This is a genomic window from Enterobacter sp. Cy-643, assembly GCF_011752815.1.
GTDB lineage: Bacteria > Pseudomonadota > Gammaproteobacteria > Enterobacterales > Enterobacteriaceae > Cedecea.
The window spans coordinates 339583-800955 of record NZ_VWWV01000002.1; the positions used below are offsets into that span (position 1 = coordinate 339583).

The 461373-nt window shown below is 54.7% G+C and carries 418 protein-coding genes, 11 tRNA genes, 3 other RNA genes, 8 pseudogenes and 1 riboswitch (2 of these 441 cut by a window edge); of the genes and pseudogenes, 213 read left to right on the plus strand and 227 right to left on the minus strand.

The features are described 5' to 3' along the window. The 5 genes from F3J29_RS09960 to F3J29_RS09980 form a co-directional block, all read left to right on the plus strand. Window positions 1-1381: the 3' portion of an AAA family ATPase gene (locus F3J29_RS09960; RefSeq protein WP_166865785.1), read on the plus strand. It extends 374 nt beyond the left edge of the window; the window shows 1381 of its 1755 coding nt (coding positions 375-1755); its start codon lies beyond the left edge, outside the window; the stop codon is at window positions 1379-1381. A 68-nt stretch (window positions 1382-1449) separates the two neighbouring features. Further along, entirely contained in the window at window positions 1450-1968 is a 519-nt protein-coding gene (gene fabA / locus F3J29_RS09965; RefSeq protein WP_008461248.1) for a bifunctional 3-hydroxydecanoyl-ACP dehydratase/trans-2-decenoyl-ACP isomerase, read from the plus strand. A gap of 231 nt (window positions 1969-2199) precedes the next feature. Further along, window positions 2200-3288 (plus strand): ABC transporter substrate-binding protein, encoded by a 1089-nt coding sequence (locus F3J29_RS09970; RefSeq protein ID WP_166865787.1) that lies wholly within the window; start codon window positions 2200-2202, stop codon window positions 3286-3288. An 88-nt stretch (window positions 3289-3376) separates the two neighbouring features. Beyond that, window positions 3377-5146, plus strand: a complete 1770-nt coding sequence (locus F3J29_RS09975) for an ABC transporter permease (RefSeq protein ID WP_166865788.1) — start codon at window positions 3377-3379, stop codon at window positions 5144-5146. Beyond that, window positions 5139-6209 (plus strand): ABC transporter ATP-binding protein, encoded by a 1071-nt coding sequence (locus F3J29_RS09980; RefSeq protein WP_166865790.1) that lies wholly within the window; start codon window positions 5139-5141, stop codon window positions 6207-6209. The genes F3J29_RS09975 and F3J29_RS09980 overlap by 8 nt, the downstream gene beginning before the upstream one ends. Before the next feature lie 71 nt (window positions 6210-6280). Here the strand turns inward: F3J29_RS09980 and rmf are convergent, their stop codons facing one another. From rmf to rlmKL, 6 genes are all read right to left on the minus strand, one after another. After that, window positions 6281-6448: a ribosome modulation factor gene (gene rmf / locus F3J29_RS09985; protein WP_008461244.1), complete on the minus strand. Its 168-nt coding sequence runs from the start codon at window positions 6446-6448 to the stop codon at window positions 6281-6283. Window positions 6449-6707: 259 nt separating this feature from the next. After that, on the minus strand, window positions 6708-7274 hold the full coding sequence (pqiC, locus tag F3J29_RS09990) for a membrane integrity-associated transporter subunit PqiC (protein ID WP_166865792.1): 567 nt from the start codon (window positions 7272-7274) through the stop codon (window positions 6708-6710). After that, window positions 7271-8911: an intermembrane transport protein PqiB gene (gene pqiB, locus F3J29_RS09995; RefSeq protein ID WP_166865794.1), complete on the minus strand. Its 1641-nt coding sequence runs from the start codon at window positions 8909-8911 to the stop codon at window positions 7271-7273. The genes pqiC and pqiB overlap by 4 nt, the downstream gene beginning before the upstream one ends. Next, on the minus strand, window positions 8901-10169 hold the full coding sequence (gene pqiA, locus F3J29_RS10000; RefSeq protein WP_166865796.1) for a membrane integrity-associated transporter subunit PqiA: 1269 nt from the start codon (window positions 10167-10169) through the stop codon (window positions 8901-8903). Before pqiA ends, pqiB begins: the two co-directional genes overlap by 11 nt. A gap of 16 nt (window positions 10170-10185) precedes the next feature. Then, entirely contained in the window at window positions 10186-12093 is a 1908-nt protein-coding gene (locus F3J29_RS10005) for an ABC transporter ATP-binding protein (RefSeq protein WP_166865797.1), read from the minus strand. A 5-nt stretch (window positions 12094-12098) separates the two neighbouring features. Further along, entirely contained in the window at window positions 12099-14222 is a 2124-nt protein-coding gene (gene rlmKL, locus F3J29_RS10010; protein WP_166865799.1) for a bifunctional 23S rRNA (guanine(2069)-N(7))-methyltransferase RlmK/23S rRNA (guanine(2445)-N(2))-methyltransferase RlmL, read from the minus strand. A gap of 103 nt (window positions 14223-14325) precedes the next feature. Here rlmKL and F3J29_RS10015 point away from each other — a divergent pair, with 103 nt between their 5' ends. Further along, the gene (locus F3J29_RS10015) at window positions 14326-15441 is read left to right on the plus strand and encodes a YcbX family protein (protein ID WP_166865801.1); all 1116 of its coding nucleotides are present in this window, start codon (window positions 14326-14328) and stop codon (window positions 15439-15441) included. Here the strand turns inward: F3J29_RS10015 and F3J29_RS10020 are convergent. Then, window positions 15438-15980 (minus strand): cell division protein ZapC, encoded by a 543-nt coding sequence (locus F3J29_RS10020; RefSeq protein WP_166865802.1) that lies wholly within the window; start codon window positions 15978-15980, stop codon window positions 15438-15440. The genes F3J29_RS10015 and F3J29_RS10020 overlap by 4 nt on opposite strands. 153 nt (window positions 15981-16133) lie before the next feature. Beyond that, a complete protein-coding gene (gene pyrD / locus F3J29_RS10025) occupies window positions 16134-17144 on the minus strand; it encodes a quinone-dependent dihydroorotate dehydrogenase (RefSeq protein WP_039291554.1) in 1011 nt (336 codons plus the stop codon). A gap of 247 nt (window positions 17145-17391) precedes the next feature. Between pyrD and ssuE the strand changes: the two genes are divergently transcribed. From ssuE to ssuB, 5 genes are read left to right on the plus strand one after another with little or no spacing between them, the layout of a single operon-like run. Next, a complete protein-coding gene (ssuE, locus tag F3J29_RS10030; RefSeq protein WP_166865804.1) occupies window positions 17392-17967 on the plus strand; it encodes an NADPH-dependent FMN reductase in 576 nt (191 codons plus the stop codon). Next, window positions 17960-18937: a sulfonate ABC transporter substrate-binding protein gene (locus tag F3J29_RS10035; protein WP_166865806.1), complete on the plus strand. Its 978-nt coding sequence runs from the start codon at window positions 17960-17962 to the stop codon at window positions 18935-18937. Before ssuE ends, F3J29_RS10035 begins: the two co-directional genes overlap by 8 nt. Continuing rightward, window positions 18934-20079, plus strand: a complete 1146-nt coding sequence (gene ssuD / locus F3J29_RS10040) for an FMNH2-dependent alkanesulfonate monooxygenase (protein WP_166865808.1) — start codon at window positions 18934-18936, stop codon at window positions 20077-20079. Before F3J29_RS10035 ends, ssuD begins: the two co-directional genes overlap by 4 nt. 9 nt (window positions 20080-20088) lie before the next feature. Continuing rightward, window positions 20089-20880: an aliphatic sulfonate ABC transporter permease SsuC gene (ssuC, locus tag F3J29_RS10045; RefSeq protein WP_166865810.1), complete on the plus strand. Its 792-nt coding sequence runs from the start codon at window positions 20089-20091 to the stop codon at window positions 20878-20880. Further along, window positions 20877-21647, plus strand: coding sequence for an aliphatic sulfonates ABC transporter ATP-binding protein (ssuB, locus tag F3J29_RS10050; RefSeq protein ID WP_166865812.1), 771 nt, complete (start codon window positions 20877-20879; stop codon window positions 21645-21647). Before ssuC ends, ssuB begins: the two co-directional genes overlap by 4 nt. Window positions 21648-21738: 91 nt before the next feature. On the opposite strand, the gene pepN is transcribed toward ssuB, so the two are convergent. After that, window positions 21739-24351, minus strand: coding sequence for an aminopeptidase N (gene pepN / locus F3J29_RS10055; protein WP_166865814.1), 2613 nt, complete (start codon window positions 24349-24351; stop codon window positions 21739-21741). A gap of 215 nt (window positions 24352-24566) precedes the next feature. Between pepN and F3J29_RS10060 the strand changes: the two genes are divergently transcribed. The 5 genes from F3J29_RS10060 (at window position 24567) to F3J29_RS10080 (ending at window position 31911) form a co-directional block, all read left to right on the plus strand. After that, window positions 24567-25811: an ankyrin repeat domain-containing protein gene (locus F3J29_RS10060; RefSeq protein ID WP_166865816.1), complete on the plus strand. Its 1245-nt coding sequence runs from the start codon at window positions 24567-24569 to the stop codon at window positions 25809-25811. 263 nt (window positions 25812-26074) lie between these two features. After that, entirely contained in the window at window positions 26075-27277 is a 1203-nt protein-coding gene (gene pncB, locus F3J29_RS10065) for a nicotinate phosphoribosyltransferase (RefSeq protein ID WP_166865818.1), read from the plus strand. A 177-nt stretch (window positions 27278-27454) separates the two neighbouring features. After that, window positions 27455-28855, plus strand: coding sequence for an asparagine--tRNA ligase (asnS, locus tag F3J29_RS10070; protein ID WP_166865820.1), 1401 nt, complete (start codon window positions 27455-27457; stop codon window positions 28853-28855). A 597-nt stretch (window positions 28856-29452) separates the two neighbouring features. Then, window positions 29453-30535 carry a porin OmpF gene (gene ompF / locus F3J29_RS10075; protein WP_286175267.1) on the plus strand — a complete coding sequence of 361 codons (1083 nt, stop codon included), beginning with the start codon at window positions 29453-29455 and terminating at the stop codon, window positions 30533-30535. Between the two features lie 185 nt (window positions 30536-30720). Further along, entirely contained in the window at window positions 30721-31911 is a 1191-nt protein-coding gene (locus tag F3J29_RS10080) for an amino acid aminotransferase (RefSeq protein ID WP_166865822.1), read from the plus strand. A gap of 56 nt (window positions 31912-31967) precedes the next feature. Here F3J29_RS10080 and F3J29_RS10085 read toward each other — a convergent pair whose 3' ends face one another. The 7 genes from F3J29_RS10085 to cmoM form a co-directional block, all read right to left on the minus strand. Continuing rightward, window positions 31968-32615, minus strand: coding sequence for an MBL fold metallo-hydrolase (locus F3J29_RS10085; RefSeq protein ID WP_166865824.1), 648 nt, complete (start codon window positions 32613-32615; stop codon window positions 31968-31970). Between the two features lie 39 nt (window positions 32616-32654). Continuing rightward, window positions 32655-33203, minus strand: coding sequence for a peptidoglycan L,D-endopeptidase MepK (mepK, locus tag F3J29_RS10090; RefSeq protein WP_039301593.1), 549 nt, complete (start codon window positions 33201-33203; stop codon window positions 32655-32657). 184 nt (window positions 33204-33387) lie between these two features. Further along, window positions 33388-35226: a L,D-transpeptidase gene (gene ldtD / locus F3J29_RS10095; protein WP_166865825.1), complete on the minus strand. Its 1839-nt coding sequence runs from the start codon at window positions 35224-35226 to the stop codon at window positions 33388-33390. A gap of 182 nt (window positions 35227-35408) precedes the next feature. Next, window positions 35409-39866: a chromosome partition protein MukB gene (gene mukB, locus F3J29_RS10100; protein WP_166865827.1), complete on the minus strand. Its 4458-nt coding sequence runs from the start codon at window positions 39864-39866 to the stop codon at window positions 35409-35411. Then, window positions 39863-40579 (minus strand): chromosome partition protein MukE, encoded by a 717-nt coding sequence (gene mukE / locus F3J29_RS10105; RefSeq protein ID WP_008461197.1) that lies wholly within the window; start codon window positions 40577-40579, stop codon window positions 39863-39865. Before mukE ends, mukB begins: the two co-directional genes overlap by 4 nt. Next, entirely contained in the window at window positions 40560-41882 is a 1323-nt protein-coding gene (gene mukF / locus F3J29_RS10110) for a chromosome partition protein MukF (RefSeq protein WP_166865829.1), read from the minus strand. Before mukF ends, mukE begins: the two co-directional genes overlap by 20 nt. 3 nt (window positions 41883-41885) lie before the next feature. After that, window positions 41886-42662 (minus strand): tRNA uridine 5-oxyacetic acid(34) methyltransferase CmoM, encoded by a 777-nt coding sequence (gene cmoM / locus F3J29_RS10115; RefSeq protein ID WP_166865832.1) that lies wholly within the window; start codon window positions 42660-42662, stop codon window positions 41886-41888. A 132-nt stretch (window positions 42663-42794) separates the two neighbouring features. Between cmoM and elyC the strand changes: the two genes are divergently transcribed. Beyond that, window positions 42795-43574, plus strand: a complete 780-nt coding sequence (elyC, locus tag F3J29_RS10120; protein WP_166865833.1) for an envelope biogenesis factor ElyC — start codon at window positions 42795-42797, stop codon at window positions 43572-43574. On the opposite strand, the gene F3J29_RS10125 is transcribed toward elyC, so the two are convergent. The 12 genes from F3J29_RS10125 to serC form a co-directional block, all read right to left on the minus strand. Further along, window positions 43551-44444 carry a YcbJ family phosphotransferase gene (locus tag F3J29_RS10125; protein ID WP_166865835.1) on the minus strand — a complete coding sequence of 298 codons (894 nt, stop codon included), beginning with the start codon at window positions 44442-44444 and terminating at the stop codon, window positions 43551-43553. The genes elyC and F3J29_RS10125 overlap by 24 nt on opposite strands. Window positions 44445-44581: 137 nt before the next feature. Continuing rightward, a complete protein-coding gene (gene kdsB / locus F3J29_RS10130) occupies window positions 44582-45328 on the minus strand; it encodes a 3-deoxy-manno-octulosonate cytidylyltransferase (protein WP_166865837.1) in 747 nt (248 codons plus the stop codon). After that, entirely contained in the window at window positions 45325-45507 is a 183-nt protein-coding gene (gene ycaR / locus F3J29_RS10135) for a protein YcaR (protein ID WP_008461191.1), read from the minus strand. Before ycaR ends, kdsB begins: the two co-directional genes overlap by 4 nt. 48 nt (window positions 45508-45555) lie before the next feature. Beyond that, a complete protein-coding gene (locus F3J29_RS10140; RefSeq protein WP_166865839.1) occupies window positions 45556-46788 on the minus strand; it encodes a winged helix-turn-helix domain-containing protein in 1233 nt (410 codons plus the stop codon). Between the two features lie 43 nt (window positions 46789-46831). Next, window positions 46832-47815 (minus strand): tetraacyldisaccharide 4'-kinase, encoded by a 984-nt coding sequence (lpxK, locus tag F3J29_RS10145; RefSeq protein ID WP_166865840.1) that lies wholly within the window; start codon window positions 47813-47815, stop codon window positions 46832-46834. Further along, the gene (gene msbA / locus F3J29_RS10150) at window positions 47812-49560 is read right to left on the minus strand and encodes a lipid A ABC transporter ATP-binding protein/permease MsbA (protein ID WP_166865842.1); all 1749 of its coding nucleotides are present in this window, start codon (window positions 49558-49560) and stop codon (window positions 47812-47814) included. Before msbA ends, lpxK begins: the two co-directional genes overlap by 4 nt. 37 nt (window positions 49561-49597) lie before the next feature. Further along, window positions 49598-51865: a ComEC family protein gene (locus F3J29_RS10155; protein ID WP_166865844.1), complete on the minus strand. Its 2268-nt coding sequence runs from the start codon at window positions 51863-51865 to the stop codon at window positions 49598-49600. 201 nt (window positions 51866-52066) lie between these two features. Then, complete coding sequence (gene ihfB / locus F3J29_RS10160; protein WP_008461182.1) at window positions 52067-52351, minus strand: integration host factor subunit beta; 285 nt, start codon at window positions 52349-52351, stop codon at window positions 52067-52069. 115 nt (window positions 52352-52466) lie between these two features. Further along, window positions 52467-54140, minus strand: a complete 1674-nt coding sequence (gene rpsA / locus F3J29_RS10165; protein WP_008461180.1) for a 30S ribosomal protein S1 — start codon at window positions 54138-54140, stop codon at window positions 52467-52469. A gap of 125 nt (window positions 54141-54265) precedes the next feature. Further along, complete coding sequence (gene cmk, locus F3J29_RS10170; protein WP_166865846.1) at window positions 54266-54949, minus strand: (d)CMP kinase; 684 nt, start codon at window positions 54947-54949, stop codon at window positions 54266-54268. A 192-nt stretch (window positions 54950-55141) separates the two neighbouring features. Then, the gene (gene aroA / locus F3J29_RS10175) at window positions 55142-56425 is read right to left on the minus strand and encodes a 3-phosphoshikimate 1-carboxyvinyltransferase (RefSeq protein WP_166866660.1); all 1284 of its coding nucleotides are present in this window, start codon (window positions 56423-56425) and stop codon (window positions 55142-55144) included. Window positions 56426-56502: 77 nt separating this feature from the next. Beyond that, a complete protein-coding gene (serC, locus tag F3J29_RS10180; RefSeq protein WP_039291499.1) occupies window positions 56503-57588 on the minus strand; it encodes a 3-phosphoserine/phosphohydroxythreonine transaminase in 1086 nt (361 codons plus the stop codon). 338 nt (window positions 57589-57926) lie between these two features. Between serC and ycaO the strand changes: the two genes are divergently transcribed. The 4 genes from ycaO to pflA all read left to right on the plus strand — a co-directional run bounded on the left by ycaO (window position 57927) and on the right by pflA (window position 64217). Next, window positions 57927-59690, plus strand: a complete 1764-nt coding sequence (ycaO, locus tag F3J29_RS10185; RefSeq protein ID WP_166865848.1) for a 30S ribosomal protein S12 methylthiotransferase accessory factor YcaO — start codon at window positions 57927-57929, stop codon at window positions 59688-59690. A 401-nt stretch (window positions 59691-60091) separates the two neighbouring features. After that, window positions 60092-60949, plus strand: coding sequence for a formate transporter FocA (gene focA, locus F3J29_RS10190; protein ID WP_166865850.1), 858 nt, complete (start codon window positions 60092-60094; stop codon window positions 60947-60949). A gap of 50 nt (window positions 60950-60999) precedes the next feature. Then, window positions 61000-63282, plus strand: a complete 2283-nt coding sequence (gene pflB, locus F3J29_RS10195; protein ID WP_166865853.1) for a formate C-acetyltransferase — start codon at window positions 61000-61002, stop codon at window positions 63280-63282. Between the two features lie 194 nt (window positions 63283-63476). Beyond that, window positions 63477-64217: a pyruvate formate lyase 1-activating protein gene (pflA, locus tag F3J29_RS10200; RefSeq protein WP_166865854.1), complete on the plus strand. Its 741-nt coding sequence runs from the start codon at window positions 63477-63479 to the stop codon at window positions 64215-64217. Window positions 64218-64337: 120 nt separating this feature from the next. Here the strand turns inward: pflA and F3J29_RS10205 are convergent, their stop codons facing one another. From F3J29_RS10205 to lrp, 9 genes are all read right to left on the minus strand, one after another. Beyond that, a complete protein-coding gene (locus tag F3J29_RS10205; protein WP_166865856.1) occupies window positions 64338-65486 on the minus strand; it encodes an MFS transporter in 1149 nt (382 codons plus the stop codon). A gap of 296 nt (window positions 65487-65782) precedes the next feature. Beyond that, complete coding sequence (locus F3J29_RS10210; RefSeq protein ID WP_166865858.1) at window positions 65783-66643, minus strand: dimethyl sulfoxide reductase anchor subunit family protein; 861 nt, start codon at window positions 66641-66643, stop codon at window positions 65783-65785. A gap of 1 nt (window position 66644) precedes the next feature. Next, the gene (locus F3J29_RS10215; protein ID WP_166865859.1) at window positions 66645-67262 is read right to left on the minus strand and encodes a DMSO/selenate family reductase complex B subunit; all 618 of its coding nucleotides are present in this window, start codon (window positions 67260-67262) and stop codon (window positions 66645-66647) included. A gap of 10 nt (window positions 67263-67272) precedes the next feature. Beyond that, window positions 67273-69714 carry a dimethylsulfoxide reductase subunit A gene (gene dmsA / locus F3J29_RS10220; protein WP_166865861.1) on the minus strand — a complete coding sequence of 814 codons (2442 nt, stop codon included), beginning with the start codon at window positions 69712-69714 and terminating at the stop codon, window positions 67273-67275. A 345-nt stretch (window positions 69715-70059) separates the two neighbouring features. After that, complete coding sequence (serS, locus tag F3J29_RS10225; RefSeq protein WP_166865863.1) at window positions 70060-71352, minus strand: serine--tRNA ligase; 1293 nt, start codon at window positions 71350-71352, stop codon at window positions 70060-70062. A gap of 94 nt (window positions 71353-71446) precedes the next feature. Then, the gene (locus F3J29_RS10230; RefSeq protein ID WP_166865864.1) at window positions 71447-72790 is read right to left on the minus strand and encodes a replication-associated recombination protein A; all 1344 of its coding nucleotides are present in this window, start codon (window positions 72788-72790) and stop codon (window positions 71447-71449) included. Window positions 72791-72798: 8 nt separating this feature from the next. Next, window positions 72799-73410, minus strand: coding sequence for an outer membrane lipoprotein periplasmic chaperone LolA (gene lolA, locus F3J29_RS10235; RefSeq protein ID WP_039291483.1), 612 nt, complete (start codon window positions 73408-73410; stop codon window positions 72799-72801). 176 nt (window positions 73411-73586) lie between these two features. Then, window positions 73587-77288, minus strand: coding sequence for a DNA translocase FtsK 4TM domain-containing protein (locus tag F3J29_RS10240; RefSeq protein ID WP_166865867.1), 3702 nt, complete (start codon window positions 77286-77288; stop codon window positions 73587-73589). Window positions 77289-77409: 121 nt separating this feature from the next. Next, entirely contained in the window at window positions 77410-77904 is a 495-nt protein-coding gene (gene lrp, locus F3J29_RS10245) for a leucine-responsive transcriptional regulator Lrp (protein ID WP_000228469.1), read from the minus strand. 492 nt (window positions 77905-78396) lie between these two features. Between lrp and trxB the strand changes: the two genes are divergently transcribed. The 5 genes from trxB (at window position 78397) to infA (ending at window position 84219) form a co-directional block, all read left to right on the plus strand. Further along, window positions 78397-79365, plus strand: coding sequence for a thioredoxin-disulfide reductase (gene trxB, locus F3J29_RS10250; protein ID WP_166865868.1), 969 nt, complete (start codon window positions 78397-78399; stop codon window positions 79363-79365). Between the two features lie 113 nt (window positions 79366-79478). Next, a complete protein-coding gene (cydD, locus tag F3J29_RS10255) occupies window positions 79479-81245 on the plus strand; it encodes a heme ABC transporter permease/ATP-binding protein CydD (RefSeq protein ID WP_166865870.1) in 1767 nt (588 codons plus the stop codon). Beyond that, the gene (gene cydC, locus F3J29_RS10260) at window positions 81245-82966 is read left to right on the plus strand and encodes a heme ABC transporter ATP-binding protein/permease CydC (RefSeq protein WP_166865872.1); all 1722 of its coding nucleotides are present in this window, start codon (window positions 81245-81247) and stop codon (window positions 82964-82966) included. The genes cydD and cydC overlap by 1 nt, the downstream gene beginning before the upstream one ends. 53 nt (window positions 82967-83019) lie before the next feature. Continuing rightward, entirely contained in the window at window positions 83020-83715 is a 696-nt protein-coding gene (gene aat / locus F3J29_RS10265; protein WP_166865874.1) for a leucyl/phenylalanyl-tRNA--protein transferase, read from the plus strand. A gap of 285 nt (window positions 83716-84000) precedes the next feature. Beyond that, window positions 84001-84219 carry a translation initiation factor IF-1 gene (gene infA / locus F3J29_RS10270; protein ID WP_002211347.1) on the plus strand — a complete coding sequence of 73 codons (219 nt, stop codon included), beginning with the start codon at window positions 84001-84003 and terminating at the stop codon, window positions 84217-84219. A gap of 268 nt (window positions 84220-84487) precedes the next feature. On the opposite strand, the gene clpA is transcribed toward infA, so the two are convergent. Together clpA and clpS are read right to left on the minus strand one after the other, a co-directional pair. Then, on the minus strand, window positions 84488-86761 hold the full coding sequence (gene clpA / locus F3J29_RS10275; RefSeq protein ID WP_166865876.1) for an ATP-dependent Clp protease ATP-binding subunit ClpA: 2274 nt from the start codon (window positions 86759-86761) through the stop codon (window positions 84488-84490). Between the two features lie 27 nt (window positions 86762-86788). After that, entirely contained in the window at window positions 86789-87109 is a 321-nt protein-coding gene (gene clpS, locus F3J29_RS10280; RefSeq protein ID WP_166865878.1) for an ATP-dependent Clp protease adapter ClpS, read from the minus strand. Window positions 87110-87432: 323 nt separating this feature from the next. Here clpS and cspD point away from each other — a divergent pair, with 323 nt between their 5' ends. Then, on the plus strand, window positions 87433-87654 hold the full coding sequence (cspD, locus tag F3J29_RS10285; protein ID WP_166865880.1) for a cold shock-like protein CspD: 222 nt from the start codon (window positions 87433-87435) through the stop codon (window positions 87652-87654). A gap of 78 nt (window positions 87655-87732) precedes the next feature. Here the strand turns inward: cspD and macB are convergent, their stop codons facing one another. After that, entirely contained in the window at window positions 87733-89679 is a 1947-nt protein-coding gene (gene macB, locus F3J29_RS10290) for a macrolide ABC transporter ATP-binding protein/permease MacB (protein ID WP_166865882.1), read from the minus strand. Next, window positions 89676-90791 (minus strand): macrolide transporter subunit MacA, encoded by a 1116-nt coding sequence (gene macA / locus F3J29_RS10295; protein WP_166865884.1) that lies wholly within the window; start codon window positions 90789-90791, stop codon window positions 89676-89678. The genes macB and macA overlap by 4 nt, the downstream gene beginning before the upstream one ends. A gap of 142 nt (window positions 90792-90933) precedes the next feature. Here macA and F3J29_RS10300 point away from each other — a divergent pair, with 142 nt between their 5' ends. Then, the gene (locus tag F3J29_RS10300) at window positions 90934-91881 is read left to right on the plus strand and encodes a VirK/YbjX family protein (protein ID WP_166865886.1); all 948 of its coding nucleotides are present in this window, start codon (window positions 90934-90936) and stop codon (window positions 91879-91881) included. Window positions 91882-91902: 21 nt separating this feature from the next. Here F3J29_RS10300 and F3J29_RS10305 read toward each other — a convergent pair whose 3' ends face one another. Continuing rightward, complete coding sequence (locus F3J29_RS10305) at window positions 91903-93558, minus strand: ATP-dependent endonuclease (RefSeq protein ID WP_166865887.1); 1656 nt, start codon at window positions 93556-93558, stop codon at window positions 91903-91905. Window positions 93559-93968: 410 nt separating this feature from the next. On the opposite strand from F3J29_RS10305, the gene aqpZ reads away from it, so the two are divergent. The 4 genes from aqpZ (at window position 93969) to hcr (ending at window position 98483) form a co-directional block, all read left to right on the plus strand. After that, complete coding sequence (gene aqpZ / locus F3J29_RS10310; RefSeq protein WP_039291469.1) at window positions 93969-94664, plus strand: aquaporin Z; 696 nt, start codon at window positions 93969-93971, stop codon at window positions 94662-94664. Between the two features lie 147 nt (window positions 94665-94811). Then, complete coding sequence (locus tag F3J29_RS10315) at window positions 94812-95711, plus strand: LysO family transporter (protein ID WP_166865889.1); 900 nt, start codon at window positions 94812-94814, stop codon at window positions 95709-95711. A 141-nt stretch (window positions 95712-95852) separates the two neighbouring features. After that, entirely contained in the window at window positions 95853-97505 is a 1653-nt protein-coding gene (gene hcp, locus F3J29_RS10320; protein WP_166865890.1) for a hydroxylamine reductase, read from the plus strand. 9 nt (window positions 97506-97514) lie between these two features. Continuing rightward, window positions 97515-98483, plus strand: a complete 969-nt coding sequence (gene hcr, locus F3J29_RS10325; protein ID WP_166865892.1) for an NADH oxidoreductase — start codon at window positions 97515-97517, stop codon at window positions 98481-98483. A 34-nt stretch (window positions 98484-98517) separates the two neighbouring features. Here the strand turns inward: hcr and F3J29_RS10330 are convergent, their stop codons facing one another. Next, on the minus strand, window positions 98518-98949 hold the full coding sequence (locus tag F3J29_RS10330) for a DoxX family protein (protein ID WP_166865894.1): 432 nt from the start codon (window positions 98947-98949) through the stop codon (window positions 98518-98520). 150 nt (window positions 98950-99099) lie between these two features. Between F3J29_RS10330 and poxB the strand changes: the two genes are divergently transcribed. The 4 genes from poxB to F3J29_RS10350 all read left to right on the plus strand — a co-directional run bounded on the left by poxB (window position 99100) and on the right by F3J29_RS10350 (window position 104454). Continuing rightward, complete coding sequence (poxB, locus tag F3J29_RS10335; protein WP_166865896.1) at window positions 99100-100821, plus strand: ubiquinone-dependent pyruvate dehydrogenase; 1722 nt, start codon at window positions 99100-99102, stop codon at window positions 100819-100821. A 65-nt stretch (window positions 100822-100886) separates the two neighbouring features. Next, window positions 100887-101888: a low-specificity L-threonine aldolase gene (ltaE, locus tag F3J29_RS10340; RefSeq protein ID WP_166865898.1), complete on the plus strand. Its 1002-nt coding sequence runs from the start codon at window positions 100887-100889 to the stop codon at window positions 101886-101888. A gap of 15 nt (window positions 101889-101903) precedes the next feature. Next, window positions 101904-103355: an SDR family oxidoreductase gene (locus tag F3J29_RS10345; RefSeq protein WP_166865900.1), complete on the plus strand. Its 1452-nt coding sequence runs from the start codon at window positions 101904-101906 to the stop codon at window positions 103353-103355. Between the two features lie 88 nt (window positions 103356-103443). Next, the gene (locus tag F3J29_RS10350; protein ID WP_166865902.1) at window positions 103444-104454 is read left to right on the plus strand and encodes a 3-beta-hydroxysteroid dehydrogenase; all 1011 of its coding nucleotides are present in this window, start codon (window positions 103444-103446) and stop codon (window positions 104452-104454) included. On the opposite strand, the gene F3J29_RS10355 is transcribed toward F3J29_RS10350, so the two are convergent. Together F3J29_RS10355 and F3J29_RS10360 are read right to left on the minus strand one after the other, a co-directional pair. Further along, a complete protein-coding gene (locus tag F3J29_RS10355) occupies window positions 104451-105281 on the minus strand; it encodes an N-acetylmuramoyl-L-alanine amidase (protein WP_166865904.1) in 831 nt (276 codons plus the stop codon). The two genes, F3J29_RS10350 and F3J29_RS10355, sit on opposite strands and share 4 nt — an antisense overlap. Continuing rightward, window positions 105278-105601: a heavy metal-binding domain-containing protein gene (locus F3J29_RS10360; protein ID WP_039301492.1), complete on the minus strand. Its 324-nt coding sequence runs from the start codon at window positions 105599-105601 to the stop codon at window positions 105278-105280. The genes F3J29_RS10355 and F3J29_RS10360 overlap by 4 nt, the downstream gene beginning before the upstream one ends. Window positions 105602-105709: 108 nt before the next feature. On the opposite strand from F3J29_RS10360, the gene F3J29_RS10365 reads away from it, so the two are divergent. The 6 genes from F3J29_RS10365 to artJ (F3J29_RS10390) all read left to right on the plus strand — a co-directional run bounded on the left by F3J29_RS10365 (window position 105710) and on the right by artJ (F3J29_RS10390) (window position 110222). Then, window positions 105710-106234 (plus strand): lipoprotein, encoded by a 525-nt coding sequence (locus tag F3J29_RS10365; protein WP_166865906.1) that lies wholly within the window; start codon window positions 105710-105712, stop codon window positions 106232-106234. Window positions 106235-106461: 227 nt separating this feature from the next. After that, entirely contained in the window at window positions 106462-107190 is a 729-nt protein-coding gene (gene artP / locus F3J29_RS10370; protein WP_166865908.1) for an arginine ABC transporter ATP-binding protein ArtP, read from the plus strand. 20 nt (window positions 107191-107210) lie between these two features. After that, window positions 107211-107942, plus strand: a complete 732-nt coding sequence (artJ, locus tag F3J29_RS10375) for an arginine ABC transporter substrate-binding protein (RefSeq protein ID WP_008461077.1) — start codon at window positions 107211-107213, stop codon at window positions 107940-107942. 8 nt (window positions 107943-107950) lie between these two features. Next, window positions 107951-108667: an arginine ABC transporter permease ArtQ gene (gene artQ / locus F3J29_RS10380; RefSeq protein WP_166865910.1), complete on the plus strand. Its 717-nt coding sequence runs from the start codon at window positions 107951-107953 to the stop codon at window positions 108665-108667. Continuing rightward, complete coding sequence (gene artM, locus F3J29_RS10385; protein ID WP_061274240.1) at window positions 108667-109335, plus strand: arginine ABC transporter permease ArtM; 669 nt, start codon at window positions 108667-108669, stop codon at window positions 109333-109335. The genes artQ and artM overlap by 1 nt, the downstream gene beginning before the upstream one ends. Before the next feature lie 155 nt (window positions 109336-109490). Further along, the gene (gene artJ / locus F3J29_RS10390) at window positions 109491-110222 is read left to right on the plus strand and encodes an arginine ABC transporter substrate-binding protein ArtJ (RefSeq protein WP_166865912.1); all 732 of its coding nucleotides are present in this window, start codon (window positions 109491-109493) and stop codon (window positions 110220-110222) included. Between the two features lie 358 nt (window positions 110223-110580). Here artJ (F3J29_RS10390) and rlmC read toward each other — a convergent pair whose 3' ends face one another. From rlmC to F3J29_RS10455, 13 genes are all read right to left on the minus strand, one after another. Further along, entirely contained in the window at window positions 110581-111711 is a 1131-nt protein-coding gene (gene rlmC / locus F3J29_RS10395) for a 23S rRNA (uracil(747)-C(5))-methyltransferase RlmC (protein ID WP_166865914.1), read from the minus strand. A gap of 48 nt (window positions 111712-111759) precedes the next feature. Beyond that, on the minus strand, window positions 111760-112233 hold the full coding sequence (locus F3J29_RS10400) for a YbjO family protein (protein ID WP_166865916.1): 474 nt from the start codon (window positions 112231-112233) through the stop codon (window positions 111760-111762). A gap of 75 nt (window positions 112234-112308) precedes the next feature. Then, window positions 112309-113154, minus strand: a complete 846-nt coding sequence (gene potI, locus F3J29_RS10405) for a putrescine ABC transporter permease PotI (RefSeq protein WP_008461065.1) — start codon at window positions 113152-113154, stop codon at window positions 112309-112311. Beyond that, complete coding sequence (potH, locus tag F3J29_RS10410; protein WP_166865918.1) at window positions 113151-114113, minus strand: putrescine ABC transporter permease PotH; 963 nt, start codon at window positions 114111-114113, stop codon at window positions 113151-113153. Before potH ends, potI begins: the two co-directional genes overlap by 4 nt. Before the next feature lie 9 nt (window positions 114114-114122). Continuing rightward, a complete protein-coding gene (potG, locus tag F3J29_RS10415; RefSeq protein WP_166865919.1) occupies window positions 114123-115256 on the minus strand; it encodes a putrescine ABC transporter ATP-binding subunit PotG in 1134 nt (377 codons plus the stop codon). A 140-nt stretch (window positions 115257-115396) separates the two neighbouring features. Next, entirely contained in the window at window positions 115397-116509 is a 1113-nt protein-coding gene (gene potF / locus F3J29_RS10420; RefSeq protein ID WP_166865921.1) for a spermidine/putrescine ABC transporter substrate-binding protein PotF, read from the minus strand. A gap of 382 nt (window positions 116510-116891) precedes the next feature. Next, complete coding sequence (locus tag F3J29_RS10425) at window positions 116892-117371, minus strand: YbjN domain-containing protein (protein WP_008461058.1); 480 nt, start codon at window positions 117369-117371, stop codon at window positions 116892-116894. 92 nt (window positions 117372-117463) lie between these two features. Next, complete coding sequence (gene rimK / locus F3J29_RS10430) at window positions 117464-118366, minus strand: 30S ribosomal protein S6--L-glutamate ligase (RefSeq protein WP_166865923.1); 903 nt, start codon at window positions 118364-118366, stop codon at window positions 117464-117466. A gap of 75 nt (window positions 118367-118441) precedes the next feature. Then, the gene (locus tag F3J29_RS10435) at window positions 118442-119347 is read right to left on the minus strand and encodes a LysR family transcriptional regulator (RefSeq protein WP_166865925.1); all 906 of its coding nucleotides are present in this window, start codon (window positions 119345-119347) and stop codon (window positions 118442-118444) included. Between the two features lie 65 nt (window positions 119348-119412). Next, window positions 119413-120669, minus strand: coding sequence for a nucleoside permease (locus F3J29_RS10440; RefSeq protein ID WP_166865927.1), 1257 nt, complete (start codon window positions 120667-120669; stop codon window positions 119413-119415). Between the two features lie 28 nt (window positions 120670-120697). Further along, window positions 120698-121531 carry a xanthosine phosphorylase gene (gene xapA, locus F3J29_RS10445; RefSeq protein WP_166865929.1) on the minus strand — a complete coding sequence of 278 codons (834 nt, stop codon included), beginning with the start codon at window positions 121529-121531 and terminating at the stop codon, window positions 120698-120700. Between the two features lie 140 nt (window positions 121532-121671). Then, complete coding sequence (nfsA, locus tag F3J29_RS10450; protein WP_166865931.1) at window positions 121672-122394, minus strand: oxygen-insensitive NADPH nitroreductase; 723 nt, start codon at window positions 122392-122394, stop codon at window positions 121672-121674. After that, window positions 122378-122677 carry a DUF1418 family protein gene (locus F3J29_RS10455; protein WP_166865933.1) on the minus strand — a complete coding sequence of 100 codons (300 nt, stop codon included), beginning with the start codon at window positions 122675-122677 and terminating at the stop codon, window positions 122378-122380. Before F3J29_RS10455 ends, nfsA begins: the two co-directional genes overlap by 17 nt. A 175-nt stretch (window positions 122678-122852) precedes the next feature. Here F3J29_RS10455 and F3J29_RS10460 point away from each other — a divergent pair, with 175 nt between their 5' ends. Next, window positions 122853-123125, plus strand: coding sequence for a GrxA family glutaredoxin (locus tag F3J29_RS10460; protein ID WP_008461049.1), 273 nt, complete (start codon window positions 122853-122855; stop codon window positions 123123-123125). 26 nt (window positions 123126-123151) lie between these two features. On the opposite strand, the gene F3J29_RS10465 is transcribed toward F3J29_RS10460, so the two are convergent. Next, window positions 123152-123541: an inner membrane protein YbjM gene (locus F3J29_RS10465; RefSeq protein ID WP_166865935.1), complete on the minus strand. Its 390-nt coding sequence runs from the start codon at window positions 123539-123541 to the stop codon at window positions 123152-123154. Between the two features lie 297 nt (window positions 123542-123838). Between F3J29_RS10465 and F3J29_RS10470 the strand changes: the two genes are divergently transcribed. Both F3J29_RS10470 and F3J29_RS10475 read left to right on the plus strand, forming a co-directional pair. Next, the gene (locus F3J29_RS10470; protein ID WP_008461047.1) at window positions 123839-125521 is read left to right on the plus strand and encodes an aspartate:alanine antiporter; all 1683 of its coding nucleotides are present in this window, start codon (window positions 123839-123841) and stop codon (window positions 125519-125521) included. A gap of 435 nt (window positions 125522-125956) precedes the next feature. Beyond that, window positions 125957-126319, plus strand: a complete 363-nt coding sequence (locus F3J29_RS10475; RefSeq protein WP_166865937.1) for a hypothetical protein — start codon at window positions 125957-125959, stop codon at window positions 126317-126319. Window positions 126320-126380: 61 nt separating this feature from the next. Here the strand turns inward: F3J29_RS10475 and F3J29_RS10480 are convergent, their stop codons facing one another. Next, window positions 126381-126629, minus strand: coding sequence for an ogr/Delta-like zinc finger family protein (locus F3J29_RS10480; RefSeq protein WP_166865939.1), 249 nt, complete (start codon window positions 126627-126629; stop codon window positions 126381-126383). Between the two features lie 47 nt (window positions 126630-126676). Then, a pseudogene (locus F3J29_RS10485) lies at window positions 126677-127529 on the minus strand (contractile injection system protein, VgrG/Pvc8 family). 245 nt (window positions 127530-127774) lie between these two features. On the opposite strand from F3J29_RS10485, the gene F3J29_RS10490 reads away from it, so the two are divergent. Next, window positions 127775-128749, plus strand: a complete 975-nt coding sequence (locus tag F3J29_RS10490; protein ID WP_166865941.1) for a DUF4917 family protein — start codon at window positions 127775-127777, stop codon at window positions 128747-128749. A gap of 4 nt (window positions 128750-128753) precedes the next feature. Here the strand turns inward: F3J29_RS10490 and F3J29_RS10495 are convergent. Then, a pseudogene (locus F3J29_RS10495) lies at window positions 128754-129202 on the minus strand (phage virion morphogenesis protein). Between the two features lie 283 nt (window positions 129203-129485). Here F3J29_RS10495 and F3J29_RS10500 point away from each other — a divergent pair. Then, window positions 129486-129755 (plus strand): hypothetical protein, encoded by a 270-nt coding sequence (locus F3J29_RS10500; RefSeq protein WP_166865942.1) that lies wholly within the window; start codon window positions 129486-129488, stop codon window positions 129753-129755. A 188-nt stretch (window positions 129756-129943) separates the two neighbouring features. On the opposite strand, the gene F3J29_RS10505 is transcribed toward F3J29_RS10500, so the two are convergent. Further along, on the minus strand, window positions 129944-130504 hold the full coding sequence (locus tag F3J29_RS10505; RefSeq protein ID WP_166865944.1) for a TetR/AcrR family transcriptional regulator: 561 nt from the start codon (window positions 130502-130504) through the stop codon (window positions 129944-129946). Between the two features lie 110 nt (window positions 130505-130614). Here F3J29_RS10505 and F3J29_RS10510 point away from each other — a divergent pair, with 110 nt between their 5' ends. Genes F3J29_RS10510 through F3J29_RS10520 form a run of 3 tightly spaced genes read left to right on the plus strand, consistent with a single transcriptional unit; the run spans window position 130615 to window position 133103 of the window. After that, entirely contained in the window at window positions 130615-131820 is a 1206-nt protein-coding gene (locus F3J29_RS10510) for an MFS transporter (protein ID WP_166865945.1), read from the plus strand. 11 nt (window positions 131821-131831) lie between these two features. After that, entirely contained in the window at window positions 131832-132644 is an 813-nt protein-coding gene (locus tag F3J29_RS10515) for a Cof-type HAD-IIB family hydrolase (protein ID WP_166865947.1), read from the plus strand. 18 nt (window positions 132645-132662) lie between these two features. Next, window positions 132663-133103, plus strand: coding sequence for an acetyltransferase (locus F3J29_RS10520; RefSeq protein WP_166865948.1), 441 nt, complete (start codon window positions 132663-132665; stop codon window positions 133101-133103). A 72-nt stretch (window positions 133104-133175) separates the two neighbouring features. Here F3J29_RS10520 and F3J29_RS10525 read toward each other — a convergent pair whose 3' ends face one another. The 3 genes from F3J29_RS10525 to mntR all read right to left on the minus strand — a co-directional run bounded on the left by F3J29_RS10525 (window position 133176) and on the right by mntR (window position 135925). Beyond that, window positions 133176-134219 (minus strand): aldo/keto reductase, encoded by a 1044-nt coding sequence (locus tag F3J29_RS10525; RefSeq protein ID WP_166865950.1) that lies wholly within the window; start codon window positions 134217-134219, stop codon window positions 133176-133178. A gap of 123 nt (window positions 134220-134342) precedes the next feature. Then, window positions 134343-135455: an SLC13 family permease gene (locus tag F3J29_RS10530; protein WP_166865951.1), complete on the minus strand. Its 1113-nt coding sequence runs from the start codon at window positions 135453-135455 to the stop codon at window positions 134343-134345. A 2-nt stretch (window positions 135456-135457) separates the two neighbouring features. Continuing rightward, entirely contained in the window at window positions 135458-135925 is a 468-nt protein-coding gene (gene mntR / locus F3J29_RS10535) for a manganese-binding transcriptional regulator MntR (RefSeq protein ID WP_008461034.1), read from the minus strand. A gap of 190 nt (window positions 135926-136115) precedes the next feature. Here mntR and mntS point away from each other — a divergent pair, with 190 nt between their 5' ends. Next, a complete protein-coding gene (gene mntS, locus F3J29_RS10540; RefSeq protein ID WP_008461033.1) occupies window positions 136116-136244 on the plus strand; it encodes a manganase accumulation protein MntS in 129 nt (42 codons plus the stop codon). Window positions 136245-136565: 321 nt separating this feature from the next. After that, complete coding sequence (locus tag F3J29_RS10545) at window positions 136566-138149, plus strand: phosphoethanolamine transferase (RefSeq protein ID WP_166865953.1); 1584 nt, start codon at window positions 136566-136568, stop codon at window positions 138147-138149. 71 nt (window positions 138150-138220) lie between these two features. Here F3J29_RS10545 and ompX read toward each other — a convergent pair whose 3' ends face one another. Continuing rightward, complete coding sequence (gene ompX, locus F3J29_RS10550) at window positions 138221-138730, minus strand: outer membrane protein OmpX (RefSeq protein WP_039301427.1); 510 nt, start codon at window positions 138728-138730, stop codon at window positions 138221-138223. Between the two features lie 370 nt (window positions 138731-139100). Here ompX and rhtA point away from each other — a divergent pair, with 370 nt between their 5' ends. The 6 genes from rhtA to ybiO all read left to right on the plus strand — a co-directional run bounded on the left by rhtA (window position 139101) and on the right by ybiO (window position 145799). Next, the gene (gene rhtA, locus F3J29_RS10555; RefSeq protein ID WP_166865955.1) at window positions 139101-139988 is read left to right on the plus strand and encodes a threonine/homoserine exporter RhtA; all 888 of its coding nucleotides are present in this window, start codon (window positions 139101-139103) and stop codon (window positions 139986-139988) included. A 309-nt stretch (window positions 139989-140297) separates the two neighbouring features. Continuing rightward, window positions 140298-140801 (plus strand): DNA starvation/stationary phase protection protein Dps, encoded by a 504-nt coding sequence (dps, locus tag F3J29_RS10560; RefSeq protein WP_166865957.1) that lies wholly within the window; start codon window positions 140298-140300, stop codon window positions 140799-140801. Window positions 140802-141163: 362 nt separating this feature from the next. Beyond that, window positions 141164-141910: a glutamine ABC transporter substrate-binding protein GlnH gene (gene glnH / locus F3J29_RS10565; RefSeq protein ID WP_008461028.1), complete on the plus strand. Its 747-nt coding sequence runs from the start codon at window positions 141164-141166 to the stop codon at window positions 141908-141910. Window positions 141911-142037: 127 nt separating this feature from the next. Continuing rightward, window positions 142038-142697 (plus strand): glutamine ABC transporter permease GlnP, encoded by a 660-nt coding sequence (gene glnP / locus F3J29_RS10570; protein ID WP_008461026.1) that lies wholly within the window; start codon window positions 142038-142040, stop codon window positions 142695-142697. Further along, window positions 142694-143416 carry a glutamine ABC transporter ATP-binding protein GlnQ gene (glnQ, locus tag F3J29_RS10575; RefSeq protein ID WP_008461025.1) on the plus strand — a complete coding sequence of 241 codons (723 nt, stop codon included), beginning with the start codon at window positions 142694-142696 and terminating at the stop codon, window positions 143414-143416. The genes glnP and glnQ overlap by 4 nt, the downstream gene beginning before the upstream one ends. Window positions 143417-143543: 127 nt before the next feature. Beyond that, window positions 143544-145799, plus strand: coding sequence for a mechanosensitive channel protein (gene ybiO / locus F3J29_RS10580; RefSeq protein WP_166865959.1), 2256 nt, complete (start codon window positions 143544-143546; stop codon window positions 145797-145799). Here the strand turns inward: ybiO and rlmF are convergent, their stop codons facing one another. Then, the gene (rlmF, locus tag F3J29_RS10585) at window positions 145800-146741 is read right to left on the minus strand and encodes a 23S rRNA (adenine(1618)-N(6))-methyltransferase RlmF (protein WP_166865961.1); all 942 of its coding nucleotides are present in this window, start codon (window positions 146739-146741) and stop codon (window positions 145800-145802) included. 102 nt (window positions 146742-146843) lie between these two features. On the opposite strand from rlmF, the gene F3J29_RS10590 reads away from it, so the two are divergent. The 5 genes from F3J29_RS10590 to F3J29_RS10610 all read left to right on the plus strand — a co-directional run bounded on the left by F3J29_RS10590 (window position 146844) and on the right by F3J29_RS10610 (window position 151837). Beyond that, the gene (locus F3J29_RS10590) at window positions 146844-147470 is read left to right on the plus strand and encodes a flavin reductase family protein (protein WP_166865962.1); all 627 of its coding nucleotides are present in this window, start codon (window positions 146844-146846) and stop codon (window positions 147468-147470) included. A gap of 194 nt (window positions 147471-147664) precedes the next feature. Then, window positions 147665-147922, plus strand: coding sequence for a DUF1471 family periplasmic protein McbA (gene mcbA, locus F3J29_RS10595; RefSeq protein ID WP_045783337.1), 258 nt, complete (start codon window positions 147665-147667; stop codon window positions 147920-147922). A gap of 193 nt (window positions 147923-148115) precedes the next feature. Then, window positions 148116-149423 (plus strand): PTS cellobiose transporter subunit IIC, encoded by a 1308-nt coding sequence (celB, locus tag F3J29_RS10600; RefSeq protein WP_166865964.1) that lies wholly within the window; start codon window positions 148116-148118, stop codon window positions 149421-149423. Window positions 149424-149429: 6 nt separating this feature from the next. Beyond that, window positions 149430-150398, plus strand: coding sequence for a glycosylasparaginase (locus tag F3J29_RS10605; RefSeq protein WP_166865966.1), 969 nt, complete (start codon window positions 149430-149432; stop codon window positions 150396-150398). Then, a complete protein-coding gene (locus F3J29_RS10610) occupies window positions 150395-151837 on the plus strand; it encodes a leucyl aminopeptidase family protein (RefSeq protein ID WP_166865968.1) in 1443 nt (480 codons plus the stop codon). The genes F3J29_RS10605 and F3J29_RS10610 overlap by 4 nt, the downstream gene beginning before the upstream one ends. Before the next feature lie 34 nt (window positions 151838-151871). Here the strand turns inward: F3J29_RS10610 and F3J29_RS10615 are convergent, their stop codons facing one another. Further along, window positions 151872-152705 (minus strand): helix-turn-helix domain-containing protein, encoded by an 834-nt coding sequence (locus tag F3J29_RS10615; RefSeq protein ID WP_166865970.1) that lies wholly within the window; start codon window positions 152703-152705, stop codon window positions 151872-151874. A 361-nt stretch (window positions 152706-153066) separates the two neighbouring features. On the opposite strand from F3J29_RS10615, the gene ybiJ reads away from it, so the two are divergent. Further along, window positions 153067-153327: a DUF1471 family protein YbiJ gene (gene ybiJ / locus F3J29_RS10620; RefSeq protein ID WP_008461011.1), complete on the plus strand. Its 261-nt coding sequence runs from the start codon at window positions 153067-153069 to the stop codon at window positions 153325-153327. A 130-nt stretch (window positions 153328-153457) separates the two neighbouring features. Here the strand turns inward: ybiJ and ybiB are convergent, their stop codons facing one another. The 4 genes from ybiB to F3J29_RS10640 all read right to left on the minus strand — a co-directional run bounded on the left by ybiB (window position 153458) and on the right by F3J29_RS10640 (window position 158569). Next, window positions 153458-154420, minus strand: coding sequence for a DNA-binding protein YbiB (ybiB, locus tag F3J29_RS10625; RefSeq protein WP_166865972.1), 963 nt, complete (start codon window positions 154418-154420; stop codon window positions 153458-153460). Window positions 154421-154434: 14 nt separating this feature from the next. Continuing rightward, on the minus strand, window positions 154435-156594 hold the full coding sequence (gene dinG, locus F3J29_RS10630; protein WP_166865974.1) for an ATP-dependent DNA helicase DinG: 2160 nt from the start codon (window positions 156592-156594) through the stop codon (window positions 154435-154437). Between the two features lie 194 nt (window positions 156595-156788). After that, the gene (locus tag F3J29_RS10635) at window positions 156789-157187 is read right to left on the minus strand and encodes a CesT family type III secretion system chaperone (RefSeq protein WP_166865976.1); all 399 of its coding nucleotides are present in this window, start codon (window positions 157185-157187) and stop codon (window positions 156789-156791) included. 2 nt (window positions 157188-157189) lie between these two features. After that, entirely contained in the window at window positions 157190-158569 is a 1380-nt protein-coding gene (locus tag F3J29_RS10640) for a hypothetical protein (RefSeq protein ID WP_166865978.1), read from the minus strand. A 319-nt stretch (window positions 158570-158888) separates the two neighbouring features. On the opposite strand from F3J29_RS10640, the gene F3J29_RS10645 reads away from it, so the two are divergent. Further along, window positions 158889-159521 carry a response regulator gene (locus F3J29_RS10645; protein WP_166865980.1) on the plus strand — a complete coding sequence of 211 codons (633 nt, stop codon included), beginning with the start codon at window positions 158889-158891 and terminating at the stop codon, window positions 159519-159521. Here the strand turns inward: F3J29_RS10645 and F3J29_RS10650 are convergent. Together F3J29_RS10650 and F3J29_RS10655 are read right to left on the minus strand one after the other, a co-directional pair. Further along, entirely contained in the window at window positions 159499-160986 is a 1488-nt protein-coding gene (locus F3J29_RS10650) for a histidine kinase (protein ID WP_166865982.1), read from the minus strand. The two genes, F3J29_RS10645 and F3J29_RS10650, sit on opposite strands and share 23 nt — an antisense overlap. Window positions 160987-161031: 45 nt before the next feature. Further along, complete coding sequence (locus F3J29_RS10655; protein ID WP_166865984.1) at window positions 161032-161625, minus strand: RNA polymerase sigma factor; 594 nt, start codon at window positions 161623-161625, stop codon at window positions 161032-161034. 262 nt (window positions 161626-161887) lie between these two features. On the opposite strand from F3J29_RS10655, the gene sctW reads away from it, so the two are divergent. From sctW to sctU, 11 genes are read left to right on the plus strand one after another with little or no spacing between them, the layout of a single operon-like run. Next, on the plus strand, window positions 161888-163063 hold the full coding sequence (gene sctW / locus F3J29_RS10660) for a type III secretion system gatekeeper subunit SctW (RefSeq protein ID WP_166865986.1): 1176 nt from the start codon (window positions 161888-161890) through the stop codon (window positions 163061-163063). Window positions 163064-163090: 27 nt separating this feature from the next. After that, window positions 163091-165187 (plus strand): type III secretion system export apparatus subunit SctV, encoded by a 2097-nt coding sequence (sctV, locus tag F3J29_RS10665; protein WP_166865988.1) that lies wholly within the window; start codon window positions 163091-163093, stop codon window positions 165185-165187. A gap of 11 nt (window positions 165188-165198) precedes the next feature. Then, window positions 165199-166143 (plus strand): FHA domain-containing protein, encoded by a 945-nt coding sequence (locus tag F3J29_RS10670; RefSeq protein WP_166865990.1) that lies wholly within the window; start codon window positions 165199-165201, stop codon window positions 166141-166143. Further along, entirely contained in the window at window positions 166137-167501 is a 1365-nt protein-coding gene (gene sctN / locus F3J29_RS10675; RefSeq protein ID WP_166865992.1) for a type III secretion system ATPase SctN, read from the plus strand. Before F3J29_RS10670 ends, sctN begins: the two co-directional genes overlap by 7 nt. Further along, complete coding sequence (locus tag F3J29_RS10680) at window positions 167488-167955, plus strand: type III secretion protein (RefSeq protein WP_166865994.1); 468 nt, start codon at window positions 167488-167490, stop codon at window positions 167953-167955. Before sctN ends, F3J29_RS10680 begins: the two co-directional genes overlap by 14 nt. Then, complete coding sequence (locus tag F3J29_RS10685) at window positions 167952-168575, plus strand: type III secretion system HrpP C-terminal domain-containing protein (RefSeq protein ID WP_166865996.1); 624 nt, start codon at window positions 167952-167954, stop codon at window positions 168573-168575. Before F3J29_RS10680 ends, F3J29_RS10685 begins: the two co-directional genes overlap by 4 nt. Beyond that, a complete protein-coding gene (locus tag F3J29_RS10690; RefSeq protein WP_166865997.1) occupies window positions 168572-169624 on the plus strand; it encodes a FliM/FliN family flagellar motor switch protein in 1053 nt (350 codons plus the stop codon). Before F3J29_RS10685 ends, F3J29_RS10690 begins: the two co-directional genes overlap by 4 nt. Continuing rightward, entirely contained in the window at window positions 169624-170289 is a 666-nt protein-coding gene (gene sctR, locus F3J29_RS10695; protein WP_008460987.1) for a type III secretion system export apparatus subunit SctR, read from the plus strand. Before F3J29_RS10690 ends, sctR begins: the two co-directional genes overlap by 1 nt. Before the next feature lie 7 nt (window positions 170290-170296). Then, window positions 170297-170563 carry a type III secretion system export apparatus subunit SctS gene (gene sctS, locus F3J29_RS10700; protein ID WP_039291380.1) on the plus strand — a complete coding sequence of 89 codons (267 nt, stop codon included), beginning with the start codon at window positions 170297-170299 and terminating at the stop codon, window positions 170561-170563. Beyond that, on the plus strand, window positions 170560-171369 hold the full coding sequence (sctT, locus tag F3J29_RS10705) for a type III secretion system export apparatus subunit SctT (RefSeq protein WP_166865999.1): 810 nt from the start codon (window positions 170560-170562) through the stop codon (window positions 171367-171369). The genes sctS and sctT overlap by 4 nt, the downstream gene beginning before the upstream one ends. A 24-nt stretch (window positions 171370-171393) precedes the next feature. Then, a complete protein-coding gene (gene sctU / locus F3J29_RS10710) occupies window positions 171394-172476 on the plus strand; it encodes a type III secretion system export apparatus subunit SctU (protein WP_166866001.1) in 1083 nt (360 codons plus the stop codon). 901 nt (window positions 172477-173377) lie between these two features. Here the strand turns inward: sctU and F3J29_RS10715 are convergent. From F3J29_RS10715 to F3J29_RS10765, 11 genes are all read right to left on the minus strand, one after another. Further along, complete coding sequence (locus tag F3J29_RS10715; protein ID WP_166866003.1) at window positions 173378-174322, minus strand: type III secretion protein; 945 nt, start codon at window positions 174320-174322, stop codon at window positions 173378-173380. 178 nt (window positions 174323-174500) lie between these two features. Continuing rightward, entirely contained in the window at window positions 174501-174686 is a 186-nt protein-coding gene (hrpT, locus tag F3J29_RS10720; RefSeq protein ID WP_166866004.1) for an HrpT family type III secretion system protein, read from the minus strand. Between the two features lie 9 nt (window positions 174687-174695). Beyond that, a complete protein-coding gene (gene sctC, locus F3J29_RS10725) occupies window positions 174696-176765 on the minus strand; it encodes a type III secretion system outer membrane ring subunit SctC (RefSeq protein WP_166866662.1) in 2070 nt (689 codons plus the stop codon). Between the two features lie 265 nt (window positions 176766-177030). Then, the gene (locus tag F3J29_RS10730) at window positions 177031-177261 is read right to left on the minus strand and encodes a hypothetical protein (RefSeq protein WP_008460979.1); all 231 of its coding nucleotides are present in this window, start codon (window positions 177259-177261) and stop codon (window positions 177031-177033) included. A 102-nt stretch (window positions 177262-177363) separates the two neighbouring features. Beyond that, window positions 177364-177984: a type III secretion system stator protein SctL gene (gene sctL / locus F3J29_RS10735; protein ID WP_166866006.1), complete on the minus strand. Its 621-nt coding sequence runs from the start codon at window positions 177982-177984 to the stop codon at window positions 177364-177366. A gap of 3 nt (window positions 177985-177987) precedes the next feature. Then, on the minus strand, window positions 177988-178611 hold the full coding sequence (locus F3J29_RS10740) for a type III secretion protein HrpD (protein ID WP_286175291.1): 624 nt from the start codon (window positions 178609-178611) through the stop codon (window positions 177988-177990). Continuing rightward, entirely contained in the window at window positions 178608-179408 is an 801-nt protein-coding gene (sctJ, locus tag F3J29_RS10745; protein WP_166866008.1) for a type III secretion system inner membrane ring lipoprotein SctJ, read from the minus strand. Before sctJ ends, F3J29_RS10740 begins: the two co-directional genes overlap by 4 nt. Before the next feature lie 6 nt (window positions 179409-179414). Then, the gene (locus F3J29_RS10750) at window positions 179415-179828 is read right to left on the minus strand and encodes an EscF/YscF/HrpA family type III secretion system needle major subunit (RefSeq protein ID WP_008460972.1); all 414 of its coding nucleotides are present in this window, start codon (window positions 179826-179828) and stop codon (window positions 179415-179417) included. Window positions 179829-179893: 65 nt separating this feature from the next. Further along, a complete protein-coding gene (locus tag F3J29_RS10755) occupies window positions 179894-180103 on the minus strand; it encodes a hypothetical protein (protein ID WP_045783363.1) in 210 nt (69 codons plus the stop codon). Between the two features lie 94 nt (window positions 180104-180197). Continuing rightward, entirely contained in the window at window positions 180198-181172 is a 975-nt protein-coding gene (locus F3J29_RS10760; protein ID WP_166866012.1) for a sigma 54-interacting transcriptional regulator, read from the minus strand. Between the two features lie 806 nt (window positions 181173-181978). Next, a complete protein-coding gene (locus tag F3J29_RS10765; RefSeq protein ID WP_166866014.1) occupies window positions 181979-183004 on the minus strand; it encodes a lytic transglycosylase domain-containing protein in 1026 nt (341 codons plus the stop codon). A 199-nt stretch (window positions 183005-183203) separates the two neighbouring features. On the opposite strand from F3J29_RS10765, the gene F3J29_RS10770 reads away from it, so the two are divergent. Beyond that, window positions 183204-183704 carry a lytic transglycosylase domain-containing protein gene (locus tag F3J29_RS10770; RefSeq protein WP_166866016.1) on the plus strand — a complete coding sequence of 167 codons (501 nt, stop codon included), beginning with the start codon at window positions 183204-183206 and terminating at the stop codon, window positions 183702-183704. Window positions 183705-183745: 41 nt separating this feature from the next. Here the strand turns inward: F3J29_RS10770 and F3J29_RS10775 are convergent, their stop codons facing one another. Both F3J29_RS10775 and F3J29_RS10780 read right to left on the minus strand, forming a co-directional pair. Continuing rightward, entirely contained in the window at window positions 183746-184171 is a 426-nt protein-coding gene (locus tag F3J29_RS10775) for a type III secretion system chaperone (protein ID WP_166866018.1), read from the minus strand. 4 nt (window positions 184172-184175) lie between these two features. After that, window positions 184176-189662 (minus strand): AvrE-family type 3 secretion system effector, encoded by a 5487-nt coding sequence (locus F3J29_RS10780; protein ID WP_286175293.1) that lies wholly within the window; start codon window positions 189660-189662, stop codon window positions 184176-184178. 287 nt (window positions 189663-189949) lie between these two features. Between F3J29_RS10780 and F3J29_RS10785 the strand changes: the two genes are divergently transcribed. The 3 genes from F3J29_RS10785 (at window position 189950) to F3J29_RS22750 (ending at window position 192841) form a co-directional block, all read left to right on the plus strand. Further along, complete coding sequence (locus F3J29_RS10785; protein WP_166866020.1) at window positions 189950-191071, plus strand: ribosomal protein uL16 3-hydroxylase; 1122 nt, start codon at window positions 189950-189952, stop codon at window positions 191069-191071. Between the two features lie 798 nt (window positions 191072-191869). After that, complete coding sequence (locus F3J29_RS10790) at window positions 191870-192625, plus strand: MerR family transcriptional regulator (RefSeq protein ID WP_166866022.1); 756 nt, start codon at window positions 191870-191872, stop codon at window positions 192623-192625. 123 nt (window positions 192626-192748) lie between these two features. Continuing rightward, window positions 192749-192841 (plus strand): YohO family small membrane protein, encoded by a 93-nt coding sequence (locus F3J29_RS22750; protein WP_409335219.1) that lies wholly within the window; start codon window positions 192749-192751, stop codon window positions 192839-192841. Here the strand turns inward: F3J29_RS22750 and F3J29_RS10795 are convergent. From F3J29_RS10795 to osmF, 4 genes are all read right to left on the minus strand, one after another. Next, window positions 192822-193553: an ABC transporter permease gene (locus tag F3J29_RS10795; protein ID WP_166866024.1), complete on the minus strand. Its 732-nt coding sequence runs from the start codon at window positions 193551-193553 to the stop codon at window positions 192822-192824. The genes F3J29_RS22750 and F3J29_RS10795 overlap by 20 nt on opposite strands. Beyond that, window positions 193537-194484, minus strand: a complete 948-nt coding sequence (locus tag F3J29_RS10800; protein ID WP_166866026.1) for an ABC transporter ATP-binding protein — start codon at window positions 194482-194484, stop codon at window positions 193537-193539. Before F3J29_RS10800 ends, F3J29_RS10795 begins: the two co-directional genes overlap by 17 nt. Beyond that, the gene (locus tag F3J29_RS10805; protein ID WP_286175295.1) at window positions 194484-195635 is read right to left on the minus strand and encodes an ABC transporter permease; all 1152 of its coding nucleotides are present in this window, start codon (window positions 195633-195635) and stop codon (window positions 194484-194486) included. The genes F3J29_RS10800 and F3J29_RS10805 overlap by 1 nt, the downstream gene beginning before the upstream one ends. A gap of 118 nt (window positions 195636-195753) precedes the next feature. Then, window positions 195754-196665, minus strand: a complete 912-nt coding sequence (gene osmF / locus F3J29_RS10810) for a glycine betaine ABC transporter substrate-binding protein OsmF (protein WP_166866027.1) — start codon at window positions 196663-196665, stop codon at window positions 195754-195756. A 281-nt stretch (window positions 196666-196946) separates the two neighbouring features. Between osmF and F3J29_RS10815 the strand changes: the two genes are divergently transcribed. Next, window positions 196947-198365, plus strand: coding sequence for a glutamine synthetase family protein (locus tag F3J29_RS10815; RefSeq protein ID WP_166866029.1), 1419 nt, complete (start codon window positions 196947-196949; stop codon window positions 198363-198365). A gap of 42 nt (window positions 198366-198407) precedes the next feature. Further along, window positions 198408-199829 (plus strand): alpha,alpha-trehalose-phosphate synthase (UDP-forming), encoded by a 1422-nt coding sequence (locus tag F3J29_RS10820; protein WP_166866031.1) that lies wholly within the window; start codon window positions 198408-198410, stop codon window positions 199827-199829. 726 nt (window positions 199830-200555) lie between these two features. On the opposite strand, the gene F3J29_RS10825 is transcribed toward F3J29_RS10820, so the two are convergent. Next, window positions 200556-201131, minus strand: coding sequence for a YceI family protein (locus F3J29_RS10825; protein ID WP_166866033.1), 576 nt, complete (start codon window positions 201129-201131; stop codon window positions 200556-200558). A gap of 278 nt (window positions 201132-201409) precedes the next feature. On the opposite strand from F3J29_RS10825, the gene F3J29_RS10830 reads away from it, so the two are divergent. After that, window positions 201410-202273, plus strand: coding sequence for a dioxygenase family protein (locus tag F3J29_RS10830; protein WP_166866035.1), 864 nt, complete (start codon window positions 201410-201412; stop codon window positions 202271-202273). 44 nt (window positions 202274-202317) lie between these two features. Further along, window positions 202318-203604 carry a bifunctional tetrahydrofolate synthase/dihydrofolate synthase gene (gene folC, locus F3J29_RS10835; RefSeq protein ID WP_502706556.1) on the plus strand — a complete coding sequence of 429 codons (1287 nt, stop codon included), beginning with the start codon at window positions 202318-202320 and terminating at the stop codon, window positions 203602-203604. Between the two features lie 75 nt (window positions 203605-203679). Here the strand turns inward: folC and bglX are convergent, their stop codons facing one another. Continuing rightward, window positions 203680-205977, minus strand: a complete 2298-nt coding sequence (bglX, locus tag F3J29_RS10840) for a beta-glucosidase BglX (protein ID WP_166866039.1) — start codon at window positions 205975-205977, stop codon at window positions 203680-203682. A 176-nt stretch (window positions 205978-206153) separates the two neighbouring features. On the opposite strand from bglX, the gene dld reads away from it, so the two are divergent. Together dld and F3J29_RS10850 are read left to right on the plus strand one after the other, a co-directional pair. Then, window positions 206154-207887: a D-lactate dehydrogenase gene (dld, locus tag F3J29_RS10845; RefSeq protein WP_166866041.1), complete on the plus strand. Its 1734-nt coding sequence runs from the start codon at window positions 206154-206156 to the stop codon at window positions 207885-207887. Between the two features lie 113 nt (window positions 207888-208000). Then, window positions 208001-208555 (plus strand): GNAT family N-acetyltransferase, encoded by a 555-nt coding sequence (locus F3J29_RS10850; protein WP_166866043.1) that lies wholly within the window; start codon window positions 208001-208003, stop codon window positions 208553-208555. Here the strand turns inward: F3J29_RS10850 and pbpG are convergent, their stop codons facing one another. Together pbpG and F3J29_RS10860 are read right to left on the minus strand one after the other, a co-directional pair. Beyond that, on the minus strand, window positions 208556-209497 hold the full coding sequence (pbpG, locus tag F3J29_RS10855) for a D-alanyl-D-alanine endopeptidase (RefSeq protein WP_166866045.1): 942 nt from the start codon (window positions 209495-209497) through the stop codon (window positions 208556-208558). Window positions 209498-209658: 161 nt separating this feature from the next. Further along, complete coding sequence (locus tag F3J29_RS10860) at window positions 209659-210246, minus strand: Yip1 family protein (RefSeq protein ID WP_008456316.1); 588 nt, start codon at window positions 210244-210246, stop codon at window positions 209659-209661. A gap of 164 nt (window positions 210247-210410) precedes the next feature. On the opposite strand from F3J29_RS10860, the gene F3J29_RS10865 reads away from it, so the two are divergent. After that, a complete protein-coding gene (locus F3J29_RS10865; RefSeq protein ID WP_039291324.1) occupies window positions 210411-210974 on the plus strand; it encodes a DedA family protein in 564 nt (187 codons plus the stop codon). Here the strand turns inward: F3J29_RS10865 and F3J29_RS10870 are convergent. Further along, window positions 210971-211540: a TetR/AcrR family transcriptional regulator gene (locus tag F3J29_RS10870; RefSeq protein ID WP_166866047.1), complete on the minus strand. Its 570-nt coding sequence runs from the start codon at window positions 211538-211540 to the stop codon at window positions 210971-210973. The two genes, F3J29_RS10865 and F3J29_RS10870, sit on opposite strands and share 4 nt — an antisense overlap. Window positions 211541-211645: 105 nt before the next feature. Between F3J29_RS10870 and F3J29_RS10875 the strand changes: the two genes are divergently transcribed. The 3 genes from F3J29_RS10875 (at window position 211646) to yohP (ending at window position 213136) form a co-directional block, all read left to right on the plus strand. Then, a complete protein-coding gene (locus F3J29_RS10875) occupies window positions 211646-212113 on the plus strand; it encodes a nuclear transport factor 2 family protein (RefSeq protein WP_166866049.1) in 468 nt (155 codons plus the stop codon). Window positions 212114-212204: 91 nt separating this feature from the next. Next, window positions 212205-212942, plus strand: a complete 738-nt coding sequence (locus tag F3J29_RS10880) for a class I SAM-dependent methyltransferase (RefSeq protein ID WP_166866052.1) — start codon at window positions 212205-212207, stop codon at window positions 212940-212942. Between the two features lie 110 nt (window positions 212943-213052). After that, a complete protein-coding gene (yohP, locus tag F3J29_RS10885; RefSeq protein ID WP_008456306.1) occupies window positions 213053-213136 on the plus strand; it encodes a small membrane protein YohP in 84 nt (27 codons plus the stop codon). A gap of 37 nt (window positions 213137-213173) precedes the next feature. Here the strand turns inward: yohP and F3J29_RS10890 are convergent, their stop codons facing one another. Next, entirely contained in the window at window positions 213174-214127 is a 954-nt protein-coding gene (locus F3J29_RS10890) for an MBL fold metallo-hydrolase (RefSeq protein ID WP_166866054.1), read from the minus strand. A gap of 78 nt (window positions 214128-214205) precedes the next feature. On the opposite strand from F3J29_RS10890, the gene F3J29_RS10895 reads away from it, so the two are divergent. Next, window positions 214206-215126: a LysR family transcriptional regulator gene (locus F3J29_RS10895; RefSeq protein WP_166866669.1), complete on the plus strand. Its 921-nt coding sequence runs from the start codon at window positions 214206-214208 to the stop codon at window positions 215124-215126. Window positions 215127-215201: 75 nt separating this feature from the next. On the opposite strand, the gene F3J29_RS10900 is transcribed toward F3J29_RS10895, so the two are convergent. The 7 genes from F3J29_RS10900 to rhlE all read right to left on the minus strand — a co-directional run bounded on the left by F3J29_RS10900 (window position 215202) and on the right by rhlE (window position 224583). After that, window positions 215202-216596, minus strand: coding sequence for a glycoside hydrolase family 1 protein (locus tag F3J29_RS10900; RefSeq protein WP_166866057.1), 1395 nt, complete (start codon window positions 216594-216596; stop codon window positions 215202-215204). Between the two features lie 15 nt (window positions 216597-216611). Then, window positions 216612-218459: a PTS beta-glucoside transporter subunit IIABC gene (bglF, locus tag F3J29_RS10905; RefSeq protein ID WP_166866059.1), complete on the minus strand. Its 1848-nt coding sequence runs from the start codon at window positions 218457-218459 to the stop codon at window positions 216612-216614. Between the two features lie 136 nt (window positions 218460-218595). Beyond that, window positions 218596-219435 carry a BglG family transcription antiterminator LicT gene (licT, locus tag F3J29_RS10910; RefSeq protein ID WP_166866061.1) on the minus strand — a complete coding sequence of 280 codons (840 nt, stop codon included), beginning with the start codon at window positions 219433-219435 and terminating at the stop codon, window positions 218596-218598. Window positions 219436-219596: 161 nt separating this feature from the next. Beyond that, window positions 219597-220487 carry a 5'/3'-nucleotidase SurE gene (surE, locus tag F3J29_RS10915; protein ID WP_166866063.1) on the minus strand — a complete coding sequence of 297 codons (891 nt, stop codon included), beginning with the start codon at window positions 220485-220487 and terminating at the stop codon, window positions 219597-219599. Window positions 220488-220511: 24 nt separating this feature from the next. Further along, a complete protein-coding gene (locus F3J29_RS10920; RefSeq protein WP_166866064.1) occupies window positions 220512-221840 on the minus strand; it encodes an OprD family outer membrane porin in 1329 nt (442 codons plus the stop codon). A gap of 278 nt (window positions 221841-222118) precedes the next feature. Beyond that, complete coding sequence (gene dusC / locus F3J29_RS10925) at window positions 222119-223054, minus strand: tRNA dihydrouridine(16) synthase DusC (protein ID WP_166866066.1); 936 nt, start codon at window positions 223052-223054, stop codon at window positions 222119-222121. A gap of 131 nt (window positions 223055-223185) precedes the next feature. Beyond that, window positions 223186-224583, minus strand: a complete 1398-nt coding sequence (gene rhlE, locus F3J29_RS10930; RefSeq protein ID WP_166866069.1) for an ATP-dependent RNA helicase RhlE — start codon at window positions 224581-224583, stop codon at window positions 223186-223188. Between the two features lie 253 nt (window positions 224584-224836). Here rhlE and cecR point away from each other — a divergent pair, with 253 nt between their 5' ends. From cecR to F3J29_RS10955, 5 genes are read left to right on the plus strand one after another with little or no spacing between them, the layout of a single operon-like run. After that, window positions 224837-225532 carry a transcriptional regulator CecR gene (cecR, locus tag F3J29_RS10935; RefSeq protein ID WP_166866071.1) on the plus strand — a complete coding sequence of 232 codons (696 nt, stop codon included), beginning with the start codon at window positions 224837-224839 and terminating at the stop codon, window positions 225530-225532. Then, window positions 225522-226529 carry a secretion protein HlyD gene (gene hlyD / locus F3J29_RS10940; protein WP_166866671.1) on the plus strand — a complete coding sequence of 336 codons (1008 nt, stop codon included), beginning with the start codon at window positions 225522-225524 and terminating at the stop codon, window positions 226527-226529. Before cecR ends, hlyD begins: the two co-directional genes overlap by 11 nt. Beyond that, on the plus strand, window positions 226516-228264 hold the full coding sequence (locus F3J29_RS10945; protein ID WP_166866073.1) for an ATP-binding cassette domain-containing protein: 1749 nt from the start codon (window positions 226516-226518) through the stop codon (window positions 228262-228264). Before hlyD ends, F3J29_RS10945 begins: the two co-directional genes overlap by 14 nt. Next, the gene (locus F3J29_RS10950; RefSeq protein ID WP_166866074.1) at window positions 228251-229390 is read left to right on the plus strand and encodes an ABC transporter permease; all 1140 of its coding nucleotides are present in this window, start codon (window positions 228251-228253) and stop codon (window positions 229388-229390) included. The genes F3J29_RS10945 and F3J29_RS10950 overlap by 14 nt, the downstream gene beginning before the upstream one ends. A 10-nt stretch (window positions 229391-229400) precedes the next feature. Then, entirely contained in the window at window positions 229401-230507 is a 1107-nt protein-coding gene (locus F3J29_RS10955) for an ABC transporter permease (protein WP_166866075.1), read from the plus strand. On the opposite strand, the gene F3J29_RS10960 is transcribed toward F3J29_RS10955, so the two are convergent. The 7 genes from F3J29_RS10960 to moaA all read right to left on the minus strand — a co-directional run bounded on the left by F3J29_RS10960 (window position 230469) and on the right by moaA (window position 234603). Next, a complete protein-coding gene (locus tag F3J29_RS10960) occupies window positions 230469-230876 on the minus strand; it encodes a YbhQ family protein (RefSeq protein ID WP_166866076.1) in 408 nt (135 codons plus the stop codon). The two genes, F3J29_RS10955 and F3J29_RS10960, sit on opposite strands and share 39 nt — an antisense overlap. Window positions 230877-231062: 186 nt before the next feature. Continuing rightward, entirely contained in the window at window positions 231063-231773 is a 711-nt protein-coding gene (locus tag F3J29_RS10965) for a Bax inhibitor-1/YccA family protein (RefSeq protein WP_008456273.1), read from the minus strand. Window positions 231774-231863: 90 nt separating this feature from the next. Then, complete coding sequence (moaE, locus tag F3J29_RS10970; RefSeq protein WP_166866077.1) at window positions 231864-232316, minus strand: molybdopterin synthase catalytic subunit MoaE; 453 nt, start codon at window positions 232314-232316, stop codon at window positions 231864-231866. After that, window positions 232317-232562 carry a molybdopterin synthase sulfur carrier subunit gene (gene moaD / locus F3J29_RS10975; protein WP_166866078.1) on the minus strand — a complete coding sequence of 82 codons (246 nt, stop codon included), beginning with the start codon at window positions 232560-232562 and terminating at the stop codon, window positions 232317-232319. After that, complete coding sequence (gene moaC, locus F3J29_RS10980) at window positions 232555-233040, minus strand: cyclic pyranopterin monophosphate synthase MoaC (RefSeq protein WP_166866079.1); 486 nt, start codon at window positions 233038-233040, stop codon at window positions 232555-232557. Before moaC ends, moaD begins: the two co-directional genes overlap by 8 nt. 3 nt (window positions 233041-233043) lie before the next feature. Beyond that, window positions 233044-233556: a molybdenum cofactor biosynthesis protein B gene (gene moaB / locus F3J29_RS10985; protein ID WP_166866080.1), complete on the minus strand. Its 513-nt coding sequence runs from the start codon at window positions 233554-233556 to the stop codon at window positions 233044-233046. Window positions 233557-233580: 24 nt separating this feature from the next. Further along, window positions 233581-234603: a GTP 3',8-cyclase MoaA gene (gene moaA / locus F3J29_RS10990; RefSeq protein WP_166866082.1), complete on the minus strand. Its 1023-nt coding sequence runs from the start codon at window positions 234601-234603 to the stop codon at window positions 233581-233583. After that, a riboswitch (molybdenum cofactor riboswitch) is annotated at window positions 234559-234693 on the minus strand. Its footprint overlaps the gene before it by 45 nt. Window positions 234694-234901: 208 nt before the next feature. On the opposite strand from moaA, the gene yvcK reads away from it, so the two are divergent. Further along, window positions 234902-235810, plus strand: a complete 909-nt coding sequence (gene yvcK / locus F3J29_RS10995; protein WP_166866084.1) for a uridine diphosphate-N-acetylglucosamine-binding protein YvcK — start codon at window positions 234902-234904, stop codon at window positions 235808-235810. Between the two features lie 10 nt (window positions 235811-235820). Here the strand turns inward: yvcK and uvrB are convergent, their stop codons facing one another. Further along, window positions 235821-237836, minus strand: a complete 2016-nt coding sequence (gene uvrB, locus F3J29_RS11000; protein WP_166866086.1) for an excinuclease ABC subunit UvrB — start codon at window positions 237834-237836, stop codon at window positions 235821-235823. 789 nt (window positions 237837-238625) lie between these two features. Between uvrB and F3J29_RS11005 the strand changes: the two genes are divergently transcribed. After that, on the plus strand, window positions 238626-239336 hold the full coding sequence (locus F3J29_RS11005; protein ID WP_166866088.1) for an ABC transporter ATP-binding protein: 711 nt from the start codon (window positions 238626-238628) through the stop codon (window positions 239334-239336). A 12-nt stretch (window positions 239337-239348) separates the two neighbouring features. On the opposite strand, the gene F3J29_RS11010 is transcribed toward F3J29_RS11005, so the two are convergent. The 5 genes from F3J29_RS11010 to bioB form a co-directional block, all read right to left on the minus strand. Then, window positions 239349-239867 (minus strand): helix-turn-helix transcriptional regulator, encoded by a 519-nt coding sequence (locus tag F3J29_RS11010; protein WP_166866090.1) that lies wholly within the window; start codon window positions 239865-239867, stop codon window positions 239349-239351. A 452-nt stretch (window positions 239868-240319) separates the two neighbouring features. Further along, the gene (gene bioD / locus F3J29_RS11020; protein WP_166866094.1) at window positions 240320-241003 is read right to left on the minus strand and encodes a dethiobiotin synthase; all 684 of its coding nucleotides are present in this window, start codon (window positions 241001-241003) and stop codon (window positions 240320-240322) included. Then, a complete protein-coding gene (bioC, locus tag F3J29_RS11025; RefSeq protein ID WP_166866096.1) occupies window positions 240996-241754 on the minus strand; it encodes a malonyl-ACP O-methyltransferase BioC in 759 nt (252 codons plus the stop codon). The genes bioD and bioC overlap by 8 nt, the downstream gene beginning before the upstream one ends. Then, window positions 241738-242889, minus strand: a complete 1152-nt coding sequence (bioF, locus tag F3J29_RS11030; RefSeq protein WP_166866097.1) for an 8-amino-7-oxononanoate synthase — start codon at window positions 242887-242889, stop codon at window positions 241738-241740. The genes bioC and bioF overlap by 17 nt, the downstream gene beginning before the upstream one ends. Further along, the gene (gene bioB, locus F3J29_RS11035) at window positions 242886-243926 is read right to left on the minus strand and encodes a biotin synthase BioB (protein ID WP_166866099.1); all 1041 of its coding nucleotides are present in this window, start codon (window positions 243924-243926) and stop codon (window positions 242886-242888) included. Before bioB ends, bioF begins: the two co-directional genes overlap by 4 nt. A gap of 89 nt (window positions 243927-244015) precedes the next feature. Here bioB and bioA point away from each other — a divergent pair, with 89 nt between their 5' ends. The 3 genes from bioA to F3J29_RS11050 all read left to right on the plus strand — a co-directional run bounded on the left by bioA (window position 244016) and on the right by F3J29_RS11050 (window position 247130). Next, entirely contained in the window at window positions 244016-245302 is a 1287-nt protein-coding gene (gene bioA, locus F3J29_RS11040; RefSeq protein ID WP_166866101.1) for an adenosylmethionine--8-amino-7-oxononanoate transaminase, read from the plus strand. Window positions 245303-245464: 162 nt separating this feature from the next. Next, on the plus strand, window positions 245465-245704 hold the full coding sequence (locus F3J29_RS11045) for a hypothetical protein (protein ID WP_166866103.1): 240 nt from the start codon (window positions 245465-245467) through the stop codon (window positions 245702-245704). A 145-nt stretch (window positions 245705-245849) separates the two neighbouring features. Beyond that, complete coding sequence (locus F3J29_RS11050) at window positions 245850-247130, plus strand: putative acyl-CoA thioester hydrolase (RefSeq protein WP_166866105.1); 1281 nt, start codon at window positions 245850-245852, stop codon at window positions 247128-247130. Window positions 247131-247186: 56 nt separating this feature from the next. On the opposite strand, the gene pgl is transcribed toward F3J29_RS11050, so the two are convergent. After that, window positions 247187-248185 (minus strand): 6-phosphogluconolactonase, encoded by a 999-nt coding sequence (pgl, locus tag F3J29_RS11055; protein ID WP_166866107.1) that lies wholly within the window; start codon window positions 248183-248185, stop codon window positions 247187-247189. 128 nt (window positions 248186-248313) lie between these two features. On the opposite strand from pgl, the gene F3J29_RS11060 reads away from it, so the two are divergent. After that, window positions 248314-249144 carry a pyridoxal phosphatase gene (locus F3J29_RS11060; protein WP_166866109.1) on the plus strand — a complete coding sequence of 277 codons (831 nt, stop codon included), beginning with the start codon at window positions 248314-248316 and terminating at the stop codon, window positions 249142-249144. Here the strand turns inward: F3J29_RS11060 and modC are convergent, their stop codons facing one another. From modC to F3J29_RS11085, 5 genes are all read right to left on the minus strand, one after another. Next, on the minus strand, window positions 249145-250203 hold the full coding sequence (gene modC, locus F3J29_RS11065) for a molybdenum ABC transporter ATP-binding protein ModC (RefSeq protein ID WP_166866111.1): 1059 nt from the start codon (window positions 250201-250203) through the stop codon (window positions 249145-249147). Beyond that, window positions 250203-250895, minus strand: a complete 693-nt coding sequence (gene modB / locus F3J29_RS11070; RefSeq protein WP_008456216.1) for a molybdate ABC transporter permease subunit — start codon at window positions 250893-250895, stop codon at window positions 250203-250205. The genes modC and modB overlap by 1 nt, the downstream gene beginning before the upstream one ends. After that, on the minus strand, window positions 250892-251668 hold the full coding sequence (gene modA, locus F3J29_RS11075) for a molybdate ABC transporter substrate-binding protein (RefSeq protein ID WP_166866113.1): 777 nt from the start codon (window positions 251666-251668) through the stop codon (window positions 250892-250894). Before modA ends, modB begins: the two co-directional genes overlap by 4 nt. 187 nt (window positions 251669-251855) lie before the next feature. After that, a complete protein-coding gene (locus F3J29_RS11080; protein WP_008456213.1) occupies window positions 251856-252008 on the minus strand; it encodes an AcrZ family multidrug efflux pump-associated protein in 153 nt (50 codons plus the stop codon). Between the two features lie 91 nt (window positions 252009-252099). Next, window positions 252100-253662: an AbgT family transporter gene (locus F3J29_RS11085; protein WP_166866115.1), complete on the minus strand. Its 1563-nt coding sequence runs from the start codon at window positions 253660-253662 to the stop codon at window positions 252100-252102. A 299-nt stretch (window positions 253663-253961) separates the two neighbouring features. Here F3J29_RS11085 and modE point away from each other — a divergent pair, with 299 nt between their 5' ends. The 7 genes from modE (at window position 253962) to gpmA (ending at window position 261738) form a co-directional block, all read left to right on the plus strand. Next, entirely contained in the window at window positions 253962-254753 is a 792-nt protein-coding gene (gene modE / locus F3J29_RS11090) for a molybdenum-dependent transcriptional regulator (protein WP_166866117.1), read from the plus strand. Between the two features lie 77 nt (window positions 254754-254830). Beyond that, window positions 254831-256309 (plus strand): molybdate ABC transporter ATP-binding protein ModF, encoded by a 1479-nt coding sequence (modF, locus tag F3J29_RS11095; RefSeq protein WP_166866119.1) that lies wholly within the window; start codon window positions 254831-254833, stop codon window positions 256307-256309. A gap of 209 nt (window positions 256310-256518) precedes the next feature. Continuing rightward, complete coding sequence (galE, locus tag F3J29_RS11100; protein WP_039291255.1) at window positions 256519-257535, plus strand: UDP-glucose 4-epimerase GalE; 1017 nt, start codon at window positions 256519-256521, stop codon at window positions 257533-257535. A gap of 9 nt (window positions 257536-257544) precedes the next feature. Further along, window positions 257545-258597, plus strand: a complete 1053-nt coding sequence (gene galT, locus F3J29_RS11105) for a galactose-1-phosphate uridylyltransferase (protein WP_166866121.1) — start codon at window positions 257545-257547, stop codon at window positions 258595-258597. Beyond that, the gene (gene galK / locus F3J29_RS11110; protein ID WP_166866122.1) at window positions 258594-259742 is read left to right on the plus strand and encodes a galactokinase; all 1149 of its coding nucleotides are present in this window, start codon (window positions 258594-258596) and stop codon (window positions 259740-259742) included. The genes galT and galK overlap by 4 nt, the downstream gene beginning before the upstream one ends. Continuing rightward, window positions 259736-260776: a galactose-1-epimerase gene (galM, locus tag F3J29_RS11115; protein WP_166866124.1), complete on the plus strand. Its 1041-nt coding sequence runs from the start codon at window positions 259736-259738 to the stop codon at window positions 260774-260776. The genes galK and galM overlap by 7 nt, the downstream gene beginning before the upstream one ends. Before the next feature lie 209 nt (window positions 260777-260985). Then, a complete protein-coding gene (gene gpmA / locus F3J29_RS11120) occupies window positions 260986-261738 on the plus strand; it encodes a 2,3-diphosphoglycerate-dependent phosphoglycerate mutase (RefSeq protein WP_008456186.1) in 753 nt (250 codons plus the stop codon). A gap of 63 nt (window positions 261739-261801) precedes the next feature. Here gpmA and aroG read toward each other — a convergent pair whose 3' ends face one another. Then, window positions 261802-262854: a 3-deoxy-7-phosphoheptulonate synthase AroG gene (aroG, locus tag F3J29_RS11125; protein ID WP_166866125.1), complete on the minus strand. Its 1053-nt coding sequence runs from the start codon at window positions 262852-262854 to the stop codon at window positions 261802-261804. Window positions 262855-263173: 319 nt separating this feature from the next. On the opposite strand from aroG, the gene F3J29_RS11130 reads away from it, so the two are divergent. Both F3J29_RS11130 and zitB read left to right on the plus strand, forming a co-directional pair. Further along, window positions 263174-263506 (plus strand): YbgS-like family protein, encoded by a 333-nt coding sequence (locus tag F3J29_RS11130; protein WP_166866673.1) that lies wholly within the window; start codon window positions 263174-263176, stop codon window positions 263504-263506. Window positions 263507-263630: 124 nt separating this feature from the next. After that, window positions 263631-264566: a CDF family zinc transporter ZitB gene (gene zitB, locus F3J29_RS11135; RefSeq protein WP_166866127.1), complete on the plus strand. Its 936-nt coding sequence runs from the start codon at window positions 263631-263633 to the stop codon at window positions 264564-264566. Here the strand turns inward: zitB and pnuC are convergent, their stop codons facing one another. After that, on the minus strand, window positions 264567-265283 hold the full coding sequence (gene pnuC / locus F3J29_RS11140; protein ID WP_166866128.1) for a nicotinamide riboside transporter PnuC: 717 nt from the start codon (window positions 265281-265283) through the stop codon (window positions 264567-264569). It abuts the gene before it with no gap. A 23-nt stretch (window positions 265284-265306) separates the two neighbouring features. Beyond that, window positions 265307-266368 carry a quinolinate synthase NadA gene (gene nadA / locus F3J29_RS11145; RefSeq protein ID WP_166866675.1) on the minus strand — a complete coding sequence of 354 codons (1062 nt, stop codon included), beginning with the start codon at window positions 266366-266368 and terminating at the stop codon, window positions 265307-265309. A 433-nt stretch (window positions 266369-266801) separates the two neighbouring features. Here nadA and F3J29_RS11150 point away from each other — a divergent pair, with 433 nt between their 5' ends. The 4 genes from F3J29_RS11150 to F3J29_RS11165 all read left to right on the plus strand — a co-directional run bounded on the left by F3J29_RS11150 (window position 266802) and on the right by F3J29_RS11165 (window position 270599). Beyond that, window positions 266802-267836, plus strand: coding sequence for a LacI family DNA-binding transcriptional regulator (locus F3J29_RS11150; protein WP_166866130.1), 1035 nt, complete (start codon window positions 266802-266804; stop codon window positions 267834-267836). A gap of 270 nt (window positions 267837-268106) precedes the next feature. Further along, window positions 268107-269342 (plus strand): MFS transporter, encoded by a 1236-nt coding sequence (locus tag F3J29_RS11155; RefSeq protein ID WP_502706562.1) that lies wholly within the window; start codon window positions 268107-268109, stop codon window positions 269340-269342. Between the two features lie 31 nt (window positions 269343-269373). Then, window positions 269374-270138, plus strand: coding sequence for an SDR family NAD(P)-dependent oxidoreductase (locus F3J29_RS11160; RefSeq protein ID WP_166866134.1), 765 nt, complete (start codon window positions 269374-269376; stop codon window positions 270136-270138). A gap of 44 nt (window positions 270139-270182) precedes the next feature. Then, the gene (locus F3J29_RS11165) at window positions 270183-270599 is read left to right on the plus strand and encodes an RbsD/FucU domain-containing protein (RefSeq protein ID WP_166866136.1); all 417 of its coding nucleotides are present in this window, start codon (window positions 270183-270185) and stop codon (window positions 270597-270599) included. 251 nt (window positions 270600-270850) lie between these two features. Here F3J29_RS11165 and F3J29_RS11170 read toward each other — a convergent pair. The 24 genes from F3J29_RS11170 to sdhC all read right to left on the minus strand — a co-directional run bounded on the left by F3J29_RS11170 (window position 270851) and on the right by sdhC (window position 291093). Beyond that, window positions 270851-270966: non-coding RNA, RtT sRNA (locus F3J29_RS11170), on the minus strand. Between the two features lie 31 nt (window positions 270967-270997). Then, window positions 270998-271073, minus strand: a tRNA-Lys gene (locus F3J29_RS11175). Window positions 271074-271156: 83 nt separating this feature from the next. Beyond that, a tRNA-Lys gene (locus F3J29_RS11180) sits at window positions 271157-271232 on the minus strand. A gap of 45 nt (window positions 271233-271277) precedes the next feature. Next, window positions 271278-271393: non-coding RNA, RtT sRNA (locus F3J29_RS11185), on the minus strand. Window positions 271394-271406: 13 nt separating this feature from the next. Then, a tRNA-Lys gene (locus tag F3J29_RS11190) sits at window positions 271407-271482 on the minus strand. 164 nt (window positions 271483-271646) lie between these two features. After that, window positions 271647-272432: a cell division protein CpoB gene (gene cpoB / locus F3J29_RS11195; RefSeq protein WP_166866137.1), complete on the minus strand. Its 786-nt coding sequence runs from the start codon at window positions 272430-272432 to the stop codon at window positions 271647-271649. Window positions 272433-272441: 9 nt separating this feature from the next. Beyond that, on the minus strand, window positions 272442-272963 hold the full coding sequence (gene pal / locus F3J29_RS11200; protein WP_008456172.1) for a peptidoglycan-associated lipoprotein Pal: 522 nt from the start codon (window positions 272961-272963) through the stop codon (window positions 272442-272444). A 31-nt stretch (window positions 272964-272994) separates the two neighbouring features. Beyond that, a complete protein-coding gene (tolB, locus tag F3J29_RS11205; RefSeq protein ID WP_008456170.1) occupies window positions 272995-274287 on the minus strand; it encodes a Tol-Pal system beta propeller repeat protein TolB in 1293 nt (430 codons plus the stop codon). Window positions 274288-274418: 131 nt separating this feature from the next. After that, entirely contained in the window at window positions 274419-275738 is a 1320-nt protein-coding gene (gene tolA / locus F3J29_RS11210; RefSeq protein ID WP_166866139.1) for a cell envelope integrity protein TolA, read from the minus strand. Between the two features lie 32 nt (window positions 275739-275770). Then, window positions 275771-276196, minus strand: coding sequence for a colicin uptake protein TolR (gene tolR / locus F3J29_RS11215; protein WP_008456166.1), 426 nt, complete (start codon window positions 276194-276196; stop codon window positions 275771-275773). Between the two features lie 13 nt (window positions 276197-276209). Continuing rightward, entirely contained in the window at window positions 276210-276896 is a 687-nt protein-coding gene (gene tolQ, locus F3J29_RS11220) for a Tol-Pal system protein TolQ (protein ID WP_008456164.1), read from the minus strand. Continuing rightward, entirely contained in the window at window positions 276893-277297 is a 405-nt protein-coding gene (gene ybgC / locus F3J29_RS11225; protein WP_166866141.1) for a tol-pal system-associated acyl-CoA thioesterase, read from the minus strand. The genes tolQ and ybgC overlap by 4 nt, the downstream gene beginning before the upstream one ends. Window positions 277298-277445: 148 nt before the next feature. Continuing rightward, window positions 277446-277739 carry a cyd operon protein YbgE gene (gene ybgE, locus F3J29_RS11230; protein ID WP_166866143.1) on the minus strand — a complete coding sequence of 98 codons (294 nt, stop codon included), beginning with the start codon at window positions 277737-277739 and terminating at the stop codon, window positions 277446-277448. Then, complete coding sequence (gene cydX / locus F3J29_RS11235) at window positions 277739-277852, minus strand: cytochrome bd-I oxidase subunit CydX (protein ID WP_008456153.1); 114 nt, start codon at window positions 277850-277852, stop codon at window positions 277739-277741. The genes ybgE and cydX overlap by 1 nt, the downstream gene beginning before the upstream one ends. A 13-nt stretch (window positions 277853-277865) precedes the next feature. Beyond that, on the minus strand, window positions 277866-279005 hold the full coding sequence (gene cydB / locus F3J29_RS11240) for a cytochrome d ubiquinol oxidase subunit II (protein WP_008456151.1): 1140 nt from the start codon (window positions 279003-279005) through the stop codon (window positions 277866-277868). Between the two features lie 15 nt (window positions 279006-279020). Beyond that, the gene (gene cydA, locus F3J29_RS11245; RefSeq protein ID WP_039291231.1) at window positions 279021-280589 is read right to left on the minus strand and encodes a cytochrome ubiquinol oxidase subunit I; all 1569 of its coding nucleotides are present in this window, start codon (window positions 280587-280589) and stop codon (window positions 279021-279023) included. Window positions 280590-281409: 820 nt separating this feature from the next. Further along, window positions 281410-282282 (minus strand): succinate--CoA ligase subunit alpha, encoded by an 873-nt coding sequence (gene sucD, locus F3J29_RS11250; RefSeq protein ID WP_008456147.1) that lies wholly within the window; start codon window positions 282280-282282, stop codon window positions 281410-281412. Beyond that, window positions 282282-283448 (minus strand): ADP-forming succinate--CoA ligase subunit beta, encoded by a 1167-nt coding sequence (sucC, locus tag F3J29_RS11255; protein ID WP_039291227.1) that lies wholly within the window; start codon window positions 283446-283448, stop codon window positions 282282-282284. Before sucC ends, sucD begins: the two co-directional genes overlap by 1 nt. Before the next feature lie 98 nt (window positions 283449-283546). Then, window positions 283547-284773 (minus strand): 2-oxoglutarate dehydrogenase complex dihydrolipoyllysine-residue succinyltransferase, encoded by a 1227-nt coding sequence (odhB, locus tag F3J29_RS11260; RefSeq protein WP_166866145.1) that lies wholly within the window; start codon window positions 284771-284773, stop codon window positions 283547-283549. Window positions 284774-284788: 15 nt separating this feature from the next. Next, window positions 284789-287596, minus strand: a complete 2808-nt coding sequence (gene sucA / locus F3J29_RS11265) for a 2-oxoglutarate dehydrogenase E1 component (protein WP_166866147.1) — start codon at window positions 287594-287596, stop codon at window positions 284789-284791. A gap of 253 nt (window positions 287597-287849) precedes the next feature. Beyond that, a complete protein-coding gene (sdhB, locus tag F3J29_RS11270; RefSeq protein ID WP_085541216.1) occupies window positions 287850-288566 on the minus strand; it encodes a succinate dehydrogenase iron-sulfur subunit SdhB in 717 nt (238 codons plus the stop codon). A gap of 15 nt (window positions 288567-288581) precedes the next feature. Beyond that, window positions 288582-290348, minus strand: a complete 1767-nt coding sequence (gene sdhA / locus F3J29_RS11275; protein WP_008456142.1) for a succinate dehydrogenase flavoprotein subunit — start codon at window positions 290346-290348, stop codon at window positions 288582-288584. Beyond that, window positions 290348-290695 carry a succinate dehydrogenase membrane anchor subunit gene (gene sdhD / locus F3J29_RS11280; protein WP_008456141.1) on the minus strand — a complete coding sequence of 116 codons (348 nt, stop codon included), beginning with the start codon at window positions 290693-290695 and terminating at the stop codon, window positions 290348-290350. The genes sdhA and sdhD overlap by 1 nt, the downstream gene beginning before the upstream one ends. After that, window positions 290689-291093 (minus strand): succinate dehydrogenase cytochrome b556 subunit, encoded by a 405-nt coding sequence (sdhC, locus tag F3J29_RS11285; RefSeq protein WP_034808195.1) that lies wholly within the window; start codon window positions 291091-291093, stop codon window positions 290689-290691. Before sdhC ends, sdhD begins: the two co-directional genes overlap by 7 nt. 645 nt (window positions 291094-291738) lie before the next feature. Here sdhC and F3J29_RS11290 point away from each other — a divergent pair. Further along, complete coding sequence (locus F3J29_RS11290) at window positions 291739-293025, plus strand: citrate synthase (protein ID WP_008456139.1); 1287 nt, start codon at window positions 291739-291741, stop codon at window positions 293023-293025. Window positions 293026-293070: 45 nt separating this feature from the next. On the opposite strand, the gene nei is transcribed toward F3J29_RS11290, so the two are convergent. The 6 genes from nei to F3J29_RS11320 form a co-directional block, all read right to left on the minus strand. Continuing rightward, window positions 293071-293862, minus strand: a complete 792-nt coding sequence (nei, locus tag F3J29_RS11295) for an endonuclease VIII (RefSeq protein WP_166866149.1) — start codon at window positions 293860-293862, stop codon at window positions 293071-293073. A gap of 18 nt (window positions 293863-293880) precedes the next feature. Beyond that, window positions 293881-294813, minus strand: a complete 933-nt coding sequence (pxpC, locus tag F3J29_RS11300) for a 5-oxoprolinase subunit PxpC (protein WP_166866151.1) — start codon at window positions 294811-294813, stop codon at window positions 293881-293883. Further along, window positions 294807-295463, minus strand: a complete 657-nt coding sequence (gene pxpB / locus F3J29_RS11305; RefSeq protein WP_166866153.1) for a 5-oxoprolinase subunit PxpB — start codon at window positions 295461-295463, stop codon at window positions 294807-294809. The genes pxpC and pxpB overlap by 7 nt, the downstream gene beginning before the upstream one ends. 14 nt (window positions 295464-295477) lie before the next feature. Further along, on the minus strand, window positions 295478-296221 hold the full coding sequence (locus F3J29_RS11310; protein WP_166866677.1) for a type 2 GTP cyclohydrolase I: 744 nt from the start codon (window positions 296219-296221) through the stop codon (window positions 295478-295480). 15 nt (window positions 296222-296236) lie between these two features. Continuing rightward, window positions 296237-297646 (minus strand): deoxyribodipyrimidine photo-lyase, encoded by a 1410-nt coding sequence (gene phrB, locus F3J29_RS11315; protein ID WP_166866155.1) that lies wholly within the window; start codon window positions 297644-297646, stop codon window positions 296237-296239. 204 nt (window positions 297647-297850) lie between these two features. Then, window positions 297851-298057 (minus strand): YbfA family protein, encoded by a 207-nt coding sequence (locus F3J29_RS11320; RefSeq protein WP_166866157.1) that lies wholly within the window; start codon window positions 298055-298057, stop codon window positions 297851-297853. A gap of 313 nt (window positions 298058-298370) precedes the next feature. Between F3J29_RS11320 and kdpF the strand changes: the two genes are divergently transcribed. Genes kdpF through F3J29_RS11355 form a run of 7 tightly spaced genes read left to right on the plus strand, consistent with a single transcriptional unit; the run spans window position 298371 to window position 306634 of the window. Further along, window positions 298371-298460 (plus strand): K(+)-transporting ATPase subunit F, encoded by a 90-nt coding sequence (gene kdpF, locus F3J29_RS11325; RefSeq protein WP_008456132.1) that lies wholly within the window; start codon window positions 298371-298373, stop codon window positions 298458-298460. Next, entirely contained in the window at window positions 298460-300145 is a 1686-nt protein-coding gene (gene kdpA / locus F3J29_RS11330) for a potassium-transporting ATPase subunit KdpA (protein ID WP_166866159.1), read from the plus strand. The genes kdpF and kdpA overlap by 1 nt, the downstream gene beginning before the upstream one ends. A gap of 13 nt (window positions 300146-300158) precedes the next feature. Then, complete coding sequence (kdpB, locus tag F3J29_RS11335) at window positions 300159-302207, plus strand: potassium-transporting ATPase subunit KdpB (protein ID WP_008456125.1); 2049 nt, start codon at window positions 300159-300161, stop codon at window positions 302205-302207. Window positions 302208-302219: 12 nt separating this feature from the next. Beyond that, window positions 302220-302795, plus strand: coding sequence for a potassium-transporting ATPase subunit KdpC (gene kdpC, locus F3J29_RS11340; RefSeq protein WP_166866161.1), 576 nt, complete (start codon window positions 302220-302222; stop codon window positions 302793-302795). Window positions 302796-302807: 12 nt separating this feature from the next. Then, window positions 302808-305495 carry a two-component system sensor histidine kinase KdpD gene (gene kdpD, locus F3J29_RS11345; protein ID WP_166866163.1) on the plus strand — a complete coding sequence of 896 codons (2688 nt, stop codon included), beginning with the start codon at window positions 302808-302810 and terminating at the stop codon, window positions 305493-305495. Further along, entirely contained in the window at window positions 305492-306169 is a 678-nt protein-coding gene (gene kdpE, locus F3J29_RS11350; RefSeq protein WP_008456119.1) for a two-component system response regulator KdpE, read from the plus strand. Before kdpD ends, kdpE begins: the two co-directional genes overlap by 4 nt. A 36-nt stretch (window positions 306170-306205) precedes the next feature. Then, a complete protein-coding gene (locus F3J29_RS11355; protein ID WP_166866165.1) occupies window positions 306206-306634 on the plus strand; it encodes an EamA family transporter in 429 nt (142 codons plus the stop codon). Between the two features lie 34 nt (window positions 306635-306668). On the opposite strand, the gene pgm is transcribed toward F3J29_RS11355, so the two are convergent. Both pgm and seqA read right to left on the minus strand, forming a co-directional pair. Further along, window positions 306669-308312, minus strand: coding sequence for a phosphoglucomutase (alpha-D-glucose-1,6-bisphosphate-dependent) (gene pgm, locus F3J29_RS11360; protein WP_166866166.1), 1644 nt, complete (start codon window positions 308310-308312; stop codon window positions 306669-306671). 27 nt (window positions 308313-308339) lie between these two features. Next, window positions 308340-308888, minus strand: coding sequence for a replication initiation negative regulator SeqA (gene seqA, locus F3J29_RS11365; RefSeq protein ID WP_166866168.1), 549 nt, complete (start codon window positions 308886-308888; stop codon window positions 308340-308342). 174 nt (window positions 308889-309062) lie between these two features. Here seqA and ybfF point away from each other — a divergent pair, with 174 nt between their 5' ends. The 4 genes from ybfF to fur all read left to right on the plus strand — a co-directional run bounded on the left by ybfF (window position 309063) and on the right by fur (window position 311686). Continuing rightward, window positions 309063-309839 carry an esterase gene (ybfF, locus tag F3J29_RS11370; RefSeq protein ID WP_166866170.1) on the plus strand — a complete coding sequence of 259 codons (777 nt, stop codon included), beginning with the start codon at window positions 309063-309065 and terminating at the stop codon, window positions 309837-309839. Between the two features lie 132 nt (window positions 309840-309971). Next, the gene (gene ybfE, locus F3J29_RS11375; RefSeq protein WP_166866172.1) at window positions 309972-310250 is read left to right on the plus strand and encodes a LexA regulated protein; all 279 of its coding nucleotides are present in this window, start codon (window positions 309972-309974) and stop codon (window positions 310248-310250) included. Between the two features lie 179 nt (window positions 310251-310429). Then, a complete protein-coding gene (fldA, locus tag F3J29_RS11380) occupies window positions 310430-310960 on the plus strand; it encodes a flavodoxin FldA (protein ID WP_039291198.1) in 531 nt (176 codons plus the stop codon). 279 nt (window positions 310961-311239) lie between these two features. Further along, window positions 311240-311686 (plus strand): ferric iron uptake transcriptional regulator, encoded by a 447-nt coding sequence (gene fur / locus F3J29_RS11385; protein WP_039291196.1) that lies wholly within the window; start codon window positions 311240-311242, stop codon window positions 311684-311686. Window positions 311687-311780: 94 nt separating this feature from the next. On the opposite strand, the gene F3J29_RS11390 is transcribed toward fur, so the two are convergent. From F3J29_RS11390 to nagE, 4 genes are all read right to left on the minus strand, one after another. Then, window positions 311781-312107, minus strand: coding sequence for a ChiQ/YbfN family lipoprotein (locus F3J29_RS11390; protein WP_039301129.1), 327 nt, complete (start codon window positions 312105-312107; stop codon window positions 311781-311783). A gap of 46 nt (window positions 312108-312153) precedes the next feature. Then, a complete protein-coding gene (chiP, locus tag F3J29_RS11395; protein WP_045781707.1) occupies window positions 312154-313560 on the minus strand; it encodes a chitoporin ChiP in 1407 nt (468 codons plus the stop codon). A gap of 464 nt (window positions 313561-314024) precedes the next feature. Then, entirely contained in the window at window positions 314025-315692 is a 1668-nt protein-coding gene (gene glnS / locus F3J29_RS11400; protein ID WP_166866174.1) for a glutamine--tRNA ligase, read from the minus strand. A 178-nt stretch (window positions 315693-315870) separates the two neighbouring features. After that, entirely contained in the window at window positions 315871-317895 is a 2025-nt protein-coding gene (gene nagE / locus F3J29_RS11405) for an N-acetylglucosamine-specific PTS transporter subunit IIBC (RefSeq protein WP_166866176.1), read from the minus strand. Between the two features lie 334 nt (window positions 317896-318229). Here nagE and nagB point away from each other — a divergent pair, with 334 nt between their 5' ends. From nagB to F3J29_RS11465, 12 genes are all read left to right on the plus strand, one after another. Next, entirely contained in the window at window positions 318230-319030 is an 801-nt protein-coding gene (nagB, locus tag F3J29_RS11410) for a glucosamine-6-phosphate deaminase (protein WP_008456097.1), read from the plus strand. Window positions 319031-319205: 175 nt separating this feature from the next. Beyond that, entirely contained in the window at window positions 319206-320354 is a 1149-nt protein-coding gene (gene nagA, locus F3J29_RS11415) for an N-acetylglucosamine-6-phosphate deacetylase (protein ID WP_166866178.1), read from the plus strand. Window positions 320355-320359: 5 nt separating this feature from the next. Further along, a complete protein-coding gene (nagC, locus tag F3J29_RS11420; protein WP_166866179.1) occupies window positions 320360-321580 on the plus strand; it encodes a DNA-binding transcriptional regulator NagC in 1221 nt (406 codons plus the stop codon). A 62-nt stretch (window positions 321581-321642) separates the two neighbouring features. Beyond that, on the plus strand, window positions 321643-322398 hold the full coding sequence (locus tag F3J29_RS11425) for an HAD-IIA family hydrolase (RefSeq protein WP_008456091.1): 756 nt from the start codon (window positions 321643-321645) through the stop codon (window positions 322396-322398). A gap of 307 nt (window positions 322399-322705) precedes the next feature. Continuing rightward, window positions 322706-324367, plus strand: a complete 1662-nt coding sequence (gene asnB, locus F3J29_RS11430; RefSeq protein WP_166866181.1) for an asparagine synthase B — start codon at window positions 322706-322708, stop codon at window positions 324365-324367. 411 nt (window positions 324368-324778) lie between these two features. Next, window positions 324779-324855 (plus strand) — tRNA-Met (locus F3J29_RS11435). Window positions 324856-324865: 10 nt separating this feature from the next. After that, a tRNA-Leu gene (locus F3J29_RS11440) sits at window positions 324866-324950 on the plus strand. A gap of 22 nt (window positions 324951-324972) precedes the next feature. Beyond that, window positions 324973-325047: transfer RNA gene (locus tag F3J29_RS11445), tRNA-Gln, on the plus strand. A 37-nt stretch (window positions 325048-325084) separates the two neighbouring features. Further along, a tRNA-Gln gene (locus F3J29_RS11450) sits at window positions 325085-325159 on the plus strand. 21 nt (window positions 325160-325180) lie between these two features. After that, window positions 325181-325257: transfer RNA gene (locus tag F3J29_RS11455), tRNA-Met, on the plus strand. A 45-nt stretch (window positions 325258-325302) separates the two neighbouring features. Continuing rightward, a tRNA-Gln gene (locus tag F3J29_RS11460) sits at window positions 325303-325377 on the plus strand. 35 nt (window positions 325378-325412) lie between these two features. Continuing rightward, window positions 325413-325487: transfer RNA gene (locus F3J29_RS11465), tRNA-Gln, on the plus strand. Between the two features lie 88 nt (window positions 325488-325575). Here the strand turns inward: F3J29_RS11465 and ubiF are convergent. Further along, window positions 325576-326751: a 3-demethoxyubiquinol 3-hydroxylase gene (gene ubiF, locus F3J29_RS11470; protein WP_166866182.1), complete on the minus strand. Its 1176-nt coding sequence runs from the start codon at window positions 326749-326751 to the stop codon at window positions 325576-325578. A gap of 123 nt (window positions 326752-326874) precedes the next feature. On the opposite strand from ubiF, the gene miaB reads away from it, so the two are divergent. The 5 genes from miaB to lnt all read left to right on the plus strand — a co-directional run bounded on the left by miaB (window position 326875) and on the right by lnt (window position 332562). Then, window positions 326875-328299, plus strand: coding sequence for a tRNA (N6-isopentenyl adenosine(37)-C2)-methylthiotransferase MiaB (miaB, locus tag F3J29_RS11475; RefSeq protein ID WP_039291175.1), 1425 nt, complete (start codon window positions 326875-326877; stop codon window positions 328297-328299). Between the two features lie 210 nt (window positions 328300-328509). After that, window positions 328510-329571: a PhoH family protein gene (locus F3J29_RS11480; RefSeq protein WP_166866184.1), complete on the plus strand. Its 1062-nt coding sequence runs from the start codon at window positions 328510-328512 to the stop codon at window positions 329569-329571. Further along, window positions 329568-330035: an rRNA maturation RNase YbeY gene (ybeY, locus tag F3J29_RS11485; protein WP_166866185.1), complete on the plus strand. Its 468-nt coding sequence runs from the start codon at window positions 329568-329570 to the stop codon at window positions 330033-330035. The genes F3J29_RS11480 and ybeY overlap by 4 nt, the downstream gene beginning before the upstream one ends. Before the next feature lie 99 nt (window positions 330036-330134). Next, window positions 330135-331013: a CNNM family magnesium/cobalt transport protein CorC gene (gene corC / locus F3J29_RS11490; protein WP_008456079.1), complete on the plus strand. Its 879-nt coding sequence runs from the start codon at window positions 330135-330137 to the stop codon at window positions 331011-331013. Between the two features lie 7 nt (window positions 331014-331020). Further along, entirely contained in the window at window positions 331021-332562 is a 1542-nt protein-coding gene (gene lnt, locus F3J29_RS11495) for an apolipoprotein N-acyltransferase (RefSeq protein ID WP_166866187.1), read from the plus strand. A gap of 86 nt (window positions 332563-332648) precedes the next feature. Here lnt and F3J29_RS11500 read toward each other — a convergent pair whose 3' ends face one another. Beyond that, window positions 332649-332900, minus strand: a complete 252-nt coding sequence (locus F3J29_RS11500; RefSeq protein ID WP_166866189.1) for a hypothetical protein — start codon at window positions 332898-332900, stop codon at window positions 332649-332651. Window positions 332901-332946: 46 nt separating this feature from the next. Between F3J29_RS11500 and F3J29_RS11505 the strand changes: the two genes are divergently transcribed. The 4 genes from F3J29_RS11505 (at window position 332947) to F3J29_RS11520 (ending at window position 336192) form a co-directional block, all read left to right on the plus strand. Continuing rightward, a complete protein-coding gene (locus F3J29_RS11505) occupies window positions 332947-333852 on the plus strand; it encodes an amino acid ABC transporter substrate-binding protein (RefSeq protein WP_166866191.1) in 906 nt (301 codons plus the stop codon). A 200-nt stretch (window positions 333853-334052) separates the two neighbouring features. Further along, the gene (locus F3J29_RS11510; RefSeq protein WP_008456073.1) at window positions 334053-334793 is read left to right on the plus strand and encodes an amino acid ABC transporter permease; all 741 of its coding nucleotides are present in this window, start codon (window positions 334053-334055) and stop codon (window positions 334791-334793) included. Continuing rightward, window positions 334793-335467 (plus strand): glutamate/aspartate ABC transporter permease GltK, encoded by a 675-nt coding sequence (gene gltK, locus F3J29_RS11515; protein WP_039291165.1) that lies wholly within the window; start codon window positions 334793-334795, stop codon window positions 335465-335467. Before F3J29_RS11510 ends, gltK begins: the two co-directional genes overlap by 1 nt. Further along, window positions 335467-336192 carry an amino acid ABC transporter ATP-binding protein gene (locus F3J29_RS11520; RefSeq protein ID WP_008456069.1) on the plus strand — a complete coding sequence of 242 codons (726 nt, stop codon included), beginning with the start codon at window positions 335467-335469 and terminating at the stop codon, window positions 336190-336192. Before gltK ends, F3J29_RS11520 begins: the two co-directional genes overlap by 1 nt. A gap of 208 nt (window positions 336193-336400) precedes the next feature. Here F3J29_RS11520 and F3J29_RS11525 read toward each other — a convergent pair whose 3' ends face one another. Further along, window positions 336401-336883 carry a zinc ribbon-containing protein gene (locus F3J29_RS11525; protein ID WP_008456066.1) on the minus strand — a complete coding sequence of 161 codons (483 nt, stop codon included), beginning with the start codon at window positions 336881-336883 and terminating at the stop codon, window positions 336401-336403. 264 nt (window positions 336884-337147) lie between these two features. Here F3J29_RS11525 and leuS point away from each other — a divergent pair, with 264 nt between their 5' ends. The 14 genes from leuS (at window position 337148) to lipA (ending at window position 352418) form a co-directional block, all read left to right on the plus strand. Beyond that, the gene (leuS, locus tag F3J29_RS11530) at window positions 337148-339730 is read left to right on the plus strand and encodes a leucine--tRNA ligase (RefSeq protein ID WP_166866193.1); all 2583 of its coding nucleotides are present in this window, start codon (window positions 337148-337150) and stop codon (window positions 339728-339730) included. A gap of 14 nt (window positions 339731-339744) precedes the next feature. After that, on the plus strand, window positions 339745-340356 hold the full coding sequence (gene lptE, locus F3J29_RS11535; protein ID WP_166866195.1) for an LPS assembly lipoprotein LptE: 612 nt from the start codon (window positions 339745-339747) through the stop codon (window positions 340354-340356). Beyond that, window positions 340353-341384 (plus strand): DNA polymerase III subunit delta, encoded by a 1032-nt coding sequence (holA, locus tag F3J29_RS11540; RefSeq protein ID WP_166866197.1) that lies wholly within the window; start codon window positions 340353-340355, stop codon window positions 341382-341384. The genes lptE and holA overlap by 4 nt, the downstream gene beginning before the upstream one ends. Continuing rightward, window positions 341377-342024: a nicotinate-nucleotide adenylyltransferase gene (gene nadD, locus F3J29_RS11545; protein WP_166866199.1), complete on the plus strand. Its 648-nt coding sequence runs from the start codon at window positions 341377-341379 to the stop codon at window positions 342022-342024. The genes holA and nadD overlap by 8 nt, the downstream gene beginning before the upstream one ends. Window positions 342025-342338: 314 nt before the next feature. Next, on the plus strand, window positions 342339-342656 hold the full coding sequence (gene rsfS / locus F3J29_RS11550) for a ribosome silencing factor (RefSeq protein WP_008456058.1): 318 nt from the start codon (window positions 342339-342341) through the stop codon (window positions 342654-342656). Window positions 342657-342659: 3 nt separating this feature from the next. Next, window positions 342660-343130, plus strand: coding sequence for a 23S rRNA (pseudouridine(1915)-N(3))-methyltransferase RlmH (rlmH, locus tag F3J29_RS11555; RefSeq protein ID WP_045781688.1), 471 nt, complete (start codon window positions 342660-342662; stop codon window positions 343128-343130). A gap of 27 nt (window positions 343131-343157) precedes the next feature. Then, entirely contained in the window at window positions 343158-345059 is a 1902-nt protein-coding gene (mrdA, locus tag F3J29_RS11560; protein WP_166866200.1) for a peptidoglycan DD-transpeptidase MrdA, read from the plus strand. A gap of 2 nt (window positions 345060-345061) precedes the next feature. After that, window positions 345062-346174, plus strand: a complete 1113-nt coding sequence (gene mrdB, locus F3J29_RS11565) for a peptidoglycan glycosyltransferase MrdB (protein WP_008456051.1) — start codon at window positions 345062-345064, stop codon at window positions 346172-346174. 16 nt (window positions 346175-346190) lie between these two features. Further along, window positions 346191-347411: an endolytic peptidoglycan transglycosylase RlpA gene (rlpA, locus tag F3J29_RS11570; protein ID WP_166866202.1), complete on the plus strand. Its 1221-nt coding sequence runs from the start codon at window positions 346191-346193 to the stop codon at window positions 347409-347411. Between the two features lie 143 nt (window positions 347412-347554). After that, on the plus strand, window positions 347555-348766 hold the full coding sequence (gene dacA / locus F3J29_RS11575) for a D-alanyl-D-alanine carboxypeptidase DacA (RefSeq protein WP_166866204.1): 1212 nt from the start codon (window positions 347555-347557) through the stop codon (window positions 348764-348766). A 260-nt stretch (window positions 348767-349026) separates the two neighbouring features. Then, window positions 349027-349290 (plus strand): DUF493 family protein YbeD, encoded by a 264-nt coding sequence (gene ybeD / locus F3J29_RS11580; RefSeq protein ID WP_008456041.1) that lies wholly within the window; start codon window positions 349027-349029, stop codon window positions 349288-349290. Between the two features lie 74 nt (window positions 349291-349364). After that, window positions 349365-350009: a lipoyl(octanoyl) transferase LipB gene (lipB, locus tag F3J29_RS11585; protein WP_166866206.1), complete on the plus strand. Its 645-nt coding sequence runs from the start codon at window positions 349365-349367 to the stop codon at window positions 350007-350009. A 247-nt stretch (window positions 350010-350256) separates the two neighbouring features. Beyond that, on the plus strand, window positions 350257-351213 hold the full coding sequence (locus F3J29_RS11590) for a YbeF family transcriptional regulator (RefSeq protein ID WP_166866208.1): 957 nt from the start codon (window positions 350257-350259) through the stop codon (window positions 351211-351213). Window positions 351214-351452: 239 nt separating this feature from the next. After that, entirely contained in the window at window positions 351453-352418 is a 966-nt protein-coding gene (lipA, locus tag F3J29_RS11595) for a lipoyl synthase (RefSeq protein WP_039301069.1), read from the plus strand. A gap of 85 nt (window positions 352419-352503) precedes the next feature. Here the strand turns inward: lipA and tatE are convergent, their stop codons facing one another. Both tatE and F3J29_RS11605 read right to left on the minus strand, forming a co-directional pair. Further along, a complete protein-coding gene (tatE, locus tag F3J29_RS11600) occupies window positions 352504-352710 on the minus strand; it encodes a twin-arginine translocase subunit TatE (protein ID WP_045781682.1) in 207 nt (68 codons plus the stop codon). Window positions 352711-352839: 129 nt separating this feature from the next. Then, the gene (locus tag F3J29_RS11605; RefSeq protein WP_166866210.1) at window positions 352840-353628 is read right to left on the minus strand and encodes a deaminated glutathione amidase; all 789 of its coding nucleotides are present in this window, start codon (window positions 353626-353628) and stop codon (window positions 352840-352842) included. Window positions 353629-353731: 103 nt separating this feature from the next. On the opposite strand from F3J29_RS11605, the gene crcB reads away from it, so the two are divergent. Beyond that, window positions 353732-354115, plus strand: coding sequence for a fluoride efflux transporter CrcB (gene crcB, locus F3J29_RS11610; protein WP_166866212.1), 384 nt, complete (start codon window positions 353732-353734; stop codon window positions 354113-354115). 216 nt (window positions 354116-354331) lie between these two features. Here crcB and cspE read toward each other — a convergent pair whose 3' ends face one another. From cspE to F3J29_RS11645, 7 genes are all read right to left on the minus strand, one after another. After that, a complete protein-coding gene (gene cspE, locus F3J29_RS11615; RefSeq protein ID WP_004100146.1) occupies window positions 354332-354541 on the minus strand; it encodes a transcription antiterminator/RNA stability regulator CspE in 210 nt (69 codons plus the stop codon). 195 nt (window positions 354542-354736) lie between these two features. Next, window positions 354737-355306, minus strand: coding sequence for a lipid IV(A) palmitoyltransferase PagP (gene pagP, locus F3J29_RS11620; RefSeq protein WP_166866214.1), 570 nt, complete (start codon window positions 355304-355306; stop codon window positions 354737-354739). Window positions 355307-355503: 197 nt separating this feature from the next. Then, complete coding sequence (locus F3J29_RS11625; RefSeq protein WP_166866216.1) at window positions 355504-358623, minus strand: efflux RND transporter permease subunit; 3120 nt, start codon at window positions 358621-358623, stop codon at window positions 355504-355506. Continuing rightward, window positions 358620-360086 (minus strand): efflux RND transporter periplasmic adaptor subunit, encoded by a 1467-nt coding sequence (locus F3J29_RS11630; RefSeq protein ID WP_166866217.1) that lies wholly within the window; start codon window positions 360084-360086, stop codon window positions 358620-358622. The genes F3J29_RS11625 and F3J29_RS11630 overlap by 4 nt, the downstream gene beginning before the upstream one ends. Further along, the gene (locus F3J29_RS11635) at window positions 360086-361339 is read right to left on the minus strand and encodes a TolC family protein (protein WP_166866219.1); all 1254 of its coding nucleotides are present in this window, start codon (window positions 361337-361339) and stop codon (window positions 360086-360088) included. Before F3J29_RS11635 ends, F3J29_RS11630 begins: the two co-directional genes overlap by 1 nt. Before the next feature lie 11 nt (window positions 361340-361350). Next, window positions 361351-361728, minus strand: a complete 378-nt coding sequence (locus F3J29_RS11640; protein ID WP_166866221.1) for a copper-binding protein — start codon at window positions 361726-361728, stop codon at window positions 361351-361353. Window positions 361729-361794: 66 nt separating this feature from the next. Next, complete coding sequence (locus F3J29_RS11645; protein WP_353620552.1) at window positions 361795-362208, minus strand: DUF2946 domain-containing protein; 414 nt, start codon at window positions 362206-362208, stop codon at window positions 361795-361797. 408 nt (window positions 362209-362616) lie between these two features. Here F3J29_RS11645 and dcuC point away from each other — a divergent pair, with 408 nt between their 5' ends. The 5 genes from dcuC (at window position 362617) to rnk (ending at window position 367367) form a co-directional block, all read left to right on the plus strand. Then, window positions 362617-363993, plus strand: a complete 1377-nt coding sequence (dcuC, locus tag F3J29_RS11650; protein WP_166866222.1) for an anaerobic C4-dicarboxylate transporter DcuC — start codon at window positions 362617-362619, stop codon at window positions 363991-363993. Window positions 363994-364080: 87 nt separating this feature from the next. Then, window positions 364081-364887 carry a ribonuclease I gene (gene rna / locus F3J29_RS11655; RefSeq protein WP_166866224.1) on the plus strand — a complete coding sequence of 269 codons (807 nt, stop codon included), beginning with the start codon at window positions 364081-364083 and terminating at the stop codon, window positions 364885-364887. A gap of 91 nt (window positions 364888-364978) precedes the next feature. Next, window positions 364979-365137 carry a hypothetical protein gene (locus F3J29_RS11660; protein ID WP_166866225.1) on the plus strand — a complete coding sequence of 53 codons (159 nt, stop codon included), beginning with the start codon at window positions 364979-364981 and terminating at the stop codon, window positions 365135-365137. 281 nt (window positions 365138-365418) lie between these two features. Continuing rightward, window positions 365419-366795 carry a GntP family permease gene (locus F3J29_RS11665; RefSeq protein WP_166866227.1) on the plus strand — a complete coding sequence of 459 codons (1377 nt, stop codon included), beginning with the start codon at window positions 365419-365421 and terminating at the stop codon, window positions 366793-366795. A gap of 161 nt (window positions 366796-366956) precedes the next feature. After that, window positions 366957-367367 (plus strand): nucleoside diphosphate kinase regulator, encoded by a 411-nt coding sequence (gene rnk, locus F3J29_RS11670; RefSeq protein WP_166866228.1) that lies wholly within the window; start codon window positions 366957-366959, stop codon window positions 367365-367367. A 115-nt stretch (window positions 367368-367482) separates the two neighbouring features. Here rnk and malI read toward each other — a convergent pair whose 3' ends face one another. From malI to folD, 4 genes are all read right to left on the minus strand, one after another. Continuing rightward, window positions 367483-368499 (minus strand): Mal regulon transcriptional regulator MalI, encoded by a 1017-nt coding sequence (malI, locus tag F3J29_RS11675; RefSeq protein WP_166866230.1) that lies wholly within the window; start codon window positions 368497-368499, stop codon window positions 367483-367485. A 70-nt stretch (window positions 368500-368569) separates the two neighbouring features. Continuing rightward, window positions 368570-370069, minus strand: a complete 1500-nt coding sequence (locus F3J29_RS11680; RefSeq protein WP_008455993.1) for a PTS transporter subunit EIIC — start codon at window positions 370067-370069, stop codon at window positions 368570-368572. Window positions 370070-370367: 298 nt separating this feature from the next. Beyond that, complete coding sequence (ybcJ, locus tag F3J29_RS11685) at window positions 370368-370580, minus strand: ribosome-associated protein YbcJ (RefSeq protein ID WP_045781631.1); 213 nt, start codon at window positions 370578-370580, stop codon at window positions 370368-370370. Between the two features lie 2 nt (window positions 370581-370582). Beyond that, a complete protein-coding gene (folD, locus tag F3J29_RS11690) occupies window positions 370583-371449 on the minus strand; it encodes a bifunctional methylenetetrahydrofolate dehydrogenase/methenyltetrahydrofolate cyclohydrolase FolD (protein ID WP_166866231.1) in 867 nt (288 codons plus the stop codon). Window positions 371450-371645: 196 nt separating this feature from the next. Between folD and F3J29_RS11695 the strand changes: the two genes are divergently transcribed. Continuing rightward, a tRNA-Arg gene (locus tag F3J29_RS11695) sits at window positions 371646-371722 on the plus strand. Window positions 371723-371896: 174 nt separating this feature from the next. Next, window positions 371897-373092: pseudogene (locus tag F3J29_RS11700) on the plus strand (tyrosine-type recombinase/integrase). 182 nt (window positions 373093-373274) lie between these two features. Here F3J29_RS11700 and F3J29_RS11705 read toward each other — a convergent pair. Beyond that, entirely contained in the window at window positions 373275-373700 is a 426-nt protein-coding gene (locus tag F3J29_RS11705) for a winged helix-turn-helix transcriptional regulator (protein ID WP_166866233.1), read from the minus strand. A gap of 101 nt (window positions 373701-373801) precedes the next feature. Between F3J29_RS11705 and F3J29_RS11710 the strand changes: the two genes are divergently transcribed. Together F3J29_RS11710 and F3J29_RS22940 are read left to right on the plus strand one after the other, a co-directional pair. Beyond that, window positions 373802-374719 carry an NmrA/HSCARG family protein gene (locus F3J29_RS11710; protein ID WP_166866235.1) on the plus strand — a complete coding sequence of 306 codons (918 nt, stop codon included), beginning with the start codon at window positions 373802-373804 and terminating at the stop codon, window positions 374717-374719. A 79-nt stretch (window positions 374720-374798) separates the two neighbouring features. Further along, window positions 374799-374969, plus strand: a pseudogene (locus F3J29_RS22940) (IS1 family transposase); the annotation flags it as partial. Window positions 374970-374985: 16 nt separating this feature from the next. On the opposite strand, the pseudogene F3J29_RS22945 reads toward F3J29_RS22940, so the two are convergent. Beyond that, window positions 374986-375078 (minus strand): annotated as a pseudogene (locus F3J29_RS22945) (transcriptional regulator); the annotation flags it as partial. Here F3J29_RS22945 and F3J29_RS11720 point away from each other — a divergent pair. Both F3J29_RS11720 and F3J29_RS11725 read left to right on the plus strand, forming a co-directional pair. Then, a pseudogene (locus F3J29_RS11720) lies at window positions 375069-375269 on the plus strand (Tn3 family transposase); the annotation flags it as partial. The pseudogenes F3J29_RS22945 and F3J29_RS11720 sit on opposite strands and share 10 nt — an antisense overlap. 223 nt (window positions 375270-375492) lie before the next feature. After that, on the plus strand, window positions 375493-376017 hold the full coding sequence (locus F3J29_RS11725) for a hypothetical protein (RefSeq protein ID WP_166866237.1): 525 nt from the start codon (window positions 375493-375495) through the stop codon (window positions 376015-376017). 13 nt (window positions 376018-376030) lie between these two features. Here F3J29_RS11725 and F3J29_RS11730 read toward each other — a convergent pair whose 3' ends face one another. Continuing rightward, a complete protein-coding gene (locus tag F3J29_RS11730) occupies window positions 376031-376717 on the minus strand; it encodes a colicin immunity protein (protein ID WP_166866238.1) in 687 nt (228 codons plus the stop codon). On the opposite strand from F3J29_RS11730, the pseudogene F3J29_RS11735 reads away from it, so the two are divergent. Further along, window positions 376673-376983 (plus strand): annotated as a pseudogene (locus F3J29_RS11735) (DUF4942 domain-containing protein); the annotation flags it as partial. The gene F3J29_RS11730 and the pseudogene F3J29_RS11735 overlap by 45 nt on opposite strands. Before the next feature lie 386 nt (window positions 376984-377369). On the opposite strand, the gene F3J29_RS11740 reads toward F3J29_RS11735, so the two are convergent. The 9 genes from F3J29_RS11740 to F3J29_RS11780 form a co-directional block, all read right to left on the minus strand. Beyond that, window positions 377370-377870: a DUF1120 domain-containing protein gene (locus F3J29_RS11740; RefSeq protein WP_286175316.1), complete on the minus strand. Its 501-nt coding sequence runs from the start codon at window positions 377868-377870 to the stop codon at window positions 377370-377372. Window positions 377871-377981: 111 nt separating this feature from the next. Beyond that, complete coding sequence (locus tag F3J29_RS11745; RefSeq protein ID WP_166866242.1) at window positions 377982-380402, minus strand: fimbria/pilus outer membrane usher protein; 2421 nt, start codon at window positions 380400-380402, stop codon at window positions 377982-377984. A gap of 29 nt (window positions 380403-380431) precedes the next feature. Continuing rightward, the gene (locus F3J29_RS11750) at window positions 380432-381139 is read right to left on the minus strand and encodes a fimbria/pilus chaperone family protein (protein ID WP_166866243.1); all 708 of its coding nucleotides are present in this window, start codon (window positions 381137-381139) and stop codon (window positions 380432-380434) included. A gap of 90 nt (window positions 381140-381229) precedes the next feature. Then, on the minus strand, window positions 381230-381931 hold the full coding sequence (locus tag F3J29_RS11755) for a DUF1120 domain-containing protein (RefSeq protein ID WP_166866245.1): 702 nt from the start codon (window positions 381929-381931) through the stop codon (window positions 381230-381232). Between the two features lie 1086 nt (window positions 381932-383017). Further along, on the minus strand, window positions 383018-383962 hold the full coding sequence (locus F3J29_RS11760) for a hypothetical protein (protein WP_166866247.1): 945 nt from the start codon (window positions 383960-383962) through the stop codon (window positions 383018-383020). Window positions 383963-384893: 931 nt separating this feature from the next. Next, a complete protein-coding gene (locus F3J29_RS11765; RefSeq protein WP_166866248.1) occupies window positions 384894-385385 on the minus strand; it encodes a hypothetical protein in 492 nt (163 codons plus the stop codon). Further along, window positions 385375-386202 (minus strand): winged helix-turn-helix domain-containing protein, encoded by an 828-nt coding sequence (locus F3J29_RS11770; RefSeq protein ID WP_166866250.1) that lies wholly within the window; start codon window positions 386200-386202, stop codon window positions 385375-385377. The genes F3J29_RS11765 and F3J29_RS11770 overlap by 11 nt, the downstream gene beginning before the upstream one ends. Before the next feature lie 232 nt (window positions 386203-386434). Then, entirely contained in the window at window positions 386435-386926 is a 492-nt protein-coding gene (locus F3J29_RS11775) for a YqeJ family protein (protein WP_166866251.1), read from the minus strand. Then, a complete protein-coding gene (locus F3J29_RS11780) occupies window positions 386923-387681 on the minus strand; it encodes a winged helix-turn-helix domain-containing protein (RefSeq protein ID WP_166866253.1) in 759 nt (252 codons plus the stop codon). Before F3J29_RS11780 ends, F3J29_RS11775 begins: the two co-directional genes overlap by 4 nt. Window positions 387682-388069: 388 nt before the next feature. On the opposite strand from F3J29_RS11780, the gene F3J29_RS22860 reads away from it, so the two are divergent. The 5 genes from F3J29_RS22860 to F3J29_RS11800 all read left to right on the plus strand — a co-directional run bounded on the left by F3J29_RS22860 (window position 388070) and on the right by F3J29_RS11800 (window position 393597). Further along, window positions 388070-388273: a CS1 type fimbrial major subunit gene (locus F3J29_RS22860; RefSeq protein WP_502706563.1), complete on the plus strand. Its 204-nt coding sequence runs from the start codon at window positions 388070-388072 to the stop codon at window positions 388271-388273. Between the two features lie 307 nt (window positions 388274-388580). After that, window positions 388581-389339, plus strand: coding sequence for a hypothetical protein (locus F3J29_RS11785; RefSeq protein ID WP_166866255.1), 759 nt, complete (start codon window positions 388581-388583; stop codon window positions 389337-389339). A 30-nt stretch (window positions 389340-389369) separates the two neighbouring features. Beyond that, window positions 389370-389858: a CS1 type fimbrial major subunit gene (locus tag F3J29_RS11790; RefSeq protein WP_166866256.1), complete on the plus strand. Its 489-nt coding sequence runs from the start codon at window positions 389370-389372 to the stop codon at window positions 389856-389858. A gap of 80 nt (window positions 389859-389938) precedes the next feature. After that, window positions 389939-392395, plus strand: a complete 2457-nt coding sequence (locus tag F3J29_RS11795; protein ID WP_286175320.1) for a TcfC E-set like domain-containing protein — start codon at window positions 389939-389941, stop codon at window positions 392393-392395. Continuing rightward, window positions 392392-393597, plus strand: coding sequence for a hypothetical protein (locus tag F3J29_RS11800; protein ID WP_166866258.1), 1206 nt, complete (start codon window positions 392392-392394; stop codon window positions 393595-393597). Before F3J29_RS11795 ends, F3J29_RS11800 begins: the two co-directional genes overlap by 4 nt. Window positions 393598-393762: 165 nt before the next feature. Here F3J29_RS11800 and F3J29_RS11805 read toward each other — a convergent pair. The 3 genes and pseudogenes from F3J29_RS11805 to F3J29_RS11815 form a co-directional block, all read right to left on the minus strand. Next, window positions 393763-394659, minus strand: a pseudogene (locus tag F3J29_RS11805) (RHS repeat protein); the annotation flags it as partial. 119 nt (window positions 394660-394778) lie between these two features. Next, window positions 394779-395216: a lysozyme gene (locus F3J29_RS11810; protein WP_166866260.1), complete on the minus strand. Its 438-nt coding sequence runs from the start codon at window positions 395214-395216 to the stop codon at window positions 394779-394781. 897 nt (window positions 395217-396113) lie between these two features. Beyond that, entirely contained in the window at window positions 396114-396494 is a 381-nt protein-coding gene (locus tag F3J29_RS11815) for a DUF4354 family protein (RefSeq protein WP_166866262.1), read from the minus strand. A 408-nt stretch (window positions 396495-396902) separates the two neighbouring features. Here F3J29_RS11815 and F3J29_RS11820 point away from each other — a divergent pair, with 408 nt between their 5' ends. Beyond that, entirely contained in the window at window positions 396903-397187 is a 285-nt protein-coding gene (locus F3J29_RS11820) for a hypothetical protein (RefSeq protein WP_008455937.1), read from the plus strand. Between the two features lie 31 nt (window positions 397188-397218). On the opposite strand, the gene F3J29_RS11825 is transcribed toward F3J29_RS11820, so the two are convergent. Further along, window positions 397219-398505: a DUF445 domain-containing protein gene (locus F3J29_RS11825; RefSeq protein ID WP_166866264.1), complete on the minus strand. Its 1287-nt coding sequence runs from the start codon at window positions 398503-398505 to the stop codon at window positions 397219-397221. Then, window positions 398505-399413 (minus strand): LysR substrate-binding domain-containing protein, encoded by a 909-nt coding sequence (locus F3J29_RS11830; protein ID WP_166866266.1) that lies wholly within the window; start codon window positions 399411-399413, stop codon window positions 398505-398507. Before F3J29_RS11830 ends, F3J29_RS11825 begins: the two co-directional genes overlap by 1 nt. 164 nt (window positions 399414-399577) lie before the next feature. On the opposite strand from F3J29_RS11830, the gene F3J29_RS11835 reads away from it, so the two are divergent. Together F3J29_RS11835 and uspG are read left to right on the plus strand one after the other, a co-directional pair. Continuing rightward, on the plus strand, window positions 399578-400351 hold the full coding sequence (locus F3J29_RS11835) for an SDR family NAD(P)-dependent oxidoreductase (RefSeq protein WP_166866268.1): 774 nt from the start codon (window positions 399578-399580) through the stop codon (window positions 400349-400351). Window positions 400352-400945: 594 nt separating this feature from the next. Continuing rightward, window positions 400946-401377: a universal stress protein UspG gene (gene uspG, locus F3J29_RS11840; protein WP_008455928.1), complete on the plus strand. Its 432-nt coding sequence runs from the start codon at window positions 400946-400948 to the stop codon at window positions 401375-401377. A 44-nt stretch (window positions 401378-401421) separates the two neighbouring features. Here uspG and F3J29_RS11845 read toward each other — a convergent pair whose 3' ends face one another. Next, entirely contained in the window at window positions 401422-402807 is a 1386-nt protein-coding gene (locus tag F3J29_RS11845) for an amidohydrolase family protein (protein ID WP_166866269.1), read from the minus strand. A 49-nt stretch (window positions 402808-402856) separates the two neighbouring features. Beyond that, a complete protein-coding gene (locus tag F3J29_RS11850) occupies window positions 402857-403462 on the minus strand; it encodes an ankyrin repeat domain-containing protein (RefSeq protein WP_166866271.1) in 606 nt (201 codons plus the stop codon). 178 nt (window positions 403463-403640) lie between these two features. Here F3J29_RS11850 and F3J29_RS11855 point away from each other — a divergent pair, with 178 nt between their 5' ends. The 19 genes from F3J29_RS11855 (at window position 403641) to lldD (ending at window position 420829) form a co-directional block, all read left to right on the plus strand. Beyond that, window positions 403641-404570, plus strand: coding sequence for a LysR substrate-binding domain-containing protein (locus F3J29_RS11855; protein ID WP_166866273.1), 930 nt, complete (start codon window positions 403641-403643; stop codon window positions 404568-404570). An 87-nt stretch (window positions 404571-404657) separates the two neighbouring features. After that, a complete protein-coding gene (locus F3J29_RS11860) occupies window positions 404658-405242 on the plus strand; it encodes a DUF2239 family protein (RefSeq protein ID WP_166866275.1) in 585 nt (194 codons plus the stop codon). Beyond that, entirely contained in the window at window positions 405235-405576 is a 342-nt protein-coding gene (locus F3J29_RS11865) for a GIY-YIG nuclease family protein (RefSeq protein ID WP_166866277.1), read from the plus strand. The genes F3J29_RS11860 and F3J29_RS11865 overlap by 8 nt, the downstream gene beginning before the upstream one ends. Further along, window positions 405560-406441 (plus strand): alpha/beta fold hydrolase, encoded by an 882-nt coding sequence (locus F3J29_RS11870; protein WP_166866279.1) that lies wholly within the window; start codon window positions 405560-405562, stop codon window positions 406439-406441. The genes F3J29_RS11865 and F3J29_RS11870 overlap by 17 nt, the downstream gene beginning before the upstream one ends. 104 nt (window positions 406442-406545) lie before the next feature. After that, on the plus strand, window positions 406546-406896 hold the full coding sequence (locus F3J29_RS11875; protein WP_286175322.1) for a DUF1330 domain-containing protein: 351 nt from the start codon (window positions 406546-406548) through the stop codon (window positions 406894-406896). A gap of 212 nt (window positions 406897-407108) precedes the next feature. Beyond that, window positions 407109-407831: a dienelactone hydrolase family protein gene (locus tag F3J29_RS11880; protein WP_166866282.1), complete on the plus strand. Its 723-nt coding sequence runs from the start codon at window positions 407109-407111 to the stop codon at window positions 407829-407831. 108 nt (window positions 407832-407939) lie between these two features. Continuing rightward, the gene (locus tag F3J29_RS11885; RefSeq protein ID WP_039290884.1) at window positions 407940-408191 is read left to right on the plus strand and encodes a DUF1158 family protein; all 252 of its coding nucleotides are present in this window, start codon (window positions 407940-407942) and stop codon (window positions 408189-408191) included. A 234-nt stretch (window positions 408192-408425) separates the two neighbouring features. Continuing rightward, window positions 408426-411473, plus strand: a complete 3048-nt coding sequence (fdnG, locus tag F3J29_RS11890) for a formate dehydrogenase-N subunit alpha (protein ID WP_166866284.1) — start codon at window positions 408426-408428, stop codon at window positions 411471-411473. 11 nt (window positions 411474-411484) lie between these two features. Continuing rightward, window positions 411485-412369, plus strand: a complete 885-nt coding sequence (gene fdxH, locus F3J29_RS11895) for a formate dehydrogenase subunit beta (protein WP_166866286.1) — start codon at window positions 411485-411487, stop codon at window positions 412367-412369. Continuing rightward, a complete protein-coding gene (fdnI, locus tag F3J29_RS11900) occupies window positions 412347-413012 on the plus strand; it encodes a formate dehydrogenase-N subunit gamma (protein ID WP_502706557.1) in 666 nt (221 codons plus the stop codon). The genes fdxH and fdnI overlap by 23 nt, the downstream gene beginning before the upstream one ends. A gap of 209 nt (window positions 413013-413221) precedes the next feature. Further along, window positions 413222-413485: a YdgH/BhsA/McbA family protein gene (locus tag F3J29_RS11905; protein ID WP_157141438.1), complete on the plus strand. Its 264-nt coding sequence runs from the start codon at window positions 413222-413224 to the stop codon at window positions 413483-413485. Window positions 413486-413517: 32 nt separating this feature from the next. Further along, window positions 413518-414285 carry an alpha/beta fold hydrolase gene (locus tag F3J29_RS11910; protein WP_166866290.1) on the plus strand — a complete coding sequence of 256 codons (768 nt, stop codon included), beginning with the start codon at window positions 413518-413520 and terminating at the stop codon, window positions 414283-414285. A 91-nt stretch (window positions 414286-414376) separates the two neighbouring features. Next, a complete protein-coding gene (locus F3J29_RS11915) occupies window positions 414377-414643 on the plus strand; it encodes a BufA1 family periplasmic bufferin-type metallophore (RefSeq protein WP_008460533.1) in 267 nt (88 codons plus the stop codon). A gap of 16 nt (window positions 414644-414659) precedes the next feature. After that, window positions 414660-415496: an MNIO family bufferin maturase gene (gene bufB / locus F3J29_RS11920; protein ID WP_205246735.1), complete on the plus strand. Its 837-nt coding sequence runs from the start codon at window positions 414660-414662 to the stop codon at window positions 415494-415496. Then, window positions 415493-416239: an HvfC/BufC N-terminal domain-containing protein gene (locus tag F3J29_RS11925; RefSeq protein WP_166866292.1), complete on the plus strand. Its 747-nt coding sequence runs from the start codon at window positions 415493-415495 to the stop codon at window positions 416237-416239. Before bufB ends, F3J29_RS11925 begins: the two co-directional genes overlap by 4 nt. Before the next feature lie 19 nt (window positions 416240-416258). Continuing rightward, entirely contained in the window at window positions 416259-416729 is a 471-nt protein-coding gene (locus F3J29_RS11930) for a DoxX family protein (RefSeq protein ID WP_286175327.1), read from the plus strand. A gap of 520 nt (window positions 416730-417249) precedes the next feature. Beyond that, entirely contained in the window at window positions 417250-418905 is a 1656-nt protein-coding gene (gene lldP, locus F3J29_RS11935) for an L-lactate permease (RefSeq protein WP_166866294.1), read from the plus strand. Next, entirely contained in the window at window positions 418902-419690 is a 789-nt protein-coding gene (gene lldR / locus F3J29_RS11940) for a transcriptional regulator LldR (protein WP_166866296.1), read from the plus strand. Before lldP ends, lldR begins: the two co-directional genes overlap by 4 nt. Next, a complete protein-coding gene (gene lldD / locus F3J29_RS11945; RefSeq protein WP_166866298.1) occupies window positions 419687-420829 on the plus strand; it encodes an FMN-dependent L-lactate dehydrogenase LldD in 1143 nt (380 codons plus the stop codon). The genes lldR and lldD overlap by 4 nt, the downstream gene beginning before the upstream one ends. On the opposite strand, the gene F3J29_RS11950 is transcribed toward lldD, so the two are convergent. The 7 genes from F3J29_RS11950 to cstA all read right to left on the minus strand — a co-directional run bounded on the left by F3J29_RS11950 (window position 420795) and on the right by cstA (window position 426445). Next, complete coding sequence (locus tag F3J29_RS11950) at window positions 420795-421139, minus strand: addiction module antidote protein (protein WP_166866300.1); 345 nt, start codon at window positions 421137-421139, stop codon at window positions 420795-420797. The genes lldD and F3J29_RS11950 overlap by 35 nt on opposite strands. Continuing rightward, the gene (locus F3J29_RS11955) at window positions 421129-421458 is read right to left on the minus strand and encodes a type II toxin-antitoxin system RelE/ParE family toxin (RefSeq protein ID WP_166866302.1); all 330 of its coding nucleotides are present in this window, start codon (window positions 421456-421458) and stop codon (window positions 421129-421131) included. The genes F3J29_RS11950 and F3J29_RS11955 overlap by 11 nt, the downstream gene beginning before the upstream one ends. A gap of 208 nt (window positions 421459-421666) precedes the next feature. Continuing rightward, window positions 421667-421963 carry an acetolactate synthase small subunit gene (gene ilvN, locus F3J29_RS11960; protein ID WP_166866304.1) on the minus strand — a complete coding sequence of 99 codons (297 nt, stop codon included), beginning with the start codon at window positions 421961-421963 and terminating at the stop codon, window positions 421667-421669. A 3-nt stretch (window positions 421964-421966) separates the two neighbouring features. Then, window positions 421967-423655: an acetolactate synthase large subunit gene (gene ilvB, locus F3J29_RS11965; RefSeq protein WP_166866306.1), complete on the minus strand. Its 1689-nt coding sequence runs from the start codon at window positions 423653-423655 to the stop codon at window positions 421967-421969. A 108-nt stretch (window positions 423656-423763) separates the two neighbouring features. Continuing rightward, window positions 423764-423862, minus strand: a complete 99-nt coding sequence (gene ivbL / locus F3J29_RS11970) for an ilvB operon leader peptide IvbL (RefSeq protein WP_071842708.1) — start codon at window positions 423860-423862, stop codon at window positions 423764-423766. Window positions 423863-423987: 125 nt separating this feature from the next. Then, complete coding sequence (locus tag F3J29_RS11975) at window positions 423988-424185, minus strand: YbdD/YjiX family protein (protein ID WP_166866308.1); 198 nt, start codon at window positions 424183-424185, stop codon at window positions 423988-423990. Between the two features lie 154 nt (window positions 424186-424339). Further along, window positions 424340-426445, minus strand: coding sequence for a pyruvate/proton symporter CstA (gene cstA, locus F3J29_RS11980; RefSeq protein WP_166866310.1), 2106 nt, complete (start codon window positions 426443-426445; stop codon window positions 424340-424342). A 390-nt stretch (window positions 426446-426835) separates the two neighbouring features. On the opposite strand from cstA, the gene F3J29_RS11985 reads away from it, so the two are divergent. Both F3J29_RS11985 and gdhA read left to right on the plus strand, forming a co-directional pair. Next, window positions 426836-429064: a TonB-dependent siderophore receptor gene (locus tag F3J29_RS11985; RefSeq protein ID WP_166866312.1), complete on the plus strand. Its 2229-nt coding sequence runs from the start codon at window positions 426836-426838 to the stop codon at window positions 429062-429064. Window positions 429065-429316: 252 nt separating this feature from the next. Then, complete coding sequence (gdhA, locus tag F3J29_RS11990; protein WP_166866314.1) at window positions 429317-430660, plus strand: NADP-specific glutamate dehydrogenase; 1344 nt, start codon at window positions 429317-429319, stop codon at window positions 430658-430660. A 37-nt stretch (window positions 430661-430697) separates the two neighbouring features. Here the strand turns inward: gdhA and F3J29_RS11995 are convergent, their stop codons facing one another. After that, a complete protein-coding gene (locus tag F3J29_RS11995) occupies window positions 430698-431516 on the minus strand; it encodes a GNAT family N-acetyltransferase (RefSeq protein ID WP_166866316.1) in 819 nt (272 codons plus the stop codon). A gap of 62 nt (window positions 431517-431578) precedes the next feature. Next, window positions 431579-432193 carry a membrane protein YczE gene (gene yczE, locus F3J29_RS12000; RefSeq protein ID WP_166866687.1) on the minus strand — a complete coding sequence of 205 codons (615 nt, stop codon included), beginning with the start codon at window positions 432191-432193 and terminating at the stop codon, window positions 431579-431581. 91 nt (window positions 432194-432284) lie between these two features. Here yczE and yczR point away from each other — a divergent pair, with 91 nt between their 5' ends. Next, entirely contained in the window at window positions 432285-433712 is a 1428-nt protein-coding gene (gene yczR / locus F3J29_RS12005; RefSeq protein ID WP_166866318.1) for a MocR-like transcription factor YczR, read from the plus strand. 76 nt (window positions 433713-433788) lie between these two features. Here the strand turns inward: yczR and F3J29_RS12010 are convergent, their stop codons facing one another. The 3 genes from F3J29_RS12010 to F3J29_RS12020 all read right to left on the minus strand — a co-directional run bounded on the left by F3J29_RS12010 (window position 433789) and on the right by F3J29_RS12020 (window position 434842). Next, entirely contained in the window at window positions 433789-434013 is a 225-nt protein-coding gene (locus F3J29_RS12010) for a hypothetical protein (protein ID WP_008454666.1), read from the minus strand. Continuing rightward, window positions 434010-434264, minus strand: coding sequence for a hypothetical protein (locus F3J29_RS12015; RefSeq protein WP_008454659.1), 255 nt, complete (start codon window positions 434262-434264; stop codon window positions 434010-434012). Before F3J29_RS12015 ends, F3J29_RS12010 begins: the two co-directional genes overlap by 4 nt. A gap of 131 nt (window positions 434265-434395) precedes the next feature. After that, window positions 434396-434842, minus strand: a complete 447-nt coding sequence (locus F3J29_RS12020) for an Lrp/AsnC family transcriptional regulator (protein WP_008454658.1) — start codon at window positions 434840-434842, stop codon at window positions 434396-434398. 105 nt (window positions 434843-434947) lie between these two features. Between F3J29_RS12020 and F3J29_RS12025 the strand changes: the two genes are divergently transcribed. Further along, entirely contained in the window at window positions 434948-435841 is an 894-nt protein-coding gene (locus tag F3J29_RS12025; protein ID WP_166866320.1) for a DMT family transporter, read from the plus strand. 18 nt (window positions 435842-435859) lie between these two features. Here the strand turns inward: F3J29_RS12025 and ffs are convergent. Further along, window positions 435860-435956, minus strand: an RNA gene (gene ffs / locus F3J29_RS12030) — signal recognition particle sRNA small type. Between the two features lie 171 nt (window positions 435957-436127). Between ffs and F3J29_RS12035 the strand changes: the two genes are divergently transcribed. Further along, on the plus strand, window positions 436128-436439 hold the full coding sequence (locus F3J29_RS12035; protein ID WP_166866322.1) for an MGMT family protein: 312 nt from the start codon (window positions 436128-436130) through the stop codon (window positions 436437-436439). 28 nt (window positions 436440-436467) lie between these two features. Here F3J29_RS12035 and F3J29_RS12040 read toward each other — a convergent pair whose 3' ends face one another. Then, window positions 436468-437040 carry a YbaY family lipoprotein gene (locus F3J29_RS12040; protein WP_166866324.1) on the minus strand — a complete coding sequence of 191 codons (573 nt, stop codon included), beginning with the start codon at window positions 437038-437040 and terminating at the stop codon, window positions 436468-436470. Window positions 437041-437240: 200 nt separating this feature from the next. On the opposite strand from F3J29_RS12040, the gene tesB reads away from it, so the two are divergent. Then, window positions 437241-438101 (plus strand): acyl-CoA thioesterase II, encoded by an 861-nt coding sequence (gene tesB, locus F3J29_RS12045; protein WP_166866325.1) that lies wholly within the window; start codon window positions 437241-437243, stop codon window positions 438099-438101. Between the two features lie 91 nt (window positions 438102-438192). Here the strand turns inward: tesB and amtB are convergent, their stop codons facing one another. The 5 genes from amtB to F3J29_RS12070 all read right to left on the minus strand — a co-directional run bounded on the left by amtB (window position 438193) and on the right by F3J29_RS12070 (window position 444198). Then, the gene (gene amtB, locus F3J29_RS12050) at window positions 438193-439485 is read right to left on the minus strand and encodes an ammonium transporter AmtB (RefSeq protein ID WP_166866327.1); all 1293 of its coding nucleotides are present in this window, start codon (window positions 439483-439485) and stop codon (window positions 438193-438195) included. Between the two features lie 31 nt (window positions 439486-439516). Next, window positions 439517-439855, minus strand: a complete 339-nt coding sequence (glnK, locus tag F3J29_RS12055) for a P-II family nitrogen regulator (RefSeq protein ID WP_002891893.1) — start codon at window positions 439853-439855, stop codon at window positions 439517-439519. A 260-nt stretch (window positions 439856-440115) separates the two neighbouring features. After that, the gene (locus tag F3J29_RS12060) at window positions 440116-441891 is read right to left on the minus strand and encodes a SmdB family multidrug efflux ABC transporter permease/ATP-binding protein (RefSeq protein ID WP_166866329.1); all 1776 of its coding nucleotides are present in this window, start codon (window positions 441889-441891) and stop codon (window positions 440116-440118) included. Continuing rightward, window positions 441881-443662, minus strand: coding sequence for a SmdA family multidrug ABC transporter permease/ATP-binding protein (locus F3J29_RS12065; RefSeq protein ID WP_166866331.1), 1782 nt, complete (start codon window positions 443660-443662; stop codon window positions 441881-441883). The genes F3J29_RS12060 and F3J29_RS12065 overlap by 11 nt, the downstream gene beginning before the upstream one ends. A 74-nt stretch (window positions 443663-443736) precedes the next feature. Next, window positions 443737-444198 (minus strand): Lrp/AsnC family transcriptional regulator, encoded by a 462-nt coding sequence (locus tag F3J29_RS12070; RefSeq protein ID WP_039290800.1) that lies wholly within the window; start codon window positions 444196-444198, stop codon window positions 443737-443739. A gap of 115 nt (window positions 444199-444313) precedes the next feature. On the opposite strand from F3J29_RS12070, the gene F3J29_RS12075 reads away from it, so the two are divergent. Further along, window positions 444314-445366, plus strand: coding sequence for a PLP-dependent cysteine synthase family protein (locus tag F3J29_RS12075; protein ID WP_166866333.1), 1053 nt, complete (start codon window positions 444314-444316; stop codon window positions 445364-445366). 152 nt (window positions 445367-445518) lie between these two features. Here the strand turns inward: F3J29_RS12075 and cof are convergent, their stop codons facing one another. Next, on the minus strand, window positions 445519-446343 hold the full coding sequence (gene cof / locus F3J29_RS12080) for an HMP-PP phosphatase (protein ID WP_166866335.1): 825 nt from the start codon (window positions 446341-446343) through the stop codon (window positions 445519-445521). 94 nt (window positions 446344-446437) lie between these two features. Between cof and F3J29_RS12085 the strand changes: the two genes are divergently transcribed. Together F3J29_RS12085 and queC are read left to right on the plus strand one after the other, a co-directional pair. Further along, on the plus strand, window positions 446438-448141 hold the full coding sequence (locus F3J29_RS12085) for an SgrR family transcriptional regulator (RefSeq protein WP_166866337.1): 1704 nt from the start codon (window positions 446438-446440) through the stop codon (window positions 448139-448141). A 74-nt stretch (window positions 448142-448215) separates the two neighbouring features. Continuing rightward, window positions 448216-448911 (plus strand): 7-cyano-7-deazaguanine synthase QueC, encoded by a 696-nt coding sequence (gene queC / locus F3J29_RS12090; protein WP_166866339.1) that lies wholly within the window; start codon window positions 448216-448218, stop codon window positions 448909-448911. 142 nt (window positions 448912-449053) lie between these two features. On the opposite strand, the gene F3J29_RS12095 is transcribed toward queC, so the two are convergent. From F3J29_RS12095 to bolA, 9 genes are all read right to left on the minus strand, one after another. Then, window positions 449054-449455 carry a YbgC/FadM family acyl-CoA thioesterase gene (locus F3J29_RS12095; RefSeq protein ID WP_166866341.1) on the minus strand — a complete coding sequence of 134 codons (402 nt, stop codon included), beginning with the start codon at window positions 449453-449455 and terminating at the stop codon, window positions 449054-449056. Window positions 449456-449586: 131 nt separating this feature from the next. Continuing rightward, on the minus strand, window positions 449587-449943 hold the full coding sequence (locus tag F3J29_RS12100; protein WP_166866343.1) for a ComEA family DNA-binding protein: 357 nt from the start codon (window positions 449941-449943) through the stop codon (window positions 449587-449589). 139 nt (window positions 449944-450082) lie between these two features. Further along, window positions 450083-451957, minus strand: a complete 1875-nt coding sequence (gene ppiD / locus F3J29_RS12105; RefSeq protein ID WP_166866344.1) for a peptidylprolyl isomerase — start codon at window positions 451955-451957, stop codon at window positions 450083-450085. Between the two features lie 236 nt (window positions 451958-452193). After that, window positions 452194-452466 carry a nucleoid-associated protein HU-beta gene (hupB, locus tag F3J29_RS12110; RefSeq protein ID WP_008454620.1) on the minus strand — a complete coding sequence of 91 codons (273 nt, stop codon included), beginning with the start codon at window positions 452464-452466 and terminating at the stop codon, window positions 452194-452196. Between the two features lie 209 nt (window positions 452467-452675). Beyond that, window positions 452676-455030, minus strand: a complete 2355-nt coding sequence (gene lon, locus F3J29_RS12115; protein WP_008454618.1) for an endopeptidase La — start codon at window positions 455028-455030, stop codon at window positions 452676-452678. A 176-nt stretch (window positions 455031-455206) separates the two neighbouring features. Further along, complete coding sequence (gene clpX, locus F3J29_RS12120; RefSeq protein ID WP_008454617.1) at window positions 455207-456481, minus strand: ATP-dependent protease ATP-binding subunit ClpX; 1275 nt, start codon at window positions 456479-456481, stop codon at window positions 455207-455209. Window positions 456482-456613: 132 nt separating this feature from the next. Next, window positions 456614-457237, minus strand: coding sequence for an ATP-dependent Clp endopeptidase proteolytic subunit ClpP (gene clpP, locus F3J29_RS12125; RefSeq protein WP_008454616.1), 624 nt, complete (start codon window positions 457235-457237; stop codon window positions 456614-456616). A 294-nt stretch (window positions 457238-457531) separates the two neighbouring features. Continuing rightward, entirely contained in the window at window positions 457532-458830 is a 1299-nt protein-coding gene (gene tig / locus F3J29_RS12130; RefSeq protein ID WP_166866346.1) for a trigger factor, read from the minus strand. A gap of 348 nt (window positions 458831-459178) precedes the next feature. Next, complete coding sequence (gene bolA / locus F3J29_RS12135) at window positions 459179-459496, minus strand: transcriptional regulator BolA (protein WP_166866348.1); 318 nt, start codon at window positions 459494-459496, stop codon at window positions 459179-459181. Between the two features lie 305 nt (window positions 459497-459801). On the opposite strand from bolA, the gene F3J29_RS12140 reads away from it, so the two are divergent. Both F3J29_RS12140 and ampG read left to right on the plus strand, forming a co-directional pair. Further along, complete coding sequence (locus F3J29_RS12140) at window positions 459802-460380, plus strand: lipoprotein (protein ID WP_008454604.1); 579 nt, start codon at window positions 459802-459804, stop codon at window positions 460378-460380. Between the two features lie 57 nt (window positions 460381-460437). Beyond that, on the plus strand, window positions 460438-461373 hold the 5' portion of the coding sequence (gene ampG / locus F3J29_RS12145; RefSeq protein ID WP_166866350.1) for a muropeptide MFS transporter AmpG. The gene runs 540 nt beyond the window's last position; only the first 936 of its 1476 coding nucleotides appear in the window; its start codon is at window positions 460438-460440; the stop codon falls past the right edge of the window.

Consider the following 461373-nt stretch of genomic DNA (forward strand, 5'->3'; position numbering starts at 1 on the left):
ACTGTTCGGCTGCGTGCGGCAGTTTGCGGGCGAGGTGTCGCTGGAGCCAGGCCTGATTCATCGCGTGAACGGTGGCGTCCTGGTGCTGTCGATGCGTAGCGTCCTTGCCCAGCCGCTGCTGTGGTTGCGTCTGAAACAAATCATGACCCAGGGACGTTTCGACTGGATTTCACCTGACGAAACTCGCCCTCTGCCGGTAAAAATTCCGTCTTTAGCGCTGGATTTCAAACTGCTCCTGGTTGGCGAGCGCGACTCGCTGGCCGATTTCCAGGAAATGGAGATGGATCTGGCTTCAGCCGCTATCTACAGTGAATTTGAAGACAATCTGCAAATTGCTTCTGCCGATGAAATGGCGCTTTGGTGTCAGTGGATCTATGCCATTGCCGCTGACAAGTCCTTGCCAGCACCCGCAGCCGATGCCTGGCAGCCGCTGATCCGTGAGGCTGTCCGCTACACGGGCGATCAGGAAATGTTGCCGCTCTGTCCTTCCTGGATTTCACGCCAGCTGCGTGAAGTCGCACCGTTTACTGAAGAAGGCAGCTTTAACGCCGAACAGCTCCAACAAATGCTCGAACAGCGCGAATGGCGCGAAGGTTTCCTGGCCGAGCGCATGCAGGATGAAATCCTGATGGAGCAAATCCTGATTGAAACCGAAGGCGAAATGATCGGTCAAATTAACGCGCTGTCGGTCATTGAATTCCCGGGGCATCCGCGGGCGTTTGGTGAACCTTCCCGTATTAGCTGCGTGGTTCACGTTGGCGACGGGGAGTTTACGGACGTAGAGCGCAAGGCAGAACTTGGCGGCAACATTCACGCCAAAGGGATGATGATCATGCAGGCATTTCTGATGTCAGAGCTGCAGCTTGATCAGCAAATCCCGTTTTCGGCGTCCCTGACCTTCGAGCAATCCTATAGCGAGGTTGACGGCGACAGCGCCTCCATGGCAGAGCTTTGCGCCCTGATAAGTGCCCTGGCGAACGTCCCTATTTATCAGCACATCGCGATCACCGGCTCTGTGGATCAGTTCGGTCGCGTACAGCCCGTTGGCGGGCTGAATGAAAAAGTGGAAGGCTTCTTCCGCATTTGTCAGCAGCGTGAGTTTAGCGGCGCCCAGGGAGTGATTATTCCTCTGGCGAACGTGCGTCATCTGTCGCTGCATAAAGATGTACTGGAGGCCGTCGAGCAAAATAAATTCTCGATTTGGGCAATTGACGACGTGGCTGATGCCCTGCCGTTATTGACCAATCTCCCGTGGGATGGCGAAGGGCAAAACACCCTGATGCGTGCGGTGCAGGAGCGTATTGCTCAGGCTTCGGCGCCGGATGTTCGCCAGCGCTTTCCGTGGCCGCTACGCTGGCTCAACTGGTTCAACCACAACTGATCGGACTTGTTGAGCGTACACGTGTTAGCTAACCTGCGTGCTTCATTATAAAAAGGCTTACTGTAGACATGGTAGATAAACGCGAATCCTATACGAAAGAAGATCTTCTTGCCTCAGGGCGTGGCGAACTGTTTGGGGCTGAAGGCCCGCAGTTACCCGCACCTTCCATGCTGATGATGGACCGCGTAGTCAAGATGACCGAGGACGGCGGTAACTTTGATAAAGGTTACGTGGAAGCCGAGCTGGATATTAACCCTGACCTGTGGTTCTTTGGTTGCCATTTTATTGGCGACCCGGTGATGCCTGGTTGTCTGGGGCTTGACGCCATGTGGCAGCTGGTTGGTTTCTACCTCGGCTGGCTCGGTGGCGAAGGCAAAGGCCGCGCGCTGGGCGTGGGCGAAGTGAAATTTACCGGTCAGGTTCTCCCTACCGCGAAGAAAGTGACCTACCGTATTCACTTCAAACGCGTTGTGAATCGCCGCCTGATCATGGGCCTGGCTGACGGTGAAGTACTGGTTGATGGCCGTGTGATCTACACCGCAACCGACCTGAAAGTGGGTCTTTTCAAAGACACTTCTGCTTTCTAATACCGCTCTATCTGGCTTCACCCCGAAAGCACTCATTGTTCACAATGGGTGCTTTTTTGTTTCTGCCGTCCGCCGGAGTGACGCTTCTTGCCGTGGTTTTTATGGCGTTAATTGCTTAAACAACGTTCGAAATCACAAATCGTGAAGATAAAAAACGCCCCCTCTTGTCTGAAAAACGTTATGGGTTATGTTGATTTTTAGTTTCTCAAATGTAACTAGAGGTTAACAATAATGTCGAATAAGTTACGTATATCTTGCCTTGCTTCTGCCATGCTGCTCTCTACCTCCGCATTTTCTGCCGTGCCTCAGGGCTATCCGGCGGATTATCAAAAAATCATCGATGCCGCGACCAAAGAAGGCAAAGTAGTACTCTACTCCACCACCGATACCAAAACCGCAGCCCCGCTTATTCAAGGCTTTGAGGCCGCATATCCGGGCATCAAAGTGGAATATAACGACATGAACAGCACCGAGCTGTACAACCGTTATATCAGCGAGCAGGCCGCCGGCGGTACCAGCGGGGACGTGGTCTGGAGCTCCTCTATGGATACGGCATTGAAGCTCGCCACCGACTATGCTCAGGAATACAAATCCCCGGAACAGGGGCAACTGCCGAAATGGGCCGTCTGGAAAGACAAAGCCTACGGCACCACCTATGAGCCGGTCATTTTTATCTACAACAAACGCCTGATCCCGGCCAGCGAAGTGCCTGACAGCCACGCAGCCCTGGCCAAACTCATCGCCAGCCAGCCCGAGAAATTCAGCAAAAAAGTCACCACCTATGACATCGAGAAATCCGGCCTCGGCTTTATGCTCTCGGTGCAGGACTACAAAGCCGATCCAAACTACTTCAAAACGCTCGCCGATGTAGCCAAAGGCGGCCTTTCGGTCCAGTCCTCAACCGGTACCATGATGGAGCGAGTCTCCTCGGGCGAAAACCTGATTGGCTTCAACATTCTCGGCTCCTACGCCGAAGCTCGCGCCAAAACGGACACTTCCCTCGGCATTGCTTATCCGAAGGACTACACCCTGGTGCTGTCACGCGTCTCCTTTATCAGCAATGAAGCGAAAAACAGCAATGCGGCTAAGCTATGGATCGACTACGTGCTGTCTGAGAAAGGACAGAACATCTTAGCTAATCAAGCGGATATTCCTTCCATACGCAATGATATCGACGGTGACAACGACATCGACGGCATGACCAAAAAACTCGGCAACGCCCTGAAGCCGATCCCGGTGGATGAAACCCTGCTGGAATACCTGCAGCAGAAAAAACGTCTGGACTACATCAAGCAGTGGCGCGAAGCCGCCGCGAAATAATCCTTTGATGAGGCGCCCCGTCCGGCGGCGCCTCGCTTAACCCGAACACATTAGGCTATTCAGGCTAACTGACCTGAGGGATCGTTACATGGATGCATTACGCAGAAAGTGGCAAAGCCTGCCGCGCGGCATTGTGGTGCTGATAACTGCGCTGGTTATCTATATTCCGCTGTCGTTTATCGTTATACAGAGTTTTCTCTCGGCCCCGTTCTTCTCCCCGTCGAAGGAGTGGAGCCTCGAATCTTTTGAATTTATCTTCACCGACTCCGATTTTTACCTGGCGCTGAAGAGCGGCTTTATTCTGGCCTTTGGCCTGGTGGCGATCGCCATCCCGCTGGGCGGCATTCTGGCTTTCCTGATGGTGCGTACCGACCTGCCGGGCCGGCGCATCATTGAGCCGCTGATTCTGGTGCCTATTTTTGTGTCGCCGATGGTATTGGGATTCGGCTACGTGGTGGCTGCGGGCCCGGTGGGCTTCTTCTCCCTGTGGGCGCAGTCGCTGCTTGGCTTCGTGCCGTGGAATATCTATGACATGTCGAGCATCGTGGTTATCGCAGGCCTGACGCATGTTCCCCACGCCTATCTGTACATCTCCTCGGCCCTGCGCAGCGTAGGTTCCGACGTAGAGGAAGCGGCTCGAACCGCCGGCGCAACGCCGCTTCAGGTCATGACCGCCGTCAGCCTGCCGATGGTACGTCCGGCAATGCTTTATGCCACCGTGTTGCTGTTCTTCCTCGGGCTGGAAGTTTTCGGTCTGATGCTCGTGCTGGGCGATCCGGAAGGCAACATGGTACTGGCAACGTATCTCTATAAGCTCACCAATAAGCTTGGAACGCCGTCCTATCATCTGATGGCTGCCGTCGCCGTTGTGCTGATTTGTATCACTATCCCGCTGGTCATGCTGCAGCGTCGACTGATGCGCACGGCCAACCGCTTTGTCACCGTCAAAGGCAAAACCTCTCAGGCGCGCGCCTTGCCGCTGGGTAAATGGCGTTGGGTCGCAGGTGCAGTCGTGGCATTCTGGCTGACCGTCACCATCGGCGTGCCGCTGATTGGCGTGATCCTGCGCTCCTTTATTTCCAACTGGGGCGTGGGCGTTTCACTGTGGGATGAACTGTCGCTCAATACCTTCCGCACTATCTGGGAACAGCCCAACCTGCTGCGGGCCATCGTCAACTCAATGGCAATCGGGGTCATCGGTGGCGCGCTGGCGGTGGTTTGCTACCTGTTTATCGGCATCGCCATGCACAGAAAACCAGACAACGTGACCCGCTTCCTGGACTACAGCGTGCTGGTACCTCGTGCCGTGCCTGGCCTGCTGGCCGGTCTGGCCTTCCTGTGGGTGTTTTTATTCCTGCCGATGTGGCTGGATAACGCGCTGAAGTCCGGCTGGCTTTCCGGGATGCCGTGGTCCCAGTGGCTGCGGGATAACCTTATCGTCTGGCTACGCTCGCTGCGCAGCACAATATTCAGCGTCTGGCTGGCCTATACCGTGGTGTGGATGGCCTATGGCCTGCGCCTTATCTCGTCTACCCTGCTGCAGGTTGGGCCGGAGCTGGAAGAGGCCGCCCGCAGCACCGGGGCAAGCCGTGGGCAAATTACCCGCCACGTCACCATCCCGCTGTCGCGCTACGGCCTGATTGGCTCCTGGCTGCTGATGTTCCTGATCTTTGAGCGTGAATATTCTACCGGCGTCTACCTGCTTTCTCCCGGTACGGAAACCATCGGTTCGATGCTGGTTTCCCTGTGGGCCGCGGGCGCCATTGATATTGTGGCCGCACTTTCCTTTATTAATATTCTGTTCGTGGTGTTAGGGCTCGGCATTGCCCTTCGTTTTGGAGTGAAATTACATGATTGAGTTATCGGTCGAGAACCTGCACTTAACCTACGGCGACAACCCCGTGCTGAAAGGCGTTTCCATGGAGCTGAAGCGCGGCGAAGTCGTCTCTCTGCTTGGCCCTTCCGGCAGCGGCAAAACGACGCTACTGCGCGCCGTCGCCGGGCTGGAAAAACCTACCCAGGGCACCATTGTTATTGGCAAAAGCAACGTGTACGACGGCATGTCCCGCAAAGAGATCCCGGCCGAAGAACGTAATCTTGGGCTGGTCTTTCAATCCTATGCCCTGTGGCCGCACAAAACCGTCTTTGAAAACGTCGCGTACCCGCTCAAGCTGCGTAAAGTGGCGACGGCGGAAATCAACCAGCGCGTACAGGCCGTTTTGGATCAGTTGGGGCTTGGGCACCTCGGCCAGCGCCACCCTTATCAGCTATCCGGTGGGCAGCAGCAGCGCGTCGCGATTGGCCGGGCGCTGGTTTATAACCCGCCGGTGATTTTGCTTGATGAACCGCTTTCCAACCTGGATGCGAAGCTGCGCGAAGAAGCCCGCGTCTTCCTGAGAGAACTGATTATCAAGCTCGGCCTGTCGGCGTTAATGGTCACCCACGATCAGAACGAAGCGATGGCCATTTCTGACCGTATTCTGCTGCTGAATAACGGCAAAATCGAGCAACAGGGCACCCCGCAAGAGATGTATGGCTCCCCGCAAACGCTGTTCACCGCCGAGTTTATGGGCAGTAATAACCGCCTGAACGGTAAAGTGACTGAAGTCCGTGACGGTAAAGCCCGCATTGAGGGTAGCGGCTGGGCGCTCTGGGGCAAAGCAGGGGCTGGCGTAGCAGCCGGGCAGGAAGGGACGGCGGTGATCCGCGTTGAGCGCGTACGGATTGCCGATTTGCCGGGGGAGAACGGCATGACGCTGCCGCTGTTAACCAGCATGTACCTCGGTGACCGCTGGGAATATCTCTTCCGAACCTCCGGAGATGATTTCGTGATTCGCGCCTATGGCAATGATATGCGGGATGCTCAGCCACACCATCTCCAGTTGCCTGAACAGCACGTCTGGATTTTCCCTAAACCCTGATTGATTTTACCCCCGTTCAAAACGGCGAAACCTCCGCGATGCGGAGGTTTCTTTTTCTAAAGAGACAGTGATTACGCAGTAACCGCCCTGTCTTCCATGGCTTCTCGCCAGCCTCCCATCCAGTAGGACCTCTGATTCAGAGTCTGATATGGACAAATCTCTTTTGAGCGTCCGGCGATACCTGCCTGATAACCACGTTGATGTGCCCGTTCCAGGCGATCTCGTTTTTGTCTCTTCATGCCTCGTTTCCCTCATTACATTGTCTGGTGGAAAAGAAAACAGTGATTACAAAATGTGCAATCACGGATAAGCAATAACGCGAAATTCAGTGAGCGTCAATGCGCAAAATTCACGCCAATGTCATATTTCCGCGATATTCTGGTTATCTTTTCGACAAAAACTGAGGCACGCTTGCAGCTAACCGGTTCAGCAAAAAAGAAAAGCTGCGACCACCCGAAGGTGAAAATCGCAGCTTTTTTGTACCAATCATTTTACCTATCAATTAAGGCGTGTGAGCGCCGAAGCAATACTCTTCGCTTCCTGCTGCCAGCCCTGAGCCAGGGTTTTCACCATAGCGTCGTAGCCGTCATCCTGCTGCTTTAATTCGATATGGAATGGGCGCTTAATAATCTCGCCCTGACGCTTCAGGAGCCACTCTCCGCTGACAATAACCTTGCCATCATAACGGCCGTGGAAGCCGGTTACATTGACGCTCAACGCATCCTGATCGTGGCCTAGCGGCTGGGAGGCAACCACCCAGCCTGGTAATGCGCTGCTGAGATTACTGACCAGCGCGTTGCGCAACTGCTGGTCAAGCGGGCTGGCCCAAAGATTACTGGTGGCGATGACATACTGCACATCAGTTGTCTGGTAAACCACCCCAGTGCCCGCGAGGAAATCAGGCACCGTGACCTGATCGACCCACAGTAAGTGGCTTCCTGGCTGGCTCACGGCCTGCATAGCAGGCTGTGAAGTTTGCGGCAGCTGGTAGTACGTTTTGCCATTGTCGCTGCCGCTACAGGCGGAAAGCGTTAAGACGGCGGCTAGCGTGAGCCACTTTTTCATGGTTGTGCCCTCTTCGGCTGCGGATCCTTTTTATCCTTCGCTTCAAAAATCAGCGAGTTGCTCTTGTCGTTCAGCGTGCGCAATACCGGCTGCAGCTCGCGCAGCACCTGGTCAAGACGCTGCATATCCGCCACCATCTTGTTATAGGCCGCCGAGCCCGGCTGGAAGCCCTGCATACTGCGGTTCAGCTCGCGAAGCGTTTTCTGCATATCTTCCGGCAGCTGCTGCATCGACTGGCTGGACGTAATCTTGTTCAGATTATCCAGCGTCTGCTGCAGGTGACGCATCGTTTTCTGGCTTTCAGCCAGCGTATTGGTGGCCTGTTCCAGCATCGGGTTAATCGGCAGGTTGTTGATTTTATCCAGCGTCTCCAGCAGTTTTTGCTGAATTTGCGCCAGGCCGCCGCTCACCGTTGGAATAAGCGGGTAGCCCGCAATTTCTGGCAGATCGCCCAACGCTTTCTCTTTCGGATAAAAATCGAGATCGATAAACAGCGCTCCGGTCACCAGGCTCCCGGTCTTCATCGAGGCACGCAGTCCGCGCTTGATCAATACCTGCAGATTGGTCGAAATATCCGCGCCATCTTCGAGCATATTCTTCAGGCGTTCTGGCTCAATACGGATCAGCACCGGAATGCGGAAATCGTCATTCAGGCTCTGGCGCATTTTATCGTTGAAGAACGGAACCTGTGCCACGGTGCCCAGACGAATGCCGCGGAACTCCACCGGCGCACCAGGCTGCAGGCCACGCACAGAATCTTTGAAGAACATCAGGTAATCGATATGGTTGGTGTACAGCGAGTCCTGAATGCTTTTTTGGTCGTCAAACAGCTGGAAGTCAGCGCCCGTTTCAACCTGCTTGCCCCACTCCCAGCCTTCCGGCACGTCGAAGCTTACGCCGCCGCTAAACAGCGTGGTTAACGACCCCATCTCCACACGCATCCCCTGGGCAGACATATCCACGGCAATGCCGCTGTCTTTCCAGAAACGGACGTTGCTGGTAATCAGCCTGTCGTTTGGCGCCGCAATAAACAGCTGGTAGCTAATCGCTCGCTTATTGGTATCAAAGGTGCTGGTTTCCACCGAACCTACGCGGTAACCGCGGAACAGCACCGGGTCCCCAGGGGTAAGCTGGCCCGCTTTTTTACTGTCGAGCGTAATGCGAATGCCTTTGGCATCAGGTGGCGCCAGCGGAGGAGCATCCAGCAGAGCATAATTCTCGGGCTGCTCTCCTTTGGTGCCCGGCTGAAGTTCAATATAGGCGCCAGACAGCAGCGTGCCGAGCCCGGAGATCCCTTCGCGGCCCACCTGCGGTTTTACCACCCAGAACACGGAATCTTTGTGCAGCAGCTTCTCCATCCCGGAATTTAGCCGCGCCTTAATTTCCACATGATGCAGATCGTCCGTTAGCTGTGCGCTCTCCACGACCCCGACATCAACGCTACGGCTTTTGATGGTGGTTTTACCGCCCTCAATCCCTTCGGCGTTGGCGGTGATCAGGGTCACTTCCGGCCCCTGATGGCTGTAGTGATAAAACAGGATCCAGGCGCCAATCAGCGCCGTTACGATGGGAAAGATCCAAACCGGCGACCAGTTTTTTACCTTCTGCACTTTCGCCTCGCCGTGCTTATTTTCCATGTTCGGAAGACTCCTCATCAGTTACATCGTCAGCGCGATCCCAGGACAAGCGAGGGTCAAAGGTCATCGCAGCAAACATCGTCAAAATCACTACACAGGCAAACATTAACGCCCCCATAGCCGGGTAGATATTCATCAGCCCGCCCATGCGCACCAGCGCGGAGAGAACGGCAATCACAAACACGTCGATCATCGACCAGCGGCCGACAAACTCAACAACTTCATAAATCAGGTGCATCCGCTCGCTGTCACGTTTGCCGTGCCCTTTTGCATCCCAGCACAGCCAGGCTATAGCGATCATTTTTAGCGTGGGCACCATAATACTGGCGATAAAAATCACCATTGCCACCGGATAAGATCCCTCACTCCAGAGCAGGATCACCCCGGCCAAAATCGTGGAAGGGTATTTGCTGCCCAGCATTTCGGTGACCATGATCGGCAAAATGTTTGCCGGCAGATAAAGCATAATGGAGGTGATCAGCAGCGCCAGCGTCCACTGCAGACTGTGCCTGCGGCGAACGTGCCCGTGTGTCCCGCAGCGAGGGCAGACCAGCGTGTCCGCCTCAACGATAGCCGTGCAGCAGGAACAGGAGCGCAGCCCCTGCTTAATACCCGCTACGCCAACTTTTAGCGGATGATGCACTGGCGGCATGGGCGCAATATCATCCCACAGCCAGCGCCGGTCTACGCACTGAAAGGCTCGAAGCTGCAAAATGCAGAACAGGCACCAGGGGATAAAGCTGCTGCCCACGCCAATGTCTCCATAGGCCATCAGCTTCACGAAGCTAACCAATACCCCGGCGAGGAAGATTTCCGCCATGCCCCAGCTTTTCAACTGGAACAGCACTCTCGCCAGCCAGCGTTTAAGCCCAAAAGGCAATTTTGCCTGGTTGACCAACAGCAGGATAGTTACCAGGCAAAAAGCCGGCACTGCCTGAACAAAAAGCAGAAAGAAGGTGCCGAGGCTGGCGTAATCCTCGGAAAACATCACGCCGGGAATTTGCATCAGCGTGACTTCGCTGCTGATCCCGGCCACCTTCATATTGATGAAAGGAAACAGGTTAGCCAGCAGCAGCATAAACAGCCCCGCTAAAGCGTAAGCCGTCGGCCGCTGACGCGGCAAATACCACTGCGTGACCAACGGAGTGCCACAGCGCGGGCAGGTAGCTTTGTGGCCATCCTGCAGGGCGGGCAGCGCCACCAGCAAATCACATTGTCGACACAAAATATGCGAGCGATGGTGGTGCGTGGCACACATCGTAACTCTCCTTAGATTACGAGCCGTTTTTCAACGCTTCCAGGTACTCCCAGCGTTCAAATGCTTCTTCCAGAGCCTGTTCAGCCGCGGCCATTTCCGCCAGAACTTTTTGGGTCACATCGTGCGGCTGGTTAAAGAAATCAGCATCAGCAACCTTCGCCTGCAGCGCGCCTAAATCGGCTTCAAGCTGCTCAAGCCGTTGAGGCAGCTGCTCTAATTCACGCTGCAGGTTATAGCTTAGTTTGCTATTGGCACGTTTAACAGGCTCTGCTTTTTGCGGTTCTGCCTTCTCGGATTTAGCCGCAGCAGCCTGACGCAGCGGCTGAGCGGAACCCTGCTGCCCTTTAGCATCATGGTACCCGCCGACATAGCGGCCAATTTTGCCCTGACCTTCAAAGATCCAGCACTCGGTCACGGTATTGTCGACAAACTGACGATCGTGGCTGACCAGCATCACGGTGCCCTGGTAACCGTCAATCAGCTCCTCCAGCAGCTCAAGGGTTTCGACGTCCAGATCGTTGGTTGGTTCATCGAGGATCAGCAAGTTGCTAGGTTTTAAGAACAAACGCGCCAGCAGCAGACGGTTGCGTTCCCCACCGGAAAGCGCACGCACCGGCGTCATCGCGCGTTTGGGATGGAACAGGAAATCCTGCAGATATCCCAGCACATGGCGCGGCTTGCCGTTCACCATCACTTCCTGCTTACCTTCCGCCAGGTTATCCATCACCGTACGATCGGGATCCAGCTCGGCGCGGTGCTGATCGAAGTAGGCCACTTCCAGCTTGGTGCCGCAGTGTACGCGACCGCTGTCGGCCTGAAGCTGGCTCAGCATCAGCTTAAGCAGCGTGGTTTTACCGCAGCCGTTCGGCCCCACCAGCGCGATCTTATCGCCACGCAGCACCTGCGCGGAAAAATCACGCACCAGCGTTTTACCGGCAACCTGATAGTTAACGTCTTCCATCTCGAAGACAATTTTGCCTGAGCGACTCGCTTCTTCCACCTGCATCTTCGCGCTGCCCATCACTTCACGACGCTCGCCGCGTTCGCGGCGCATCGCTTTCAGGGCACGAACGCGCCCTTCGTTACGGGTGCGACGCGCTTTGATGCCCTGGCGGATCCACACTTCTTCCTGCGCCAGCTTGCGGTCAAACTCGGCGTTCTGTAACTCTTCCACGCGCAGGGCTTCTTCTTTCGCCAGCAGATACTGATCGTAATCGCCAGGGTAAGACACCAGCTTGCCGCGATCGAGATCGACAATGCGGGTGGCCATATTGCGGATAAAAGAACGGTCGTGGGAGATAAAGATAATGCTGCCCTGGAACTCTTTCAGGAAGCCTTCCAGCCAGTCGATGGTTTCGATATCGAGGTGGTTAGTCGGTTCGTCCAGCAGCAATACGCGCGGGGAGCTGACCAGCGCACGCCCCAGCGCCGCTTTACGCAGCCAGCCGCCGGACAGCGCAGACAGCTCAGTATCCGCTTCCAGACCAAGCTGCTCCAGCACTTCATTAATACGGCTGTCCAGCTGCCACAGTCCCTGATGGTCGAGGATCTCCTGAATGCGAGCCATCTCGTTGAGGTTCTTCTCGCTCGGATCGCTCATTACTTTGTGGGAGATATCGTGGTAGGCCTTCAGGTATTCCGCCTGCTCTTCTACCCCTTCTGCCACAAAGTCATACACCGTGCCCGCAACGTTACGCGGCGGATCCTGCTGCAAGCGCGCCACGATCAGATCCTGCTCATAAACCATCCGGCCATCGTCCAGCGGGACTTCGCGGTTGAGGATCTTCATCAGCGTTGATTTGCCCGCGCCGTTACGGCCGACCAGACAGACGCGTTCGTTTTCTTCGATGTGTAATTCAGTGTTATCTAACAGCGGCGCGTCGCTAAACGACAGCCAGGCACCGTGCATACTAATTAATGACATGACTATTAATCCCGGGATTCGTGAGTGACTAACCAGCAGTTATGGATCTGGCGGTTGCGCGCAAAGTCCTGCGACTGCGTTTTTTGTGTAATTTCCTGTGCAACCAGGCCCAGCTCCGCCAGGCCGGCGAAGTCCATTTTGAAGCCACGTTTATTGTTGGAGAACATAATGGTACCCCCGCGACGCAGCAGGCGCTTCAGATCCTTCATCAGCGCAATATGGTCGCGCTGCACGTCGAAAGAGTCTTCCATACGCTTGGAGTTGGAGAACGTCGGCGGGTCGATAAAGATCAGGTCGAACTGTTCGTCGCTGTCGCGCAGCCAGCCCAGGCAGTCAGCCTGGACCAGGCGATGGGCGCGGCCGGTCAAGCCATTCAGGCGCAGGTTACGCTCCGCCCACTCCAGATAGGTGCGGGACATGTCCACCGTAGTGGTGCTTTTCGCTCCGCCAAGACCCGCATGTACCGTTGCGGTGCCGGTATAAGCAAACAGGTTCAGGAAGTCTTTGCCTTTGCTCATCTGCCCCAGCATACGGCGAGCGATGCGGTGATCGAGGAACAGACCGGTATCCAGATAGTCGGTCAGGTTGACCCACAGACGAGCGTCATATTCGCTCACTTCCATGAAATCACCCTTCTCGCCCATCTTCTGGTACTGACTTTTCCCTTTCTGACGTTCGCGGGTTTTTAACACCAGTTTGTTGGTTGGCAGCTCAAGTACCGCGAGCGTTGCCGCGATGACGTCAAACAAACGCTGACGGGCTTTGTTTGGGTCGATGGTTTTCGGGGGCGCATACTCCTGTACCACGACCCAGTCGCCATAGCGGTCAACGGCCACGTTGTAGTCTGGCAAGTCACCGTCGTACAGGCGATAGCATTCGATACCTTCCTGACGAGCCCACTTATCAAGCTTCTTGACGTTTTTACGCAGGCGGTTGGCGTAATCTTCGGCAATCTGGCCGCTGGCCGCGGCAACGCCGGCAGGATTAGCCGCCAGCTGATAATTTTTCTGTACGCAATCCAGCGGGCCGTTTTTGGCTTTAAACTGGCGGTCGGCGCGCAGCTGCAGGCAGCTCAGCAGTTCAGGAGAAGCGCTGAACAGCGACAGATGCCAGCCGCCGAACTGGTTTTTCAGGTGGCGACCCAGCAGGCTATGCAGGGCAATCAGCGCCGGCTCGCTTTCCAGACGTTCGCCGTAAGGCGGGTTACTGACAACGGTCCCCGCCGGGCCTTCCGGCAGCGGGTTGGTCAGGTTCGCCACATCCTTAACGTCAAAGCTGATCACGTCAGCCAGACCTGCACGGCGGGCGTTGGCGCGGGCACGTTCAATCACGCGGCTGTCGTTATCTGAACCATAGAAGCGAGACTGATATTCAGTCAGGCCGCGGCGAGCGCGAACCTGCGCTTCGGTCACCACCTCTTTCCAGATATCGGCATCATGCTTCGCCCAGTTGAGGAAGCCCCAATGCTTACGGTGCAGGCCAGGCGCGCGATCGGTGGCGATCATCGCCCCTTCAATCAGCAGCGTGCCGGAGCCGCACATCGGATCCAGCAGCGGCGTGCCGTGCTGCCAGCCAGAACGCATCACGATAGCGGCCGCCAGCGTTTCTTTAATTGGAGCGGCACCGGTTGCATCCCGGTAGCCGCGCTGGTGCAGGCCTTCCCCGCTAAGATCCAGGGCGATGCTGGCGGTATCTTTGTTCAGCCAGACGTTAATGCGCAGGTCTGGCTGTTCACGATCGACATCCGGACGCGGCAGGTTTTTACGGGTAAAGGAGTCAACAATCGCATCCTTCACCTTCAGCGCCCCGTACTGGCTGTTGCGGATGGTTTCGTTCAGGCCACTAAAGTGCACGGCAAACGTCGCGCCCGGCCCGAACAGCGCTGGCCAGTCGATCGCCATCACCCCGAGATAAAGGTCAAGATCGCTGTAAACTTTGCATTCGCTGAGCGGCAGTAAAATGCGCGAAGCCAGGCGGCTCCACATCAGGCTTTGATAGAGTAGACGAGTATCCCCCTGGAAATGTACGCCGCCCTGAACCACCTGGCAGCCCTGGGCCCCCAGATTTTCTAGTTCAGTTTTTAACAGCTCTTCAAGCCCACGCGCCGTACTGGCAAACAGAGAATTCATATCGTCACTTATCAGGTAAAAAGAAAATTGTGGCGCATTATAGCTAATCCGCAACGCATGTCATAAAGTTGCCCTCTTATATTTACTTCCCACGGAGGGCGCCGTGATTACTTTGTCTCAACTCTTTATTCACCCGGTAAAATCTATGCGCGGCCTGGCGCTCTCCCACGCGCAGGCAGCCCCCAGTGGCCTGGCCTTTGACCGCATCTTTATGATTACCGAGCTGGATGGCACCTTTATTACCGCCCGCCAGCATCCGCAGATGGTGCTGTTCACTCCCGCATTCGTGCATGACGGCCTGTATTTATCCGCCCCGGACGGCAGCTCGGCCAGCATTCGCTTTGCTGACTTCGCCGCAACGCCGGAGCCCACCGAAGTCTGGGGCACGCACTTTACCGCGCTTATTGCGCCCGATGAAATTAATCAGTGGCTGAGCGGGTTCTTCTCTCGCCCGGTACAGCTGCGCTGGGTTGGCGAGCAGCCCACCCGCCGGGTGAAACGTCACGAAGAGGTGCCGCTCTCTTTTGCCGACGGTTTCCCTTATTTACTGACCAATGAAGCTTCGCTGCGCGACCTGCAAAATCGCTGCCCTGCCAGCGTTAAAATGACCCAGTTTCGCCCGAATATTGTGGTGACCGGGGCCGCTGCGTGGGCGGAGGATACCTGGAAAGTTGTGCGCATTGGCGGCGTAACTTTCGACGTGGCTAAACCCTGCAGCCGCTGTATTTTTACGACGGTTAGCCCGGAGCGCGGCCTGAAACATCCGAGCGGAGAACCGCTCAAAACGCTGCAGGGCTTCCGCACCGCACAGGATAATAGCGGCGCAGTCGATTTTGGTCAGAATTTAATTGCCCGCAACAGCGGGGTTATTCGCGTTGGCGACGAACTGGAGGTGCTGGCCCACAGGCCGGCGAATGTTTATGGCTCAGGCGAAGTGGTGGAAAGCCTGGAACCTCAGAGCCAGCCTGAAAGCAGCGTCAATATTGACTGGGAAGGCACGACATTCCAGGGCAATAACCAACAGATTCTTCTGGAACAGCTGGAAAACAAAGGGATCCGCGTCCCCTATTCTTGCCGGGCCGGGATATGCGGAAGCTGTCGAATTCGGCTGCTGGATGGCGAAGTGAAAGCGTTGAAGAAAGGCGCGATTGGCGCAGACGGCACCATATTATGCTGCAGCTGCGTGCCCGCAGGGAATGTGAGCGTGGCGCCGCGCTAAACGGCCTGATCGAGACTGAGGCCGCTGCTTAAAGGCTGCGGTTTCAGCCGGTCATTCATGACTTTAATGGCATCCCCAAGCTGCATAGTACGGCCAGCTAACGTGAGCCCCTGCTGAGCAAGCAGGCAAAGTGCGGCATTATCGCCGGTTTCGACCACCAACAGGTTCACCTGCTGCATATTCTCGCTTAGCCACACGCAGGCCCCTTCCCCCACTTCTGGCTGCCAGCAGTCGCCGTGGGAGACAAAATGCCAGCTTTTCGGCATCTGCGGCTTGAGGAAGCGAATCGCCACCAGGGCGTTGAGCACCAGTTCGGCACGCTGTTCTTTCCCCAACGCTAAATCACGACATTTTTCTTCAAAGGAGAAAAAAAGCGCCGCATCATCAACACAAAATCCTGAATTTTCAAAAGCATCCGGGGTTAGCATTTTACGAGGAAAGCGCGAACGGAAAAGCATACCATTGGCCAAATCGAGCATCATTCGATCGTGCTCTTCATCGAAATACCAACGCCAGTTATCATCTGGTTTTATTCGCATAATGCTTACCCTTCATTTATCCCGCTGCTGAATTGCCACTCAAATTCTCACCATATTAATAAAAGACCAATATGTTTAAATAAGCAACAGTAGCGGAATATAAAACAACCAGGGCCGAAAATAAAGCCCTGGTTGTTTACAAAGCGTAAATGATCAGAGATGGGTAACGATTTCTTTAATCAACGGCGGGCCTTTAAAAATGAAGCCTGAGTATATTTGAACCAGGGAAGCACCTGCCGCCATCTTCTCGCGAGCGGCAACGACGGAATCAATCCCACCTACGCCGATAATCGGCAGGCGGCCATTTAATTCCTGAGACAGGCGGCGAATAATTTCAGTGCTTTTTAATTGCACAGGACGCCCGCTTAAGCCCCCGGTTTCATCGCAGTGCTTCATCCCCTGAACAAGGCTGCGATCTAAAGTAGTATTGGTTGCAATGACCCCGTCAATATTATGGCGAACTAAACTGTCCGCCACCTGGATCAATTCTTCTTCAGAAAGATCCGGTGCGATCTTCACCGCCACGGGAACATATTTATGGTGGATCGCTTGCAGCGCTTGTTGCTTATTTTTAATGGCGCTTAAAAGATCGTCCAGCGCTTCACCATATTGCAAAGTACGCAGCCCTGGCGTATTCGGTGATGAGATATTGATCGCAATATAGCCAGCATATGGATAAATTTTATCCATGCAGATCAGATAATCATCTTTCCCCTGTTCAACGGGAGTATCTTTGTTCTTGCCAATATTAATCCCAAGCACGCCGTCGAAATGCGCTTTTTTAACGTTTTCGACCAGGTTATCCACCCCGAGATTATTAAACCCCATTCGGTTAATCAGCCCTTCGGCTTCCACCAGACGGAAGATACGCGGTTTGTCGTTCCCCGGCTGCGGACGCGGCGTCACGGTGCCAATCTCAATGGAGCCAAAGCCCATCGCCCCGAAGGCGTCAATGCATTCCCCGTTTTTATCCAGACCCGCGGCTAAGCCCAGCGGATTCTTGAACGTTAACCCCATGCAGGTCACAGGTTTTGACGGCACGTTCTGACGCACCAGCCACTCAAGCGGCGTTCCGGTGACAAAGCGTAATTGCTGAAAAGTTAACTCATGCGCGCGCTCTGGATCGAGCTGAAAAAGGGCTTTACGAACGAAGGGGTAGTACATGAACTCTCCTGGATTCCCGGTGTGCAGACCGGGGCGATATTATTCACGATCCGGAGGATGATTGGAATTGACCTGCCGCAAAAAAGCCTGAATAGAAGCAAACGTTTTCTTTCCCGGCGCGTAATATGCGCTTTTTCGCAAATCTATCCCGGAAAAATCACTTAGCCACGGAAATCATCTCTGCGAGTATCACGCTAATTGTTATCAATGTCAGATAAAAGCAAACAATTAGTTATAAGGAGTCGTGATGCGTGTGATTACCCTGGCCGGAAGCCCTCGCTACCCGTCCCGCTCCAGCTCGCTGCTGGAGTATGCGCGGGAGAAGCTGAGCGCCCTTGATGTTGAAGTTTATCACTGGCACTTACAGAACTTCGCGCCTGAAGATCTGCTTTACGCCAGATTCGACAGCCCGGCGCTGCTGGCCCTCACCGAACAACTCAGCGCCGCCGATGGACTGATTATCGCCACGCCGGTCTACAAAGCCTCATTTTCAGGCGCGCTAAAAACGCTGCTGGATTTACTCCCCGAACGCGCATTAGAGAAGAAGGTTGTTCTGCCTCTCGCCACCGGCGGTACCGTGGCACATATGCTCGCCGTGGACTATGCCCTTAAGCCAGTCCTGAATGCGCTCAAAGCGCAGGAGATCCTGCACGGCGTTTTTGCCGACGACGGCCAGATAGCCGATTACCAGCACAAACCTCAGCTCACGCCCAACCTACAAAAACGCCTGGACGAAGCGCTGGAAACCTTCTGGCAGGCGCTTCACCGCCGTGACTTTGCGGTACCTTCGCCGTTTAACGCCCGGGGGGTGAGCCATGTTTAATATGCTCAAACGCCGCTCTCCGTGGCTCGCTTTTGCCGGCCTGATCGCCTTTTCAACCTACAGCAATGCCTCGGACAGCGGTCCGGAACAGCTACGCATTGGTTACCAAAAAGGCTCCGTCAGTATGGTGTTAGCCAAAAGCCACCAACTCCTGGAGAAGCAGTACCCGAACACCAAAGTCTCGTGGGTTGAGTTTCCCGCCGGGCCACAGATGCTGGAGGCGCTGAACGTCGGCAGCATCGATTTGGGCAGCACGGGCGATATCCCGCCTATTTTCGCGCAGGCCGCCGGGGCGGATCTGCTGTATGTAGGTGCCGAGCCGCCCAAACCGAAAGCAGAGGTGATTCTGGTCCCCGAAAATAGTCCATTGAAAACCGTGGCGGATTTAAAAGGACATAAAATTGCCTTTCAGAAAGGCTCCAGCTCACACAATCTGGTCCTACGCGCGCTGCAACAGGCCGGACTGAAGTTTTCCGATATCCAGCCCGCCTATCTGACACCCGCCGATGCACGCGCTGCCTTTCAGCAGGGGAATGTCGATGCCTGGGCTATCTGGGATCCGTACTATTCGGCAGCGCTGTTAAACGGCGGCGTTCGCGTCTTAACGGACGGCAGCGAGCTGAATCAAACCGGATCGTTTTATTTAGCCTCCCGCCCTTATGCGGAAGCGAACGGCCCGTTTCTTCAACAGGTACTGAAAACCTTTAGCGACGCCGACGCGCTCACCCGCACGCAGCGGGCAGCAAGCGTAGCGCTTCTCGCCAAAACGATGGGCCTGCCTGAAGCCGTCATTGCCACTTACTTTGACCATCGTCCACCTTCAGAAATTACGCCGGTCAACGAAGCGACTGCTGCCAAACAACAGAATACCGCCGACCTGTTTTATGAAAATCGCCTTGTTCCAAAACAAGTCGATATCCGAACCCGCATCTGGCAACCCGCCGGCGCGACACAAGGAGCTAAGTCATGAGTCTGAATCTGTTCTGGTTCTTACCTACCCACGGGGATGGGCACTATCTTGGCAGCGATACGGGCGCGCGTCCGGTCGACTATGGCTACCTGCAGCAAATAGCCCAGGCCGCCGACCGCCTCGGCTTCACCGGCGTGCTGATCCCGACCGGGCGTTCCTGCGAGGATGCCTGGCTGGTAGCGGCCTCAATGATCCCGGTCACTCAACGGCTTAAGTTCCTGGTCGCACTGCGCCCGAGCGTGGTCTCCCCTACTCTTGCCGCTCGCCAGGCCGCTACGCTGGACCGCCTTTCCAACGGGAGAGCATTGTTTAACCTGGTGACCGGGGGCGATGCCGAGGAGCTGGCAGCGGAAGGGGTGTTTCTGGACCATGAAGCGCGCTATGAGGCTTCCGCAGAATTTACCCATATCTGGCGGCGCGTGCTGGAAGGTGAAACCGTCGACTACGACGGCAAGCACATCCAGGTGAAAGGCGCGAAACTATTGTACCCCCCCGTGCAGCAACCTCGCCCGCCGCTTTACTTTGGCGGATCGTCCGATGCCGCGCAGGATCTTGCGGCCGAGCAGGTCGACCTCTACCTGACCTGGGGCGAACCTCCGCATCTGGTAAAAGAAAAGATCGAGCAGGTTCGGGCGAAAGCTGAAGCGCGGGGGCGGCGGGTTCGCTTTGGTATTCGCCTGCACGTTATCGTGCGGGAAACCACCGAAGAAGCGTGGCAGGCGGCAAACCGACTTATTTCTCACCTCGATGACATCACCATCGCCAAAGCACAGGCCGCCTTTGCCCGCAGCGACTCCGTTGGGCAGCAGCGTATGGCCGCCCTGCACGGCGGCAAGCGAGACAAGCTGGAAATCAGCCCTAATCTTTGGGCCGGTGTCGGGCTGGTTCGCGGCGGGGCCGGTACCGCGCTGGTGGGCGATGGGCCAACCGTCGCAGCCCGCATAAACGAGTACGCCGACCTGGGCATCGACAGCTTTATTCTTTCCGGCTATCCACACCTGGAAGAAGCTTACCGGGCAGGCGAACTGCTGTTCCCTCACCTTGATGTCGCGATCCCAGAAATTCCTCAGCCACGACAGGTTCAGGAGAAAGGCGAAGTTGTCGCCAATGATTTTATCCCGCGTAAAGTGGCGCAAAGCTAGGGAGGCACCATGCAAGCGTCCGTACACAAAGTCTTGCTGCGCCTGGCGCCCTGGGCGCTGCCGGTGGCTATCGTCCTTCTTTGGCAATTAGCTTCGTCTACGGGCTGGCTTTCCACCCGTATTTTGCCCTCTCCCGAGGGCGTCGTGCTGGCTTTCTGGAGCCTCTCAGCCAGCGGTGAACTCTGGCAGCATCTGGCTATCAGCTCCTGGCGTGCCGTGATTGGTTTCAGCATCGGCGGATCATTGGGCCTGATCTTAGGCCTGATTAGCGGCCTGTCGCGATGGGGCGAACGCCTGCTGGACAGCTCTATTCAGATGCTGCGCAACGTTCCGCACCTGGCGCTGATCCCATTAGTGATCCTGTGGTTTGGTATCGACGAAACGGCCAAGATCTTTCTGGTGGCGCTCGGCACGCTGTTCCCGATTTACATCAATACCTGGCACGGCATCCGCAATATCGATCGTGGTCTGCTGGAAATGGCGCGCAGCTACGGACTCTCCGGCTTGAGCCTGTTCATGCACGTCATTCTGCCGGGGGCGCTGCCGTCCATTATGGTCGGCGTACGTTTTGCCTTAGGCCTGATGTGGCTGACGCTTATTGTCGCCGAGACCATTTCGGCAAATTCAGGGATTGGCTACCTGGCGATGAATGCCAGGGAGTTCCTGCAAACCGACGTGGTGGTGGTGGCCATCGTGCTGTATGCGCTGTTGGGCAAACTCGCCGATGTCAGCGCCCGCCTGCTGGAACGCGTCTGGTTACGCTGGCATCCGGCTTATCAATTAAAGGAGGAGACGGTATGACAACTGCTCGTCTGAACCAGGGCACGCCGCTGTGGCTCAATGGCGTCAGCAAACGCTACGGCGATAAAAGCATTCTCAATCAGCTTGAGCTGCGTATCCCCGCCGGGCAGTTCGTGGCGGTGGTCGGCCGCAGCGGCGGCGGCAAAAGTACCCTACTGCGCCTGCTTGCCGGGCTGGAAACGCCCAATCACGGCGCGCTATTCGCAGGCAGTGCACCGCTGCGGGACAGCCAGGATGATACGCGGCTGATGTTTCAGGACGACAGGCTGCTACCGTGGAAAACGGTGATAGATAACGTCGGCCTCGGGCTGAAAAATAACTGGCGAGACGCGGCTCTTCAGGCGCTCACCGCCGTTGGGCTTGAAAATCGGGCCAATGAGTGGCCAGCGGCACTTTCCGGCGGGCAAAAGCAGCGTGTGGCGCTGGCGAGGGCACTCATTCATCGCCCACGCCTGCTGTTACTCGACGAACCGCTGGGCGCGCTGGATGCCCTGACGCGTATTGAGATGCAGGAGCTGATTGTTTCTTTGTGGCAGGAACATGGCTTTACCGTGCTTCTGGTCACTCATGATGTCAGCGAAGCCGTCGCCATGGCCGATCGCGTGTTGCTTATAGAAGAAGGGAAAATTGGCCTGGATCTGACGGTTGATTTACCGCGCCCGCGCCGCCTGGGCTCGGTGAAGCTGGCCGAACTGGAAGCTGAGGTGCTTGCCAGAGTGATGAAACGAGGTTCAGAGGAGCCGGCGCGCGCGGTGCGCACCGGCTGATTTTATCCCCTCACCCCGGCCCTGTCCCTGGGAGGGGGCAAACGTTATGCCCCCTTCGCAACTGGGGAAGAGTCAAGGCGAGGGGCAAAGATTATGCCAGCGCTTTGGCTATCTTCTCGAACAGATCCCCGGACAGGTTTTCCAGCCCTTTCAACTGCTCCAGCGCGGCGCGCATCTTAGCCTGGCGTTCTGCGTCATAACGCTTCAGGCGAATCAGCGGCTCTACCAGACGAGAGGCAATTTGCGGGTTGCGGCTGTTCAGCTCGGTCAACATTTCTACCATAAAATGGTAACCGCTGCCGTCTTTGGCGTGGAACGCGGCCGGGTTGGCTGAAGCAAACGCGCCAATCAGAGAACGTACGCGGTTCGGGTTGCCCAGGCTGAAAGAACGGTGGTTCAGCAGCTCGCGAACCTTCGCCAGCGTGTTGCTTGCCGGGCTGGTCGCCTGCAGCACAAACCACTTGTCCATGACCAGGCCATCCTTGTGCCATTTCTCGTCGTACTCAGCCAGCAGCGCTTCGCGGCATGGCAGCTGCGCAGCCACCGCGGCGGACAGCGCGGCGATAGAATCGGTCATGTTGTCCGCCTGCTGATACTGCTCGCGAACCAGTTGCTCAGCAAGTTCAACGTCACCAAACGCCAGATAGCGCAGGCAAGTGTTGCGCAGCGCGCGCTTGCCGATATCACCGTGATCCACGCGATAGCTGTCGAGCTTATTGGCGTTATAAATAGCCAGGAACTCGTCGGCCAGCTCTGCTGCGAGAGTGCGGGTCAGCGCCCCGTGAACTTCAGCAATGGCGATAGGATCGATGGTCTGGAACAGCTCGGCGATTTCATTCTGCGAAGGCAGCGTCAGGATCTCCGCGGCGAGCGCCGGATCGATCTTCTCATCCAGCAGAATGGCGCGGAATGCGTCAGCCACGTGCAGCGGCAGAGAAAGCGGCTGCCCTTGCTGGCTGCGGTTCACGTTAATCTTGATGTAGTTTGCCAGCAGGCTCTGCGCTGCATCCCAACGGGAGAAGTCGTTCCGCGCGTGGCGCATCAGGAACGTCAGCTGCTGGTCGCTCCATTTGTACTCGAGCTTCACCGGCGCAGAGAATTCGCGCAGCAAAGACGGCACCGGCTGGAAGTAGACATTGTCGAAGACAAAGGTCTGTTCGCCCTGGGTCACGTTCAGCACGTGGTGCACCGGGTGACCGTCCTTCTGCAGCGGAATCACCTTCCCTTCGTTATCGTAAAGCTCGATATCAAACGGGATATGCAGCGGGTGTTTTTCCTGCTGTTCAGCGGTAGGCGGCGTCATCTGGCTAATGGTCAGCGTGTAGTGCTCGGTCTCCGGGTTGTAGTCGTCACGCACGGTGACAACCGGCGTCCCGGCCTGGCTGTACCAGCGGCGGAAATGAGACAAATCAACGTTGGACGCATCTTCCATCGCCTGCACGAAGTCATCACAGGTTGCTGCGCTGCCGTCATGGCGTTCAAAGTAAAGCTGCATGCCCTTCTGGAAGTTTTCTTCGCCCAGCAGCGTATGCAGCATACGAATCACTTCTGAGCCCTTCTCATACACCGTCAGGGTATAGAAGTTATTCATTTCGATAACTTTGTCCGGGCGGATCGGGTGCGCCATCGGGCTTGCGTCTTCGGCGAACTGCATCGCACGCATAGTGCGCACGTTCTGAATACGGTTTACCGCACGAGAACCCAGGTCAGAGCTAAACTCCTGGTCACGGAAGACGGTTAAGCCCTCTTTCAGGCTCAGCTGGAACCAGTCGCGGCAGGTGACGCGGTTGCCGGTCCAGTTGTGGAAATATTCGTGGCCGATGACGCGTTCAATGTCCAGGTAATCTTTGTCAGTCGCGGTTTCAGCGCGGGCCAGGACATACTTCGAGTTGAAGATATTCAGCCCTTTGTTTTCCATCGCGCCCATATTGAAGAAGTCGACGGCGACGATCATATAGATGTCGAGGTCATACTCCAGGCCGAAGCGGGTTTCATCCCACTTCATGGACGCCTTCAGCGAGGTCATCGCCCAGTCAGCGCGATCCAGGTTCCCGCGGTCAACAAACAGCTCCAGCGCCACGTCACGGCCGGAACGGGTTTTGAAGCTGTCGCGCAGGACGTCGAAATCACCCGCCACCAGCGCAAACAGGTAGCAAGGTTTTGGGAACGGATCCTGCCACTGCACCCAGTGGCGGCCGTTTTCCAGCTCGCCTTCGGCAATGCGGTTGCCGTTTGCCAGCAAATACGGGTATTTGTTTTTGTCGGCGATAACTTTGGTCGTGAAGCGCGCCAGCACGTCCGGGCGGTCCAGATACCAGGTGATGTGGTGGAAGCCTTCTGCTTCACATTGAGTGCATAACGCTTCCCCGGATTGATACAGCCCTTCAAGCGCGGTGTTGGTTGCCGGACTGATTTCGTTCACAATCGTCAGCGTGAAGGCGTCAGGAACCTGCTCCAGAATGAGCGCGCCATCTTCCTGGCGATAGTGCGGCCAGGCGCTACCGTTTACGGCAACAGAGACCAGCGTGAGGTCTTCCCCATCAAGATGCAGCGGAGCGCCCGCTTCGCCCTGACGGACAATTTTGCTGACTGCGGTGACCTGAGTTTTCGTGGCATCAAGGTCAAAGGTCAAATCGATATCGGTTATCGTATAATCCGCCGCGCGATAGTCGTGGCGATATTTGGCTTGTGGCTGTTGTGTCATAAAAAACCTTATACATCGTCCGTAAGATAACGAACTTCAGTCTATTCCTGTTGCCGGAATGTTGCTACGCAGAATCTTCATCTTTGGCGGCCCATAGCCCAAATTTTTTACCGCTTTATGCGGTATTACGCTTTTCTCTCCTGCGCCTTCTGGCATGGAACTCTTCCTTTTACTCCGCCACTCAAGACAGCCCCTTCCTGCTGAGAGAACTTAATATGCGCATCCCCCCTTCCGGCCCCATGGCTTTTCACCAGGCCGTTGCCCAAAACGATATTGCTACTATTCAAAAACTAAGGCAGCAGGGCTACAAACCCGTCGCTCTGGACCAGCACGGAAACTCGCCGCTGGATGCGCTGGCTAATCGTCGTGATATTGACGGCACCACGCGGGCTCGGCTTTACCACAGCCTTTTGGCTTCGCTGAATCCCAGTGCACCGCCGGGCTATATCAAACCGGAAGCGTTTCACGGCTCTCCGTGGGGCTTTGAAATATTGCGCAGCGGCGCGCTGAAAGGCGGCGTGAACGATCCTAAAGGCGGTTCACAGTCGCTTGAGGGGAAAGTATTTTTCTCCGACCGGACGCGGGAATCGAGCAACAAACTTGAAACGCGTGAGAATCTTCGCCAGAAACCGCGCGTGTACGCAAAGGGACTGGGCATTAAGCCTACCACGGTGGAGACGCGCTCGAACCTGTATGTACTGAGCAAAGCCATCAATCATGCTGCTTCTGCCGGCCATTTCCCGGCCTCAACGCTGACGCTAAAAAGCAGCAATAATCTGGAAGAGGCGGTATATGACAGCCTGGTTCGTCTGTTGTCGAATAGCGGCTATCGCCTAAAAAAGGAAACGCCGGAGCAAATCCTGCAGCAAACCGGCGTGCCGGCTCATATCAAATTCGTGGATAACAGCCACCCGCCTTCCGGGGAGCAAACGCGGAAACTGATCGGTAACGCCTTTCAGCGCATTGAAAACGAGATGGTGGGCGGGAAATTGCCGTTCCTGAATCTGCTCAATGACGGGCAAACCCTGCCGCTGGTGTTTGGCTTCAGTAAAGTGAATAACCTGAAAACCCATACCATCCATAATTCGTTGAGCAACACCGCCTCGATGTTTAACTACCAGGCAGAAAACCATCCCCTGAGCGGGACCGCGAACGGCGGCAAGCTCAAAGAAATTGAAGTGAAATCCCTGGCCGATCTTGCCACGCTGACGCTTGCCTGTAAGGTACAAAGCGTCGCGTTACCGAAAGACGCGCTGATTCGTATCAACCCAACCCCGAATGAAAAAAAACAGCACGGGCTGAAGGCGCTTTATCTGGATGCGTCGGCGCTCGCCAGATTTAGTCACGCGCTGCTGGGATCAGGCACAGCGGATATGGGCAGAATGACGCTCGAACAACTTCAATCGCTGAATCACACCCTGCGTGAAAAAGCGGAGAACGGCAGTCTTCGCATTCGTTAGTTGCCCGTACACATCGGCGGCCATTCGCCGCCATTGATTTCACTGAAAAAAGGATGTCGCACGTTTTGTTTAGTACTCTAAACACCATTTAATTCAATGTATTGAAATGTATTATCGCGTTAAACACGCCATAAACCGCTCCAGAGGCTACCCCTCTATTGTTGTGATCCTGCTTCAATAAACAGATAATCAGGGTATACTCCCGCGTCTTAATTTGCCCGGACTGATGGAAACGCTCCTGTGAGAGGATGCTGAAACGCGCCATGACACGACACGCTTCCCCGATTTTGCAAACGCTTCTGGATACTGACGCCTACAAGCTTCATATGCAGCAAGCGGTTTATCACCGCTATTACGACGTAAATGTCGCAGCGGAATTCCGCTGCCGCGGCGACGATCTGCTGGGCATTCATGCCGAGGCTATTCGTGAGCAGGTCGCGGCTATGCAGCACCTGCGCCTCAGCGACGAAGAATTTCACTGGCTAAAAAGCCTGCCCTTTTTCAAAGCCGATTACCTCGACTGGCTGCGTGACTTCCGCTATGACCCCTCTCAGGTTCAGGTGACCAATAATCATGGTCACTTAGATATCCGTCTCAGCGGCCCCTGGCGGGAAGTCATCATGTGGGAAGTCCCCCTGCTGGCGGTAATCAGTGAAGTTGTTCACCAGCATCGTGCTCCCGGCGTGACGCCAAAAATGGCGCTGGATCACCTTGAGAGTAAGCTGCAGGAATTTAACGCACTGACAGCAGGGCTGGATCTTTCCCATTTCCGCCTGATGGACTTCGGCACCCGCCGCCGTTTCTCTCGGGAAGTGCAGCAGGCCATTGTTGAGCGCCTCAAGCAGGAGCCGTGGTTTATCGGCACCAGCAACTACGATCTCGCTCGCCGCCTCGATCTTACGCCAATGGGCACCCAGGCCCACGAGTGGTTCCAGGCGCATCAGCAGATAAGCCCGGACCTGGCGAACAGCCAGCGCGCGGCGCTGCAGGCGTGGCTGGACGAATATCCCGATCGGCTAGGAATAGCCCTGACTGACTGCATCACCATGGATGCTTTCCTGCGTGATTTCGGCAAAGAGTTCGCCACACGCTATCAGGGGCTGCGCCATGATTCAGGTGACCCGGTAGAGTGGGGAGAAAAAGCCATTGCCCACTACCAAAAGCTGGGCATCGATCCGTTAAGCAAAGTGTTGGTGTTTTCCGACAATCTGGATTTAAACAAAGCCGTGGAGCTGTATCGCCGCTTCTCATCCCGGGTTAACCTCAGCTTTGGTATCGGCACTCGCCTGACCTGCGACATTCCGCAGGTTAAGCCGCTGAACATCGTAATTAAGCTCGTGGAGTGTAACGGCAAGCCGGTGGCTAAACTCTCGGATAGCCCGGGAAAAACCATCTGTCACGACAAAGCCTTTGTTCGGGCACTGCGCAAAGCCTTTGACCTTCCGCTGGTTAAAAAAGCCAGCTGATTCAGCGATTATCGGTGAATAGCAGCTTCGCTATTCACCGCCCTTCTCTCTTTCCTTTATTTCTTCATGAGTAACGCGAATTCTGCTTGTCTGATGGCGCGCGACAGGTAACATAGATAACCCCCATCTGTGGGTTACTATTTTTTTTGTCATTGACCATTTAATAGAGAGAAAACTATGAGCGTTGTGCCTGTAGCCGACGTACTCCAGGGCCGTGCCGCCGTTGACAGCGAAGTCACCGTGCGCGGATGGGTACGTACTCGAAGAGATTCAAAAGCTGGTATCTCCTTCCTCGCCGTCTATGACGGTTCCTGCTTTGATCCTGTACAGGCCGTCATTAATAATTCTCTGCCCAATTACAATGAAGACGTGCTGCGCCTGACCACCGGCTGCTCCGTGATTGTTACCGGCGTGGTGGTCGAGTCTCAGGGCCAGGGCCAGGCTTTCGAACTTCAGGCGACCAAAGTGGAAGTGACTGGCTGGGTTGACGATCCGGATACCTACCCAATGGCGGCCAAACGCCACAGTATTGAATACCTGCGCGAAGTGGCTCACCTGCGCCCGCGTACCAACATGATTGGTGCCGTGGCTCGCGTTCGCCACACGCTGGCGCAGGCGCTGCATCGCTTCTTCCATGAAAATGGTTATTTCTGGGTATCAACTCCGCTGATCACCGCTTCGGATACCGAAGGCGCCGGTGAGATGTTCCGCGTCTCAACGCTGGATCTGGAAAACCTGCCTCGCACCGCAGAAGGCAAAGTCGATTTTGATAAAGACTTCTTCGGGAAAGAAGCCTTCCTGACCGTTTCCGGCCAGCTGAACGGCGAAACCTACGCGAGCGCGCTGTCCAAGGTTTATACCTTCGGCCCGACTTTCCGCGCGGAGAACTCCAACACCAGCCGCCACCTGGCTGAGTTCTGGATGCTGGAGCCGGAAGTCGCCTTTGCCGATCTGGACGACGTTGCCGGTCTGGCCGAAGCAATGCTCAAGTACGTCTTTAAGGCCGTCCTGAAAGAACGCATGGACGACATGAAGTTCTTTGCCGAGCGCGTGGACAAAGAGGCCATCGAGCGCCTCGAACGTTTCATCTCCGCAGATTTCGCCCAGGTTAACTACACCGATGCGGTCGACATCTTGCTGAACTGTGGGCATAAGTTCGAAAACCCGGTTTACTGGGGCGTCGATCTCTCCTCCGAGCACGAGCGTTACCTGGCCGAGCAGCACTTCAAGGCACCGGTGGTGGTGAAAAACTACCCGAAAGACATTAAAGCCTTCTATATGCGCCTTAACGAAGACGGTAAGACCGTTGCCGCGATGGACGTCCTGGCGCCAGGCATCGGTGAAATCATCGGTGGCTCCCAGCGTGAAGAGCGTCTGGATGTGCTGGACGCGCGCATGGCTGAAATGGGCCTGAATAAAGAAGATTACTGGTGGTACCGCGACCTGCGTCGCTATGGCACCGTGCCGCATTCAGGTTTCGGCCTGGGCTTTGAGCGTCTGATAGCCTATGTTACCGGCGTTCAGAACGTGCGCGACGTGATTCCGTTCCCACGTACCCCACGTAACGCCAGCTTCTAAGCCAGCAAAAACCAAAGGCCAGCTTTTCGCTGGCCTTTTTTACATTTGACAATAAAAGGTCTATTTTCTTCAGCGTTCATTAAGCAAACGTCAATTTCAACCTCCATTCCCAACTACCCCGTTACCAACTGTTTCTACCTCACACTCTTTAACAAAAATTGCGCTTAAGTTTGCTCGCATTTCAAATCAGTGCTGGGCATAGCACAATCGTTCACTTTTCACACAGACATCTGGACATCTAAAAACAAGTCAAAAAATGAACAATTGTGAACAAGAAATACCCATTCACTGAGCTTATGCGGATTAAACATAAGTAATTCATATATATATGTTAACAAGCGAAGCATTTTTGTTGCGCTAAGAATGAAATTTGAAATGGTTCACAAAGTTCCCTAAAATTAATATTTAGTTACACATATTTTCTTTTTGAAACTCAATGTGCGCATTTGTAGCACTTTCAGGCTAGCGAAACGGTTTCATGGATGGAAAGATGCCTGACAGATACAGAAAGACACCAAACTATCATCAATAGTTCCGTAAAGAATTATTGACGGCAGTGGCAGGTGTCCATAAAAACCACAATGAGGGTAATAAATAATGATGAAGCGCAATATTCTGGCAGTGGTTATCCCTGCTCTGCTGGTAGCCGGTGCAGCTAACGCTGCAGAAATCTACAACAAAGACGGCAACAAAGTAGACCTGTACGGCAAAGCGGTAGGTCTGCACTATTTTGCTAAAGACAACGGTGTTAACGCTCAGGGTAACGGCGACAAAACTTACGCCCGTCTTGGCTTCAAAGGCGAAACTCAGATTAACAGCCAACTGACCGGTTACGGCCAGTGGGAATACAACTTCCAGGGTAACAACTCTGAAGGTGCTGATGCTCAGAAAGGGAACAAAACCCGTCTGGCCTTCGCGGGTCTGAAATTCGGTGACGCAGGTTCCTTCGACTACGGCCGTAACTACGGTCTGGTTTATGATGCAATCGGCGTGACCGATATGCTGCCAGAGTTCGGTGGCGATACCGGCAACAGCGACAACTTCTTCTCCGGTCGTAACGGCGGCCTGGCCACTTACCGTAACCACAGCTTCTTCGGCCTGGTTGACGGTCTGGACTTCGGCGTTCAGTACCTGGGTAAAAACGATCGTGATGGTAACCCAACCCGCTCTAACGGCGACGGCTGGGCGAGCTCCGCAAGCTACACCGTTGATGGCTTCGGCATCGTAGGTGCATACGGCGCGGCAGACCGCACCAACACTCAGCAGACTCTGACTTACGGTCACGGTGCTAAAGCTGAGCAGTGGGCTACCGGTCTGAAATATGACGCGAACAACATCTACCTGGCAGCTCTGTACGGTGAAAGCCGTAACGCAACTCGCATCACCATCAACAAACAAGATGGCTTCCTGAACAAAACTCAGGACTTCTCCGTTGTGGCACAGTACCAGTTCGATTTCGGCCTGCGTCCATCCATCGCTTACTACAAATCTAAAGCGAAAGATGTTGAAGGTATCGGCAGCGAAGACTACATCAACTACATTGATATCGGCGCGACCTACTACTTCAACAAAAACATGTCTACCTACGTTGACTACCAGATCAACCAGATCGACAAAAACAACAAGCTGGGCGTTGGCGCAGACGACACCGTTGCGGTTGGTATCGTTTACCAGTTCTAATTTCAGCCACTTGTTTGTCTGAAATGTTTAAAAACAGGGCTTCGGCCCTGTTTTTTTATGGCAAAAAAGTAGAATAAACCCGATGTTATCGCTAACCGCCTCTTTTTGTCGCAAACGGTTGGCAATTCGTAAAACAGCAGTTAACCTGAAAGCGATTTCCCCCGATATCACTAATGGAACCCGTCATGTTTGAGAACATTACCGCTGCCCCTGCCGATCCTATTCTTGGTCTGGCTGACCTGTTTCGCGCCGACGACCGTCCAACCAAAATTAACCTCGGCATCGGGGTCTATAAGGATGAGACCGGTAAAACCCCAGTCCTGACCAGCGTGAAGAAAGCTGAGCTTTATCTGCTGGAAAATGAGACCACCAAAAACTATCTGGGCATTGATGGTATTCCAGAGTTTGGCCGCTGCACGCAAGAATTGCTGTTCGGTAAAAGCAATGCGCTTATCGCCGACAAACGCGCCCGCACCGCACAAACGCCAGGCGGCACCGGCGCGCTACGCGTTGCCGCTGATTTCCTGGCGAAAAACACCTCCGCCAAACGTGTCTGGGTAAGTAACCCAAGCTGGCCTAACCATAAAAGCGTGTTTAACGCCGCGGGCCTGGAAGTGAAAGAGTACGCCTACTATGATGCGGAAAATCACAGCCTGGACTTTGATGGCCTGGTGGCCAGCCTGCAGGCGGCGGAAGCCGGCGATGTAGTGCTGTTCCACGGCTGCTGCCATAACCCAACCGGGATCGATCCTACCGCCGATCAGTGGAAAACGCTGGCAGAGATGTCGCTGGCCAAAGGCTGGCTGCCGCTGTTTGACTTTGCTTACCAGGGCTTTGCTCGTGGTCTGGAAGAAGATGCCGAAGGCCTGCGTCTTTTCGCGGCCGGCCATAAAGAACTGCTGGTGGCCAGCTCCTACTCCAAGAACTTCGGTTTGTACAACGAACGCGTGGGCGCTTTCACGCTGGTTGCCGCCGATGCCGATACCGCTGACCGTTCATTCAGCCAGGTAAAATCGGTTATTCGCGCCAACTACTCCAACCCACCTGCACACGGTGCCTCCGTTGTGGCGACGATTCTGAGCAACGACGCGCTGCGTACCATGTGGGAACAAGAGCTGACCGATATGCGCCAGCGCATTCACCGCATGCGTCAGCTGTTTGTGAATACCCTGCAGGAGAAAGGCGCCAACCGCGACTTCAGCTTCATCATTAACCAGAACGGGATGTTCTCGTTCAGCGGCCTGACCAAAGAACAGGTTCTGCGCCTGCGTGAAGAGTTCGGCGTTTATGCCGTCGCATCTGGCCGCGTTAACGTGGCGGGCATGACGCCGGATAACATGGCGCCGCTGTGCGAAGCTATCGTTGCCGTGCTGTAATAGCCACGCATAGCAAAAGAGCCGCTTTAGCGGCTCTTTTTTATTGGAAATCCGTCTTACCAGACCGGCTGCTCATCCTGCAAAAACGGATTATGCAGGCGTTCGTAACCCAGCGTAGACATTGGGCCGTGGCCGGGAATAAAGGTCACATCATCCCCCAGCGGCAGCAGCTTACGCTTGATAGAATCAATCAACGCCGCGTGGTCACCGCGTGGAAAATCGCTGCGCCCCACTCCGCCTTTGAAGATCACATCGCCAGAAACCAGTAACCGAGAGTCGGCATCGAAGAAAACGATATGGCCAGGCGTATGCCCCGGACAATGCAACACCTGTAAAGTTACATTCCCTACGGAAACACGCTCCCCTTCGTTCAACCAGCGGTCCGGCGTCAAAGGCTGGCACTCGTCGAGGCCAAACATCCGGCTTTGCTGCGGCAGTCCCTGCAGCCAGAACTCATCTTCTTTTTCCGGTCCCACAACGGGCACGCCGTAGTGTGTCGCCAGCTCAGCCGCCGCGCCGACGTGATCGAGATGACCATGCGTCAACAGGATTTGGCTAATCTGCACGCCTTTCTGTGCCACTTCTTGCTTAATGCGCGCCGCATCGCCGCCGGGATCGACCAGCGCCGCCTGCTGCGTTTCCTCGCACCAAATAAGAGAACAGTTCTGGGCAAAAGCCGTAACCGGAATAATGTGATAGTTCATGCTGCTCCATTACCGACAACAAAGCCGGATTCCGTTGTTTTACCAGTGCCTTACGGGCCCTGTATCAATATGCACAAAGTCGCTGCTGGGGTAGTATCCTACACCACCTGCCCGCATAGATAATGCTGCTTTGCGAATATTGCTTAACGAAACGCCTTCAATATGGAAATCCATCGCCTGGCCTTTGGTGTGGTAGCTTTTTTTCGCCACGCCGCGGCTGTGAGCGCGAAGTTCATTATTGGTGTCGATGGAACGGTAGCCGGAAACCAGCTGGACCGGTTTGTTAGTCCCTAAAAGCCCCTGCAGGCGATAGAGTTGGTCAAACAGGGAAGGATCGATGGATTTAATCTTGTTCGCCCGGTAGTCCCGGAAGAAGTGATTAAGTTTTGCTAATTCATCCTGAATATAGCCTCTGCCATCAAAAAACTCAGCTTTCAGTGACTCTCCAGTGTGCAGGTTATTGAGAGTCAAAATACGCGGGCGTGGTGTCGAGAGGGTGGCAAACGACGGCAAAGGCATGAGAGCGGCACCGAAAGCCACGCCCCCCAAAGCCAGTAGCTTGCGGCGATTAGCGTCAAATTTGTCCATGATATCCAGGTCTACAGGTAATAAAATGATGGTTTAATATGCACTTCTGCGCACAGCCATCGCACCATAACTGCCCGAATTCGGTGAGTCAAGGCACGATAAAACCCAGCAACGGCGGGTCCTGTAGAGGACCCGGCTGCGTTTTACATTTTCTACGACCGCTAATTCATTAGAAATGTTGCGTTTAGCGGATTAATAACCCGGCTTTTGTGAGGTTTTGTGCGCCAGATCGCGCGGTGAGATCATAATTGTAAATATCTGTACGAAACTCGGTGCGGCCATCTTTTCCGACAAAAGCGGTCAGATAGTAAAGATTAACCGGAATGTTATGGCGGATATTAACGTATTTAGTGTTTCCTTCCTGCAACGTACTGGATATCCGGGAATCATTCCATCCAGCATCCTGCAGCAGCATATTTGCCAGCTCAGACGCCTTATTGACGCGCACACAGCCTGAACTCAGCGCCCTTGCATCCTTCTGGAAAAGGTTATGGTTTGGCGTATCGTGCAGGTAGATAGCGTCGGAACTCGGCATATTGAACTTGTAGCGCCCAAGCGAGTTTTGCGTGCCGGGCTTCTGCTGGAAGCGGAACGGCAGATTATTCTCGGTGATCGTCGACCAGTCTACGCGCCACGGATCGATCATCTCAGCATTGTTGCTCCAGCCGCGAATCACGCTGTAGCCGTGCTGCTCCAGATAACCCGGATTCTGTCGCACCTTTGGCAAAATATCTTTTCGCGCCAGCGTCGGCGGTACGTTCCACGGCGGGTTAACCACGACATTATTCAGCGCGCTACTCATCATCGGGGTTTTACGATCCGGGCGTCCGACGATAACGCGAGAAGCCAGGGCTTCATTGCCGTTGAGGTAATACACCAGAGAATAGTTAGGAATGTTCACCATAATGCCGGTTTCAAGTTTGTCTGGCAGCAGGCGTAAACGCTGAATATTCAGCGCCACCAGGGCCGCACGCTGCTGAGGCGTGACGTTAAGCCAGTCGCGCGTCAGTTGGCCAATCGCACCGTCCGAGCCTAGCCCTTGCCATTGCTGGAAGCGTTTAACGCCATCAACCAGATCGCGGCTGTAAACACCGCGGGCAGCAGTCTGAGATTTCTTCTTACCTGCTTGAGGAGAAGCGTCTTCGACATTAATCGCTGACGGGCTTACGGTGACATCGGCCACACTGGTCATCCCCGATGGCTTGTCCTGAAGCATGCCGGTCCGGGCAAGAATTTCTCTCAGTGCCCCTACGTCGTTGCTCCACTGCCCTGGCCTTAAGGTCTCTTTACCGGCCATTTTCGGCCACGGACGGGTGTCAGCCAGCAAATGAATGAGGGATTGATGCAGCTGAGCATACTGCGGATGCTGAGGCGCCAGGCTGTCGATAAAGTTCACCAGAGAACCCTGGTCAACGGCTACTTGCCACTGGTTAATCACCGACAGGGGCGGCGTTTTTAACGTGTAAGGCGTGCTGCTATAAAGCCAGCGATTGCCGTCAATCGGGATGCCCGAAACGAACTGCAGGTAGCCCATCATGGCGTCGGAAAGCACCACATCGCGTGCCATACCGGTCACTGCGGGATCGGTCAACAGCTCAACCCACTGGTTAAACTGCGGCTGTATTCCAGCAATGGCCACTTCTGCCAGCTGTTGCTGAAAAGCTTTTACCGCATCGCGGTTTTCCCACATCGGCTTCATGTCACGCGCGGCATAGAAAGCCGACAGGGCGTTGAGATAAACCGGCGTGTAGCCCGCAGGCAGACCCGCAATAAGCTGCGACCGGCTTTGTGCCGCTGACATCGTGGACGTGTTTGTTGGCAAAGTCCCGGCCATCGTGGCCGTCGCCGCAGACTGCGCCAAAGGCTGATTGAGTTCAGTGGGCCGATCGGTCTGGAAAGCAGAGCTGTCGGAGGGAACGACCGCAGGCTCGTCGGCCTGGGCCACAAACAGCGGAGCGAAACTGAGCGCCAGGCAGTAACCGACTGCCGATAGTCGAAAATCTTTAACTTTTCTAAGCAACATCCCTTGCCCCCTGTTTATTACTGTGCTCACCGTCAAAGGCGGGAAGTATTCACCACTAGTATATAAACAGTAAAAACCATTTGCCTGACAAAATGTAAAGAAAATTAAAGATTAAGACTGTTCGTGACAAAGAAAAAGCGGGCCTTAGCCCGCTTGATAATATCGCATCCAGTAGCGCTGGTTTACGAGGCGTCAGCCGTTTCCGAACCCTGCTGCGGCTCTGGCAACGCCGGGGCCGCAAAGCCACGCAGGCCAACAACGTGAACGTGTTCGCTGTTCTGGAAGACCTTACGCACCAGCTTATAGGTGGTCCCTTTTTCCGGGCTGATGTTTTCTGGCGCGGCAATAATTAATTGCATTTCCAGACGTTCACACAGCTCAAACAGCGTGGCGATGGACTTGGCATCCAGTCGCGCCGCCTCGTCAAGGAACAGCAGGCGGCAAGGCGAAATGTCTTTCCCACGCAGGCGCTGCGACTCATCTTCCCAGCTCTGAACAACCATCACCAGGATAGACATCCCGGTGCCGATAGCTTCCCCGGTGGACAGCGCCCCGCTCTCTGCACGCAGCCAGCCGTCTGAACCACGGTTTACCTCAACTTCCATTTCCAGGTAGTTACGGTAATCCAGCAGCTCTTCGCCAATGGTCTGCGGCGTGCGCTGGCCCATGTCGATCTGCGGGTTAAGCCGCTGATAAAGCTTCGCCAGCGCTTCGGAGAAGGTCAGACGATTGCTGTTAAACAGATCCTGATGCTGTTCGTGCTGCTCGGAAAGTACGTTTAATAGCGTCGCATGAGCCTCGCGCACGTTGACGTTCAGACGAACGCTCTTCACCTGGCCGAAGGAGACGCTTTGCAGACCCTGGTTGAGCATGCGAATTCGGTTCTGCTCGCGCTGGATCGTCTTGCGAATGATGTTCGCCACGCTGCGGGAGCTGATCGCCAGCTTCTGCTCGCGTGAAGTCAGCTCTTCCGTCAGGCGGCTCAGTTCAATTTCCATCTGTTCGATGGCTTCAACCGGATCGTCGGTACGAATGATGTCCTGGCGAATACGCTCGCGCAGGTGCTGATAAACCGCGACGAAGAACTGAATCTTACGCTCAGGGCGCTTAGGATCTTCCGACAGACGAAGCACGTCACGCAGATGTTCGTTGTCGGCCACCGCCAGGCGCAGCGCACCCAACGCTTTATCCGACATGGAACGCAGATCGTCCCCGGAAAGATAAGCCAGCTCACGGCGATGCAGACGGCGCTCGACGCCATTGTCTTTTACCATACGCATGACTGCGCACCAGCCTGCTTTCGCCGTCACGACCTGCTCGCGCATTTCAAAGTAATTGCGCTCCAGCTGCTTCAGTTTGCGGGTCAGGTTGTTCATCTCCGCTTCGCAGTAGGTCAGCTGTTTCTCAAGCTGGTTACGGCGCGAGCGGTTGTTGCTGAGCGCGGTATGCAGCTCATCGCGGCGCGCGCGTGCTCTTTCCTCCGCCCCGGTATCTGCGCGGACGCCGATGTCCTGCAGCTCTTTATGCAGGTCCGTCAGCAGCTCTTTTTTGGTATCAAACGAACTTTTCAGCGATGCCAGAAGCTGGCTGTACTGACCCAGCTGCTGGGCATGCTGGCGCAGCGCTTCACGGGAACGCGTACGCTCCACTTCAGCCTGCTCCAGACGCTGGCGCAGCTTCTCGTTCAGGTCGCTGTTGCCGTCCAGCATGGCGGCAGAGTCGCTGTAGCTAAAGTGAGCGCGACGCTGCACGACTTCGGTCAGCGCAAACGCACGCTGACGGGCATCACGCTGTATTTGCTGCGCATGGGCGTAGTCGTCTTTGAGCTGTTCGAACTGTTCAGGGTCGCTCTGCAGCACGCTGGCAACGCCTTCCAGTTTGATCAGCTGGTTGCCGTGCTGGTGAATAAAGCGAGCTGACTCTTCGGCTTCATCCAGGCGTTCCTGGATTTCATCGCAGCGATCGGCCAGCGTTTCGTCATTCAGCAGGCTAATGCGCGGCAGCAGGCGGTTCAGCTGAGCCACGCCCTCTTTTGCCTGCTCAAACTGCTGGCGCTGCTGCTGATTGTCATTTTCATGATTGTTGATCGCCCGCTCAATCTCGCCGCGACGGCTGTTGAGGTGGCGAATTTCCGCCTCAGGATCGTCTTCAAATGCCACGCCCAGGTGCTGGCCGATAAAGCGGCTAAACGACTGGTGCAGGCGCTGGTTTTTCTGCACATCAAAAGAAAGCGTCGCGAAGCGCTCGGCCAGTGACTCACGTTCGTTATGCAAGGCTTCAAGGCGGTTTTCACGCGCGGCGCGGCCAAACAGCGGCAGCTCAGGCAGACGCGAATAGCGCCACTGGCGCTCGGCGGTTTTGACGAGCACCGCCGCATCCATCTCTTCAACGGTAAACACGCTGTCATCGAACGAAGACGGATCCCCTTCAATCAGATAGAGATCTTCCGGGCAATCTTCCAGATTTTCCAGCTGTTCGCGTACTAAAGAAAGATCGGGCACCACGATGGCGTGACGGGACGGGCCATACAACGCGGAGAAGTACGGCGCATCTTCAAGGCCGATGTCATCATAAATTTCAGACAGCAGCACGCCGCCAAAACGTTCGGCCAGCGCGTTGAGGCGCGGGTCTTCGGCACCACCAGGCTGGCTGAGGCGTTCGATCTCGTCATCTACGGCACGTTTACGCGCCCCGACTTCGTCACGCTCAACGGTGGATTCGCGCTCGCGCTCCAGCAGCTGCTGCATGTACTCAGTCACCTGCTGGCTGGCTTCGAACTGCTCCCCGCTTTGCTCACACAGCTGTGTCAGGCTGGTTTGCGCCGCAATCCATCTTGGCGCGCGCAGGTTCAGCGTTTTGATGCTGGCCTGAATCTGTTCCAGCTCCTGACGCAGCGCCATGCGCTGTTCGCTTGCTTCGGCTACGGTTTGCTGCAGCGCACCGATGCGCTCTTCCAGCTCCTCATGCAGCGCTTCAAGCTCTTCCGGATCGAACTGTTTGCCCTGGCGTTTACAGAAGTCAGCGAGCAAGCGCTCGGCTTCCTGCTGTTCACGCAGGCGCTGTTCCAGCTCGTTGAGACGCATACGCAGCGGCTGAACCTGATCGGCCAGATGACGCTGGTTGCTGCTGTCGCGCAGCAATTCACGCGCGGTGTCCCAGGCTTCGCTTCGGCTCACCGGGCCACTGATGGCAGTCACCAGTTGGTAAGCGTGTTCGAACTGGCTATGCGCCGCCTGAGCCACGCTCATTTTCTGCTCGAGAGACAGCAGTTTGTCGGTTGCCTCAATCTCTTTCGCTTTGAAAGTATCCAGCCATTCATCGGCGCTGTCGGCGGTCAAATCCGGCAGGTGACAAAGCTCGCGAGCACGCTCCAGCGCCTGTAGCGCCTGCTGATACTGAATAGCGCGGGTCTGCTGTACATCCAGCGCCTGCTGATAATCCGCAAGCTGGCTTTTCAGCTCATCGACTTCCAGTTCGGCGGCTTCGGCCCGGGCCTCGTTTTCTTCCTGCTGTTCGTGCGCTTCGGCAACGATCTCATTTTGCTCTTCAAGACGAATTTGCAGCTCGTCGAGGTCAGCTTCGTAGCGCTCGATCTTTTCCTGCTGGCGAATCGCCGTTTGCACCAGGTTCAGATGATCGCTTGCGGCCTGATAATCCGTTTCCAGATCTCCTTCCGCACCGCTGTGTTCGCCCAACTCGCGCGCCATATCAACGTGCTTGTACTGTTCAGCAGCCAGCTGCTGGCGGCTTACCAGCAGTTCACGGCGAAATTCCAGCGCTTTGTCCAGGTGGATACGCCGTTCGTTGGCGTGGCGCATGTAGTCCGCCGCCACGTAGTCAGTTGCTTCCGAGATTAAATGCTTAAACAAATCACGGTCAGACTGAGTGACGCGAATCGCTTCCAGCGTCATGCGGTTTTCACGCAGCGCCGCTTCCATGTCCTGGAAGGCTTTGCGCACGCCGCCGTTTTCCGGCAGCAGGTAATCACGCAGGGAACGGGTGATCGCGCTGGAAATACCGCCGTACAGCGAGGCTTCAATCAGGCGATAGTATTTGCTACGGTCTGCGGCGCTGCGCAAACGACGGGCAACAATACCCAGATCGAACATCAGCGAGTGGTAGTCGGTGATGGAGTTGAACTGCTTGAACTGCACGCCTTCAATGGCTTCAACTTTGTCCTTCAGCTCCTGCAGGCTGAGTACGCGAGCCTGACGCTCATTCAGCGTTTCGGTCAGTAACTGCGTTGGCTGAATCGAGGTTGGCAAGCCCTGAATAGCAAAGGGTTTAATATCGACTTTACGGTCGCGCCCGGCGACCTGCTGCAGACGGACACCCACCACAACGCGCTGATGGCGTGAGTTGATGACGTCCAGCGTGGAGTAACAGACGCCCGCTTTCAGCTTACCGTGAAGGCCTTTATCGCGAGAGCCTGAGGTGGCTCCCGCCTCCGTGGTGTTACGGAAGTGCAGCAAGGTTAAGTCCGGGATAAGCGCCGTGACGAAAGCCGCCATAGTAGTGGACTTACCCGCCCCGTTACCCCCGGAAAGCGTGGTGACCAGCTCATCGAGATCGAAGGTCCGCGCGAAGAAACCGTTCCAGTTAACCAGCGTCAGCGAGCGAAATTTTCCGCGTTCAATCATTCTTGTTCATCCTCCGCGTTATCCAGTCCTGGTTGTGGCTCATCGCTCTCATCATTGAGCTGCAGGCGACTTTCAACCGCCATGGCTTCGCCGTCGCGAATCATGCGCAGCTGGGCTTCGCGTGGGTCATCGCCGGTACGCACATCGGCGCCGAAGCGGAAGACCGATTCAGTGATGCGGAATTTACTGCTGTCGTGGCCCATAAACCAGATCATACCGAGGCGGCGCAGGCGAGTCAGTGAAGCACGCACTTTCTCCTGCAGCTTTTGTCGGTCAAGGTCGGATCCGGTGGAGCGGTTATTCACCAGCTTCAGCAGCTTGTTTTCATCCGCCAGCGTTAGCAGCTCGTCGTAAAGTTCCTGCTGGGTGAAGATCCCTTCGTTGGCGAGTCGTTCCGGACTGAGATAGAGGTAGCACAGAATTTTGCCCACCATCATATCCAGCTCGGAGAGCACAGAACGTGGGATTAGCGTGGTGGAACGTGGACGCAGATAGAAAAAGCCTTCTGGCGCCCGGATAAGCTCCACGTTATAACGCGCGTAAAATTCTTCCAGATATTCCTGGAAATCCATCAAAAAGGCGTGGTTATCCAGCTCTTCGAGTCCAATATGGCGCCCGGCGCGCAGCTGGCTATCGAGCGCAGGAAAAAGAGGGTTGGCCAGCGCCTGTGCCAGTTTAACCGGCATCACTTGTTCAATATTTGTTGATGACATGCGCCTGTACCTTGGCTCCGTAATCGTTAATGGTTTGCCACTTAGCCGGCAATCCTGTGAAATCCGCTTCCGCTACGCCCAGGCGCACCGCCTGGTCTACAACAATACGTGCCACATCGAAGTGACGCGCGCGAGGGTATTGCACGAGGTAGTCACGTACCACAACCCCCAGATCGAGAGGCGCTTGTTGGGTTTTGTAGACCTGCAGCGCCGCTTCGATCAGCGCCGCCAGCTGTTCACGAATTTCGTTAAATTCTTCAAACTCGAGCTCACTTGGCAACTCACCGGTGACTTCTTCATCCCGCAAAGCCATCTCTTCGTCACGCATATCCAGCAGGCGATCGGCGCTGGAATAGGTCAGCGCCCATGGCGCATCGAAGTAGCTTTGCACCGACTGCCGCAGACGTTGAGCAAAGACGCGATTTTTATCCATGTCGATAGCGGTACGGATAAATTTATGCACGTGACGGTCATAGCCAATCCACAGGTCAATGGCCTGCTGACCCCAGCTGATAATACGGTCAAGTTTGCTTTGCAGGTCGAACACCAGGCGATCGACAAAGTGAAGATCGTCGCGGCCCAGGGTTGAGTCCTGAACGCGCAGCAGGTTGGCCTGCAGTTTATCCCCCGCGGCTTCGAGCGTATCCTGCAGTTCACGTAGCGTGCCGGAGGTCTCTGAAAGCAGCAGCTCACAGCTTGAAATCGCCGCCCGCCAGTCTTTGTTCAGCAGTTGGGCAATGTCATCTTTTACCTGCTGCTGCTGCTCGTCCATGATGCGCTGGGTCAGGTCGATACTGTCGAAAATCTCCGCCACGGAATATTTCAGCGGCGCGTAAACATTGCGATGCCAGTGGAACTCATCGCCGCCTTCATCGGCCGCATCGGCGGCGCGCTTAAGCTCACCCGCCACGATAGAAAGCTGCATAGACAGACGCAGCGTGGAAAACTCACGCTGGCGAATGTAGTAGTCGGTGATACCAATCCCCAGAGGCGTCAGGCGATAAATGGCATTGCCTTCAGTTAGCTCGCTGACAAAGCGATTGAGCAAGCGCTGACGAACCATATCGTTGATGGCGTTGTTCGCGCGCACGGTGATAGTTTCGCTCGTTTGTTCAAAGCCATCGCTGACGTGACGAAACGCATCGATCAGCTCTCCCTCGCTCAGCTCGCCATCAAGACGCTCGCCGTTTAAGGTGGCCACGGCCAGCAAAAACGTCAGGCGCTCCGTAGGCAGCGAGATCGAAAAATCATTTTTCCTGGCCCAGGCAACCAGTTCAGGCACTGTCTGGGAAAAATCACTCATAATTTATCCTTGGCTCTGCGGCTTAAACGCGGTTACGTGAATATAGCGGCCGAGACTGATAAACGGCTCCTGCCGACAATAACGCGTCTCCAGCGTCAGCAAATCGTCAAAACCATCTCGTTGTTTGTGTTTATCTCGCAGGTAATCATGAAACACCCGCACGCCGGTTTTACCGGTAATTTGCCAGCCAATTTGCTCCAGCCAGTGGTAAACCTGTTCTGGCTGCAGCGGATTGTCGGGCGAAAGGGTTTTGCGCTTATTTTTTTTCATCCCCTGCAGCACATATTCGAAGTTTCCGACAAACATGTTTCGCATCAGCAGGCCGTTTGCATTGTAGAACATTAGCGACAAAGTGCCGCCGGGACGCAAACAATCCCAAAGCGCTTTCAGCACGGCCTGAGGATCGGTGACCCACTCAAGCACCGCATGAAACAATATCAGATCAACCGGGCTTTCCAAATGTTGAGCCATATCCTGAGCGGCAGATTGTACAAAATGCATGTTGTCGCTCACACCTTTCTCGTGAGCAAGCATTTTTGCACGTGCAATCATTTCGGCGGACACATCGCAAAGCACCACTTCATGCCCACGCTCAGCGAAGCGGGTGGCCGTTTGCCCCTCCCCACCGCCGGCATCCAACACCTTTAAAGCTGCGGGCTGTGTCGCAAGAAAAGCATCCAGATCCTGCCAGAGAATCGCCTGCCGCAACTGGCCTTTAGTTGTGCCATAGATATTGTGCGAAAACTTCTCGGCAATATCGTCAAAATTGCGGTCACCCATGGGTACAGCTCCGTGGCAAAAGAGGTCATCTGACAAAACCGCTATTTTGGCACAGGCGGGACGAGAATGAACCCATCTGGTGTAATATCACGGGGGTTTACCTGCTGGATGGTTAAAAAGGATCCGAATTTCATGCTTTTTATACTGAAAAAAATCATTGGCGGGCTGCTGCTTCCCCTGCCATTCCTGCTGTTAACCATGGGCGTGGCTCTGGCGCTGCTGTGGTTTACTCGCTGGCAAAAAACGGCCAAAGGATTACTCACGGCCAGCTGGCTGGTGCTTTTTCTGATTAGCCTGCAGCCCGTCGCGGACTGGATGCTAAAGCCTATCGAAGACACCTACGCCACTCGCCAGCAGGGCGACAACGCTCGCTACATCGTCGTCCTGGGCGGCGGTTACACCTGGAACCCGGCCTGGGCTCCCAGCTCAAACCTGATCGACAACAGTTTACCGCGGCTCACCGAAGCGATTCGTCTGAAACAGCTCAATCCAGGGGCAAAATTGATCTTTACCGGGGCGCGGGCGATGACAAACTCGGTCAGCACCGCAGAGGCAGGCGCCAGGGTGGCGGAAAGTCTAGGCATTTCCAGGGACGACATCATTACCCTGGACTCGCCTAAAGACACGGAGGAGGAAGCTTACGCCGTGGCCAGGCTGATAGGCCAGCAGCCGTTTATTCTGGTGACATCTGCTTCGCACCTGCCACGGGCAATAATCTTCTTCACCCGCGCCGGACTGCATCCTCTCCCGGCCCCGGCTAACCAGCTGGCGATAACCTCTCCGCTTAATCCGTGGGAAAAGGCTATCCCCGACCCGGTATGGCTGATGCACAGTGAACGCGTTGCCTATGAGACCCTCGGACGCCTGTGGCAGTGGCTGAAAGGCACTTCAGGAGAGCCAGGGCAGCAATGACTTAGAGGCATTGTCAAACACCGGCCGGTTCAGGCGGCCGGTTTGCAGCAGCTGCGCAATCTCATCCCACAGCACATATAGCCAGCGCCGCCAGAGGAAAGATTCTGCGACCGGGGCACGCTGTAAATAGTGCCAAAGCAGACTCTCGGCCTGACCAGGCTCAGCCAGACGAAACAGTTCATATTCTCGGGGAGCCCAAAGCATAACCCCGGGGTTAACCATCGCCAGCAATTGATCGCTACGAGAATCCTTGAGCATGCTGCGGAGGGAAAAATTGCCGTGAATAAGCACGCAGTTATCGCTGAAGTCTTCGAACATACGCGGCAGACATTCTCGGGTACGAAACAGAATACGTTTATCCTGCATGGTTAACCCGGTGTTCTGGTACTGATTGAGCGTAGTCCAAAGCACTTCGACCCGCTGGCGGTACCAATGCGGCCAGATATTTTCCTGAGTGCTGTCGACGCTCCCCACACAGCCGCTGCTGTCCACGCGATGCCAGGCTAACAGCCCCTCAACAATCTGGTCTTTGAGCTGCTCCCAGCGGTCAGGCGTCCGGGTTGGCGCTTCGCCGGGAACCCCGCGCAGGCGCTCCATCAGCAAAACGTCCGGACCAGGATGTTCTTCGTGAGTCAACACGCCGTAGACCACCGGCATGCGGACGGTGCCTGAACGCGCCAGCATCGACATTTTCCAGGCCAGCTGTGTTGCCAGGCCCGGCGAGGTAAAGCTCTTAGCGAGCAGCGGCATCGCGTGGCCGCCGCTGTCGTAGAGCGACCAGAGTGCAGTTTCCGCATGTTCGCTAATGCACTCAATACGGCTTAATTTCTCACCCAACAGGTGACTTAGCTCCTTACGCAGCAATTCCATACCGATTTCCCCTGGTAATACTGTTGATTTAATAATGAGCGCACCAGGCGAAGTTGTCACCACTCCAGATCAATTGGGTTTCAGAAAAAGAAAAACCGGCCTGGTTAGCCGGTTTGATTGTTCACGCTGAAGGTGAATTAGCGCATTGCGAGACGGACGCGTTCAAGATCTTCTGGGGTGTCCACGCCAATACTTGGGATGGCCTTCGCCACGGCAACATGTATTTTTTCGCCGTTCCACAAGACGCGCAGCTGTTCAAGCATTTCGATTTGTTCAAGCTGGCTCGGTGCCCAACTGACGTAGCGACGGATGAAACCAGCGCGGTAGCCATAGATGCCGATATGACGCAGGAAGGTATCGCCAATCTCTTCACGTGAAGCGGCAAAACGCTCTCGATCCCACGGAATAGTGGCGCGTGAGAAATAGAGCGCGTAGCCCTGCGCATCCATGACCACTTTTACCGCATTCGGATTAAACGCTTCTTCCGCCGATTCGATAGGCACCGCAAGCGTTGCCATACCGGCTTTACTGTTAGCAACGTTGGTAGCGACCTGCTGAATAATCACCGGGGGGATCATTGGCTCATCGCCCTGCACGTTCACGATTACCGTGTCGTCGCTAAAGCCGCATTTCTCAATGACTTCAGCCAGGCGTTCGGTACCGGACTGATGATCGGGGCTGGTCAGGCAAACTTCCCCACCTGCCGCCTCGACAATACGGGCCACATCAGGATGATCGGTGGCGACAATGATACGTTCCGCCCCGGACTCACGCGCCCGATCAAGCACGTGCAGAACCATCGCTTTGCCGTTGATCTCTTTTAAAGGCTTGCCCGGCAGACGCGTGGACGCATATCGTGCGGGAATAATAGCGACAAAACTCATGGATTAGTCTCGTCTGAAGTCAGCGTCCGGGCTTCACTTTCCAGCAGAACCGGAATGCCATCTCGCAGCGGGTATGCCAGCCCGTCAGGCTTACAGATAAGCTCTTGCTTTTCCTGGTTATAGTAGAGCTTGCCGTTACAGACCGGGCAGGCAATGATTTCAAGTAAACGACTTTCCATAATTACTCCAGATGAGTGCCATCAACGGCACCAGAATAGCATAAATGACTAGCCAGCCGGGGCCATTTCCCAGCCATCGCCCCAGTTTTCTCTTAGTTCAGCAGGCAAAATACCCAGGGTAAGATGCGTCGCGGATTGCCAGCGAGCAAATTCCGTCAGTGCGCCACGCAGGCCTGCCCGCAAAGCGTCAGTGGCTTTTATGCCCTCTTCCAGATAAAGGCTTATGACCTCGAGCTGCCCTTCCTTACGGTGCATTTTGGCGTCTATCCTGCCAACCAGCGCCCCTTTGTGCAGCAGCGGCAAAACAAAATAACCATAGCGGCGCTTTTCCGCAGGGGTATAGCATTCCAGCCGATAGGAAAAGTTAAACAACGCTTCTGCTCTGCGGCGATCCCAAACGACCGGATCAAACGGTGAAAGCACGGCGCTGTGTGTTGCTTTAAGCTGATTGTCCTGCGCTTTCTCAAGCAGCGGTAGCAGCGAATGATGCAGCAGCATATCGCCCAGTTTATCGACCTGGACGCGAATGACATTCCCCGATGCAAGCCAGCTTTCTATCAAGGGCTTTAACGCAATATTTTTCAGTCGGTAGTAATCAGCGAGCCATTCCGGACGAAAGATCCCCAGGCTACGGGCGCTATTTTCCAGCATGAGTAACTCAGCCTCTGGCTGCTCAATCAGATGCTGGGCATCGTTCCAGTGCGGCATAACACGGTGGGTTAAATCGTAAACCCTTTGAAAATTACGCCGCTCCGTCACCATCACCTGCCCGGCGGTAAATAACCCCTCGAGGTGTTTTTTCTGTGGCTTCCACTCCCACCAGCCGCTTGCCCCTTTGCCGGGATGCTCAAAATCAGCGGAGCGGACGGGGCCATTGTCTTCGATATAAGCGAGCAGCTGGCTGATATCTTCCGCATGCTCATTCATCCATTCGGGACGGTATTTCCAGCCCATGTTTTCAGGGCTCAGCATCCGGTGGCGAATAAGCGCAAAATCTTTTTTCGGCAAAAAGCAGGCTTCATGCGCCCAGTACTCAATTAGCTCTCCGCTCGCCAGGGCACTATCAAGCCAGCCGGATTCATACTGCCCAAGGCGGCTGAATAAAACCAGGTAAGGGCTGCGGGCCACAATATTAATGGTGTCAATTTGCAGCAACGACATGCGGGAGATCGTGTCGGTAACATCAGCGGGCCGTGCACGACGGCGAGGCTTTTGGAGTAAGCCCTGGGCTGCAAGGTGGAGATTTCGGGCTGCTCGTAATGAAAGCTGTGAAACGGTCATGGCACACCTGTAATCAACGAACGAAAGACCGGTGCCGCAGAGATTAACGCACCAGCGCCAGTAATTGCTTGAGGAGCGTTTCCGCGAGAGGTGAATCGAGCTGCGCATCTACCGGCAGATACCACCAGTTTGTATGGCCCCCGGCAAACGCACGGCATTTTACTGCATCTTTTTCCGTCATCAGTACGACTTGCTCCGCCGTCGCGATAGCCAACATATCCTGTTCGGTAATTGCCTGATGATCGGCCAGCGCCACTGTTTTCACCGGCGTAACGCCGCATTGCGCAAGCGTGGCGAAGAAACGAGGTGGATGGCCAATACCGGCCATGGCCACAACGTTAGAAAAGTCGGTTACCGGGCGACGTTCACCGGTGAGTACGTTAATGGCGAGCCCGGGCTTCAGGCGCATGCCGATTTCGCCAGCCTGCGGTTCCCCGCCGTTCACGATAATTGCGTCTACGCTGCGTAAACGCCCCGCTCTTTCACGCATTGGCCCGGCAGGTAACCACCAGCCATTACCAAACCTGCGGGCACCGTCGATCACAACGATTTCTTTATCGCGTCCCAGAGCATAATGCTGTAGGCCATCATCGGTAATAATGATTTGTGGGGCTGCAGCCACAATAAGGGCTTTTACAGCCTCACTGCGTTTTGGCGCAACCGCGACGGGCGCCCCGGTGCGTTGAAAAATAAGTACCGGTTCGTCTCCAGCTTCGGAAGGTGTGGTTTTTGCATCAAGCAGCAGAGGATAAACAGCGGCTTTTCCGCCGTAGCCCCGGGACACAACGCCAACGCTCACGCCACGCTGCTGTAGCTGCTCCACAAGCCAGATAACAACGGGTGTTTTCCCGTTTCCCCCCGCCGTCAGATTTCCAACGACAACCACGGGTACAGGGGCACGCCATATGGCACGCAGACCAATACGGTAAGACAGGCGGATAACGCCGCTCACCAGGCCATAAAGCCAGGAAAGCGGCAGCAGCAGCAGGTAGAGAGGTGATTTTCCCGACCAGATACGCTCTATCATTCGCCGAATTGCATCTTATGTAGCTGGGCATACACGCCGCGATGGGCAAGCAGTTCCAGGTGTGGCCCGCGCTCGACGATACAACCATCTTCCACCACCACGATTTCATCAGCCTGCTCAATCGTTGACAGCCGGTGAGCAATCACCAGTGATGTGCGGTTCTTTTGCAGTTCATCCAGGGCAGATTGAATAGCGCGTTCTGATTCCGTGTCGAGCGCAGAAGTGGCTTCATCCAGAATCAGGATTGGGCTGTCGCGCAGCAGCGCGCGAGCAATGGCGATACGCTGACGCTGGCCACCAGACAGCAGCACACCATTCTCACCGATGATGGTGTCCAGCCCGTTGTCCATTTTACTGATGAAGTCCATCGCGTAAGCCATGCGCGCGGCCTTTTCGATATCTTCACGGGAATATTCGCCGGTGCGGGCGTAGGCAATATTATTCGCCACGGTATCGTTAAAGAGATGAACATTTTGCGACACCAGCCCCACCTGATCGCGCAGAGACGCGAGGGTGTATTCACGTATATCGTGCCCGTCAATCAGGATTTCACCTTCCTGCTGCTCGTAGAAACGCGTGATCAGACTGGCAATCGTCGATTTACCCGAACCTGAACGCCCTACCAGCGCAACAGTTTTTCCGGCCGGAATGGTCAGGTTGATATTGCGCAGCGCAGGAATATCACGGCCTGGATAGGTGAAGGTCACATTGCGGAATTCAACGTCGCCTTTAGAACGATCGATGACCAGCTTGCCACCGTCCTTTTCCTGCTCAGAGTCCAGGATAGAGAACAGCGTTTGACATGCGGCCATCCCGCGCTGGAATTGAGCGTTGACGTTCGTCAGCGACTTAAGCGGGCGCATTAGCGCAATCATGGAGGAGAACACCACGGTAATGGTACCGGCGGTCAGGGTTTCCATAACGCTTGGGAAGCTGGCGGCATAAAGTACAAAAGCCAACGCCAGGGAAGCAATAAGCTGAATAATCGGGTCAGAGATAGAAGAGGCTGAAACCAGCTTCATCCCCTGATTACGCATGCGGTTACTGACTTTGTCAAAGCGGTCGGTTTCTACCTGCTGACCACCGAAAATCAGCACTTCTTTGTGCCCCTTCAGCATCTGTTCTGCGCTGGTAGTGACCTGTCCCATGGTGTTCTGCATGTTTTTGCTGATATTACGGAAGCGCTTAGAGACAAAGCGGATGGCAAAGGACACAATCGGTGCCAACACGATCAGGATCACTGAAAGCTGCCAGCTGTACCAGAACATCAATATAAACAGGCCAATAATTGATGCTCCCTCACGGACAACGGTGATCAGCGCGCCGGAAGAGGAAGAGGCAACCTGCTCAGAATCATAGGTAATACGCGAAAGTAACGTCCCGGTGGACTGCTGATCGAAAAAAGAAACCGGCATTCCCATCATGTGGCTGAACAGTCGACGGCGCATGTTCATTACCACCATGCCTGACACCCATGAAATACAGTAGCTTGAAACATAGCTGGTCACGCCACGCAGCAGCATCAGCGCAATCACGGCCAGAGGCATCCATAGCAGCACAGAAGAATCCGTTTTACCAAAACCATCATCCAGTAATGGTTTAAGCAGCGAAAGCATGTAGGTGTCACTCGCCGCATTGAGGATTAACGCTATCCCAGCCACAATCAGACCCGTTCTAAAGGGGGAAATCATCGGCCAGAGCCGGCGGAAAGTCTGCCATGTGGAGAGATCTTTATCGTTCTGCATTAAGTCGAACCAGCCTTTTATGAAATAGCCGCATATTCTACCCATTATCTCGGGTGACGCCAAACCACTGATGATACCAACGGGGCAATATTTGCTCTCTGAAGCCAGAGATTTGCCATTTATCACCTTTTATTTCAATTGTCAGCTGCCCTGATTGAGCCGTGTCATGCCACTGATAGCCGTATTGCCGATAACGATTAATAATTGTTGAAGACGGCAAACGCCAGGCGTTGAACCTGGAAGCTGAAGCCAGCGCCACGCTGCCTGAAACGGCTCTCAGTAAAGGGCCGCTGGACGAAGTTCGGCTCCCATGGTGCGGAACCTGCAGGACGTTGGCTTCTAGCGTTTGCCACCGTTTTCTCAGCATAGCCAGTTCTGCATTTGCCTCAAGGTCCCCCGTCAGCAAAAGGCTGAATCCTCCGTGACTAACCTTAACCACACAAGAGCGATTGTTGCTGCTCCCCTCGTACTCTTCGGGTGGCCACAGCACGTCGAAATTAATTTTCTGCCATGTCCACCGTTGACCACGAAAGCAAGGCTCATGCCCCTCCCAGCGCAAAGGGCTACGAATATTTAAAGCAGGCCACTGCTGCTTAAGACTTTTCAATCCACCGATATGATCAAGATGTTCATGGCTAATAATTACCTGTTCTGGCTGAAGGTTACGCCATTTTAACCAGGGAATAATCACGGTCTTAGCCGCGTCGCCCCCAGGCCACGCGTTGCCCGTATCGTAGAGTAACGCTTTCCCTTCGCGCTCAATCACTACGGCAAGCCCATGTCCGACATCAAGCATATGGACAGCCCAGCTATTGCTCTCCGGCTTCCGCCACAGGGGAAGCATCATCACAAACAATACCGCCGCAGCCGTAGCGGAAGAGCTTCGCCAAAAGCCGAATCGCCATATCACTATGGCCCACCAGGCAATGAATGCCAGAAATTGATAACGGCGATCGAGCTCTTTCCACCCCTCCGGCAACCCAGCCAATAACCCGAATACGCCTGCTAATGATTTGTCGGCCAGTGACCAAAGCACCTCGCCAATGACAGGGACTTCTCCGAACACCATACCGGCTAAAATTAAAGGCACGCTAACGAACGTAATCAACGGCACAGCGAAGAGATTCGCGGCCAGTGAAGTCATGCTGATACCGTGAAATAAAATCACCTGAAGTGGAATGAGCAGGAGCGTAATACCCGCCTGCAAATAAAGCAGTTCGACAAAAGGCCGAAGCCAGCGATTTGTCATCCTGCGTGGCAGCGGTACCCACTGGTACCAAAAAATAAGCCCGCAGACAGCAAGCGCGGAAAGCCAAAGACTTTCAGACAAAATAGCCATCGGTTCGCTAAACACAATGCCCGCGACACAGCACAACAATACATCCCAGGCTGACCACTTTCTGCCGTTCAGACGGAGTATTGCCCAAATGCCCATCCCAACCTGGGTTCTGACCGCTGGCGGATTCATCCCCGACAGCCAGGTGTAAAATAGCGCAACGCTAAAACTCATCACCAGGGGAAAACGAAACCCTATCATCGATGCAGGCAGGCAAAATTGCAGAGCCCGGGCAAACATCCAGCCAATCCCGCCGGCTAACGCAATATGCAGCCCAGAAATGGCCATTAGATGTGCTGTCCCGGTATCACGCATGATTTTTTTGACGTCTTCGCTGACATCAATTCGCTCGCCAAAACCCAGAGCGATAATCACGCCTTGCCATGAGAGATTGGCGGTGGCATTTTTGGCCTGCTGGAGCCATTTACCTCGAAGATTACAGCTCCCCGATAGCAGGTTTGCCTTCAACACCCTGCCATTAAACGGCAGCATCTGCGAAAGAGCATAACGCTGCCCGTCAAAAATACCTTCATTAAGGCGCCCATGCACCGGGCGAAGACGTAGCGTCATTAACCATGTTTGTCCTTCACAAACTGGCTCAGGCAATACTCTATTTCGCAATACAACGCCGGGCGCGGGAAACAGGTAGCGCTCATCCCGTTTGACTATCCGCAGTTCATGCCGTTTTTCGCCATCACTTCTCGTGACTTTCACCTGTACGGTCAGCGGTTTCTCCCCGAAATCAGAGAACATATCCAGCATTTGCCGCGCGCCCAGCAGATTCCAGCTCAAAAACAAAAGGCAAAGCACCAGATAGCGCACCCAAACGATACGCCCCCAAAAAATAGACAGTATCAGCGCGGCCACCAGAATCAGCAAAATGCCATTTTGTTCCGGAATAACCGACAGCCATAACAGTGGCAAAGCGCTAATCAGAACGGCGCCAGCAACGGCAGGAATAGAAAACACATCCACCTCCTTGTTGCAGGCAGTGTGCGGCAAGATTGAGATTAAATCAGAAAGCGATCGGGGAAATACGCGATGGCCTGAACGCCATTAAGCCCGGCTTAACAATGTTGTGTAAGCCTTCTGGAAGGTGCTCGCAAAGAGCAAATTCAGTAAAAAAAATGGCACCTCAGATGAGATGCCATTTTTGCTAACTCCGAGGAATTAGCCGTAAATATTGGCGCGGTCACGCAACTCTTTGCCTGGCTTGAAGTGTGGAACGTATTTGCCTTCCAGATCCACTTTATCGCCGGTTTTCGGGTTACGTCCGGTGCGAGGAGCGCGATAGTGTAAGGAGAAACTGCCGAAACCCCGGATTTCAATACGTTCACCCTCGGCGAGCGTAGAGGCCATATGCTCCAGCATTTCCTTTACCGCATCCTCTACTGCTTTCGCAGGGATGTGAGATTGCTGGGTTGCAAGTCTTTCGATCAATTCTGACTTGGTCATGATTCCTCCGGTTTCCTTTCAGGAAAATTAGCTTACAGCTCTCAATCGAACAAGGGCGGCCGAAGCCGCCCTGATTTTATACCCTGGCAGAAGCCGGGATACAACGCTCGGACGATTACTCGCCTTTAGCTGCTTTGAATGCTTCAGCCATTGCGTTAGAGAAGTTGCCTTCTTCCTGTTTGTTGTTAACAGTCGCAATTGCATCTTTCTCGTCAGCTTCGTCTTTAGCACGAACAGACAGGCTTACAACACGGTTTTTACGATCAACGCCGGTGAATTTAGCTTCAACATCGTCGCCAACGTTCAGAACCAGAGTTGCATCTTCAACGCGGTCACGGGAAGCTTCAGAAGCACGCAGGTAGCCTTCTACGCCATCTGCTAATTCAACTGTAGCACCTTTCGCGTCAACTGCCGTTACTTTACCAGTAACGATAGTACCTTTCTTGTTCAGCGCAACGTAGTTGTTGAACGGATCTTCAGCAAGCTGTTTAACGCCCAGGGAGATACGCTCACGCTCTGCGTCAACCTGCAGAACAACGGCTGCAATTTCGTCGCCTTTTTTGTATTCACGTACTGCTTCTTCGCCTGCAACGTTCCAGGAGATGTCAGACAGGTGAACCAGGCCGTCGATGCCGCCGTCCAGGCCGATGAAGATACCGAAGTCAGTGATAGACTTGATTTTACCTTCAACACGGTCGCCTTTGTTGTGGGTCTCAGCGAACTGCTGCCATGGGTTGTTTTTGCACTGCTTCAGACCCAGGGAGATACGACGACGTTCTTCGTCGATATCCAGAACCATCACTTCCACTACATCACCAACGTTAACAACTTTGGATGGGTGGATGTTTTTGTTGGTCCAATCCATTTCGGAAACGTGAACCAGGCCTTCAACGCCTTCTTCGATTTCAACGAAGCAGCCGTAGTCGGTCAGGTTGGTCACGCGACCAGTCAGTTTGGTACCTTCTGGATAACGCTTAGCAATAGCTACCCATGGATCTTCGCCCAGCTGTTTCAGGCCGAGGGAAACACGAGTACGCTCGCGGTCGAACTTCAGCACTTTAACAGTGATTTCATCGCCAACGTTCACGATTTCGCTTGGATGCTTAACGCGTTTCCATGCCATATCGGTGATGTGCAGCAGGCCATCAACGCCACCCAGGTCAACGAATGCACCGTAGTCAGTGAGGTTCTTAACGATACCTTTAACTTCCATGCCTTCTTGCAGGTTTTCAAGCAGCTGATCGCGCTCTGCGCTGTTCTCAGACTCGATAACCGCACGACGGGAAACAACAACGTTGTTGCGTTTCTGGTCAAGCTTGATCACTTTGAACTCAAGCTCTTTGCCTTCGAGGTGCAGAGTGTCGCGAACTGGACGAACGTCAACCAGGGAACCTGGCAGGAACGCACGAATACCGTTCAGCTCAACAGTGAAGCCACCTTTAACTTTGCCGTTGATAACACCGACCACAGTTTCAGCTTCTTCGTAAGCTTTTTCCAGCGTGATCCAAGCTTCGTGACGTTTAGCTTTCTCACGGGACAGCAGGGTTTCACCGAAGCCGTCTTCTACTGCGTCCAGCGCAACGTCAACTTCGTCACCAACCTGGATTTCCAGTTCGCCGGCTGCGTTTTTGAACTGCTCTGCAGGAATTGCAGATTCAGATTTCAGGCCCGCATCAACCAGAACGACGTCTTTGTCGATAGCAACAACAACACCACGAACGATGGAACCCGGACGGGTTTCAATTGTTTTAAGGGATTCTTCAAATAGTTGAGCAAAAGATTCAGTCATGTTTAATCTTCAAAAGTTAGATTAACGTCCATCTGGCCTCATGCCGGATGGGGTTGTTTTACATACCCGCTCACACTCCGTTGCAGCGGGGGTACTACGAATTCAGAGGCTTGCCTACCTTTAACTCAGGCAGCAGCCAGTTTTTGGCGCGCGTATTGTAGCGCTTTTTCAATCACTTGCTCAATACTCATACTGGTTGAATCCAGCACTAAAGCATCGGCAGCGGGTACTAACGGCGCTACAGACCGATTGCGGTCGCGATCGTCGCGTTCCTTTATCTCGGCCAAAAGGCGCTCAAAGTTAACACTAAAGCCCTTCTCCTGCAACTGTAGCATGCGCCTGTGGGCGCGCTCTTCGGAGGAGGCATCAAGGAAAATTTTCACCGGTGCATCCGGGAATACAACGGTTCCCATATCGCGGCCATCGGCAATCAGGCCCGGCGCTTCGCGGAAAGCGCGCTGACGGCGCAGCAGGGCTTCTCGCACACGCGGGAACGCCGCCACCTGAGAAGCCGCGTTTGCCACTTCCTGAGTGCGGATTTCAGCGCTAACGTCTTCCCCTTCCAGGATCACTTCCAAATTGCCGTCGGTGGAAATAAACCGAACGTCCAGGTGAGCCGCAAGAGGCACCAGCGCGTCTTCGGAAGCCACATCAACATGGTGATGTAACGCCGCGAGCGCCAGAACGCGATAAATCGCACCAGAGTCCAGCAGATGCCACTGCAGCGCTTCGGCCATGGCCTTACAGAGCGTGCCTTTACCGGCGCCACTTGGGCCATCAATCGTTATTACCGGGGCGGATGCCGTCATCGTTTTCTCCTCTATCGCTGGATTCGCGGGTGGTAAACGCCGCGCATTATACGCCGCAACCGCCAGGACTGTTATCTTTCCGGGCAAATATCCACGGGAATCAGGCTGAGTGTAGAAGAATTGTGCAGCAGGAGTTGTAAGGATTCATCGAGAGAAAGAAAAACCGCATCGGACGATGCGGTTTTACGAATGTTATACCGGGGTACTGATGCGCGCTAACTGCTCGAAATAATCCGGGAAGGTTTTCGCCGTACAGCCAGGATCAAGAATCGTCACAGGCGTATCAGAGAGCGCCACCAGCGAGAAGCACATCGCCATACGGTGATCGTTATATGTGCCGATCTCAGCAAACGTCAGCTTAGCCGGTGGCGTAACACGAATATAGTCTTCACCCTCTTCAACTTCTGCGCCCACTTTTCGTAATTCCGTCGCCATTGCGCTCAGACGATCTGTTTCTTTTACGCGCCAGTTATAGATATTACGCAGCGTGGTCGTGCCTTTAGCAAACAGCGCCGCTGTCGCGATAGTCATTGCCGCATCCGGGATATGGTTCATGTCCATGTCGATAGCGTTTAGCTCACCACGTTCACAGCTAATGAAGTCATCGCCCCAGGTTACTTTCGCGCCCATTTTCTCAAGTACATCAGCAAAGCGAATATCGCCCTGCACACTGTTACTGCCGATGCCGGTAACCTTGACCACGCCACCTTTAATTGCCCCTGCGGCCAGGAAGTAAGAGGCGGAGGAGGCATCCCCTTCGACCAGGTATGCCCCTGGAGATTGATACTGCTGTGCGCCGCGAATCAGGAAGCTGCGATAGTCGCGGTTTTCAACTTCCACACCGAAGGTTTTCATCAGGTGCAGCGTGATGTCGATATACGGTTTGGAAACCAGTTCGCCTTTAATGGTGATTTCGGTGTCATTTGCTGCCAGAGGAGCCGCCATCAGAAGCGCAGTCAGGAACTGGCTGGATACGCTGCCGTCCACTTCAACCTTACCGCCGCCAAAGCCGCCACGCAGGCACAACGGCGGGTAGTTTTCTTGCTCGAGGTACTCAATGTCCGCCCCGCCCTGGCGCAGCGCGTCAACCAGATGGCCGATCGGGCGCTCTTTCATCCGCGGCTCGCCGGTAAGCACAATGTTGTTACTGCCGAGGCACAACGCCGCAGCCAGCGGACGCATAGCTGTGCCAGCGTTCCCTAAAAAGAGTTCCAGCTCACCTTGTGCCTGCAGAGGCCCGGCCACACCGGTGACTTCACAACGGGTACGATCCGCCGAAAGCGTATAGTTCACGCCCAGCGCCTTCAGCGCGTTAAGCATATGGCGGACATCATCGCTATCCAGCAGATTGGTCAGCACCGTCGTGCCTTTGGCCAGCGCGGCCAGTAACAACGCACGGTTAGACACGCTTTTTGAACCCGGCAGATTAATGGTGCCGTCGACCAGCGCGATGGGTTGTAACGTCAGGGATTCCAGCATGGGAAAAATACTCTCAACTCAAACAGAATAAAAACCCCGCAGACGAGCCGCGGGGCGAAGTACTAATGCATTAATTAACCGTGGCGACGTTCGAAGTCCACCATGAAGTCAGTTAACGCTTTGACGCCATCGAGCGGCATCGCGTTGTAAATCGAGGCGCGCATACCCCCCACAACGCGGTGACCTTTCAGGGAATGCAGGCCCGCAGCGAAAGACTCCTCAAGGAACACTTTGTCCAGCGCGCTATCCGCCAGCTGGAAAGGCACGTTCATCCGGGAGCGGTTAGAAGCCGCAACATCGTTACGATAAAAATCGCTGTTATCAATCACGCCGTACAGCAGCTCAGCCTTGGCCTGGTTGATACGATCCATCGAGGCAACACCACCTTGTTCTTTCAGCCACTTAAAGACCAGGCCTGCCAGATACCAGGCAAAAGTTGGCGGCGTGTTGAACATTGAGTCGTTATCGTTCAGCACGGTGTAATCGATAATCGATGGACATGCTTTGTGCGCCTTGCCCAACAAATCTTCGCGAACAACAACCAGCGTCAGGCCGGCCGGACCAATGTTTTTCTGTGCGCCAGCATAGATCACGCCGAAGCGGCTAACGTCGATAGGACGAGACAAAATAGTCGAAGAGAAGTCTGCGGCAACGACGGTGTCACCAAAATCTGGGGTTTCATCTATTGAAATGCCGTCAATGGTTTCATTCGGGCAATAGTGCAGAAACGCGCTGTTGTCAGACACCTGCCATTCACTCATCGGCTTGATAGCGCGTTTACCGTCCACGGTGATTTTCACATCATGGGCAACCGGCTGGCAGTATTTTTTTGCTTCTTTTATTGCGCTATTTGCCCAGTACCCGCCGTCAATGTAGTCGGCCGTGGTTTTGTCACCGAGAATATTCAGCGGCACGCCTGCAAACTGGCCGCGCCCGCCGCCGTGGCAGAATAAAACTTTATAGTTGGAGGGGATTTGCAGCAGATCGCGAAAATCTTTTTCCGCCTCTTCCGCGACCTGAATAAACTCTTTACCACGGTGGCTAATTTCCATTACGGAAGTACCCAGACCGTGCCAGTCGCACAGCTCCTGTTGTGCACGACGAAGTACTTCAGCCGGCAGCATCGCCGGACCAGAACTAAAATTGTATACCTGTGTCATTTCCCCTCACCACGCCTCGAGCAATAAGTTTTTATTACATTATCGGTTTTATCATTCAGCGACGCAGTGTTGCAATGGTTAATCCCTCGCGGAAGACCAATGTGAGCAAAATCACACAACACAATCTTCCGGCAAGCGAAAAAACTGCCCGATTTCCGGCGGGAATGTACTCCGGCGGACATGCCCAATGACGGCCTGTCATTTTACTACCATAACAGTGAGTTACTGTAAGCAGGCATAGCCTGTTATGCTAGCGTCGCCTGCACCGTGCGAAGAATAGCGTCTGCCCGGTAAAACCCGTATCATTGCGCGTTTTGCGTACCATTAAAGTGAACCCCATGACCCAGACATTTATCCCCGGCAAAGATGCCGCCCTGGAAGACTCCATCGCTCGCTTCCAGAAAAAACTGACCGACCTCGGTTTTAATATCGAAGAAGCCTCCTGGCTTAACCCGGTACCGAACGTTTGGTCGGTGCATATTCGCGACAAAGACAGCGCCCTTTGCTTCACCAACGGCAAAGGCGCAACCAAAAAAGCCGCGCTGGCATCCGCGCTGGGTGAATATTTTGAACGTCTGTCGACCAACTACTTCTTCGCTGATTTCTGGCTGGGCGATACGATTGCAAACGGTCCGTTCGTGCATTACCCCAATGAGAAGTGGTTCCCGCTGCCGGAAGATGACCAACTGCCAGCAGGCATTCTCGACGATCGTCTGCGCGCATTCTATGACCCGGAAAATGAAGTCGGCGCCGGGATGCTGATCGATCTGCAGTCCGGGAACGAAGAGCGCGGTATTTGTGCCCTGCCGTTCACCCGCCAGTCAGACCTGCAGACCGTTTATATCCCGATGAATATCATTGGTAACCTGTACGTTTCCAACGGCATGTCTGCGGGCAACACGGCCAATGAAGCACGAGTTCAGGGTCTGTCTGAAGTCTTCGAGCGCCATATCAAAAACCGGATCATCGCAGAAAGCATCAGCCTGCCCGAGATCCCACAGGATGTGCTGGCCCGCTATCCGGGCGTCGTGGAGTCCATTAAAACGCTTGAAGCTGAAGGCTTCCCTATTTTTGCGTACGACGGTTCTCTGGGCGGTAAGTACCCGGTTATCTGCGTCGTGCTTTTCAATCCGGCCAACGGAACCTGTTTCGCCTCCTTCGGCGCGCACCCTGATTTTGGTGTAGCGCTGGAGCGTACCGTCACCGAGCTGTTGCAGGGGCGTGGTCTGAAAGATCTGGATGTCTTTACGCCGCCAACCTTCGACGATGAAGAAGTCGCCGAACACGCGAACCTGGAAACACACTTCATCGATTCCAGCGGCCTGATTTCCTGGGATATGTTCAAGCAGGATGCAGATTACCCGTTTGCTGACTGGAGCTTTGCTGGCACAACGGAAGAAGAGTTCGCGACGCTGATGGCTATCTTCAAGTCGGAAGATAAAGAGGTGTATATCGCCGACTACGAGCATTTGGACGTCTATGCCTGCCGCATTATCGTCCCGGGCATGTCTGATATTTACCCTGCCGACGACCTGCTGCTGGCTAACAACAGCATGGGTAGTCACCTGCGTGAAACGATTCTTGCGCTGCCGGACAGCGAATGGGAGCAGCAGGACTATCTGGATCTGATTGCCCAACTGGACGACGAAGGTCACGACGATTTCACCCGCGTGCGTGAATTACTGGGCCTGGCTACCGGGAAAGATAACGGCTGGTATACGCTGCGCATTGGCGAGTTGAAAGCCATGCTGGCACTTGCCGGGGGCGATCTTGAGCAGGCGCTGATCTGGACCGAATGGACCATGGAGTTCAACGCCTCTATCTTTAGCCCGGCGCGTGCCAACTACTACCGCTGCCTGCAAACTCTGCTTCTTCTGTCACAGGAAGAAGAGCGCGAGCCTCTGCAATACCTGAACGCTTTCGTACGCATGTACGGGGCTGAAGCGGTAGATGCCGCCAGCGCGGCAATGAGCGGTGAGGCGGCCTTCTATGGTCTGCAGCCGGTGGATAAAGATCTGAAAGCTTTCCCTGCACATCAGGCTCTGCTGGCCGCGTACGAAAAATTACAGCGTGCTAAAGCCAAATATTGGCAGGTTAAGTAATTTATTGACAACTTCCAGGTGCGTGCAGCACCTTGTCTGAGCTATATTACGGGGCGCTTTTTGCGCCCCTTTTTATTATTGCAACAATAATAATTTATTATGTAATTTTTTGGTTAATTTCAGGTAAATGGTTATTTTTCGATAGCGGCAATAATGTTATCGGAATATAAAAATACTCCATTATAATTAACCAATTTCGCGTGCGGGAGAAGCAAAATTCAATTTTATCTATAATTATTAAAATTTATTTTTCAATTAATAATCAATGAATTAAGATGAAAAACAGGAAAAGACCTGCTTTTTCAGTGCCTATTAGCTTGGCGAGATATGATCCACATCAATTTTTACTCTATAATGCTTTGTTAGTATCACCTCGCCGAATTAAATAAGAGAGAGTTAGTGTGAAAGCTGACAACCCTTTTGATCTAGTACTTCCACCAGCGATGGCAAAAATTGCCGAAGATGCTGGCGTCTATAAAGCAACAAAACAACCGCTAACGACTTTTTACTTAGCAATTACCGCTGGCGTCTTCATTTCGATTGCCTTCGTGTTCTACATCACCGCCACAACCGGTACATCCACGATTCCTTTCGGAATTGCCAAACTGATTGGCGGCACATGCTTCTCACTGGGTTTAATTCTTTGCGTTATCTGCGGTGCAGACCTTTTCACCTCCACTGTGCTGATTGTTGTTGCCAAAGCCAGCGGTCGTATCACTTGGGGCCAGCTACTACGTAACTGGGCTAACGTCTACATCGGTAACCTGATCGGTGCCCTGATCTTTGTGCTGCTAATCTGGCTGTCCGGCATGTATATGACCGCCAATGGCGCATGGGGGCTGAATGTTCTACAAACCGCCGACCATAAAATGCACCACACATTTGTTGAGGCCGTCTGCCTAGGTATCCTGGCAAACCTGATGGTGTGCCTCGCCGTCTGGATGAGCTACTCCGGCCGCAGCCTGATGGACAAAATGTTTGCTATGATCCTTCCGGTTGCCATGTTTGTTGCCAGCGGCTTTGAGCACAGCATCGCAAATATGTTCATGATCCCGATGGCTATCGTGGTTCGTGACTTTGCCAGCCCGGAATTCTGGACCGCCGTAGGGTCTTCTCCGGAAAGTTTCTCGCATCTGACCGTGCTGAACTTCATCACCGATAACCTGATTCCAGTCACCATCGGAAACATCATCGGCGGAGGTTTACTGGTTGGGTTGACATACTGGGTAATTTATCTGCGCGGTGGCGACAAGCACTAAGCTAAGCCAGTACGCAGGTTTAAGAACTCCACATTAAAGGTAGGTGTTACATGTCCGAGCAAAATGAAAAGTTAGCCACAGCCTGGGAAGGTTTTGCTAAAGGCGACTGGCAGAATGAAGTAAACGTACGTGACTTCATTCAGAAAAACTACACCCCGTACGAGGGTGACGAGTCCTTCCTGGCAGGTGCTACCGACGCAACTACCAAACTGTGGGACAGCGTGATGGAAGGCATCAAACTGGAAAACAGCACTCACGCGCCAGTTGACTTCGATACCGACCTCGCCTCTACCATCACCGCTCACGATGCGGGCTACATCAACAAGTCCCTGGAAACTATCGTGGGTCTGCAGACTGATGCGCCTCTGAAACGCGCCATCATTCCTTTCGGCGGCATCAAAATGGTCGAAGGTTCTTGCAAAGTATACGGTCGTGAACTCGACCCAATGCTGAAAAAGATCTTCACCGAATACCGTAAAACCCACAACCAGGGCGTGTTTGACGTTTACACCAAAGACATCCTGAACTGCCGTAAATCCGGCGTCATTACCGGTCTGCCAGACGCCTATGGCCGTGGCCGTATCATCGGTGACTACCGTCGCGTTGCGCTGTACGGTATCGACTACCTGATGAAAGACAAGTTCGCTCAGTTCAACTCACTGCAAACCAAACTGGAAAACGGTGAAGACCTGGAAGCAACTATCCGTCTGCGTGAAGAAATCTCCGAACAGCACCGCGCGCTGGGTCAGATCAAAGAGATGGCCGCTAAATATGGCTACGACATCTCCGGTCCTGCGACCAACGCTCAGGAAGCTATTCAGTGGACTTACTTCGGCTACCTGGCCGCGGTTAAATCTCAGAACGGCGCTGCAATGTCCTTCGGTCGCGTATCCACCTTCCTGGATGCCTACATCGAGCGCGACATCAAAGCAGGCAAAATCAACGAGCAAGACGCTCAGGAAATGATTGACCACCTGGTCATGAAACTGCGTATGGTTCGCTTCCTGCGTACCCCTGAATACGATGAGCTGTTCTCCGGCGACCCAATCTGGGCAACCGAATCTATCGGCGGTATGGGCGTTGATGGCCGTACTCTGGTGACCAAAAACAGCTTCCGCTTCCTGAACACCCTGTACACCATGGGGCCGTCTCCGGAGCCAAACATCACCATTCTGTGGTCTGAAAAACTGCCACTGAACTTCAAAAAATACGCGGCTAAAGTCTCCATCGATACCTCTTCTCTGCAGTACGAGAATGACGATCTGATGCGTCCTGACTTCAACAACGACGACTACGCTATCGCATGCTGCGTAAGCCCAATGATTGTTGGTAAGCAAATGCAGTTCTTCGGGGCTCGTGCAAACCTGGCGAAAACCATGCTGTATGCAATCAACGGCGGCGTTGATGAAAAACTGAAAATGCAGGTTGGTCCTAAAGAAGCACCAATCACTGCCGACGTTCTGGACTACGACAATGTGTTGGATCGTCTGGATCACTTCATGGACTGGCTGGCTAAACAGTACGTTACCGCGCTGAACATCATTCACTACATGCATGATAAATACAGCTACGAAGCGTCTCTGATGGCTCTGCACGACCGTGACGTTGTTCGTACCATGGCTTGTGGTATCGCTGGCCTGTCCGTTGCGGCTGACTCCCTGTCTGCAATCAAATACGCGAAAGTGAAACCTATCCGTGACGAAGACGGCCTGGCCGTTGACTTTGAAATCGAAGGTGAATATCCACAGTTCGGTAACAACGATCCTCGCGTAGATGACATCGCCGTTGACCTGGTAGAACGTTTCATGAAGAAAATTCAGAAACTGACCACCTACCGTGGCGCTATCGCGACCCAGTCTGTTCTGACCATCACCTCTAACGTGGTTTATGGTAAGAAAACCGGTAACACCCCGGACGGTCGTCGCGCAGGTACTCCGTTTGGTCCAGGCGCTAACCCAATGCACGGTCGTGACCAGAAAGGTGCCGTTGCCTCTCTGACCTCCGTCGCTAAACTGCCGTTTGCCTACGCGAAAGATGGTATCTCTTATACCTTCTCCATCGTGCCAAACGCGCTGGGTAAAGACGACGACGTGCGTAAAACCAACCTTGCAGGTCTGATGGACGGTTACTTCCACCACGAAGCAAACATCGAAGGTGGTCAGCACCTGAACGTCAACGTGATGAACCGTGAAATGCTGCTGGATGCGATGGAAAACCCTGAGAAATATCCTCAGCTGACCATCCGTGTATCCGGTTATGCCGTTCGCTTCAACTCGCTGACCAAAGAGCAGCAGCAGGACGTTATTACCCGTACCTTCACTCAGTCCATCTAATTCCTTGTTAGACTGAAGAAGCGTAATATATAAAGGCTCCACTCCCGTGGGGCCTTTTTACTCACCTCCCTACCCTCAGCCTGCTTTGCCAGCTATCTATACTCTGGGTATCTGTCAAAACAGACTTAACACAGCCGGCTTGAGCTGTGCACGACACAGGTCCTGGACGGGCCACATCTGGAGAGATCACCGCAATGTCAGCAATCGGACGAATTCACTCTTTTGAATCCTGCGGTACCGTGGACGGCCCCGGTATCCGTTTTATCACCTTCTTTCAGGGCTGCCTGATGCGCTGCCTGTACTGCCACAACCGCGACACCTGGGATACCCACGGTGGCAAAGAAGTGACGGTAGAAGATCTGATGAAAGAAGTTGTCACTTATCGCCACTTCATGAATGCCTCCGGCGGCGGCGTCACCGCGTCCGGCGGCGAGGCTATCCTGCAGGCCGAGTTCGTACGTGACTGGTTCCGCGCCTGCCACAAAGAAGGGATTCATACCTGCCTGGACACCAACGGTTTTGTTCGCCGTTACGATCCGGTGATTGATGAGCTGCTGGAAGTCACCGACCTGGTGATGCTCGATCTCAAGCAGATGAACGACGAAATCCACCAAAACCTGGTGGGCGTGTCAAACCACCGTACGCTTGAATTTGCTCAATATCTGTCGAAGAAAGACATTAAAGTGTGGATCCGCTACGTAGTCGTGCCAGGCTGGTCCGACGATGATGATTCCGCCCATCGCCTGGGCGAGTTCACCCGTAACATGGGCAACGTTGAAAAAATTGAGCTGTTGCCGTATCACGAGCTGGGCAAACATAAGTGGGTGGCGATGGGCGAAGAATACAAGCTGGATGGCGTACATCCGCCGAAGAAAGAAACGATGGAACGGGTGAAAGGTATTCTGGAGCAGTACGGCCATAAAGTGATGTACTGATTCGAACCGTGCTCCCCTCTGTGGGAGCACGTATATTTGCCTGCCGACCTGTTTACTTCTCAGCAAAGCCCTGCCAATCACAAATTCCGGTGTAATGGCATCCTGGACACAATAAACTGATTAAGCGTGAGCCACCGGTGTTGGGTGATGGCCCGCCTTGCGCAGCAGCATCATCAGATAAACAAATGACACCGCGGCCATCATGATAAACAGCACGTTATCAGAATAGTTTTGCATCAGCAGCGCAGTCACCGTCGGCCCAATCAGACTCCCGATGGTGTAGCTCAGCAACAAAGCCTGATTCATTGCCACCAGCTGATGACGTTCAATTCTTTCGCAAGCCCAGGCCATCGCCACCGGGTAGAGCGTAAAACCGAAAGCCCCCAGTACGAATAGCGCAGGCCCCATGGCGGCGTTGCTGAGCATTGCCAGGCAGCCAAGAATCACCACGAACACCTGTACACGCAGCACCAGCAGACGGCCATATTTATCCGCCAGACGCCCCATCGGCCACTGACCAACAATACCCGCACTGATCATCAGCGCCATCCAGAAGCCAATACCGGAGTCACTCACGCCCTGATGGTTCAAATACAGCGGCATCAGACCATACAGAGAGCCGAGTACGATGCCGGACATAATGCAGCCGTTCACGCCCAGCCGGGCCTGGCGCAGACGCAACATCGGCCAGACCGGAGTGTTATCCCGGTGCTCATCACCGTCGCTGACAATATGGGTAAACAGCAATGGAAGAATAGCGGCCAGCACCAGCGCGGTAGCCCACGGCAGAACGTTCATCAGTTCAGTAGACAGCTTGCTGACCATCAGCTGGCCGACCACCATTCCGATGTAGTAAACGGTCATGTAAGCCGCCAGCAGACGTCCGCGGTTGCGGGAAGTCCCGCTGCACATCAGCGCGCTTTCAACCACAACCCAAATCATGGCACATCCGACACCAGCCACAAACCGCCAGACCATCCAGCTCCAGAAACCAACCATCAGCCCGAGGCCAACACAGCCCACGGCAAAAATAATAGAGGCAAGATAGTAGCTGCGGTTAAACCCGTGACGCTTAATCACCCATCCGGTAATCAATGTCCCGACCAGGTTGCCGGTAAAGTAGGCGGAGCCCACCATCCCGACCTGCCAGGTAGGAAGATTATCGTGAGCCAGCCAAAGTGGGACGAGCGTGTTTAAAACCGCCATCGCCAGAGTCAGCAGCAAAAGCCCGCAAAGCAGGAGCAATACGGGACGGGTATAGGTGATCATGGGTATCAAACCGTGAGGAAATCAGGAAATTTGTGCGCATCATGCCACCGGCAAATTGATTGTCAATCCAGCAATAATGGGGGGTAACAAGGGTTTTAACGGGTACGATTTGAAAAACTTATCCTGCTAATAAGTGACCGGAGTCACGTAAATTGTATCTCGCTGTTTTTGATGCGATATAGCGGCAGACAGGCCAAAATGATCAATGAAAAATTTCATGGATATTCAGGTGAAATTTTCTTATGCGAGAGGATGGAAAAGCGCGTCCTCAGACGCGCTTATAACTCGATGAAATGTTAGCTTGCTATCGCCATACCAACAGTCATATGCAATCCGTAGAAGACACCGCGACCGATAAGTTCACCTGCAATCACCAATACCATCGCGAGCGTTAGCAAACCGACGCCAGGCCGATAGCCTTTCAGCTGTGGAACAATCCAGCCGACCAGAGCAATCACCAGCAGAATCATCCGCCACGCCATCAGCGAGCCGTATTCCGGCACCAGCGCAGACGCCTGTTGAATAGAACTATGCAGCGTTGCCAGCTCCATGCCCTGCATCAGCACAACGACCATGCTAACCAGCAAGGCAAGTAGCGAGACAACAGGCAGTATACGCATCCCCCAGCCGCTAACCCCGGCCGCAGAAAGCAGCAAATATCCCAGCAGTGGGCCACCGATAAACATCGTCAGGAAGAAGCTCAGTGGAGTCCAGACGCTAAACCAGGTCGGGACAGTGTCAATCAGGTAAACCCGACTCATCATCCAGACAAATACCACGGCCAGAATAATGGTCACCACGGCCCAGATTTTACCCAGCGCCTGAGGCATTTTTCCTAGCACTGTCAAAAGCCACCAGAAACCGCCCGCGGCAAAGAATACCGATCCGCTGGCAATTTCATTGCTCAGCGCTGAACTGCCGAGGCGATTAAGGGAGTTGAACGCTCGCAGCGGCGACCCGAGATGCAAGATTGAGGCAATAAAGCCGATACCCATCAGGATCCACAGCACCACCATTAGCAATTCGGCGCGCTTGCGAACCGCCCTGTCCTTCACGCCATACAGCAGCGCCAGTGCCATAACGATAAACCCGCCCGCAACGCACTGGCCTAACACCGTAAAGGCCATCAGCGGCCATTCATGCCATCCGTTTCCCATCTCACACCTCCTTCGGGTTGGCCAGATAACCGCTGGTATCCCCACTTGGGCGGCTGTTGGCGTTAGGTTTAATCACGATATTTGGTTTTGTAAAATGCGATGCTGGCAACGGGGCAATAGCAGCCTGAGTGCCGTACTTTTTGCGTAATTCATCGACAGGCGCTAAATCCAGCGCGCGCAGCGGGCAGGATTCCACGCAAATCGGCTTTTTCCCCTCGGCAACGCGCTCGTAACAGCCGTCACACTTGGTCATATGACCTTTCTCTTCATTGTACTGAGGCGCACCGTACGGACACGCCATATGGCAGTAGCGGCAGCCGATACAAACCTCTTCGTTCACCACCACAAACCCATCTTCACGCTTATGCATGGCGCCACTCGGGCACACCTTAGTACAGGCTGGATCTTCACAATGGTTACAGGAAATAGAGAGGTAATAAGCAAATACGTCCTGATGGAATACGCCGTTGTCTTCCTGCCAGTTACCACCCGCATATTCATAAATGCGGCGATAGCTAACCTCCGGTGTCAGGTTCTTAAAATCCTTACACGCCAGTTCACAGGTTTTGCAGCCGGTGCAGCGGCTGGAGTCGATATAAAAGCCATATTGGGTTGTCATTTACTGCTCCTTACGCCTTCTCAACCTGAACCAGGTTACTGTGGGATGGATTACCTTTTGCCAGCGGTGACGGGCGCTGGGTGGTCAGCACATTGATGCTGCCCCCGCGGTCGACTTTATTGGCATCGGGGCTATACCAGGCGCCTTCCCCTAAGGCGACAACGCCAGGAATGATGCGTGGCGTGACTTTGGCACTAATGCGCACTTCTCCGCGATCGTTAAAAATACGGACTTCATCACCATTGGCGATGCCGCGCTGTTTTGCATCAAGCGGGTTGATCCACATCTCCTGGCGACAGGCAGCCTTCAGCACGTCAACGTTGCCATAGGTCGAATGCGTCCGCGCTTTGTAATGAAAGCCCGTTAGCTGCAGCGGCCATTTCTCCGCCAGCGGATCGCCAACGTTTTCAAAACCAGCGCTATAGACCGGCAGCGGATCGATAACATCTCCTTCCGGCAGTTCCCAGGTGGCGGCAATATCAGCGAGCTGAGAAGAATAGATCTCAATTTTTCCAGAGGGTGTCGTTAACGGGTTTGCTAAAGGATCTGCACGGAAGGCTTTGTAGGCAACGTGATGCCCTTCCGGATCACGCTTTTTAAACATCCCCATTTGGCGGAACTCATCAAAGCCCGGAAGCTCGGGGATAGCTTCCTGAGATTGAGCGTAGAGGTGGCGCATCCAGCCTTCCTGCGTCCGCCCTTCCGTGAAACGCTGCTCCACGCCCATACGCTTCGCCAGTTCAGTCGTCATTTCATAGATGGTTTTGCACTCAAAGCGCGGCTTAATGGCCTGTTCGGCAAAAATCACATAGGACATGTTGCCGCAGGAGGCGTCCAGGCAGAAATCCATCTGCTCAGAGGCCGTGCAATCCGGCAGAAGAATATCGGCGTATTTCGCAGAGGATGTCATGTGGTTGTCGATCACCACGATCATTTCGCATTTTTTATCATCCTGCAGAATGTCGTGCGTGCGGTTGATCTGAGAATGCTGGTTAATCAGGCAATTACCGGCGTAGTTCCAGATCATTTTAATCGGTACATCCAGCTTCTCTTTGCCACGTACGCCGTCGCGAGTAGCGGTCATTTCAGCTCCCCGCTCAATAGCATCGGTCCACATAAACATGGAAATACTGGTTTGGACCGGGTTTTCCAGCGTAGGCATTCGCACAAACGGCAGGCTGTAAGAGCCTTCACGCGCCCCGCTGTTACCTCCGTGGATCCCGACGTTTCCAGTCAGAATAGAAAGCATGGCGATAGCGCGGGAAACCAGTTCCCCGTTGGAATGGCGCTGCGGCCCCCAGCCCTGGCTGATAAAGGCCGGTTTAGCACTGCCAATTTCCCGGGCAAGTTTGATAATACGATCGGTCGGAATACCGGTTATTTGCGAAGCCCATTCAGGCGTTTTGGCAACGCCGTCTGCCCCCTGACCAAGGATGTAAGCTTTGTAGTGGCCATTGCGTGGGGCACCCGCCGGGAGCGTTTTTTCATCATAGCCAACGCAATATTTGTCCAGGAAGGCCTGATCCACGAGATTTTCGTCGATCATCACCCACGCCAGCGCGGAAATCAGCGCCGCATCGGTGCCGGGGCGAATAGGGATCCACTCGTCTTCCCGGCCTGCGCCAGTATCGGTGTAACGTGGGTCGATGATAATCATTCGGGCATTGGACTTTTGACGAGCCTGTTCGAGGTAATAAGTCACTCCGCCGCCGCTCATCCGCGTCTCGCCTGGATTATTGCCAAACAGCACCACCAGCTTACTGTTTTCAATATCGGACGGGCTGTTACCGTCCGCCCAGCCGCCGTAGGTATAATTCAGACCGGCGGCAATTTGCGCGGTGGAATAGTCCCCATAATGATTGAGGTAGCCCCCGCAGCAGTTCATCAGGCGGGCAATCAGCGTGGAACCCGGCGGCCAGGAACGCGTCATGGTTCCGCCCAGCGTACCGGTACCGTAGTTCAGGTAAATAGCTTCGTTCCCGTGCTCTTTAATGATGCCCTGCATGCTGTTGGCGATGGTATCAAACGCTTCATCCCAGCTAATGCGCTCAAACTTCCCTTCGCCACGCGCGCCAACGCGTTTCATCGGGTACTTCAGGCGGTCAGCATTATAGACCCGGCGACGCATAGAGCGACCACGCAGGCAGGCCCGAACCTGGTGTAAACCTTCATAATCGTCATCGCCAGTATTGTCGGTTTCGACGTATTTGATTTCACCGTCCACCACGTGCATACGCAGCGGGCAGCGGCTGCCGCAGTTCACCGTACAGGCGCTCCAGACCACTTTTTCACTGCTTCCGGGGTTAACGGTCGGAGCGGCAAAAGCGAGCCGGGAGAAGGGAAGTGAGAAGGCGCTAGTTGCAGCAGCTAAACCACCGATTGCCGTGGTTTGGACCAGCTTACGACGGCTGACCTCTGCCGCGAGGATCGCGTTAGGGGTTGTATCAGTCATAGTGACCTACTTGTTTTGCTCACAGTTAAAATAAGCCGACAGCGGTCACGCGGGTTGAGAGCCCACATTCCGTTGCGCAGCTAAAGGGTGAAAGAGGTGTCCGGTTTGTTTTTATTGACGGATTGACCTGGCCGCGTCACACCTTGTGAAGCACGACCGTCAAATGATGATTAGGTTGAAGTTTTAATAGAACACTCATCACCCGCTTCCGGTGAGCAATAATACTTCTTTGGGAGTAGGGGTTATTGTCTGGTATCAAGAAAGGCGGTGTTGCCGTAAAACCACGGAATTACGGTATAAAAAAAGCGCCCTTAGGCGCTTTTTCAATGCATCACAAACGGTAGATTATCCGATGTATTCCAGGCCGTTCATGTAAGGACGCAGCACTTCAGGTACCTGAATGCGGCCATCAGCCTGCTGGTAGTTCTCCAGTACGGCGACCAGAGTACGGCCAACAGCCAGACCAGAACCGTTCAGGGTGTGCACCAGGCGAGTTTTCTTGTCTGCTTTACTGCGACAGCGGGCCTGCAGGCGGCGAGCCTGGAAGTCCCAGCAGTTGGAACAGGAAGATATCTCACGGTACGTATCCTGTGCCGGTAGCCAGACTTCCAGATCGTAAGTTTTGCGTGCACCGAAACCGATATCACCGCTGCAAAGCAGCACTTTACGATATGGCAGACCCAGCAGTTGCAGAACCTTCTCCGCATGGCCGGTCATCTCTTCCAGAGCGTCCATAGACTCTTCAGGACGAACGATCTGCACCATCTCAACTTTGTCGAACTGGTGCATACGAATCAACCCACGAGTATCACGGCCATAGGATCCCGCTTCAGAACGGAAGCACGGCGTGTGCGCAGTCAGCTTCAGCGGCAGAGAATCTTCGTCGATAATCTCGTCGCGAACCAGGTTGGTCAGCGGCACTTCTGCGGTAGGGATCAGCGCATAGTTGCTACTGTCCGCTTCTTCTTCCAGCGGACGGGTATGGAACAGATCACCGCCAAATTTAGGCAACTGGCCGGTACCATACAGCGTGTCCTGGTTAACCAGATACGGAACATAGTTTTCCATGTAACCGTGCTGCTCGGTGTGCAGATCCAGCATAAACTGGCTCAGCGCACGGTGCATACGCGCTACCTGCCCCTGCATGACTACAAAGCGAGAACCGGTGAGTTTAACCGCCGCAGCGAAGTCCAGGCCTTTTGCCATTTCGCCCAGGGTTACGTGATCGCGCACTTCGAAATCAAATTTACGCGGTTCACCCCAGCGGCTGACTTCGACGTTTTCGCTGTCGTCTTTGCCCAACGGCACGCAGTCATCAGGAATATTTGGCAGGGTCAGCGCGATATCGCGAATGTCTGCCAGCAGAGAATCAAGCTCGTTTTTCGCTGCATCCAGCTCTTCGCCCAGCTGGTTAACCTGCAGGCGCAGCGGCTCAATGTCTTCTCCGCGCGCTTTCGCCTGGCCGATGGATTTCGATCGCGAGTTACGTTCAGCCTGCAGATTTTCCGTTTTGACCTGCAGTACTTTACGACGCTCTTCCAGAGAGCGCAGCGTGTCTACATCCAGCTTAAAGCCCCGGCGTGCCAGTTTTTCAGCGACTGCGTCTGGCTCTGTACGCAGCAGATTGGGATCGAGCATGCTTATCCTGTGCTTATCGAATTGAATTTATAGGAGTGCGGCCACAGCCTGCGGCCGCTTTGATAGTCTTGCTAACCTTACCGCAACGCCTGCATTAGCGGTAGCGTTTTGTGGGGCTTTTCTGATCCTGCTCGGTAAGCCAGGCTAGCTTTTCGCCAATCTTACCTTCAAGGCCTCTGTTGGTCGGCTGATAGTAACGCGTTTGTGCCATTTCAGGCGGGAAGTACTCTTCCCCTGCGGCATAGGCATTGGGCTCGTCGTGGGCGTAACGATATTCCTGGCCATAGCCCATTTCTTTCATCAACTTCGTTGGGGCGTTGCGCAGATGGACGGGCACGTCATAATCGGGACGCTCACGCGCATCCGCCATTGCAGCTTTAAATGCGGTATAAACGGCGTTACTTTTTGGCGCACAGGCCAGATAGACGATCGCCTGAGCAATGGCTCTCTCCCCTTCCGCCGGCCCTACGCGGGTGAAACAATCCCAGGCGGCAATAGCGACCTGCATCCCTCTGGGATCCGCATTACCAACGTCTTCGGATGCAATCGCCAGTAAACGCCGTGCGACATAGAGCGGATCGCCGCCTGCGCTAATAATGCGTGCGTACCAGTAAAGAGCGGCGTCCGGGGCTGAACCGCGAATTGATTTATGCACCGCTGAAATCAGATCGTAAAAACGATCGCCTTTATTGTCGAAACGCGCACTGCGTTCACCCGCAATTTCCGTCAGCAGCTGGGTTTGCAAAATCCGGCTGCCGCTGGCGTCGATTTCAGCCATATCCGCCATCATTTCGAGCGTATTCAGCGCCCTGCGTGCATCGCCGTTCACCAGCTCGGCAATGGCTTTGCGCGTTTCGTCCGGCAGGATGATATTTTGCTCGCCGTAGCCCCGGGCTTTATCGTTCATCGCCTGCTCGAGTACCTGCTCAATATCCGCCACGGTGAGTGACTTCAGCAGATAGACGCGGGCGCGGGAAAGCAGCGCCGAGTTCAGCTCAAACGAAGGGTTTTCGGTTGTCGCACCAATAAAAGTAATGGTGCCGTCTTCAATGTGCGGCAGGAAGGCATCTTGCTGGCTTTTGTTGAAGCGGTGAACTTCATCGACAAACAGAATGGTGCGACGCCCGGCATTGCGGTTTTGCCGCGCACGTTCGATGGCCTCACGGATATCTTTTACGCCTGAGGTTACCGCAGAAATACGCTCGACATCCGCGCTGGCATAGCGAGCAATCACTTCAGCGAGGGTTGTTTTACCGGTGCCCGGCGGCCCCCAAAGAATCATGGAATGCAGATGACCTGCTTCAATGGCTCGGGGCAGCGGTTTTCCATCGGCCAGCAGATGCTGCTGGCCGATGTACTGAGCCAGATTTTCTGGCCGCATGCGCGCGGCCAGCGGCTGGAAGGTATTCTCTGAAAAATCGAGCGACAGGTTGCTCACTCAAGCCTCTACTTACGTTGGTCGTCCACCGTGACGCCTTTTGGCGGGGTGAACGTAAACTTACCGGCATCCACTGCGCCGTTTTGCTGAGCCTTCAAAGTATAGCTGCTGCGCTGGTCATCCTGCTCCACCGCGCTGAACTGGTGGATAGTGCCGTCACGACCCACGTTGATGGTGAACTGTTTCAGGTTACCCGAGCTGCTTTTTGGCGTCAGCACGAAGTCATCGCCGTTTTGCTTGATGTTGTATTGCTTCCAGTCGCTGGACTGGTTGCGGGCAATCAGCATAAACGGCGTATTGCTGGTGGCGTCTTTTAGCCAGGTGGCCGTCACCTGCTCAACGAACGGATTGTAGAACCACAGCGTTTTGCCGTCAGAAACGAGGATGCTTTCGTCGGGCTGGGTCATATGCCAGTTAAACAGGTTTGGGCGCTTAACCCACAGGTCGCCCTGGCCTTCCTGCACGGCAGCCCCGCTGCCATCGGTGACTTTTTGGGTGAAGCTGGCGTGGAAGCTGCCAACTTTATCGAGACGGCCCTGCAAATCCCCGGCCGCGTCAGCCCAGGCTCCGGTTGCCGTCAGGCCAGCTAACAGTGCGCAGGTCATTACGATTTTTTTCATTATTTTCCCTCTGGATTCATTGACCACCTGATGATGGCGCTTCTGCTGCCCACTCTATTGAACTCTTTGGCTACCGCAACAGAAGAATAAGCTGATTTTCCGGTAATTTACCCATCTTTGCAAAAAGAGCCGCAGGCGCGGCTCTTTTTTGCTCAATGGACTAGCGCCTGGTCAGATTATTCAAACTGAGGCGGCGCAAGAACCTCTCGGTTACCGTTATGCCCCTGCGGACTCACGATCCCCTGCGCTTCCATCTGCTCCACGATCCTCGCGGCTCGGTTGTAGCCGATACGGAACTGGCGCTGTACGCCAGATATAGACGCTTTCCGTTTTTCCACTACGAAAGCAACCGCCTGATCGAACAGCGGATCCAGCTCTTCGTCACCGTCCATCCCGCCGCCTGCGCCGTCACCGCTGCCTTCATCATCGGTAATGCCGGTGATGTACTGCGGACGGCCACGCGCTTTCCAGTCCTGCACCACCGCATGCACTTCTTCATCACGCACAAAGGCACCGTGCACGCGAATCGGCGTCGTGGAGTTTGGTGCGGAATAAAGCATATCCCCCATGCCCAGCAGTGATTCAGCGCCGCCCTGATCGAGGATGGTGCGCGAGTCAATTTTGCTCGACACCGTAAACGCGATACGGGTTGGGATGTTGGCTTTAATCAGACCGGTAATGACGTCAACCGATGGACGCTGGGTTGCAAGAACAAGGTGAATACCTGCGGCACGCGCTTTCTGAGCCAGGCGGGCGATCAGCTCTTCTACTTTTTTACCTACCGTCATCATCAGGTCGGCAAATTCATCCACCAGCACCACGATGTACGGCAGTTTCTCCAGCATTGGATGGCTCACATCCATGCTGTCGCCAGGCTTCCAGAACGGGTCAGGTATTGGGCGTCCCATGCGCTCAGCTTCCAGCACGCGTTCGTTGTAGCCCGCAAGATTTCGCACCCCAAGCGCGGACATCAGCTTATAGCGGCGCTCCATCTCGTTCACGCTCCAGCGCAGCGCATTCGCGGCGTCTTTCATATCCGTAACCACTTCGGTCAACAGATGTGGGATGCCTTCATACACCGACAGTTCAAGCATTTTTGGGTCAATCATAATGAAGCGAACGTCTTCCGGCGTTGCTTTGTACAACATGCTGATGATCATGGCGTTTACGCCAACCGACTTACCGGACCCCGTTGTACCGGCTACCAGCAAGTGAGGCATTTTCGCCAGGTCCGCAACCACTGGCTCACCGCCGATGTCTTTACCCAGAACCACGGTCAACGGAGAGCCGTTGTCGCGGAATTTAGCGCAGTCGAGCACTTCACGCAGATAAACGGTCTGACGCTTTTTGTTAGGCAACTCAAGGCCTACGTAAGGTTTACCCGGAATAACCTCAACCACACGCACGGCGACGGTGGACAGCGAACGCGCCAGGTCACGGGAAAGGTTAGAGATGCGGGCAGCCTTCACACCCGGAGCCAAATCCAGCTCGAAGCGGGTAATGACTGGGCCAGGGGAATAATCCACTACATCCGCTTTAATGCGGTAATCCGCCAGACGCGCTTCAACCAGGCGCGCCATCTGCTCCATTGCAAAGGTATCTACCGGTTCAACCTCAGTTGGAGGAGAAGTCAGTAGATCCAACGACGGCAGCGGCGTGGTCGGTTTCTGAAGCGGGCGGTCGTCACCGTTGCGCATCAAGAACGGGTGAATCAGGCTCTCTTTTGGATCTGGCGCAGCGGGCTGATGCTGAGCCGCCTGAGCATATTGAGAAGGCTGTGCCGCCGGTTGGCTGTGCTGAACCGGCTGCGGAGCCGGTTCAAAGCTCGGAGTAAATAGCGGCTCGCTCGGCGTATCATCTACCAGTTCCTTCAACGATGACTGGAAATCAAAATCATCCAGGGAGAACGGAGCATTATTCTGCTGTGGCTGCTCGCCATAGCGCTGTTGCTGCTGCGCAGCAAACTGACGCGCAAGTTCTGCCTCTTCCGCTTCGGACTGCTGTTCTTCAGACCAGCTGTCGTCTTCGTACTCTTCGCCATAGCGCTGCTGTTGCTGAGCTGCAAACTGGCGGGCCAGTTCGTGCTGCTGCAGCGCATCGCTTTCATCGCCGTAATCGCCTTCAGCCTGTTCATTCTCGGCGAGTCTCGCCTGCTCCTCTGCCATACGCTGGGAAGGCAGCTTTATGCCGTAGGACGCCAGTTCACGGCGAGTCGGAACGCGTACCCGGTTAGGGCGAGGCAGTTGAGGGCCAATACCTTCTTTTACCTGAGGGCGTGGCGCATCGCTGGCGATGCTGAACACGGGTGAAAATGCTGCCGCGGTAGCTGCAGTTTTTACTGCCTGCTGAACGCCTGATGCAGCCTGTGTGACATCCGGCACGGGCATTTCTGGTACCGATAGCGGTGCAGAAACGGGCACGGATGTCGGCATTAAAGGTTGAGCTGGTTCCGGCGCCACAGGTTTTACCGGCGCATAGCTGTAGGGATCGGGCTTCGGCTCATTGACTGGTTGGTACCAGGCCGCTAACTGTTCACGTTCCCGAGCCCTCTTTTCTTCCACTTCTTCAAAGTGATACATCGGCGGGCGAACGTATTTCACCTCTTCGACAGGTTCTGGAACAGACTGTGGCTCAACCGCAGGCGTGACGGGTTCAGCCCAGCTTTGATGAGTCTCATGCGGCACCTGCTGCTGTACGCTTGCCGGATGCGGCGAAACGTAATGATCCGGAGCAGGAGCAATTACCGGCTCTGGCGTGACCGTTGTCGGTGCGGGTTCCCATGCGATAGCAGGGGCAGCAGGCTCGGCGTCAACGACCGGTGCCGGTGTGGATACAGGAGGCATCGGTGCAACCTGCGGTACCGGCGCAGCCCAGGACTGATTAGCAGCTGTTGCCGCGGCTGCCGCTGTTACGGGCTCAACGGCAGAATGCCCGCTGAACAGCGGATCGTATTCCTGGTCTTCCGGCAAGGTTGCTTTATGCCCTGAGAACAGCACATCGTTCGGATCGGCTTCTACGCCACGCGCGCTGAACAACACGTCGTTTTCAGCATCGTCCATACGCTTGCCGGAGAACAACGCAGCATCCGTTTTTCGACCATTAGGGTTAGCGAACTTCTGCGACAAACGCTGCTTACGCGCAAGCGCCCCGCGTAAAATACGCGCCCGACGAGATTCGCGTTTCTCAGCGGAAACCTGCGGCGCTTCATCTTCGTCATGGTCTTCTTCGTATTCGTCCTCATCCTGCCAGGTGTTATCCCGGCGGGTGCGGTTACTGGCAAAAGTCAGCACGGTAAGCACCGCGCTACCGAGTTTCTCAGCGATGCTGACCCAGGACCAACCGGTGAACAACGTCAGGCCAGCGGCCCAAACGCAGAGCAGCGCAATTGTGCCGCCGCTGCTGTTCAACAGCGGCATCATAGCGGTGCTAAGCAGGCTGCCCAGCACGCCGCCCGAGGCGAAGTACCAAATATCGTCCGCATTGATGGCTGCCAGACCACAAGAGGTCAGTACCATCGCAAGTACGCCTATCAAGCGCAGCGAAACGGCAAAATAATCAATGAACTCTTCACTGTCGCGCTGGCGCCAGGTGAACCAGCACCCTCCGATAATAATCACCGGAATGGTGTAGGCCATCACGCCAAAAATGAAGAACAGCGTATCGGCAAACCACGCACCCGGCGTGCCACCCAAATTATGGATAGGCTCATGCCATGCGGTTTGCGACCAACTGGGGTCTGAGGGGTTAAAGCTTAACAAGGCAACCATCAAATAGATGGCGAATAAGGCAACAAGGATCAGCAACGCCTCGAGTAAACGGCGCCCGCTGCTCAGTTTCCGCAATGTTACTTCTTTATCTTCGGTATATTCCTGGCTCAAGAAAGGCTCTCCAGGTCCTTAAACTCAATGGAGACAACAGCACCGGCGGCCTGCCGGAGCTGTTGCTGTATGGATTCCCAGGAGTGTAACCAAAATACGCCAATTTTGCACCTGGCCCGTATTAACGGGTCTTAATGACCAAACGGTTACTCTGTTTGACCTCTTCCATGACAACATAAGTACGGGTGTCGTTAACGCCCGGCAGACGCAGCAGGGTCTCACCTAAGAGTTTACGATACGCCGACATATCCGGCACGCGTGTTTTCAACAGGTAGTCGAAATCACCGGATACGAGATGACACTCTTGAATTTCTTCAAGTTTTTGCACTGCGGCGTTAAATTGCTCAAACACATCCGGGGCGCCACGATTCAGAGTAATCTCAACAAATACCAACAGTGAGGCATCCAGATAATGCGGGTTTAACAGCGCCGTATAGCCCTGAATAAAACCCTGACGTTCCAGACGACGAACGCGCTCAAGGCACGGCGTCGGCGAAAGCCCAACACGCTTGGAAAGCTCAACGTTAGAAATGCGCCCATCCTTTTGCAATTCGTTGAGAATATTGCGATCGATACGGTCGAGATCTTTGCCCGGGCGCTTCTTGCTATCTACCATTATTATTGTCTCTCTCTATTCCTTCCTTCACCTGCCATAACCCTGGTGACGTCAATGTTCAGGGTGTACGTGAGAAGACCGATGCCTTGCGGCTGCTATCGACATCACGCATAGCGTCTGTCCACGTCATGCGTAAATTTCAATAACTCGGTAAATTTGCATCAGGTTTGCGCGAGAGCACGCGGCTTCCACATCACCAAATGTTTTTCTTCCTCGAATGTTTTCGCAAATGCTTAGGGGATTGTCAAAGCAAAACATCTATTTTTAGTGGAACGTGCCAGATATTCCTTTTGGCTGATGATTATTCATCATTTTCGCACCGTGATTACCGTGCCATTACAATGATTATTTATGCATATGACAGCGATATTCATTGAGCTTATAGGCAGCATCAATGACACACATCGTTAACAACATTGCTGCACTCTTTTTTTAATGCAACGAATTCCCTACAATCACCTTCATTGTCTGTAAACGTTCAATGAGGATCTCATGGGCACAGCTAAACACAGTAAGCTGCTTATTCTTGGCTCCGGCCCTGCGGGCTATACCGCGGCGGTCTACGCTGCACGCGCCAACTTAAAACCGGTTCTGATTACCGGGATGGAAAAAGGCGGTCAGCTGACCACCACGACCGAAGTCGAAAACTGGCCTGGCGATCCTAACGACCTGACCGGTCCGTTACTGATGGAACGCATGCACGAGCATGCGGCTAAGTTTGAAACCGAAATTCTGTTCGACCACATCACCAGCGTCGATCTGCAGAACCGTCCTTTCCGCCTGGTGGGCGACAGCGGCGAATACACCTGTGACGCGTTGATTATCGCGACAGGGGCTTCCGCACGCTACCTTGGTCTGCCTTCTGAAGAAGCCTTTAAAGGCCGCGGCGTTTCTGCCTGCGCCACCTGTGATGGTTTCTTCTATCGGAACCAGAAAGTTGCGGTCATCGGCGGCGGGAATACTGCGGTTGAAGAAGCGCTTTATCTGGCAAATATCGCTTCAGAAGTGCATTTGATCCACCGCCGCGACAGCTTCCGCGCGGAGAAGATCCTGATTAACCGTCTGATGGATAAAGTGCAGAATGGCAACATTGTGCTGCACACCCACCGCACGCTGGAAGAAGTAACCGGCGATCAAATGGGCGTCAGCGGTCTTCGCCTGCGTGACACGCAAAACACCGATATTACCGAAGAGCTGGAAGTCGCCGGCCTGTTTGTGGCTATCGGTCACAGCCCAAACACCGCCATCTTCAACGATCAACTGGAGTTGGAAAACGGTTACATTAAAGTGCAGTCCGGCATTCACGGCAACGCCACTCAGACCAGCATTCCGGGCGTATTTGCCGCAGGCGATGTGATGGATCATATTTATCGCCAGGCGATTACCTCTGCCGGAACCGGCTGTATGGCCGCTCTGGACGCCGAACGCTATCTCGACGGCCTGGCCGAACAGTGTAAATAATTTAAAGATGTTAAAAAAGGCGGCCTTGCAGGTCGCCTTTCTTGTTTCTGCCATGTAACATTGCCTGTCAAAATTGCCTGAGAATTCCTTCTTCTACCAGCATCTGGCACGCGATGAATAAAACCCGTCAGCAAGAACTTAGCCTCTGGCTAAAACAGCAAAGTCTTATCTCTCGCCGTTGGCTCGGCCTGTCACGTCTGCTCGGTTTGCTCAGTGGCATACTGATTGTGGCCCAGGCCTGGCTGCTTGCCCGCATTCTCCAGCATATGATCATAGAAAATATTCCGCGTGAAGCATTGCTCATGCCGTTTATTTTACTGGTTTTAGTATTTGTGCTGCGCGCGTGGATTGTGTGGCTGAGGGAAAAGGTCGGATTCCACGCCGGGTTACACATTCGCCAGGAAATTCGCCGCCAGGTACTCGACAGATTACATCAGGCTGGCCCGGCCTGGATTCAGGGCAAACCCGTGGGTAGCTGGGCAACGCTGGTGCTTGAACAAATAGAAGACATGCACGACTACTACGCGCGCTACCTGCCGCAGATGTCGCTGGCGGTCATGGTGCCTTTGCTGATTATTATTACCCTTTTCCCGATCAACTGGGCAGCCGCGCTCATTTTGCTGGGCACCGCGCCGCTTATCCCCATTTTCATGGCGCTGGTAGGCATGGGTGCAGCCGATGCAAACCGCCGTAATTTCCAGGCGCTGGCAAGACTCAGCGGCCATTTCCTCGATCGTCTTCGTGGGATGGAAACTCTCCGCGTATTTAACCGCGGTGCAGCTGAAACCGAAAATATTCGCGCGGCAAGCCAGGACTTTCGCCAGCGCACCATGGAAGTGCTGCGTATGGCCTTCCTTTCTTCCGGTGTGCTGGAGTTTTTCGCTTCGTTATCTATCGCCGTGGTGGCCGTCTATTTCGGTTTCTCTTACCTTGGCGAACTGAATTTTGGCCATTACGGCACTGGCGTGACTTTATTCGCTGGCTTCCTGGCACTCATTCTTGCACCTGAATTCTTCCAGCCGCTGCGCGATATGGGCACCTTCTATCATGCCAGGGCTCAGGCTGTGGGCGCGGCTGAGACGCTTAAAACCTTCCTCGACGCGCCGCTGCAAAACCCTGAGCAGGGAACCGTCCAGTTGTCCGGCAACGGGCCGTTCACGCTCGAAGCCCGCGAGATGACAATCTTATCCGCTGAAGGAAAAGTGTTGGCCGGTCCGCTGAATTTCATCCTTCCTGCAGGGCAGCGTGTGGCACTGGTAGGCCAAAGCGGTGCGGGCAAAAGCTCCCTGTTGAATGTCCTGTCCGGCTTCTTGCCCTATCAGGGGCAGTTGCTGATCAATGGCGTCGAACTGGCACAGCTTTCATCTGAGTGGTGGCGCGCGCAGCTTAGCTGGGTGGGGCAAAATCCAGAACTACCGGCTACCACCCTGCGTGATAACGTACTTCTTGGAATGCCAGACGCGGATAACGCGCGTTTGCAGGCAGCCCTGGATAAAGCCTCGGTGACAGAGTTCCTGTCGCAGTTGCCAGAAGGCATCGACACCCCAATCGGCGATCGGTCCATCCGCTTATCCGTGGGTCAGGCACAACGAGTGGCCGTTGCCCGAGCATTAATTTCACCTTGCGGTGTTTTACTGCTGGATGAACCTGCCGCAAGCCTGGACGCCCACAGCGAGCAGCGTGTAATGGAAGCGCTCACGCAAGCGTCCCGCCAACAAACCACGCTGATGGTGACTCACCAGTTGGACTACATCAGCACCTGGGACCAAATTTGGGTGATGCGTAACGGGCAAATTGTTCAGCAAGGAAACTTCGCACAGCTTTCCGCTGTAGAAGGCCCCTTTGCTGTATTACTGGCCAGCCGCCAGGAGGAGATTTAATGCGCGCATTGCTGCCTTATCTGGCGCTTTATCGTCGCCACAAATGGTTACTGTCTTTAGGGGTTGTTCTGGCGATTATCACTCTACTTGCCAGCATTGGACTGTTGACGCTCTCCGGCTGGTTCCTTTCTGCCTCGGCCGTAGTGGGCGTTGCCGGGCTCTACAGCTTTAACTACATGCTGCCTGCAGCGGGCGTTCGCGGGGCGGCAATCACCCGCACGGCAGGCCGTTATTTTGAGCGTCTGGTCAGCCACGATGCCACCTTCCGCGTCCTGCAGCATTTGCGTGTTTCAACCTTTAGCAAGCTGCTGCCCCTCTCCCCTGCCGGGCTGGCGTGCTTTCGCCAGGGAGAATTACTCAATCGCGTAGTGGCAGACGTCGATACGCTAGATCACCTCTACTTGCGGGTTATTTCACCGCTCGTTGGCGCCTTTGTCGTTATCCTGGTGGTGACTTTTGGCCTGAGTTTTCTCGACACAACTCTGGCGTTAACGCTCGGAGGAATTTTACTCGTAACCCTGCTGCTTTTGCCGCCGCTGTTCTACCGCGCCGGGCAGCCAGCAGGGGAAGCGCTAACCGTTCAACGCGGTAACTATCGCCAGCAGCTCACCTCCTGGCTGCAAAGTCACGCGGAGTTAACCATTTTTGGCGCTGCAAATCGCGCGCGCGCGCAGTTAGATGCTACGGAAAGCAGCTGGCAGGAAGCGCAACGTCGCCAGGCTGAGTTAACCGCGCTGTCGCAGGCCGTCATGCTGCTCATCAGCGGCATTGCTGTGCTGACTATGCTGTGGATGGCATCCGCAGGCGTAGGTGACAACCCATCTCCCGGCGCGCTGATTGCCCTGTTCGTCTTTTGTGCCCTGGCAGCTTTTGAAGCGATGGCCCCGGTTACCGGCGCCTTTCAGCATCTTGGCCAGGTCATTGCCTCCGCGCTGCGCGTGACGCAAATCACCAGCCAGGTACCTGAAGTTATTTTTCCTGAAGCAGAGCAGCCCGAGCAACATAAGGCGGCGCTGAACATTCTCGACCTGAACTTTACCTACCCAGGCCAGAAACATCCGGCATTGAAAAATATTTCACTGCGTGTCAGCCCAGGTCAACGAATCGCGATCCTTGGTAAAACCGGCTGTGGAAAATCGACTTTACTGCAGTTGCTGACGCGCGCATGGGATGCCCGGCAGGGCGAAATTCAACTGAACGGCATTGCCCTTAGCGATTTTGATGAAGCGACGCTGCGTAAAACGACGAGCGTTGTCCCGCAGCGCGTACACCTGTTTAGCGCCACGCTCCGCGATAACCTTCTACTGGCTTCTCCAGAGGCCAGCGATGCCCGGCTCAGTACCGCTCTGGCTCAGGTAGGGCTTGAAAAACTTCTGGAAGACGGCGGGCTTAATAGCTGGCTCGGCGAAGGTGGTCGTCAGCTTTCCGGCGGGGAGCTTCGCCGTCTTGCGATTGCCAGAGCAATACTGCATAACGCCCCTCTTATGCTGCTGGATGAACCTACCGAAGGGCTGGATGCAGAAACAGAGCGCCAAATTCTTGATTTACTTACTGAAGTCACCAGGGATAAAACGGTACTGATGGTCACTCACCGCCTGCGCGGTTTGAACGCTTTTGACAGCATAATTGTGATGGACAACGGGCAAATAATTGAGCAAGGTAATCACGCCGAATTGATGGCGTCCGGCGGACGTTATTATCAATTTCGCCAGCGCCTGTAGGCGTTCCGAATAGACTATTATCAATTTATTATTGCTCTGGAGTATTGGCCGTCATGCGCCTGGTACAGCTTTCTCGTGACTCGATTGCCTTTCCTTCGCCGGAAGGGGCGTTACGTGAACCTAATGGGTTGCTGGCGCTTGGCGGCGACCTGACTCCCGCACGTCTGCTAATGGCCTATCAGCGAGGTATCTTCCCGTGGTTTTCTCCTGGCGATCCGATTTTGTGGTGGTCGCCCGATCCCCGCGCCATTCTTTACCCGGAGCAGTTCCACCTTAGCCGCAGCATGAAGCGCTTTCACCGCACTTCGCCTTATACCGTCACGCTCAACCATGCCTTTGAGCGAGTACTCTACGGCTGCGCAAGCGACCGGAATGAAGGTACATGGATCACCGCAGACATTGTAGAAGCCTATTTACGACTGCATGAATTAGGCCATGCGCATTCCATTGAAGTATGGGACGGTAAAGAGCTGATAGGTGGTATGTACGGCGTGGCGCAGGGCGCATTATTTTGCGGCGAATCGATGTTTAGCCGCCGGGTGAATGCCTCCAAAACGGCATTGCTGGTTTTCTGCCAGCACTTTCTTCGCCACGGCGGCAAACTGATCGACTGCCAGGTATTAAATGAACACACGGCTTCCCTGGGCGTGATTGAAATTCCCCGCAGGGAGTACCTGCAGGCATTAGCGGAACTTCGTCTACAGCACTTAGGTTCTCATTGCTGGGTTCCACAAACGCTGGAGCAATAATGTTTAACAACACATTTTATGTGAGGGTGTTATAATTAGCGCCGCTAAGTGGCTTTTGCCTGATACCCCGCCATCGTTTGGGATTTATTGTTTAAGGGAATACCCTCTCATTTATCTCTTTGCGCTCTTCATCGCAGACGTTGCCATGCGGCAAACCGGTAAGCAGCGGGTAATAAGCAAAATGCACTTTCACTGGTGATTTCACCAACAATTCTTTACATGATAAGCGAACTTCGGCATTATCTTGCCGGTTCAAACTACGGTAGTGATACCCCAGAGGATTAGATGGCCAAAGAAGACAATATTGAAATGCAGGGTACCGTGCTGGATACGTTACCTAACACCATGTTCCGCGTTGAGCTGGAAAACGGGCACGTGGTTACCGCTCATATCTCCGGTAAAATGCGCAAAAACTACATCCGCATTCTGACGGGCGACAAAGTCACCGTTGAGCTGACCCCGTACGACCTGAGCAAAGGCCGCATTGTCTTCCGTAGCCGTTGATAGTTTTTATTCCGCGGCCTGAGATGGGCGGCGTTGAGAGTTCGTGGTAATAGAAAGGCCGGGCAATGCCCGGCCTTTTTTATATCTCGAACTGCTGATACTCCCTGGTGAGAAAAGAAACATCAGACAGCTCGTTAAAAAACAGGAAAATCAATTTATTGATTTTCGGCTGATAACCACAAAGAGGGGAAAAAACACGTTTTTTCCCTCTTTGCCAGCAACTTAAAGGCCGGACAATGCCCGGCCTTTTTTATATCCTCAGCCAGCGCTAGTGCGCGGCCTCCGGCTTGTGCTTCTGCGCACTCGCAAAGTTGAAGGTCAACTGCTGCTGGTCTTTATCCAGCGCAACCGTAACCTGCCCACCGTCAACAAGAGTGCCGAACAGCAGTTCGTTGGCCAACGGTTTTTTCAGGCTGTCCTGGATAACACGTGCCATTGGGCGAGCGCCCATCGCACGGTCATACCCCTTCTCAGCCAGCCAGTCACGCGCTTCCTGGCTAACTTCCAGCGAAACACCTTTCTGATCCAACTGTACCTGGAGCTCGACAATAAACTTATCCACCACCTGATGAATCACCTCGGTGGAGAGGTGGTTGAACCAGATAATGTTGTCGAGACGGTTACGGAACTCCGGCGTAAAGATCTTTTTGATCTCTTCCATCGCATCGGTGCTGTTGTCCTGGCGGATAAGCCCGATAGATTTACGTTCGGTTTCCCGTACCCCGGCGTTGGTGGTCATCACCAGAATCACGTTGCGGAAGTCCGCCTTGCGTCCGTTGTTATCGGTCAGCGTGCCGTTGTCCATCACCTGCAGCAGCAGGTTAAAGACATCCGGGTGTGCCTTTTCGATCTCATCAAGCAGCAGAACCGCGTGCGGATGCTTAATCACCGCGTCCGTAAGCAGCCCGCCCTGATCGAAACCAACATAGCCTGGAGGGGCGCCAATCAGGCGGCTCACGGTATGGCGTTCCATATACTCGGACATGTCAAAGCGCAGCAGCTCAATGCCCAGCGACTTCGCCAATTGTACCGTGACTTCCGTCTTACCAACCCCAGTAGGGCCAGCGAACAGGAACGAACCAACCGGCTTATGATCTTGCCCCAAGCCGGCGCGGCTCATTTTGATCGCTTCGGTCAACGCTTCAATCGCTTTGTCCTGGCCAAACACCAGCATTTTCAGGCGATCGCCCAGGCTTTTCAGCGTATCGCGATCGCTCGCGGAAACGCTTTTTTCCGGGATGCGCGCAATGCGGGCGACTACGGTTTCGATGTCAGCCACATTGACGGTTTTCTTACGCTTGCTGACCGGCATCAGGCGGCTACGTGCGCCCGCCTCATCAATCACGTCAATAGCCTTATCCGGCAGATGTCTGTCATTGATGTATTTCACCGCCAGCTCAACCGCCGCGCGAATCGCCTTCGCGGTATAGCGAACGTCGTGGTGCGCTTCGTATTTCGGTTTCAGTCCGTTGATGATCTGCACCGTTTCTTCAACGCTTGGCTCAGTAATATCAATCTTCTGGAAGCGGCGCGCCAGGGCGCGATCTTTTTCGAAGATGTTGCTGAACTCCTGATAAGTCGTCGAGCCAATCACCCTAATTTTACCGCCGGAAAGCAGCGGTTTAATCAGGTTAGCGGCATCGACCTGGCCACCGGAAGCTGCGCCCGCGCCAATGATGGTGTGAATTTCATCGATAAACAGGATGCTATTTTGATCCTGCTCGAGCTGTTTCAGCAGCGCTTTAAAACGTTTTTCAAAATCACCGCGGTATTTGGTACCGGCCAGCAGAGAACCGATATCCAGCGAGTAGATAGTGCAGTCGGCCATGACTTCCGGCACATCACCCTGCACGATCCTCCACGCCAGTCCTTCGGCAATAGCCGTTTTACCCACGCCTGATTCACCGACCAGCAGCGGGTTATTTTTACGACGACGGCACAGAACCTGGATAGCGCGTTCCAGCTCTTTATCGCGGCCAATCAGCGGATCAATTCCGCCCACGCGCGCAAGCTGATTAAGATTGGTGGTGAAGTTTTCCATACGTTCCTCCCCGCCGGCTTGCTCTTCGTTGACCGGGTTTTCAGAGCCCGATGACTGATTCGGTTCGTCTTTACGCGTGCCGTGAGAGATAAAGTTCACCACGTCGAGGCGGCTCACTTCATGTTTACGCAGCAGATAGGCTGCCTGGGATTCCTGTTCGCTGAAAATGGCCACCAGCACGTTGGCACCGGTGACTTCGCTGCGCCCGGAGGATTGAACGTGGAAAACCGCTCGCTGCAGCACACGCTGGAAGCTGAGCGTCGGCTGCGTGTCGCGCTCTTCAACGTTTGGTGGCAGGACCGGCGTAGTTTGTTCGATGAAGGCTTCGAGTTCCTGCCGCAGCGCCACCATATCCACAGAACACGCTTCCAGCGCTTCGCGGGCAGATGGGTTACTGAGCAATGCCAGTAACAGATGCTCGACGGTCATAAACTCATGTCGGTGCTCGCGCGCTCTGGCGAAAGCCATATTTAAACTGAGTTCCAGTTCTTGATTGAGCATAGGCACCTCCCCAAATTATCGGCCTTGTCAGGCTTTTTCTAGCGTACACAGCAACGGGTACTCGTTCTCCCTTGCATACTGGTTCACTAACGCCACTTTGGTTTCCGCTACTTCTGCAGTAAAGATGCCACAGATAGCTTTACCCTGATAGTGAACCGTGAGCATTAACTGCGTGGCACGTTCAACATCATAAGAAAAGAACTTTTGCAGTACGTCAATAACAAATTCCATTGGCGTGTAGTCATCGTTCATCAGTATAACTTTATACATGGAAGGCGGTTTTAGCGTTTCGCGCAGTTTATCCACCGCCATTTGGTCAAAGTCCAACCAGTCGTTCGTCTTACCCATTGCGATTAATCATCGTTTGTTGAAGCCCAACATACTGTCAGGCAAGGCCTTATATTGAGTGTAATACGCTTTTCGCAAACGTATGACAACGTATTCGATCCCGTGACGAATCTCCGTAAGCGAGCTACATCACATTAATAGCAATAGCGTTAACTGCTTCAAATTTTTGACTCATTGTTGCCTTACCTGCCCCGCCAGACGCTTGACGCAGTGTATAAAATATCTACATTGTAGCGGGGTGAGTTGGCGAGGTTTTGAACAGCCCGCCCTTACCCACCGGTTGATTCCATCTCACTATTAAGAGTCACGAAGGATGTCGAAGCATGGAGACGGGTACAGTTAAATGGTTCAATAACGCCAAAGGGTTCGGTTTCATCTGCCCGGAAGGCGGCGGCGAAGACATCTTCGCTCACTACTCCACCATTCAAATGGATGGATACAGAACGTTAAAAGCCGGACAGCTTGTCAGGTTTGATGTACATCAGGGACCTAAAGGCAACCATGCCAGCCTGATCGTTCCCCACGAAGTGGAAGCGGTCGCGTAGTTTCCCCATTAATTGTGTACATCCCGCAAATAAAATGCCAGCCCATAAGGCTGGCATTTTTATGACCAACCGCCGGGATTACTCACGGGCTAATGCATCGATAGGGTTCAGGCGCGCCGCATTTCTGGCCGGCAACCAGCCAAAGAGGACGCCCGTTGCCGTGGAGCAACCAAACGCGGTCAGCAGCGCCACCGGCGAGAAACCTATCTGCCAGCCCGGCAGCACCAGCTGCAGTGTGAACGCGATAATCAGCGACAGCGATATCCCAAGCGCACCACCGACCAGGCAAACCAGCACCGCCTCAATTAAAAACTGCTGTAGTACATCGCTGGCTCGCGCACCCACCGCCATACGAATACCGATCTCTTTGGTCCGTTCAGTGACCGACACCAGCATAATATTCATGACACCAATCCCTCCAACCAACAGCGAAATAACGGCCACCAGCGTCAGGAACATCTGAAGAGTACGTGTGGTCTTTTCCGCCGTTTTCAACAGCCCGTCCATGTTATAGGTGAAAAAGTCTTTCTTGCCATGACGCAGCGACAGCAGACGATTAAGCTGCTGCTCGGCTTCGTGACTGTCATACCCTTCTTTAACACGGACAGTTATCGAGTTGAGCCAGCTCTGCCCCATCACACGCCCGGCCATCGTGTTATACGGCAGCCAGACGCGCAGCACTTTGCTGCTGCCGAACATCGACTGTTTCTCTTCCGCCACGCCAATCACCGTGGCGGGCATATTGCCCACCAGCACAACCTCCCCGACAACATCACTTTTGTTCGGGAAAAGCTGTCTTTTGCTGTTGGCATCCAGCACCACAACCTGCGCCCGCCCCTGCATCTGCTCATCGTTAAAGCTTGCGCCCTGGCTCATGGTCATGCCGTAAACATCAAAATAGTCGCCGCTGACGCCATTGACGCTCGCCGCCGCATCCACATTGCCGTAGCGAAGGCGTAAATTGCTGGAAATAGAAGGCGTGGCCGAACTCACCCAGGGCTGCTGGCCAATCGCCAGCAAATCATCATATTTTAATGCTTGCTGGAACTGCGGATTATCATCACCAAAATCTTTACCAGGGTAGACATCGATCGTATTGGTGCCAATGGAGCGAATATCCTCCAGCACCATCTGCTTGGCGGCATCGCCCACCACGACAATGGAGACCACCGAGGCAATACCAATAATAATGCCAAGCATGGTCAGCAACGTGCGCATCTTGTTCGCGGCCATCGCCAGCCAGGCCATGCCGAGCGCCTCGCGAAAGCTACTGATAACTTGCTGTATTGACGAGCCGCGCCGAAGCGTTTGATTTTCAACCCTTCGCGCCGCAGGCTGATGAACAGGCGGAGGGTTATTGATAATTTCTCCGTCGCGAATTTCGATAATACGCTGAGCCTGTGCCGCCACGGTCGGATCGTGAGTCACGATAATCACCGTATGCCCGCGCTCGCACAGCTGCTTCAGCGTAGCCATCACTTCTTCACCGGAATGGCTGTCCAGCGCGCCCGTAGGCTCATCCGCCAAAATCACCTGGCCACCGTTCATCAACGCACGGGCAATACTGACGCGCTGCTGTTGCCCCCCCGAAAGCTGCGAAGGAAGATACTCAACCCGCTCCTTTAGCCCAAGACGCCCAAGTAACTCATGCGCACGCTGCTGACGCTCGGCTCTCGTTGTCCCGGCGTACACCGCAGGGACTTCAACATTTTGAGAAGCGTTGAGGTGAGAAAGCAGATGATAACGCTGGAAGATAAAGCCGAAATGCTCGCGACGCAGCGTCGCCAGCGCATCGTTATCCAGCCCCGACACATCCACGCCCGCCACTTTATAGCTGCCGCTGCTGGGTTTATCCAGGCAACCGAGGATGTTCATTAGCGTCGATTTACCGGAACCGGACGCGCCGACAATCGCCACCATCTCCCCGGCTTCAATCGTCAGGCTGATGCCTTTTAGCACCTCGATCTGCTCTTCGCCTGAAGGGTAGCTGCGGCGAATGTCCTTTAGTTCAAGCAGCGCGGTCATTTGCTGCTCCCGGCATTGGCGCGACCAGTCACCACCTCTTCGCCTTCTTCCAGCCCGTTAACGACCTGAACCTGCGTGTCGTTACGCACACCGATAGTTATCTCACGGGTTTTGGTTTCCCCATTGCGCAGCACCGTGATGTTATAGCGATTATCACCACTCGGTTCACCCAGCGCGGCCAGCGGAATCGTCAGCACATCTTTTACGCCGCCGAGTTGAATATGCACCTGAGCAGTCATATCCAGACGCAGAATGCCTTTCGGATTCGGCACCTCAAAACGCGCATTATAGAAAATGGCCTCATTGACTTTGTCTGGCGTCGGCAGGATATCTTTCAGCACGCCTTCATAGCGCGTCGTCGGGTCGCCAAGTACCGTAAACCAGGCTTTCTGGCCCGGTTTGAGATGGATAACATCGGCTTCGGAGACCTGAGCTTTCACGAGCATCGTGCTTAAATCAGCCAGCGTCAGAATATTTGGTGCCTGCTGTGCGGCAATGACGGTTTGCCCCTGCAGCGTCGTTATCTGCGTCACTTCCCCCGCCATTGGCGCGACGATGCGGGTGAACTCGAGGTTGGTTTTTGCGGTGCTCAAAGAGGCCTGATTGCGCTTGATTTGAGCATCAATGGTGCCGATCTGCGCCTCTTTTACCGCCAAATCGGTTGCCGCCTTATCCAGATCCTGGCGAGACACTGCCTGGGTTTTTGCCAGCGCCTGCTGGCGAGAGAGCGTCACCGCGGCAAGCTTACTTTCGGCTACGGACTGCATGCGCTGGGCCCGTAACTCCATCAGCGTGGCTTCAACCTCTTTGACCTGGTTTTCAGCCTGTTCGGGATCGATAACCCCCAAAAGCTGATCTTTTTTTACTTTATCGCCGATGCTAACCGACAGCGTTTTTAACTGCCCGCTCACCTGCGCCCCGACGTCGACTTTGCGCACGGCATCGAGCTTTCCGGTGGCCAGAACGCTTTGCTGAAGCGAAGACTTACGCACAATCATCGTTTGATATTGCGGGGCTGGCACATGCAAAAACTGCCAAAGCCAGAGGAAAAATATCACCACCACCAGCGCGTAAAGCCAATAACGCTTTTTAAATTTTCCCTTAATTTTCATATAAATCCTGAAATAGCTAACGCATGATTAAACAGTTCTTAAACAAACTGCACAATGTGAAGATATGTAACAGTTATTGAACGTCGGTTGACATCCGACATGCTGAAATAGTGCCACCTTTCCCGAATATCAGGTTGTTATTATGTCCCAGATCGCTGCCGCGCATGTTACCGAAACCCTGCCTCAAACAGGCTGGAAACTCTTCCTTTCCCTCGCGACGGGCGAATGGCAGCCGGGAGCATCCTGGGGCAAGAAGGCTTACCGCCGCAAGTTTATTTTACGCTCACTGGCGATGCCTGTGTACACCGCGAGCCTGATGAACAGCCTCGCAGGCCAGCCTCATCTAGCCAGTATGCTGAACGCTCAGCCTGGCCTGCCTTGCCGCCTGCATCGTCCTTACCTTGCGCTGCCGCTAAAACGCAAGCATACGCGGGATACTATCGCTTACCACTACCAGAAAATTGCCGAGAAAATGCCGAAAAAATTGCTTAACGGCCATTTCTCTACCGAAGGTTACCGCCTGGCCACGCTGGTAGGCAAAAACAACGAGCTGATGTTTATCGACCTGACCTCTCACGATATTGAAGGTAAAGAAGGCGAAGCCTTCCTGAACTTCTGTAACGAAGAGGGCGTTCCCCTGGCGCGCATGACCTTCACGCTCAGCCAGTTTGAAGGCAAGAACACCTTCTTTATTGGCTGCCTGCAGGGCGCAAAACCCTGGGTACCTCATGAAGCGATTCAGGCTGCCACGAAAGCCTGCCACGGATTGTTCCCGAAACGCATGCTGCTTGAGGTTGCCTGTGAGCTGGCGAAGCTTCTCGACGCAGAGCGCATTCTGGCCGTAGGCAACAGCACGCATATTTACCGTTCATGGCGCTACGAGAAAAAGAAAAAAGACAGTCTACATGCGGACTATGACAGTTTCTGGCAGTCCATGAGCGGCGAACCTCGCGCCGATGGCCTGTATGCTCTGCCGTTCAGCGTCGAACGCAAACCGTTGGAAGATATTGCCAGCAAAAAACGTGCAGAGTATCGCCGCCGCTATGAACTGCTCGATGGCATGATGAGCAGCATCAACAGCCATTTCTAAAACGACTTTGCCAGCCGGGCGCTAATCCGCCCGGCCACGCGCCAGCCAGAGCACCCTGGAAAACATTTTTCTCAGTAAAGGCGGGACCGCATCCACGCCCCTGCGCCCGGCTTCCAGCGCCACTTCGATAGCTAAATCCGGCTTTGACGAGCGATGAATAGCTTTCGTAATAATCCTGCGCAAATTCATCGGCACATTTTCGGGCAGCTGAGCCACGCGATGAAACACATCTGAAAAACCCTGCCGATACATAAAATGCTCCATATCCAGCGCAGGCAACGCCGTCAGGTGATCGCGTTCCCGATCTCGATCGTTGTCCAGCAAGCCGCGCACGGTAGCCGCATATTTTTTGCCGGCATCATCCCCGTCCACCAGCACATGCCATTCAATGCCCATTCGGCGCGCGAACTTAATCAACGGGCGCAAGCCGGATTGCGCAAACTCGATAACCTTCACACCTTCGGCATCAAAATGGTGTCCACACTGCCGCGCCAGTTCGTTCATCACCCACACTTCGGTCTCGCCTTCCACCAGCAGCCAGCAGCGGGCAAAGAGCGAAGACGCGCGATTAAAACGAATGTGAAAAGCAATTCGGCGGCTGTCTTCGGCGTTCATCCCCCCCGGTCCAAGCCGCCACGCGGCCACGCGGGAAGATTCACGTACCAGCCGGCAAACATGCTCTACCGGCGTCAACGAGAGCAATTCTCCGGAATTTGTCGTGGTAATTTTTTGCAGCGGCAGCAGATTCAGCAGGTGCCAGGCGACAGACAACATAATCGGGTGCAGACGCGTTTCAGGATCTTCCACCAGCAGCAGCGGGCGGGCGTCCCTGTCGAGCGCAATACTGCCTTTTGCCTGTAGCAACGTGGAAAACATGCCCAGCAGGATCATGCGGTGCGAACGACTGCCTGGTTTGTCGATCATCCGGTTGATCACATCCAGATAGCGCCAGCTGCGCTGCTCATCGTGAGAACGCCGCCGCATCAGGCGCTGGTGCGCTATCGCGCCCTGCTCAGAGAAATAGTGTTCGAGCAGTTGCACCATGGCCGACAGCCCCTGGCGCAGCTGAGCATCGGTGAGATTTTGCGGCCTTGATACCAGCTCTCTCGCCAGGAAATCCAGCTGGCGCGCGGTCAGCTCCGTTTCCGGCATTTCCGGCATGCTGCCGTTGCGCAGTCGCCGCATGAACCGAGCATCTCTGAGGCGCAGCACGGGGTTCAGCCGCGTGATATTCATCGCCATGTCGTCAATTTCGTCCAGCGCCAGCGGCTGGCCGTGGGCATTGAGAAAGCTTCGCAGCGTTAAAACCGTCCCTTCATCCCCAAGCTCTCCTTCCAGACGGTAGTAAATACGATGAAAGCCGTCGTTCCCCTCGACCCAAACCGGGGAAAGATTACGATACCGGCGCCCTAAATGGTGGCCGGATGCGGCTTCGCGGAAGGTCAGGATAATTTGCAGGTGACTTTCACGCCCATGCAGCTCGCCGGGGGGAAAATAAAAATCTTCGCGAACAAAATGGTACAGCTCCCAGTGTGGAGAAAGTAGCAGGGTCAGCGCATCCAGCAGACTGGATTTACCCCAGGCATTTTCGCCAATCAGCACATTGTTTTGCTCAAGCATTAACGACAAACGGTTAATACCGCGAAAACCAACTATCTCAACCCGCTCGAGAAACATATCGCCTCCTGTGCATCCGCTTTTATCCATCGTCCTTTTCGAGTATAGCGGCAACCCGGAGCGCAATGTAACCACACAATGTCAAAGCGTTACGCGATAAAAACACGCCGCGCTTACCATAATCCATTCGTGCTGATAGGGAATTTTTTATTATCCGGAATATTCTTACTTCATTCAAAGATAACCTATACTTCTGCTACCTCTCCTCAGAAAAGGAATAACACCTCATTGCCCTAAATCAAAAAACCGGAGTTTATTGTGCTGGTGGCGAATTGACGAAATACCTAATATTAACGCGCATTTAATATTACTTTCGTCATTCACTTAATGACGGTGAATTAGCGACAGTCGGGGTCATGTCATTTAGCGCATGAGCCTTGTATTGTTTCTGGCTTTTATCAGAGGTGGTTATGTTTAGAAAATTAGCAGCCGAGTTCTTCGGAACGTTCTGGCTGGTATTTGGTGGCTGCGGTAGCGCAGTATTAGCGGCAGCATTTCCGGAATTAGGCATTGGTTTTGTGGGCGTCGCGCTTGCATTTGGTTTAACCGTGCTGACCATGGCCTTTGCCGTCGGTCATATTTCCGGTGGCCACTTCAACCCGGCCGTCACGCTTGGCCTGTGGGCCGGTGGCCGCTTCCCGGCTAAAGAAGTGATTGGCTACATCATTGCCCAGGTGATTGGCGGTATTGTTGCAGCCGCTATCCTTTATTTAATCGCCAGCGGTAAAGCAGGTTTTGATGCAGCAGCCAGCGGTTTTGCTTCTAACGGCTACGGTGAACATTCCCCGGGCGGATATTCCATGCTGTCCGCCATTGTGATTGAAATCGTATTAACCTGCGGATTCCTGATTGTTATTCACGGTGCAACGGACAAATTTGCTGCACCGGGCTTTGCGCCAATAGCCATTGGCCTGGCATTAACCTTAATTCACTTAATTAGTATTCCGGTTACCAATACCTCCGTAAACCCTGCGCGCAGTACCGCAGTGGCTATTTTCCAGGGAGGTTGGGCGCTGGATCAGCTGTGGCTTTTCTGGGTCATGCCTATTATTGGTGGGATTCTGGGCGGTATTATTTATCGTACCCTGCTGGAAAAACGCAGCTAAGTCTCCATGCAGGCTTACCCCGGTAAGCCTGCTGTTTTCTTTTTTCCCCCACGCAAAGCTTTTTCTTCGCCCCTACTCGACTCAATTCATTTCTTTCGGTAGTGTGACATCCGTCGTAACATTTTAACTACAAGGATTGTCCCTCCCATGCTGTCAGGATTACTTATTATCCTGGTGCCGTTGCTCGCCGGTTACCTGATCCCACTGAAACAACCCCACCTGCTGAGGCTGATTCACCGCCTGCTGGGCTGGATTGTTTACGTGATCCTCTTCCTGATGGGCATTAGCCTGGCGTTTCTCGATAATCTCGCCAGCAACCTGCTGACTATCCTGCATTACTCGGTGATAAGCATCGGGGTGATCCTGCTGTGTAACATCGCCGGCCTCTTGCTGCTGGAACGTTCTCTCCCGTGGCGGCATCAGCACAAACAGGAAAAACTGCCCTCGCGTCTGGCGATGGCCCTGGAATCCTTACAGCTTTGCGGCGTAGTGGCTTTGGGCTTCCTGCTGGGGCTAACCGGGTTTGAGGTGCTTAAATACGCCACAGAGGCCAGCGAATACACGCTTATCTTCCTGCTGCTGCTGGTCGGGATCCAGCTTCGCAACAGCGGCATGACCTTCCGGCAAATCGTTCTCAACCGCCGCGGTATTATTGTCGCCATTGTGGTTGTCCTGAGTTCGATGGTTGCCGGGGTGATTAACGCCCTGCTGCTTGGCCTGCCGATAAAAACAGGTCTGGCTATGGCCTCCGGGTTCGGCTGGTATTCGCTGTCCGGGATCCTGATGACCGAGTCCTACGGGCCGGTGATCGGCAGCGCGACCTTCTTTAACGATCTGGTACGGGAGCTACTGGCGATTATGCTTATTCCGGCACTGGTACGCCGCAGCCGCTCCACGGCGCTCGGCCTGTGTGGCGCAACCTCAATGGACTTTACCCTGCCGGTGCTGCAGCGCAGCGGCGGCGTGGAAATTGTGCCTGCCGCCATCGTTCACGGGTTTATTCTTAGTCTGCTGACCCCACTGCTTATCGCCTTCTTCGCCGCCTGATACCTCTCTGGCGGTAGCCTGCTGCCGCCAAAGTTGAGCTATATCAATCTCCCTTTAAGTTGCACCAAAAAGTCCTTTTAACCTGTTAATCCGCAGCCTAACCTTAAACATGTATTTAAAATATAACTTTAAGGTGACATCATGTTTTGTGTGCAATGTGAACAGACCATTCGTACCCCGGCCGGGGACGGCTGCGCCTATGCCCAGGGCGTCTGCGGTAAAACGGCACAAACTTCCGATCTACAGGATCTGCTGATCGCGACACTGCAGGGGCTGTCCGCCTGGGCCGTTGCCGCGCGCGAACGTGGCATTATCGATCACGAAATTGATAACTTTGCTCCCCGCGCTTTCTTCTCAACGCTGACCAACGTGAACTTCGACTCCGCCCGCATCGTTGGCTATGCCCGCGATGCCATTGCGATGCGCGAAGATCTGAAAGCCCGCACGCTGGCTATCGATCCTGCGGCCATCGTCTCTAACCCGATGGCAGAGCTTCAGCTGGTCAGCAGCGATCTCGGTGAACTGCAGCGTCAGGCTGCAGAATTCACGCCAAATCGTGATAAAGCCGACATCGGCGAAGATATTCTCGGCCTGCGCCTGCTGTGCCTGTACGGCATGAAAGGCGCTGCCGCTTACATGGAACACGCGCACGTTCTGGGCCAGTACGACAACGATATTTACGCCCAATATCATAAAATCATGGCGTGGCTCGGCACCTGGCCTGCGGATATGGGCGCGCTGCTGGACTGCTCTATGGAAATCGGCCAGATGAACTTCAAAGTGATGAGCATTCTGGATCTGGGGGAAACGGACAAATACGGCCATCCCACCCCAACCCAGGTTAACGTGCGCCCGGTCGCCGGGAAGTGCATCCTGATTTCCGGCCATGACCTGAAAGATCTCTATAACTTGCTCGAGCAAACCGAAGGCACCGGCGTGAACGTCTACACCCACGGTGAAATGCTTCCGGCACACGGCTATCCAGAACTGCGGAAATTCAAACACCTGGTCGGCAACTACGGCAGCGGCTGGCAGAACCAGCAGACTGAATTTGCCCGCTTCCCTGGCCCTATAGTCATGACTTCCAACTGCATCATCGACCCGACCGTGGGCTCGTACGATGACCGTATCTGGACCCGCAGCATCGTCGGCTGGCCGGGCGTCAGCCACCTCGAAGGCGACGACTTTGGCCCGGTGATTACTCAGGCACAGCAAATGGCGGGCTTCCCGTACAGCGAAATCGAGCATCTGATCACCGTCGGCTTTGGCCGCCAGACGCTGCTGGGTGCCGCAGATACGCTTATCGACCTGGTCAGCCGGGAAAAACTTCGCCACATCTTCCTGGTCGGCGGCTGTGACGGCGCGCGCGGGGAACGTAACTACTTCACCGACTTCGCTACCAGCGTCCCGCAGGACTGCCTGATCCTGACCCTCGCCTGCGGCAAATACCGCTTTAACAAGCTGGACTTCGGCAACATCGAAGGGCTGCCTCGGCTGGTGGACGCCGGCCAGTGTAACGACGCTTATTCAGCGATTATTCTTGCGGTTACCCTTGCTGAGAAACTCGGCTGCGGCGTGAACGACCTGCCGCTGAGCCTCGTGCTCTCCTGGTTTGAGCAAAAGGCGATTGTGATTCTGCTCACGCTGCTGTCGCTCGGCGTGACTAACATCGTGACCGGTCCGACCGCACCGGGCTTCCTGACGCCAAATCTGCTGGCGGTGCTGAACGAGAAATTTGGCCTGCGCGCCATCACCACCGTTGAGCAAGACATCCAACAGTTAATGAGCGCGTAAGGAGCAGCCATGACCATGCCAACGCCGCTGTGCCCGCACCGTATGCAGGTACACCATATTCACCAGGAAACGCCGGATGTCTGGACGCTGTCGCTGATCAACCACGACTTCTATCCCTACAAAGCCGGACAATATGCCCTGGTGAGCATTCGCAACGGCAGCGAGACGCTGCGGGCCTACACGATTTCATCCACTCCGGGTCTGAGCGAGTTCATCACGCTGACGGTACGGCGCATCGACGGCGGCGCTGGCTCAGAGTGGCTGACCGGGGAAGTGAAAGTCGGCGACTACCTGTGGCTGTCTGAAGCCCAGGGCGAGTTCAGCTGTGAAAACATCTTGTCGGAGCGCTATTTGCTGCTGGCGGCGGGCTGCGGCGTCACGCCGGTTATGGCCATGCGCCGCTGGCTGGCAAAGCATCGCCCGCAGGCGGACGTGCAGGTCATCTACAATGTGCGTTCCCCGCAGGACGTGATTTTTGCTGAAGAATGGCGGCATTACCCGGTCACGCTGGTGGCAGAAAATAACGCGACCCACGGCTTTATCGCCGGGCGGCTAACCCGCGAGATCCTGGCCGCGGTGCCGGATATCGCCAGCCGCACGGTGATGACCTGCGGGCCAGCGCCTTATATGGCCATGGTTGAGAAAGAAGTGAAAGCGTTAGGGGTAACGGCGTTTTACCAGGAAGTGTTCTTCACGCCAGCCGCTGCGCCAACAGCGGGCGGCCTGAAATTCACCACGCTCCAGCCGATACGCGAGTTTTATTCGCCGGTGGGCAGTACTTTGCTTGCCGCGCTCGAAAGCAACAGCGTGCCGGTGAATGCCGCCTGTCGTGCCGGGGTTTGCGGCTGCTGCAAAACGAAAGTGATCTCCGGTGACTATACCGTCTCGAGCACCATGACGCTGACGGAAGAGGAAATTGCCAGCGGCTACGTGCTGGCCTGCTCCTGCCACCCTCAGAGCGACCTGGTGCTCGCCTGAGCTAAAAAGGCACCTCGCGGTGCCTTTTCTTTTTCTACCGCCAGGCAGACTTGCCAAACGCATAACGCCCTGCGCCGCAAAAAACTATCGCCAGCGCGCCGAGGAAAAAGTACATCAGGCTTTCAATGCCCCAGGCCCCGGTTTTATCCAGCATAAAGGTTTCCCCTACGCCCACCAGCAGCCAGGCCACAATCATGGTGAACGCCAGCCCAAGCGCGGACAGCCGGGTAAGGATCCCCAAAAGAATCAGCAGCGGGGCAAGCACCTCGCCCAGCAGCACACCGTAGGCGACAAACTCCGGAATGCCATGCGCGACCAGCATTCCTTTAATTCCGCCTACGCCGCCAAACAGCTTGTGCAGACCGTGAAAGAGCATCAGCCCGCCGACCGCAAGGCGCAGTAACAGTTTTCCCAGATCGTCTTTATTTAGCGTGCCATTCACTACATTTAACAATTTAGTAACCATATGAATTGCCACCCTTTTAAAATGATAACGAGAATAATTTACGCTTAATATTTGCTAACAAATAGCCCCAGATTTAGGGAGGCCATTCCCTGCCGTTACGCAGAATTGAACTAAGCTTGTAAGCGCTATCACACTGGACAAGGAAAACCGATGAAACAATCCGTAGCGGCCTGGCTGGCCAAAACCCTTGAGAGCGCGGGCGTGAAACGTATCTGGGGCGTCACCGGCGATTCCCTGAACGGCCTCAGCGACAGCCTCAACCGGATGGGCACGATTAAATGGATGCCAACTCGCCATGAAGAAGTCGCCGCTTTTGCCGCCGGGGCCGAAGCGCATCTCACCGGCGAGCTTGCGGTCTGCGCCGGCTCATGTGGGCCAGGTAACCTGCACCTGATAAACGGCCTGTACGATTGCCACCGCAATCACGTGCCCGTTCTCGCCATTGCCGCCCATATTCCCTCCAGCGAAATAGGCAGCGGCTATTTTCAGGAAACACATCCCGAAGAGCTTTTCCGCGAATGTAGCCACTATTGCGAACTGGTTTCTAACCCGGAGCAGATCCCGCAGATATTGGCGATTGCCATGCGCAAAGCCATTCTGAATCGAGGCGTTTCCGTGGTGGTGCTCCCCGGCGACGTGGCGCTCAAACCCGCGCCAGAACATGCCACGACGCACTGGTATCCTGCGCCGCAGCCCATTGTGGTTCCCCCCCACGATGAGCTTAAAAAGCTCGCCCAGCTACTGCGCTACAACGACAATATCGCCCTGATGTGCGGCAGCGGATGCGCTGGGGCGCATGCTGAGCTGGTGCAGCTGGCGGCAACCCTTAAAGCGCCTATTGTTCACGCCCTGCGTGGTAAAGAGCACGTTGAGTACGACAACCCTTACGACGTCGGCATGACCGGATTAATCGGCTTCTCATCCGGCTTCCACACCATGATGAACGCGGACACGCTGATCCTGCTCGGCACCCAGTTCCCTTACCGCGCGTTCTACCCGACGGATGCAAAAATTATCCAGATTGATATCAACCCCGGCAGTATCGGCGCGCACAGCAAGGTGGACATGGCGCTGGTGGGCGATATCAAAGCCACACTGTCGGCCCTGTTGCCGATGCTGGAAGAGAAAACCAACCGCAGCTTCCTCGATAAAGCGCTGGAGGATTACCGCAAAGCGCGTGAAGGACTGGATGAGCTGGCCAAACCCTCGGAAGGCAAGCAAATTCACCCGCAATATCTGGCGCAGCAAATCAGCCATTACGCTGCCGATGATGCCATTTTTACCTGCGACGTAGGCACACCTACCGTCTGGGCCGCGCGCTACCTGAAAATGAACGGCAAACGTCGCCTGCTGGGCTCGTTTAACCACGGCTCAATGGCTAACGCTATGCCGCAGGCGCTGGGCGCCAAAGCCACCGCCCCGGATCGCCAGGTGGTGGCGATGTGCGGCGACGGCGGTTTCAGTATGCTGATGGGCGACTTCCTGTCCGTCTCGCAAATGAAGTTGCCGATTAAAATCGTGGTGTTCAACAACAGCGTCCTCGGATTTGTGGCGATGGAGATGAAAGCCGGGGGTTACTTGACCGACGGCACTGAACTGCACGACACCAACTTTGCCCGTATCGCCGAAGCCTGCGGCATCACCGGCATCCGCGTTGAAAAACCTGAAGAGCTGAACGCCGCGCTGGAAAAAGCCTTCAGCACCGATGGCCCGGTACTGGTCGATGTTGTCGTCGCCAAAGACGAGCTGGCTATCCCGCCGCAGATCAAGCTGGAACAGGCGAAAGGGTTCAGCCTTTATATGCTGCGCGCCATCATCAGCGGGCGAGGAGATGAAGTGATCGAGCTGGCGAAAACCAACTGGTTCCGGTAAAAAAGAAGGTTGCCTCAGGCGCCCGGATAACCGTCCGGGCGCAGCCTCTTGATAAAGGACCCGTCATGATCGATTTACGCAGCGATACCGTTACCCGCCCTTCCCGCGCCATGCTGGAGCAAATGATGGCCGCCCCGACCGGGGATGATGTTTACGGCGACGACCCCACTGTTAACGAACTTCAGGCATACGCGGCAAAAATCAGCGGGAAAGAAGCTGCCCTGTTTTTACCTACCGGCACGCAGGCCAACCTCGTGGCTTTGCTGAGCCACTGCGAGCGCGGCGAAGAGTACATCGTCGGCCAGGCCGCGCATAACTACCTGTATGAGGCGGGCGGCGCAGCGGTGCTGGGCAGCATTCAGCCTCAGCCCATTGAAGCAGATCGCGACGGCACGCTGCCGCTGGATAAAGTGGCGGCAAAAATTAAACCGGACGATATTCACTTCGCCCGCACCAAATTGCTGAGTCTTGAAAATACCCATAACGGCAAAGTGCTGCCGCGCGAATACCTCCAGCAGGCCTGGGAGTTCACCCGCAAGCACAATCTGGCGCTGCACGTAGACGGCGCGCGTATTTTTAACGCCGTGGTGTCCTACGGCTGCCAGCTGGAAGAGATTACTCGCTACTGCGACAGCTTCACTATCTGCCTGTCGAAAGGCCTGGGCACGCCGGTTGGCTCCCTGCTGGTGGGCAGCAAAGAGTACATCAAGCGCGCCGTACGCTGGCGCAAAATGACGGGCGGCGGCATGCGTCAGGCCGGCATCCTCGCGGCGGCAGGCCTGTATGCGCTGAAAAATAACGTTGAGCGCCTGAAAGAAGACCACGACAACGCCCACTGGCTGGCAGGCGAGCTGCGCGAAATCGGCGTCGATGTGATGCGTCAGGACACCAACATGGTCTTTGTACGCATGACGGCGGAAGAAGCGGAAGATTTAGGGCCCTACATGCGCGAGCGCGGCATCATCATCAGCGCAGGCCCGGCAACTCGCCTGGTCACCCATCTGGACGTCACCCGCAGCCAGCTGGCTGAAGTCGTCGCACACTGGCGCAGCTTCCTGCAAAACTAACGGGAATCAGGGACGATGGCAGAACCTCAAAGGATACTGATCCTCGGCGCCAGCGGCTATATTGGCCAGCACCTGGTGCCGTTACTCGTGGCGGCGGGACATCACGTCACCGCCGCAGCCCGCCGCATTGACTGGCTGAAAAAGCAACCGTGGCCGGGCGTCGAATGCCGGCACGTGGATTTGCACTGGCCGCACCGCCTGGGCGCCTTACTGGAAAGCGTGGATACGGTGTATTACCTGATCCACAGCATGGGCGACGGCGATAATTTTCTGGAGTTTGAACGCCAGGCGGCGCTGAATATGCGTGACGCGTTGACCGAACATCCGGTTAAGCAGGTCATTTTCCTCAGCTCATTGCAGGCCAAAAGCGGACAAACGCATTCTAAGCATCTGAGAGCCCGGCAAATCACCGCGGATATTCTGCGTGATTCTGGCGTACCGGTCACCGAACTGCGCGCAGGGATTATTGTGGGCGCTGGCTCTGCGGCCTTCGAGGTTATGCGGGATATGGTCTACAACCTGCCGGTGCTGACGCCACCGCGCTGGGTTCGCTCCCGGACTTCACCGATTGCTTTGGATAACCTGCTGCACTACCTCGTCGCACTGCTGGACCATCCGGCCACAGAACATCGCCTGTTTGAAGCCGCCGGGCCGGAAATCCTGAGCTATCAGCAACAGTTTGAGCGCTTTATGGCTATCAGCGGCCGCCGCCGACCGCTGATCCCCGTGCCACTCCCCACTAGCTGGATTTCCGTATGGTTTCTGAATGTCATTACCTCGGTGCCGCCCGGTATTGCTAAGGCGCTGATTCAGGGTCTGGAACATGATTTGCTGGCGGACGACCGTAGCCTGCGCGAACGCATCCCGCAGCAGCTCATCAGCTTTGACGACGCCGTGCGCCTGACCCTGGCGAACGAGCACCAGCTCGCCAACTCCCAGGACTGGGGCTACGACGCCCAGGCGTTTGCCCGCTGGCGACCCGACTACGGTTTTTTTGCCAAACAGGCGGGCTGTACGCTGACCACCCAGGCCCCGCTCTCTTCGCTCTGGCGGGTCATCAACCAGCTAGGCGGCAAAGAGGGCTACTTTTTTGGCAACGTTCTGTGGAAAACCCGCGCGCTGATGGATTTACTGGTTGGACATCGGCTTGCCAAAGGGCGGCCAGATAAAGCCAGGCTGGAAGTGGGTGACGCCGTCGATAGCTGGAAAGTGATTATCGCCGAGCCGGAAAAAGAGCTGACGCTGCTGTTTGGCATGAAGGCTCCGGGCCTTGGGCGGCTATCATTCACGTTGCAGGATGATGGCCACCAGCGCCGGCTGGACGTCAGAGCCTGGTGGCACCCTCACGGCTGCGCCGGTTTGCTCTACTGGCTGGTGATGATCCCCGCCCATCTCTTTATCTTTAAGGGAATGGCGCGGCGAATTGTTCATTTAGCGGAACAAAACTCGATCAAAAAGAGAAGTTAGCTCCTAATCTTTCAGTATTCCCATTGCATGCGCTGCCGTTTCACGGAAAAATGCGCAGCGTTAATCTCAAACAAAACGAGTTGGTCACATGAAGGTACTGGTCACGGGCGCAACCAGCGGTTTAGGCCGAAACGCGGTCGAGTATTTACGCGCCAGGGGCATCAGCGTTCGGGCCACCGGGCGCAACGAAGCGATGGGCAAACTGCTGCAGAAAATGGGCGCCGAATTTGTCCATGCCGACCTGACAGAGCTGGTCTCTTCCCAGGCTAAGGTGATGCTCGCCGACGTCGACACGCTCTGGCACTGCTCCAGCTTCACCTCGCCGTGGGGAACCCAGCAAGCCTTTGACCTCGCCAACGTTCGCGCCACGCGCCGTCTGGGTGAATGGGCCGTGGCCTGGGGCGTACGTGACTTTATTCATATCTCGTCGCCGTCGCTCTACTTCGACTACCACCACCACCGAAACATCAGCGAAGATTTTCGCCCGGTGCGTTTCGCCAACGAATTTGCCCGTAGCAAAGCCGCCAGCGAAGAGGTGATTCAGCTGCTGGCGCAGGCCAACCCGAACACGCGTTTTACCATTCTGCGCCCACAAAGCCTGTTTGGGCCGCACGATAAAGTGTTTTTCCCGCGTCTGGTGCAGATGATGCGCCACTACGGGAGCGTACTGCTGCCGCGCGGCGGCGATGCGCTGGTGGATATGACCTATCTTGAAAACGCAGTACACGCGATGTGGCTGGCAACGCAGAAACAGGATTTACCTTCTGGCCGCGCCTACAACATCACCAATATGGAAGCGCGCCCGCTGCGGACTATCGTGCAGAAGCTGATCGACGAGCTGGGCATTAAATGCCGCATTCGCTCGGTGCCCTACCCGATGCTGGATATTATCGCCCGCAGCCTGGAGCACTTTGGCAATAAGTCTGCCAAAGAGCCGGTGCTCACGCACTACGGCGTCTCCAAGCTGAACTTCGACTTAACGCTGGACACCACGCGTGCGGAAACGGAGCTGGGCTACCAGCCTATCATCACCCTTGATGAAGGCATTCGCCGGACCGCGCTGTGGTTGAAAGATCACGGCACGCTGCACCGGGGCTAACCCTGGCCATATTTCTCCAGTAATGCCTCGGCAATCGCCAGGCTTTCCGCATCCACCTCGCCGCTGTAGTTGGCCGGGCGGAAGTGCATCTGGAAGGCGGTAATCACTCTTTTCTGCTGCGCCTCAGTCATGCCCGGCAGCACTTCGTAGCCATATCGGGAAAGCACATCCAGCAGCTCTGTTTTATCCACGGGCTGCAGCGGGCCGCGGCCGTTAAGATAAAACGCCACTCTAGCGGCGTCCGGCCATGCGCCAATCCCTTTTTCCGCAAATTGCTTCCAGGGGAACAGCGGGCCAGGATCAACCTTGCGCTGCGGCGCGATATCTCCGTGAGCCACCACGTTCTGCGGGGCGATGTTATAGCGCGCAATAATCTGCTTCGCTAAATCCTCAAGCACCGCAATCTGCGGCTGACTGAAGGGATAAAAGCGCTGAACACCACCCACCCGCGTGTAGCCCTGGTTTTCCAGCTCAATCCCTACGGATGTGTCGTTAATTCGCGTAGCTCCTCGCCAGAAACTGACCCCGGCATGCCAGGCCAGCTGCGCTTCCGGCACCAGTTGCCAGACAACGGGTTTCCCGCCGGACAGCGGCGGCGCGGCAGGAACAAGGTAGTGGGCGCTGACGTTACGATCGGTCAACGTGGAAAGCGAACTTGAAAAATCATCCGCCGTGTAATGGATCACCAGAATTTTCACCCGCGGATACGCGGCCTGAGCCTGATGCGTGGTGTCCACTTTATAGCTGCCTCGATCGACAATCCCTTTTTGCCCGGCGCAGCCCGCCAGTAACAGCGCCAGGGCAAGCGCTAAGATCCTGGTTTTCATTGGCGCGTTTTCACCGCCGTTCCGCTGACGCAAACCATCAGCATACTGCCGTCCTTGCCGACGGTTTCATAGTCGATATCAATCCCGACCACGGCGTTGGCGCCCAGGCTTTCGGCCTGTGCCTGAATTTCACGAAATGCGATGTCCCGCGCTTTGCGTAACTCTTTTTCATAAGCCCCGGAGCGGCCGCCGACGATATCGCGAACCCCAGCGAAAAAATCGCGGAAAATATTGGCGCCGAGGATAGCTTCCCCGGTCACCACGCCGCAGTATTCAGTAATGGTGTGGCCTTCCAGGCCTGGCGTCGTTGTAAACTGCATCACGTTCTCCTCTCTTTGCCATCAACATGTTAGCCCGGCAATCGCCACGCGATTTTGAGCCAATACGCTATGCTAAGGTAGTCCTCCTGAGAAAATAAGGAAATAAAAATGCGCAGCTCAGCTTTGGCCCTTCTCCCCTGTGCGCTGGTGTTGTCGGCCTGTACCACCGTCACCCCGGCCTTCAAAGACATCGGCACCCGCAGCGGTCCCTGCGTTAGCGGCGGCCCGGATGACGTCGCTCAGCAGTTCTATGATTACCGTATCGCGCACAAGGGCGAAGGCCTGAGTTCCGTTGCCGCGCTACGCCCTTATCTGAGCGATTCCCTGTTCCAGCTCCTGCAAAAATCCAGTGCCTCTGCGGCGGCGCAAAGTGCGTTTACCCGCAGCGATATCTTCTCCAGCCAGTCCGAAGGGCCTGACCGGGCCAGCGTGGCTTCGGCGTCAACTATCCCGAACACCGATGCGCGAAATATTCCTCTGCGCGTCGAGCTGACCCGCGGCAGCCAGACCTGGAAAGATGAAGTGTTGATGGTCCGCGAAGGCCAGTGCTGGACGGTGGACGATGTGCGTTACCTCGGCGCGGCGAGCCATGCGCCAACCGGCACGCTGCGTCAGGCAGTTGAAGGGAAATAGCGGCAATTTATGCTGACGCTATGCGGGTGGAAGAAACGTAACCCCTGTAAATAGTCTGGAATATTCAGGGATCCCGGTTTTTTATACTTAGCCACCACCCGCCTCGCTATTTTGTGCTAACTTTAGGCGAAGTAAGCCGTTACTTATAGGTTTTAACGCACAAAGATTGCATAACTATTCTGTTAAAGGTACCCTTTGCGGCCTCAATTGCTATTCAACTTCAGCGCATGAGTATTCAACTAGACAGCATTAATTGCTTTTACGGTGCCCATCAGGCGCTGTTCGATATCACACTACATTGCCCGCAGGGCGAGACGCTGGTGTTGCTGGGCCCGAGCGGTGCCGGCAAGAGCTCTCTGCTGCGCGTCCTTAACCTGCTTGAGATGCCGCGCTCCGGTAAACTAAGCATCGCGGGCGCGACTTTCGACTTTGCCAAAGCCCCCAGCGACAAAGCGATTCGCGATCTGCGCCAGAACGTCGGCATGGTCTTCCAGCAATACAATTTGTGGCCGCACTTAACCGTGCTGCAAAACCTGATTGAAGCACCGTGCCGCGTGCTCGGATTAAGCAAAGATCGAGCGCGTGAACGCGCCGATAAACTGCTTGAGCGCCTGCGCCTGAAGCCTTACATGGATCGCTATCCGCTGCACCTTTCCGGCGGCCAGCAACAGCGTGTTGCCATTGCCCGCGCCCTGATGATGGAGCCGCAGATTCTGCTGTTTGATGAGCCTACCGCCGCTCTGGACCCGGAAATCACCGCGCAGATCGTCAGCATTATCCGCGAACTGGCGGAAACCAACATTACTCAGGTCATCGTGACCCATGAAGTAGAAGTGGCGCGTAAAACCGCCAGCCGCGTGGTGTATATGGAAAACGGCCACATCATCGAACAAGGTGATGCCAGCTGCTTTGCTAACCCGCAAACCGATGCGTTTAAATTCTATCTCTCTCACTGATGTTGAACGGGAAAACGACAATGAAAAAAGTTTTGCTGGCCACTCTTTTAGCCACTCTGAGCCTTTCTGCTACCGCCGCACAGACTATCCGTTTTGCTACCGAAGCCTCTTACCCTCCGTTTGAGTCTATCGACGCCAACAACAAGATCGTCGGCTTTGACGTTGACCTGGCAAACGCCCTTTGCAAACAGATCGATGCCACCTGTACCTTCACCAACCAGGCGTTTGATAGCCTGATCCCAAGCCTGAAATTCCGCCGTATTGACGCGGTAATGGCGGGAATGGACATCACCCCTGAACGTGAAAAACAGGTGCTGTTCACCAAACCTTACTATGACAACTCCGCGCTGTTTGTTGGCGTGAAGGGCAAGTACGCAGATATTGCGGCGCTGAAAGGCAAAAAAGTGGGCATCCAGAACGGGACCACCCACCAGAAATACATCACCGACAAGCACCCGGAAATCACCACCGTGCCTTACGACAGCTACCAGAACGCTAAGCTGGATCTGCAGAACGGTCGTATCGACGCGGTCTTCGGCGACACCGCCGTGGTGACCGAGTGGCTGAAAGCCAGCCCGGAACTGGTTGCCGTGGGTGATAAAGTGACCGACAAAGATTACTTCGGCACCGGCCTCGGCATCGCCCTGCGCCAGGGCAACACTGACCTGCAGAGCAAATTCAACGCCGCGCTGGATAAAGTGAAACAAGATGGCACCTACAAAGCCATCTACGACAAATGGTTCCAGAAGTAATCGACCCGATGAACGAATTGTTTCCATTAGCAAGCGCCGCCGGGATGACCGTCGGCCTTGCCGTTTGTGCCCTCATCGTCGGCCTCGTGCTGGCGATGATTTTTGCCGTCTGGGAATCCGCCAAATGGCGCCCGGTGGCATGGATAGGCTCCGGGATAGTCACGCTTTTCCGCGGCCTGCCTGAAATTCTGGTGGTGCTGTTTATCTACTTCGGCTCCTCCCAGCTGCTGCTGATGCTCTCTGACGGCTTTACCCTCAACCTCGGTTTTACCGCCATCCCGGTTAAAATGGAGATTGAGAACTTTGACGTCAGTCCGTTCCTCTGCGGCGTGATTGCCCTCTCCCTGCTCTATTCCGCCTATGCGTCGCAGACGCTGCGCGGCGCGCTGAAAGCGGTGCCGGTTGGGCAGTGGGAATCGGGCCAGGCGCTGGGTTTATCCAAAACCGCGATTTTCTTCCGGCTGGTCATGCCGCAGATGTGGCGTCACGCCCTGCCGGGCCTGGGTAACCAGTGGCTGGTGCTGCTGAAAGACACCGCGCTGGTGTCGCTTATCAGCGTCAACGACCTGATGCTGCAAACCAAAAGTATCGCCACGCGCACCCAGGAGCCGTTTACCTGGTACGTGATTGCGGCGGCGATTTATCTGGTTATTACCCTGCTGAGTCAGTACATCCTGAAGCGCATAGACCTGCGCGCCACGCGCTTTGAACGGAGACCTGGCTGATGCTCGAGTATTTACCGGAGCTGATGAAAGGTCTGCACACCAGCCTGACGCTCACCGCCGCTTCCATTGCCGTCGCGCTCGTGCTGTCGCTGCTGTTCACCATCGTTCTGACGCTTAAAACGCCGGGGCTAGTGCACATTGTGCGCGCCTACATCACACTGTTTACCGGCACGCCGCTGCTGGTGCAGATCTTCCTGATTTACTACGGTCCAGGGCAGTTCCCGTCGCTCCAGCATTATCCGGTGCTGTGGCACCTGCTTTCCGAGCCGTGGCTGTGCGCGTTGATTGCGCTCTCTCTGAACAGCGCCGCGTATACTACACAGCTGTTTTACGGGGCTATTCGCGCCATACCGGAAGGTCAGTGGCAGTCCTGCAGCGCCTTAGGGATGAGCAAGAAAGATACGCTGGCTATTCTGCTGCCTTATGCCTTCAAGCGCGCGCTCTCTTCTTACTCGAACGAAGTCGTGCTGGTGTTCAAGAGCACCTCGCTGGCCTACACCATTACGCTGATGGAAGTGATGGGCTACGGGCAGCTTCTGTATGGCCGCACCTATGATGTGGCGGTCTTCGGCGCCGCCGGTCTGGTCTACCTCATCGTCAACGGGCTGCTTACGTTGCTGATGCGCCTGATCGAACGCCGGGCGCTGGCCTTTGAACGCCGCAGCTAGACAAGCTCAGAGGAAAAGCGGGGCAACCCGCTTTTTTTACGCCCACACAAATATAATTATACATTTTTATTGCATATAAATTCACATTTTGGCATGGTGGTTAGACGCCGGGAAACGGCGATTTAAAACAATATTGACAGACAGGAGCAACACGCATGAAAAAGTTACTGTTAGCCGCTATGTTCGCTACAGCCGCATTCAGCGCGGCCGCGGCGGAGAAAATTAACTTCGGCTCTTCGGCAACCTATCCTCCTTTTGAATCTCTGGACGCCAGCAATCAGATCGTCGGTTTCGATATCGATCTGGCCAAAGCATTATGCAAACAAATGCAGGCTGAATGTACCTTCACCAACCACGCTTTCGACAGCCTGATCCCTTCCCTGAAGTTCCGTAAATACGACGCGGTGATTTCCGGGATGGATATCACGCCTGAACGTGCCAAACAGGTCGCCTTTACCAATCCGTACTACGCCAACTCGGCGGTGGTCATTGCTAAAAAAGGCCAGTTTGCCTCTCTGGACGATCTCAAAGGCAAACGCATCGGGATGGAAAACGGCACCACGCACCAGAAATACCTACAGGATAAACATCCTGAGATCAAAACCGTCTCTTACGACAGTTACCAGAACGCGATTATTGACCTGAAAAATGGCCGTATTGATGGCGTGTTTGGCGATACCGCCGTGGTGAACGAATGGCTGAAGACCAATCCGCAGCTGGGCACCGTGGGCGAGCATGTGACCGACGCACGGTACTTTGGCACCGGTTTAGGGATTGCGGTGCGCCCGGATAATCAGGCCCTGCTGAAGAAGCTGAACGACGCGCTGGCGGCGATTAAAGCGGACGGGACTTATCAGAAGATCAGTACTCAGTGGTTCCCGCAGTAAATTTACCCCCTCACCCCGGCCCTCTCCCCAAAGGGGCGAGGGAGAAAACAACAGACAGAACAGTACGCAATCTATTCCCTCTCCCTTCCGGGGAGAGGGTTAGGGTGAGGGTAAAAGAAGCAAATACGTTGTAGCTGAGAGCGTCGGGAACGCATCTCAGCCGACCCAGGACTGGGAGATAAAACGGAGGTTTGCCGCTCACGCGGTCGATTTATTTGGCCGGGAGTCCGGAGTCTCGGGGGAGTGACGGTGGCTCCCCCGAGCCGTTCACCGTCTCTGTGATGGCATATCAAACCGAACTGGACGTGAACGGAACCTTAGGCCGGGTCTGCAGAAACCACTAGCACGAATGTCAAAGTTAAGGACAACGCTCCAGCAGCGTCAACACTTCGTAATGCGAAGTATGCGGAAACATATCAAACAGCTGGGTACGCACTACCCGGTAACCCGGCAACATCTGAATATCCTTCGCCATGGTCTGCGCGTTGCAGCTTGAGTAGACGATAAACGCCGGAGCCATCTGCTCCAGATAATCACACAGCGCTTTACCGATCCCACGGCGCGGCGGGTTCACCAGCACCAGCTGCGGGATATCCTGCTGGGCGACGGCGAACTGCGTGGAATCCAGCGCCCGAAAATGAATGTTATGCAGACCCAGTTTTTCAGCCGACTGCTTCGCGCTGGCAATCGCCTCCGGGGCAATTTCGATGCCGGTTAGCTTCATCTCCGGCGTGGCGCAGTGCAGGCCAAATCCCCCCACGCCGCAGAACAGATCCCACATATGGTTGACGGGTAGCGCGCGCACCCAGTCACGGGCGGTGGCGTACAACCGGGAAGCAACCTGAGGGTTAGTCTGGAAGAAACTTTGCGGACGAATATAGAGCGGTACGCCGTTGAAAACCTCTTCGAGCGCACGCTGTTCAGTCAGCGGGATTTCCTGTTCACCTTCCATAATCGCCATGTGTACGGGCTGAATGTTGGCCGAAATCACCTTGAGCTGCGGCAGCTGTTGCTGTAGCCACGGCAGCGCCGCTTTTAACTGCTCCAGCTTGCTTTCCGAACGCAGCACAAAGCGCAGCATCATGCCGCCATCCGCCAGGCTTTCGGTCAGCAGCAGGTACTTCAGCTCGCCACGCTTGCGCGCGACGCTGTAAGGCGTTAATCCCGCCCGGGCAATAAAAGGCTTCAGTGCCGCAAAGACAGGCTCAAATGAAGCGGGATAAAGCGGGCAGTCGGTTAAATCTTCGGGCGTGCCGTCGCGGTGCAACATCCCCAGCAGCGGTTTTTCCACGCTGCCGCTGACCACCATTTTGGCTTTGTTGCGAAATGCCTGCTCAGGGCCGCTGACCGGCTGACACCACTCGCCCACCGCAATGCCTGCCAGCAGTTGCCGGAGATCGGTCATTTTAGCGAGAAGCTGGTCTTCAACCGGTTGTTCAATCCACTGGCAGGAACGGCAGCGGCCGGCATCATAGAGCGCGCATTGCATAGAGAAACCCTGAGAAAAAACGAGGGCGCAGATTGTAGCACTCTGCGCTTACTGAAGTCTGAAAAAAAGCCGACTGCGGGCAGGGACAAACAGCAAAATCAGCACCAGAATATCCGGCAGCTTTTGAGTGAACAGCGAACGGAAGATCTCACGCTTGCTGCCCCCGGCAATGCTGAATAATTCGGGGTATCCCCATCCCAGTGAGGACAGAGACAACCAGACCACGGAAATAATTTGGGTCAGCAGGAACAGCCAGCGCCCCCAGTTACGCCCTTTGACAATCACAAAGGCACAGCGCAGTTCGACAAAAAGCATCAACAGGCTGCCAAGAAAAACCAGCGTCAGGGGCCAGGTTTGCACGCTGCGGTGCACAAAATCCATCACTCCGCTAACCCCGAGCATATTAAACAGCAGCAGCAAATCCAGGCATCGGGTAGTGACGATGCCGATAGCCGCCACCATCACCAGCGTGGGGACGTTTAATTTTGCATGGGATGACCGCTGTTTCCTGATAATTTCCACAACCTCGCGTTCCTTACGTCACGGTGCCGCGACAGGCGCGGCACCGGAGGCACATCATTGCAGATTTTAGGCGTTTTAACCACGTCTTGCACTCTGGATATCGCGCAGCCGCTGCTTTTCTGCCCGCGCCATAAACCACCATGCAATCAAGCCGATAACGCCCACAACGCCGAGGATAATCGACGCCAGCGCGTTGATTTCCGGGTTGACCCCCATACGCACATTTGAGAACACCAGCATCGGCAGCGTGGTCGCCCCTGGCCCGGAGACGAAGCTGGCGATAACCAGGTCGTCAAGCGACAGCGTGAACGCCAGCAGCCAGCCAGAAATAATGGCAGGTGAGATCATTGGCACGGTGATCACAAAGAACACTTTCAGCGGCGTCGCCCCCAGATCCATCGCCGCTTCTTCGATGGAGCGATCCAGTTCCCGCAAGCGTGAGCTAATCACCACCGCAACATAGGCGGTGCAGAACGTCACATGCGCCAGCCAGATGGTAAGCATCCCCCTGTCGCTCGGCCAGCCAATCGCATGCGCCAGCGCCACGAACAGCAGTAACAGCGACAGCCCGGTGATCACATCCGGCATAACCAGCGGCGCCGTCAGCATAAAGGCAAAGCCGGTTGAGCCACGAAAGCGACCAAAACGTACCATCACTACGGCCGCAATCGTCCCCAGGATAACGGCCATCGTGGCGGCCGCCGCAGCAATGGTCAGGCTCAGGCCAACGGCGTTCATCATCGCTGAATCCCGGAACAGCTCCCCGTACCAGCGTGTTGACCAGCCGGCCCACACCGTCACCAGTTTAGAACTGTTAAACGAGTAGATAACCAGCATCAGCATGGGCGCATACAGGAAGGTAAAACCAATGACCAGAATCAGAATACGCCACGGAGAACGCACAACCGGTAAGTTGTTCATGCGTGATCCTCCGCCGCTTTGTTCTGATATTTGTGGAACCACATGATTGGCACAATCAGCAGCAGAAGCATGATAATCGCCACGGCTGAGGCCACCGGCCAGTCGCGGTTGTTAAAGAACTCCTGCCACAGGACGCGGCCAATCATGATGCTGTCCGGCCCGCCGAGCAGTTCCGGGATCACAAACTCCCCTACCGCCGGAATAAACACCAGCATCGAACCGGCAATAATCCCGCCTTTGGTGAGCGGCACAATCACGCTGAAGAACGTTTTCAGCGGCCGCGCGCCGAGATCTAACGAAGCTTCCACCAGGGAATAATCTATGCGCGTCAGCGCGGTGTAAATCGGCAGCACCATAAAGGGCAGGTAGGCATAAACCACCCCGATGTAGACCGCAAGGTTGGTGTGCAGAATCGTCAGCGGCTGGTCGATAACCCCGAGCCAAAGCAGCACGTTATTCAATATGCCGTTGTTTTTCAGGATGCCCATCCACGCATACACGCGGATCAGAAACGAGGTCCATGAAGGCAGGATCACCAGCAACAGCAGGATGTTTCGCGTTGAGGGTTTACTGTGTGCCACCGCCCACGCGAGCGGATAGCCCAGCGCCAGACAGCACAGCGTTGAAATTGCCGCCACCTGCAAAGACTGCAAGTAAGCCTCGAAGTAGAGCGGATCGTCGGTCAGCTGGAAGTAGTTCGCCAGATTCAGGGTGATCGACAGCTGGCCATCGGCCCAGCTCACCAGATCGCTGTAAGGTGGGATCGCCCGGGCTATTTCCGAAAAACTGATTTTAAAAACAATCAGGAACGGCAGCATAAACAGCAGGATCAGCCACAGATACGGCAGCGCGATCGCCAGTTTGCGCCCGTGAGCCATCTGCAAACGGGCAAGCAAACGCTTCACGCCCGAGGATTGAGGAACCGCCGTCTCTGCCGGGCCTTCAGAAAGTGTTGTCATCTTGCCCCCTTAAACCGTCAGAACCACGCAGCTGTCGGCATCCCAGCACAGACGAACCTCATCCCCCCAGGTGGGCGCTCCTTTACGGTAGCGGTGCTCATTTTGCAGCTGGGCGCTGATCATCTGCCCGCTTTTCAGCCGAACGTGGTAGATGGAGAGATCGCCGAGGTAGGCGATATGCACCACTTCTCCGACGGCAAAGTTATAGCCATCGGCGGGCGGCTCCTCGCAAAGCGTCACCTTTTCCGGGCGCAACGCAACGAAAACCGGTACGCCGTCTACCACGGAAGCGTCAGGATCCACCTTCAGAGGATGCACAAGACCAGGGCTTTCTATCACCAGTCCGTCGTCCTGACGCTCTTTCAGCAGCCCTTCGAACACGTTGACCGACCCGATAAACTCCGCACTATAGCGGGTGGTTGGATGCTCATAAATCTCTTCCGGCTCGCCAATTTGCACGAACTTGCCGCGATTCATGATGGCAATTCGCCCGGCCATGGTCATCGCCTCTTCCTGATCGTGGGTCACCATCACGCAGGTCACGCCGACGCGTTCAAGAATGTCCACCACCTCCAGCTGCATCCGGTCGCGAAGCTTTTTATCCAGCGCCCCCATGGGCTCGTCGAGCAGCAGTAATTTGGGGCGCTTAGCCAGGCTTCGGGCCAACGCCACGCGCTGGCGCTGGCCGCCGGAAAGCTGGTGTGGCTTGCGCTTTGCAAACTCCTGCATGTGTACCAGCGTCAGCATTTCTGCAACGCGGCGGGTAATTTCTGCCTTAGGCAGTTTGTCCTGCTTCAGGCCAAAAGCGATGTTTTGCTCCACGGTCATGTGCGGAAACAGCGCGTAGGACTGGAACATCATATTGATCGGGCGCTGGTAAGGCGGCACATGCGACAAATCGACGCCATCAAGCATGATTTGCCCGGCGCTTGGCTGTTCAAACCCCGCCAGCATGCGCAGCAGCGTGGATTTGCCGCAGCCCGAGGCGCCCAGCAAAGCAAAAATTTCGCCTTTATAGATGGTCAGACTGACGTCATCCACGGCATGTTGGCCATCAAACGATTTAGTGAGGTTACGGATTTCCAGCAGCGGCGTCAGCGCTTTGGATGTTTTGGACTGCGGGCGAGGGATTGCGTCGTTCAATTCTGTTGCTCTCCGGCAAATCAAAAAGAAGATACGGCCCGGTTGCCGTACTTTTCGCCATTCTGGAAACAAGGGCTTCCGTTCAGGCTGGGGCGATTGCACAACTCTGGTGCAACCGCCCGGTGCAGGGTGTCACAGGACTATTTGCCTGTTTTAACCTTAGTCCACGCGCGGGTGATAACCCGGTCAATCTTCGGCGGCATCACCGTTTGTGTGAACAACTTGGCACGAATATCCGCCGGCGGGTAAATTCCCGGATTGCTGCGGACCTCTTCGCTCAGTAACGGCGTAGCTTCTTTGTTGGCGTTCGCGTAGTAAATATGATTGCTGATGTTGGCGATAACGTCCGGTTTCATCAGGTAGTTGAGGAACTGGTACGCTTCGTCTTTGTTCTTCGCGTCCACCGGCAGGGCAAACATATCGAAGTAGACCATCGCGCCTTCCTTAGGAATGGAATAAGCAACATTCACGCCATTTTTAGCTTCTTTGGCGCGGTTTGCCGCCTGCAGAATATCCCCGGACCAGCCAATCGCCACGCAAATGTCACCGTTGGCAAGATCGTTGATGTACTGCGACGAATGGAAGTAACGAATATTTGGCCGCAGCTTCATCAGCAGATCGTTGGCCGCCCCGGTGTAGTCCGCGGCGTTGGTGCTGTTCGGATCTTTGCCCAGGTAGTGCAGCACGGTGGCATAAATTTCACTTGGTGCGTCCAGGAACGACACGCCACAGCTTTTCAGTTTTTCAAGGTTTTCCGGCTTGAAGATCAGATCCCAGCTGTCCACCGGCGCGTCTTTCCCCAGTGCAGCTTTCACTTTATCGACGTTGTAGCCGATGCCGGTTGTTACCATCATGTACGGAATGCCGTATTTGTTGTCGTGGTCGTTTTGCGCCACCAGCTTAAGCATTTCCGGATCGAGGTTTTTGTAGTTCGGCAGTTTGCTTTTATCCAGCGGCTCGAAGATACCGGCCTGGGCCTGGCGTTCGAGGAACTGCGAAGACGGCACCACCAGGTCATAGCCCGTGCTGCCCGCCATCAGTTTGCCTTCCAGCACTTCGTTGGAATCGAACACGTCGTAGACCACTTTGATGCCGGTTTCTTTGGTGAAGTTTGCCAGGGTATCCGGCGCAATATAGTCAGACCAGTTATAAACGTGCAGCGTCTTTTGTTCGGCGGCAGAGCTGGCAGTAGAAGCCACCATCAGCGCGCCAGCAACCATCCCCAACAACCCTTTTTTACGTAGGTAATGCATAATTTCATTCCTTCTGAATAAAGGCCAAACCAGGCTCGAATGAGCCGAATTTACGCAATGTGGCTTATCCGCATTCACCGCATGTTTTTTAGCATGCAAAATTCATGCATCTCTATTCATTCTGCTGAAAAAGAATTTGGGTAATCTTCAGGCAGACGTTGCCCGTTTTTACGAGCCAGGCAAGAATAACTGTAGCCAGGGTTGGCGACTATAGCCCGGATGAAAAAACGCCTTTTATCAACTTTTCAGACATCTTTCGTCTATTCAGGCGGCAAAATAGCGCCTTATGGCAGGGATTTGTCTGGCTGTGACGGCTTTATGACAGAATAAAAACATGCAGAACGCGGCGGCGCTGGTGGCCGCTGCGTTAAAAAAGAAAGGATCAGTGCAGAGAGTGGGTGTGAATAATTGTGCCGTCGCGCTCTTCTTCTTCGGCCACAAAAAGCAGCTGGTTAGCACAGGCCTCGAGGATCACCATCGAGACCTGCTCTTCGCTCTGCTGAACGAAGGCGGCAAACTGCTCACGGGTAATGCCCACCGAGGCAGACAACGACTGACACACCACCAGCTTGGGCAGGTTATCATCCTGGATGTCGAGGAATGCTTTTACCGTCAGCGAGCTGGCGTTTATCGAGGAGAGATCGGACGCCAGCGGCAGCAGTGCCGACGGCTTAACTTCTGCCAATGCGGAAAACAGAATAATGTTGTCCACGAGATCGATTTTCGCGTCGTACACGCCATCGAAGTTCTGCATATGGGGCAAATGCAACGCCTGGCAGGTATCGCACTCGAAAAAGGTTACGCCAGTTTCATCCAGCCAGCGGCGTAAAGTGTCCAGAGTCGGGACCACGAGTGAATCCATAAACGCAAAAACCTCATTACCGGTTCAAAAATTAACGTGCCATCTTACGCAAAAATGACACGTCATACTATGCATTAGCGCCGATTTGGTAATTATCCCCCGGTTTTAAGACAGTACCCAGGGCGGGCCTGCCGCTCTATCCATTTGATCATCAGCCCGGCGATATCGACCCCGCTCGTGTTTTCAATGCCTTCCAGCCCCGGCGAGGCGTTCACTTCCATCACCAGCGGCCCACGATCGGCGCGTAAAATATCCACCCCGGCAATGTCCAGTCCCAGCGTGCTGGCCGCTTTCAGCGCCACTTCTCGCTCAAGATCGGTAATCGTGACCTGGTGCGCGACGCCTCCACGGTGCAGGTTTGAGCGGAAATCGCCGGGTTTGGCCTGCCGTTCAATGGCGGCCACAACCTCATCCCCCACCACCAGACAGCGAATATCTCTGCCCTTCGCTTCCTGGATGTATTCCTGTACCAGGATATGGGCGTTGAGGCCGCGGAACGCATCAATCACGCTTTCCGCCGCCTGCCGCGTTTCGGCCAGCACCACACCAATACCCTGCGTGCCTTCAACGAGTTTCACCACCAGCGGCGCACCGCCCACCATATCAATAAGATCGCTGGTATCGTCCGGCGAGTGGGCAAACCCCGTCACCGGCAAATCAATCCCCTGCTTCGCAAGCAGTTGCAGCGAGCGCAGCTTGTCCCGCGCGCGGGTGATCGCCACCGACTCATTCAGCGGGTAGCTTCCCAGCATTTCAAACTGGCGCAGCACCGCCGTACCGTAAAAGGTAATGGCCGAGCCAATACGCGGGATAACTGCGTCATAATGTGGCAGCTGACGCCCCTTGTAATGCACGGAAGGCGCGGCCGGATTAATGTTCATATAGCAAGAAAGAGGATCGATTACCTCCACCTGATGACCACGACGCGTCGCCGCCTCGCGCAGGCGCTTGCATGAGTAGAGCGTTCCATCCCGGGATAAAATAGCGATTTTCAACCTGCACCTCTGAGCAACCAGACCAAAATTAACCGCCCGCTAATCATACCACTGCCCTGACCTTACAACGATGGGCTAATCGACGGGAGACTTCTTAAGTGCCTCAATTAATTGCTTCGTGCTCGAAGTGAGATGAACCGGATCAAAAACGGCATAAAGATCGGCGGGAATCGGCCTGGTGGGAGGGCGAAACACCACGCCAGGCCAGCTCATTTGCGCGTAGCTGTCGGCGATGATGGTTAGCCCGAAACCAATGCTCACCAGCGCCAGCACGGTTTGCGGCTCAACCGCCTCACGAACAACCCGTGGGGTGAAACCGGCTTCGCGGCAAACTCGCTGCAGAAACGTCCAGTCAGAGTGAATGGCGGTCATCGTCACGAATGGCTCGTGGCGCAGTTGGATAATATCCACCGTCTGCTGCCGGGCTAACGGGTGCTGCTCCGGCAGCGCAACCATAAATGTTGCCTCATGCAGCCTTGCACTCCGCAGGCCGCCTGGCGGGCTGGTTTCCATGCGCCAGATTCCGGCATCAATCTCGTGGCGTTCAAGCAAGGCCAGCTGATCCCCCGGGGACTTTTCGCGAAAGGTCACATCAATGGCGGGATAGTCCGCAATAAACCGCTGTAGCCCAAGCCGCAGCCCGCCCCAAATGGCGGTTCCGACAATCCCTAGCTGAATTCGACCGCCTTCGCCGCGGCCAATCTGTTCAACCCTGGCCAGCGCAAGACTTGCGTTGTTAAGCAGCTGTTTTGTCTCTTCCAGCAGGACTTCGCCTGCGTGAGTCAGCGCCACGTGCCGCGAATGGCGGATAAACAGTACCGTACCCAGCTGAGATTCCAGCTCTTTGATATGAAAACTCAGGGGAGGCTGCGACATGTTCAGCCGCGCGGCGGCCCGGCCAAAATGCAGCTCCTCGGCGACGGCCTGAAAATAACGCAGCAGCTTAAGATCGGTGCGATAGATACGCTGAGATGTATTCATGAGGCTCCCTGAGTGGAAAGCCTCATAAATTACCATCGCTTACGCCTGCTGTAAGGCCGGGCACCTTAATGTGCGAGCGATGCCGAAGAATCTCGCTGCTGGCGGTGGCGAGAGTGGAAGCTAAAGTGGAAGACGACGGCGAGCACCAGCGCGTAGCCAGCAAATACCAGCCAGATGGTCGGCCAGTCTTTGACGCCATCGGCGGTGAAATAATCCACCACATAACCGCTGACAATCGCCCCGAGATACGCCCCAACCCCGTTCACCATCGTCATAAACAGTCCTTGAGCGCTGGCGCGAATACGTGACTCCACCGCCTGCTCAACAAAAACGGAGCCGGAGATATTAAAGAAATCAAAGGCGCAGCCGTATACCACCATCGACAGCAACAGCAGCACAAAACCTACGGCTGAGGGATCGCCCCAGGCGAACAGCGCAAAGCGCAGCACCCAGGCGACCATGCTCATCAGCATGACCTGTTTAATGCCAAAACGACGCAGGAAGAAGGGGATCGTCAAAATAAAGACCACTTCTGACATCTGCGAGACGGACAGCAAAATCGAGGGATACTTCACCACAAAGCTGCTGGCAAACTCCGGCTGACGGGCGAAATCATGCAGGAAAGGGTTGCCGAAAGTATTGGTGATTTGCAGCACCGCCCCGAGCAGCATGGCGAACAGGAAAAAAACCGCCATTTGTGGCTTTTTAAACAGCACAAACGCGTCCAGCCCCAGGCGGCTCACCCAGCTGCGCGTGGCTTGGTTTTTTACCACCGGGATAGTCGGCAGCGTAAGCGCATACAGCGCCAGCATCCCGGATGCTCCCGCGGCAATATAGAGCTGCATGCTGCTCAGCTCTATCCCCATCAGGCTGACGGTCCACATCGCCGCAATAAAGCCCACGGTACCGAACACCCTCACGGGCGGGAAATGCGTGACCGTATCCAGACCGTTTTTTTCAAGGCAAGCGTAAGACACCGTATTGGACAGCGCAATAGTCGGCATAAAGGCCAGCGCATTACCCAGCATGGCCCAAAACATCAACCCTGGCTGGTAGATGCTGGCCGCCCAGACCAGCATCCCCGCCCCCACCAAATGGCAGAGAGAGTACACCCGATTGGCTGGGAGCCATTTATCGGCCACAATGCCGATAAGACCCGGCATCAGTAGCGCAGCAAGCCCTTTGGTGCTGTAAACCATGCCAACATCTGCCCCCTTAAAGCCGAGCGTGTTGATCATGTAAGATCCCAAAGTGACCAGCCACGCCCCCCAGATAAAGTACTGCAAAAACAGCATAATTTTTAAGCGGAGTTTAATCGCCATCTGTTTTCCCTGCCTTGGTCAGTGAGGATCAGGCCAGTTTGCCGAGGAAGCCGCAAATCAGGTTAATGAAGTTCTGCCGCGACAGCGCAGCCGCTTTCAGCGTCTGTTCGTGGGAAAGCTGAATACTGCCCAGCCCTTCGGCAAGATTGGTAATGGCCGAGACGGCAACCACCTTCAGACCGCAATGGCGAGCGACGATCGCCTCAGGCACAACCGACATCCCCACCACGTGGCCGCCAATGATTTGCATCATGCGAATTTCCGCTGCGGTTTCGAAGTTTGGCCCGGGATAAGAAACAAATACTCCCTCGTGCAGCGGGAACCCCTGTTCATGCGCAACCTGCTGGAGTACGGCGCGATAGTCGGCATCATAGGCGTTTGCCAGCGAGAAAAAGCGTTCGCCAAACCGCTCATCATTTGGCCCAACCGTCGGCGTGCCCGGCATCGTATTAATATGATCGCTGAGCGCAACCAGGCTTCCGGGCTCCACTTCCGGGCGCAGAGAACCGGCGGCGTTGGTAGAAAACAGAATTTCGCATCCCAGGAGCTTAAAAGTACGAATTGCGCCGGTCATCACCGACATCCCGCGACCTTCATAAAAGTGCCCCCGCCCTTTCATGCAGGCTACCGGCACGCCAGCCAGCGTACCGACGACCAGTTCGCCCGCATGGCCGTGAACGGTGCTGACGGGGAACCCGGGCAGCTCTTCGTAGGAAAAAGTGATGGGAGAGTCAATCTTTTCCGCCAGTTCCCCCAGCCCGGAGCCCAGGATGAAAGCGATGCGTGGCACCAGACCGTTAATGCGGGAACGAATAATGTCGGCGGCGTAGAAAGGGGAATTATCAAAAGCAGAGGTTGGCATAGAAGGTTCCTTGTCAGATTGTCGTTATAACTTCAGCAGTTATAACGACTCACCGACGGATGAAACCAATACCGTTTGAGGCCACGATTAATACTGAAAATGTATCGGTTACCGCTTTGATTGCCTGGCGGCCACGTTAACTAGCGGGTCGCCCAGCCCTGTTTATGCAGATAATCAAGAATGAAAGGCCGGCTTTCTTTAATGATGGTGCGGCTGATGTGATCGCTCCAGGTATCACGCCGGGTATTGCTGTCCCGGCTCAGATAATACTGCGCCAGCTGCTCGTCGTACTCGTCCAGCAACGGCCTGTTCAGCGGCTGATAGCGGTTTTCATGCACCAGCATCGCAGCCGGCATACGCGGCTTGATATCCGGCGTGGCGGCAGGCCAGCCAAGGCAAAGGCCAAACAGCGGCAATACGTATTTCGGCACGCCCAGCAGCTCTCCCACCGCTTCAATATTGTTGCGGATGCCGCCAATATAGACGCCGCCTAACCCCAGCGATTCTGCGGCGGTAAATGCATTCTGCGCCAGAATAGCGGTATCAACTGCGCCCAATAACAGCTGCTCAGCCAGCCCAAGCCGGGCGTCCGGGCAGATTTGCAGGTTGCGGTTAAAGTCGGCGCAGAACACCCAAAACTCGGCCGCTTCTGCCACATGCTTTTGACCACCGGTCAGCGGCACCAGCTGCTCGCGCAGCGCTTTATCCGTAATGCGAATGATTGAACTGCACTGGAGGAAACTGGAAGTCGAGGCCGCCTGTGCGCTGGCAATTATGGCTTCGCGCTGCTCGTCGGTAATAGGTTCGCTGGTAAAATGACGAATTGAGCGGTGGGAACGAAGCAGATCAATGGTCGGCGTCATCGTGATTTTCCTTTGGCTTTTTTAAATCAGAGTGTTTTGATGCAGAATCAGGCTGCGTCAGCTGCAGTGCAAGGCGTTGAGCAATATTCCACGTCATGATTATTGCCGCCGGCAGCATCAGCCCAAGGCCAATAAATACCATGACTATGGCTGCCGTGGCAGTGGCCACAGGTGCGGGCAGCGTCAGGTATCCCTGCAGCGAGAGAAAAGCGAGCGCCAAAAAACCTATGCCCGCCGCTTCCAGCACAATCACCAACTTCGGTAACGATCCGACCGCTTGCATCTCAGCGTCTCCTGTGTTCAGACCAGCTATCATCGAGGCCGCGCCACGCCCTTTCAGCGCAGATAGCCTACGGGCATCGAACTAACAGGCACGACCTTCTTTAAAAATGTGACGCATATCGGCATTATAAACGCATTCGCCGGTTCGTATCGGCCATAAAAACTGAGGAGAGAGCATGTTTGCAGTAATTTTTGGACGCCCTGGCTGCCCATATTGTGTTCGCGCTAAAGAACTGGCTGAGAAACTGACCGCCGAGCGTGATGACTTCAACTTCCGTTATGTTGACATCCACGCCGAAGGCATTACCAAAGCTGACCTGGAAAAAACCGTGGGCAAACCGGTTGAAACCGTGCCGCAGATCTTCCTGGATCAGAAGCACATTGGCGGCTGCACCGATTTTGAAGCTTACGCGAAAGAACATCTGAACCTGTTCCAGACCGCGCAGTAAGTTTTAAGAATGCAGAAAACCGACTCTCAGGAGTCGGTTTTTTTATGGGTGCGGCTCCGGCTCCGGCACATTATAACCAGCAGATAACACAGCGAGCCGAGGGACGACCAGAATACCGCACTCAGCACCCAGGCCATTTCCTGCCAGAAAGAACGCGTTACGGGGAAAAACAGGTGGGCAATCAACAGGCAAAACGGCGAAGCAAGCATCGCTCCCACAAGCGGTTTGACCACTCTATCGCCCTGGGAAAAAAAGCTGGCCGCGGCTCCCGGGAAGAGGAAAAAGAGCAGCCCAAGCTCATAATGCCCGGTGGCAATAAACTGCCCCATCACATCCAGGCGCAGCGAAAGAAAAACCAGAATAAAGAGCACGAAGCAGCAGGTAATTCCCAACCACCTTTGCGCGCGTCTGTGCATTTTACCTCCTGACATCTGCTTTTGCTCGAAAATACCCTACCGGAAAATTCCGCAGCGTCTTTACCCGATTTGATAATGCCTGGCCATCCATGCCGATAAAGCATTGCCACATTTAGCACAATATTCTTACTAGCCGCTGATACAGAGAAAGATTAAACTAGCGGCTGAAATTCGGTCGTCGCGTGAGATATTTATATGCGTGATAATTTGCCGGTCGCCGCTGACGGAACCGTCAAAACCTTAGCGCATAAACCTATCTCTTTCAACAGCTTACTGGTAAACAAGAAGTTAGCCTTCGTGAATATAAACGTCGCAGATTTGTTAAACGGGAATTACATCCTTTTGTTATTTGTTGTACTAACGCTCGGACTCTGCCTGGGGAAATTACGCCTCGGTCCGGTGCAACTGGGTAATTCCATTGGTGTTTTAGTGGTCTCTTTATTACTCGGGCAACAGCATTTCTCGATCAATACCGATGCGCTAAATCTGGGTTTTATGCTGTTCATTTTCTGCGTTGGCGTCGAAGCCGGGCCAAACTTTTTTTCTATTTTCTTCCGCGATGGCAAAAATTACCTGATGCTGGCCCTGGTGATGGTCGGCAGCGCACTGCTGATTGCACTGGGGCTGGGCAAACTGTTTGGCTGGGATATTGGCCTGACGGCCGGTATGCTCGCGGGCGCGATGACCTCCACGCCCGTGCTGGTCGGAGCGGGCGATACACTTCGCCATTCAAGCATTCCCGCCGCACAGCTTGCGACCTCGCTGGATAATCTGAGCCTCGGCTATGCCCTGACCTACCTGATTGGCCTCGTCAGCCTGATCGTAGGGGCTCGCTATTTGCCAAAGCTGCAGCACCAGGATTTGCAGACCAGCGCCCAGCAAATTGCCCGCGAACGCGGTCTGGATACCGACGCGAGCCGTAAAGTTTACCTCCCGGTGATCCGTGCCTACCGCGTCGGGCCAGAGCTGGTTGCCTGGGCCGATGGCAAAAATCTGCGTGAACTGGGGATTTATCGCCAGACCGGCTGCTACATCGAACGTATTCGCCGCAACGGCATTCTGGCTAACCCTGACGGAGATGCCGTCCTGCAAATGGGCGATGAAATCTCGCTGGTGGGCTACCCGGATTCGCACTCACGCCTTGACCCGAGCTTCAGAAACGGCAAAGAGGTTTTCGACCGCGATTTGCTGGATATGCGCATCGTCACTGAAGAAATTGTGGTGAAAAACCACAATGCCGTGGGCCGCCGCCTGGCGCAGCTCAAGCTGACCGACCACGGCTGCTTCCTGAACCGGGTGATCCGCAGCCAGATTGAAATGCCTATCGACGATAACATCGTGCTGAACAAAGGCGATGTCCTGCAGGTCAGCGGCGATGCCAGGCGCGTCAAAACCGTCGCCGAGCGCATCGGCTTTATCTCTATCCACAGCCAGATAACCGACCTGCTGGCCTTCTGCGCCTTCTTTGTTATTGGCCTGATGGTGGGTATGGTCACCTTCCAGTTCAGCTCGTTTAGCTTCGGCATCGGTAACGCCGCTGGCCTGCTGTTCGCGGGCATCATGCTTGGCTTCCTGCGTGCCAACCACCCTACCTTCGGCTACATTCCGCAGGGCGCGCTGAATATGGTGAAAGAGTTTGGCCTGATGGTGTTTATGGCGGGGGTTGGCCTGAGCGCCGGCAGCGGGATCAGCAACGGCCTCGGTGCGGTGGGCGGCCAGATGCTGATTTCCGGCCTTATCGTGAGCCTGGTGCCGGTGATTATCTGCTTCCTGTTCGGCGCCTATGTGCTGCGAATGAACCGTGCGCTGCTGTTCGGCGCGATGATGGGGGCACGAACCTGTGCGCCAGCGATGGAAATCATCAGCGACACCGCCCGCAGCAACATTCCTGCATTGGGGTATGCCGGCACCTATGCTATCGCTAACGTATTGTTAACGCTGGCCGGGACACTAATTGTCGTGATATGGCCAGGTTTGTGATCGTCACCACAGACAAAGAAAAATACTTTTTTTTTATGCCAGAGCGAACTTTCTTTCGGGGCGTCAGTCTGAATTAGTGCCACTGCTTTTCTTTGATGTCCCCAATTTGTGGAGCCCATCAACCCCGCCGTTTTCGGTTCAAGGTTGATGGGTTTTTTGTTGCCTGAAATTTACTACACGTCAAATCAACCACTTACACGACTACTTTCCTATGTATGGCGACAAAATGGCGGCGCAACTTTTGAAATTGATATTCCATAAGGAAATCATCACAAAAACTAGCGCGATATATTTGGAATGCTCATGTCAATAACATGAAATTGCTTTAACTGTATGAAGTTAAGTAAAATTTTCTTGGATGTGCTGTTTCAAAGTGATATTAATCAGGCATTGAAGTAGAACGTGCATTTCAAAAATCTCAATTAGGAAGGTTTTATGTCTTTTTATAATTTTGTAGCTAATGATGGAAACACCTATCAGATTGATCTTGAAGATGAGTGCATTGAGGTTTTTCAGGATGGCAAAAAACTGGGTAGCATCAGTCTGATGTTGGTTCAAAATGAAGAGCCTCTGCCCGACTATTACTACATCACTGATCTTAGCCTCGAAAATTGTAAAGGGTTGGGGATAGGAAGAGAATGCTTACGGTTACATAAGCAGGAAATTGGCGACACAATTTGTGCTGCGGAAGAAAATTCAGAGAGAATGTCGGATGAAAGCCATCTAATTGACGATGGCGTCCCATTTATAGCCAAAATGCGTGAGGAAGGGATTGTTGCTAAAGGCACTTACTACTAAGAAGCCTCGTTCACTTAGTATGCAGGAAATTAACAATCCTCTACCTTGAACTGCATTGCCATTAGAAGCTAAGAATATGAATTACTTTGATTTTTTTAGAAAATAATTCTTCCTGCATTCTTTTTGGATGAGGCGGTGCGGCGCTGATCTTTTGTGGACGGCACACAGAACGGACAAAAGTCTCATGCGTCACAAACGTATGCCCGCACTCAATATTGGTGCACTGGTTGTATCGTTCTTTGGTTTCATTGGAAACCTGGAAGCTGCTTCGGGTATGTACCGCCTGTCCACACATAGGACAATTCATCATTTCTATGCCCTCACCATTTTTCCACTATCCGCAACAATGATATCGCATCATTCCATTTCTAAATCATCCATTTTTACTTCAAGCTCCAGACTTGTTATGAACCCACTGTCACTGATGCTGTTGGTCACTGTGGTAATAATCCATTCCGCTTCATCAATCTGGTTTTTGAAACCATTCACCCTAACAGGTAGCTTCGGGAACAAATCAGCACACCCCATTGCCAGTTGGATTGGGAACGATGCAGCACCGCGCTGATGCGTTCCCATGTGGCCTTAGCTGCCCGTTCGGCGTTTACCCAGTTAGCATAGGCCCGGCTTAATACCAGCACGTTTTCATCCGTTCCGACTAGATAATCTCCCTGCTTTAGCTCCGTAGCACTGGTGGGTTTGCTGGTCGCTTTCTTTTTATGACGCTTAACCTTCACAACTAGTTTTTGCTTAGTCTCACGGGTATGAAGCCTGCTGGCCGTCACTCCTGTATAAGCGCCACGATCTACCAAGCTAAAACGATGGCCATCGCCAGCCGCACGGGTAATGGTCATTACCGACAAGGGTTTGTTTTTCCTCGTCACTACCGGATGAACAGCAGATTGCCATTTTTAATCGCGGCAATGGCGCCATACTCTTTAGCTATGCGCATCAGAAAACTACAGTCTGACTCATTTGTCTAGTCGAGATGGTCCACCGTCTGAGCTTCTAGCTCTTTATCCAGTTCTGTCGTGAGTTTGTGCCGGGTCGAAATCTCACTGACTACCGTACCCACGGTGGTTTCATGTCACGAGCGCTTCCGTTTGATGTTCAGCGTTTCCCTGAAATCGGCACTGCAGGCACGAACGGTTAATCTGTCTGGCGTTCCGCGGTGCTCAATCTTATCCACAGTGGACGTCCCTTTGCTGACCAGTGGCTCATTCTGTCATCCAATGGCCAGTGACAGCAGTGCGGCCCTGCGAGACAACTGCACCATTCCAAGCCAGCTTAGCCCCTGTAAGTTTTGCGAAAATGGCAGCGGCGATAGCATTAATTTAGGTTTGTATTCATTTTTTGAAGAATACATTATTAGGATTTTGTGATATAGATTATTTGGTTGTGTGGTTTCCCACACAAAAAACTAAGTGAAATTTTTCATTCTTTTAAAAAGGACTAAAAGTGCTTACTTTTGACAATGCCTATAATCACGCAGTGGAAACAGGTAAACCCCATCTGCTAATGGGAAATGGATTTTCACAGGCTTGGGACGCTACAATTTTCCACTATAGCAACCTCTATAATTCAGCAAATTTTGGGTATAGAGATGCAATCATAAGAAGAATTTTTGATAGTGTTAGCACATATGACTTTGAAGTCGCAATGCAGCAACTAAGTCATGCTAAAAACATATTAACAATATACGGTTCTCAAGCAGCTATCATTAATCAAATTGAAGCTGATCAGGATTCGGTAAAAAATGCACTTATAGATGTCGTCTCACAAACACACCCTTCATATCCTTATGAAATTCCAAATGCAAATTATATAAACTCAAGATTATTTATTAGTAAATTCAAGAACCTTTTTACTTTAAACTATGATCTATTAATGTATTGGGCAAGAAACCAAAACCTTTTAGCCCCAGTAAATTACGACACAGACGATGGGTTTAGATGGCCTCAAACATGGAGTTTTGATATACCGTCACAAAATGTATTTTTTTTACATGGTGGATTGCATATTTATGAAGAACAAGGAGCAATAAAAAAACATGTTTACGATCCTTATGGTGCAACGATCATTGATCAAGTGAGACATAATTTAAATAATGGTAACTTCCCATTATTTGTATCAGAACCCACTGCTGACAAAAAAGAACAAAAAATACAATCCAACCCATACCTTAGCTATTGTAGTCGTAGGCTTAGTAAGTTAGAGGGGACTTTATTTATTCATGGCCACTCTATGGATGAAACTGATAAACATATATTTGATAAAATAAAATCATCAAATGTGACAAAGGTTTATGTAAGCATTTTTGGGAATCCAAATGCACAGTTAAACAAGGATGCCATGCATAATGCCTTGAAGTATATTGGAAGCCATAATATATCAGTTGAATTCTATGACGCATCTTCTGTGGTAGTTTGGTAATTTTCTATTTGAGAGATAGCTGCTTTAAAATAGTGCCATAAAGCAGCTTGTCTGTTTTTTCACTTATTCCTAACAACTGTCTAGAGCATACATAACTAAAGGTCCATTTTTACGTACTCTGTCATGTAGTCCGTAATGATGCGCGCGGGCTATGCGTTGCACTTTGGCATCTAATCCAACCTCAGCAGTATCAGAAGTTGTGCGAGTTTTTATATACCGCGCAGTGCGCAGCTTGCGAAACATTTGAGCTTTTACCCGACCTTGCTTCACTCTACCGCTGGCTTTGCGGGGCTCAAACCCACTACCGTCTGGGTTTTTCTGCATCCGGATGTTTTGCTGCTGTTGCTGGCGTAGCTTTGTGGTCACATCACGCATTAGTTTGCGGCGTTCTGCTGGATTGATTCTTTCCAGCAACGCATTAAGCCAGTCTTCAACCTGATGAATATTATCCATGGTTTATCAGCCAGTAATTGTCCTGCCATTCCGGGCAGTCTTGCGCTGCAAGCGCTTCTACCGTAGCAACTCTGCAATTAACGCTTACAATCACCAGCTCAGTCAGATTCAATGTCGCAGGTCGCATTGTAAGTATCCCACCAGGCACCCGATTACCTGGAAACAGCCCTGCGCTTTAATCCCTTGGCAACCATGGGTCAACCATCCTTAGATTCAGCTCACGTGCGCGCCTGACATTCGCGGAGTATCATTAGGACGGTCTTGATTATCAGGGAGATTGATTATGAATGAGTTACAGAAACAGGGGCTGGAGCTACGTACTAAAGCAAAAGAACTGGCTCTCGCTGCTTTGGCAAAACACCCGGATGGACACATTAATGGTAAGGGAGTGAAACAAGCAGAAGTATTTCGTCTCTGTGGTCTGGACTGGGGAGATTACCCTAAAGCCCCAAGTACACAGCAACAATACTGGGTAGTAGCCCTTCTCCGCGAACTTGAGTCAGAGGGAACGGTGGAGCAAGTCGAGGAGAAAGGCCCCTGGCGTTTAAAGTAAGTCACGATGAGCCAAGTGGCGACAAAATGGCGGCAGCGGTTGGCATTGCCCCGTAATCGCCACTCCTTACCACTAACCTAACTTATTGATAATACTGCAAACCATTGTTTTCACTAACCCATTTACATAAATGGGTTTTTATTTTTTAAGGCTTCAATAACAAACGCTTACCAGCCCCTCTACTCGCTTTATTTTGCATCCCCTGCCCCTACAATCCTGCGCACCATCACCCGCATATCGTCCCGGCCCATCGGCTCGCGATCGGTGACATAGTGCAGCGTCATGCCTTCCAGGAATGCATCCAGCGCTCGGGCGGTGAGCGGGTCGAAAAACGGCTCCAGCGCCTGCTGGCTGCGAATCATCCACTCCTGCATGATGTCTTTTAGCTGCGGATTACAGCTGGCATAAGCGTAAAGCTGGTACATCACCTGCATGTTATACGGCGTGGCCACACAGCCGCCGCAAATCATATCGACAATCGCTTCGCAGGCCTCATCGCGATTGGTGGCCTGCTGCATACGCTCGCGGTAGCTGTCCGACATCTGGTGGGCGAACAGGGTAAACGCTTCGCAAAGCAGCGACTCAATCCCGGCAAAATAGTAGGTCATTGACCCCAGCGAAACGCCAGCCTCAGCGGCAATTTTGCGGTGCGTGATATCGCTGATGCCGTGCTTGACCACCATATCCAGCGTTGCCTGCAAAATGCGCGAGCGGCGTTCGGGGTCATTGCGACGCGGGGCTTTGCTCATCTTTACCTACCTGAATTTAGAGTATGAGAAAGAGTCTATACCGGGATGTGTACAAATGTACACAAGCTTGCTAGTCTGCTCCCCTGTTTCTCTTTCACTGGTTGTTGTTCATGTCTGTTTCGCAGAGAAAAGCCCTACAGCTCCGTACCTGGGCGTTATTCACCTTCTTCTTCCTTCCGGGCCTGGTGATGGCATCCTGGGCCACACGCACGCCCGCCATCCGCGATACGCTCAGCGTCTCAACGGCCGGAATGGGCATCGTATTATTTGGTCTGTCGATAGGGTCGATGGGCGGTATTCTCTGTTCCGGCTGGCTGGTGAAACGCTTTGGCACCCGCACCATTATTCGCAGCGGCATGACGCTGATGGTCGCCGGAATGTTAATGATGAGCTTCGCGCTGTACCTGGCTTCCCCGGTGCTGTTTGCCTTCGGCCTGGCGCTGCTCGGCAGCGGTATGGGGTCATCAGAAGTGGCGATGAACGTTGAAGGGGCCATTATCGAGAGCCTGATGAAGAAAACGGTGCTGCCGATGATGCACGGCTTCTTTAGCCTGGGCACGCTCGTTGGCGCCGGGATTGGCCTGACGTTAACCGCGTGGAACGTCGTGTCCTGGGGGCACCTGCTGCTGATAGGCCTGCTGACCATTGCGCCAATTGCCATCGCGCTTATCGCCGTGCCGCACGGCGTGGGCAAAGATAACCCGGAGAAAACCGAAACACACGAGCCGCACCGCCCGTTTTATAAAGATATTCAGCTGCTGCTGATTGGTTTTGTCGTGCTGGCGATGGCCTTTGCCGAAGGCTCAGCCAACGACTGGCTGCCGCTGCTGATGGTGGACGGGCACGGCTTTAGCCCGACCTCCGGGTCGCTTATCTACGTGGGCTTTACCCTCGGCATGACGGTCGGGCGCTTCACCGGCGGCTGGTTTATCGACCGCTACAGCCGCGTTATTGTGGTCCGCGCCTGCGCGATTATGGGCATTATTGGCATCGGCACCATTGTGTTTGTCGACAACGCCTTCCTTGCGGGCGTGTCGGTGATTTTGTGGGGGCTGGGCACCTCTTTAGGCTTCCCGCTGACCATTTCAGCGGCGGGCGATACCGGCCCCGATCCGGCCAGTCGCGTCAGCGTCGTCGCCGCTTCGGGCTATGTCGCCTTTTTAGTCGGCCCGCCGCTGCTGGGCTTCCTCGGCGAGCATTACGGGCTGCGTCAGGCCATGTTAGTCGTGCTGACGTTGATGGTGATTGCGGCCCTGGTCGCCCGCGCGGTGGCTAAACCGGGGCAATCTTCCGGGCAGACTTTAGAAACTGAATAATGGAGAGTTCAATGAGCATCAAACTGATTGCAGTAGACATGGACGGCACTTTTCTTAATGACGATAAAACCTACAATCGCGAACGCTTTGCCGCGCAATATCAGCAAATGAAGGAGCAACGCATTCGCTTTGTGGTGGCCAGCGGGAACCAGTATTTCCAGCTGATCTCCTTCTTCCCGGAGATTGCCCACGAGATCTCTTTTGTCGCCGATAACGGCGGCTGGGTGGTCAGCGAAGGCGAAGACCTGTTCAACGGCGAGCTGACCAGACAAGAGTTCAACACCGTGGTCGATCACCTGCTGACCCTGCCGCACGTGGAGATCATCGCCTGCGGCAAGCGCAACGGTTACACCCTCAACGGCTATGACGACGATTTTAAAGCGCTGGCGGCGAAGTACTATCACCGCCTTGAACACGTAGAAAACTTCTCCGGCCTTGACGACGTGTTCTTCAAATTTGCCCTGAACCTGCCGGACAGCCAGCTCGATGAAACCATGGCCGCTCTGGGCGCAGAGCTGGAAGGCATTATGGTGCCGGTCACCAGCGGGCACGGCTCTATCGACCTGATTATTCCGGGGATTCATAAGGCTAACGGCCTGCGGATCCTGCAGGACAAATGGGGTATCCAGGACAGCGAAGTGGTGACCTTTGGCGACGGCGGCAACGACATCGAGATGCTGACCCAGGCCCGGTACGGGTTTGCCATGGCTAACGCCCCGGACAAAATCAAACGCATTGCCAGCTACCAGGCCGGACACTGCAATCAACAAGGCGTTTTGGATGTGATCGACAAGATCCTGAAGAAAGAAGCGCCGTTTAACTAACGATCTCTGAGAACAAGAATGTTAACGATAAGACAAGCGACCCCGTCAGATTTTGATACCCTGGCGGAAATCTGGGAAACGTCCGTGCGCGCCACGCATGATTTTTTACCTGAGGAAAATATCAGGGCGCTGAAGCCGCAGGTCCGCGAACTTTATATGCCGCAGATCCCGATGCTGCTGGCAGCCAGCGACACCGGCGAGCCGCTTGGCTTTATCGGCTGTCACGAAAATCGGATTGAAATGCTGTTTGTGTCGCCTGAAAGCCGTGGCACGGGCGTGGGCAAGCAGCTTCTGCAGTATGCCATTGAACATTTGCAGGTCGATGAGGTGGATGTGAATGAGCAAAACCCGCAGGGCGTGGGCTTTTATCTTCATATGGGGTTCGCACAAACCGGGCGCTCTGAACTCGACGGCGAAGGGAATCCCTTCCCTTTGCTGCATTTGAAGCTGAAACGATAGTTTTATCGCATCGCTTGTTTTCCCTCTCTCCCTCCGGGAGAGGGCCGGGGTGAGGGCTAGATTATTCCCGATTTATGACTGATTCTTCAGCTGTTCCCGGCGATATTCGCCCTGCCGTTCGAGCATCCAGCCCGGATATTCGCGCGGCAGCTCGCTCACCGCATTCAGCCTTGCAAGTTCATCCGCGCTCAACTGAACGCCCGTCGCGGCAATATTGTCATCGAGCTGCTCAACGCGTTTCGCGCCAATGATGATCGTCGTCACCGCCTGCTGATGCAGTAGCCACGCCAGCGCAATTTGCGCCACAGAAACGCCTTTGGCGTCGGCGATGTGACGCATCACATCCACGCAATCAAACGCGCGATCCTTGTTTACCGGCGGGAAGTCAAACTCCAGCCGGCGGCTTCCGGTTTCGGCTTTCCCGTCGCGATCGTACTTGCCGCTGAGCAGGCCCCCCGCGAGCGGGCTCCACACCATCAGACCGACGCCTTCGCTTTGCATCATCGGCACCAGCTCTCGCTCCAGATCGCGTCCGGCAAGGGTGTAATAAGCCTGCAGAGAGGCAAAGCGTGCCAGCCCCAGACGTTCGGAGATCCCCAGCGCCTTCATGATTTGCCAGGCCGCCCAGTTAGAAACGCCGATGTAGCGTACCAGCCCCTGCTGCACCATCGAGTCCAGCGCCCGCAGCGTTTCCTCTATCGGCGTTGCAGGGTCAAAACCGTGCAGCTGGTACAGGTCGATATAGTCGAGCTGCAGCCGCTGTAGGCTCTCTTTAACGCTATTCAGCAGATGAAAACGCGATGAACCGCGGGAGTTGGGCCCGGCGGAGCCGGTTTCGCCGAACGCTTTGGTGGCCACCACCACATTCTCACGCGGCACATTCAGGTTTTTCAGCGCCTGGCCGGTGATAATTTCCGAACGCCCGCCGGAGTAAACATTGGCGGTATCAATAAAGTTAATCCCGGCCTCCAGCGCGCGTCCAACCAGCTTGTCGGCATCATTTTGCGCGAGCTGGCCTATTTTTCCCCAGATTCCATCTTCACCACCGAAGGTCATGGTACCCAGGCAAAGTTCTGAAACAAACAGGCCGGTGTTACCCAATTTTTTATAACGCATAGCGGTACCTCATGTTCAGGATTTCAGGAAGGAAGAGTGCGGACTGCCAGTTATACGCGTCGCGCGCGATTCTGGAATGGGGGATTTCTGCTCATTCCTTGCCTGTTTCTGCCTGAGCTGACGCTAACGCAAAAGCAATAATAAGCCGTAGCCGACCAGCGCGGCCCAAAGAAGCATCGGGAGAGAATAGAGATGGAAGCGCCACCAAATGCGGCGGTCGTTCGCCATACGCAGGGCAATAAGATTAGCCAGTGAACCCGGCAACAGGCCAAAGCCGCCGATATTAACCGCGAAGGCCAGCAGCAGCGAAGCAGGCACATAGTTCAGCAGCAAAATAGTGGCAGGCACATTGCTGATAAACTGAGAAAGTAGAATGCCCAGGCTAAATAACCCGCCAGAAGAGAGCTGAGTCACATCCTGAAGCGAGTGCTGCAACGCTGGCAGCTGGGTGATGAGGTGCACATCAATGAACATCACTACAAACACCAGCAGCAGACTCCAGTCGATACTGAGCAGCACTTTGCGCACCAGCCCCAGGAACCCAAGCGCAATCAGCCCCAGCCCCCAAAGCTCAAGCTTTAGCTCCAGCGCCAGAATAAAGACGATATAAAACGCCAGACAGCACCAGACCAGCTTAGGCTGCCACCTGGTTTCGCTGACGTCGCCGTCGTAGTGCAGCGGCTTTGGCCTAAAGCACAGCCATGCCAGTACCAGCAGGCTGGCGGTCATGGCCAGCGCCAGGGGCATCATTTGCCAGGTAAATGCGCCGAAAGAGAGCCCGGAATGCCCCCACAGCAAGATGTTCTGCGGGTTACCTATGGGCGTAAGCAAAGAGCCGGCATTCACCGCCAGCGCCTCAAAGATAATCAGTTTGCTTGCCGGTACGGAACAGAGTTTTTTTAGCGTGATGGTCAGGGGAACGATGATAAACAGCGCGACATCGTTAGTGAGAAAAGTCGACAGCGCCGCCGCCGCGGCAACCATAAACAGCGCCAGCTGCCGCTCGCTGGCAAATCGCGCTACCATCTTGCGGCCCAGCACATCGAAATACCCGCTCAGCTCCACGCCTTTGGTCAACATCATCAGCCCGGCCAGCGTAATAATGGTATGCCAGTCGATAGCTGCGGGCCACAAAGCCGGGCGGAACGGCGCCGCCAGGCTCAGGGCGACGCCGATTAACAACAATAAATGCAGGAATCGATCGCGCAGGAACGGCTGCGCAAGACGCAGCAGCATGTTTAACCGATGCCCCGCTCTGCGCTGAATTTGCGGAAAGCCTCCAGCGTCTCTTCGCTGACGTGGTGTTCCACACCTTCGGCATCAATACGCGCGGTCTCCGGGCTGATGCCCAGCGCGAGGAAGAAATTTTCAACAATCTGGTGCCGTTCCCGGCTCTGCTGCGCCAGTTTTTCACCTTCCGGCGTTAAAAAGACGCCGCGCCATGGGATCTGCTCGATCAGCCCAACGGACGCCAGGCGTTTTAGCATTTTGGCAACCGTCGGCTGGGAAACTCCCAGACGAGCCGCCATATCTACCTGGCGAACTTCACCCACTTCATGAATCAAATCTGAAATCAGCTCAACATAATCATCAATTAACTCGCGGCGGTGCGCCTCGCGAACCTGCCTGAAGCCCTCAACATGCTCTTCAATATTCGGTAATGGCGTCACTTTTTCGCTGTTCTTTTGCCCTGCCCGACGGCTCATAGTGCTTCCTCTTCCAGTGGCGCGGCGTCGTCATCTGACGACGGAAGGCTTTATTGTAAACCAGCATTGCTCATCCACAAAAAATTAACGAAATAGCCGTGGCTATAAAATATAGCCTGTGCTATACCTGTATGTAATGCAGTCAGGCTCGTTTATGGAAAAACGGTCGTACGGCTAACAGGAGGACGCTATGAATGAATTTAAGAGGTGCATCAACGTGTTTACACAATCTCCCTTCCAGGTACGCTTAATGCTGCTGAACATGATTTGTGATTGGGTTGCCGGTAAACCCCAGCAGAAAGAAGAAAAACAACAATAATGCCAGGCCCCGCCGCCTGGCGATTTTGTTTAGCGTTCAGCGCCAGCGATCATTCTTTTGTCACAATTCCCCTGCAGAATCCCCGTTAATGGCTAATCTGGCCGAGCTTTAACCCCATCATTTATCGGATTTGCAATCAGCTTCGCAAAACCTCGCTCTGTTATCAGTTGATATTCTTATCTTACGGCTCTATCTTCTTGCAGCCCTGCACATGAAGCGGCTCGCAGATGCGGTGCAATTCCCCTTCGTTTCCGTCTGTCAGGCAGGCTCTGCCCTTATCGCCAGGGTCACCGCATGGCGTTTTGCAAGACCATAATAAAGATGAATGTAACGGTTAAAGATACCCTGACTGCGCGCGGAATCGCGCTGAATCCCTGGGCTGGTTTCTATTTTCTGCAGTCTCTACTGATAAACTTCGCGCTGGGCTATGCCTTCAGCCTGCTTTACGCCATTGCCTTTAGCTGCGTCCTTATGCTGCTGTGGCGCACCGCTCCCAGCGTCCAGAAAGCCCTGCTTGGACTTTGCAGCCTTGTGGCAGCAATGTACTTCCCGTTCGGCCAGGCCTACGGATCCCCCAACTTCAATACCTTGCTGGCATTGCACTCCACCAATTTTGAAGAATCCACGGAAATCATGACCATCTTCCCGTGGTACAGCTATGTGGTTTCTCTCTTTATTCTTGCCCTTGGCGTAATAGCACTGCGCCGTAAACGTGAAGAAAAGCGCCCCTGGGGTCATTTCGATAGCTTATGCCTGGCCGTCAGCGTGGTCTGTTTTTTTGTCACGCCGGTGACCAACCTCGCCTACGGCGGCGTGTTTAAATTTAAAGATACCGGCTACCCGGTAGTGCGCTTTGTGAAAGACGTTGTGGTCAACAACCATGAGGTCGTCGAAGAACAGGCCCGTATGAAGGCGCTTTCACAGCAGAAAGATTCCTGGAACGTGCTGTCGGTGCAGCCTAAATACCATACCTATGTCGTGGTAATTGGTGAGAGCGCCCGCCGTGATGCGCTGGGTGCCTTTGGCGGCCACTGGGACAACACTCCCTTTGCAAGCCAGGTAAAAGGCAGCCTGTTTATGGACTACGTCTCCGCCAGTGGCTCAACGCAAAAGTCGCTTGGGCTGACGCTGAACCGCGTCGTGGATGGTAAACCTCAATACCAGGACAATTTTGTTACCCTGGCGAACCGCGCAGGCTTCCAGACCTGGTGGTTCTCAAATCAGGGGCAAATCGGCGAATACGATACCGCCATCGCCAGCATTGCTAAACGCGCAGACGAAGTACAGTTCCTGAAAAATGGGGATTTTGAGGCCGATAAAAATACCCGCGATGAAGCCCTGCTAAAAATGACGGCTCAGGTTTTTGCTACTCAGCGCAATACGCCGCAGCTGATTGTGCTGCATTTGATGGGTTCGCACCCGCAGGCCTGCGATCGTACCCAGGGGAAATACAAAGATTTTGTGCAGTCTAAAGAAACATCCTGCTATATCTACAGCATGACGCAAACCGACGACTTGCTAAAACAGCTTTATCTGCAGCTACAAAACACCGGGAACACCTTCTCAATGGTCTATTTTTCCGACCACGGGCTCGCCTTTAAAGAACGTGGAACCGACGTGCAATATCTGGCGCACGACGACAAGTTCCAGCAGAATTTCCAGGTGCCGTTTATGGTGTTGTCGAGCGATGACACCACTCATCGGCTGATCAAAGCACGTCGCAGCGCCAATGATTTTCTCAATTTCTTCTCTGCGTGGACGGGGATCAAGGCCAAAGAACTTACGCCGAAGTACAAGTTTATTTCCGAGCAAAAGGCCGGGCCAATCTGGATAACCAATTTCAACCTGAAGAAAGTGGACTATACTCATCTGCAGACGGATATGTTTGAGACCAGGACACGTTAACTTTTGCCGGTTTAGCGATAAAAAAAATCCGCCACTTGGGCGGATTTTTTATTTCTATCCCGGAAGGGATATTAGAAACGGTAGCCTACGCCAGCGATCCAGGTACCCACGTCAACGCTACGAATACGGCTCTGCTCGTAGGAGAAGTCCAGAGCAACGTTTTCGATTGGGTTGAACTGCAGGCCAGCACCGTAGGAGAAGCCGTAGTCGCTAACGGAATCGTGAGCGGCAGGGAATTCGGTAGCCTGGAATTTACCGTAGCCAACACCCACTACACCGTAGATGCTTGCCCAGTCGTTGATGCGGTAAGCAGGACCAGCGGTGATGCCGTAGTACTGACCTTTGGTGTACACGCCGTCAGAAGTGTCGCTTTTCTGGGTGTAGGTAAAGGAACCGATGTAGCCCAGCGGGGTATCATTTTCGTAACGGTATTTCAGGTTGAAACCGCCAGCTTTGTTAGCGACGCCCTGCATATCGCTCTGAGCATAGCCACCGGTTACGGTGCTGGTTGCTGCAGATGCGGTACCTACGGAGACGGCCAGAACACAGGCCAGAGCTGAAAGACATGCAATTTTTTTCATAATATCCACCTCAAATGTGCTTCAAGTAAGTCCTAAGTTTTAAATATAACAAAACCATGACAGAAACTCTTCGCCAATTGTGTTGTCTAACGATCTTTTTCCTGTAACATAACATTTCCACTACATGCTAAATCACTAAAAAAAAAGGGAAATACCGCTTCGCGAGGCAAATTTTAATCCCTTTAACAACATCGTCATTCAGATAATTCTGGAATTCTTTTTGACACAAACTGACAAAAGTCCGCCGATCGTACTCCACGTCATGAGAATTTTTCTTAATGAAAGTTCAACCGGCCATAACTTAATCCTTTAGACTGGGCAGACTTTTATTTTCTTGACCAAACATAAACAAATACTGACAAGGTGCAGGATGCCGCAAACCTCCCGTAATATGCCGCGCTGGCTGCCGATCGTGGTTTTACTTATCGCCATGACCTCGATTCAAAGCGGCGCATCGCTGGCGAAATCATTATTCCCGCTAATCGGCCCCCAGGGCGTTACTGCGTTGCGCCTGTTTTTAGGCACGCTCATTCTCGCGGTGATTTTTAAACCCTGGCGCCTGCGTTTTAAGCCTGAGCAACGCCTGCCTTTATTGTTTTATGGCCTGGCGCTGGGGAGCATGAACTATCTCTTTTATGTCTCTCTGCGCACCGTGCCGCTCGGCATTGCGGTAGCGTTAGAATTTACCGGGCCGCTCGCCGTGGCGCTTTTTGCCTCACGCCGGGCGGTGGACTTTATTTGGGTCGTGCTGGCGGTGGCCGGGCTGTGGTTCCTGCTTCCCCTGGGTCAGGACATCTCCCACGTAGATCTGGCCGGCGCGGCCTGCGCCCTGGGCGCCGGTGCCTGCTGGGCTATCTACATTATTGCCGGGCAAAAGGCAGGGGCAGAGCACGGCCCGGCCACGGTCGCGTTTGGTTCTCTGATTGCGGCCATTATCTTTGTGCCGCTGGGCGCCTGGGAAGCCACCAGCTCGCTGCTGCAGTGGTCACTGCTGCCCGTCGGCCTGGCGATTGCCGTGCTTTCTACAGCGCTGCCTTACTCGCTGGAGATGATTGCATTAACCCGTCTTCCTACCCGCACCTTTGGCACGCTAATGAGCCTCGAGCCTGGCCTTGCGGCGCTGTCGGGTATGCTGTTCCTCGGGGAGCATCTGACTCTGGTGCAATGGCTGGCACTGCTCTCGATTATTGCGGCATCGGTGGGCTCAACGCTGACCATGAAACGCGAAGCACAGATAAAAAACGTCGAAATAAATTAATCTTTCTCCCTGCATTTAATGCGGTGACAATTGCCGCATTAGATGATCTACCCTTGATCAAGCACTTATATTCCTGTCAACTGTAATACTCAATAAGAATTATTTTCTTTTCGCCGTCATATTTATTAATGATTTTTGACATAAATTAAGAACTCTCAATAACCATCTGTTAAATAACAAATTAATCTTTTCCATTTTTCTCTTACTATCAGTTCGATAGGTATTATCCTCACCAGCAAACTAAAAAAGCGGTGCTATACTTATTCCCGGTAATTCATTGGGACACCAACATCAAGAGGATGAAAGATTATGAGCACCGCTAAACTGGTAAAAACTAAATCTACAAACCTGCTATATACCCGCAATGATGTGAAAGACAGCGAGAAAAAAGCCACCATCGAGCTGCTGAATCGCCAGGTCGTCCAGTTCATCGACTTGTCGCTGATTACCAAACAGGCTCACTGGAATATGCGCGGCGCTAATTTTATTGCCGTACACGAAATGCTGGACGGCTTCCGTACGGCGCTGACCGAGCACCTGGACACCATGGCAGAACGTGCCGTGCAGCTTGGCGGCGTGGCGCTGGGCACCACTCAGGTGATCAACAGCAAAACCCCGCTGAAAAGCTATCCACTGGACATTCACACCGTTCAGGAACACCTGAAAGAGCTGGCCGATCGCTATGCCATCGTGGCGAACGATGTGCGTAAAGCCATTGGTGAAGCAACAGACGAAGATACCGCAGATATTTTCACCGCCGCTTCCCGCGATCTGGACAAATTCCTGTGGTTCATTGAGTCCAATATCGAATAACCAGAGCATTTTCCTATGGCTCCTCCTCCGCCCGGGGGCGGAGCCTGCACCAAAACAGCGCAGACCATCGATTAATTCATAGCCCAACGTTAATCAAATGTAATAATCACCTCACACAATCGTTAACGAATGATTGTTTTGTCCACTGATTTCGCGGTAAAACTAACCTCTGCCCTGCCGGTCCATTTCGCGCACCAAAATGGTGCACCATAACGGTGCGTTATGACCCGCTTGCAACGCTTAATGTGCAATGTTAAATAACCACATCCTTGCAAAAACAGTAAGTTGCAAATTTGGCACGATTCTTTCATGAGTCGCCGCTGACGCAGGGGATCGCCCCGTGGATTAACAAAGGAAATGCTATGAAGTCGATTTTGAAAGTTTCACTGGCTGCACTTACCCTGGCTTTCGCTGTATCTTCCCATGCCGCTGATAAAAAACTGGTTGTTGCAACCGACACCGCGTTCGTTCCTTTCGAATTTAAACAAGGCGACCAGTATGTCGGCTTTGACGTGGATCTGTGGGCGGCTATCGCCAAAGAACTGAAGCTGGACTACACCCTGAAGCCAATGGATTTCAGCGGCATCATCCCTGCCCTGCAGACCAAAAACGTTGACCTGGCGCTGGCCGGGATCACCATCACCCCTGAGCGCGAAAAAGCGATCGACTTCTCCGACGGCTACTACAAAAGCGGCCTGCTGGTGATGGTCAAAGCCAATAACAACGACATCAAAAGCGTGAAAGATCTGGACGGTAAAGTGGTCGCGGTTAAAGGCGGCACCGGCTCCGTTGATTACGCAAAAGCTAACATCAAAACCAAAGACCTGCGTCAGTTCCCGAACATCGATAACGCCTACATGGAACTGGGCACCAACCGCGCTGACGCGGTTCTGCACGACACGCCAAACATCCTGTACTTCATCAAAACCGCCGGCAACGGTCAGTTCAAAGCGGTAGGTGAGTCTCTGGAAGCTCAGCAGTACGGTATCGCCCTGCCTAAAGGTAGCGACGAACTGCGCACCAAAATCAACGGCGCGCTGAAAACCCTGAAAGAGAACGGCACGTACAACGAAATCTACAAAAAATGGTTCGGTACCGAGCCTAAATAATAATTCTAAGTATGAGTAAGACCTGAGGGGCGCCTTTCGCCCCTCTTATTATTAAACGCCTCTCACGCTGCAAGGCTCCGGCCTGAAGCCCGAAGAGGTGAACCACGGTAGACAACAGGAACACATCATGCAGTTTGACTGGAGCGCCATTTGGCCTGCAATTCCCATCTTGTTTGAAGGCGCTAAGATGACCCTATGGATTTCCATCCTGGGTCTTTGCGGCGGTTTAGTAATTGGTTTAGTGGCGGGCTTTGCTCGTACCTACGGCGGCTGGATTGCCAACCACGTAGCGCTTGTTTTCATCGAAGTGATTCGCGGCACGCCAATTGTGGTGCAGGTGATGTTTATCTACTTCGCCCTGCCGATGGCCTTTACCGATCTGCGTATCGATCCGTTCAGCGCGGCAGTCGTCACCATCATGATCAACTCCGGGGCCTACATCGCAGAAATCACCCGCGGTGCGGTGCTCTCTATCCATAAAGGCTTCCAGGAAGCGGGCCTTGCGCTTGGGCTGTCAAAACGTGAAACCATCCGTCACGTAATTATGCCGCTGGCGCTGCGCCGTATGCTGCCCCCGCTGGGTAACCAGTGGATCATCAGCATTAAAGACACTTCGCTGTTCATCGTTATCGGTGTAGCAGAGCTGACTCGTCAGGGTCAGGAAATTATCGCCGGTAACTTCCGCGCGCTGGAGATTTGGAGCGCCGTTGCGGTCTTCTATCTGATTATTACCCTGGTGCTGAGCTTCGTGCTGCGTCGCCTTGAAAGAAGGATGAAAATCCTGTGATTGAATTTAAAAACGTCTCTAAGCACTTTGGCCAAACCCAGGTGCTGCACAATATTGACCTGAACATCAAACAGGGTGAAGTGGTGGTGATTATCGGGCCAAGCGGCTCCGGCAAATCGACCCTGCTGCGCTGCATCAACAAGCTGGAAGAGATCACCAGCGGCGACCTGATTGTTGACGGCCTGAAAGTGAACGATCCGAAGGTAGACGATCGTCTGATCCGTCAGGAAGCCGGCATGGTGTTCCAGCAGTTCTATCTGTTCCCGCACCTGACGGCGCTGGAAAACGTCGCCTTCGGTCCGATTCGCGTCCGCGGCATGAAAAAAGACGCGGCTGAGAAGCTGGCGAAAGAGCTGCTGGCGAAGGTTGGCCTGGCGGAACGCGCGCATCATTATCCGTCAGAACTTTCTGGTGGCCAGCAGCAGCGTGTGGCCATCGCCCGTGCCCTTGCCGTTAAGCCGAAGATGATGCTGTTTGATGAGCCAACCTCGGCTCTCGACCCGGAACTGCGTCATGAAGTGCTGAAAGTTATGCAGGATCTGGCCGAAGAAGGCATGACCATGGTAATCGTTACCCACGAAGTCGGCTTTGCCGCGAAAGTGGCTTCCCGCCTGATCTTTATCGACAAAGGTCGCGTGGCGGAAGACGGTAACCCGCAAGAACTTATCGACAATCCGCCGAGCCCGCGCCTGCGCGAGTTCCTGCAGCACGTCGCATAACGCCTGACTCAGGGCGGCAAATTCCAGCCGCCCTGATTTTTCTGGAATCATCCCGCTTTTCTCCTCGCCAAAATCTCAGCCACTATACTTACTCCTTTGTCAGATTTTCTCAGTCCGGAGGAGCGCTGTGCGATGGATCCTGATATTACTGTTTAGCCTGATGAGCCTGCCCGGCCATGCAGTCACCTTACCCGCTGCCGCCGTTGCCGCCTCGACATCCCAGGGCAGCGCCGCACAAACAGAACCCGGCGTAGAAGAAAAGAAAAAAGCGTACTCGGCGCTCGCCGACGTGCTGGACAACCCAAAGTCCCGGAGTGAACTCATCGAGCAGCTTCGCAAAGTCGCCGCTGACGGCACCTCACACACCATGCCGGTTATTGCCCCCCCGGATACGCTCACTGAAGACAAAACCGTGCTCGAAAACGTCACCGACGTCAGCCGCCGCTATGGGGGAGAACTTACGCAGCGTTTTGAGCTGCTCCAGCAAAATATCGCCAGCGCACCGAGGAAAGCCTTTAACCAGCAGACTTTCTTCAATGCGCTGAGCCACTTCGCGATGCTCGCCAGCGCCGTTTTTGTGTTCTATTTCTTGCTTCGCGCCGGCGTCAGGCCGCTGTGGGCCAAAATGGGCGACTGGGGACGAAGAAAAAACCGCGATCATACCAACTGGCTTCACCTGCCGGTGACTATCCTCGGCGCCTTTGCGGTGGACATCCTGCTGCTGGCGTTAACGCTATTCGTCGGGCAGCTCCTGAGTGACAAAATGAACGCAGGCAACGCCACTATCGCGCGCCAGCAGGGGCTATTTCTTAATGCCTTTGGGCTTATCGAGTTCTTCAAGGCCGTTCTGCGCCTCATTTTCAGCCCGCGCTTCCCGGCACTACGCCCCTTCCCCATCGGCGACCAGGGCGCCCGCTACTGGAGTATTCGCCTTTCCTGGCTAAGTACCATCATCGGCTATGGGTTATTGGTGGTGGTGCCGATTCTCGCCAATCAGGTCAACGCCCAGATCAGCGCCATGGTTAACGTGGTGGTCATGCTACTGATTACCGTCTGGGCGCTATATCTGATTTTTCACAACAAACGCGCCATCCAGCAAAGCCTGATTCACCTGGCAGATCGCTCAATGAGCTTCTTTAGCCTGTTTATTCGTGCTTTTGCGCTCATCTGGCACTGGCTCGCCTGTCTCTATTTTGTGGTGCTGTTTTTCCTTTCGCTTTTCGATCCGGGCAACAGCCTGAAATTTATGATGGGCGCCTCACTGCACAGCCTGACCATCATCGGCGTGGCGGCGTTTATCTCCGGCATGCTTTCGCGCTGGATAGCAAAAACCATCACCCTTTCTCCACAGGTGCAGCGCAATTACCCCGAGCTGCAAAAGCGTCTTAATGGCTGGATCTCCGTCTCGCTGAAGCTGGCACGTATTCTTACCGTTTGCGTCGCAGTCATGCTGCTGCTGGACGCCTGGGGGCTTTTCGATGTCTGGCAATGGCTCACTGAGGGTGCCGGAGAAAAAACCGTCGATATACTGATCCGCATTGTACTGATCCTTTTCTTCTCGGCGGTAGGCTGGACGCTGCTGGCAAGCCTGATCGAAAACCGCCTTGCGTCGGATATCCACGGCCGCCCGATGCCAAGCGCGCGAGCCCGCACGCTGCTAACGCTGTTCCGTAACGCGCTGGCCGTGGTGATCAGCACCATCACCATCATGATCTTGCTTTCTGAAATCGGCGTGAACATCGCACCTCTGCTGGCCGGAGCGGGGGCGCTGGGGCTAGCGATAAGCTTTGGTTCGCAAACCCTGGTGAAGGATATTATTACCGGGATATTCATTCAGTTTGAAAATGGGATGAATACCGGCGACTACGTCACCATCGGCGCGATTACAGGCACAGTCGAGAAAATGTCGATTCGTTCGGTGGGCGTACGCCAGGATACGGGGGCTTACCATATTATTCCGTGGTCATCGATAACGACCTTCGCCAACTTTGTCCGCGGGATTGGCTCTTTCGTCGCGAACTACGACGTCGACAGGCAGGAGGACGTGGACAACGCTAACCGGGTACTGAAAGAAGCCGTGGACGCGCTGATGGGCCAGGAAGATATTCGTCTGCTGGTCATTGGCGAGCCGTTGTTCTCAGGCATTGTGGGGCTGACGAACCAGGCCTTCACAGTACGCGTGACCTTTACCACCCTGCCGCTAAAACAGTGGACGGTGCGCTACGCGCTCGACGGAATGGTCAAAAAACACTTTGATGAAGCGGGCATCAGGCCCCCGGTGCAAACCGTGCAGGTCATGCAGCCGGGTGCCGATGCAGCACAGGCGCTACAGGCCACAGAGGCGGCGGCCGGCGCGCTGCCGCCCACCAGCCCAGCCAACTAATTACTTCCCGCGGGTTTTCGCCCAGCGTGCGCGCTGGGCATCATCCATAAAGCTCCAGGCAATAAAACGGCTCTGTTTTTGCCCCTGCGCCATCTCTTTTTTCACCACTTTCACCACGCCGTTTTCCTGCATCACGCGGTACAGCGCAGGCAGATTTTCACCTTTTGAAACCAGCGACGTGAACCACAGCACCTGGCGGCCAAACGCTTTACTTTCTTTGATCATCTGACTGACGAAGGCCACTTCGCCCCCCTCACACCACAGCTCCTGCTCGCGACCACCAAAATTCAGCGCGGCCCCTGCATCCTGGCCAAGATTGCGACGCTTACGCTCGCTGCCGCTGCGTGCCGCCTCGACTGAATCGTGGAATGGCGGATTACATAGCGTGGCATCATAGGTTTCATTTTTGTGGATGATGCCGTCCAGAATGCAGCCAGCATTTTTCTGGCGACGGAGACGGATCATACGGCTGAGCCCAGGATTGCCGTCTACAATTTGCTGCGCGCTGCGAAACGCATCGCCGTCCAGCTCAGAGCCGGTAAAGCGCCAGCCGTATTCGTGCTGCCCAATGAGCGGATAAATGCAGTTCGCGCCGACGCCGATATCCAGGACGGAGGCCTGGGCAGGCACAACGCCGCCGTTACCTTCCGCCAGCAGATCGGCCAGATGGTGAATATAGTCCGCGCGCCCCGGCACAGGCGGGCAAAGGAACCCGTCGGGGATATCCCACTGCTTAACCTGATAAAAATGCGCCAACAGCGCCTGGTTCAGCGCCTTCACCGCCAGCGGGTTTGCGAAATCAACGGTCGTGTCTCCGTGCGGCCCTGGGCGCAAAAACTCGGCCAGCGACGGGCTGCTCGCGGTTAATGCGGCAAAGTCATAGCGGCTGCGGTGACGGTTGCGCGGATGCAAACCAGGTTTAGTGTCGGCAGGGGTTTTCATTGGGGGCTTCTCCTTGTGTGGCCGCGTAAGATACTCTGCTCTCCGCGTCGGGTAAATACATCGCTGACGATTTGACCTTTCCAACATGAATTCAGGTGCGTAATGAGTAAAAAACGTTATTACTACGAGCCCTCGGAAGGCCACGATTTACCACACGATCCGCTGAACGCCATTGTCGGGCCACGCCCCATCGGCTGGATTTCGTCCTGCAACCTGCAGGGCCAGCGCAACCTCGCGCCGTACAGCTTTTTTAACTGCTTTAACTATCGTCCACCGATCATTGGTTTTTCCAGCACCGGCTGGAAAGACAGCGTGCAGAACATTCTCGACACCAAAGAATTTGTCTGGAACCTGGCCACGCGCCCGCTGGCCGAACAGATGAATGAAACCTCCGTCACGCTCCCCAGAGGAGAAGACGAGTTCCTGCGTGCGGGCCTGACCCCGACTGCCGGCACGAAGGTCAGCGCCAGCCTGGTGGCTGAAAGCCCGGTCAATTTTGAATGCCGTCTGTCGCAATGTATTCGCCTGACCTCTGCCGACGGCGACGAGCTGAACAGCTGGCTGGTGCTGGGGGAAGTGGTTGCCGTACACATCGATGAGCACTTGCTTATCGACGGCATCTACCAGACCGCGCTGGCGCAACCCGTGCTGCGAGCCGGGGGGCCAACCGCTTATTACACGGTAGATGAGTCGCAGCGTTTTGACCTGGTTCGCCCCGACGCGCGTTAATCCGATAAAACACTCATAAAATCAGCCGAACTGGTTGTGGCTTTTTTTGTCAGCATTTGGTCAAGTTTTATCGTTCAAAAAACACGCACAAGTCCATCAGTTTTTTGCGCCATCGCCTGCCCAAAGGGGAACTAGACTGTAATTGTCAGACAACAAAAAGGGGTTTTGCTCTCAACGCTCAAGAGGATGTAAAGATGAAAAAACTGCTGTATTTCTCTGCGGTTATCTCTCTTGCTGCACTGCCTTTTGCCTCCATGGCAGCCCAGGAAATGAGTAACGCAAACGTCGGACAGATGCAACCTTTTGGTACCGTCACCGCTAAAGCGTCTAACCTTGACGACCTCCAGGCTAAACTGGCTGAAAAAGCGAAAGAACAGGGTGCAACCGGCTTCGTGATTAATTCCGCCGGCGGTGATAACCGCCTGTACGGCACCGCCACTATCTACAAATAGCCCTCATTCTTTCACCCACATCATGCCCTGCTTTGCGGGGCATTTTTATTGCGCCTTCGCCCAAAACAACTTAAGCAATCATATGATACTTATATGGCTCATCTGTGAATTAACTCACTTTATTAGCGTTGAACAAACACTAAGGTAGGGGCACGCAAGAATTGTCTCTTGTGATTACTTACGGAGCGGTAAAATGAAAAACCTGATGGCCGCATTAGAAGCCCGGCTGATGCCCCTGGCTGCCAAAATGGCGCAGCAGCGCCACCTCGGCGCCATTCGCGACGCCTATATCTCGTTCATGCCGTTTATTATCGTTGGTTCCATTCTGCTGGTCATCTCGTCCTTCCCAAGCACCCATTATCAGCAGTTTATGGCTTCCGTTTTTGGTGAAGGGTGGTCCGCCACCGTTGAGATCCCGTTTAACGCCATCTTTTCTACCATGGCGGTGTTTATCAGTTTTCTGGTGGCCTACCGGCTGGCAGAACGCTATGACATCGACAGAATGTCTTCAGGCATTTTGTCTCTCTCCTGCTTTTTGATCCTCACGCCTTTTGCGAAGCATCCGGACGTCGGCAATCTGATCCCGATGGAGTGGCTGGGCTCGAAGGGGCTGTTTGTGGCGATGTTAGGCGCGCTGGCGAGCACGGAGCTTTTTGCCTGGATGCTGCGCCAGAACTGGGTGATAAAAATGCCGGATGGCGTCCCTCCGGCGGTGCAGAAATCCTTTGCGGCGCTCATCCCTTCGCTGCTGATTCTGATTGTGGCACTGGCGGTTCGCGTCCTGTTCGCCAAAACCGACTACCACACCATTCATCAATTCGTATATGACGTTCTGGCGACGCCTATTCGCCATTTCGGCACCTCTTATATTGGCGCGCTGTTCACCTGCTTCAGCATTACCAGCCTGTGGTCGGTGGGCATTAACTCCGGCTCGATGGTCAACGGCATCCTTCGCCCCTTCTGGATGGAAAACCAAATGGATAATCTGGCCGCCACGCAGGCCGGAATGCCGCCCCCGCACGTAGTAACGGAGCAGTTTTACGACATGATCTGGATGGGCGGTGCGGGCGCCACATTGTCTCTGGTGATTGCTATGCTGCTATTCGCCCGCAGCCAGCACATCAAAAACGTTTCGCGCCTGGCCGCTGGCTCCTCCATTTTCAATATTAACGAGCCGGTGCTGTTTGGCCTGCCGGTCATCATGAACCCCGTCATGCTGATCCCGTTCAACCTTGTGCCGCTGGTGCTGGTCACCGTGCAGTACATCGCGATGTCCATTGGTATGGTCGCCACGACCACAGGAGTGTATATCCCCTGGACGCTGCCGCCGGTATTAAGCGGATTTATCGTCACCGGCCACCTGAGCGGCGCGGTAATCCAGCTCATTAACCTATGTATAGGGGCGCTGATTTATCTGCCGTTCCTGAAAGTGGTCGACCGGCAATATCGGGCCAATGAATCACCGGCTCAAGTGACTGAACGTAAACCCGCCACGGAGTAGTTAAACATGACGTTAGCAGCAAACTGGGGAACGATCGCCACCTGGCGTATGGCCTGGGAAGGGATAGGTGAAGCGGCTGAACGACTGCAGCAAGGCAGTTCGGCGAGCGATGCCGTCGTGCACGCGGTTAAGTGCGTGGAAGATTACCCCTTCTATAAATCGGTCGGTTTTGGCGGCCTGCCGAATGAGCACGGTGAAGTCGAACTCGACGCCGCCTTTATGGACGGCACCAGCCTCGCGCTCGGTGCCGTGGCCGGGGTAAAAAATATTGCCAACCCAATTTTGGTGGCCAGAGCCCTGAGCGAAGAGCGTTTCAACAGTTTTATGGTCGGCCAGGGTGCTGAAACGTGGGCCAAAGACCAGGGCTTTGAAAGCAAAACCATGCTGACCGAGCGCGCGTATAACCATTACCTTAAGCGCAAGCGAGAAACGCTGGATCGCGGCTTAAGCCCGTATACCGGGCACGACACCGTGGGCGTTATCGCCCTCGACGGCCAGCAAAGAATGTCGGTCGCCACCTCCACCAGCGGCCTCTTTATGAAGCGCCCTGGCCGGGTCGGCGATTCGCCTGTCTCCGGCTCCGGCTTCTACGCCGACAGCGAAGTCGGGGCCGCGACGGCGACCGGTCTGGGAGAAGACCTGATGAAAGGCTGCATCAGCTATGAGATAGTCAGCCGCATGGCGCGAGGCATGTCGCCCCAGCGCGCGGCCGAGTCCGCCGTGTACGATCTTGAAGCCCGGCTGATTGCCCGCTATGGCCGGGCCGGCGACCTGTCGGTGGTCTGTATGAACAACCGGGGCGAATACGGCGCGGCGACAACCATCGACAACTTCTCTTTCTCTGTTGCCACCGCGGCGCAGCCCGCCCAGGTGTTTCTCACCGCCCGGGACGGCAACCGCACGATCCTTCGTCCGGCAGACCGCGAGTGGCTGGACGCTTACCAACGGCGCATCACCGCGGAGGTTATCCAATGAAATGCACGCTCATGTCACCCGAGGCTGACATTACCAATGCTCACCTAATCTTATGGAATACCTCCCTAAGCCGCTGGCCAAACGCACTTCAGCCCTTGCTGACAGAGATGTCCACTCACGATGAGCCGCAAACGACCACCTTTGGTTTACAGGGTATCTGTGAGCGGCTGTCGCTGCTGCCTTCAGCAGAAATCGCTCAACCAGCCGTACTTCGCCGGTTGCTTTCCGCTGTTGAAACGCTGCTGCCTTCCCCCGTTTTGCAGCCCGTCGCGCTGGATCTCGCGGGCTTTAACCTGGCGGATGAAACCACATTTGTCCGCCTGCGCACGCTGCTGATAGCCCTTCTCAACCGTTTCTATCAACTGCCGCAGCTGGGCTATCGCGAAGATGAGCGGCAAAGCAATGGCGAACTGTGGCTGATTACCGAACCCAATAATGCGCTGGCTCGCCGTCTGGCTTCCCAGGCCGAAGCCATCGCCGAGGGGATGCTGCTCTCTCGCCAGCTGGCGGATTTGCCCGCGCTGGATTGCCGCCCGCAGGATGTGGCGCTGCAGGCAGAAACCTGGGCCAGCCTGCACCCGCAAACCCAGTGTGAGATTCTGGATGAGCAGGCCATTTTTGACCACGGCCTCGGCTGTTTGCACGCCACGGGAAAAGGCAGCGTCAACCCTCCCCGGCTGGTGACGCTGCGCTGGCAGGGTGCCTGCGAAGAATCGCCGGTGTATGCCCTCGTAGGGAAAGGGATCACCTTCGATACCGGCGGAATGTGGCTGAAAGAAGGCGAAGGGATGCGCACCATGAAATATGACATGTGCGGCGCGGCGGTGGTGTTCGGCATGATGGAAACGGTGAAACGCCTTAACCTGCCCATCAACGTCGTGGCCGTTATGGCGCTGGCGGAAAACATGCCCGGCAGCACGGCAATGATGCCGGGTGATGTCGTGCGCTCCCACGCGGGGGCCAGCGTGGAAATTATTAATACCGACGCCGAAGGGCGGTTGGTTCTCGCGGACGCACTCAGCTATGCCGCAGCGCGTTTTAAGCCCGCCGAAATGATTGACGTCGCCACGCTAACCGGCGCGGTAGTCAAAGCGCTGGGCTACGATATTTCGGGGTTAATGAGTAACAATGAAGCGCTAAGCCAGCGTTTGCAGCAGGTGGGCAGCCTGACGCAGGACCGCGTCTGGCCGCTACCGCTGGATGAAAGCTTTGACGGCCAGGTCAAAAGTGCAATTGCCGACTACACCAACACGCCGCCCAATAACGCCGCTATTGCGGTGTCCGCCGCCCAGTTCCTGAGTAAGTTCTGCCATCAGCGCCCGTGGGCGCATCTGGACGTCAGCGGTACTGCGCTGTCGCGAGGGAAATTCACCCAGGCCAGCGGCCGCCCGGCACATTTGCTGACGCAGTATTTCCTGTCGCTGTGCGAGGGGAAATAGCGTTGCCATAAATTAAGCGCCTCAATGGGGCGCTTTAACGATGGGAATGATGAAGTTTCAGCCACGCCTCAGGCGTCAGGTTCTTCAGCCGGCTGCGGATAATCCTTTTATTAAGCAGATCTTCAAACTCCAGCAGCACCGCCCCCAACCCCAGCCGCTTATCAAAGCGCTCGCCGTTCAGCAGCATCTCCAGCGCCTGGTGGTAGTCACCCTGCCCGGCTTTTTCCAGCCAGGCTTCCTGCACCGCAGCCCGTAGAGGCACGCCCAGCGCTCCGGCAAGCTTCTGCGAGAACGGGCAAGATTTTGCCGTCAAGGAAAGCACGGAGAGCGGCAAGCCTTCCCGTAAAAAGCCTACCAGCGGCTCAGGCACCTCTTCACTGCCGCGCTCACGCAGCGCAACGGCCATATAACCGGAGATCCTTTCGCTGAACACCAGCAGCTCACCTTGCTTGTGGCTAATCGTCTCCGGCAGCGAGAAGGTATCCAGCGTAAAATGGCCCGAAGCCTGGCTGAGCGTCGGCTTAGCCATGCGCGACAGCTGCCAGTTTTGCAGCATGCGGCTGACGCTTGCGCGGGAAATCCCCTGCTGAATCAGTAAACGAGCGGCCTCGAGAAGTTCATCCAGGGAAAGCGCCAGGCGCACGCGCAGGAAGACCAGCATAGATTCCTGCTCGTGACTTAGCGCACGATGAATGGTATTCGGCCGGTGAGATTTGTCGTAACAGTCGTCGCGTTTGCGCCAACGCCGGACGGTATCGACCGAAATGTTCAGCTCCTCCGCCAGCTCGCCGTCCGTTTTCGCGGACGCCTGAATGTACTTTCGCGTACGCGGCGTTGTTGTGGCGTTGGAGTGCAGCTTTATCTCCATCGAACCTCATCCGTCGGGTTAAAAAGGAAAGAGAACAGTATAAAAGCTTCCCCGCCAGCTTACTGCGCAAATCATCAAAGTGAGGCTGAAAAAGAGGCGCAAGCGATTGCTCATCAGGTAAGACCAGCGCTGGCAAAAAGAGTAGCAAAATGTGCGCAAACTAAGTGTTTCCAGGGGTAACGTCACGTAGCGAAACTATTTACCTCGTAATTATCATTTATTTCAATACGTTATAACTAATTCAATTTTTTTGATTAAGGTCGTCAATTCTCTTCGATTTATTCTTCCACAGAAAAGTGTGACCATAATCACATCGACGGAACAACGTCACCTTAACAGAACAACCTGCGAGAATTTAGCCATGAAAACCATCAAATATGCTGTAGCTGCAATTGCTCTTTCAACTCTGTCTTTCGGTGCTTTCGCTGCCCAATCCGTAAACGAAGCCCAGGCGCAGAACCTGAATAAAATCGGCGTTGTTTCCGCCACTGGCGCAACAACTCTGGACGGCCTGGAAGCAAAACTGGCCGCTAAAGCAGAAGCCGCTGGCGCAAGCTCTTACGCGATTACTTCTGCCAACACCGAAGGCCAAATGAGCGGCACCGCGGTTATCTACAAATAACCCCGCGGCCAGATAATACCCTCGTCAAGGCTGGTACCCTCATCGGCCTTGATAGCACTACCCTTGTTTAACCCTGATGTTACCCTTGTTTGCCCGCGATGCCTGTCGCGGGCTTTTTTTTGTTTAGCATTCAGAAAACGTCGGCAACCCGCTTGAGGCCGGCCTCAAGCGTTGCAGCTTCTCCGGTGGCGACCAGGCAACAGGCCATCTGAATTTTCAGCGACTGCGGCACCGGCTCAACGCCCGCCACGCAGCGTTCAATCCAGCAGGCGGTGACTTCTGGATCTTTGCCTGCCGGCAGCACGACGCCTTCATGTTCGGCTTGTCGCTCACTCACGATGCGGGTGCCCTGACCATCAATCAGCGTTATCTGCGGGCAGCGCTGTGGATTGGCATACACCTCACCTTCGGTGCCGTGCATTAACAGCCCCCGCCCGCCGATATCGGCAAAAAACTTCGCCACTTTCGGCACATATTCCGGGTGAGAAACGCTGGCCAAACGCAGCGCGGCCTCCTCCTCAAACGGCGTGGCCAGCTTCGCCAGCGTGTGCGCGCTGTTACGCACCCCCATGCGCCAGCGCATTGCCAGCTGGTTTTCCATCGGCGGGCAAAGCGCGCCAATCGGCAGATAGACGGGATGATGAGATTCAAGCTTCGCCTGTGCCTGTCCGGCGTGGCGGGTCGGCTCAATGCCCAGCAGCGTAAAGATGGTTTCCGTCAGCACTCGGGTGGGATCTTCACTCACGCCGTGGATCACAACCGGGTAACCCAGTTTGTTGAGCAAAAGCGCCAGCAGCGGCGTGAGGTTAGCCTGCTTGCGGGCGCCGTTATAGGAAGGAATGACAATCGGCATCGGCTTGCCGGGCGGCGGCGTGAGCGTAATAACATGCTGCTTCATCGCCTCATAAAACCCGAGCATCTCGGCTTCGCCTTCGCCCTTAATACGCAGGGCAATCAACACGCCACCCAGCTCAAGGTCAGGCACTTCGCCCTTCAGCATGTGGCTATACAGCCCGCGCGCCGTATCAAAATCGAGATCTCTGGCGTGGTTTTTCCCACGGCCAATTTCTTTAATGATTTTGCGATAGTCCATTCAGACTCTCCTTGCTATTTCTTGCTCACACGTTTGCGCCGTACAGTGTGTTTCGGCGTCGTTATTATCATTTTTGCTTCCGGCGCCTCGGGCTGTTCAATCGGGAACACCGGCAGCGCGGCCAGCAGACGCTCGCCGTAGCGTTTACTCAGCAGGCGGCGGTCGTAAATGACTATCTCACCATAGCAGGCGTGGCTGCGAATTAAACGCCCAACTTGTTGAATCAGATTAAAAGAGGCGCTGGGCAAACTCTGCACTTCAAAAGGATAGCGATTGAGGCTTTTCAGCCACTCCCCTTCGGTGACCACTACCGGACTGTCTACCGGCGGGAAGGCAATCTTATGAATGTGCACCTGGGTCAGCAGCTCGCCTTTGAGATCCAGCCCTTCGGCAAAAGATTGCAGGCCAATCAACACGCTGGTCTCCCCGGCCTGCACGCGCTGGCGATGCAGCTCCACCAGCCGGTAGCGGGGCTGATCGCCCTGCACCAGCAGCATCAGCCGTAGATCGGTGACGTGGGTTAAAAACTGCTGCATGGCGCGGCCGCTGGCGAACAGCACCAGCATCGCTTTATGCTCGCCCTGCGCCAGCTGCGCCCGGAAGAAGGCCGCCATCTCGGCAATATGCTGCGCCTCGTGCTCCATCAGCGGCTCAAAGCGCATTTTAGGGATAACGATTTTCCCCTGCTCAATATGATTAAACGGCGAGTCCAGATGGATAAACCGATCGCCCGCTTTCTCACGCAGGCCGCTCATCTCCTGCAGGCGATCGAAGCGGTTGAGCGAGCGCAGCGTGGCGGAGGTCACAATCACATGTGGCACTTTGCGCCACAGCATTTTCTCCAGCTGATCGCTGACGCGGATCCCCACGCAGTGGAAGAACAAGTGCGGCTGCCCCTCGCGAACTTCACGCGTCACCCACTTCGACACCGGCGCGCCGGAGGCCTGCTCCATCGCCGCCAGCTTCCACAGCTTGCTCTGCGCTTCAAAAAAGCCCAGCGCCCGGTTCATTTGCAGCAGCGCCCGATGCAAACGCACAATGTCGTGGCTGGCGGTTTTTTCGCTCAGATCGTTGAGCAACGCTTCCGACAGGCCGCGCAGTGCCTCCATCAGCTTCGCCAGACGCTGGCAAATCACCATGATCTCTTCGGGCAGGACGCCCATTTCGAAACGGTGCTCGCCTTCCCGCTCGCCCGGCAGCCAAAGGCTAACAATCGCGTTAAACGACTGCAGCAGCTCGTACACTTCGTCGCAGTGATTGGTCAGACGTTCAGGCGCGGTCAGCGGCGGCGGGCTTTTGGGCCGGAACTGCGCCATACAGGTTTCCACCAGCTTGCTGAAAAGATCAAGCTGCAGGCGACTGTAGCCCGGCGTAATCTCCGCGCTCATCTCCAGCGCGTCGCGGGCTACGTCCGCCAGATGATGGCCTTCGTCCAGCACCAGCAGCAGATTTTTCGCCTCCGGCAGCACCGCGTCGCTTTCCAGCGCCGCCATCACCAGGGCGTGGTTGGCCACGACCACTTCCGCCTCGTCGATTTCCCGGCGGGCCACAAAGAACGGGCACTCTTTATACCAGTGACAGTTTCGCCCCAGGCAGCTGGCTTTGTCGGTGCTTAGCCGCCGCCAGAGATCGTCGTCAATCGCCTCATCGGTGTGATCCCGCAGCCCGTCCCATTTATAGCCGTCGAGGCTGGCTTTAAGTTTGGCGCAGCGCTGCTGTTCGGCTTTGCTGGTCGGCGACATTTCATCGTCCAGAAACGCCAGCAGATCCCCCTGCGTAAAGTTATCGGTCGCCAGCGCGGCCAGGTTACGCGGGCACACGTAACGCCCACGCCCAAAGGCGGCGGTAAACTTCAGGTCTGGAATGATTTTGCGCAGCAGCGGCAGGTCTTTGCTGTAAATCTGATCCTGCAGCGCCACGTTGGCGGTGCTAACCACCAGCGTTTTTTGGTCCCCTCTGGCGATAGCAATGCCGGGGATCAGGTAAGAGAGGGTTTTGCCGACGCCGGTTGGCGCTTCAATAGCCAGATGCCGCCCTTCTTCACCGGCAAGGGTCTTCGCCACCTCGGCGATCATCTGCCGCTGAGGCGCTCGCGGAATAAAATCCGGGATCTGCTGCTGTAACGCCTTATACCAGGCACCTATTTGCGCTTTTTGCGCCGACGACAAAGCCATAACATCACTTCTTTCTCTGGATAATTTAAGTCACAGACCGGCGTCTGTGGCTCGAATTATGACGAGATACTGTATAAACAGCCACTATTGTTTTACGTTTACTCCCTTTGTCCCTGCGTTTTTTCCTCCACCGGGAGGTGGATTCCAGAAAACGTTTTAACCCCCTCCTGGCGGTTAAAACGTGAGGATCGCTTTTAAGCCAACCACGCCGCCAGCTTTTCGGCCTGCTGCGCAAAACGGTTAAACAGCCGCTTGAGCACTTCCGGCTCCAGTTGATGAAACGGCAGACTGCTCCACTGCACAACCTGCTGCTGGTCGGGCAGCAGCCCGGTGAGTACCGCTGGGTAATCCATCCCCAGCAAATTGGCCTGCAGCAGCACGGTTAGCGTGTCGGTATCGCTCAGCCGGGTGGGTTGAACGGGCAGCATGCAGCTCAGCAGCAGGTGCCCAGCCGGCGATTCGCTGATCTCCAGCGTCACGCCCTCGCCAAGCTCAACGGAATAACCTTCGGCGTTCTCAAGCTCGACTCTTTGTCCCAGCTCATCGGTCAACAGCGGCTGCAAAACTTGCGCTAATTTTGAAGGTGCGGGCATCGTTAGTTACCTATGATTCGCCGGAAAGCGGCAGTGACCGAGTTAGAACGAGGCCGGGTTCGGGCCGGGGCTGGCGCGGTTCCGTAGACATCAGGTGGAATAACCGGCGGTTCACGATAAACCGGTCGACTTGCCATCGGGTGCACTGGCGCGTGGACATGCATCGGCGGTGGACCATAGCTGTAAACCGGCGCGGCCGCCGGCGGTGGGCCATAGCTATAAACCGGTGCAGCCGCGGGCGGCGGGCCGTAGTTGAACGCGGGGGCATGACCCGGCAGCGGAACCGTGCTGTACATCCCTCCCGGCGCGGGCGGCGGCGGGGCATAAATGGGCATCGGGGCCGGGCGAACATCGACGGAATTTGCCCGGCGACGAGGGGCTGCGGGAGGAACCGCATTGGATGCCGTTCTCGGACGGCGGCCACGGGAAGAAGATTCCGCCGCGAACGATTCCGTGCGCTGACGAGGCCTGTCGTTACTGGTGAACGTTGGCGCAGGCGTCCCACGCTGCTGGGCTTCTGCCGCCGCCTGAGGTCCGATTATTCGGGAACGCATCTGCCCGACGGACAGCGACTGGTCAAAATGTTGCACCACGCCCCGGCTGTCAGTGCCATCGTACTGAATACCCAGGTTGTTGGAGGCGTGCCGCTGCACGTATCCCGGCCCCGCCACCACCGCGTCACGCAGTTTTTCAGGGCTAAGCTTCGCGAGTTTTGGCGCCGCCTTGCGGAACGCTTTATCCACTTCCGCCTGCGTCGCTTTTTCGCCCCGCAGCAGCTTCTCGCGCACATCATCGTCCCTGCGGCCAGGCGCGTAGGTGTGCAAGACGTGGTAACTGTCGCCGAATTTCGCGTCTTCTATCCGCATCGCTCGGCCAAATTCCGGCCAGGGATCGGACACAATGGACTTCCCGTCTACGCGCGGATCGCCGATTATCACAAAGGCGTGGTCTACGTCGCGGTTGTGCACCACGGATACCGGCTGTTTGACGCGGGAATTCGCTAACAATAGCGCATTCACCGCCGCCATTTCGCCGCAGTTGCCCGCCCGAAACTTAGCGGCCTCCCAGGCACGCACGGTGTAGTCCCCGTTGCCCGTTCCCTTCTGCGACAGAAGCGTTCGCTTATAGGATTCGGCCATCGTGGCGCGAACGTGGTTCTTTTGGTTGCCCGATCCCATGTCCAGAATTCGCCAGGTATCGTCTATTGCCTTATTGGCGTAATAGAGCGCGTCTGCCCGGCGCGACGACACGTTCACGGTGCAATCGAAATGCTGAGGGTTATTAGGCTCCAGCGCGAGGCGCATGGAAACCCGTCGGTTTGAGTTACCGCTTATCAGGCCGGGATCGACCCGCAGGCTGGTATCAACGCTATTTAACGGCATGATATCTCCCCACTTTAGTTGTTGAGTCAACAGGTTAAGTGGGGAGAGTGGCGCGCTGGTTCCTGCTGCAGGAGAATTTACCCTGCCGGCCGCCGTCGAGGGTTAACGAGTCGTCCCCCTGGGCGTGAGTGATCTGCAGGCGAAGTGGGTTCCAGGGATAACTTGTAACAAGCTGCAACCTTATCGCCCCCGGCAAAGCTAGATTCGCCGCAGCGAGGCTGCTATGTTCATTTAACACGCGTCTTTGCAATTCGTGCGCGATGATTATTCTTATAAAAAAGAACGATTTAATAACTATAAATTATGGATGACAGACGGTATGGCAATCAGACTCCTCCTCGCGGACGATCACATCTTGATGCGCGAGGGACTGAAACAGATTTTTTCACTGGATAAGAAAATTAAAGTGGTCGCGGAAGCGGGCTGCGGAAAAACGGTGCTGTCGCTGCTGACGGAAATTGACGTCGATGTCCTGCTGCTGGATCTCTCCATGCCCGGCGACTCCGGGCCTGAGCTGGTGCAGCAAATTACTCGCCTGTGGCCGATGCTGCCCGTGCTGGTGCTGAGCATGCACAACGAGCCGCAAATCGCCCAAATGGTCCTTGCCAGCGGCGCCCACGGATTCATTACTAAAGACCAGGCCCCACAAACGCTGCTGCACGCCATTCATCGCGTCGCCTCCCGCCAGCGCTATATTGATCCCTCGCTGGCGGAAGCCATCGTCTTTTCAACCCAGGAAAACGACCAGCTTCGCCGCTACGCCACGCTATCCCAGCGTGAGAAACAGATCCTTCGCCTGCTGAGCAGCGGTGATAATATCAATGGCATCGCAGAAACGCTGAGCATCAGCAACAAAACGGTCAGCACCCACAAGACCCGGATGATGGAAAAAATGCAGTTCGACAACAACGCCGACATCATCAAGTTTGCTATTCGCTACCATAAACTTTAGCCGGAGCCGGCAGGGCATAAGGGATCTCAATATGCACGCAGCTCCCTTTGCCCGGCGCGCTGTGGATGTTAAACGTCCAGCCTTTCATCATGCAGCGTTCCCGCATACTCAATAACCCAAAGGCCCCGTCGGACACCTGGCCGGGGTCAAACCCCTGCCCGTCATCATTAATACAAATCAGCACGACTTTGCCCTTTGTGAGCACCTTCACCTCCACTTCCCGCGCTTTGGCATGCCGCTGCACATTGGTGAGCGACTCCTGCACCACGCGAAAAATGGCGGTGACCTCATCGTCACACAGCGACACCGGCAGCGGCTGAATCGTCAGCGTACACACGCCGGAACGGTGCTTGTTGAACTGGTCCCGCAGCCAGATAAGCGCCGGCTTTAGCCCCATATTCAGCACCGCCGGACGCAGCTGGGTGGCGATATCACGCACCACTTTAATGGTGCCATCCACCAGCTGCGTGAGCGGTTCGACCTCGTGCTGCAGCGCAGGATGGTTCTGGCCCAACAGCGAGATCCCCACCCGCAGCGACGTCAGGTGCTGGCCCAGCTCATCGTGGATCTCCCTCGCCATATGCTTGCGCTCGTTTTCGACGCTGCTTTGCAGCTTTTGGGTCATCTGCCGCAGCTGTTCGTGAGTCTGCCGCACCTGCTGTTCGGCAAAATATTGCCGGGAGGCAGGGCGAGCGATCACCAGCACGGACTTCAGCGTCTGCTGCGACGTAAATTCAGGAATAAAACGCGCCTGGTAGATTCTCGACACCCGCAGGTCCGAGCGCACGCCGTGCAGCACGGCCTCCAGCTGAATATGCTTACTCAGCACCAGCTGCAGCGACCAGTTGATCTGCTCCATCAGCGTCGAATCCCCGATAAGCGAGTTTATTTTCAGCCCGATGGCCGCCGCGCTCCTGGGCATGCACTGCAGCGCCGGTTCGTTGGCATAGAGCAGCCGCTGTTCGCTGTCCACGCGCAGAATCGCGTCCGGCATATTGTCCAGAATGTCGCGAAGTTCGTTCTCACGATCGTAGTAAAAACGATGAATATCATTGCGATAGCGGGTATCGCACACCACCATCATCACCCAGTTCTGCCGCTGAAACTCGAAGCGGCTCGGGCAAACCTCGACCGGAATAGCCTGCGTTGCCGCCTGAAACCGGGCGTTAATTTTATCGCCATATGGCGAATGTTCCGGCCGATCCAGCTGTTGTTCAACCACCGCCAGCAGCGGCAGGTCGCCGTAACCTCGCAGCCGGGTAAAAATATTCTCACCCACCAGATGTCCGACGCTCGTCCTGCCGGCACCTTCCGGCAGGCAAAGACTGAGCGCCTTGTGGTTGGCGAAAACAATATTGAAATCCCCGTCAACAATGAAAACCAGCTCGCGCATGCTATTGAAAGCGGCGCTCAGCAACGCTTCAGTGTCATTGGGCCGTGGGTGCGGCCCGCCGTCTTGTTTCATAGAGTGTGATTCTTCTCGTTCAGGAAGTAACGAAGCACCGTCCGCTCAGTTCAGGCTGTCCCACCCCAGATCCTGTTTCAAAGACTGTCGGAGGCGGGAAAGACGGGAACGCACGGTACCAATAGGAATAGTCATCCGGTCAGCCGCTTCCTGGTAACTGATATCGTGATCAACGATCAGCTGCAATAATTGCTGATAATCTTCAGGGAGTTGCGCAATGCGCTGCAACACTTTCGACAGGATGTCCTTACCCTCAGTCACCCCTTCCGGCTGCTCCGAATGCAGCAGCGTGCCGAGCACATCATCGTTTAGCTCATCGTGCAGGTAGCTCACTTTGACGGATTTATAGTGATTTTTCACCAGGTTTACCGCAATCCCGAACATCCAGGTTTCCGGGCGCGACGTGCCGCAAAACTTGTGCTTGTTGCGGATAACCTCATACCAGGTGTTCTGCACCAGGTCTTCTATATCGGCAAAATTTGCCACGCGTTTACGAATAAAATTGTACAGCCGCTGTTCGTTGTCGCGCATTACGCGCTCCCAGTTAACCACCGGAAACTCGCCCTGCACAACGTGGGACTCAAAAGCAGCCTGCGCGTCCGGGAAAACCTGTGATTCGAAATCTAACATTGCTGACATAGTGAACACCTTTTTATGGAACAGATTGAGGAGTTCGTCCTATAGCAAGCGCCATGCCAGCGTAAAAACACAAACTAAGACATTGATTATTATGAATTATATTTTAAAAATAAGATTAATATGAGCAAAAACACACACAGCCCGAAAACGGGTTTGTGCAACTTTTTACACATCCCCAGCGGCGGAAATTTTTTATTTGTCGGGGAACCGCCCCAGGCCTTAGCCCACACACTGACAGGCGAATCGGGTAAGGCACACCGCAATGAACATGAGAATCCCCCAGCACCACCATCACCACAATCTGCGTCTTGAAACCGAACAGGCAGACGCCCTGGTCGATGAGCTAATCAGCGACACTAATAACGATAAGAGCGCGGCGAGCAGTTCCTCGGCCGCCACTCGTGCAGCGCCCGCGCCGCAGCGGCCCGGGGCCGCCCAGGAGTCGATGGCGTCAACCTTTGCGGAAAGCATCGAGCAGAAAATCAAACACGAGGAGCAGCGCACGCAGGCCACCCAGCTGCGCCGTATCTCCGTGGCGGCAATCAAGGTCACCCACCTTGTTGAGCTGGGGAAGCTGCTAGAAAGCCCATCCGGGAAAGAGCAGGCCGAGCAGGAATCAGCTTTTGAACGGATGCTGTCGGGTGGCGACGGCAAAACGCCGACGCTGGATGATTTGCTCGAACAGGCCAATCACGATCCGGCTTCTGCATTTGTCACCCTCAGCCTGATGGCGATGCGCCTGCGCAACGGCAGCAACCCGGCGCTGGCGGCACGCGTCGAGCAAATGCTTGCCGACCTGCAGCAGCAGCACCCGGAAAAAATTAACGCCGGAGTGAATACCGCCCCGGCGATTGCCGCCTTCAGCAGCGATCCGGCGCAGAAGCGCGAAATGCGCAAGCTCTATTACAGCGGGGTGATCAACCAGCAGTCCGCCGACAACATCATGGACGTGCTGCTGGACAAGTTTGGCGTCGACGGCTTCGTGCCCGCGTTGCGCACGCTGCAGCGCGCGCTTTCCGATGACATCGCCGCCCTGGCCCCATCCGCCCCGCCGACGGCCCTGCGGCGCCTGCTTTCCGGGCTGAACGACACCCGCGCCATTACGCACACGCTGTCGGAAGTCGCCCAGTTCCTCGACCGCCTGAAGAGCAAATATTCCCACGTCACGATGGGGGCCGATGTGATGACCCGCTCTTTGCTGAGCATGTGCCGCAACGGCTTCTATTCCCGTGACCTGACCCAGCTTGGGCTGCAGGTGGTGGGCGAAAAGCCCCTGCAGCAGTCGCTCTTTTTCAACGGTCTGCTGACGCTGCTTCAGGCGCTGCCGGAGAAAATTTGGGGCGGGAACGATGAAACCCGCAGCAACGCCCTGCTTCTGCTGCGCACCCTGAACGGCGAATACGCCGCGTGGGAAAAACGCAGCCAGATTGCGCAGTAAACGGACTTCACCAGGATTGAATAGCCCATGAACGCTTTGTTTAACCTTCTTAACCGGCTGGCAATAACCGCCATGCAACGCTCCGAAGTCGTCGGGGCTTTCATCGCGCTGGCGGTGGTGTTCATGCTGATCATCCCGCTGCCGCTGGGGCTGATTGACGTCCTGATTGCGGTCAACATCAGCGTGTCGTGCCTGCTTATCATGACGGCAATGTACCTGCCCAAACCGCTGGCGTTCACCACCTTCCCGGCGGTGCTGCTGCTGACCACCATGTTCCGCCTCGGGCTGTCTATCTCCACCACGCGCCAGATCCTGCTGCAGCAAAACGCCGGGCATATCGTCACCGCCTTCGGCAACTTTGTGGTCGGCGGCAACCTGGCGGTGGGGCTGGTGGTGTTCCTGATCCTGACGGTGGTGAACTTCCTGGTGATCACCAAAGGCTCAGAGCGCATCGCCGAAGTGGCCGCCCGCTTTACCCTCGATGCCATGCCGGGCAAGCAGATGTCTATCGACAGCGACCTGCGCGCCGGGCTGATTAACGTCCAGCAGGCCAAAAGCAAACGTGAAGATCTGGCGAAAGAGAGCCAGCTTTTCGGGGCCATGGACGGGGCCATGAAGTTTGTAAAAGGCGATGCCATTGCCGGGATTGTGATCCTCAGCATCAACATGGTGGGCGGCTTTTGTATTGGCGTGTTGCAGCTGGGCATGGCCGCGGGCGACGCCGCCAATGTCTACTCCATTCTGACCATCGGCGACGGCCTGATTGACCAGATCCCGGCGATGCTTATCTCCCTGACCGCCGGGATGATGATCACCCGCGTGTCGGCCAACGAGGATATTCCCAACAACAACATTGGCCGCGAAATCAGCGACCAGCTGACCAACCAGCCCAAGGCCTGGATCATGTCCGCCATCGGCATGTTCTGCTTCAGCCTGCTGCCTGGCATGCCCACGGCGGTATTCATCGTGCTCGGGATAATCACCCTCGGCTCGGGGCTGTTTCAGCTATGGCGCGCCAAACGTATGGCGGCCACCAGCGCCGGCGGCGAAATTGTCGCCCCGGAAGCCAACGGCGAAGAAGATATTCGTACCTTCAACCCCAGCCGCCTGTTTGTCCTCAGCTTCTCGTCGGCTCGCGCCGGTGACCCGGCGGCCATGGCGCTTATCGAAGACATTCGCCGCCTGCGTAACCGCATCGTGAACCAGTACGGCTTCACGCTGCCGGTCTTCAACATTGATTTCTCGCCCTACCAGCCTGACGATGAGTTTCGTTTTCTGGTGTATGAAGTGCCGAAAGTGATTGGCACCTTTACCTCCAGCAAACGGGCGTTGGACTACCGCCTGTTGGCCCAGGAAGAAACCGGGACAGAACTCAGCACGGAAACCTACCCGCAGGAAAAAGGCTGGGCGTGGCTGGAAGAAAACGATCCTCTGCTGGATAAATTCCAGATGGAGTCCTGGAGTTCGCACCAGCTGCTGCTGGCCCGCATGGAGGAAGCGCTTTTTGCCAGCGGACCGCGCTTCATCGGCCTGCAGGAGACCCGCGCCATTATCTCGTGGCTGGAGATGGACCTGCCGGAGCTGGCGCAGGAATTCCAGCGCATCTTCCCGATCACCCGCCTGAGCGCCGTGCTGCAGCGCCTGGTGGCCGAACGTATTTCGCTGCGCTCGGTGCGCAGCATTACCGAATCGCTGATTGTGCACGGCCAGCACGAGCGCGATGTGGGCCTGCTGGTCGACCAGGTTCGCATCGACATCAAAGAACACATCTGCCACCAGTACAGCCACGACGGCGGGATACAGGTTTGGCTGCTGACGCCGGAAACCGAAGAGATCCTGCGCGACAGCCTGCGCCAGACGCAGAACGAAACCTTCTTTGCCCTCAGCCAGGACAAACATGCCCTGCTGCTGGACCAGCTGCGGGAAGTTTTCCCCCTGTTCCAGCGGCAAACCAGCGTGCTGCTGTCCGCCCAGGATTTACGTAGCCCGCTGCGCCTGCTTATCCAGGACGAATTCCATCACGTTCCGGTGCTGTCCTTCGCCGAGCTGCAATTTAACCTGCCGGTCAACGTGCTGGGGCGCATTGATATTCACGAAAACGCGCTTGACGCCTTCACTGCATAAAGGGTGCTGCCATGTATGAGCTGAGAGTATTAAACGGATTACATGAAGGCGCGGCGCTGCCGTTAAGCGGCGAACGCTGGCAGTTGGGCAACGCCGCCGACAGCGATTTGCAGCTCAACGATGGCGGCATTAAAGCCAGCCATGCCCTGCTAAGCCGCAGCGCCGAAGGCTGGATGCTGACGCCGATGGAAGGCACCGTTTGCCACCGCCACGGCGAACGCCTGAGCACCCAACAGCTTTGGCAGCCCGGCGAAATCTTCGCCGTCGGTGGCGTCTGGCTGACGCTTGCCGCCGCTGACGAAGAGTGGGATAACCGCCCGCCGCCGCCTTTGCCTGCGGTCAGCCAGAGCGAGCCAGAACCTGCCATCCGGGAGCCTGTCGGCGGAACGCAAAGCAAACCGGCGCCGGCCCCACGCCGTTCGCTGCTGGCAAAAATTCTGCCCCGCTGGGCGCAAATCTTCACCCTGTCCAGCCTGATGCTGCTGACCTTTACCATCTTCAGCTGGGTACTGCAGCCCGGCATCGCCCAGCAAAACAGCGACGACGAGCCGCAAATTAAACCGGCGATTACCAATAGCAACGAACTGCGCAGCGTGGTGGAGCAGGATCTGCGCGAGCGGGAACTCTATAACAAAGTGCAGCTGGCCAGCACGCCGCAGGGCATTACGCTCACCGGCGATTTGCAGGAAAACCAGTTGCCGATTGTCGGCCGCATGGTGGACAGCATCCGCAGCGATTATCAGCTCAAGGTGACGCTCACAAACCAAACCAAAGTGCGCGAGGCCGTACTGCCCTTCCACATCGTGCAAATTACCGCCGGGCCGCACGCCAACATTGTGACCGAAGACGGGCAGCGCCTGTTTGTCGGAGACGAACGCAACGGCCTGCGCCTGACCGGTATTACCGCCGACAGCGTGCAGTTCGGCGGCAAAGAAAACATCGCGGTGAAATGGTAATGGGGCGCGATCGGACCGACCTCAACGCCTGGTTTGCCCGGCGCCATAGCAGCCTGAGCCAGCTTTCCGCCGTCAGCGCCTACGGGCGCATCACCGGCATCAGCGGCATTCTGCTGGAAAGCAGCTTGCCGCAGGCGCGCATCGGCGACCTGTGTCTTATCAGCCGCAGCGGCGATACCGAAGTGATGGCCGAGGTGGTCGGCTTTAACCCGCGCCACACTTTGCTTTCTGCGCTGGGACCGCTGGACGGCATCGCCCAGGGCGCTCGCGTCACGCCGCTGTTTCAGCCCCACTCCATTAGCGTGTCGGACAGCTTATTTGGCAGCGTGCTGGACGGCTTTGGCCGCGCCATTGACGAAGACAGTCTGTCGGCTTTTGCGCTGGCCAGCGAAACGCCGGACGCCCGGGGCGTGCTCGGCGATGCGCCGCCGCCTACCGACAGGCCGAGAATTGATACTCCGCTGCCGACGGGCATTCGCTCCATTGACGGCGTGCTGACGATTGGCGTGGGCCAGCGGGTGGGCGTCTTCGCCGGCGCCGGCTGCGGCAAAACGACCCTGCTCGCCGAAATGGCGCGCAACACGCCGTGCGATGCCATTGTGTTTGGCCTGATTGGCGAGCGTGGCCGCGAACTCCGCGAATTCCTCGACCACGAGCTGGACGCCGAGCTGCGCTCACGCACCGTCCTGGTGTGCTCCACTTCTGACCGCAGCAGTATGGAGCGCGCCCGCGCGGCGTTTACCGCCACGGCCATTGCCGAAGCATTCCGCAACAAAGGCAAAAACGTCCTGCTGATTATTGACTCCCTGACGCGTTTTGCCCGCGCCCAGCGTGAAATTGGCCTGGCGCTCGGCGAACCTCCGGGCCGTGGCGGACTGCCCCCGTCGGTCTATACCCTGCTGCCAGGGCTGCTCGAGCGCGCCGGGAAAACCTCACGCGGCTCCATCACCGCCCTTTATTCGGTGCTGATCGAACAGGACTCGATGAACGATCCCGTGGCCGATGAAGTCCGCTCGCTGATAGACGGCCACATCGTTTTGACCCGCCGCCTGGCGGAGCGCGGGCACTATCCTGCCGTGGACGTGCTGGCCAGCCTGAGCCGAACCATGAGCAACGTCGTCCCACGGGAACACATTGCCGAAGCCAGCACGCTGCGCCAGATGATGTCGGCTTACCAGCAGGTCGAAATGCTGATCCGCCTCGGGGAATACCAGCCGGGAAATGACCCGATGACCGACGCCGCCGTGCAGTCTCAGTCGGCCATCAACGCCTTTTTACGCCAGGCCAACCACGCCCCGAGCGACTTCGTCGACACCCGCCAGCAGCTTCAGGAGGTGATTGCCTGTGCGCCGTTATAGCGAGGCGGAAACGCCGCTTTCACCGGACCCGCAGCAGGTTGCTCTGGAACAAGTGCTGACGCTCTTACTGCCCATCCGGCGGCGACGCTTACGCCGCTGTGAAAGCGAGCAGCGCCAGCATGAGCAGCAGCTCCGGCGCTGCCGGGAAGCCGCCGAACAGGGCGAACAGCAGCTGGCAGAGCAGAAAATTGGCTATTTGCAGCTGCGCAATGATTTCGTGCCGCGGCACGCGGGCGTCACGCAGCCGCTTAACGACCTGCGGGAGACGCTGGACGTTGAGAAATCCAGCCGCGCGGGCGTGATTCAACAAATTCAGCACACGCACCAGTTACAGGAAGAAGTGCAACAGCAGCAGGAGCGGCTGACCGCCGCGCAGTCAGCCGTGCAGCGCTGCCAGCGGGACATCGAAAAAATGGAGTATTTGCTCAACCAAAATCAGGGGAACGCTTTATGATTCACCACGCGCTAAAAAACGCTCACCCGCAGCCGAAACTTTGGCAGCAGGCTCATCCTGCCCCGCAGCCGCATCACCAGCAGGAGAACGCCCCGCAAACACCTGCGCCTCGTGCACCGCGCACGCCGGGGAATAACACACCCTTCATGCCGCAGATGCCCGCTCGCAGCGCGTCCTCGTCCAGCCGGACCGGCGATCGCCAGAAGCTGTCGCGGGATGAAAAAGAGTTCAGCGATCTCCTGTCTGACGATGAGCCAGCCCCGGTGATGCCCATTCTGGCGCTTAACCTGTTTGATGGCTCGCTCGGCGGCACGGAACAGCCGCAGCAGGCCAGTGATTCCCAGGCTTCCGCCCTGCAGGCCATGCTGGAATCGCATCTTGTGCAAGGTATTGAACAGCAGGAAAGCTTGCCCGCCCGCTTCAGCCTGCTGCTGCCGGATTTAGGCGAAGTGGTGGCGCAGGTTACCCCGGCCAGTGGCGATGGGCTGGATATTGCCCTCGGCTTTTCCGCCGAGGCCTGGGACAAAGTTCGCGGCTTTGAACAGGACGGGCAAGGCTCGCTCAGCGGCCGTCTTGGGAAAAAAGTTCGCCTGCGCTTTAAGCGGCGGGAGGCGGTATGAAACGCCTGGCGCTTGCCGCTCAGTCACCGGACGAAGCCCGCCTGCGGCGCTGGACCGGCAGCGGCTGGCGGCTCCCTTTCTTCCGGGAAGCAATAGCCGGCGAACTGCGCCTCCTCCCCTCCCGCACGCAGATCCCGCCAGAAGCAGAGCCGGAAGCCTTCCGCTGTGCGGCAGGTACGCTGCTTTTTAGCGACCCGCTGCCGGTGCTGGGGCTGCTGGCCGATTGCCCGGCGCTGCCCGGCGTCAACACCGAGGATAATGCCTGGTACTGGCGCTATTTCAGCCAGCAGCTCAGCCCGCAACTGGCCGAACTCTTTGAGTTTCTGCAACCCGCAGAAGAGCGGCAAACGCCTGACATTACGCTGCGCCTGGAGGTTTTTCTCGGCGAAGCCCGGGCCTGCACGCTGCTGTCGCTCTCCTGGGCCACGCTGCATCAGCTTACCCGGCATCCGGCCTGGCAGCGGCTGATGGTCCCGCTTAACCCTGAATTCCCGCTCCAGCTTCCGCTGACCGTTGGCAAGCTCCAGCTTTCCGCTGGTGCCGCCCGCCGCCTGGCTAGCGGAGATATGTTGCTGCCAACAGAGACATTCTTTTCACCGGAAGGACACGGCGTTATGCCGCTGGCGCGGCGACAATTTCAGGTTCACCTGGAACTGGCAAGCGAAACCGCTCACAGAGACTTACTACACATTACGTTTAGCGAGGAGCTAACCATGACTTACCCGAACGCCCCCCTGGAGTATGACTATCAGCAGGACGGCGAAGAAATGGTACCCGCCGGGGAATGGCAAGCAACACGGGGGAGTTTCGACGACTTGTCGCTGGATTTAACCATTCGCTGCGGTAACTTGCAGCTGACGCTCGGTGAATTACAGCAGCTGGACGCGGGGTCAACGGTATTGGTTCAGCACGTCACGCCGGGTGAGGCGCTGCTGTGTCACGGCAACAGCCTGCTGGCGAAGGGGGAGCTGGTGGATGTTAACGGCACGCTTGGCTTCCAGGTCACACGCATGCTGCGCCAGTCGGGTACGGCCATGGAACCCGTGTGATGGCCGAGAATATCAGCTCTTTTAATCCGCTGGCGCTGGCCATCCTGCTGGGAGCCATTTCGCTGCTGCCCCTGCTGCTGATGATCACCACCAGCTTTCTGAAGATTTCGATGGTACTGATGCTGACGCGTAACGCCATCGGGGTGCAGCAAACGCCGCCCAACATGGCGCTGTACGGTATCGCACTGGCCGCCACGCTGTTCGTGATGGCGCCGGTGTTCGACGGAATGCAAACCCGATTCAAAGAAAAACCTCTCGATACCACCAGCGCCGAGCGCTTAGAGAACAGTCTGCAGTACGGCATAAAGCCGCTGACCGACTTTATGCTGCGCAACAGCGACCCGGATCTGGAAACTCACCTGATGGAAAACAGCCAGCGTATGTGGCCGAAAGATCTGTCGGAAAAGGTCGTCCACCAGCGCGACAACCTGCTGATCCTGATCCCGGCTTTCGTGCTGTCCGAACTGCAAAACGGCTTCAAAATTGCCTTTTTAATTTTTATCCCTTTCCTCGTGGTGGATCTGATTGTCTCCAACGTGCTGCTGGCGCTGGGGATGCAAATGGTGTCACCAATGACCATCTCTTTGCCGCTCAAAATTCTGCTTTTTGTCATGGTGAGCGGCTGGACGCGCCTGCTTGACGGCCTGTTCTACAGCTATATGTGAGGACGTTATGGACATGATCTACATGTTTAAGCAGGCGGTGTTGATGGTGGTTGTGCTCTCCGCGCCGCCGCTGGTGGTAGCCGTGTTGGTGGGCATTGTGGTGTCCCTGCTGCAGGCGGTGTTTCAGCTCCAGGATCAGACCCTGCCCTTCGCCATCAAACTGGTGGCCGTGGGCACCACGCTGGCGCTGAGCGGCCGCTGGATTGGCCTGCAAATGGTCGAGCTGGCGCAGTCCGCCTTCAACATGATGGCCGCGTCCGGAACCCTGCGATGATCGCCGCCGAACTGACGCCCATGTTCAACGGCATGCTGGGGCTGGGGCTGGCAATTGCCCGCATTTACCCTTGCGTGTTGCTGACGCCCTTGTTTGCGTTCTCTGCCCTGAAAGGCATGATCCGCACGGCGGTTGTTGTGCCGCTGGCGCTATTTGTCACGCCAACCATTGTCCCTATGTTGACTCATGCCCCGCACGCGCCGTGGGGCATTGTCGCTATGATGCTGAAAGAAGTGGTGCTGGGGATTTTTCTTGGCTACCTGCTGGCGCTTCCCTTCTGGCTGTTTGAGTCGGTTGGCGTGCTGTTTGATAACCAACGTGGAGCACTCAGCGGCGGCCAGCTTAACCCGGCCCTGGGTGCAGACGAAACGCCGCTCGGGTATATGCTTTTGCAGTGGTCGATGATGGTACTGATCGTCAATTTTGGCCTGTCCCTCGCCACCCAGGTCATCTGGGACAGCTACCGGCTGTGGCCGGTGGACAGCTGGCTGCCCGACTTCCGCGAGCAGGGGTTCCTGGTGTTTCTCGGCCAGGTAAAGCAGATGTTTATCGACACCATTCTTTACGCAGGCCCGCTGGTGCTGCTCCTGCTGTTCCTCGATTTCGCCGTCGGCGTGCTCAGCATCTACAGCCCGCAGCTGCAGGCCACGGTGCTGACCGTGCCGCTGAAGTGCATCGCCGGGCTGCTGTTCTTTATCTTTTACCTGCCCACGCTGGAGTATTTCGCAGGCCACCAGTTCAGCGGCCTGCGCGATATAATCCCACACCTGGCGGATATTCTGCCCGCCCGTCAAACCACCTGGTAACGCCGCTTCGGAGGGTGCCAAGCCGTGAGTGAAAAAACAGAGAAGGCCAGCCCCCATAAACTTCAGGAGGCCCGCAAAAAAGGCCAGGTGAGCCAGAGCCAGGACATCCCCAAACTGCTGATCATGTTCGGCGTCCTGCAGCTGATCTTTTCCATGATGGAGGCCAGCATGGCGAAGCTGCAGGCGCTGATGCTTCTGCCGCTGATGCGCCTCAGCAGCCCTTTCAACCAGGCGTTAGGGGAAGTTGGCGGTGCCGCGCTGCTGACCGTCGGGGTGTTTTTTATGATGACGGTGGGCACCGTAATCCTGCTGCGCATTGCCGCAGGCTGGATCCAGTTTGGTCCGCTGTTTGCCATCGCCGCGCTGGCCCCAAAGCTTGAGGCGCTGAACCCGCTGAATAAATTCAAAGAGATGTTTTCGGTAAAGCAGTTTATTCAGATCCTTAACAGCCTGCTGAAGGCCATCACCCTTTCGGTGGTGTTCTGGCTGCTGATCAAACCCCGCCTGTCGCAAATAGCCAATCTTTCAGGTGGCACGCTGGACGGTTTCTGGCATGCGGGCGTGGCAATTCTGGAAACCCTCGCCCACACCATCGTTGGCGTGATGCTGGTGTTTTCGGTGGCCGACTTCGCGCTGCAGAAATACTTCTTCCTCAAGCAGAACCGCATGAGCCACGAGGACGTGAAAAACGAGTACAAGCAAATGGAAGGTGACCCGCATACGAAAGGCCACCGCAAACACGTCGCCCACGAAATCCTCAATGCACCGGCGAAAAAAGTTACCCCGCAGGAGATGGAAAAAGCCGACGTTCTGCTGGTGAACCCGACGCACTATGCCGTGGGGCTGCGCTATCTTCCGGACGAAACGCCGCTGCCGGTACTGCTGTTTAAGGCACAGGACGAAGACGCCAAAGCGCTGATTAAACTGGCGCACGCCGCCAATATCCCAGTGGTTCGCTACGTCTGGCTTACCCGCAATCTTTACCGCACCACTGAAGAAGGCGCCTATATTCCGCGCGATACGCTAAAAGCGGTGGCCGCTATTTACCGCCTGCTGCGCAAGCTCGAGGGCCGCCTTAAGGGCGAGACGATTGAGTTTGAGGAGTAACGGGGGAACGCCCTTCCTTTGGACCCTGTCTTAGTCACATTTAATTTGTAATCCTCCAGGAGATATCTTTCGCTCCGCAGTTATTTCGTTCACCTCAAGCACAAATTTACATGCAGCCCCCGCACCAGTGAACGTCTTAGGGGAGTCACCGTCACTCCCCTGAGAACCCGGACTCCCGGCCAAATAAATCGACCGCGTGAGCGGCAAACCTCCGTTTTATCTCCCAGTTCTGGGTCGGCTGAGATGCGTTCCCGACGCTCTCAGCCACAACGTCTCTGCTTCTTTTACCCTCACCCTAACCCTCTCCCTGGAAGGGAGAGGGAATACACAATGTTTCCCGTAGATTTTGTTTTCTCCCTCGCCCCTTTGGGGAGAGGGCCGGGGTGAGGGGAGATTTGTCCCCGGCTCTCATCGCCCCCGGGTATGACCCAACTCAGGCGGGGTTGCGCTGCCGGGAGCAGCGAAAGAGAGCGATCGTCGGGAACGCATCGCGAACGACCCCGAATGTTTGGGTGATAGCCGCTGGGTTTACCGCTTCAGCGGCGATGAGCTCGCCGGGCGCCGGGGGTTGTCAGGGGGCATGGCGTAATGCCCCCTGACACGTTCACTACGCTCGGTGAAAGCATATGCGCTTGTACTTAAGGTGAACGGAATCCCTCCAATCTTAACATAATTGAACGTATCTGTGGCTAAAAGACAGCTCTTAAAGAGAGCTCAGAATAATTTTTCTGCGATCCAAGCGCCTGGGCATGATCGAGACAAAAAAAGACCGGCATCCCACGCGATTAGCGCAGAAAAACCGGTCAAATAGAGGGCGAAGAAGAGTTTCGCGAAACACGCGTGGCGAAGTTACCTTGCACCACGCGTCAAAAAGAACATCTGTGGACTACAACACAATCCCTTAGGCCAGCACGGCGCTGGCAAGGCCCATCAGCGCGCCGTGGTGGTGCTTCATGGCATCTTTGATGATATTGCCGTTAAACAGCTGTGCGTCGGCGTTCACCAGCAGGCTGGAAGAGCCGTTGCCCGGTGCCGTGGCGGAACCCGGGATAGAGCCACCCACCATGGAGGTTTTCAGATCGTTTTTCGCGGACTGGAAGGCTTTCAGCGAATCGCCGCTCAGCGGTTTGCTGTTTTTCAGCGCGTCTTCCCAGCTGGATGGGCCTTTACCAATGTGTACCAGGCCCGGTATACCAGCGCCCGCGCTCTGCGGCTTGCCGTAGATTTCCGGGTGCTGATCCATATATTTACCGATTTCAGCACGGGTCTCTTTGGAGCCCCCATCCACTTTACCGGAACCCATCAGAGACAAACCGCTGGTGTCAGACTTCACGTCATCCAGCGCCTGCAGGCCCATTTTGCTGCCGAGCTGGCTGCCCATGTTGTTACCCAGCTGGTTAAAGCTGTTCGCGCTGTTGGCGCTGGTGGTGGATAGCGGCAGCTGGACCAGGCCAATGCCGGTAGACGGTGACTGCAGGCCGTTGCTCATGCCGCTGTTGAAGGCATTCATGTTGCCTGCACCCGCCTGGCTGTTGAACGGGGAGTTCTGGGAATTCACGCCCATCTGCTGGAGCACCTGCTGGAGCATCTGCTGCATGTTGCTCATTGCCAGCGTGTTGCCCATGCTCGCGCCGCCCTGACTCTGCGGGGACATAAAGGTGTTGTTGTTATTGTTACCGTTCATGCCGCCGGAGAACAGCAGGTTGGTCAGTTTGGATGCAATGTCGTTCACCATCTGATCGCCAACGTTTTTCAACAGATTAGCGGCCATACCTTCTGGGGTTGCGTTCAGCGCCAGCTGCGGTAATGCAGTGGCCAGATTCAGCATATTTCCAATCGTACTCATTCGATTACCTCACCATGACAACGGGGTTGATACAGGCGACCAGCCCTGCTGGGTCGCAGTATTAAGACGCCTGTTAAGTGAAAAGAAACCGGCTTCGGTTCCACAAAACTGCATAACAACAGGAAAAAAATGATTTTTTAAAAAGCGGGTGTGAAAACATCCACGCCCGCTCTGGCACTCATCGCACCGGCATCTGCGTGTAATCCTGCACGCCGTTACGCATATCGTTCGGCCACCAGATGGTCAGGTGGTGGCTGTCTGACAGGGGACGACACGTCACGTTGTCACAGCCGTTGTCATTGCGGGTGGCACAGCCGCTAAGCACCAACGCCAGCGCCATCAGTAACAAAATTGAAGGTTTCATCGTGGTTCCTTAATGCAGTACGGGGCGCGGCGGCAGAAGATAGCTGCGCGACCTGGATGAATTCACCGGCAATGACGAGGCAGAGGTCAGCAGCGACTGGCGGCTGCGGCGCCCTTCTCCCCGCGTGCGATAAGCGATATACACTTCTGCCGACTGGCCTGGAGCAAGGTTTCCGCCCGGCCATGCGGCCACGGCCAGCACGTCATCATCGCGACAATTGGACTCATCGAAACGCTGCGGCTTGCCGCTGATATTGCGGATCAGCCCGACGCTGATTTGCACCGACGCATTGCTGTACCACTGGCTGTGGGAACTGTCTGACGAAAGCCCTGGCCCGACGTTGCACAGCTGGCCAATGCCTACGCCTTCGCCGCCTGCCTGGAACCCGGTGGGGACTTTGTCCTCCGCCAGATCCCGCATGGCGTTTTCGATATCGCCCTTCATCGAGCTGTAGCGCTGGCGGAGCTGCACTTCATTCATTGCCGAAGAGAGCTGCTGGCGATCCTGCTCGTCGATGTAGCGCGTCGGGTCCACCTGGTCGCCCACCAGATGCGGCGTAATAATGAACAGGCGCTCGCGCTGCGACGTTTCGTGGCTGGTATAAGAGAAGAATTTCCCCAGGTAAGGAATGTCGCCCAGCAGCGGAATGCGGTGATCGGTGTCGCCGGTTTCACGGGAGTGGAAGCCGCCCATCACCAGCGAGCCGTTCTGCTGCACCAGCGCCTGAGTGCTGACCGTGGCGCGCTTCGCGCCGGTTGCCACGCCGTCATCGTTGACCTGAACTTTGCCGTCTTCCACATCCACCACTAACTGCACCGTGCTGGTTGGCCCGTTGCCAATGGCGCGCGGCACCACCTGCAGACTTGTGCCAGCGGTCACCGGTTCAATAGTCGCCACGCGCTCGCCGGTCGCGGTAATAAAGGCGGTATCGCTCATGTCGATCACTGCGGGCTGGTTTTCCAGCGTCAGAATCGACGGGTTGGCAACGATAGAAGCGTTACCCTCGCCTTCCATCGCCTGGATCTGGGCAAAGAAGCGGCTATAGTCGGTCACGAACAGCGTGCCCGCCCCCTGCAGCATGGAGGAGCCAGCGGTGATATTGCCGAATGTGCCGCTGAGGTTGCTGGAGAACTTCGAAAACGCGTGGCGATCGACATCAATGATCATGGCGTCGATTTCCACCAGCTTTTGCGGCACGTCGATCTGGGAAATCAGCGCCTGATACTGATCGCGACGTTTAGGATCGTCCCGCACCAGCAGGGCGTTGTTGCGCACATCGGCCGAAACCAGCGGGTTCATCTCCCCTTCGTCATCGCCGCCTGCGCCATGCATACGGCTGTCCTGGCCCTGAATCAGCCCGGAGAGAATGTTGTCCGATTGTTCCTGGAATGATTTGTTGAGGGCTTCACGCGAACTGCCTTCCCCACCGGGTACAATCCCTTGTGAAGAACGGTTGCTCTTTTTGCCCAACAGTTCGTTGAGGATGCTTGCCACACCGGGCACCAGCAGCGTTTTCTCGCGGTATTTAATTTCGCGATCGGCCACCGAGGCGTATTTCAGAGGGAACGCCATCATCTCTTTGTTCTGCTTTTTGTCTTTGTCTTTGGCGCTAAAATCCGCCACCAGCGCGACGTACTCCGGCGGCCCGGTGACAATCACCACGCCATCGTCCGGCAGCTCGCCGTAGCCGAATTTGTCTTCCAGAAGGCCGACATCACGCAGCGCCTGCTTGAGATCCGGCGCGGCATCGGCTGACACGCTGATGCGTTTTGAGGTTTCTGCCGACTGCGGGCTGACGAACAGCGAGCCGTTATAGACAAACCACTGGAAGCGGTACTGCAGCGCCAGGCGGTCGAGGAAGGCCACGCCGCTGTCGGAACGCAGGCGTCCGTCCACCACGCTGTCGGGCACATCCCCTAAACGCAGATTCACGCCGTGGCTGCTGGCGAAATCCTGTAAGACGGTGCGCAGCGGCGTGCCCTGGGCAGAATAGGCATAGGCGCCATTTTGCCAGTCGGCTGGCGTTTGAGCGCTAACGGCTGCGCTGTAGCAGCCGGCGGTTGCGGCCAGGGCGAACATGGCTGAGCGCAGTAAACGAACGTGCTGATTCAACGACTCACTCTCCTGTAATCGACGGCATAAAGCGATAGCCATCCGGGGTGCAAACTGCGTTAAAGTTGCTGACAAAGAGGGAAAAAGCGTGGTTTTTCCCTCTTTGTGGTTATCAGACGAAAATCAATGCATTGATTTTCCTGTTTTTTTTAACGATCCATCTGATATTCTTCTATCGACGGAAGCTTGTTAGCAGTCTGAACGGCTTACGAATAAGCCGTTGACGGCATAACTAGTTGATAGAGTCGATAATCTCCTTGCTCAGGCTATGCTTGAGCGACCCCAGTTGGCTGTCGGTGAAGGTCGCCGCCGCCTCTTTCATCAGGGCATTTTTGAATTCCACCATGTCACCCATGCTTGGTGCGGGCTGGCCGAGCGTACTCTGCGCCAGCTCGGCAACCGAGTGATGCAGACGAGACAGCTGGCTGTCGAGATTGCGCTGAATATCAAAGGAATTGCTCATACGTTTCTCCTCGCGTTGAAATCGCATGATAAGTGGCGGCAGAAAGGCGGCAGTTCCCGACGCGGGAAAATTAACTTCCCGGCGGGACTTTTTTGCAGCGGGTTAGCTGGCGAGGCGCAGCAAATGCTGCTGAAGCGAAGCCCAGCTAATGCTGAATTCGCCCTGGGCGGTTTGCAGCAGCAGCGTTTCGGCGGCCAGCCCATCGTCCGCGCACCGCGTCCAGCCTAGCTGAGGGCGCGCGGCCAGCCAGCTTGCCAGCGGCGCTTCATACTGTGGGGGGTGATAAAGCGTGACGTCCGTTGCACGGGCGCCCGATCCCAGAAGCTGAGTCAACAGCGCCGTGAGTTTTTGCTGCTCGCTCAGGCCGCCAAACAACTGTTCAAAAACGGCCGAGATAAGCGTCTGCGCCTGGCTGATAATGTCTGCGCTTTGCGCATCCCGCTCGGCCTGCCATTCGCTAAAAAAGGATTCCGCCCGCAGCCAGAAATCCCGTTCGGCCTCTTCACAGCGTCTGATAGCTAACCGTTCAGCGTCGGCCTGCGCTTCGGCGAGCATCTGCTCAACCTGTTGACGAGCCTGCTCCAGCAGGGCTTCGCTCTTGCGCATGGCCTGTTCCATCAGGCTTTGAGCCTGCTCCTGCTCCTGCAACGCGGCGTGAGGCAACAGCACGCCTTCAATCACCTGGACGCTCTCTTCCAGGGCAAGTTTCCGGCCAATCCACATGCTTTATTGCTCCCGTGAAAAATCATTCAGCGCTGGCGTTCGCGGCTGCTGAGTCTGCCAGATCGCGCCATCCCACAACGCCTGCAGGCGATTCAGCGGCACAGGTTCATCCGCACGCCACGCTTCACATCGCGCAATCACAGGCTGAGGGAAACTGAACCGCAGCCGCTGCCAGGCCGCAGGCGTCAGAAGTGGGCGCAGCAGGCAAAGCCCGGCGAAACCCGGCTCTTCGCTAAAACCAAGACTTGCGGGCAGCCAGACGCCGGGACGTAGCCCCCGGGTCAGACGTTCACACCAGACTCGCTGAGAGTCGGTAAGCTGCCCCGCCCCGCTCCCCCGCTCGCAAACCTCAGCCACCAGCGCAAAAAGCGTTTCGCGCTGGGCTAAGTCGAGAGACGCCAGGGCCAGCAGGCGGGCGTCAGGTGTTTCCGGCAGAGATTCCTCCAGCGCCAGCATAGCCGGCACGGCCTGCGGCGACTTGAGCATCAGGCTCTGGCGTCGCGCCTCGTCCAGGCTGAACCAGGGCAGCCCGAACCAGCTGGCATCCGCCTGCCGCCAGAATCCCTCCTGCCACCAGCGAAGCCAGTTCACCGCGAGCGCATCATCCCGGACGGCCACTGGCGTCACCGCCGCTCTGAGGGCACAACGGCCAGTCCAGTCGAGCCTGTGTTTTTACCGCGCTTCATTGCCTTTAGCTTCGGTAAAAGGGTGAAGATCCCGCCGAGCAGCAGTAACAGGCCCATCAGCGAGAAAAACAGCATCCTGACCGTGGCATACTGCGAAAGCGTCAGCTGGAAAGGCCCTAAGGTCACCAGTTCCACGCGGTCGTGATAGGCCGCAGCGGGCACAAACACCACGGAAAGCGCCCCATCATTTTTCCCGGAAAGCCCAGGAATACTCGCGGCGACCAGCCGACGGATCCTTGGCTCAATGCTGTCGGGATCCATCTCCGGGGTGTATTTAATAAATACCGACGCCGAGGCGGGCTGCACCGGCTCGCCGGGCGCCACGCGCTCGGGCAGGACAACGTTCACCCGAGCCACCACCACGCCGTCAATTTGTGAAAGCGTGGACTCCAGCTCTTGGGAAAGCGCATAGATATAGCGGGCGCGCTCTTCGAGCGGGCTGGAGATAATGCCGTTTTTCTGGAACACCTCGCCGAGGTTGGTCCGCGCTTTGTGCGGCAACCCGTTGGCGTTGAGAATGCGGACGGAGCGCTCAATATTGTCCTGAGCCACCAGCACGGTGACGCCGGTTTTATCAATTTGCTTGTCGGCTTCAATCTTGTATTTCGAGAGTTCGGAAATGATGTCATTGGCATCGTTTTCCGTCAGGCCGGTGTTCAGAATGACCTGTGAGTCGCAGCCTGCCAGCAGCAGGACCAGCAGCCAGGGCTGCAGGATTTTTCGCCAGCGTCGTTGCATGATGGATTACTGCAGGTTGGTCAGTTTGTCGAGCCCCGAAATGCTCTTCGAGACGATTTTGGCGTTCATCATGCTCTCCAGGTAATAGTTAGAGAGCTGGTCGTCCACCTGGTTAAGCACCAGCGGATCGGTGGAGCGCGCGGCTTTACGCAGCACGTTATTCATCTGTTTCTGGTCGCCTTCCATTTGCTTGAACATGCCGGAGGCTTTTTCAAACATTGCGGCGGGTTTCCCGCCCACGCCGCCCATCGCCGAGGCCGCTTCCGGCTGCTGCAGCGCGGCTGAAAAGAACGCGGCATCGCTTTGATTCGCGACGCTGTTGCCGAACGGGATGGAAGACTGAGTGGCGGGGCTGGATGCAGCGCCCAGAGACTCGGGTTCTGGCAAAGGCATACCTGTCGCAGGATTAAGAATGTGCATAAGAGAGTTTCCGCCAGCAAAAGAAAAGATCAGGGATCCACGCCGGGGCGAATCCCTGATTAGCATTAGAAGGAAATTTTGTTCTGTGCCAGAGAACTGATCATGGTGGTGGCGGAGTTCTGGTAGCCGGACACGTAGGCGTTCTTACGGTCACGTTCAGCTTTGTCCAGGGAATCCTGCATGGATTTGTTTTCGATAGAGTCCATCTGAGACTGGAAGCTATCTGCCAGGCTGCTGCTTGCGCCCGCGTTGTTACCGGTGTTTACTGATGGCATGATGTTTACTCCTCGTTAATTAAACAGCAAATGTTGTGTCATTCACGGATTAAGTGGCGCGGCGTAAGCGGCAGTTCCAAAGAAATTTAAAAAATTAATTTTCCTTTTCAGTCAGAGACTTAATTCTCTGGTACAGCGTTCTTCTTGGAATACCCAATTCATGTGCTGCGCTTACAACCCGATTTTCATGCCGCGAAAGGCAATCCTCTATCAGGCTGTATTCGATCCGCCGCAGCCGTTCACGCAGCCGCACGGAACGCATCTCCGGGTGCGCCACCTGCCCCAGGGCCGGTAATCCCAGCACAAACCTTTCGGCAGCGCCTTTTAATTCACGAATATTCCCCGGCCAGCGGTGCATCAGCAGCGCTTCGCTGAGATGCTGGGGCATCGGCGGCATCGGGCGGTTCAGCCGAATTGCCGACTCCTGTGCGAAACGGCGGAACAGGGGAATAATGCATTCCACACGCTCACGCAGCGCCGGAAGCGAGATTTTGACCGTCGTCAGGCGGAAGAAGAGATCCTGGCGGAACAGCTTTTGCTCCATAAGCTGGGCAAGGGGCTTTTGTGAAGCCACGATCACCCGCAGATTAAGCGAAATAGACTGCGTGCTGCCCAGGCGCCCCACGGTGCGGGTTTCTAACACCCGCAGCAGCTTGGCCTGCAGGCTCAGCGACATGCTGTCAATTTCATCCAGAAACAGTACGCCATTATTGGCACTTTCAATGTAGCCTGCACGCGAGTGTGTCGCGCCGGTGTAGGCCCCCGCCGTCACGCCAAACAGTTCGCTTTCTGCCAGCGTTTCGGGGATCGCCGCGCAGTTAATCGGCACAAAATCGCCACGACAGCCAGAATGGTCGTAGATACGGCGCGCAAAGGTGTCTTTCCCGGTGCCCGTTTCGCCTTCCAGCACCAAATCAACCTTCAGGGGGGCTAACGTTTGCAGCCAGATATCCAGCCCATCGTGCACATTTTCAGACGCGGGTAATGCGGCTGCGGACCGCGGCATATTCAAGTCGATATCGACCGGAATATGCTTTATCTCCCAATGATTCGAACTGTTTTTTTTCATAAATCCCCCGCTGCCTGGCTTATTCAAGGTCTGGCGTATGAGTCCCACTTATGAACCATAAACGTGAACCACAAAATAATTGCCGCCTGCCGCCGTGAATAAAATACGGTAGCACGCTAAATAAATGAGTTTTGTTTATGAGAAGCAGGAACAACCTATCACCGAGCCGCGGTTTCACAATCAGACAAAATTTTAGCCTCATGTAGGAATATCCCTACATAAGAATTCAGGTTTAACTGTTCCGATGTCTGGATAGCAGGTTGTTTTGAGCGTCATAAAATCGTCAACCGATAGCGTTTGCTGAGATTAATTTCGTGAGGCTGATTGAAAAAAAATGTGAGGTTTGCTGAATGTTTCAAAATGTATTAATAAGAATATAAATTTATCATTATTAAATTAACTAAATGATTTTTATTAAAAAATTAATTAAAAACAGGCGGGTTATTAATTTTTCACCCTGTTGAGAACGAAAAATGAATTTTTGCCCGACTCACGCATGACGCCCGACGGATTCTCCGACAGGATTTCCTCACAACCCGCAAAGACGATAATATATATTTACGATTATTTACATTGAAAGGTCGATATGGAAACACCCTTTTCTTTTTGAAATATATTTCACTTTTAGTATTTATGTTTAATTGGGAACATTCCTGGTCGCATTTACTGCGATTAATCACGCCAATTTAGCTTGTCAAAGAAATAAACTGCTTTGTAACTAAAAAAAGCAGCCACTACGCTTTAAAGAAGTGGCCACTGAATTACCCCATTTTGTAAAGAAATGGGTAAAGATTAACGCTCCACAATCAGGCAAATTTCGCCATGTGGCTGTTCACTTCGTTCACGTAGTTAGGGTCGCCCAAAGAGACGCTGGACAGGTTGTGCAGGTTCACCTGATCGTCGCCGGAGTTATAGGCGCGCAGCGCGGCATCATAGCTGCCGAATTTCTCTTTGCCTTCTTTAAGCATCAGCGCTGAGCACATGATCTGGTTGGCCGGCGAGTTCATGTCGCTGCCGAGCTTGTCCGGGTATTTGCTTTGCATCTCCCGGTAAGTGTCCGGGTTGATCTGGTTCATGCCGCTGTCGGTCAGGCCGTTGCCAGGGTTGGTGGATTTGGCGTTTACGTCCCCACCGGATTCCTGCATCGTCAGCGCGGCTAAAAGCTTGGCCGGAACGCCGGTTTCAGCGGAGGCTTTTTCATATTCTCCCCCGAACTGGGAAACAATTTTTTGCAGCGTTGGATCGCTGGTTTTCAGGCTGGTGTCGCCCGGCGGCAGGCTATCCGCAGACGGCCCGGACGCGCCGGATGGCCCGCCAGAAGGCGCGGCCGCGAAGTTGTTCAGCGGACGGCCAGCATCTCCGGCGCCATCGCTGCTGCCGCTGTCCATGCCAGAACCTGAGCCCGAACCGGAACCAATGCCGCTCGTCGGAGAAGCGGAATCGTCATCGCCCTTACTTTGCCCGGTGTTCATGTGGAAGAGCTGCATCAGCTCTTTCAGGAACTGCTGCAGCATTTGCTGGAGCTCCTGCATCATGCTGTCGGCGGAACCGCTGCCGCTGCTTGACGAAGCATTCGCCGGGTTCGTTGCCGGGCTGTTGTTACTGGCCGGTGAGTTGCCAAAGTTGATTGCCGAAGGCTTGTCCGCCGCGCCCGTGTTAGCAAAATTCAGCGCCAGCGGAATCGCCAGCGTGTTTCCGCCGTTATTCAGCAACAGTTTGGCGGTAATGCCGTTACTGCCGTTCTGTGAGTCAGGTGACGCCCCGTCCAGGCCTGGAAAATGGTTTTCCGGCAAAAGCGGTGAGAACCCACCCGGTCCTGATGATATCTGCATACAACACACTCCCCTAAGTGAAACCCAGTAGCGATAACCGGCCGCCGCTTAACCGCGCAATGACGCTTAGTTTTACCCACGTCCGGGATGTTCAACTGAGTGAGAAGCAGGGTCAAAGAGTTCCTTATGTGGCAAAAAATGGGAACCCACGCGCGCTTTTCGACACACATTGCCTGTAAGAATCAGAGGAGATAACGCGATGCAGACCAAACAGTGGCGCTGGGGACTTTTACTGCTTAGCCTTCCGGCCCTCGCCCAGGCCGAATGCTTTACCCGCGTGGGGCATGCCTTTGGGATTGCCCCCGCGTTGCTGGAGGCCATTGCCTGGAAAGAGTCAAAATTTAGCCTCTCGTCGGTGAACGCCGCCAACGCGAACCACACCGAAGACGTGTGTATGATGCAGGTCAACAGCGTGCATTTTGGGCGGCTGAAACAGCTGGGCGTGACGCGCGACAACCTGCTGCACGATCCCTGCACCTGCATCGCTACCGGCGCGTGGGTTTTACACGGGCTATTCCGCCAGTATGGTCGTTCCTGGAATACCGTCGGCATGTACAACACCGGCCCGTCGGAAAAGCGCCGCCAGCTTCGAAGCCGCTATGCCGATGACGTCCAGCGTATCTACAAGATCCTGCAGAAGCAGCAGCCCGCCCGGCGTGAAGAGGATTTATTTGCCAGCAACGAGGCTGGAGGCCAATAAAAAAACCGGGATATTTCCCGGTTTTTATATGTCTGGCAAGATCAGCGCGGCGTGGCCGACTCCAGCAGCGAAGGCAGTTCGGTAATAAATGCTCTGACCTCGCCACTCTGGCTGATAAAGGCGTTTAACCAGCCCGCAAAGCGCTCGGCGTCCAGGGCAAACATTTCACACTGAGTGCAAAGCCGAATGGCATTTTCCCCATCGAGCGCCAGCCAGCAGCCGCGCATCGCGTTCATTTCAAAGTTCATTGCCAGCAGGTTCGGCAGCAGCGCTGCATCCTGCCCGGTTAATTCCCCTACCCGGCAGTGCAGCACCACCGCGCTGCTGTCCGGCGGCAGTTCAATCACCGCCGCCTCTTGCTGCTGCGCATCCGTTAGCAGGCATACACCTTCTTCCAGACGCAGCGAGATCTTGTGCTGTTTTCCCCAGGCATCAAGCCACTGTTGAAGCTGCTGTTGCATCGTCATTTCCTTATCCTCCTTTCACCATAAATCCTGCCTCGGCGGCGTCTTGCAGCGCCGATTTCACCTCTTTTTCCGCCTGGGCCACGCCACCGTCCACGGTGTAGCTGAGCGGCGCGCTGTCGTCGTCGCCGTAGCTAAAGTTGATGGTGCCCAGGTTTTCGTTCATCGACAGCGACACGCCGTTAGCGCCACCGAGTAAAAATGACGGCGTGGAGAAGCCATCTGATTTGCTCTGCGTTTTAGTAAACGCGATGGATTTCAGGCGCAGTTTGTCGCGATCTTTTAACAGATCGACAATCGAGTCCTGGGTGACCGTATGGTTTGCCCACTGGTCGGCCAGCTTTTCACGCGGCTTAGTTTTCAGCTCAAGGGAGACCACCGCCTGGGAACTGCTGTTATCCTGCAGCCCACGCAGGAGCGCTTTCAGCCGGTAATCCTCGCCCATCATCTGGGTAATGCGGTCGGCGTTACTCGGCGAAAACTCACCTTCCATAAAGTGGCGCATGAAGTGGAACAAACCGTTGTTGTCGATGCGCGAAAGGTTCTTATAGGTGGACTGGTATTCCGCCTTGTTCACCAGCTGCTGCTGGTTGAGCACGGCATTTTGCTGACGTACGGTTTGCTGCAGCGACTGCAGCGCCGCCTGCGGGCCGTTGCCGGTCAGCTCATGGTGCCGCGACGGCGGAATAAAGCGGGCAAAGTGGTTTTCCAGTTTGCCCAGCCGCTCCCCGGCTGACATCGGCAGGCGCGGAGCCCCTTCCGCCGGCATAAGCTCATCCAGCAGCTGGCGGCTGGCGAGGTCGGTAAACTCGCCGCGCAGCCCGACGATAAGCGCATCCACCTCGGCTTTGGTCGGTTCCGGCGGCGGATTCTGCACGGAAAGCGAGTCGGCCTGCTGCTGCCGGGCGGTCAGCTGTTGCAGCGTGTCGAGCAGCGGGCGTCGCGCCTTTGCGTTATCGGCGGGCGGATACCAGCGGGTGAAGTGGGCATCCAGCTGGCTGAGCTTATCTGCCACGGAGATCGGCAGTTCCCCTTCTTTCGGCTCCTCTTTCAGTTTGGCCAGCAGCTGCGTGGAGGCGCTGTCGGTAAACTGCTTGCCCAGCGTGGTCATCAGTTTTTCCAGGTGAACGCCCTCCACCGGCTGGGCATTTTTTAAGTCCACGGTGAGGCTGTGCGTAGTCCGGTTGTTGATTGACAGCTGCACGCTGGCGCCGACGCCGACGCCCACCGAGAAGGGATCTTTATGCTTCGGCTGAAGGGTGGTGCTGACCGGAATGGCGATGTTAGCCCCGGCGCTCATCTGGTTAAATGCCCTCAGGCGGTGGTCGCTGTGGCTGACGCCCTGCCCTTCGGCGTTGCGGGAGTCTGTCCGTTCGCGGCTGCCCGCCAGCAGGTTAGTGTTGGCATAGACGCCGCCGCCGAGACGGGCGCTGGTCGGGAAATCCTTCTCGTGGCTGTCGGTAAACGGGAAGCCAACGCTCGCCAGCGCGGCGGCGTTGATGTCCACGCTGAAGCTCTGGGTTGCCCCACTTTTCACGCTGTGGTTGGCACCCCGGTTCAAAAACGCCAGCGGATCCAGGGTGCCGCTGCTCAGCTGTTCGATAAACCCAGGGATTTCGTGCTCCGCCAGTTCAAACGAGACGCCGTGCTGGGACTGCAGCTGCCCGCCCAGCGTGACGCCGCCGCCCAGGCGAACGCCCTGAGACAGCGGGTGTTTATGGTCGCCGTCGAGGTAGACTTTGTGGGTTTTGTTGTAGTCGGTCAGCACGTTGTAACCGACGCCCACAATGCCTGTTGCCGATACGGCACCGGTTCGCCCGAAGCTGACGTTAATCCCCGTATCGCCGCGAGAAAAACTCAGGGTGTAGCCACGGTCTGCGCCCACTTTACCGCCAACGCCCGCCACAACCTGAGTGCCCGGCGCCACCGTCGCGGTAGCAGACGCCCCATAGGTGCGGCTGAACGCCAGGTTTTCGCCGCTCTCCAGCGAGAGCACGGTGGAGACCATTTTGTCCTGCATTTCGCGCTGGTTTTCCGCCTGCATCACGGTTTTGGTGTTGATGTTAACGCCGTGGTTTTCTTTGCTGAACGCCTTGGTCATCGCCTTGATGGCGTCGTAATTAGCCTCCAGCGACTTGTGGTTGCCGAAGCCCTGGGTGGTGACCGTTTTAATCACGTTCCCGCCCCATTCGCTGTCCCTCAGCCGGGCCACGTTGGCGGCAATTTCCTTCATTTTGGCCGAGCGTTGCGGCTCGTTCAGCAGCGAGGCCTGCTGCAGCTCATCCACCGAATCATGCAGGGATTTCAGCGTCAACACGTCCAGCATCACCCTGGATTTCACCAGCCCGATGTCGTCATGGATATCGCGCTGGCGCCCCATTGGGACCTGTTCTTTCTGGTGGTTAAGGGTAATTTGCCGTGCCTCCAGCCCGGCAATAATCGCCCCCGCGTGGTTGCTTTTATCGGCCGGGTAGCGCCGCAGCAATTCGTTCAGTTGCCCGGTCAGGTTATCCTGGCGGCTGCTCGACGGATTCAGCACCCCGCTTTGGCTGTGGTTCAGGCCAAAACGAGACGGCGTGGCCTCCTGTCGGCGTTCGTCGCGCACGCCATAGTGCTGGCCGATTTGCTCACAGTAATGCGTGCTGCTGTCGGAAAGCTGGCGCGCAAAGCTGCTCATCTCTTCCAGCAGCGCTTTTTCCTGCGGCTGCCACTGGCGTGCCGTCTCCCCGCTCATGATGTCGAGGCGCTGACTTAATCCAGGGCGCGGGGCAGATCTGCCCGGCTGCTGCGAGAGAGCCTTCAGCCGCTGGGTCAAATCCCCCTGCTGCTGGTAGACGTCTTTCAGCCCTTCACGCCCGGCGTAGCGGTGCTGAATAGAGTAGGCGGCGGTTTTTATCGGCCGCGGCCATTCCAGCGACGGACGGAAGGCAAACGTGCTGAGACGAGTGCGAAACGAGGTCCGAACCTGCTTGCCGTCCTGCCCGGTCTGGCCGAGGAAGTTCACCTCGCGTTTGAAGGTGATTCCGGTGCCCGGCAGGCGCCAGTCTTTTGACGCTTTCGTCAGGCGCTCGTAGTTCTGGCGCGCCATGTTGGGCTCCGCCACCGGCGCGGTAGCCGGGTCGCCTTTTTCCCAGCCCCCGGCTTTGAAGACAAACGTATTGCCCTGCTTGTCGAGGGCGCTGACTTGCCCCTTAGCCGAGGTTTGCAGCGCGGTGAGTTCAGGCTGGCTGCCGTCCTCATTTGCCGGCAGAGTGGCTTTCGCTAATCCGTCGGCTTTGCCGCTGCTCCAGCCGTTTTCCGGCAGGCTGAACAGGCTCCCCTCTTTACTCAACAGCCAAAGCTGCTTGTCTTCACCGAGGGCGAGATCGCTGACTTTTGCCGCCTCTTCTTTCCCCGCGCTGCCGGGTACCAGCTTCTCAATTTGCTCCTGCAGAGCCGCCTGGCTGAGGGTCTGGGTGGCACGCTGATTGCGGCGAGTGGTGGTGTCTATCTGGTGGAAGCCGATATCGCCTTTTTCGTTCACCGCCAGGTAGCGGCGGCTGTCAATCGCCGTGAACGCCTGCGCTTTCTCCGCTTTGTCCAACCCGGCCGTGGCCAGATCGGCGCTTACGCTTTTGGTCACCTGCGGCAGCGCAAAAACGTTGCTGCCGTGATCGACTTTGTTGCTGCTCAGGTTCACCTTGAGCCGCTTCAGTTCGCCGTCTTTCATCAGCCACGGCTGGCCGTCCAGGCCGCACTGTAGCTTGTCGGCTTTTTCGTCGGAAGCGGCCCACAGGCCGGTGGTTTCGTTGAAGTAATGGACTTTGCCGTCGTGCAAAGCCAGCTTGCCGAGCCGCCCGAGATCCACCACATCATGGGCGGCAGGCGTGACCTGCGGCAGCCCTTTTTGGTAGTCCAGCACCAGGCTGTCGCTGAGGTTCCAGCTGCTTTGCGGCTTGAGATCGCCGCCGTGCCAGTGGAAGGTAATAGCGTGCTTCTGGTCGTACTTATCCTTCACGATAAGGTGCAGGCGATCGGTTTCATCGGCCAGCATATCTTCGATTCGCGCGCCATCTTCAACGGTCGCAGCCACGTATTGCGTGATGTTATCCAGCAGCGGCTTGTGCCGGGCTTCCCCAAAGGTCAGCGCCGTGCTCTGTGCATCAGGTTTATCACCGCAGTGCAGCCGGCCATTGTTATCCAGCGCAAACAGCAACGGGCCGTGCAGCGCCGTTTTCTTCAGCGTCATGTTCTCGGGCAGCGTCAGCATTTTGGGCTGGGGATCGGTCGCCGCCAGGTTGGCCACATAGGCCACCTGCGGTTTCTTCTCGTCGTCGCTCAGCAGCACCAGAGCATCGCGCTTCGGGCCTACCGCATAGTGATCGATTTTGTGCTCAAAATTGACCTTGATCGTGTCACCCACGGCGCTGCCAAGCTGTTTGTCGTCGTTCACCCGCCACAGCATGCCGTCGCTCTGACGCGACAGGGAGGAGAGTTTGTCGTCCTCGCCGGAGAGCGATTGCCAGGCGTTGGCGGCGCTGTCAAAGCTATAGAGTTTTTTGTCGTGCAGACGGTAGCGCGTGCCGTCGCCGTCGGTGACGCTGTCCGTCAGGCGATCGCGGATGCCCGTTTCCGGCAGGCGCACCTTATCACCGCCAATCTCGACGGTCTGGCGATCGTGCCAGGAAAGATGTTGCTCGGCGGGCGCCAGGCTTTGGCGGCGCATAAATCCCCGATGGGGATGATGTACTTCCCGCCACTCCACTTTTTGCTGACTGTGGCTAAGGGCAATAAACGCGCCGGGCTGGCTGCGCAGCGTCATCAGCCGCCCTTCTTTATCCAGCAAAACATGCTGATGGCCGTCGTCGCTGGCCAGGTGGTTTTGATAACGCAGGCGGTCATGGCCGATGGTTTTTTCCAACAAGGCTTGCAAAGGTGCTGATGTCGCGGGCGTATCAATCTCCAGCCGCCCTTTTTTATCCAGCGACAGCCGGGTTTCCAGCAGCATGTTCTTTTCAGGCTCAATCTCCGGCGGCAGCTCGGCAAAATGGCTGCCGGGCGTCCCGACTTCATTACTGGGGATGGCGTTCGGGTCGGACACATCCGGCTGACTATAAACGCTGGCGGAACTGGCACTGGGCTGGCTGTAAAGGCTTGGACTGGTGGCACGAGAAGCGCTGGCCTGGCTATAGAGACTTGGGCTGCTGGCGCGAGAAGCGCTTGCCGTGACGGGAATGGTGATTTGCGCGGCTTCTTGTCCGCCGCGATGTCGCCCTAAAAAGCGGCTGAACATCCCTTTTTGCGAGGTTTGCGTATTTGCCGCACTCTGCCTTAATCCACCGGGAGGCAGCGTAGCGCCAGCCTCGACGTGCAGTGAACCGGACGCGGTTTGCGTGGGTGGCACCTTGCCTTGTTTTATCGCTGAGGCGCGTGACCGCCCCTGCTGTAAATCGGTAATTTCACGGTCGCTAATGGCTCGCCCTGGCTTGATAAAAGCCGATATTCCTAATCCCATGCTGTTACCCCTTAACAGTCAAACACGTTCTCCGCTTAGTCAGTGGTGGGAATTCGGTTCCGGTTCCAGACTAAATTTTCTTTAACCCTATGTAAAAAATTGAAAAACCAGACACAGCAAGGGTTTCAGGCTGGTTTAACGTTAAAATAAATTCAGAAAAAACCGATAGCCCTGCCGTTTATGGCCGGAGAAAAAGCGGGAATATCGCGGCAGATTGACCCATGACAAGGTCGGTGGAAGGCGTCGCTCTCTATAATCGGCCTCCTTCCGCACAGGGGTAAATAACCGTGGATTATCAACTCAATTTCAACTGGCCAGCGTTTATGGAAACTTACTGGCAGAAAAAGCCGGTGGTGCTCAAAAACGCGCTGCCTGATTTTGTCGACCCTATTACGCCCGACGAACTTGCCGGCCTGGCGATGGAAAATGAAGTCGACAGCAGGCTGGTGAGTTTTAAAGAGGGAAAATGGCACGCCAGCAATGGTCCCTTTGAGCACTTTGATAATCTCGGTGAGACCGGCTGGTCGCTGCTGGCCCAGGCCGTTAACCACTGGCACGAACCCGCCGCCGCGCTGGTGCGCCCTTTCCGCGTGCTGCCGGACTGGCGGCTGGACGATTTGATGATTTCGTTTTCCGTACCGGGCGGCGGCGTGGGCCCGCATATCGACAACTATGACGTGTTTATTATCCAGGGCATGGGCAGCCGCCGCTGGCGCGTGGGCGATAAACTGCCGCTGAAGCAGTTTTGTCCGCACCCGGCGCTGCTGCACGTTGAGCCGTTCACGCCGATCATCGACGAGGATTTAGCCCCCGGCGATATCCTCTACATTCCGCCGGGCTTCCCACACGACGGCTTTACCCACGAAACGGCCCTGAACTATTCAGTTGGCTTCCGCGGGCCAAACAGCCGCGACTTGATCAGCAGCTTTGCCGATTACGTGCTGGAAAATGACCTCGGCGGCGATCACTACAGCGACCCGGACCTCACCTGCCGGGCAAACCCTGGCAAAGTAGAAAACTACGAGCTGGAACGCCTGCGCGACATGATGACGGCGTTGATTAGCCAGCCGGATGCCTTCAACCAGTGGTTCGGCAGCTTTGTGACCACGCCGCGGCACGAGCTGGATATTGCTTCTGCAGAGCCACCTTACGAGCCCGAAGAAGTGGCCGCCGCGCTGGCCGGTGGAGAAGAGCTGATTCGCCTGAGCGGGCTGCGGGTATTGCAGGTTGGCGAGGGTTTCTTCGTCAACAGCGAACCGCTGGACGTTAGCCATCAGGCCGCCGCCGTGTCAATGTGCCGCTATACCCGGCTGACCAAAACGGAGCTGGGTGCCGCCGTGGAGGATGACGAATTTATCCGCCAGCTGACGGCGCTGATTAATCAGGGGTACTGGTACTTCGAGGATTAAGTTTTCCCGCCTGAAAACCTGGCTGCTTAAGGCCGGGTTTCACGGGAGCACCTGCCACTGAGTGACAAATAAGCCCTATGAAGGATCGGCTCAAGTTCCGTTCACCCGAAGATCTGTTTCCCCTGTACGTCCAGAGTACAGTGAACGTGTCAGGGGGCATTACGCCATGCCCCCTGACAACCCCCGGCGCCCGGCGAGCTCATCGCCGCTGAAGCGGTAAACCCACCGGCTATCACCCAAACATTCGGGGTCGTTCGCGATGCGTTCCCGACGATCGCTCTCTTTCGCTGTTCCCGACAGCTCAACCCCGCCTGAGTTGGGTCATCACCGGAGGCGATGAGAGCCGGGGACAACGGCGTAGCTGTGAGACTTACAGCTACCCAAACGTTCAGAGTGGCTGCGGGTTTAAAGCGAGGCACGGTTCCGGCTTAAATCGCCTCCGTTTTCTCTCCAACTGGCCAAGGTCCGGCCGTCGGGAACGGCCGGAGGCTGAGAGCGTCGGGAACGCATCTCAGCCGACCCAGGACTGGGAGATAAAACGGAGGTCTGCCGCTCACGCGGCCGATTTATTTGGCCGGGAGTCCGGGGTCTCGGGGGAATGACGGTGATTCCCCTGAGACGTTCACTGACTCTGTAATGACATACAAAACAGGGCTGGAAGTGAACGGAACTTGAGCCGCTCCTTCATAGAAAGTATTTGTGGCTAAGTACTGTAGAACAACGCCCCCCAATGAAGCCAAACTCACCAGAACTTACTACAGTTAGTAAGGGCCTCCCCTTAAGGTATCAGGTGACGTTATGGCGCTTTATTCCATCGGAGAAGTGGCTGCGCTTTGCAATATTAATCCGGTAACTCTTCGGGCCTGGCAGCGGCGATACGGGTTGCTCAAACCTAAGCGAAGCGACGGCGGGCATTGCCTGTTTGACTCCGCCGACATCGAGCGGATTCGCGAGATCCAAACCTGGATCGAGCAAGGCGTGCAGGTCAGCAAAGTCAAAGGACTGCTGAGCGGTGAAAACCGGGAAAAAGAACACGCCTGGGGAGAGCGGCAGGAAACGCTGCTGCGCCATCTGCAAAGCGGCAACCCCAACCTGCTCCGCGCCTGGATAGCCGACATTGGGCGTATCTATCCGGCGCACACGCTGGTGCAACATCTCTATCTTCCGCTGCGTCGCCGCCTTTACGGGCAGCAAATTGCGCTGTGCGCGCTGCTTAGCCTGCTGGACGGCGCTCTGATTAACTATATTGCGATGTGTATTGCCACCGCGCGCAAGCAAAACGGCAGAGATGCTTTAGTCGTGGGCTGGAACGTGCAGGACACAACGCGGCTGTGGATGGCGGCGTGGATTGCCAGCCAGCAAGGCTGGCGGGTCGACGTGCTGGCTAATTCGCTGAGCAGCCTGAAACCGGAGCTTTTTGACCGGCAAACGCTGCTGGTCTGGTGCGGGGACTGCCCCGGAGAACGGCAAATAGACCAGATTGCGTCGTGGCGCAGCGCAGGGCTGCCCGTTTTTGTGCTGGGTAACGTGGAGCGCAGACAGCCCACGGACTGACGGCAATAAAGAGGGAAAATGGGCTTTTTCCCCTCTTCGTCACAATCAAAGGTTCATTAACAACCCCGCTTCCCTTTATAATCGCTTCGTTAACAAACGGAGCAACGGATGAAACTGTCAAAAATGGCCCTTGTGGGCGGAATGCTGGTTATGGCGATCGGCGGCATTGGCGGCGTGATGCTGGTCGGCTACATCGTTATTTTGCATGGCGCGTGACGTAACTTTCGAGGCGCTCAAACAGGCGGTCAGTGACAATTGCCGCCAGCGCCACCAGCACCGCGCCCTGAATCACATATGCGGTATTAAAGCCGCTTAGCCCGATAATAATCGGTGACCCGAGCGTGTTAGCGCCCACGGTAGACGCAATCGTTGCGGTGCCGATATTAATAATCACCGACGTCCTGATGCCCGCCAGAATAACCGGCGCGGCGAGCGGCAGCTCCACTTTCCGCAGCATTTGCCCTCGGCTCATGCCGATGCCAAGCGCAATCTCACGCGCGGATTCAGGCACGGCGCCAATCCCCGCCAGCGTCCCCTGTAAAATCGGCAGCAGGCCGTAAATCACCAGCGCGATGATCGCCGGCTCTTGCCCGAACCCCATCACCGGCACCGCCACGGCTAAGACGGCCACCGGCGGAAAAGTTTGCCCGGCGGCGGTAATGGTCTCCACCAGCGAACGAAACTCCTCCCCCGCCGGACGCGTGACCAGAATCCCCAGCCCCACGCCAATCACCACCGCAACCACGCTGGAAATGCCCACCAGCGTTAAGTGCGCCAGCGCCAGAGAGACAAAGCTATCCTGCTGGTACATCGGCCGGGTCAGCTGCGGAAACAGCCAGCTAAACAGCCCGCTGGTGTAGGGCAGCAGCACCAACAGCGCAACAAAAAGCGCGATAAGCCAAAGCAGAGGGTCACGCAGCAGGCGCATGTTCTCTCCTCCTGACCAGGTCGCTAAAGTGCAGCACGCCACAGGGCTGATTCCGGGCATCCACCACCGGCAGTTTTTCGCACTGCCTGTCGATAAACAGCGAGAGCGCTTCGCGCAGCGTCATGTCTGCCCGAATAGGTTCCCCTTCCAGACGTTCATCGGCGCGAATGCTGTCCGCGACGTGGCGCAGCGAAAGCAGCCGGACGCCAAGCTCACTGCGGCCAAAGAAATCACGCACAAAGTCGTTGGCCGGGTTAGTCAGCAGCTCCAGCGGCGTTCCCTGCTGGATAACTTTGCCGCCGTCCATCAGCACGATGTTGTCGGCCAGCGTTAAGGCCTCGTCAATGTCGTGCGTCACCAGCACGATGGTGCGCCCCAGCAGTTGATGAATGCGGATCATCTCCTGCTGCAGCGTCGCGCGGGTGACCGGGTCCAGCGCACCAAAAGGCTCGTCCATCAGCAGCACTTCCGGGTCGGCCGCCAGCGCACGGGCCACGCCCACGCGCTGCTGCTGCCCGCCAGAAAGCTGGTGCGGATAACGGTCGCGGAACTGCGTGGCGTCCAGGCCTAACAGCTCCAGCAGCTCGTCAATACGTTCAGAGACTCTCGCCTTCGGCCACTTCAGCAGCTCAGGCACCGTGGCAATGTTCTGCGCCACCGTCCAGTGCGGGAACAGGCCGATGGACTGAATGGCGTAGCCCATGCGGCGGCGAAGCGCCTTCGGATCAAAGCTGCGGATTTCTTCCCCGGCAAAGCGAATGCGCCCTTCGTCGTGCTCTACCAGGCGGTTGATCATCTTCAGCGTGGTGGACTTTCCCGAGCCGGAGGTGCCGATCAGCACGGTGAATTGCCCTTCACGGATGTTCAGCGTCAAATCACTGACCGCCGCTTCGCCGTGGAAGTATTTGCTGACGCGATCGAACTCGATCATTATTTTGCCTCCAGCAGAGAAATAAACAGCTTAAACAGCGCGTCGACGATCACCGCCAGGGCGATAACCGGCATCACGCCAAGCAGAACCAGATCCAGTGCGCTGCTCAACAGCCCCTGGAAAATAATCGAACCAAATCCACCCGCGCCAATCAGCGCGGCGATCACCGCCATGCCGATAGTCTGCACGCAGACCACACGCAGGCTGCGGAGCAGCACCGGCAACGCCAGCGGCACTTCCGCTCGCCAAAAAATTTGCGCCCGCGACATGCCCATGCCTAATGCGCTTTCCACGATGTTGCGCGGCACCTGCTGCAAACCTGCGACTACGCCACGCACCAGCGGCAAGAGCGCATAAAGTACCAGCGCAATCAGCGCAGGCGCGACGCCAATCCCGCTTACGCCTATTTTCCCCAGCCACGGCAGCCAGGCGGCAAGGCCCGCCAGTGGCGCAATAAGCAGGCCGAACAGCGCCACGGACGGCACCGTCTGAATGACGTTGAGCAGAGAAAACACGCCGGATTGCCAGGCCGGGCGGCGATAGCAAAGGAGTCCCAGCGGGACGCCAATCAGCAGCGCCGGAACCAGCGTACCGGCCAGCAGGGCCAGGTGGCGGCTCAGGGCATCGTCAAACACGTCCTGGCGGTTGACATACTCCTTCATCAGCGAAAGATCGCTGAAGTAGCCAGTTGCCAGCAGCACAACGGGGACCGCCCAGATTTGCAGGTTCAGTAATAGCCGCCACAAAGGGCTGGCCGTGAGTCGGTTAGCCGCATCGGCGCAAAGCAGCAGGCAAACCGCGAGCATTAGCCACAGGCCGCTGCCTGGGGAAGTGCGCGCGAGGGAACTGCCCTCAAGGGCAAGCTGGCTCGCGGTATGCCCCAGCAGTAATAACAGGCCGATAAACAGCAGTTCGCCGGTGACAATAATCACCAGCTGAGTGAGGGCGCGGCCGGGTGCCAGCGTCAGGCCAGCCAGCATGAGAAAAGGAATCGCCAGCCAGTAATGCAGCGTGCCGGGCAACTGGGTGATACCCAGCGGCTCGCCGGAAACCAGGCGGTTAGGCGCGTTGTTGATGATGGGGAGTAACATCAAGGCGGCCGCCAGCAGTAACACCAGCAGCAGCAGTACCCTGTTATGAATTTTTAGCAAACGTCATTCCAGCAGATTGATGACAAACAGCCGACAACCGGCGTTGTCGACTGTTTGAGGCTGACCAGTTGACGACGTGCATGTCGGGCTTTGCAGCACACTGCGCGCCGTCAGCGGACTATTTAACAAAGCCTTTTTGCTTTAAGTAATCGGCGGCCACTTTTTTGGCATCCTGACCTTCCACGGCAATCTTCGCGTTCAGCTGCTGCAGCGTTTTCTGGTCGAGGGAAATAAAGACCGGTTTCAGCCAGTCGCCAATTTGCGGGTACTCTTTCAGCACGGCCTCACGCACTACGGCGGTTGGCGCAGAAACGGCCTGTACGCCTTTCGGGTCGGTGAGCGTTTCCAGGCCCAGGGCCGCAACCGGGCCATCGGTGCCGTAGGCCATCGCGGCATTAACGCCGGAGGTTTGCTGTGCCGCTGCTTTAATGGTTACTGCGGTGTCGCCCCCGGCCAGGGAAAGCAGCTGGCTTTGTTCCAGCTTAAAGCCGTAGGCTTTTTCGAAGGCAGGCAGCGCGTCGGAGCGCTCGATAAACTCGGCGGAAGCCGCCAGCTTAAAGGTGCCGCCCTTTTTCAGGTATTCGCTAAGATCCGCCAGGGAAACCAGGTGGTTTTTCTCCGCCAGATCTTTACGTACCGCGATGGTGTAAGTGTTGTTTGCCGGAGCCGGCGTCAGCCAGACCAGGTGGTTTTTGTCGTAATCCAGCTGCTTAACTTTTTCATAGCCCTTTTGGGCATCTTTCCAGGCCGGATCGTTTTCAGTTTTAAAGAAGAACGCGCCGTTGCCGGTGTATTCAGGGTAAATATCCAGTTCGCCAGAGGTAATCGCCCCGCGCACAACCGGAGTGGTGCCGAGCTGGACTTTGTTGACAGTTTTTACATCATGGCTTTCCAGCACCTGCAAAATAATATTGCCGAGCAAAGAGCCTTCGGTGTCAATTTTCGAGCCGACTTTCACCGGTTCAGCCGCCTGCGCACCTGCCGCCAACATCACTAACCCTGCCAAACCCCAACGTGTTGATATGTTCATAGTTATTCCTCGTTGTTCTTTACTTAAAAATCATGCAGTAAACAAAGGATAGCCGAGTTTGAATCGGCTGGGGAAAGCACTAAGCGGTATATGATATGCGAACTCGTTTGAACAAACGGGCAGCAACAAACGACCTTATGCACTCTTCAGCCGCCGGACTAAAGCCCCACACTTATTGCCATTTATACTTTTTTTACCCGCCGCTTTGGCTTTTTTACCTTCTTTTTATACGCCAGTGAATATGCTCTTTTCGTCGCCGAGAGGCTTAGAAAAAGACCGCCATGAACTCACTCATTCACCACTCACTCGTTAAAAACATTTTTACGCTTTTCGCTTTTCCGCAGGCCTCATCCAATGAAGAATCCGTCGGCCAGTCAGTGCGGAAAAAGCCAGCGGCGGAGCGAGCTAAAGAGTTTGCCGCAGAGGTGGAGCGCTACTTGCAGCGTCACCCTGATACATTGCACGTTGATATTTACCTCAATGACGTCAACGGGGCTTTTCGCGGCAAACGCATCGCGGTAGACAGCCTGCTGTCGCTCTCTGCCGGCTGTTATTTCCCGCAGTCCGTTTACGCGATGGATCATGAGGGCAAGCCGTTTAGCCAGGCCGTTGCCAGCGTGGAATACGACGAGCCAGACGGGCTTTGCCTGCCGGTGGCGGGTACGCTGCGGCCCTGCGCCCACGACCCGAAGCACAACGCGCAGCTGTTGTTAACCATGAAGCAGAGCGACGGCAGCGGCTACGCGCTGGAACCCAGAGTGGTGCTGGAAAATGTCCTGCAGAAGTTTCATTACCACGGTCTGTACCCGGTCACCGCGCCGGAAATAGAGTTTTACCTCGTCAGCAAAGCCCAGCAGGACGTGCCGGCGCAGGGCTGCTTTTATATGCCCGTCCCCTCCGATTACACCGCTTTTATTGAAGCCCTGGAGCAGGCCGCCGCCGATCAAAAGCTGCCGCTGAGCGGTATCGTCTGCGAAGCGGAAGCCGGGCAGTTTGAGCTGAACCTGAAGCATGGCAAAGACATCGTCGGCGTGTGCGAAAGCGTGCTGGCGCTGCGCCGCCTGACCAGCATCGTGGCCGATAAGTTTGGCTATCAGGCCAACTTTATGGCGAAGCCGTTTTCGCACCTCGCAGGGAATGGCCTGCATTTTCATATCAGCCTGAATGACCGCCAGGGCGACAACGTTTTCGCCTCCCCGGCGGAAAACCTGAACGAAATGACCCAGCTCTGCCTGGCGGGGATGCTGCAAACCATGCCCGCCGCCGTGGCCGTTATCGCCCCGCACGTCAACTCTTTCAGGCGGCTGCGCAAAAACCTTACCGAGCCGCTGTTCAGTTCCTGGGGCTACAACAAGCGCAGCGCCGCCTTGCGTATCCCCTGCTCTGACGACGACAACCGCCGCATTGAGTACCGCCTCGCCGGGGCCGACGTGAACCCGTATCTGGCGATGGCCGCCATTCTGACCGGCATGCTTTACGGGCTGGAAAATATCGACAGCGATACCCTAAAAAATTCGGCGCTGTTTGCCCCTGAGCTGCCGCTGTTCCAGCACGCCGCAATCGAAGAGTTTCAGCAAAACCACTACATGACCGAAAGTCTGGGAGAAGCGTTCTCCCGCCAGTGGGTGACCCACAAGCTGTCGGAACTGGCGTGGTTTGAAACTATTGTGACCCAGGAAGAAGCGGCGCTGTCCCGCTAACGTCCGTGCGCTATCAACCTGAATGCTAACCTGAGGTGATGTATGTCTCGTCTTATTATGCTGTCTAATCGCTGCGAGCCGGAACGCGGGCAGCGCGGCGATCCTCTGCTTCCGGTACTTCATGCCGTTCTGAAGAAACATTCGGGCCTGTGGTTTGGCTGGAACGGTGAAATAGCCGCAGGGAACAAGCAGAGAAAAGAGCGTTTTTTCAGCCAGCCGGGCTACCAGCAATACAGCTGGGCGCTGACCCCCAACGAGTATGACAACTTTTACCAGGGCTATATTCATCAGGTGCTGTGGCCGGTTTTCCACAATCGCCCGGATCTCATCCACTATAAAAAAGAGTATTTCACCACCTGGAAAAACTACAACCATGATGTGAAAGCGCGGGTAGCGGCCAAAATCGAGCCTGACGACCTCGTCTGGGTGCAGGACTACCATCTGCTGTTCACCGGCAAGATGCTCAAAGATGAAGGCTATACCAACCGCTGTGGTTTCTTCCTGCATCAGCCGTTCCCGCCCGGCGACGTGCTGCGTTCGGTGCCTGAACACGACAGCCTGATGCAGGCGCTGTTCAGCTACGATCTGCTCGGCTTTCAGTCGAGCGGAGATGTGAATAATTTCCTCGCCTATGCGCTGCGGTTTTACCGCGTGGAGCGGCTGGCGGATAATCTTATTCAGCTTAATGGGCACAATATCAAGCTGGGGATTTTCCCCTGCGGCGTGGATAAAACCCTGCCGCCGCTTTCGCATACCAACGCCGAAGCGGTGCGTAACTACCCTCGTCAGATTGTGATCGGTAACGACACGATCAGCGATATTAGCGGCGTGCATTGTCACCTGAATACGATGGAAACGTTTCTAAGTTCGCACCCCGAGTACCTGCGTGACGTCAGCCTGCTGCAAATTTCTGACGCTTCAAGGGGGTATTCGTGGTCAACACGCGATCTCTGCGACCAGCTTGAACACCAGTGCGCAGACATTAACGCTCGCTTTGGGGATGCCGCCTGGTACCCCATCAACTATATCCGCAACCATCTGTGCCACTCAGATTTGATTCACGCGTTTTACCGTAGCGCCCACGTGGCGATGTTCACCCCGCTTTCTGAGGGAATGAGCCTGGAGGCCAAAACCTTTGTTCTCGCGCAGGATGCCGAAGACCCCGGCGTGCTGATGCTGTCGGCCCTGACCGGCACGGCGGAACAGCTTACCGATGCGGTGTTGATCAATCCTTACGATGCCAGCGAAGCCAGCCATGCGCTCTATTCCGCGCTGACGATGCCGCTGCACGAACGTAAACGCCGGCACCAGCAGCTGCTGGCCAAGGTGGAAAGGTACGACAGCCAGTGGTGGGCCAGAGCTTTTATTGATTCGCTCAGCGCTGCGCCTGCTCCAGCGCCTGCCACAGTGATTCCTTTACGCACTTCCCACCACGGGATTTTTACGCCGCAGAATTTGTATTGATGGTCAGAGTTGGGCGCTTTGCACCACTTATATATTGTCTATTTCGGGAGAACTATTTAGCTCAGGCATAATTCCGTTCACCCGTAGATCTGTTTCCCCTTTACGTCCAGAGCACGGTGAACGTGTCAGGGGGCATTACGCCATGCCCCCTGACAACCCCTGGCGCCCGGCGAGCTCATCGCCGCTGAAGCGGTAAACCCACCGGCTATCACCCAAACATTCGGGGTCGTTCGCGATTCGTTCCCGACGATCGCTCTCTTTCGCTGCTCCCGACAGCTCAACCCCGCCTGAGTTGGGTCATAACCGGGGGCGCTGAGAGCCGGGAACAAGGGCGTGGCTGTGGAACTTTCAGCAACGTTAACGTCCCGTGTGGCTGCGGGTTAAAAGCGAGGCTCGGTTCCGGCTTAAATCGCCTGCGTTTTCTCTCCGACTGGCCAGGGTCCGGACGTCGGGAACGGCCGGAGGCTGAGAGCGTCGGGAACGCATCTCAGCCGACCTGGGACTGGGAGATAAAACGGAGGTCTGCCGCTTCAGCGGTCGATTTATTTGGCCGGGAGTCCGGGTTCTTAGGGGAGTGACGGTGACTCCCCTAAGACGTTCACCGGTGAAGGCGCTACAGATAAAACAGGGCTGGAAGTGAACGGAACCTTAGCTGACTCTGCATAAATAGAGATTTTTCTGGCAAAAATACTCCCTGGCCAATCCCCTGCCACAGCAGATATGCTCCTAACCAGCCAGACTAACCCTCGCGCGAATTTTAATCTCAATCGCAATACTGTCATCCACCACGGCCTCAAATTTATCCATATTAAAAGCGGCGCGGGAGATAACCGTTGTGGCACGTAACGAGAGGGTATTTTGGCCTGAAGCCGATCCGGATGCGTTATCCAGACTCGCCGCCAACACCACCGGACGCTGAATATTTTTTACCTGCAGCAGGCCGAAAATACGGTAATGCCCTGCGCCCAGAGCCACAACTCTGGTGCTGGTAAACGTGAGCGTCGGATAATGTGCGGTATCAAAGAATAGCCCGCCCTGCAGCTGATAAGTCAGCAGGCTGTTTGAAGCCTGAAGCGTCGCGGCGGGGATACGCACGCTGATGCTGTCACGCAAGTCACTTCCTACATCCAGCAAAAGTGAGCCTGTAACACCGTCGAGGTGCGCCTGAGAAGTCCCGCCAAACGCGTGCCATGAAAGTTCTATCGCCGTTTGCGGCGTAAGGACGCTGTAGCTTTCCGGTGCGGCATAAAGCCAGGGGCTAATCGAGAGACCGAGGATTATTTTGAGAAGAATACGAAGCATGGAGTATTTCCGGTAGCGGACATACTCAGCTAACGTTTCACTGTCGCATTTTATTCATTTTAATTTTTATTAATTTTTTGTTGATGCAATAAACTATAAAAATCAGACAAAACCGCAAAGCTAGACGTCTAACCCCTTAATAACCCCACAAAAACAATTAAACCAAAATTAATACACTTCATTACATTAATTCCAGAGTGAGATATTTAAAGTTTAAAAAGTCAGTGTCACATTGTGGGTCCCTCACCCTACGCCTCGTGGCAGCGAGACATAATAAAATGTTAAACATTGATGATAAGAATATTACCCAGGCCGTGCTCTCCAACATTTCAATTCCCACCAGCGACCGTATGCACACGATTTTTACCGGCCTGATCGAGCATTTGCACTCTTTCGCCCGGGAGGTTCAGCTGACGGAACAAGAATGGGAGAAAGGCATTGAATTTCTTACCCAGGTTGGAAAATATTGCAGCCCCGAGCGCCAGGAGTTTATTTTGCTTTCCGATGTGCTGGGATTATCTTCTTTGGTCATTGCGCAAAATAATCGCAAACCCGCCGGATGCACGGAATCCACCGTATTTGGGCCTTTTCATGTTGCAGAAGCCCCGCAGCTTGAACCGGGAGACGATTTTTCTCAGGGCGCGCCGGGCACACCGTGGTTTGTAAAAGGCAAAGTCATCGGGATCGGCGGGGAAAGCGTCGCCAACGCAACGATTGATATCTGGCATGCCGACGGCGAGGGCCAATACGATGTGCAGACATCGGATGTTCACGGACTTCGCTGTCGCGGTGTCCTGAAGGCAGACTCACAGGGAGAGTTCTTCTTCAGAACCGTGGTTCCTGAAGCTTACGAGATCCCCAGAGACGGCCCGGTTGGCCGCCTGCTCGCCGCCCAGGGGAGGGCCGCGTGGCGCCCGGCGCACCTGCACTTCATGATCAACGCCGGGGGATACCAGCGTTTAATTACGCATATCTTCAATAAAGAGGATGAATACCTCAATTCGGACAGCGTATTTGGCGTCAGAGCCTCATTGATTGCCGACTGGGTTAAGCACGCGCCGGGCATAGCGCCTGACGGTACGTTTTGCCCGCAATCTTTCTGCACCCTGGACTTCAATTTCGTCCTGAACCCGGCCAGCTAAAGCGGCCCCCCATCCCGCAGAGTTTAGTTTTAACCAAGGAATATTTGATGAGCAACCGCACCCACATACCCGATCTCACCGCAGACTTACCCCGCTGGCTGGCCTATATCGACAGCCTACATTCACAGGTCATTGATATGGGCCTGGACAGAATAAAGGACGTCGCGGCCAAACTGAATATCTTACAGCCCGCCCCTTTTGTCTTTTTAGTCGGCGGAACCAACGGGAAAGGCACCACCTGTCATACCCTTGAAAAAGTACTGATGCTGTCAGGGCACAAAGTGGGCGTCTTCAGCTCACCCCACATGATTCATTATAAAGAGACCGTGCGCATTCAGGGCCAGGAGCTGTCGGATGCCGCCCACATTGCTGCCTTTGTTGAAATTGAAAAAGCACGAGAGGCCACTACGCTCACGCCTTTTGAGTTCAATACGCTGGGCGCATTCTGCCTGATGAAATGGGCTCAGGTTGATGTCGCCATCATTGAGGTTGGCATGGGCGGCCGGGACGATGCGACCAACATTCTCACCCCCAATGTCTCCGTGATTACCAACGTAGCGCTTGACCACGAAGACTGGCTGGGGAAAGGCACCGAAGCCATCGGCGAAATCAAAGCGGGCATCTTCCGCCCCGGACGTCCGGCGGTGATTGGGCAAGTTCAGGCACCGGCATCATTGCTCCGCTATGCCGAACAGATTGGCGCGATTCCCCATCAGCGCGGGGTCAACTGGCAGGTAACCGAACGCGGAGAGGCATGGGCGTTTAGCGATAACCTCGGCGAAATTGCGCCGCTGAGCCAGCCTAAAATGCCACGCGATAACGTGGCTACCGCCGTCGCGGCCCTGCTCATCAGCGGGCTTAAATTTGATCTTACCGCGTTGAACGACGTCATTGATAAGGCCAATTTGCCGGGCCGTTTTCAAGTCATTCCCCATCAACCGACGGTGATTTTAGATGTGGCGCATAACCCGCATGCAGCGGCATATTTGGCGGAAAGATTGCGTAGCTTCCCCAAAAAGGGAAAATACCTTTTCGTCATTGGGATGCTTATTAATAAAGATATTAAAGGCACTCTTGAGCAGTTAAAAAATCTCACCGAAGAGTGGTATTGCTGTGGTATTCAGGCGGGTCCCAGAAGCTCTAAGGCTGAAGATATTGCTCAATATCTACCGCAGGCAAAACGCTTCCCGGATATTTTATCCGGCTGGGAAGCGGCCAGCAATGACGCCAGTGCGGACGATGTGATTGTCGTTTGTGGGTCATTCTATTCTGTTGCACCAGTCTTAAACGATATAAATATGGCCACCGAATATAATCAGGGAATACGCTAATTTTCGGCTAAGCATTCATTACACCTAAAAAAACAGCCACCTTTAAAGGTGGCTGTATTCTAGTGATTCCCAGCTTTATTTCAGCTCAAATTCACCCTGCTGCACGCGGGCGGAATCCAGGCCGATAAACACGTTGAACTTGCCCGGCTCAGCATCGTACTTCATCTTCGCGTTCCAGAACTTCAGGGCGCTGATGTCGATGGGGAAGCTGACCGTCTGGCTTTCACCCGCTTTCAGCGCCACTTTCTTAAAGCCTTTCAGCTCTTTCACCGGGCGGCTCATGGAAGCGGTCACGTCCTGCAGGTACATCTGCACCACGGTTTCCCCTGCGCGGTCGCCGGTGTTGGTCACGGTGACGGAGGCTTCAACTTTGCCGTCGCGCTTCATGGTCGGGGCGGAAAGCTTCACGTCCCCCACTTTAAAGGTGGTGTAGCTCAGCCCGTAGCCAAACGGATACAGCGGCCCGTTGGCTTCATCAAAGTAGCGGGAGGTGTATTTGTTTGGTTTTTCCGGATTGTACGGGCGGCCGGTATTCAGGTGGCTGTAGTACGTCGGAATTTGCCCCACGGAGCGCGGGAAGGACATCGGCAGTTTGCCGGACGGGTTGTAGTCGCCGAACAGGATATCAGCGACGGCGTTACCGCCTTCCGTGCCGCCGTACCAGGCTTCCAGCATCGCATCCGCCTGCTGATCTTCTTTTACCAAGGCCAGAGGACGACCGTTCATCAGCACCAGCACCAGCGGTTTACCGGTGGCTTTCAGGGCGGCAATCAGGTCACGCTGGCTCTGCGGCAGCGTCAGGTTGGTGCGGCTGGAGGCTTCATGCGCCATGCCCTGGGCTTCACCCACCACGGCGACCACTACATCGGAATTTTTCGCCGTCTTCACCGCTTCGTCGATCATCGCCTGCGGCGTGCGCGGGTCAACGGTGACCGCCGGTTCGTACTGGTTCAGGAACTCGACGATATCTTTTTCATCCGTAACGTTCGCACCCTTCGCAAACACCACTTTGCCCTGCTGGCCTACGGCATTTTTAATGCCCTCCAGCGGCGTGACGGACTGCGCGGCTACGCCTGCGGCAGACCAGCTGCCCATCGCGTCACGCTTGCTGTCCGCCAGGGGACCAATCACCGCAATGGTGGAGGTCTTTTTCAGCGGCAGAGTCTGCAGGCGGTTTTTCAGCAGCACCATGCTTTCACGCGCCACTTCACGCGCTTCTTTGCGGTGCAGGCGGCTTTCAGCGTTGGTATCTACCGGGTCAGAGTCCTTCGGCCCGAGGTGACTGTACGGATCGTTGAACAGCCCCATGTCGTATTTGACGTTCAGCACGTGGCGAGCGGCGTCATCCAGCTCTTTCATCGGCACCGCACCGCTTTTCACCAGCTCCGGCAGGTACTTGCTGTAATACTCGTCGCTCATGCTCATGTTGATGCCGGAATTGAGCGCAATGCGCACCGCATCTTTCGGGTCGCTGGCTACCCCGTGCTTGATAAGCTCTTTGATCGCGCCGTGATCGGAGATGGTGATGCCTTTGAATTTCCATTCGTCGCGCAGCAAATCCTTCAGCAACCAGCTGTCGGCGGAAGCCGGCGTACCGTTCAGGGAATTCAGCGCTACCATCACGCCGCCGCTGCCCGCGTCCAGCGCGGCTTTGTACGGCGGCATGTAGTCGTTGAACAGGCGCTGCGGGCTCATGTCGACGGTGTTGTACTCTTTCCCGCCCTCGACCGCGCCATAGGCGGCGAAGTGTTTCACGCTGGTCATCACCGAGTAGCGATCCGCCGGGCTTTTGCCCTGCATCGCTTCCACCATGGTGCGCCCCATAATCGAGGTCAGGTAGGTGTCTTCCCCAAAGCCTTCGGACACGCGGCCCCAGCGCGGATCGCGCGAGACATCCACCATCGGCGCCCAGGTCATGTTCAGGCCGTCATCGGCGGCTTCCCAGGCGGAAATGCGCCCCACGGTTTTGACCGCATCGAGATTGAACGAGGACGCCAGGCCAAGGCTTATCGGGAACACGGTACGCTGGCCGTGCACCACATCATAGGCGAAGAAGAGAGGGATTTTCAGGCGGCTGAGCTGCATCACCTGGTCCTGCATGGTGCGGATATCCTGGCGGGTCACGGTGTTGAAAATGGCCCCCACCTGCCCGGCTTTAATCATTTCGCGGATGGCTTCTTTCGGGTTATCCGGGCCGACGCTTATCAAACGCAGCTGACCGATTTTTTCATCGGTGGTCATTTTTTTCAGCAGGTCGGTGACGTAGGCATCACGCGCTTCCGGCGTTAAAGGGTGCGGGCCAAACATTTCGTCGGCCAGCGCAGGCTGTAGCGCCAGGCTGACGGCAATCCCTACAGAACAGAGCCATTTCATCGGATTCACTCTCACAAGCTTTTGTTAAGGCGTGCAGTTTGCCACATCGCCATCACGGTAAGAAGAGCGTAGCAAAGCCCGGCTGCTGATTTCGCAGAGATTTCCTCGTTACGCTCACGTTTTTCGGCGCTATGCTTAACGACAGGCTTTTTGATGCCACCACAAGGAGTGGATCCATGTCTGTTTTGATGAATTCCGATAATAAAACGCTGATAAACGAACTCTCTCGCCACGTTGGCTCGCACCATGTTTTAACCGACCCGGCCAAAACGGCCCGCTACCGCAAAGGCTTCCGTTCCGGCCAGGGGGAAGCGCTGGCCGTGGTGTTCCCGGGCTCCCTGCTGGAGCTGTGGCGCGTATTAAGCGCCTGCGTCGCGGCGGATAAAATCATTATTATGCAGGCCGCCAACACCGGCCTGACCGAAGGTTCGACGCCAAGCGGCAGCGACTACGATCGCGATATTGTGATTATCAGTACGCTGCGCCTCGACAAGCTGCATCTGCTGGATAAGGGCGAGCAGGTGCTGGCGTATCCAGGCACCACGCTCTATTCGCTGGAAAAAGCGCTGAAACCGCTCGGGCGCGAACCGCATTCGGTGATTGGATCATCCTGTATTGGCGCTTCGGTAATCGGCGGGATTTGCAATAACTCGGGCGGGTCACTGGTGCAACGCGGCCCGGCATACACCGAGATGTCGCTTTTCGCGCGCATTGATGAAAGCGGCAAGCTGCAGCTGGTGAACCATCTTGGGATTAACCTCGGCACCACGCCGGAACAAATTCTCGGCACGCTCGACGATGAGCGCGTGAAAGACAGCGACGTGCAGCACGATGGCCGCCACGCTCACGACCACGATTATGTCACCCGCGTGCGCGACGTGGAGGCCGACACCCCCGCGCGCTACAACGCAGACCCGGATCGCCTGTTTGAATCTTCCGGCTGCGCGGGCAAACTGGCGGTCTTCGCGGTACGCCTCGACACCTTCCCGGCGGAAAAACGCCAGCAGGTGTTTTACATCGGCACCAGCCAGCCCGGCGTGCTGGGCGAAATCCGCCGCCACATTCTGGCCAACTTCGAAAACCTGCCGGTCGCCGGGGAGTATATGCACCGCGATATTTACGACATCGCGGAGAAATACGGCAAAGACACGTTCCTGATGATCGACAAGCTTGGCACCGACAAAATGCCGTTCTTCTTCACCATGAAGGGGCGCACCGACGCGATACTCGACAAAGTTCCGCTGTTCAAGCCGCACTTTACCGACCGCTTTATGCAGAAGCTCGGCGGCGTTTTCCCGGCGCACCTGCCGGAACGAATGAAAACCTGGCGCGATAAATATCCACATCACCTGCTGCTGAAAATGGCCGGGGACGGGATCGATGAAGCCAAGGCGTGGCTGAGCGACTATTTTAAAACTGCCGAAGGTGACTTTTTCGTTTGTACTGCGGAAGAAGGCAGTAAAGCCTTCCTGCACCGCTTTGCCGCCGCCGGAGCCGCCATTCGCTATCACGCCGTGCATGCGGATGAAGTGGAAGATATTCTGGCGCTGGATATCGCGCTGCGCCGCAACGACGAAGACTGGTTCGAAGCGCTGCCGCCGGAGATCGGCGATAAACTTATCCACCGCCTTTATTACGGCCACTTTATGTGCCATGTCTTCCACCAGGATTACATCGTCAAAAAAGGCGTGGACGTGCACGAGCTGAAAGAGCAGATGCTGGCGCTATTGCACGAACGCGGGGCGCAGTATCCCGCCGAGCATAACGTCGGCCATCTCTACAAAGCGCCGGAAACGCTGAAGCAGTTCTACAAGGCCAACGACCCGACCAACAGCATGAATCCAGGGATAGGCAAAACGACCCGGCGTAAAGGCTGGGCCGAGGACAATAACGTGGAGGAGCACGGCTGACGGAGATAAGTTTCTCCTATGACGGGCAAGCTATGTTTCACGCTTTTTTGGGCATAGATTAATGAAGCAGGGTGAAGGCTATCTTCACCCTTTTTCTGCCCAAGGAGCGAAAGATGTCCGCAGTAGAAACTCTGCCTTTCCCTGCCCTACTCATCAGGGAAGCCCTCCCCGACGATATAACCAGCATTACAACGATTTATGCCTGGCACGTGCTGCACGGCAAAGGATCGTTCGAAGAAATCCCGCCGGATGTAAAACAGATGGCCGAGCGGCTGACGGCGGTTCGCGCTCATGGCCTGCCGTGGCTGGTTGCGGTGATTGACTCTCAGGTGGTTGGCTACTGCTACGCCACGGTGTACCGCCCTCGCCCCGGCTACCGCTACACGGTAGAAGATTCGGTGTATATCGACGCCGCTATGACCGGACGCGGCATTGGCAAAGCCCTGTTGAGCCAGCTCATCGCGCTGTGCGAAAAAGGGCCCTGGCGGCAGATGATTGCGGTGATTGGCGACGGGGAAAATAATACCGGATCGTGCAAATTGCACAGCCAGCACGGGTTTGAAACCGTCGGATGTTTACGAAGCGTTGGCTTTAAGCTGGGTGACTGGCGGGACACGGTGATGATGCAGCGCCCCCTCAACGGTGGAGACGGGACGCTGCCGGACTGATTACTCTTCTTCTGAACCTGCTGCGGTGTTGCTGGCCATTTGCGCCGCTTTAGAGCGCTTGTAGCTTAACGCTGCCGCCGGAACAGGGGTTACTTTACCGGTTTCCAGGAAGGAACGCAGGCGGTTGGCGTCGGCGAAATGGGTGTATTTCCCGAACGCGTCCAGCACCACCAGCGCCACTGGGCGGCCGTTGATGACCGTACGCATTACCAGGCAGTGGCCTGCGTTATTGGTAAAGCCAGTCTTCGTCAGCTGAATATTCCAGTTTTCACGGTACACCAGATGGTTGGTATTGCGGAACGGCAGCGTATAAGCCGGGTTGCGGAAGGTCGCCATATCCTCATGCGTGGTGCTGAGCTGGCCCAGCAGAGGGTATTTCTGCGTCGCCACCAGCAGTTTGGTCAGATCGCTCGCGGTTGAGACGTTTTCAATCGACAGGCCGGTCGGCTCCACATAACGGGTGTGGGTCATGCCGAGAGACTTGGCCTTCGCATTCATCGCGCGGATAAACGCATCGTAGCCGCCAGGATAGTGATGCGCCAGGCTCGCCGCCGCGCGGTTTTCTGACGACATCAGCGCCAGCAGCATCATGTTTTTGCGGCTGATTTCGCTGTTCAGACGAACGCGGGAGTAAACACCTTTCATTTCAGGCGTGTGGCTGATGTCCACTTTCAGCATTTCATCCATCGGCAGATGGGCGTCCAGCACCACCATCGCGGTCATCAGCTTGGTGATGGAGGCAATAGGACGAACCAGATCCGGATGGCTGGAATAGAGAATCTTGTTGGTTTGCAGATCGACAATCATGGCGCTGCCGGAGGCAATCTCCTGACCGGCGCTGGCCGCGTGGGTGGCGACCTTACTGGCTTCTGCCTGCGGGGCAAAAGGCACAGTCATCATCAGCGCAAGGCTGAACAACGATAAACGGATTTTTGTCGGCATGGTGACACTTCTGTAATGATTCCGGAAAAGTAGAGGCTCACCGCAAAGCGTCATCGGGATGACATAAACGTGCGGGGCGCCGGAATCATACTCCGGCGCCCCGCTTGACTGCCAGTTAAGAATCGTAACGTTATATCAAAACTGTCTGTTAATTCGCCTCGTCAGAACAAACGGTAGCCATAACCCCACAGAATTACCGCGACGGCCAGCAGCACTTCCAGTACCAGCACGCCAATGGCCAGGGTTGAGCTGGAAAAACTCATCCCCTCTTCTTTGTCGATGCCAAGGAAGTCTGGCACGCCGACGTAGAGCAGATAGCCGGTGTAGACCAGCGCCAGGGCGCCCACCGCCACGCACAGCCAGACCAGCGGATAAAGCGCCACAATCCCGCTTAAGAACAGCGGCGTGGCCACGTAGCCAGCAAAGACCATGCAGCGGGCAAGCGACGGACGCTGCGGATAGTTACGCGCCATCCACCAGATAACCCGCCCCATTACCGCGACGCCGCCCAGCATCAGGGCGTAGAAAAGAATGCCCAGATACAGGCCGGTAAACATAGAGAGCTGAACGTAGGTGCCGTCCCCGAAGTTCCAGCCGATTTGCGTGGTGCCGATAAACGCGCAGATGACGGGAATGGCCGCCATCAACAGCACATGGTGAGTGTAGTGATGCGAGACGGACTCGTTCTCGCGCTTAATTTCCTGCATTTCCCGATTAGGATGGGAAAACAATCCCCAGACATGGCTCATACAACCTCCGGACCTGCGGCGCAAATGCTTGCGATACTCCAAGTATAATTCACCTTCAGGTTATTATTTAACCAGACGAAAAATATCTCTGATTCTGTACAAGCCCGGCGGCGATGAGTTGTATGCTTTAGGTAAGTATTTTACATGGAGGAGAGTCCAGCTTAATGGATATCAATGGCTTAATAGAACAGTATGGCTACGCCGCGCTGATCATCGGCAGTATGGCAGAGGGGGAAACCATTACCCTTTTAGGCGGCGTGGCCGCACATCAGGGGCTTTTAACTTTCCCGCTGGTGGTGCTGTCCGTCGCGCTGGGCGGCATGATTGGCGATCAGGTGCTGTTCCTGGTCGGCAGGCATTTCGGCAGCGCCCTGCTGGCTCGCTTTAAAAAGCATCAAAAGAAAGTGGCCAAGGCGCAGGCGCTGATCAACCGCCACCCGTATTTGTTTGTGATTGGCAGCCGCTTTATGTACGGGTTTCGCATCGTCGGGCCGATTATCATCGGCGCCAGCAAGCTACCGCCAAAGCTGTTTATTCCGCTGAATATCTGCGGCGCCATTTTGTGGGCCACGCTGTTTACAACGCTTGGCTATCTCGGGGGCGAAGTCGTCGGCCCGTGGCTGCACAGCCTGGATACGCATCTGCGCCACTGGATTTGGCTTATTGTTGCCGTGGTGCTGGTCGTGGCCGTCCGGCTGTGGTTCAAACATCGGCAAAAAGAGGATTAATCCTCGGCTGCGGGCAGCAAAGACAGCCACGCCCGCAGCAGCAGAAGCGCCTCTTCGCCGCTGCCATCGCGCTGGGCTTTGACTATCGCCCCGTCAATCACCAGCGCCAGCATTTCGGCCTGCTGTCTACCGCCGGCGTTATCGGGCAAATAGCCTGCCAGGCATTCCACCATCGCCTGCTTATGGGCCCGGGCAATCGGCAGCGTGTCCGGCAACGCCTCGGCCATTTCCACCGCCGAGTTGATAAACGCACAGCCGCGAAATGCCTCGTCGTCAAACCAGTTTTGCAAGGTGGCCGCTAACGCTTCCATCACCCCTTTCCCTTCTCCGGTTTGCGCTTCCAGCGTGCGGCTAAACCACGTCATCCAGCGCTGATGGCGGTAATCCAGAAAGGCACGGATCAGGTCGTCTTTGGCCGGGAAATGCCGGTAGAAGGTCACTTTGGTGACGCCGGCTTCTTTGATGATTCGGTCTATGCCCGTGGCACGAATACCGTCGCGGTAAAACAAATTGTGCGCGGTGTGCAAAATACGGTCGCGGGCACCGGGGGTCGCAGCAGTAGACATGATTTCTCCTGTTAAAAATCTATCATGACGTATGTAGACAAATCTGTCTACCCAGGATAGCCTAAAAGAGTAGACAGACCTGTCTACATCTCACAGGAGAAGACCATGACAGTAAAACCCCCGGTTCCCCCGTTTACGATCGAGACGGCAAAACAAAAAGTTCGCCTGGCGGAGGACGCCTGGAACAGCCGCGATCCTGAACGCGTCTCGCAGGTTTACGCCCTGAATACCCACTGGCGCAACCGCGCCGAGTTTGTTGCTGGCCGTGAAGCCGTCGTCGGCTTTTTAACCCGCAAATGGCAGCGGGAGCTGGACTACCGGCTGATCAAAGAGATCTGGGCACACGACGGGAACCGCATTGCGGTGCGCTTCGCCTACGAATGGCACGATGATTCCGGCAACTGGTTCCGCAGCTTTGGCAACGAAAACTGGGAATTTGATGAACAGGGCCTGATGATTAACCGCCACGCCTGTATCAACGACACGCCAATCAAAGAGAGCGAGCGTGCCTTTTTCTGGCCGCTGGGCCGCCGCCCGGACGATCATCCTGAGCTCAGTTATTTCGGTTTTTAACGGTTTTGCCGCCGGAGCCGGTTTTCTTTCCGGCGGCGTCGCGTCTAAAATTCCTGCTGGCCAATGATGGCCTTAGTCATTAAGAGGATTTATGACGCAAAATATCTATGACGACCCGGCCTTTTTTGCCGGCTATGCCACGCTGGACCGCTCTGTTAAAGGTCTGGATGGCGCGCCTGAATGGGCAAAAGTTCAGGCGATGCTGCCGCCACTGGCGGGCAAGCAGGTGCTGGATTTAGGCTGCGGCTACGGCTGGTTTTGCCGCTATGCAAGAGATGCCGGCGCGGCAAAAACAGTCGGGCTGGATGTATCGACGCTCATGCTTGCCAAAGCCCGTGAAATGACCGAAGGCCCCGGGATCGAATATCGCCTGGAAGATCTTTCCGCCCTGCAACTGCCGGCAAACAGTATCGATCTGGCCTACAGTTCGCTGGCGCTTCACTACCTGGAAGACATTCGCCCGCTGTTTGCCACGCTTGAACAGGCGCTGGTACCGGGCGGCAAGCTGGTCTTTACCGCCGAGCACCCGATCTATACCGCCCCCGCGACGCAGGCCTGGCTGCAGGATCGAGCCGGGCAACGCAGCTGGCCGGTGAATCATTATCAGCAGGAAGGCGAGCGTCTCAGCAACTGGTTTGCCGAAGGCGTGAAGAAGCAGCACCGCAAGCTGGCCACCTGGATTAATGCCCTGATTGAAAGCGGCTTTGTGATTGAAAAGCTCGACGAATGGGGCCCGGAGGCCGAACAAATTGCCCTCAACCCCGGGCTGGCAGAAGAGGCCGAACGGCCAATGATCTTCCTGCTTGCGGCCGCTAAACCCCAGCGTTAAATCTTAGCCGCCCTTTTTTCTTAATTTTTCCGTCTTCGGGGAGGCAACTCCCCCGTCTGCTCATCCTTGCCTATACTCAAAAAGAGCCAACTAAAAGGTAAGGAGCGCTAATGAAAATTATTTTATGGGCCATTCTGATTATCTTCCTCATCGGGCTGCTGGTGGTGACCGGCGTATTCAAAATGATCTTTTAAAAACGCTGGCGCCACGTTGTTGTGGCGCCTTTAGCTATCAATCCGACCTGCTGCTGTAGTTTATCGGCACCCAGCGCCAGGCTTTCTCTTGTTGTTTCACATGGCCAATCCCCGGGAAAGCAATGTGTGCCGCCGCGACCCAGTCGCCTTCCTCCGCCGCCATTTTCAAGACCTTCTCACGCGTGGCAACCGCCTGCTGCTGGTTAACATCGAAATGAATCGCCACTTCGGGATCGGGCATCTGCACCGCTTTGGCATGAATAATATCGCCCCACATCAGCATGTTTTGGCCGCCACGGCTAACACGATAAATCACGCTGCCCGGCGTGTGCCCTGCGGCAGGAATGGCTTCGATGCCCGGAAGGATTTCAGCCGGGGCATGAAAAGTGGTGAGCTTACCGGCGTCAATGACCGGACGCAGCGAACGTTCAGATTCCGCAAAGGTATGCCGCTGGCCCGGCTCAACGTCGCTGAGGTGAGCGGGGTTGAGCCAGAAATCGACATCTTTCTGCTCCACGCGAACCGTCGCGTTGGGGAAAGCAGGCTTGCCGCGGTATTCCACCCCGCCGGAATGATCGGCATGAATATGGGTCAGCAGCACCAGAGAAATGTCTTCAGGGGCAATACCTGCCGCCCGTAAGTTCTCCAGCAGGTGCCCACCGGCAGAGCCAAATAATTCCCCGGCTCCCGTATCAACCAGAATCAGTTCGCGCCCCGTATTGATAACAAAGGCATTGATCGACGTTTCTGCGGCGGGCGTCATCGCGTCCTCCGCCATACGCTGGCGTAACTTCTGCGGCGTGATATGCGTCAGCAATTTATCCAGCGGTACGACTACCGTGCCGTCCGACACCGCCGTAATTTGCCAGTCCCCCAGCATTATGCGGTAATATCCAGGCGATTGCTGCTGCGTTATAGCCTGCGGCGTGGCAAGGACAGAAACGGATATTGTGCCGCCTAAAAGCGTTAGCAGCATGAGGAAAGTTTTCATTTTATTCTCCAGGCAGGTGTTCAACTTGCCGCCAGTATCCCGTCGGGCGTATCATCACGCCAATTGATTGGAGAAATGATGACTATCAAAGAAAATGATTTCCGCAAAATCGATCTCAACCTGCTGATCGCTTTTGCCGTGCTGTTCCGCGAGCAAAGCGTCTCGCTGGCGGCCGACAAGCTGCACCTCGGGCAACCTGCGGTCAGCGGCGCGCTGGCAAGATTGCGGGATATGTTCGACGACCCGCTGTTTATTCGCAGCGGCCACCGCATGCAGCCCACCGCGCGCGCAAGCGAACTGCACACCGAGCTGATGCCTCTGCTGGAGCAGCTGCAAAGCGCTCTTTTCCAGCAGGCTGAGTTTTGCCCGGCCAGCGCCAAGGCCATGGTCACCATCGGCATGACTGACTGGGTGGAAATGTGGCTGATGCCAAAGCTCATTCCCGCGCTAAAGCAGGACGCGCCGGGGATGCGCATTAACGTTGTCGCCAGCGATCCGTTTACCGACGCCCAAAAGCTGGAAGGCGGCGAGTTAGATATGGCGATCAGCGTGGCGAACCAAAGCGCCCGCTGGCTGGAGCGTGAAGTGTTGACCGGCATGAATTTTATGACGCTCTGGCACCCACAGCACATCGAGGCCAGTGCACCGCTTTCGCTGGAAGAATATGTCGCCCACCAGCACGTGCTGGTCAGCTATCGTGAAGCCAACAGCAGCCAGATAGACACCCTGCTGGCAAAGCTCGGGCAGACGCGTCATATCAGCTACACCACGCCGCATTTTGCTGCGCTGCCGGGTCTGCTGATGCAGATGCCCGCGCTGGCAACCGTCCCGGCAGGATTATCAGCCAGTTGGCAGAAAACCTGGGGTTTGGCTGCAAGCCCGGTTCCGGTAGATGTCCCACCGTTTGAGGTTGCTTTATTGTGGCATCAGCGCCATAACAGCGATGCCGCGCTGATGTGGCTGCGCGGGTTTATTCAGCGGCTGGTGAATATGGCGTAATAGAGCAGAAAGGGAAGAGGGAAAACGCATTTTCCCTCTTTTAGACTGACGACAAACTGGCTTTATTGCCGCGGCTTAACGCTTCAGGCTGCCGCCGTTGGTGGCAATTACCTCTTTATACCAGTGGAAGCTTTTCTTTCTTGACCGTGCAAGCGTGCCGTGGCCCTGGTCATCGCGGTCAACGTAGATAAATCCGTAGCGCTTCGACAGTTCGGCCTTTGAGGCGCTGACCAAATCGATTGGCCCCCAGCTGGTGTAGCCCATTACCTCAACGCCGTCCTCGATAGCCTCGCCCACCTGCACAAGATGATCGTTCAAATAGCTAATGCGATAATCATCGTTGATCGTGCCGTCAGCTTCGGGCTTATCTTTCGCCCCCAGGCCATTTTCAACAATAAACAGCGGTTTCTGGTAGCGATCCCACAGCATATTGAGCAGGATACGCATGCCGGTCGGGTCAATTTGCCAGCCCCATTCAGACGCTGGCAAATGCGGGTTTGGCACCATGCTGAGAATATTGCTGCGGGATTTCGCGTTAAGCTCTGCATCTGCCGTCACGCAGCCGGTCATGTAGTAGCTGAATGAGATAAAATCGACGGTATTTGTCAGAATTTCACGATCGTTCTCGCTGATTTCAAGCTGAATACCGTTATCGCGGAAATAGCGCTGCATATAGCCAGGATAGCGGCCCCGACACTGGACGTCGCCGAAGAACAGCCAGCTGCGGTTTTCCTGCAGCGTTTCCAGCACGTCTTCCGGTTTACAGGTGAGCGGGTACATCAGGCCGCCCAGCAGCATATTGCCAATTTTCGCATCCGGAATGATTTCGTGGCAGGCTTTCACCGCCAGGCTGCTGGCAACCAGCTGATGATGGATAGCCTGATAAATTTCGCCTTTGTTCGGCTCGCCTTCCAGCCCGACGCCGGTCAGCGGCGCATGAAGCGACATGTTGATTTCATTGAAGGTCAGCCACAGCTTCACTTTATGCTGATAGCGGGTGAAAACACAGCGCGCGTAACGCTCAAAGCAGTCAATGACGTTGCGATTGCCCCAGCCGCCGTATTGCTTCACCAGCCCCCACGGCATTTCGTAGTGCGACAAGGTCACCATCGGCTGAATCCCATGCTGCGCCAGCTCATCAAACAGTTTGTCGTAATACGCCAGCCCGGCTTCGTTTGGCTCAGACTCGTCGCCCTGCGGGAAGATGCGCGTCCAGGCGATGGAAATACGCAGGCAGCTGAATCCCATTTCAGCAAATAGCGCTATGTCCTGCGGGTAGCGGTGGTAGAAATCAATAGCGATATCTTTAATGCCGCTATCTCCCGGTACACGTTCCTTCAATGGGCCAAACACCCCCTGCTGCATGACGTCCGAGGTAGAAATACCCTTTCCCCCCTCCTGCCACGCGCCTTCAACCTGGTTTGCGGCGATAGCCCCGCCCCACAGAAATGTCTTCGGAAATGCTGTCATGTCACTCTCCTTTGCTTAACGTTCTACCGTCAGGAACGGCATACCTGTATCAATGCTGGACTGAGTCGTTACGCGGGTCACTTCCCGATAATTCTCGCTATTGCTGACAATTATTGGCGTAGCGAGGTCGTACCCGGCAGCAAGAATGGCCTCGCGATCGAACTCAATGAGCAGATCGCCTGGCCTGATTTTATCTCCCGGCTGGACGTGGGCAGTGAAGTGCTGCCCATCCAGCTTCACCGTGTCGATGCCAATATGAATTAAGACTTCAATGCCGCTGTCGCTTAACAGACCGATAGCGTGTCGAGTCTGAAATAGCGAGGCGACTTCACCGTAAAACGGCGCACGGACTTCGTTCGTCAGCGGAATAATAGCCGCGCCTTTCCCCAACAGCCCCTCTGCAAACGTAGCATCAGGGACCTGGCCCATCGCTAATACCGTGCCGCTCATCGGCGCCAAAATATCCTGGTCTCCGGCAATGGCCGTTGGCGATGATGAAGCTGGCGTGCTGCGCGGCAGACCAAAAGCCCAGGTTAGCGCGCAGGCCAGCAGCAGTGATAACAGAGTACCGATGATGGCTCCCCATACGGTGCTGTCCATGCCACCCGGCGGGAGCATCTGCGCCAGACTGAAAATACTCGCCAGCCCGAAGGAGTAAAGATGGCTTTGGCTAAAGCCGACAATGGCCCCGCCAATACCCCCGGCAATACACCCAAAAATAAAGGGACGGCGGTTAGGCAGCGTCACGCCATACACCGCAGGTTCAGTGATACCGAAAATCCCCGCGGTCACCGCTGAACCCGACAGAACTTTAAGCTTCGCATCCCGCGTTGAGAGAAAGACCCCAAGCGTGGCGCCGACCTGCCCCATTACCGCCGGCAGCAGGAGCGGCATCAGCGTATCCTGACCCAACACGCTGAGGTTGTTGATCATGATGGGGACCAGGCCCCAGTGCAGGCCAAATATGACGCAGACCTGCCAGATAGCCCCCATGACGGTGCCCGCCAGCCACGGCGCAAAGGCATAAATGGCCTGATACCCGTTCGCCAGCATTTGGCTCAGCCAGGTTGCCGCCGGCCCAATAATCAGGAAAGTCAGCGGCACCACCGCGCCCAGGCAAACCAGAGGCGTGAAAAAGTTCTTCATCGCTGCCGGGAATACTTTGTTGCAGCGTTTTTCCAGCCAGCAGCTGACCCAGGCAGCAAAGATGACAGGGATCACCGAGGAGCTGTAGTTGATAAAGGTCACCGGAATACCAAGAAAACGTTCAGACTGAGAGGCGGCGTCAAAAGCCTGCATAATCAGCGGATGCGTAAGTGCGCCCCCGATGGCCATGGTCAAAAACGGACTGCCGCCAAACTTTTTCCCGGCCGTATAGCCCAGTACCAGCGGGAAGAAGTAAAACAGCGAATCACTAGCGGCGAACCATATTTTATAGGTGGCTGATTCGGTATTTAGCCAACCGCAAACAACGCTGAGCGCCAGCATCCCTTTCAGGATCCCCGAGGCGGCCATCACGCCCAGGAAAGGGGTGAAAATTGCCGAAACGATATCGATAAGCCGGTTCAATGGATTGCTTTTTTCGCCCCGGATTTCTTTTGTTACGTCCCCTTCACTGATACCTGCCGCAGCACAGACCGCCGTATAAACATCGTGAACGTGGTTGCCAATCACAACCTGAAACTGCCCTCCGCTCTCCACCACCGTGATAACGTCCGGATTGTTCTTCAGCGCCTGAGGCTCTGCGAGCGAGGAATCATTCAGTTTGAAACGCAGCCTGGTCGCACAGTGCACCAAACTGACGATGTTTTCCTTGCCACCGACATGTTTCAGGATAGCCTGCGCCAGCCCTTGATAGTCCATAACCCTGTTCCTTTTACGTCCCGCCCGCGGGCGATGTCTGCTGAGTAAAGTTAAAAAAAAACCTGAGCCAGCCGCCCCGCAGGGAAGCTAACGCTCAGGTTTTGCCTGCCGAAGCAGTCACAATCCGTTTTGTTATTTAAGCCTTGCGGCTCTCTTTGCGCACTCGCTCAATATGGATAGCGAGGAACATAATTTCTTCGTTGGTCAGCTCGCGCTGGTAGCTTTTGGCCAGATGCCGCTGAAGTTTCTCTGCACAGCGCCACGCCAACGGGTAGTTATCTTTCACCGCCGCATGCAGAGCTTCATCATCATCCGCCACGGTGGTACGGTTCAGCATTCTTTGAGCAAAAAACTTCAAATGCGTGACAAAGCGCTGGTAGCTCAGACTCTCGGTCTGGTATTCAATTTGCAGCTGGTACTTCACGATATGCAGGATCTCCTGCATTACGCGAGTGATATCCATCACCTCCGGCATTTCGCCTTCAAGCTGGGCTGTCACCAGATGCAGCGCGATAAACCCCGCTTCATCTTCAGCAAGCAGTACGCCGAGGCGTCGGTGAATGATGCCAATCGCTTCCAGCCCCAGCGCGAACTCTTTGGGATATAACCGCTTGATTTCCCACAACAGCACGTTGCGGATCGCCATGCCTTTTTTCTGCCGCTCAATCGCGAAGTGGCAGTGATCCGTCAGCGAAATATAGAGACTTTCCTGCAGCTTACCGAGGCGTTCGCGTGCCAGTTGAATAATGCGATCGCAGGCGGTCATCACCTCCAGCGGGATCTGGTTTAGCAGCTCGCTTAATCTTGCCACCAGCTCATCGCTTTGCAGGGCAAACACTTTTTCTATTTGGCTGCGATCGAGTTCATCTCCGGGCTTTTTTTGGAAGCCCAGCCCCTTCCCCATCACCACCTGTTCGCGCCGGTGTTCATCGAGAATAACCACTACGTTATTGTTCAGTATCCTGGTAATTTCCATGGTTACCCCAGAAACAAAAAAACCTGACCTCTGGCAGAGCCAGACGATCAGGTTTTGCCTGCTAAGTGCAGTAACAATCCAACATGCGCACTCTATCACGGAGAATATATCGCTCAAGGCCACAGGGCGAAAACCGTGATAGCGATCGCGACACTGCCTGACTAGTTGGCCGCGGTTTCTGCTGCAAACAGTTTTCGGTATTGCTCGTCAAACTGCGGCGCATTCCACTCTCCGTCAAAGACGGTCCAGGTAATATATCCACGGTTTAGCCAGCCGGTATCGGTATCAGCATCCACCGGCGTCAGCACTTTCTCGCTCATGATTTGCTGCGCTTTGCCGTCAGGCAGCAGTTTATAGTAGTGCTGCGGCACCGGGTTTTGCTCATTTTCCACAAATTTCATGCCCTTAATGGCCTGCTTTTCTAACGGCGGATAGTTGATGCTTAATCCCGAACCGGCAGGTAGCAGCGGCTGGCCCGGTTGCCAGGTCTTCGCGAGCGTATCCACCAGGCCTACCACGTAGTCTACTGAGTCCGGCCAATATTTATGCGTACTTGGCCACCCGGCCTTCATCTCCTGCTCGTTGAGAATATAGCCAATACTGGCGGCAATCGACGGATAACCATAGCGAACCGCGCGCGCTGCGGCACCGATGGTGCCAGAGTTCAGCTGCGCGACGCCGGTGTTGGGACCGTCGTTCACGCCGGAGATAACCAGATCCGGCGGCGTATCTTTCATCACGCCCAGCACGCCGAAGTCAAGGGAGTCAGCGGGGGTTCCAGGGAAACAGTAGCGCTTGTCGGCCACCTTTTTAACGTCGAATATTTTATTCGGTTTGAAGGTAATGGCCGACCCAATACCGCTTTGATTGGTGGACGGCGCCACCATCCAGACGTCATATCCTTTGGCCGACAGCTTCTCCTGCAGAGAGGTTGTCCCAACCGACTCGCAGCCATCATCATTGACGACCAGAATACGCATGGGGCGCTCAGCGGCAAAAGCAGAACCTGTAATTAACGTGAGTACCAGCCCGGCGACGATGTTCTTTTTCATATTCACTCCTTATTTATGACGTAATTAAAATAAATTAAACCGATATTCAACGCGTACGCTTCCCCCCACGCCTTTCGCCCGGCGGAAACTATGATTGTTTTCATCAAGAGATGGCATTCTGCCGGGCGTTAATTTCCAGCTATAGCTCGGCCCAAACCCGGCGAATACGTTCAGACCTTTTATCTGCGGGCTATGCCAGAGAAAATAGCCCCCATACTCCCACTCTTTTAAATCTACACCTTTGTATTGCATACCAAATCCGTAATTGCCGTAAATGCCAATCAATAATTCAGGCAAAATTTTATACTGGCTGTATAAATACAACATTTGTTCGCCGTCGTTGATATAGTCATTGCCCTCACCATCGGCTTTACTATTAAAGGCACCTCGGGTGTTTTTACCAAAGTGCCAGTAAAAGTGACCTAAACCGTTATCCAGAGGCGCTCGGGTGTATGACCACCCGAGGCCAGATTCCGCTCGTCCGTATTGATAGCCGACAAGGGCAAAAAGATGTTGTGCGCTGCGGCTGAACCCCCTGGCCCCCTCCCAATCGCTGAGGCCACGGGCGTAGTAGTAAGTACTCCTTACCAGAAGATTGACATCTTTACCGAACGGTACCACGGTATTCGCTTCGAGCCCGTGACGGAGAAGATAGCTATCGCTCTCAGCGGCAATGTAGCTGATTTTACTTCCTTTTACCGGAGACCAGCTCAGCTCACTGGTCGCAATGTAGTCAATTTGCTTGTTTGTTTTTAGGGTTCGGAAGCGGCGTTTTTCCGGTTCATCGCGCTCAGAAAAACGGTTAACGACGGCGGCCTTTGCGTCAAAGTCATCCCACACAAACTCGGCGCTAACGCCTTCCCAGGTACTGGGAGCGGCACGGCTGCGGGTGACGTTTAACGCGCCGAATTTATAGAGTTGACGCCAGCCAGCCCAAAGAGAGAGATGCCGCTCCGCGTCGCCCCATCGCGCTTTGGCGTACAGTTGCCCAAGCTTATTGAAGCCTTGCGCTTTGCCGTTTTTGTCCCGCAACAAGTCTCTACCGTAGAAGGCATCGTTGGCGTACAGCTTCGCTACGCCATACCACGAGGCATCGACCCCAACGTGATCCCACAGCCAGCCGCTTTGCCAGTCCAGATGCACCGCCTGAGCCCAGGCATTTTGGTCACCAATTCCCTGATCTGCCATCGCGTCGGTAGTATTCAGCATCCAGACATTTTTTAAGGTGGCATCGAGACGACTGCCCGTTAGCAGGCCGCCGTCAAAGTGAGCATAGCTAGCCAACGCATCGGGCATACCTCCCAAGGCAAACAGCAGCATCATGCCACCGGTTATTTTTGTGCGTGAGTACATGATAAACGTCCCTTGTTTTAATAAAAAAAAGCAAAAAAAAACCTAAATTCACTTTCCGGCACGCGGAGAATGAATTTAGGTTTTGCCTGTTAGACAGTAGCAATCCTGGATGTAATTTATGAGACTATATTGGCATCATGCAGAAACCAGCTCCAGCACTAAATAAAATAAAAACTAAATTTTGTGACCTTGATTCAGGAAAGAATGAAAGAAGATAAACTCATTTAATGAAAATGCCCGCTAATTAAAAGTTCAATTAACGGGTTCTTTAGACAATATTATTTTAACGCACTAATCACATCAGCTATTTCGCCGGAGGTTTTTAACGTACGAATGATGATAAACAGTTCAGTAGCCTCAGCGTACTCTTTACGCAAATAGCCAAGCCACTGTTTAATCCTTGCCACGTGATAGAGTCCGGTATCACCCTGCTTTTCGAGACGGCTATATTTTTGCAATAACGTAACGACTCCGGACCACGGCATCCTCGCTTCGTTGTATTTGATAACCCGGCTCAGGTTCGGCACATTCAGGGCTCCACGCCCGATCATCACCGAATCACATCCCGTCGTGGCCAGGCAATCCTGCGCGCTTTGCCAGTCCCAGATTTCGCCGTTAGCGATGACCGGAATCGACAGTCGCTGGCGAATTTCACCGATGGCACCCCAGTTGATAAGCTCCGCTTTGTAGCCGTCTTCTTTAGTGCGCCCGTGAACCACCAGTTCTGTCGCCCCCGCCTGCTGTACGGCGTCAGCAATTTCAAACTGACGTGCGCCGCTGTCCCAGCCAAGGCGAATTTTTACCGTGACCGGAAGATGGGCTGGCACGGCCTCACGCATGGCTTTCGCGCCGCGGTAAATAAGTTCGGGATCTTTGAGCAAAGTCGCCCCGCCGCCGCTGCCGTTGACCAGCTTTGACGGGCAACCGCAGTTTAAGTCCACGCCCCAGGAGCCGAGTTCGACCGCACGAGCTGCGTTCTCAGCCAGCCACTGTGGGTATTGTCCAAGAAGCTGGACGCGGACCAGCGTACCAGATGGCGTGCGGCTGGCGTGGTTGAGCTCGGGGCAAAGTTTGAGGAAAGATTTGACCGGCAACAGCTGATCGACCACGCGAAGAAATTCGGTGATACAGAGATCGTAGTCGTTAACCTCGGTAAGAAGTTCGCGAACTAACGAGTCGAGAACGCCTTCCATCGGGGCAAGAAGAACACGCATGACGCATCCGAAAATATTGGTATTGTTATCCCCTCACCCCGACCCTCTCCCCAGGGGAGAGAGGGGGGAACACAGAGCGTCTTTAATCCCCTCTCCCTTTTAGGGAGAGGGTTAGGGTGAGGGTATGAAACTTACTGCGCAGCCGCTGGTTTACGCGGCGGGCGACGGCGACGGGCATTATCCCCCGCCGGCTTCGCGGCACCGTCAGCCTGCGGTTTACCACTGCGGCGCGGGCCGTTGTTACGCTCACCGGAAGCATTTGCGTTCCCGCCGTTGCCACTGCGACGCTGGCCCTGGCTCTGGCTTTGACCGCCGCGACCGCCCTGGCCACCACGACCGCCGCCGCCACGCTGCTGACGACCATTGACGATTGGCTCGGCCGGAATGGACGGATCAACATCAAAACCTGGCAGTGCGATACGTGGGATCTCGCGCTTCAGCAGGCGTTCGATGTCGCGCAGCAGCTTATGCTCGTCCACGCACACCAAAGACAGCGCTTCACCGGTAGCTGCCGCACGACCGGTACGGCCAATACGGTGCACGTAGTCTTCCGGCACGTTCGGCAACTCATAGTTAACGACGTGCGGCAATTCTTCAATATCCAGGCCGCGAGCCGCGATATCGGTCGCCACCAGCACGCGAATACCGCCGCTTTTGAAGTCCGCCAGGGCGCGTGTACGAGCGCCCTGGCTCTTATTCCCGTGGATTGCCGCCGCGGTAATACCGTCTTTTTGCAGCTGCTCTGCCAGGTGGTTAGCGCCGTGTTTGGTGCGGGTGAACACCAGCACCTGTTGCCAGTTACCTTCGCCAATCATCTGCGACAGCAGTTCCCGCTTGCGCTTTTTGTCCACAAAGTGAACGTGCTGCGTGACCTGCTCAGACGCCGTGTTGCGGCGAGCCACTTCCACTTCTTCCGGGTTATGCAGCAGCTTCTCAGCCAGCGCTTTAATGTCATCGGAGAAGGTTGCGGAGAACAGCAGGTTCTGGCGGCGCGCAGGCAGTTTAGCCAGCACGCGACGAATGTCATGAATGAAGCCCATATCAAGCATACGGTCGGCTTCATCCAGCACCAGAATCTCGATCTGATCAAGTTTCACGGCGTTCTGGTGCTCAAGATCAAGCAGACGGCCTGGCGTTGCCACCAGCACATCCACGCCGCCGCGCAGCTTCATCATCTGCGGGTTAATGCTCACGCCGCCGAAGACAACCAGCGAGCGGATATTTAAATATTTGCTGTAGTCGCGGACGTTCTCACCAATCTGCGCCGCCAGCTCGCGAGTTGGGGTGAGGATCAGCGCACGCACCGGGCGACGGCCCTTCAGGTGAGGCGCGCTGTCGGTCAGACGCTGTAACAGCGGCAGGGTAAAGCCTGCGGTTTTGCCGGTGCCGGTTTGGGCACTGGCCATCAGGTCACGGCCTGATAAGACTACCGGGATTGCCTGGCGCTGGATTGGGGTAGGCTCACGATAGCCCTGCTCTTCCACCGCACGCAAAATATCGGCATTCAGGCCGAGAGAATCAAAAGACATAGGAACTCCAGAACCGCCCTGACCGCATTGTGCGGTGTAGTTTCCAGGGGGAACATCACGCGCCAGCGCTAAGCTGGCGAAGAGAGGAGGCGCAAACCACGGCGCCGTTCGCGTGCAGTGTAGCAGTTTTTGTGATCTTCCGCATAAATTCTCACTCTCCGCCCGGTCAACAGAATAAAGACTTGCGCTGGACAGAGTTGATAACTTTGCTTACGCTTAATCAATCGATTGATTAACATTTTAAGAGGTCGGTATGACACCTTCGCCGACGCCCGTCACCAGCCGCGGAGAGCAGGCTAAAAATACGCTAATCGCCGCCGCCATCGCGCAATTCGCAGAATATGGCATGCACGCCACGACGCGTGATATCGCCGCCCAGGCCGGGCAAAATATTGCCGCGATCACTTACTATTTTGGCTCCAAAGAAGCGCTGTATATGGCTTCCGCGCAGTGGATTGCCGACTTCATCAGCGGTAATTTTCTCGAGCATGTTGCCCACGCTGAAACCCTGCTGTGCCAGCCCGAGCCGGACAAAGAGAAAATCCGGCATCTTATTCATACCGCACTCGGGCAAATGATCGCCCTGCTGACCGCCGACGATACGCTCAACCTGAGCAAATTTATCTCCCGCGAACAGCTTTCCCCGACCGCCGCTTATCAACTTATTCACCAGCAGGTTATCGACCCGATGCACTCCCTGCTGACCACGCTGGTGGCGCATTACACCGGGCGAGATCCTTTTGATACCGACACCATTTTGCATACCCACACGCTGCTCGGCCAGGTACTGGCCTTCCGGCTTGGACGAGAAACGATTCTGTTGCGCACCGGCTGGCCTCAGTTTGACCAGGCTAAGGTGCAGCAAATAAGCCACGTGGTGCTGAGCCACGTTGATTTCATCCTGCAGGGATTATCCGTACACAGAGGAAAAGCTAGTGATGAACAATAAGAAGCCGGTGATTGCCGTCATTGTGATTCTAGTGCTCGTGGTCGCGGCGTTTGGCGGCTGGAAATGGTATCAGAGCCAGCAAAACAGCGAACTAACGCTCTACGGCAACGTGGATATCCGCACCGTTAACCTTAGCTTCCGGGTGGGAGGACGACTTGCGGCGCTTGAGGTCGATGAAGGTGATGCGATCAAAACCGGGGAACCGCTTGGGCTGATAGATAAAGCACCCTATGAAAACGCTCTGCGCCAGGCCGAAGCCAACGTTGCCGCCGCCCAGGCCAAATACGATTTAATTATTGCGGGCTACCGCGACGAAGAAATAGCCCAGGCCGCGGCTCAGGTTAACCAGGCGCAGGCGGCCTATGATTACGCGCAAAACTTCTACCAGCGCCAGCAGGGATTGTGGGCGACCAAAACCATCTCGGCGAATGATTTAGCCAACGCCCGCTCATCCAGCGACCAGGCAAAAGCCACGCTGAAAGCGGCCCAGGATAAGCTCAGCCAGTACCGCAGCGGTAACCGCCCACAGGAAATCGCTCAGGCGCAGGCCAGCCTTCAGCAAGCCAAAGCACAGCTGGCTCAATCGCAGCTTGATCTCCAGGACACCACTCTGATTGCCCCTTCTGACGGCACGCTGCTTACCCGCGCGGTTGAGCCAGGAAGTATGCTCAATGCGGGCAGTACGGTACTCACCCTGTCGCTCACTCGCCCGGTGTGGGTTCGCGCCTATATCGACGAAACCAGTCTGGGGCAGGCCAAACCCGGCAGCGAACTGCTGATTTATACCGATGGCCGCCCGGACAAGCCATACCACGGTAAAGTGGGCTTTGTGTCTCCAACGGCAGAGTTCACTCCCAAAACCGTTGAAACGCCCGACTTGCGCACGGATTTAGTCTACCGCCTACGCATTATCGTTTCCGATGCAGATGACGCGCTGCGTCAGGGCATGCCCGTTACGGTGAAATTCAACGGTGGAACCCACCATGAGCAGCAATGATGCGGTCATTCACCTGCAGGGGCTGATTAAGCGTTTTCCAGGGCTTGAGAAACCAGCCGTCGCCAGCCTGGATTGTGAAATTCATGCCGGGGCTGTCACCGGCCTGGTCGGTCCGGACGGCGCGGGGAAAACCACGCTAATGAGGATGCTGGCTGGATTGCTGCAGCCAAGCGAAGGCACTGCCTCAGTGATTGGCCTCGACCCGATTAAAGATGACCGCGCTCTGCACGCAGAACTGGGTTACATGCCGCAGAAGTTTGGCCTGTACGAAGATTTGACGGTAATGGAAAACCTGACGCTTTATGCCGACCTGCGGGGTGTGACAGGCGAGCAGCGCAAGAGCACTTTTGCCCGGCTGCTGGAATTCACCTCTCTCGGGCCGTTTACCGAACGGCTGGCGGGTAAGCTCTCGGGCGGGATGAAGCAAAAACTTGGCCTCGCCTGTACGCTCGTTGGCCAGCCGAAAGTGTTGTTACTGGATGAACCCGGCGTAGGCGTAGATCCGATATCCCGGCGTGAACTGTGGCAAATGGTGCACGAGCTGGCGGGCGAAGGCATGCTGATCCTCTGGAGCACATCGTATCTCGATGAGGCCGAACAGTGCCGTGAAATCCTGCTGATGAACGAAGGCGAGCTGCTTTATCACGGCGCGCCGAAAGCGCTGACGCAGAAAATGGCCGGGCGTTCACTGCTGGTCAGCCACGAGCACGAGAATAACCGCCAGCTGCTTCAGCGCGCGCTGAAGCTGCCGCAGGTCAGCGACGGCGTGATTCAGGGGCGCTCGGTGCGGCTGATCCTTGCCAAAGAGGCAAAAATAAGCGAGCTGGCAAACGCCCTGAATGTGCCCGAGTCCAGCCTGAAAGAAACCGATCCTCGTTTTGAAGACGCGTTTATTGATTTACTGGGTGGCGCCGCTGCGAACGAATCGCCGCTGGGCGATATTCTTCATACCGTTGACGGCGAGGCCGGCGAGACGGTGATTCAGGCCGAAGAGTTAACCAAAAAGTTCGGTGACTTTGCCGCCACCGACCACGTTAACTTTGCCGTTAAGCGCGGTGAAATCTTCGGGCTGCTTGGCCCTAACGGCGCCGGCAAGTCCACTACCTTCAAGATGATGTGCGGTTTGTTAGTCCCCACTTCGGGCAAAGCCCTGGTGCTGGACATGGATTTGAAAACCAGCTCCGGCAAAGCACGCCAGCACCTGGGCTACATGGCGCAAAAATTTTCCCTCTACGGCAACCTGACGGTGGCGCAAAATCTCCGTTTCTTCTCCGGCGTTTATGGCCTTCGCGGCCGTGCTCAGCAGGACAAAATTACCCGCATGAGCGAAGCATTTGCGCTGCAGCCTATCGCCAATAGCACGACAGATTCTCTGCCGCTGGGTTTTAAGCAGCGGCTGGCGCTTGCCTGCTCGCTGATGCACGAACCGGATATTCTGTTTCTCGACGAACCGACATCCGGCGTGGATCCCATTACCCGCCGCGAGTTCTGGCTGCATATCAACAGCATGGTAGAGAAAGGCGTGACGGTGATGGTGACCACTCACTTTATGGATGAGGCCGAATACTGCGACCGCATCGGGCTGGTATACCGCGGCAAGCTGATTGCCAGCGGCACGCCGGACGACCTGAAACAGCAGATAGCGGATGACGACACGCCCGATCCCACCATGGAGCAAGCGTTTATCGGGCTGATTCACGAATGGGATAAGGAGCACAGCGATGAGCGAACATAGCCAAAGCATATCGTGGCGCCGCGTCCGCGCCCTGTGCGTGAAAGAAACCCGGCAAATCGTGCGTGACCCCAGCAGTTGGTTAATCGCCGTGGTTATCCCACTGCTGCTGCTGTTTATTTTCGGCTACGGCATTAACCTTGACTCGAGCCGTCTTCACGTCGGCGTGCTGATTGAGCAGCAGAGTGAAGACGCGCTGGACTTTACCCACGCCATCAGCGCCTCACCGTTTATTGAACCCACCATCAGCGACAATCGCGAACAACTGATTCAGCTCATGCAGGCCGGGAAAATTCGCGGCATGGTGACAATTCCTCCAGACTTTGCACAGAACATGGCCCGGCCCGGCGCAACGGCCCCAATTCAGGTGATAACCGACGGCAGCGAGCCCAATACGGCTAACTTTGTTCAGGGCTATATGCAGGGGATCTGGCAGCTTTGGCAGCAGCAGCGGGCGGAAGATCGCGGGGAGCACTTTGAGCCATTAATCGACGTGCAGCTGCGCTATTGGTTTAACCCCGCGGCCATCAGCCAGCACTTTATTATTCCCGGCGCGGTGACCATCATCATGACGGTCATTGGCGCGATACTGACCTCTCTGGTCGTGGCGCGGGAATGGGAGCGCGGCACCATGGAGGCGCTGCTTTCCACCCAGGTGACGCGGACCGAACTGCTGCTCTGTAAGCTGGTACCCTATTATGTGCTGGGAATGTTAGCCATGCTGCTTTGTATGCTGGTGACGGTGTTTATTCTCGGCGTGCCGTGGCGCGGCTCGCTGGTGCTGCTGTTTCTGATCACCAGTCTGTTTTTACTCAGTACTCTGGGCATGGGGCTGCTGATTTCCACCATTACGCGTAACCAGTTCAACGCCGCTCAGGTCGCGCTGAACGCCGCATTTTTGCCGTCCATCATGCTGTCCGGCTTTATCTTCCAGATAGACAGCATGCCAGCCATCATCCGGGCGGTGACCTACGTCATCCCGGCGCGCTACTTCGTCAGTACCCTGCAAAGCCTGTTCCTGGCGGGAAATATCACCTCGGTATTGATCGTCAACACGCTGTTTTTGATTGCCTCGGCGGTGATGTTTATCGGCCTGACGGCGCTGAAAACCAAACGTCGGCTGGATTAAGGGAGAAAGCATGTTTTATCGTTTATGGACGTTGATTCGCAAAGAGCTTCAGTCGCTGCTGCGCGAACCGCAGACCCGCGCCATCCTGATTTTGCCGGTGCTGCTGCAGGTGCTTTTATTCCCGTTTGCCGCCACGCTTGAGGTCACCAACGCGACTATCGCTATCTATAACGAAGACAACGGCAACCACTCGATTGAGCTGACCCAGCGTTTTGCCCGCGCCAGCGCCTTCAGCCACGTGCTGCTGCTGAAAAGCCCGCAGGAAATACAGCCGACGATAGACAACCAAAAAGCGCTGCTGCTGATTCGATTCCCGGCGAATTTTTCGCGTGATATTGCCAGCCAGCAGCCGGCAAAGCTGCAAATCCTGCTCGACGGGCGTAACTCAAACAGCGCCCAGATTGCGGCGAATTACCTCCAGCAAATCGTTAATAACTATCAGCAAGAGCTGATGACCGGTATGCCCAAACCCAACAACAGCGAGCTGACTATTCGCAACTGGTATAACCCTAACCTCGATTACAAATGGTTTGTGGTGCCGTCGCTGATTGCCATGATTACCACCATCGGCGTCATGATAGTGACGTCCCTTTCTGTTGCCCGCGAGCGTGAGCAAGGCACGCTCGATCAGCTGTTGGTTTCTCCTCTGGCCACCTGGCAAATATTTATTGGCAAAGCGGTTCCCGCACAGATTGTCGCGCTGGTGCAGGCCACCATTGTGCTGGCGGTGGGGATTTGGGGCTACCATATTCCCTTCTCCGGCTCGCTACTGCTGTTTTACTTCACGATGATTATTTACGGGCTGTCGCTGGTGGGGTTCGGGCTGCTGATTTCCGCCCTCTGCTCAACCCAGCAGCAGGCGTTTATTGGCGTGTTTGTCTTTATGATGCCGGCGATTCTGCTCTCCGGTTATGTCTCGCCGGTAGAAAACATGCCGGTGTGGCTGCAGGATTTGACGTGGATAAACCCGATTCGTCATTTCACCGATATCACGAAGCAGATTTACCTGAAGGATGCGAGCTTTGGGATTGTCTGGCAGAGTTTGTGGCCGCTGCTGGTGATTGCGGCCACAACGGGTTCAGCGGCGTACTGGATGTTTAGGCGTAAGATTGCGTGATTTGTCTTTCGCGAGCAGAGAGAAGATAGCTGGCCCGGCGAGCATTGCCAGGCCGGCGAGCGCCAGAATCAGGTGACTCTGTACCACTCGAGACAGTAGCCACAGCGCAATCATAGCGTTACCGAAATACCAGGTAGTGGTCAGCTCTTCAAGAAAATCACCGATATCGCGCAGCAGGCCGGTGTGAAAACGCTGGAAGATAAACATCAGCACCACGGTGGCGACATAAAGCAGGCACAGCCCTACGCCCACGGGGATCAGGGTCGCGGTTTTCCAGCCAACGAGCAGCGCAGCGACCACCGCAAGATGCAGCATAATCTGCCAGCAACCCAGTCCGGTTCTCACTCTTACACGTTGTTGCCACTTCATGCTTTATCTCCTGGAGTATTTCTTCCTGTTGATCAGAGTACGCAAGTGTACGGAAATTTCCTCAATACGCCCCCTTTTTGTGACAGATATTGCAATTTATTTCCGTTCAGGCAGGTAAAAGTCGCGCGAGGAAAAGCAAAACTGCGGGGAAAACTCCCTCCCCGCAAAGGAGAGGGAATGCGGAGATTAGCGGCGGTTACCGAAGATACGCAGCAGCATCAGGAACAGGTTGATGAAGTCCAGATACAGCGTCAGGGCACCCAGAATCGAGTACTTACGCAGCATTTGCGCGTCGCGGGTATCAATTTGCTCGCCGATGTTTTTCAGTTTCTGCGTGTCATAAGCGGTCAGGCCGACAAACACCACCACGCCGATGTAGGTGATGGCCCACATAAGCGCATCGCTTTTCAGCCAGAAGTTAACCAGCGAAGCCAGTACAATCCCGATCAGCGCCATAAACAGCATGTTGCCGAAGCCGCTCAGGTCACGTTTGGTGGTATAGCCATAGAGGCTCATGGCACCAAACATTCCGCCCGCCACCACAAACGTGCTGGCGATGGACGAATAGGTATAAACCAGGAAAATGCTCGCCATGGTCAACCCGGTCAGCGCCGAGTAAAGCATAAACAGCGACGTCGCCACGCCAGCGCTCAGCTTGTGCACCATGCCGGAGAGCACAAAGACCAGCCCCAGCTGAACGATGATCAGACCAAAGAAAGTGATTTTACTGGAGAAGACAAACTCCATCACCGCCGGGGTATTCGCCGCGTACCACGCGATAAAGGCGGTTAAAAGTAGACCGCAGGTCATCCAGCCGTAAACTTGCGCCATAAAGGTCTGAAGACCGGTATTGGCACGCTGGACGATAGTCTCATTGGGACGCGGGAATCGGTCCATGATGCTTCCTCTGTGTTGTGAATTAAGCTTCTAACGCGAGCTGTTTGGCTCACCCGCTTTAAGATTAACACATCCAGCAGACCGCGTAGCCTACCAGCGTTTAGCCGCCTGCCTATCGCTGTCCCGGGCTTCGACCCAGCGGTCACCTTCGGCGGTTGCTTCACGTTTCCAGAACGGGGCGCGGGTTTTTAGATAATCCATGATGAACTGAGCGGCTTCAAACGCCGAACTGCGGTGTGCGCCCGTCACGCCGACAAAGACGATTTCATCGCCGGGCCACAGCTCGCCGATGCGGTGAATCACCGTCACGCGCTGCAGCGGCCAACGGCTTCTGGCCTCGGCGACAATTTCCGCCAGCGCTTTTTCGGTCATTCCCGGATAATGCTCCAGCGTCAGGGCGCTAACGCTGTCGCCAAGGTTATGATTGCGAACTTTACCGGTAAAGGTCACAACCGCACCGTCTTCATCGCACTGAGAAAGCCACTGATACTCTTCGCCGACGTTGAAACTCTCGCGGCCAACAAGGATACGGGTGCTGTCCACTTAACCTCCGGTCACCGGTGGGAAAAAGGCCACTTCGTCGCCTTTCGCCAGCGGGTGATCAAAGCTCACCAGCGTTTGATTAACCGCGGCCAGCAGCTTGCCGGACTCCAGCGCCAGCGCCCAGCGGCTGCCTCTGTCGGCCAAGGCCGCACGCAGCTGCTCCACATCACCGTAAGCTTCATCCAGCGTCAGGCTATCGCAGCCGACCAGTTCGCGTACCTGGGCAAAAAACAGAATATTAAGCATCGTTTTCCACCTTAAAATCGCCGGATTTTCCGCCGCTCTTTTCCAGCAGGCGCACCGGGCCGATGACCATATCTTTTTGTACGGCTTTGCACATATCATAAATGGTCAACGCGGCAACGGAGGCCGCAGTCAATGCCTCCATTTCAACACCGGTTTTTCCCGTCAGGCGGCACACGGACTCGATGCGAACGCGGTTTTGCTCAACCTGAGCCTCAAGCTGCACTTCTACTTTGCTCAGTAAAAGCGGATGGCACAGCGGAATCAGTTCCCAGGTGCGCTTAGCGGCCTGGATCCCCGCGATACGCGCGGTGGCAAAAACGTCACCTTTGTGGTGACTGCCGTCGACAATCATCTTCAGCGTTTCCGGCAGCATGGTTACAAACGCTTCGGCGCGGGCCTCACGTACCGTCTCAGCCTTGGTGGACACATCCACCATATGTGCTTCCCCGGCAGCGTTAATATGGGTCAAATACGACATAACTTACTTCTTAATATGTGGGTGGAAATTGCAAGGGCGCTGACGGGCATCCAGTTGAGGCTGAATGATATTTTCCCAGGCGGTTCGGCAAGCCTTCGTTGAACCCGGCATGGCGAAAATCAGCGTTTTGTTAGCCATTCCGGCAACGGCACGAGACTGCAGCGTAGAAGTGCCAATCTCTTCAAACGAGAGCATACGAAACAGCTCGCCAAAGCCTTCAACTTCCCGGTCAAACAGCGGGAGAAGCGCCTCCGGCGTCTGATCTCCGTCGGTAAATCCGGTTCCGCCGTTGATCAACACCACCTGAACCTGCTCATCGGCAATCCACTGCGAAACTGCGGCCCGGATAGCATAACGGTTTTCTTTGACGATAGATTTGTCTACCACCTGATGCCCCGCTTCCGTGGCGACCTCGCTCAGATAGTGGCCCGAAGTGTCATCATCTTCACCACGACGGCTGGAAACCGTCAAAATAGCAATACGTGCCGGGATAAACTCTGCGCTTACCTGACTCATCGATATTCTCCTTGTGGGCAGGCTCTAGCCGCCGATATACGACAGATTTTGGGTGATGCCGGTATTACCGTCATGCAGGAAATGGGTTTGCTTTTTCTGCGCCAGCGCGGAAGAGATACGCCCTTCCAGCTCGCTTTGCTGGGCGTCATTCGCCAACAGATCGCGCAGCGCAATCCCCTGCTCACCAAACAGGCAGAGGTGCAGGTTGCCGACTGACGAAACTCGCAGCCGGTTGCAGCTGGCACAGAAATCTTTCTCATACGGCATGATGAGCCCGATTTCCCCTTGATAGTCGGGATGGCAGAACACCTGAGCGGGGCCATCGCTCCGCTGGCGAAGCTGGTGTACCCAGCCCCGCTCAAGCAGCTGGTCGCGAATCGTTTTACCGGAAATATGGTGTTTGCGGAAAAGCGAGCCGCCGTCGCCGGTTTCCATCAGCTCAATGAAGCGGAGCTGGATAGGGCGAGGCTTAATCCAGGCGAGGAAGGTCTCGAGCTGATTGTGGTTGACGTCGCGCATCAGCACGGTATTCACTTTTACCCGCTCAAAACCCGCGCTGAAAGCCGCGTCAATGCCTTCCATCACCTGCCGAAATTTATCCTGCCCGGTGATGGCATGAAACTGACGGGCATCCAGGCTGTCGACGCTGACGTTGAGGGCGGTGAGCCCCGCGTCACGCCAGGCGTTAACATCCCGAGCCAGGCGATAGCCGTTAGTCGTCACCGCAAGCTGGCGAATAGACGCGTTTTCACGCACCGCGGCGATGATCTCGGTAAAGTCGCGGCGCAAAGAAGGTTCCCCGCCGGTCAGGCGCACCTTTTCGGTTCCCAGGGCGGCAAAAGCCCGGGTAACGCGGCGGATTTCATCGACGTTGAGGAAGCTTTTATTGGCCACCCCGTGCGGCTTATAGCCATCGGGCAGGCAATAGCTGCAGCGAAAGTTGCAGACGTCGGTAATTGATAAGCGCAAGTAATAGAACTTACGCGCAAAAGCATCGGTAAGCTGGGACACTGAATACACCTTTCCAAATACGGGAGATGCAGTCATTTCTTCCTGCACCCTGGCAACCTTAGAGGCTGCGGCCAGGGCACCTTATCTTGTGACTTAGGTACCAGGGCTTGAGTGTGTGTTACTGCGATAGTAGCGCGACATCTGGCTTCGCGCTATATCAGTTTTCGCTATATAAATCCATACATAACGAGATAATTGCTTAATTTCGCTACAGAGTACTTAAAAAGCTAACTTTTACTTTGATGTGCATCATTATCCACGGAGCAAGAATCGTCTTTTTGGCACTTTTACGCTACCTTAAGCGCCTGTATGCCTCTTAAGGATTATCTTTTCTATGCGTAATCGCACGCTTGCAGATCTTGATCGGGTTGTCGCTCTCGGCGGTGGACACGGCCTGGGTCGCGTCATGTCATCCCTGTCCTCCCTCGGCTCACGTTTAACCGGCATCGTTACCACCACCGACAACGGCGGTTCAACCGGACGCATTCGACGCTCTGAGGGCGGGATTGCCTGGGGAGATATGCGCAACTGCCTGAACCAGCTGATCACCGAACCAAGCGTGGCATCAACAATGTTTGAGTACCGTTTTGGCGGTAACGGCGAACTTTCCGGACATAACCTCGGAAACCTGATGTTAAAAGCGCTGGATCACCTCAGCGTGCGCCCTCTGGAGGCAATCAATTTAATTCGTAACCTGCTGAAGGTTGATGCGCAGCTGATTCCGATGTCGGAACATCCGGTCGATTTAATGGCAACCGACGACCAGGGCAACGCCGTTTATGGCGAAGTGAGTATCGACCAGTTGCTCAATCCACCGCAGGATCTGACGGTCTACCCAAAAGTCCCCGCCACGCGTGAAGCCTTAGAGGCCATCGCTGAAGCCGATTTAATTTTGATTGGCCCCGGCAGTTTTTACACCAGCCTGATGCCAATTCTGCTGCTTGAAGAGATGGATCAGGCGCTGCGCCGCACGCCAGCACCCATGGTGTATATCGGCAACCTGGGCAAAGAGCTAAGCCCCGCTGCAGCCGGCCTTTCCCTGCGCCAAAAACTTGAGTGGATGGAACAGCATATTGGAAAACGCGTTATCGATGCTGTGTTGGTTGGCCCGCAGGTAGACGTCAGCGAAGTGGGCGACAGGTTGGTTATTCAACAGCCGCTGGAAGCCAGCGATATAAAGTATCGCCATGACCGCCAGCTGCTGCGAGCAGCCCTTGAGCATGCCGTGCAGCAGCTCGGGTAACCCTTGCCGCTTATGAGGCGGCGATAAACAGTTGGCGCAGCTTGTGGAGCTGGTCGCGAATCTGTGCCGCCTCTTCAAACTCCAGGTTCTGCGCGTGTTCCAGCATCTTCGTTTCAAGCTGATGAATTTTCTGCTGCAGCGCTTTCGGGGTCAGCACAACTTCATCATCTTCAATCACGCTGCGTGCTTTGGTTTTAACCCGTCCCTTGGTCTTCGCCATGCCTTCGCCAAGCTGCAGAACGTCCACGACTCGTTTGTTCAGACCCTGCGGCGTGATGCCATTTTCTTCGTTGTAGCGCTGCTGCTTCTCACGGCGGCGTTCGGTTTCACCAATCGCTTTGGCCATTGAAGGCGTGATTTTATCGCCGTAGAGAATCGCCTTGCCGTTAACGTTACGCGCCGCACGACCAATGGTCTGAATAAGTGACCGTTCGGAACGCAGAAAGCCTTCTTTGTCCGCATCCAGAATCGCGACCAGCGACACTTCCGGCATATCAAGGCCTTCTCGCAGCAGGTTGATCCCCACCAGGACGTCAAATTCACCGAGACGTAAATCGCGGATAATCTCCATGCGCTCGACGGTGTCAATATCCGAGTGCAGATAGCGGACGCGTTCACCGTGCTCTTCCAGATATTCGGTCAGGTCTTCCGCCATCCGCTTGGTTAACGTCGTCACCAGCACGCGTTCATTGATGGCCACACGCTTACGAATTTCTGAAAGCAAATCGTCCACCTGCGTTGCCACCGGACGCACTTCAATCACCGGATCGAGCAGCCCCGTAGGACGAACAACCTGGTCAATGATGTCCTCGCCGGATTTTTCCAGCTCATAGTTGCCTGGCGTCGCTGAAACGTAGATGGTCTGCGGGGCCAGCGCTTCAAACTCTTCAAATTTTAACGGGCGGTTATCCAGCGCCGACGGCAGGCGGAAACCGTATTCCACCAGCGTTTCTTTACGGGCGCGGTCGCCACGATACATGCCGCCAATTTGCGGGATGGTAACGTGGGATTCATCCACGACTAACAGGCCATCGGCCGGAAGATAGTCAAACAGCGTCGGAGGCGGTTCACCAGGCCCTCGCCCGGACAGGAAGCGAGAGTAGTTTTCAATGCCCGAGCAGTAACCCAGCTCGTTCATCATCTCGAGGTCAAACTGGGTACGCTGAGCAATGCGCTGTTCTTCCAGCAGCTTATTATTGGCCAGCAGGAATTTGCGGCGATCGGCAAGCTCAACTTTGATGTCTTCCATCGCCTGCACAATACGCTCGCGCGGCGTCACGTAATGCGATTTAGGGTAGATGGTAAAACGCTGAATAGTTTGATCGATTTGCCCGGTAAGAGGATCGAACAAAGACAGTCTTTCCACTTCTTCATCGAACAGTTCAACACGCAGCGCGAGGTCGTCTGATTCTGCCGGGAAAATGTCGACAACTTCCCCTCTCACGCGGAACGTACCTCGCTGGAAAGCCTGATCGTTACGCGTATATTGCAGCTCCGTGAGGCGACGCAGGATCGCCCGCTGATCGATAATCATTCCCTTCGTCAGGTGAAGCATCATCTTCAGGTATAAGTCCGGATCGCCCAGACCGTAGATCGCCGACACCGATGCCACCACGATGACGTCCCGTCGCTCAAGCAGCGCTTTGGTTGCCGACAGACGCATCTGCTCAATGTGCTCGTTCACCGAGGCATCTTTTTCAATGAAGGTGTCCGAACTCGGCACATAAGCTTCAGGCTGATAGTAATCGTAGTAAGAGACAAAAAACTCAACGGCGTTATCAGGGAAAAACTCTTTCATTTCGCCGTAAAGCTGCGCCGCCAGCGTTTTATTCGGCGCCAGCACCATCGTGGGGCGCTGAAGATCGGCTATCACGTTTGCCACCGTGAAGGTTTTACCCGACCCCGTTACCCCCAGCAGCGTCTGGTGCGCCAGCCCGTTTTCAAGACCGTCTTTCAGGTGAAGGATAGCTTCAGGCTGGTCGCCTGAAGGCTTAAATGCGGAATTCAGTTTGAACGCTTTACTCATGAACGGGCTACCTGATGAAGAAACGAGCGGGCCGGAGAGTAATTTTACCCGGCAGCAGGAATTTTGCCAGTAGAAAAACTGTATAAAACACCAGTTCTCATTTTTACTACGCCTGCTAACAACTGCTTTTTACCACTTTGTTTACCCACAATTTGCCCCTTCGCCAGATAAATCTCCAGCCGTGACCGGTTATCCCCAAATTTTTTCGCCTTTTAACATTTGTCAAGGGAGGTAAGGATACCTCTGGCCGAATGTTTGACAGTTTTATTGCAGCTGTTGCTTTTATTTAACAATTTGAATTCAAATGAATATTTCACAAAGACCGGTTTCGCGCCAATTTGGCCGCAGGCCGCGCCCGCTCTCGCTTTCGTCAAGTTTTCTAACTCTAATGCACAAGGTTATCCACAGGAATGGTGGATAACTGCATCCAGCCCTTTTGCTTAGCCACTCGGAAAAAGCCCTGATCTTTCTGTGCCAGAGGCGAAAAAAAAATTTCGCTAAATTTTTTGCTTTTATTCATTCGATTTCGCTATACCCGGCCATATTGAGCAAGATCCCGAAATCGAGATATATCCTGAGGTTAAAAGGCGTTTTCTTGCACCAAATTCGCTCTTTTTAGCACCTGTCGGGTGCAGCTAAGCTCAGCCTTACGCACCGGTTTCAGCCTTTCAGGGAACAGATACTCAGTTTTATCCTGAAGAGCACGATGCTTTCAGGCGTTATCACCAAGCTGGCAAGCTAATTGCAGCATATCGATGGGGAAACAACTCCCCACTAAGGAGATGAGCCATGCTTAGCTTACGCGCTGTTAATCAGTTCTACGGTGATAATCACATATTGTGGAACCTTGACCTCGAACTGACCCCGGGAGAATGCACCTGCGTGCTTGGCGCACCGGGCCAGGGAAAAACCACGCTCGTAAACTGCATTACCGGCTATCTACCGGTAAAAAGCGGCAGCATGCTGTGGCAGCAGGCGGGTCAGCCGCCGGAAGATCTGGTGAACAAACCCGTTGAGCGCCGGGCAGCGCTCGGTATCGGCTATGTTCCACAGGACAGGCGCATATTCTCTCAGCTTAGCGTTGAGGAAAACCTTCAGATAGCCATGATGGCGGGTCATCAGTCGCCTCGGGTCATTCCTGCGCTGATTGATGACCTGTTTCCCGAACTCTACGGCCTGAGGCAGGTAAAAAGTGGCGAACTCGGCGGAGATATGCAGCAGCAGTTAGCGCTTGCTCGTGCTCTGGTCTTAGAGCCAAAGCTGCTGATCCTGGATGAGCCCACTCTCGGCGGAGGGCATCGGTTTATCACGGAAATGGGCAACCTGATTCGGCGCTTAAACCATGATTTCGGGTTGACTATTCTGCTGGTTGAACAGCGACTGTCGTTCATACGCCGGGTTGCAGACAAGTTTTGCCTGCTGCATAAAGGCCGAAATGTCGCGCAAGGGAATGTATCTCAACTGGACGACAAGCTCATTGCAGGCTGGCTTGAACCCTGAGCAAGGTCTCTGCTAGAGGTTTTTCAGCTTAGCCTGAAATGCTGGATTGAGATCCGTCATCGCGCGATGCAGGTTGCACTGCCGGGTCACTTTGGCGATATCCAGCAGAGGCGAAGGTATGGCCTTCACGCCTGAGCTGTCCATCCAGCGTAAAACCGCTTCGAGATGCCATAGTGCTGTTTTCCCGTCATGTACCGGGGCTGGAAATGCCTCCCGTGAAACCATCACTTTACGAATATACTGCCGGGATACGCCGAGCAGTTCCGCTACGTCACTCAACCCTACTAAATCAGGGGCTGCTTCAACCAATAAGGCGCCAGGAATAATACCTGAAACGTCCTTCAGCGCACTCAGCACGGCTTCTTCTGCAGTGTCGGACTCGCGGATGAAAGTCAGGGCAATACGCCCCGTCACACCGATGCCAATAAGGGCATCATCACACCCTCCTGCTCCCAGCGCAGCAACCCACTTCTCCGGATCTTTTTTCCCTTTAGCTAGGGTAAAAACAAGCGTGAATGTGTATTCCGCCATGGTGCCTTCTCCTTGTTAATGCAGGACGCTACGCGATGCTCTATTGGCGCATCCATCCACAAGCCTGCGAATTTGTCTGGCATGGTTCTCTGCGTTGCGAGGCGTGCTCCAGATACAGCTGATGCAAAACTCTCCGCACCGGCATGTTTTATCGTTCCACGGGCAATAAATCTTTCCCCAGCAATACGAACCGCCCTCTTTCACCCGCCATCCCTGAAATTCCGCGTAGCTTAACGCCGCCTCTATCTCTTTTTGCGGGTGCCGTTTTCTTGCCATATCTCCTCCGGCTAAAAAAGCATCTCATAAAAGTTGTCATGTGACAACCAGGAATGTGAAATACTCTATAGACGTTATTGCCTGGAAAAAATCTTTGTCTTTGGGGGAAATGTTAAAGCGAGAGCCAGCCCGAGGGTTCACTGCGGGCGTGGCTTTTATTACAGTCGGCTTGCGGCTTAGATCGTAATAGTGGAGAGATTGAGGTACTGGCCAAGCTCGGTTTGATCGCTAATGTCCTCAAGCCAGGGGATCTCTCCCAGCAGCGGGGCCGGCAGCCGTTGTTTCAGCGTGGCAAGATATTCCGCGTGCCTTTTCCCTGCGGGTTGAACGCCGTTTGCTATCCAGCCAGCCAGCGGTAAACCGGCGGCCAGCACCGCCTGCGCGGTGAGCATTGCATGATTAATGCAGCCAAGCTTCACGCCCACCACCAAAATGACCGGCAGTTGTTCGCTGATGGCCCATTCGGCAAATGTCGTGGTGTCAGACAGCGGGGTAAACCAGCCTCCCGCCCCTTCAACCTGAACCCAGTCGGCTTTTCCGGCAAGGTTCCTGAAGCCTTCAGACATAGCAGAAAAAGTGATCGGGCGCTGCTCTTCGGCACTGATGATGTGCGGGGAGGTTGGCTCAAGAAAAGCCAGCGGATTGATCTCCTCATATGGCAATTTGACCGAGCTATTGCGCTGCAGCGCTAACGCGTCACTATTACGAATACCTTCCGGCGTCATTTCACTGCCAGAGGCCACGGGCTTATAGCCCACAGAGCGATACCCGGCAGTATTTGCCGCCTGGAGCAGCGCGCAGCTGGCGACGGTTTTGCCTACTTCGGTGTCGGTGCCGGTCACAAACCATTTTTTAATCACGTTCAATTACTCCAAAGATTATCTGCCAGCTAAGAGAGAACTGCCCGCCTTCCCGGGGCCACGCCGCGCTCAGCCGCTGCAGTTGTCCACGCGTCAACAAAGTATTTTTGCGGCCATCGTGCAAATGTGTTGCCCCAACGCCTTTTAACGAACGCATGGCGCTCATGACGTCAGGAAAATGCTGGCTGACCGTGCGGCAGGTTAATTCGGTCCGCCACGGGCGACACGCTTGTTCAATTTCGGCCACGGATAAAAACTGGTTGGCATGCGCCCGCTCGTCTATTCCACGCCAGGCCTCGTGCAGTTCAGGCAGTGAACCTGCCGCAAGCGTAGTAAATGCAATGCACCCACCCGGTTTTGTCACGCGGTAAAGCTCGGATAAACCTTGCTGCAGATCGCTGCACCACTGAATGGCAAGATTACTCCAGGCCAGATCTACCCGATCGTTCGCCAACGGAATAGACTCGATATCCCCCTCAAGAAAACGATGCGCCGACTGGGTTTGCTGGCACCGCTCAAGCATCGCTTTCGAGATGTCCAGCGCCAGCACTTCGCTTCCTCTTTCCCGCCAGATTCGGCTGTACCAGCCGGTGCCGCAGCCTGCATCCAGCACGCTTACTGCGCGGCGGTTTTCCAGTTCAGCCAGCAGATTATCGCCGCAGATACGCTGCAACTCGGCGAAGCGCTCATAGCTGCCTGCCGCCCGGCTAAACGCAGCAGCGACGGCGGCTTTATCAACAACCTGCGTCATAAAGGGCCTCCAGCAAAGCGTCTATATCACCAGAAGTATGCGCTGCCGTGAGGGTGATACGTAGGCGAGCGCTGCCGGGGGGAACGGTAGGTGGGCGAATGGCCGTTAGCCAGAACCCCCGCTCTTTCAGGCGGGAGGCGAGATCCAGCGTACGCTGATTCTCACCCACTATCAGAGGTTGTATCGCGCTAGCTGATTCCGCCAGATTTAGCGAGAGCCGGGCGGCCCCCTGCCGAAAACGCAGAATATTTTCAGTGAGCCTTGCTCTGTAGTCATCGCCCCGCTGAACCACCTTTAACGCGACCTGAAGCGAAACTGCCTGCGCCGGCGGCATAGCGGTGCTGTATATCAAGTGGCGGGCAAACTGCAGCAGGTAAGTTGCAACATCTTCACTGCACAATACCGCCGCGCCGCTGCCGCCAAAGGCTTTACCGAAAGTCACGACCAGAATATCTGGTTTGATTTTTTGCAGGTCACAGCTGCCACGCCCTTCGTCGCCAAGGACACCAATGCCGTGCGCGTCATCGACCATTAGCCAGCTGCCAGCTTGTCTTGCGGCCTGTGCTATTTCAGGCAGCGGCGCGCAATCCCCGTCCATACTGAAAATGCCTTCGGTAAGAACAAGCTGTTCACCTTCATGCGGTTTACCAAGCTGCGCGGCAAGGGCCTGAACGTCGTTGTGATGAAATCTGCGTAGCTGAGCCGGGCTTTGTATCGCCGCTTCCATCATTGAGGCATGGCAAAGTTTATCGGCGATAAGCGTGTCCGTTTTTTGCGCCAGCGCGGAGATCACCGCCTGGTTTGCGCTGTAGCCGGAGATAAACAACAGCGCTCGCTCAAAACCGAGCCAGTCCGCCAGCTGTTCCTCAAACTCCTCATGTGCACGGCTATACCCCGTGACGTGGCCAGACCCGCCGCTGCCAACGCCGAACTGCGTCGCGCCTTTTTGCCAGGCTTCTACAATCTGTGGGTGGTGACTCAGTCCCAGGTAATCGTTGCTGGAAAAATTCAAATATTCCCGACCGTTGGCCGAAAAAATACGCCCGTTACCGAGCGCATTGGCCTGTCGGGTGCGCAGACTTGTGCTGGCCCGCCGTTCGCTTAAAGCCCGAGAGATTCGCTGTGGCCAGCTCATACCGCCGCCGCGTTGTAATAATTGTCGGTATCGGCGTTCAGGATCTGCCCGGCAAGCTGTTCCTGCTGTTCGTTGTCGCCCATTTCGGTGGTGGTTTGCTGCGGATTAAGCCCAAGCTTGCGGAAAAGCTGCAGATCTTTGTCCTCTTCCGGGTTCGGCGTCGTCAGCAGTTTGCAGCCGTAGAAAATGGAGTTTGCCCCGGCCATAAAACACATCGCCTGCGTCTGCTCGCTCATCTGCTCGCGGCCTGCGGAAAGGCGCACGTAGGAAGCTGGCATCATAATGCGGGCCACCGCGATGGTACGAATAAAATCAAAGGCATCCACATCTTCGTTATCCGCCAGAGGCGTGCCTTTAACTTTCACCAGCATATTGATAGGTACGCTTTCTGGTGGCGTGGGCAAATTCGCCAACTGCAGCAGCAAACCAGCGCGGTCGGTGACAGTTTCACCCAGACCGACAATCCCACCGGAGCAGACTTTGATTCCCGCATCACGAACTTTATCCAGGGTGTCCAGACGTTCCTGATAGGTTCGGGTCGTGATGATGTTGCCGTAGAATTCCGGCGAAGTGTCCAGATTATGGTTGTAATAATCCAGTCCAGCGGAGGCCAGACGCTGCGCCTGTTCATTGGTCAACGTACCGAGCGTCATACAGGTTTCCAGCCCCATAGCACGCACGCCCTGCACCATCTGCTCAAGATAGGGCATATCGCGCTCATGCGGGTTCTTCCAGGCGGCCCCCATACAAAAACGGGTCGAACCTGCGTTTTTAGCCTTGCGGGCGGAGTCCAGCACCTGCTCAACTTCCATCAGGCGTTCAGCCTCCAGGCCGGTTTTATAGCGGGCGCTTTGTGGGCAATATTTACAGTCTTCCGGACAAGCACCGGTTTTTATAGACAACAAGGTGCTGACCTGTACCTGTCGGGGATCGAAATGCTGGCGATGCGTTTGCTGGGCTTCAAACAGCAAATCCAACAAAGGTTTTTGAAATAAAGCAGTGACCTGCGACATTGTCCAGCGTGCGTGGTGAGCCATGGGGCCTCTCCAAAAAGGGTGTTATGGGAAATCGATTGACGTTATACTTGTAAACCTAAATGTTTTTCAAATGGTTTACAAGTCACCCTATGACCCCTGATGATTTAGCGTTCGACCAGCGACATATCTGGCACCCGTACACCTCAATGAGCCAGCCGCTCCCGGTTTATCCCGTTGTGGCCGCGGCGGGCTGTGAGCTGCAGCTGGCTGACGGGCGCATGCTCGTCGACGGCATGTCGTCCTGGTGGGCGGCTATTCATGGCTACAACCACCCGCGACTGAATCAGGCCATGAAACGCCAGATTGATAGCATGTCGCACGTGATGTTCGGCGGTATTACGCACCCGCCTGCCGTTGAGCTGTGCCGCAGGCTGGTAGAGATGACGCCTGCCTCGCTGGAATGTGTGTTTCTGGCGGACTCCGGTTCGGTCGCCGTCGAGGTCGCCATGAAAATGGCGCTGCAGTACTGGCACGCAAAGGGCCAGCCTCGCCAGCGTTTTCTGACCTTCCGCAATGGCTATCACGGCGATACCTTCGGCGCGATGTCGGTCTGCGATCCCGATAACTCCATGCACAGCCTGTGGCAGGGCTATTTGCCTGAACATCTTTTTGCACCTGCTCCGCAGTGTGGCTTTGGCGAAGAGTGGAACGAGATGGATATCGTGCCGTTTGCCCGGCTGATGGCCGCCCATCGCGAAGAGATTGCCGCCGTTATTCTGGAGCCTGTCGTCCAGGGCGCGGGGGGCATGCGTTTTTACCACCCTGAATGGCTGCGCCGCCTCCGCCGCATGTGCGACCGGGAGGGGATTTTGCTGATTGCCGACGAGATCGCGACAGGTTTTGGCCGCACCGGGAAACTGTTTGCCTGCGACCACGCCGGCATTTCGCCGGACATTATGTGCCTCGGCAAAGCGCTAACCGGCGGCACAATGACGCTCTCCGCAACGCTTGCCACCCGCCATGTCGCAGAAACCATCAGCGACGGTGAAGCCGGGTGCTTTATGCACGGCCCTACTTTTATGGGGAACCCGCTCGCCTGCGCGGTTGCCAGCGAAAGCCTGGCGCTCCTGGCAGATGGAGACTGGCCACAGCAGGTTCAGGCGATTGAACATCAGCTTCGGGAAGGTTTGCTGCCGCTGACGGCGAACGAAAACGTAGCCGACGTGCGCGTACTGGGCGCTATTGGCGTGGTGGAAACACGCAGGCCTGTGGATATGGCTGCTTTACAACGTTTCTTTGTCGAACAGGGTGTGTGGATTCGTCCGTTTGGCCGCCTGATTTATCTGATGCCGCCTTATATCATCGGCCCGGCACAGTTGGATAAATTAATTGTGGCCGTCGCGCAGGCGGTAAAAAATCCTGAGTTTTTCCGCTAGCTTCTGTTTCAATCGGACCGGTATAGCTTGCCGGTCTGGTCTGCCCCTCGCTAATCAATTTCTGGCATTAATTTACACAAATCAATCCAGTTAAGTTATTAATCTCTTCCCGTCTCGCTGCCGATTAACCTTTCACCAGACTCATATCACAGAGAGACCGAAATGAAGAGAACCTTTGTACTCAGCTTCTGCCTGATAGCAGGCAGCGCCTTTGCCGACACAGGCTCGCCCCAGTTAAAGGCAGAGTCACAGTCAGTGATCCGTCAGGCAGGTTATCAGTGTGATACCGTGAACAGCGTGTACCCCGCCGCATTCGGGGGTTCACTTACCGTCTCCTGCGACGATGACCACAAATTTATTATTCGCAAAAAGAACGGCCAGTACACAGTAGAAAAAGAATAACAAAACGCTTTTTCATCGCCGAAAAATACCCTCTTCCCCCTTTCTGAAGCCGATTTGCACAATCGGCTTCCCGTTTCGCTCAACTTAGTATAAAAAGTCAGGCTTTGAGATAACCCTCTATTCCACCGTACAGCAAGGAGCAACCTTGAACACATTATCGGTTTCTCGTCGCGCCGCAGCCCTGGCTTTCGCAATGGCGCTGAGTGCATGTAGCTCAACCCCACCCCAGGACAAACCGTCGACTCAGGCGGCGCCGGGAACCCAGTCCCGACCGATTCTGGCGGCTGACGAAGTACAGAATTTTGTCGCAGCGCGCTACTTCACCGCGATGAACCCAAATGAAGCGCCGTGGACACCGTCCTCGATTCGCACGCCTCAGCAGCCTGATTTTGTGGTTGGCCCCGCCGGTACGCCTGGCGTCACCCACACATCCGTCCAGGCTGCGGTGGACGCGGCTATCATCAAGCACAGCAGCTCTCGCCTGTATATCGCCATTATGCCGGGTCAATATGAAGGTACGGTGTATATTCCTGCGGCTTCCGGTAGCGTGACGCTGTACGGTACCTCTGGCAACGCAGACGATGTCAAAATCGGCCTGACGCTGGACTCTGAAACCGACCCGACAACCTGGCGTCGCACCGTCAACCCGGGCGGGAAATACATGCCAGGAAAACCCGCCTGGTATATGTTTGATAACTGCCAGAGCCGCCGTGGCGCAACCGTGGGCGTGATGTGTTCCGCTGCCGTCTGGTCACAGAATAATGGCCTGCAGCTCCAGAACCTGACCATCCAGAACACCCTGGGTGACAGCGTGGACGCCGGTAATCACCAGGCCGTGGCGCTGCGCAGCGATGGCGATAAAGTACAGCTGAATAACGTTCACCTGCTGGGCCGTCAGAACACCTTCTTCGTCACCAATAGCGATGTTCAGAACCGCATGTTGACCAATCGTCAGCCGCGCACGCTGGTAACCAACAGCTACATCGAAGGTGATGTGGATGTGGTTGCAGGTCGCGGTGCCGTGGTGTTTGATAACACCGATTTCCGCCTGGTGAACAGCCGCACCAAAGAAGGTTCCGTGTTCGCACCAGCCACGCTGCCAAACATCTACTACGGCTTCCTGGCAATCAACAGTCGCTTTACCGCAGCCGGTGATGCGCAATTGGGTCGCTCATGGGACTTAGCCGGTGAAAACGGCCAGGCAGCAAATGGCCAGGTGGTGATCCGCGACAGCGTGATCAATGAAGGTTTCAACACGGCTAAACCGTGGGGCGATGCGCTGGAGTCTAAGCGTCCGTTCGCCGGCAACGTTGGCACTAAAGACGAGAAAGGCGCGATCAAACGCGATCTGAATGACCCGAGCTTCAACCGCATGTGGGAGTTCAATAACCGCGGCGTAGGCAGTCCGGTCGTCGAAGAGAAGTAATTTTTAGTTCAGTAAGAAAAAACCTCGCCGCGGCGAGGTTTTTTTATGGCTGACAATCAGTGTGCGTTAATCACAACCCACATTGGGCCCTGCCCAACCGCATAGCGGCCTTTTTCTTCCAGCAGCCCCTGCTCGCCGTTAATTTTGTACACAGCGGCATGATGGGATTTCTGCCCGACGGCAACCAGGTACTTACCGCTGTGGTCAACGTTGAAGCCGCGAGGCTGCTCTTCCGTAGGCTGGTAGCCTTCGATGTTCAGTACGCTGCCGTCTTCGGAAACGCTGAATACGGTAATAATGCTGGCGGTTCGGTCACAGGCATAAAGATGGCGACCGTCCGGCGTGATGTGGATATCGGCAGCCCAGCGGGTTCCGGTGAAACCTGGCGGCATAAAGTCCAGCTTCTGTACACACTCAATGTTGCCGTGCGGGTCGCGCAGTTCCCAGACATCCACGGTGCTGTTCAGCTCGTTCACGCAGTATGCATACTGCTGATTCGGGTGAAACGCCATGTGGCGCGGGCCTGCACCCTCAACCGTTGTGACCTCAGCAGGCGTTTGTGCCACCAGCTTGCCGTCATCGGACAGCGTGAACAGGCAAATACGATCCTGCTTCAACGCTGGCGTCCAGAGCGTGCGGTTGTCCGGGGAGATATTCGCCGAGTGACAGCCATCCAGCCCGTCAACCACATCAACGGTTTCGCCCGGCAGACCATCGTTTTCAAGGCTAATCACCGCCACGTTTGCCGCGTTGTATGACGCGCTGAACAGGAAACGGCCTTTGCGGTCGGTAGAGATATGGGTCGGACTGCCCGGCAAAGGTGCGACGCCAGCTTCGGTCAGAGAGCCATCATCCGGCGTAATGCGGTAAGCCACTACGCGAAACTCGGGGCGTACGCCAACGTACAGGAAGCGTTTATCCGGGCTGATAACCATCGGCTGAACTTGCCCTGGGGCATCAACCACCTGCACAAGGCTCATTTCACCGCTGGCATGCAGCGTCCAGACGTGGATCTGCTGGCTTTCCGGGCTGGCGGTATAGACTGTCTGTTTCATGACTTTACTTTCCTCCTGACGTCGTAAGTAAGCATCATAAGGCCGGCTCACGGCGCGAGCTATTTTGCGCTTCAGCGTGAGCGGTGTACCATCGGAACGAACCTTATGAATAATGACTGGAACCCTAAATGAGTTATCGCGTAATTGCTCTCGATCTCGACGGCACCCTGCTGACCCCGCAAAAAACTATTCTTCCGGAGTCCATTACGGCCCTTCAGCAAGCTCGAGAAGCGGGCGTGAAAGTGGTTATCGTAACGGGTCGCCATCATGTCGCCATACATCCTTTTTATCAGGCACTGGCTCTGGATACACCTGCAATTTGCTGCAATGGCACTTATTTGTATGATTATCATGCAAAAAAGGTTCTGGCGTCCGATCCTCTTCGCCAGGAACAGGCCGCACAAATGGTAGATTTACTGACAGCTCACCAGGTCCATGGCCTGATGTACGTCGACGATGCAATGCTCTATCTCGAAAGCTCAGAGCACGTTAAAGCCCACGTCGCCCGCACCCAAACATGGGCGCAATCATTACCTGAACACCAGCGCCCGGTTTTCCGCAGCGTGCCTTCACTCAAAGAAGCCGCTCAGGATGTAGAGGCTATCTGGAAATTCGCCCTGACGGATTCAGACATTCCCAGGCTCAAACAGTTTACCGTTGAGGTCGAGCGCGAACTGGATCTCTCCTGCGAGTGGTCATGGCACGATCAGGTTGACGTCGCCCAGCGTGGCAACAGTAAGGGCGCCCGCCTGGCTCAGTGGGTAGCGTCTCAGGGACTGTCCATGGATCAAGTGATTGCGTTTGGCGACAACTACAACGATCTGAGCATGCTGGAAAGCGCCGGAATGGGCGTCGCGATGGGCAATGCCGACGACGCGATAAAATCCCGTGCCGCTATGACTATCGGCACGAATCTGGAAACCGGCATCGCCGAAACGCTTTATAAGTACGTGCTGTAATCAAGTTGCGATCGACACGCTTTTCACTTGCGCATACAGCCACTGGCCGGGTTTTACCGCCAGTTCGTCCCGGGCCCAGGGGCTGATGCGCGCCCACAGCGTGCGGGAACCCACTTCGAGCTGAACCTCCACCTGCCCTTCGTCATCAAAACATTGAGCAACCTTTGCCCGTAGCACGTTGCGAATGCTGCTGTTAACCGGCGGTTGAAGTACCAGCGAGACGTCAGAGGCCTGGATGCGAATGCGCAGCGGGGACTGCACGGGTTTGTCGATTTTGTTCACCCACAGATGCTGATCGCCAAGCGCCAGCGCCGTCATGGCGTAATGAGGATGATGCTCAAGCACGGTCACTTTCAGCACGCTGCTTTGCTGCTCTTTAGGCAGCCACGGATGCATCACGCTGCTGCCCCAAACCTCTTCAAGGTTACCAAACGCTTTAACATTTCCCGCATCCAGCACCAGCACTTTATCCGCCAGATGTAAGATTTCCTCCAGCGAGTGGCTGACGTACAGCATGGGAATGTTGATCTCGCGGGCAAGCCGCTGGAGATAAGGCAACAATTCACGTTTACGGGGGATGTCAAGCGAAGCAAGCGGCTCGTCCAGCAGCAGCAGCTCCGGCGCGGTCAGAAGTGCCCGCCCAATGGCAACGCGCTGTTTTTCACCGCCGGAAAGGCTCCAGGGAAAACGCTCCAGCAACGCTTCTATACCGAGCAATGCCACCAGCTTGTCAAACTGACCAGCCATACTTTTTGCCATACCGTATTTTAAATTGCCGCGAACTCGGTAATGCGGGAACAGGCGCGCATCCTGAAAGACATAGCCCACCCGGCGTTTTTCCGGCGGCAGATAAAGCTGTTTTTCGGCATCGGTCAGGACGCGATCGTTCAGCACTATACGTCCCTGCTCAGGCTTAGTCAGGCCGCTAATCGCATTAATCAGAGAGGTTTTCCCTGCCCCAGAAACACCAAATACGGCCGTGATGCCTTGGCCTGGCAGCGTTTCATTGATTTCCAGCCGATGTGTGCCCAACGTTTGAACGAAATTAAGTTCCAGCATCAGTTTGCCCCCATACGTTTACGGCTAACTCTCGCCAGCCATTCAGCCACCAGCAGCGAGGCCATCGCCAGGGCGATAGCGATCAGGCACAAACGTGCGGCGGCGCTTTCTCCGCCGGGGGTTTGAATCAGGGTATACATAGCCGAAGGCAGCGTTCGGGTTTCACCGGGAATGTTGGACACAAAAGTAATTGTCGCGCCAAACTCGCCCAGCGAGCGGGCAAAGGCCAGCACGGTACCCGCAATAATACCCGGCAACGTTAACGGCAAAGTAATGGTGCAAAAGACACGCCAGCGCCCTGCGCCCAGCGTTCTGGCGGCCTGCTCAAGACGGAGATCAACCCCTTCCAGCGCAAGGCGGATTGCCCTGACCATCAGCGGGAAAGACATAACCGCCGCCGCCAGCACCGCCCCTCGCCAGCTAAAGGCAAAGGTGATGCCAAACCAGTCATACAGCCAGGCACCAATAAAACCGCGGCGGCCAAAAGCCACCAATAGCAGATAGCCCACCACCACCGGCGGCAGGACTAAGGGAAGATGAATCAGGCTATCGAGCAAGGCTTTGCCCGGGAACCGGCAGCGAACCAGCACCCAGGCAAAGAAGATCCCGACAGGAAGACTGAACAGTACCGCAATAGATGAGACTTTTAGGCTTAGCAGTACCGCCTGCCATTCGGGATCGCTCAATATCATTGTTTCGTCGTAAATCCGTATTTTTGGAAGACTTTCGCCGCTTCCGGTCCTTTCAGATAGCTATAGAACGCGGTCACTGACGGGTTATCGTGGCCTTTCACAATCGCAATCGGGTATTCCACTTTCTTGTGAGAATCTTCCGGGAAGATCCCCACGACTTTTACGCCTTTTCCGGCAACAGCATCAGAACCGTAAACGATGCCCAACGGCGCTTCGTCGCGCTCAACCAGCGCCAGCGCACCACGGACATCTTCCGCCGGAGCAAGTTTACTGGATAAGCTGTCCCATGCCCCCAGCTTTTGCAGCGCCTCTTTGGCGTAAATCCCCGCAGGAACATGATCGGGATCGCCCACGGCCAGACGGCCACCTTTCAGCAGCGATGCCCAGTCGGTTTTCGCATCAATGGTGATGTCGCCCTGCTTGCTGGCAGTCGGCGCGACGACAACCAGGCTGTTACCCAGTAACGTTTCGCGAGTGTCCGTTTTGATGGTGTCTTTCTCAACAGCATAATCCATCCATTTCTGGTCGGCAGAAATAAACAGATCGGCCGGCGCCCCCGCTTCAATCTGGCGAGCCAGCGTGGAGGAAGAGGCAAAAGAAGAAGCGATCTCAACTTTCTTCTCTTTCTGATATTGCGTGGCAATATCCTGCATCGCATTGGTTAACGACGCCGCCGCAAAGACGGTAATTTTACTACTTTCAGCCAGTGCCTGGCCTGCCAGAGAAACAGATAATGCCGCGCCCAGGGCAAGGCGAACCCAACGTTGTTTCATGTTTTCACTCCGTTTGTTTCGTTATGTAACGTGAAATATAACGATTGCAATGCGGAAGATACAGAATTTATCGGCAGAAAGAAGAAGGGCTTTAAAGTTCTTGACGGAGATCAACGGAAAGAGAGTATGTAGAGGGCGCTAAGGCGGCAGAAAGAGAAAACCCGGCAAATGCCGGGCCTTCAGGGAATCAGTGATGCTGTTTCGGCTGTTGGTCGCGATGACCGACTTTTGAAAAGACGTTAAACACTTCACCCAATCCGTAGATGAGACCGAGGATCACTGCCATCACAACCGGCACCATGACCACGGCAAACACCAAGCTTTTCAATAACTCGAACATAGTTGCCTCCGGCAAAAGCGAGAGTGATTATTCTAGCGTCAGTTGAGAAAAACGCACTCTCCTTTTGTGCCATTTGCCCACCCGCCCCGGCTTATCCGGCAGACCAGGTATAAGGAGCCGCAATACCGAGCGGTATTTCAAGCCCCCACCATACCAACAGGAAGAGACTCCAGCTCACCAGGAAGGCAATAGAATAAGGCATCATCATTGATACCAGCGTGCCCACGCCAGCGCCTTTCACATAGCGCTGGCAATAAATCACGATCAGCGGGAAGAACACCATCATCGGCGTGATAATGTTTGTGGAAGAATCTCCGATGCGGAATGCCGCCTGCGTAAGCTCTGGCGATATCCCCACGGCCATAAGCATCGGCACCATAATAGGCGACAGCAGCGCCCATTTTGCCGAAGCCGAACCAATCAGCAGATTAACCAGCGCCGTCAGCAGCACCATACCGGTGATTGTCGCCTCTCCCGGCAGCGCCATGGCTTTCAGGCCGTCCGCCCCCGCCAGCGCCACCAGCGTACCAATATTCGAATCGCTGAAGGCTTTGATAAACAGCGCACAGAAAAACGCCATCACCATATAAGAACCCATTTTGCTCATTGAGTCGTTCATCGCCCCAATGACGTCTTTCCCCGATTTAAAGGTACCTGCCGCAAAACCATAGACAATGCCCGGCAGGATAAAAATAAGGAAGATAAGCGGCACGATTGACTTCATGATAGGCGCGCCGAAGTCGGTTAACGCGCCTTCAGGGCTGCGCAGCGTTGAGCTTTCAGGCCAGGCGGCAGCGGCAAGCCCCAGCAAACTAAGGAGCATCACCAGACCCGCACGACGGAATGCCCGGCTCTCTTCTGGCGTGACGCTGGACATATCTTCATCGTGCTTAAAGTCGCCATCAACCGCCATTTTACTGACACGGGGCTCGACGATTTTCTCCGTCACCCACCAGCCAACCAGAGTAATCAATATTGTTGAGCCGATCCCGAAGAACAGATTACACAGCGTGTTCACGGTATACGTTGAGTCGAGCAGCTGAGCGGCGGCCTGGGTGAAACCTTGCAGCAGCGCGTCGTTCCCGGTTGGCACCATATTGGCCGCAAAGCCACCGGATACGCCGGAAAATGCCGCCGCGATCCCGACTAAAGGATGGCGCCCGGCAGACATAAAAATAATGGCGCCGAGAGGGATCACCAGCACATATCCCGCATCCGCCGCGACGTGGCTAAACATAGCCACGAAAATCAGCATCGGCGTCAGCAGTTTTTTCGGCGTAACGCGCAGCATTTTTTTCAACGCAACGTTAATAAAGCCGGAGCTTTCGGCAACGCCGACGCCCAGCATCGCCACCAGCACAATGCCTAAAGGCGCGAAGCTGGTAAAGGTGGTCACCATCGTAGAAAGCGTGAGCGTTAACGCCTCGGCGGAAAGCAGATTATTAACCTGTACGGCCTGCTGCGTCACCGGGTTTACGATGTCAAACTCCAGCTGCGACAGCACGGCGGAAAGCCCCATCACAACCAGTAAAAAATAGAAGAAAATCAGCGCGGGTTCCGGCAGTCGGTTACCTGCTTTTTCAATGGCATTAAGAAAACCGTTCAGTAAGCGGTTCTCTTTTGCCTCACTTCCTTTTGTTGTCGACGTACTCATTGTTGCCCCCAATACCGACAAATGTCTGTTATGTCATCCAGCGTACGGCAGCGATAATAGAGGTAATGACAAGATGAAACTATTCTTTTAATAAAATTAATATCTAAATAAGACCCAGTTAATAAAAATTAAAATCCAATAAAAAGATAAAATCTGGTTATTAATTCGGTATAACCGAGCGATAGTCATGATATTAGCGCGCCTGGTCAGGAACGATTTGTCCCCTGTCGGCGAACTGATATAATTTCCCCCATGATTACAAAGGGAAACGCTGAGCCGGTTTGCGGCGCGGAGAAACTATGCAGGCTGAAATTTTATTAACGCTGAAACTCCAGCAACGGCTGTTCGCCGACCCGCGACGCATTGCGCTGCTTAAACAAATTCGCCACACGGGCTCCATTAGCCAGGGGGCAAAATTGGCGGGTATCAGTTACAAAAGCGCCTGGGATGCCATTAACGAAATGAACCAGCTGGCAGAATCAAGCCTGGTTGATCGCGCCACCGGCGGTAAAGGCGGCGGCGGTGCCGTACTGACCCGGTACGGTGAGCGCCTTATTCAGCTCTACGATCTGCTCGCGCAAATTCAACAAAAGGCCTTTGATGTTCTACAGGATGACGCCCTGCCTTTAGACAGCCTGCTCGCCGCCATCTCCCGCTTTTCGCTACAAACCAGCGCCCGCAATCAGCTTTTTGGTACCGTGCTAAAACGCGATGACGAACAGGTTCAGCAGCACGTCGATATTTTGCTGGCAGACGGTGAAACTCGTCTGAAAGCCGCGATTACCCGCCAAAGTGCAGAGCGGCTGGGGCTGGACGGAGGCAAAGAAGTACTGGTGCTTATCAAAGCCCCGTGGATAGACGTCACGACTGATGCTGATGCAGCGGGCCAGGCCGATAACCAGTTGCCGGGAAAAGTCAGTAGCATTGAGCAGGGCAAAGAACAAAGTGAAGTGCTGGTTCAACTGGCCGACGGCCAGACGCTGTGCGCCACCCTGCCAAATATCCACGTAGAACAGCAGGCGCTGGCAGAAGGTGCTAAGGTCACAGCATATTTCAATGCAGACAGGGTGATTGTCGCCACACTCTGCTAAAAGTTCGCTTCCCATTGACATCAACGCAGACACGCCGTATTTCTGTAGCCTCATCGCTGCAAAAAATGGGATAAAACATGTCTGCGTTGCAAATTTCGCAAGGTACGTTTCACCTTAGCGACATAAAAACCCTCACCCTGAACGACCTTACCCTTCGCGCCGGAGAAAGCTGGGCCTTTGTTGGGGCGAACGGCAGCGGTAAATCCGCCCTTGCCCGTGCGCTGGCAGGTAGCCTGCCCATCATGAAGGGCGAACGCCGCTGTGACTTCACCCGAATTGCTCATCTCTCTTTTGAACAGTTGCAAAAGCTGGTCAGCGACGAATGGCAGCGTAATAACACCGATATGCTAAGCGCCGACGAAGACGACACCGGCCGCACCACCGCAGAAATTATCCAGGAAGAGGTGGTCGATGTGACTCGCTGCGGCGAACTGGCCGCGCTGTTTGGCATTGAACATCTGCTCACCCGCCGCTTTAAATACCTGTCGACGGGGGAAACGCGCAAAACGCTGCTTTGCCAGGCGTTGATGTCAGAGCCAGAACTGCTGATCCTGGATGAGCCGTTCGACGGGCTTGACGTAAAATCCCGCCAGCAGTTGGCAAGCCTCCTCGAGCAGCTTAGCGCCCAGGGCTACACCCTGGTCCTGGTTCTGAACCGATTCGATGAAATCCCGGATTTCGTGCAATTCGCGGGCGTTCTGGCGGACTGTACGCTGACGGAGAGCGGCAAAAAGCAGGCGCTACTTGAGCAGGCGCTCATCGCACAGTTAGCCCACAGCGAGAAGCTGGCGGGCGTGGCGCTCCCGGAAGCTGACGATCCGTCCGCTCGCTATACGCTGCCGGAAAACCAGCCTCGTATAGTGCTTAACGATGGCGTGGTCGAATACAACGATCGCCCTATCCTGCACAAACTTAGCTGGTCAGTGAACCCCGGCGAGCACTGGCAAATTGTCGGCCCTAACGGCGCCGGAAAATCAACGCTACTCAGCCTGATCACCGGCGATCATCCGCAGGGTTACAGTAACGATCTGACGCTGTTTGGTCGCCGCCGGGGCAGCGGCGAGACAATCTGGGATATCAAAAAGCACATTGGTTACGTCAGCAGCAGCCTGCATCTGGATTACCGCGTCAGCACTACCGTGCGAAACGTTATTCTGTCAGGCTATTTTGACTCCATTGGGATCTACCAGGCGGTTTCAGATCGCCAACAGAAGCTGACCCGCGAATGGCTGCATATGCTGGGAATGGATAACGCCACCGCCGATGCGCCTTTCCATAGTCTTTCGTGGGGGCAGCAGCGCCTGGCGTTGATCGCCCGTGCGCTGGTTAAGCATCCAACACTGCTGATACTGGATGAACCTTTGCAAGGGCTGGATCCGCTCAACCGGCAGCTGATACGCCGCTTTGTCGATATTTTGATTGGCGAGGGAGAAACGCAGCTGCTGTTTGTGTCCCACCACGCCGAAGATGCGCCGCAGTGCATTACCCATCGGCTGACGTTTGTTCCCGATGGTGACAAATACGGCTACCAGCTGGAAAATATTCTTCCCGCCTAATCTTGCCAAACGCGGCGGCTATTCCTGACCTGACTTTCAGAATAGCCGTACGCTTTTATTCTACCTGTCTGTTTTACAATACCTTATATACTGCTTTAGCCGTATTACTGACTCAGTGTAAACGATACCACTAATCTGGTGCATATCACATTTTTCAGCCATCTGTTATGCTATGGTTATCTTAACCCATAGGCTATATGGAGCGAAAAATGAGAGTTTTAGTTACGGGTGGTAGCGGTTACATTGGAAGTCATACCTGCGTGCAATTGCTGCAAAGCGGGCACGATGTGGTGATCCTCGATAACCTGTGTAACAGCAAACGCAGCGTACTGCCGGAAATTGAACGCCTGGGTGGCAAACATCCTCTATTTATCAACGGTGATATTCGCGACGAAGCCCTGCTGGCAGAAATTTTCCACGACCATCGTATTGATGCCGTAATCCATTTTGCCGGCCTGAAAGCCGTCGGCGAATCGGTGAATAAGCCGCTGGAGTATTACGACAACAACGTGACCGGCACCCTGAAGCTTATCGCCGCGATGCGGGCTGCAAACGTAACTAACTTCATCTTCAGCTCTTCCGCCACCGTTTACGGCGACCAGCCGCAAATTCCTTATGTAGAAAGCTTCCCTACCGGTAAGCCAGCCAGCCCCTACGGCCAAAGCAAGCTGATGGTTGAGCAAATTCTTACCGACCTGCAAAAAGCCCAGCCAAACTGGAGCGTTGCGCTGCTGCGCTACTTCAATCCGGTTGGCGCCCATCCGTCGGGCGATATGGGGGAAGATCCTCAGGGTATCCCAAATAACCTGATGCCGTACATTGCGCAGGTTGCCGTAGGCCGCCGCGACTCGCTGGCTATCTTTGGTAACGATTACCCAACCGAAGACGGTACCGGCGTGCGTGACTACATCCACGTGATGGATCTCGCCGACGGCCACGTCGCCGCTATGCAGGCGCTGAACGGTAAACCCGGTGTTCATATTTACAATCTCGGCGCAGGCGTCGGCAGCAGCGTACTCGACGTGGTGAACGCCTTCAGCAAAGCGTGCGGCAAACCGGTGAACTACCACTTTGCCCCGCGCCGTGATGGTGACCTGCCGGCCTACTGGGCCGACGCCACCAAAGCCGACAAAGAACTCAACTGGCGTGTCAGCCGTTCGCTGCAGGAAATGGCAGACGATACCTGGCGCTGGCAGTCACGCCACCCCCAAGGTTATGAAGATTAAGGATATGTAATGGAGCAGTTTAATCCGGTCGATCATCCGCATCGCCGCTATAACCCGCTAACGGGTCAATGGGTTTTGGTTTCGCCGCATCGGGCGAAACGCCCCTGGCAGGGCGCGCAGGAAACCCCTGCGCAAGAAAAACTTCCGGCACACGATCCGAACTGTTTTCTTTGCCCCGGGAATACGCGCGTTACCGGGGATAAAAACCCCGAGTACACCGGCACTTTCGTTTTTACCAACGATTTTGCCGCGCTGATGACGGACACGCCCGATGCCCCGGCAAGCCAGGATCCCTTGATGCGTTGCGAGAGCGCGCGCGGTACCAGCCGGGTTATCTGCTTCTCTCCCGATCACAGTAAAACATTGCCAGAGCTCACGCTTCCCGCTCTGGAAGAAGTGGTGCAAACCTGGCAACAGCAGACCGCTGAGCTGGGGCAAACCTACCCGTGGGTTCAGGTATTTGAAAACAAAGGCGCGGCCATGGGCTGCTCCAACCCACATCCTCACGGACAGGTTTGGGCCAACAGCTTTTTGCCTAACGAAGTTGCCCGTGAAGATACCCTACAGCGTGAATATTTCGCCCACCAGGGCACCCCAATGCTGCTCGACTACGTGCAGCGTGAACGGGCGGACGGTAGCCGCACCGTGGTGGAAACCGAACACTGGCTGGCCGTCGTCCCCTATTGGGCAGCCTGGCCGTTCGAAACGCTGCTGTTGCCCAAAACCCACGTGTTGCGTATCACCGACCTCAGCCCAGAACAACGTGCTGACCTGGCATTAGCGCTGAAAAAACTCACCAGCCGCTATGACAACCTCTTCCAGTGCTCCTTCCCCTACTCAATGGGCTGGCACGGCGCGCCGTTCAACGGTGAAAGCAATCAGCACTGGCAGCTTCACGCGCATTTCTACCCGCCGCTGCTGCGCAGCGCCACGGTACGTAAATTTATGGTCGGCTATGAAATGTTGGCCGAAACCCAGCGAGATTTAACCGCAGAGCAAGCCGCAGAACGCTTGCGTGCCGTCAGTGATATCCATTTCCGCCAGTCAGGAGCATCATTATGAGTCTGAAAGAGAAAACCCAGCGTCTGTTCGCTGAACAATTTGGCTACCCGGCCACCCACGCTATTCAGGCCCCAGGCCGCGTAAACCTGATTGGTGAGCACACCGATTACAACGATGGTTTCGTGCTGCCCTGCGCCATTGATTACCAGACGGTTATCAGCTGTGCCAAACGAGATGACCGTATTGTACGAGTTGTTGCCGCCGATTATGACAATCAGCAGGACAGCTTTTCCCTGGATGATCCTATCGTCTCGCACGACACTCAGCAGTGGGCTAACTATGTTCGTGGCGTCGTGAAGCACCTGCAAAAGCGCGATAAAAACTTCTCCGGCGTGGATATGGTGATCAGCGGCAATGTGCCGCAGGGCGCAGGGTTAAGCTCGTCCGCCTCGCTGGAAGTGGCAGTAGGCAAAGTCTTCCAGCATCTGTACCACCTGCCTCTGGATGGTGCTCAGCTGGCGCTCAATGGCCAGGAAGCAGAGAACCAGTTTGTCGGCTGCAACTGCGGCATCATGGATCAGCTGATTTCTGCCCTTGGCAAGAAAGACCATGCCCTGCTGATTGATTGCCGCTCTCTGGGAACGAAAGCGGTCTCAATGCCAAAAGGCGTTGCGGTGGTGATCATCAACAGCAACTTCAAGCGTACGCTGGTGGGTAGCGAATACAACACCCGTCGTGAACAGTGTGAAACCGGTGCTCGTTTCTTTAGCCAGAAGGCGCTGCGAGACGTTGAGCTGGCAGAATTCAATGCGGTAGCGCATGAACTGGATCCGATCGTTGCCAAACGCGTTCGTCACGTGCTGACCGAAAATATCCGTACCGTGGAAGCCGCAGAGGCACTTGCCAAAGGTGACCTGGTTCGTATGGGCCAGCTGATGGCCGAATCTCACGCCTCCATGCGCGATGACTTCGAAATCACCGTGCCGCAAATCGACACCCTTGTGGAGATAGTTAAAGCAACCATTGGTGAGAAAGGCGGCGTACGTATGACCGGCGGCGGTTTTGGCGGCTGTATTGTCGCGCTGGTACCTGAAGACCTCGTCCCGGCCGTTAAACAGGCTGTCGAAGAACAGTACGAGAGCAAAACAGGCATTAAAGAAACCTTCTACGTTTGCAAGGCCTCCGAAGGAGCAGGCCAATGCTAAAAGAGACGCCGCAGCTGGCGCCGGACGGCCAGCCGTTTCGCCTGACTACCCTGCGCAACAGCGCGGGGATGGTCGTCACGCTGATGGACTGGGGCGCAACCTTGCTTTCTTGTCGGGTACCGCTCAAAGACGGTAGCGTACGGGACACACTGCTAGGCTGCACTTCACCTGAGCACTATTTGCAGCAAAGCGCCTTTATGGGGGCGACCGTCGGGCGCTACGCTAACCGTATTGCCGGAGGGAAGCTTACCGTTGGCGGTGAGAGACTCCAGCTTGAGATTAACCAGGGTGAAAACCAGCTTCACGGTGGGCCAGAAGGGTTCGACAAACGTCGCTGGCGCATTGCCGTGCACAATGAGCAGGCGGTGACATACGAGCTGGACTCCTGCAACGGCGATCAGGGTTTCCCTGGTAAATTACGGGCAACGGCGCGCTATGCTTTGACGGAAGATAACCGCATCAGCATCGAGCTTCGTGCTACCGTCGATAAGCCTTGTCCAGTCAGTCTCACCAACCACGCCTACTTCAATCTCGACAGCACTCAGGGCGATGTGCGTCAGCATAAGCTTCAATTACTGGCTGACAGTTATTTGCCCGTCGACGCCAGCGGCTTGCCGTCGGGCAGCCTGAAAAAAGTGGCCGGTACCAGCTTTGATTTCCGTGAGCCAAAAACGCTTACACAAGATTTCCTGGCCGACGCCGATCAGCAAATCACCAAAGGCTACGATCACGCTTTCTTACTGCAGGCAAAAGGCGACCTAAGCCAGCCCGTGGCAAGAGTCTGGTCCACCGACGGTGCACTGGAAATGAACGTGTTTACGACGGCGCCTGCGTTACAGGTCTATAGCGGAAACTATCTGGCAGGCACACCTGCACGTGACAAAGAAAACTACAGCGACTGGAACGGCCTGGCGCTGGAGAGCGGCTTCCTGCCGGACAGCCCAAATCACCCGGAATGGCCGCAGCCGGACTGCTGGTTAAAACCGGATGAGACGTATCTCAGCGTCACGGAATACCAGTTTCTGCCGCATTAAAACCTATTGCCCTTTTCAATAAGGGCAATTTCTCACCAAATCGCTGACTTTCCCGCCAGATCGCGCCAAAAATATAACAACCTTTTACAACCACCTTACACTCCACGCGCTTTTTCGCTATGTTAAACGTTTATCATTGCCGTGGCTTATGGTGCGGCAATATAATGATAATTGTTATCATTAATCCCAGGCTCATTAAGGAGTAAATCATGGCTGTTACTAAGCTGGTACTGGTTCGTCACGGCGAAAGCCAGTGGAACAACGAAAACCGCTTCACTGGTTGGTATGATGTTGATCTTTCTGATAAAGGTCGTACCGAAGCTAAAGCTGCCGGTAAGCTTCTGAAGGACGAAGGCTTCACTTTCGACTTCGCTTACACTTCCGTGCTGAAACGTGCCATCCACACCCTGTGGAACATCCTCGATGAACTGGACCAGGCCTGGCTGCCGGTCGAGAAATCCTGGAAACTGAACGAGCGTCACTACGGCGCCCTGCAGGGTCTGAACAAAGCTGAAACCGCTGAAAAATACGGTGACGAGCAGGTTAAACAGTGGCGTCGCGGCTTCGCGATCACTCCACCAGAGCTGTCTAAAGACGACGAGCGCTTCCCTGGCCACGATCCACGTTACGCAAAACTGACCGACAGCGAGCTGCCAACCACCGAAAGCCTGGCGCTGACCATTGACCGCGTAACCCCGTTCTGGAATGAGTCCATTCTGCCACGCATGAAATCCGGCGAGCGCGTTATCGTTGCGGCTCACGGTAACTCCCTTCGCGCGCTGGTTAAATACCTGGATAACCTGAGCGAAGATGAGATCCTCGAGCTGAACATTCCTACCGGCGTACCGCTGGTTTATGAATTCGATGAGAACTTCAAACCGCTGAAACGTTACTACCTGGGCAACGCTGACGAAATCGCAGCCAAAGCCGCCGCAGTAGCTAACCAGGGTAAAGCGAAGTAATTCGCCGCCCACAAAAAAAGGCGTGGTGATTACCACGCCTTTTTTATTGCTCAAAACAGGCCGTTAGCCGCGACGCGCTTTTACCGCAGCGGCAAGCTGGCGCAGCGTCACTTCTGTATCATCCCAGCCAATGCAGGCGTCGGTCACGCTTTTGCCGTAGACCAGCGGCTCGCCGCTTTCCAGGCTTTGGTTGCCTTCTACCAGATGGCTTTCAATCATTACGCCGATGATAGCCTTCTCGCCACCGGCAATTTGGCCGCAAACGTCGGCAGAAACGTCCATCTGTTTTTTAAACTGCTTGCTGCTGTTGGCGTGGCTGAAATCAATCATCACCTGTGGCTCAAGCCCCGCTTTCACCAGGCCCGCCTTAACTTCTTCCACATGCTTCGCGCTGTAGTTAGGCTCTTTGCCCCCACGCAGAATAATGTGGCAGTCACCGTTCCCGCTCGTGTTGACGATAGCGGAATGGCCCCACTTGGTTACGGACAAGAAGCAGTGCGGTGCCCCAGCGGCGTTGATAGCATCAATCGCAACTTTGATCGTGCCATCGGTGCCGTTTTTAAAGCCAACCGGGCAAGAGAGGCCGGAAGCCAGTTCGCGGTGCACCTGCGATTCAGTGGTACGTGCGCCGATAGCGCCCCAGCTCATCAGATCCGCCAGATACTGAGGTGTGATCATATCAAGGAATTCCCCTGCCGCTGGCAGGCCGGAATCGTTGATATCCAACAGTAGCTTACGCGCAATGCGCAGGCCGTCGTTAATCTGGTAGCTGCTGTCCATATGCGGATCGTTAATCAGCCCTTTCCAGCCCACGGTAGTACGCGGCTTTTCGAAATAGACGCGCATCACCACTTCCAGTTCGCCCTGAAGCTCTTCACGCAATGCCAGCAGGCGCGCACCGTACTCTTTGGCGGCTTTGGTGTCGTGAATGGAGCAAGGCCCGATCACCACCAGCAACCGGTCGTCGCTACCTTTAAGGATTTTATGGATCGCTTTACGTGCCTGAGAGACGGTGTGGGCGGCTTTTTCAGTGGCGGGGAATTTTTCCAACAGCGCTACAGGGGGGAGAAGCTCGTTAATCTCTTTAATTCTTAAGTCGTCGTTCTGATAATTCATGATATTTCCGGGGTCATCCTGATATTTTTCTTCGTTGCAATCCTTTCAATCTAACTCGCATAACCACAAGTGTAAACGGGCTTTTACACTTCTCACAGATTAATCCTGAAAACTTGGAAAAAACAGCGAAAACATGGCGAACACGCTCCTGATAACTACACTTTTCAACTGTTAACGCTGAAAAATATTAAATTTTCAATATGGAATACTATTTTGAAAATTAAAGCCCGATGCAGATGGGCTGCCCTGCAGGACTTTTCAGCATTATTCACTGCACCGTTGGAAGAAGCTATCCAGCCATAACGACCAGACCAGGAGCATCAATATGAAAAAGCTAACTACGCTGCTATTAACCGCCACGCTGACACTGGGCAGCGGAATCGTTTATGCCGCGGACTCTGCGTCGAGCGCAAATAACGGGCAGGCAAACGCCAGTGCCGAAGCAGGCCAGGTCGCGCCGGATGCACATCAGAAAATGGCGCCGAACGGCGTCAGCAATGACAAGATCAACAGCTCTCACCACAAAATGAGCAAGAGCGAAGTACACAAAAACAGCATGTGCAAAGATGGACGTTGCCCGGACACCAACAAAAAAGTTGAGACCAGGAGCGGGCAAGAGGTGAACAAAAAAGTCGACGGAACCTCGCAGTAGTTCCCGCACAAAAAATAGTTGAAAGAGAGCCAGACGGCTCTCTTTTTTTATCGGCATCTTTCAACAAGTTGAAACCAGGAAACGGTTATAATTAGCTCACCGCGACTGATATTTGTGAGAGATTATGGCGCATTCACACCAACACACACCTTCCGACAGTAACGCCAAACGCCTGTTGTTTGCCTTCCTCATCACGGCAATTTTTATGGTTGCCGAAGTTATCGGCGGCCTGCTTTCCGGCTCGCTGGCCCTGCTGGCCGATGCAGGCCATATGCTCACCGACGCAGCGGCGCTGCTGTTTGCTTTGCTGGCCGTACACTTTTCCCGTCGGCCCCCCAACGCCAGGCATACCTTTGGCTGGCTGCGCCTGACGACGCTTGCGGCATTTGTAAACGCTATCGCTCTGGTAGTCATCACCATACTTATCGTCTGGGAAGCGATTCAGCGTTTCTCAAATCCTCAGCCTATTGCCGGCTGGGCAATGCTGACCATTGCGATCGCCGGGCTACTGGCAAACCTGGCGTCTTTCTGGATCCTGCACAATGGAAGCGGAGAGAAAAATCTCAACGTGCGTGCGGCAGCGCTGCATGTACTGGGTGACTTGCTGGGCTCAGTGGGGGCAATTGTGGCCGCGGTGGTGATTCTCTGGACCGGCTGGACGCCGATTGATCCAATTCTTTCAGTTCTTGTGTCCTGCCTGGTGCTACGCAGCGCCTGGAGTTTGTTGAAAGAGAGCGTCAATGAGTTATTAGAAGGTGCGCCGGGCGCCATCGACATTGCGGCCCTGAAGCGTAATCTTTCCCGCTCGATACCAGAAGTGCGTAACGTGCATCACGTCCATATCTGGCTGGTTGGCGAAAAACCGCTGATGACGCTGCATGTTCAGGTTGTACCGCCCCACGATCACGATGCTTTGCTGTCGCGCATACATCACTTCCTCGAGCACGAGTACCAAATCGAACATGCCACGGTACAGATGGAGTATCAGCTTTGTCACGGTCCGGACTGCGACCTGAATGAGCATGACCACAGCGCCGGTCATGCCCATCATCACCATTGATCAGGAGAAGGCGCGCGAGCCGGACTGCCGCGCGCTGTTGATCCACATCCGGCTGCCGTTCAGTGCAATGAACGTCAGAATGAGATATTCCAGCGACATCGCGTAAACGCCCTGCAGGGCAAAGATAACCACGCTGATAACGTTAATGACCGTCCACAGCAGCCAGTTTTCCACGTATTTACGGGTCATGAGAATCATCGCCACAATCGACAACACCATCATGCACGAGTCCCAGAATGGATAAGCGTCTGGCTGTAGCTCCGGCAAGGTAACGTTGAGTCCCAGACTCTGCATCACCGTCACCGCAACACGGGTCAGGAAGGCAAAAACAGGATCGATAAACAGCGTCATTAACCCAATCGCCGCGACGATAATCACCAGCCAGGCAATTGCCTTAGGCAGAGGGAGCCAGCGAATTTGCAGCAAGGACTGATGATTGCTGCTTTGCCGCGACCAGGCATACCAGCCGTAAATGTTCGCCACAAAAAAGAACAGCTGCAGCAGAAGGCTGGCGTAGAGCTGGATCTGGAAGAAAATAATGGCAAACAGCGTGACGTTAATTAACCCGAAGGCATAGTTGCCTATCTTCTCCAGGCTGGCGAGCCAGATACAAAGCAAACCCGCCAGCGTTCCCACGGCTTCAATCCATGATAAGTCATACCCGCCGGCCCCAATGGGGATGTGGACAAGAATGTTCTGTGTGCTAAAAAAATCCATGAAATCCCCAGAGCGTAATGCTGTTACGCGTTGCCTTTAACCGTTCGACGCAATTCTGCCGCAAAGTCGAGCATGCGATTAAGCGGAACCAGCGCGCCTTCACGCAGTGCAGCATCCACTTCAATCGTGTGTGCGGCCCCGCCCTGCTCCAGTCCCTCAGCAATCGCTTTAAGCCCGTTCATTGCCATCCACGGGCAATGTGCACAGCTGCGGCAGGTTGCCCCTTCTCCTGCTGTGGGCGCCTCCAGTAGCTCTTTGTCCGGACACGCCTGCTGCATTTTATAAAATATCCCGCGATCCGTAGCCACAATAAGCTGCTGGTGAGGCAGCGTTTTAGCGGCATTAATCAGTTGGCTGGTCGAGCCTACAGCATCGGCCATGTCCACCACGGCCTGCGGTGATTCAGGATGAACCAGCACCGCTGCATTCGGGTACAGCGCCTTCATCCGCGCCAGCGCCTGAGTTTTAAATTCATCATGCACAATGCAGGCGCCCTGCCAGCACAGCACATCGGCACCGGTCTGCTTTTGCACGTAGCTGCCAAGGTGGCGATCCGGTGCCCAAATGATTTTCTCACCCAGGCTGTCCAGATGTTCAATCAGTTCTACCGCAATACTGGACGTCACGACCCAGTCCGCCCGGGCTTTTACCGCGGCAGAGGTATTAGCATAGACGACTACCGTGCGATCCGGGTGCTGGTCGCAGAAAGCGTTAAACGCCTCAATCGGGCAGCCGAGATCCAGTGAGCATTCGGCATTGAGGGTAGGCATTAAAATGGTCTTTTCGGGGCTGAGGATTTTCGCCGTTTCCCCCATGAAACGAACCCCTGCGACCAGGAGCGTGGACGCCGGGTGGTTAGCGCCGAAGCGAGCCATTTCGAGCGAGTCAGAAATACACCCGCCGGTCTCTTCCGCCAGGGACTGGATTTCCGGGTCGGTGTAGTAGTGCGCCACCATCACCGCATCCCGCTCTTTAAGCAGACGCTTAATTTTTTCACGATAAAACTGTTTTTCATCCCCGCTCAGAGGAGTGGGTTTCGGCGGGAAGGGATAAATCGCAGTTTCCGGGTCAAACATTACGCTCATCATGCAATCTCGTTTTACTGACTTAACATTACAGGCCAAATCAAGCGTGATTCACGCGTTATTCGGCACTCGTTGTTTTATATGCTAAACAAGATAGCGAAATTCAGTCGGAATGTCGTGGGGAATTTGAATAGCATCAATCCCGCGGCTGCTCACCAAAGCGCAAAAACCTGGGCGCCCGGCTGAAAAAATGCTGCTGCATAAGCGTTAGCCGGGAGTGTTTACTAAACACCAGTCCCCGCCCATGATGCTTTTCACAAAAGCCACACGCGGGTATAGATAAGCCCCCGTCGGGGCTTGCCACACTGCCGTTTAGCTTTTAGATTGCTTTTGCAATAAGCCCCGGCAAAAGGCAATGGCAGCCTGCACCGCGTCAGATCGCTTTGCTTACCAGCAGGCTCGGGCCAGGCAGCAAAAGAGAGGTTCACCCTGTATGGCAAATATCCGGGATGTTGCCCGGCAGGCGGGCGTATCAATCAGCAGCGTGTCCAATTTGCTAAACAATCGCGCGGGACAAATGAGCAAAGCAACGCGCGAGAAAATTGAACAAGCAATGGCCACGCTGAACTACAGTCCGGCGCGGGCCACAAAGCACGATGCAAAAAGCGCCACCGAGATTATCGGCCTGATGGTGCCCTCCATAATCAACCCAAGCTTTTCCGCTTTGGTAGAGGAGATCAATCTTGCGGCCAGGGCGCATCAGCATCGCGTGATACTCGGCAATGTAAACCGCCATGAAGATGAGGAGCGGGCTTTCATTAACGACATGCTCACGCTGGGCGTGAGTGGCATTATTGTGGCCGCCAGCGATATCCGTAAAACCCACTTCATTCAGGCGGCCGAACATGGCCTGGCGATTGTTAGCTACGACAATCGCTTCACGGAGATGGTGGCGACGGAAAGCCGTTTATTTGACAGCGTTTCGATGGACAACGTGGCCGCGGGCCATCTTGCCGCCCGCCACCTCATCCTGCGCGGCTGTCGCAATATTGTCTTTGCCACTGAATCGACATTAACGCTCAGCAGAAGCCATAAAATTACGGGTTTTAAGGCCGCGCTTAATCAGTCCGGACTTCCCGGAGAGGGGCACATTATTGAAGGCACCGCTCGCCATGAGTTTGGTGACAGCGAAATGTATGAGCTGGGGCTTAGCCTGGCGAAGACAATACTTTCGCGAGAGACGCGCCCGGACGGCGTGGTGGCTATAAATGATGCGCTTGCTATCGGGCTAATAGCGGGTCTGCGCCATGCGGGGGTGAAAATTCCGGCACAAATTTCAATTGTGGGCATCGATAATATTTCACTTTCGGCTTTGGCATCACCCGGCCTGACCTCCGTAAGGCCACCGTTAGAAAAAATGGCTGAGTTGATGGTGAACCGCCTGGTAGACCGCATGAATAACGCTGCGCTGCCGGTTGATGAATTTCTGTTTCCGCCAGAACTGGTCATTCGTCAATCCGTTCGCTGAAAATAGAAAACATTAATGGCAAAAAATTAATTTTAAATGTGGCTGAGCAATAGCGGAAAGAGATTAAAAAACTCAGCAAGATATTTTATATAACTCACAGCAGCAACGTGCTTTTTATTAAGCTGCGTAAGCGCTCGGCTGCATATTATTTAAAAAAGAGCCATACATATGTATAAGGATAAACCCCAGGAGAGCAAAATGATAACTTCAACGCCGCAGGAAATCGAACGCAGCGCAATAAAAAAATTAACAATAAATATCGTTCCCCTTATGGTATTACTTTATTTCCTGGCCTTTCTCGACAGGAATAATATGGCCTATGCCGCGATGGCTCTGGAAAGCAGTATGGGACTGAGTGCCACGGCATTTGGTTTTGCTTCCGGGATTTTTTTCATTGGTTATTTTTTATTTGAAATACCCAGCAGCGCTGGCACCGTAAGATTTGGCCCGAGGATATGGTTTGCCAGAATACTTATTTCGTGGGGCATATTTGCCACCCTGATGGGCTTTGCGCGAACGCCAACCGAACTTTATATATGCAGGTTTATGCTGGGTGTCTGCGAGGCTGGCTTCTTCCCCTCGGTTGTCTACTATTTTACAGTTTTCTTTCCCAGACAGTACCGCACCAAAATCCTTGGGATGTTTATCATCGTTCAGCCGCTTTCCAACGCATTAGGCTCCCCGATCTCCGGATTTATTCTGAACATAGAGCGGGGATGGTTTGGCCTGGAGCCCTGGCAGCTCCTCTTTATCCTGGAAGGTATCCCGCCTATAGTCATTGGTCTCCTGATCCCCTTCATCCTAAAAAACTCACCTCATGAGGTGAATTACCTTAATGCCGAAGAGAAAGCCTGGCTCATTAGCAACATGGCGCGTTCCCGCTCCGGAGGAAAAGTAAAATTAGCTGACTTTATCGCCGGCATTAAAAATAAAAAATACTTTCTCTATGCGCTACTTAATTTTGGCATGGTTTGCGGGATTTATGGCTTCGGGATGTGGCTCCCGTCAATATTAACGGCTATTTCCGGCGACAACATATTCAAAGTCAGCATCCTGGCCTTAATTCCCTATGGCCTGTCGGCTTTATTAGTTTACCCATGGAGTTACTGGGCAAGTAAAACGAAAAAAATTGGTATTTTTGCCGGGCTAAGCATGGCTATTGCCGCCTTCGGTCTTGCTGGGGCAGGTATGTTTTTCAGTTATAACATTTTTATTTCGCTGACGTTCTTATGCATTGCATCGATAGGGATTTATACCTCGGTGCCATGTTTTTTATCAATGCCTGCCAATGTTTCCAGCGGGGCTGCATCTGCCGCCGGGCTGGCGGTGGTGAGCAGTATTGGAAACATTGGCGGGTTTTTTGCCCCCTCTGTGGTGGGCATATTAAACGACATAACCAAAGGGAGCGTGGCGGGTCTTATTTTCCTTTCATTATGTTTATTAATTACCGGACTGGTTTGCATATTTTATTGCGCGCACCAGCCGGAAGGCGCCATACATTCTTAACATTCACTGATATTGAAATGAGGAGTAGCTAATGGGCAGTCTCAAAGGTAAAAAAGTTTTCATTACCGGAGCAGAACAGGGAATTGGGCGGGCAACTGCAGAGCGGCTGATTGCTGCCGGATGCGATATTTTCATTCACCATCATAGCGGGGAAGAAGCGGCCAGAGCGCTGGTGGAGCAGGCCCGAACAAAAGGCGTAAAAGCCGCCTGGCAGTACGCGGACTTAACGCAGCAGGCAGAGACACAGGCCTGCGTCAACGCGGCCGGGGAGTATCTCGGCGGCATTGATATTCTGATTAATAACGTGGGCGGCATCGTGGCGCGAAAATGGCTCGGAGAAATTGAGGCCGATTTTTGGCATAAGGTGTGGGACGTCAACCTCACCACCATGCTGAACGTTACCCAAAGTGCGCTCCCCTTTCTCAAAATGGCCCCCACCGGGGCGAGTATCGTCAATCTGGCGTCTCAGGCGGGCCGTGCAGGAGGACATTCGGGTTCCCTGGTCTATTCCACGGCCAAAGGCGCCGTGTTGACCTGGTCGCGCTCACTGGCCGCAGAGCTGGGGGAATTCGGTATCCGCGTCAATGCCGTGGCTCCCGGTCTTATTCTCGGCACTCGTTTTCATGACAGGCACACGACTAAAGCTTCGGCAGAAGAGACTGTACAAACCATCCCTCTGCGCAGAGCGGGCTCGCCGGATGATGTCGCCCGAGCCATCGGCTTCCTCGCGGCCGAATATGACGGCTTTATTTCCGGCGCCACAATTGATATCAACGGCGGCGTTTACCGCATGTAATGGAGGGGCGGGTCCGCGGTGGCCCGGCCTTTAAGGAGAGATCGGTGATTAAAACAGCCATTATTCATCCTCAGCTGATTAGCACCCTTGCCCAGTGCGGCCATAAGACACAAATTCTTCTGGCCGATGCAAACTATTCTTTTGTTACCCACTCGCCGCCTACGGCGACTGTTGTTTATCTCAACCTTGCGCCGGGCATGATAGGCAGCCCGGCTATCCTGGAATATCTCATACAGACCATCGCCATCGAGCACGCCACTATGATGCAATGGCCGGAGACGTTTACTAATTCGATTGTAGAGGAGTTCAGACAGCGGCTGCCATCAACGTGTCCGCTGGAGTATATGGAAAGAGAAGCGTTTTACGCGAGCGTAAAATCGGACAGAACGCTGTTGGTCATCGCCAGCGGAGAAATGCGGCGTTTTGCTAATCTTCTGCTCACGGTAGCACCCTGCGGCTGAGCAGCCCCGGCAGAGCGTAGCCAGCTTATCGTCCCGGCCTGAGGACCAACGCCCTGCCCGAATGCAGAATAGCAAAAAGGCGCCTTTAGGGCGCCTTTCTACACTGGTGGGTCGTGCAGGATGATTTCACCCTTCGGGTCGTCGCAAGCGACATGCAAAATCAAAAAGCGATTTTGTCGAACCTGCTGCAGGCTCGAACCCTGCCCGAATACAGAATAGCAAAAAGGCGCCTTTAGGGCGCCTTTCTACACTGGTGGGTCGTGCAGGATGATTTCACCCTTCGGGTCGTCGCAAGCGACGTGCAAAATCAAAAAGCGATTTTGTCGAACCTGCTGCAGGCTCGAACCCTGCCCGAATACAGAATAGCAAAAAGGCGCCTTTAGGGCGCCTTTCTACACTGGTGGGTCGTGCAGGATTCGAACCTGCGACCAATTGATTAAAAGTCAACTGCTCTACCAACTGAGCTAACGACCCGCTGTATGCGGTTACTGCTTTGAAGTTTTGCTTTGCCCTACTCGAACCGTTTTCGATTCACTTACAGCCTTCATCTTAAAAGATGGTGGGTCGTGCAGGATTCGAACCTGCGACCAATTGATTAAAAGTCAACTGCTCTACCAACTGAGCTAACGACCCGCTGTGCGGCTTACTGCAAACTTCTTTACTGCTTCTACTTTAAAGTGGTGGGTCGTGCAGGATGATTATCACCCTTCGGGCCGTTGTTATCACAACGTTGTTTCGCTTTCGCTCAACTCAAACCTGCTACAGGTTCGAACCCTTCACGCTTAGCTACCGTTTACTACTTTAAAGTGGTGGGTCGTGCAGGATTCGAACCTGCGACCAATTGATTAAAAGTCAACTGCTCTACCAACTGAGCTAACGACCCACTTTTGCGTCACTTTGGGTTTGTTTAGTATCCCTTGGCAACGGCGGCATATATTACTGATTTAAGATTTTGACGCAACAATAATTTTGACGTAGATCGCTCAACTGCTTACGTTTCGCACGGCAAGACCAGAAAAACGACGATATCTGGTCAGGCCGCACGCATTATTGTGCATTCAGACGTTTTTGAGCCTGCTTTGCGCCTTCAGTATTGGGATACTGTTTAACGACCTGCTGGTAGACGGCTTTCGCTTTTGCAGCGTCGCCCTTGTCCTGCATGATCACGCCAACCTTGAACATGGCATCCGGCGCTTTAGGGGATTTAGGGTAGTTTTTCACCACGGAGGCAAAATAAAACGCCGCATCATCCTTTTTGCCTTTGTTGTAATTCAACTGACCGAGCCAGTAATTAGCATTGGGCAGATAAGTTGAATCCGGATACTTCTTCACAAAGGACTGAAATGCATTGATAGCATCGTCCTGCCGCGATTTATCCTGCACCAGCGCGATAGCAGCGTTGTAGTCGCTATTAGCGTCACCGCCTTGTACTGGAGCAGCAGGCGCCGCGTTAGAGGCCCCTGTATCCGGCGTGGCAGTCGGAGAAGCACCGGGAGCAGGCTGTTGCCCTGCTCCCGCCGCAGCGCCGCTAAGGCTATCCATCTGCAGCAAAATTTGCTTTTGACGCTCCACAACCTGATTCAGCTGATACTGATTTTCCTGGATCTGACCGCGCAGGGAATCAATGTCATTCTGGTTATCGGAGAGTTGCTGCTGGAGTTGGGTCAAAAGCTGACTGTGAGCGTTAGAAATACGCTCGAGTTGAGTGACGCGGTCTTCGACCGAGCCTGAGCCGACACTACTGATTGGCGCCTGAGCAGTAGCGGCCCAGGGGGCCGCTATGCCAACCAGTAACGACAGACTCAACAAGTGATGTCTGAAGTTACTGCTCATGCGATTCTCTTAGTAAACCAGTACGGCACGACGGTTTTTAGCGTAAGCCGCTTCGTCATGACCCAGTACTGCAGGTTTTTCTTTACCGTAAGAAACGATGGAGATCTGGTCTGCAGAAACGCCTTTACCTTGCAGGTACATTTTAACAGCGTTAGCACGACGTTCGCCCAGTGCGATGTTGTACTCTGGGGTACCGCGCTCATCCGCATGACCTTCTACGGTCACTTTGTAAGATGGGTTGCTACGCAGGAAGTTAGCGTGTGCATCCAGCATTGCAGCGAATTCAGAGCTAACATCGTATTTGTCCAGACCGAAGTAAACGATGTTGTTCTGCTGCAGCTGTTGCATCTGCAGACGAGCCTGCTCTTCAGAAGACATGTTGCCGTGGCCGTTAGCGTCCATACCAGTGCCGGCACCCAGCATACCTTCACCGCTCTGACCATTGTTGGCGCTCTTGTTAGAAGAACACGCCGCGATAGCCATAACCGGCAGAGCAATCATCAGCCCTTTCAGCACTTTGTTCAGTTGCATTTCTTTGATCCTTTAATAATCAATATTGTTATCACAGATACGGCGACCAGGCAGGGAATTTGACCTGTCCATCAGTTGCCGGAAGACGCGCTTTGAAACGCCCATCTGTTGAAACCAAATTCAGCACGGATCCCATCCCCTGAGAAGAGCTGTAGATTACCATAGTGCCGTTAGGTGCCAGACTTGGCGTTTCATCCAGGAACGTTGACGATAAAGTTGTTACGCCACCCGCTACCAGATCCTGTTTGGCAATGTGCTGCTGACCGCTTGCGGAGCTGACCATTACCATAATTTTACCGTCGGCACTGACATCGGCATCCTGGTTCTGAGAACCTTCCCAGGACAGACGCTGCGGAGCACCGCCACTAATACTGACTTTATAAATCTGTGGACGACCCGCCTGGTCAGAGGTATAGGCCAGGGTTTGGTTGTCCGGGAACCAGGTCGGTTCCGTGTTGTTGCTGCGACCTTCGGTTACCTGGCGAATCTGGCCAGAGCCCAGATCCATTACGTACAGCTGAAGGCTGCCGGTTTTAGACAGCGCGAACGCCAGTTTAGAACCGTCCGGAGAGAACGCCGGCGCACCGTTGTGCTGCGGGAACGAAGCAATCTGACGTACGGCGCCGTTAGCCAGCGTCTGCACAACCAGCGCAGAACGGCCGCTTTCGAAGGTCACATAAGCCAGTTTGCTGCCGTCCGGAGACCAGGCTGGAGACATCAGCGGCTGCGGAGAACGGTGTACCACAAACTGGTTGTAGCCATCGTAATCAGACACGCGCAGCTCATACGGGAACTGGCCGCCATTGGTCTGTACAACGTAAGCGATACGCGTACGGAACGCGCCTTTAATCCCGGTCAGCTTCTCGAACACTTCATCGCTGGCGGTATGGCCGGCATAACGCAGCCACTGTTTGTTCACTTTATAAGAGTTCTGCGCCAGCACCGTGCCCGGCGCACCAGAGGTATCAACCAGCTGGTAAGCAACGGTATAGCTGCCGTCGCCGTTTGGCGTAACCTGACCTACCACAACGGCGTCAATACCGAGCGCGGTCCAGGCAGCAGGCTGAACTTCCTGGGCAGAACCCGGCTGCTGTGGCAGGCGAGATCTGTCGAGCGGGTTGAATTTACCGCTGTTACGCAGATCAGCGGCAACAATACCGCCGATATCTTCAGGCGCGGCGCCAGGGCCTGCCCAGGTGAACGGAACCACACCAATTGGACGAGCGGAATCCACGCCCTGGGTGATCTCGATACGAACTTCTGCGTGCAGCACTGCTGCCCACAGCATTAAGAAACTTAACGCTACACGAAATGCCTGCTTCATCATATCTCCCTTATCCGGGCGGAAAGCCCACGATAATTTAGCAGAATGTTAACAAACCCAAATACACAAAACTACCAAAACCCTGTAACTCAGCTTAGTGTGCTTTCCCCGTCGTGACGGGGAAAACCGCGTTAAGGCTTAAAGTCGATCGGTGCGTTCTTGAAGACTTCATAAACAGCTTCACTTGGCGGCTTCGGAATCTTCGCCAGACGCGCTGCCGCAACGGCAGCCTGACAAAGTGCTGGATCACCGCCTTCTGGCTTGATATCAAGCAGAAGGCCGTCTGGTGCCAGCTTGATCCGCAGCGAACAGGTCTTACCGGCAAACGAAGGATCGTTATAGAACTTACTCTCGATCGCTGCCTTTATCTGACCAGCATAGCCGTTGATCTCCGCGCCACTAGCGCCGTTGTTCTTATTATTCCCTTTTCCGGCGGCAGCGGCTGCATTACCTTTCGCCCCTCCGCCCGTTTTCGGTGCATTCTTACCTGAGCTTAAGTCACCGAATAAATCGTCAACGCCCTGTGCTGCGGCTTTGTCAGAGGCGGCTTTCTCAGCTGCAGCCTTTTTCTTCGCGTCCGCAGCTGCTTTCTTATCTGCGGCGGCTTTCGCTGCGGCAGCCTTGTCAGCAGCGGCCTTCTCAGCCGCTTTTTCTGCCGCTGCCTTTTCTGCAGCAGCCTGTTTCGCAGCTTCTGCTTTTTCAGCAGCAGCCTGCTTAGCAGCCTCAGCGGCGGCTTTCTTCTCCGCATCCTGCGCAGCTTTCTTAGCGGCAGCATCCGCAGCTTTTTTCTCAGCATCCTGCTGAGCTTTTTTCGCTGCAGCAGCAGCGTCAGCGGCGGCTTTTTTCTCGGCGTCAGCCGCTTTCTTAGCAGCTTCTTCAGCGGCTTTCTTCTGAGCATCCGCAGCGGCTTTCTTCGCGGCTTCTTCCGCCGCCTTCGCCTGAGCATCAGCCTGAGCTTTTGCCTGCGCGTCAGCCTGGGCTTTCGCCTGAGCATCCGCTTTTGCCTTCGCAGCTGCAGCCGCAGCTTCGGCCTGTTTCTGCTGCTCCTGAGCCTGCTTCGCCGCCGCTTCAGCCTCTTTCTGCTGTTCGGCCTGCGCTTTGGCCTGCTCCTGAGCGGCTAAACGCTCTTTCTCCAGCTCTTTCAGGCGCTGTTGCTCTGCCGCCTGTTTTTGCTGAAGCTCTTCCGCCTGCTGCTGCGCCTGTTTTTCACGCTGCTCAGCGGCGCGTTTGCTGCTCGCCTGCTGCTGCTGTTGGCGATTGTAGTTTTCCACTACCGCACCCGGGTCAACCATCACCGCGTCAATAGAAGAACCACCGCCACCGCCAGCGGATGCATCAATGTGCTCATCAAACGAGCTCCAGATCAGGATGGCAATCAAAATGATGTGCAGCACCACTGAAACGATGATCGCCCGTTTTAATTTAGCGTTCTCTTCGGTTGCCTTTGACACTCTCGGTTCCCAAACGGTTTAAGCGAAATGGATCAGATTGGCTGCGTCATCAGACCAACGGACTTCACGCCCGCCTGATGCAACAGATTCAGCGCCTTGATGATCTCGTCATACGGAACATCTTTCGCGCCGCCGATCAAAAAGACCGTTTTTGGATTCGCCTGCAGACGGCGCTGCGCTTCGGCAACAACCTGCTCCGATGGCAGCTGATCCATACGATCTTTCTCAACCACTACGCTGTACTGCCCTACCCCGGACACTTCAATAATGACCGGCGGTTCATCGTTACTGCTGACGGTCTGCGAGTCTGTCGCATCCGGCAGATCCACCTCGACGCTCTGGGTGATGATCGGCGCCGTTGCCATAAAGATCAGCAGCAGCACCAACAGCACGTCCAGCAAAGGAACGATGTTAATTTCTGACTTCAGCTCACGACGACCACGTCCGCGTCTGGCCATGACTTACCCCTTGTTACTGCTTTTCGCTGCTGGTAAAAGCCTGACGGTGCAGGATAGCCGTGAACTCTTCCATGAAGTTGTCGTAATTCAATTCCAGTTTGTTCACGCGTTGATTAAGGCGGTTGTACGCCATAACGGCCGGAATAGCAGCAAACAGACCAATGGCGGTCGCGATCAGCGCTTCGGCAATACCTGGCGCAACCATCTGCAGCGTCGCCTGCTTCACCGCGCCCAGGGCGATGAACGCATGCATGATCCCCCACACCGTACCAAACAGGCCGATATACGGGCTAATTGAACCAACGGTGCCAAGGAAAGGAATATGGGTTTCCAGCGTTTCCAGCTCGCGGCTCATCGAGATACGCATCGCACGAGATGCCCCCTCAACCACAGCTTCTGGCGCATGAGTATTGGCGCGATGCAGTCGCGCGAACTCTTTAAAACCGGAATAGAAGATCTGCTCAGAACCGCTCAAGCTGTCGCGGCGGCCCTGGCTCTCCTGATACAGGCGAGACAGTTCGATACCGGACCAGAACTTGTCTTCAAACGCCTCAGCTTCACGGCTGGCGGCATTAAGGATACGCGTTCGCTGAATGATGATTGCCCATGATGCGATGGAAAAACCAATCAAAATCAACATGATAAATTTGACCAGAAGGCTTGCCTTCAGGAACAAATCAAGGATATTCATGTCAGTCACTGCTTGAACTCCGCGACAATAGACTTGGGAAGCGCACGAGGCTTCATTAGGTGTGGATCAACACAAACAATCAGCACTTCAGCCTGGTTAAGCAACTGATTTTCAGCGTTGACTATTCGCTGCGTAAACACCATAGAAGTGCCGCGCATCGATGTAATTTCACTTTGGATTTCGAGTAAATCGTCGAGTCGGGCAGGCGCAAGATAATCAACCGTCATCCTGCGTACGACAAAGGCGACACGCTCCGCCAACAAGGAATGCTGGTTAAAGTTGTGCTGGCGCAGCATCTCTGTGCGTGCTCTTTCATAAAAAGCAACATAACTGGCATGGTAAACCATACCACCGGCGTCTGTGTCTTCGTAGTAAACACGAACCGGCCATCGAAACGGCGTTGTACTCACTTTACATCCCGGTAATGCAATTAAACGCTGCTTACTATACGCAAGAGGATGAGGGTTTGGAATGGATTGTTTTAAACGTTAAGTAAATTTTTATGGGCTTGTTAAAGCCCATAATTTCTGCTTCAGACGGGGGAATGTACGCGGACATTCAGAAGAAGAAAAACAGCAGTCCAGCGATGAGCACTAAATCGGCAATGAGCGGGCAGAAAACACCCTGCCACAGCACTTTAGTTGGGCGGAAACCCACGCCGTGAATGATCCCGGCGCACACGCCCCACATCAGCAGGAAGCCGTGCCAGATCTCTAGCTCGCTCGTTTTTGCGGCGAAACGAGACGGGTCCCAAAAAATACACCCAGCCAGCACCAGCGCCATCACTAAGGAAAGAGCCCGCAGGGGGCTCTTGTCCATTACCGCGTACAGTTTCGCGATAACGTATTCCATCAGTGCTCTTCTTTTCCGGCTTTGCTCGCCTCAACGTGCTCGAGAGCCAGCGCGGTAATAATCCCGAATGCACACGCCAGAAGCGTGCCCAGAATCCATGCAAAGTACCACATAATCAGCTCCTTATTAGTACAGAGAGGTGGAGTTGCTTTCGATGTGCTCTTTCGTGATACGACCGAACATTTTCCAGTAACACCAGGTGGTGTAGAGAAGAATGATTGGCACGAACACGATGGCAACATAGGTCATCACATTCAGCGTCAGCTGGCTGGATGTCGCATCCCACATGGTCAGGCTAGCGTTCATCATGGTGCTGGAAGGCATCACGAACGGGAACATCGCGATACCGGCCGTCAGGATCACACAGGCCAGCGTCAGCGAAGAGAAGATAAACGCCAGAGCGCCTTTCTCCAGACGAGACATGAGGATGGTCAGCAGCGGCAGCACAACACCCAGAGCAGGAATCAGCCACAGCGCTGGCGTATTGTTGAAGTTCACCAGCCAGGCACCCGCCTGACGCGCCACTTCTTTGGTCAGCGGGTTAGATGCTGCATGATGATCCAGGGCAGAGGTCACCACATAGCCATCAATGCCGTAGATCACCCAGACACCTGCCAGCGCGAAGCAAACCATCATCACCAGCGCAGCAATCTGAGCCGCCGCTTTAGCACGCAGATGTAACTCACCTACGGTACGCATCTGCAGATACGTTGCGCCCTGGGCCACGATCATCGACACGCTAACAACGCCCGCCAACAGGCCAAACGGATTTAGCAGTTGGAAGAAGTTACCGGTGTAGTAAAGGCGCAGGTAGTCATCAACGTGGAACGGAACGCCCTGCAGCAGGTTGCCGAAAGCGACACCTATCACCAGCGGCGGTACGAAGCTACCGATGAAAATGCCCCAGTCCCACATGTTGCGCCAGCGGGTATCCTCGATCTTCGAGCGGTAGTCGAACCCTACAGGGCGGAAGAACAAGGACGCCAGCACCAGAATCATCGCGACATAGAAGCCGGAGAAGGCAGCGGCATAAACCATTGGCCAGGCGGCAAACAAAGCCCCACCTGCGGTAATCAGCCAAACCTGGTTCCCGTCCCAGTGCGGGGCAATGGAGTTAACCATGATGCGGCGTTCAACGTCAGTACGGCCAATCACGCGCGACAGCATGCCCACGCCCATATCGAAGCCGTCGGTGACGGCAAAGCCAATCAGCAGAACGCCGACCAGCAGCCACCAGATAAAACGCAATACTTCATAATCGATCATTTGACGACTCCTGTCTTAGCGTGCCGGCTGAGAAGCCACGTTGGACTGCTCAAAGTGATAGCGCCCTGTTTTCAGACTGCTCGGCCCAAGGCGAGCAAATTTGAACATCAGGAACAGTTCAGCCACCATAAACAGCGTGTAAAGGCCGCAAATCAGTATCATGGAGAACAGCAAGTCGCCCACGCTCAACGACGAGTTCGCAACGGCCGTCGGCAGAACCTCACCTACCGCCCAAGGCTGACGCCCGTACTCCGCAACAAACCAGCCAGATTCGATGGCGATCCAGGGCAGTGGAATACCGTACAGCGCGGCGCGCAGCAGCCATTTTTTCGAACCAATGGCGTTACGGGTCACGGTCCAGAAGGACACAGCAATAATGAACAGCATCAGGAAGCCACAGGCCACCATGATACGGAACGCGAAGTACAGCGGTGCTACGCGAGGAATAGAGTCTTTGGTCGCTTTCTGAATCTGCTCTTCGGTCGCGTCAGTGACGTTTTCCGTATAGCGCTTCAGCAACAGACCATAGCCCAGGTCTTTTTTCACGTGGTTGAAGCTATCGCGCACGCTCTGATCGGTTGAACCACTGCGCAGTTGCTCCAGCAGACTGTAAGCCTTCATCCCGTTACGGATGCGCTCTTCGTGCTGCACCATCAGCTCTTTAAGACCCGTTACCGGCTTATCCACCGAGCGGGTGGCAATGATGCCCAGCGCGTAAGGGATTTGAATAGCAAAACGGTTTTCTTGTTTGTCCTGGTCAGGAATACCAAACAGGGTAAACGCCGCCGGCGCTGGCTGAGTTTCCCATTCGGCTTCAATCGCGGCCAGTTTGGTTTTCTGCACGTCACCCATTTCGTAGCCAGACTCATCGCCCAGTACGATAACGGAGAGAATAGCGGCCATACCGAAGCTCGCGGCGATCGCGAAGGAACGCTTCGCAAAAGCAACGTCGCGGCCTTTCAGCAGATAATAAGAGCTGATACCGAGAACGAACATCGCGCCACAGACATAGCCGGACGCTACGGTGTGAACGAATTTAACCTGCGCAACCGGGTTCAGGACCAGCTCGGCGAAGCTGACCATTTCCATACGCATGGTTTCGAAGTTGAAGTCGGAAGCGATAGGGTTTTGCATCCAGCCGTTGGCGACCAGAATCCACAGCGCGGAGAGGTTGGAGCCCAATGCCACCAGCCAGGTGACGGCCATATGTTGAACTTTGCCGAGGCGATCCCAGCCAAAGAAGAACAGACCAACAAAGGTAGATTCGAGGAAGAATGCCATCAGGCCTTCGATCGCCAGCGGCGCACCGAAGATATCCCCTACATAGTGAGAATAGTAAGACCAGTTAGTCCCGAACTGGAACTCCATGGTCAAACCGGTTGCCACCCCCAGCGCAAAGTTGATTGCAAACAACTTGCCCCAGAATTTGGTCATATCTTTATAAATTTGCTTACCTGACAGCACATAGACCGTTTCCATGATGGCCAGTAAAAACGCCATACCTAGCGTCAGCGGCACAAACAGGAAGTGGTACATCGCGGTCAAGGCAAACTGTAAGCGCGACAGTTCGACAATATCAAACATCTTGACTCCTTGCTCTTCGCATGAAGACTTCGACTGTGGTTCACCGGGAGGTTCACCACAAGCATGCCCTAATACAAATACATTCGCTTCCAGTCCCCTTTTTCTCGCCCACTTTATTCAAATGTGAAATCAAAAGGTGAAAGGTTACAAACACGTTAATTAAATCAAAAATAACCCGTAATTATATTACCCTGCAATTCCCTTACAATAAACAGGTCTTTGCTTAATGTTTTTTACGTTTTACGACGGCGATCAATTTATAGCTAAAACACCGTTATTCGGCCAGTTTGATCTGCAGCAATTTTGCCCCTTTATACACCGCAACGCCAGCTTTAAACATTGATCCAAAACAATTTACATTGGCAATGTTAATTATTTTTCAATAGAGAATTAATCGTGAATTTGTTGTTAACGATATGTTTTAACGCTTCGCTCGAGGTTAATTTAATGACGCTTATTCTCAACATATAGCGAATATTTAAAGCCAAACCTTCAACTTTCTCTGTATCCACGAGGTCATCTTTACACTATTTATTCGCTATCTTTTGGCGTGATTTTGGCATCCTCTTTTTAACATTCACAAATAATTCACTTTTGATATAAATTAAATTAACAAATCATTATTTTTTATAAGGTTACAGCGAGAAAATATCGCAAAGGGAAATCATTCAGGAAAAAAATAGATACGAAGGAATGCGCAATACAGGGCAAAGAGAAGCGGGGATAACTAAGGCAGAAACATAAAAAAGGCCACCCAGGGTGGCCAACCATGTCGAACACTTATTATTACTGTTTCCCCCGCTTGCGCGGGGGCATCTGCTTACTGCGGCAGAATAGCTTTCAGCGCATCGCCAATGTCGGCGAGGCTGCGAACGGTTTTCACGCCAGCGGCTTCCAGAGCAGCAAATTTTTCGTCCGCCGTCCCCTTACCACCCGCGATGATGGCGCCCGCGTGGCCCATACGTTTGCCTTTAGGCGCGGTCACACCGGCAATGTAGCCCACAACAGGTTTGGTCACGTGCTCTTTGATATAGGCAGCCGCTTCTTCTTCCGCGCTCCCGCCGATTTCACCGATCATCACAATGGCTTCGGTTTTCGGGTCTGCCTGGAACATCTTCAGGATATCGATGAAGTTAGAGCCTGGAATCGGGTCACCGCCGATACCGACGCAGGTTGACTGGCCGAGGCCGATGTCAGTTGTCTGCTTCACGGCTTCATAGGTCAGCGTCCCGGAACGGGAAACGATGCCCACTTTGCCCGGCAGGTGAATATGGCCCGGCATGATGCCGATTTTGCATTCGCCTGGGGTGATAACGCCCGGGCAGTTTGGTCCGATCATGCGCACGCCAGCTTCATCCAGCGCCACTTTCACGGTCAGCATATCCAGCGTAGGGATACCTTCAGTAATGGTGATAATCAGCTTAATGCCCGCATCAATCGCTTCCAGGATGGAGTCTTTGCAGAACGGGGCTGGAACGTAGATAACGGAAGCGGTCGCGCCGGTAGCTTCAACGGCTTCACGCACGGTATTGAATACCGGCAGACCCAGATGTTCAGTACCGCCTTTGCCTGGCGTTACGCCGCCAACCATTTGCGTACCGTAGGCAATCGCCTGTTCGGAGTGGAAAGTCCCCTGGCTGCCGGTAAAGCCCTGGCAAATTACCTTGGTGTTTTTATCGATCAAAATGGACATTATTTCCCCTCCACGGCAGCAACAACCTGCTGTGCTGCGTCCGTCAGACTTTTCGCTGCAATGATGTTCAGGCCGCTATCTGCCAGTTTTTTGGCGCCCAGTTCGGCGTTGTTACCTTCCAGACGCACCACCACCGGCACGTTAACGCCCACTTCAGCTACCGCGCCAATGATGCCGTCGGCAATCAGGTCGCAGCGAACGATACCGCCGAAAATGTTCACCAGAACGGCTTTGACTTTGTCATCTGACAGGATGATTTTGAACGCTTCGGTAACGCGCTCTTTGGTCGCACCGCCGCCCACGTCGAGGAAGTTAGCCGGCTCGCCGCCGTGCAGCTTAACGATGTCCATGGTGCCCATTGCCAGGCCCGCACCGTTAACCATACAGCCGATGTTACCGTCCAGCGCCACGTAGTTCAGTTCCCACTGTGCAGCCTGAGCTTCACGCGGGTCTTCCTGAGACTGGTCGCGCATTTCACGCAGATCCGGCTGGCGGAACAGCGCGTTACCGTCAGCGCCCAGTTTGCCGTCGAGGCAGATCAGATCGCCCTGCTTAGTGATCACCAGCGGGTTGATTTCGATCAGCGCCAGGTCACGCTCGAGGAAGATAGTCGCCAGACCCATAAAGATCTTGGTGAACTGCTGAACCTGCTTACCTTCCAGACCCAGTTTGAACGCCAGTTCACGACCCTGATAAGGCATAGGACCCGCCAGCGGATCCAGCGCAACTTTGTGGATCAGGTGCGGCGTTTCTTCCGCGACTTTCTCGATTTCCACGCCGCCTTCGGTGGAGGCCATGAAGACCACGCGACGAGAACTACGGTCAACCACCGCGCCCAGATACAGCTCTTTGTCGATGTCGGTTGCAGCTTCAACCAGAATCTGGTGTACAGGCTGGCCGTTAGCGTCCGTTTGGTAAGTCACCAGACGTTTGCCCAGCCAGTGCTCAGCAAAAGCACGAATGTCTTCTTTACTGTTAACCACTTTCACACCGCCCGCTTTACCGCGGCCACCGGCATGAACCTGACATTTCACCACCCAAGGACCCGCGCCAATTTTAGAGGCGGCTTCTTCCGCTTCACGCGGTGTGGTGCAGGCGTAACCGACGGGTGCCGGCAAACCATACCGAGCAAACAACTGTTTCGCCTGATATTCGTGTAAGTTCATGAGTTCTATCCATCCAGATAAAGAGCATTAATGCTCGGGGTAAGGTTAGATTTGGTTGTAGGGGCGGGTGTCATCGCACCCGCCAGAGTCTTATTCGACTACACGTCCAACAGCAGACGAGTTGGATCTTCCAGTAGCTCTTTAATCGCTACCAGGTAACCCACGGACTCGCGGCCATCGATCAGACGGTGATCGTAAGAGAGCGCCAGGTACATCATCGGCAGGATCTCAACTTTACCGTCAACCGCCATTGGGCGGTCTTTGATGGCGTGCATACCCAGGATCGCGCTCTGCGGTGGGTTGATGATTGGCGTAGACATCAGAGAACCGAAGACGCCACCGTTGGTGATGGTGAAGTTACCGCCGGTCAGCTCTTCCACGGTCAGTTTGCCGTCACGGCCTTTCACCGCCAGCTCTTTGATGCGTTTTTCGATGTCGGCCATGCCCAGGGTATCAACGTCTTTCAGCACTGGGGTCACCAGGCCGCGCGGGGTCGAAACCGCGATGCTGACATCAAAGTAGTTGTGGTAAACCACGTCTTCGCCGTCGATGGAAGCATTCACTTCCGGATAGCGTTTCAGCGCTTCAACAACCGCTTTGATGTAGAAGGACATGAAGCCCAGACGCACGCCGTGGCGTTTCTCAAACGCTTCACCGTACTGCTTACGCAGTTCCATGATTGGCTTCATGTTCACTTCGTTGAAAGTAGTGAGCATGGCGGTAGAATTTTTCGCTTCCAGCAGACGCTCGGCTACGCGCTTGCGCAGGCGGGTCATCGGCACGCGTTTTTCGCTGCGGCCAGCCAGTGGCGCAACCGGCGCCTGAGTGGCTTCGGCGGCTTTTGCCTGTGCAGGCTGTTTGGCTTTCGCTTCGCTCAGGTGTTTTTCAACATCTTCACGAGTGATACGGCCACCTACGCCGCTGCCTTTAATCGCGCTGGCGTCGAGATCGTTCTCTGCGATCAGGCGGCGAATAGCCGGGCTGAGGGCATCATTACTCTGCTCTTCCAGAGAAGCCTGCTGGCGCTGGGCCGGAGTAGACTCTTTGGTATCAGCTTTTGCGGAGGTTTCTTTCCCGCCGCTGTTGCCTTCACGCAGGCGACCCAGAATCTGACGAGAGGTCACGGTGGTGCCTTCGTCTTCCAGTACCGCATCCAGAATGCCGTCCGCAGAAGCGGGTACTTCCAGTACCACTTTGTCAGTTTCGATTTCAACCAGCACTTCGTCACGTTTGACGCTGTCGCCCGGTTTTTTATGCCAGGTTGCCACTGTCGCGTCGGCTACGGACTCAGGCAGGTCAGGAACTAGAATATCTACGCTACTCATTATTTATCCTTTAATTTATTCGACGTTCAGCGCGTCATTAACCAGATCTTGCTGTTGCTTCTGGTGAACGGACATATACCCTACCGCCGGAGAGGCGGAGGCCGGGCGACCTGCATAACGCAGAGCGGACCCAAACGGAATCACTTCGCGGAAGTGGTGCTGGCTGCAGTACCAGGCGCCCTGGTTTAGCGGCTCTTCCTGACACCAGACGAAGTCGTGTACGTGCGCGAACGGCTTCAGCGCTTCCTGTACCGCCTGATGCGGGAACGGATAGAGCTGCTCGATACGCACAATCGCCACATCCTTCTGGTCATTCTTACGGCGCTGTTCAAGCAGGTCGTAGTACACCTTACCGGAACACAGAACAACGCGCTTAACGTCTTTCGGATCCAGTTCGTCAATCTCACCAATGGCCGGCAGGAACGTGCCGTTGGCCAGCTCGTCGAGGCTGGATACCGCCAGCGGGTGACGCAGCAGAGATTTCGGTGACATCACCACCAGCGGACGGCGCATCCCGCGCAGCGCCTGACGACGCAGCATGTGATAAACCTGAGCCGGCGTTGACGGCACGCAAACCTGCATGTTCTGCTCGGCGCACAGCTGGAGGTAACGCTCCAGGCGCGCGGAAGAGTGCTCTGGCCCCTGCCCTTCATAGCCGTGCGGCAGCAGCATCACCAGGCCACACATACGGCCCCATTTCTGCTCGCCGGAGCTGATGAACTGGTCAATGACAACCTGGGCTCCGTTGGCGAAGTCACCGAACTGCGCTTCCCAGATGGTCAGGGTGCGAGGTTCTGCCGTGGCGTAACCATACTCAAAGGCCAGAACCGCTTCTTCAGACAGCACGGAATCCCAGACTTTGAAGATGCCCTGACTGTTGTGAACGTGCGCCAGCGGCGTATAGGTAGAACCGTTAGTCTGGTTATGGATCACGGCGTGGCGGTGGAAGAATGTCCCACGTCCGGCATCTTCCCCGGACAGACGAACGGACACGCCTTCATCTACCAGCGTTGCATAAGCCAAGTTCTCCGCTGCACCCCAGTCGAACAGCTTGTTGCCGTTCGCCATGTCCTGACGGTCGCTGTAGATTTTCGCCACGCGGGACTGCATTTCTACGGCTTCCGGCACGGTGCTGATACGCTTAGCCAGTTCCTGAACACGCTTCATCTCAACTTTGTTCGGGTAGCTTTCGTCCCACTCGTGGTTGAGGTACGGCGACCAGGTAAAGGAGTGCATGTTCATCGGACGCCATTCGTTGACGACGCATTCGCCGGCATCCAGCGCATCGCGGTACAGATTCACCATTTCGGTGGCATCTTCCAGCGTGGCCAGTTTGTCCTGCTCCAGCTTGTCAGCATAGATCTTACGCGGGGTCGGATGTTTTTTGATTTTCTGGTACATCACCGGCTGCGTTGCGCTTGGCTCATCAGCTTCGTTATGACCGTGGCGACGGTAGCAAACCAGATCGATAAACACGTCGCGTTTGAAGGTATTACGGAAGTCCAGCGCCAGACGAGTCACGAAGGCAACGGCTTCAGGGTCATCCGCATTGACGTGGAAAATCGGCGCCATCACCATCTTACCGATATCGGTACAGTACGGCGTGGAGCGAGCATCCAGCGGGTTTGAGGTGGTGAAACCAATCTGGTTGTTAATAACGATACGTACGGTACCGCCCACTTCGTAACCACGCGCTTTGGACATGTTCAGGGTTTCCTGAACGACACCCTGCCCGGCTACCGCGGCATCACCGTGAATGGTGATCGGCAGTACCTGGTTGCTGCCAGGCTTATCCAGACGATCCAGACGCGCACGCACGGAGCCGATAACCACCGGGCTAACGATTTCCAGGTGAGACGGGTTGAACGCCAGCGCCAGGTGAACCAGGCCGCCTTCGGTTTCAACATCGGAAGAGAAGCCCATGTGGTACTTCACGTCACCGGTGCCGAGGTGCTCTTTATGTTTACCGGCAAATTCGTCAAACAGATCCTGCGGTTTTTTACCCAGCACGTTGATCAGCACGTTAAGACGACCGCGGTGCGCCATACCCAGCACCACTTCGCGCGTGCCGCTCTTACCGGCATGGCGAATCATCTCTTTGAGCATCGGTACCAGCGCGTCACCGCCTTCCAGCGAGAAGCGTTTCGCCCCAGGGAATTTCGCGCCCAGGTAACGTTCCAGACCTTCAGCTGCAGTCAGCTCGCTCAGGAAGCGCTTTTTCTCTTCCGGCGTGAAGGTTGACTGACCCACCACAGATTCAATGCGCTGCTGGATCCAGCGTTTCTCTTCCGTGTTGGTAATGTGCATGTATTCGGCGCCGATAGAGCCGCCGTAGGTTTGTTGCAGAGCGTCAATCAGGTCCGCAAGCTTCATGGTTTCTTTGCCGCTGGCAAAAGAACCCACGTTAAAGCTCTGCTGCAGATCCTCATCCGTCAGGTTATGGAAAGCAGGATCCAGATCGGGAACGGATTCTTGTTTCCACAGGCCAAGCGGATCAAGATTTGCTGCCTGATGCCCGCGGAAGCGCCAGGCGTTGATCAGCTGCAGAACCTTAACTTGCTTAACGTCAGTATCAGGATCGGTGATTGCGGTGGAGTAACGTGAGGCATCCTTCGCCAGACGACGGAAATAATCACGCGTTTTTGAATGGAATTGATCCGGTCTGGCTCCGGTGCCAGGTAACTGCTGGAACATCGTGCGCCAGTGCGCATCAACAGAGTCAGGATCGGTTAAGAAGTCTTCATAGAGCTGCTCTATGTAGGACTGGTTTGCGCCCGCCAGCCAGGAAGAGTCCAGCCAGGGCTTCATCGCGCCGTTCTGCATCGTGATCCCTTAAGCAAATTTATGCTTATTTCGCCGTGGATAACTATAACGCACACCGTAGGGTATACAGGTATACGTTCCAGGGTTCACTTTCTTCGAGCCTGTTGCCGTGGAGGGCGGCCCGCGAAGGAACCTTTAAAAACTGTCTCTATACAGGATTCTGTAGGGCAGTTTTTAAAGATTTCCTGCAATCTGTTCCTCTCCCAAAGGGGAGAGGGCCAGGGCGAGAGGAGCTGCGCTCCTCTCTTATTACTTAAGCGCTTTTCTGCAACAGCATCGACTTGATATGGCCGATAGCTTTCGTCGGGTTCAGGCCCTTAGGACAAACGCTGACGCAGTTCATAATGCTGTGGCAGCGGAATACGCTGAAAGCATCGCTCAGGCCGTCCAGACGCGCGTCTGTTTCGGTGTCGCGGCTGTCGATCAGGAAGCGATACGCAGCCAGCAAACCGGCCGGGCCGATAAACTTGTCCGGGTTCCACCAGAACGACGGGCAGGAAGTCGAGCAGCATGCGCAAAGAATGCACTCGTACAAACCATCGAGCTTTTCACGCTGTTCAGGCGACTGCAAATGCTCGCGAGCGGGTGGATTTTGCCCATTATTCAACAAGTAAGGCTTAATCTTCTCATATTGAGCATAGAATTGTCCCATGTCTACCACCAGATCGCGGATCACCGGCAGGCCAGGCAGAGGACGGATGACTATCTTCTGCTTGCCGTTGCCGAGCGCCGAGATTGGCGTGATACAGGCCAGCCCGTTTTTACCGTTCATGTTCAGGCCGTCGGAGCCACAAACGCCTTCACGGCACGAGCGACGGAAAGACAGACTAGGATCTTTTTCTTTCAGCTGCATTAAAGCGTCTAGCAACATCATGTCGCGACCCTCTTCCGCTTCCAGGGTGTAATCCTGCATGCGCGGAGCGTCGTCTACATCCGGGTTATAACGATAAACTGAGAATTCGAGTTTCATTGTCCTGTCTCCGCATTAATAAGTACGAATCTTCGGCGGGAACGCCGGACGCAGTTTCGGTTCCATGTTGACGCTACGACGCGTCATGGATTCCGTCTCTGGCAGATACAGGGAATGGCACAGCCAGTTTTCGTCATCACGCTCCGGGAAGTCGAAGCGGCTATGCGCGCCACGGCTCTCGGTACGGAAGTTTGCCGACACCGCAGTGGCGTAAGCGGTTTCCATCAGGTTATCCAGCTCAAGACACTCAACGCGCTGAGTGTTGAATTCGCTGGAAGTGTCGTCCAGACGGGCGTTTTTCAGGCGCTCGCGGATTGCTTTCAGCTGTTCAAGCCCTTTGGCCATCGCGTCACCTTCGCGGAACACCGAGAAGTTGTGCTGCATACATTCCTGCAGCGCTTTGCGGATTTCCACCGGATCTTCACCGTTACGGTTGCCGTTCCAGCGGTTGAGGCGCTCAAGGGAAGCATCGATTTCAGCGTCGGTTGCGTCAAGCAGATCGCCCTGCTCGGCAATGGATTCCTGCAGGTGCAGGCCAACAGCACGCCCGAACACCACCAGGTCAAGCAGGGAGTTGCCGCCCAGACGGTTCGCACCGTGTACGGAAACACAGGCAATTTCGCCCACGGCGAACAAACCAGGGATAACCACATCTTCGCCCTGCTCGTTCACGGTCAGCGCCTGACCGGTCACTTTGGTCGGAATACCGCCCATCATATAGTGACAGGTTGGAATAACCGGAATCGGCTCTTTCACCGGATCGACGTGGGCGAAGGTACGGGACAGTTCCAGAATGCCCGGCAGGCGGGATTCCAGCACTTCTTTACCCAGGTGGTCGAGTTTCAGTTTGGCGTGTGGACCCCACGGGCCATCACAACCGCGACCTTCACGGATTTCGATCATGATGGAGCGCGCCACCACGTCACGACCCGCCAGGTCTTTCGCATTCGGAGCATAACGCTCCATGAAGCGTTCGCCGTGTTTGTTCAGCAGGTAGCCGCCTTCACCACGGCAGCCTTCGGTGACCAGAACCCCCGCCCCGGCGATGCCGGTTGGGTGGAACTGCCACATTTCCATATCCTGCACCGGCACGCCAGCACGGATAGCCATGCCGACGCCGTCGCCGGTGTTGATGTGGGCGTTGGTTGTGGACTGATAAATACGGCCTGCGCCGCCGGTTGCCAGCACGGTCGCGCGGGCTTTGAAGTAAACCACTTCCCCGGTTTCGATACACAGCGCAGTACAGCCAACCACTGCGCCATCGGCGTTTTTCACCAGATCCAGCGCATACCACTCGGAGAAGATGGTGGTGTGGTTTTTCAGGTTCTGCTGATACAAGGTGTGCAGCAGCGCGTGGCCGGTACGGTCAGCGGCTGCTGCAGTACGTGCCGCCTGCTCGCCGCCGAAGTCTTTCGACTGGCCGCCGAACGGACGTTGATAAATGGTACCGTTTTCCAGACGGGAGAAAGGCAGGCCCATGTGGTCCAGTTCCAGAATCGCTTCCGGGCCGGTTTTACACATGTATTCGATGGCGTCCTGGTCACCGATGTAATCGGAACCTTTTACCGTGTCGTACATGTGCCATTCCCAGTTATCTTCATGGGTATTACCGAGCGCAACGGTGATACCACCCTGCGCGGATACGGTATGGGAACGGGTCGGGAACACTTTAGAAAGCAGCGCACAGGTCTGGCCGCTCTGGGAAATCTGTAGCGCCGCGCGCATACCTGCGCCGCCGGCACCAATCACTACAGCATCAAATTCTCTGACTGGCAGTTTCATTACACACCCCACACCACAACGAATCCATAAATGACGTAAACCAACAGCGCGACAACAATCAGCAGCTGTAAAGGAAGGCGAATCGCCAGCGGTTTAACGTAGTCGGTCAACACCTGCCACATGCCAATCCAGGCATGGATCAAAATAGAGAACAGAGCCAGCAGGGTGAAAACTTTGGTGAAGGCAGAGGCAAAGAAGCCGTGCCAGACGTCGTAGGTCAGCTCGCCGGTGACAGCGAAGAAGCCAATCATGTAGATGATGTACAGGGTGAGTACGATGGCGGTAGCGCGAACCAGCACATAATCGTGCACGCCATTGCGACCCAATGCGGAGGCATTGCTTACCATACGAGGACTCCTGCAAGAATTGAAAGCACGACAGTAATAACAAAGGCGATATGTGCGGATCGTTTGCCCGCTACAAAGGTCTCTTCCAGATAGCCAAAGTCCATCAGCAGATGGCGAATACCCACCACCACGTGATAGGCCAGAGCCGTCAGAATGCCCCACATTATAAATTTAACGATAAAGCTGCTCATCACGGCGGACGCGGTCAGAAAACCTTCCGGGGAGGAGAGTGACAGTCCCAGCAACCAAAGCAGAATGCCGACCGCCACAAATGTGATCACGCCGGAAACGCGGTGGAGGATGGAAGCGATTGCAGTGACGGGGAACCGGATCGTTTTCAGATCCAGATTGACAGGTCGTTGTTTTTTCACGTTTCTTATCATGAATAGCGCCCACATGCTCTTCTTATTGTTTCCTTCCTCCGGATCTGCATTCGGGGTCAGACAGCGCTAACTTTCTATAACTGTGCGTCATGCAAAAAACAGCTACATCCAGAGGCCAGGGATCTGGCTACAACGCTGGGTGGCTCCCGGTAGCAGGGTGTTCCGGAGACCTGGCGGCAGTATAGGCTCTTCACAAAATCATTACAATTAACCCACATAATGTTTGAAGGGTTTTGCTCGGAACAGTGAGCAGGATCACGATAACAACATTATTTTAAATTTTAATCATCTGATTTGACAAAAGTTAAACATTCTTGTTACAAACAGGGCCAGAAAAGCCGTATAATTCGTAAAAGTTATAGGGTCAGCCTTTCACCTGAGTAATAGTTATGTAACAGTGGATGGGTATTGACCCGAGAGATCAGGACAGTTATTAGTGATATACAGGTTTGAATGATACTGATTGCTAAGACGCTGATTTGCTGTAGTTTCGCCCTCAAAGCGAGTGTTACCTGCAAGCGCCCATCGCTCTGTACCCTGGTTGTACTCCTCTAAACAGAGCCGCGAGCCAATTAAAAAACTGGTAACCAACCATTGTGGGTTCGAATGCAAATCGGACGCCCGGCAGTCTTATGAAATAAGGCGCTAAGGAGACCGTAAATGGCTGATACTAAAGCAAACCTCACCCTTAATGGTGACGATGCTCTCGAACTTGATGTGCTAAAGGGCACGCTAGGTCAGGATGTAATTGATATCCGTAGTCTTGGTTCTAAAGGTGTATTTACTTTTGACCCAGGTTTCACCTCTACCGCATCCTGCGAATCCAAAATCACTTATATCGACGGTGACGAAGGCATTCTTTTGCACCGCGGTTTCCCGATTGACCAACTGGCCACCGAATCCAGCTATCTGGAAGTGTGCTACATCCTGCTGAACGGTGAAAAACCGACTCAGGAACAGTTCGACGAATTCAAAACCACCGTGACCCGCCACACCATGATTCACGAGCAGATCACGCGTCTGTTCCACGGCTTCCGTCGCGACTCGCATCCGATGGCCGTGCTGTGCGGCGTAACCGGTGCGCTGGCGGCCTTCTACCACGACTCCCTTGACGTGAATAACCCACGTCACCGTGAAATTGCGGCATTCCGCCTGCTCTCCAAAATGCCAACCGTAGCGGCAATGTGTTACAAGTATTCGATTGGCCAGCCGTTCGTATACCCACGCAACGACCTCTCCTACTCGGCGAACTTCCTGAACATGATGTTCTCCACGCCGTGCGAAGAGTACAAAGTTAACCCAATTCTGGAGCGCGCCATGGATCGTATTCTGATCCTGCACGCTGACCACGAGCAGAACGCATCGACCTCAACCGTACGTACCGCAGGTTCTTCCGGCGCTAACCCGTTTGCGTGTATCGCGGCAGGTATCGCTTCCCTGTGGGGACCGGCTCACGGCGGCGCGAACGAAGCTGCGCTGAAGATGCTGGAAGAAATCAGCACCGTGGAGCACATCCCTGAATTCATCCGTCGCGCTAAAGACAAAAACGACTCGTTCCGCCTGATGGGCTTCGGCCACCGCGTGTACAAAAACTACGACCCGCGTGCCACCGTGATGCGTGAAACCTGTCACGAAGTGCTGAAAGAGCTGAACCTGAAGGATAATAATCTGCTGGAAGTGGCGATGGAGCTGGAACACATCGCGCTGAACGACCCGTACTTCATCGAGAAGAAACTCTACCCGAACGTAGACTTCTACTCCGGCATCATCCTGAAGGCGATGGGCATTCCTTCCTCCATGTTTACCGTTATCTTCGCGATGGCGCGTACTGTGGGCTGGATTGCTCACTGGAACGAAATGCACGACGACGGCATTAAAATTGCCCGTCCGCGTCAGCTGTACACCGGCTACGATAAACGTGATTTCAAATCCGATCTCAAAAAGTAATTTTTTCGCTTTCTGAGTAAAAAACGCGCCCTGTGGCGCGTTTTTTTATTTCTGGCAGCGAGGACACCAGTAAAATGGCCTTGAAGAGAGGTTGGTTCTTTCAATAATCCCTCCACATCGTTCGCACGGTTCACCCGCCCGGTGAAACACCCTGAAGCTGAAAACTGCCCCGTGGTGTTTGTTCTCATCCCCCTGGCCTCGCGTCTGATAAGAAAGCCGAGGAATAGCCAGCAAAGCAGACGCTAACCGCTCAGCCCGATCTTCGCTTAAATCCTCCGCGCGGTGCTGCGGCGCAAGCTCTGCTTCCCATAGGATTTCCACTCGCAGGTAATTCCCAAGACCGGCAAGAAAAGCCTGATCGAGCAGCAGCCCACTGAACTGTCGACGGCAAAAACGCGGCGACAGCAAGCGAGCTTTTACCTGTTCCACCGTCAGTGTTTCATCCAGCACATCCGGCCCAACGCGCTGCAAGAAAGGCTGTTGTTCAAGCTGCCCCTGATCGAGGATTTCGATGTCCGAGGCACTGTAAAGAAGAATGGCTTTTTTAGCCGTTTGCAGCCTGACACGCAGCACACGGTTCGTTTCTGCTACTTTACCTACGTCAGCCACTCGCCATACGCCGTAAAGCTGATTATGACTGTACAAGGTTAAACCGTTGGAAAAATGCGTCAGCATTGCTTTTCCCCGGGTTTCGATACGATCGATGGTTTTCCCCACCAGCATCGCTTCAAACGGCTTAAGCTCTTCAAAAGCAAACCAGGCTTCGGTTAACGGCTCCCCGCCCACGGCGGCTTCCAGCTTGTCCGCCGCGCGGCGAATCTCCGGTCCTTCCGGCATACTAAACTCCCTGAATTGTTATGCTTCCTGCGCCAGTTGCCAGGCGATTTGCTCGAGATAAATCGCCTGTTCGCGGCGCGCTTTTAGCGCTTCAGCCAGCGTACACGGCACAAAATGAATGGGTTCCCCCAGCCTGACCTGAGCCAGATGATAAAGATCGGCCTCAATAACGCAGGCAATGCGAGGATAGCCCCCGGTTGTCTGGGCATCGTTCATGAGCACAATCGGCTGGCCGTTATGCGGCACCTGAATCACGCCCGGCAGCAGGCCATGGGACAGCATTTCTCGCTGGGTCGTCCGCGCCAGCTCCGCGCCCTGAAGCCGATAGCCCATCCGGTTGCTCTGCGGGCTAATTTGCCAGGCCAGCCGCCAGAAACTCTCCTGTGACGCCTGACTGAACTCCTGATATTCCGGCCCGGTCACGGCGCGAATGCGATTTCCCCATAGCAACTGTTTTACGCCACGCGAATGCTGAAACTTATGCTGGGGTTTACGCAGAGGGAGACGATCGCCATCCCGCAACAAACGGCCCTGGTGACCGCCGATCCCGGCTTTAAGATCGGTGCTGTAAGAGCCCATAATTTCCGGAACATCCAGGCCACCATCGACGGCAAGGTAGCTGCGCATACCGTGAACCGGCTTTTTCAGCGTCAACCTTTGGCCTTTTTTGACCGGCAGCCGCCAGCCCGTCCATACGGCTTTGCCCTCCAGTTCCGCATGGCAGCCCGCCCCGGTAAGCGCAAACCATCCGCTACGCCCGAACTCAATCACGCATTGCCCAAGGGTAATTTCCAGCGCCGGAGCGTCAGGCGCATTCCCGACCAGTAAATTGGCGACGGAGATGGCGGGAGTATCCAGCGCGCCGCAGCGGCTCACGCCCAGATGGCGATGCCCTTCACGGCCCGTATCCTGCACGCTGGTTTGTATCCCGGCGCGAATAATATTCAGCATATTCCCCCCTGCTGCGGGACGAAACGCACGGTGTCACCCGGCAACAATAAAGTGGGTGATGCGCCGTTGGGATTGAACAAATTAAGTGAAGTTCGGCCGATAATTTGCCAGCCACCCGGCGTCACCAGCGGATAAATACCGGTTTGGCTGCCGCCAATGCCTACGGAGCCAACGGCAACCTGCAGCCGGGGCTCTGCCCGGCGGGGCGTAGCGAGTATTTCAGGCAGCCCTCCGAGATAAGCAAACCCCGGCTGAAAGCCAAGGAAGTAGACGACATATTCCGCAGCGGAATGCAGGGCAACGACCTTTTCCGGCGTTAAGGTATTGTGGCGAGCCACGACATCAAGATCGGGTCCTGCCTCACCGCCGTACACCACCGGAATATCAATCTGGCGAGGCACAGGGATCACAACCTCGCTTTCTTCCCACCAGCGCTGGAGCCACTCAATACCGTCCAGCGCCAGCCGCTGAGGATCTTTCAGCACAACGGTAATGTTATTCATCCCCGGAATGGCCTCGCTCACCTCGTCAGAGACATTCAGGCGCTGCAGAAGCCCCCAAATGCGCTGCTGGCTGGCAAGACTTACGGGAGGATCCAGCTCCAGAACCACCGCCTTTTCACCCAATAAATAACAGCGAGCTCGTTGCACAGGCCCTCCCGGTATCAGGCTGGATTTGGGATGTCGATAAAGATAACGTCGAGATCGGTTTCGCTGTTTAGCCAGTCGCTCAGCGCCTGGATCCCGCCTCGTTCGGTGGCGTGGTGGCCAGCGGCATAGAAATGCAGCCCCTGCTCGCGAGCGGAGTGAATCGTCTGCTCGGAAACCTCGCCGGTAATAAACGCATCCACACCAAAGCGCGCCGCGCTATCGATAAAGCTCTGTCCACCGCCGGTGCACCACGCCACGCGACGGATCAGTTCCGGGCCGGTATCCCCACACCACAGCGGCGTGCGCCCTAAGCGCATTTCAATCCAGGAGGCCAGCTCCACGCCGGAAAGCGGCATCGGGAACTCGCCCCACGGGACCAGCGGCTCAACTTCCCCTTTCGTTTCAATCCCCAGCAGCGCGCCAAGTTGGGCGTTATTTCCTAACTGTGGATGGGCATCAAGCGGTAAATGCCAGCCGTAAAGGTTGATGTCGTTAGCCAGCAGCGTTTTCAGGCGGTTGCGCTTCATCCCGCGAATCACCGGCGATTCGTTTTTCCAGAAATAACCGTGGTGGACGATCACCGCGTCGGCCTGCTGACGCACGGCCTCATCCAGCAGCGCCTGGCTGGCGGTTACGCCGGTGACTATCTTGCGGATCTCTTCCCGCCCTTCAACCTGCAGGCCATTCGGAGCGTAATCACTGATTGCCGCGCTGTTCAGCTTGTCATTAATCAGGCGTTCCAGTTCACTGTTTTTCATCATTATTCTCTTCGGTTATTTTCTTGCCGCTTCATAAGCCGCAAGCGTATTCAGTCGAGCCTGCTTATGGTCAACAATCGGGCGCGGGTAGTCCAGCGTTTGCTTTTGTTTATCAGCCCAGGCCCACGGCGAATGAATCTGTTTCCCTGGCACAGTTTTCAGTTCAGGTAGCCAGTGGCGAATAAAATCCCCTTCTGCGTCGAACCGTTCTCCCTGGGTTGTCGGGTTAAAAATGCGAAAATAAGGCGCGGCGTCGGTGCCCGTAGAAGCCGCCCACTGCCAGCCGCCGTTGTTCGCCGCCAGATCGCCGTCAATCAGCTGAGACATAAAATAGCGCTCGCCCTGCCGCCAGTCGATCAGCAAATCCTTCACCAGGAAGCTCGCTACGACCATGCGTAAACGGTTATGCATCCAGCCCGTTTTGTTTAACTGCCGCATCGCCGCATCGACAATGGGGTAACCCGTTTTACCCTGCTGCCAGGCTTCAAGCCATGCATTATTCCCGCTCCAGCGAACGTTATCCGTCCAGGCAATAAACGGCTGGTGACGGCAAAGTTTTGGGTACGCGACCATCAGATGGCGGTAAAACTCACGCCAGATGAGTTCGTTGAGCCAGGTTGCTCCGGCCTCGCCCTCCAGCGCTTTAGGATGTTCTTTTAGCAGACGATGCAGGCACTGACGCGGAGATAAAACGCCGGTGGCCAGGTAAGGCGACAGCCGGCTGGTGCCTTCTATCGCCGGAAAATCACGCTGTTCCGGGTAGTCAGAAGCTGGCTGCAGGCAAAACTTACGCAGCATGCCGATAGCCTCTTGCTCACCCACCGGGAAAAGCTCACGGTCGAACGTCTCATGGGGAACATCAAATGCAAAGCGATCATTGAAGTGGGATTCTCCCCGAACTTTAGGCGCGGGCACACATTCCGGCAGACCTTCCTGCAGGCGCCGAATAAACGCCTTGCTGAACGGAGTAAAGACTTTATACATTTCGTGGTTGCCGGTCGTGACGCTGCCCGGCGCAAGCAGCAGGCTGTCATCAAATCCCTGCACGGTAACGTCCACGTCTAGGGCTTTTTCCAGCGCGGCGTCACGGGCACGCTCGTTAACTTCATACTGGTAGTTGTAAAAAAGCGCATCGACTTTTTGTTCGGCGCAAAACGCTTTTATACAGTCCACCGACGCGGCGAAATCCTCAGCCTGTTGGATATGAAGCTCAATTCCACGTCCGGCCAGGGCATGACCCAATGCCCGTAAATGTTCAAAGATGAATTCGGCCTGTTTGGGCGCCATGACGTGCTGCCGCCACTGTTCAGGCGTTACAACAAAAAATCCGATGACTTTTGCATCGGGATGACGGCAGGCTGCGTGTAAGGCGTAGTTATCGTGAATACGTAGATCGTTGCGGAACCAGACCAGATGGGTGGGCATAACTCTCCCTGGATTAATGACCTGACCGTCGCCATCGCGCTTCAGCGGCGGTTCAACATTGCAAAATTATTCCGGGCAGAAGAAGCCAATGCCAGACTAAGTGACATCGCTGACTGCCCGCGTCTCAGTTGTTAACTAAGTGTAGCAAGACGCAGGCAACAAAAAAGCTACCCGGAGGTAGCTTTCGTCAAATCGATTCAGCTTTTAGTAAAAGTCGAAGGCGCCGGCTTCGGATTGCGCCATCCAGACAGGCTTATCGCTGGTTTTGGACCACACGCGGTGCAGGTAGCTGTAAAAACGCGCGCGATCTTTCCAGAACAGCATCACAGGCAGCGCCAGCACGCCGGCAGCGACTGCGAAGATGCGACGCAGGATGACCTGATGCGCAGGGTATTCTTTGTATAAAGACATAGGCTTCTCCTCATAATGTGTGACCGACACCGCATGTCGGAAAATAGAAACTTGTTATCTGGTCAAAATACTATCTCATTGTTTGAAAGCTTACTACTCCTCCGACCAGATAATTGCGATTTTTTGTGCGCTATTTATCTTTCCATCTGTAATTAAGTTACAAAATGGTTAAATAAATACTAACCATTAGTTAACTAATGGCTTTTGCCATTTTTATACTTTTTTTACACCCCACCCCCGGACTTTTACGACATCTTTTCACCCGAAATCCTATTCTGCCGCGAAATGCTTAACGCACCGTTGGAGGTGGATTGTGAGTGCAGGCGTCATAACCGGCATTGTGCTGGTCTTCTTGCTGTTGGGTTACCTGGTTTATGCCCTGATTAAAGCGGAGGCGTTTTAATGGCTGCGTCCGGATTTTTACTGATCGCCAGCTTCCTGCTGGTGCTCTTTGCCCTTGCGAAACCGCTCGGTGCCGTGCTGGCACGTTTGATCGATGGCGAACCGCTGCCGGTCGTGGGCCGCATTGAGCCTCTTTTGTGGTCCCTGATGGGCAGCAAGGGTGAAGAAATGGGCTGGAAACGCTATCTGATGGCGATTCTGGCATTTAACGTTTTCGGGCTGATCCTGCTGTTTGCGATGCTGTTATTCCAGGACAGCCTGCCGCTTAACCCGCAGCATCTGCCGGGCCTCTCCTGGCATCTGGCGCTGAACACTGCCGTCAGTTTTGTCTCCAACACTAACTGGCAGTCTTACGGCGGCGAAACCACGCTGAGCTACTTCAGCCAGATGGTGGGCCTGACGGTACAAAACTTCGTTTCTGCCGCTACCGGCATTGCCGTGGTGTTTGCGCTGATCCGTGGTTTCTCTCGCCATTCCACCAGCACGCTGGGCAACGCATGGGTCGATTTAACCCGCGTTACGCTGTACATCCTGCTGCCAATCTCGCTGGTGATGGCGCTGTTCTTTATCAGCCAGGGTTCGCTGCAGAACTTCTCTGCTTACCAGCCTTACACCACCATTGAAGGCGTTCAGCACCTGCTGCCGATGGGGCCGGTTGCTTCTCAGGAAGCGATTAAAATGCTGGGGACCAACGGCGGGGGCTTTTTCAACGCCAACTCTTCTCACCCGTTTGAGAACCCTACGGCGCTGACCAACTTCGTGCAGATGGTTTCCATCTTCCTGATCCCGGCCGCGCTCTGCTTCGCCTTTGGTGAAGCCGTGGGTGACCGTCGTCAGGGGCGCGCGCTGCTTTGGGCAATGACCATTATCTTCGTGGTCTGCGTGGTGGTAGTGATGTGGGCCGAGCTGCAGGGCAACCCGCACTTTATCCAGCTGGGCGCCAACAGCAGTATCAACATGGAAGGCAAAGAGAGCCGCTTCGGCATTCTGAACAGCAGCCTGTTCGCGGTCATTACTACCGCTGCATCCTGCGGGGCGGTCAACGCCATGCATGACTCCTTTACGGCGCTGGGCGGCATGGTGCCAATGTGGCTGATGCAGATTGGTGAAGTGGTCTTCGGCGGCGTCGGCGCGGGCCTGTACGGCATGCTGCTGTTCGTCCTGCTGGCCGTGTTTATCGCCGGGCTGATGATCGGGCGTACCCCGGAATACCTGGGTAAGAAAATTGACGTGCCGGAAATGAAGATGACTTCGCTGGCCATTCTTATCACCCCTGCCCTGGTGCTGCTTGGCACCGCGCTGGCGATGATGACGGAAGCCGGCCGCAGCGGCATGGCAAACCCTGGGATCCACGGCTTCAGCGAGGTGCTGTATGCGGTTTCTTCCGCCGCAAACAATAACGGCAGCGCCTTCGCCGGCCTGAGCACCAACACGCCGTTCTGGAACATGCTGCTGGCGGTGTGCATGTGGATTGGGCGCTTCGGGGTGATTATCCCGGTGATGGCAATTGCCGGCTCCCTGGCCGCGAAAAAATCCCAGGCCGTCAGTATCGGTACGCTGCCAACGCATGGCCCGCTGTTTATCGGTTTACTGATTGGGACAGTGCTGCTGGTTGGCGCCCTGACCTTTATCCCCGCCCTCGCTTTAGGCCCGGTTGCGGAACACCTTTCTCTGGTTAATTTCTGATTACGAGGCTTCCATGAGTCGCAAGCAACAGGCGCTGTTTGAACCTGGTCTGATCCGTCAGGCGCTAATTGATTCTTTTAAAAAGCTCGCCCCGCAGGTGCAGTGGCGCAACCCGGTGATGTTTATCGTCTGGGTGGGGAGCATCATCACTACCCTGCTCGGGATAGCGATGTTCACCGGCCTGCAGCAGGGGGATGCCCTCTTCACCCTCGCCATCAGCCTGTGGCTGTGGTTTACCGTGCTGTTCGCCAACTTTGCTGAAGCGCTGGCAGAAGGCCGCAGCAAAGCCCAGGCGAACAGTCTGAAAGGGGTGAAAAAAACCAGCTGGGCGCGCAAACTGCGCAGCCCGCAGCATGATGCTCAGGTGGACCATATTCCGGCGGCCGATCTGCGTAAAGGCGACGTCGTGCTGGTGGAAGCCGGGGACATCATTCCTTGCGATGGCGAAGTCCTTGAAGGCGGCGCATCGGTGGATGAAAGCGCCATCACCGGGGAATCCGCCCCGGTTATCCGTGAATCCGGCGGCGACTTTGCCTCGGTGACCGGCGGGACGCGCATTCTGTCCGACTGGCTGGTTATTCAGTGCAGCGTAAACCCGGGGGAAACCTTCCTCGACCGCATGATTGCCATGGTAGAAAGCGCCCAGCGTCGTAAAACGCCGAACGAAATCGCCCTGACTATCCTGCTGGTGGCGCTGACGATCGTCCTGCTGCTGGCGACCGCAACCCTGTGGCCGTTCTCTGCCTACGGCGGCCAGGCGGCTAGCGTAACCGTGCTGGTGGCCCTGCTGGTCTGCCTGATTCCCACCACCATCGGCGGTCTGCTTTCCGCCATCGGCGTGGCCGGGATGAGCCGCATGCTGGGTGCGAACGTGATCGCCACCAGCGGCCGTGCGGTTGAAGCTGCCGGAGATATCGACGTTCTGCTGCTGGATAAAACCGGTACCATCACGCTCGGTAACCGCCAGGCTTCTGCCTTCCTCCCTGCCCCTGGCGTGGATGAAAAAGAGCTGGCTGATGCTGCACAGCTGGCCTCACTGGCGGATGAAACGCCAGAAGGCCGCAGTATCGTGGTGCTGGCAAAACAGCGCTTTAACCTACGCGAACGCGACGTGCAGAACCTGCAGGCGACGTTTGTGCCCTTTACCGCGCAAACCCGTATGAGCGGCATCAACATTCAGGATCGCATGATCCGCAAAGGCTCCGTAGATGCTATCCGCCGCCACGTAGAAGTGAACAACGGCCACTTCCCGGCCCAGGTCGACACGCTGGTTGAAGGCGTGGCTCGCCAGGGCGGTACGCCGCTCGTGGTTGCCGAAGGCGCTAATGTTCTGGGCGTGATTGCGCTGAAAGACATCGTGAAAGGCGGGATTAAAGAGCGCTTTGCGCAGCTGCGCCAGATGGGCATCAAAACGGTGATGATTACCGGGGATAACCGCCTGACCGCCGCGGCGATTGCCGCCGAAGCCGGGGTAGATGACTTCCTGTCCGAAGCCACGCCTGAAGCCAAGCTGGCGCTGATTCGCCAGTATCAGGCCGAAGGCCGTCTGGTGGCGATGACCGGCGACGGCACCAACGACGCCCCTGCCCTGGCGCAGGCCGACGTAGCGGTAGCCATGAACTCCGGGACTCAGGCAGCGAAAGAAGCCGGGAACATGGTTGACCTGGACTCTAACCCGACCAAGCTGATTGAAGTGGTGCACATCGGGAAGCAAATGCTGATGACGCGCGGGTCGCTGACCACCTTCAGTATCGCCAACGACGTGGCGAAATACTTCGCCATTATTCCGGCGGCGTTTGCGGTGACTTACCCGCAGCTGAACGCGCTGAACGTGATGCACCTGCACTCCCCGGCCTCGGCCATTTTGAGCGCGGTGATCTTCAATGCGCTGATCATCATCTGCCTCATCCCGCTGGCGCTAAAAGGCATTAGCTACAAGCCGCTGAGCGCTGCCGCGATGCTGCGCCGCAACCTGTGGATCTATGGCCTGGGCGGTATCGTCGTGCCGTTTATTGGTATCAAAGTGATTGACGTGATCCTGACCGTGCTCGGTCTGGTCTAAGAGGAAAAGAACATGGCTACGTTACGCCCCGCTTTATTACTGCTGATTATTCTGACGCTGATTACCGGAGGGGTTTATCCCCTTCTCGCCACGCTGCTGGGGCAATGGTGGTTCCCGGCCCAGGCCAACGGTTCGTTGATCGTTGAAGACGGTAAGGTACGCGGTTCAGAGCTTATTGGTCAGGATTTTACTAACGCAAAATATTTCCAGGGCCGCCCTTCTGCCACCTCGGATAGCCCCTATAATCCAATGGCATCCGGCGGCAGCAACCTTGCGGCCAGCAACCCGGAGCTGGACAAAGAGGTTAAGGCTCGCGTTAGCGCGCTGCGTGCGGCTAACCCGGAGGCTAATCCAGCGGTACCCGTTGACTTAGTCACCACCTCCGCCAGTGGCCTTGACGGGCAGCTTTCTCCTGAAGCGACCGCGTGGCAAATCCCACGAGTAGCGAAAGCCAGAAACCTGCCGGTGGAGCAAATCACTCGCCTGGTGGCTGAGAACACCACTACGCCGCTGGTGAATTTTATCGGCATGCCGGTAGTGAATATCGTTAAGCTGAACCTGGCGCTGGACCATCTCCAGGCGAAGTAAAAAGGACGCGTTATGACCGAGGAGCCGCTGCGCCCCAACCCCGATAAGCTGCTGGAGAAAGTCAACCGCCAGCCGCGTGGGAAACTGAAAATCTTCTTCGGCGCCTGTGCAGGCGTCGGGAAAACCTACGCGATGCTTCAGGAGGCGCAGCGCCTGCGGGCGCAGGGCCTCGATGTGCTGGTGGGCGTGGTGGAAACCCACGGCCGCCAGGAAACTGCCGAACTTTTGAAGGGGCTGACGATTCAGCCCCCTCGTCGTATTCATCACCGGGGGCGTCTGGTTCAGGAGTTTGACCTGGACGCCGCCCTCGCCCGCAACCCTGCCCTGATTTTGATGGACGAACTGGCGCACAGTAACGCACCAGGCTCACGTCACCCCAAACGCTGGCAGGACGTGGAAGAGCTGCTTGAAGCCGGGATCGACGTCCTGACCTCCGTTAACGTTCAGCACCTGGAAAGCCTGAATGACGTGGTGGGCGGGGTAACCGGGATTCAGGTACGCGAAACCGTCCCCGACCCTATTTTCGACGCCGCCGATGAAGTCGTGCTGGTTGACCTGCCGCCGGACGACCTCCGTCAGCGCCTGCACGAAGGCAAAGTGTATATCTCCGGTCAGGCCGAACGCGCCATCGAACATTTCTTCCGCAAAGGTAACCTCATCGCCCTGCGTGAACTGGCATTGCGACGTACAGCCGACCGCGTTGACGATCAGATGCGCGCCTGGCGGGACAACCAGGGCCAGGAGAAAGTCTGGCACACACGTGACGCCATTCTGCTGTGCATCGGCCATAGCAGCGGCAATGAAAAACTGGTTCGCACCGCCGCTCGCCTTGCCGCCAAGCTCGGCAGCGTGTGGCACGCCGTCTATGTCGAAACGCCGCAGCTTCACCGCCTGCCGGAACATCAGCGCCGGACCATTTTAAGCGCGCTGCGGCTCGCCCAGGAGCTGGGAGCCGAAACCGCCACGCTTTCCGATCCTAATGAAGAGAAAGCGGTGTTGCGCTACGCCCGAGAACACAATCTCGGCAAAATCATTATTGGCCGCCATACCACACGCCGCTGGTGGCACCGCACTTCTTTTGCCGATAGGTTAGCCAAACGCGCCCCGGACCTCGACCTGGTGATTGTGGCGCTGGATGAAAAACCGCTCCCCTCTCCGACCAGGGCACCGGACACCAGAACGCTAAGCGAGAAATGGCGTATTCAGCTGCGCGGCTGTGCCGTGGCGGTTGTGCTGTGTGCGTTTATTACCTTTATTGCCAATCAATGGCTGGTGGCCTTTGATGCCGCCAACCTGGTCATGATCTACCTGCTTGGCGTGGTGATGGTTGCGCTGTTTTATGGCCGCTGGCCGTCCGTCCTCGCGACGGTCATCAACGTAATTAGCTTCGACCTGTTCTTTATTGCGCCACGAGGCACGCTTGCCGTATCGGATGTTCAGTACCTGCTGACCTTCGGCGTGATGCTCACCGTCGGGCTGGTGATCGGTAATCTGACCGCCGGAGTGCGTTACCAGGCGCGCATCGCCCGCTACCGGGAACAGCGCACTCGTCATCTTTACGAGATGTCCAAAGCGCTGGCCGACGACCGTACGCCGCAGGACGTCGCTGCCACCAGCGTGCAGTTTATTAATAACACCTTCCAGGCCCGCAGCCTGCTGCTGCTGCCGGACGATCACGGGAAACTCAGCCGTATCGCAGCCGAAGGGGAACCCGCTCAGTGGGATGAAGCGATTGCCCGCTGGAGCTTTGATAAAGGCCAGCCCGCCGGTGCCGGAACGGATACGCTGCCGGGCGTGCCCTACCGCATCCTGCCGCTTAGCACCACGGAAAGGACCCTGGGTCTGCTGGTCGTTGAGCCAGAGAATCTGCGCCAGTTGATGATCCCCGAACAGCAGCGCCTGCTGGAAACCTTTACCCTGCTGGTGGCCACCGCGCTCGACAGGCTGCTGCTCACCGCCAGCGAAGAACAGGCCCGGCTTTCCAGCGAACGGGAGCAAATCCGAAACTCGCTGCTGGCCGCGCTTTCGCACGACCTGCGCACGCCGCTGACCGTGCTGTTTGGCCAGGCTGAAATCCTCACGCTGGATCTCGCCAGTGAAGGATCAAAACATGCCCCGCAGGCCAACGAAATCCGCCAGCACGTGCTGAACACCACCCGGCTGGTGAATAATCTTCTGGATATGGCCCGCATTCAGTCCGGTGGTTTTAACCTTCGCAAAGAGTGGCTGACGCTGGAAGAAGTCGTCGGCAGCGCGCTGAAGATGCTTGAGCCAGGCCTCGGTGGCCGCCACATTGCCCTTAACTTGCCCGACCCGCTGATGCTGATTGAAGTCGACGGCCCGCTGTTCGAGCGCGTGCTGATCAACCTGCTGGAAAATGCGGTGAAATATGCCGGTTATAAAGCCAACATCGGCATAAAAGCGACATCGACGGCAGACAAGCTTGACCTGGAAGTTTGGGACAGCGGTCCTGGCGTTCCCGCTGGTAAAGAGCTGCTGATTTTTGATAAATTTGCCCGTGGTAACAAAGAGTCAGCTATTCCTGGCGTTGGGCTGGGGCTCGCTATCTGCCGGGCGATTGTTGAAGTTCACGGCGGCACAATTTATGCGCTTAACCGCCCGGAAGGCGGTGCCAGCTTCCACGTTGTGCTACCTTTATCGCCTCCCCCCGAACTCCCTGAAATGATTGAGGTGCTGTGACAACGGTTCTGATAATTGAGGATGAAAAAGAGATCCGCCGCTTTCTGCGCACCGCGCTGGAAGATGAATCGTTACGCGTGTTTGATGCCGAAACCCTACAGCGTGGCCTGATTGAAGCCGCCACCCGCAAGCCGGATCTGGTGATTCTGGATCTCGGCCTGCCGGACGGTGACGGCATCGATTTTATTCGTGACTTCCGCCAGTGGAGCCAGACGCCGGTCATCGTCCTGTCGGCCCGGAGTGACGAACAGGCGAAGATTGCCGCCCTGGATGCTGGTGCAGATGATTTTCTCAGCAAGCCGTTTGGCATCGGTGAACTGCAGGCCAGGCTTCGCGTCGCCCTGCGCCGCCACGCCAGCACCGTTCAGCCCGATCCGGTTTATCAGTTTTCCGAAATTCGGGTCGACCTCGCCTCGCGCCGCATTACCCGGGGCGAAGAGGAAATTCACCTGACCCCGATTGAGTTCCGCCTGCTGGCAACCCTGCTGAATAATCACGGCAAAGTCCTGACCCAGCGCCAGTTGCTTAACCAGGTCTGGGGCCCGAATGCCGTGGAACACAGCCATTATCTACGGATTTATATGGGCCACCTGCGCCAGAAGCTGGAGAGCGACCCCGCCCGCCCTCGTCATCTGCTCACCGAAACCGGAATCGGCTACCGTTTTATGCTCTGAAGGAGTAACCTCTGGCTCGTTCAAGAGGAGCCCGTTATGAGCGCATGGTTAGTCTACGCCCTGCTGTCTGCCGCGACGGCAGCGCTGGTCGCTATTTTTGGTAAGGTTGGTTTGCAGCATCTGGACGCCAATACCGCCACGGCCGTTCGCGCCGTGGTCATGGCGTTATTTTTAGTTGGGGTGGTTGTGGTTCAGGGAAAACTGAACCTCATTAGCACCGTGTTTGCCGATAAAAAAGCGCTGCTGTTTATATTATTAAGCGGCGTGGCCGGAGCGCTGTCCTGGCTGTTCTATTTTATGGCGATCAAAAGCGGTGACGTGTCGAAGGTCGCCCCTATCGATAAGCTGAGCGTGGTGTTCGCGGTGATTCTGGCGGTGATTTTGTTCGGTGAGAAAGTGTCGCTGATTGCCGGGATAGGCGTGGCGCTGATCACCTGCGGCGCACTGATGGTGGCTTTGGGTTAAAAGAGAAAGGCTCCCTGGGGAGCCTTTTTACGTATTACTTCGCGCTTTTCAGCACTTCGCTGACAATCTCTACCGCTTCTTTCTCAATCTGCTCACGGTGCTCTGCGCCCAGGAAGCTTTCACAGTAAATTTTGTAGGCGTCTTCGGTGCCGGACGGACGAGCGGCAAACCAGCCGTTCTTGGTCATCACCTTCAGACCGCCAATGGAAGCGCCGTTGCCCGGGGCTGCCGTCAGGCGGGCGGTGATCGGGTCACCTGCCAGCGTGTCTGCACTCACCATTTCTGGCGACAGTTTAGACAGCGCGGCTTTCTGAGCAGAAGTGGCTGGTGCCTGAATACGGTTGTAGCTCGGGGCGCCAAAGCGCGCGGCTAACTCATCGTAATGCTGCTGCGGGTTTTTGCCCGTCACGGCGGTGATTTCTGCCGCCAGCAGACACATGATGATGCCGTCTTTGTCGGTCGACCATGGGGTGCCGTTGAAGCGCAGGAACGATGCCCCGGCGCTCTCTTCGCCCCCGAAGCCGAAGCTGCCGTCGAACAGGCCGTCAACGAACCACTTAAAGCCAACCGGGACTTCCACCAGCTTGCGCCCCAAGTCTTCCACCACGCGGTCAATCATCGCGGAGGAAACCAGCGTTTTACCGACGGCCACCTCTTTGCCCCACTGCGGACGATGCTGGAACAGGTAATTGATGGCCACGGCCAGGTAATGGTTCGGGTTCATCAGGCCGGCCGGCGTGACGATGCCGTGGCGGTCGTAGTCCGGGTCGTTGGCAAACGCCAGATCGAATTTGTCGCGCAGCGCCAGCAGACCCGCCATCGCGCATTCGGAGGAGCAGTCCATGCGAATTGCGCCGTCTTTATCAAGGTGCATAAAGCGGAAAGTCTGGTCGACCTGGTCATTCACGATAGTCAGATCAAGATTGTAGTGCTTCGCGATACGGTGCCAGTATTCGATCCCGGAACCGCCGAGAGGGTCAACGCCCAGCTTCAGGCCCGCTTTTTGAATCGCGGCCATATCGACAATATCCACCAGCCCTTCGATGAACGGCTGAACCAGATCCTGTGCCTGAACGTGGCCGCTTTCCCAGGCCTTATCCAGAGAGATACGCTTCACGCCTTTCAGGCCGTCGGCCAGCAGCGCGTTAGCGCGATCTTCAACCACTTTGGTGACGTTGGTATCAGCCGGGCCACCGTTTGGCGGGTTGTACTTGATGCCGCCATCGTCCGGTGGGTTGTGGGATGGCGTAATCACAATCCCGTCCGCCTGAGCGCCGCCCTTTTGGTTGTGCACCAGAATGGCGTTAGAAATCGCAGGCGTAGGCGTATAGCCGTTATCCTGCTGCACAATGACGTCCACGCCGTTGGCGGCCAGCACTTCCAGCACGGAGATAAACGCAGGTTCGGACAGCGCGTGGGTATCTTTGCCCACGTAGCAAGGGCCGGTGATCCCATTCTTCGCGCGTTCTTCAGCGATAGCTTGCGCAATCGCCAGAATATGAGGTTCGTTAAAGCTATGCCGTGCTGCACTCCCGCGGTGGCCGGAGGTTCCGAATTTCACCGCGTGTTCGCTATTCCCAACCACTGGCTTAAGCACGTAATACTGCGCCGTAAGCTGGGCTACGTTAATCAAGTCGCTCTGTTGTGCAGGTTGGCCCGCACGATCGTGGTTAGCCATTGGCTCTTCCTTACTGACGCCAGGTTTTTAAATAGTGCCGCAAACCTTTTCAATCAGCTCCGCAGGGAACTGCATTGACTGCATGATGTGTTCGATCATGCTGCATTTACGACCAGTATTCGTATTGGTGATCACCCAGTATGGGGTGCCCGGAACATGCTTCGGCTTGGTTTGATTGCCGTTTGCCAGCAGCGTTTGCTCATCGCCAGCAAAATAGACGCGAGTGCGGCCATGCAGCGATTCAGTGGCTTCGCCGAAGGTTTTTGCATCCAGTTGATACAGCGTGGATAGCACCATCATAAAGCGATTTACCGCTTTGTTCTGGGCAGCGTACTCGTCGGAAAGCAGCAGCTCACGAACGGCACGCACGCGATTACGAGAGGTGTTCGCCGGTTTCTCTTCAACAACGGGAGCAGCCGCGCGCTCAGGCGCAGCTGGCGTAGAAGTGGCTGCTGGTGTTTGCCCGGCGGTAAATTTAAGCATACGCCGTAAAATGTCTGACGCGCTCTCGCCGATGTGTTTAGTCTGGCTGGCAATATAGCGGTAAAGCTCGTCATCAACTTCGATTGTTTTCATCTTAATCCAGTGCGATATCTTTTCTGAATACAAGTCGTTGGGATTATAGGGTCAAATCCCAACAGCGAACAGGAGAGGCGACTCAAAGTCAGAGTAAACTGAATGTTTGCCGCACGCCCGCGGGAATGCCAACATGATACCCTAACCAAACGAACCAAAATAAAGAACTTTGCCATGAAATTAAATGCTCGCCTGCAAACTGCGCAACAATCGAATAGCAATTCCCCTATCGTACTGATCCACGGCCTGTTCGGCAGCCTGGATAACCTCGGCGTTCTGGCGCGGGGTCTGGGTAAAGATCACACGCTGCTGCAGATCGATCTACGCAATCACGGACTGTCACCGCGCAGCGATGATATGAGCTATGCGGCAATGGCCGGGGACGTTCTGGACACGCTGGACGAATATGGCATCGAGAAAGCCACATTTATTGGCCATTCCATGGGCGGTAAAGTGGTGATGGCGCTTACCGCGATCGCGCCTCAGCGTATTGATAAGCTTGTGATGATAGATATTGCGCCAGTTAACTATCAGGTTCGCCGTCACGATGAAATTTTCGCGGCTATTCGCGCGGTGACTGAAGCAGGCGTAAAAACTCGCCAGCAGGCAGCGCAAATCATGCGCGACCATGTGGCAGAGGAAGGCGTCATCCAGTTTTTGCTGAAATCCTTCGCTGAGGGTGAGTGGAAGTTCAACGTGCCCGTGCTTTGGCAGCAATATGAAAGTATCGTCGGCTGGCAGCCTGTCCCCGCCTGGCCACATCCGGCGTTGTTTATTCGCGGCGGGAATTCTCCGTATGTTGATGAAAGCCACCGCGAGGCGCTGTTAAGTCAGTTCCCGCAGGCCCGCGCTCACGTCATCGCTGGAGCGGGTCATTGGGTTCATGCTGAAAAACCGGATGCCGTTTTGCGAGCGATTCATCGATTTATCGACGCTGAGTCGAAAAACTGATTAAAAACAGACCGACCGGGCAGCAGAAGTCGCTAACGCGTTGGCGGGAATGGCGCGCTGATGTATGATGGCGCGCTTAATTGCACCGGCACCCTGCCCCTGCAGCCAGAATTTCCTGTCAGTATTCTAATCATGGCAAAAGAACAAACGGACCGTACTACATTAGATCTGTTCGCGGACGAGCGTCGCCCCGGGCGGCCGAAAACCAATCCGCTCTCGCGCGATGAGCAGTTGCGTATCAATAAGCGCAATCAGCTGAAGCGCGATAAAGTGCGTGGTTTGAAGCGAGTTGAGCTAAAACTGAACAACGAGGCGGTCGATGCCCTCAACCAGCTGGCTGAGGCTCGTAACATCAGCCGCAGCGAGCTGATCGAAGAGATGTTGCTCGAGCAGCTTAAAAAGCTCGGCTAACGCTTCCAACCGCTCTGCGGGTTATCTGAAATCTCAAAAGGGTGAGCCAAACCATGTTGCAGACTGTGCACCCGGGCGTGATAGCTGTTTCCGCTGCCGGGGCTGTTCTGCTATGATTGCCCTATACGTGGGCATTGAACGGCCAGCATACTATTAAGTTTCAAGAGGTTATTTTACTCATGGCAATCGTAGGCATTTTTTTCGGCAGCGACACCGGTAACACCGAAAATATCGCGAAAATGATTCAAAAACAGCTCGGTAAAGACGTTGCTGAGGTGCATGACATTGCTAAAAGCAGCAAAGAAGATCTCGAAGGTTTCGACATTCTGTTGCTCGGCATCCCGACCTGGTACTACGGTGAAGCGCAGTGCGACTGGGATGATTTCTTCCCTACCCTCGAAGAAGTCGATTTCAACGGCAAACTGGTGGCGCTGTTCGGCTGCGGCGACCAGGAAGACTACGCGGAATACTTCTGTGATGCGCTAGGCACCATTCGCGACATCATCGAACCGCGCGGAGCCGCGATTGTGGGCCACTGGCCAACCGCGGGCTATCACTTTGAAGCCTCCAAAGGTCTGGCAGACGACGACAACTTTGTCGGTCTGGCCATCGACGAAGACCGCCAGCCGGAACTGACCGCCGAGCGCGTTGAGAAATGGGTTAAACAGGTTTCTGAAGAGCTGAATCTGGCAGACATCATTAACGCCTGATTTCTCTGGCGCAAATGCTTTATTTGCGCCATTTTGATAGCTTGTAGCAATGAAAATAATTGCTACAAGTTTGTAACTTTCTCGTACATCCCTGTACAATGTCTTCCTGATAGCTTGGCTGATAATTACTGTAAATGGCGACGCCGCCACGATTTTTCAGCCTTATTTTGCACCATACTTGCGGTTCCCATTTAGAATTAGCAGTTCTATAATGAGACGCATTACTCTTAACGCTCACTGCAGTTTGAGCGAATCGTTAAGCAACAGGACACTTTCCGCATGACTGACAACAATACCGCATTAAAGAAGGCCGGCTTGAAAGTCACGCTTCCGCGATTAAAAATCCTTGAAGTGCTGCAAGAGCCGGTAAATCATCACGTCAGCGCGGAAGACTTATATAAACGTCTGATCGACATGGGTGAAGAAATTGGCCTGGCGACGGTCTACCGCGTACTGAACCAGTTTGATGATGCCGGGATAGTGACCCGCCACAATTTTGAAGGCGGCAAGTCCGTTTTCGAACTGACCCAGCAGCATCACCACGATCACCTGATCTGCCTGGATTGCGGGAAAGTTATCGAGTTTAGCGACGATTCTATCGAATCTCGCCAGCGTGAAATTGCCGCGCGCCACGGTATCCGCCTGACTAACCACAGTCTTTATCTGTACGGACACTGTGCCGAAGGCGACTGCCGCGAAGACGACACGGCCCACGATCCTAAATAAGTAATCCGCATTAACAGGCGCTGCTTCGGTGGCGTTTAAAAGCAAAAACCGGCAGGTTTCCCTTGCCGGTTTTTTTATTGACTGAAAAACGCTTTCAGCTGTTATTGGCGCGAATTTCCTGCCAAATTTTATCGCAACGCACTTTCACGGCTTCATCATTGCCGGTCTTTCTTGCCTGAATGCATTTCTGGTAATCCAGCACGTTCACCGTCTCTTTCTCAACGAACGCTTTGTGCTGTTTTTCCTGACGCAGAACGTTCAGAACGCTCTGGCAGGCTTCAATTTTATCCGGGTTACCTTCCGCCGTGTTGATACAGGCGCTATAGGCCTGCTTCAGGCGTGAATCTTCAGGTGGGGCCGGAGGTTGAACACAGGCAGACAGCGTGAAAACAGCGGCGGTAACCAGCAGAATCTTTTTCATGTTCGGTTCCTTATAAAAAACGGGCGCTTACGCGCCCGGTTTCGCATCAGAAGATGGTGAACGGAGCAATTACGATGAATTTCACGTCACGCTCATCCTGGAAGATGTTGCCGTAACCACCGCCCCAGCTTGGGATGTCGGAGTGGTTGTCGTACTGAGTGAAGTGCAGTTTGAACAGCGTGCCTTTCGCGCGGCCTTCCTGCACGGTATACATTGCGTCGAGGCTGTAAGAAGACTCTTTGATCTTGTTGGAAGCGAGATCCTGGCGGTTACCGGAAGCATCAAGCGCCCATGTAGATGGTTTTGCATCCCAGGCATAAACGTAAGAAGCACCCACTGCCCAACCCGGCAGATTCCAGTTGCTCAGATCATACATGGCGCCGAAGAACACGGCTTTTTCACCGTTGGCGTTGAAGTCAGAGCGGTTATCCCACCACACATCCAGACGACCGTTGGAAGAAGCGTAGGTAGGCGTCATACGCTGCAGGAAGTAGCCCTGCTGGCCTTCTGCCTTCACCATGGTCCCTTCCAGACGCAGGTCAACCTGGCCAATTTTATAGCCAAAGGTCAACGCCTGGAGCCACGCGGTGCCGTCGTAGATATCGTTGATGGTGTTGTTAGCCGCTTTGTCACGAGTGCCGTAGAACTGGTAGCTGGTGCTCAGCGGGCTGCCTGCAACGTCGAATTTGTAGCTGGCTTTAGCAAAGTACTGATCAACAAAGCCCTGAGCCTGACCAAATGCAGCTTCCAGAATCAGGTCGTTTTTGAAGTCATACTTCGCGCCGATGGAGTGCAGGTAATCAACTTTGGTCTTTTTGTCGTTCTGGTAGAACTTGTCGGTTTCCAGGTGCCATGGCGCCTTGTACTCGTTGGTCCACATGTAGGAGAAGCTCAGTGCGCCAGCATCGCCGTAGTCGAATGCGGCACCCGCTTCAGCCCCCTGATAGGTACCAGGCATAAAGCTCCAGTGTGGCGCTAACAGGGTTTGGCCGGTTGGCTGAATGTAGCCTGCGCGAGCCCATACCGGGCCGTATTTGAATTTAGCGGCGGCTTTATAAAGGCTGATACCGCCTTTATCGCCGGAATAGTCTTCGTCGTAGGTTTTATTTTTAGAGGAGAAGGCGATTTCGTTCGGATGGCCGCTGGCGCTGTCTTCGGCCATTTCAATGGCGGTGAAGGCGGCGATATCGAAACCAAACATGTCAGCCGCATAGCCAGACTGGAAGTCGAGGTTAGCGTTCCAGGTTGAGTGTGACAGGTTAGTTTTGTACTTACCGTCGGACACGTCTTTACGGTCACGTTCACGCTGCCAGTAATAGATGCCGCCGGTCAGCGTAGAGTCATCAACAAAGCCCGCGGCGCTAACCTGCGGAGCCACTACAAAACCTGAAAGAGCGGTAACGCTTGCAATAGCAAGAGCAAGCGCACTACGTTTGCCACTAAACGTACGCATAGTTAAATTCCTCTTTGACGTAAAAATCATCGTCTGACGTGAAAAGCGCCATTGACGAAAAAAAGTAAAATTGCCTGACGGCTAAAAGCGGTTTTTGCCTAATACACCCGCATTACTGCTGCTGATAGACTATTTTTCGCGACGCGAATTATCAATGACTTTGTATCAGAGATTTCCTGGAGTATGACAGAGAGCACATAATCTATGTGCATTTGTAACAAAATTGCGCAGCAGATTATTAACCCTAATAATGATTGATTTTAAGAATAAAATCTCTTTGAGAGCGCTTTCATTATAAGCATCAGGAGATTACGGGGAAGGCATGACTTTGTGTGAGGGTGCTTTCACAAAAATGTGAATGAGAATTAATTCGCATCGCGAATGTGTATGAGAAGTTAATAACAAGTACATTGGAAGAAAAAACGCCGCATTTAGCGGCGTTTTCATCAGGCAATAAACGGCAATTATTCGCCGATTTTTGCCCAGGTATCACGCAGGCCAACGGTGCGGTTAAACACCAGTTTTTCCGCGGTCGCATAGCGACTGTCCAGGCAGAAGTAACCTTCACGCTCGAACTGGTATGCCTTACTTTTTTCCGCATTCTGCAGGCTAGGCTCAACGAAGCCCTGGCGAATGACGAGGGAATCCGCGTTAATGGTAGACAGGAAGTCTTCCGCAGCCCCTGGATTCGCGACGCTAAACAAACGGTCGTACAGACGGATTTCAACCGGCAGCGCGTGTGCTGCGCTCACCCAGTGAATAACGCCTTTAACCTTGCGGCCGTCCGCCGGATCCTTGCTCAGGGTTTCCGGATCGTAGGTGCAGTACAGTTCGGTGATGTTACCTTCTGCGTCTTTTTCTACACGTTCAGCTTTAATCACATAGGCATTACGCAGGCGAACTTCTTTACCCAACACCAGGCGCTTATACTGCTTGTTGGCTTCTTCACGGAAGTCAGCGCGATCGATATAGACCTCACGGCTGAACGGAACTTCACGGCTACCCATTTCAGGTTTGTTAGGATGATTCGGCATGGTGACCGTCTCTTCTTCACCTTCAGGGTAGTTAGTGATAATAACTTTTACCGGATCCAGTACAGCCATTGCACGCGGCGCATTCTCGTTAAGATCGTCACGGATGCAGGATTCCAGAGAAGCCATTTCAACGGTGTTGTCCTGCTTGGTTACGCCAATGCGTTTACAGAACTCGCGAATGGATGCTGCGGTATAGCCGCGGCGACGCAGGCCGGAGATAGTCGGCATACGCGGGTCGTCCCAGCCTTCCACAATCTTCTCGGTCACCAGCAGGTTCAGCTTACGCTTGGACATGATGGCGTACTCGAGATTCAGGCGAGAAAACTCGTACTGGCGCGGGTGGGCAGGGATGGTGATGTTATCCAGCACCCAATCATACAGGCGGCGGTTATCCTGGAACTCCAGGGTACACAGCGAGTGCGTAATGCCTTCCAGCGCATCGGAAATACAGTGGGTAAAGTCGTACATCGGGTAGATGCACCACTTGTTACCGGTCTGGTGGTGATCGGCAAATTTAATGCGATACAGCACCGGGTCGCGCATAACGATGAACGGCGAAGCCATGTCGATTTTGGCACGCAGGCAGGCGGTACCTTCGGCGAACTCACCGTTGCGCATTTTCTCGAACAGCGCGAGGTTTTCCTCAACGCTACGATCGCGGAACGGGCTGTTTTTACCAGGCGCCGTCAGAGAGCCACGATATTCACGAATTTGTTCCGGGCTCAGCTCATCAACATAAGCCAGCCCTTTATTGATCAGCTCAACGGCATAATTAAACAGCTGGTCAAAATAGTCAGACGAATAACGCACGTTACCGGACCAGTGGAAGCCCAGCCATTCAACGTCGTGCTTGATGGACTCTACGTATTCGATATCTTCTTTTACCGGGTTCGTATCATCGAAGCGCAGGTTGCATTGCCCCTGGTAATCCTGGGCAATGCCAAAGTTCAGGCAAATAGACTTGGCGTGACCAATATGCAGATAGCCATTTGGCTCAGGCGGAAAACGGGTGCAAATACTGGTGTGCTTCCCGTTCGCCAGGTCTTCATCAATGATCTGACGAATAAAGTTAGTTGGGCGGGCTTCAGCCTCACTCATCGCGGGTTCCTCAAAGCGTGTACCTTAGTTAACGGCGTATGATCTAATAAGCGGCCTCGGGAAACAACCTTTAGTTGCATAAATTAGGGTTATCCATATTTGCCTGACGGCAGGCAATAAAAAAGCGGCTGACGATTTACGTCAGCCGCTTAAGGCACAAATGCTTACTCAGGAGCGATTATTTGCCTTTAATCTCATACAGTGGCGTTTGACCCGCAACCACCTGACCTTTCGCCTGGATAACCAGACCGCTGAAGTCATCAATGTTGCTGCAAACTACCGGGCTAATCATGGAGCGAGCGTTAGCGTTCAGGAAATCAAGATCCATTTCCAGAATCGGCTGGCCGGCAACCACTTCGGCTCCCTCTTCCACCAGACGCGTGAAGCCTTTGCCACCCAGAGCAACGGTATCGATGCCCATGTGAACCACAATTTCAGCGCCTTTTTCTGTTTCAAGGCAGAACGCGTGGTTGGTGTTGAAGATTTTCACGATAGTCCCGGCGGCTGGAGAAACCACGGTTTTATCCGTCGGCTTAACGGCCACGCCATCGCCTACGGCCTTGCTGGCGAAAGCTTCGTCAGGCACCTGGTCAAGCTCAACTACGTCGCCGGTTACCGGAGAAACCAGAGCAGCAACGACTGTGCTGGTCGCATTTGGTACAGCCTGAGGTTTAGCAGCAGGCGTCGGGGCTGCACCCGCAACTGGTGCGGCCGCTTCTACAGTGCCGGCAGTTTTCATTGCGTTAGCAATTTTTTCTGCAGCAAAGCCAACGATGATTTGTACGCTGGTTTTGTTCAGGCGAATCACGCCCGTTGCACCCAGACGCTTAGCCAGCGCTTCGTTTACGACGGAAGAGTCTTTCACGCTCAGACGCAGACGAGTGATACAGGCATCAATGCCGGTCAGGTTTGCAGAGCCGCCAACCGCAGAGATGTACTGACGAGCCAGGCCGGAAACGTCCTGATTCGCGTCACCGCTAACGTTCACATCCTGACCATCGGCTTCGTCACCGGCTACCGCCAGTTCACGGCCCGGCGTCAGCAGATTGAACTTGGTGATGGTGAAACGGAACACCACGTAGTAGATAACGAAGAACACCAGACCCTGAGGGATCAGCATCCACCAGTGGGTTGCCAGCGGGTTACGGGAAGAAAGCACCATATCCACCAGACCCGCAGAGAAGCCGAAGCCCGCAATCCAGTGCATGCTTGCTGCGATAAATACGGAGATACCGGTCAGCACTGCGTGAATCACGTACAGTACCGGAGCAACGAACATGAAGGAGAATTCCAGCGGCTCGGTGATACCGGTGAAGAACGCAGCGAAAGCAGCGGCCATCATGATACCGGCAACTTTTGCTTTGTTTTCAGGACGTGCGCAGTGGTAGATGGCCAGCGCTGCACCCGGCAGACCGAACATCATGATCGGGAAGAAGCCCGCCTGGTAGCGACCGGTGATACCGACAACCGCTTTGCCTGCTTCGATGGACTGAGCGCCACCCAGGAAGTTAGGAATGTCGTTAATCCCCGCAACGTCAAACCAGAACACGGAGTTCAGCGCGTGGTGCAGGCCAACCGGGATCAACAGACGGTTGAAGAAAGCGTAGATACCTGCGCCCGCAGAACCCAGCTTCTGAATGTGCTCCCCGAAGTTCACCAGACCGTCGAAGATCATTGGCCAGACGTACATCATGATGAAAGCAACGGCAATCATCACGAAGGAGGTCAGGATTGGCACCAGACGACGACCGCTGAAGAAGGAGAGCGCTTTCGGCAGCTCAACGCCGCTAAAGCGGTTATAGAGTTCTGCAGAAATGATACCCACCAGGATACCAACAAACTGGTTGCTGATTTTACCGAACGCCGCCGGAACTTGATCCGCCGGAATTTTCTGGATCATGGCAACCGCTGCTGGCGAGCAGAGGGTGGTCAGAACCAGGAAGCCAACAAAGCCGGTCAGTGCAGCGGCACCGTCTTTGTCTTTGGACATGCCGTAAGCGACGCCGATGGCGAACAACACGGACATGTTATCGATAATGGCGGAACCGGATTTAATGAAGAGCGCCGCTAACGCGTTGTCTCCACCCCAGCTGACTGGGTCAATCCAGTAACCAACCCCCATTAATATTGCTGCTGCTGGCAGTGTAGCCACCGGCACCATAAGTGCCCGGCCCACGCGCTGTAGATAACCTAGAATACTCACTTTATTCCCCCTATGAGACCCCGTTAAGGCTCGCTCAAGCAGTGTTTTTATTGTCTTACTTACATTGAATACACGGCGACGATTCACATCACACGGTGAAGTGTGAAAAAAATTAATTCGTACCGCAAATTAAACGCACCTTTTTTGTGATATTTATCACCAAATATCGCTTCAACCCTCCCCCTTCACTGGCTATCTCCGAAAACTTATTTTATGATTCAAAAAATCAAGGCGGATTGATCCCTGTTGGTTCAGTATAAAAGTGGTTTACCCTTATGCTTATCGAGATCGATTCAGCTAACCCTATTTTTACTCTTAAACTACGAGGTGAATGATGAGACTGATTCCCCTGGCTACCCCGGCACAAGTCGGCAAATGGGCAGCTCGCCATATTGTAAATCGCATTAATGCATTCAAACCGACCGCGGACCGCCCTTTTGTTCTGGGTCTGCCAACCGGCGGCACGCCGCTGGAAGCTTACAAAGCCCTGGTTGAGATGCATAAAGCAGGCCAGGTTAGCTTTAAGAACGTCGTCACGTTCAACATGGATGAATACGTCGGCCTGCCGAAAGAGCATCCGGAAAGTTATTATACTTTCATGCACCGCAACTTCTTTGATCACGTTGATATCCCAGCGGAAAACATCAACCTGCTGAACGGCAATGCGGAAGATGTTGACGCAGAATGCCGCCGTTACGAAGAGAAAATTCGCTCCTACGGCAAAATTCACCTGTTCATGGGCGGCGTGGGTAACGACGGCCACATTGCGTTCAACGAACCAGCGTCTTCTCTGGCTTCCCGCACCCGTATTAAAACCCTGACCCATGACACCCGCGTGGCAAACTCTCGCTTCTTCGGCGGCGACGTGACTCAGGTACCTAAATACGCCCTGACCGTTGGCGTGGGCACCCTGCTGGATGCAGAAGAAGTGATGATCCTGGTGCTGGGCGGCGTCAAAGCGCTGGCGCTGCAGGCGGCCGTGGAAGGCAACGTTAACCATATGTGGACTATCACCTGTCTGCAGCTGCATCCGAAGGCTGTGATCGTGTGTGACGAGCCGTCCACCATGGAGCTGAAGGTGAAAACGTTGAAATATTTCAACGAGCTGGAAGCAGAAAACATCAAAGGCCTTTAAGGCCCGCTCGGCTACTGATGCGCCTCAAACGGCAACCGCTGAGGGCGTCAGTAGTCCAGGAAAATCAATGCATTGATTTCCTACAGTCAGTCATAAAGAGGAAGGTGTTTAGACTTTTCCTCTTTATTAGCGATCTTACAGTCTTAAAGCACGACGTTATTACCGGGGGTAGGATATGTATGCATTAATCCACGGTCGGATTTATACCGGCCACGAAATTCTGGATGACCACGCGGTAGTCATTGCCGATGGCCTGATTGAGCGCGTTTGCCCTGTTGGTGCACTGCCAGCAGGTATCGAAACGCGCGATGTGGGCGGTGCCGTCATTGCCCCCGGCTTTATTGATGTACAGTTGAACGGCTGCGGCGGCGTACAGTTTAACGATACTGCAGAAGCCGTTTCTGTTGAAACGCTGGAAATCATGCAGAAAGCGAACGAACGCTCAGGCTGCACCAGTTACCTGCCAACGCTTATCACCACCAGCGACGAGCTGATGATGCAGGGCGTGAAAGTCATGCGTGACTATCTGGCGAAGTACAGCCATCAGGCGCTGGGCTTACACCTTGAAGGACCGTGGCTCAACATCGTGAAGAAAGGGACGCATAATCCAGGCTTCGTCCGTCAACCGGATGCAAAGCTGGTTGATTTCCTGTGCCAAAATGCAGATGTGATCACAAAAATCACCCTCGCACCTGAAATGGTTGAGCCAGAAGTCATTCAGAAACTGGTGGCAGCAGGCATCATCGTTTCTGCCGGTCATTCCAATGCAACGATTAAAGAAGCCAAAATTGGCTTCCGCGCAGGGATCACCTTCGCAACCCACCTTTTCAACGCGATGCCATATATTACCGGCCGTGAACCTGGCCTTGCGGGCGCAATTTTTGATGAAGCCGACGTTTACTGTGGCATCATTGCTGATGGTTTACATGTGGATTATGCGAACATCCGCACCGCAAAACGTGTGAAGGGCGATAAACTGTGCCTGGTTACCGACGCAACCGCCCCGGCAGGTGCCAACATCGATCAGTTCATTTTTGCTGGCAAAACAATATACTACCGTGACGGTCTGTGCGTAGATGAGAACGGTACGCTGAGCGGGTCTGCACTGACCATGATTCAAGGCGTTCGCAATTTGGTGGAACACGCGGCCATCGCCCTGGATGAAGTCCTGCGCATGGCAACGCTCTACCCTGCTCGCGCCATGGGCGTGGACAAGCACCTGGGGGCAATTGAAGCCGGTAAAGTGGCCAACCTCACCGTGTTTAACCGCGACTATAAAATTATCAAGACCATCGTTAATGGTAACGAGGTCGTAACTGAGTAAATAGCATGACGACTGGCGGACAAGCCCAAATTGGTAACGTTGACCTGGTAAAACAGCTGAATAGCGCGGCGGTCTACCGCCTGATCGATCAGCACGGTCCCATCTCGCGCATCCAGATTGCCGAACAAAGCCAGCTTGCGCCCGCCAGCGTCACAAAAATTACTCGCCAGCTTATTGAGCGCGGCCTGATCAAAGAAGTCGATCAGCAGGCCTCCACCGGCGGCCGCCGCGCTATCTCTATTACGACTGAAACACGTAACTTCCATGCCATTGGCGTCCGCCTTGGGCGCCACGATGCCACTATCACCCTGTTCGACCTGAGCGCGAAATCTATCGCCGAAGAGCACTATCCGCTGCCGGAACGCACGCAGGAAACGCTCGAGCATGCGCTGCTCAACGCCATCAGCCACTTTATCGAAACCTGGCAGCGTAAAACCCGCGAACTTATCGCTATTTCGGTCATCCTGCCAGGGCTGGTTGACCCCGAAAGCGGCGTGATCCGCTATATGCCGCACATCGCCGTCAACAACTGGGCGCTGGTCGACAGCCTGGAAAAACGTTTCAACGTGACCTGTTTTGTCGGCCATGACATTCGCAGCCTTGCGCTGGCCGAGCACTACTTCGGTGCAACTCACGATTGCGAAGACTCTATTTTGGTGCGCGTTCACCGCGGCACCGGGGCGGGTATCCTGTCAAACGGGCGGATTTTTATCGGCCGCAACGGGAACGTGGGTGAGATTGGCCACATTCAGGTAGATCCGCTGGGCGAGCGCTGCCACTGCGGTAACTTTGGCTGCCTGGAAACCATTGCCGCAAACGCCGCCATTGAAAAACGCGTCCGCCATTTGCTGGAACAAGGCTACAACAGCCGCCTGACGCTGGAAGATTGCAGTATTCAGGCCATCTGCAAAGCGGCCAATAAAGGCGATGCGCTGGCCTGTGAAGTCCTGGAACACGTTGGTCGCCATCTGGGAAAAGCCATCTCCATCGCTATTAACCTGTTTAACCCGCAAAAGGTCGTCCTTGCCGGCGAAATAATTGAAGCCGAAAAGGTGCTGCTGCCGGCCATCGAAGGCTGCATCAACACTCAGGTATTAAACGCCTTCCGTAAGAACTTGCCTATTGTCTGCTCCAGGCTGGACGATCGCTCAGCCATCGGGGCCTTTGCGCTGGTTAAGCGCTCAATGCTAAACGGCGTCTTACTTCAGCATTTGCTGGAAAGTTAATGCTGCCCAGGCAGCATTTTACGCTATAGTTACCGACTTCATTCCGTGAGCCAGAGTTGTTAATGACCACCATCCAGAACGTAATTTGTGATATCGATGGCGTGCTGATGCACGACAACGTCGCCGTGCCGGGCGCTAATGAATTTCTGGCACGTATTCTTGAAAAAGAAATGCCGCTGGTGCTGCTGACCAACTACCCTTCCCAGACCAGCCAGGATCTTGCCAACCGCTTTGCCTCCGCGGGCATCGACGTGCCGGAGAGCGTGTTTTACACCTCGGCCATGGCCACGGCCGATTTCCTGCGTCGTCAGGAAGGCAAGAAAGCCTACGTCGTCGGTGAAGGGGCGCTGATTCACGAGCTCTACAAAGCTGGATTTACTATTACCGACATCAATCCTGACTTTGTCATCGTCGGTGAAACTCGCTCCTTTAACTGGGAAATGATGCATAAAGCCGCTTACTTCGTGGCAAACGGGGCACGTTTCATTGCCACCAACCCTGACAGCCACGGTCACGGATTTAGCCCGGCCTGCGGCGCGCTTTGCGCTGGCATTGAGAAAATCTCCGGGCGCGAGCCGTTTTATGTCGGCAAACCAAGCCCGTGGATTATCCGCGCGGCGCTTAACAAAATGCAGGCACATTCCGAGCAAACCGTCATCGTGGGCGATAACCTGCGGACGGATATTCTCGCGGGCTTCCAGGCCGGCCTTGAAACCATCCTTGTGCTGTCTGGCGTCTCCAGCCTGAACAACGTTGACGATATGCCCTTCAGGCCGAGCTGGATTTACCCCTCTGTGGCTGAAATCGATATCTTCTAATTCAGAATGCCGGCACGCAGCCGGCATTTTTATATCGATAAAAAATCGCCGCGTAGCAGAAGCAAACCTCAGTACAAATTGTTAAAAATTGACGATCCGTTAATTTTAACGCCAAAAACATCATCATTTTTCATCAATCAGCAATCCTCACTGCACTATTTATTAGCTGAAAGCTAAAAGCCTTGCATTCCCTTCAGCGATTGAGCATTTTCATTACTAAGCAACGCAGCAAAGCCGCAGTAAAAGCAAAAATCGGCAACGCAGCACCACAACTCAAATCGCTCAGGCAAGTGTACGGAGAAGTTATATGTGTTCTATCTTTGGCGTTCTGGATATCAAAACTGATGCAGTTGAATTGCGCAAAAAAGCGCTGGAATTATCGCGCCTGATGCGCCACCGTGGCCCGGACTGGTCAGGTGTTTACGCCAGCGATAAAGCGATTCTTGTGCACGAACGTCTGTCCATCGTTGACGTCAACGCGGGCGCTCAGCCGTTGTACAACACCGAAAAAACTCATGCCCTGGCGGTTAACGGCGAAATCTACAACCACCAGGCTCTGCGCGCCGAATACGGCGACCGCTATACCTTCCAGACCGGTTCAGACTGTGAAGTCATCCTGGCGCTCTATCAGGAAAAAGGCCCTGACTTCCTTGATGACCTGCAGGGGATGTTCGCCTTCGCACTTTACGACAGCGAGAAAGACGCTTACCTGATTGGCCGCGATCACATCGGCATTATCCCGCTGTATATGGGCCACGATGAACACGGCAACATGTATGTTGCTTCAGAAATGAAAGCCCTTGTACCGGTTTGCCGCACCATCAAAGAGTTCCCGGCGGGCAGCTACCTGTGGAGTAAAGACGGCGAAATTCGCAGCTACTATCAGCGCGACTGGTTCAGCTACGAAGAAGTAAAAGATAACGTCACGGATAAAAATGCGCTGCGTCAGGCGCTGGAAGATTCCGTGAAAAGCCACCTGATGTCCGACGTACCTTATGGCGTTCTGTTGTCCGGCGGGCTGGACTCTTCCGTGATTTCCGCGATCACCAAGAAATTTGCCGCGCGCCGCGTGGAAGATGAAGAACGCAGCGAAGCCTGGTGGCCGCAGCTGCACTCTTTCGCCGTCGGTCTGGAAGGTTCTCCTGACCTGAAAGCTGCGCAGGAAGTCGCTAACCACCTGGGCACAGTTCACCACGAGATCCATTTCACCGTGCAGGAAGGCCTGGATGCGATCCGCGATGTTATCTATCACATTGAAACTTACGATGTGACAACGATCCGCGCTTCAACCCCGATGTACCTGATGTCGCGTAAAATCAAAGCGATGGGCATCAAAATGGTGTTGTCCGGGGAAGGCTCTGATGAGGTCTTCGGCGGTTATCTGTACTTCCACAAAGCGCCAAACGCCAAAGAGCTGCATGAGGAAACCGTGCGTAAACTGCAGGCGCTGCACATGTTTGACTGCGCCCGCGCCAACAAGGCGATGTCTGCCTGGGGCGTTGAAGCCCGCGTCCCGTTCCTGGATAAAAAATTCCTCGACGTGGCGATGCGCATCAACCCGCAGGATAAAATGTGCGGCAACGGTAAAATGGAGAAGCATGTCCTGCGCGAGTGCTTCGAATCCTACCTGCCGGCAAGCGTGGCGTGGCGCCAGAAAGAGCAGTTCTCTGATGGCGTAGGCTACAGCTGGATTGATACGCTGAAAGAAGTGGCCGCTGAACAGATTAGCGACCAGCAGTTGGCCACCGCCGCCTACCGCTTCCCATACAACACGCCGGGCTCGAAAGAAGCCTATTTGTACCGCGAAATATTCGAAGAGCTGTTCCCGCTGCAGAGCGCGGCTGAATGCGTACCGGGCGGCCCGTCAGTGGCCTGCTCTTCTGCAAAAGCGATCGAATGGGATGAGTCGTTCAAAACCATGAACGATCCATCAGGACGCGCGGTAGGTGTGCACCAGGCCGCGTATTAATCGCTGATTTAGCTTAAAACAACGGGCCTCATGACTCGTTGAAGTTACTGACAAAGAAGGGAAAACCACGCTTTTCCCTCTTTGTGGTGAGCAGCCGAAAATCAACGAATTGATTTTCCTTTTTTTAAAGATATGCGGTCTGGTATTTTCTCTCTCATCAGAGCGTTGCCAGCCGTCTGAACGGGCCTTAGGGCCCGTTGTTGTTTCTGTATTCCTGTCGCGGCTTTATCCCTGTTTTTAAGCGGAATTAAAAACAAAAACGTGCGTTATTGTCGATATTTCAAGCAAGCTGTTCGCAAGTCATTCAAACGAGCATTCTGAGCGGATTTTCGGGAAAAAACTAGTTGACGCTGTAGAGTCAACTCAGCATAATGCGCCCCGCAACGCCGATAAGGTAGCGCGTAAAAAGATGGCTACGTAGCTCAGCTGGTTAGAGCACATCACTCATAATGATGGGGTCACAGGTTCGAATCCCGTCGTAGCCACCATCTTTTTTATGCGGGAGTGGCGAAATTGGTAGACGCACCAGATTTAGGTTCTGGCGCCGCAAGGTGTGCGAGTTCAAGTCTCGCCTCCCGCACCATTTATCTTTCGCGTTGCACGGATGGGGTATCGCCAAGCGGTAAGGCACCGGTTTTTGATACCGGCATTCCCTGGTTCGAATCCAGGTACCCCAGCCATTATTTTTCGATACATGCGGTTCACCGCGACGGTTATTGGGGTATCGCCAAGCGGTAAGGCACCGGTTTTTGATACCGGCATTCCCTGGTTCGAATCCAGGTACCCCAGCCATCGGAAAATATGATAAGGTCTGGCTACGTAGCTCAGCTGGTTAGAGCACATCACTCATAATGATGGGGTCACAGGTTCGAATCCCGTCGTAGCCACCATACAAAGGAATTATTGATTAACTTCGGTAAATCCAAAAAAATTGTTGGGGTATCGCCAAGCGGTAAGGCTCTGGTTTCTGATACCAGCATTCCGAGGTTCGAATCCTCGTACCCCAGCCAATTTTAAAGTCGTTAAGCAGTCTGTTTAACGCAATTGGGGTGTCGCCAAGCGGTAAGGCTCTGGTTTCTGATACCAGCATTCCGGGGTTCGAATCCCTGCACCCCAGCCACACAATGAAAAGCCCGCGCAAGCGGGCTTTTTGCTATCTGAAATTTAGTCTGTATGAGCAGAGCGGTTAACCGCCCTGCGCGTCTTAACTATAATCCCAGAGCGTATTTCAGCGCTTTACGCTTCAGGCCACCGGCTCTTTCCGCCGCCATCAGCCCAATATTTCGCACCACGCGCAGCGGCCCCAGGTTATTGCTAAACCCCGCATAGAACAGATCCATTCCGCTCTGCATCAGGAAATTATCCGCCTGACGGCGCCGCTGATAACGTTTCAGGATAGCTTCGCTCGACCAGTCCTCGGCGTGGCTACGGGCATTGATCAGAACATCAAGCAAAGCATCCACGTCGCGATACCCCAGGTTAACGCCCTGCCCCGCCAAAGGGTGAATCGTATGCGCCGCGTCCCCTATCAGCGCCAGCCCCGGCTGGACGTACTGCAAAGCGTGTCGACGAGTCAGCGGAAATGCCCCACTGGCAACCGGCGTAACCGCCCCGAGTCGCTGAGGGAAAGCGGCCGTAATCGCTTTTTGCAGCTGCGGCATGTTCATTCCCTGCAGTTGCCGAATACGCGCCGGCGTGTCATACCAAACCAGGGAGGCCCAGTTATCGAACAGCGGCAGGAAAGCGTGCGGCCCTGTCGGCGTGAAATGCTGCCAGGTGCTGTCCCCCGGCTCAAACTCGCATTTAACGGTAATCAGCATACAGGCCTGACGATACTGCCAGGCATGCACACCGATCCCCGCCCATTTTCTGATCTGGGAATTGGCGCCATCCGCGCCAATCACCATTGCCGCATTGAGTGAGCCGCCGTCTTCTAACTCGAGCGCCCAATTAGCGGCCTGGCGATGGATTCGCTGCAGCCTCGCCGGACAACGCAAAGAGATATTCGGATGCGCCTCAAGCGCTTGCCAAAGCACACGCTGCAGCACGTTATTTTCTACCATGAAACCCAGCTCGGGTAAGCCCAGTTCTTCGGCATCAAAGCCAACGTGTGCGCTCGCCCATTCCCAGGTTTCCAGACGACGATAAGGATGCGCCCGCATGGCTAAAACGCTGTCCCAGACGCCAAGAGACTTGAGCAGGCCAACCGATGCGCTGCTGATGGCAGAAATGCGGACATCCGGCTGGCTACCTGGAACAAAAGCTTCAGGTGCCTGGTGTTCAATCACCGCCACACTAAAACCGTGCTGCGCCAGCCCCAGCGCTGCCGCAGCGCCGACCATACCGCCGCCAACAACGGCTACTTCAATTGGTTGATTTACCATAAGTCTCTTTCCTTCATTCATCTTTGCTGATTCTACTGGCTTTTCCCAGGCTGGTCACATCCATAGCAAAGCATTACACTATCCGGCTTAATTCCTGACTTCACCTTGAGCAATGGCAAGTCGATGACAAAAAAACTCCATATAAAAACCTGGGGCTGCCAGATGAACGAATACGATTCATCGAAAATGGCCGACCTGCTGGACAGCACCCACGGCTTTACGCTGACCGATAACGCGAATGAAGCGGACGTTCTGCTGCTGAACACTTGTTCTATTCGCGAAAAAGCACAGGAAAAGGTGTTTCACCTGCTGGGGCGCTGGAAGCATATCAAAGCCAAACGTCCGGACGTGATCATTGGCGTCGGCGGCTGCGTTGCCTCTCAGGAAGGGAAGAAAATACGCCAGCGGGCGCACTATGTAGATATCGTCTTTGGGCCGCAAACCCTGCACCGCCTGCCGGAGATGATCAACCAGGTTCGCGGCACACGCAGTCCGGTGGTGGACGTCAGCTTCCCGGAAATCGAAAAATTTGACCGGCTGCCTGAGCCGAAAGCCGAAGGCCCGACTGCCTACGTTTCCATCATGGAAGGCTGCAACAAATATTGCACCTACTGCGTAGTACCGTACACCCGAGGCGAAGAAGTGAGTCGCCCTTGCGACGATATTCTGTTTGAAATCGCTCAACTGGCAGAACAGGGCGTGCGTGAAGTCAACCTGCTCGGGCAAAACGTTAACGCATACCGCGGAGCGGCCTATGACGGCGGCATCTGCTCGTTTGCCGAACTCCTGCGCCTGGTTGCGGCGATTGACGGTATCGACCGTATTCGCTTCACCACCAGCCACCCTATCGAATTTACAGACGATATTATCGAAGTGTATCGCGATACGCCGGAGCTGGTGAGTTTCCTGCACCTGCCTATTCAAAGCGGCGCTGACCGTGTGCTGAATATGATGGGCCGTACACATACCGCGCTGGAGTATAAATCGACTATTCGCAAGCTGCGCGCGGCGCGCCCGGATATTCAGATCAGTTCAGACTTTATCGTTGGCTTCCCGGGTGAAACCAGCCAGGACTTCGAACAAACCATGAAGCTGATTGCTGACGTCAACTTTGACACCAGCTTTAGCTTCATCTTTTCTGCTCGTCCGGGCACTCCGGCGGCCGACATGGTTGACGACGTGCCGGAAGAAGAGAAAAAACAGCGCCTTTATATCCTGCAGGACCGTATTAACCAGCAGGTAATGGAATGGAGCCGTAAAATGCTGGGCACGGTGCAGCGCATTCTGGTGGAAGGGACTTCGCGTAAAAGCATTATGCAGCTGTCCGGCCGCACGGAAAATAACCGTGTGGTGAACTTCGAAGGGACGCCGGATATGGTAGGGAAATTCGTGGATGTTGAAATCACCGAAGTCCTGACAAACTCCCTGCGCGCGAAGCTGGTACGCACAGAAAGCGAGATGGGCCTGCGTATTGCTGAAACCCCGGCTTCCGTTATTGCTCGTACCCGCAAAGAGAATGAAATTGGCGTGGGGACTTACCAGCCTTAATTCTCTCCACGGCCTGCCGGAACGCTAATTCCACGTCCCGACAGGCTGTCTCATTGTTTGCACTTGCATTCTGAAGGCATAACCCAAATATCAATTGTGACGCTTGCGCCATCACGCTGCGGGATAAATAATTTCCCTGTAGCCGAACCGTATTTTCGGCTACGCGAGACCGTTTACTCTAACTGGCCCCGAGTGACCCAGAGGATAAGTTTGAATATCGAAACACGTGAATTAACGCTGGAACCGGCGGATAACGCCCGTCTGCTTAGTCTGTGCGGCCCTTTTGATGACAACATCAAACAGCTGGAACGCCGACTGGGGATTGAAATCAACCGTCGTGACAATCACTTCAGGCTCACCGGTCGTGAGCTTTCCGTTAACGCCGCGGCGGATATTCTGCGCCATCTGTACGTAGACACCGCGCCAATGCGCGGCCAAAGCCAGGATATCGACCCGGAGCAAATTCATCTGGCGATTAAAGAGAGCCGGGTGCTTGAGCAAACGGCCGACAGCGTGCCGGACTACGGTAAAGCTATCCATATTAAAACCAAGCGTGGCGTTATTAAGCCGCGTACGCCTAATCAGGCGCAGTACATCGCGAATATTCTCGACCACGACATCACTTTCGGCATTGGGCCGGCAGGGACAGGGAAAACCTATCTTGCCGTTGCCGCCGCGGTTGATGCGCTGGAACGCCAGGAGATCCGCCGGATTCTGCTGACTCGTCCGGCGGTTGAAGCGGGTGAAAAACTGGGCTTCCTGCCTGGCGATTTAAGCCAGAAGGTTGACCCGTACCTGCGTCCGCTTTACGACGCCCTGTTTGAAATGCTGGGCTTCGAGAAAGTCGAAAAGCTGATTGAGCGCAACGTTATCGAAGTGGCACCGCTCGCCTACATGCGCGGCCGTACCCTGAACGATGCCTTTGTCATTCTCGATGAAAGCCAGAACACCACCACGGAACAGATGAAAATGTTCCTGACCCGTATTGGCTTTAACTCCAAAGCGGTCATCACCGGCGACGTGACGCAAATTGACCTGCCACGCAACCTGAAATCAGGCCTACGTCATGCTATCGACGTCCTGGCCGAGGTGGATGAAATCAGCTTCAACTTCCTTAACAGCGAAGACGTGGTGCGCCACCCGGTTGTGGCCCGCATCGTTAACGCCTATGAAGCCTGGGAAACCGCCGATCAAAAACGCAAAGACGAGCTTGCCGCCGAGCGTAAACGTGAAGCCCTTGCCCTGCAGGCTACCGCTCAGGAGAGCAAATGAGTCAGGTTATTTTAGATTTACAGGTTGCCTGCGAAGCAGAAGGCGGTCTGCCGGATGAAGCACAAATTCAGCGCTGGCTGGATGCGGTTATTCCTCAGTTTCAGCCAGAGTCCGAGGTCACCGTTCGCCTGGTAGACGAAGCCGAGAGCCACGACCTGAACCTGACCTATCGCGGAAAAGATAAGCCCACTAACGTGCTCTCTTTTCCGTTTGAAGCCCCGCCGGGGATCGAACTTCCGCTGCTGGGCGATCTGATCATCTGCCGTCAGGTGGTTGAGCAGGAAGCCAAAGAACAAGAGAAGCCGCTGGAGGCTCACTGGGCACATATGGTTGTACACGGGAGCCTGCATCTGCTCGGTTACGACCACATTGAAGACGATGAAGCCGAAGAGATGGAAGCGCTGGAAACAGAGATAATGCTTGCTCTTGGGTATGCCGATCCGTACATTGCCGAGAAAGAGTAGTCGGCTCAGGGCTTTCCCTTTGCCGCAATTAAGCGCAGGCAGCGCACCATCAGGCTGCCTGTTAGTATTTGATTTATATGAGGCCTTAAACCTAACGCCATGAGCGACGACAATTCACAGAATAGTGACACGCCGGAAGCCAAAAAGGGATTCTTCTCCCTCATCCTCAACCAGCTGTTTCACGGTGAACCGAAAAACCGTGACGATCTGCTGACGCTTATTCGTGATTCTGAGCAAAACTCTCTGATAGACCAGGATACCCGTGACATGCTCGAAGGGGTGATGGATATCGCCGACCAGCGCGTCCGCGACATCATGATCCCGCGTTCACAGATGGTCACGCTCAAACACAACCAGACCCTGGACGAGTGCCTCGATGTCATTATCGATTCCGCTCACTCCCGTTTCCCGGTAATAAGCGAAGATAAAGATCACATCGAAGGGATTTTGATGGCAAAAGATCTGCTGCCGTTTATGCGCAGCGATTCTGAGCCTTTCAGCATGGAAAAAGTGTTACGTCAGGTGGTTGTCGTGCCTGAAAGCAAGCGGGTTGACCGCATGCTGAAAGAGTTTCGTCAGCAGCGCTATCATATGGCGATTGTCATTGATGAATTTGGCGGTGTTTCAGGTCTCGTGACTATCGAAGATATTCTCGAACTGATTGTCGGGGAAATCGAAGACGAGTACGACGACGAGGAAGACGGCGATTTCCGCCAGCTGAGCCGCCATACGTGGACGGTGCGCGCCCTCGCCTCTATTGAAGACTTCAACGAAACCTTCGACACGCACTTTAGCGATGAAGAAGTCGACACCATCGGTGGCCTGGTAATGCAAGCCTTTGGGCACCTGCCGGCCCGTGGCGAAACCATTGAAATAGATGGTTACCAGTTCAAAGTCGCCATGGCCGATAGCCGTCGTATTATTCAGGTTCATGTCAGAATTCCGGACGACTCGCCGCAACCTAAACTGGACGAATAACTCAGCTATGGCTATAGCTCAACTTCTACAACGCCAGCGCATTCGCCTGCTGCTGGCGCTTTTCTTTGGGGCCTGCGGAACGCTGGCCTTTTCCCCATATGATTTCTGGCCTGCAGCCATTGTTTCTCTTGCTGGCTTACAGGGCCTGACGCTAACCCGTCGCCCGGTACAAAGCGCCGCGATTGGCTTCTTCTGGGGGCTGGGGCTGTTCGGCAGCGGGGTCAACTGGGTCTATGTCAGCATCGCACAGTTCGGCGGTATGCCGGGCCCGGTGAACGTGTTCCTGGTGGTTCTGCTGGCCGCTTATCTGTCGCTCTACACCGGTTTGTTTGCCGGCATTCTCAGCAAGCTATGGCCGAAAACAACGTGGTGGCGCGTGGCTATTGCCGCCCCGGTCGTCTGGCAAATTACCGAATTCCTGCGCGGCTGGGTGTTAACCGGCTTCCCGTGGCTGCAGTTTGGCTACAGCCAAATCAATGGCCCACTAAAAGGCATAGCCCCGATTTTGGGGGTCGACACGATTACGTTCCTGCTGATGATTATCAGTGGCCTTCTGGTTTACGCCTTGCAGGCACGGAAATGGGTTCCTGCCCTGGTTTCTGCGGCTTTACTGCTGTTGCCCTGGCCACTGCGCAATATTCAGTGGTTCCAGCCCCTGCCAGAGCGTTCCGTAGATGTGGCAATGGTGCAAGGTAACATTCCCCAGTCCCTGAAGTGGAATGAAAGCCAGCTGCTGGACACGCTGAAAATTTATCTGGATAAAACAGAGCCAGAGATGGGCAAAGCCAAGATTATCATCTGGCCGGAATCGGCTATCTCCGACCTGGAAATAAATCAGCAGCAGTTCCTGACCATGATGGATGATCTGCTGCGGGCAAAGCACAGCTCATTAATTACCGGTATCGTTGACGCGCGTCTGAACAAGCAAAACCGGTACGACACCTACAACACCATTATCACACTTGGTGAAGGTAGCCCTTACAGCTACACCAGCAGTAATCGCTACAATAAAAACCACCTTGTGCCATTCGGTGAGTTTGTACCGCTTGAATCGATTTTGCGTCCACTGGCCCCGTTCTTCGATCTGCCCATGTCATCGTTCAGCCGTGGGCCCTACGTGCAGCCGCAGCTGCTCTCTAACGGCGTTAAGCTGACGGCGGCAATCTGCTACGAAATCATCCTGGGGGAACAAGTACGGGATAATTTCCGGCCAGACACTGACTTCCTGCTGACTATCTCCAACGATGCCTGGTTCGGTAAATCCATCGGCCCATGGCAGCACCTGCAAATGGCGCGTATGCGCTCGCTGGAACTGGGGCGGCCTTTGCTGCGCAGCACTAACAACGGCGTAACTGCCGTGGTCAACGCCGAAGGTGAGATCACTAACATCATTCCGCAGTTCACTCGCGAAGTGCTGGAAGCGAAAGTCACACCTACCACTGGCTTAACGCCTTATGCACGCTTCGGCTTCTGGCCGCTGTGGGTGGTGACCGCTTTATTCGGTTTCACCGCCCTGGTGATAAACCTGCGTAACCGCAGCAAAAAGTAGCACATCCTTCTCGCTCATAGAGGCCGGCAAATTTGCTGGCCTTTTTCATTTCTGGCACAAGCTTTGCTAGATATAAACAGTTGAAATCAAATAGCTGGCGCAAAGACGCCCTGTGGCCTGGCGGTATCGGGCAGTGAAAAATGCATGCACCAAAAGGCGACATCGCAAGCACCGTTATAGTGCACTGGCATATCTTTGCCTTTAAATGGTGCGGCGCGCTTCGCAAAAATAAACATCTTATTAGCAATTTCTTTACATTCAGCTAGGTTAGATGCTAACAAAAGGGCATTGCATGACGCTTTTAGCAGCATGAAAAAACAACAAAACACAACACTCACATCGGATACCGGTGCCTCCTCTGGCACTAAGATTAAGGAGTTGGATATGCAATTACGTAAACTGGCCACGGCAATGCTGGTGATGGGCATGAGCGCCACAATGGCTCATGCAGATGACGCGAAACCTCAGCAGTCAACGCTGGATAAAATCAAAGCCAACGGCGTTATCGTGGTCGGCCACCGTGAATCATCTGTACCTTTCTCTTACTACGACAATCAGCAAAAAGTGGTTGGTTACTCTCAGGACTACTCAAACGCCATCGTAGAAGCGGTTAAGAAACAGCTGAACAAGCCTGACCTGCAGGTAAAACTGATTCCGATCACCTCTCAGAACCGTATTCCACTGCTTCAAAACGGCACCTTCGATTTTGAATGTGGCTCAACCACCAATAACGTTGAGCGTCAAAAACAAGCCGCTTTCTCCGACACCATCTTCGTTGTCGGCACCCGTTTGCTGGTGAAAAAAGGCGGTCCAATTAAAGACTTCCCCGACCTGAAAGGGAAAACCGTTGTTGTGACCTCCGGAACCACCTCCGAAATTCTGCTCAACAAACTGAACGACGAGCAGAAAATGGGTATGCGGATTATCAGCGCCAAAGACCACGGTGACTCGTTCCGTACCCTGGAAAGCGGCCGTGCCGTTGCCTTTATGATGGATGATGCCCTGCTGGCCGGGGAACGTGCAAAAGCTAAACAGCCGGATAACTGGGAGATCGTCGGCAAGCCGCAGTCCCAGGAAGCCTACGGCTGTATGCTGCGTAAAGATGATCCAGAGTTTAAAAAGCTGATGGATACCACCATCGCCCAGGCACAAACCTCCGGTGAAGCCGCGAAATGGTTTGATAAATGGTTTAAACAGCCAATTCCACCGAAAAACCTCAATATGAACTTCGATCTTTCTGACGAAATGAAAGCGCTGTTCAAGGAACCAAACGACAAAGCTCTCAACTAATTAGAAACACAGGGGCCGGAAAAATCCGCCCTCCCGATTGACGAACTGAAGCCAGGACAGACTATACGTTGGTGGGTCGTTCCCCCACCAGCGTGAAGGTGCCCAAAAACGCAGACAAAGATCTGCTTCAAGGCACCGGCTTCTCATCAATCTTCGAGGGTAGCCTGCGCTACCCTCTTTTTTTTATCTCGGAGTAAGTTATGTCTATAGACTGGAACTGGGGAATCTTTTTACAGCCCGCCCCGTTCGGCAACACAACCTATCTGGGCTGGATTTGGAATGGCTTCCAGGTCACCGTCGCCCTGTCAATAACCGCATGGATCATTGCTTTTCTGGTGGGGTCTCTGTTTGGTATTTTACGTACGGTCCCTAACAAATTCCTGTCCGGGCTAGGTACGCTCTACGTTGAACTTTTTCGCAACGTTCCCCTGATAGTCCAATTCTTTACCTGGTATCTGGTTGTGCCTGAACTGCTGCCGGAAAACATCGGCATGTGGTTTAAGTCCGAGCTGGATCCGAATATTCAGTTCTTCCTCTCGTCAATGATTTGTCTGGGGCTGTTTACCGCCGCTCGCGTTTGCGAACAGGTGCGTGCCGCCATTCAATCCTTGCCTCGTGGGCAAAAGAACGCAGCCCTGGCCATGGGACTGACGCTGCCACAGGCCTATCGCTACGTACTGCTGCCTAACGCTTACCGCGTCATCGTGCCGCCAATGACCTCCGAAATGATGAACCTGGTGAAGAACTCGGCCATCGCTTCCACCATTGGTCTGGTAGATATGGCGGCTCAGGCGGGCAAGCTGCTGGATTACTCGGCACACGCCTATGAATCCTTTACGGCGATTACCCTTGCCTATGTACTGATCAACGCCGTCATCATGGGCGTGATGTATGTGGTTGAACGTAAAATTCGCCTGCCTGGCAATATGGGGGGCAAATAATGCTCGATCTTGACTGGAGTTCTATTCTACCTGCCCTGCCTTACTTAATGCAGGGGCTGGTCATTACGCTCAAAATCACCGTTACCGCGGTGGTGATCGGTATTGTCTGGGGCACGCTGCTGGCCGTCATGCGCCTGTCGAGCTTCAAGCCGATCGCATGGTTTGCTACCGCTTACGTGAACGTTTTCCGCTCCGTGCCGCTGGTTATGGTATTGCTGTGGTTCTATCTGGTGGTGCCTGGCTTCCTGCAGTCGGTGCTTGGCCTGTCGCCAAAAACCGATATCCGCCTGATTTCTGCGATGGTCGCCTTCTCCATGTTTGAAGCCGCCTACTATTCGGAAATCATTCGCGCCGGTATTCAGAGTATTTCCAGAGGGCAGTCAAACGCCGCTCTGGCGCTGGGCATGACCCAGTGGCAGTCGATGAAACTCATCATCCTGCCGCAGGCCTTCCGTGCGATGGTGCCATTACTGTTAACCCAGGGCATCGTTTTGTTCCAGGATACCTCGCTGGTCTACGTTTTAAGCCTGGCTGATTTCTTCCGCACCGCCTCCACCATCGGCGAGCGCGACGGCACACAGGTCGAGATGATCCTGTTTGCCGGCCTGGTCTATTTTGTCATTAGTCTTAGTGCATCGCTGTTGGTCAGCTACTTGAAGAAAAGGACTGTGTAATGATTACCCTGAAAAATGTTTCTAAATGGTATGGTCACTTTCAGGTGCTGACCGAGTGCTCAACCGAAGTGAAGAAAGGCGAAGTTGTCGTCGTTTGCGGGCCTTCTGGCTCCGGCAAATCTACGCTGATCAAAACCGTCAACGGCCTTGAGCCGGTGCAAAAAGGCGAAATTCTGGTGAACGGTACTCAGGTGAACGATAAGAAAACCAATCTGGCGCAGCTCCGCTCCCACGTTGGCATGGTGTTCCAGCACTTCGAGCTGTTCCCTCACCTGTCGATTATCGAAAACCTGACGCTTGCCCAGGTCAAAGTGCTGAAACGTGATAAAGCAGCCTCCCGCGCCAAAGGGTTAAAATTACTCGAGCGCGTAGGGCTGGCCGCACACGCCGATAAATATCCGGCGCAGCTTTCCGGCGGCCAGCAGCAGCGTGTGGCGATTGCCCGTGCCCTGTGCATGGATCCTATCGCCATGCTGTTTGACGAACCTACCTCAGCGCTCGACCCGGAAATGATCAACGAAGTACTCGACGTCATGGTTGAGCTGGCCAATGAAGGCATGACCATGATGGTGGTGACCCACGAAATGGGCTTTGCCCGCAAAGTGGCTAATCGCGTGATCTTTATGGATGAAGGGAAAATTGTCGAAGACTCAAACAAAGATGACTTCTTCAATAATCCGCAGTCTGAACGTGCCAAAGACTTCCTGGCAAAAATTCTGCACTAAGCGTAACGCGCCACAGTAAAAAGCCTTCCTTGCGGAAGGCTTTGATGTTGATGATAAAGAGGAAAAAAGCGTGGTTTTTCCCTCTTTGTGGTTATCAGCCGAAAATCAATGAATTGATTTTCCAGTTGTTTAACGAGCCGCCGGGTATTTCTTCTCTCGCCAGAGGTTTGTCATCCGTCTGAAAGCCTTCCCTGCGGAAGGCTTTTTTTTAAGGCTCAAACGGTCGCCGATGAAACTGATTATGGCCGCATTTCGGGCAAACCGGCAGCACATCAGGCGTGTAAATCGCAATGTGATGATGGCAGTTTTCACACACCAGATTGCCTAACCCAACAACTTCCCCGCTGTGATACACCCCGTGATGGCTGAGATCTTTAAACACTTCCCGCCACTCAAGCTGCGTTTTGTCGGTAATGTCCGCCAGCTCCTGCCATAAACTCTCTTTAATCACCCGCATAAAAACGCTGTCGGTGAACTCTTCCTGACTTTCCCCATAGCTACGAGCAAACTCTTCAAGGTCACGGCGCACCGCACGCGTTACCTCCTCTATTTCCGTTCGGGTCAGTTCACCAGTGTCATTCATCTGCTTACGGGCGCTGGCAACCAGCGCATCAATATCGCGCTCCCCCTTGCGTAGCCGTTCACTTAGCGATTCAACCAGTTCCCGATAAAATTGAGCAACCTTGTTCATCGTTAGCCTGCCTCCTTGAAGGATTCCCGCATTCGCGGCGTGGTAACTGATTCTAATAGTAGACGTTAATCCGCCAACGCTTTGTTAGATTAGCCACACCCTGGGTAAAAAACTGCAAGCGCTACGGAACGGTGAAATGGTCACTGAGGGCGTCGAAAGGCTGTTTTGCCGCTGTCGAATCGGCTATGCTATGCCTGCCTAAACTCTAATTCATTAAAGGCTACGTTTCGTAGCCGTCTTTCATACACAGGACTACTGGCTGCCATGCAAGAGCAATACCGCCCGGAAGAGATAGAATCCAACGTCCAGCAACACTGGCAAGAGAACCGTACTTTTGAAGTGACCGAAGACGAAGGCAAAGAGAAATACTACTGCCTCTCTATGCTGCCCTATCCTTCCGGCCGACTACATATGGGCCACGTCCGTAACTACACCATCGGCGACGTTATCGCACGCTACCAGCGTATGCTGGGTAAAAACGTCCTGCAGCCGATCGGCTGGGATGCTTTCGGCCTGCCGGCTGAAGGCGCCGCGGTAAAAAACAACACCGCGCCAGCCCCGTGGACCTACGACAACATCAATTACATGAAGAACCAGCTGAAAACGCTGGGCTTCGGTTACGACTGGAGCCGTGAACTGGCTACCTGTACGCCTGAATACTACCGTTGGGAACAGCAGTTCTTCACTCAGCTGTACAACAAAGGTCTGGTTTACAAAAAAACCTCCGCGGTTAACTGGTGCCCGAACGATCAGACTGTCCTGGCGAACGAGCAGGTTATCGACGGCTGCTGCTGGCGCTGCGACACCAAAGTTGAGCGCAAAGAGATCCCACAGTGGTTCATTAAAATCACCGCCTACGCTGATGAACTGCTGAACGATCTGGATACGCTGGATCACTGGCCGGATCAGGTTAAAACCATGCAGCGCAACTGGATTGGCCGCTCCGAAGGCGTGGAAATCACCTTCGACGTACAAAACAGCGCCGAGAAGCTGACCGTTTATACCACCCGTCCTGATACCTTTATGGGTGTGACTTATCTGGCCGTTGCCGCCGGTCACCCTCTGGCGCAGCAGGCTGCGGTTAATAACCCTACCCTTGCCGAATTCATTGAAGAATGCCGTAACACCAAAGTGGCCGAAGCCGATATGGCAACCATGGAGAAGAAGGGCGTCGCCACCGGCATTAACGCCATTCATCCGCTGACCGGCGAAAGCGTTCCGGTTTGGGTAGCTAACTTCGTGCTGATGGAATACGGCACCGGCGCCGTGATGGCCGTGCCTGGCCACGACCAGCGTGACTGGGAGTTCGCCACAAAATACAGCCTGCCAATCAAGCCCGTAATTCTGAATGCCGACGGCAGCGAGCCGGATCTTTCCGCCTCTGCAATGACCGAAAAAGGCGCGCTGTTCAACTCCGGCGAATTCGACGGTCTGGACTTCCAGCAGGCGTTTAACGCCATTGCCGATAAGCTGGCCGCTAAAGGCGTGGGTGAGCGCAAAGTGAACTTCCGTCTGCGCGACTGGGGTGTTTCCCGTCAGCGTTACTGGGGCGCACCAATCCCAATGGTTACCCTGGAAGACGGCACCGTGATGCCAACGCCGGAAGATCAGCTGCCGGTTATTCTGCCAGAAGACGTGGTCATGGACGGCATCACCAGCCCGATTAAAGCCGATCCGGAGTGGGCGAAAACCACCGTCAACGGGATGCCTGCGCTGCGTGAAACCGACACTTTCGACACCTTTATGGAGTCCTCCTGGTACTACGCGCGTTACACCTGCCCTCAGTACGACAAAGGCATGCTGGATTCCAAAGCGGCCAACTACTGGCTGCCTGTTGATATCTACATCGGCGGGATTGAGCACGCCATCATGCACCTGCTCTACTTCCGCTTCTTCCACAAGCTGATGCGCGATGCGGGCATGGTGACGTCCGACGAACCAGCCAAACAGCTGCTTTGCCAGGGCATGGTGCTGGCAGACGCCTTCTACTACACCGGCGTTAACGGCGAGCGTAACTGGGTTTCCCCGGTCGACGCTATCGTTGAGCGCGATGATAAAGGCCGCATTGTCAAAGCCCGTGACGCAGAAGGCCGTGAACTGGTCTATGCTGGCATGAGCAAAATGTCGAAGTCGAAAAACAACGGCATCGACCCTCAGGTCATGGTAGAGCGCTACGGCGCAGATACCGTTCGTCTGTTTATGATGTTTGCTTCGCCTGCGGATATGACGCTTGAGTGGCAGGAATCCGGCGTTGAAGGCGCTAACCGCTTCCTGAAACGCGTCTGGAAACTGGTCTACGAACACACCAACCGCGGTTCCGTTCCAGCGCTGGATGTTGCCGCCCTGAGCGAAGATCAAAAAGCACTGCGTCGCGATGTGCATAAAACCATTGCTAAAGTGACCGACGATATCGGCCGCCGTCAGACCTTCAACACCGCCATCGCTGCCATTATGGAGCTGATGAACAAACTGGCAAAAGCACCGCAAGACGGCGAGCAGGATCGTGCTCTGCTGAACGAAGCGCTGCTGGCCGTTGTACGTATGCTGTATCCGTTCACCCCGCACGTTTGCTTCGATATGTGGCAGTCACTGGGCGGTGAAGGTGATGTGGATAATGCACCGTGGCCGCAGGCTGACGAACAGGCAATGGTCGAAGACTCTCGCCTGGTTGTCGTTCAGGTTAACGGCAAAGTCCGTGGCAAAGTCACCGTGCCTGCCGATGCTACTGAAGAGCAAGTGCGCGAGCGCGCCGGTCAGGAACATCTGGTCGCGAAATATCTTGAGGGTGTAACCGTACGTAAAGTGATTTACGTTCCGGGTAAACTGCTCAACCTGGTTGTGGGCTAAGCGCAGGAGGAAGCGTGCGACATCCCTTTATCACCCTGTTAGTAACCCTGGCGGTGCTGGTCACCGCTGGATGTGGTTTTCACCTGCGTGGCAACACGCAGGTCCCTTCAGAGATGAAGACGCTGATCCTCAACTCTGGCGATCCTAACGGTCCATTAGCGCGTGAAATTCGTAAACAGCTGCGCTTAAACGGCGTCACGATTGTTGACGATACCGGCACTGGCGTACGTAAGGATATTCCGTCCCTGCGCGTGGGTGCCTACAGCCTTGGCCAGGACACGGCTTCAGTGTTCCAGAACGGCCAGACCGCGGAATACCAGATGGTGATGGTTGTTAATGCTCAGGTCCTGATCCCAGGGCACGACATTTATCCGATCAGCGCGAAGACCTACCGCTCGTTCTTTGATAACCCACTGACTGCGCTGGCGAAAGACGCCGAGCAGGATTTGATTATCAAAGAGATGTACACCAACATTGCCCAACAGCTGATTCGTAAACTGATGGCAGTGCACGCGGCCGATCTTGCCGCGACAAAAGACGAGGAAAAGCCAGTTAGCGCAGCGAAACCAGCCGAACCTTCAGGCCGGGTATCCACCACTCTGCCGGCAGCCTCCGTTAGCAAATGATCCGCCTGTATCCGGAACAACTCCACGCGCAGCTCAATGAAGGGCTGCGCGCGGCGTATCTGTTGTTAGGTAACGATCCTCTCTTATTACAGGAAAGCCAGGATGCCGTGCGTAAACACGCCCAGCAAAACGGCTTTGAAGAACATCATACCGTTCAGATAGAAGCCTCCACGGACTGGCAGGCTCTGTTTTCGATTTGCCAAGCGCTCAGTCTGTTTGCCAGCCGCCAGACGCTGCTCTTACTGCTGCCGGAAAACGGTCCAAACGCCGCTATAAATGCTCAACTGGAAATGCTGGTTAGCCTGCTTCATGACGATATTCTGTTACTGGTTCGCGGTAATAAATTGACCAAAGCGCAGGAAAATGCCGCCTGGTTTACCCAGCTGGCAAACCGCTCTGTGCTGGTGACCTGCCAGACGCCGGAACAGGCCAACCTGCCCCGCTGGGTGTCTCGGCGTGCAAAACAGATGAATCTGACTCTGGACGAGGCTGCCAATCAGCTGCTCTGCTACTGCTATGAGGGCAATTTGCTGGCGCTTTCTCAGGCGCTGGAAAGGCTGTCGCTAATCTGGACGGACGGTAAACTGACGCTGCCGCGCGTTGAGCAAGCCGTGAATGATGCCGCTCATTTTACGCCTTTTCACTGGGTAGACGCGCTGCTCGCCGGAAAGAGCAAACGAGCGCTGCATATATTGCAGCAGCTTCGTCTGGAAGCCAGCGAGCCGGTCATTCTGCTGAGAACCCTGCAGCGTGAGCTGCTGCAACTGGTCAATCTCAAACGCCAGTCGGCAACGACGCCTTTACGGACGCTGTTCGATCAGCAACGCGTATGGCAAAACCGCCGCCAGCTGGTTACTGAAGCGCTCAATCGTGTTTCTTCGGAACAGCTTTATCAGGCCGTTCGGCTGCTAACCCGCATCGAACTGACGCTGAAGCAGGATTATGGGCAGTCAGTCTGGGACGAACTTGAAGGCCTTTCTTTGCTTATCTGTCATAAAGCCTTACCGGAAATCTTTATTGATGCCTGATTCCTCTTTGTTAGCGCTGTACGGCGGCACCTTTGATCCTATCCATTATGGTCATTTGAAATCCGTTGAAGCGCTGGCTCGCCTGGTGAAACTCAAAAGCGTCACCATCATGCCCAATAATGTGCCACCGCATCGTCCACAGCCGGAAGCGAGCAGCGTGCAACGCAAAGAGATGATTGAGCTTGCAATAGCAGACAATCCACTTTTCACTCTGGATGACCGGGAACTGACCCGGACGACGCCGTCATGGACCGTGGAAACGCTGGAGCAGCTTCGCGCCGAGCTGGGACCAGAACAGCCGCTGGCCTTTATTATTGGTCAGGACTCGTTGCTCAGCCTGCACCGCTGGCACCGTTGGGAAACGCTGCTCACGCTGTGCCACCTGTTGGTCGCTCAACGGCCCGGTTATCCGCTGACCATGGAAACACCCACCCAGCAAAAGTGGCTGGCTAAAAACGTAACGGAGTCTGTCGAAACGCTACACCAGCAGCCGGCCGGGAAAGTCTTTCTTGCCCCCACGCCGCTCTACGATATCTCCGCAACCACCATTCGCCATCGGCTTGAGAGTAATCAACCCTGCGACGATCTGCTCCCGCCTGCCGTACTGGCTTTTATTCTCCAGCAAGGACTTTATCGCTAAGCGTTGGGGCTCGTCTGAATTACAGGTGGGAACGACAGTGAACTGTACTGGATTACGCTATTATGATTTACCGGGAACGCCAGCCATTGACACCACTTCTCAGGCTGTTATGCTCCGCTGCCATAATTTCCTGCCCGTAATCCGGCTTTTCTGAAATAGTTTTACAAAAATGGCAATGCAAACTCCGGCGCGCAATGGGATGATAGCCCGCGATTCGCGCTGGTCGGCCAATTTTTCAGCCAAAGCCGCCTGCCCTGCTGGTCCAGGGTTATTACGGGCTAAACCAAACACTCTCATTCTCTCAGGGGGAACACTTGCAGGGTAAAGCACTTCAGGATTTCATTGTCGATAAAATCGACGACCTCAAAGCCCAGGACATCATCGCGATTGATGTTAAAGGCAAATCCAGCATCACCGATTGCATGGTTATCTGCACCGGGACCTCTAACCGCCACGTCATGTCAATTGCTGAACACGTTGTGCAGTCCTCCCGCGAAGTTGGCCTGTCGCCGATGGGCGTGAAAGGCATCAACGCTTCCGACTGGGTTGTCGTCGACCTGGGCGAAATCATCGTTCACGTCATGCAGGAAGAGAGCCGCCAGCTGTACGAACTGGAAAAACTCTGGAGCTAACGGGTGAAGCTGCAACTGGTGGCCGTTGGAACCAAAATGCCTGACTGGGTGCAGACAGGCTTTACCGAGTACCTGCGTCGCTTCCCGAAAGACATGCCTTTTGAGCTGGTAGAAATTCCGGCTGGAAAACGCGGCAAAAATGCCGATATCAAACGTATCCTCGAAAAAGAGGGTGAAATGATGCTGGCCGCCGCGGGCAAAGGTAACCGAATCGTGACGCTGGATATTCCCGGCCAACCGTGGGATACCCCCCAGCTTGCCACACAGCTCGAGCGCTGGAAGCAGGATGGCCGTGATGTCAGCCTGTTAATCGGTGGCCCTGAAGGTCTGGCGCCAGCCTGTAAGGCCGCTGCCGAACAAAGCTGGTCGCTCTCCGCGCTAACCATGCCTCATCCGCTGGTCAGGGTGCTGGTGGCGGAAAGCCTCTATCGGGCCTGGAGCATTACCACCAACCACCCATACCATCGTGAGTAAACCTGAGCGGGTAATACTAAGCAGCGAATGAAATTACAGAATTCTTTTCGCGACTATACTGCTGAGTCTGCGCTCTTTGTGCGCCGGGCGCTGGTCGCTTTTATCGGCATTTTGCTGCTTACCGGCGTGCTAATCGCCAACCTTTATAATCTGCAAATCGTTCGCTTTAACGACTATCAGACGCGGTCTAACGAAAACCGCATTAAGCTGGTACCTATTCCGCCCAGCCGCGGCATTATTTACGACCGCAACGGTACCCCACTGGCGCTGAACCGTACCATCTATCAAATCGAAATGATGCCGGAGAAAGTCGATAACGTTCAGGATACGCTGGAGGCGCTACGCCCGGTGGTTGATCTGACCGATGACGATATCGCGAATTTCAAAAAAGAGCGTGCCCGCTCGCACCGCTTCACCTCCATTGCGGTCAAAACTAACCTGACGGAAGTTCAGGTTGCCCGCTTTGCCGTAAACCAGTACCGCTTCCCCGGTGTGGAAGTCAAAGGCTACAAACGCCGCTTCTATCCTTATGGTTCAGCGCTGACCCACGTGATTGGCTATGTTTCTAAAATCAACGACAAAGACGTTGAGCGCCTGGATAAAGAAGGCAAGCTGGCCAACTACGCCTCGACCCACGACATCGGCAAGCTCGGCATAGAGCGCTATTACGAAGATGTCCTGCACGGGCAAACGGGCTACGAAGAGGTTGAGGTTAACAACCGTGGCCGCGTCATCCGCCAGCTTAAAGAAGTGCCGCCTCAGGCCGGGCATGACATTTATCTGACCCTCGATCTGAAGCTTCAAACCTACATTGAAACTCTGCTCGCAGGGAGCCGCGCTGCGGTGGTTGTTACCGATCCACGTACGGGCGGCATTCTGGCGCTGGTTTCTATGCCAAGCTATAACCCGAACCTGTTCGTCGACGGCATCTCCAGCAAAGATTACTCGGGCCTGCTAAACGACCCGAACACGCCGTTAATTAACCGTGCGACTCAGGGTGTGTATCCACCGGCCTCTACCGTGAAGCCTTATATGGCAGTTTCTGCATTGAGCGCCGGAGTGATCACCCGTAACACCTCGCTGTTTGACCCCGGCTGGTGGCAACTGCCCGGCTCGGAAAAACGCTACCGCGACTGGAAAAAATGGGGCCACGGCCGCCTGAACGTCACCAAATCCCTGGAAGAGTCGGCCGATACCTTCTTCTATCAGGTCGCCTATGACATGGGGATCGACCGCATCGGCGAATGGATGAGTAAGTTTGGCTACGGTCACCTGACGGGCATCGACCTTTCAGAAGAGCGCGCGGGCAACATGCCGACGCGCGAGTGGAAGCTGAAGCGCTTTAAAAAACCGTGGTATCAGGGTGACACCATTCCGGTCGGTATCGGCCAGGGTTACTGGACGGCCACGCCAATCCAGATGAGCAAAGCGATGATGATCCTGATAAACGACGGTATTGTTCGCGTTCCGCACCTGTTGATGAGCACCACTGAAAACGGCAAACAGGTTCCCTGGCAGCAGCCAACTGAAGCACCGGTGGGTGACATCCACTCTGGCTATTGGGAAATAGCCAAAGACGGGATGTATGGCGTAGCCAACCGACCAAACGGAACCGCACACAAATACTTCGCAAATGCGCCTTACAAAGTGGCGGCGAAATCCGGTACCGCACAGGTCTTTGGCCTGAAAGCTAACGAAACTTATAACGCGCATAAAATTGCCGAACGTCTGCGCGACCACAAGCTGATGACGGCGTTTGCGCCGTATGACAATCCACAATACACCGTGACCATGATTCTGGAGAACGGCGGCGCAGGCCCGGCCGTCGGGACTATCATGCGTCAGATCCTCGACCACGTCATGTTAGGGGATAACAACACGGTACTGCCGTCGGAAGCACCGGCCGCCTCGGCCGCAGAGGATCAATAAGCATGACTGACAATCCTAATAAAAAAACAATTTGGGATAAGGTTCACCTCGACCCGACCTTCCTGGTAACCATCCTCGCGCTGCTGGTGTTCAGTGCCCTGGTCGTGTGGAGCGCCAGCGGCCAGGATATGGGCATGATGGAGCGTAAAATTGGCCAGATCCTGATGGGACTGGTGATCATGGTGGTCATGGCGCAAATTCCGCCTCGCGTCTACGAAGGTTGGGCGCCCTATCTCTATATTTTCTGTATTATTCTGCTGGTGGCGGTCGATGCCTTCGGGGCTATTTCAAAAGGGGCCCAACGCTGGCTCGATCTGGGCTTTGTGCGTTTCCAGCCTTCGGAAATCGCCAAGATTGCCGTCCCGCTGATGGTTGCCCGCTTTATTAACCGCGACGTTTGCCCCCCCACGCTGAAAAACACCGGCATTGCGCTCGTCCTGATCTTCATGCCAACCCTGCTGGTTGCTGCCCAGCCTGACCTGGGCACCTCCATTCTGGTCGCCGCATCGGGCCTGTTTGTGCTATTCCTGTCCGGCATGAGCTGGCGCCTGATTCTGGTGGCCGTTCTGCTGGTAGCCGCCTTCGTGCCGATCCTGTGGTTCTTCCTGATGCATGACTATCAGCGCGCGCGCGTGATGATGCTGTTAGATCCAGAAAGCGATCCGCTCGGCGCGGGCTATCATATAATTCAGTCTAAAATTGCCATCGGTTCCGGCGGCCTGCGGGGCAAAGGCTGGCTGCACGGTACACAATCACAGCTTGAATTCTTGCCCGAACGCCATACGGACTTTATCTTCGCGGTGCTTGCGGAAGAGCTAGGCTTAGTCGGCATTCTGGTGCTGCTGGCGCTCTATCTGCTGCTGATTATGCGCGGCCTGTTTATTGCCGCCCGCGCGCAGACAACCTTTGGCCGCGTAATGGCCGGCGGGCTGATGCTGATCCTGTTCGTCTATGTATTTGTAAATATTGGCATGGTTAGTGGTATCTTACCGGTGGTCGGCGTACCGCTGCCGCTCGTCAGCTACGGGGGGTCAGCGCTAATCGTGCTGATGGCCGGGTTTGGTATCGTCATGTCGATACATACTCACAGAAAAATGTTATCAAAAAGCGTGTAACTGGATGAGGTGCGCAATGGGTAAGCAAAAACGGTGGGCTGGCGTCTGCATCGCAGCAGCGTTACTGGCAGCATGTTCGTCAAATGATGAGAGTCAGCAGCCGGTTAATCAGGCGCCACAGCCGGCCGTGTGCAACGGTCCAGTCGTGGAAATCAGCGGCGCCGAGCCACGTTACGAGCCGCTGAATCCGTCAGTTAACCAGGATTACCAGAACAACGGCAAAAGCTACAAGATTGTTCAGAATCCGGCAAACTTCAGCCAGGCAGGCTTCGCGGCTATCTACGACGCCGAACCAGGCAGCAACCTGACCGCCTCTGGTGAAGCCTTTGATCCTAATGCGCTGACCGCAGCTCACCCAACGCTGCCAATTCCTAGCTATGCCCGAATCACTAACCTCGCGAATGGCCGAATGATTGTGGTTCGCATCAACGATCGCGGCCCTTACGGCAACGATCGGGCGATCTCGCTGTCTCGCGCGGCGGCGGACAGGCTGAACACCTCGAACAATACCAAAGTCCGTATTGACCCAATTATCGTTGCTCAGGACGGTACAATGTCCGGCCCGGGTACGGTCTGTACTACCATCGCTAAACAGACCTATGCGCTGCCGGCCCGTCCGGACCTTAGCGGCGGGATGGGAAGCGCCTCCTCCCCTGCTCAGCCAGCTACGCCACAGGGAGATGTGCGCGCCATCAGCAACTCGACGCTGCAAAGCGCAGACACCACCGGCGCACCTGTTCAGAGCAGCGGTTTTCTCGGCGCTCCTACACCACTTGCAGCCGGCGTGATAGAAACACCTGATGCTCCGGCCACAGCCGCAGCAGCCCCCGCGGCGGCGCAGCCTGTCGCAGCAGCAGCAGCAGCACCTACACCGCCAGTAGCGCCACAGCCAGCGCCGATCGTTGAGCAACCGGCCCCTGCCGTTTCTGCGCCGGTCACCGCTCCGGGCTCAACGCAAGGCCACGTTCAGCGCACTGCACCTGCCGCAAGCGCGCCTGCCAGCAGCGGGCGTTACGTTGTTCAGGTTGGCGCCGTGAGCGACGGCGCACGTGCCAGCCAGTGGCAGCAGAAGCTAAGCCAGCAGTTTGGCGTGCCGGGCGCCGTTTCTCATAACGGCGCCGTGTATCGCGTTCAGCTTGGCCCGTTCAGCAGCCGCACTGAAGCCACCGCCCTGCAACAGCGCCTGATGTCAGAAGCGCAACAGCAGTCATTTGTGACTAACGCTCCCGCTATGTAAAGCATTGACTGGCCTGTTTCTTGCCCGTAAATTTGTGTAAAGACCATTAACAAACTCACGCGCAAAGTCAGATGCCAGTCAAAAATGCTTTTGCTATAGTAAGGCACTTTTTTTAATTCCATCACGGACGTCGTAGTTCCATCATGAATACAGCTCCTTCTGCACGTTTTGTTAAGCGCCTGGCGCTCACCTCGGCTTTCGCTCTTGCGACTATGGCCTCTGCTCAAGCTGACGACCTCAACATTAAAACTATGATCCCGGGCGTCCCGCAGATTGATGCAGAAGCGTATATCCTGATTGACTACAACTCAGGCAAAGTGCTGGCCGAATCAAACGCTGACGCACGCCGCGACCCGGCCAGCCTCACCAAGATGATGACCAGCTACGTCATTGGCCAGGCGATGAAAGCCGGTAAATTCGACGACAATGCGATGGTCACCATCGGCAAAGATGCCTGGGCCACCGGTAATCCGGTGTTTAAAGGCTCCTCGCTGATGTTCCTGCAGCCGGGTATGCAGGTGCCGGTTAACAAACTGGTTCGCGGCATCAACCTGCAGTCAGGTAACGACGCCTGCGTGGCGATGGCCGACTTCGTTGCCGGCAGCCAGGATGCTTTCGTTAGCCTGATGAACGGCTACGTTTCCGCCCTGGGCCTGAAAAACACCCACTTCCAGACCGTGCACGGCCTGGACGCCGAAGGGCAGTACAGCTCTGCGCGTGATATGGCGCTGATAGGCCAGGCGCTGATCCGCGATGTGCCGAACGAATACGCCATCTACAAAGAAAAAGAGTTCACCTTCAACAACATTCGTCAGACCAACCGTAACGGTCTGCTATGGGATACCAGCCTCAACGTAGACGGCATTAAAACCGGCCATACCGATGCGGCAGGCTATAACCTCGTGGCTTCTGCTACCGAAGGCCAGATGCGTCTGATCTCCGCGGTTCTTGGCGGGCACACCTACAAAGGCCGTGAAACAGAAAGCAAAAAGCTGCTGACCTGGGGCTTCCGCTTCTTTGAAACGGTTTCTCCGCTGAAAGCCGGCAAAGAGTTTGCTTCTGAGCCAGCGTGGTTTGGCGACAACGATCGTGCATCCCTGGGTGTGGATAAAGACGTTTATCTGACCATTCCTCGCGGCCGCATGAAAGATCTGAAAGCCAGCTACGTGTTGACCACGACTGAACTGCACGCCCCGCTACAGAAAAACCAGGTTGTGGGCACCATCAACTTCCAGCTGGACGGTAAAACCATCGAGCAGCGCCCATTAGTTGTTCTGCAGGAAATGCCGGAAGGGAATTTCTTCAGCCGAATCATTGATTACATCAAGCTGATGTTCCACCACTGGTTCGGTTAATTATTGAACACTTGAAAGTGTCGAACTTGACCCCATATACTTAGCATCAAAGCAACTCCCGCCCGTCGGCGGGAGTTATTCTTGATGACAAACGGCCGAAAAGCGTGGTTTTCGCCCGTTTGGGGCAAACCAGAGAACCTGATTCTTTGTTTCTGTAAGACCGGTTTTCGGACGCTACACCACGATGAGTTCATCCGTAATCTCTACTCCCGCCCGCCGGCGGGAGTTATTATTTTTATTGCCGTAACGCTGGAGCTACCATGAAAACCAAACTGAACGAACTGCTCGAATTCCCAACCTCTTTTACTTACAAAGTAATGGGCCTGGCGAAACCGGAGCTGGTTGATCTGGTCGTTGAGGTGGTGCAGCGCCACGCCCCTGGCGACTACACGCCGCAGGTTAAACCAAGCAGCAAAGGTAACTACCACTCGGTTTCTATTACCATCAATGCCACCCACATTGAGCAGGTTGAAACCCTGTATGAAGAATTAGGCAACATCGAAATCGTTCGTATGGTGCTGTAATCTGATAGCCCGGCTCAGGCCGGGTTTTAGCTGTGATATACTTCCCGCCACCCTTTTCTCCCGGAGACGCTGTTTTGTCTCAAGACACTATCCTGATTCGCACCCTTGGCCTGCAGCCTTATGAACCCGTCTCGCAGGCAATGCATGACTTTACCGACACCCGCGATGAGACGACGGCCGACGAAATCTGGCTGGTTGAACACCCTCAGGTCTTTACCCAGGGTCAGGCCGGTAAAGCCGAGCACGTTCTGATGCCGGGCGATATTCCCGTTGTGCAAAGCGATCGCGGCGGCCAGGTGACCTTTCATGGCCCGGGCCAGCAGGTTATGTATTTGCTGCTGAATTTAAAACGACGCAAGCTGGGCGTGCGGGAACTGGTCACCATGCTGGAACAGACCGTGGTTAACACGCTGGCAGAATATGATATTGAGGCATATCCCCGCGCCGACGCGCCGGGTGTGTATGTCGACGGACGCAAAATCTGCTCTCTGGGGCTTCGCATTCGTAGAGGATGTTCTTTCCACGGTCTGGCACTGAACATCAACATGGATTTGTCCCCCTTCCTGCGCATTAACCCCTGCGGCTATGCCGGGCTGGAGATGACACAGGTCAGCCAGTTTGTTGAAGGCATCAGCGTGGCGGATATCCAACCCCGGCTGGTAGAAAACTTTATCGCCCTGCTAAACCACCCGCCGTATGAATATTGCAAAGAGAAGTAAACGTCAGGCCTGCCTCCTGCGGGCCTGATATCACCTTTTTTATCACTTTTTCGCCCATCAGTTATAATCACTAATTGGATAATTTAGTAACGTCATTATTTAAATAATATGACAGCCCACAATGGGCTTCTATAGCTTAATTTTTCTCATTCGTGCTTGGGTTAGCAAAATAAGTATACTAATTCCCCCAAACCCTCTATTTGTATCTATAAATATAATATTCTTTATTTTTTAGCGGAGACCTGACATGGGGCAAAACCCACTGTCTGAGAAAAAAAACGTGGAGCGCGATGGTGAAAACAACTATCCCGTATTCAAGACGTTACGCAACATAGATTTAAACTTGCTGACTATTTTTGAAGCTGTTTACATTCATAAAGGCATCGTCAATGCGGCCAGAGTGCTTAATCTCACGCCCTCGGCTATCAGCCAGTCTATCCAAAAGTTGCGCTATATTTTCCCCGATCCCTTATTCATTCGCAAAGGCCAGGGCGTTACGCCGACGGCGTATGCGGCACACCTGCACGAATATATCAGCCAGGGTCTGGAATCCATTCTCGGCGCGCTTGATTTCAACAACAGCAATGACCAGCAGCGCACCATCACCATTGCCACTCAGCCCTCTATTGGGGCTTTAGTTATCCCTAAAGTCTATTCGGCGATCCGCAAGGTCAATCCAAATCTGCTTATTCGCAATGTGCCCATTAACGACGGCGAATCCCAGCTCAGCCAGTTTCAAACCGACCTGATTATTGACACCAGTCGCCACTACGCGCGCACCATCACCAGCGTGCCGCTGTATCAGGAAAGTATCGCCGTGGTCTGCCGGGAAGGTCATCCCTGTCTTGAACAGCCGCTCACTCGCGAAGATATGCAAAATATGGAACACACCTTCCTGATCATGCAGGAGGATTTACTCCGCGACCTGCGCCAGGAGATCAGCGAAAGGCTGCCCAACCGACAGATAGCATTCAGCAGCTACAACTATGTCACGCTGTCCTCCCTGCTTGGCAGCAGCGATTTGCTGGGCTTCATGCCCTGGCGACTGTATGAAATGTTCAAAGAGACGTGGAACCTGCGAGCCGTTGACTGTGATTTGTTTGCTGATAAAACGATGGAAACCAGCATGCATTTTAACAAGCTAAGCATCCGGGATACGGTTTTGCAGGAGATAATCAAAGCTATTCACGCCGAGTTCGCTTGATCCTCAGTGGTTTTCACCTCTTGCCGGGCGTTTCAGAGGTGAACACCATGCCCGTTAACCTCGCATTTAGCACAAAACAACAACCCATTTACAATTCTTTCTCCATTTCATGTTGGGGTATACTGATTCTCCCTGGCCGTGATGATATACTTCCGGCCATTAATTCAAAAATAGTTGATAGATCCTAACTTAGCTTGAATTAGCCTGACTTCATTATCCGCAACTGGAACACGCACCCTATGAGCAAACCCATTGTGATGGAACGCGGCGTTAAATACCGCGACGCCGATAAAATGGCTCTGATCCCGGTTAAAAACGTGGCGACAGAGCGCCAGGAGCTGTTGAGAAAACCAGAATGGATGAAAATCAAACTTCCGTCTGACTCAACCCGTATCCAGGGCATTAAAGCGGCGATGCGCAAAAATGGTCTGCACTCCGTTTGCGAAGAAGCCTCCTGCCCTAACCTCGCTGAATGTTTTAACCACGGCACCGCGACCTTCATGATTCTGGGCGCCATTTGTACCCGCCGCTGCCCATTCTGCGACGTCGCACACGGCCGCCCTGTTGCGCCAGATGCTAACGAGCCTGAAAAACTGGCACAGACCATTGCCGATATGGGTCTGCGTTATGTTGTGATTACCTCCGTTGACCGGGACGATCTTCGCGACGGCGGTGCCCAGCACTTTGCGGACTGCATCCGTGCTATTCGCGAAAAGAACCCGACCATCAAAATCGAGACGCTGGTGCCCGACTTCCGTGGACGTATGGATCGTGCGCTGGATATTCTGACCGCAACGCCGCCGGACGTGTTCAACCACAACCTGGAAAACGTACCGCGCGTCTACCGCAACGTTCGCCCAGGCGCAGACTACAACTGGTCTCTGAAGCTGCTTGAGCGCTTCAAAGAAGCCCATCCGGATATTCCAACCAAGTCCGGCCTGATGGTGGGCCTGGGTGAAACTAACGAAGAGATCATCGAAGTGATGCGCGACCTGCGTCGTCACGGCGTGACCATGCTGACGCTGGGCCAGTATCTCCAGCCAAGCCGTCACCACTTGCCGGTACAGCGTTACGTGAGTCCGGATGAGTTTGAAGAGATGAAAGCCGAAGCGCTGGCAATGGGCTTCACCCACGCCGCCTGTGGCCCGTTTGTTCGCTCCTCTTACCATGCCGACCTGCAGGCAAAAGGGATGGAAGTGAAGTAACAGCAGTTACATATTGTTACTTATAAACTGACATTCATAAAAAAACCGGCCATCTTGAGCCGGTTTTTTATTTTGCAGCCGTCGTTCAGTCTTTATGAACGATACGTTGTTCTGCAGAGGCTTCAGCTTCGGTATCGGGCTTTTTGCCACTGTCGTCTTCAGCCATCGCTTTCTTAAAGCCTTTGATGGCAGAACCGAGATCGCCGCCCAGCGTGCGCAGCTTCTTGGTACCAAACAGCAATACGATCAGCGCGCCGACAACCAGCAGCTTAGTGATACTAATCTCTCCCATACCTACCTTCTTTTGTGATGCGTGCCGTGGCAACGGCGAATAAAAGACCTGATTGCATTAACGGACATTTGTCCGCGCGACACAATAGCAATCTGTAACAAGGTGAATCAAGATTTGATTAAAAAAACATCATAACATTTGCGGCAACGCAAACCGCCGGTTACGCAGCACCGGCAGCATTTGCCGGACTTCAATCACTCGCTCTGCCGTAATTTCGGCAAAAATCAGCGCGGCTGATTCTGCTGCTGCCGCAACGGTCACGCCCAGCGGGTCAATGATTCGGCTCTGGCCAATATTTTTATTGCCGCACTCCCCGGAAGCAACCATGTAGCAGGTTGAGTCCAGCGCGCGAGCGGCGAGGAGCGTGGCCCAGTGAGCCTCTTTATGCGGACCTTTTAGCCACGCCGCTGGCAGAACCAAAACCTCTGCCCCACCAAGCGCCAGGCTCAACGCCATGTCAGGAAAACGAAGGTCGTAGCAGGTCATCAGCCCCACGTTCATGCCGGCAACGTTGATCAAAGGAGCCAGGCTTGCTCCGGCATCCACCAGCTTAGACTCCTGCACGCTGAAAGCGTCATACAGATGAACCTTCTGGTAACTCGCCACAATCTCGCCGCCGCGAATCGCCAACAGAGTGTTTGCCGCCCGCCCGTCGCGGGTAGGGACATGCAGCGTCAGCACCGTTGTCATCTCATTCTTCCGGCTTTCAGCCCGCAGCTGTTGCACATAGCCGTCATCCAGCTTCTGCGCGGACTTAACTGACATATCCGGATCGGTATCACTCCGGGCTAACACCGCTTCGGGTAAGACTAATAAATCGGCCTCTTTGGCCGCCGCTTGCGCCATCAGACTGACGCAGCTCGCCGCATTTTCCTGCCAGACTGGCCCCACCACAAACTGCCCGACCGCCACCTTCATATTCGCCTCGCCGTTCAAAGGATTAATTACAGCACATCGGGTATAAATCTCCCGGCCTGAACGCTACACTTTTCCCATTACTGATGTTTAATAAGGATTAATCGTGATTCAGATGCTATTCGCCGTCTTTATCGGCGGCGGGATGGGCAGCGTAGCACGCTGGTTTCTCAGTATGAAGTTCAATCCCCTGCATATGGGGATCCCCATCGGAACGCTAATCGCTAACCTGACCGGGGCGTTTATCATCGGTCTTGGTCTGGCGCTGTTCAGCCGCTTTAGCAGCGTCGATCCAATGTGGAAGCTGCTGATAACCACCGGTTTCTGCGGCGGCCTGACCACCTTTTCGACATTTTCTGCGGAAGTGGTTTTGCTGCTGCAGGATGGACGATTAATGTGGGCTGGCATGAACGTCCTGCTCAACCTGGCCGGCTCGTTTATCATGACCGCGCTCGCATTTTGGCTGGTTTCTCTCTTCGTGACCCAATAAGCCCTGAAGCGTTAATGTTAGCTTAATTTTTCTCTGCCACTATCCCAGCCATATCTTTGGGGGAACGGGCAATGAAAGAGCAAATAACCGGCTGGGCGAGCGTGCTGATAAGCGTCGTTATCGTGGGGATGTTTTTAAAAATCTATCTGTTTGCCTGAATATCACAGGCAAAAAAAAACCCGCCTTGGCGGGTTTTTATATTCTACTGGTAATGACTTAGATAGGCATTACGTTTGCAGCAGAAGGGCCTTTGGCACCGTTAGTGATTTCAAACTCAACGCGCTGGCCTTCAGCCAGGGTTTTGAAACCATTGCTCTGGATTGCAGAGAAGTGTACGAACACGTCTTTGCTGCCATCTTCCGGAGTAATGAAGCCGAAGCCTTTGGATTCATTAAACCACTTAACGTTACCTTTAATCTTAGACATCAAAATTACCTTTACATGAAAAAACGACACAAATGCTGTGTCGGGCATCAGTACAACAATTGTGGTGGCTTTTGTCCAGTCCAGAATTGCTAAAAAGTGATAAAAGTCGCTAACTTTTTACTAGCTTGCGCATTACACCTTGTTTTTTAAGGGGTATAAAAACCCTCAGTTTTCACCGGCTTCAGGCCTGTAAAATCAGAACTGGAAACGCATCCACGCGAAGTAGACGTTACCGTTATTATAGGTGCCCGGAATGTAGGTCATCTGGAAGGTTGCCGGGCCGTAGCCAATAGACGCCAGCGGCAGCACAACCGGGATAGGGATGTATTTCCAGTTATCGCGAGCAGTAACCCCGACGGTGTACCCCAGCCCTAAATGGAAATTATCATCGCTCAGCGGGCGCCAGGTTTTCTCCCAGCCATAGCCGCCGATAGGCTCCCACTTATTAAAGGAGTCCTTGAACGCCATCAAATAGATGCCGTTCCAGTTGCCATTTTCATCCCAGCGGGACTGGCCAAAACCTGCGCCCCACGGCCGCTCGTTGTAGCGATCCGTTTTTTCTTTGTCATAGGCAAAGCGGGCGTGCCAGGTAATCGCCGGCACGTAAAGATCGTAATGTTCTGGCTCGTGCCAGGTTTTGGACACCTGGTCGGAGAAGGTTTCCCATGCATTGCTGAAAAAGCCGCCTTCCGCAGCAGCAGAAGCGCTCAACCCAAGCGTGCAAACAAAAATCAAAATTGAGAACAGTTTATTCGCGTAAGTCACGTCTTTATTACCATATAAAAATTCGACAAGTACCTTACTGAATTATATCTCAATGAATGCTAAATCAGCACATGACTCGTAAAGAAATTTGTCCACCGCTAGCTGTCAATACGCTAAATTCCCAAATAGATGTCAGACAATATTGAATAAAATTGCAAGCCGGAGCGCATAACTATATACGCTCCGGCGAACAAGACTTATTTCCTTTTTTTAATCAGCATATATACCGCAGGGATAACCAGCATCGACAGCAATGGTGCCGTTACCATCCCCCCAATCATCGGGGCGGCAATACGCCGCATCACCTCCGATCCGGTCCCGTTGCCCCACATGATCGGCAGCAACCCCGCCATAATGGTAGCCACCGTCATCACCTTCGGCCTGACGCGCAGCACGGCACCTTCGTGAATAGCACGCCGCAGCATACCGCCATCCTGCACAGTGTCAGTTTTCTGATGCTTAGCTAGCGCCTGGTTTAAATAAAGCACCATGATCACGCCAAATTCAGCGGCAACCCCCGCCAGGGCAATAAAGCCCACGGCGCCAGCCACCGACAGGTTATATCCCAACAGGTAAAGCAGCCACACGCCGCCAATTAGCGAGAACGGTAAAGTCCCCATAATTAATAGCGCATCCTTCACTCGCGAGAAGGTGACATATAACAGTACAAATATGATTAACAAGGTAAAAGGCAATACAATTTTTAACTTTTCCGTCGCACGTTCCAGGTATTCAAACTGCCCTGACCATGAAAGAGAAACGCCTTCAGGCAATTTCACCTGCTCGGCCACCGCACGCTGCATATCCTCCACGGCGGACTTCAAATCACGGCCACGCAGATCGACATAGACCCAGTTTGAAAGGCGCGCATTTTCACTTTTCAGCATCGGCGGCCCTTCTGTAATCGCAATATTTGCCAGCTCAGAAAGCGCCACCTGACTGCCGTTGGAGGTGATAACCGGTAAATCGCGTAGTTTTTGCAGGTTATCGCGCAGTTCACGCGGGTAGCGCACATTGATAGGAAAGCGCTCACGTCCCTCAATGGTTTCACCAATATTTTCCCCCCCGATAACCGTGGCAACCATCGACTGCAGCTCTTTAACCGAAACGCCATAGCGCGCCGCTTTACGCCGGTCGATGTCAATATCCACATAGCGCCCGCCGCTCAGCCGCTCAGCCAGCGCGGAGGTCACGCCGGGCACCTGCCTGACCACATGTTCAATCTGCCCGGCGACCGACTCAATAGCGGCAATATTATTACCGTTCACTTTTATCCCTACCGGACTTTTAATCCCGGTGGCCAGCATGTCCAGTCGGTTACGAATAGGCGGCACCCACACGTTGGCAATGCCCGGCACCTTCACCACGCTATCCAGTTCATTCACCAACTTGTCCATCGTCATTCCCGGCCGCCACTGGTCGCGTGGCTTAAAGCGAATGGTGGTTTCGATCATTGTTAACGGCGCAGGGTCGGTGGCCGTTTCGGCGCGTCCCGCTTTGCCAAAAACGGTTTCAACTTCTGGTACAGTTTTGATCAGGCGATCGGTCTGCTGCAGCAATCGTCCTGCCTCACGCGCCGAAATACCTGGCAGCGTGGAAGGCATATACAGCAAATCCCCCTCATCCAGCGGCGGCATAAACTCGCTGCCCAGCTTGCTCAGCGGCCAAAGCGTAGCGACCAGCAATACGCCGGCTACCGCAAGCGTTGTTTTTGGCCTGTCGAGCACCTTTTCCAGAACGGGTTCATAGGCTGCAATTAACCAGCGGTTAATCGGGTTGGCCTTTTCATCAGGGATCTTGCCGCGAATAAACCAGCCCATCAGCACCGGCACCAGCGTAATCCCCAGCCCCGCAGCCACCGCCATTGAATAAGTCTTGGTGAACGCCAGCGGCGAAAACATCCTTCCCTCCTGCGCTTCAAGAGAGAAAACCGGGATAAACGACAGGGTAATAATCAGCAGACTACAAAATAACGCCGGCCCCACTTCTACCGCCGCCTGTCGGGAGATTTGCCAGTAATCCTCGCTGCGCGGCGGCTCTCCCGGACGATCGTGCCGCCACTGCTCAAGCACTTTATGCATGTTTTCAATCATCACTATCGCCGCGTCGACCATCGCGCCAATGGCAATGGCTATTCCGCCCAGCGACATGATATTGGCGTTCACGCCCTGGTAATGCATGACGATAAACGCCCCTAAAATCCCCAGCGGCAAAGTAATAATTGCCACTAGCGCGGAGCGGAAGTGGAACAGGAACAGCGAACAAATAATGGCGACCACGATAAACTCTTCCAGCAGCTTGTGGGAGAGCGTTTCAATCGCGTTTTCAATCAGATGTGAACGATCGTACACCGGCACAATTTCAACGCCTGCGGGCAAACTCTTTTGCAGCTGGGCCAGCTTTGCTTTGACCGCGTTAATCGTTTCAAGGGCGTTTTTGCCGTAGCGCATCACGATAATACCGCCGGCAACTTCGCCTTCACCGTTAAACTCCGCCACGCCACGACGAATTTCCGGCCCAAGCCTCACGGAGGCAACATCGGAAAGCAGCACCGGCACGCCGTCGCGGCTGGTGACAACAACCTGCCTGAAGTCATCCAGATTTTTGAGATAGCCGGAGGTCCGCAGCATATACTCGGCTTCTCCCATCTCGATCACCGAGCCGCCGCCTTCCTGGTTGGCGCTTTTCACCGCGTTGATGATCTGCTCATGGGTAATATTCAGCGCCTTCATGCGCTCAGGATCGAGCACAATCTGGTACTGACGCACCATGCCGCCGACGCTTGCCACTTCGGAGACGTTAGGCACGGTTTTCAACTCAAACTTCAGCGTCCAGTCCTGAAGGGCTCGCAGATCCGCAAGACTGTGTTTCCCGGTTCTGTCCACCAGCGCATATTCATATACCCAGCCAACCCCAGTGGCATCTGGCCCCAGCGAGGCTTTAGCCTCCGGCGGTAACTGAGACTGCACCTGACTCAGGTATTCAAGTACCCTGGAACGCGCCCAGTAAGGATCCGTCCCATCGTCGAACAAAATGTAGACATAGGCATCGCCAAACATGGAGAAGCCGCGTACCGTTTTGGCTCCCGGGACGGACAGCATGGTGGTTGTCAGCGGATAAGTGACCTGGTCCTCCACGATTTGTGGTGCCTTTCCCGGATAACTAACCCGCACAATTACCTGCACGTCGGAGAGATCCGGCAGCGCATCCAGCGGCGCTCTCTGCAGCGACCAAAGCCCCCAAGCCGCCATAATGATGGCGGCCAGCACCACCAGCAGACGATTTTTAAGCGACCAGCGAATAACGGCGGCAATCATTTGTGCGCCTCCGCCATCGGCATCAGGTGAGTGATAACGGCCCCTTTTTCATCGTCCATTGTAAAGCTGAACATGACTGCATCACCCGGTTTCAGGCTGGTCGGCGATGTCAGCGCAAAGGGCATCACCATCGCGCCCCAGTTCAGGGCGGGGATTGGATGATGAGCAATAGTGATAGCCTCCGCACTGACCGCTTTGACCTCGCCTTCGCCGTCGTAGGTTTTTGCTGCTGGTGGCGCTTTAGGCTGCTCTTCCGGTTCCGGCAGAGCGCTGCGCAGGCTCGCCTCTGAGTCGATAAGGAACTGGCCGGAAGTGACCACTTTCTGCCCCTCATTCAGCCCGGAACGAATTTCCACCCAGCCTTTATCGCTGATGCCGGGCACCACGTTCACCGGACGGAAATGGCCGCCGTCTTCGGCAACCAGCACCCTGCTTTGGCTCCCGGTTTGAATCAGTGACTCCTCAGGCACGGCAAGAACGGCAGCGCGCGGCTGCTGATTTACCAGATGCACGCTGAGGTACATGCCGGGCTTGAGCTTCATCTGCGGATTATCCAGCACAATGCGCGCCTTCAGCGTACGGGTAGTGGTTTCAAGGTTCGGCAGCAGTTCACTTACCCGCCCGTGGAATACCTCCCCAGGCCAGCTATCTGCTGTCGCAGCAATCTCGCTTCCCGGCTGCAATGCCTGAGCCTGCGACTGGGGGTAATCCACCACAATCCATACGGAACTAAGGCTCGCCACTTCGAACAGCGGGGCATTCGCGGTCACCTGTTGCCCTTCCCGAGCCTCCAGTTTATTTACATACCCGGCAAGCCTTGCGCGAACGGTAACGCGGGTTTGCGGCTTGCCGCTGCGCGCCACCTGGCGAATGACTTCTGCAGGCATAAACTGCAGCTGCAGCCGCTCTCTCGCCGCGGCGGTTAAAGCGCTATCACCCAGTTTGCGCACCGCCAGAAACTCCTGTTGCGCAGCGGTCCATTCCGGGAACCAAAGCTGTGCCAGCGGTTCTCCGGCCTTCACGTACTGCTGCGGGGCTTTGACGTACAGCGTTTCCACAATGCCGTTAGCGCTGGCCGGAATGATTTGTACGCTGCGTTCGTCCAGCGTTACTGTGGCAAATGCGGAGAACGGCACGCTCAGTGCCTTGCGCTCAACGCTGGCCGTCTTAATGCCCAGGTTTTGCTGCTGGCGGTTGCTGACGGTCACGCCGCCATCGTTGGCCACTTCATCGGCATAGCGCGGGACCAGCGCCATATCCATAAACGGTGATTTTCCCGGCTTTTCAAACCGCTGCCCTGGTACCATAGGATCGTACCAATAAAGCACTTTGCGGCCGCTTTCCTGCCGGGGCTGAGCTTCAGCATGCGGGTGAGCGTTTTGCTGCTTCCCGGCGTAATACCCCGCGGCCAGCGCGGCAACAACCGCCACCGCCAGCAGGGAAAAAGAGAGTGATTTTTTCATTAGTTAACATCCTGAGGCGTAAGGTAGCGGATCGCCGCCCAGTTGGTGGCCACGGCTTTTTCCGCGCTGCTGGCGGTCAGTTCGGCGTCGAGAAGATCCCGGCGAGCCGCCAGCAGTTCGGCCAGAGAGGACTGCCCGGCGCGATACTGCGACTCCAGCAGAGACAGGCGCTGGCGCTGAAGCGGTAAAGCCTGCTCCTGCTGCCGCTGCCAGACGCTTTGCGCAGCCTGGTAATTCGCCACCAGCGAGTGAACCAGCGCGATACGCTCCCGACGCGCCAGCGCCAGTTGATCGTTCGCTTCCATCGCACGGGAAACGTCGGCGGAGTAATCTTTATCCTGCCGCTGAGCTTTAAACAGAGGCAAATCGACGGTAAACATCACGCCCGCCATATCGTCATAACCCTCAGCACGGCGGCCGTAATACACTTCTATGCCAACATCTGGTTTAGCGGCCACGGCAGACTGAGCGGATTTCGCCCGAGCCACATCGGCTTCACGGGCGGCTTCAACCACCTCCGGATGCTGCATTACGCCCTCTTCGAGCACGGCAGGGTCGGCGGGTAATCGCTGATAGCGTGGCAGCGCACCGCTCACGCTCTCCACCGTTTTGCCCGTCAGTTGCAACAGCCGAGTTTGGGCCAGGGTGACGTCACGCTCGGCAAGCGTGACTTTGTCCTGCATGGTAAGCAGCGTCATACGGATATCCACCACGCCGGAAGCAGGCGAACTGCCGCTGGCAACGGTAGCTTTCTGGACGCCAATCTGCCGCTCGGTTTCATTCACCAGCTTACGGGCAGCCGTCAGCACTCGCTCAGACAAGGCAAGATCCAGCCACGCCTGTGCGGTATCGCGCTGAAGGCTGGCGCGAATCACCTCGGCTTTCGCCTGACTGCTGGCCGACTGCGCCAGAATGGTGTCCGCTTTACGGTCGCGTTTCTCTTCACTGACGTAGTCCTGCATGATGCCGATGCGCTGCATGGTCATGCCGTCGCGGCTAAAGCGATGGTTATTGCTGCCCTGCACCGGCACGTTTTCGATGCCAAACTTCAGCTTTGGATCGGGCAATTGCCGGGCAGAGTCAGCCATGGCGTTCAGCGCATCGCTCTGATTACGGTTGGCGGACAGCGCTGCAGAATAGTGCTCGGCGGCCAGTAGAGTCTGTTGCAGGCTGAACTCCGCCGCCCGTGCGGCGGAGACAGACGTAGCCAACAGCACTCCACCAAGCCAGAGGCTCAGGGTGTGTTGTTTCATGGCAACCTCGGTTAGTTAAGCGGGGTTGCGGAAGCTAACTGATACCCGGCCGCATGCTGGGTAAAAGAGAAGGCAATCTTCTCCCCCACCTTTAACGCCGGCAGCGAACCGTCTTTCGGCAAAGCGAACGTCATGGTCATGGCTGGCCAGCCAAGTTCGGCAACGGGATGATGGGCAATAGACACGGTATCGGCGGTGATTACCTTCACTACGCCTTCGGTTTTATAGGCTTTAGTCGCCGGAGTCGCATCAGAAGACATTGCCATGCCAGGCATGTCAGACATCCCCTTCATTGAGGGCATATCGTGGGAAGTTTCAGCGGAAATAGCAGGGAAAGCAGCAACAACAAGCAGCGCACCGGCCGCAGCATAACGAATAGCGTTAAACATGATTTATCTCCAAAACACAGTCAAAAAGGAAATGGGCAAAGCCCCAAAGCATTGACGGTGCTGGAGTTATTCTCTAAAGCGGCAAAAACGAATGGTTGCCGGAGGTCCTGTGGCGGGAGGGGTAACATAAGGGGCGGATTCAACGACCGTTGAACACTGAGGCTCAACCAGCGCAAGGGTATCTGCAACCGGTAACGCCACCAGCGAGCTGTGCCCGTTGTCTTTTTGCATAACGTCAGGCACGCAGTGTTTTTCGCAAAGCGGGTTACTGAGTTTCGCCTGCATCGCCTTGTCAGGCATCTGCATGGAATCGGTATGCGGGGCTACCATTGGGCCCGCGGTCATATCAACCGGGCAATCGTAAGACGCTATCGCCACCTGACTGTTGACAAAAAACCAGCCCAACGCCAGCAGCAGCATCAAAAGATGCTTCCTGATAAAGCGCCAGCGGCTTGTCGACCAAAGGGAGGTGTGCAGCATAAAAACCCCGACATAAAAGAGATCGGCAGTATAGGGGGCAGCCTTTCGCATTTTAAAGCGTTTTTTAAATGCTTTACGAAAAATCTCGCCATTAACAATTCAGAAAAATAATTTCTATTTCCACATAACGTACTGGCGACTTTATCTACAAATTCCGTACAACTTTTATTCCCTCTTTTTCATCATCGCGGCCAATAAACGTAATGCAACCCACAAAAGCTTTGCCTAAAGTTGATCCGTTGCAACGAAAGTTGATGCTCATCAGAAACTCTGCACGGGTTCTGAGGCAAATTCTTAGCCCTTTACAGTCGTCTGTAAAAAAACACTATTTTAATTTTCTGAGAGAAAACTACTTTTGGCCGCAAGCGTAAGGACGCCGAAGAGCGCCTTAGCGTATCAGGGGATATTATGCTTACCATTCTGGAACTTATTATCGGGGTCGTGGTGATTGTGGGCGTTGCCCGCTACATCATCAAAGGCTATTCCGCCACCGGCGTACTGTTCGTCGGCGGGCTGTTGTTACTTATCGTCAGCGCGCTAATGGGGCATAAAGTGTTGCCTGCCAGCGCGGAAAGCACCGGCTACACCGCTACTGACATCTTTGAATATGTCAAAATTCTGCTGATGAGCCGCGGCGGCGATCTTGGCATGATGATCATGATGCTCTGCGGGTTTGCCGCCTATATGACCCATATCGGCGCCAACGATGTAGTGGTCAAGCTGGCCTCTAAGCCGCTGAAATTCATCAATTCGCCTTACTTACTGATGATTGCCGCCTACTTCGTCGCCTGCCTGATGTCGCTGGCGGTCTCTTCCGCAACCGGGCTTGGGGTACTGTTAATGGCTACGCTGTTCCCGGTCATGGTCAATGTCGGTATCAGCCGTGGCGCTGCCGCTGCCATTTGCGCTTCCCCGGCCGCTATTATCCTGGCGCCGACTTCCGGAGATGTGGTACTGGCCGCTCAGGCTTCTGAAATGTCGCTGGTCGACTTTGCCTTTAAAACGACCATTCCTATCTCTATCGCCGCCATCATCAGCATGGCAATCGCGCACTTCTTCTGGCAGCGCTATCTCGACAAGAAAGAGCACATCAGCCACGAAATGCTGGATGTGAGTGAAATTCAGACTTCCGCGCCTTCTTTCTACGCCATCCTGCCGTTTACGCCGATTGTCGGGGTACTGATTTTTGACGGGAAATGGGGCCCGCAGCTGCACATCATTACCATTCTGGTTATTTGTATTCTGATTGCTGCCATGATTGAGTTTTTCCGCAGCTTCAATACGCAGCACGTCTTCTCCGGGATGGAAGTTTGCTATCGTGGTATGGCGGACGCTTTTGCCAACGTGGTGATGCTGCTGGTTGCCGCCGGCGTCTTTGCCCAGGGCTTAAGCACCATCGGCTTTATTCAGAGCCTGATCTCCATTGCTACCTCATTCGGTTCCGCAAGCATTATTCTGATGCTGGTGCTGGTCGTGCTGACCATGCTGGCGGCCATGACCACCGGCTCCGGTAACGCACCGTTCTATGCCTTTGTCGAAATGATCCCGAAACTGGCTCACTCCTCCGGGATTAACCCTGCATACCTGACCATTCCGATGCTGCAGGCTTCCAACCTGGGCCGCACCATTTCTCCGGTTTCCGGCGTGGTGGTGGCCGTCGCGGGGATGGCAAAAATCTCACCTTTCGAAGTCGTGAAACGCACCTCTGTGCCGGTCGCCGTCGGTCTTATTGTGGTGATTATCGCCACGGAGATTCTGGTTCCTGCTGCAGCGGTAGTTCACTAACCCGCGGGCAGCACCGTTTCAAGCGCCTGCATCAGGCGCTTTTTTTATGCCTATAATAAGCCCGCCTCCAGGACAGATATGAGAATAATGATGAATTTCACACCGCGACATTTACTGCTTTGTACACCACTCTTCATAAGCTCTGTAGCGTTTGCCGACGCCCTGCAGCCCAGCCAGTACGGAGATTTCGATCGCTACGTGCTGGCGCTTTCCTGGCAAACCGGCTTCTGCCAGAGCATGCACGACCGCAATCGCAACGAACCCGCTGAGTGTAAAGCCCAGCAGGAACAGGCGGATAAAAGTGCCTTTCTGACCGTCCACGGCCTCTGGCCGGGGCTGCCAAAATCTGTCGCCTCGCGCGGCGTCGATGAAAAACGCTGGATGCGCTACGGCTGCGCCACTCGCCCGGTACCGAATATGGCCGAAGCGAGGGCCTCAAACAAATGCGCCGCGCCAGATACCGGGCTTTCCGTTGAAATGGCCTCAAAGCTGGCGGGCGTGATGCCCGGCGCGGGGGGGCAATCCTGCCTTGAGCGCTACGAATACGCCAAGCACGGCGTTTGCTTTGGGTTTAACCCCGACGATTATTTCGGCACGATGGTGCGCCTGAACGGGGAAGTGAAACACAGCACCTTTGGCCAGTTCCTGGCTCAAAACTACGGCCAAACCGTGACGCGCAAAGCGTTTAACAAAGCCGTGAAGCAAACCTGGGGCAGCGATGCAGTGGATGCCATCAAGCTCACCTGTGACGGTAATCCCGCCTACCTCACGGAAATGCAGATCTCCCTGGTGGCAGACAAGATTAACCAGCCGCTGCAAAGCGCCTCATTCTCCCCACAGAAACACCCCGGCAACTGCGGGAAGAACTTCCGCCTGGACGAGGTTGGCTACTGACAGGATAAATACTGAAGCCAAAAATTAATCGCATCACTATTTGTTCCGGTTTTTTGGTTATAGCCTTCAGATAACGGATCTGGAGGTAACCATGAACAGAACAAAACGGTATTTACTGCAGCTGAAGGCGCAGTTCGAGCGTGAAGGCAGCCAGCAAAAACTGCTGGGGTTTATCTGGCTCTCGCCGCAACAGCGCTATGAAATCCTCAAAGAGCTCTTGTTGCCAATAGCGGAGCATCATGCTCGTTAAAAACAGGCGGGCCCCGTGCAGCACGGCGGCCCGCGCTTTATTTCGTTTACTGACGATGTAAATCTGGCGCGTGTCAGATTTTCCCCAGCCAGACAATTCCCCCGCTCACCTTTCGCACTGATTATTTTGATTGTTTGAACCTCGTCCCAAAATGTTAACAAACATTACAGAGTTCATTTACAGACGGCCCAATGTTACCGATATCATGTTACCGGTATCAGCATCACCCGATAACGTGCTTTTGGTGCATTCATCTGAGAATTTGCCACTGGGAAAATAAAATGACCGAAATAACAACAAGTTTAGGTGCAGGAAGCCTGCTGGGTATCGCCGCCTGTTCCGTCGTGCTCCTGCTCGTATTGATCATGCGTTTTCGCGTACATGCCTTCCTGGCGCTGACCCTGGTCAGCGTCATTGTGGCACTCGTTACCGGCGTGCCGTTTGACAAAATTGTGCCCACGATTCTGGGCGGCTTCGGCAGCACCCTGGCAGGCGTCGCTTTATTGGTTGGGCTAGGCGCCATGATTGGCCGCCTGCTGGAAATTTCCGGCGGCGCAAAAGTGCTGGCGGATACCCTGGTTGGGACCTTTGGCGCTCACCGGGCCCCTTTCGCACTGGGCATCGCGTCGCTGCTATTTGGCTTCCCGATCTTCTTTGACGCGGGCCTGGTGGTCATGCTGCCGATCATCTTCAGCGTGGCGAAGCAATTCGGCGGTTCAACCCTGAAATATGCGCTCCCTGCGGCCGGTGCTTTTGCGGTAATGCATGCGCTTCTGCCGCCGCATCCAGGCCCGGTGGCCGCCAGCGAACTGCTGGGCGCTAACATCGGCCTGCTGGTTGTTGTGGGGCTGATTATCGCCATCCCAACCTGGTATATCGGGGCCTATCTCTTCGGGCTGTATGCCGGGAAGAAATTCGATATCCCTCTGCCGAGTTCTTTCCTCGGTAAAGTGGAAGTGGACGAGAACCACCAGCCGCCGTCATTCGGCATGGTAATGACAATATTACTGATGCCGCTGGTGCTTATTTTCCTTGATACCGGCCTCAACACCGCCACTGTGCTCGGCTGGGTCAGCGCCGACAATACGCTGGTGAACTTCTTGCGCATGCTGGGCAAAACGCCTATTGCGCTGCTGATTACCGTCTTTTTTGCCCTGATGGTTTTCAGCGGCAAACATAGCCGCCAGCATCTTGAAAAAGTATGTGAAGGCGCGCTCGGCCCGATTTGCGGCATTATCCTGGTGACCGGCGCGGGCGGTATGTTCGGCGGCGTGCTGCGCGCAAGCGGCATTGGTGACGCGCTGGCTGGCGTACTGTCAGACACAGGCATGCCGGTTATCGTTGCCGCCTTTGTTATCTCGACCGCGCTGCGCGTTGCTCAGGGATCAGCAACCGTTGCCCTGACGACCACCGCCGCGCTGGTATCGCCGATGGTCGAAGCCACTACGGGCCTCAGCCAGTTTGATCTCTGCTTTATCGTTATCGCGATTGCCGGCGGCGCTACCGTCCTGTCTCACGTGAATGACTCCGGCTTCTGGCTGGTGGGGCGTTTCCTGGAAATGGATGAGAAAACGACGCTGAAAACCTGGACCGTAATGGAAACGCTGATCGGTACCATTGCTTTCCTGCTGGCGGCGCTGGGGAGCGTGATTCTGTAAGGCGCCCGGGGGAAATCAAAATGTGACCGATCTCGCTTTCAACTCAGGGCTAAGCTCAGTATCATCGTTCCTACGTGAACAACCCTCGCCGGTTTCGGTGGGGGTTTTTCTTTGTACGATTTCAGCACATGAGTGCCCTGCTTTTTTACACGGAGAGAACTATGTCCAGACCTGCCATCATCATTAACGAACTAGACGCCGAACGCCTTGACCGCCTGCTGGAACAGCCGCAGTACGCCAAAGCCCCGGTGGCAGAGGCGCTCAACGCCGAACTGGATCGCGCCCAGATGTGCAGCCCGGATAAAATGCCGCCGGATGTGGTGTCCATGAACAGCCGCGTAGAATTTCGCGATTTAAGCACTCAGGAAGTCCACGTGCGCACGCTGGTTTACCCGGCGAACCTGACCGACAGCGATAATCAGCTTTCCGTTATGGCTCCGGTCGGTGCCGCGCTGCTCGGCCTGCGGGTTGGCGATAGTATCAACTGGGCACTGCCAAACGGCAGCCAGACTCACCTTGAAGTGCTGGCTTTGCACTACCAGCCTGAAGCGGCGGGTGAACTTCACCGCTAATCAGGTGCCCCGCGGTTCCCCTCTCCCAACAGGGAGAGGATCCTGTCTGGCAATATTCCCTTTCAGCGTGTCCAGCCCGGAGCGCCCTGTTTCTCCGCGATCTGCGGTGTTTCCACTATGCAGATTCACGCGGCACCAGTTCACCAGAGATGGTGATCCGCTGGGCAGGAAGCTCCGGCTGTTTAATTTTACTGACAATTAATGCGGCGGCTTGTCGCCCGGTCTCTTCACTGGACGCGGAAACATAGGTAAAGCTCGGCGAGGTGAGATTAATGTACATCATGTCTTCGAAACCAATCAGAGAGACCTGCTGCGTTAAGAAAACGTCTTTCCCTACTGTGCGGCCCACTTGCTGAATACCGGTGATGGCGCCAATGATCGCCGCCGGAGAGTGGCACAGCATGGCGGTGATCTGGTTACTCTTTTCCAGCATCAGGCGTGTGACAAAAGCCGAAGCCGACGTGTCGTCTGCACATTCCGGCGCCCACTCTTCTCTGAACGGCAAGCCGTACTGCTGCAGGGCGCTGCGGTAGCCAGACAGCCGTTCAGCGCGGATCAGGCAACTTTTTGTACCTCCCAGCCAGGCAATATTGCGGTGGCCGCGCTCAATAAGAAAACGCGTGGCCTGGTTACCGGCCTGACGATTATCCCGCCCAATAACATCGCGCGTGCTGGTAATGGTTGATTCAGAGATAACCACCGTAGGCAGCGGGCACTCTGTAATGGCCAGGGGAACATCAGCGGAGTGGCAGTCTGCGGCCAGATAAATCACCCCGGCAACGCCCTGCTGGCTAAATGATGTCAGGCAGTTTCGCAGCTGTTGTTCTCCGTCACGCGGCTGACCAAGAAACACCATGTAGCCTTGTTTTTCGAGCTGCTGGACAACGCTCGCGGTGACGTTGACGGAGAAAGAGTTGTTAAAGTCGCGAATAATCAGACCGATCAGGTTAGAGGTATTGGAGCGAAGGTTGGCGGCGGCAACGTTATGCACGTAGCCCAGTTCCTTGATAGCGGCATTGACCTTATCAATGGTCGCCTCAGAGATCTTGCCCTTCTGGCGCAGCACCAGCGAAACCGTCGAAACCGAGACGCCCGCTCGCTCAGCGACATCAATGATGTTGACCTTTTTCATTCCACCCCTGTAACCGCACATCCATAAATTTCAGCCCCCTGAAACATACAGGAGGCCGAAAGGTATTACATTATTTACCGATCATCGTCGACATTGTCTGTGCAATAAATTGCGCTCTGGCACCAAATATGACCTGAATACCCGAATCGCCGACGAATACCACACCGCGAGCCCCCAGACTGTTCAGGCCATCTTTGTCGACCATCGAACTGTCGTCCACTTCCAGACGCAGGCGGGTGATGCAGGAACCCACGGAGTTGATGTTAGGTGCCCCGCCCAGCAGGCCGATGATATCGCCCGCCAGCTCGGTGTCGGTTTTGTCTCCGGCGTTGGCGGTCACTTCGGTGCGGCCCGGCGTTTTCACGTCGAAACGGCGAATAACGAAGCGGAAAGTGAAGTAGTAAATCAGCGCCATCGGCACGCCCACGACCACCGCCATCAGGAAGTTAGTCTGGTAGCCATTGAAGGAGGGCAGAATCCCGAAGGAGATGTAGTCGATCATCCCGGCGGAGAATGATTTGGCGATATGAGCATGCAGCAGATACATGCACATATAAGACAGACCAGCCATCACCGCGTTGAACACATACAGAATCGGAGCAACGAAGATAAAGGTGAACTCAACCGGCTCGGTGATCCCGGTGAGGAAGCAGGTCAGCGCCGCGGAGAACAGAATACCAGAGGCAATTTTCTTATTTTTAGTGTTGGCTTCATGGTACATCGCCAGACAGGCCGCAGGCAGCGCGAACAGCATCAGCGGGAACTCGCCCTGCATGAATTTACCGGCATTCTGGTAGCTGTCGCTGCTGAAGGACTTCACGCCCTCTTCCAGCATTTTGAACCAAATCGTCTGGTCGCCGTGAATCACCTGCCCTGTATGGGTGGTGTATTCCCCGAAGGAGTACCAGAAGGACGGATACCAGATGTGGTGCAGACCCAGCGGGATTAATGCGCGTTCAACCAGCCCGAAGATAAAGGTTGATGCGGCCTGATTATCCCCGTTAACCACCACGGACAGCGCATCAATGCCGGACTGAATGTACGACCACACCCACGGCAGTACCATCCCTAACAGGAAGGAGAGAAACGCCGTCGCGATGGCAACAAAACGCTTGCCGGAGAAGAAGCCCAGGAATTCAGGCAATTGCATAGTGTGGAACTTGTTGTAGCACCACGCCGCCAGGATACCGGAGATAAGTCCGCCAAAAACGCCCATTTGCAGCGTCGGGATGCCGACCACCATGGCATATTTCCCACCCGCAGAGGCCATTTCCGGCGTGATGTGCATAACGGTGCCAATGGTAATGTTAATGATAAACACAGACACCGCCGCCGACAGCGCGGCAATACCCGATTCCGCAGCAAGGCCCACGGCAGAACCAATAGCGAACAGCATAGGCAGGTTATCGAAGATAACCCCGCCCGCGTTCATCATCAGCGGTAAGTGAAACTTATCGCCGAAGGCAAGCAGTAAACCTGCAGCAGGCAGTAAAGAGATAGGCAGCATTAACGCACGGCCAATCATGGAAAGCTTTGATAACGATTTAACAACACTGGACAACAGACTCATGGACGTTTCCCCCGGTGCAGACGCAGTAACCGCGTTTTGTCTGTTCACGCGTTTTTATGGTAGGTAGAACGTTCTACTAGAACGTTCTACCTAGAGTGCCGAAACGATTTTTAGCCCGCAACTGAAATCTGCGTTGTTGCCATATTGTTATCGAATATTTGAAGTGGCGCAGGTTTTTAGGCCGGCATTGAGAAGGTTATTGAGATTGGAGGTGGGACAAACACATCAACTCTCCCTCACCTGAACGGCAAGGAGAGTTGATGCCTGCCCTCTTCATTCAGAAAAGGGGCTCGCGGAATTAAGGCTGAACGGTAATGCTCAGGCTCTCAAAACTTACGGTCTGGCCCGCCACAATTTTGCAGCGCTTGCGGGTTTCAACTTCACCGTCCACCTTCACGAGGCCTTCGGCAATCACCGCCTTTGCCTGCGCACCGCTTTCGCACCAGCCTTCCAGCTTGAGCAAGTCGCACAGTTCAACGTGAGGGTGTTTACCTAGTGAGAAGGTTGCCATTATTACTCTCCATCAACATCATGATATTCCTCGCAGGCCTGCAAGGTATTCTGAATTAGGGTGGCAACCGTCATTGGGCCTACGCCACCCGGAACCGGCGTAATATACGAGGCTTTGGCGGCGGCTTCATCATAAATTACGTCCCCGACCACTTTCCCGCTCTCAAGGCGGTTGATGCCGACGTCCACCACAATAGCGCCTTCTTTAATCCATTCACCCGGAATAAAGCCAGGTTTGCCCACGGCGACAATCACCAGGTCGGCGTTCTCAACGTGCTGGCGAAGGTTTTTGGTGAAACGGTGCGTTACGGTCGTGGTGCAACCGGCCAGCAGCAGTTCCATGCTCATCGGGCGCCCCACAATGTTGGACGCGCCAATGATCACCGCGTTCAGGCCGTAGGTGTCGATGTTATAGCGCTCCAGCAGTGTCACGATGCCGCGCGGCGTACACGGCCGCAGGCGCGGTGCGCGCTGGCACAGACGGCCAATGTTATACGGATGGAAACCGTCTACGTCTTTGTCCGGATCGATACGCTCAAGCACTTTGACGTTATCGATCCCGGCAGGCAGAGGCAGCTGCACCAGAATGCCGTCAATCTCGGCGTCCGCGTTTAGCGCATCGATCAGCCCTAACAGCTCCGCTTCGCTGGTGGTTTCCGGCAAATCATAAGAGCGGGAGACAAAACCGACCTCTTCGCAGGCTTTGCGTTTATTCGCGACATAAATCTGGGATGCAGGGTTCGCTCCCACCAATACAACGGCCAGACCAGGGGCACGTTTTCCTGCGGCAACTCGGGCTTGTACTTTTTCAGCAACTTCAAGCCGGACCTGCTGCGCAATCGTTTTACCGTCAATAATCTTTGCTGCCATCAGAGAGAGAATTCCATCTGTAAACGTTAAGAAAGGGGGTTACTGCTATTTTGTCAGATGCGCGGCCCGCTGTCAGGCACTGATGTGGGTTTATGCTCAATTGTCGCGCAGGTGGTTGAAAAGCCATTGACTCAAGAGGTGCTGACCGTATAATCCACCCCGCATCAAGCCGTAATGTTTCTCTGCATTACTCCGTGCGCCCTTAGCTCAGCTGGATAGAGCAACGGCCTTCTAAGCCGTAGGTCACAGGTTCGAACCCTGTAGGGCGTACCATTTCGACGTCAACACACCTCTACTGAATTCGCTTTTTCTCTTTTATACTCCCTGATATTACTGAATTTTTCTGTCACGAGCTCTACCGAGGTCAACTCAGTTACACCCAAATCAAGTGGTACCTGGGGGCCTTTGAGGGGGCTCATCTCGTTCAATGGAAATTAGGGGCCCCTTATGCCACTAAATGCACGACAGATTGATACTGCAAAACCCAAAGAAAAAGAATACAAGCTCACCGATGGCGGTGGTCTGTATCTGTTAGTAAAGCCTAACGGTGCGAAGTATTGGCGCTTTAAATATCGTGTTTTGGGGAAAGAGAAAAACTTTCTATCGGAGTTTATCCTGATATCTCTCTGGCCGATGCCAGGCTCAAGCGCGAAGAAGCACGCAAAATTGTCGCTTTAGGTGGCGATCCGAGTGAAGAGAAGAAAGCTGAAAAGCTAGCTCAAAAAGCCAATGTAGAAAACACCTTTAAAGCGATCACATTGGAATGGCATGAATATAAACGTCCTAACTGGTCGAAGGGTTACGCTGAAGACATTATGGAAGCGTTTGAAAACGATATATTCCCGGATATCGGTAAACGCCCAATTGCAGAGATCAAGCCTCTGGAGATCCTCAACTCGCTTCGTAAGCTCGAAAAACGTGGCGTCCTCGACAAGCTTCGAAAGATCCGTCAGGCCTGCAACCAAGTCTTTCGTTACGCGATTGTCACTGGTCGAGCTGAGACTAACCCTGCCTCAGAGCTGGCAAGTGCATTAACTTCGCCAAAATCTGTGCACTACCCCCACCTGTTAGCAGATGAACTTCCTGCTTTCTTAGAGGCTCTCTCTACTTATTCTGGGAGCCCAATAACTCGGCTAGCAACAAAGATTCTGATGCTAACAGGCGTTCGAACCATTGAACTCCGCATGGCTGAATGGAAAGAGTTCGATTTCGATAAACGTGTCTGGGAAGTGCCGGTCGAAAGGATGAAAATGCGCCGACCTCACCTGGTACCATTATCTGATCAAGTTGTGGCTGCACTACGAGAAATCCAAGCTGTTACAGGCCGTTATAACCTGGTATTTCCTGGCCGTAATGACATAACTAAACCAATGAGTGAAGCGAGCATCAATCAGGTACTAAAAAGGATTGGGTATCACGGAAAAGCTACAGGGCAAGGCTTCAGGCACACGATGAGCACTATCCTACATGAACAAGGCTACAACACGGCATGGATCGAGTTACAGCTGGCTCATGTAGATAAAAACACTATTCGTGGCACGTACAACCATGCGCAGTATCTTGAACAGCGTAGGGAGATGTTGCAGTGGTATGGGGATTATATTAGTCGAATTGGAATATCCAGACTTAACATTGCCTCATAATGATTCTTGTTAGCCTGAGTGCGGATTAGGTGGATAGGGTCAAGAGTACAGGCTGATGGCTGAAAAACCGGAACTCTCAAAAAGTGTGTGGAACTAATACTGGGAGACTTACACGGCCTCCAGCGTTTTTTTGCTGATTATGCCAGCAGCCAGGCGAATTCGCCGGCGAATGGAACAAAGCCTCAGCGCTTAGACTCACGCTCACCCGCCTCAATAGCATCAAATACTCTGCGGGATTCCTCGATAGCCTGCCAGTTCTCTTTGATCCAGCCGGTAAACCCCTCCAGTGCGGGCAGCATTGTTTTTCCTCTTAGGGTTAGCTGGTATTCCACGCGGGGGGGAACTTCGGCGTAATAGTGGCGCAGTACCAGCCCGTCGCGCTCAAGGTTTCTAAGCGTCAGGGTCAGCATTCGTTGTGAAATCGCCGGAATACCGTGCTTAATGGCCGAAAAACGCATGGGCTGATCCGGAGAAAGCGCCAGCATCGACATTACCAGAATAGTCCATTTGTCACCCAGCCTCACCAGGATACTGTTGGGGGCACAAGGGGTAAGCATAGGCCCTTTAGTCGTATCCTTATAAGGTCGACCGTGAATAAGTTTTTCCAAAGGTTATCTCCATGTAACTGGGGCACAAAAAGGTGCCGTCTTACAGAATAAATCAGTTAGTTCTATTCTGTTACCTTCTATAGTTACATAAGGTTACTAATGTGAACAGTGAGACAATTTTAGTGTTTGGGGCAACAGGGCAACAAGGCGGTTCAGTCGCCGCGGCGTTGATAAGCCAGGGCTGGAAAGTGCGAGCATTTGTTCGGGATGTTCATCATGCCAAAGCCCGGGCGCTTGCAAACCTAGGAGTAGAGATCGTCAGCGGAGATTTTGCTGATGCAGGTTCCATAGATAATGCGATGGCTGGTGCCTGGGGCGTTTTTAGCGTGCAGCCCAGCTCCGGACAAGGCGCTGCCTACGGCATGCTCGATGAGCAAGAGATCCGCTACGGCAAGGCCATCGCCGACAGTGCCGTAAAACATGGCATTCAGCATCTGGTGTATTCCTCGGCCGCTGCAGCCGGAAAAGGTAAAACTGGCATGGGGCACTTCGACAGCAAAACAGAGATCGAGGAACACATCCTGGCCCTGAATCTCTCTTTCACGATTGTGCGCCCGGCAACCTTTATGGAAATCCTGTTGCTACCCGGCATGGGGCTGGAAAAGCGAGAACTGACGTTTTTTATGAGGTCAGATCAGTCGATGCAGCTTATTGCGGTTGAAGATATCGGCAATATTGTGGCGGCTATCTTCGCTGAACCAAAGCGTTTTAGCGGAAAGGCACTGGATATCTCCGGCGATGAAATGACTGGCAGGCGTGTACAGCAACTTCTGACCCAGGCTGTCGGAGAGCCGGTTACCTACCGCCGCTTTGATGACTCGCTTCTGGAACAAAATACTTTTCTGCACAGGTTAGCCGAACTGGTTGACGATGGGCGTCTGGCTGGCTCGGCTAATATTGAGGAGCTAAAGCAGGCATTTGGTCATTTAACAAGCTTTGCTGAATGGCTTACTGGCTCAGGCAAACCACTGCTTGAGGAAGCCCTCAACGCAAAAATTGCCGAAGTTTCCTTGCGCTAAGCGTCAAGAGGGGCAATAAAGCCCCTCTTTGGCGACTAAAAAACGGGAAATCACATCAGACATAAGGCGTAACAATAACCTCATATCTTCTCCTGTCACCCATGCTGATGTGGCGCTTATCAGCGAACTCAATGAGCAATGGAGTCTCGCTGGCAGTAAAGCACGGCAGCTCTGGCTCTGATACGCATACAACACCAGAACAGGAGGTGTACAGGGTCTCACCCGCCGCATCCGGTTCAACTTCACATGTGCTGCATGTCATTACTTTAAACGCCAACAAGGCTTTCCAGTGGTATCCCGAACTGATCGTGCAAACGTCGGATCATCGGCAACGTAAGGCTACGTTTGCCATTTAGAAAGAGCCATAGATTCTCTGAAGCGAAAAGGGATCCCATTCAATGACCAGCTGATTTCTCATCTGTCCCCTCTGGGATGGGAACACATCAACCTTAGCGGAGATTACGTCTGGCGAACAAACCTCAAGCTGGGACAGGGGAAATTCCGTTCGTTGCGCTCCGTAGACAGCAGTCTGTACAAAAAACAGGCTTAGCCTAGGATATTTTCCGTTTTCCAAGCGGACTCCTATCAGGTTGTGATCTGAATCTGTTCCCTCCCGACGGAGCCATACTCTGGTGTAAGGCTGGTGCAATACATCACTGGGTAAATACCGTATGACATTCTCAGTGGGATAATATCCCTGGGCTTCATGGGTTGCTGTAACCCGACGATGTTATATGCTTACAGACGAAATTTATTATAGCTGGGGAGCAAAAATGGAAGGCAAAGGACTGATTAAGTATTCACTGTTATCTTTATTACTGGGTTTTATCCCGATTGTGGTGGTGTTTGTGTGCTACTACATCTCCCCGGACTCAGCGTTTCTCAGGTATTTATTTTCCCTGTCGTCCGGCCATGAACTGAGTTATTCGGAAGAACACTACAACATAAGTGTCATTGCATCCACCTACACAAAAATCGCCCCCTTATTCCCGGTGGTGATGTTTGTGTTATTCAGAAATAAACTGGATATCCATACAATCAAGCTGGATATGAAGCGATGGCTGCGTCTTCTTCCCGTGGTCATTCTGTTCACGACGGGAATGTATTTCTTCCTGTACCTTGGGGGCACAAATCTTTCCGCTAACTTCCGGGGAATAATCAAACTGATTGCCCGAGATGAATATCTGTTACTGCCATACTATCTGGGCATATTTTTGACAAATTACTTTTTTATCTGGTTGTTTTTATTTTACTGCTACCCGGTATGGCGCTCCCGTCAGTTAAAAAAGCGGGGTTAACCCCGCTTCATCCCTAATTAGGGAGAATATCACCGACAGCATTATTTATCTTATCAGCCAGCGCGGCGTCAATATAGGATGCCGCCAGAGCCACACTGATGATGGCGACGATCCCCAGTGCTGTAAAGACAATCGTCGGTACAAAGGACAATTGCGCGGCGAGCAGCGCAAGGATAGCCGTGATAATCCCAAGCGCAACCGAGCCTGCAACTCCGCTCAGCACCATCGCTTCCACTTCCAGCGCCAGAAGCTGCCAGTTGTTGGTCTGTATCCCGATGATCACCCCGTCGGCCACTTTCTTCACTTTGAGAACGCGGTCAGCATAAACAAAGGCTCTTTCCAGGCCACTGAACCGGTAAGCTAAATCATCGTAGCTCAGTGAACGAATGGCGTTGATCACCGCATTCTTATCCGCCTCAGCCAGTCTTAACCGGGGATTGGCGTATATTTTATTCATGGCTGCCAGTGCGTCCTGATAACTCCTGATTTTTTTACCCTGAAAATTTCTGATGTTGCCGGAGATCTCATCCGCCAGTGCCTTATAGGTCCCCCCGAGTGTGGCACTGATTTTTCCGCCGGCATCGGAGATGATTTCACTGGCAGTGATAAGGATATTTTTTTCCTGTTCGTTGAGCAGGTACAGTTTGATCACCGCTGTAGATTTGATAAGAAGCTCATCATCAATAATCTGGTGACTCATAACCGGTGGGGTTTAGTCTGAACTGGGGCTGTCGACGTGATCAACTGGCGGATCTGGAGAGGATGCTGTTTTTACTCGATGGCAAACCTATTCCCGACAACCGGGGTGATATCTCTATCCGATTGATGGAACATATTCGTGATAATCCAGCTAAGGATGCTTACGAGGATGAGTTCTTCATTATTCGTTACTTTCAGAAGGGAACAGCGCATCTGACATTTAAGCGTTTGGAGCTGATTGAGAAGATGAACGATATCATCGCATAGTACTATCCGGGGATGTTGGCAGCGCGGTAGATCACCATTACAATCACCGAGCTCGAAATCGCAGATGTTTTCAGCGAAATACGATTGGGGGCAAAATTGGGGGCTCCGGCGTTTTTCTAACAGAGAAAAACACTGTAATAACAATGGCTTTATTGTCTTTGTTCGAACCCTGTAGGGAACCGATGTCTTTTTTTATGCCTGAAATCCAGCAAGCTGGCTAATTCAAGTGCGTCAAAACTCTCTCATATCAAAGCCATACTCAGATAGCGGGAAAAGCAGCCGGCGCTGACCGACCACTGTCCGCTACCTGAGCGTCATACTGGCTCACTCTCTGCGCCATCATTCATTTCACGCCGGAGATCGCGCCAGTATCCGGCAATATTGTTTTACTCGTCGTCCAGCGTCAGCGTCAGCGTCGTTTCGCTGCGCTGCCGGCTGCTGACGCGTGCATCGCCTTCCGCCAGTACCGGCTGTATCTCCAGCCGTGCCGTCAATATCTTGCCTTCAGCCAGCCTTCCCTGCATCACGGGCGCCAGGCGCTGCCCCGCATTGAGCGCCAGCCTGTGTCTGTCACTCTCCGTGATAACGCCATCCGGCGTGACCGAGTGCAGTTCCACCGCGTTGCCGTCCAGCTGTGCATCCAGCAGGCGCAGGCGGGTAGTGCCATGCTCACCGTAGCGCAACCCCCCCTCACGGCCCTCCCCCTCAACCTGCAGGATCATCGTCCGTGAGTAGGGGCAGACCACGCTTATCGTCAGCGAGCGCGTGCCCGGCGACACGCGGCCGGCCCCGATATCTTCCAGTTGCCAGCGTGACATCACTCCGTAATCGATCAGCGGATTGCTGACCGACAGTCGGCAGCGCGTATCCGGTGGCAATATTGGCATTGGGAGCACCCCCACGTCAGGGGGCATGATGGCGTCGGCAGCGCTGGCGCCCGTGGCCACCATCAACCCCCCCAGTAACCATCGCCTACAAAACATGTTCATCGTCTCTCCTTACCGGCAGGTCGCCGTGGTGTTTTCATAAAGACCCGTTTCTGCCGTCTCCGGCAGCTCGAGTGACATCGTGCACACCGTCTGGCCGGAACTCTGCACCGTGAGGCGCATCCCCGGCGCCGCATCCGGCACGAAGACCGTGCCTTCGTCACTCACCACCGTGACCAGTTCATCCGTAGCGCTGAACACGCTGGCACCATGCGGCAGATGTTTGCCATCAGCCATTGCCGCCTCGACCAGCACGCGCCGGGTACGAAGCACATCGAAATCCACCCGGCCGATGGCGCCCCGCGCCATCTCGCTCTCCTGCAAGGCATTGCCGATATCAACATTTTTCGCCAGGCTTCGGGTATCTACCTGAATGGCCGTACGCCGATAGTGGTTCAGCGTCGGTATTACCGCGAACCCCCGCCAGTCGGTCCACACCGGACCCGCCGGCGTATCCAGTCGAACGCCGGACTCTTTCCCCACCCGCGCAATGCCAAAGGTGTCCGCCACGGCGTAGGGGGACAGGGTGATGCCGCTGTCATGCAACACGACCGCGCCGCTGGCACGCATCGACCAGCTGGTATAGCTATCGCTGTCATGACTGACGCTGGCGTTCAGCTGACTGACCGGCGTGACGAAGTCCAGGTTGCCGCCGGCCGACGAACGGTGATTGCGCAGGTCGCGGTCGGTAGCTATGCTCCAGCCCCAGTCCTGACTGGAGCGGTCACTGTAGCGAACGCCGGTACGGGCGCTGCGTTTGGCGGTGTTCAGGTAACTGTTGAAGTTACGCCCTTCGCCCAGCGGCATACTGAATGACACATACAGGCGGTCGTCCGCCTGACCGCTGAGGGTGCCGGTGTTGTGTTCCAGGCTGACGCCCAGGTAGGCGCGGCCAAACTGCTGATTCCAGCCGCCGCGCAGGTAAGTAGTATTGTTGCCGGCAAAGGTGGTACTGCGCGCCCACGAGAGTGAAAGACTACCCAGCCCCTCTGTTGACCAGCTGACGCCGCTGCCCCACTGATACCGGCTGCGGCTCTGACTGTTGGGGTTGTCCTGGTCGGTTCGCTGCAGCGCATCGCTCAGTTCACGATAGCCTGCGGTTTGCTGACGCCCGTTGACGTTGACGCTCAGCTGCTCACTCAGGCTGCTGCTGAGCAGGGCAGACAGCAGAGTGCCGGTATTGCCGTGGTCTGCATCCTGCGCCAGGGTACTTTGCAGGCTGAGACGGGTCAGCCCCAGCAGCCCGGTATCCAGGTTCAGCGAACCGGCCCGATAAGGGGCTGATCCCAGTATGCCGGCGTTCAGGGTGGTAAATGGCGTAAGCTGCCAGCCGGAGGCCACCGTTCCCAGCAGCGGCGCCTTGCCATCCTGCTGTTCGAGTCGGCCGGCGCCGAACGACAGCCCCGGAGAGACCAGCGTCGTACGCGCCAGCAAGGTGGCGGCCGGCACAATGAATTTGCGTCTCTCGCCGTTGCTGCCGGCCAGGGTAACATCCAGGTCGGTGCGGGTGTTCAGCAGGGAGAACCCCTGCAACCGGAACGGCCCGGCCGGCACGACGGTGCTGTAAACCAGCACGCCGGACTGACGAACCTCGACCACGGACTGCGTCTGTGCAACCCCCTCGACCAGCCCGGAGCCCCCCTGACCGGACGTCAGCGCCGATTCGGGAAACAGTTGAAAGCCCAGCACCTGGCCGGTGCCGAACAGCGAGTTGGAGAGGCCGATCTGACCGGCCTGCAGCACCTTTTTAATGCCGATGAAGCTGCGCTGTGCGTAGACTGCCTGGTGATGGATGCGGTCATCACCGTTAAAGCGGGTAAAAGTCTGGCGGCTGCGGACTATCCAGTCCCCGGCGTTGAATCCGGCTTCGGTATTAAGCTGGCCAAAGTTGAGCCCCCCGTCGCCGCCGGAAGAGCTCAGATACTGCGTATCATAGTTGAGCATGGCGGCCACGCCGCCGTGCTGCCAGTTGCCGTCTTCATCGCCCGGCGCGCTGAGCGCTTCAGGCGGCACAACCAGAATAACCTTGCCTTCACCCGGTTCGGGCTGTACTCCGGCCCGCGGCCAGGCGAGGCGCAGGTCAAAACAGGCTGCGGCGTCCGTATACCCTGGGGGGGACACCAGTCCCGCCTCGCGCTGAAAGGCCCGGTCGGCGCACAACACGCCCGCCTCATCAAATTTCACGCGCACCCGACCGCGGGCATTCCCGTTGACGACGAGCGCCACGGTACTTTCGCCGGGCAGAAAGCGCGGAGCCTGACCAAACAGGGCGGCAATAGCAGGATCGATACCGCGACCGCCCAGTGCGCCAGCATCAAAGGTCAGGTTATCGTGGGTCTGAGGTTCAGCGGCCGCCCCGACAGGGGCAGTAAAGAGCGCGGCAATCACGAGCGAGAGCAGCCCCCCCGGCAGAGGCCGCCGATGGCATGGCATCGAATACAACATCCTTGTCATCCCTCTTTTTACGGAGTCAGTGGTGCTTCATAGCTGTCGACGGTAACTCCCCAGGTGGTGGCAGGCGAGATACGTACTTTACGGGCTGTGCCAGCCCCGGCGTCACCCCGCTTCGCCTGGCGCGTCAGCGCCAGCTGCTGGCCCGGCAATATATAGGAGTGCGGCAGCGTCCAGCTCGCCTGGTCAGGCAGCGTGGTCATTTCTTGCCCCAGACGCACAACGTACGCAGAGGGGTTGCTGACGTTCAGTCTGCCGTCCTTCAGTGACCATATCAGACGTTTCCAGGGCGCTTCATCCGGTGCCAGGCCGGCAGGACGAATGATGACCGGCAGGTTCTGGCGCACCGTCATGCGTATTACTTTCTTGTTTTTTTCCTGTGGGGGTATCCCTTCAAACACCACGCGCCTGAGGCGCTCTGTTTTCAGCGGTGTTTTGGCGGTCAGCATGAAGCGGACGCTCTGGGCCTTGCCGGGTTCAACGCGGGCCACCGGTGGCGTCACGTTCAGCAGCTTTTCGGTGTCCTGCTCGATATCCTGGAGGGTGGTCAGCAGCAGAACGGGAAAGCTGTCAGTGTTTTGCAGGTTAATGGTACCTTCGCCATTGCCTTCCTCAACGATAACCACCGACGTCTCGGGCAGCACGCCCGTAGCCAGAGTGTCGGCGGCGAACAGCCACAGGGCGGCCGCAAAGGCCGCGCAAAAAGCAGAGAGGTTCATGCGGGAAATTATCCATGTCGGTAAACAAAAAGAAAAAATGGCCGGCGACGGCCGAAAAAAACCGGGCACGAGACCCGGTCAACAGGTGAATTACAGGTAGACCAGCTCAATGGTGACCATGCCGTCTAGCGCAGTCTCTTTGGATATGTCAAGCTTGGTGGCCTTGTTGATGTAGGCCTGGACATCCAGGTTGGCTGAAAGTGTTTTGACAGAAACCGGCCCCGTCGCCTCAGGATAAGACAAAGACATATAACGCACGGCAGTATTATTAAAGAAACTTCCATATGTTGATTTACTCCACGCGGAGCCATTATCATCAGAGGAGAGTACAATGCCTCTACGAGTACCATTAATATTGACTGTTGATCCATCGATACGCAGGCCATAGCCGCCCACACCTTTATCCCCACTCAGGCCCAAACCTGCCGCACCAATATTAGTACCGCCGAAAAGTGCATTGCCAGAAGAAATCTCAGCGAGATCATCACCGTCGTGAGCAGCTGCGCTCTCACCTCGCTCAGACTTGGCAATAAGCGCCACTTTAGTCGGCGTATCACAGTTGATGTTAAAATCGATGCTTTTTATATCCAGAATGGTAAATTCGTCCCGTTTCAAGCTGTTATAATCAATGGAACCATAATCAATGGTACCGTTCCCGCCCAGCGCCATCTTGCAGGACGGGGGGGTAATGGTACCGGTGACGCCGAGACTAACGCTCTCGGCCATGGCGGCGGTAGAGAGGGTGGCCAGCACAGCGAGTGCGCAGGCGCTTTTTTTTACTGCATTTAGCATGATATTTCCTTTCCATGTGGTTTTATTGATAAAGCCGACGAAATATTTCTGAGCCGGCAGGTACGGTGAGAAACATCCTCATCCGCGGTTAACGCCCTCGCGTTATTTAACGCGGGACGTGATAAAAAATTCATTGTGAAATAATAAAAAACACGCCCACGGCGCAAAGTACTTTCAAAGCTGAAACATTATCACCCAGCAAGATAATAATGCGTGGCCGCGGCGCAATATTATAAACCCCTGTATTAATCGCTCAGAGAATTTATTTCCCTCACATATACAAATAATCAAATTTAACATTGCAAAATCAAACGCAACATTGCTGCCATAGCCGTTAAACAGTTCAATAAGCTGACATACGCTTTATAAGCACTACTTCACTTGTTTATACAAAGCATACAGTTTTATACAAAGGCATGGTAGGGAGTTAAGGGGAAAAACATTACTCTTAACCCTCGCGCCGTGGGGATAAGATTATTAATTACTACGTATACTTCGTTACATCTAAATGTAAATGGATGTATTAAGTCAGAATGAAATAACCGCTATATAACAATAGCTTCAAATGGTGAGATGAGTTTTTAGATGTTTCTCTGTCACCGTTAATGGCCGGGATTCGCCTTTCTGTAAGTGAGCCTGGCTGAAATATCAGAACCCGCACTATTTCCATCCATTAAGAGGTGTGCCTCGATTTATATCGCTGCAGTATTGCTGGCGGCAGCATCACATGTTAGAGCCTATTTATCTATATGTTACGAAGCTTAACAAATAATACAAATTCGATACTGCTGATGAGGTTTTAATCTCTGGTTATCTGGGGGACGGTAAACTGGATGAAAGGATTGCTATGTTTGCTTCTGAGCATGATGACACGATTACGCTATCGCGGGTGAGGCCGGGCAGGCCACGCCACACCTGTTTTCTGAATACGCCCGGGCGGGGATATCGGCCAGCATACCTTCCCGAACCAGTAGAGGTGATGAAACAGGGAATGTCCTGGCATCCAAACCCAAAACACCCCACCGAAATAAAACCAGGGTGAGGTGTTGGCTGCTTATCTATCCTTAACGTTTCGGTATGACACGACTAGATCCTAAATGTTGCCGTGCTCCCTGCTTTACTATCGCAGTCAGTGCCAATAAATGGCCCCCCATCCACGGATACCAGGTAGCTGCCATACAGATAAATGTCTCCAGGGTTGGTCAAGTTTTCGACTGTAATAGGAGAATGAGCGTTAGCCGCATAGCCCCGGCTTACTATTGCGGTTCCAGCTTCATTCTTAATCACCGTGTTGAGTTGGCTCTCATTCATTATCAGATCCCCCCCTTGTGTGGCTTTAAAAGAAGTTTTCTGGACGCCAGGAACCACTGTCCATGTTCCATCCGCGTTGTAAGTCACGTTGAACGTCGTAAACCCGCTCGTCGCATCACATAATGCCGCGTTAACAGACGAACTGGTGAAGTTCATTACGGTTCCCGCGGTGTAGGTACCCGTCTGAACATAGAATTTAAGAATAGGCTGGCAATCCAAATTGCTTGTTGGGTCAACATTAACGAAGTTCGAAAGCACGACCGAACCGTTAGGGAGCTGCACTGCTGAACCGCCATTATATTGCTCAAGAGATGGGTTAAAGGTGGGTGACACAATTCTGAATGCACCTTTCTGCACTGAAGGGTCTGTGGTGGGGATCGACAGCCCTAATGCCGGCGTATTGACCATATTTGTGCAGTTATTGGTTACCGTGCCCCCCGCGGCAGGGGTTAATTCTATAGGTCGTATAGCCGAAGTATAGCCAGACGGCTGACCCACCAGAGGGGGCGAATACCTTTGTTGTACCCCTGCATAATATTGGAGGTTTAACAAAAAGGTGTAGACACTTCCACCTTGCTGGCTGGGAAGAATCGTGGCGGAGAGGATACTGTTGGTATAAACCTGCGAGCCACCTGAATAGATCGCCGGTTGTTGAAAGAAGTAGAAGTTTTTTGGAGATGGGCTGTTATTCGTAACGTTGATTTGAATTAATGTACTCATAAATTATCCTTATCTAAAAGTATGATTAACCTTCACGTTCATAAATTTCCAGAACATTTCACTCAACCAAAACTATTTTTATTAAAAAATAAATAAAAACATGTTTCAAATTTGTTTTGGTTAGTTGTTGTTTATACACCGTTCAAACAGACGAGCAATTCCTTTTGTAGATCTTAACGATCTAATTATTTAATCGTTAAGGTTACTTATACGCATTAATTAAAAGCGATACGGGTGTGTGTAGCTGTCTGCATGGCATGCAATGTGACAGCGGCAGGAAAGTAAATTATTTCGTTAATGAAGCTATTAAGATTGGCGAGTGTGTTGTGGTGCCCTGCCGGTTAGTGGTTAAGATAGATTGAATTATTTTTCTTATTCATACGAAACGGGGCTGTTCCTGACAGTAAAGCCTGGCGGGAGCAAAGCTGCATAGTGCGACATCTGACTTGTTTAAACTGGAGCTGCGTAAAAACCACCCGCCTGTGAAATGGTTACCAAAGCGATAACCTATCGATGATTCAGGGCATTGGGATGTTGCTACAGGAGAAGGTTTTTGGCGTGGCGTTTGCTTACTGATAAGCTTTCGCTGCTACCGGAGATGACCGATACCGGGTCTGGGATAGGATTCGCCTGGTAAACGGAAATATCCTAAGCTAAGGATGTTTTTATACAGATAGAAGATGCCAGATAAAAAAGAACCCTGGGGCTCCTTTCCACTGGAAAATGATAAGCAGAATTTTTAAAATGAATCAAAAAGTCAGTCAAGACGTATAAGTGTGACATCAAACACATCCATACCTCATCCCACATGCTTGATCCCCGCTACATTGAACGGCAAACATTAGAATAATGTGTCAGATTTGGGCACAACGATAGGGTATTTAAAATAACTTACATCATATTCTTGATTCATATATGATCAAAAAGAATATTACGCTTCGCCATCACAGAGAAAAGCCTGACTTTCACCTAAAGTAAAAAAATATTTATTTTCTTCAAGGCTATGAATTGAATAAACGGCGAGATTATTCATTTTTGTAAAAATACCCGGAAGTAGATCCTCATACTCTAACGTGACATGAATGGGGTCCTGATTAAGTAATCTAACTGCACTCCCCAGAGATGTAAGCACAAAAGAATCATTGATTACATTAACGCGAAAAAAAACATTAGCCGTTACTTCATTAGTATGCCCATGTTCATCTTTAATCATGCCATGAAGCACCGCTACTCCGGTTTCACTAGCAATGGCTATACGAATAACAGAGAATAGTTTGCTATTTTCTCCAATGGCATTATATTTTACAACGCATTCCAGGTTTCTTCTTAGCGAGACAGGGGTGTTGTTCTTCAGCATAGCTACAGAAAATATGATAATTATAGCAATAAATAAAAAAGCCATGTATTTATTATTATACATCATTATTTAACAGTCCTTTATAGTACCAAGACACACATGCATTGCCACTTTTCTTGTCAGTTATATTATTACTGCATGAAATTACTGAAAATGTAGATAATCCTTTCATATAGGTTACGTACAGATAAGAATTATTTTTACAGGATTTATTGATTGATTTGATCAGTTTTTTTTCGATACTCCCATTTTTTGTTGAAAAAGGGAAATAAAAAGAACAATTATCGACCTTGCCGTAAGGTTTATAAGTTGAAAAATAAGATAGTTCCTTCTCTTTATTTATCAACCCAAAGGCCAGGGTGGTTAATAATAGAAGACAGCATGATACAAGAAAAACCAACCCGTAACGATGAGAACGCTTAGGGAACGCATCATTCTGCGATGTCGACGGAGTGAGCATGAGCTCTGAAGGTAAATATTTCGCTTCAGAAATATCAGAGCAGGATTCTACCTCTTCTACTTCACACTGAGTATCAATGCCAATAAATTCAATAGAAATATCAGGATTAAAATAAAATCCTTTACGAGGAATCGTTGAAATATGCTCATCGTCATTAATAAAAATGGCATTGAGAGCTCGCCTTAACAGAGATATATTCTGGTAAAGATTATTGGGTGTTGTTTTAGTTCCTTTGTCTTCCCATGCATTTTCATAAAGCGTTTTATGCGGTGTAATATCAGTATTAGTCAAAAGTATTTCTAATATTTTTGCCGAAGGTGCATTAAGGATCTCTGGCTTAATGCTCATATCGCAACGAGACAAAAGTCTTTCCGTTGGAGAAAATGTGACCTCATTATTTAAACAAAAATAATATTTACTCATATTCTATCCTTGGTGTCTAACCGCTAACACATATAAATATTCATATCCGATTCGGCTCGTTTTATAAGTAAAATGGAGGGTGAGTAACAGCTTTTTTTCATTATGTGGCTTAAGTCAGCTGGGGTATCCGCAATTAAGGATCTTAAGCAGAGAGTTAAGATCCTTAAAAAACAATGAGTTGCAATAATCACTTGATAGTGAAACGGATTGCTATTCTCATTTACTGACCAGGCTATGGTGCCACGCTGTTGCAGTAGAAAACAGGCAATTTTCCCCGCAGGAAAATGAGATCGTGGTTGTTGTTATCTTTGATAATGGTATAGATAATTTTTGCTTTATGTTTCCAGAAAAATGGGGGAAGGATGTTTTTATACTCTTTACTCATCTTGTCAGACATGTTCTTACGCATGCGGAGATCATGACTGGTAGCGGTTAGCTCTATTACATCGTCCGTGTGCTTGATATCGAATAACACGGTTAATCCTATATTATTGCTTTCACCATCAACACCGTTAAGTAATCCAACTATATTCAATGTTCCCCTATTTCCGTTCCAGGTGTTTTTAACATAAGAATCAAAATTCAGATTTTTTGAATGAACATTATAATATCCAGCGCATGTCAAATTTCGGTATTGATAACGAAGACTAAACATAAAAAAGGCTGACGACATTAAGAAAAACGCAACAAGTGAGATGAATGCAATGGTTAATTTTTTTTTCATTGTGCTGCCTCATCTAATATCATAATTGATGAACATTGAGATGAAATTGTCTCATGGGGATTTTCCTGACAGGAAATTATAGAGAACGGAGATGTGAAATCATACCCTGATATATAGTTAAATTTCCCGCGAATACATGTCCATTTCATTCTGGTAGCTATTTTATTGAGACGCGCGTCGCTACTTAGTTCAGGATCCGAATAAAACTTGCAGTCTTGAAACCTCACTAATTCTGTATATGTTGAAAATAATTTAATATTTTCATTATAGGTTCTATATACTATGACATCCATGGCAAAAATCATCATGATCGCAAAAATAGCCAGGGCACCACATTTGCTTGCCAACCACTTTTTGATAGGGAATTTAGTATCTGTAAGAGTAGCATCTGCAAGAATATTGCCCGCTACATCTTCAGATACAGATAATTCTGGATTAATATAGAATCCTTTTCGTGGCACAGTAACGATATAATCATCCTGCCCACCTAAAGTATTTGAAAGCGCTTTTCGAATCAATGAAATGTTTTGATAGAGATTATTTGGTGTCGTTGACGCTCCATTATCATCCCAGGCAAATCCGTAAAGCTCTTGCGGTGTCGTTAATGTTCTCTTCATCAGCAACAAATGCAGGCATTTAGCTGTTGGGGCATTCAGAGTAACGACATATGGCATTCCGCTTTCATCTTTTGCATGGAGGCTGTTAGTTTCAGGAACGAAAGTAACTCGATGTTCCAGGTTATAAAATTTCATCATTCAATGAGACTTAAAAATAAGTTTAACAATACTGATTAATCATATACCTAATAGCAAAAAAAAACAGAAAAACTCCCCTTAGATGTGAATTTTTTTCGAACCAGGCTGTACTTGGATTTAATTATTAAAATTAGATGAGCAATGTTTTTATAACATATGATTATTATACTGGTTCTGGATCACGTTCGTCATTTATCTTGAGGGTACTCTCGATCCGCACCTATAAAGCCGAAAATGGCGTGCTCATCGTCGATAGATGCTGCCTGCCCACATCCGCAACTAAACCTTGCATACGCTTCGAGCGCTGAATCTCAGGCTCAGGAGCCGCTGGCAGCGCTGAGTAACGGCCCGATTAAGCGTTACGGCAACCCGCTGCAGTACCGATGTCATTGATCTGGATATCGTTGTCGCAGGGCAAACACTACCGACAAAGCCGGCTAATGCCGTCACTCTTTATGACGCGAGTGCCGCTGCAACCGAAAAAACAGCCACTATGACAGTAAGCCAGAAAAATTCAGGCAAACGTCCGACAGCAGGAAATTATCCAGGCTCTGTCACTATGATGTTCGATATCACTCCGGGAGTTCAATAAGTTATTTTCTTTAACATCTGTTTCTCAGCGACGGAGTTAAACTGTTTAATCAGGGAGTCGTCTATACTCCCGCTTTGGTAACAATAGAGTTCAGATTCTGTAGTGTCGACTTGAGGGCAGAGTTCTGAAACTACAAGTTTCTCCGAAAGTTTCAGAGCACAAAACAACAAACAAACATCCCCTCCCCCCCCCTTATCTTCATTGAGTTAGGAGGAGCTTAGATCTTAATTAAAGCGATTCACCATTATCAGAACCACCGCCTAAGGCATAATTAGAATCAACTTTTTGACGGAAACAAAATTTTAAAATGAAAAATCTTTACTTTTGTTTACGACCATTTTTGTTTGCAGCCATGATTACCCTTATTATTCAATCATCAGCGATCAGCGCCCCATCAATATCTATTGGCTCAATGACTGATTTTATTTATAACACCAGCACATTAGCCAAGCGAATTTATAATAATGGCGACAGTACAGCCTTCGTAAGAGTAACAATTGACGAGATTGTATATGGTGATGATAATGAATCTAAAGAGATCCCATTAGATAGTGAAGCACTTATTAGTGGTAAAGGTTCCGGCCTTATATCATCCCCGTCCAGATTGATAATACCCGTTGATGGTATGCAAACTAATCGCCTGATGTTTACTGGGGAGCGAAAACACGAGCGTTATTACAGAGTTCGGTATATACCAGTCGTTCCTTCTGATAACGCAGAATTTGGTCTTAGCCTCAACGAGGCAAAAGAATATAAAGATAAAATTAGTGCAGGCGTTATGGTGCTTACCGGCTTCGGGAGTATTGTTACCGTCGCGCCTGAATCATCTAAATTTGACACTCTTATTGCCGGCAAGGGTAATAATTTGCGCATTACTAACAATGGCAATACATCCATTTTCATTAGCGACCTGAAGTATTGCGATAATAATAAAAAAAATTGCAGTGCGGCATCTAATATTCAATTACGTCCTGGCCGCGTATTTACTCGCTCAGCCCAAAAACATCTGACCTGGCAGTATACGCTGACAGAAGGTGATAAAAAGCAGTCCCTGAACAACCTCTAGGAATTTATTAAAAAATGGAGATACGAAGTAATGTGTAAAAAAACCTTTATTGCTAGCACAATGTTTGCAATGACCCTTGTTGCTAACGCGGTGGCGGCTCCACAAGTAGATTTTAGTATTGAAGCAGTTATTCCGGATAATTCATTCTACGTCACACCTTTAAATGGTTGGGATGCAAAAACCCAAAAAATGACCTGGAATGAAGCCAATAGCTCACTGGGTAATTTAACCCAGCAATTACAAATGAAAAATGCTAACGGAGGTATTAAAGCTTACCTGAGTGGTCAACCATCATTGAGCAGCAGCAGCAGCACCGATGTTATTGAACTGGATGTCGTTATTGCAGGGCAAACACTCCCTACAAACTCCTCTACTGCAGTCACTCTTTATGACGCGAGTGCCGCTGCAAACGAAAAAACAGCCACTATGACAGTAAGTCAGAAAAATGCAGGCACACGTCCGACAGCAGGAAATTATCTCGGTGCTGTCACTATGATGTTCGATACCGTTACGCCTTAATTACTTATTCCTGACCGGGAGATAAGGGGACTTCCCTTATCTCCACTACCTGACCTGACTTAATTATTGGAATATCATTCATGCGCATGAATCGATTGCTCATTGGATCGATCGCCCTAACAATATTCAGCACAAATGCAACCACATTGACGGAACAAGCCGCTTCAATACCTGCTGAATTTAGGCAATATCTTTTCAACGTTCCTCTTTCAGCACGAGTCGCCCTTGACGGTAAGATCCTCGGTGATGCGATAGTTATTCTGAGCGAAAATGGTCAAGTTCAGCTAATACGTTTTACGGATAACACGGAAAGTGAATATGGTGAAGGCGAACGACAACATTGGCTGACAGCGTTGGCCAACCCCGTGCCACTTGGAGAATGTAAAAAAGGATGCCCGGCTGGGCTGATGGCTATCGACTATAACATCAGTGATGCACGACTGACGCTTCTCACACCTCATACTACAACGAACAATGACCGGTACTGGTACACCCTGCCAGAAGAGGGTGATACCGGGCTAATGTTCAGCAATCAACTGAATCTTAGCGGAAGTCGACAGCAATCTGCCCTCAGTTGGAACGCGGGAATTGATGCTGCGCTTGGAAACTGGAGCGTTACCAGTAAATTTCAGCAGGATAGCAGCTGGACTAATGGTCAGGATTCAGCATCCCGTCATGCAATGACCTCGCTGTACACTCAGCGAGAGTTTCAGCAACACTTTTTGCGGGCAGGATTATTTACCCCTGATAGTCAGGGGCTGCTGCGTCAGCCTTACCTGGCCAGCGGTGGCATCAGCACTTTAGCAGGGATTATGGCGGGAAGTGGTGATGCCCTGCTTAAATCATCCGGCACCCCTGCTTTGTATCCGGTGTACATCACCGCCAACCGCGAGGGCATCGCAGAGATTTATCGTGATGGCTCATTGATAAGTTCTCAGCCAGTAATGCCAGGGCTGCAGGAACTGGACACCTCGCTACTCCCGCAGGGCATCTATGATGTTGAAATTCGTGTTCTTGAAGATGGCCGGGAAACCAGCAGAGTAACAGAAACTATCAACAAGCCAGGGCAATGGCGTACGCCGGGTCAACGTTTGCGTTACAATTTTTTCGCTGGCAAGCAACAAACGCTGTTTAACAGCGACAGCACCGAGCAGGAAAGCGACCTTGCGGTAGGTAGCAGTATCAATTATTTACTCACTCCGCGGATCACAACCGGTTTTGCCTTACAAAAAGTAGGAAGTGAAAATCAAACCGGCGCCTCATTTGACTGGCAAATTGCCCCCGCTTTTCAACTTTACAGCAATGTGTGGCGCAGCAATGTTACCGGCTATGGCTTTGATTCCCAGGGGATCTGGACACATAAACAGGGGATGTTAGCAATGAGCCATAGCCGGAGCTGGTATCGTCAGGACAATGATTTATACAGTCGCCGTCCGCTGATTGATCACAACACCTCTTTTTCTGCTACCTGGCGGCTAAACAGTGAAAATAGCTTAAACGGTCGGCTCACGCATAGCAGCCGTTATGGCGGTATCGGGATTGATATAGGGTTTAATACCAGAGCCACACTGGCTGGAACCGCGATTAACTGGCGAATTTCCGGTTTTGACAGGCCTTACGGCAATAACGGTAACTTACGCAATCAGGGCTTCAGCCTGAATGCAAGCTTCGCACTTGGGGCAGACGGACGCAGCGGTAATTTAAGCGTAGGGAGCCGCACGGACAACAATGGTGCGCGCGACCTCTACGCAACGGCTTCGGTGAACCAGCAGTGGTCAGAGGAAAATCCGATTAAAACAACAAACCTGACACTGACGGGAGACCGGCATGGTGCGGGTTTCAGTGCTTATAATCAGTTCGATACTGATGTAGCCCAGGGAACGCTGTGGGGGCAGAGCTCCACGCTGAATGGCAATCTGTCAGGCGGTATCAATATGGGAACCCTGCTGGCATTTGGGCAAGGAAAAGTTGCGCTATCTAATCAGGCAAACGGCGGCCAGAAAGGCGGTATGATTGTCAACGTAGATTCCGATGACGACACTGCATCCCTGGTTGCCCTGACTCCGTCGGGAAATGTTTCCCTCAAGCCCGGTCGCAACTTTATCCCACTGGAAGCCTGGAAACCGGGTACCGTTCAAATTGACTTCACCGGAACCGATGCCCCGGCACTGAAGGTAGAGCCAGAATATCTCGACTATCAGCATATTCCTGGCGGCATTAGTGCGAGGGATGTACGAGTGATGAAAACCATTACGTTGATGGGCCGCCTGGTCAATGCCGGAGGCAAACCGCTGGGTGGAGCCTTTGTGGTTAACCACGCCGGGCGTACAGTAACGCAGCCTGATGGTTTATTTACTCTCGAAATCCACGAACTTAATCCGGTACTAACAGTAAAACACGCCTCTATTTCAGCGTGCGAAATCAAGTTTTCACCTGCTGAACAAAAAAACGATGACATTATTTTTGCCGGGAATCTGACCTGTCCTGATACAGAATTTATGGCTAATCATCATCAAGATAAAAAGGACGGCGTATGAAAATAATATTATGGGCGGCAGCAATATTCCTACTAAACGTTCCGGTGGTAAAAGCAGTAACGGTGGATATAACGACTGAATTCAATGCTGACATGTCAAAACCACAGCATAATGAATTTAAAAATACAACACCTGAATCTGGATGGTGTTTCGTTCATCCAGATTACTGTACCCCGGGGGACTACTCAATAATGATACCATCGTTGCGAGTGGATAAATATTTAGACAGCCAGTCATCAAACATACTCGATAATCATATCTCCCTAACATTAAACACACAAAAAAAATATGTTACATTTCGAAATACAAAAACAGGAGCTACGTTCGAAGGAGAATTTAATTTATTTTTAATCAGCCAGGTTTATCGACGTATAAATCCAGGCGACAATGATATAGGTGGCCCCGTAGCTGATGCTGTTTTTTATAGTAACTCAGATGGTTGCTTTACTTCAATACCTGCTGGCACCGCTAGTTCTGTTGGATTTAGCACTTCAATCAAAAACGCCAACAATATTACAACATGCCAACATAAAATGAACGGCAGACCTTTTACGGGCCCAGTATACATGGATGAAATAAGCATAGGTTACCGTCTTGTAACACCGAGACCAATGGATTTATTGTCAGGGGATTATGAGGCCGAAATTGTATATACTCTGGCTAATGGCGGTGATATCGATTTCTATGCAACAAGCTATTCAGACAATGAATTAAAATTTCACGTTAAAGCTACTGTAAATCATGCCTTCAATGTAAAGTTTGCTGCCCGTGATATTAACATTAGCCTTTCCCCTCAGGATGGTTGGGAATCATGGCGAAACGGAGGCCGCATTCCATCAAAGCTAAGTAAAGAAGTCCCTTTCGACATATCAAGCTCAACTAGATTTTCCGTCACGATGCAATGTGATACTCCTATGGATGAGAGATGTGGGCTTAAAAATACACAAACCGGCGAAACAGTACCAATGGATGTGGCTCTAACTATGCCTGGATTTTTTATCAACAATACAAATGTGAACAATACTCTGCTCACAACCCGGGCCGGCGGAAGTGAATTTGATACAACTGGATCATTTGTAGTAAACCGCCGCTCACGAGTAGAATTTCGGGTCAACCGTCCTGAAGTAGAAAAGATGGTAAAATTACCGGGTTCGGCCTGGAAAGGTGCAGTTACGTTGATTTTTGATTCAAAAATGGAATAAAACCCGAATAATTCAGCCCCACTCCGGTGGGGAATCTGGCCCCAGAGTATTTTTTCTCACTCAGATAGTTTCATCCGTCATACCAGTATGTTTTGCTTACCGACCCGGAATCAATGGGGCTGAGCCGTACGTTAAAAACGGCGGATTTTATACCATAATCAATAAAAGCATGCCGTTGCCGTGCGCCTCACGCAGCTTCTGGCCGGCGGCAGAGTATGTCAGGGACTTCACGATAGTCTGTTCTTTTCCGTCCTTTAGCGTCAGCCAGCTGCCCGACAGCATCCCCGCCACGTCGTAGGCCACACGCTGCTGATTACCTTTTGCATCGGTGGCGATCAGCACTGCCCCGGCGGCGTCGGCGGTGGTCAGGGTGGTATTTGTCTCACCGTTCAGCAGGTCGTTCCAGGCGGAGGCGTCTGTACCCTGCCAGTTGGCTGTCACATCCGGGTTATCTGCGTCCTTCAGCAGGCGGCGGGTGACGGAAAGCGGCACGCCGGTCAGCGCGATACTGTCCGTCTGTACAAGCCCGGCCGTGTCGTAGTGGCTGACAGGCTGACCGTCGAGGTTAAGCGCTTTCTCCTCAACAGAGTTACCGGCATAAACAAAGCGCTCCGTGATGCGAGCAGGTTCACCTTCCACATGCTCCGTAATACTTACCGGACGACCGGGCAGCTCTGCGTCCTCATACTGCCAGCTGCGGGTTACCGCCTGACTTGTGTCCTCCGTACCATCACCGGCAGTGCTGATGTTGCTGACCGCCAGAAACGGCCGACCGGCGGCATCGTTCAGCGTCACAGTGATACCGTTATCTACCCCCTGTGACCGCAGAACGCTGCCGGCCAGGTCGGTCTGGTAGCTGAAGTTCATCAGTCCTGCCGCAGACAGCCGTGGGTCAGCGTTTTGCGTCAGAAGGCCGCGGGCATCATACTGATGACGGGCGATGCGCTCATCGGTGGTGTCGGGGGAGTCAGGGTGACGGTGGTACGCGAGATCGCGCACGGTCAGCCCGCGGCTATCGAGAACCGTGACCGAAGGGGTTTTGCTGAACAACGGAGTGCTCATGGATTTCTCCTGTTTATGAATACAGCCGGGCTGGCGGCACTGTCAATCACACGCCGGCAGCGTCAGGACTGACAATCCACTAGCCATCAGTGGCTTTCACCGCATGTTAATTGTCAGAATTATGATAAAAATAATGCTCGTTCACGCAGGCGCCGTGGTAATAAGATATCAGCGGCATCACCCGATTTTTTCCATTTAGGAAATTCATTAGCCACACCCTGATAATTAGCCATATTTAAAAGTTTCAGCAGCGTTGATCCTTTAAATGCAGACGCACCTATATTGAAAATGAAGCTGCAAAGCGCGTCGTACTGGTTCTGGTTTAATGTGCACTTAACATAAGCTTCGAGGGTGTTTTCAACCCATGACAAATCCCCTTTGAGCAATATTGAAGATTGTTCCGCAGTTATTTTCATCCCCACGAACACAGGTACTCCATTAACATTGCCAGTATGGCCTACCCCAATCGTTGGAATACCGCGAGAGTCTGAATATCCTGTCAATTTTTCGCCTTCTTCACGCTTAATGAAGTCAATTCCACCGTCACTTATTTGCATTGCTCACGCCCCCTGCCTTACGTTTACAGATAGCATTGTCGATTGATACCCCTATTTATTTGGTTGACCTTCCCCCCGTATTAAAGGCCGCCATACGGTCGCTATGGTGGATCAAGCCCGAAGGGTGTAGCGGATATGCAGAATGATATCGCTCAGACTTAACAGCAGTGTCTTCAGCTTCTTTCCGGCTGACCAGGTCAGGAAATTTTTACCGCCAATATACGTCCAGTGTGGAAACTACTGAGCTGCGTCGTAGACATCATAATTATTTATTTTTTCGCCAGCGTTAAATTAATTAATTTTTCTGAACCAACACTAAAAAACGAGATGAGTGCATCAAATTGGTTTGATAAAATCGAAGCCAGAACATTGTTATTAACAGCCCATGCACATCAGTTTTCATTGATACCTCCGTGCAGAAATAATTATCCACCCGCTAACGAAAGAGAGTGAAAACAGGACTCAATTGTTATGCCAATGCATATCATAAATATGTACAAAGGATGACTTAAATATTTTAACCACAAGATTTAAGCAATAGATTCATCCTCATTAACTTTATTAATTCGAACCCTTTAATTGCTCTATCCAAAAAAACTATAGGACCAAAGTTTAATAAACAAAAATCGATAATAACAGTCATTGCAATAACATTTAATAGCCAAAATCTATCAAGCTAACATTTATCAATCTGAGTTTTTTATTTGTTTTTTAATCAATTAAATTAAGAGGTTGGAATATTATTACTTTGATGATCAAAAATGGGGGCTTTAATATCTCAAAAAATCAACCAACCAAATTTTGTAGGGGTTATTGTTGCTAATGCGGGAAGTAAAGATAGATTGAGGTTCATCAGACAGGCCAATAAAGGGCAGCCAGGAAGACTGCCCGATAGAATTACTTGCAGTCGTCGGAAAGGGTGATCAGCCCTGCTTTATAAACCCCTGCATCTTCAGAGGCAAAGACCGCGATACCTTTTGCCATTTTTCCTGCCTTAAGCTGTCCCTTAACCAGCGCCTCATCCACGGTATCCAGTTTAAACTCTTTGTGATCCGGGGCAGTGGCCTTCAGGCAGACTTTTGACAGATCAACATCTTTATCGGACAGGTTTGCCAGCGCTACGTCAAAGGTATTGGTATAAGCGCTTTTGCCGCCGACGGACATTGAGCCCGTAGATTTTTGCGTGGCATACACGGCAAGGCTATCAGATACCGATGCCGCGGCAGAGAAGCAGAAACTCGTCAGCGCGAGGGTGGAAATAACAGCGAATGCTTTCATATAAAGTCCTTTCTATAGGGTTACTCTCTCGGCCACCGTGGACACGAATTCCACAGTCCAGGCCCCATAGTAGTTCTCCTAAACTAAACCGCCACTCAATTTGACGCTTCTCCGCAGAGCGCTCCTCTTTCAACAAGGGCGAATGACTTTTATCTGTATCTGTACTCAATAACAGGCCTAAAAATCACAGCAACAACACAATTATTAGCTGATTAATTATTTCACCTGAAACGTAATAAACATCTACTTTATTGAATATACGGATATTCTCTGCGGTCAATTGTGGCAAATGACACGCTCTTTTACTTTTCCTCGCCAGCGCATATTTCTCGCCGCAGTAGACTTGTAGGTACCGCCATCTCCTCGCGGAGCTGGCTCCCAAAACGCTTATGTCAGCAGGTGAATAACATGCATAAAGCCATCAAAATGCTGCTTGCCAGCTCGATTTGCTTGCCTTTATTCGCCGCAGCGGCCGACCCCGTCATTCCCTGGGCCGACAACAGCGGTGGAACCGAAAGCCAGCACATCGCCGCCATGGGGCAAAACCTTAACGGCCAGCACCAGGCCATCAGCAAAACGCAGGAAGGCGTCTGGGCGGATAACAGCGGTTCGATAGGCGCTGACGAACAGGCTCTAAGCAGCAGTAAACCCGCTTTTGCCGGTGACCCAAAACTGATGCCTCATCAGGGCTAACCCAGCTGCACAGGGCCTCGCGCCCTGTGCCTTAAAACCGCAGCCCCCAGCCCTCAATCACGCCCGGCAATTGTGAAAGTAAATAGAGCACCAGTCCGACCGAGCCCCCCACCAGCGTGCCGTTAATGCGAATGAACTGCAGATCTTTGCCGATGTTGAGTTCAATCTGCCGCGACATGTCTTTTGCGTCCCAGCTTTTCACCGTGTCGCTAATGTGCCGGGTGAGAAAAGCTGAGAAATCCGGCGCGATATGCCGGGCAGCCTGCTCAAGGTGCTCATTCAGCGAGGCCCGCAGCGAAGCATCAGCCGTGAGCGTTTCCCCCAGCCACTGCCCCGCTTCGGCAATGCGCTTTTGCACCCGCGAGTCATCGCGGGCGATATCTGTTTTCAGCCAGCCCCGCAGGTCATTCCAAAGCTCGCCGAGGTAGAGATTAAACTTCTCATCTTCCTTCAGGTAACTTTTGATCGTTTCCGCTTTAGCGGCCATTTCCGGGTCATTTTTCAGGCTATCGATAAGCCGCTGCACGGCGCGATCGAATGCCCGACGAAGCTGGTGCGTTTTGTCCTGGCTCACGTCATCCAGCAGAGAGTTAACGGCGTCGGATACCAGCTCTGCGCTTTGCTCGCCCAGCCATTCGGTAGGCAGCACCCTGGCCTTGACCGGGTGCTCGGTTTCCAGCCAGTGGACGATCTGGCGGGCAATAAATTCCCGGCTGGCCGGTTTCTCGAGCAGCGCCAGCAGTTGAGCTATGACCGAGTCGAGCAAGGCCTGATGGCGGTTGTTTTTGGTCAGACTTTCCAGCAGCAGCGCGCTGGAATAACTGAGATCGACTTTATCAATGGCTTTGTGCACCGCCCGGCGAATCAGCCCCTGAATCCGCGTGTCATCGGTCAGAGACAGCCAAGCCTCCATCACCTTGAGCATATGCCGCCCTACCTGCTGAGCATTTTCGGGCTGCCGGAACCAGGTCCCCATCATCTGCGCCGGCTCATGGCGACGAATCAGGTCAATCAGCGACTGAGTATCCAGAAACTTTTCCTGCACGAACTTGCCGAGATTCTCGCCGATACGGTCTTTATTACGAGGAATAATGGCGGTATGCCGGGCGATAAACGGGATCGGTACGCGACGAAACAGCGCCACCACCGCAAACCAGTCCGCCAGGGCGCCGACCATCGCCGCTTCAGAAATAGCTTTCAGGCCGCTGACCCAGAAACTGGGCGGCAAAAATAAGGTCGCGACAAACGCTGCGGCGGCAATCAGCAAAAGCGAGAGCGCCAGCCGTTTGGCGCGCTTTAATTCGGTGAGTTTTTCCATTACTTAAGCGTAGCGCCCGTCTCTGCCACCAGCCAGTCATGGAACAGCGTCACCTCCGGGCGTCGACTGGAGCGCTCTGAACGCACGATAAAATAGGACCAGGTGAGCGGCCATTTGTGCTGTGGGAAAAGCTGGCGCAGCTGCCCAAGATCGATCAGTTGCTGGACCAGCGCTTTACGCACCACCGCCACACCACGCCCGCTTAGGGCAGCCAGAATAACGGCCGACGTAGAGTTAATGTGCAGGCCGTTTTGCTCGCACAACGCCACGCCGATAGTCCGGGAAATGGTTTCCCAGTCCGGGAAATTCGCCCCGGGATGCGGCGTATCATCATAGATAAGCTTCTGTTTTGACAGCCAGTCCGCCTCGGTAACGCCGGCCAGCAGCTGCGGGCTGCAGACGATCACCGCCTCTTCGTCCATTAACCACGTTGACTGTAAACCGGGCCAGCTGCCGGGACCGCATCGTATGCCGACATCAGCCTCGCCGTGCAGCACATCGGTCAGTTTTTCCGTAACGTTAAGGCGCAGATCAATGCTGTCATGCTGCTCGGAAAAAAGGTTGAGACGCTCCATCAGCCAGTTCATCATCAGTACCTGAGAGGCGGTAATCACCACCACCGCGCGGGCTCTGGCGCCGCGCAGCTTATTCAGTCCCTGCTCCAGGCTGTCCAGCCCAGCGGTAATGTCCTGCAGCGCCTCCTTTGCCTCCTCCACCAGCGTAAGCCTTTCTTTCCCGCTGCGCGTGCGGTGCAGCAGCGGATGACCGACCCACTCTTCCAGGGAACGAACAAGCTGGCCAACGGCGGCGGGCGTGACGCCCAGCTCTTCGGCTGCACCGGTGAAACTGCCGTGGCGCGCCGTGGCTTCAAAAGCGTGCAGCCATTTCAGGCGATTCAGCGATCTCATATTTTCTCTTCGACAAAGGACGACATACCGACAAGATAGTTTTTCTTTCTCGATATGCAAGTTCTTATGCTTCGTCAGGCGCAAATGGCTTTGGCATTCTGTCGCCATTCCGAAGCGCCACGCAGGCAGCTTCACCTTATTAAGCAAAGAGAAACGAGGTCATCATGTCTATATCATTCGCAGGTAAGAAACTTTTAGTTGTTGGCGGCACCAGCGGTATGGGTCTGGAAAGCGCCCGGCAGGTGCTGGAAAACGGCGGGAAAGTTGTGCTGGTCGGGAATCGCGCGGAGAAAGCCGAACAGGCACGCCAGGCGCTGTCTGCCCTCGGGGAAGTGTCCGTCATCGTCGCAGACCTGATGAGCAGCGAAGGCATGCATAAAGTGATGAACGTGATTAACGCCGGGCACCGCGACATCAGCCTGTTGGTGAACGCTGCCGGGGTCTTCTTCCCGAAAGCCTTTACCGAACACGAAGAGGCGGATTACGACATGTACATGAACATCAACCGCGCGACCTTCTTCATTACCCGTGAAGTGGTGAAAAACATGGTTGCCGCCGGGATCAAAGGTTCAATCGTCAACATCGGTTCCATGTGGGCGCAGCAGGCCATCGGCGCAACGCCATCTTCAGCCTACTCGATGGCGAAAGCCGGTCTGCACGCGCTGACGAAGAACCTTGCCATTGAGTTGGGTTCACAGGGTATTCGCGTCAATGCGGTTTCTCCTGCTGTGGTACATACGCCAATTTATGAAGGCTTTATCCCTAAAGAGGATGTGGCGGACGTGATGGGCAGCTTTGATAGCTTCCACCCGATTGGCCGCGTAGGTACGCCACGCGACGTTGCCGAAGTGGTTAGCTTCCTGCTGTCCGACAATACCACCTGGGTGACAGGCGCCCTGTGGGACGTTGACGGCGGCGTGATGGCAGGCCGTAACTAGGCGCGATCGCCCCTCACCCCGACCCTCTCCCCAAAGGGGCGAGGGAGAAAATAAAAGCCCTGGGAAACATGGAGTATCCCCTCTCCCCAAAGGAGCGAGGGAGAAAACAAATGCCCTGGGAAACATGGAGTATCCCCTCTCCCCAAAGGAGCGAGGGAGAAAACAAAAGCCCCGGGAAACATGGCGTATCCCCTCTCCCCAAAGGAGCGAGGGAGAAAACAAAAGCCCCGGGAAACATGGCGTATCCCCTCTCCCCAAAGGAGCGAGGGAGAAAACAAAAGCCCTGGGAAACATGGCGTATCCCCTCTCCCCAAAGGAGCGAGGGAGAAAACAAAAGCCCTGGGAAACATGGGGTATCCCCTCTCCCCAAAGGAGCGAGGGAGAAAACAAAAGCCCCGGGAAACATGGCGTATCCCCTCTCCCCAAAGGAGCGAGGGAGAAAACAAAAGCCCCGGGAAACATGGCGTATCCCCTCTCCCTTCCAGGGAGAGGGTTAGGGTGAGGGTAAAAAAAGGCTTATTTCCCCGTCAGATCACGGCGAAGCGGCGCCGTTAGTGCCAGGATGAATCAAACGTTACCAAAAGGAGCTAAACGATGTATAAAACCATCTTAATGCCGGTGGATGTTTTTGAAATGGAGCTCACGGATAAAGCTATTCGCCATGCCGAATATCTGGCGAAAGAGTCTGAGGGCACCATCCACCTTCTGTACGTTTTGCCTAAATCCCCGCTGTTTAATACCCACGGTTTTTCCTCTGACATCCGTAAATTCGACGAGTACCTGAAGAAAAATGCCGAAGAAAAAATGGAAGAATTGCGCGGGCACTTCTCACTGCCTAAAGAACGCGTGGTGCTGGAGATCCGTTACGGCTCGGTACGGGATGAAGTGAACGAAGTCGCACAGGACATTCATGCGGATGTAATCATTGTAGGTTCGAAGAATCCGTCTATTTCCACTCACCTGCTCGGCTCCAACGCTTCCAGCATTATCCGCCATGCTCGCTTCCCGGTCTTTGTTGTGCGGTAAGGTGTCAATAAATAGCCTGCTTTTGCAGGCTATTTTGCCTCACATTACATCACGCTGCCCCAGACCAAATTGCCCTGATGGAAGGTCGCGGTACGCGGCGAAATACGCGCCACCGCTTCTGCAGAACAGGATGCATCCACCAGCACAAAACTCGCTTCATCCTGCGCCTTCGGCCATACCTGTTTACCTTTTTCATCCAGCGGCAAAACATTGCCGGTGGCAATCGCCAACGAACGCGACAGGCTAAGTTCGCTCGGGCGAACGTAGAGCTGCGCATACAGATTGGCTTTTTCCAGCATGTCGCCCAGCCCGTACGGCGACCAGTGATCGATCACGCTGTCGGTGCCGGTCATCACCAGCACGCCTTTTTGCTGGAGCTGCTTCAGCGGCATATGCAAAGTCCCGATGGGCACCGTAGAAGCGAGACCGATCTGCTGGGCAGCCATGCGCGTGGCAACATCATCCACCTGCTGTGGCGTAAGGGTCGCCAGCGCAAAGCCGTGGCTGATGGTCAATTTGCCTTTAAGCTGCGGCGTTTTCTCTACCGTTTCCACCATGTAGTTCACCGCCGCCACGCCCGCCGGGCTGGTTTCATGCAGGTGAATATCCACGCCTTTGTCGTAATCAAGCGCTATCTGGAACATGGTATCGAGCGATTTCTCCATCGCGCCATCCACGTTGGTGGGATCCAGACCGCCCACGTAATGCGCCCCCGCCTGCATCGCTTCGCGCATCAGCGGTTCAGATTTTGAAAGCAGCAAACCGTGCTGCGGAAACGCCACGATTTCACATTTCAGGCCTGACTTTCTCTCCGCCAGCACCGCCTGCAGGTTTTCAAGGTTCTTCAGCCCGGAAACCGGCTCAATGTTGCAGTGGCTGCGGGCAATCGTCGACCCTTTGGACTGGATAAGATCGATAAGCTTTCCGGCGCGCTCGCGGGTGTAGGGCTGCAGCTCCGGCAGAATTTTACGCTCCCAGGCAATCATATCCATGATGGTGGTGCCTTCCGGGCGGTTATGTACCTGCCACGGGCCGCCGTAGAACGTCTTGTCCAGATGGATGTGCATATCACGCATCGCCGGCAGCAACAGCTTGCTCCCAGCGTCGTAACTGTGCAGCGTACCGTCAGGGTGTGATTTATTGGCGCGAACTGCCGCAATTTTGCCGTCTTTGATTTCTAACGTGTGCAGTTCGGTGCGGGTACTGACGGCGGTTTCGCCTTCATAATTAAACCCGGTTTCCAGCCGCACATTGTCGAGGTAATAGTGTTTTTCGCTGATAGCATTCATTTGGTGGTTGCTCTCACAGGCGGTTGCAGGTGTTTTCGCGGCCCAGGCTGCGGTGCCGGTAGCCCCAAACAGCGCGCAGGCTGCGGCGACCTTGCCGCCTCCGCTGATAAAATCGCGACGGCTTTTCTCAATCTCAGTCATTATTATTTTTCTACCCAGAGTGTGATGGTTGTTGTCAGGCATACAGCGGCTAAGCGCCCGCCTCTCTCAGCAATTGAGCGATTTCGCGGTAGCCTTTTTCTTCGGCCAGTTCCAGCGGCGTTTTTCCGTATTTATCCGTCATGTGGGGGTTGGCGCCGTGTGCCAGCAGCAGGGAGACAATCTCCTGCTGCTTTTTGCCGCCGTCGTTCAGCACGATGGCCTCAAGCAGCGGCGTCCAGCCGAGGAAGTTGGTGTGGTTGACGTTAATCCGGGTGTGCGCCAGCAGCTCGCGCACAATCTCGACGTGCCCTTTCTCGCTGGCAGGCGTAATACCTACCCCGCCAAAACGGGTTAAGCGAGTCAGATCGGGCTTCGCGGGTAACAGCAGGCGCAACAGTTTAAGATCGTTATTCAGGCAGCTAACCAGGAAAGGATTAAAACAGGTTTCATCCTGATGATTAATGTCCGCGCCAGACTCAATAAGCAGCGCCACGCAGTCATAATTTTGCTTCAGGCTGGCAAGGGTGATGGCCGTTCTGCCCTGCCGGTTGGTGACGTTAATATCCACGCCCTGCGCCAGGCATGCTTTCAGCGTTGCCACGTCTCCGTCCAAAGCCGCCCTCAAAAACCCGGTTATCAGCTCGTTGTCAGACATCATGTTCTCCCGTCGTTCGCGGTTATGGCCGAAATTCGAGAATAACAATGCCCTGGCGGGAAAAACATCCGCTTAAAAAAGATTCATCGCTGATGCCGCTATTGTTGAATACGTTTTAATAATCCTTTTCAGAATGTGTCAAACTCCCCGCATCACGCGTCATCGAAGGGAGCACGGAATGAACTCCATCTTTACCGAAGAGAATCTGCAGGCCTTCACCTGCGCCGCCCGCTACGGCAGCTTCAGCCGGGCTGCAGAAGAGCTGGGCGTGACCACCTCCGCCATCAGCTACACCATAAAACGCATGGAAACGTGGCTCGATGCGCCGCTGTTTATCCGCAACACCCGCAGCATTGAGCTGACCGAGTCCGGGACCTTTCTCTACCGCAAGGCCAGCGACTTGTTGAATGATTTTCAAGGGATCCGGCGGGGTATTGAGACCATTTCGCAGGGCATCGAAGCGAAAGTCAGGATCTGCATTAACCATCTGCTGTACACGCCTCAGCACACGGCCAGGATGCTGAATATTTTGAAAAAGCAGTTTCCCGGCTGCCAGATTGCCGTCACCACCGAGGTGTACAACGGCGTCTGGGATGCGGTGCTCAACAATCAGGTGAATATTGCAATCGGCGCGCCGGATGCGCTGCTGGGCGGGGGCGGCATTGACTACACGGAAATTGGCGTTATCCGCTGGGCGTTCGCCATCGCGCCAGATCACCCTCTCGCCGCGGCACAGGAACCGATCCCCGAAAGCCAGCTCAGGCTGTATCCGAATATCATGGTGGAAGACACCGCCTCCACCATTAATAAAAAAGTGGGCTGGCTGCTGCACGGCCAGGAAACCGTGGTGGTACCGGACTTCCCGACCAAATGCCAGTGCCAGATTTTAGGCGACGGCATCGGTTTTTTGCCGGATTACATGGCGCGTCGCGAGGTAGAAAACGGCCTGCTGGTGACCCGCCAGGTTCATAACCCACGCCAGCATTCCCGCATGTTGCTTGCCACACAGCACGCGGCGACGGGCCAGGTCACCCGCTGGATCAAACAACAATTTCGCCCCGGCGGCGTGCTCGCAGAGCTGTATCAGGACTTGATGCACCAGGCCTGACCTCACTTTCTATTTTACCCGGGTATAATTGACAATATCGACTCTCCCCGATAGTCTATGTTTTTACCCGGATAAAATAGGTGTCCCATGTCTTCTGTCACCCTTACCGCCTTTATGCAGCGGCAGCAGATTGCCCGCGGCAGCCTCGGCGAACTGCTGCGGCAAATAAAGGCCATGCCAATCGGCAACGAGCCGGTGTTTATCTTCCATGACCAGACCGGCAAACGGCTGGATATCCACGTCCACGGGGATGAAGCCAGCGCCATTGCGGCTTACCCGGAGTTGGCCGAACAGCAAACCGAAGAGACCGCTGCGGTTAAAACTCGCGGCCGGCCAAAGCTTGGCGTATCGGCGAAGGAAGTCACCCTGCTGCCGCGCCACTGGGCGTGGCTGGCCACACAGCCGGGCGGCGCATCTGCAACGTTACGTCGACTGATCGAACAGGCGAGAAAAGCCAGCGAACCGGCGGACAGCAAACGCCGCAGGCACGAAAGCGCCTACCAGTTTATGCACGAAGTGGCGGGCGATCTGCCTGAGTACGAAACTTGCCTGCGCGCGCTATTTGCCGATGACGAAGCGGCCTTCAACGCCGCGATGGAAGGCTGGCCGCAGGATATTCGCCGCTATGCGACAACGTTGGCTTTCGGCAAGCAGGAATCCAAAAATGACTGAAACAATAAACAAAAAAGATCTGAAGCAGAGCTATAAAGACAGCCCGGCCACGGCAGGTATCTATTTGATAACCAATACGCAAACCGGCCACAAGCTGCTCGCCAGCGCCGCTAACGTTCAGGGCGTGTTAAACCGCCATCGGTTTGAACTGAAGTTCGGGCAGCACCGCAATAAGGCGCTGCAGCAGGCCTGGAACCAGTATGGTGAGTCAGCTTTCGAGTTCACCGTGCTCGAAAAGGTCAAGCCTGATGAGCAAAACGTTAAAGCCGCGCTGGAAAACCTGCTGGAAGCCTGGCAGAAAAAACTGAGGATCGCCCATGAACACAACTGCTAACCTGCCGGTCTCCCTCTACTTCGACGGCTTCGGTGATAAAAAGCACCCGGCAATAGTCCTGCTACCTGGGCTGGGAAGCCAGAGCATCAGCTGGTCGCAGCGTTTTTGCCAGCGGCTGGCCGACGCAGGTTTCTATGTTTTACGGGCCGATAATCGCGACTGCGGGCTGTCCCCCTCGTTGAACCACGCGGGCGTGCCCGATCTGCAGGCGCTCTCCCGGGGCCTGGAGATCCCCATCGCCTACACGCTCCGGGACATGGCGGCAGACGTTGCGCTTACGCTGGACAACGCCGGTCTTCCGGCAGCGCACATTGTTGGCCGTTCCATGGGCGGCATGATAGCCCAGCTGTTTGCCGCGCAATATCCGCAAAAAACGCGGTCTCTGTGCGCCATCATGTCCAGCACCGGCAATCCGCAGCTCCCGCCGCCGGCTCCCGATGTGATGGCAATGCTGATGGGGCCAAAGCCCGATCCGCATTCGCACCAAAGCGCCTGGCTTGAGCAGCAGCTCGCATTCTTCAGGCGAATTGCCTCCACGCACCTCCCGTTTGACGAGGAGTACTACACTGCGCTGCTAAAAACTTCTCTGGCGCGCGCCAGTTCAGCGCACGGAATGCTTCGCCAGATTGCGGCGATGGCGGCCAGCGGCGATCTCCGTCAGGAGATAAAACGGATCGCGACCCCCACGCTGGTGATCCACGGCACGCACGACCCACTGTTCCCCGTAGACGCCGGGCGGGACATTGCCAGAACCATTCCCGCCGCAAAATTGCAGCTTATTGAAGGTATGGGCCATGAAATCCCTCCCGTGCTGGAACAAGACGTGGCCTCTCTGCTTCTCACTCATTTCGCCGCCGGGAAATAACAGGAGTGATTATGGCGACATCCTCAAATCCAGCATCTTATCTGCAACCAACCCTGGAGGCCGGGCGACATTTTGTGATGAAACGAATTCCCGGGGAGGTTTATATGCTCAACCTCCTGCGTTTTCGGGAAATGGCGGATTATTCAGCCGCCCCGGAATTAATGCCGCTTAGCCCGATTAGCGGCGCGGAAGCGTTTCAACGCTATATACAGCACACGCTGCCGTTTTTGCGCCAAAGCGGCGGGGATATTATTTTCCTTGGCGCCGCAGACAGCTGGCTGATTGGCCCACAGGATGAACGCTGGGACTGCGCTATGCTCGTGCGGCAGAGCAGTACCGCAGCTTTTCTGGCCTTCGCGAATAATGAAGCCTGTATGCAGGGAATTGGCCATCGCACGGCGGCGCTGGAAGATTCTCGCCTGTTACCGATTACGCAGCGTGATGCCTTAATGTGAATAAGGCCTGGAGATAGAATGGGTATTCCCTGCCCGAACATCATTAATTACAATTATTCACATAAATTATTTATCGCTAACAAATAAACGCTTTTTAAATTAAATAGCATTTCATGCGCTTGTAAATTTAATAAATTGCTAATTTGTTAGCAATATGAAATTAATTAGACTTCACCTGCGGACCAATAAATTTTATTTAGGGGTTAATTCTGATGTCAGAAATTATTTCAACACCCATTACTTATCAAGTCGAGAATCAAACCTTTGAAAGCGTGCTGGTCTACCAGGAAAACCAGAGCGCTGCACGGCCCGGCGTGCTGATCGCGCCCAACTGGATGGGCGTGAGCGCCGGGGCAGTTGAACAGGCCAAAGGGATCGCCGCCCAGGGCTACGTGGTGTTGGTCGCCGATCTTTACGGCCTGGGTCAACGCCCGACCAACGCCGATGAAGCCGGTGCCCTGATGATGGGCGTGAAGGATACCCCGGCAGAAGTTGGCCGCATGCAGGCCGCGCTGGACACGCTTGCCGCCCAGAAAATTGCAGCTGTCGACGGCAGCAAACTGGCGGTAGCGGGCTTTTGCTTTGGCGGGCACTGCGCGCTGGAGCTGGCAAGAAGCGGCGCGGATATCAAAGCGGCTGTTTCCTTCCACGGCACGCTGGATACCCTAAAAACCCACGCCGCCGGAGAGATCAAAGCCTCTATTCTGGTGCTGGACGGTGCGGAAGATCCGCTGGTGCCGCGCGAGCAGCTGAGCGAGTTTGTCAGCGAAATGAACGCCGCATCGGTAGACTGGCAGCTGGTGAGCTACGCCGGTGCCGTGCATTCATTCACCGATCCGGGTGCGAACGTTGAAGGCGTGGCGAAATACCACCCGGAAGTGGCAAAACGCGCTTTCACCCAGATGTACACGCTGCTGCAAAACGTTTTTAACTGATGATGATGGCCTCTGTTCGCAGGGGCCGATTTTCCTCTTATCTCAAATGGTTTACACCCGGGTGCACTTTCCCGGACAATAGCCTTTTAACTTCAGGCTAACAACGTCATGAACCATCCACATCAAGCGCTGTTGAGCGCGGGCGGCATTTTGCTGCTGGCCTTTCTGTCGTGCCTGCTGCTCCCGGCCCCGGCGTTAACGCTGACGCTGGCACAAAAGCTGATCGACACATTCCACCTGGTCGACCTAAGCCAGCTCTACGTGATCCTGTTCTGTATCTGGTTCCTCGCTTTGGGCACCGTTGAATATTATCTGCTGCGCTTTATCTGGCGCCGCTGGTTCTCGATCACCCGCATCTGACTCAACGGCTTCAGCGTGCCGTTTCCTGGCTAAACGGCACCGCTTATGACTGGATATCTTTACTCCCCTTTTCTCTGCCCCTGGCACACGCCAGTGTTATCTCCGTCAAATAACCACTAATCCTAAATGGGTAATCCTCTACCCAATGTTTATCGAATTGATTTCACGCAATATCTGAATGGCTATAGCTGCTATTTTCGCCCGCACTAAAAACGTCATAACAATGAGGTGACGATGAACGTCAGTCGCAGGAAGTTTTTCAAAATCTGCGCCGGCGGAATGGCAGGTACAACGGCGGCGGTGCTGGGCTTTGTCCCAAAAGCCGCGCTGGCGGAAACGCGCAACTACAAGCTGCTGCGTGCAAAAGAGACTCGCAATAGCTGTACTTACTGTTCTGTTGGCTGTGGTTTATTGATGTACAGCCTCGGAGATGGCTCGAAAAATGCCAAATCCAGTATTTTCCATATCGAAGGCGACCCGGATCACCCGGTCAACCGCGGCGCGCTGTGCCCGAAAGGCGCGGGGCTGCTCGACTACATTCACAGCGATAATCGCCTACGCTACCCGGAATACCGCGCGCCAGGATCGGACAAATGGCAGCGCATCAGCTGGGAAGAGGCTTTCTCCCGCATTGCCCGCCTGATGAAAGACGATCGCGATGCCAACTTCATCGAGAAAAATGAACACAACGTGACGGTTAACCGCTGGCTTTCCACCGGGATGCTCTGCGCTTCGGCGGCCAGCAACGAAACCGGCATGTTAACTCAGAAGTTTGCCCGCTCGCTGGGCATGCTGGCGGTAGATAACCAGGCGCGCGTCTGACACGGACCAACGGTAGCAAGTCTTGCTCCAACATTTGGTCGCGGTGCGATGACCAACCACTGGGTTGATATCAAAAACGCCAACGTGGTGATGGTGATGGGCGGCAACGCCGCTGAAGCCCACCCGGTCGGTTTCCGCTGGGCGATGGAAGCCAAAAACAACAATGACGCCACGCTTATCGTGGTCGATCCGCGCTTCACCCGCACGGCCTCTGTGGCGGACATCTACGCGCCGATCCGCTCCGGCACCGACATTACCTTCCTGTCGGGCGTGATTCTGTACCTGATAAATAACAACAAAATCAACGCTGAATACGTCAAACACTACACCAACGCGGCCCTGCTGGTGCGTGAGGACTTTAGCTTCGAAGATGGCCTGTTCAGCGGCTACGACGAAGAAAAGCGCCAGTACGATAAAACCACCTGGAACTATCAGTTCGACGAAAACGGCTTTGCGAAGCGAGACGACACGCTAACCGACCCGCGCTGCGTCTGGAACCTGCTCAAAGAGCACGTTTCCCGCTACACGCCGGACGTCGTCGAGCATATCTGCGGCACGCCGCAGGCAGATTTCCTCAAAGTCTGCGAAGTGCTGGCGTCAACCAGCGCGGTCGATCGCACCACCACGTTCCTGTATGCGCTGGGCTGGACTCAGCATACCGTGGGCGCACAGAACATCCGCACCATGGCGATGATCCAGCTGCTGTTGGGCAACATGGGGATGGCGGGCGGCGGCGTCAACGCGCTGCGTGGCCACTCCAACATTCAGGGCCTGACCGATCTCGGCCTGCTGTCCACCAGCCTGCCGGGTTACCTCTCTTTACCGTCCGACAAGCACACCACGCTCGACGGCTACCTCACCGCCAACACGCCAAAAGCGACGCTGCCGGGTCAGGTGAACTACTGGGGAAACTATCCGAAGTTCTTCGTCAGCCTGATGAAAACCTTCTACGGCGACGACGCGCAGAAAGAGAACGACTGGGGCTTTGACTGGCTGCCGAAGTGGGATCAGGCCTACGACGTGCTGAAGTACTTCGACATGATGGATCGCAACCTCGTCACCGGCTATCTGTGCCAGGGCTTTAACCCCGTCGCCTCATTCCCGGATAAAAACAAGGTTGTCGCCAGCCTGAGCAAGCTGAAATACATGGTGGTTATCGACCCGCTGGTGACGGAAACCTCTAACTTCTGGCAAAACCACGGCGAGATGAACGACGTTGATCCGGCGAAAATTCAGACCGAAGTGTTCCGCCTGCCGTCCACCTGCTTTGCCGAAGAAGACGGCTCTATTGCCAATTCGGGCCGCTGGCTGCAGTGGCACTGGAAAGGCGCGGATGCGCCGGGCGAAGCGCTGAATGACGGGGAGATCCTGGCCGGCCTTTACCACCGGCTGCGCCAGATGTACCAGGCCGAAGGCGGCAAAGGCGTTGAGCCGCTGCTGAAAATGCGCTGGCACTACGAGCAGCCCGATAATCCTGAGTCCGAAGAGGTCGCCAAAGAGAGCAACGGCTACGCGCTGGAAGATCTGTTTGACGCCAACGGTAACCTGCTGGCGAAAAAAGGCCAGTTGCTTGATTCCTTCGCGCTGCTGCGTGATGACGGCTCCACGGCCTCCGGCTGCTGGATTTACGCCGGGAGCTGGACCAGCAAAGGCAACCAGATGGCAAACCGCGACAACGCGGATCCGTCCGGGCTGGGTAATACGCTGGGCTGGGCGTGGGCGTGGCCGATGAACCGCCGCGTGCTGTACAACCGCGCCTCGGCAGACCTGCAGGGCAAACCGTGGGACGCCAAACGCATGCTGATTGAGTGGAACGGCACGAAATGGGTCGGGAACGATATTCCGGACTTCAGCACCGCCGCCCCGGACAGCGGCGTCGGGCCGTTCATCATGCAGCAGGAAGGCCTGGGCCGCCTGTTTGCCCTCGACAAACTTGCCGAAGGGCCGTTCCCGGAGCACTACGAGCCGTTTGAAACGCCGCTGGGCACCAATCCGCTGCACCCGAACGTGGTTTCCAACCCGGCGGCACGCCTGTACGAGGCGGACGCTAAACGCATGGGCAACAGGCAGCAGTTCCCGTATGTCGGCACCACTTATCGCCTGACGGAGCACTTCCACACCTGGACCAAGCACGCGCGGTTGAACGCCATCGTGCAGCCGGAACAGTTCGTTGAAATCAGCGAAGGGCTGGCGAAAGCGAAAGGCATTGCGCACGGCGACCGGGTGAAAGTCAGCAGCAAACGCGGCTTTATTAAAGCCGTGGCCGTGGTGACGCCGCGCCTGCAAACCCTGCGGGCTGGCGGGCAGGAAATTGAAACCATCGGCATTCCGCTGCACTGGGGCTTTGAAGGTGTGGCCCGCAAGGGCTATCTCGCCAACACCCTGACGCCGTCGATAGGCGACGCCAACTCACAAACGCCGGAATACAAGGCGTTTCTGGTCAACATTGAGAAGGCGTAAGGGAGGAAACAATGTCCATGCAATCTCAGGATATTATCAAACGCTCGGCGACGAACAGCTTCACCCCGCCGCCGCGGGCACGTGACTTCAAGGAAGAAGTCACCAAGCTCATCGATGTCACAAGCTGTATCGGCTGCAAGGCCTGCCAGGTCGCCTGCTCGGAGTGGAACGACATCCGCGACGAAGTCGGCCACTGCGTGGGGGTTTACGATAACCCCGCCGATCTAAGCGCCAAGTCCTGGACGCTGATGCGTTTTTCAGAAACCCGTGAAAACGGCAAGCTGGAATGGCTTATCCGCAAAGACGGCTGTATGCACTGCGAAGATCCGGGCTGCCTCAAGGCCTGCCCGTCCGCCGGAGCGATTATTCAGTACGCCAACGGCATCGTGGACTTCCAGTCGGAGCACTGCATCGGCTGCGGCTACTGCATCGCGGGCTGCCCGTTCAACATCCCTCGCCTGAACAAAGACGATAACCGCGTGTATAAATGCACCCTGTGCGTTGACCGCGTCAGCGTAGGCCAGGAGCCCGCCTGCGTGAAAACCTGCCCGACAGGTGCGATTCGCTTTGGCATCCGCACAGAGATGCTGGACATGGCAGAGCAGCGCGTTGAAAAGCTGAAAAAACGCGGCTTTGAACATGCGGGCGTTTACAACCCGCAGGGCGTGGGCGGCACGCACGTCGTTTACGTGCTGCACCACGCGGACCAGCCGGAGCTGTACCACAACCTGCCAAAAGAGCCGAAGATTGATACCCCAATCAACCTGTGGAAAGGCATTCTGAAGCCGCTCTCGGCTGCCGGGTTTGTGGCCACCTTCGCGGCCCTGATTTTCCACTATGTCGGGATCGGGCCTAACGAAGAGGTGGACGAAGATGAGGAGGACAAGCATGAGTAAGATGATCGTCAGAACAAAATTCATCGACCGTGCCTGCCACTGGACGGTAGTGATTTGCTTCTTCCTCGTGTCGCTGTCCGGCATTGCCCTGTTCTTCCCGACGCTGCAATGGCTGACGGAGACCTTCGGCACGCCGCAAATGGGGCGCATTCTTCACCCGTTCTTTGGCGTGGCTATCTTTGTGGCGCTGATGTTTATGTTCGTACGCTTCGTGCATCACAACATTCCCGACAAGCAGGATCTCCCCTGGCTGAAGGGCATTGTTGAGGTGCTGAAAGGCAACGAGCATAAAGTGGCGGACGTGGGCAAATACAACGCCGGGCAGAAGATGATGTTCTGGAGCATCATGAGCATGATCTTCGTGCTGCTGGTGACCGGAATTATTATCTGGCGGCCCTGGTTTGCGCACTATTTCCCGATGTGGATGATTCGCTACAGCCTGCTTATCCACGCAGCTTCAGCCATTATTTTGATCCACGCCATCCTGATCCATATGTACATGGCGTTTTGGGTGAAAGGATCGATTAAAGGCATGGTCGTTGGCAAAGTCAGCCGCCGATGGGCGAAGAAGCACCACCCGCGCTGGTATCGCGCTATCGAGGCCGAAGAAGCCAAAACAGAGAGCCGGAAAGGCATAAAATAACCGCTCGCATCCCCTCTTCCCGCCCGGGAAGAGGGATTATCCCGGTCAATGCCAAAGAATTGTGTTGTTTTGTATCCACACCGCCCACGGCTAAACAACAAAACAAATTCCCTTCCCCCTGACACAGCCCACATACAAACCAGGCGTTAAATAAGCGCATCCGCCACCTTCAGGCGGCAACGTATTCAACGACCCGATATGTGAGGCTTATGATGAAACTGTTCCGCACCGTTATTCTCCCGCTCGTCCTGGCCGCTGCTGTAGCGCCCGCCTTTGCTGCCAAAGAAGTCCACAGCGCTCAGGGCCTGGTCAAAATTGGCACCGTCACAGAAAGCGATAGCACCACGCTGTCTCTCGACCAGCTTAATGAAAAACTGGCTGCAAAAGCTGAAAAAGCCGGGGCCAGCGCCTGGCGAGTGGTCTCCGCCGGCGGCAACAACAGCTACTTCGGCAGCGCCGATATTTACCGCTGATTTATTCCCTCCCACTAAAACAGGAAAAGAAGATGAAACCCACGCGTAAAACGCTGCTGGCGCTGGCTGCGGCTGGCCTGATGACTGGATTTGCTGCCCAGGCGGAAACTCAGCACACCATCGTGTTAGTGCACGGCGCCTTCGCCGATGCAACCGACAGCTGGGAGCAGGTGATCCCGGTTCTGCAAACGCGCCATTACGAAATCATCACCGCGCAGATCCCATTAACCTCACTCGCAGACGACGTGGCGGCGACCAAACGCGCCATCGCCCGTGCCAAAGGCGACGTTATTCTGGTAGGTCATTCCTGGGGCGGGACGGTAATTACCGAGGCGGGTAACGATCCGAAAGTGAAAGGCCTGGTGTACATCAACGCCTTTGCCCCATCGCCGGGTCAGTCCACGGCCGATCTGGCCAACAGCTTCCCGGCTCCGCCAGGCAGCGCAAAGATCATCAAGGGTGCAGACGGCTTCCTGAGCCTCGACCCGAAGGCCATCGCCACCGATTTTGCCCAGGACGCGACGCCTGAAGCGCAGAACATTATCGGCATCACCCAGATGCCGATCGCCGCCGCAAGCTTTACCGAAAAAGTCACCACCGCCGCCTGGCAGCAGAAACCGAGCTGGTTCCTGGTCGGCAGCAACGACCGGATGATCAACCCGGATCTGGAGCGAACGATGGCGAAGAAAATTCACGCCCACGTCACCGAGTTACCGGTCAGCCATGTGCCAATGCTGTACGACCCGAAAAATGTCGCCCGCACGATATTTAAAGCCGTGAATATTACGTCGGGAAATTAATGCGTCTTATTCAATGAGGAGGAAATAACGCTCTCAATAAATAGCCGATGATTGCCGTCCCTAACTTCATTTTAATTATCTGGAGAACACGATGAACCGTATTGCTATGTCCGCGATTGCCCTGTCTTTGGTTTCTTTCAGCGCGGCATCCTTTGCCGCTGAATTAACCGGCCCAAACCTTGAGCGCTGTTTTGGCATTGCCAAAGCCGCAGACAACGACTGTAAGGCCGGCGCCGGTACCACCTGCGCGGGAACCTCCAAAGTCGATTACCAGAAAAATGCCTACAAAATGGTGCCGGCGGGTACCTGCACCGCGATCCAGACGCCAAACGGCCACGGCTCGCTGACCGAAGGCTAATAAAAGGGCCACTCCCATGACGATGACACATCCTTTAGGTGCCGGCTTAAGCCTGAAGCCCGAGCATTACGCCGACGCCTGGGCCAGCCCATCCCCCCTCTGGTTCGAGGTTCACAGTGAAAATTATCTCATGGCGGGTGGCCCGCGCAGAGAGTGGCTGGCGGCGATCCGCCAGCAGCACCCAATCTCGTTACACGGCGTTTCGCTTTCACTCGCCGGTGACGAACCGCCGGACGCTCAACTGCTCTCGCAGCTAAGAGCGCTGGTCACGGACATCAAACCGGCGCTCGTTTCCGAGCATCTCGCCTGGTCGCGCTGGAACGGCATTTATTACCCTGACCTGCTGCCGGTGCCGAGGACAACGCGATTGATGCAACGCGTTATCGACAACATTCGCCGCACGCAGGATGCGCTGGGCTGCCAGATTTCACTGGAAAATCCCACGCATTATTTGCAGATGCCGGAGCATGAGTGGGACGAAATTGAATTTCTCGACGAAGTCAGCCACCGGAGCGGGTGCGGCCTGCTGCTGGATCTGAACAACGTCTGGCTCAGCGCCCACAACCTCGGCTTTAATGCCGCAGCCTGGCTGAGCCGTTTCCCGGTCGAACGCGTGACTGAGATCCATCTGGCAGGTTTTAGCGCCGACGAAGGGGGCAGCGATTTACTGATCGACAGCCACGACCAGTCGATATCCGAGGATGTCTGGCGGCTGTATACAGGACTGATTCAGCGGGCGGGAGCAAAACCCACGCTGATTGAACGGGATGACAACCTGCCCGCATTTGGCGTGTTGCTGGCCGAACAGCAGCGTGCTCAGCGGATTCTCGACGCACTGGGAGAGACCGAATGAGCGCTCACTTAAGCGGCTACCAAGAGGCATTTATTGGCCTGTTATACGGCGAAGCTCGCCCCGAACTGAGCCATTTCCAGACTCAGCCCGGCCTTGCCGTTTATCGCAACGGCGTCATCAAAGCCTGCGTTGACGCCCTGGCGGCTAACTTCCCCAGCGTATCCAGGCTTACCGGAACCGACTTTTTCCGTGAAATGGCGCGGGGCTATGCGCTTGAGCGCCCCCCACACGAAGGTGAACTGGTTCGCTATGGCGACGCCTTCCCAACCTTTATTAGCGCTTACCCTCCGGCCAGAGAACTGACGTATTTAAGCGCCGTGGCCGAGCTGGACAAGCTGTGGCTGGAGGTGTTTTGCGCACCATCCTCGGCTCCGCTGGATGTGCACGCGCTGGCAAACAGCACTGCGGATACCTTGGGTACCACATCATTACGACTGCGGGACAGCGTTCGTTGGTACTGGCACCCCACGCTGCCTGTGTTCACCCTCTGGGCGTTCAATCGCGAACAAACCGCCGCGCCGGAGACGATTCACTGGCAGGGCGAAGGTGCCCTGCTGGTTCGCCGCCAGCAGCGCATTTTTGCCGAACCCTTAAGCCAGGGCGGGTCGGTCTTTCTGACCGCCTGCCGTTTGGGGGCAACCCTCGATCAGGCCAGCGGCAAGGCCCTGGCTGCCGAGCCAGCTCTCGCCCTCGGCCCTTTATTCAGCAACCTGCTCAGCAGCGGCGTATTCGCCGCATCTTAATCACACTTTTTGAGGCCAAATGATGAAAGTATCTGAACAAAAAATGACAGAACAAGGCGTGAGAGCGCTGTGGAAGAGACTCTGGGATCGCATCGAGAGAGGCATTAGCGACAACTTGCTGTTACTGATAGCACGCGTGGGTATTGCAGCCGTGTTCTTCCTCTCCGGCCGCACCAAAGTGACGGGATTTATGACGCTAAAACCGTCCACCTACGAGCTGTTCCGCACCGAATACGCGCTGCCGCTGATACCCTATGATATTGCCGCGCACCTGGCCACGCTGGCCGAACATACCTTCCCTGTTCTCCTGGTACTGGGATTGCTTTCACGCTTTGCCGCCGCGGGATTGCTGTTCATGACCCTGGTCATTGAAATTTTTGTTTACCCGGACGCATGGCCCACGCACCTGATCTGGGGCGGATTGCTGCTGCTGGTGATCGCCCGTGGCGCAGGCCGCTGGTCACTGGACAGAGTGCTCAGGCTGGCGTGAGGGAATGCAGGCGCGGCACTGACCTTGTTTATGCCGCGTCTGCAGCCTGTACGGCAGTGAACTCTGTATATCATCAATAAGATTCCCTGGAGCATTTCTAAGCTGCCTATACGGCAGTGAACAAGAGCTTTTCACAGGTAACTCTTTGTTGCAATGAATAAAACCGTCTGTTTTTCGCTTAATCCCTTTTTTTAAAGACAGCCCGGCAGAATTGATAAATCAATAAGTTACAAACAGGGCTAAAAAAGGGTCAGTGAGTATTTCTGTTTTACATCGTCGAATTTCCGGCGGGATACCCTAATGCTGACTCGCTAAAACCACTGTCCCGAAGCAGCACCCTTTGGTCCTACCAATTAAACTAAAAACGTGCCCTTTTCTACAAAACGCTGATAAACACTCGTCAGGTCGTTGCCTTTCATTAACACAAGATTAACCATTAGCCATCATTTGCTCTACAAAGCAAAATTGGTCCTACCAATCTAATAAAAAACGATAAACGCCCACCCTGGAGAACACCTGCATGCAAGTCTGGCCCCAACTTTACGACCCGCTCGGGAATATCTGGCTGTCGAGCCTGATTGCCGCGCTCCCGATTCTGTTTTTCTTCTTCGCGCTCATCAAGCTGCGGATGAAGGGCTACAAAGCGGCAACGATCACGGTATTTATCGCCCTGCTGGTTGCCCTGTTTTTATACCGCATGCCGGTGGATCGCGCGCTTGCCTCGGTGGCGTACGGGTTCTTCTACGGCCTGTGGCCCATCGCCTGGATTATTGTTGCCGCGGTGTTTGTCTACAAAATTTCGGTCAAAACCGGGCAGTTCGACATTATTCGCTCCTCTATCCTGTCGATCACGCCGGACCAGCGCCTGCAAATGCTGATCGTCGGTTTCTCTTTCGGCGCATTTCTGGAAGGGGCTGCCGGGTTTGGGGCACCGGTTGCCATTACCGCAGCCTTGCTGGTCGGCCTCGGGTTTAAGCCGCTGTACGCCGCAGGTTTGTGCCTGATAGTGAATACCGCGCCGGTGGCCTTCGGCGCGATGGGGATCCCCATTATCGTTGCCGGGCAGGTTACCGGCCTGGACAGCTTCGAAATCGGCCAGATGGTGGGCCGCCAGCTGCCGTTCCTGACAATGATTGTGCTGTTCTGGATCATGGCGATTATGGACGGCTGGCGCGGAATCAAAGAGACCTGGCCGGCGGTAATCGTAGCAGGCGGCTCGTTTGCTATCGCCCAGTATCTCAGCTCTAACTTTATCGGCCCCGAGCTGCCGGACATCATCTCTTCGCTGGTGTCGCTGGTGTGCCTGACGGCGTTCCTGCGGGTCTGGAAGCCGGTGCGCATTTTCCGCTTTGATAGCGAGAACGCAGCAGCAACCGTGCAGGCGCAGACTGCGCAGAAATACACGACCGGGCAGATTGTCAAAGCCTGGATGCCGTTCCTGTTTTTAACGGCCACGGTTACGCTGTGGAGCATTCCGCCGTTTAAAGCGCTGTTCGCCAAAAGCGGCGCGATGGCGGACTGGGTCTATAATTTCTCCGTGCCGTTCCTGGATAACCTGGTCGCCAAAATGCCGCCGGTCGTTACCGCCAGTGCGCCTTACGCCGCGGTGTTTAAGTTCGACTGGCTGTCAGCCACCGGCACGGCAATCCTGGTCGCGGCGCTGATCTCAATTGTTTATCTGCGCATGAAACCGAAAGCGGCGCTGGTCACTTTCGGTGAAACGCTCAAGGAGCTGGCGCTGCCGATTTACTCCATTGGCATGGTGCTGGCGTTTGCTTTTATCTCCAACTATTCCGGGCTGTCGGCGACGTTGGCCCTGGCGCTGGCGCATACCGGCCACGCCTTTACTTTCTTCTCGCCGTTCCTTGGCTGGCTGGGTGTGTTCCTCACCGGGTCGGACACCTCGTCTAACGCGCTGTTTGCCGCGCTGCAGGCCACAACCGCGCAGCAGATTGGCGTGTCGGACCTTCTGCTGGTGGCGGCCAATACTACCGGCGGCGTGACCGGGAAGATGATTTCACCCCAGTCGATAGCCATTGCCTGTGCGGCGGTGGGGCTGGTCGGGAAAGAGTCGGACCTGTTCCGCTTCACCGTGAAGCACAGCCTGATTTTCACCTGCATGGTGGGAGTGATTACCACGCTGCAGGCCTACGTTTTAACCTGGATGATCCCATGACCCAAGCTGTGCCGCGCCTTGCCGACCAGATGGTTGAGCGTGTTAAGGCGCTGATTGAAGAACGTAATCTGGAGGCGGGCATGCGGTTGCCCGCCGAACGCCAGCTGGCCGCCGAACTGGGCTGTTCGCGCTCGATTTTACGCGAGGCGATTCAAAAGCTGATTGGCGAGGGCGTACTGGCCAGCCGACGCGGCGGTGGCACCTATTTGCGCTACCAGACCGAACAATGGTCGGAACAGCGTATCGTGCAGCCGCTGAAAACGCTGGTCGAGGGCGACCCCAATTATCAGCTGGATATCCTCGAAGCCAGACATTCTATCGAAGGCAGTACGGCCTGGTACGCGGCCATGCGGGCGACGCAGGCCGACAAAGAAAAGCTGATCGCCTGCTTCGATGCCACGCTGAAATTTAAAGAGAGCGATGATCCGGACTTAGCCGCCCAGGCCGACGTCAGGTTTCACCTGGCGATTGCCGAAGCCTCCCACAATATCGTGCTGCTGCAGACCATGCGCGGGTTCTTCGATCTGCTGCAATCTTCGGTGCTGCACAGCCGCCAGCGCATGTACACCGTCCCGGCCATTTTTGCCGGGCTAACCGAGCAGCACGACGAATTATTGCAGGCGATTCTGGCCGGAGACGCCGAGCGCGCAAGGCGAGCCGCCCAGTCGCACCTCGGCTACGTCCACACCACCATCAAAACTCTGCAGGAAGACGAAGCCCGTCAGGCACGCATTACCCGCCTCCCGGACGAAGCAAGTGATGAAATAAGGGAAAAGAAACGATGATTATTTCCGCAGCAACCGACTACCGTGCCGCCGCCGAGCGCATTCTGCCGCCTTTTTTATTCCACTACATTGACGGAGGCGCCTATGCCGAGCATACGCTGAAGCGCAACGTGGAAGATCTGGCGCAGGTGGCGCTCAAGCAGCGTGTGCTGAAAAACATGTCGGCGCTGAGTCTGGAAACCCGGTTGTTTAACGAAACGCTATCCATGCCCGTCGCCCTCGGTCCCGTAGGACTTTGCGGGATGTATGCCCGCCGGGGAGAAGTTCAGGCCGCAAAAGCGGCCGCAGCAAAAGGCATTCCTTTTACCCTGTCTACGGTGTCCGTTTGCCCGATTGAAGAAGTCGCACCGGCGATTAACCGCCCGATGTGGTTCCAGCTTTATGTTCTGAAGGATCGCGGTTTTATGCGCAACGCGCTGGAACGGGCGAAAGCCGCCGGGTGCTCCACGCTGGTATTTACCGTCGATATGCCGACACCCGGCGCGCGCTATCGCGATGCACACTCAGGCATGAGCGGCCCTAATGCCGCGATGCGCCGTTATTTCCAGGCAATGACGCACCCGCAGTGGGCATGGGATGTTGGTTTAAACGGCCGCCCCCACGATTTGGGCAATATCTCCACCTACCTCGGTAAACCGACCGGGCTGGAGGATTATATTGGCTGGCTGGCCAATAACTTCGACCCGTCCATTTCATGGAAAGACCTGGAGTGGATCCGCGAATTCTGGGATGGCCCGATGGTGATTAAGGGGATCCTCGACCCGGAAGATGCGCGCGATGCGGTGCGCTTCGGCGCCGACGGGATCGTCGTGTCCAACCACGGCGGCCGCCAGCTGGACGGCGTGCTCTCTTCTGCCCGCGCTCTGCCCGCTATTGCCGACGCGGTCAAAGGTGATATTGCCATTCTGGCGGACAGCGGCATCCGCAATGGCCTGGACGTGGTGCGTATGATTGCGCTGGGCGCCGATACCGTGCTGCTGGGGCGCGCTTACCTGTATGCCCTGGCAACCCACGGTGAGGCTGGCGTCAGCAACCTGCTGAACTTAATGGAGAAAGAGATGCGCGTGGCGATGACGCTTACCGGCGCAAAATCTATTGCCGAAATTACGCCCGAACTGCTGGTTCGCCAGGGTTTATAACGTGCGGTTGACCCGCAATCTCTGAAAAATGAATCCCCACCGCGTGCAGAACCTTTTTGGTGGTTTTGATGGTGGGGTTTCCACGCCCGGACAGCGTACGATAAAGCGTTTCGCGGTTTAGATTTGCCGCTCTGGCTATCTCAGTAAAGCCGCCTCTGGCTTCTACCAGCCGACGCATAGCAATGAGAAACACCGCTTCGCCGTCGTCACCATCCAGCCCAATAAAAGCTTCTTTCAGGTACTCCACGGCAAAGGCACGATCGTCGCGGAGCATATCAATAACCTTTTGATCAAATTCGCTAAATTTCATTTTTTCTCCCTTGATGTTCAAGCCACCATTCTTTTGCACGTTCGATATCCGCCTGTTGATTGCGTTTATCTCCTCCCGCCAGTAGCAGCCAGACTGCTTTGCCGTCCTGGGCGTAGTACACCCTATAGACTGGCCCTTCATCGATGCGTATTTCCCATACGCCCTGTCCACAGGGTTTATGATCGCCAGGGTTACCAAAGGAAAGTCGGTCGATCCTCATGACTATTTTGGTTTTTGCCCTCGCATCTTTTAACGCCTTTAGCCAGGCTTTGAACGGCGTTTTTCCTTCTGTCGTTTTGAAGAACGTAATCATGTACATCCTTGACTCCCCGAGTGTAGCTTTAAAGCAACAAACAAGCACGAACAAAATTTAGTCGCACTTATTATTCCCAGGGCAGGCTAACGGATTCTTACTTGAGGTTGGCTGACATCGTTCTTTGGTATGCAGGGTTTGCGGCACGGCTTCCGGGGAGTTATTCATCCTGGCGCGGGGCTTTCAAAAATATGCCTGAAAGCCCCTGGTTTATTTACTGCACAAATGCGGTCAGGCGGTTAAAGATGCCCGGGTCATCGGCGTGGCGAATGATCTGCACCACATCCTCCAGCTTATCGACCTGGCTGACCATCTGCTCCAGCCGCTGATCGTCTGCTACCTGCAGCCAGATGCGGCTCTGATCGCCCTCCGGCAGCGGTAAACAGAGAATGCCTTCCACGTTAAATGCGCGGCGGGCAAACAGGCCGCAGATATGTGACATCACGCCCGGGTGGTTGCGCACCGTGAGTTCCAGAATGACGGTGGATTGTTTAGTGATAGGTTGCTGCATGACTTACTCTCCAATCATCTGAGTATTGGCGGCACCCGGCGGTACCATTGGGTAGACTTTTTCATCGGCATCGATACGCACGTGGATCAAGCAAGGCCCGGGGCGAGAAATTGCTTCCTGCAGCGCGGCCTGCGGATCTTCCGCCTGGTTCAGGTCGCAGGTTGCCAGGCCAAAGCCGCGGGCGATGGTCAGGAAATCCGTCATGCCGGGGTAAGTCGCGGCGAAAATATTCTGCTGATAGAACAAGGTCTGCTGCTGGTGCACCAACCCCAGCGCCTGGTTGTTCATCAGGATGATTTTTACATCCAGATTATTTTCCGCCGCCGTGGCCATCTCCTGGATATTCATCATCAGGCTGCCGTCGCCGGAGAAACACAGCACTTTACGGCCAGGTTCGGCCAGCGCCGCGCCAACCGCCGCCGGTAAGCCAAAGCCCATGGTGCCCAGGCCGCCGGACGTCAGCCACTGGCGCGGGCGGTTGAGCGGATAAGCCTGAGCCACCCACATCTGGTGCTGACCTACGTCGGTGGTAACAATCGCCTCATCGTCTACGCAGGCCGCTGCGGCTTTGATCAGTCCGTAAGGCATCAGCGGATTGTCCTCGCCCGGCGTGGCAAACGGGAACTCACGCTGCAACTCGCTTACCGTTTGCAGCCACTCGCTGCGCCGGGCGTTTTTGGTCTGCGGAATAAGCTGACTCAGTACTTCACGCACGTCACCGCGAATCGCCACGTTGGCTTGCTTAATTTTGCCCAGCTCGGCGCGATCGATATCAACGTGGATAATTTTGGCATTCGGGCAAAACTCTTCCGTTTTACCAATGGCGCGGTCGTCAAAGCGTGCGCCCAGCACGATCAGCAGATCGGCTTCGTGCAGGATAAAGTTGGTGCTCCGCGCGCCGTGCATTCCCAGCATTCCCAGAGAAAGCGGGTGCCGGGCGGGGATCGTCCCCAGCGCCATCAGCGTCATGGTTGTCGGCAGCCCGGCTCGCTCCGCCAGCTCTCGCGCCTGCTCCGCCGCTCCCGCGCTGATAATGCCGCCGCCCAGATAAAGCACCGGGCGTTTGGCTTCGTTGATCATCGCTGCCGCACGGGCGATGTCCTGATGGTCAAAGGCCGGAGCAGCGGAAGGCGCGGCTACCGCGGGCAGTTCGGCAATGTCGATTTCAGCGGTCTGAATGTCTTTAGGAATATCGATCCAGACGGGCCCTGGGCGGCCGGACTGGGCGATACGGAAAGCGTCGGTAATCACCTGAGGCAGTTCGTCAATGCTGCGCACCAGGTAGTTATGTTTGGTGATAGGAATCGAAATACCGTAGGTGTCCACTTCCTGGAAAGCATCGGCGCCAATCATCGAAGTGGGTACCTGGCCGGTGATACAAACCAGCGGAATAGAGTCGAGACGCGCGTCGGCAATGGCGGTGACAAGGTTTGTGGCCCCAGGCCCGCTGCAGGCGATGCAGACCGCCGGTTTGCCGCTGGTACGCGCCATGCCCTGCGCCATAAATCCCGCGCCCTGCTCGTGGCGAGCCAGAACGTGGCGAATGCGGGGGCTTTGGCTCAAGGCATTGTAGAGCGGCAGTACGGTGCCACCGGGAATGCCGCTAACCGTTGTAATCCCATGATGCTCCAGCATTTTTACAATCAGCTGCGCGCCGGTGATGCGTTGTGTGGGTGTGTCCGAAATTGCCATGCTCCAGTCCTTCTCATTAGCCGGTTCGCTTCTGGGCAGGCACTTAAAACAAGAAACCCCGCCCGGTTTGCGCCGGCGGGGTTTGGAATCGATGCGTTGATTCAGTCCCTACGGCGCATTGCCGACGACCACCACCACACGCACGACGACCACCGCGGCTGGTAGCGCGGTAACTAGTAGGGTCGAAGTTTGCAGGGAATGCGTCATGGGTTTCCTGAATCAAAGTTAAAAGTCGTTATTGATAAAATCATACTCGCTGGTTTCACACAACAGGATTTTCACCGTCAGCTAAAAAACGAGCTAAATGTCACATTTTTGTTAAATGCCAGGTTTTAGCAGCAGCGTCCGCCGCCTTTACCGCTGTAGCGTGCATCCTGACGCTCACGGAAAAATTCTTCATAGGTCATTGGCGTCTGCTCAGGGTGCGTCAGGCGCATGTGCTGCACGTAGTTGTCGTAGTCGGGTACGCCAATCATCAGCTTCGCGGCCTGACCGAGGTATTTCCCGGCTTTGGCTAGACTATCGAACATGTTACCTCCAGTGGGTTGCCCCTCACCCCGGCCCTCTCACCAAAGGGCAGAGGGCGAAAAGATAAAAAACCGCGCCCTTCACCGCTCAGAGCTAAGGTAAAAACCAATTTATCCCCTCTCCCTTTCAGAGAGAGGGTTAGGGAGAGGGCAAAAATCAATGCACGCTCTTCGCCTGCGCCACGATCTGTTCGTAATTCTCCGGCATCGGCTCATACGGCGTTTCGCTGGACGTCGGTTGCTCAGACTTCAGCGCCTTAAGCGCGGTTTTCAGTGAGAACCAGCCGAGCACCACAACCACCACCATAAAGAAGATAGTCAGCCCCGCATCCAGACGGTTGTTAAACACCAGTTGGCTAAGCTGCGACTGTGTGTACTGCGCCGGAATATTACCGCTGTCGATCATCGCCTGGAACTTATTGGCAATAGCAAGGAAGCCCACTTTTGCATCCGGACTGAACGCTTTCTGCCAGCCTGCGGTTAACGTGCACACCAGCAGCCAGGCCGTCGGCATCAGCGCAACCCAGGCATAGCGCTGCTTCTTCATTTTGAACAGCACAACCGCGCACAGCATCAGCGCCATGCCCGCCAGCATCTGGTTGGCGATACCGAACAGCGGCCACAGCGTGTTAATGCCACCCAGCGGATCGACCACGCCCTGATGCAGGAAGTAACCCCAGGCGAGCACACAAAGCCCGGTGGCAAGCAGGTTGGCCGGCAGCGAATCCGTCCGTTTCAGACCCGGAGAGATTACGCCCAGCAGATCCTGCAGCATAAAACGCGCCGCACGAGTCCCGGCATCCACCGCCGTCAGGATAAACAGCGCTTCAAACAGGATGGCAAAGTGGTACCAAAACGAGACGTCCATCAGCCCGCCGAGCGCGCCGTGCAGAATATACGCCATGCCAACCGCCAGCGTTGGTGCCCCACCGGCGCGGGAGATGATGCTCTGTTCGCCCACTTCGTTGGCAATGTTGGTCAGCGTTTCCGGAGTGATATGGAAGCCCCACCCGCTTACCACCTGCGCGGCAGAAGCAACGACATCCGCCGTGCCAGCTGGCGCCAGCACCGCCATCGGGCTGTTCATCGCGAAGTACACGCCCGGATCGATGATACAGGCCGCCACCAGCGCCATGATCGCGACGAAGGACTCCATCAACATGCCGCCGTAGCCAATGAAGCAGGCCTGATTTTCGTTCGCCAGCATTTTTGGCGTGGTGCCGGAAGCAATCAGCGCGTGGAAGCCGGAAACGGCCCCGCAGGCGATGGTGATAAACAGGAATGGGAACAGATCCCCACTCCAGACCGGGCCAGTGCCATCAATGAATTTTGTTAATGATGGCATTTGCAGCGTCGGACGCATGATCAAAATGCCGATCGCCAGCCCGATGATGGTGCCGATTTTCAGGAAGGTGGAGAGGTAATCACGCGGGGCCAGCAGCAGCCACACCGGCAGCACCGAGGCCACAAAACCGTACCCTACCAGCATCCAGGTGAGCTGCACGCCCGTAAAATCAAAGTACGGCGCCCAGGTCGGGCTCTCCGCTACCCAGCCGCCGGAAATAATGGCAAACACCAGCATCACCAGGCCAATCACCGACACTTCACCGATACGCCCCGGGCGCAAATAGCGAATGTAGACGCCCATAAACAGCGCCAGCGGGATGGTGAAGGCCACGGTGTAAGTCCCCCACGGGCTGTGGGTTAACGCCTTCACCACGATCATTGCCAGCACGGCCAGGATAATCACCATGATCATAAAGCAGGCGACCAGCGCGATAACCCCCGCAGTATTGCCCATTTCTTCTTTAACTAACTCCCCCAGCGAGCGCCCGTTGCGACGCGTGGAGACAAACAACACCATAAAGTCCTGCACGGCGCCCGCCAGCACCACGCCTGCCAGCAGCCAAAGCATGCCCGGCAGGTAACCCATTTGCGCGGCAAGCACCGGCCCCACCAGCGGACCAGCCCCGGCGATGGCGGCAAAGTGGTGGCCAAACAGCACTTTTTTATCCGTTGGGACGTAATCAAGGCCGTCATTGTTCCGCACGGCCGGCGTCATGCGCGTGGCATCCACCGTCAGCACGCGTTTAGCGATAAACAAACCGTAATAACGATAGGCAATCAGGTAGATACAAACTGAGGCAATAACAATCCACAGCGCATTTATCTGTTCACCGCGATTCAGTGCGATATAGCCGAGGGCGAACGCGCCTGTCAAAGCAAGCACAACCCAGACGAGGTGTTTCCCAAATCTATCCATCAATTTTGTCCGTTTTCTAAGTGGATACCGAGAGTTGTTACATTTTGTTTCTAGCCTGGAATAGCTTTTCTCACAATCCGAAGCGGGCAAAACCGTGGGCATTTACCTCAGTTTGTTAATGAGATCACCTAAATATGTATCGCAACCGTAATAGCGGCAGGTCAATTGTGGAGTATCAGGTTAATGAATGGTCGATGCGGGGAGTGATAACCAGGGCTGATTAATTAGCGAATTTAATCGATCCAAAAATGCAATTGATAAACACATTGATAATTATTTTCATTTGCAATAGCGTGTTTCCGCACTTTCAACTCCAGGCACTTTTGCCGCGTCCTTCCTCGTTTGGGAAAGGAACTTCAGGGACGCAGGCGGTGACACTCAGGATAAATAATGAACAATACATTATCGTACTCCCTCGCCACACTGGTGAGTCTCGGCCTCTACGGCACCGCGTTTTCAGCGGCAGCAGCAGAGACAACCCCCGCTGAAAACGAAGACACGCTCGTTGTCACCGCAGCCCAGCAAACGCTGCAGGCACCCGGCGTGTCGGTCATTACTTCCGATGAATTAAAGAAGCACCCGGTCGCGCGGGATGTCTCCGAAATCATTCGCACCATGCCGGGGGTTAACCTGACCGGCAACTCCACCAGCGGGCAGCGCGGCAACGGTCGACAGATCGACATTCGCGGTATGGGGCCAGAAAACACGCTGATCCTGGTTGACGGTAAACCGGTCACCAGCCGGAATTCAGTGCGCCTGGGCTGGCGCGGCGAGCGTGATACCCGCGGCGACGCCTCCTGGGTGCCGCCGGAAATGATCGAACGTATTGAAGTCCTGCGCGGCCCGGCAGCAGCCCGCTACGGTAATGGGGCGGCAGGCGGCGTGGTGAACATCATCACCAAACGCAGCAGCAACGCTTTCCACGGCAGCTGGAATACCTATTTCAATGCCCCGGAACATAAAGATGAAGGCGCGACGAAACGCACCAATTTCAGCCTGACCGGGCCGCTCGGTGACGACGTGAGTTTCCGCCTCTACGGCAACCTGGATAAAACGCAGGCGGACGCCTGGGACATCAATCAGGGGCACCAGTCGCTGCGCACCGGGTCTTACGCCAACACGCTGCCTGCGGGTCGCGAAGGCGTTATCCATAAAGACCTGAACGGCATGATCCGCTGGGATTTTGCCCCGATGCAGGCGCTGGAGTTTGAAACCGGCTACAGCCGCCAGGGCAACCTCTACTCAGGTGATACACAAAATACCAATACCAGCCAGTTGGTGAAGGACAACTACGGCAAAGAGACCAATCGCCTCTACCGCCAGACTTATGCCGTCACCTGGACCGGCGGCTGGGACAACGGCGTCACCACCAACACTTATGCGCAATACGAACACACCCGTAACTCGCGCATGAATGAGGGCCTGGCGGGCGGCACGGAGGGCATTTTCTCCAACAACCAGTTCTCAGATATCGATCTCAACGATGTCATGCTGCACAGCGAAGCAAGCATTCCGTTTACCCTGTTGGTGAATCAAAACCTCACCGTCGGTAGCGAATGGAATCAGCAGCGCATGAAAGACGGTACGTCCAACACCCAGTCGTTAAGCGAAGGCGGGCCGATTCCGGGGCTCTCATCCACCGGCCGGAGCCCGTATTCCAAGGCTGAGATCTTCTCCCTGTTTGCCGAAAACAACATGGAGCTAACCGGCAGCACCATGCTGACGCCGGGTCTGAGGTTCGACCATCATTCCATCGTGGGAGATAACTGGAGTCCATCGCTGAACCTGAGCCAGGAATTGGTGGAAGACTTGACGCTGAAGCTCGGTATTGCCCGGGCTTATAAAGCGCCAAGCCTGTATCAGACCAACCCGAACTACATCCTTTACAGCCGCGGTCAGGGCTGTGCGGCCAGCGGCGGGGCGTGTTATCTGATGGGGAATGAGGATCTGAAAGCCGAAACCAGCGTCAACAAAGAAATTGGCCTGGAGTTCAAGCGCGACGGCTATCAGGCCGGGATCACCTGGTTCCGGAACGACTACCGCAATAAAATTGAATCCGGCTATTCACCGATAGCTTCCAACAGCAAGAAAACCGATATCTACCAGTGGGGCAACGTGCCTAAAGCGGTGGTGGAAGGTCTTGAAGGTACGATTAATCTGCCGCTGACGGAGACCGTAAGCTGGAATAACAACCTGACTTACATGCTGCAAAGTAAAAATAAGGAAACCGGCGATCGCCTGTCGATCATCCCTGAATACACGCTTAACTCCACGCTTAGCTGGCAGGTTCGCCCGGACATTTCGCTGCAAAGCACCCTGACGTGGTACGGCAAACAGGCACCGAAGAAGTACAACTATAAGGGAGTTCCTGTCACCGGCAGCGACACCAACGAGGTCAGCCCTTATAGCATTCTTGGTATGAGCGCGACCTGGGACGCGACCAAAAACGTCAGCTTCACCGCCGGGATCGACAACCTGCTGGATAAGCGCCACTGGCGTGCGGGTAACGCCCAGACCACCGGGAATGACACGACCAAATCCTACATGTACGGCGCTGGCGCGGAGACCTACAACGAGCCTGGCCGCACATACTACATGAGCGTCAACACTCACTTCTAAGCTCGATTCGGGAGGCTAATAAGCCTCCCAAATTGATCGCCAACGGCCGAAAAACAGAGAAGACAATTTATTGTCTGTTATTAGACCGAAATTTAGATTTTTTTAGGGTTAACGGCCCGTCTAAACGCATCCCCTCTTTATTGCCTTCCTGGTGAAAAAATCGCTTGATGCCCGTTCATAAGAAAATGTTATAGTCGAAAAATTACCCAAAAAAAGACAGACAACATAATTTTCAACAAGGAGTTACCTCTGATGGCTCAAGCATTATCCCTCGAAGGCTTTTTAACCTCAGTACAGTCCCGCGATCCGCACCAGGTAGAATTCGCTCAGGCGGTTCGCGAAGTCATGAGCACGCTGTGGCCGTTTCTGGAAAACAACCCGCAATACCGCCAGCAGGCGCTGCTCGAACGTCTGGTCGAGCCGGAGCGCGTGATTCAGTTCCGCGTTGCCTGGGTGGATGACAACAATCAGGTTCAGGTCAACCGGGCCTGGCGCGTGCAGTTCAACTCGGCCATTGGGCCGTTTAAAGGCGGCATGCGCTTCCACCCTTCCGTTAATCTGTCGATCCTCAAATTCCTCGGCTTTGAGCAGACCTTTAAAAACGCCCTCACCACGCTCCCCATGGGCGGCGGCAAAGGCGGCAGCGACTTTAATCCGAAGGGCAAAAGCGAAGGCGAAATCATGCGCTTTTGCCAGGCGTTGATGCTGGAGCTTTATCGCCACCTTGGCCCGGACACCGATGTTCCGGCAGGGGATATCGGCGTTGGTGGCCGCGAAGTCGGCTACATGGCGGGGATGATGAAAAAGCTCTCCAACAACACCGCCTGCGTGTTTACCGGCAAAGGGCTGTCGTTCGGCGGCAGTCTGATCCGCCCGGAAGCGACCGGCTACGGCCTGATCTACTTCACCGATGCCATGCTGCAGCGCCACGGCCTGGGCTTTGAAGGCATGCGCGTGGCGGTTTCCGGCTCCGGGAACGTCGCTCAGTATGCGATTGAAAAAGCCATGTCGCTCGGCGCTCGTGTGGTCACGGCGTCTGACTCCAACGGCACCGTGGTAGATGAAGCAGGCTTTAACGCAGAGAAACTGGCCCGCCTGTGCGAAATCAAAGCCAGCCGCGATGGCCGCGTGGCCGACTATGCCCGAGAATTTGGCCTGACTTATCTGGCAGGCCAGCAGCCGTGGAGCGTGCCGGTGGATATCGCGCTGCCTTGTGCAACACAGAACGAGCTGGACGTCGATGCTGCCCAAACGCTTATCGCCAATGGCGTGAAGGCGGTAGCCGAAGGGGCAAATATGCCAACCACGATTGCCGCGACGGATCTGTTTGTGGAAGCTGGCGTGCTGTTCGCGCCGGGTAAAGCGGCAAACGCAGGCGGTGTAGCAACGTCCGGGCTGGAAATGGCGCAGAATGCGGCCCGTCTGAGCTGGAAGGCCGAAAAAGTAGATATTCGCCTGCACCACATCATGCTTGATATTCATCAGGCCTGCGTGGATTACGGTGGCGAAGGAAAACAAACCCAGTACGTTCGCGGCGCGAACATCGCCGGGTTCGTAAAAGTTGCGGACGCGATGCTGGCTCAGGGCGTGCTGTAACTTGCAGGGTGAGGGCCGTCGCCCTCACCTTCTCTGCCTACAAGGTAAGCTTCATCTCGTACTGCCGAATCTTATCCAGGGTAAAGCCGCTGCCTAAAAACACCGGCGAAACGGTTTCGGGCAGGCTGGGAATAGTCGCTAATCCAGGGAACTGGCGTTGAAGTAAAGCCAGCAGCTTTTTTGCTTTCCCGGATCGTCGCGCATGCGGCTCAACAAATAGCCCTCTGAGCTTCGGTATTTCGCCGGGAATGACCATCGCATAAGCCACTCCATCCAGTACAAAAGCCTTACCGGGCAGCTTATACAGCGTTTCAGCCGCGCAAAGCCACGGCAGCGGCGCATCGTTAGCGGCCATCATTCTATGGGTCATTTGCAGCGGGTCGATTTCCAGCAGTTCGCCGTCAGCCTCGCCTTCAGGAACACCTGCAGACTGGAAGCCCACCAGCGTTTGCTGGGGCACAAAGCCCATTCGCTCATAGAGCGCCAGCCCGCCTTCGTTGCCTAAAATCACTTCCAGATAAAATTGCTTATCACCGCGCTCGCGCGCGGCATCAATAAGCTGCTGAATGAAGATCTTGCCTAAACCCTGCCCGCGCAGTTCCGGGCGAATTGCAAAAGCGGCCAGGCGGCAGGTTTGCCCGCGCCGGGTCACCAGCGCCATCGCTTTGGGCTCTCCACGGTAAAGCCAGATAGGGCTGTCGCCGGGGAAAAAATCCTCTGAGGCAAAACGCCAGCCGAACGTATCCCCTTCCAGACGGAAAGGCACCACGTACTGTTCAAAACAGTGGGTTAATATCTCTGCCAGCTGAAAGCTGTTCCAGTTCAGCGCGGGTTTACTCACAATCTCGTGCCGCATACTCTCTCCCGTTTTAAGCAATTATTATTCTCCGGAAGATACTGTTTAGCACAGCTACGGCATCAGAATGTAGCTTCCTGTGCAGGAGTCGCTGTGTTATTCAACGGCTTAACGCGAAACCACGGCAGGCAAAGCTGAATGAGAGGCCCGATAGCTAACGCATAAAGCACCGTGCCCACGCCAAAACTACCGCCCATCAGCCAGCCGGAGATCAGTACGGTCACTTCGATGGCGGTACGCACGCTGCGCACCGACCAGCCCGTTCTGGCATGGATCCCGGTCATCAGCCCATCTCGCGGCCCGGCACCAAAACCAGCGCCGATATACATGCCCGTCGCAAGAGCATTCACTACCAAAGCACCGACCAGCAAAACGGATCGCGCAAAAAGCGATTCCAGCGGCGGCATAAGCGCCAGCGTAGCATCCGCCGCCAGCCCTAACACAATCACGTTGCTAATGGTGCCAAGGCCTGGACGCTGACGCAGCGGGATCCACAGCAGCAGCACCAGCGCCCCCACAATAATCATCACCAGCCCAAGGTTGAGCGAGAATAGCCTCGCCACGCCGAGATGAAAAACGTTCCACGGATCGGCCCCCAAATCGGCCCGCACAAACATGGCGGTTGAAATGCCGTAAAAGACCAGGCCGGTATAAAGCTGCAGCAGGCGACGAGCCATCATGACAAAGATCCTCATTGTGTTTTTATGGCTATACCCTCTCGCAAAATGGACTTAGTATTAAGGTCCAGTTATCAGAAAGTGGACTGCTATGACGCTTCGCAGAATCGGAATTTCATCTTTAACACGCCTGCTGGGGCACTGGCATCAGGCGTCATCCCGCTCGCCGGTCTATCGCCAACTGGCGGACGGGCTGCGGCTGCTGATCCTCGATGGGCGCCTACCGCTCGACAGCAGGCTGCCGGGGGAAAGAGAGCTTTCTGGCGCGCTGGGCGTGAGCCGCACCACGGTGGCCTCCGCGCTGGCGCAGCTCCGGGAGGAAGGGTATCTGCTGAGCCGCCAGGGCTCAGGCTCCGTCACCATGCTGCCCGAAAGCAGCCCGGCCATTTCTCCCTTACCCGGCAATGCTCCGGTACTGGATCTTTCCACCGCCGCCCTCAGCGCCGGGCCGGAAATTCATCGGGCCTATTCCACCGCGCTCACTTTCCTGCCGGAACATTTGTCCTCAACCGGCTATGACAGCCAGGGCTTGCCGGAGCTGAGAGAAGCAATTGCGCGGCATTATGCGTCACGGGGATTACCCACCACGCCTGACCAAATCATGGTGGTCAACGGTGCCGTCAGCGGACTGGGGCTAATACTTAGACTGTTCACCGGCCCGGGCGATCGCGTCGTCGTAGACCATCCCACTTACCCGATGGCGTTGGCGGCGATTCGCGGCGCCTCCTGCCGCCCCGTGCCGGTCAGCCTGCCCGCAAGCGGTTGGGATGTTGACGGTTTAGCGGCGACTATCGCCCAGACTTCTCCCCGGCTGGCTTACTTGATTCCAGATTTCCATAACCCAACTGGCCGCTGTATGGACGCCGCCACGCGCCAAAGGGTGAACGAGATAGCCGCCCGCAGCCACACCACGCTGGTTGTGGACGAAACGATGGCCGATCTCTGGTTTGATGCCCCTCCCCCTCCTCCCCTGACGGCTTTTGGCCCGGAAGAACACACCATCTCGCTCGGCTCCGCCGGGAAAAGTTTCTGGGGCGGGCTACGCCTGGGCTGGATAAGGGCTTCAGGCAAAACCATCAGTTCGCTGATACAAATCCGCAATACCTTTGATTTAGGGACGCCTCTGCTGGAGCAACTGGCTGCCACGCAGTTGTTTGCCGACGCGGCGCAGTTCTTGCCTCAGCGCAGAGAGATGCTGCGCCAACGCTGCGAAAGCAGCTTTGTCGCGATGCAAGCGCTGTTCCCGGACTGGCAAACATCGCCCCCGGAAGGCGGCCTGTCGTGGTGGGTGGAATTACCGAAACCGCTGGCCACGATTTTTGCCGCCGCCGCTGAGAGTCAGGGCATTCGGATCGGTGCCGGGCCCCGGTTCGGGGTAGAAGGGGCTTTTGAGCGCTTTTTACGCCTCCCTTTCAGCCTCGACCCCGCTGAGCTGCGGCTTGCCCTGCAGCGGCTGCAGCCGCTATGGCAGCACCTGGCGGCAACCCGGCATGAAAGTCTCAGGGGAATGGTATTTTAGAAAGCGAAATATTTCCCTCTAAAATAAAAGAGGGAAATATTATTCTGCAAGCATAGCAATAAGGAGATGCTATAAATTAGTTTTGTGAAATTCTGGGAATAGCGAACCCTTTTAGGGTGATGGTGAAATGCTCACCCTCTTTTTTAATACTGGCCCCGGTATCGCACCAGTCTGAAGCAATGCGGAAAAACTCATCGCTGCCAATATTCCAGCCCAGCTTCACTTTTTTCAGGTAACCTGAACGCAATAACTCACAGGCTTGCTGATAGCTGTAGGCGGTACTGTCCGTACCGGCGTTCATTTTTTCTTCTTCAACAGTTTACGCAATGCCTTGATCTCACGATCGTTTAATGGCGTCACGCGGGCCTCAGAAGTATGCTGACTGTCCACATCATCTTCATCGACGCCCACGTCGCTGTCGAGCTCGTCAAAGGCTTTGGACAGAAGTCGTTCCGTTACGCTTGCCAGGGTTTCACTATTCTCTTCCGCATAGTGACGAATCTTCTCTTTTAACTCGATGCTTATTTTTACGTTCAGCGTAGCCGTCGTCATTGCAAATCCTTAGTGCTTAAACAGAGGTTGGTGTTTAATACTATAGAGAATAAATAAGATCCAGCCAGTGAGATAAATTTAATATTTCTGTCATAATTCAAATACCCGGAAAATATATCAGGTTTATTTATTTACAAAGGCGGCAGCCTGCGTTTCACCGGCGTGCTTTTGACGATAGAGGTATTGCACTGGGCAAACTCAGCCAGCTCATCAAGAATTTCATCAAGTTGCTCAATAGAGCGGATCACCAGCCGGATGATGAAGCAATCTTCACCGGTGATTTTGTCGCATTCTATACACTCGGGAATCGCCTGAATCATCTTCTCCACTTTATGCAGCATGCCCGGTAACGGCTTCATGCGAACCAGTCCCTGCAGGGTGTAACCCAGAGCCGTGAGGTTGGCGTTCATGGTGTAGCCGTTAATCACGCCGCGTTCCTCCAGCCGCTTTACTCGTTCTGCCGTGCTCGGTGAAGAGAGACCAATTTTTCCACTAAGCACTTTCAGGGAGATACGCGCATCCGCCGCAAGAATAGTCAGAATATGCCTGTCGATATCATCGGGAAGGTAATCACTCATTTTTATCTCATTTATAAAGGCAAAAGTATTTTATAACCTAATTTTAACACTTCAACGAGTTCGCCGCAGTGCGCAGAATACAGTTCTTTATTCTGGAGAGACAAAATGATTCGCGAGATAAGAACCGGCAGCCTGCAAATGATTGTGGCGATGCTCATCTCCGGCACCATCGGCGCCCTCGTAGTGATATCTCAGCAGCCTATCGCCAACGTCGTTTTCTGGCGCTGCGTATTTGCGACTATTACGCTGTTCATATTGGGCCTGATGAGCGGTAACTGGCGCAGCCATTTGACCCGCAGGGTCGTTGCGATATCTGCCCTCGGCGGCGTGGCGCTGGTCGTCAACTGGCTGCTGCTGTTCGCCGCCTATTCACGAACGTCCATTGGGCTTGCCACGGTCCTGTACAATACGCAGCCGCTGATGCTGGTCGGGATGGGCGTTTTTATCCTGAAAGAGAAAGTCAGCCGCAGCAAGTGGCTTTGGCTGGGAGCATCCTTTATCGGCATGCTGCTTGTGCTCTCAAGCGGGCTAAATCATGACGGGAATGGTGGCTGGCTTTTGGGCATCGTGCTGGCGCTGGGCGCCGCGTTCTTTTATGCCCTGACGGCGCTTATCACACGCCAGTTGAGGGGCATTCCTCCACAGCAAATCGCACTCGTTCAGGTGGCCGTCGGCACGCTGCTACTGCTGCCACTGGTAGATTTCCAGTCGCATATGACGTTCACGCATTGGGGAATTGTCGCCACGCTGGGCATAGTGCATACCGGCATTATGTACCAGTTGCTGTATGGCGCGATTCAAAAGCTGCCGACGTCGATGACCGCCTCACTCTCCTTTATCTACCCCATTGTGGCGGTGATCGTGGATCGCTTCGTCTTTAATCACAGTCTGAGCCCGATTCAGTTTATCGGTGGCGCGATGATTTTGCTGGCAGCGGCAGGAATCAACTTAGGATGGGGAGAAAAGCGCAGAACGAAAACGGTACTGGTGAAAGGGTAAGCCAGAAATGGGTGGGGGCCCTGCCAGCTACATCCCGGCACACACGTCGCCTGCTGCGGCTGCTTCCTTCCGGACCTGACCGAGTTCACAAGTTAGTGTTGCGGGAGAACCAACAGGGCCCCCATTGAGAGCGTTGTTATCAAACGCGCTGGCGCATTATCCACATCCCCCCCGTGAATTGCAAGCCAGCGGCGGTCAGGTGTTGGTTTATTGCGCATCAACGGTTTAACTTGGTGCTTTCTCCGTCGCCGATTATCCTTAGAAGCGATTTTGTCAGGAGTTCTCTATGGATAAGCACGATTCCTTTCCACAGCGCATTTACCAAATTGTTGCCGCCATTCCCGAAGGTTGCGTGACCACCTACGGCGAAATTGCCGCGCTTGCCGGGTCACCCCGGGCAGCCCGCCAGGTGGGTGGCGTACTCAAGCGCCTGCCCGAAGGCAGCCGTTTACCGTGGCATCGGGTGGTGAACAGGCAGGGTGTGATTTCATTGACCGGACCCGACCTCCAGCGTCAGCGCGAGGCGCTGCTTTCTGAAGGGGTGATGGTGTCAGGCGACGGTCATATCGATATGCTGCGTTACCGCTGGAAATATTAAAACGCCCCCAATTTGGGGGCGTTTCGCTTTAGTACGTTGTCGGCGCAGGCACTGCCGAAGATGGCGTGACCTGAGTCGGCGAGGTAGATGGCACCGTTGTTGCCGCCCCACCGCCTTGCTGAACCGGAATAGCCGTATTTTGTACCGGCACCAGCGTCAGATCTGCCTTCGTCCCGCCCTGGTTGATCACCGGCTGGAAGGTATCGGTGATAAACATCAGCTTACCGTCCACCGTGATGGCGGCACTCAGCAGGATACGCGCGTTCGGCTGAATGTCAGCCGGGTTGAACGGGATCACAAAGCTGAAAGGCGCCTGTTTACCTTCGGTACGCGTAACTTTCTGGGCAATGACTTTCGAAGGCGCATCGGCGAGTGAAGCGTCAGAGACGGTCACCGTCAGCACGGCATCTGGCGGCAGAGCAACCCGCTGACGGATCCATGCCGTACCGGAGACGTTAGGCATTGCGATGTTAGATTGCTGGGCAGTTGCAGCCCCCGCGGATGCACTCGGCGCAGGCGTCGGCACATCAGCACTCTTGTGTGCGCAACCTGCAACAGCAACCGCGATGGCCAAAGCACTTAACATAGGCACAAGTTTCATTGATTTTTTCTCCTTATTATCAATGTCGCGCCGGGGACGAACCCCGTTGAAAAACGCGCTTAACGGCTTAAGTGTGGCACAGATCACTGAATTCTGCTGAAAACCAGGAATGTTCCCAGCGGCAGTGCATCAAATACGCCGTTTACAGGCATGTTATAATCGAGAAAATTTGCCGCATTCCCTTTTATTGAGGACATTTTATGAGTCAGGCGCTCAGCAATTTATTGGCGTTACTTAACCTGGAAAAAATTGAAGAGGGATTGTTCCGTGGCCAAAGCGAGGATTTAGGCCTGCGTCAGGTGTTTGGTGGGCAAGTGGTCGGCCAGGCGCTTTACGCAGCTAAAGAAACCGTACCGGAAGAGCGCCTTGTTCACTCTTTCCACAGCTATTTTTTACGCCCGGGCGACAGCCAAAAGCCCATTATTTATGACGTAGAAACCCTGCGCGACGGCAACAGTTTTAGCGCCCGCCGCGTTGCTGCGGTGCAAAACGGCAAGCCGATTTTCTATATGACCGCGTCATTCCAGGCCCCTGAATCTGGCTATGAGCACCAGAAAGAGATGCCCCCAGCGCCAAGACCGGATGGCCTGCCGTCCGAGACGGACATCGCCCGCTCGCTGGAAAAATTCCTCCCGCCGCATGCGAAAGAGAAGTTTCTTAGCGAAAAGCCGCTGGAAATTCGCCCGGCCGTATTCCACAATCCGCTGAAAGGCCATGTCGATCAGCCTTCCCGCCAGGTCTGGATCCGCGCGAACGGCAACATGCCGCAGGATCTGCGTGTGCATCAGTATCTGCTCGGCTATGCCTCCGATTTCAATTTCTTGCCGGTCGCCCTACAGCCGCATGGCGTAGGTTTCCTGGAACCGGGGATGCAGGTCGCGACTATCGATCACTCAATGTGGTTCCATCGTCCGTTCGACATGAACGAATGGCTGCTGTACAGCGTGGAAAGCACCTCCGCGTCGAGCGCTCGCGGCTTTGTCCGTGGAGAGTTTTATACGCAGGATGGCGTGCTGGTCGCGTCCACCGTTCAGGAAGGCGTCATGCGCCATCGCGGGTAGTTGACGCTGCAATAAAAAAACCACCTGCATAACAGGTGGCTTTCACAGAGAAGTAAAACCTCGCCCGACCGGGCGAGGTTTTGATAACGAATCAGTTGTTGTACGCGTTTTCGCCGTGGCTGTTCACATCCAGGCCTTCGCGTTCCTGCTCTTCTGGAACACGCAGACCTACGGTCAGGTCAGCAATCTTGAACGCGATGAACGCCACCACGCCAGACCAGACAATGGTAATTGCCACGCTTTCAAGCTGAACCAGAAGCTGATGCCCCATAGTCACGCCTTCTGCATACCCCACGCCGCCCAGAGAAGTTGCCGCGAAGATGCCGGTCATGATGCAGCCGATGATGCCGCAGACGCCGTGCACGCCGAACACATCGCATGGGTCGTCAACATTGAGCCATTTTTTCAGCGTCGTCACGCCCCACAGACCCGCCAGGCCAACCACCAGACCAATCAGCAGCGCACCGCCCACGCCAACGTAACCACACGCCGGGGTAATACCCACCAGACCCGCGATAGCACCGGAACAGGCACCCAGCAGAGAAGGTTTACCGCGCAGCGCCCACTCGCCGAAGACCCAGGAGAGAATCGCCGCCGCAGTAGCGACAACGGTGTTCACGAACGCCAGTGCAGCGATTTCGTTGGCCGCACTTGCGGAACCGGCGTTGAAACCGAACCAGCCGAAGTAGAGGATTGCGGTGCCGATAAACACCATTGGCAGGTTGTGCGGCTTGAACGCTTCTTTGCCGAAGCCAACGCGTTTACCTACCAGGTAAGCCCCGACCAGGCCAGCAACAGCGGCGTTAATGTGCACCACGGTACCGCCTGCGAAGTCCAGCGCGCCGTGCGTCGCCAGAATACCGCCGCCCCAGACCATGTGCGCAATTGGCACATAAGAGAGCGTCAGCCAGACGGCAGCAAAAATCACCACCGCAGAGAAACGCACGCGCTCGGAGAGAGAACCCACCACCAGCCCAACGGTGATACAGGCGAAGGAGCCCTGGAACGCCACGTGAATATACTGATAGAAGGTGCCCATCAGCGCTTTCAGCTGAATGTTTTTCAGCATCACCCAGTCAAAGCTGCCGAAGAAGTTGTTGCCGGTGCCAAACGCCAGGCTGTAGCCATACACAACCCACAGCACACAAACCAGGGCGAAGGTCACGGAAATTTGCGTCAGCATCGACAGCACGTTTTTGGAGCGAATCAGGCCGCCGTAAAACAGCGCAAGGCCCGGGATGGTCATAAACAGCACCAGCGCGGTGCATATCATCATAAAGGCGTTGTCGGCTTTGTCCGCGACCGCAGGCGCGTCCGCAGCGAAGGCGAGCGTCGGCAGTAATGCCAGGGCGCCTGAGCCAAGGAGTGCAACTAATTTTTTCATTTTTCCCATCCCAATCAAGGCTTGCCAGCAGTTACAGAGCGGCTTCGTCGGCTTCGCCGGTACGAATACGAATAACGCGTTGCAGTTCTGCAACGAAGATTTTCCCATCACCGATTTTGCCGGTGTAGGCGGCTTTGCTGATCACGTCGATAACTTCATCGAGCTGGTCGTCAGCAATAGCAACATCAATTTTTACTTTCGGCAGAAAGTTGACGCTGTACTCGGCGCCACGGTAAAGCTCCGCATGGCCCTTCTGGCGGCCGAAACCTTTCACTTCGGTCACGGTAAGCCCTTGAATACCGATTGAAGAGAGCGCTTCACGCACGTCTTCAAGCTTGAACGGTTTGATTACCACGGTTACCAGCTTCATAAATTCTCTCCACTCAGAATTAGGTCGTTACCTGCACGTAGAGAGCAAAGCAAAGCCCATGCCAGGAATAAAAAACCAGGGTTATTCAGCACGTTTTCAGGCTTCAGGCGGGTTACCGGAAAGCCAGATGAGGGAGTGAGATCGGGCGGGATTAGTCTGAAAAGAAAAAACGCACCACTGCAGTGCAGGATGCGTTTTCGTTTTGCACCAACGCGGAGAAGCGAAGGTTTTTATGCGGCCCGTTGCATGGTTGTGGTGCATCAGGCCATCAGGGATTCTTCCTGTGCTGAGGCGGCCAGTTCCTCACCTGCCAGCTGCAGCTGATACATCTGCCAGTATCGACCCTGCTGCGCCAGCAGTTCGCTGTGCGTACCCCGCTCCACGGCCTGGCCGCGATGCAGCACCAGAATCGTGTCGGCGTCGGTAATGGTGGACAAACGGTGGGCAATCACCACCAGGGTTGTGTGCTGCCGCACCGCCGCCAGCGCCCGCTGAATAGCCTGCTCGGTGCCGGAGTCGATGTTCGCCGTGGCTTCGTCGAGGATCAGGATCTGCGGGGCTTCAACCAGCACGCGCGCCAGGGCAAGCAGCTGCTTCTGGCCAACGGAGAGATTATTGCCCTGCTCGCCCAGGCGAGTATGAATGCCTTCCGGCAGCGCCCGCGCCAGTTCGGACAGTTGCACCGTTTCCAGCGCCTGCCAGACCATCTCTTCGCTGATATCCCGCCCCAGGGTTACGTTGGCAAAGAACGAATCGGCCATCACTACCGGATCCTGCTGCACCATCGCCACGCCGCGGCGCAGCGTTTCATGGCTGAGGGAATCCAGCGGCCGTCCATCGAGGCGTATTTCGCCCTTCGTTAACGGGTAATAGCCCATCAGCAGGTTCGCCAGGGTACTTTTTCCGCTGCCGGTATGCCCGACCAGGGCAATAAAGCTGCGCGAAGGCACTTCCAGATTAATGTCCTGCAGCACCAGGCGATCGCCACGGTAGGCAAATGACACGTTATTGACGCTGATAGCGCCGCTGGCGAGGGGCCGGTTGTCATTGCCGTAATCCTGGCGTTTGCCGTCCATCAGCTCAAATACGCGTTCCCCGGCCACCACTGCCTGCTGCAAAATGGACTGCTGGGTGGTCAGCTCAATCAGCGGTTCGTTAAGGCGGCCAAGATAGTTAATAAAGGCATACAGCACGCCAACTTCGATGGTGCCGCGCGAGGTGAAGCCGAACAGCATTAACAGACCGCAGAGGATCATCGCCGAAAACAGGCTAAGCAGCGGCCGCAGAAGCCAGCCATCGAGTCTCAGCGTTTGCATTCGCGCCAGGTAGTGTGAACGGCTTGCCTGCCCCATGCGTTCGCCGAAGCGCGCCTGCTGGCGGAACTGCTGAATCACGCTCATGCCGTTGATAACTTCGTTAAACCCGTCGTTGATGTCCGCCAGATAGCCGCGCACGCGGCGCACAATCGGCGTGCTGTAGCGCTGGTAGATAAACATCACGGCGATCACCGCCGGGAAGATAGTTATCGCCACCAGCGCCATACGCCAGTCGAGCGTAAACATCGCTACCAGCATGGCACCAATCAGCGCCGCACTGCGCAGCACCGTTGCCACAACGGTGACATACAGGTCACGGATCACTTCGGTATCGTTGGTCACTCGAGAGATCAGTTGCCCTACAGGCTGCGTGTCGAACGCACTCAGCGGCTGGCGTAGCGCTGCATCCATCACATCGGTACGTAGCTTTTGCACCACACCTACCGCCGCCCGATTAAACAGCAGCGCCTGAAGGTAGTGCAGTCCCGCGGCGCTAATCGACAGCAGGATATAAGCCACTGCCAGCCCGGCCGCGAGGCCAAGCGGCATCTGGTTTTTCGCCACCAGATTATCAATGAAATAGCTCACCAGTACCGGGCCGCAAACCTCAGCGGCAGCCGCTACCCAAAGCATCAGCATCGCTCCGCCCAGCGGTTTGCGCCACGGCGATCCGTAGGCCAGCAGGCGCTTAATGGTAGGCCACTGTTGTTTACGACTCATTGGCGCTCTCCCCGACGTCTTCCTGCTCCGGCGCCTCGTCCAGCGCGGCTTCCAGCTGTTGATAGCGGTACATGTCCCGATACCAGCCCGGCTGAGACGCCAGCGCGTCATGGCTGCCTCGCTGGGCGATATGCCCGTGCTGCATCACCAGAATTTCGCTGGCCTCCGTCAACGCAGACAACCGGTGCGCGCTGATAATGACCGTGCGGTGTTCGCCCCACTCGCGCAGATTGTGCAGAATTTGGTGCTCGGTGCGGCCGTCTACTGCGGAAAGCGCGTCATCCAGGATCAGGATTTCTGCATCAAGCAGCAGCGCCCTGGCAATGGAGATACGCTGTTTTTGCCCGCCCGAAAGCATAACCCCACGTTCACCCACTTCGGTATCGTAGCCTTGCGGCAAGCGCAGGATATCCTCATGAACGCTGGCCAGGCGAGCGACACGCTCAATGTCCTCCTGCGTGGCACCCGGTTTGCCCAGCGCTATGTTGCTGGCCACGGTGTCAGAGAACAGGAACGGCGTCTGGTTCACGATAGCCAGCCGGCTTCTCCAGCCGTCAATTTTCAGCGCCGTGATCGGAATATCGTGGTAGCGAATATCCCCTTCGGTCACGTCAAAGTGGCGCTGAATCAAGGCGAGAATCGTGCTTTTCCCCGAGCCCGTTGGCCCGCACAGGCCAAGCATTCCCCCCGGTTTGAGGGTGAAGTTGACGTTTTGCAGCGTCGGCTGAGCGGTCTGTGGGTAGTGGAACTGGCGAATCGAAGCCACCAGTTCAGCCCGCCCTTCCGGCAGCGCTTTATCGCCGTCGACCACGCCCGGCTCTTCTTCCAGCATCGCACGGATACGGCTGTAGGCCGCACTCCCACGCTCGACAATATTGAACATCCAGGCCAGCGCCAGCATCGGCCAGATCATCAGGCCGAGATACATCACAAAGCTGGTGAGCTGCCCCAGGGTAAGCGTGCCGTCGATAACCATCCAGCTTCCGCCGCCGATGGCCAGCAGGTTTGCGGCCCCAATCGCGACATAAATAGTGGGATCAAAGCGCGCATCAATACGCGCGACGCGCATGTTTTTCGCCCCGGCATCCTGGGCTTCTGCGGCAAACAGCGCCGACTGCCTGTCTTCAAGGCCGAACGCCTTGATCATACGGATGCTGGTCATGCTTTCCTGAGTTCGATCGTTTAACGCTGAGAATGCCGCCTGCGCCACTTTGAAGCGATCGTGTAAACGCGCGCCGTCGCGTTTGATCACCACGGCCATGATTGGCATCGGCAGAAGCGCCAGCAATGTGAGCTGCCAGCTGATTTGTGTGGACATGACTATCAGCACCGCCAGCCCCATGACCAGCGAGTCTACCAGCGTTAACACCCCTTCCCCCGCCGCGAACACCACGCGATCCACATCGTTAGTCGCACGCGCCATCAGGTCGCCGGTACGGTGGCGGAGATAAAACTCAGGGTGATGGCGGCTTAGCTGGCGGTAATAGTTTTCCCGCAGCTCAACGGCAAGCTGGTAAGACGCCCCGAACAGCAGGACGCGCCAGACGTAGCGCACCAGATAAACCACTACGGCAATAAGCAGCATCAGACCGATCCACATCAGCACTTGCTGAGAGGAGAGACGCTGCTGCACGACGCCATCCACAATCACGCCCACCACTTTTGGCGGCACGAGCTGCAAAATAGCGATGATAATAAGCAATGCCACCGCGCCGAGGTAGCGTCGCCACTCGCGGGTGAAGTACCAGCTTAACTGAGCAAATAATCGCACGAAGTTTAGATCCTGAAATGCTGCCTGCCGGCCAGGGCAAAAGAGTAGAGGCTACTGTTCCGCACTGTGCGGAATCAGGAAGTTAGAGGTAATGCTGTGGTGTATTTTATCTGTTCCATGGCAAAACTCGAAGTGACATCGCTTAAACCCGGGATGCCGTTCACCAGCCGCTTATAAAAGTCGTCGTACCGCTTCATGTCTGCCACCTGAACCCGAATCAGGTAATCATATTCGCCGGCCATGCGCCAGAACCCCAGAACTTCGGGCATGGCTTCCACCACCGAGACAAATTTGCAGTACCACTCGCTGCTGTGCTGCTGGGTTTTAATCAGCACAAACGCCGTCAGGCCCAGCCCGAGTTTTTCCGGATCCAGCAGCGCAACTTTGCCGCGAATATAGCCTTCGTCTTCCAGGCGTTTTAAGCGTTTCCAGCACGGGGTGGTGGTCAGATTAACGGCATCCGCCAGCGCCTGCAAAGACAGGGTACAGTCCTGCTGCAGCATCGCAAGCAGCTTTTGGTCAATTTTATCTATCACAAGACCACCAGAGAGAAATATTTTCTCTAATGGAAGCGCTAAACAGGCAAAATGGCAACTTTTTTATCCTGACTTTGGATTACGCTAAGCACAAATTGATAAATGAGAATTTTCCATGACCAGCACCTGGGTGACCAACGCCATCAGCGAGATTAACGCCGACTATCAACGCTCTGCGGATACGCATCTTATCCGCCTGGCTTTGCCCGCTTTTCCGGGTATTCAGCTGTATCTGAAGGATGAAAGCACTCATCCCACCGGCAGCCTGAAGCACCGTCTCGCGCGATCTCTGTTTCTGTACGGGCTGTGCAACGGCTGGATTAAAGAAGGCACCACGATTATCGAAGCCTCCTCTGGCTCAACCGCAGTGTCAGAAGCCTATTTTGCTCGCCTGCTTGGTCTGCCGTTTATTGCGGTGATGCCCGCCAGCACCGCAAAACGCAAAATTGAACAGATCGAATTCTACGGCGGCCGCTGCCATTTTGTAGACAGCGCCTGTGAAATTTACGCCGCTTCGGAAATGCTTGCCCGCGAGCTGAACGGCCATTATATGGATCAGTTCACTTACGCTGAGCGGGCAACCGACTGGCGCGGGAACAACAACATTGCCGACAGTATTTTCCGTCAGATGACCCATGAGCCGCATCCGGTGCCGGATTACATCGTGATGAGCGCGGGTACCGGCGGCACTTCGGCCACCATTGGCCGCTACCTTCGCTTTCAGGGCCACGATACGAAACTGGTGGTCGTGGACCCACAAAATTCAGTATTTCTTGATTACTGGCAGCAGCGCGACTGTGGCCTGAAAAGCGCAGTGGGCAGCAAAATTGAAGGTATTGGTCGCCCTCGCTGCGAGCCTTCATTTATTCCTGATGTGATTGACGAGATGATGCGCGTGCCGGACGCCGCCAGCGTCGCCACCATGCAATGGCTGGAATCTCAGCTTGGCCGCAAAGTCGGCGCCTCAACCGGCACCAATATGTGGGGCGTATTGCAGCTTGCCGCGAGAATGCGTGAGGAAGGCCGGAGTGGTTCTATCGTGACGCTGCTTTGCGACAGCGGTGAACGCTACCTTGAGTCCTACTACAATTCAGCCTGGGTCAACGATCATATCGGCGATTTACAGCCATGGCGTGCTGAAATAAACCAGTTGGTGACTACACTCTAAATAATTCGAGTTGCAGGAAGGCGGCAAGACCGTGAATCCTCAGGAGCATAGCTGACTATGTGACTAAGGTGAGCGGGTGCAGTCAACGCACCTGCGGCTTGAAGTATGACGAGTATAAAAAAACCGGGCTTTTAGCCCGGTGCTGTAAGGTCTCAATATTCGGGGGAATAGGTGAGATGTGGAGTGTCCAGCCAGTGCGTCAAATAGTGCGAGACCGCCTGGTTACGGCAGTGGCCGATAACCGGCAGATGGGGTAAATCCGCTTTTAGCTGCGGCATGGCGTTACCCATAATCAGGCCGTGCCCAACCGCCGAGAGCATTTCGCGGTCGTTCATCGCGTCGCCAAATGCCATGCAATCCTGCAGAGTCAATCCTAAGTGGGCGCTCAGTACACCAAGCGCTGCACCCTTGTTGCTGCCCACCGGCAGCACTTCCAGGCAGTCCATTGCCGAGAAGCAAAGAAATGCGCGATCGCCCAGCGCTTCATTGAGCTGAATGCGCAGGCGGCACAGATCGTCATGATCGCCGCAGAAACAGATCTTGGTGACTTCGTGGGCAGGTAAAGTACGAAGATCGACAATATGTGGCCGGAAACCGCTGTATACGTGTGCGTGAAGCATTTCCGGGATTTCATGGCTGGTTAACCAACCTGAATCGTTAAAGGCATGCATGCTTGCTTCGGTATCCCAATGGCCGTGCAGCACCGTCTCTACCGCCCACGGCGAAAGATCTTTGCGGTGCATTAGCTCACCTTCCATGCTGTGAATGCGCGTGCCGTTACCGGTGATCAGGAAAGCGTCGAGATCGATCTTGCCGAGGATATGGCGCATCTCCAGCTCATGGCGGCCGGTTGCAAAAGCCAGGGTAATCTCGCGCTCTTCACGCAGACGCTTCAGCGTATTCAGGGTTGCTTCCCCAAGGTGATGGTCGGGCAGCAGCAGCGTGCCGTCCATATCAAATGCAGCCAGACGAGCCATGGTTACTCCAGAAGTGATCGTGACAGGCAAAAGTATCCTCTGGAATATACGGAACTAATAGTGAATACTTAGGAAAAAATGTTCCGGGTTTATTATGCGACTTCTGAATCGGCTCAATCAATTCCAGCGTTTATGGCAGCCTTCCGGCGGAGAGCCACAGCAGGTGACGGTTGCCGAGCTGGCCGAGCGCTGCTTTTGTAGCGATCGCCACGTCAGGACGCTGCTTAATCAGCTTGAAGACGCGGGCTGGCTGCGCTGGCGCGCACAGTCTGGCCGCGGTAAACGCGGTGACCTGACCTTTCTGGTTTCGCCGGAAAACGTGCGTTCCGGCATGATGGAGCAGGTGCTGGATAAGGGCCAGCATCAGAATGCGCTGGAGCTGGCTCAGCTTGCGCCGGAACAGCTTCGCCAGTTATTACAGCCGTTCCTTGGCGGCCAGTGGCAAAACGATGTCCCGACGCTGCGCATTCCCTATTATCGCCCTCTTGATCCCGTTGCCCCTGGTTTTCTGCCGGGTAGAGCCGAGCAGCATCTCGCCGGGCAGGTGTTTTCCGGCCTCACGCGCTTTACTCGTGAAAGCCCGGAGCCCCAGCCCGACCTCGCCCATCACTGGCAAATATCAAACAGCGGCCTGTGCTGGGATTTTTTTATTCGCTCGACCCTGCACTGGCATAACGGTGAGCCCGTAGAAACCCATCAGCTTCAACGGCGGCTGATGATGTTGCTCGAGCTGCCCGCCCTGCGGCGGCTATTTATCAGCGTTAAACGTATTGAGCTCCCCCACGCGCAGTGCCTGCGCTTTGTTTTGCATCGGCCGGATTATTGGCTGGCACATCGCCTGGCGAGCTACTGCAGTCGCCTGGCTCATCCGCAGGATACACAGCTGGGCTGTGGCCCATTCCGCATTGTCAGCTTCAGGCCGAACCTGGTGAGGCTGGAAAGCTTTGAAAGCTATCATCTGAAACACCCGCTGCTGAAAGCCATCGAATACTGGATCACCCCGCAGCTCTTCGAAACCACGCTCGGCACAAGCTGCCTGCATCCGGTGCAAATTGCCATCGGCCAGCAGGACGAGCTGGAGAACCTGCGCCCGGTCAGTAATAGTATCAGCCTGGGCTTTTGCTATCTGGGGATCAGGCCGCAGGGCAGGCTCAGCGCAGAGCAGGCCAGAACAATCATGCAGATTGTCCGGGAGCCGGAGATGATAGGCACGCTGCCGCTTAACAGTGAACTGATCACGCCCAATCGAGAGATGATCCCCGGCTGGCAGATCCCCGGCTGGGATGCGCACACAGCCGTAGCGTTACCGAAAAAACTCACGCTGGTTTACCATTTGCCGGTCGAGCTTCACGCCATGGCCCACCAGCTCAGGCACTATCTGGCAGAGCGCGGCTGCGAACTGACGGTCATTTTTCACGATGCCAAAACCTGGGCTGGCTGCGAAGATTTAGCCCAGGCGGATATCGTGATGGGGGACAGACTGATTGGCGAAGCGCCGGAATACACCCTGGAGCAATGGCTGCGCAGCGATGTGTTGTGGCCCAACTTATTAAGCGCCGGGCATTATGCCCATCTGCAGGCCACGCTGGATGCCGTGCAGGCTTCCCCTCCTTCTTATGAACGCAATGAAGGGCTGAAAGACGTTTTCCATGGCCTGATGCGGGATGCCGTGGTCACGCCGCTGTTTAATTATCGCTACCAGATAAGCGCCCCACCCGGCGTGAACGGCATTGAACTGAATGCCTGGGGCTGGTTTGATTTTTGCGAAGCCTGGCTCCCGCCGCCGGGAATGACGTGAAGAAGCTGGCTCACGCTCTGGCGGGACGCTACCATACCCTTTTCCAGACACCTTTATGAACGACAGGATAGAGAATGAAACGTACAGTCGTGGTTTTCAGCGGCGGACAGGACTCCACCACCTGCCTGATTCAGGCCTTACAGCAATACGATGAAGTCCACTGCGTGACCTTTGATTATGGTCAGCGCCACCGGGCAGAAATAGACGTGGCCCAAAAGCTGTCGCTGAAGCTTGGTGCCCGCGCGCATAAGGTCCTGGACGTTACCCTGCTGAACGAACTGGCGGTGAGCAGCCTGACGCGAGACAGCATTCCGGTGCCGGGCTACAACCCGGAGGATAAAGGCATCCCAAGCACTTTCGTGCCGGGACGCAACATACTGTTCCTGACACTGGCGGCCATTTACGCTTACCAGGTTGAAGCAGAATCTGTGATAACAGGCGTCTGCGAAACGGACTTCTCTGGCTACCCGGACTGCCGCGACGAATTTGTTAAAGCACTTAACCATGCAGTAAGCCTCGGGATGGCAAGAGATATCCGGTTTGAAACGCCGCTGATGTGGCTGGACAAAGCGGAAACCTGGGCGCTGGCCGATTACTGGCAGAGCCTGGAAACGGTCCGCCAGGAGACGCTGACCTGCTATAACGGTATCCAGGGCGATGGCTGCGGCGAATGTGCCGCCTGCAACCTGCGAGCGAATGGCCTGAATAACTATCTGGCCAATAAACCCGCAGTGATGGCCGCAATGAAGCAAAAAACGGGTCTCCAATAAGCGATAACGGCGGAGCGACAAACCTCTGCCGATAAAGGAAGGACCAGACGGTTCATAAAACAGACAGGAAAATCAATGTATTGATTTTCGGCTGAGCATCACAAAGAGGGAAAACCACGCTTTTCCCTCTTTGCCAGCCATCTCAGGCGCTCATCATCTGTTCCAGCTTATCTCGCAGTTCACCCTCCAGCGGAACGGCCTTTTGCGTCTTTAAATCAATGCAGACGAAAGTCAGCAGCGCGTCGGCCACGGCTTCACCTTCTGGCTCCAGCGTCACCACTTGGCTCAACACTCCACTTTTGCCGTTTAGCTGCTGAAGCGAGCTTTCGATCCGCAGCAGGTCGCCCAGTACCGCCGGGCGGCGGTAGCTGATATTGATGTTCACCACGATAAAAGCGATGTTGTGTTCCGTCATCCACTGGAAGCCCGTCGTTTTTTCCAGCCCTTCCCAGCGGGCCTCCTCGAGGAACTCAAGATAACGGGCGTTGTTAACGTGTTGGTAGACATCCATATGGTATCCACGAACTTTGATATGTGTCTGCATAGCGCGAAGCCCTTGTTCTGTTTTTGTTGTCATCAGGTGAAGGTAAGCGAGGCCATACCCCGACAACTGGTATGACCTCTAACTCAGCGTAGCAAACTTTCCTCTTCAGGTGGAAGCCTGAGCACGTAAACTCAAAGTTTTATGCGAGCCAGGTTACGTTCTACCAGTGATGCGCCAATGCCCGGGACCTCCTGCAGCTGATCGAGCGTTTTAAACGGACCGAATTCGTCACGGTAACTGACGATAGCCTGCGCCTTTTTCAATCCTACGCCGTTCATTTTCTGGGCAAGCTCTTCAGCCGGAGCGCTATTGATACTCACCAGCCCCTCCCCTTGCTCCGCCGTTTTGGCGGGGGCAGCTTTAGTCTGCGTCGCTGCCGAACTGGCCGAGGCCGAACCTGCTTTTTCTGCGGCAGCGTGTGCCGGGGCGCAGCCAAGTAAACCGGCCAGAACGAGAGAAAGTGAAAATGCTTTAATTCCTGATGTCATGCTGTGTCCTCCATGTATGTTGACAGCCCGGTCACCATAGCGAGGATAAAAATCAGGCACAAACGCCGGATTTAAAATGTGGAAAAGGCCGCGAAAGCGGCCTTCAGGTATTACACTGCGTTGCAAAAATTTGCGAGGATTACTGCTGCTGGTCGATGATATCGCCCAGTTTGATCTTCGCTTCTTTGCGCAGGTTGGACATCAACGCTTCGAAAGCAATCTGGGCATTGTTCTGGGTGATCCCCTGCACCATCGCTTTTTTCTGCTCGTCCGGCATAGAGCCTGCTTTCACTTCATCCAGAGACAGCAGCACAACGTTGCCCTGCATATCATTGGCGACGCCATAGCTCGGCTTGTCTTTCGCCGGCAGCGGCAGACCAAAGGCAGCCTGGCTGATCGGGTCCTGCCCGGTGCGGCTCAGGGTTTTCGCTTCGCCGAAGCTCAGGCCAGCGGCTTTCATTTCGTCACTGCCTTTACCCAGTTTCAGCGCGTTCAGCAGCTTGTCGGCATCCAGCTTCGCCTGCTGCTCAGCTTTCTGCTGCTTCACGGCGGCAATCACCTGGTCGCGCACTTCAGAAAGTGGTTTAACCGCTTCGGCTTTGTGCTCGGAGACACGCAGGACGAAAGCGCGATCGCCATCAACGGTAATGATGTCTGAGTTGCTGCCCGGCGAACCGTTTTCCCCCACCAGACCACCGCTGAAGATAGCGTCGGCAACCGGTTTGAAGTTCAATTCTTCCGGCAGGTTGTCGTGGCCAAACCAGCCGGTTTCAACCGCTTTAACGCCTGCAACTTTCTCAGCGCTTGCCAGAGATTCGTTGTCGTTACTCGCGGCATCGCTCACTTTCTGCTGCAGCGCATAGTAAGCGTCAACGGCTTTTTCCTGTTTCACTTTAGCCACGATGCCATCGCGAACTTCCGCCAGCGGCTTCACAACGGCAGGCTGGATATCATCCAGGCGAACGATCAGGAAACCAACGGAAGATTTAACGACGCCGGACAGCTGACCTTTTTCTTTCAGACCGGCATTTTTCAGTTCGTCAGGCGTGGTGGAGGCTTCCAGCCAGCCCATATCACCGCCGTTGCGGGCAGAGATGATGTCAGCAGACTTGGCCTTCGCCAGTGCAGCAAAATCGCCGCCCTTGTTCAGTTCGTCGAGAATCGCTTTCGCTTCATCTTCGGTTTTAGTCTGAATCACGCTGTAGCGATTACGCTGCGGCTGGGTGAATTCGTCTTTATGCTGATCGTAGTAAGCCTGAATGTCCGCATCACTGGCCGCTTCCTGCATGGAAGCTGCGTCCAGCTTGATGTAGCTAACTTTAAACTGCTCAGGGGTAATGTAGCGGTTTTTGTTCTGCTCGTAGTTGGCGTTGATTTCCTGCTCGGAAGCGTCTTGCTTCGCGGCCAGCGCTTTCACGTCGATTGTGGCTTCGCGCACTACGCGCTGCTGGGAGACTAATGCCGCCAGCTCGTCGGTTTCGCCGGTGAGCATAAAGTCGGTGCCGACCACGGCTTTAATCAGCTGATCGGTGGTGAGCTGATTGCGCAGCGCCTGTGCATATTGATCGGCAGTCAATCCCATATTGCCGATGATGGCGTTATAGCGAGCGTTATCGAACTTACCGTTAGTCTGGAAGGCAGGCTGGCTGAAGATGGCCATTTTCACCTGCTCGTCGCTGATGCCAAGGCCCAGATGTTTGGCATACTGGTCAAGCAGTGCTTCATCAATCAGCTGGTTGAGTACCTGCTGACGCATCTGCTTCATGTAGCCTTCGTTACCGGCGAGAACGGAGAACTGATCGCCCAGCTGCTGCTGCTGACGATTACGCTCGTTCGCGACGGCATTTTCGAACTGACCACGGCCAATCTCCTGGCCATTTACTTTTGCGGCGTAATTATTGTTACCGCCAGTCAGGTAGCTACCCACGCCAGTCAGAACGAATGACAAGATAATCAAACCCAGAATGATCTTGAGCACGACATGGTTAGCCGCCGCTCGTAAATTGTCCATCATGGTGTAACAACACTCCGCTGTAGTATGACTTGGTAAACCTGCGCAGGCGCTAAGCTGGCATCCTTAATGACTCAAGCTGCCCTGTGCTGCGCGCAAGGGCGTATTGTGACAAGAAACCCACTGCAAATCATCAACACCTGCGTAAAATTCGGCTTCAGGCAATAAAAAAGGCACATCAAATGATGCGCCCCTGCGATACCTGACACCATCTACCCCAGCCAGTCGGGGCCAATAAATCAGTTAACAGCGTCTTTCAGCGCTTTACCAGCACGGAAGCCTGGTACTTTTGCTGCGGCGATGGTGATTTCTTTACCAGTTTGAGGGTTACGGCCAGTACGGGCAGCACGCTCTTTAACAGCAAAGGTACCAAAACCTACCAGTGCTACGTCTTCCCCGGACTGCAGAGATTCAGTAACAGAAGCAATAACAGCATCTAATGCACGTCCAGCCGCGGCTTTAGAAATATCAGCACCTGCGGCAATTTTGTCTATCAGTTGAGATTTATTCACTCTTCTCTTCCTCTCTTTATAATTTATATCGCACCTGATATCCCTCAGGTGCGACCGCGCAGCAGTTATAACAGGCTCGTCATGCCCTTACAACAGGAGTTGTGGACGATAAGCTCAGCCAGCAACTAAATTAGCGATACAAAAAAAAGCTGGCAAGTGACAATTCACTTACCAGCCCTAATTTTATTGATTGTATTTGCGTCAGGTCACTATTTTGCGGTGACTACCTGCATGCCAGAAGGCTCATTCTGCAGCGCGAGGGCCAGAACTTCCTCAATACGCTTCACAGGATGAATAGTCAGGTCTGCAATCACGTTATCCGGAATTTCTTCCAGATCGCGCTTGTTGTCGTCCGGGATCAGCACGGTTTTGATGCCGCCACGATGCGCTGCCAGCAGCTTCTCTTTCAAGCCACCAATCGGCAACACCTGGCCGCGCAGGGTAATTTCACCGGTCATTGCCACATCGGCACGAACCGGGTTCCCCGTCAGGCAGGACACCAGCGCGGTACACATTGCGATACCGGCGCTTGGACCGTCTTTCGGCGTCGCCCCTTCCGGGACGTGAACGTGAATGTCACGTTTCTCGTAGAAATCACCGTTAATACCCAGTTTTTCCGCACGAGCACGGACCACGGTCAGCGCCGCCTGGATGGATTCCTGCATAACTTCACCGAGGGAGCCGGTATAAGTCAGCTTGCCTTTACCCGGTACGCAGGCGGTTTCGATGGTCAGCAGATCGCCGCCCACTTCCGTCCACGCCAGCCCGGTCACCTGACCTACGCGGTTTTCGCTGTCGGCACGGCCGTAATCAAAGCGCTGCACCCCAAGGTAATCCTTCAGGTTGTCGCCGTTGATTTCGATGTGCTTGAGCGATTTATCCAGCAGCAGCTGCTTCACCGCTTTACGGCACAGCTTGGAGATTTCACGCTCCAGGCTACGGACGCCCGCTTCACGAGTGTAGTAGCGGATAATGCCCACAATGGCGCTGTCATCCACTTTTAGCTCGCCTTTTTTCAGGGCGTTGCGCTCAATTTGCTTCGGCAGCAGGTGCTGTTTGGCAATATTCAGCTTTTCGTCTTCGGTATAGCCGGACAGACGAATCACTTCCATACGATCCAGCAGCGGGGCCGGAATGTTCATGGAGTTAGACGTTGCGACAAACATCACGTCGCTAAGATCGTAGTCCACTTCAAGGTAGTGATCGTTAAACGTCACGTTCTGTTCCGGATCGAGCACTTCCAGCAGCGCAGACGCAGGGTCACCGCGCATGTCGGAAGACATCTTGTCGATTTCATCCAGCAGGAACAGCGGGTTTTTCACCCCGACTTTGGCCATCTTCTGAATCAGTTTACCCGGCATAGAGCCAATGTAAGTCCGGCGGTGACCGCGGATTTCCGCTTCGTCACGTACCCCGCCCAGCGCCATACGCACGTATTTACGACCCGTGGCTTTCGCGATGGACTGGCCCAGAGAGGTTTTACCTACCCCCGGCGGCCCAACCAGGCACAGAATTGGCCCTTTCAGCTTGTTGACACGGCTTTGGACTGCGAGGTATTCCAGAATGCGATCTTTCACTCGTTCCAGACCGTAATGGTCGGTATCGAGGATTTCCTGCGCCTGACGCAGATCTTTTTTGACCTTGCTGCGGGCGTTCCACGGAACCTGAACCATCCAGTCGATGTAGCCGCGCACCACGGTAGCTTCCGCAGACATCGGCGACATCATTTTCAGCTTCTGCAGCTCGGCTTCGGTTTTCTCACGCGCTTCTTTCGGCATTTTCGCCGCGTCAATTTTGCGCTTCAGCGCTTCATTTTCATCAGGCGCGTCGTCCATTTCGCCCAGCTCTTTCTGAATAGCCTTCATTTGCTCATTCAGATAGTACTCGCGCTGGCTTTTTTCCATCTGCTTTTTAACGCGGTTGCGAATGCGTTTCTCAACCTGCAGCAGATCGATCTCCGACTCCATCATCGCCATCAGGTATTCGAGACGCTCGTTGATATCGGACATCTCAAGCACAGATTGCTTGTCCGACAGCTTAAGCGGCATATGGGCGGCAATGGTATCGGCCAGACGTGCAGGATCGTCGATGCTGTTCAGCGACGTCAGCACTTCCGGTGGAATTTTTTTGTTCAGCTTGATGTAGCCTTCAAACTGATTGATTGCGGTGCGAACCAGCACTTCCTGCTCGCGCTCTTCAATCGCCGGCGAGTTCAGGTACTCCGCTTGCGCAGAGAAGTGGTCGCCGTTGTCAGACAGCGTGGTGATACGCGCGCGCTGAAGCCCCTCAACCAGTACTTTTACCGTACCGTCAGGCAGTTTCAGCATTTGCAGAATTGAAGCAACGGTACCCACAGTGAACAGGTCGTTAACACCTGGCTCATCCGTCGAAGCCTCTTTCTGCGCCACCAGCATGATTTTCTTATCATGGTCCATTGCAGCTTCCAGGCAGCGAATGGATTTTTCACGCCCGACAAACAGTGGAATAACCATGTGCGGATAAACCACCACATCGCGCAACGGCAATACGGGGATTTCAATGCGTTCAGAACGCTCAGGATTCATAGAGCTCTCTCTTAGTTTAATGTCCGCCAGGTGATTTGGTGAACGCTTCCGCTCCACCAACAAGTAAATCAGTATATGGGGCTGTTTCCCGGACATTCAACTGTGGGAATGCAGGAAAAATAAATGGGGGATAAAATCCCCCATTTTCTTATTAACTGACTGGTTATTCTGGCGAATTATTCACCGGATGCCTGCTGTGCTTCCGGCTTACCATAAATTAATAGCGGCTTGGACTGGCCAGCGATGACGGACTCGTCAATCACCACTTTTTCCACGTCGTCCAGAGATGGCAGATCGTACATGGTGTCCAGCAGCGCGCCTTCCACGATGGAACGCAGGCCACGAGCACCGGTTTTACGAATCATCGCTTTCTTGGCAATCGCATCAAGCGCTTCATCACGGAATTCCAGCTCTACGCCTTCCAGATTGAACAATGCCTGATACTGTTTGGTCAGGGCATTTTTCGGCTCTTTCAGGATCTGGATCAGCGCGTCTTCGCTCAGTTCGCTTAAGGTTGCGACCACCGGCAGACGACCGATGAATTCAGGGATCAGACCGAATTTGATCAGATCTTCCGGTTCAACCTGGCCGAGCAGCTGGCCTTCGCTGGCTTTCTCAGACTTCGCTTTTACCGTTGCGCCAAAGCCGATACCAGAACCCGTTTCCACACGGTTCGCGATAACTTTATCCAGGCCTGCAAATGCGCCGCCGCAGATAAACAGAATCTTGGAGGTATCAACCTGCAGGAATTCCTGCTGTGGATGCTTACGGCCACCCTGAGGTGGAACGGCAGCCACGGTGCCTTCAATCAGTTTCAGCAGCGCCTGCTGCACGCCTTCACCGGACACGTCACGGGTGATCGACGGGTTATCAGATTTGCGAGAGATTTTGTCAATCTCATCAATGTACACGATGCCACGCTGGGCTTTTTGTACGTCGTAGTCGCATTTCTGCAGCAGCTTCTGAATGATGTTTTCAACGTCTTCACCCACGTAACCTGCTTCGGTCAGCGTGGTTGCATCGGCCATGGTAAATGGCACATCCAGCAGGCGAGCCAGCGTTTCTGCCAGCAGCGTTTTACCGCTGCCGGTCGGGCCTATCAGCAGGATGTTGCTTTTACCCAGCTCAACGCCGTTGGACGTGTCGCTGTTGCGCAGACGTTTGTAGTGGTTGTAAACCGCAACCGCCAACACTTTTTTCGCCTGCTCCTGACCGATAACATAATCGTCAAGATGGTGGCGAATTTCGTGCGGCGTTGGCAACGCACTGCGTTCACGGTGCGGCGCAACTTCTTTAATCTCTTCGCGAATGATGTCGTTGCATAAATCGACACACTCATCGCAGATATACACTGACGGCCCGGCAATCAGCTTGCGCACTTCATGCTGGCTTTTGCCGCAAAAAGAGCAGTACAGCAGTTTGCCTGAACCGTCTTTGCGCTTATCTGTCATCAGTAAAACCTCTTCTCTGTTTCTGTGCGCTACCACCGGTAGCACAAGTGCCATTCTACGGCGCAGCCGATAGTGAAGCGTTAAGTCAGGCCGCCACTTTGACTATAGTATAGCGGCCCAAAGCTTCGGGCATTAGTTACGGTGAGTCAGGATCGAATCGACTAAACCGTACTCTACCGCTTCGCTTGCGGAGAGGAAACGATCGCGCTCGGTGTCTTTCTCGATTTGTTCAAGCGATTTGCCCGTATGTTCCGCCATCAGCTCGTTCATACGTGCTTTCACTTTCAGGATCTCTTTAGCGTGGATTTCGATATCCGTCGCCTGGCCCTGGTAGCCGCCCAGCGGCTGGTGAATCATGACGCGGGAGTTAGGCAGGCAGAAACGCTTACCTTTTGCCCCTGCGGTCAGCAGGAATGCGCCCATCGAGCAAGCCTGGCCCATACAAATGGTGCTGACGTCCGGCTTAATAAACTTCATGGTGTCGTAAATCGACATCCCGGCCGTAATTACGCCACCCGGAGAGTTGATGTAAAGATAGATATCTTTTTCCGGGTTTTCTGCTTCCAGAAACAGCATCTGCGCCACAATCAGGTTAGCCATATGATCTTCTACCTGACCGGTCAGGAAGATGACGCGCTCCTTAAGCAGACGAGAATAAATATCGTATGAACGTTCGCCGCGGGATGTTTGTTCAACAACCATCGGCACCAGGGCCATATGGGGTGCTAATTGATCTCGTTCGCCACTGTATGACATGTCCGTCTCCTGGAGTAATTAAGCCTACTGTACTGATTCTACTTGAGACGCAGGATATTGACTATGTTCCTTGCGCCGATTCTGGACGGAGTCAGTCAGGGATTGTTAATGGAACCTCACCCGAATAATGGGGATGATTTGCCCTGTTTCAAGCATAACAACCTTTTGTTGTTACGCTAACCCTGAAATGGGGATTTATTGATCGCTTATCGTGTGATTTAGCAATAAAAAAAGCCCGCCACCAAAAGGTGACGGGCCTGATGCGGCTATTTTTGGCTAATAAGCCAAAAGTACTTACGCCTGCTGGTTCATCAGCTCGCTGAAAGTGGTCGCTTTTTCGGACACTTTCGCTTTAGCCAGAACGGCTTCAACAGCCTGCTCTTCCAGCGCAACGTTGCGCATGTTGTCCATCAGCTCTTTGTTTTTACCGTAGAACTCGATAACTTCGGTCGGATCTTCGTAGGCAGAAGCCATTTCTTCGATCAGACCTTTAACACGCTCTTCGTCAGCTTTCAGCTCGTGGGTACGGATCACTTCACCCAGCAGCAGACCAACAACAACGCGACGTTTAGCCTGCTCTTCGAACAGTTCACGTGGCAGTTCCAGAGCCTGTTTCTCGTTGCCACCGAAACGCTGTGCAGCCTGGCGACGCAGAACGTCGATTTCGCCGTCGATCAGCGCAGCTGGCACGTCGATGTCGTTAGCGTTAACCAGACCGTCGATTGCCTGAGACTTGATGCGGTTACGCACGGCGCCTTTCAGTTCGCGATCCATGTTTTTACGCACTTCGGTACGCAGGCCAGCCACGGAACCATCTTCAACGCCGAAACGCTTGATGAACTCTTCGGTGAATTCTGGCAGCTCACGCGCTTCAACTTTCTTCAGCACGATGTCGAACTTCGCCGCTTTCCCTTTCAGGTTTTCAGCGTGGTATTCTTCCGGGAAGGTCACTTCGATAGTGAACTCTTCGCCCGCTTTGTGGCCAACGATGCCGTCTTCGAAGCCAGGGATCATACGACCCTGCCCCATTGCCAGCACGAAGTCAGAGGCTTTGCCGCCTTCGAACACTTCGCCGTCAACGGAACCGGTGAAATCGATGGTAACGCGATCTTCTGCCGTCGCTGCAGCGTCGCTGTCTTTCCAGGTCGCCTGCTGCTTGCGCAGAGTGTCCAGCATTGCATCAACGTCTTCGTCGGTCACATCAACAACCGGTTTTTCAACTTCGATAGCTTCCAGACCCTGCAGCTCAACTTCTGGGTACACTTCAAACTCTACCGCGTAGGTGAAGTCTTCGCCCATTTTGTATTCGCCCGGCACATAGTTAGGTGCGCCAGCCGGATTGATCTTCTCTTTGATGATCGCATCAATGAAGTTGCGGCTCATCAGCTCGCCCAGCACGTCCTGACGAACGGAAGCACCGTAGCGCTGCTCAACGACGGTCATCGGCACTTTGCCTTTACGGAAACCGTCGATACGTACTTTTTTAGCTACGTTGACCAGCTCGCTTTTTACAGCGGTTTCGATGCTGTCTGCAGCGATAGTAATCGTGAGACGGCGGCCAAGGCCCTGAGTGGTTTCAACTGAAACTTGCATCTTGTTACCTCAAAAAATCACAGTGCTCGGTCAACTCTGGAAGCCCTGTTGGCTTCACAGAACCAGGATGTTCTCTGAATCAGAAACACATTCCCTGTCGTCAGAATCATCCCGAAGACATTCAAAAAATAAGACGCAGCATTATAGCGGCATCACAGGGGTGAGTCGAGAACGGCAATAGCGCTCGGCTGCGGCCTTTTTCACACTTCTTTGTCATTTATTCTTCTTTGCCCGTTCCCATAAAGAGACGGGCAAAACAAAACGGCCCGCAGGCCGTTTTGGGAAACGCAGTATACATACCGCAACATAACGGAAAAGTTCCCTTAGTTGCAAACGCTTAGCGGTTAATCAGGCAATGCTGCCCGCGCCACGGCAGTTCGGGGAGGCAAACACTGTGTCCTGCAGCCCTTCCCACTCTTTGACGGTGTAAGTGTGCAGCGCCAGCGCGTGTACAGGGCCTGCGAGTTCCTCGCTTAATGTGCCATAAATCATGCGATGGCGGTTTAAAAAGCGTTCGCCGGTAAAACGATCGCTAACCAGCACCACCTTGAAATGGCTTTCGGAGCCCGCCGGAACATTGTGACGATAGCTTTCATCCACGACTTCCAGGTACGCGGGGGTAAAGGCGGCTTTTAACTTATCTTCTATCTGCTCGCGTATCAGCATGAACTTTCTCCTCGACAACGTAGAGATGCCACTCATCCCTTTAAATGTTAGCCGCTTTTAGCCAGATTTTGCTTTGAACACAACAAAAATTTAACTTTCGCGGGCCTTTCTTCATCCGGTTATCAGAACGTTCATAGGGTTAAGGCACTAAACCGAATGAAAAGTGTCAGAAGGTTTTGCTGAAGCCCGGAAAAATGGCAACGCGATGAAATTCCGTGCGTTAAGCACTTCCCCTGCACGACCGCAGTGTTATGATGGCGTGATTTTTTATCAGCCTGCCCTTTGAGTACATTGAGAAAGCGAACATGTTAAAAAAATTACTTTTCCCGCTGGTTGCCATGTTTATGCTGGCCAGCTGCGCAACACCGCCAACCACCATTGAAGTGTCGCCAAAGATCACCCTGCCACAGCAGGATCCAAGCCTGATGGGCGTAACGCTAAGCATCAACGGTGCCGATCAGCGCACCAGCCAGGCGCTGGCGAAAGTGACCCGCGACAATCAGCTAGTCACGCTGACGCCATCCCGCGATCTGCGCTTCCTGCTGCAGGAAGTGCTGGAGAAACAGATGACCGCGCGCGGTTACATGATTGGACCAAACAGCCCGGTTGACCTGCAGATCATCGTTAACCAGCTGTATGCAGACGTTTCCCAGGGTAACGTGCGCTACAACATCGCCACTAAAGCGGATATCTCCATCATTGCGACCGCGAAGAACGGTAACAAGATGACCAAGAACTACCGCTCCAGCTATAACGTTGAAGGCGCTTTCCAGGCGACCAATAAAAATATCGCCGACGCGGTTAACTCCGTGCTGACCGATACCATTGCGGATATGGCTCAGGACACCAGCGTTCACGACTTCGTTAAGCAGAACGCTCGTTAATTTTTACCCCGTTGGCCTGCTCACGCGGGCCAACAACAGAGTTTGTACAATTCCCCTATGTCCAATCATTATCTGCGCATCTTTCAGCAGCCAAAATCAGCCATTTTGCTGATTCTGGGCTTCGCGTCCGGCCTACCTCTAGCCCTGACTTCAGGTACGCTTCAGGCCTGGATGACCGTCGAAAATATCGACCTGAAAACCATCGGTTTCTTCTCGCTTGTGGGCCAGGCCTACGTCTTTAAGTTTCTTTGGTCGCCGGTAATGGATCGCTACACCCCGCCGCTGCTCGGGCGTCGTCGTGGCTGGCTGTTAATTACGCAAATTCTGTTGTTGGTGGCGATTGCCGCTATGGGATTCCTTGAACCCTCCTCGCAGCTGCGCTGGATGGCAGCTCTGGCGGTGATCATCGCCTTCTGCTCTGCCTCCCAGGACATTGTTTTTGATGCCTGGAAAACCGACGTTCTGTCCGCCGAGGAACGCGGTACCGGCGCGGCCATCAGCGTGCTTGGCTACCGCCTGGCGATGCTGGTTTCCGGCGGCCTCGCGCTCTGGCTGGCGGACCGCTATTTGGGCTGGCAGGCCACTTACTGGCTGATGGCGGCCCTGCTTGTGCCCTGTATTATCGCCACGCTTTTGGCGCCAGAACCTACCGATGCCGTCCCCGTTCCTAAAAGCCTGGAGCGCGCCGTCGTTGAGCCGCTGCGTGACTTCTTTGGCCGCAACAATGCCTGGCTGATTTTGCTGCTGATTGTGCTTTATAAGCTGGGCGATGCCTTTGCCATGAGCCTGACCACTACGTTCCTGATCCGCGGCGTTGGCTTTGATGCCGGTGAAGTTGGCGTGGTGAACAAAACGCTTGGGCTGTGCGCCACCATTTTCGGCGCGCTGCTTGGCGGGATGCTAATGCAAAAGCTGACGCTGTTCCGCGCCTTGCTGATCTTCGGCATTTTGCAGGGGGTGTCCAACGCCGGTTACTGGCTGCTGTCGGTAACG

Coding starts and splice junctions, on each gene's coding strand:
- F3J29_RS10640 (WP_166865978.1), bottom strand. CDS start 158,569: ATGCCGTTAAATAGCGTTGATACCAGCCTGCGGGTCGATCCCGGCCTG.
- F3J29_RS10865 (WP_039291324.1), top strand. CDS start 210,411: ATGGATATCAATGGCTTAATAGAACAGTATGGCTACGCCGCGCTGATC.
- bolA (WP_166866348.1), bottom strand. CDS start 459,496: ATGCTGATACGCGAGCAGATAGAAGATAAGTTAAAAGCCGCCTTTACC.
- mrdB (WP_008456051.1), top strand. CDS start 345,062: ATGACTGACAATCCTAATAAAAAAACAATTTGGGATAAGGTTCACCTC.
- F3J29_RS11520 (WP_008456069.1), top strand. CDS start 335,467: ATGATTACCCTGAAAAATGTTTCTAAATGGTATGGTCACTTTCAGGTG.
- F3J29_RS11625 (WP_166866216.1), bottom strand. CDS start 358,623: ATGATTGCCGCCGTTATTCGCTGGTCGCTTAAAAATCGTCTGCTGGTG.
- kdpC (WP_166866161.1), top strand. CDS start 302,220: ATGGCTACGTTACGCCCCGCTTTATTACTGCTGATTATTCTGACGCTG.
- F3J29_RS10610 (WP_166865968.1), top strand. CDS start 150,395: ATGAAATGCACGCTCATGTCACCCGAGGCTGACATTACCAATGCTCAC.
- folD (WP_166866231.1), bottom strand. CDS start 371,449: ATGGCAGCAAAGATTATTGACGGTAAAACGATTGCGCAGCAGGTCCGG.
- lldP (WP_166866294.1), top strand. CDS start 417,250: ATGCAAGTCTGGCCCCAACTTTACGACCCGCTCGGGAATATCTGGCTG.
- F3J29_RS11060 (WP_166866109.1), top strand. CDS start 248,314: ATGAGTTATCGCGTAATTGCTCTCGATCTCGACGGCACCCTGCTGACC.
- gltK (WP_039291165.1), top strand. CDS start 334,793: ATGCTCGATCTTGACTGGAGTTCTATTCTACCTGCCCTGCCTTACTTA.
- cstA (WP_166866310.1), bottom strand. CDS start 426,445: ATGGATAGATTTGGGAAACACCTCGTCTGGGTTGTGCTTGCTTTGACA.
- sctC (WP_166866662.1), bottom strand. CDS start 176,765: ATGTTCGCCCTGGCCGCAACCGCCGGCTGCTACAGCGCAGCCGTTAGC.
- pepN (WP_166865814.1), bottom strand. CDS start 24,351: ATGACACAACAGCCACAAGCCAAATATCGCCACGACTATCGCGCGGCG.
- F3J29_RS11765 (WP_166866248.1), bottom strand. CDS start 385,385: ATGATGTATAATAATAAATACATGGCTTTTTTATTTATTGCTATAATT.
- tolR (WP_008456166.1), bottom strand. CDS start 276,196: ATGGCCAGACGCGGACGTGGTCGTCGTGAGCTGAAGTCAGAAATTAAC.
- mukE (WP_008461197.1), bottom strand. CDS start 40,579: ATGTCATCAACAAATATTGAACAAGTGATGCCGGTTAAACTGGCACAG.
- F3J29_RS10475 (WP_166865937.1), top strand. CDS start 125,957: ATGTCTTTTTATAATTTTGTAGCTAATGATGGAAACACCTATCAGATT.
- rlmF (WP_166865961.1), bottom strand. CDS start 146,741: ATGAAAACCCCTGCCGACACTAAACCTGGTTTGCATCCGCGCAACCGT.
- xapA (WP_166865929.1), bottom strand. CDS start 121,531: ATGCCAACCTCTGCTTTTGATAATTCCCCTTTCTACGCCGCCGACATT.
- F3J29_RS10345 (WP_166865900.1), top strand. CDS start 101,904: ATGGCAGAACCTCAAAGGATACTGATCCTCGGCGCCAGCGGCTATATT.
- F3J29_RS10825 (WP_166866033.1), bottom strand. CDS start 201,131: ATGCTTCGTATTCTTCTCAAAATAATCCTCGGTCTCTCGATTAGCCCC.
- F3J29_RS11085 (WP_166866115.1), bottom strand. CDS start 253,662: ATGAGTACGTCGACAACAAAAGGAAGTGAGGCAAAAGAGAACCGCTTA.
- sctL (WP_166866006.1), bottom strand. CDS start 177,984: ATGTGGATTGGCCGGAAACTTGCCCTGGAAGAGAGCGTCCAGGTGATT.
- F3J29_RS10500 (WP_166865942.1), top strand. CDS start 129,486: ATGAATGAGTTACAGAAACAGGGGCTGGAGCTACGTACTAAAGCAAAA.
- F3J29_RS10455 (WP_166865933.1), bottom strand. CDS start 122,677: ATGCAAGCGGTCGGATCGTTACCGAAGTTGGTGATTGTGCTGGAAGCG.
- ldtD (WP_166865825.1), bottom strand. CDS start 35,226: ATGTTGCTTAGAAAAGTTAAAGATTTTCGACTATCGGCAGTCGGTTAC.
- F3J29_RS22750 (WP_409335219.1), top strand. CDS start 192,749: ATGGCCCTTGTGGGCGGAATGCTGGTTATGGCGATCGGCGGCATTGGC.
- F3J29_RS11155 (WP_502706562.1), top strand. CDS start 268,107: ATGGTATTACTTTATTTCCTGGCCTTTCTCGACAGGAATAATATGGCC.
- kdpD (WP_166866163.1), top strand. CDS start 302,808: ATGACCGAGGAGCCGCTGCGCCCCAACCCCGATAAGCTGCTGGAGAAA.
- F3J29_RS10900 (WP_166866057.1), bottom strand. CDS start 216,596: ATGACAGCATTTCCGAAGACATTTCTGTGGGGCGGGGCTATCGCCGCA.
- F3J29_RS10530 (WP_166865951.1), bottom strand. CDS start 135,455: ATGCTGCTGCGTCTTGCGCAGCCGTTCCTGCGCGATCGATTCCTGCAT.
- F3J29_RS11605 (WP_166866210.1), bottom strand. CDS start 353,628: ATGAAGGTGGCGGTCGGGCAGTTTGTGGTGGGGCCAGTCTGGCAGGAA.
- F3J29_RS12060 (WP_166866329.1), bottom strand. CDS start 441,891: ATGAGTCGTAAACAACAGTGGCCTACCATTAAGCGCCTGCTGGCCTAC.
- miaB (WP_039291175.1), top strand. CDS start 326,875: ATGACAAAAAAACTCCATATAAAAACCTGGGGCTGCCAGATGAACGAA.
- pqiC (WP_166865792.1), bottom strand. CDS start 7,274: ATGAAAAAGTGGCTCACGCTAGCCGCCGTCTTAACGCTTTCCGCCTGT.
- F3J29_RS11005 (WP_166866088.1), top strand. CDS start 238,626: ATGCTTAGCTTACGCGCTGTTAATCAGTTCTACGGTGATAATCACATA.
- F3J29_RS10685 (WP_166865996.1), top strand. CDS start 167,952: ATGATTCACCACGCGCTAAAAAACGCTCACCCGCAGCCGAAACTTTGG.
- clpX (WP_008454617.1), bottom strand. CDS start 456,481: ATGACAGATAAGCGCAAAGACGGTTCAGGCAAACTGCTGTACTGCTCT.
- bufB (WP_205246735.1), top strand. CDS start 414,660: ATGACGATGACACATCCTTTAGGTGCCGGCTTAAGCCTGAAGCCCGAG.
- pgl (WP_166866107.1), bottom strand. CDS start 248,185: ATGAAACAGACAGTCTATACCGCCAGCCCGGAAAGCCAGCAGATCCAC.
- F3J29_RS12040 (WP_166866324.1), bottom strand. CDS start 437,040: ATGAAACTTGTGCCTATGTTAAGTGCTTTGGCCATCGCGGTTGCTGTT.
- F3J29_RS10965 (WP_008456273.1), bottom strand. CDS start 231,773: ATGGACCGATTCCCGCGTCCCAATGAGACTATCGTCCAGCGTGCCAAT.
- F3J29_RS10350 (WP_166865902.1), top strand. CDS start 103,444: ATGAAGGTACTGGTCACGGGCGCAACCAGCGGTTTAGGCCGAAACGCG.
- ybiB (WP_166865972.1), bottom strand. CDS start 154,420: ATGGACTATCGCAAAATCATTAAAGAAATTGGCCGTGGGAAAAACCAC.
- F3J29_RS10605 (WP_166865966.1), top strand. CDS start 149,430: ATGACGTTAGCAGCAAACTGGGGAACGATCGCCACCTGGCGTATGGCC.
- serS (WP_166865863.1), bottom strand. CDS start 71,352: ATGCTCGATCCCAATCTGCTGCGTACAGAGCCAGACGCAGTCGCTGAA.
- cspD (WP_166865880.1), top strand. CDS start 87,433: ATGGAGACGGGTACAGTTAAATGGTTCAATAACGCCAAAGGGTTCGGT.
- F3J29_RS10215 (WP_166865859.1), bottom strand. CDS start 67,262: ATGACAACCCAATATGGCTTTTATATCGACTCCAGCCGCTGCACCGGC.
- ycaO (WP_166865848.1), top strand. CDS start 57,927: ATGACCCAGACATTTATCCCCGGCAAAGATGCCGCCCTGGAAGACTCC.
- F3J29_RS12140 (WP_008454604.1), top strand. CDS start 459,802: ATGTTAAAAAAATTACTTTTCCCGCTGGTTGCCATGTTTATGCTGGCC.
- mntR (WP_008461034.1), bottom strand. CDS start 135,925: ATGAGCCGTCGGGCAGGGCAAAAGAACAGCGAAAAAGTGACGCCATTA.
- aroG (WP_166866125.1), bottom strand. CDS start 262,854: ATGAATTATCAGAACGACGACTTAAGAATTAAAGAGATTAACGAGCTT.
- F3J29_RS11640 (WP_166866221.1), bottom strand. CDS start 361,728: ATGTTTAACGCTATTCGTTATGCTGCGGCCGGTGCGCTGCTTGTTGTT.
- cof (WP_166866335.1), bottom strand. CDS start 446,343: ATGGCTCGTCTGGCTGCATTTGATATGGACGGCACGCTGCTGCTGCCC.
- F3J29_RS11820 (WP_008455937.1), top strand. CDS start 396,903: ATGCATAAAGCCATCAAAATGCTGCTTGCCAGCTCGATTTGCTTGCCT.
- glnS (WP_166866174.1), bottom strand. CDS start 315,692: ATGAGTGAGGCTGAAGCCCGCCCAACTAACTTTATTCGTCAGATCATT.
- pbpG (WP_166866045.1), bottom strand. CDS start 209,497: ATGCCGACAAAAATCCGTTTATCGTTGTTCAGCCTTGCGCTGATGATG.
- fdnI (WP_502706557.1), top strand. CDS start 412,347: ATGAGGAGGACAAGCATGAGTAAGATGATCGTCAGAACAAAATTCATC.
- lnt (WP_166866187.1), top strand. CDS start 331,021: ATGGCTATAGCTCAACTTCTACAACGCCAGCGCATTCGCCTGCTGCTG.
- dmsA (WP_166865861.1), bottom strand. CDS start 69,714: ATGACTGATACAACCCCTAACGCGATCCTCGCGGCAGAGGTCAGCCGT.
- F3J29_RS10950 (WP_166866074.1), top strand. CDS start 228,251: ATGAGCGAACATAGCCAAAGCATATCGTGGCGCCGCGTCCGCGCCCTG.
- F3J29_RS11845 (WP_166866269.1), bottom strand. CDS start 402,807: ATGACTGAGATTGAGAAAAGCCGTCGCGATTTTATCAGCGGAGGCGGC.
- nagC (WP_166866179.1), top strand. CDS start 320,360: ATGACGACTGGCGGACAAGCCCAAATTGGTAACGTTGACCTGGTAAAA.
- bioB (WP_166866099.1), bottom strand. CDS start 243,926: ATGGCTCACCACGCACGCTGGACAATGTCGCAGGTCACTGCTTTATTT.
- modF (WP_166866119.1), top strand. CDS start 254,831: ATGTCTGCGTTGCAAATTTCGCAAGGTACGTTTCACCTTAGCGACATA.
- dacA (WP_166866204.1), top strand. CDS start 347,555: ATGAATACAGCTCCTTCTGCACGTTTTGTTAAGCGCCTGGCGCTCACC.
- sctV (WP_166865988.1), top strand. CDS start 163,091: ATGAACGCTTTGTTTAACCTTCTTAACCGGCTGGCAATAACCGCCATG.
- F3J29_RS11770 (WP_166866250.1), bottom strand. CDS start 386,202: ATGAGTAAATATTATTTTTGTTTAAATAATGAGGTCACATTTTCTCCA.
- serC (WP_039291499.1), bottom strand. CDS start 57,588: ATGACACAGGTATACAATTTTAGTTCTGGTCCGGCGATGCTGCCGGCT.
- F3J29_RS11975 (WP_166866308.1), bottom strand. CDS start 424,185: ATGTTCGATAGTCTAGCCAAAGCCGGGAAATACCTCGGTCAGGCCGCG.
- pal (WP_008456172.1), bottom strand. CDS start 272,963: ATGCAACTGAACAAAGTGCTGAAAGGGCTGATGATTGCTCTGCCGGTT.
- mukF (WP_166865829.1), bottom strand. CDS start 41,882: ATGAGTGATTTTTCCCAGACAGTGCCTGAACTGGTTGCCTGGGCCAGG.
- sctW (WP_166865986.1), top strand. CDS start 161,888: ATGAACATGAGAATCCCCCAGCACCACCATCACCACAATCTGCGTCTT.
- F3J29_RS11080 (WP_008456213.1), bottom strand. CDS start 252,008: ATGTTCGAGTTATTGAAAAGCTTGGTGTTTGCCGTGGTCATGGTGCCG.
- aqpZ (WP_039291469.1), top strand. CDS start 93,969: ATGTTTAGAAAATTAGCAGCCGAGTTCTTCGGAACGTTCTGGCTGGTA.
- cydA (WP_039291231.1), bottom strand. CDS start 280,589: ATGTTTGATATTGTCGAACTGTCGCGCTTACAGTTTGCCTTGACCGCG.
- F3J29_RS12020 (WP_008454658.1), bottom strand. CDS start 434,842: ATGAGTGATTACCTTCCCGATGATATCGACAGGCATATTCTGACTATT.
- yczE (WP_166866687.1), bottom strand. CDS start 432,193: ATGGCTCGTCGCCTGCTGCAGCTTTATACCGGCCTGGTCTTTTACGGC.
- F3J29_RS11855 (WP_166866273.1), top strand. CDS start 403,641: ATGAACTCCATCTTTACCGAAGAGAATCTGCAGGCCTTCACCTGCGCC.
- F3J29_RS10315 (WP_166865889.1), top strand. CDS start 94,812: ATGCTGTCAGGATTACTTATTATCCTGGTGCCGTTGCTCGCCGGTTAC.
- infA (WP_002211347.1), top strand. CDS start 84,001: ATGGCCAAAGAAGACAATATTGAAATGCAGGGTACCGTGCTGGATACG.
- lolA (WP_039291483.1), bottom strand. CDS start 73,410: ATGAAAAAAATCGTAATGACCTGCGCACTGTTAGCTGGCCTGACGGCA.
- corC (WP_008456079.1), top strand. CDS start 330,135: ATGAGCGACGACAATTCACAGAATAGTGACACGCCGGAAGCCAAAAAG.
- F3J29_RS10080 (WP_166865822.1), top strand. CDS start 30,721: ATGTTTGAGAACATTACCGCTGCCCCTGCCGATCCTATTCTTGGTCTG.
- F3J29_RS11955 (WP_166866302.1), bottom strand. CDS start 421,458: ATGTACATGATTACGTTCTTCAAAACGACAGAAGGAAAAACGCCGTTC.
- licT (WP_166866061.1), bottom strand. CDS start 219,435: ATGGAAATTACCAGGATACTGAACAATAACGTAGTGGTTATTCTCGAT.
- bioF (WP_166866097.1), bottom strand. CDS start 242,889: ATGAGCTGGCCACAGCGAATCTCTCGGGCTTTAAGCGAACGGCGGGCC.
- F3J29_RS10820 (WP_166866031.1), top strand. CDS start 198,408: ATGTCTCGTCTTATTATGCTGTCTAATCGCTGCGAGCCGGAACGCGGG.
- surE (WP_166866063.1), bottom strand. CDS start 220,487: ATGAAAAAGAACATCGTCGCCGGGCTGGTACTCACGTTAATTACAGGT.
- fdxH (WP_166866286.1), top strand. CDS start 411,485: ATGTCCATGCAATCTCAGGATATTATCAAACGCTCGGCGACGAACAGC.
- sucD (WP_008456147.1), bottom strand. CDS start 282,282: ATGTCCATTTTGATCGATAAAAACACCAAGGTAATTTGCCAGGGCTTT.
- F3J29_RS10715 (WP_166866003.1), bottom strand. CDS start 174,322: ATGAGTACGATTGGAAATATGCTGAATCTGGCCACTGCATTACCGCAG.
- pyrD (WP_039291554.1), bottom strand. CDS start 17,144: ATGTACTACCCCTTCGTTCGTAAAGCCCTTTTTCAGCTCGATCCAGAG.
- F3J29_RS11425 (WP_008456091.1), top strand. CDS start 321,643: ATGACCACCATCCAGAACGTAATTTGTGATATCGATGGCGTGCTGATG.
- lldD (WP_166866298.1), top strand. CDS start 419,687: ATGATTATTTCCGCAGCAACCGACTACCGTGCCGCCGCCGAGCGCATT.
- F3J29_RS10005 (WP_166865797.1), bottom strand. CDS start 12,093: ATGTCATTAATTAGTATGCACGGTGCCTGGCTGTCGTTTAGCGACGCG.
- bioA (WP_166866101.1), top strand. CDS start 244,016: ATGACCCCTGATGATTTAGCGTTCGACCAGCGACATATCTGGCACCCG.
- F3J29_RS10590 (WP_166865962.1), top strand. CDS start 146,844: ATGAGTAAAAAACGTTATTACTACGAGCCCTCGGAAGGCCACGATTTA.
- ssuE (WP_166865804.1), top strand. CDS start 17,392: ATGCGTGTGATTACCCTGGCCGGAAGCCCTCGCTACCCGTCCCGCTCC.
- F3J29_RS10305 (WP_166865887.1), bottom strand. CDS start 93,558: ATGTTTCTCGAGCGGGTTGAGATAGTTGGTTTTCGCGGTATTAACCGT.
- nagA (WP_166866178.1), top strand. CDS start 319,206: ATGTATGCATTAATCCACGGTCGGATTTATACCGGCCACGAAATTCTG.
- F3J29_RS11925 (WP_166866292.1), top strand. CDS start 415,493: ATGAGCGCTCACTTAAGCGGCTACCAAGAGGCATTTATTGGCCTGTTA.
- kdpA (WP_166866159.1), top strand. CDS start 298,460: ATGGCTGCGTCCGGATTTTTACTGATCGCCAGCTTCCTGCTGGTGCTC.
- F3J29_RS11835 (WP_166866268.1), top strand. CDS start 399,578: ATGTCTATATCATTCGCAGGTAAGAAACTTTTAGTTGTTGGCGGCACC.
- F3J29_RS11885 (WP_039290884.1), top strand. CDS start 407,940: ATGAACCATCCACATCAAGCGCTGTTGAGCGCGGGCGGCATTTTGCTG.
- F3J29_RS09980 (WP_166865790.1), top strand. CDS start 5,139: ATGATTGAGTTATCGGTCGAGAACCTGCACTTAACCTACGGCGACAAC.
- clpP (WP_008454616.1), bottom strand. CDS start 457,237: ATGTCATACAGTGGCGAACGAGATCAATTAGCACCCCATATGGCCCTG.
- moaA (WP_166866082.1), bottom strand. CDS start 234,603: ATGACTGCATCTCCCGTATTTGGAAAGGTGTATTCAGTGTCCCAGCTT.
- sdhA (WP_008456142.1), bottom strand. CDS start 290,348: ATGAAACTGCCAGTCAGAGAATTTGATGCTGTAGTGATTGGTGCCGGC.
- F3J29_RS10795 (WP_166866024.1), bottom strand. CDS start 193,553: ATGCGCCTGCTGCGTGACCCTCTGCTTTGGCTTATCGCGCTTTTTGTT.
- amtB (WP_166866327.1), bottom strand. CDS start 439,485: ATGAAAAAATTAGTTGCACTCCTTGGCTCAGGCGCCCTGGCATTACTG.
- F3J29_RS10775 (WP_166866018.1), bottom strand. CDS start 184,171: ATGACGATGCAACAGCAGCTTCAACAGTGGCTTGATGCCTGGGGAAAA.
- artP (WP_166865908.1), top strand. CDS start 106,462: ATGAGTATTCAACTAGACAGCATTAATTGCTTTTACGGTGCCCATCAG.
- F3J29_RS11950 (WP_166866300.1), bottom strand. CDS start 421,139: ATGAAATTTAGCGAATTTGATCAAAAGGTTATTGATATGCTCCGCGAC.
- F3J29_RS10465 (WP_166865935.1), bottom strand. CDS start 123,541: ATGCACAGACGCGCGCAAAGGTGGTTGGGAATTACCTGCTGCTTCGTG.
- F3J29_RS11870 (WP_166866279.1), top strand. CDS start 405,560: ATGAACACAACTGCTAACCTGCCGGTCTCCCTCTACTTCGACGGCTTC.
- poxB (WP_166865896.1), top strand. CDS start 99,100: ATGAAACAATCCGTAGCGGCCTGGCTGGCCAAAACCCTTGAGAGCGCG.
- pncB (WP_166865818.1), top strand. CDS start 26,075: ATGACACGACACGCTTCCCCGATTTTGCAAACGCTTCTGGATACTGAC.
- F3J29_RS11725 (WP_166866237.1), top strand. CDS start 375,493: ATGGAAGGCAAAGGACTGATTAAGTATTCACTGTTATCTTTATTACTG.
- cydB (WP_008456151.1), bottom strand. CDS start 279,005: ATGATCGATTATGAAGTATTGCGTTTTATCTGGTGGCTGCTGGTCGGC.
- F3J29_RS10330 (WP_166865894.1), bottom strand. CDS start 98,949: ATGGTTACTAAATTGTTAAATGTAGTGAATGGCACGCTAAATAAAGAC.
- uvrB (WP_166866086.1), bottom strand. CDS start 237,836: ATGAGTAAAGCGTTCAAACTGAATTCCGCATTTAAGCCTTCAGGCGAC.
- sucA (WP_166866147.1), bottom strand. CDS start 287,596: ATGCAGAACGGCGCGATGAAGCCCTGGCTGGACTCTTCCTGGCTGGCG.
- F3J29_RS11680 (WP_008455993.1), bottom strand. CDS start 370,069: ATGAGTCTGTTGTCCAGTGTTGTTAAATCGTTATCAAAGCTTTCCATG.
- ubiF (WP_166866182.1), bottom strand. CDS start 326,751: ATGGTAAATCAACCAATTGAAGTAGCCGTTGTTGGCGGCGGTATGGTC.
- F3J29_RS10760 (WP_166866012.1), bottom strand. CDS start 181,172: ATGAAAAAAAACAGTTCGAATCATTGGGAGATAAAGCATATTCCGGTC.
- F3J29_RS11780 (WP_166866253.1), bottom strand. CDS start 387,681: ATGATGAAATTTTATAACCTGGAACATCGAGTTACTTTCGTTCCTGAA.
- ybiJ (WP_008461011.1), top strand. CDS start 153,067: ATGAAAACCATCAAATATGCTGTAGCTGCAATTGCTCTTTCAACTCTG.
- F3J29_RS11755 (WP_166866245.1), bottom strand. CDS start 381,931: ATGCTAAATGCAGTAAAAAAAAGCGCCTGCGCACTCGCTGTGCTGGCC.
- F3J29_RS11760 (WP_166866247.1), bottom strand. CDS start 383,962: ATGAGTACATTAATTCAAATCAACGTTACGAATAACAGCCCATCTCCA.
- F3J29_RS11635 (WP_166866219.1), bottom strand. CDS start 361,339: ATGAAACAACACACCCTGAGCCTCTGGCTTGGTGGAGTGCTGTTGGCT.
- F3J29_RS10545 (WP_166865953.1), top strand. CDS start 136,566: ATGAATGTAACGGTTAAAGATACCCTGACTGCGCGCGGAATCGCGCTG.
- nei (WP_166866149.1), bottom strand. CDS start 293,862: ATGCCGGAAGGACCGGAGATTCGCCGCGCGGCGGACAAGCTGGAAGCC.
- F3J29_RS10510 (WP_166865945.1), top strand. CDS start 130,615: ATGTCTGTTTCGCAGAGAAAAGCCCTACAGCTCCGTACCTGGGCGTTA.
- F3J29_RS10355 (WP_166865904.1), bottom strand. CDS start 105,281: ATGAAAACCAGGATCTTAGCGCTTGCCCTGGCGCTGTTACTGGCGGGC.
- nfsA (WP_166865931.1), bottom strand. CDS start 122,394: ATGACGCCGACCATTGATCTGCTTCGTTCCCACCGCTCAATTCGTCAT.
- glnH (WP_008461028.1), top strand. CDS start 141,164: ATGAAGTCGATTTTGAAAGTTTCACTGGCTGCACTTACCCTGGCTTTC.
- F3J29_RS11010 (WP_166866090.1), bottom strand. CDS start 239,867: ATGGCGGAATACACATTCACGCTTGTTTTTACCCTAGCTAAAGGGAAA.
- celB (WP_166865964.1), top strand. CDS start 148,116: ATGAAAAACCTGATGGCCGCATTAGAAGCCCGGCTGATGCCCCTGGCT.
- F3J29_RS10790 (WP_166866022.1), top strand. CDS start 191,870: ATGGCGCTTTATTCCATCGGAGAAGTGGCTGCGCTTTGCAATATTAAT.
- F3J29_RS10140 (WP_166865839.1), bottom strand. CDS start 46,788: ATGACCGTTTCACAGCTTTCATTACGAGCAGCCCGAAATCTCCACCTT.
- F3J29_RS12095 (WP_166866341.1), bottom strand. CDS start 449,455: ATGCAGACACATATCAAAGTTCGTGGATACCATATGGATGTCTACCAA.
- F3J29_RS10875 (WP_166866049.1), top strand. CDS start 211,646: ATGACAGTAAAACCCCCGGTTCCCCCGTTTACGATCGAGACGGCAAAA.
- seqA (WP_166866168.1), bottom strand. CDS start 308,888: ATGAAAACAATCGAAGTTGATGACGAGCTTTACCGCTATATTGCCAGC.
- potI (WP_008461065.1), bottom strand. CDS start 113,154: ATGAACAACTTACCGGTTGTGCGTTCTCCGTGGCGTATTCTGATTCTG.
- msbA (WP_166865842.1), bottom strand. CDS start 49,560: ATGCAGAACGATAAAGATCTCTCCACATGGCAGACTTTCCGCCGGCTC.
- queC (WP_166866339.1), top strand. CDS start 448,216: ATGAAACGTACAGTCGTGGTTTTCAGCGGCGGACAGGACTCCACCACC.
- artM (WP_061274240.1), top strand. CDS start 108,667: ATGCTCGAGTATTTACCGGAGCTGATGAAAGGTCTGCACACCAGCCTG.
- aat (WP_166865874.1), top strand. CDS start 83,020: ATGCGCCTGGTACAGCTTTCTCGTGACTCGATTGCCTTTCCTTCGCCG.
- F3J29_RS11810 (WP_166866260.1), bottom strand. CDS start 395,216: ATGCAAATAAGTGACGGTGGAATTGACTTCATTAAGCGTGAAGAAGGC.
- F3J29_RS09975 (WP_166865788.1), top strand. CDS start 3,377: ATGGATGCATTACGCAGAAAGTGGCAAAGCCTGCCGCGCGGCATTGTG.
- F3J29_RS10035 (WP_166865806.1), top strand. CDS start 17,960: ATGTTTAATATGCTCAAACGCCGCTCTCCGTGGCTCGCTTTTGCCGGC.
- F3J29_RS10060 (WP_166865816.1), top strand. CDS start 24,567: ATGCGCATCCCCCCTTCCGGCCCCATGGCTTTTCACCAGGCCGTTGCC.
- hcp (WP_166865890.1), top strand. CDS start 95,853: ATGTTTTGTGTGCAATGTGAACAGACCATTCGTACCCCGGCCGGGGAC.
- mepK (WP_039301593.1), bottom strand. CDS start 33,203: ATGGACAAATTTGACGCTAATCGCCGCAAGCTACTGGCTTTGGGGGGC.
- F3J29_RS10690 (WP_166865997.1), top strand. CDS start 168,572: ATGAAACGCCTGGCGCTTGCCGCTCAGTCACCGGACGAAGCCCGCCTG.
- osmF (WP_166866027.1), bottom strand. CDS start 196,665: ATGAACATATCAACACGTTGGGGTTTGGCAGGGTTAGTGATGTTGGCG.
- pgm (WP_166866166.1), bottom strand. CDS start 308,312: ATGGCTAACCACGATCGTGCGGGCCAACCTGCACAACAGAGCGACTTG.
- F3J29_RS12075 (WP_166866333.1), top strand. CDS start 444,314: ATGACCAGCACCTGGGTGACCAACGCCATCAGCGAGATTAACGCCGAC.
- F3J29_RS10850 (WP_166866043.1), top strand. CDS start 208,001: ATGTCCGCAGTAGAAACTCTGCCTTTCCCTGCCCTACTCATCAGGGAA.
- F3J29_RS11905 (WP_157141438.1), top strand. CDS start 413,222: ATGATGAAACTGTTCCGCACCGTTATTCTCCCGCTCGTCCTGGCCGCT.
- clpA (WP_166865876.1), bottom strand. CDS start 86,761: ATGCTCAATCAAGAACTGGAACTCAGTTTAAATATGGCTTTCGCCAGA.
- F3J29_RS10205 (WP_166865856.1), bottom strand. CDS start 65,486: ATGATCACCTATACCCGTCCCGTATTGCTCCTGCTTTGCGGGCTTTTG.
- F3J29_RS11665 (WP_166866227.1), top strand. CDS start 365,419: ATGACCGAAATAACAACAAGTTTAGGTGCAGGAAGCCTGCTGGGTATC.
- nadD (WP_166866199.1), top strand. CDS start 341,377: ATGCCTGATTCCTCTTTGTTAGCGCTGTACGGCGGCACCTTTGATCCT.
- artQ (WP_166865910.1), top strand. CDS start 107,951: ATGAACGAATTGTTTCCATTAGCAAGCGCCGCCGGGATGACCGTCGGC.
- pqiB (WP_166865794.1), bottom strand. CDS start 8,911: ATGGAAAATAAGCACGGCGAGGCGAAAGTGCAGAAGGTAAAAAACTGG.
- rpsA (WP_008461180.1), bottom strand. CDS start 54,140: ATGACTGAATCTTTTGCTCAACTATTTGAAGAATCCCTTAAAACAATT.
- F3J29_RS11910 (WP_166866290.1), top strand. CDS start 413,518: ATGAAACCCACGCGTAAAACGCTGCTGGCGCTGGCTGCGGCTGGCCTG.
- ybfE (WP_166866172.1), top strand. CDS start 309,972: ATGGCAAAAGAACAAACGGACCGTACTACATTAGATCTGTTCGCGGAC.
- F3J29_RS10435 (WP_166865925.1), bottom strand. CDS start 119,347: ATGAATACATCTCAGCGTATCTATCGCACCGATCTTAAGCTGCTGCGT.
- rlpA (WP_166866202.1), top strand. CDS start 346,191: ATGGGTAAGCAAAAACGGTGGGCTGGCGTCTGCATCGCAGCAGCGTTA.
- F3J29_RS10890 (WP_166866054.1), bottom strand. CDS start 214,127: ATGAAAACTTTCCTCATGCTGCTAACGCTTTTAGGCGGCACAATATCC.
- lldR (WP_166866296.1), top strand. CDS start 418,902: ATGACCCAAGCTGTGCCGCGCCTTGCCGACCAGATGGTTGAGCGTGTT.
- pxpC (WP_166866151.1), bottom strand. CDS start 294,813: ATGCTGAATATTATTCGCGCCGGGATACAAACCAGCGTGCAGGATACG.
- galM (WP_166866124.1), top strand. CDS start 259,736: ATGCTAAAAGAGACGCCGCAGCTGGCGCCGGACGGCCAGCCGTTTCGC.
- F3J29_RS10770 (WP_166866016.1), top strand. CDS start 183,204: ATGCAGACCAAACAGTGGCGCTGGGGACTTTTACTGCTTAGCCTTCCG.
- F3J29_RS10920 (WP_166866064.1), bottom strand. CDS start 221,840: ATGTACTCACGCACAAAAATAACCGGTGGCATGATGCTGCTGTTTGCC.
- macB (WP_166865882.1), bottom strand. CDS start 89,679: ATGACCGCGCTGCTTGAACTAAAGGACATTCGCCGCAGCTACCCTTCA.
- F3J29_RS12085 (WP_166866337.1), top strand. CDS start 446,438: ATGCGACTTCTGAATCGGCTCAATCAATTCCAGCGTTTATGGCAGCCT.
- F3J29_RS10815 (WP_166866029.1), top strand. CDS start 196,947: ATGAACTCACTCATTCACCACTCACTCGTTAAAAACATTTTTACGCTT.
- modC (WP_166866111.1), bottom strand. CDS start 250,203: ATGCTGGAACTTAATTTCGTTCAAACGTTGGGCACACATCGGCTGGAA.
- F3J29_RS10360 (WP_039301492.1), bottom strand. CDS start 105,601: ATGCAGTTTACAACGACGCCAGGCCTGGAAGGCCACACCATTACTGAA.
- modA (WP_166866113.1), bottom strand. CDS start 251,668: ATGAAACAACGTTGGGTTCGCCTTGCCCTGGGCGCGGCATTATCTGTT.
- yczR (WP_166866318.1), top strand. CDS start 432,285: ATGACGCTTCGCAGAATCGGAATTTCATCTTTAACACGCCTGCTGGGG.
- ppiD (WP_166866344.1), bottom strand. CDS start 451,957: ATGATGGACAATTTACGAGCGGCGGCTAACCATGTCGTGCTCAAGATC.
- F3J29_RS11875 (WP_286175322.1), top strand. CDS start 406,546: ATGCTCAACCTCCTGCGTTTTCGGGAAATGGCGGATTATTCAGCCGCC.
- F3J29_RS11930 (WP_286175327.1), top strand. CDS start 416,259: ATGATGAAAGTATCTGAACAAAAAATGACAGAACAAGGCGTGAGAGCG.
- F3J29_RS11915 (WP_008460533.1), top strand. CDS start 414,377: ATGAACCGTATTGCTATGTCCGCGATTGCCCTGTCTTTGGTTTCTTTC.
- artJ (WP_008461077.1), top strand. CDS start 107,211: ATGAAAAAAGTTTTGCTGGCCACTCTTTTAGCCACTCTGAGCCTTTCT.
- F3J29_RS11160 (WP_166866134.1), top strand. CDS start 269,374: ATGGGCAGTCTCAAAGGTAAAAAAGTTTTCATTACCGGAGCAGAACAG.
- modE (WP_166866117.1), top strand. CDS start 253,962: ATGCAGGCTGAAATTTTATTAACGCTGAAACTCCAGCAACGGCTGTTC.
- F3J29_RS10085 (WP_166865824.1), bottom strand. CDS start 32,615: ATGAACTATCACATTATTCCGGTTACGGCTTTTGCCCAGAACTGTTCT.
- F3J29_RS10300 (WP_166865886.1), top strand. CDS start 90,934: ATGTCCCAGATCGCTGCCGCGCATGTTACCGAAACCCTGCCTCAAACA.
- F3J29_RS10755 (WP_045783363.1), bottom strand. CDS start 180,103: ATGCCATCAGTAAACACCGGTAACAACGCGGGCGCAAGCAGCAGCCTG.
- galE (WP_039291255.1), top strand. CDS start 256,519: ATGAGAGTTTTAGTTACGGGTGGTAGCGGTTACATTGGAAGTCATACC.
- ltaE (WP_166865898.1), top strand. CDS start 100,887: ATGATCGATTTACGCAGCGATACCGTTACCCGCCCTTCCCGCGCCATG.
- tesB (WP_166866325.1), top strand. CDS start 437,241: ATGAGTCAGGCGCTCAGCAATTTATTGGCGTTACTTAACCTGGAAAAA.
- sucC (WP_039291227.1), bottom strand. CDS start 283,448: ATGAACTTACACGAATATCAGGCGAAACAGTTGTTTGCTCGGTATGGT.
- potH (WP_166865918.1), bottom strand. CDS start 114,113: ATGACAACACTTTCTGAAGGCCCGGCAGAGACGGCGGTTCCTCAATCC.
- sctN (WP_166865992.1), top strand. CDS start 166,137: ATGGTAATGGGGCGCGATCGGACCGACCTCAACGCCTGGTTTGCCCGG.
- F3J29_RS10020 (WP_166865802.1), bottom strand. CDS start 15,980: ATGCGAATAAAACCAGATGATAACTGGCGTTGGTATTTCGATGAAGAG.
- lrp (WP_000228469.1), bottom strand. CDS start 77,904: ATGGTAGATAGCAAGAAGCGCCCGGGCAAAGATCTCGACCGTATCGAT.
- hcr (WP_166865892.1), top strand. CDS start 97,515: ATGACCATGCCAACGCCGCTGTGCCCGCACCGTATGCAGGTACACCAT.
- F3J29_RS10520 (WP_166865948.1), top strand. CDS start 132,663: ATGTTAACGATAAGACAAGCGACCCCGTCAGATTTTGATACCCTGGCG.
- F3J29_RS10750 (WP_008460972.1), bottom strand. CDS start 179,828: ATGCACATTCTTAATCCTGCGACAGGTATGCCTTTGCCAGAACCCGAG.
- dcuC (WP_166866222.1), top strand. CDS start 362,617: ATGCTTACCATTCTGGAACTTATTATCGGGGTCGTGGTGATTGTGGGC.
- rna (WP_166866224.1), top strand. CDS start 364,081: ATGATGAATTTCACACCGCGACATTTACTGCTTTGTACACCACTCTTC.
- rhlE (WP_166866069.1), bottom strand. CDS start 224,583: ATGTCTTTTGATTCTCTCGGCCTGAATGCCGATATTTTGCGTGCGGTG.
- F3J29_RS10425 (WP_008461058.1), bottom strand. CDS start 117,371: ATGGATTCACTCGTGGTCCCGACTCTGGACACTTTACGCCGCTGGCTG.
- F3J29_RS11310 (WP_166866677.1), bottom strand. CDS start 296,221: ATGAAAAACAGTGAACTGGAACGCCTGATTAATGACAAGCTGAACAGC.
- F3J29_RS11745 (WP_166866242.1), bottom strand. CDS start 380,402: ATGCCATGCCATCGGCGGCCTCTGCCGGGGGGGCTGCTCTCGCTCGTG.
- F3J29_RS10945 (WP_166866073.1), top strand. CDS start 226,516: ATGAGCAGCAATGATGCGGTCATTCACCTGCAGGGGCTGATTAAGCGT.
- moaB (WP_166866080.1), bottom strand. CDS start 233,556: ATGAGTCAGGTAAGCGCAGAGTTTATCCCGGCACGTATTGCTATTTTG.
- F3J29_RS10645 (WP_166865980.1), top strand. CDS start 158,889: ATGGCAATCAGACTCCTCCTCGCGGACGATCACATCTTGATGCGCGAG.
- F3J29_RS12010 (WP_008454666.1), bottom strand. CDS start 434,013: ATGAACGCCGGTACGGACAGTACCGCCTACAGCTATCAGCAAGCCTGT.
- F3J29_RS12035 (WP_166866322.1), top strand. CDS start 436,128: ATGGATAAGCACGATTCCTTTCCACAGCGCATTTACCAAATTGTTGCC.
- mntS (WP_008461033.1), top strand. CDS start 136,116: ATGAATGAATTTAAGAGGTGCATCAACGTGTTTACACAATCTCCCTTC.
- F3J29_RS10955 (WP_166866075.1), top strand. CDS start 229,401: ATGTTTTATCGTTTATGGACGTTGATTCGCAAAGAGCTTCAGTCGCTG.
- sctT (WP_166865999.1), top strand. CDS start 170,560: ATGATCGCCGCCGAACTGACGCCCATGTTCAACGGCATGCTGGGGCTG.
- hrpT (WP_166866004.1), bottom strand. CDS start 174,686: ATGAAACCTTCAATTTTGTTACTGATGGCGCTGGCGTTGGTGCTTAGC.
- sctS (WP_039291380.1), top strand. CDS start 170,297: ATGGACATGATCTACATGTTTAAGCAGGCGGTGTTGATGGTGGTTGTG.
- F3J29_RS10780 (WP_286175293.1), bottom strand. CDS start 189,662: ATGGGATTAGGAATATCGGCTTTTATCAAGCCAGGGCGAGCCATTAGC.
- malI (WP_166866230.1), bottom strand. CDS start 368,499: ATGAAAAAGGTCAACATCATTGATGTCGCTGAGCGAGCGGGCGTCTCG.
- F3J29_RS11590 (WP_166866208.1), top strand. CDS start 350,257: ATGGGGCAAAACCCACTGTCTGAGAAAAAAAACGTGGAGCGCGATGGT.
- F3J29_RS10125 (WP_166865835.1), bottom strand. CDS start 44,444: ATGGAATTGCTGCGTAAGGAGCTAAGTCACCTGTTGGGTGAGAAATTA.
- modB (WP_008456216.1), bottom strand. CDS start 250,895: ATGATATTGAGCGATCCCGAATGGCAGGCGGTACTGCTAAGCCTAAAA.
- pflA (WP_166865854.1), top strand. CDS start 63,477: ATGTCAGCAATCGGACGAATTCACTCTTTTGAATCCTGCGGTACCGTG.
- F3J29_RS11730 (WP_166866238.1), bottom strand. CDS start 376,717: ATGAGTCACCAGATTATTGATGATGAGCTTCTTATCAAATCTACAGCG.
- F3J29_RS10670 (WP_166865990.1), top strand. CDS start 165,199: ATGTATGAGCTGAGAGTATTAAACGGATTACATGAAGGCGCGGCGCTG.
- F3J29_RS10525 (WP_166865950.1), bottom strand. CDS start 134,219: ATGCGTTATAAAAAATTGGGTAACACCGGCCTGTTTGTTTCAGAACTT.
- artJ (WP_166865912.1), top strand. CDS start 109,491: ATGAAAAAGTTACTGTTAGCCGCTATGTTCGCTACAGCCGCATTCAGC.
- chiP (WP_045781707.1), bottom strand. CDS start 313,560: ATGCGTACGTTTAGTGGCAAACGTAGTGCGCTTGCTCTTGCTATTGCA.
- sctJ (WP_166866008.1), bottom strand. CDS start 179,408: ATGCAACGACGCTGGCGAAAAATCCTGCAGCCCTGGCTGCTGGTCCTG.
- F3J29_RS10830 (WP_166866035.1), top strand. CDS start 201,410: ATGTTAAACATTGATGATAAGAATATTACCCAGGCCGTGCTCTCCAAC.
- tatE (WP_045781682.1), bottom strand. CDS start 352,710: ATGGGAGAGATTAGTATCACTAAGCTGCTGGTTGTCGGCGCGCTGATC.
- F3J29_RS10860 (WP_008456316.1), bottom strand. CDS start 210,246: ATGAGCCATGTCTGGGGATTGTTTTCCCATCCTAATCGGGAAATGCAG.
- nadA (WP_166866675.1), bottom strand. CDS start 266,368: ATGAGCGTAATGTTTGACCCGGAAACTGCGATTTATCCCTTCCCGCCG.
- glnP (WP_008461026.1), top strand. CDS start 142,038: ATGCAGTTTGACTGGAGCGCCATTTGGCCTGCAATTCCCATCTTGTTT.
- cydX (WP_008456153.1), bottom strand. CDS start 277,852: ATGTGGTACTTTGCATGGATTCTGGGCACGCTTCTGGCGTGTGCATTC.
- F3J29_RS10210 (WP_166865858.1), bottom strand. CDS start 66,643: ATGGGAAACGGATGGCATGAATGGCCGCTGATGGCCTTTACGGTGTTA.
- F3J29_RS11660 (WP_166866225.1), top strand. CDS start 364,979: ATGAACAGAACAAAACGGTATTTACTGCAGCTGAAGGCGCAGTTCGAG.
- fldA (WP_039291198.1), top strand. CDS start 310,430: ATGGCAATCGTAGGCATTTTTTTCGGCAGCGACACCGGTAACACCGAA.
- F3J29_RS12100 (WP_166866343.1), bottom strand. CDS start 449,943: ATGACATCAGGAATTAAAGCATTTTCACTTTCTCTCGTTCTGGCCGGT.
- F3J29_RS10880 (WP_166866052.1), top strand. CDS start 212,205: ATGACGCAAAATATCTATGACGACCCGGCCTTTTTTGCCGGCTATGCC.
- F3J29_RS10365 (WP_166865906.1), top strand. CDS start 105,710: ATGCGCAGCTCAGCTTTGGCCCTTCTCCCCTGTGCGCTGGTGTTGTCG.
- F3J29_RS11630 (WP_166866217.1), bottom strand. CDS start 360,086: ATGAAAAAATCACTCTCTTTTTCCCTGCTGGCGGTGGCGGTTGTTGCC.
- tolB (WP_008456170.1), bottom strand. CDS start 274,287: ATGAAGCAGGCATTTCGTGTAGCGTTAAGTTTCTTAATGCTGTGGGCA.
- yohP (WP_008456306.1), top strand. CDS start 213,053: ATGAAAATTATTTTATGGGCCATTCTGATTATCTTCCTCATCGGGCTG.
- F3J29_RS11045 (WP_166866103.1), top strand. CDS start 245,465: ATGAAGAGAACCTTTGTACTCAGCTTCTGCCTGATAGCAGGCAGCGCC.
- ssuD (WP_166865808.1), top strand. CDS start 18,934: ATGAGTCTGAATCTGTTCTGGTTCTTACCTACCCACGGGGATGGGCAC.
- ompX (WP_039301427.1), bottom strand. CDS start 138,730: ATGAAAAAAATTGCATGTCTTTCAGCTCTGGCCTGTGTTCTGGCCGTC.
- F3J29_RS11290 (WP_008456139.1), top strand. CDS start 291,739: ATGGCTGATACTAAAGCAAACCTCACCCTTAATGGTGACGATGCTCTC.
- ybcJ (WP_045781631.1), bottom strand. CDS start 370,580: ATGGCAACCTTCTCACTAGGTAAACACCCTCACGTTGAACTGTGCGAC.
- ivbL (WP_071842708.1), bottom strand. CDS start 423,862: ATGACGCATTCCCTGCAAACTTCGACCCTACTAGTTACCGCGCTACCA.
- F3J29_RS10870 (WP_166866047.1), bottom strand. CDS start 211,540: ATGTCTACTGCTGCGACCCCCGGTGCCCGCGACCGTATTTTGCACACC.
- F3J29_RS11995 (WP_166866316.1), bottom strand. CDS start 431,516: ATGCGGCACGAGATTGTGAGTAAACCCGCGCTGAACTGGAACAGCTTT.
- F3J29_RS10730 (WP_008460979.1), bottom strand. CDS start 177,261: ATGAGCAATTCCTTTGATATTCAGCGCAATCTCGACAGCCAGCTGTCT.
- dps (WP_166865957.1), top strand. CDS start 140,298: ATGAGCACCGCTAAACTGGTAAAAACTAAATCTACAAACCTGCTATAT.
- cydC (WP_166865872.1), top strand. CDS start 81,245: ATGCGCGCATTGCTGCCTTATCTGGCGCTTTATCGTCGCCACAAATGG.
- holA (WP_166866197.1), top strand. CDS start 340,353: ATGATCCGCCTGTATCCGGAACAACTCCACGCGCAGCTCAATGAAGGG.
- bglX (WP_166866039.1), bottom strand. CDS start 205,977: ATGAAATGGCTCTGTTCTGTAGGGATTGCCGTCAGCCTGGCGCTACAG.
- ybeY (WP_166866185.1), top strand. CDS start 329,568: ATGAGTCAGGTTATTTTAGATTTACAGGTTGCCTGCGAAGCAGAAGGC.
- ompF (WP_286175267.1), top strand. CDS start 29,453: ATGATGAAGCGCAATATTCTGGCAGTGGTTATCCCTGCTCTGCTGGTA.
- kdpB (WP_008456125.1), top strand. CDS start 300,159: ATGAGTCGCAAGCAACAGGCGCTGTTTGAACCTGGTCTGATCCGTCAG.
- F3J29_RS10505 (WP_166865944.1), bottom strand. CDS start 130,504: ATGAGCAAAGCCCCGCGTCGCAATGACCCCGAACGCCGCTCGCGCATT.
- sdhC (WP_034808195.1), bottom strand. CDS start 291,093: ATGTGGGCGCTATTCATGATAAGAAACGTGAAAAAACAACGACCTGTC.
- bglF (WP_166866059.1), bottom strand. CDS start 218,459: ATGGACTATCAAGGGCTGGCGCAGGCTATCCTGAAACATGTCGGTGGC.
- mrdA (WP_166866200.1), top strand. CDS start 343,158: ATGAAATTACAGAATTCTTTTCGCGACTATACTGCTGAGTCTGCGCTC.
- cmk (WP_166865846.1), bottom strand. CDS start 54,949: ATGACGGCATCCGCCCCGGTAATAACGATTGATGGCCCAAGTGGCGCC.
- F3J29_RS11510 (WP_008456073.1), top strand. CDS start 334,053: ATGTCTATAGACTGGAACTGGGGAATCTTTTTACAGCCCGCCCCGTTC.
- sdhB (WP_085541216.1), bottom strand. CDS start 288,566: ATGAAACTCGAATTCTCAGTTTATCGTTATAACCCGGATGTAGACGAC.
- F3J29_RS10655 (WP_166865984.1), bottom strand. CDS start 161,625: ATGTCAGCAATGTTAGATTTCGAATCACAGGTTTTCCCGGACGCGCAG.
- F3J29_RS10480 (WP_166865939.1), bottom strand. CDS start 126,629: ATGATGAATTGTCCTATGTGTGGACAGGCGGTACATACCCGAAGCAGC.
- tig (WP_166866346.1), bottom strand. CDS start 458,830: ATGCAAGTTTCAGTTGAAACCACTCAGGGCCTTGGCCGCCGTCTCACG.
- asnS (WP_166865820.1), top strand. CDS start 27,455: ATGAGCGTTGTGCCTGTAGCCGACGTACTCCAGGGCCGTGCCGCCGTT.
- F3J29_RS11850 (WP_166866271.1), bottom strand. CDS start 403,462: ATGTCTGACAACGAGCTGATAACCGGGTTTTTGAGGGCGGCTTTGGAC.
- F3J29_RS10460 (WP_008461049.1), top strand. CDS start 122,853: ATGTTTGCAGTAATTTTTGGACGCCCTGGCTGCCCATATTGTGTTCGC.
- ybeD (WP_008456041.1), top strand. CDS start 349,027: ATGAAAACCAAACTGAACGAACTGCTCGAATTCCCAACCTCTTTTACT.
- galT (WP_166866121.1), top strand. CDS start 257,545: ATGGAGCAGTTTAATCCGGTCGATCATCCGCATCGCCGCTATAACCCG.
- F3J29_RS11320 (WP_166866157.1), bottom strand. CDS start 298,057: ATGTCTTTATACAAAGAATACCCTGCGCATCAGGTCATCCTGCGTCGC.
- rlmKL (WP_166865799.1), bottom strand. CDS start 14,222: ATGAATTCTCTGTTTGCCAGTACGGCGCGTGGGCTTGAAGAGCTGTTA.
- asnB (WP_166866181.1), top strand. CDS start 322,706: ATGTGTTCTATCTTTGGCGTTCTGGATATCAAAACTGATGCAGTTGAA.
- F3J29_RS11865 (WP_166866277.1), top strand. CDS start 405,235: ATGACTGAAACAATAAACAAAAAAGATCTGAAGCAGAGCTATAAAGAC.
- lipA (WP_039301069.1), top strand. CDS start 351,453: ATGAGCAAACCCATTGTGATGGAACGCGGCGTTAAATACCGCGACGCC.
- F3J29_RS09970 (WP_166865787.1), top strand. CDS start 2,200: ATGTCGAATAAGTTACGTATATCTTGCCTTGCTTCTGCCATGCTGCTC.
- leuS (WP_166866193.1), top strand. CDS start 337,148: ATGCAAGAGCAATACCGCCCGGAAGAGATAGAATCCAACGTCCAGCAA.
- lpxK (WP_166865840.1), bottom strand. CDS start 47,815: ATGATAGAGCGTATCTGGTCGGGAAAATCACCTCTCTACCTGCTGCTG.
- elyC (WP_166865833.1), top strand. CDS start 42,795: ATGCTTTTTATACTGAAAAAAATCATTGGCGGGCTGCTGCTTCCCCTG.
- F3J29_RS11740 (WP_286175316.1), bottom strand. CDS start 377,870: ATGCCAATATTGCCACCGGATACGCGCTGCCGACTGTCGGTCAGCAAT.
- potF (WP_166865921.1), bottom strand. CDS start 116,509: ATGCATTACCTACGTAAAAAAGGGTTGTTGGGGATGGTTGCTGGCGCG.
- F3J29_RS10440 (WP_166865927.1), bottom strand. CDS start 120,669: ATGGCGATTAAACTCCGCTTAAAAATTATGCTGTTTTTGCAGTACTTT.
- F3J29_RS11860 (WP_166866275.1), top strand. CDS start 404,658: ATGTCTTCTGTCACCCTTACCGCCTTTATGCAGCGGCAGCAGATTGCC.
- clpS (WP_166865878.1), bottom strand. CDS start 87,109: ATGGGTAAGACGAACGACTGGTTGGACTTTGACCAAATGGCGGTGGAT.
- ihfB (WP_008461182.1), bottom strand. CDS start 52,351: ATGACCAAGTCAGAATTGATCGAAAGACTTGCAACCCAGCAATCTCAC.
- F3J29_RS10765 (WP_166866014.1), bottom strand. CDS start 183,004: ATGCAGATATCATCAGGACCGGGTGGGTTCTCACCGCTTTTGCCGGAA.
- ilvN (WP_166866304.1), bottom strand. CDS start 421,963: ATGCAGCAACCTATCACTAAACAATCCACCGTCATTCTGGAACTCACG.
- dusC (WP_166866066.1), bottom strand. CDS start 223,054: ATGCGTGTTCTTCTTGCCCCGATGGAAGGCGTTCTCGACTCGTTAGTT.
- rhtA (WP_166865955.1), top strand. CDS start 139,101: ATGCCGCAAACCTCCCGTAATATGCCGCGCTGGCTGCCGATCGTGGTT.
- mukB (WP_166865827.1), bottom strand. CDS start 39,866: ATGATTGAACGCGGAAAATTTCGCTCGCTGACGCTGGTTAACTGGAAC.
- F3J29_RS11505 (WP_166866191.1), top strand. CDS start 332,947: ATGCAATTACGTAAACTGGCCACGGCAATGCTGGTGATGGGCATGAGC.
- bioC (WP_166866096.1), bottom strand. CDS start 241,754: ATGACGCAGGTTGTTGATAAAGCCGCCGTCGCTGCTGCGTTTAGCCGG.
- F3J29_RS10960 (WP_166866076.1), bottom strand. CDS start 230,876: ATGAAGTGGCAACAACGTGTAAGAGTGAGAACCGGACTGGGTTGCTGG.
- sctR (WP_008460987.1), top strand. CDS start 169,624: ATGGCCGAGAATATCAGCTCTTTTAATCCGCTGGCGCTGGCCATCCTG.
- ssuC (WP_166865810.1), top strand. CDS start 20,089: ATGCAAGCGTCCGTACACAAAGTCTTGCTGCGCCTGGCGCCCTGGGCG.
- cmoM (WP_166865832.1), bottom strand. CDS start 42,662: ATGGGTGACCGCAATTTTGACGATATTGCCGAGAAGTTTTCGCACAAT.
- F3J29_RS10650 (WP_166865982.1), bottom strand. CDS start 160,986: ATGAAACAAGACGGCGGGCCGCACCCACGGCCCAATGACACTGAAGCG.
- F3J29_RS11790 (WP_166866256.1), top strand. CDS start 389,370: ATGTGTAAAAAAACCTTTATTGCTAGCACAATGTTTGCAATGACCCTT.
- F3J29_RS10800 (WP_166866026.1), bottom strand. CDS start 194,484: ATGATCGAGTTCGATCGCGTCAGCAAATACTTCCACGGCGAAGCGGCG.
- F3J29_RS10895 (WP_166866669.1), top strand. CDS start 214,206: ATGACTATCAAAGAAAATGATTTCCGCAAAATCGATCTCAACCTGCTG.
- F3J29_RS11785 (WP_166866255.1), top strand. CDS start 388,581: ATGAAAAATCTTTACTTTTGTTTACGACCATTTTTGTTTGCAGCCATG.
- cydD (WP_166865870.1), top strand. CDS start 79,479: ATGAATAAAACCCGTCAGCAAGAACTTAGCCTCTGGCTAAAACAGCAA.
- F3J29_RS12015 (WP_008454659.1), bottom strand. CDS start 434,264: ATGACGACGGCTACGCTGAACGTAAAAATAAGCATCGAGTTAAAAGAG.
- F3J29_RS11825 (WP_166866264.1), bottom strand. CDS start 398,505: ATGGAAAAACTCACCGAATTAAAGCGCGCCAAACGGCTGGCGCTCTCG.
- gpmA (WP_008456186.1), top strand. CDS start 260,986: ATGGCTGTTACTAAGCTGGTACTGGTTCGTCACGGCGAAAGCCAGTGG.
- odhB (WP_166866145.1), bottom strand. CDS start 284,773: ATGAGTAGCGTAGATATTCTAGTTCCTGACCTGCCTGAGTCCGTAGCC.
- pnuC (WP_166866128.1), bottom strand. CDS start 265,283: ATGGATTTTTTTAGCACACAGAACATTCTTGTCCACATCCCCATTGGG.
- moaC (WP_166866079.1), bottom strand. CDS start 233,040: ATGTCGTATTTGACCCATATTAACGCTGCCGGGGAAGCACATATGGTG.
- F3J29_RS12025 (WP_166866320.1), top strand. CDS start 434,948: ATGATTCGCGAGATAAGAACCGGCAGCCTGCAAATGATTGTGGCGATG.
- F3J29_RS11645 (WP_353620552.1), bottom strand. CDS start 362,208: ATGCTGCACACCTCCCTTTGGTCGACAAGCCGCTGGCGCTTTATCAGG.
- glnK (WP_002891893.1), bottom strand. CDS start 439,855: ATGAAGCTGGTAACCGTGGTAATCAAACCGTTCAAGCTTGAAGACGTG.
- F3J29_RS11355 (WP_166866165.1), top strand. CDS start 306,206: ATGAGCGCATGGTTAGTCTACGCCCTGCTGTCTGCCGCGACGGCAGCG.
- ybgE (WP_166866143.1), bottom strand. CDS start 277,739: ATGGAATACGTTATCGCGAAACTGTACGCGGTAATGGACAAGAGCCCC.
- yvcK (WP_166866084.1), top strand. CDS start 234,902: ATGCGTAATCGCACGCTTGCAGATCTTGATCGGGTTGTCGCTCTCGGC.
- F3J29_RS10615 (WP_166865970.1), bottom strand. CDS start 152,705: ATGGAGATAAAGCTGCACTCCAACGCCACAACAACGCCGCGTACGCGA.
- F3J29_RS11880 (WP_166866282.1), top strand. CDS start 407,109: ATGTCAGAAATTATTTCAACACCCATTACTTATCAAGTCGAGAATCAA.
- F3J29_RS11525 (WP_008456066.1), bottom strand. CDS start 336,883: ATGAACAAGGTTGCTCAATTTTATCGGGAACTGGTTGAATCGCTAAGT.
- gdhA (WP_166866314.1), top strand. CDS start 429,317: ATGGCTCAAGCATTATCCCTCGAAGGCTTTTTAACCTCAGTACAGTCC.
- macA (WP_166865884.1), bottom strand. CDS start 90,791: ATGAAAATTAAGGGAAAATTTAAAAAGCGTTATTGGCTTTACGCGCTG.
- F3J29_RS10635 (WP_166865976.1), bottom strand. CDS start 157,187: ATGCCCGCACCTTCAAAATTAGCGCAAGTTTTGCAGCCGCTGTTGACC.
- rnk (WP_166866228.1), top strand. CDS start 366,957: ATGTCCAGACCTGCCATCATCATTAACGAACTAGACGCCGAACGCCTT.
- ilvB (WP_166866306.1), bottom strand. CDS start 423,655: ATGGCAATTTCGGACACACCCACACAACGCATCACCGGCGCGCAGCTG.
- lon (WP_008454618.1), bottom strand. CDS start 455,030: ATGAATCCTGAGCGTTCTGAACGCATTGAAATCCCCGTATTGCCGTTG.
- hlyD (WP_166866671.1), top strand. CDS start 225,522: ATGAACAATAAGAAGCCGGTGATTGCCGTCATTGTGATTCTAGTGCTC.
- dld (WP_166866041.1), top strand. CDS start 206,154: ATGTCTGTTTTGATGAATTCCGATAATAAAACGCTGATAAACGAACTC.
- phrB (WP_166866155.1), bottom strand. CDS start 297,646: ATGCCCACCCATCTGGTCTGGTTCCGCAACGATCTACGTATTCACGAT.
- rmf (WP_008461244.1), bottom strand. CDS start 6,448: ATGAAGAGACAAAAACGAGATCGCCTGGAACGGGCACATCAACGTGGT.
- F3J29_RS11775 (WP_166866251.1), bottom strand. CDS start 386,926: ATGAAAAAAAAATTAACCATTGCATTCATCTCACTTGTTGCGTTTTTC.
- F3J29_RS11985 (WP_166866312.1), top strand. CDS start 426,836: ATGAACAATACATTATCGTACTCCCTCGCCACACTGGTGAGTCTCGGC.
- rlmC (WP_166865914.1), bottom strand. CDS start 111,711: ATGCAATGCGCGCTCTATGATGCCGGCCGCTGCCGTTCCTGCCAGTGG.
- F3J29_RS11800 (WP_166866258.1), top strand. CDS start 392,392: ATGAAAATAATATTATGGGCGGCAGCAATATTCCTACTAAACGTTCCG.
- moaD (WP_166866078.1), bottom strand. CDS start 232,562: ATGCTTAATATTCTGTTTTTTGCCCAGGTACGCGAACTGGTCGGCTGC.
- ssuB (WP_166865812.1), top strand. CDS start 20,877: ATGACAACTGCTCGTCTGAACCAGGGCACGCCGCTGTGGCTCAATGGC.
- trxB (WP_166865868.1), top strand. CDS start 78,397: ATGGGCACAGCTAAACACAGTAAGCTGCTTATTCTTGGCTCCGGCCCT.
- F3J29_RS11815 (WP_166866262.1), bottom strand. CDS start 396,494: ATGAAAGCATTCGCTGTTATTTCCACCCTCGCGCTGACGAGTTTCTGC.
- cecR (WP_166866071.1), top strand. CDS start 224,837: ATGACACCTTCGCCGACGCCCGTCACCAGCCGCGGAGAGCAGGCTAAA.
- cpoB (WP_166866137.1), bottom strand. CDS start 272,432: ATGAGCAGTAACTTCAGACATCACTTGTTGAGTCTGTCGTTACTGGTT.
- cspE (WP_004100146.1), bottom strand. CDS start 354,541: ATGTCTAAGATTAAAGGTAACGTTAAGTGGTTTAATGAATCCAAAGGC.
- pqiA (WP_166865796.1), bottom strand. CDS start 10,169: ATGTGTGCCACGCACCACCATCGCTCGCATATTTTGTGTCGACAATGT.
- F3J29_RS11795 (WP_286175320.1), top strand. CDS start 389,939: ATGCGCATGAATCGATTGCTCATTGGATCGATCGCCCTAACAATATTC.
- kdsB (WP_166865837.1), bottom strand. CDS start 45,328: ATGAGTTTTGTCGCTATTATTCCCGCACGATATGCGTCCACGCGTCTG.
- uspG (WP_008455928.1), top strand. CDS start 400,946: ATGTATAAAACCATCTTAATGCCGGTGGATGTTTTTGAAATGGAGCTC.
- F3J29_RS11150 (WP_166866130.1), top strand. CDS start 266,802: ATGGCAAATATCCGGGATGTTGCCCGGCAGGCGGGCGTATCAATCAGC.
- pflB (WP_166865853.1), top strand. CDS start 61,000: ATGTCCGAGCAAAATGAAAAGTTAGCCACAGCCTGGGAAGGTTTTGCT.
- zitB (WP_166866127.1), top strand. CDS start 263,631: ATGGCGCATTCACACCAACACACACCTTCCGACAGTAACGCCAAACGC.
- ycaR (WP_008461191.1), bottom strand. CDS start 45,507: ATGGAAAGTCGTTTACTTGAAATCATTGCCTGCCCGGTCTGTAACGGC.
- F3J29_RS11750 (WP_166866243.1), bottom strand. CDS start 381,139: ATGAACCTCTCTGCTTTTTGCGCGGCCTTTGCGGCCGCCCTGTGGCTG.
- fabA (WP_008461248.1), top strand. CDS start 1,450: ATGGTAGATAAACGCGAATCCTATACGAAAGAAGATCTTCTTGCCTCA.
- mcbA (WP_045783337.1), top strand. CDS start 147,665: ATGAAAAAACTGCTGTATTTCTCTGCGGTTATCTCTCTTGCTGCACTG.
- sdhD (WP_008456141.1), bottom strand. CDS start 290,695: ATGGTAAGCAATGCCTCCGCATTGGGTCGCAATGGCGTGCACGATTAT.
- fur (WP_039291196.1), top strand. CDS start 311,240: ATGACTGACAACAATACCGCATTAAAGAAGGCCGGCTTGAAAGTCACG.
- F3J29_RS11830 (WP_166866266.1), bottom strand. CDS start 399,413: ATGAGATCGCTGAATCGCCTGAAATGGCTGCACGCTTTTGAAGCCACG.
- dinG (WP_166865974.1), bottom strand. CDS start 156,594: ATGGCTTTGTCGTCGGCGCAAAAAGCGCAAATAGGTGCCTGGTATAAG.
- F3J29_RS11390 (WP_039301129.1), bottom strand. CDS start 312,107: ATGAAAAAGATTCTGCTGGTTACCGCCGCTGTTTTCACGCTGTCTGCC.
- galK (WP_166866122.1), top strand. CDS start 258,594: ATGAGTCTGAAAGAGAAAACCCAGCGTCTGTTCGCTGAACAATTTGGC.
- nagB (WP_008456097.1), top strand. CDS start 318,230: ATGAGACTGATTCCCCTGGCTACCCCGGCACAAGTCGGCAAATGGGCA.
- ybfF (WP_166866170.1), top strand. CDS start 309,063: ATGAAATTAAATGCTCGCCTGCAAACTGCGCAACAATCGAATAGCAAT.
- F3J29_RS10515 (WP_166865947.1), top strand. CDS start 131,832: ATGAGCATCAAACTGATTGCAGTAGACATGGACGGCACTTTTCTTAAT.